This is a genomic window from Paenibacillus ilasis, from assembly GCF_043195395.1.
In the GTDB taxonomy this organism is placed as follows: Bacteria; Bacillota; Bacilli; order Paenibacillales; family Paenibacillaceae; genus Paenibacillus_AQ; species Paenibacillus_AQ lautus.
On the sequence record NZ_JBHDJG010000002.1, the window covers coordinates 1 to 461,373 of the forward strand.

Consider the following 461,373-nt stretch of genomic DNA (forward strand, 5'->3'; position numbering starts at 1 on the left):
AGCCCCCCTCAAGATGAGATTTCCCAACTAGTAAGACCCCTTGAAGACGACGAGGTAGATAGGTTGGAGGTGGAAGTGCAGCAATGCATGGAGCTGACCAATACTAATCGGTCGAGGGCTTATCCAACATATTTCAATGTGCTGCAAATTTCGTTTCGTATCTAGTTTTCAGGGAATCAATCTCTGTAACTGCATACAAGTTATGATGGAGAGATACCCAAGTGGCTATAAGGGGACCCTCTGCTAAGGGGTTAGACTGCGTAAGCGGTGCGAGGGTTCGAATCCCTCTCTCTCCGCCATTTGAATAACTTGAACGCAAATAGGTTTATATGGCGGTGTAGCTCAGCTGGCTAGAGCGTACGGTTCATACCCGTGAGGTCGGGGGTTCGATCCCCTCCGCCGCTACCATACATACCTGGAGGCTTAGCTCAGCTGGGAGAGCATCTGCCTTACAAGCAGAGGGTCGGGGGTTCGATCCCCTCAGCCTCCACCATGCACTATTTTTATCACCTTACCATGCCGGTGTAGCTCAATTGGTAGAGCAACTGACTTGTAATCAGTAGGTTGGGGGTTCAAGTCCTCTCGCCGGCACCATTTTTAATAATGTGGAACTGTGGTGTAGAGGCCTAACATGCCTGCCTGTCACGCAGGAGATCGCGGGTTCGAATCCCGTCAGTTCCGCCATTATTAATTTTAAGGAATAAAAATGGTCGGTTTTCCACAGATTAAAGTGGGAATCCGTGCTTTATTTTTATGTAAGGCTCGGTAGCTCAGTCGGTAGAGCAGAGGACTGAAAATCCTCGTGTCGGCGGTTCGATTCCGTCCCGAGCCACCTTTATATCCTGGAGGATTAGCGAAGTGGCCAAACGCAGCAGACTGTAAATCTGTTCTCGTCCGAGTTCGGTGGTTCGAATCCATCATCCTCCACCAGTAATAAGAGCCATTAGCTCAGTTGGTAGAGCACCTGACTTTTAATCAGGGTGTCGAAGGTTCGAGTCCTTCATGGCTCATCCGAAGAGTCGTCAACAACGTTGACGGCTCTTTTTGTGTTGTTTTTAAGCTGTTTTTCCCCAATATAGGTGGATATAGAGAGAAGGCATTGTCGTTTGTACAGGGTGTTATGCTAAAATAAGAAAAAACGATAAAGTGGTGGAGTCATCAATGGTGGAGATGGAGCACATCGTTCAGAAACTAGAGCAGACCTTGGGTACCTCACTCGGTTTAAAAACATTGAATGATCAGGAAGCAGCATGGTTAACAAAATCAATGGCGACCTCACCGCAATTCGGTGATCGGATTGTTCATGAGGAAGGAGCCCAGGGATCGAGTAACCGTAATGGAACCTCACAGAAATCACGAAGGGTTCAAGGCATCTATGTACACAAGGATCTCGGTGAGATTTGGATTCCGGTGAATCAACAGGATCCTCGCCGGGTAATCGTAGCGGATCAAGGTACTTTGACGGAGTCGGAGATTGGGCTTATAACTCTGCTATTGTCCAGCCTTCAGGATACGACGCCAGGGTTAACGTCAAAGAATGCCGGTAAGGTAGAAGAAGAACGGCGCGCCCAACAGTTGGGTGGTTGGTTAAAGGAACGCCTGCAGGCCGGTGAACTGCTAGCGGAGTTACCAGAGGAACTGTTGATTCGGACAAGCTTGACGGAGGACATGGTTCCCTTTCTTCTTATTCATGAGAGTGAGCATGCTCCCACTCCAAGTTATAAGGCGCTGCATCGGTTGTTGCGAAGCTATTTTGACGGGGACATCATTTTGGTGCCACTGCTTGATAAAGAATGGATTATTCTAGCCGACCAAGAATTGCTGGACGGTATAACGACCGATGATAAAGAGGATACTCCGGCAGAAGGCGATCAGGATTTACTCTCCTTATTCTGTATGGGGCTCTACGAGCTTATCTCAACGGAATGGGTGGGGGATTTCCATATCTCCGCGATACCGGCAGTTAATGCTCTCCATGCTCTACCACAGACCGTTAGCATGTTAAGAGAGACCATGACCATCGGCCGTACATTCCAGGTGAAGGAACACATCCATCTGTCGACTGGACTTCATCTGGAGCGTCTGGTCTATAGCATTCCCGAGTACCAGCGCAATCAATTCCTGCGAGAGTACGCTGCCGGACATACCGATTTATTCGAGGATAGTGAGACCTTGTCAACGCTGGAGTCTTTTTTCGAGTTGGATTGTAACGTGAGTGAGACGGCCAAGCACCTGTATATCCACCGTAACACGCTGCTGTACCGCTTGGATAAGATCAAACAGGAGACGGGGCTTGATGTTCGCAGCTTCAGTGATGCGGTTTTAGTGAAAATAACGCTTCTATTGTATAAAGTGACGAAAAGGAAATAGGTTTTTTGTGCAGATTGTGTATAGCAAGTCAGGTGCCTATGGGGTAATATAAGATTATAAATTAATTGTATTCGATTTCATAACATTCATATGAGGGGGCAAATGCACATGGCTGGTGTACGCTTAGAGCATATTTACAAAAAGTATGCAGGTGCGGATAAAGCAACTGTAATTGACGTTAATCTGGATATTAAAGATAAAGAATTCTTGGTATTGGTAGGTCCTTCCGGTTGCGGTAAGTCCACAACACTGCGTATGATCGCAGGTCTTGAGGAAATTTCTGAGGGTAAACTTTACATTGGCGACCGCGTTGTTAACGATGTAGCACCTAAAGATCGCGACATCGCGATGGTATTCCAATCCTACGCCTTGTATCCACATATGAATGTATATCAGAACATGGCATTCGGTTTGAAACTCCGTAAAGTGAAGAAAGACGAAATCGATAAACGTGTACGTGAAGCAGCGAGAATCCTGGATATCGAGCATTTGCTTGAGCGCAAACCAAAAGCTCTGTCCGGTGGTCAGCGTCAGCGTGTTGCCTTGGGTCGTGCGATTGTCCGTGATCCACAAGTCTTCTTGATGGATGAGCCGCTTTCCAACTTGGATGCGAAACTCCGCGGTCAGATGCGTGCCGAAATTACAAAGCTGGTTAAGCGTCTTGAAACCACTTGTATCTATGTAACGCATGACCAAACAGAAGCTATGACGATGGGTGACCGTATCGTTGTTATGCAGGACGGCATTATTCAACAAGCGGATTCCCCAGAGCAACTGTACAACAATCCGAACAACCTGTTCGTTGCTGGTTTCATCGGTTCCCCAACCATGAACTTCATCAACGGCAAATTGTCCGAGCAAAACGGTGGCGTATACTTCACTTCCCAGGGCTTGAACGTTCAAGTACCAGGCGGTAAAGCACAATTGCTCAAAAATAAATCCATGATTGGCAAAGAAGTAATCATGGGTGTTCGTCCGGAAGATATTCATGAAGAGCCAGTCTTCTTGGAAGCTTCTCCGAACACAATCTTCACTGCAAAAGTTGACGTAACCGAGAACCTTGGTCACGAAATGCTCTTGTACCTGAGCGGTTTGGGCACCGATACGGTTATCGGCCGTGTAGACGGACGTTCGACTACTCGTGAAGGCGACAATGTGAAATTGGCACTCGACATGAACAAAGTTCATATCTTTGATAAAGAGTCTGAATTGAACGTATTGCTCGAAGACTAATCTTCAGCAATCGGGATCTCTTGGAAACCGCCCCCTCAAGGGGCGGTTTTTTTAGGAGGAAAAGACATAAATCAAGGTAGTATTCGTATTCACCCCTAAAGAAGGTGTAAGGCGCTTTACGCGGAAGGTAGTAGATATATTCAATGGAATAGCAGATTATATAAAACAGTAAACCCGGAGGCGGAAAAAGAATAGAGTTAATAATGCCTTTCGTAATAAAACATTACATTTATATTATTCAAGTTATAGTACGTAATTGTAGCGTCGGTTCACCCCGATATGAGCCGAATGTCCCTAGCGAATAGTCGAAGAGAATTGCATTCATTGGCTTTTTTCGATAAGATAAGCACAAAGCAAGGGATACATAAGTATGGATCACATGGGATGTTGAAGCGTATTTTATGCTAAGTAACAAACGGCTGTACGGCATGTGAAGCATTGTTTTGTAGAAGGACATAACCGAATCATGAAATATATCATCATAAGACGAGCCGTGGTGACGGTTGCGTTGTGATGTCAACATACAATGGAAGAAGAGGGGTAAGACCATGGCCAAGAAAGTGAAAGTATCCGAGCTGGTCCAGCAGTTTCAGCTGGAGGTCATCGCAGGTGAGGAAGGCTTGAAACGTCAGATTACAACGGACGATCTGAATCGCCCGGGATTGGAAATGGCCGGTTATTTTGAATACCATCCGCGGGAACGGGTTCAGCTAATGGGGCGCACGGAGTTGGCTTTCTTCGGAATGCTGAAGCCAGAAGAGCGGAAAGAGCGGATGCGCAGCCTGTGCACGGAAGAAACACCTTGCATCGTGGTTACACGTTCCTTGGAAGTGCCGGAAGAACTGGTGGAACTCGGGAATGAGAGAGGTTTGCCTGTACTGCGCAGCAGCATGGCGACAACCATTCTGACAAGCCGATTCACAAGCTTCCTGGAGCGTAAACTTGCACCAACTACAACCATCCACGGGGTATTGTGTGATGTTTATGGCGTAGGGATGCTGATAACAGGCTCAAGCGGTATCGGGAAAAGCGAGACGGCACTGGAGCTCGTCAAGCGCGGACACCGTCTAATTGCGGACGATGCGGTGGAGATACGTCAGACATCGGATTTTCAGCTTCACGGAACTGCGCCGGAGCTCATTCGCCATCTTTTGGAGATTCGCGGAGTCGGTATTATTAATGTGATGACGTTATTCGGTGCAGGAGCCGTTCGGAACAATAAACGGATTACGCTTGTTGTTCGATTGGAAGCCTGGCAGCAGGATAAACAGTATGATCGTCTGGGGTTAGATGAAGAGACAACACGAATTATCGAGACAGACATCCCTCTGGTCACCATTCCGGTTCGTCCAGGACGTAACCTTGCGGTTATTATTGAAGTGGCAGCTATGAACTACAGATTGAAACAAATGGGACTGAATGCTGCACTGCAGTTTACGAACAAACTGACAGCTACGATCGCTGAAGATATGGACGATTTGGACTAGGACTAGGGAGGTTATAAAAGATGCAAACATTGCTCATCGATCCGGTGGCGTTCTCCATCGGATCGCTGCGTGTTCATTGGTATGGCTTGATTCTGGGTTTGGGTGCTTTGGCGGGCCTGTTACTGGCCATACGCGAGGGGAAGCGTTTTGGCATTCCGCAAGAATTTTTCATGGATTTGCTCCTGCTTGGCGTTCCTTCCGCTATCATTGGTGCGCGTATTTATTATGTAGCTTTTAAATGGGAAGACTATAAAGACAACTTCCTGGATGTGTTCAAAATATGGAACGGCGGGATTGCCATATTCGGTGCCCTTATTGGTGCCATTATCTGTGCGTTGATCTATGTTCGCCGCAAAGGCTATTCGTTCTGGCGGATTGCTGACATCTGTGCTCCGTCCCTGTTGGCCGGCCAGATCATTGGACGCTGGGGGAACTTCGTTAACCAGGAGGCTTATGGCGGTCCTGTAAGCGAGTCCTTTTTACGCGGACAACTGCACCTGCCTGATTTCATCGTCAATCAAATGAATGTACAAGGCGTATTCCATCATCCTACCTTCTTATATGAATCCTTATGGAACTTGGTGGGTATTGTCATACTGCTTATCCTCCGCAGACAGAAATTCCTGCGCGCAGGCGAACTTTTCATCGGATATTTCATCTGGTATTCCATCGGCCGATTCTTCATTGAAGCGGTGCGCACGGACAGTTTGGCGTTCCAAGGAGCCACCGGACTTGCCGACTTCATTAACAATACGTTATGGGCACCGATGACTTGGATGGGCTTTGAACTGGGCCATCTGGATCCGGCTTACGGCAATATTAGGATCTCCCAGCTGCTGTCCGTGTTGATTGTCATTGGAGGCATCGTACTGATCATTGTACGCCGCGTGACAGGTCGCGCCAATGTGCGGTATTTGGACCCGATCGTGTCGACGAAGACCGGAGCAGGCCCTACGCCTGAAGCGGACCTTCAGACCAATAAAGCCGTGAAGTCGTCTGCGCAGGCACCTGTTAAGCAGGACAAACCGGCAGCAGAGACGGCTGACAAAAGCTCTCTAACCCAAGTCCAGGAGACGGAAGTCAAACCTTCCCCAGTAGAAGATACTCCGGCAATAAAACCAGATACGGAGGACAAAAAGGAGTAGTTGCAGCATGATCGAAACCGTACTGTTTGATTTGGACGGAACCATTATTGATACGAATGAATTGATTATTTCGTCGTTTCTGCATGTCTTCGAGGCTCAGGCCCCGGGGCCGTTAACCAGGGAGCAGATCATTCCACATATGGGAACCACGCTGGAACAGCAGCTGCAGGCGTTCTCGGGAGGCGTCGAGGATGTTAGTCCGCTTGTCAAAGCCTACCGCTCCTTCAACACGCTTCATCATGATGAGATGGTGAGACCGTTCCCCCATGTAAATGAAGTCGTGGAGCGTCTTCATCGTCACGGGCTTTCGCTGGGAATTGTAACCACGAAGATCCGTCCTTCCACGATGATGACTTTGGAAAAGTACGATCTGGAGCGTTTCATGTCGGCGATTGTTACGGTGAACGACGTCGAGCATCCAAAGCCGCATCCTGAGCCCGTTCTGACGGCGATTGAGCGGCTGGGCGCCAATCCGGCTACGACATTGATGATCGGAGACAGCCCGGTTGACATTCAATCTGCCAAGGCGGCGGGCGTGAAGGCCGCCGCTGTAGCTTGGTCCCTGAAGGGTGAGCAGAAGCTGATGGAGTATGGTCCGGATTATGTTTTAAGGGATATGAAAGACCTGTATGAAATCGTAGGACTTCAAGAGGAATAGGAGTTTTGGCAGCATGGCCAGAAAGATTACCCGTTATCCTGTAGAAGGGCCCAACGCGTTATGGCAAATCTACCGCACCGTGAGCCCGATCAAGGGCGTCAAGAACTTCATCTTTATCCAGTTGGCCCGCTATTGTCCTATCCTGCCCTTGAAGAACTGGATATACCGCCATATGCTCGGGATGAAGGTGGGGAAGCATACCGCGTTTGGATTGATGGTCATGGTGGATGTGTTTTTTCCGGAGAAAATATCCATCGGCGAGAATTCGGTCATCGGCTACAATACAACGATTCTTGCTCATGAGTATTTAATAAAGGAATATCGTTTGGGTGAAGTGCGGATCGGGGAGAACGTGCTCATCGGTGCGAACACCACGATTTTGCCTGGCGTAACGATCGGAGATGGAGCGGTTGTTGCTGCAGGGTCTGTCGTACATAAAGATGTGGCACCGGGTGTTTTTGTAGGCGGCAATCCATTGCGAGAGCTGAAAAGGACATCGACGGAAAGTGAGTCAATTTGAGGTAATGTGACAAGTTAGGTTCTCAATCTGCCTGAATTATTGTAGAATGAGTAGAGGATAACATGACACAAAGTGATTCCATAGTCCCCTGGGTATGATAGCCTTGAGGGACTTTTTTGCCCGCCTATCCTTAAACACTGGCTCTATGAAAATACTTGAAATCAAGGAGGCGACGCCTGACATGAGTGCAACGCTGAACAAAAAGGAAAGGCTCCCGCAGCTCGATATTTATCGTGCGCTGGCCATCCTGGGCGTGCTTCACGTTCATGCGACTTCATTTGCAACGGTTGATGCGATTGATTCGCGATTCTATTATATTATTAATTTTTTGAATATTTTCTTTAAATACGGTACACCCTCGTTTATATTCCTAAGCAGTTTTGTGCTGTTCTATAACTATGCAGACCGGCCACTGACCAAGGATCTGATCAAAAACTTCTACAAACGGCGGCTCTTGTATATTTTGCTGCCTTATGTGTTGTTCTCGATTATCTATTTCTTTGTGCGAATGTATCAGAACGGGTTGCTCAACAGCTCATTTGATCTATGGGCACAGATGCCGATTTTCTTTGAACGTTTAATTCGGGGACAGAACTACACGCACTTATATTTTGTATTTATCAGTTTGCAGTTCTATATCCTGTTCCCGATTTTCCTTAAGCTGTTCAAATCGTCACGGTTTCTTGTACGGTGGGCGGTTCCCATCGGGTTCCTGCTGCAATGGGGCTTTATCATTTGGAATAAATACGAGCTGCACTACACGTTTAAAGGAAGCTTGGCCATCTCGTATTTAGCCTACTATATGCTGGGTGCTTATCTGGCGATGAATTATGACAAGTTCAAGGGCTGGCTAACATCATCCTGGAAAAAGCAAACTTCAGGTCAAAGAGCAGGTACGATCGTGTTATGGGCCGGCTGGCTCGCGATGGCGCTAACGCATGTGCAGATTTGGTACAATCAGAGATTGCACGGTGCCAAATACGATTCCCTGTTGTACGAGCTGTTGTGGAATCTGCACACGGTTTTCTCCGCGATTGTGCTGATGCAGCTGGCCAGCTGGCTGTACAACAGCGGTTGGAAACTCATCGTAAGGGTTCTGACACGTATTGGCGAGCTGTCCTTCGCGATCTATCTGGTGCATCCTCTTTGGCTGTTCCTGTATCGGGAGTACGATCTCAAGCTGAATCCGGTAACCGATGACTATCTCATCTGGATATATGGCGGCATGGTAACTGCGCTCATTGTCAGCGCACTGGTGGTACAAACGGTGTTCCGGTGGATTCCAGGCTCCTGGATGCTGCTTGGCAGCGTTCCACGATCATTGAAGCCATCATCCAAAGCACCGAAAGCACCATCGCAGAGAAAAGACACCGTTGCAGGCGACAGCAAGAAATCAGTTGATCTATAACCAAAGCAGGCATACCTTTTTCTTTTCTATCATCATGAAGCAAAGCCGCCCGGCTGCCGGGCGGCTTTTTTTATTATGCCGCATGCACATAGCAAAGTTCATCCATAGACAAGCAAGCCACTCCAGCATGTTCTTGTGTTACAATTATACCCAGAAGTGAAGCGGATTTTTTGGCGGCTAGGCTGGATGACAACTGAGAACGATACATAAGCAGAACGCATCCCTGATGCATTGACGATCAGGCTGGGTTCATGGTAATATAGCCAATATCCTTTAATTTATTAGCAAGGTACCACTTTACCATATTAAAGACTTTACTGAATTTGAGGTGGAGCGTCATGTCTAAACCGAAAGGCTTCGAGAAACCGGCAGGTGTTCGTGATTATCTCCCTCATGCGGTCACCAAGCTGCGTCGGATTGAACGCGAAGTGCTTGCATGCATGGACCGCTGGGGTTACCGGCAGATTATGACACCAACGATGGAATATTACGATACGGTAGGCGTGGCAAGTTCTACGTCGGACCAAAAACTGTTTAAATTATTGAATAAACGCGGGACGACGATGGTGCTGCGGTCCGATCTGACCGCTCCCATAGCACGGGTTATGTCGTCGCTGCTGAAGGATGAGCCGCTGCCGGTGCGTTTGTCTTACCATGCAAATGTGTTTCGCGCAATCGAAGAGGAAGCAGGCCGGGAGGCTGAGTTCTTCCAGACCGGCGTCGAGCTTGTAGGCGATGATACGCCGGAGGCGGATGCCGAGGTGATTGCGCTGGCCATCGAATCCCTGAAGGCGGCAGGCGTGGAGAAATTCAAAATCGCGATGGGACATATGGGTTATCTTAATGGCCTTCTCCAGGAGGTGCTGCCTGAGCGTACGGAGGATCAAGAGAGCCTGAAGCAGGATCTGCTGAACCGCGACTATGTCGGATACAGAAATACCATTGCCAGTCTGCGCCTTACGGAGTCACAGCAGAACCAACTGGAGGGAATCCTAAAGCTGCGCGGGGGCAGGGAGATTGCCGGGCAAGCACTTGAGATTAGCAGCAACGATCTCGCAAGAGCTTCTATTGAGCACCTGTGCAGAGTATGGGAGGTGCTGGAGGCATACGGCGTCTCCAGACATGTTCTGTTTGATCTGACGATGCTCGGCGACTTCTCCTATTACACGGGAATGACGTTCGAGGGATATGCTGCCGAACTGGGCTCGCCCGTCGCAAGCGGTGGTCGTTACGACAAGCTTCTGCAGCAGTTTGGCCGTGCGGTTCCGGCAACCGGCTTTGCACTCAAGACCAATCGCATTCTGGATGGGGTGCAAGGGGAAGAGATTGCGGAGGAGCTGCCTATTCTGATCCGGTACACGGCCTCCTATCGCAAAGAGGGATTGGCAAAAGCATCAGAATTGCGGGCACAGGGCCATACCGTCATCACCTCGATCATCCCGGACTCGGCGAATGTCCGCGATGCGGGGGTACCCGTTATACCCGGCAGCCTGCTTAATCGAGGCTATCGGGAGATCATTACCCTTCAATAGAACGCTGATATATCACTCTATTTTATATAGGTTAAGGTCAGGAGGATGTGAACGTGGCGGAAACGTTGAAAGTAGCGATGCCCAAAGGGCGTATTTATAAAAAAGCATCCGCGCTGTTCCGTTCAGCCGGACTTCCGATTCCCCTCGATGTGGATGAGACGCGCAAGCTGGTCATTCCCTTGCCGGAGGCAGGAATGGAATTTATTCTGGCGAAGCCGGTGGATGTGCCGACTTATGTGGAATACGGTGTCGCGGATATCGGAATCGTTGGCAAGGATGTGCTGATGGAAGAGAACAAAGACGTATATGAGCTGCTGGATCTCGGCATTGCGCGGTGCAGGATGTCGGTTATCGGCTTGCCGGACTGGAAGCCGGGCATACGTCAGCGGGTTGCCACTAAATATCCGAACGTGGCATCACAATATTTCCGTGAACAAGGCCAGCAGGTTGAAGTGGTTAAGCTGAACGGTTCGATCGAGCTTGCACCGCTAATCGGTTTGGCGGACCGGATCGTGGATATGGTGGAAACGGGCCAAACGCTCAAGGAGAACGGACTTATAGAGATGACCAGCATCTTTGAAATTACAAGTCGCCTGATTGCCAATCGTGTCAGCTATCGGATGAAGAATGATGAAATTCAGGCATTGTGCGATCGGCTGCAAACGGTCATTATGTCTGAGGGAGCCGATATACAGCGATAAGAAATGAAGGTATAAACAAAGATGTGCATGGATAGATCGGACAAATAGATTGACGATTCGTAAGAAACGCTAAGCGTGTATCGAAACAAGATGTGATGCAAGCAGCGGGATTGGGGGAGATTAAGGTGAAGGTTGTATCAGCACGGGACTTTCAGCTAAAACGGGAAAATGATTACGGCACACCAGAGCAGAATGAAGTCGTGAAGGCGATCGTGCGGGATATTCGGTCTGAAGGAGATGCTGCCTTGCTGCGGCATACCGAGCAATTGGACCGTGTCCGTCTGACCGCAGATCAGCTTCGAGTTACGGAAGAAGAGCTCAAAGCGGCTTATGATCATGTGGAGCCATCGTTCGTGAAGGCGATTCAGGCCGCGGCGGATAATATTCGGGCTTTCCATGTGAAGCAGAAGCGAAATTCCTGGATGGATCTACAGCCGGATGGCAGCATCTTAGGACAAATCATTCGTCCGTTGAAGCGCGTGGGTGTATATGTACCCGGTGGAAAAGCAGCCTATCCTTCGTCCGTATTGATGAACGTGATCCCGGCGCAAGTGGCAGGCGTGCCCGAGATTGTCATGGTCACCCCTCCGGCTACCGGCGGGAAGGATGGGATTAACCCCTATATCCTGGTCGCTGCGGCCGAAGCGGGCGTTACGGAGATCTACCGCGTAGGAGGAGCTCAAGCGATTGCAGCTTTGGCCTACGGCACGGAGACCATTTCCCCCGTCGATAAAATCTGCGGTCCCGGCAATATTTACGTTGCGCTGGCTAAGCGAGAAGTGTACGGGGCGGTCAATATTGACAGCCTGGCTGGTCCGAGCGAGATTGCGGTATTGGCCGATGACAGCGCAGATGCTTCGTATATTGCGGCGGATTTGCTCTCCCAAGCAGAGCATGACGAAATGGCATCCGCCATTCTCGTGACGCCTTCGCGCAAGCTGGGCGAGGCGGTTGCCACTGAAGTGGTGCGGCAGCTTGAGCTGCTGCCGCGGCGCGACATCGCCCGAGCTTCCGTTGACACTTACGGTGCGGTGATCATAACGGAATCCCTTAGAGAAGGGATCGAGGTTATTAACCGTTTGGCGCCGGAACATCTGGAAATCGTGACGGAGGAGCCGATGGCGATTGTGGGCCAGATCGAGAACGCGGGTGCAATCTTCCTGGGGCCATACAGCTCGGAGCCGGTAGGCGATTATTTTGCAGGACCGAATCATATCATCCCGACGAATGGGACGGCACGGTTCGCATCGCCGGTTGATCTGGACGATTTCATTAAGAAATCGAGTTTGATCTACTACAGCAAGGAGGCCTTGCTGCGCGACGGCGAGCAGATTATGGAGCTGGCCCGGCGCGAAGGGCTTGAAGGCCATGCCCGGGCGATCGAGATTCGGCTTGAACAGGAGAGTTAAGCATCAAAGAGGAACTTGAATGATTCGTGCATACTAGATACGTTTAGAGGAGGCAATCAACGTGAGCAGTTTGGATGCAGCAGCAAGATCAGCCGGCGTGAGCCGCAAAACCAATGAGACCGACATTGCCCTGGATTTCAATGTCGATGGAACCGGGATTTCGGAATTGGAGACCGATGTGCCGTTTCTGAATCATATGCTTGACTTGTTTACGAAGCATGGCCAGTTCGATCTTCGCGTCAAGGCGAAAGGCGATATCGAGATCGATGACCACCACACGGTGGAGGATATCGGGATTTGCCTGGGGCAGACGTTCCGGGAAGCGCTGGGCGATAAAAAAGGGATCAAGCGGTATGCCAGCGTGTTTGTACCGATGGATGAGGCGCTTGCTCAAGTCATTGTGGATATCAGCAACCGCCCGCATTTTGAGTATCGGGCCGAGTATCCTTCGCAGCAGGTAGGCTCTTTTCATACCGAGCTTGTCCATGAATTTCTGTGGAAGTTGGCGCTGGAAGCCCGGATCACGCTGCATGTCATCGTTCATTACGGACACAATACCCACCATATGATTGAAGCGGTGTTTAAGGCGCTCGGCCGTGCATTGGATGAGGCGACTACCGTGGATCCGCGGGTGACCGGCGTGCCATCCACGAAGGGAGTGCTCTAATCGATGGCCATTGCAATCGTGGATTACGGCATGGGCAATCTGCACAGCGTCAGTAAAGCAGTGGAGCGGCTTGGATATAAGCCGCTTCTGACGGGGGAGCGTGAGGAGATTCTGGCGGCGGATGGCATCATTCTGCCCGGGGTCGGCGCGTTCGGAGATGCCATGGAGCAGTTGCGCGAAACCTCGCTGGACTCGGTCATGAAGGAAGCTGCGGAATCGGGGAAGCCGCTGCTGGGGATTTGCCTCGGCATGCAGCTCCTGTTCAGCCGAAGCGAGGAGCATGGCAAGTATGAAGGACTGGATATTTTGCCCGGATCGGTTGTACGGTTTGCGGGTGGTGACTACAAGGTGCCGCATATGGGCTGGAATTCGTTGCAGTTCGAGAAGCGGGAGCATCCGCTGTTTGCGGGGCTTGAGGAAGGTCATGTGTATTTTGTCCACTCGTATCATGTTCTTCCTGAGGTTCAGGCTGATTTGCTGGCGGTTACCGATTACGGTCAGCCAGTGACGGCCATCGTGGGCCGTGGTTCGGTATACGGCATGCAGTTCCATCCCGAGAAGAGCGGGGAGCTTGGGATGAGCCTGCTTCGGAATTTTTTAGCTTTAACATAGGCTTTAACGTAATGTAAGGCGATCAAATAGACCAGAAGGAAAGTGGGAATGGGGATGTCCTCTTTTATCATATATCCGGCAATCGATATTCGTGGTGGCAAATGCGTCAGGCTCGTGCAAGGTGATTATAATCAAGAAACGGTATACAATGACAATCCGCTCGAGGTAGCCAAATCGTGGGAAGAGCAGGGCGGCACCTTTATTCATCTTGTAGATTTGGACGGAGCAAAGGCTGGTCATCCAGTGAATGACGATATCATCGGGAAGATCGCATCCAGCGTCCAGGTTCCGGTTCAGGTAGGCGGAGGCTTGCGTACGCTGGCGGATGTGGAGCGGCTGCTCTCGCTTGGCGTCAGCCGGGTTATCATCGGTACGGCGGCAATTGAAGACCGTGTCTTTACGGAAGAGGTGCTGGGAAAATACGGCGATAAGGTGGCCATCGGGATCGACGCGCGCAACGGATACGTCGCAACAAGGGGCTGGCTGGAAACGTCGGAGGTTCAAGCCGAGGTGTTGGCTAAGGAGCTGGCAGCCAAAGGAGCGGAAACCTTCATCTTTACCGATATTTCCCGCGACGGGATGATGCAGGGGCCTAACGTAGAGGCGATTGTCTCGCTTGCCAAAGCCAGCGGCCGCTCGGTCATCGCTTCGGGAGGCGTGACGAAGCTGGACGATCTGCTGGCGCTCAGCGCGCACAGCGGTGACGGTGTAGGCGGAGCAATCGTAGGCAAGGCGCTGTATACAGGCAATATTGACCTGAACGAGGCCATTTCGCGAATCAAGTGAGGCTGGACCTTGGATCCGTTCAAATAAGCGATTGATTGAGTTCAAAGGGGAAGAGGGGAAAGGCATGCTGGCAAAACGGATCATACCTTGCTTGGACGTGAAGGACGGCCGGGTGGTGAAGGGCGTAAATTTTGTGAATCTCCGCGATGCGGGCGATCCCGTGGAATTGGCGGCGCTCTATGACCGGGAAGGCGCAGACGAGCTAGTCTTTCTGGATATATCAGCTTCGGTTGAAGGCCGGGCAACGATGGAAGAAGTCGTTCGGAGAACGGCAGGTGAAATCGCCATTCCTTTTACCGTGGGTGGAGGGATCTCGTCCGTCGAGGACATGAAGCGGATTCTGCGTGCGGGCGCGGATAAAATCGGGATGAATACGGCCGCGGTCAAGCAGCCTGAGCTGATCTCCGCCGGAGCACGCAAATTCGGCTCCCAATGCATCGTCGTGGCGATCGACGCCAAGTACAACGAAACGTGGGGAGAATGGGAAGTGTACACGCACGGCGGACGTACGCCTTCCGGCATCAAAGCGCTGGATTGGGTAAAACAGGCGGAGAGCCTGGGTGCGGGCGAGATTTTGTTGACCAGCATGGATGCGGACGGTACAAAGGATGGGTTCGATCTGTCGCTAACCTCTGCCGTATCTTCGACGGTGCAGATCCCGGTCATCGCGTCCGGCGGCGCCGGCAAAGAGGATCACTTCTATGACGTGTTCACCAAGGGGAAGGCGGATGCGGGTCTTGCCGCAACGATTTTTCACTATAAAGAGATCTCGATTCCTCATCTGAAGTTGCATCTTAGTCAAAAAGGAGTGGATATACGGTGAGCGAAGATATGTTGAAGGATTTATCCCTGGAGCAGGTCAGCGAGCACATCCGTTGGGATGCCTCGGGCCTGGTGCCGGCGATTGTACAGGATGCACAGAGCAAGCAGGTGCTGATGATGGCTTATATGAATCGGGAGTCTCTTCGATTGACGCTGGAAAGCGGCGAAACTTGGTTCTGGAGCCGTTCGCGCGAGGAGCTGTGGCATAAGGGGGCAACATCCGGGAACGTCCAGACGGTAGTATCCATGACGTACGACTGTGATGGAGACACCCTCTTACTGCAGGTGAATCCGAAGGGACCGGCTTGTCATACCGGACAAACGACCTGCTTCCACAATGAGATTACCGTTCAGGGGCAGAAAAGCGGGTCAGGGAGTAACCCTTCAGCTGCTGAGAGCGGGCGGTTTGCGGTTCTTGCCGAGTTGGAAGAGGTCATTGCCCAGCGTGAAGTGGAGCGGCCTGAAGGGGCTTATACGACATACCTCTTTGATAAAGGGGTGGACAAAATCCTTAAGAAGGTGGGCGAAGAAGCCTCCGAAACGATCATCGCCGCCAAAAATAAAGACAACGCCGAGCTGAAGCTTGAGATCAGCGATCTGATCTACCACCTGCTGGTGCTTCTTCAGGAGCGGAAGCTCCCGCTGGATGAGATCATGGATGAGCTGAGCCGCCGCCATGAACGGCCGCGCCGCGATTAGGAGGCCTGCTCGATGCATATTGATTACCATACCCATCATGCCCGGTGCGGGCATGCCGAGGGGCAGCTGGAGGAGTATGTTCGGCGCGCCATTGAACTCGGGTTGGATCAATTGGGCTTGTCGGATCATATGCCCTTGATTCACGTCAACCCGGAGACGTATTATCCGGAGATGGCCATGCCGATGGACGAGCTGCCGCGTTACGTGGAAGAGTGCCTGCAGCTGAAGGAGCGTTACAAAGGACAGATTGACATTCGGATTGGTATCGAAGGCGATTATATCGAGGGATATGAAGAACAGATCGAGCGGATCGTGAAAGACTATCCTTGGGATTATGTCATTGGCTCCGTTCATTTTCTTGGTGAATGGGATATTACGGATTACCGCCAGACCCAAGGCTGGGAGGGCAAGGATCCGCTTGAGGTCTATCAACAATATTATGATGCGGTGCAGAAGGCCGCCGCGACCGGCTTTTATGATATCATGGGCCATCTGGATGTGATTAAGCGGTTCGGATATGGGCCAGGACCCGAGCAGAAGCCGGACGTGATCGCTCTGGAGCGAGCCGCGCTTGCGGCCGTGGCCCAAAGCGGGCGAGCCATGGAGCTGAACGCCTCCGGTTTATCGAAGGCCTGTGAGGAAATGTTTCCGAGCCGCCGCATGCTGGAGGAAGCGATGAAGCTTGGCATTCCGTTGACTTTAGGGTCGGATGCCCATCAGCCGATGAAGCTGGGCGAGCATCTGGACAAGGCCCGGACACTGCTCTGGGAGCTTGGCGTTCGGGAGATCGCGACCTTCCGTAACCGGAAGCGGGAGATGGTGCTTTTGAATGTTGAGGGAAACGATGTATAATAAAGAAAAGCTCTAATTGCAAACAGGTTTATTGCAGACGGCTGTTTTCTACTCCTAGAGACCCTTCTTCGAAGAGGTTGAAGGAGGCGGGAACAGCCTGATTTGACGATAGCGCTTTCAACGAGATCGCTGCATCAGCCGACATTATCAACCACTCTCGTCAGGAGGTCCTCATGTATCGTTCATTACGATTGTTCGCCGGAACTTCCAATCCGACGCTTGCCGCAAATATCAGTCAGCAGTTGGGAGTTGAACTGGGAAAGATCAAGATTTCCCGCTTTCAGAGTGGCGAAGTTTATGTACACTTTGAAGAGAGCATCCGCAATTGCGATGTTTTTCTACTGCAGTCCTTTTCTCACCCGATCAATGAAATGTTCGTAGAACTGCTGGTGATGATTGATGCCGCAAAGCGTGCTTCCGCCAGAACGATCAATATCATTGTGCCCTATTACGGTTATGCCAGACAGGAACGAAAGTCAGCGCCTCGTGAACCGATATCGGCCAAAATGGTAGCCGATGTGCTGACCACAGCCGGGGCCAACCGCGTGATTACGATTGATCTGCATGCGCCCGCCATTCAAGGTTTCTTCAATATACCGGTGGATCATCTGACTGCACTGGATCTGATTACGGAGTATCTGAAGTCCAAGAATATCGAGAACCCGGTCATCGTATCCCCCGATGCCGGGCGGGCGAAGACAGCCGAGAAGCTCGCAAGCCGCTTGGGATCGCCGTTTGCCATGATGGTCAAGCAGCGTCCTGCCCATAACGAAGCCGTTATCACCCATGTGATTGGGGACGTGGCAGGGCGTACGCCGATTATTATCGAGGACTTGATTGATACCGGAACCACCATCGTGCAAGTGGTCGAAGGTCTTAAGGAACGGGGAGCTAACGATGCCATCGTTTGTGCGACCCATGGGCTCTTCTCCGGTGAAGCGCTAAGCCGTCTGGACCATGCTCACATCGAGGAAATCGTGGTCACAGACTCCATCGTGCTCCCGGATCATCACTGCAAGATGCGGCTTAAGGTGCTGTCTGTTGCGCCCATGTTGGCCCAGGCAACCCACATTATTATCGAGGGCGGATCGATCGCCACTTTATTCAAAGACGCCGGTGTGTAAACTGGTGTCTTTTTTCTGCAAATGACGTTGAAACTTGTGTTATACTGTTGTGGATAGAGGAGCAAGTTAAAGGAGGTGCCTTGCTTTTCGTGAATGGTCATCCATATGGGTCCAGTGACCCCCACAATGTTATATCTATCGAGATGAATGCCAATTTCTTCTTCGATCGCGCGGTTCGTTCGCTTGATCGTTTCCAATATGACAAGGCTCTGAAATATTTTCGCAAAGCTGTTGAATATGAACCGGATAATCCGGTGAATCATTGCAATATGGCGGGTATATTATCAGAGACGGGAGATTATAAAGCTTCCAACGATGTGCTGGCTCACGTTCTGGAGCAGGTTGACCCGTTGATGACGGAGTGCTATTTCTATATGGCGAACAACTACGCCAATATGGAACAGTTCGAGAAAGCGGAAGAAGCGCTTGTCACCTATCTGGAAGAGGATCCCAGCGGTCAGTTTCTGGATGAGGCCGAGGAGATGATGGAGCTGCTTCATTACGAGCTGAATCGTCCTGCCAAGCTGAACCGGATCAAGAGTCGTGAAGGCGTGGTCGAGCATGAGCATGCCCGGGCACTGCTTGAGGAAGGGAAATTCGCTCAAGCGGTCAAGCTGTTGGAGGAAATCGTCAAGGATAATCCGGATTTTCTGGCTGCGCGCAACAATCTGGCTCTGGCTTATTATTATATGGGGCGCTTTGATACCGCGAAGCGCACGATTGGCGAGGTGTTGGATCAGGAGCCGGGCAATCTGCACGGTCTATGCAATCTGGCTATCTTCTTTCAGCATGAAGGAAATCAGGAACAGCGCGACCGATTGATGGACATGCTAACGGTGACGGTTCCTTTTCATCAGGAGCATGTATTTAAGCTGGCGACAACGATGGGAATACTGGGGCAGCATGAAATCGCCTACGGTCATTTTCGCCGCTTGTTGAAGGAAGAGGAGTTTAGCGGAGATCCTAGTCTGTATCATTATACTGCTGCTGCGGCTTGCAATAGCGGTTATTATGATAAGGCCGAGAAATATTGGCGGCAAGCATTGAAGCTGGACGGAGACTCGGTGATTCCGAATTTCTATCTGGCACAGCTGCAAAAGCGTAAAGAGACCGGTACGGACCAGATGAAGGTGAGTTATCACTATCATCTTCCATTCGAAGAGCAGTTCAAACGCTGGGAGCATGACGGCGACAAATTGACGGAGGAAGCGAAGCAGAATCCGCTGATTCGATCTTCGTTCTTCTGGGCGCTCCGACATGGCGATCCCCATACCAAGCTGCAGGTGATCCGGACGTTGGAATTGATTGCCGATGAAGAGGTGCAGCATGCGCTGCAGTCGTTCTTGCAGGAGCCGGGAGAGGATGCGGAGCTGAAGGATGCCGCCCGCCTGGTACTCCAGCAGATGGAGGCCGCAAGCAATCGGCTGAAGGAACGCCGCGACGATCGCGATGTATCCAGCAGCAAGACCCGCGAGGTGCTGCCGGATTGGCTGCCTTCCTGGAAAGCGGTGCTGGAGAAGGCAGAGCAGACGATGGACATGCGGGTAGACGCTTTTTGGAAAAAAGAGATGGAGAATCTCTGGTCCGATTTCCTAAGCCGGCTGTATCCTGATATTCCGAACATTCGGAATGTGGAGGGCTGGGCAGCGGCATTGGAATATCTGACGGCCAAGAAGCGCGGACGAACCCTGACCTATGAACAGGTGGCTGTCCGTTATGGTATATCGCCATCAACCGTTAGCCGTTACGCACGTCAAATGGATAGCGTATGTGAAACGAAAGCACAGCCGGATGATAATTTTCGGCCATTTACGGAAAACATTTAAGTAAGAACCCATATTCGGATACTTAGGAGACCTTGGTACATGAAGATTCCATAAGTCCAGAATAGAATGAAGCACGCAACAAAAATCGACACCTTAAAGGAGGCCGTATCTATGTACAAATCAATCGTAATCGGAACAGGACCTGCCGGATTGACGGCAGCCATCTACTTGGCACGCGCGAACTTGAAGCCGCTCGTTATCGAAGGAATGCAGCCGGGCGGTCAACTTACGACAACGACGGAGGTTGAGAACTTCCCTGGATTTCCGCAAGGAATCATGGGTCCTGAGCTGATGGATAATATGCGTCAACAAGCGGAGCGCTTCGGTGCGGAGTTCAAGAGTGCCTGGGTCGAGTCCGTTGATTTCTCCGAGCGTCCGTTCAAGGTGAATGTCGAGGGCATGGGCGAGCTTCTGGCTGAGTCCGTGATTATCTCGACAGGAGCTTCCGCGAAGTATCTTGGAATTCCGGGAGAGCAGGAGAACGTTGGCCGCGGCGTAAGCACATGCGCAACATGCGACGGATTCTTCTTCCGCGGGAAAAAGATCATTGTCATCGGCGGCGGCGACTCCGCGATGGAGGAAGCCAGCTTCTTGACGCGTTTTGCTTCCAGCGTAACGGTAGTGAACCGTCGTACCGAACTGCGTGCATCCAAGATCATGCAGGATCGCGCACGTGAGAACGAGAAGATCCAGTGGGCTCTGGACCGTACGCCGGTTGAGGTGGTTACCAGCGAAACCGGTGTTAAGGGGCTAAAGGTCCGCAACAACGAGACCGGAGAAGATGAACTGATTGAAGCGGAAGGCGTGTTCGTGGCGATCGGCCATACGCCGAACACGGGCTTCCTTGGCAATCAGATTACAACCGATCCGACCGGCTACATCCTGGTTAAACCGGGTACGACGGAGACGAACATCCCGGGCGTATTCGCCTGTGGTGACGTTCAGGATACGCGTTACCGTCAAGCGATTACGGCTGCAGGCACAGGCTGTATGGCCGCTATGGACTGTGAGAAATATCTCGAGGGTCATATGGTGCATGACTGGAGCGAAACGCTGAATAAATAATCCCTATCTTTTTGAGGGATGATATGTAAATTAGAAAAAGCCTCTGAGCTATACAGCTGACGGTATTGGCGAGAATAACATCTCGTAAAAACCTGTCTTGTGTAGCCCGGGGCTTTTTTGCTGAGGTTAGAGACTTAATGCCTTGTTGGCATTTTTCACGTCATTCTCCAGCAGCTGCTTCAAATTGTAAGATGGATACAGACCGCGCGCATACATAAAATAGAAGACCTTCCCGTGCAGCTCAATGGCTTTGTTCAACTGCTTCTGCAGGGTTTCTCTTACGCTAGGCGTTGCGGCTTCGGTAATGGCAATAGCGTAGCTGCGGACAGAGGTTTTGGCAAAGCCCAAGAGATGGCCAGCGTAATACGCCGTCATATCGGCACCGGAAAGACTACGGGTTCCGGTTGGGGCTTCCGAATAGTAAGGTAAAAGCTCTCGTAAGTTTTGTTCTACTCCTTGGATCGCCTCGGTGTATAGTCCATGGAGCTGAGGATCTTTAATATCATGCAATGACATTTTGAACCCCATCAGGTGGTTAGCCTGAAAGGCGGTTAATTCATGAATCTCCAGCGTTTCATGCCAAGCAAGATGCCTCGGGTTTTGACTCATGCTCAATAGATTCTCCTCCATAATCAATATGCGATAGCCTATTCACCGAATGAAGGAGTGGTGCATAGCCCAGCCCCGAAACCTTACAAATCTAACGACAACCGCACCATGTCGCGCAGCAGCATGCCGTTCTCATAGATTTCCTCTTCGTAATGACGGACAAAAAAGTCCCGATCGATGCCTGTCATCCGAAATCCGCATTTCTGATACAGCGCCAGCTGCGCCACGCCGGTACTCCCTGTGCCAACTTCAATCGTTGCATATCCCAGCTCTCGTGCTTGCCCGATGGCATGATTCACGAGCTGTTTGCCATATCCCTGGCCGTGCAGATTCTCGCTTACGGCAACGTTAACCAGCTCGATCGTATCGGGCCTTGTCGGCAGCAGAACGTAGACCCCGATTGGATGCGAGTCCTCTTCAGCCACATAGCAATGACCTCGTTTTACATAGTCCTCTACAAGCCTGATCGACGGGTCTGCAAGGAGCAGCAGGTCCATAGGGGGTTTTTCATGAGTATTCAGCTTTCTAATGTTCACGAGCGTTCTCCCTTATTATCATCTATAGTGATTTTAAAACAGGTTTATTGTAACATGCCTGGGCACTGAATTCCTGAATTTGGATGATTTCAACTGGCGGTTGAATTCTTCCGGGATTCAAAGATCGGGTTATTGTGTGCCCCGTGCAGGCCCCCTACAATGTGGTTATATAGGAGTGTGATACGTATGAGAGACATGTTAGCCAAAAATATTCATCGTTACCGCAAAGAACGGGGGTTTACGCAGGAGGGATTGGCCCACAAGCTGGGCGTTACGTTCCAGGCGGTATCCAAATGGGAAACGGGACAGACCATGCCCGATATTGCGCTGCTTCCCGAGCTCTCACTGCTGCTTGATGTCAGCATCGATAAGTTGTTTGGTTATTCTGGGGCGGGCAAGCCGATCAGCATATATGAAGAGGAGTATAAAACACCAGGGTACTATTGGGGCACGGAGCCGAACGCAGCCTGTTATCAGGTGCTTGAAATGATCCCGCCCACAAGAAGGGTAAAGCTGCTGGATATCGGGTGCGGTGAAGGGAAGGATGCCGTGTTTTTTGCCCGTAACGGCTATGATGTCACAGCATTCGACATTTCGGATGCGGGGATTGAGAAAACGAAGCGATTGGCCGATCACATCGGGGTTCACGTGAACGTATTCAAGGCGGATATTTCCGATTACCGTCTGGACTCGGAGTTTGACGTGCTGTATTCCAGCGGCGTGCTGCATTATATCCGACCCGAGTATCGTGAAGAGATCTTTGCGAATTATAAAAAATTCACGTCGGCAGAGGGACTTCATTGCCTTAATGTGTTCGTACAAAAGCCGTTCATTGCGCCTCCTCCCGAGGATGAGCCGTACGCTTACGACTGGAGGTCCGGGGAGCTTATGATGCATTATCACGATTGGTTGATTCACAGCTGCCCTGAGGTGATTTTTGATTGCAATTCGTCGGGTATACCGCACCGTCATGCGATGAGTAAGTTGATTGCACAGAAGGCGTAAGGAAGGCGACTTGAAAAGCCGAGTATAGACGGTTACCAATCCGGGTACGGCAAGAATGGTAATCCACCAACGAGAAGATGATGCTGGAGAGCTAACGATTAGCATCAAGCATCATCACAACCGCCAATTTGGCGGTTTTCTTAAGATATCAGAAAGTATACACTTCGAAGCTTGTGACTTCCTGATATCGCAAGAAAAACTTCTTCTAACTGCGGTCTGTCATCTGTGAAGGTGCGTCGATAGACGTTTTTCTTGCTTGTTGGTATAAATATGAGGATTGTTAACATAGCGGCTCCTTCCCGGACATACATAAGGGTGTAGGATTAATATTGGCATGGGAGGTCTTTCATGAACAACCATAACAATCTTGGTTATCCAGCGCCGTCTGCGGGTTATGCACCGGGTTACTATGCCTATCCCCCGCCCCAACCTATACCGCCGTATTACGCGCCGCGTACCCCGGAAATTCCGCAGCCAGCCCACTACGCAGCGCTGGTTGAACCGGTATTTATTGAGCATCTGCTGCGGCATAAAGGAGCCAAGGTGGTCATCATGACCACCGCGGGGAAAGTCGATGGGATCTTATCCGGCGTTGCGGTGGACCATCTCCAATTGACGGTCGGGGATCATAAGGCGCTGCACATTCGGTTAGCCGAGGTGGTATACTTCGAAGGCGTTCCGTACTAATAAACAGGTGAGCAAAAATAGTTTAAACGGAAAATTACCGGCTGGAAAGGAAGGATTAGGCCGGCAAATCGCCAATTCATACAATACAGATCCGAAGGCGTTCCGATGGGGACGTCTTTATTCTATTGAACTGAGGCCGACCGATTGGATGGGTCGGTGTGGAGGTACGATGAAAAAAGTACGCATTCCATTCGACATCATGACGCTGCCTGTCAGCTTGCAGCCATATATCCAGACAGCTGTCGTCTATGACAGCAGCTCCTCGGAACAGGCCAGAACCCTGTACATCGAGGGAGCGAACCAATCGATGTTTTTAAAGATAACGAAACGGGATGAACTTATGAGAGAAGGGTTGATGTCGGATTATTTACACGGAAAAGGCCTGGCTCCCAAGGTGCTGGCTTATGAGCAGCATGGCGAGAACGATTACCTGCTCACCGTTGCGCTGCAAGGGGAAGATGGAGTGTCCGGAGGTCATCTGAAGGATCCGAAGAGGCTGGCTTCCGTGTTCGGGGAGAGTTTGCGTTATCTCCATTCTGTATCTGCAACTGATTGTCCCTTTCCGAATCGAACGGCTGAACTTGTCCAGGAGTATCAGGAAGGCATCATGAACAAAATGGAAGATGTCAAAGGGTTTCCGGGTGGAAGAGAACAGGCCCTATTATGCCTTGAGAAGCTGCAGGGAACGGCTGATCATGATGTGCTGCTCCACGGCGATTATTGCCTGCCGAATTTGATTATGAGAGATTTCCAGCTTGAAGGTTTTATCGATCTGGGCAATGGCGGGATCGGGGACCTTCATTACGATCTCTATTGGGGAATATGGACGCTGCGATATAACCTGGGGAGCGATGACTACCAGGATATTTTTCTCGACCATTACGGTCGGAACGATTTTGATCCGGAGAGATTGGCGTTATGGACCGCATTGACGGATCGTATCTAGGGTGGAAAGGAAGATGCACATGAATTCATATCATATTCGAGTCGCTGGCCGGGAGGATGAATCCTTTTTGCGGGAAATGCTGTATGAGTCTCTGTATGTGCCCGAGGGAGAGGAGCCTTTTAGCCGAGACATACTCGAAGAGCCGTTCATGAAAAAATACGTGGAGGACTGGGGGCGAGCGGGCGATCTGGGCTACATTGCCGTGAATGCCGCAGGCAAGCCGGCAGGCTCGATTACCATCCGTTATTTTGATGAAGGGAACAAGGGGTTCGGTTACGTGAGCGATGACATCCCGGAGCTGGGCATGGCGCTGCTGCCGGAATCCCGCGGGCAGGGGCTTGGAACGGCCCTGATGAAGGAATTGTTCAGAGGAATGAAGGAGCAGGGGATTCAAAAGGTATCGTTAAGCGTCGCTCCGGAGAATACAGCAGCTATGAAATTATATGAGCGTTTCGGATTTCAAGAGGTAGGCATGAGCGGAACCTCTATCACGATGGTTGCGGATGTCATCTGAGACACGGGAATTGGATGATCTAATAAGGAAGATGGGGGATTACGATGCTGGTGTACGAGGCAGGGCCGATAACGGTTCGCGAGCTGGAGGAGAAAGATGAATGGTCCTTAGCTTCTTGGCTGTCCAATCCGGATGTGCTGCAGTATTATGGGGGGCGGGACCATCCTCACGACGTGGAGCGGGTGCGGGAGCATTTTTACGTGGATGATGATGAGACTCGCTGCATCATTGAATATGAGGGGAAGCCGATCGGGTATATCCAGTTCTATCTTTTGGATGAAGAGACGTTAGGTGAGTATGGGTATGACGGGAGTGATTCGGGCGGAAGAACATTTGCCACGGATCAATTCATCGGGGAGCCGGATTATTGGAACCGAGGCATCGGTACGAAGCTCGTGACTTCCATGGTGGATTATCTCGTGTTTCAGAGGCAGGCCGATCGGATCGTAATGGACCCGCAGGCTTGGAATGAACGGGCGATTGCCTGCTACGAGAAGTGCGGTTTCCGGAAGGTCAGGCTGCTGGAGAAGCATGAACAGCATGAGGGAGAACTGCGGGACTGCTGGATTATGGAGTATCGGGCGGAGCAAAACTAAATAGATTGGGCATTGAAGGGATGGAACGAAGCGGCTGAGTTTTCAGTGTAGGTAAGAAGCAAAAGAGTACGGTCCTAGGGGATACCGTACTCTTTTGCTCTTTTTCTTTAAAATACTCATATCATTAGTAACCGTTAGCGGTATTCCCTTGGGATTCGGCGCGCTACCCCGGTTCGGATGGCTGCCTGGATGACAAGGTCCCGGATGCCGCTGACGACTTGCTGGTTGAATACGCTCTGAATGATGTAATGCCGGCTCCGTTCCTTGTCCGTGACCGCCGATGCGATCGCTTCGGCCGCGGCGAGCTTCATCTCCTCGTTGATGGTGGAGGCTCTGCAGTCCAGGGCGCCGCGGAAAATTCCCGGAAAGCATAACACGTTGTTGATCTGGTTCGGATAATCCGATCTTCCCGTTGCAATGACGCCTGCGATATCCTCGGCCTCCTCCGGCAGAATCTCCGGGATCGGATTGGCCATCGCGAAGACGATAGGATGCTCTGCCATCGCTTGAACATCCGCCCTCTTCAGGATTCCGCCGGCAGACAAGCCGATAAACACGTCGGCGCCTTGGATGACGTCTTGGAGTGATCCGGAACGCCGTTCGGGGTTGGTATGGCTGGCGTACCACTGCCACATGGCATGGTCATACGTCTGATCAGCGGTCAGCGCGCCGAGGCGATCGACGCCGATGATGTTCTTCACGCCCGCTGACATAAGTATTTTGCTGCAGGCTATGCCGGCGGCGCCAATGCCGCAGACGACAACCTTCAGATTATCCACGGATTTACCGACGACCTTCAGCGCATTGATCAAGGCTGCATACAGGACGACGGCCGTTCCGTGCTGGTCGTCATGGAACACCGGGATGTCCAATTCCTCGCGGAGGCGCTGCTCAATCTCAAAGCATCGCGGCGAGGAGATATCCTCCAGATTGATACCGCCAAACGCGGGAGCGATCGCTTTGATCGCCGTAATGATGCCCTCGGTATCCTGCGTATCCAGGCAGATCGGGAAGGAGTCCACGTCTGCCAGCTGCTTGAAGAGCATCGACTTGCCTTCCATCACCGGCATGGCCGCATAGGGGCCGATATTGCCAAGCCCCAGGACGGCGCTGCCGTCGGAGATTACGGCCACGGTGTTGCGCTTTACGGTTAGCGTAAAGGCCTTGCGGGGCTCTTCGTGAATGGCCATGCACACGCGCGCGACATCCGGGGTGTACACGCGGGAGAGGTCGGCGCGGTTCTGGATCGGCGCTTTCAGCTTGGTCTCGATCTTTCCTCCCAAGTGCAGCAGGAAGGTGCGATCAGATAGATGCAGCAGCTGAACGCCGGACATGCTGCGAATGCGCTCGGCAATAATGTCGATGTCGACGGTGTCGATCACGGTGATGGTAACGTCTCGAATCGTGGCATGCTTGCTCGTCTGAATGACGTCAATGGCGACGATATCGCCGCCTGCCTCGAAGATGGCGGCCGCGACTTGGCCGAAGTTGGCTTCTTCCATATGCATTTCGATTCTTGCGATGACACTTTTGCCGCCTAATTTGCTGGTATTCATGACTGCCTCCTTCGCCTACGATATACGTATGATGGTTAGCCTTCTTCGTTCACGACAACTTCCTTGCCTCTTCGCTTGAGCAGAATCGGAACGATAATCCAGAGCAGGGCGATGATGAGGAATGCCAGCGACATCGGCTTCTGCAGGAAGATCATAAAGTCGCCGTTGGATGTGGTCAGCGCCCGGCGCATATTGTTCTCGATCATGGGACCCAGCACGAGTCCGAGCACCAGCGGCGCGAGCGGAAAGTCATTGCGGGCCAGCAGGAAGCCGGCAATGCCGCAGATGAGCAGGAGGACCAGGTCGAAGATCTGTGCTTGAACGGCGTAAACGCCGAAGATGGAGATGGCAATAATGATCGGAATGAGATATTTGGCCGGGGTCTGGATGACCTTGGCGAAAACCTTGACCAGCGGCATGTTCAGCACGAGCAGAAGCAGGTTGCCGATAAGCATGCTGGCGATCAGTCCCCATGCAACCTGTGGGTGCTCTTCGAACAGCAGCGGGCCTGGCTGGATGTTGTACATGATGAGCGCCCCCATCAGGATGGCAGTTGTCCCGGAGCCTGGAATGCCAAGCGTCAGCAGCGGGATCATAGCGCCTCCTGATGCCGCATTGTTGGCCGATTCGGGTGCAGCGACGCCAGCGATGTTGCCTTTGCCGAAGGATTCCGGATGCTTGCTGACCTTTTTCTCAACGATATAACTGAAAAAGGAAGCAAGCGTTGCGCCAGCGCCCGGCAGAATACCGATAAAGAAGCCGAGGATCGAGCCTCGGGCAATCGGTCCCGCGCTATCCTTCAGGTCTTGGCGTGTCGGCAGGATGCGGCCGATCCTGGAAGTTGGACCTGCTGCGTAGTCTCTCTCCAGAATGGATTTAAACACTTCGCCAAGGGCAAACAAACCGACGGCAATCGTTAGAAATTCCAGTCCGGAGTACAGGATGGGGATATCAAAGGTGAAGCGGGCGACGCCGGATACGGTATCCATGCCGATGGTAGCAAGCAGCAGACCGAATACGGTCATAATAAGTGCCTTCGTGATCGATTTGCCTGCAAGTCCGCTTACTGCACAGAGTCCCAGCAGCATGAGCGAGAAATAATCAGCTGGCCCGAATTTAATGGCTACATTGGATAATGGCTCCGCCAGTGCGATCAATGCCACAAGCGCGAAGAGCCCAGCTGCGAACGAGCCGATCGCAGCGATGGACAAGGCAGGGCCTGCCCTGCCTTGCTTCGCCATCTGGTAGCCGTCCAGCGTCGTAACGACAGACGAGGACTCTCCCGGCGTGTTCAGCAGAATCGAAGTTGTAGATCCGCCATACATAGCTCCGTAATAGACGCCTGCCAGCAGAATAATCGAGCTGGTTGCTGCCGCTTCCGCCGGCAAGCCGCTAGTCATGGAGGCGGTGACGGGGATCAGAAGCGCGACGCCGCTCATCGGACCGATGCCGGGAAGGACCCCGACCGAAGTGCCGATCAGCACGCCTAAAAAGGCGAAGAGCAGATTATGCCACTGCAAGGCGGTCATAAAGCCATCCGCCAAATAATCCAGAACGTTCATTGTAGATTCCTCCCATGCTCATGATAGCCAAGACGGGAAGCCCGGCATGGAGCCTTCCAGCAAGATAACAAAGATGACGTACACGCCGCCGGAGAACAGCGCGGAGATTAGAATGGATTTCAGCCACTTGCCTCGTTCCAGCGTCTGAAACGCAAACAGGAGGAACAGGAAGGTACCGATGATATATCCGATGAATTCCAGGAAATAAGCATAGAGAAAGGCTGCCGCAAAAATCATGAAGAACCTTCTGTAGTCCAGTTTCTCTGTATGGTTCTCCGTCGGCTTGGCTTTCAGGGCTTCATAAAACAAACGAATGCTGAGCAGCACAAGCGCCAGGCCGAGGCCGAACGGGAATATGTTAGGGCCGACGGTGCTTCCGTACGCGGATGAGCTGATCTTGGCGCTCTGCCACATAAAGCCGATGCCAAGGAGCAGGAATACGATGCTGGCGTAACGGTCAAACGTTCTGTTCAAGGTTGACACCTCCTCAAGATGAAACGGGAGAGGGAGTGTGCGCCACCCCCTCATTCCAAGGCGTTACTTCTGCATGCCTAGAGCCGTAAGCAGCTCCTGCACGTCTTGGTCTTGCTCTTCAAGGAAAGCATTGAAGTCAGCGGCGTTACGATACTCACTAGCCCAATCGTTAGCAACGAGCTCTTGCTGCCATACTGCGTTCTCGGAGAGGTCCTTCAGCGTTTTATCCCAGAAGGCCAACTGCTCTTCCGTCAGTCCCTTCGGACCGAATACACCGCGCCAAATGGTGAATTCGGCGTCCAGACCGAGCTCCTTCAGGGTCGGTACATCCGCGAAGTCTCCGCCGAGTCGTTCGCTTGAAGTAACGGCCAGGATCTTGATCTTGCCGGCCTTCAAGTAGCTGCCGAGCGAAGAGATGTCCGTGCCGATCGCATCGGCATTGTTGCCGAGGAGTGCCGCGATGGCCTCGCCGCCGCCATCATAGGATAAGTACTTCACGGTTCTCGGATCCACGCCCGACTTGAATGCAGGCAGAACGCTGATCAAATGGTCCATCGAGCCCGGAGCGGAACCGCCCGCTAGTGTGACGGAGGTCGGATCGGCTTTGATCGCGTCGATCAGCGATTGCAGATCGGTGAATTTGGAGTTTGCCGGTACGGCAATCGCTCCGAAGTCTTTGGTCATTTGGGCGAGCGGCGTCACGTCCTTGTAGCCGAATGGACTGTTCCCTTCTTTTTTCAGATTGTTAATTAGAATAGGCGGGGAGCTGACGAACAGCTTGTATGGGTCTTCGTTGTCTTTAGCTACGTATTCCGCGAGAAACACGGTTCCGCCGCCGCCAGGCTTGTTCTCAACGGTCATCGTCTGCTCGATAAGCTTGGTTTCCGTTAATACCTTGGTGAGAGATCGGGCGGTTTTGTCCCATCCGCCGCCCGCCCCTGAAGGTGCGGTCACGATAAATGGTTTTTTCGGATATTCGCCGGTGCTGCTTCCGGAAGTACTGCAGGCTGTCAGGCTCATCGCCAGGACAAGCGCAGCGGTTATGATTTTTATGCCGTTTCGTTTAAGCATGGATAAATTCCTCCTTATCGTTGACCGAGAGTTCGCAATATCTGTAAGCGCTTACTTAATGAAGTTCCTTCATACTATCATCGAGCGTCTGGCTTGAATAGAATTGCGACATAAGTTGAAAAAACTTCATTTCGCTAATTTTGTTCATAAAATTTACGGCTGATTTTTTTAGAGGACTATGTTAGAGGTATGATCTAGAATACAATAGGAAAATCAGAGACATGTGTGTTTAGGCGACCATGCGTATGGGGGAGATTGAATGCGTTTACAGACGAGGCTTATTCTGCTTATCGGCACCCTGTTGTTTGCCGTCATTGTCGCCTTGACCTTCAGTTTTGAGCGACTGCTCGTAACGACGCTGGAGAAGAGCATCGGCGCATCGGCATTAAAGCTGGCGAAGGCCGTGGCGGAAATGGACGTCATTCAGGATGCGTTCGAGGAGGAGAACCCGTCTGCCATTATTCAGCCCGTCGTGGAGGAAATCCGGCTGGAGACAGACGCCGAGTATATCGTCATCGGTAACCGTGAAGGGATCCGGTATGCGCATCCTCTTGCCGATCGGATCGGCAAAGAGATGGTCGGAGGCGACAACGGCCCGGTATTGGAGGGCATGAGCATCATATCGAAGGCGAATGGCTCCATGGGGCCCTCGCTTCGGGGGAAGACGCCGATTTACAATGACAAGAACGAAATCATCGGCATCGTATCGGTGGGCATTCTAATGAGAGATATCGAGACATCGGCACAATCGTATCGCAATCGAGTCCTGTTCTTTGCGGGAATTGCATTAATCCTGGGGTGCGGCGGAGCTATATGGATATCGTCCAGCGTCAAGCGATCCATTCACGGGCTGGAGCCGAAGGAAATCGGCTTATTGTACCAAGAGAAACGCGCGATTCTGGAAACAATTCATGAAGGTATTATCGCCGTTAATCGGGAGGGCATGGTAACCCTGGCCAACCATACAGCGATGATGCTGATTGATCCGGCGGAGCGAAGGGCGATCGCCGGGCAGTATATTCAGGATGTCATCCCGGGCACCCGATTGCTGGAGGTTATGCAGACCGGGGTAGCGGAGAAGGATCAGGAGATGGTCATTAACGATCATGCGGTTGTGGTGAACCGGCTCCCTATCTATGATCATGAACATCGGATTGTAGGGGCAGTCTCCAGCTTCCGCAATAAATCCGAGCTTCTGCACCTGACCGAAGAGCTTACGCAGGTGAAGAGATATACGGAAGCGCTGCGCGCGCAGACGCATGAATATTCCAACAAGCTCTATACGATTTACGGTCTGATTCAGCTGGAATCATATCAGGAGGCGATGGATCTGATTACGCATGAGACCGATGTGCATCAGAACCTCATTCAATTTCTGCTGCAAGAGATACCGGACCCTATCATCGGTGGTATTCTCATCGGAAAGTTTAATCGCGGAAGCGAGTTGAGAGTGAAGGTGGAGATCGACCGGAGCAGTTCCTTCAAAGACATCCCCGGTCATATTAGCCGGAACCAGCTGGTCACCATTATCGGTAATCTGATCGACAACGCCATGGAGGCGGCATTGGGATCCAAATCGGATAACAGATGGGTAAGAGTAGAGTTACGCGACAAGGATCATGAATTAATGATCGAAGTATCCGACAGCGGGAACGGTATTGCCGAGAATGATACGGATCGTTTGTTTGAGCTGGGTTACTCCACCAAAGGGGAGCACAATCGGGGCTTTGGCCTATCTATCGTTAACGGGACCGTACAGCAATTGCATGGTACGATTGCTTACCGTAACGCACCTGAGGGCGGGGCGGTATTCACGGTCAAGATTCCAAAAACAAGGGGGGATATCCATGATTCGGGTCGCAATCATTGAGGATGATGTGCGTATTGCCAGCATTAACCAACGGTTCGTAGAGAAGGTAGAGGGCTTCGAGGTCGTCGGCATTGCAACGGATCGGGCCCAGGCGCATGAGCAGTTGGACATTCTGGCACCTGATCTGGTGCTGCTGGATTTGTATTTTCCGGATATGTCGGGACTGGATCTGCTGCAGCATATACAGTGGGGATATCCGAATACCGATGTTATTATCATAACAGCAGCCAAGGAATTCGATACGGTGCGGGAGGCGATTCGCGGCGGGGTGTACGATTTCATGATCAAGCCGGTGGTCTTCGACCGTTTTCAGGAGAAGCTGAAAGCCTACCGGAAATATTACGAGCAGATGAAGCAGCTCGGCGGTGCGAACAAGCAGATCGACCAACAGGGCATCGACCAGCTGTTATGGCGTTCCGGCGAACGAATGGACAAAGAGACGTATTTTCCGAAAGGCATCGATAAGCTGACAAGCGAGAAGATCCTGTCCTACATCGAGGAGTCGGAGGATGTGTGGACCGCGGAGGAGCTGGGTAAGCGCGGCGGCTTTAGCCGTACTACTGCTAGAAGGTACCTAGAGTACTTCGTAGAGAAAGGCGTGCTGATAGCGGATATTTCATACGGCACGGTAGGCAGGCCGGAACGGGTGTACCGGAGAGCGTAGGGTTAAATAACCGGATGCGAGACTGGGATATTCCGCCTACACTTGCAGCTGCATATCGCTGGGATCCTTTCCTTGGATTCGAAATTCATAGAAAGGAGGGAGTGACGCGATGATTACCACCGTTGTTTTTGATTTGGACGGGACGCTGCTTGACCGCGACACGTCATTGGTTCATTTCGTTCAAGATCAGTATGATCGTCTAGCGCTCCATGGAGGTTTAGTTGTGGGCAGAGATGAGTACGTAAGACGGTTTGTCGAGCTTGATCGCAGAGGTTATGTATGGAAGGACCAAGTATATCGTCAGCTAACCGAGGAGTTTGCGCTCCCCCTGGGTTGGGAAGCTCTGCTGCGGGATTACATATCGGGGTTTCAACAACATTGCGTCGGTTTTCCCCATTTGCATGAAATGTTAGCTTACTTGAGGAGTAAAGGGATAAAGCTCGGACTGATCTCCAATGGGTACGGCGATTTTCAATACAGCAATATCAGGGGACTTGGCATTGAGCCTTATTTTGATATGATCGCGATTTCCGAGTGGGAAGGTTTACGTAAGCCGGATCCTAGGATTTTCCTCCATACATTACTTCGGCTTGAATCAAAGGCCGAAGAATCGATCTATGTTGGAGACCATCCGGACAATGACGTAACTGCAAGCCGGCGTATCGGCATGAAGGGCATCTGGAAGCGGGATCCCTATTATGATCAGGACTTCGCCAAGGATGGGGAGATTACCGATTTGCTTGAGATTATCGATTATTTGAAAAATTGAACAACCATTTCATTCTTTTACTCGTTATCATTTATATAAGCCGAATCGAGATAACCGGTTGTTCTGCGTGAGGAGGGTGTCCCCGTGAATCGAAATAAAACCATGACCTTTATAGGCAAGGGTGAGAAGTGGAAAGCGACTTATGCCATTACCCATCAGGATAAGGTCAATGCGAAGTTTACCGTGTTTCAGGATTCGCTTGGCGGAAAGTTGAAGCTGCAGTACTTAGGAAAGGAACTCCTCGACCATGGCAAGGTAGACTATCGGCTAGAAGATATGACGGGCCACTCCATGGAGGGCGGAATTGTCGTGGGGATCGATCATGCTGCCATGAAGGAAACCAAGGGGAAGCTGGATTTTGAGCATCTGCTCGATATGATGAACCCAAACAAGGTTCTAACCCTAAAGATTGAGTGGAACGGGCACCGTGAAGAGTTTACGCTGGGGCTTCCCCGGAAGATCGGCTTTGGAAAAGTGGTCCGTAAGCGGAAGGAATAGCGGGACTTCATGGAAGCAGGACAGGGGCCGACTCTTCCATCATCACTTACGCGTAAGGCTGGTATAACGACCACATTATTCCAATGATATTGCATCAAATGCTTTTTTGCATATGGTGATCCTGCCCACACTGTTGGTGTGGGTTATTCGGTTTTGGGTTATAGCCATAAACCCCCAGGATAACAGCAGGGCTGATTATGACGCGGGTGTGCGTTTTTTAAACGCATTTTAAACGAAGGAATCCCCGTCATTTAAACTTGATCCTGTAACTTATAAGTAGAACATCAATGAGGGAGTGAACGAAAGCATGCTGGAAGCCTACCTGTTTCCAATATCTTATGCATTTTTAACCTTTCCCATATCGGCTTTGCTGTGCGCAGTTCCCTTTCTGATTGTGCAGTATCGCAAATATGGTTATTTTAATAAATTCCGGGGATTTCTGTTGTATCTATTTCTGCTCTACATGATGAACGCAGTGTATCTGGTGCTCCTTCCTTTGCCTGCCTCGCGGCATAATGCTCCGATGAATGTCGCCTCGGTTATGCAGTGGATTCCGCTGAATTTTATACAAGATATATTGAAGGAGACCAAGGTGGTATGGGGCGAGCCTTCGACTTACATGCATCTGTTGAAGGAAAGAGCCTTCTTGCAGGTCGTGTTTAACGTATTTCTCGTGGTTCCGTTCGGCATGTTCCTGCGTTATTACGCTCGGGCGTCCTGGGTTGTATGTCTGGCGGCCTCGTTCGGTTTGTCGTTGTTCTTAGAGGTGACCCAGGTAACCGGCATTTACGGCTTCTATGATCACCCTTACCGATTGTTTGACGTGGACGATCTGCTGATGAATACCCTGGGCGGAATGATGGGCCTTGTGCTCGCGGATTGGATGAAAAATCACCTGCCCCGCCTGGATCGTTTGGATGAGAAGGTGGATCTGTCGCAGAAGAGGGTCAGTTATACGCGCCGGGCCATTGCATTTGGCATAGATGCAGCGGTCATGCTGCCGATCATTGGTGTGCTGACCGTGATGAACGTGAGGGGTGCATACTTCTTTGCCGTGATTTTATATCATATCGTGCTGCCTTATATGATGCAGGGGCAGACGCTGGGGAAATGGGTCGTCCGGGTCCAGATCCGCGGAGCGGGCGAACATCTGAAGCTGAAGGAAGTAATTGTCCGCAACGGCCTGCTGTATGTGGTATGGGGCGGGTTCCATGCCCTGTTCATTACGGTTAATGTCACCGGCTCTCATGTCCTGCTTGCGATGTACGCGCTGGGGATATTGCTGCTGGACGGCGTTGTGTTCCTTCACGTGCTGTTATGTCTCATCCATCGCGACCGGAAGCTGCTGCATGAAGCCAAGAGTGGAACAAGGCTCGCTATCGTAGTCAATAAACCATTAAGCAAGACTGATTAATTAAGGCTACCACAGGGTCTCTTATTTGTTATAATGTGGAAAACGGGTTCACAAGGAGGAGATATAACTGAAAGGTAAAATCCTCTCCATTTCCGCAATCATCGTGGGGTTGCTGTTTATTTCCAACCAGCATCTGGGCTATTCGTTCGGGGATGATCTGTTCCGCTGGGCAGGGGTCTCGCCATGGACTAAGAAAGGCAATTATGGCTTTCATCTGCCTGTAATTACCGGTCTAATTTTGTTGATGGTCGGTATCCTGTGGGTGGTCCGCATATATCGCCCCCGTTATCCGAAGATCATGAGCCGGGTGATGATCGGCTGCGTCGCATGGATCGTTGTTTTTCCATTCGTATCGGAGTCCGCCATGTTTGTGGCGAACTTCAATTCGAGCGGAATATCCACCGTCGCCTATTCCAAAAAAGACAGCAAATGCGACTATCGTACAGAGGACGATGCTATTCGGGCACACTGCCAGATTCATATTTACAGCTATGGCACCGAGCAACAGGTTACGGTACGACCGCTAAGCGTTGATATTGGCGGGAGGATGGTTGATTTCAAGCCTAAGGTGGTTACGGTTCGGCCACGAGGGGTGGTGCAGGTCCATGAAACCTTCGAGGGTTCAACAGAGCAAATCGATGCTTCATACGGTGTTTCGGGCGGAATAAACGAGCCGGGCATCGAGCTGATCGTGGATGGCAGAAGCAAGCAGGTGAAATAGCCATCCGGTTCTTCAGATAACATGACTCTGAAATGTGGGGTGAACATGGTTGATATTCGCCGAGCGGGTCGGCTTATGCCGATATCGCTGTTCACGCTGCTGTTGCTGGTGATGTGTTCTTCGCCCGCTGCGGTTGCTTCCTGGGCATATCCATTTGTCGTGAATGACGGGAAGATTTTTGTTGTGTCAGAGGACCGCGTGGAGGAGTCCACTCTTGGAGACGTGGTGGGGAAGGTCACCTACCATACGGATCAGGAAGGGACCTACGGCGGCAACTTCTCTAATATTTACCCAAAGGGAACGAAATACTATGCCATCCAAGGAATTGCTCCTGAATCCACCATTGCGGTTGAGACGCAGGAAGGTTATGTCATGGCTCGTTATGAGGGTGAGTATGGCGGGTCTCATGTTCCTTGGGAAGTCATCAAGAATTGGATTGCGGCGGGGCTGATCCTGCTGATCGTTGTGTGGGTGAGTGCCGTTGTTCGAAAGAAGCGGCAGAGTGGCTCATATAGGCGCTAGATGGCTTCGGGAGCTGGGCAGACACTTATTCACGATGCGCAATAACACAGCCGGTATTCTTTGAGCGTGCTCATAGGACACCGGCTTGTTATATTCATGTATCTGTGCGGATTGCAGGTTGGCCTATGGAGGATTTATATTTGCTACAATAGAAAATAGAACTAGAAACCGATACGATAAGGAGACAGCCCATGAAACCGATACGAAACTCGGCCAAGGCCGTTATTATGCGGAATCATCACATTCTTCTAACAAAAAACGTAGACCATTTGGGGGACTTCTATCTGTTCCCTGGAGGCGGACAAGAGAAGGGGGAAACCTTGGTGCAGGCGGTGATTAGAGAGTGCCAGGAGGAAATCGGACGTAAGGTTGAAGTTCGCGATCTGCTGCATGTCCGTGAATACATAGGGTCCAACCACGAGTTCGCGGAATGGGATTCCGACGTGCACCAAGTGGAGTTTTATTTTGAGTGCAGCTTGGCAGATGCAGGGGATACCTTTCTTGGCCATAACCCGGATGAATATCAGGTGGGTGTGGAATGGATCGATCTGTCCGCATTGGATGAGATTCGAGTATACCCTCGCTCCCTGGTCAAGCCACTTCAGGATAAGGCTGCGCGCCCCGTGGTTTGCTATGTTGGCGATACGAACTAATTTTATTTACAGAGATTCTTGAAGTTTGTGGTCAAAAATCAATGGATGATGGAGGATGCTGAATATGGATCAATGGGAATACAAAACGCTGAAATACAAAACCGGAGGATTCCTTGGAGGCAAGGTAAACGAGGAGGAATTCGAGGATTTATTGAACAGCTACGGGATTGACGGCTGGGAATTGATCTCGTGTTTTGATACGAGCGTGCATCAAGGCCAGTCCAGAGACATCATTGCCGTAATGAAGCGAAGAGCGTATCTGGGGTAAGGAAGGAATAGAGGGGAGACGATCTGATGATCATTCGCGAGACAGAGGATGCTTTTGTCATGACGGCCCAGGATGACCATGGCCGATTCTCGGGGGATGTTGCCCGGGGCTTCCGGCGAGACCTGTTTATGGATGAGTCTGTATTGGAAGAAGTACTGCTGGCTATAACCGAGCATGACCGCGCTTGGCTTCGGATGGATGATACACCGATCTGGAATGACGAGAGCCGGACTCCGTTCACTTTTATCGATTATCCGGTCCTGCCAAAAATGCTAATGTATACGAAGGGTGTTGATGAGATCGAAGCGATGAGTCCTTATGCAGGGTATCTCTGCAGCCTTCATTTTGCGTCATTTATGAAAAATGCGACCGAAGCGCCGCTGGTGGAATTCTACCATGAAGAGTTGGATCGGCAAAAACGGCTGCGTGATCAATTTCCATTTCCCGATGAAGACGTGGTTAACAGGCAGTTTGGCCTGCTGCAGCTGTGCGATGATATCTCGCTCTATGTAAACATGAATGCACCCGGTGTTTCCAAGGATCAGGAGCATCCTTGGTTTAAAGAGGGTTTTGATATGTCGATCGATGGGGAACGGGTTATGGCGGCATGGGCCAGCGAGCACGAGATTCGATTGAGTCCGTTTCTGTTCGAACAGCCATGGTCGGCTTCGGTGAAGTGGAAATATGTGTTGAAGGCGAAGATTGATGAACAGGGAGTGGCCAAGGCATTTGATGATGCGGCGTGGACGGAGCAGACGGTTACTTTTGTACCGTAAGTTCATATAAACGATCATACTTCATAAGCAAAAATATGATATGATCACCACAGTGGTTTGTAGACTGAACAGATTTGATTCTGTAGGAATGTAGAGGATGAATAATGAAGAAAAAGGAATTTTTGATCGTTGCGCTGCTTAATTTTTTGGCCGCGATAGCGTTCTTGGTGGTCGTTTTCATTACAGATCGAAGCTCTTGGCAATGGGGATTTGGAATCGTTTCACTGTTGTTTGCGATTGGTGGAGTAGGGAATTTGGTATTGCATGCCAAGAACAAGTAAAACCTCCTTCGCAGGGCTATCACGATAAGATTCATTTTGTAAGGCAGGAGGAGTATGATTTTGATGGAATGGAAGAACCTTTATCGGGGTGTGCTGATGGGAATCAGTGACCTGATTCCAGGTATAAGCGGCGGCACGATTGCTGTCGTGCTGGGTATCTATGATCGTCTGCTCGCGGCTATCAGCGGATTTTTCAGCAGGGAATGGAAGAAGCAGCTGGGCTTTTTGATTCCGCTTGGCGTTGGAATTGGAGCAGCTCTATTGTTGCTGAGCCGCTTGATTGAATACCTGTTGGCAAGCTATTATGAGCCCACCCAGTTTTTCTTTACGGGATTGATTTTAGGGGTGTTGCCTCTTATTCTGCGTAAAGCGGAGGCGAGAACCCAATTCAAAGCCGTGCATGTGGTCGTGTTGATAGTGGCAGCGGGTTTATTGGCTTCCACGGCCTTTCTCAGAACGGATGCCACATCCGATCCGATATCGACACTGACCTGGTCCAACGGGATCGGACTGTTTTTATCCGGCTGGTTGGCCAGCATGGCGATGCTGCTGCCTGGCATTAGCGGGTCGTTTGTACTTCTCCTTCTGGGCGTGTATTCGACTGCCATCTCAGCACTTTCTTCATTAAATATAGGTATTATAGCTGTCATTGGGGCGGGAGTGGTGATTGGCTTCGTGGTTAGCAGCCGGTTGATTCGGTACCTGCTTGACCGTTTTCCGCGTATGACGTATGCCGTTATTATTGGCTTGATATTAGGATCTATTGTTATCGTGTTTCCGGGAATTCCATCCGGAACGGGTATGAAGGCTACCAGTATTGGAACCTTGCTGCTGGGACTTATCGTAGCAGTATTCATGGGCAGAAAAGAATAAGAATGAAGTATAAGACAGGGAGCCGCAGACTTCCTGTTTTTATATTGGCACGGAGCAACGCTGCACTGGAGGAGCGGAGGGTTGAGATGGAATATAAATCATTTATGCCTTTACTTGTTATCACATTTATGTGATAATATTCACAATTAAATGAATTTTACTAAAGTGCTCATGGATAGGATCCGTGAGGATTCCGTCCATAAGACATGTTAAACGATAAAGAAATGCTTAGATGTCGATGTTGTCTTTCCAAGTAAAGGAGCGTTATTCATGAGGAATAATGGGAATTGTGTCAGCTGCGGCGGCGAGGTACACCCTGCCTCTAACAGATGCGCTCAATGCGGAATGCTGCAGACGTTTGGTCCAACCAAGCACACATTCATGCTGCAGGTTGCTTCGATGATTGGTGCCGGGCTTCTTATTTTTGCGGTCCCGGTGATCCTGCTGATGATGTGGAGACATTAGGATAGAAACGAATACATTTTATAATCCCCACTAGAAGACTGTGATCGAAGCGTTCATCTCATCAAGTGATGAATTCGACATGGTTGGCAGGAGGGGGTTTTTCATGCTTGGGGCAGCGCAGGCCTAAATGAAATCTCCTATGGAGCTTCAACCGGCATTCCGGACATAATGGGGGAATATTTCATTATACTGATCTTGTACCGAGACCCTCATCCCGAATCATGTTAAAATACCCCTAACCAGATAAGGGATGGGGTTCGTGATGATACATAAAATGAAGGAATTTGCCGCCAGCATCCGGTTTTCGGGAGCTGTGCTCGTAACAGATGAAAATGACAACATCGTATGGGACGGTGCCTTCGGTTATTCAAACCGGGCCGATCGCATCCCGAATCAAGCAGACACTAGGTTTGGCATTGCCTCAGGCTGTAAGCTGTTTACCGCTATTGCGGTTTGTCAGCTTATCGAACAGGGCAAGCTGTCGCTGGACAGCAAGCTAGGCGATTGCCTGGATATTTCACTGCCTCATTTTAGCCCGGAGATTACCGTTTTTCATTTGTTGAGCCACAGCTCGGGTATTCCGGATTATTTTGATGAAGAGATCATGGATGATTTTGAAGATCTGTGGAAAGCGGTTCCCATGTATACACTCCGGAACGGAAGGGATTTCCTTCCTCTGTTCCAGGATGAGCGCATGAAATTTCAGCCCGGCGAAAGATTTCATTACAACAATGCAGGATTTGTGGTGCTTGGCTTGATCGTTGAACAGCATGCCCGAATGCCGTTTCGCGACTATGTCCAGCAGTATGTATTTCAGCCGTGCGACATGCAGGACTCAGGTTATTTCCCGTTGGATCGTCTGCCTGCGAATACGGCTTACGGGTATATTGATGAGGAAGACGGCACGTGGAGAACGAACCAGTATGCCATTCCGATTCAAGGTTATGCCGATGGCGGGGCGTATGTGACGGCACCGGACATGGTGAAGTTATGGAAATCGCTTATGAATAATACGCTGCTCACCGCATCCATGACGGAGAAGCTGCTGGCTTCACAAATGCAAGTTCCGGACAGTGACCTGCATTATGGACTTGGCGTGTGGATTAGCTTGAGAAATGAGGATGTGTTTAAATACCACGTCATGGGCTATGATCCGGGTGTGAATTTTCGGTCTGCCTATTATCCGGCTACCGGTTATACCCTTGTAGTGGCTTCCAATGCCGGTGGTGGCGCTTTTGAAATGATGCAGTTCATCGAGGAAGAATGGTTGAAATGAGCTTGACCTACATGAAACAGCCCCAGGCCTTGAATAGGCCAGGGGCTGTTGTTCTGTGGATCCCAAGATCAAGCCGGTGTTGGTGGGTTGGTTACGTTTCAGCTTTGAAGTACCGATTCGCCGCGGGTCGGAACATAAAAACCAAGGCTGCAACAACGGCTATAATATGAAGGGTACGGCTGGAGGCAAATAGTATGGAAATATTGTCTGCATTAGCGAAAGCGTTCCAAAGGGAACCTCCTGTAATGAGCCATTTAATGGGGTCAATGATTAGGGAGAGAATGCCAAACCCGCCTAAAAACAAAGCCAGTGCGATACGCGCCCAATTTTTACCCCGAAGCATTCTGAACATGATGTAGACAAGGACAGCGAACATCATTGTTCGTGCTGCTACTTGAATGAGAATACCGACAATTCCAGTACCCGTTAGGCTGGATATCGAATCGATGACAGCCAGGGTCATCTCGAATACCCCTGCACCAATGGCAATGATCCATAACAGAAAAGACTGGAACACTTCATGGGGGACAGCATCCTTTTTCAAGATCCATCATTCCTTTCGTGTTAGAATGATCCAATAACGCGTTGTTAGGAGAAACAATCTTAAACGATGGTGCGTCTGGCCGTGAACCACCAGCCTCCTGCGAGCAGAACGAGGGAGATGATCAGCGTGAGTCCGAGTCCTTGCAGCAGCGAATCGTTGAAGAGAAGGGCCAGCAAGCCATCAGCCAGCGTATGCCGGAGTGAAGGAATGGATGTAAAGATAGGGATTGCCGCAATAAATACCACCCAGACCACCCAGCCCAGTACATGACGCAGACCGGAAAACAGCAGATTCAGTAACGAAATAAGAAGCAGGTACGCTCCGAATTGATAGAAGAACATGCCAACGATTCCGAATTGATTCCACCCAAAGATTTCAAGGATGTTGAAGGTATTTTCATATTGCCGTATAAAGCCGATCTCCACCTGAAGCCAGATGATATTGAGGACAGCAAAGATGGCGGACCAAATGGAGTAAACCAGGAGCATGCCAATATAATATTCTTTTCGAGTAGCTCCTAAATTCATCACCCGCCGGAACAAGCCTGCCGGGAGTACACTGCCTACAAATAACAGGAACACCGTAAGGAGGTTGGCCGCAGACACCTGCGTATTCTCCGAACTGTCTCCAAGAGACAGGCTTATGATCACATTTGCAATCATACTAATCGCAATGGTGCCGAGCATTACCAAGAGATAAGGTCGAAGCTGAAGAAATGAAGCCCTCATGAGTGCGGTGGTCTTATTCAATGGATTGCCCTCCTTCGATTAAATAGGAGAAAAATTTTTGCAGCGGTAAACCGTCAATAGCAATACCAAGCTTGTTGGCTTGTGTACGATCTGCCTCATGAATGGCTCCATATATCGCGGTTAAGGAACCCTTACCGTAAGATTCTTTATAGATCACGTGACGATCCTTCGTAAATTGTTCGATTTGCTCCTGGTTCCCGGTCAACAGATGAGAATTGGCGCGGATATGGTCAACATCGTCATGCAATAACATAGCGCCGGAATCCATGATATAGACTTTCTCAACGACGGTTGCGATCTCATCAATCAGATGGGTCGAGAGCAGGATGGTCCGGGGATGATTGGCATAATCCTCAACCAGGACGCGATAAAATTTCTCTCGCATGAGTACATCCAATCCCAGTACCGGTTCATCAAATACGGTGATCGGGGCCCGGCTCGCCAGACCGATTATGTTTCCGACCAGAGATTCCATTCCCCGTGATAGCTGACGGATTTTTTTGTCCGGGTTTAGCTTGAATGTCTTCAGCAGGCTCTGGGCATAGTCCCAATCCCAGTTCTCGTGAAAGGCCGAAGCCAGGCGCAACACATCCATCACCTTGGCACCGCCGAAGAACAAATTTTTCTCTCTAACGTAGCAGATTCCTTTGGGAGTTTCCCCACTCTTAAGCGTTACCCCCAAAACCTGAATACTGCCATAGTCGGGAAAAGATCCGCCCGTCATCATATTAAGAAGCGTAGTCTTTCCGGCGCCATTGCGGCCCAGCAGACCATAAATCGTATTCTCTTCCAGTTGGAGCTCCAGATTTCGGACCGCTTCCGTACGCCCGTAACTCTTGCTCAGGTTGGAACAGGTAAGTATTGCGTTCATCCCGCTCATCTCCTATCTCTTTGTTTGATCATTTCAATAACATCCTCGGTGGTCAATTCAAGCTTTTCGGCTTCATCAAGCAGCTTCAATACGAGTTCGTTGTAAAACCGATCCTGTCGTTTGGTCAATATGATCTGTTTGGCATCTGCTGCAACAAACATGCCTAGCCCCCTTTTCTTGTACAAAATCCCTTCATTGACAAGCAGGGCAATGCCTTTTACAGCTGTTGCGGGATTGACCTGAAAAGTACTCGCGAACTGCGACATCGAGATAATCTGATCATCCGCTTGGTATGTCCCGTTCAATATGTCATCTTCAATCATATCTGCGATTTGCTGAAAAATCGGCTGTCCTTCGTCAAACCTGGAATTCATGGATATCACCCTGTCGGTATGTTAGTCTTGTAACATACTATAATGCCGGATGGGAGGATGTGTCAATCAAAAAGAAAAAAACAGACCCGAATGGGCCTGTTTGCGCTGTGAAGTACAAAAAGCCCTCGTCTCTTCAAGACGAGGGGAAGGTGTGTGATCAAGCAACAAGGAGGCTATATCCAGCCCTTCTCTTCCGCCATCGAGATGGCCTCGATCCGGTTCTTGGCATTCAGCTTGCTTAAAATCTCGGACATATAGTTGCGGACCGTCCCGTAGGATAAGTGGAGCTTCGACGCAATTTCATTGGAGCTGTTACCGTCTGCAGCCAACCGCAGCACTTCCCGTTCGCGTTCGGTCAGCGGGTTGGCACCCGCACCCGAAAGCGTACCGAATACGAGCTCAGGGGAGACCTCCCGCCGTCCATCCATTACCCGGCGGATGGCTTCCGCCAGCCGTTCACTGGGCTCGTCCTTAAGCAGGTATCCCTGAACCCCCGCCTGTACGGCCCGCTCGAAATAACCGGGTCTGGCAAACGTGGTCAGGATGATGACCCGGCTGGTATAACCGTGCAGCTTCACTTCCTCTGCCACTTCGAGACCGCTGCGCGCAGGCATTTCGATATCCAGCAGGCATACATCGGGTTGATGCAATGCAATCAGGGATAGAGCTTCATCGCCGTCGCCGGCTTGACCAATCACATCAATATCGTCTTCAAAATCAAGCAAGGAAGCCAGAGCGCCGCGCAGCATTCGCTGATCCTCGGCGATCAGCACTTTGATGCTCATGGGATGTGTCCTCCTTCCGGTTCTTGATGATGATCGGAACACGAATGTCCAATATCGTGCCTTGTTGGTCGGAGCTGGCCTCAACGGTGCCTCCGATGAGGGACAGTCGCTCCACCATGCCTTTCAGGCCATTACTGTTGGAGGAGGATGCATCCTCTTCCTTGCATTGAAGACCCACTCCATTGTCAGCCACCTCAAGACGCCACTCATTATCAAGCGACTCAATGGCAATCCGGCACTGGCTTGCCTGGCTGTGCTTCACCACATTGGTTACGGCCTCCCGCAAGCAGAGACTCAGAATATTGTGGGCCAGGTCGGATATTCCGTCCAGCTTTGGATCGCCGCTGCAGATAAACCGGATATCGGCACTCTCCAGAATGATCTGGGCCTCTACCAATTCCTCGGGCAAGGTGGCGGTCCGCATTTCGGATACCAGCTCACGCACTTGGCGCAGCGCCGCGCGCGAGGTGTTCTGAATCTCTCGGGCCTCTAATTGGGCTTTCTCGGGATCCTTCATTGCCAGCTTCTCGACAAGCTGGCTCTTCAACGTGATGAGGGAGAGGGTATGCCCCAGGGTATCATGAAGATCCCTGGCGATACGCATCCGCTCCTCGCCTTTAATCAGATTCCGAATCTGCTCGTTAGCCTGCGCGAGCTCCTTCTCCAACTCCTGCCGCCGGTTCAGTGAGCGGATACCGAAGGGTGAGAATAGCATGATGAGAAAGAAAGGAATCATGAAGACCAGATCCTTCCAGCCCAGCATGCTCGCATTTTTGATTAAAGGAACGGTCTCGATGATGCCGAACAATACGAGGGAGATCGTGAAATTACGCCGGTCGGTATACCAGCCGATGAAATTGGCCGTAAAGAAGCCCATGTACATGTAGGTTGGGTGGTACCACATACAGAGGATAAAAATGATGGACATTTGAATGCCGAGCCACCAGAAGAAACGAGGCGTGCCGGCGGCGAAGTAAAGCTGGCGGTACGTGACGAGAAACAAGGCAATAAGCGTAAAGCCGATCCCCATCTTCCATCCTTGTTCGCTCATCATGTTGATCACGGGCAGGGATATATAAATGAGCCATAAATAGGGGAAAACCCCCAATTGCGTTGGAAACACCTCAAACCCTGCAGATTTCGCGTCTTTCAATTTTTTCATAAAGCCATCATCCTAACCCCTTAATCGGCTTGTTGTTTTTTCCGAATATAGGTGGATAGTAACATAAATACTACCAAATATCCTGCCAAAACCATGAAATTATCCAAGCCCGGCGCTTCTCCGCGCACGATCGACCAGGCACCTCCGCCGAAATGGTAGGAGGGCATCCACTTGCCGATAGCTTGCATGATAGAAGGCATCGCCTCGATTGGGAACCACATCCCACCCGTCACGGCCAGCCCTAAGTAGATGCCGTTGCTGACACCGCTTGCCGTATCGACGCGTTTCATGGAGCCGATCAGGGTACCGATGGCAAGAAACGGGACGGATGCGATCAGAATCCACAGACCGCTGAGCAGCCATTGTCCGAAGGTGAGGGAGACGCCGTTAATCAGATAGCCGGCTACGAAAATCACAATGATGCAGAGCAGATGCATGACCGTCTGCACAAACATTTTGCCAAAGAAATACACGCTGCCGGGAAGCGGTGTTACCCGCATGTATACGGCCCAGCCCTGGACTCGTTCCTGAACGAGGCGTATGCCGAGCGACATGATGGCGGTGCCCATGACACTGAAGGATGCCATCGACATGAGATAATGGGCCTGCCATTGTCCGGTATCGTCGGCTCCCGTATTCACGACCCGTGTAAAGATGAAATAGAACAGAATCGGCATAGCAAGCGACCAGAAAATATAATATGGATTGCGTACCATCCGGAGCAGTTCCATCCTGCACTGTGTGGCCATCAGTTTCCAGGTTGTCATGATTATACGGCCTCCCCTTGATTCATCGTTAATTGGTCGAATGCCTCATCCAGGCTTCCTTGATCGATGCGGATGTCACGAACGGCCAGCCCGGCCCGGAACAGAGCCGCTAGTGCCGTGTCCGTATTATCCGTTACGGCGTTCAGCCGACCGTTCAGTTCATATACATCCGTTACGCCGGGCACCTCATGAAGCAGCTCCTTGACCTGCTGGTGATCCGCATCGACGATAAAGGAGAGCGACCTTCGGGTCAGCTTAGCCTTGATCGCTTCCGGTGTGCCGTCTGCAGCAACCTGACCTTGGTGGAATAGCACAATGCGGTCGGCCATATCGTCTGCTTCTTGCAGGTAATGGGTGGTGAACAGAATTGTTTTGCCCTGATCGGCAAGCTTGCGTACCGTCTGCCAGAATAACCGGCGTGCCGATGTATCCAGGCCGACCGTGGGTTCATCGAAGAATAACAGCTCGGGGTTCCCCGCAATCGCCAGTGCAAAGCTGAGCTTGCGTTTTTGGCCGCCGGACATTTTGACAGCCCATTTATTAAGCTCTTCCGTTGTGAGCCCGCTAAGCAGGGCGATATCGTCAAGCGACAGAGGATTCGGATAATAGCCGCGAATGAGGTTGATGATCTCGCGTGTGCGGAGCCCGTCCATGACGCTGACTTCCTGGAGCATGGCGCCGATCTTCTCGCGGACCTTCAAGTCCTTCGGGCTTTGACCGAACAGGAGGACCTCGCCTTCGCTGGCGTCCTTCAGACCGAGCATCATGGAGATGGCGGTTGATTTACCTGCTCCGTTTGGCCCGAGAATGGCCGTGATAGATCCTTTTTCTATCGTAAACGACACTTGGTTGACGGCTTTTTTGCTTCCGAACATTTTGGTTACCTGCCGCAGTTCCGCAATAGGTTCATGGATTGGTTTTGACATGGTATCGCTCCTTCTGTCATCGAAATGATCTGAATTCATCATACGAAAGCGAAGGGATACCCGTTAGTAAAGGATGTCATCACTTCGGAGTGACATTTGTCATGTGTGATCTGATGAAGGCTAGAGGGGGGTGATTATAACAAATAAGGGCGGTTTCGAGGCAGGTTGTATGCGCTTACACAAGCGCGATTAAAGGTCTGCTTACGATTTTCCGTAACGTTGTCTTCTCTTGACCGCAGGAGTGCCTTCAATTATAGTGGGTACAGTAGGAGCAATCTATAATATAGAAGGAAAAAGGTGGCTTGAAACATGTCTGAGAACATCTACGTCGGTGTCGATCTGGGCGGAACAGCAATTAAAGTTGGAATTTGCAACGAAGAAGGGCATCTTCTGCATAAGTATGAGGGGCCGACGGAAACAGCCAAAGGCGTTGACACGGTTATTGACAACATTGAGAAATATGTGCGTCACATTGTAGAAGAATCGCCATACAGCTGGGATCAACTTGCTGGTGTGGGAGCTGGATTCGCCGGCTTTACGAATATTCGTGAAGGCATCATTATTCTGGCACCGAATGTAGGATTTAAAGATGTACCGATTCGCGCACTGCTTGAAGAGCGTCTCGGCAAGCCCGTCAAAATAGACAACGACGCCAATGTGGCTGCATTGGGTGAAGCCTGGAGCGGCTCAGGCCGCGGCGTTGAGAACTGCGTATGCTACACGCTGGGTACCGGCGTCGGCGGAGGCATTATTATTAATGGCAAGATTTATCAGGGTTTCGGGGGCATGGCTGGCGAGCTTGGACATATCTCGGTTGTGCCGGACTTGGAAGCGATTCAATGCGGATGCGGTGAAATGGGCTGCCTGGAGACGGTTTCGTCGGCAACCGGCATTATCCGCATGGCGAAGGATGCCGTAGAGCGTGGCGACCGTACTTCCCTTGCCCATGTAGAGAGCATTGCGGCGAAGGAAGTGTTTGATGCTGCAAAAGCCGGCGATGAAGTTGCCATTCGGATCGTGAATCGCGCAGCGTATTACCTGGGCAAATCCATGGCAGCCGTTGCGGCTGTGTTGAATCCGGAAGCCTTTATTATTGGCGGCGGCGTATCCAAAGCCGGCGACATTCTGTTTAACGAAGTCCGTGCTGTATTTGCGAAGCTGACACCAGAGCCGCTTCAACGAGGTGTACGCATCGTTCCGGCTGAGCTTGGCAACGATGCCGGCGTTGTAGGCGCTGCTGGCCTGCATTTGCGTTCATAGTCATTATTCACCATACATCGTCTGATCTAAACTTATAAGGGAGGGAAAGCTGATGCTGGAAGCAGCCAACCGCGGCAGCAACACATCATCCATGGCCACCCTGATCATCATCACCGGGATGTCGGGAGCAGGTAAGACCTTGGCCGTACAAAGTCTGGAGGATCTTGGATTTTTTTGCGTCGATAATCTGCCTCCGGTGCTCATTCCCAAATTCGCGGAGCTGATCGATCAATCCAAGGGTAAGATCGGCAAGGTTGCATTGGTCATCGACCTGCGTGGCCGCGAATTTTTCACGGCTCTATCAGAGTCTCTGAGTTACATCAAGGACCACTTCACCATCCACTGCGAGATTCTGTTCCTGGATGCAACGGATTCCGTGCTTGTTCAACGTTACAAGGAAAGCCGCCGTCGCCATCCGCTCGCTCCGGAAGGCATGCCGCTTGACGGAATAAGGTTGGAGCGCAAAATGTTGGATGAGCTGAAGAATTCGGCCACTCAGGTGATCGACACCAGCAATATGAAGCCTGTACGATTGAAGGAGAAGATTATCTCACGCTTCACACATCTGGAGAGCAGCACGTTATCGGTAAATATCACATCCTTTGGGTTTAAATACGGTATTCCGATTGACGCTGATCTGGTGTTTGATGTGCGCTTTCTGCCCAACCCGCACTATGTTGAGCAGCTGCGCCCCAATACCGGCCAGAACAGTGATGTATATGAATACGTGATGAAATGGCCGGAGACGCAGGCTTTTCTGACCAAACTGCTCGATATGCTGCATTTCTTGATCCCGCAGTATCGGAAGGAAGGCAAAAGCCAGGTTATTATCGGCATTGGCTGTACCGGCGGGAAGCACCGCTCCGTTGCGATAGCGGAATACCTTGGCAAAATGCTGGGCGTTAGCGAAACGGAGACGGTATCGGTGAGTCACCGTGATTCTGATCGGGATCGGCATTAATTAAGGGAAGTGATAAATGTGGCTGTGCAAGCTAGAAAGCGTCCCCGCATCGTGGTGATGGGTGGAGGAACCGGGCTGTCCGTTATGCTGCGGGGACTCAAGGAAAAGCCGCTCGATATTACGGCCATCGTTACCGTCGCTGATGATGGGGGAAGCTCCGGCATACTGCGTAGCGAATTGCAGATGCCGCCCCCGGGAGATATTCGAAATGTACTTACAGCGCTTGCCGATGTGGAGCCGCTGTTATCCGATATATTGAAATACCGTTTTAAGAATGGCTCGGGACTGGCCGGGCACAGCCTCGGCAATTTAATCTTGGCTGCCATGACGGATTTGCACGGTGATTTTGTCACGGCAGTCAAGGAGATGAGCCGGGTTTTTGTTGTTCGTGGACAGGTGCTGCCCGCGGCGGGTGAAGCTGTTATTTTGCATGCGGAGATGGAGGACGGTTCCATTGTGACCGGTGAATCCAAAATCCCGGAGGCTGGACAGCGCATTAAGCGGATCTTCCTGGAGCCGGAGCATGTCGAGCCGCTGCCGGAGGCGCTGGAGGCGATTCAGCAGGCCGATGCGATTTTGATCGGTCCGGGAAGCCTGTATACCAGTATTTTGCCCAATTTGCTTGTTCCCAAGCTTGCTGAAGCCATCGTATCCTCTGAGGCGATCAAAATGTTCGTGTGCAATGTGATGACGCAGCCTGGAGAAACCGATAATTATACGGTAAGCGATCATTTGCAGGCCGTTTACGACCATATTGGTCTTCATCTGTTTGATTATGTTATTGTAAATGATGGAGAAATCCCGCCTCAGGTTCAGGATAAGTATGCCCAGAAGGGGGCAAAGCCCGTGTTCCTGGATCGTGATGAGGTGACCAGCAGAGGGTACAAACTCATTGCAGATAAGCTTGTGCTATTTAGAACATACTTAAGGCATGACGCTGACAAGCTGAGCAACCATATTTTTCAGCTGGTACAGGATTGGATTACACGAAAGGGGTGAGTACCTTGTCCTTTGCGGCACAGACGAAGAAAGAACTGACAATGATCGAAAGCCAGAACTGCTGTGAAAAAGCCGAGCTGTCCGCGCTCATTCGGATGAACGGTTCTGTTCAGCTTTCGAACAAAAAGGTAATCCTGGATATTTCAACGGAAAATGCCGCGATTGCAAGACGTATTTATTCCTTAATTAAGAGGCATTTCCAGGCGCATACTGAACTTTTGGTGCGTAAAAAAATGCGTTTGAAGAAGAATAACGTATATATCGTTCGTATTCCCGCTCAGGTTCAGGAGATACTTAAAGAACTGCGCATCGTTTCCGAAGGCTTTCTGTTTCAATCGCGGATTGATAAACAAATCGTTCGCAAAAATTGCTGTAAACGCGCCTATTTGCGCGGTGCCTTTATGGCTGGCGGTTCAGTGAATAATCCGGAGGGATCTTCGTACCATTTGGAAATTGCCTCAATGTATGAAGAGCACTGCCAGTCCCTGGTGGACCTGGCGAATGAATTTCATCTGAACGCACGTTGCATCGAGCGGAAAAAAGGCTTTATCTTCTACATTAAGGAAGGCGAGAAAATTATCGAATTCCTCAATCTGATCGGTGCCCACCAGGCATTGTTCAAGTTCGAGGATGTCCGGATTATGCGGGATATGCGCAACTCGGTAAACCGGATCGTCAACTGCGAGACCGCCAACCTGAACAAAACGATCGGCGCGGCCGTCCGGCAGATCGAGAACATCAAGCTGCTCCAAAGGGAAATGGGTCTTGAGAATTTGCCCGATAAACTGCGGGAAGTGGCGGAAATTCGGCTGGCTCATCCGGACATGAATCTGAAGGAAGTCGGCGAGCTGCTTAAAGGAACCGTCAGCAAATCCGGCGTCAATCACCGTCTGCGCAAAATCGATGAATTGGCCGAAAAGATTCGGAATGGGTAAGAATTTTTTCTTCTAGTGTCCTGTATGGTAAAATGGTATAATATTATAAAATGTCAATCGCGCTTTCAATGCAGCAGATTTATTAGATAGGGGGTAATTTTCATGACAAAGCACCCGGTAGTCGTTCGGTTAAAGACGGGTCTTCACGCCAGACCGGCCGCGCTGTTCGTTCAGGAAGCGAATAAATACTCATCTGAAATCTTCGTTGAAAAAGATGATAAAAAAGTAAATGCCAAAAGTATCATGGGAATTATGAGCCTTGCGATCAGCTCTGGTACGGAAGTTTACATTAGTGCTGAGGGAGCCGACGCGGAGCAAGCGGTTACTTCACTCGTGAACTTGGTGAGCAAAGAGGAACTCGAGAACCAATAAGGGTATCCGTGATTGAAGTTTAAGAAAAGTCTTGTTACTGCAAGGCTTTTTTTGCTATCAAGTTCTTGTTGCTGTGATTCTCGCTTGTTTTTCGCGTACATAAGAATAGATTTCGAGAAGGGGCGGAGCTATCCGCCCTTTTTTCAACATATTAGAATTCATAAGTTTTTTGGGTCCCCGCTAAGCATTTGGAACAAGCATCGCAGCATAGGCTCCACTTTGTGGGGTTGTTTTAGGTTGTTTTCCCAAAAGTAAGACTTCGTTTAACTTCAGTTTAACTTGTTGAACTATTCTTTCCTTACAGACAATAAACAGGGATGGAAGGGAAGAGGAAACGATGAGAGAAACGGATCATACTTCTATACAGGAAATAGCGCAGGAAAAGCCGGCCGGCAGCAGCAAAGCAGGTTCGCAGGCCTTCTTCCGGCTGTTGAAAGAAACGAAACCTCCGATGCTGCTGCTGATTGGAGCCATTCTGCTGAATGTGGTATCAACCCTGGTCGGACTTGTCATTCCGATGTTTACGAAGAGCCTGGTGGATGGCTTCTCCTTAACGGATATGAATTCTTCCCATATCATCGGGCTTGGAATCGCGTTTGTGGTACAAACGATTGCCGCCGGGGTTTCGATTTTCTTGCTGAGTTATACCGGACAGAAGATGGTGGCTGCCCTTAGGGAGCGACTGTGGAAAAAGCTGCTTGTGCTGCCGATCCGCTACTTTGATCATAACCGTTCAGGGGAATCGGTCAGCCGAATGACGAATGATACAGGCGTGATCAAAAGTCTCATATCGGACCATGTGGCCGGATTTTTCAGCGGGATGATCTCCATTGTCGGTTCCATTGGGGTGCTCCTCTATTTAAACTGGAAGATGACGCTGACGATGTTTATCGTCATTCCGATTGCAGCGCTGATCCTTGTGCCGCTTGGCAAGAAAATGTATAAAATATCGCTTGGCATGCAAGACGAGACGGCGACATTTACGGCGAATATCAGTCAGGTGCTGTCGGAGATTCGCCTGGTTAAAGCTTCTAACGCTGAGGACAGAGAGTATGAGAATGGACATAAAGGTATCACCAATCTGCTGAATTTCGGGATCAAGGAAGGCGTGGTATCCGCCTGGATCGCTCCGCTGATGTCCTTCGTGCTGATGATGCTGCTGGTGGTTGTCATCGGGTATGGCGGTCTTCAGGTATCGACAGGGGCACTGACCGCTGGCGAGCTGGTAGCGTTTATTCTGTATCTGATTCAGATCGTGATGCCGATGACGCAGTTGACGACGTTTTTTACCCAGTTTCAGAAGGCCAAAGGAGCAACGGAGCGAATATTGGAAACCCTGGATGCAGAGGAAGAGTCCATTTCGGCAGGTAGCGATGTGGTGAACGCGAATCAGCGGGTGTCCATCAAGAATCTTTCGTTTGGTTACAAGCCGGATGAGCTGGTACTGCATGATATCAGCTTTCAGATGGAGCCGGGCACGGTCACGGCAGTGGTGGGCCCGAGTGGCGGCGGTAAAACGACGCTGTTCTCCATGCTGGAGCGTTTTTACCTTCCGCAAAAAGGACAGATCCGATTGGGCAAAACGGCGATTGATACGTTCTCTTTACGCTCATGGCGCGGATTGATCGGCTATGTCTCACAGGATAGTCCCATGATCGCAGGAACCATCCGTGACAACTTATGTTATGGGATGGACCGGGAAGTGAGCGCTGGGGAGATCCGAAGAGCGGCAGAAATGGCCTACGCCGATGGATTTATCGACGAGCTGCCTCATGGTTTTGATACGGATGTGGGTGAACGGGGCGTGAAGCTCTCCGGGGGCCAGCGGCAGCGGATTGCCATCGCCAGAGCCCTGCTGCGGGATCCGAAGATTCTGATGCTGGACGAAGCCACCTCCAGCCTGGACAGCCGTTCCGAGATTGAAGTGCAGAAGGCGCTTAAGAACCTGATGGCTGGACGGACAACAATTATTATTGCGCACCGATTATCCACGGTTGTAGGAGCGGATCAAATTATTTTCATTGAAAAAGGAACGGTAACCGGACGGGGAACGCATGATGAATTGATTGAGCAGCATGATATGTATAGAGAGTTTGCCGTGCAGCAGCTGCAGATGAATGAAACGGTCGAGCCTAAGGGCGCCTAGAAGATGCTGGGGAAGAAGGGATGGCCACCATGGCAAAAATATTGGTAGTGGACGACGACCCGAATATCCGCGAACTCATAAAGGTGTTCCTGGAGGAAGCGGGGATGGAAGGGGTGTTCGAAGCCTCGGACGGCGTCGAGGCCTTATCCGTCATGGATCAGACATCCGTCGATCTGGTCGTGATGGATATCATGATGCCGAATATGGACGGATGGGAGTTATGCCGGGAGATCCGGAAGAACACCGGTATTCCGGTGCTGATGCTGACGGCCAAAGGAGAAACGAGACAGATCGTAAAGGGCTTTGAGCTGGGTACCGACGATTATCTGGTGAAGCCCTTCGAGCCTGCGGAGCTCGTCGTTCGCGTCAAAGCGCTGCTGAAGCGGTATCAGGTAGCCGCATCCCAGACGGTGACCATCGGCAAGCTGCAGATGAACCGCAGAACCTATGAGGTCAAGGCGGGCGATGAGGTCTTTACCCTGCCGCTGAAGGAGTTCGAGCTGCTCTTCAAGCTGGCCAGTTACCCGGGGAGCACGTTGCCGCGCGACCGGCTGATCGAGGATATTTGGGGTTATGACTTTGAAGGGAACGAACGCACGCTGGACGTTCACGTGAATCGGCTGCGGGAGCGATTCCCAGAGGAGAAGTACCGGTTCAGGATTCGAACGGTGCGCGGGCTGGGATATCGCCTGGAAGCAGGTGAGGGCTGATGAAAAAAACGCCCAAAATCTTGTGGAAGATCGTTCGAGAAACACTTCAGACGATCTTGGTCTTCGCGGTCTTGGGAGCGTCATGGACAGCGGCGACCTATGTGACTCGGTTTGTTTACACCTGGACGGGAACCCCGCCATGGGATTATGTCATCCAGCTGATCGACTTGTTTGTCGGCGTGATCATCTTCTTCCTGTGCATGCTGGTCGTGGGCATGTTTTTCAAGCACCGGCAAATGGCCATGCTGAATTCCATTACGGATGCCATGCGGCGGATATCGCAGGGGGACTTCAATGTAAAGATGAACGAAAATGAATGGCGCGGGGAGTTCAAGATGATCGCGAGCGGCATTAACGACATGGCCGGTGAATTGGGGCGGATGGAGACTATGCGTCAGGATTTCATCTCTAATGTGTCCCATGAAATCCAATCCCCGCTTACTTCGATTCGGGGGTTTGCAAGGGCGCTCCGAAATCCCCGCCTCACGGAGGAGAAGAGAGCCCGTTACCTGGAGATTATCGAAGGAGAGAGCCGCCGCTTGTCGCAGCTGAGTGACAATCTGTTAAAGCTGTCATCCCTGGAAGGAGAGCAGCCGGCATTCGAAAGGGCGCGTTACCGGCTCGACGGGCAGCTGCGTGCGGTCGTGTTGGCGAATGAACCGCAATGGCTGGCGAAGCGGATTCAGGTGGATCTGGACCTCGCTGAGGTAGAGATTGAGGCCACGGAGGATCTGCTGAGTCAAGTGTGGACCAATTTGCTGCACAACAGCATCAAATTCACGCCCGAAGACGGCATGATCACGATTGTGCTGAAAGCAGGGGAAGACGGGGCCGAAGTTACGATAACGGATACGGGAGTCGGGATGTCGGAGTCGGATCAGCTGCATATATTCGAACGCTTCTACAAAGCCGATAAATCTCGCAATCGCGCCGCTGGCGGCAGTGGGCTGGGATTATCCATCGTGAAGCGGATCGTCGATATTCATCAGGGGAAGATAACGGTCCAATCCGAGCTAGGAAAGGGATCTGTTTTTACCGTGATGGTGCCTTACAAGCGATCTCTGGATACGAAGCATTGATTGAGCAGTGAAGGTTTGACATTAAAATTGTACGTGAAGATGTGACATGGACATGAAGTTGGATATGAAGATTCGAATATGAAGATTAGATGGGGTTGGATATGAAGAATAGATCGGTTTAATGAAGTGCGTGGGGAGCTGACATAAAAAGGACGCTGATCGTGTGACTCTCCTCCAGGAAGGCGGGAAGGTATAGAGGATTAGGACTGTTTCGGGGATGTTCCCAAGCAGATTTAGAACTAAGGTGTGAGGATATGGCTGCTTACCCGCCATATCTGGAACAACTTGAACCGGATATGTCCATAGAACAGGAGTAAGGGCTATGATCGCTCCTACTCCTGTTTGAGCTGTGCGTGATGCGATATGGACAAACTCACCGAGTCGGGTTAAAGCAGGTGAATTAGCTAAGACGGTCGCGAATTTAGCGGACACCAATGACCTTATTTGCCGAATTAAGCGCCGTATTCTAAAATAACGGACTCCAGATCCGTTATTTTAGGGTTTGTTTAGGTAAATGCCGCCTTTTGGAAGGAATAACGGATCCTTGGTCCGGAAGTTTCCGGAAAACCGCCATTTTCCCTCAAATAAGGTACTCTCGGTCCGTTAGCTCCACTAAAGCAGCGTGCAGCCACCGTACGACCACCGCAGTCGACTCTAATTTTAATGCACATGCCATTACTATCCGTATGTTAGTCTCACCCTAACGGGCTAGCCGGAAGGGTCACTGGTTACTGCATGAATCTAGTCGACAGCGCTCCAAGCCTGCTCCGGACCACACACCGTGCGCACAGGGAGCAGTGCGCACAGGGAGCAGTGCGCACAGGGAGCAGTGCGCACAGGGTGCTGTGAGCACAGGGAGCAAGCCCGCACAGAGAGCAGTGAGCACAGGGAGCAGCCCGCACAGGGAGCTGTGAGCACAGGGAGCAGCCCGCACAGGGAGCAGCCCGCACAGGGAGCAGTGAGCACAGGGAGCAGCCCGCACAGGGAGCAGTGAGCACAGGGAGCAGTGAGCACAGGGAGCAGCCCGCACAAGGAGCAGTGCGCACAGGGAGCAGTGAGCACAGGGAGCAGTGCGCACAGGAGCAGTGCGCACAGGGAGCAGCCCGCACAGGGAGCAGTGAGCACAGGGAGCAGCTTGTTAAAGATAGGTTAGCTGCATGATTACAGCACCTTCTCCAAAAAGCTGATCGTACGCTCATGCTTCGGTTGGCCGAATACTTCCTCCGGCGGGCCTTCCTCTACGATATACCCGCCATCCATAAAGATCACCCGGTCCGCAACCTCGCGGGCAAAGCCCATCTCATGCGTGACGATCATCATCGTCATGCCTTCGCGTGCCAGATCCTTCATGACGCCGAGCACTTCGCCGACCATCTCCGGGTCCAGTGCTGAAGTCGGCTCGTCAAACAGCATGATGTCCGGATTCATCGCCAGCGCCCGGGCGATCGCCACACGCTGCTTCTGACCGCCTGAAAGCTGGCTTGGGAAGGCCTCCGCCTTATCGGAGAGGCCTACTTGCTCCAGCAGCTTTAGCCCCGTGGCACGCGCCTCGGACGCGTTCTGCTTGCCCAGCTCCACCGGGGCAAATGTAATGTTCTTCAGCACGTTGAAGTGAGGAAACAGATTAAAGTGCTGGAACACCATCCCGATATTCTCCCGTGCCTTGTTGATGTCTGTTTTAGGGTCATTGATATCCTTGTCATGCACGAACACCCTGCCTGCCGTAATGTCCTCCAGTCGATTGATGCAGCGCAGGAAGGTGCTTTTGCCGGAGCCCGAAGGTCCGATGACACAAACAACCTCGCCTTCCTGGACCTGCATGTTGATGCCCTTCAGCACCTCGTTCGTGCCAAAGTTCTTCTTCAGTCCTTCTACGCGGATTTTATCCATGACGCACCTTCCCTTCCAGACGGCCCGAAATTTTGGTCAGAATTGTGATCACGACCAGATACATGATGGCCACCACGAGCCAGATATCAAACGAAGCGAATGTTCTTGCGATGATGATTTTCCCGGATTGGGTCAGTTCGACCAGACCGATTACCGACAGGATCGACGTATCCTTGAGCGTGATCACGAGCTGGTTAATAAAGGTCGGAATCATAACCTTAATCGCTTGGGGAATGATGATTTTCATCATGGCTTTGCGGTATGGCAGACCGAGTGAACGGGCAGCCTCCAGCTGTCCAGGGTCAATGGATTGGATACCGCCGCGAATAATTTCCGTGACATAAGCGCCGGCATTCAGGCTAAGTGTCAGGACCGCTGCCACGATCGGCGACATCGTGAATCCGAGCGCCTGCGGAATACCGAAGTAGATGAAGAAGGCTAGGACCAGCAGCGGTATGCCGCGGAAAATGTCCACGAATACGGTGGCGATCCCTCGGAGCCATTTATTGCGTCCGACCTTCATAAAACCGAATATTAATCCTAAGAAAAACGCAAAGAACAGCGATACGATGGTCAGCAGCAGCGTATTGCCAAGGCCCTTCAGCAACGAGGGCAGCGACTCCACGACCAGCTCCCAGCGGCTTTGACTCGCCGCACCTACCGCATTTTCGCCAATGTATTTTGCCTTAATACGTTCATACTCTCCGCTTGCCTTCAGGTTGATCAAGCCGGCATTGAATTTCTCCAGAAGCTCCTGGTTCCGTCCCTTGCCGACGGCAAATCCGTAGGAGGCGCCGGGCTCCATTTCCGTGACGATCTTCAGGCCGTTGTTCTGTTCGACTCCATAAGCCAATACGGGGAAGTCGTCAAAACAGGCAACGGAATTGCCGGTCCTGACATCGTCATACATCTGGGCCGAATCGTCAAAAGGCACGATGGTGAATCCGTACTTGGAGGATATGGATTCAGCAAAGCTGTAGCCCTCCGTACCGGTTTTGACGGCGACTTTTTTTCCTTTTAAATCCTCATACCCTTTGATGGACTCCTGATCCTTGCGAATGGCCATGACCACACCTGAGTCAAAATAAGGATCGGAGAAGTCGAATTTTTGCATCCGCTCTTCCGTGATGCTCATGCCGGCAATGACTCCGTCCACCTGGTTGGCTTCCAGCGCTTGAACTGCCGCATTGAAGCCGAGCGGCTTGATCTCATATTTGAAGTTCTGATCTTTCGCGATCGCATCCAGCAGATCCATGTCGATACCGACAAATTTGCCGCTTGCATCCTGGAATTCAAACGGGGCAAACGTAATGTCCGTTCCGATCTGATAGGTTTTACCGGAGGCTGGCTCTGCCGCGGCGCTTGCCGCCCCGTATGGCATGCCCGCTGCCATGAGTAGCAGCAGTGACATGAACGCGTATAACATCCGGAATGATTTCATAGTGACCTCCTCTTTTTAAACACCGATGTAAGTTAGTTACCCATTAAGGCTTCCTTATTAAACAGTTACTGCCTTCTTCATTGGGTATCTTATTTTGCTAATCAACCAATCATGCCTAGATATACCAATTAACAGGGGCGTATTAAAATAAGTTGAAGAAAAATTTTAAAACGCTCCGTTCCGGATGCAACATTTACCAATGCCCCCACGTTAGAAGGGTAAGGCAAGCATGGCAGCGATGCCAATATTGAAGGAGGCTGACAATAATGAAAAGATGGGTCAAACAAGTAGGTTCCATCATGATTGCAGGTGCACTGTTGACTGGAAGTACGGCTTTAGTAGGGTTGAGCGGGGCAACCGAGGTGCATGCGGCGGAGGCGGCACAGCAAAACCTTCTTACCGTACTCGGTAAAGGCGAGATCTCGGTGAAGCCAGATATCGTATATCTTTCCATCGGGGCTGAATCATATGCGGAAACCGCAAAATCCGCACAGAAGAGTAATGCACAGAAAATGGATAAGATTACGAAGCTGTTGAAAGAAACATGGAAGATTGATGACAAGGATATTAAAACCGAACAGTTCTATGTCCAACCTAACTATACGTATTCCGATGATAATGGACGTAAAGTGAAGAATTACAGCGCCTATCATTCCCTGGAAGTCACCCTTCGCGACTTGAGCAAAGTGGGCGATCTGCTTGATGCAGCGTCCGATGCCGGCGCTAATTCCATTGGCAACGCCCGTTTCTCGGTCGAGAACCGTGATGCCTTCGAAGCTCAAGTGATAGATAAAGCCATGGCGAATGCGGACCTGAAAGCCCAAGCTATGGCAAAGGCCTCCAAGCGCCAGCTGGGTATCGTGCTAAACATTGTGGAAGGTTCAGTTGGTGTAGATAACATCTATGGCCTCGAAAAAATGGCGATGGAAGCACAGTCTACTGCAGCGGACGCGGGCGCCAACACATCCGTGAAGCCGGGCGAAATCAAAATCTCGACGCAGCTGTACGTGCAATATGAGCTGAAATAGCAGCTGTTTTCGACTAAGAATACTGAAAACCGTTCATCCTGGTCTTTCCGGGTGAACGGTTTTTTGTGCATCCCTAATTCGGAAAATGAAATACCATAATCCGGTCCCATATCCGTGCCTTCCCCTGTCGAAATACGCAGAAAAGTGTTGTGTATAGGGGGAAAACGAGGTATAGTGAATATGCGAAAAACTGAACTTTATGTTAAACGTTAAAGCCATACCCATGGATATGGCTTTTTTTTCTTAGTAGAGACTTCTAGACGCTTCCACCCTTAAGAAACGGATTCTGCCAACCTGAGCACGATAGGCAGTATGACCGTTTCTTCTTAGTGGGGAACGTTTTTGTGCATACTGGTTAGCAGGAATGTACACATGGATTAGGTCACATTTTGAAGAAGGGGTTGATGCATGTGATTGAACTTGTCCAGATCGAGAAGCATTTTCAGGGACAAGCGGTCGTGCATCCGCTGTCGCTCTCCATTAAAGAAGGGGAATTCCTGACTTTGCTGGGCCCCAGCGGCTGCGGCAAAACGACGATTCTCCGAATGATAGCAGGATTCGAACAGCCGACCAAAGGACAGGTCTGGCTGGCGGGTCAGAATGTGACGGAAATGCCTGCGAACAAGCGGGACTTGAATCTGGTATTCCAACACTATGCTCTGTTTCCGCATATGACCGTAGAAGACAATATCGCTTTTGGGTTGAAAATGAAAAAAATGCCGCGTCAGCTTATCAAGGAGCGGGTGGACGAGGCCGTTGCCATGACGCAGCTGACCCCCCTGCGGGAACGATTCCCGCACCAACTGTCCGGCGGACAGCAGCAGCGCGTGGCCATCGCCCGCGCCATCGCCAACAAACCGAAGGTGCTGCTGCTGGATGAACCGCTTGGCGCGCTGGATTTGCAGCTACGGAAGAACCTGCAGTCCGAGCTCAAGCATTTGCAGCGGACGCTCGGGATTACGTTTGTATATGTAACCCACGACCAAGAGGAAGCCATGATGCTCTCCGACCGGATCGTCATCATGAACCACGGACGGGTAGAGCAAATCGGCACGCCGCGCGAGATCTATGCGAAACCGCAAACGCTGTTTGCCGCCACGTTTGTTGGGGAGAATAACGTCTTCTCCTCGCCAGAGGGTCTTTTTGCCGTAAGGCCGGAGAAACTTATTCCGCAGCGGGAATCGGGTGCCAGGAAGAGCGGCGTGATCGAGGATGTGCAGTACCTCGGCAGTGTTCATAAGCTGCTGGTCCAATTGGATGATGAACCGATGAAGGTCACGATTGCCCTGGATATCTCGGATGACCATCCTTGGGAGGTTGGTGAACGGGTCGGGGTGAACTGGAACACCAAAGATGAGGTGATCATCGGGCCATGAGGAAATCAAGGTTCCTGTTGACTCCGGTGCTGCTGTGGTTATCCCTGTTCCTGATCGTTCCGATGCTGATTGTGGTCGGCATCTCCCTGCTCTCCCGGGATTCGCTGGGGAATATCGTTTTTTCCTTTAGTCTCGAAGGCTATAAAACCTTTTTTGACCCTTTATATTTGGGAATTTACTGGGATACCCTGGTATTGTCGCTGCTGACTACGGTGATTTGCTTGTTAGTCAGCTATCCTTTGGCCTATTATATAGCCAACGCTTCCCCGCGTATCCAAACCTGGGGATTAATTCTGATCACGGTCCCGTTCTGGATTAACTTTCTGATCCGGACCTATGCTTGGGTTCTCCTGCTCCGGACGCAAGGCGTGGTGAACAGTCTGCTGCTGTGGATGGGATGGATCGACGAGCCGATTCAGATGCTGTATACGTATGGCGCCGTACTTCTCGGCATGGTCTATAACTTCATCCCCTTCATGGTGCTGCCGATTTACGTGGCTCTGGAGCAGATGGACAAGCGTCTGCTGGATGCGGCCAGCGATCTGGGCGCTTCCAGATGGAAGGCATTCCGGCACATTACCTTCCCGCAAAGTAAATCCGGCATCATGACGGGAGCGGTTCTGGTGTATGTCTCGACTTCCGGGATGTTTGTAGTTACGGATATTTTGGGAGGCGCGAAGTCCTCCATGATCAGTAATATTATTCAGCAGCAGTTCCTGGGTGCGCGTAACTGGCCCTTTGGTGCGGCGTTGTCGGTGATCTTTGTGATTACGTCCCTCGTGCTGATCCTGCTCTTTAACCGGGCGATGCAAGCCCGCCATCAACGCGTAGGGGAGGGGAGATAAGTGAAGAAGAAGAATCACCCGCTGCTCGGGATTCACTCTTTCCTTATGATGGCTTTCATCTATGTACCGATCATCATGATCATCATCTATTCCTTTAACAACACGCGGCTTAGCGGCAACTGGGAAGGATTTACGTTGGATTGGTATGTGTCGCTGTTCGAGAACCGGCACGTGATGGAAGCGCTGATGAACAGTTTGACGGTGGCGGTCATATCGACGATCGTTTCCACCCTGCTCGGAACCGCAGCGGCGCTCTCGCTTCGGAGTATGGGGCGCAGAGGTCGCAGCGGCATGAATGGGCTGCTGTATCTGCCGGTCATTATCCCGGATATCATTATGGGGCTGTCGCTGCTGGTTTTGTTCAGTCAACTTAATATGCCGCTCGGTAAAACGACCGTGATTATAGCCCATATCACCTTCAGTATGTCTTATGTATATGTTGTAGTTACGGCCAGATTGTCTGGAATGGGCAAACAGCTCGGTGAAGCGGCGCAGGATTTGGGAGCTACGCCTTGGCAGACGTTCCGGTACGTCACGCTGCCGCAGATTGCACCGGGCATTATCTCCGGCGCCTTGATTGCTTTTACGCTGTCATTAGATGACTTTATGGTCAGCTTTTTTGTCGCCGGTCCAAGCTCAACGACGCTGCCGATCTATATTTACGCTCAGGTGAAGCGCGGTATCTCGCCAGAGATTAACGCGCTGTGTACGCTGCTCATTCTGGTCAGCATCACGCTGATTCTGTTAGCGCAATATATTCTTAACCGCGGCAGCGGGGAAAAGAAACATAAAACATTACCGATTTAAGCGATAGAAACGCTTTTTTCGAAATAAAACATGGAACCGGAAAGAGAGGAGATATTGAATTGAAAAAATCAAGATGGACCCGCCTGCTGACGGCAGGCATGGTTGCGGTATTGTCTGTAGGACTGCTGGCCGGCTGCGGCTCGGATAAGGAGACGCTTCACATTTACAGCTGGGCGGATAACTTTGATCCCGAGGTGCTGAAGGACTTTGAAGAGAAGTTCGACGTGAAGGTAACCTACGACAATTACGCAAACAATGAAGACCTGCTGGCTAAAATCAAGGCTGGCGGCAGTGGATATGACCTCATTCAGCCGTCCGATTATATGGTGACAACGATGATTGAATCGGAGCTGCTTGAGCCGCTTGATATGAATAATATCCCGAACTTCGTCAATCTTACGGATACTTTCAAAGATCCTTCTTATGACCCGGGCAATAAATATTCGATTGTCTACACGTCCGGTGTAACGGGAATTGCATATAACAAGAAGTATGTTAAGGACGAGATCAACAGCTGGGAAGACCTCTGGAACCCGGAATACAAGGGGAAAGTCCTGCTTCTGGACGACAACCGCGAAATGATCGGCATGGCGCTGAAGAAGCAGGGGAAATCCAACAGCAGTACGGATGAAGCGGAAATCACCGCAGGTACGGATGACCTGAAGACCTTGCTGCCCAATGTGCTCGCGTTTGATACGGATAATATCAAGCAGAAGATGATCCAAGAAGAAGGCTGGATTGCTACGGTCTGGTCCGGAGATGCGGCCTTTATTGCAGCTGAGAATCCGGATGTGGCGTATGTCGTGCCAGAAGAAGGGGCTACCATCTTCTCTGATAACTACGCGATTCCTAAGGGTGCCAAGAATAAAGAGCTGGCCGAGAAATTCATCAACTTCATGATGGAGCCTGAGGTCAGCGCCAAAAACTATGAATTCATCGGATACAGCAATCCGAACACCAAGGCGATGGAATTCCATAGCGAGGAATACCGCACCAATACGATGATCAACCTGACAGATGAAGAGCTGGGCCGTACCGAGTGGCTCGATAATGTCGGTGACTCGCTCTCAATCTATGATCGTCAGTGGTCCGAGCTGAAGAGCGGTCGTTAATGATAGCTTACATTTTCATATTTTTGTAATAAAAAAGTCTGTCCCATTGGGGGCAGGCTCTTTTTTTGTTTGTGAAGAATAGGTCCTAAGACCCGGAATAGGAAAAATTGGCCGATTTATACGAATTGAACCACAACTTTGGGGCCCGTCTCGTTGTTATATATAAGGGAAGGACGCAAATGACATAAACGAGGTTTCTATGCGTTTAATCAGAAAAGGAGAAAGCGGCTTGAGCGATGTGATGGGCTTGTTGGTTATTGCGGGAATCGTGGCTGGTGTTGGAGCGGTATTGCTTCTGAACTTCTTCAGGAAAAGCGCGCTGCATCTGCTGTTATTGAGTATTCACAGTGCACTCGTTGGCATCGGTTTTATTTTTCTTGCTTACGTTGTCCAAGGCAGTGAATTACTGCTGCTTGCGGGTTCATGTGCTCTCTTGTTCGGTGTGTTTCTTAGTGTAGCGGCGTGCGTACGGAAAGAATAATGAAAACATATAGGCCCTACGGCCTGGAATCAAAATTGTCACTGGCTTTGTTACCAATACATTGAAAGCTTTCCTTATAATGATTAAGGGTAATAGATTAACAACTAACGGAAACTTAATTTAACAAAGGTGGAATTCTGATATGAATCCTAAATTTCGTGTATGTGCATCATTAATTGCAACTAGCGTCCTGCTTGGCAGTCTGGGTTTGAGCGGACAGGTCATCGATGCAAGCGCCGCTAAGGCAACCGTTTCCGCCAGCCAAAAATCCTCAAAGAATGAAGTCGTACTGAAATGGAATGGCAAGACCCTGTCACAGAAAGGTCTCGTGCTGCACGGGGTAACTTATGTGCCGGCAACCGCTTTGCGGGACGGCCTGGGGATGCCTCTTAAATATGATGCAAAAAACCGTACGTATACACTGGGTAACGGTTATAACAAACTGAGCGCTATCGTATATGATTCAACTGAAATCGGTATTCTGGTGAATGGCTCGTATGCCGGCGAGCCTGGCGGACAGATCATGAATGGTCGTCTCTATGTGCCGTTCAAAACGATCAGCGAATACATGGGTGTTCAGGGGCAATGGAATCCTTCCTTGAAAACTCTCAGCATGACACAGAAGAAGCAGAATGACATCACCATTAAGTCGGTAGCGCTGAAGAAGAAGATTCAGGGCGTGGATGCCGTTGTGAACTATCCTGTAATCAGCGGACTCGATAATGCAGAGGTTCAAGCCGAGATCAACAAAGTGCTGAAAGAAAATGCGTCCGGCGTAATCACCGGTGCCGAAGGGAATGCTGAGGAATTCCCGCCGTCGGAATCCAGTTTCCCATACGAATTCAGTGGTGACTTCGTGGTCCATTACAACCAGAACGACATCCTGAGCATTACGGCGTACGATTACTCGTATACCGGCGGCGCCCATGGCATGACCTTCCGTAAAAGCTTCACGTTCTCCTTGAAGGACGGCAAGCAGATGAAGCTGGGCGATTTCATCAACATGCAGGGCAAGAACAAGCAGAAGCTGAACAACCTGGTGCTGAGCAAGATGAAGAAAGAAGGAGGCTACCTCGGCGGATTTGAGGGCGTGCCTGCCGATGCTGATTTTTATGTGAAGGATAATGCTGCGGTGCTGTACTTCCAGCTTTATGAGTACACGGCGTATGCTTATGGATTTCCGGAGTTTGAGCTGAAACTGAAAGAGTGGAAGTAAGAGCATATGATAAGCGGTTTGTGTAAACTGTGATCATTTAATTTCATACCATAGCTTGTTGAGATATATGATGCTGTCCTGAAGTAACACTGTGCTGGAACCAATTGCGATAAATCCCTTGATCATGGAACGTGGAGAGTGTGTATTCTCCCTTCCAGCGATCAAGGGATTTTTTGTGTTTATCGAGGAAAATGGGTTTTCCTGTATTCCCCTCCCCTCAAGTTAAGGGAGGCCTTTTAGGAGGGGAGTGCCCTTACCGTCTTTATGTTTTATTGAAAAAATCGTACCGAAGTGAGAGTATCCTTGGAGGAGCAACGCGTTCGCCTTTGAAATCGGGAAACCTCCTTATCCATTCATTCATGTTTCCCGATTTCAACAGCGACCGGAGGGGATACACTCACTATTTAGTACTCGAAGTTTTCAATGAATCCAGAGGATAACAAAGGGCAGGCACCGGATAACGGCGCCTGCCCTTTGCTTCATTTCTTTTATAGTCCTTGCGGTGGTGTATTTTCCAGTACTTGATCGATCAGGCCATACTCTTTAGCTTCGTCAGCCGTCATGAAGTAGTCACGATCGGTATCCTTCTCAATGCGCTCCAGCGGTTGGCCCGTGCGTTCGGACAGGATGCGGTTCAGTTTGTCGCGCATTTTGAGAATGCGGCGAGCACGGATCTCAATATCCGTGGCTTGACCTTGTGCGCCGCCGAGCGGCTGGTGAATCATAATTTCGCTGTTAGGCAGACCGTAACGTTTGCCTTTAGCGCCTGCGTTGAGCAGGAATGCGCCCATGGAAGCAGCCATGCCGACACAGATCGTCGAAACGTCCGGCTTGATGAACTGCATCGTATCGAATATCGCCATACCTGCGGTAATGGAACCGCCAGGACTGTTGATGTAAAGATGAATATCCTTCTCAGGATCCTCAGCCGACAAGAACAGCATTTGAGCAATGATGGAATTGGCGACCACGTCATTTACGTCGGAGCCGAGGAAGATAATGCGGTCTTTCAGCAATCTGGAATAGATGTCGTATGCCCGCTCACCGCGGTTGCTTTGTTCAACGACCATAGGTATAAAACTCACGTGGAAAACCTCCTCTTAAGTACCTCATATAAATACTGTTACCGTATTACCCACATGATAAACAATTTAAATCAAAAAGTCAAAGATAGTCAAACTATTGGGTAAAAAAAAGAGCCGTCATGGGCACTTTAGGGTAATCAGTATAGAGAATAAAGATAAAATGGCGCGCCCGCGAGGAATCGAACCTCGATCTCAGGCTCCGGAGGCCTACGTCATATCCATTGGACCACGGGCGCATAAGAGAAACGTCTATCGACGTACATTCAAAGAAGACAAACCGCATTTAGCAGTAGTTTTTCTTGCGATATCAGGAAGCTGACTCCACGAAGTTGACACTTTCTGATATCTAAAAAAATTAGCAACGAAGTTGATTATACCGCATCTTTTTCAAAAATACAATAGCAGGCAAAACTTTGTTCCTATTATATAGACAAGCCTGTAGTTGGTCATAATGTATAAGAATGCCTGGGGCAGAGAAATATACTTTCGGACACTTGCAACCGGTCTGATTATTGGTTAGAATAAGGGTGGGACTTAAAAAGTTTGACTGGGACATTTTACGACCAGGCAGAGGAGAGCCGAGACGAAGTTTGCAGGAGTGGAATGCATGCGTAACCTATTAGAAATACAAGAGCAGCTTCTGCCGGATCTGATGGACACTCTTAAACGAAGGTATTCCATCCTTCATCAGATCAAGTTGTCCGGAATTGTTGGCCGAAGAACACTGGCTTCATCACTCTCGATGACCGAGCGTGTCCTCAGAGCAGAGACGGATCTTCTGAAAGCGCAAGGGCTGATCGAGATTGAAACGCTTGGCATGCGGATCAGCAGTTCAGGGATATGCTTGCTGGAGGAACTGGAACCGGTTATGAATGAGTTATTCGGACTGGTTGAACTGGAAGAGAAGATCCGTCAGGCTTACGGGCTTCGTAAAGTGGTCATTATTCCCGGTGACAGTGAGTCATCTCCGGAAGTCAAACGCGAGCTTGGCCGTGCCGGAGCAAGAACGCTGCTAAGCTTTGTACAGGATGGAGATACGATTGCCGTAACAGGCGGCTCCACGCTTGCCGAAGTAGCAGAGCAGATGTCCTCTTTGCCTGGTGGCGAACCGCTGACAAGCACATGGTTTGTGCCTGCCCGGGGCGGTCTCGGGGAGAGTGTCGAGATTCAAGCGAACACCATTGCCTCTAAGATGGCTAAGCGCGTGGGAGCTGAGTACCGATTGCTGCATGTACCGGATCTGCTTAGCGAGGATGCCTACCAGTCTTTGGTGCAGGATCAGCATATCCAGGAGATTGTGGATGTGATCAGGCGCTGCCGAGTCATTATTCACGGCATCGGAGATGCCATGGAAATGGCAAGAAGACGCAAGCTGGATGAAAACTCGATTCAGAACTTGCAGGCCGATGGCGCGATTGCGGAATCCTTCGGCTACTACTTTAGTGAAGATGGCGAAGTTGTCCACAAAATGCTTACCCTCGGGCTGCGGCTTGAGGATATTATGCGGACGGAGACGATCATCGGCATTGCTGGGGGTCAAGGCAAGGGCAAGGCGATTCACGCGGTGCTGAAATTCGGACATGAGGATATTCTCGTTACCGATGAAGCCGCGGCACTGGAAGTCGAGAAGGAGATTGACGCCGGTATTTGAATCCACGGGCGTACAATTGATTTTTCATTATTGTTGTCTTGATTGGCTTAACGGCCAATCTTGAATATATAAATTTTACAAATATGGAGGGAACTACTCATGGTTAAAGTAGGTATTAACGGTTTTGGACGTATTGGACGTAACGTGTTCCGCGCTGCGCTGAACAACAGCGAAGTTGAAATCGTGGCAATCAACGATTTGACGGATGTAAAAACGCTGGCACACCTTTTGAAATATGACACAACTCACGGCAGACTTAATGCAACGGTTGAAGCTAAAGAAGGCGCACTCGTTGTAAACGGCCGTGAAGTGAAAGTATTCGCTGAGCGTAACCCAGAAGCATTGCCTTGGGCTGAGTATGGCGTAGAAATCGTTGTAGAATCCACTGGTATTTTCACAGCGAAAGACAAAGCTTCCGCTCACTTGAAAGGCGGCGCTAAGAAAGTTATCATCTCCGCTCCAGCAACTGACGAAGATATCACGATCGTTATGGGCGTTAACGAAGACAAATACGATGCAGCTAACCATACTGTAATCTCCAACGCTTCTTGTACGACAAACTGCTTGGCTCCTTTTGCTAAAGTTCTTGACGAGAAGTTCGGTATCGTTAAAGGTATGATGACTACAGTTCACTCCTACACGAATGACCAGCAAGTGCTTGATCTTCCGCACAAAGATCTGCGTCGTGCTCGTGCAGCTGCTGAGAACATCATTCCATCCACAACAGGTGCTGCTAAAGCGGTTAGCCTCGTTCTGCCACAATTGAAAGGCAAATTGAACGGTATGGCAATGCGTGTACCTACAAAGAACGTTTCCGTAACGGACCTCGTAGTTGAGCTGTCCAAAAACGTAACGCTTGAAGATGTAAACGGAGCACTGAAAGCTGCTGCTGAAGGCCCGCTCAAAGGCATCTTGAACTACTCCGAAGAGCCGCTTGTATCCAGCGACTACAATGGCGACCCAGCTTCTTCCACGATCGATTCGCTCTCCACTATGGTAGTTGGCGACAACATGGTGAAAGTTGTTTCTTGGTATGACAACGAGTGGGGCTACTCCAACCGTGTCGTTGACCTCGCTGCTTACATCGCAAGCAAAGGTCTGTAATTGATCTAGCCATACAATCGAAGAGGAGTTCCGTTTCACGGGTCTCCTCTTTGGTTCATGGTTTTTCCTTGTTTTCATGCCAGAGCACTGGGAAGAATAGACAAGATCCGGGCGCTGGTTAGCGATAGAGAGAGAAACGAGAGCAACTGCATGCTGTCGGTGAGGAGAATAGTTTTCTTAGGAGGAACGTGGAGATGAACAAGAAAAGTGTACGTGATGTAGAAGTAAGCGGCAAACGGGTGTTTGTCCGCGTCGATTTCAATGTACCGCTCGAAGATGGTAAAATTACAGACGACACTCGTATTCGCGAGACTTTGCCGACCATTAAATATTTGGTAGAGCAAGGAGCGAAAGTCATCCTGGCCAGCCACATGGGCCGTCCAAAAGGTGAGGTCGTTGAATCTTTGCGCCTGACTCCGGCAAGTCAGCGTCTGTCCGAGCTGCTCGGCAAACCGGTAGCCAAAGCGGATGAAGCCGTAGGAGAAGCGGTTAAAGCGCAGGTAGAGAAGCTGCAAAACGGCGATGTGCTCGTGCTTGAAAATGTTCGTTTTTACGCTGGTGAAGAGAAGAATGATCCGGAACTTGCGAAGCAATTCGCTGAACTGGCCGATCTGTTCGTGAATGACGCGTTTGGTGCTGCTCACCGTGCGCACGCTTCGACAGAAGGTATCGCTCATCATCTTCCGGCTGTATCGGGATTGTTGATGGAAAAAGAGCTGTCCGTTCTCGGCAAAGCCCTTTCGAATCCGGACCGTCCTTTTACCGCCATCATCGGTGGATCGAAGGTTAAGGACAAAATCGACGTGATCGACAACCTGCTTACGCTTGCTGACAATGTCATCATCGGCGGTGGACTTGCTTACACGTTCTTCAAAGCTCAAGGCCATGAAATTGGTCAATCTCTGCTTGATAAAGAGAAGCTTGATGTTGCACTCGGTTTTATCGAGAAAGCTAAAGAGCTGGGCAAAAACTTCTACCTGCCGGAAGATATCGTCGTTACGGACGAGTTCAGTGCAGACGCGAATACCAAGATCGTTGATATCGACGGCATCCCAGCCGATTGGGAAGGCGTTGACATCGGTCCTAAGACTCGCGCCAAGTATGCAGAAGTGATCAAGAACTCCAAACTTGTCGTGTGGAACGGTCCTATGGGTGTATTCGAAATCGCTCCGTTCAGCAACGGTACTCGTGAAGTGGCACAAGCTTGTGCGGATACGGAAGCTTACACGATTATCGGCGGCGGCGACTCGGCTGCAGCAGCGGAGAAATTCGGCCTTGCCGACAAGATGAATCACATCTCGACAGGCGGCGGTGCATCTCTTGAGTTCATGGAAGGCAAAGCACTTCCTGGTGTTGTGGCACTGAACGATAAATAGAAATAGGCACTACAATTGGATAGCAAGTGGATGAAGTTTGGACCCCGATTCTTCGGGGGAATAAAGGAGTGAATCGTGTGAGAACACCTATCATAGCTGGTAACTGGAAAATGTTCAAAACCGTTCCGGAAGCAGCTTCATTTATTGAAGATGTGAAAGGCAAAGCGGAAGTAGAAGGCGTGGAAAGCGTGATTTGCGCGCCATTTACCAATCTTCCTGCATTGGTTGAAGCGGTCAAGGGCACGAACATCAAAATCGGTGCACAAAATCTTCATTTTGAAGATAATGGCGCCTTTACGGGTGAAATCAGCGGGTTGATGCTGAAGGATCTGGGCGTGGACTATGTCATTATTGGACATTCCGAGCGCCGTCAGTATTTTGCCGAAACCGATGAGATCGTGAACAAGAAGGTACATGCGGCATTCCGTCATAGTCTTCTTCCGATCGTATGCGTTGGCGAAAAGCTGGAAGAACGCGAAGCCGGCCAAACCAAAGACGTGTGCAAAGTACAAACGGAAGCTGCGTTCGCAGGTGTTCCGGCTGATCAAGCGATTCATGTTGTTATTGCTTATGAGCCAATCTGGGCGATCGGAACGGGCAAGTCCTCTACGGCAGAGGATGCGAACGAAGTCATCGCTTATATTCGTGAACTCGTTAAAGGTCTGTACGGCGAAACCGTTGCCGAGCAAGTTCGCATTCAATACGGCGGTAGCGTGAAGCCTGAAAATGTAGCGGAGTATATGGGACAAAGCGACATCGACGGCGCGCTCGTTGGTGGTGCAAGTCTACAACCGGCTTCCTACATCGCACTCGTTGAGGGGGCGAAGTAAATGTCTGCTCCAAAACCCGTAGCTCTGATCATCATGGACGGTTTCGGGCTTCGCAACACCGAGGTGGGCAATGCGGTCGCTCAAGCGAACAAGCCTAACTACGACCGGTATTTGAAGCAATACCCGAACACCACGTTGACCGCTTGCGGTGAAGCTGTAGGCTTGCCGGAAGGCCAAATGGGGAACTCCGAAGTGGGTCACTTGAACATCGGCGCAGGCCGGATTGTGTATCAGGACTTGACCCGTATCACGAAGTCGATTCGTGAAGGAGAATTCTTCGAGAACGAAACGTTGGTGGAAGCCGTTCGCGCTGCCAAGAACAACAACAAGAAGCTGCATTTGTACGGATTGGTATCCGACGGCGGCGTTCACAGTCATATTGAGCATATGTTCGCCATGCTGGATCTTTGCAAAAAGGAAGATTTCCATGACGTATACATCCATGGCTTCATGGATGGACGCGACGTGGCACCGGACAGCGGCAAGCAGTTCGTTAAGGATCTGATTGCGAAGATTGAAGAAGTGGGCGTTGGCCAAATCGCTACGCTTTCCGGTCGTTATTATGCGATGGACCGCGACAAGCGTTGGGACCGTGTCGAGAAGGCTTACCGTGCCATGGTGTATGGCGAAGGACCTAAATATACGGATCCGCTGAAAGCCATCACTGAATCTTACGAGAAATCGGTTTACGATGAATTCGTTGAACCGACCGTAATGGTGAATGGTGAAGGCGAGCCGGTTAGTTTGGTGGAGAGCGGAGATTCCGTCATCTTCCTGAACTACCGTCCTGACCGTGCGATTCAGCTGTCCCAGGTGTTTACGAATAATGATTTCCGTGGCTTTGAACGTGGACCGAAGTTCCCGCAAAACTTGCATTTTGTCTGCTTGACGCTGTTCAGCGAGACGGTGGAAGGCTTCGTCGCCTACAAACCGAAGAATCTGGACAACACGCTGGGTGAAGTGCTGGTTCAGCACAACAAGAAGCAGCTTCGTATTGCGGAAACTGAAAAGTATCCACACGTCACGTTCTTCTTCAGCGGTGGACGCGATGTTGAGCTTCCAGGCGAAACACGCGTACTGATCAACTCACCGAAAGTGGCGACGTATGATCTGAAGCCGGAGATGAGCGCCTATGAAGTGGCGGATGCTTGTGTGAGAGAAATCGAAGCGGATAAGCATGACGCGATTATCTTGAATTTCGCGAACCCGGACATGGTCGGCCATTCCGGTATGCTGGAGCCGACGATTAAAGCCGTTGAGACGACGGATGAGTGTGTCGGCAAGGTTGTAGAGGCTGTTTTGGCAAAAGGCGGGGTTGTTCTGATTACCGCTGACCACGGAAATGCGGACATGGTATTTGATGAGAATGGACGTCCATTCACCGCACATACCACGAACCCGGTTCCGTTCATCGTAACGGATGAGAATGTAACGCTGCGTGAAGGTGGTATTCTCGCCGACATCGCGCCAACGATTCTCGACCTGATGGGTCTGCCGAAGCCGGACGAAATGACCGGAACTTCGATGATTGCAGCACGTAAATAAGTGGTTCATAATGGAACATAAACATAACATATCAAAGGAGACTATACACATGACTATTATTTCTGATGTATATGCACGCGAAGTCCTTGACTCCCGCGGCAATCCAACCGTAGAGGTTGAAGTATACCTGGAATCCGGTGCAATCGGTCGCGCGATCGTTCCATCCGGTGCTTCCACTGGTGTTCACGAAGCTGTTGAGCTTCGCGACGACGACAAATCCCGTTACCTGGGCAAAGGCGTTCTGAAAGCTGTTGAGAACGTGAACGAAATCATCGCTCCTGAAGTGATCGGCATGGACGCTCTGGACCAGCTCGGCATCGACAAGCTGATGATCGCTTTGGACGGTACCCCGAACAAAGGCAAATTGGGTGCGAACGCAATCCTGGCCGTATCCATGGCTGTAGCTCGCGCTGCTGCTGATGCATTGGATCTTCCACTGTATGTTTACCTTGGCGGATTCAACGCCAAACAACTTCCAGTACCTATGATGAACATCGTGAACGGTGGCGCTCACGCGGACAACAACGTTGACGTTCAAGAGTTCATGGTATTGCCTGTTGGCGCACCTAGCTTCAAAGAAGCACTTCGCATGGGCGCTGAAATCTTCCACAACCTGAAATCCGTTCTGAAGGGCAAAGGCCTGAACACGGCGGTTGGTGACGAAGGCGGCTTCGCTCCTAACTTCACATCCAACGAAGATGCCTTGTCTTCCATCATCGAAGCAATCGAAAAAGCCGGCTACAAGCCAGGCGAAGATGTATTGCTGGGTATGGACGTAGCTTCAACTGAGTTCTTCAAAGATGGCAAGTATGTCCTGGAAGGCGAAGGCAAATCCTTCACACCAGCAGAATTCGTGGACTTGCTCGCTTCTTGGGTAGACAAATACCCAATCGTAACCATCGAAGACGGATGCTCCGAGGACGATTGGGAAGGTTGGAAATTGCTCACCGAGAAATTGGGTAACAAAATTCAACTCGTGGGTGACGACCTGTTCGTTACCAACACCGAGCGTCTGGAAAAAGGCATCAACGAAGGCATCGGCAACTCCATCCTGATCAAAGTAAACCAAATCGGTACATTGACGGAAACGTTCGATGCGATCGAAATGGCAAAACGCGCAGGATACACGGCTGTCATCTCCCACCGTTCCGGTGAGTCCGAGGACAGCACGATCGCTGATATCGCAGTAGCTACGAACGCGGGTCAGATCAAAACGGGTGCTCCTTCCCGTACGGACCGTGTGGCAAAATACAACCAATTGCTTCGCATCGAAGACCAATTGGGCGAGCTTGCTCAATACAACGGCTTGAAGTCGTTCTACAACTTGAAGCGCAAGTAATTGAAATAAGAGAAAGCCCAGCTCCTGCTTTTGAGGGAGCTGGGCTTTTTTGCATTGGTTTTAGGTTTTAGGGATGTTGGGGGGACGGAGAGGCTGCACCTTGGACTGGGAGCTGAGGGGCGGTGCGTATATCGGCTCCGGTCGCTGTTAAAATCGGGAAGCTGGAAGGAAATAGGCTGAGGAGGCTTCCCGATTTTAAAGGCGAACGCGCTGCTCCTCCACCCGATCTACGCACCTGAGCGGGGAAGTGGTGCGCAGCCTCTTGGGGGCATCTCGTAGTCGTGCAAAGAAAGCCCAGCTCATGTCCGATGACATGAGCTGGGGCTTTTGGGTGTGGGAGAAGGAGAGATCGAATGGCAGGACATGCTCAGCTATGCTTCAGTTGAATGAGGAAGAAATTCCATTTTTTATAATATACAAGGGAATTCTTCGGCCGTATAATGGATCCTAGTATGTTGAACTAGGGGGAACATAATGAGAAAAGTTATTTCAGGATGGTTGATCGTGTGTTTGATCAGCCTGATCTTTTTCGAAGCAAATGTTGATGCAGCCGCAACACATGTTAAGACAAGCATACATTATTACCACGGCCAGCAATATATGCAAATTAGCGGAGAAAATAAAAAAGTGGTCAGTAAAATCAATAAGATACTTAAAGCGCATGCCATTATTTCGGCTACCTGGAATATGGAATATAAAAAGAGCAGTGAAAATGCATCCTTTCGATCTAAAGCCAGTACCAAATTCAATAAAAGCGGAAAGTTATCGATTGTTTATAACGACCGCTTAACCCAAGAGGGTAACCAACTCACCTTCTCAACAACCTATAATTTCGATCTAGAAACAGGCGAACGGTTGTGGTTAGATGATGTAATTGAGACTGAGAGTAAAATGCTTAATTTGGTAGAGGCTGTAAAAGCGCAACTTGTAGAGAGAGAGTCTAAAGGAGATCCAATATTCACGGATATGATTCATTTTTACCTTACGCAATCAAACCCCTCATTCTACTATTATGATCATGGCATCGTGATCCGCTTCGATCCAGACGAAGTTGCACCTCTCTCCGAGGGATACGTAGATGTTAAAGTGGCTTATACAACAATTAACAAGAAGAGGAATGACTTAACGTCGCCTACTCCTTCAATTCCGGGTAATGACTATGTCACGAAGTCGCATATCGAAAATGAATTTACTGGATACGATTACGGGAATATTTACGAATTGGCTAACGGGCAAATGTGGAAGCAAGTGGAGTATACTTTTTATTTCAATTATGCCTCAAGTCCGGAAGCGATTATTTATCAAAAAGGATCCAAGTATTACTTGCAAGCAGAATACATTGATTCAGCCGTAGAGGTTGAACTTGTCGGTACACATTAACCGGCCCATGGCCTTCCATCATGGCCGGAATAACGGTTATACGGCTTCCTATCTGAAGCTGCTGGATCAGGGAACCGCGGTCATCGTGTTAAGCAATGTATCCACGATGCTGACCTCGACGTTAGCGGGCGTGATCGTTAACGCGCTTGAGCGCGAAAGGTGTGATGCAATCGATGAGGACCAAGCTCTCTTACGGAGAGTTTGGTCTTTTTTTGTCTGATAAAAATAGAACAAATCTACACATCCACTGCGCATGCCCCCGGCTCGACCGCACATATCCATGCAATTTCAGGCATTGTCATTCTCAAGCGAACCGGTGCTGATATAATTGAAGAACAAGCGAGCGAAAAGGAGAGTGCGGGAGGGTGCTGAACCGAATACGATCCCTGTTTCCACATAAGCTGAAATACCGTCTGTTTGCCGCGTTCGTTCTGGTCATACTGCTGCCTTTCGGCATTTTGAATTTGTACAACTACCAGCGGATCGAGACCCTGGTCCAGGAGAAAATCAGCCAGCAGAGCCACAGTCAGCTGGAGCAGATGTATCGAACGCTGGAGGATCAGTTGAGCGTAGCCTTCAAAACGCTGATATTTCTGGAGCAGGATTCAACGGTGGCCTCCGTGCTGACCCATCCCGGACAGCGGCAGGGACTCGAGAACAAAAACCTGATGGAGGAAAAGTTCAAAAATTTGAACAACAGCTTTTTCCTGTATAATCCGTCGGTCTACTTCACGATTCTCGACTTTCATGGCAACGCTTACACTTCGTATTCTCCCAGAGAGGCGCTCGATTACAGGAAGCTGCGGGACAACCCTGGCTTTGATCGGGAACAGATGGAGGGCGTGTCGTATCATTGGGTTTCGAGCGATGCGAACTACGTGCTGCGGGATATCTCCACGAGTCCTTACCTGCTGTCGCTGTACGCCTACATGGAAACTCCACGCAACAAGCCGTACGGCATGGCCCGGATCAGCATCGATTACTCCTTTTGGTTTCAATCGGTCTTGAAGCAGTCGACGCTGCGCCAGGAATACTTTTTGATTACGAGCGCCGGCGAGAACGTATCCCAATCGATCTTGAACAGCAGTCTGACCGGTGAGGTGAAAGCCAGGATTGCGGCCGAGCCCAGGCAGAAGTATTTTATCGACAAAGCTTCCAATACCCTGGTGAATTACATTTACGTGGAATCGCTGGATTGGTATATCGTGAACCGGATTCCGCTGACGGTGCTTTTTAACGAGATCGAGGAGCTGAAGCGCCAATATTTCATGACCTTTTTCCTGCTGACCGGCGCTTTTCTCATCATGACCTTCATTATTGCCGCCACGATTACCCGGCCGTTATCCCATTTGCAGAATAAGATGAAGGCGGTTGTCCGCAACAATCTAAAAATCCGGCTGCCGGAGCACAAGTTCCGAGGCGAGATTCTGGAGCTGACGCAGACGTTCAATTCCATGCTCAACGACATGGATGTGCTGATTCAGCGATTGAAGGCAGAGGAAAGGCAGAAGGAAGCGGTGCATTTCCATATGCTGCTGGCTCAGATGAACCCGCATTTTCTGCTCAACACGCTAAATACGGTCAAGTGGAGTGCCATTCGTCACGGGAATGAGGATATCACAAATATCACCCTGTCTCTCGGCAAGCTGCTGGAAGCAAGCCTGAATACGGAGAAGGATCTGGTGCACCTGAAGGACGAAATCGAGCTGGTGCAGGCCTACGTCCATATTCAGCAGGTGCGTTATAATCACCGTTTTGACGTGACCTTTGCGTATGATGAGGATATCCTCTATGCGCTTGTACCCAAGCTCTGTCTGCAGCCGCTCGTGGAGAATGCCATCCTACACGGAATCGGGCCGCTGCCGGAGCAGGAGGGACTCATTGAAATTACGGTTACCCGGGAGGGGCCGAGCCGATTGGCGGTGGAGATCAAGGACAACGGCGTCGGCATGGAGCAGTCCCGGCAGGCGGGCGGGATGCGTAAACGTCCGGGCATCGGACTCAGCAATGTGCAAGAGCTGCTTCGGCTGCTATTTAAAGAAGAGGGCAGCATGGAGATTATTTCTTCGGAGCGGGGAACGCGGATTCGATTCTCCATCCCGTTATTAATTTCAACGCCTTATCAGAACGATCACTTGATTTCATCATAACGGGCAGATGATTCGTCGCTGGCTTGTGTAGGCTTGGAACCGGATTTTAAAAAGCTTCGAGGAGGGGAGACCTATGTGGAAGGTGCTGCTGGTTGAGGATGAGGTGTTTGTGCGAGAGTCCGTGCGGGAGATCATCGCGTGGGAGGAGCTCGGATTCAAGGTGGAGGGAGAGGCAGGCAACGGCGCCGAGGCGCTGGAGATGATCCGGAGCAATCCGCCCGATCTCGTGCTGACCGATATCGTGATGCCGGAGATGGACGGCGTGGAGCTCCTCCGCAGAACCCGGGAAGAAGGGTATGCCTCGAAGTTCGTGATGCTGACCTGCATGAGTGAATTCGAGTATGTCCGGCAAGCGATGGAATACGGGGCATCCAACTATATTCTGAAGCTGTCGATGAGCGTGAATACGCTGCGGGAAACACTGCACAAAATGAATGCCGAGCTGACCAAGAATAACCCGAGCCCGAACCTAAGCCAACCTGTTTCGATTCCGGTCGCGTCCATGGAGACGACGATGCCGTCGCAGCCGGCGCATCATGCCTCCCCCAAGGAAATCACGACGCACCCGGAAGTACAGAAAATATTGCAGTACATCCATGAGCACTACGAGCAGGACATTACGGTAAAATCGATGTCGGGCTACGTGATGATGGGCGAAAATTACGTCAGCGCCCTCTTCAAGAAAAAGACCGGACGCACCTTGATTCATTATTTGCACCAGGTCCGGGTGGACAAAGCCATAGGGTATTTGCTTCAAACCGACCTCCCTGTTCACGAGATCGGACTCCGCGTGGGGTTCGTGAACGACAATTATTTTATTAAAATTTTCAAGCGGTTGTCCGGCTTCACGCCGAGTAAATACAGACAACACAGCAAAGATCCTAAATAGAACGATTCTATGCAGGACATAGGATTCGCCGATACAGGAATTCCATCGTTTTGTTCCATCATCTGAATGGATATGTAGCTTAAAAGCTGCTCCCGTTCCCTGCTACGATGAGAGGGCATCACACCAATATGATTCTCGGGGAGGTCACTAATGTGAGAAATAAAAAAGGATGGGCGATGCTTCTCATCGGCGTATTGCTAATGGGTCTTCTTGCAGGCTGCGGCGGCAAAACCGCATCATCCGCGATTGAGGGACAAGGAACGGATAATTCGAAAGCGCCTTCATCCGGCGATCCGGTCAAACTAACCATGTGGGGCGGCGTACCGCCAGAGGCGGGACCGCAAGAGGTCATCGATGCGTGGAACGCCGAGCATCCTGATATTCAAGTTGAGTATGTCCGCTACGTTAATGACGATGACGGGAACCTGAAGCTCGATACCGCGATGATTACGGGCCAGGATGTGGACCTGTTCGTGAATTACACGCTTTCCCAAACGTCCAAACGGGTGGAATCCAACTTGGCACTGGATCTGAGCCAATTCGATGATTACAATATCGACGAGAAGATGGGTCCTGACGCCGAAGGCTGGAAAATCAACGGGAAGTATTACGGAATGCCAACCACGAAGAGCGCCTTCTTCGTCGCGCTGAACAAGGATGCCCTTGATGCAGCGGGCCTGCCCGTTCCGAAGGACTGGTCGTGGGATGAGCTGCGTGAATATGCCAAGAAGCTCAAAGTCGGCAATAACTATGGATTTATTCAAAATATGGAGCCGTTCGTCGATCCGATTGATTCGGTGTTATCGCAAGAGGGATACACGAAGGCGGATGGAACTTCGAATCTGGACCACCCGCTGGTCAAAAAATGGCTGGAAACCCTGAATGTCATGATGAAGGAAGACAAGACCACGCCGCCGCTCGGAGAGCAGCTGACTTCCAAAATGCCGGTGGAGCAAGTGTTCCTAAGTGGGGAAGTGCCTATGCTGAATATCGGGGCTTGGCTGCTGCGAAGCTCGAATAACTTTACGGATTTCCCGCGCGACTTTACCATCGCGTTCGCCCAAGTGCCGAGATTAACGGACAGTGCGGACAGCTACGTGACAAGGGGCGGTCTTGGAGATTACATCTCCATTAATGCCAAGTCCAAAAAACAAGCGGAAGCTTGGGAATTTCTGAAGTGGTATGCGGACGGAGGCATGGCTCCTATGGCTGCGGGCGGAAGATTGCCTGCTTCGAAGGACGCCGATCAGGAAGAGGCGTTAGACAACCTGCTCGGCGATAAGAAAGACACGTATGACCTGGATTCCCTGATGCACGTCATGTTCGAAGACAAAACGCCTACGTACGTAAGAAGCTTGCCGCAAGAGGTGATGGATATGCGCGCCCAGGAGTATGAGAAGTATTTCCTTGACGCCCAATCGCTCGATCAAACGCTGGAGGCCATGGTGAACCGGCATAATACGTTTTTAAAAGAGGGCAAATAAGGAGAACGGTCTTGCGGCCAGAGATTCATCGCTTTCGAGCCATCCACATTTTGGCTACCCTATTGGGTACTACGTCACCGAAGGTGGTATTATCCAACAAACAGGTGCAACAAGTGGTGGGGGTACGTTCATTGTTAATCGGATTTTGGTTAACTATACAACAGCTACTTCGTTCCGAGGCATTATGTTCCTTGATGCCTAGTCCCTACAGAGGCGGCGCAAGTTAATTTCAGAATGAAAAACGTGACAAAAACATAGTAACAATAGAAGCCGCTGATTATGCGGCTTTTTATATTTATGTTGATAACATTCCCGATATGATTTCATCGAGGCAGCAGACGCCTTTTTATTAAGCTTACGGGGAGAGGTCCATTTCATTGATATCACACTCCTTAGTGATGTGATTGGATAAAGCTCGTCCTCATGTTTCATTCCGGCAGTCCTAGCAATGAGCGAACGGCTTGATCTCCCACAGTATGGTTGATCACTTCTTTGGGAAGGCGTGTCATATGACATTTTGACACTGTTACACATGACAACGAGTGCAGTAGGATACAGAAGAGTTCTGGGAACTAGAATATATCTCATCAAACCAAATGACAAAGTATTTAAGGAGAGGATTTTATGAAAAAGAAAATGGTTATAGCCATTGCTGCTTCGATGATCACACTGACTAGTTTTACGGGAAGTACTAATGCAACTCCAATAGTAGGTGCTTCTGTTACAGCTCCCTACAACTCAAATCAAAAAGCCGAACAGATAAAATGGTTAGAAGACAATGCAAAACCATTAAAGACAACGGATTCAACAGCATCGCTTCAGGATTTAAGACCGCTTAAGGATATGATCGGATCAGCGACAATTGTTGGTTTAGGCGAAGCGATGCATGGAGCTCACGAAGTTTTTGCCATGAAACATCGCATGGTTAAGTATTTGACAGCTGAAATGGGCTTTAAGGCCTTAGTGTTAGAAGAGGGATGGGATAAAGCTTTAGGACTCGATCGTTATGTTCTTACGGGAAAAGGGGACCCAAGCCAATATCTAAGTCCTGTATTTAACACAAAAGAAATCATAGATCTGCTTCAATCGATACGCCAATATAATGCGGATCCAAAGCATAAATCCAAAATACGGATTATCGGCATGGATATACAAACCGTAGACAAGAGTGTTTATAACAATATCCTCGCGTATGTAAAGAAATACGATCCGAAACTTGTCATTCGTTTCGAACAAAAGATGAAAGGCCTTATTCCTGTAACCAAGGATTTAGATACCTTTGGCGGTCTTGAGAAAGAAACGAAAGCACGATATGTTTCAGATGCGAAACAAATCAGCGCTTTATTAGAGCAAAATAAAAATAAACTAAATGGAAAATCCCCAGAGTTCGCATGGATCAAACAAAATGCCCGTATTATCGAGCAATTTACGACAATGACAGCCGCATTTCCTGATAACCTGGAAGACTTTTATTTGAAACACGATATTGCCATGTATGAGAATGCGAAATGGACAGAAGAACATATTGGAAAAACAATCGTGTGGGGCCATAATGGGCACGTTTCGAAAACAAATATGATCCCATTCGTGTACCCTAAAGTAGCTGGGCAGCATTTAGCAGAACATTATGGAAAACGGTATGTATCCATTGGAACATCTGTCTATAAAGGACGTTACAATGTTTACAACATTAACCAAGAATTCGGTGCCTATGGAACATTAAAATTAGATGACCCGAATAGTTTCAACTATACCTTTGGACAAGTAAAATACGACCAGTTTTTTGTTGATTTACGTAAGGCAAGCGGAATGACTAAAACTTGGCTAAACGAGCAACATCCCATCTTTGCTGGAGTAACAACGGTAGGTCCAGATTTCCCAACAACTGTTGATGTATCATTAGGTAAAACATTTGACATCATCGTTCAAATTCAGAAAGTGAAGCCATCTCAACTGAATCAATAAAATCTTAATTAAAGTACAAATGGATGAGTTTTGAAGAAGCAAAAGAAAAAGACTAGTCCACGATCAAGTCCTTGGATTTATTGATTTGTATAGAGACAAGAACATGTATGCTTAAAAGTCGCTTAGTTGCGGCTTTTTTTGTTTTAAAGATGAATGCTCTTGTCAAAAACCATTGAAGTTTTCTTTGCGGGATCTGGAAAATTGTCAGTTCTTATTTGTACCTTATCTTTCCAAATTTATGCGTCGCCGATCTTGTAGGAACAAAGCGGAGCGTGACCGGCAAATCGGAAGTTTACAAAATCAGGCTTGTATAAGTTAACAAATTACCAGATCGTTGTCGACGCCGTTTCCCTCGAAAAACTTGAAAAAGCGCGCTCACGCTCCGTTCATTTTGTGTCATATGACATTATGACACTGGCAGATTTGACATCAAAAGCAGTAGGATACGTTTACTACTTGCAAAGGATGTGAACTCTTTGATAGCAAGAACTGTCGCTCGTTTTGTTCAAAACGGCTATTTCCTGTTGCTTACTTTCGTCACAGGATTGTTTTACTTCTGCTTTTATCTGGTTGCCATTATTCTGGGGTTGAGTCTGTCGTTTACTGTCGTGGGCGTTCCTCTCCTGGCTAACGTTTTGCGAACGACAACTGCCTTCCTGCAATTCGAACGAGTACAAACCAAGATCTATGTGGATATCACCACCGATCCTTGTGTTAAAGCCGTCAACCCGAATGTGTCCAACTGGCTCCAAGCGAAAAAGGAGTTGCTGAACCGACGTAACTGGATCGCTATTGGCTGGCTGATGTTGAAGTTTCCGGTAGGGATTTTAAGTCTGATCAGTGCGACCTTGCTCTACGTGGCGCCGCCTGTATTGATTGCGGTCCCGTTCCTCTATCCGTTTATCAACCTTTCCTTTATGGGTGCGACGGTAGACACGTTTGCCAAAGCCGTGATGGTATCGGCCACAGGGGTCGTACTGATGATGGTGAGCTACTGGCTTGCGGACCGCTTGGCGCGCTGGATAGGCGGCTACACGCTTCAAATGATCAAGCATGTGAACCGGTAGGCGAATGCCCCGCTTCGCCTCGTAGGTCGTCGGAGGATAGTTTACTCTATAGCAGTTTACTTTATAATAGTTACGTAATGTCATACTGAAAGTCTTTAGGGGATGATGGTTTTGTTCGATTTGGTCAAGCAATGGTACATGGCAGCTGATTGCTTTTTCCGTTCCATGGTTTTGCTTGCAGCTCGATTATAAATACTACCTGTTTACCGAAATCGTGATCTCGGGCGGGTTGTGTTTGTATCTGGCTTCATTTTTTCCGCAAGCCTACTTAGCATTCCTGCTGTATGCTTTCTTCATTGCTGCCCACAGCGCGCAAAGGGCCTATCTCTGGTCAGGGCCTATATCCATATTGCTCCTGCCCGCCATAATCAAGCAGCTTGCAGAGCAGAGTGAATACTGGGTCATGGCCGTTCACATCGGGATGGCATATATCTTCGGATTCTCCTTCCATTTACTCGTGCTCAGCCATCGTCAAGGCGAAACGATCCGTGAGCAAAATGCGGTGTTGGAGCAGTACCTGTCCCAAATCGAGCGTATTACGCTTGCCGAAGAGCGTAGCCGGCTGTCCAAAGAGCTTCATGATACCGTCGGTCATGCCTACACTTCGCTCATTATGGGATTGGAAACGTTGCGTCCTCAGATGGCAACGGATACAGGAACCGAAAGTCTCGATTCCCTATTGAACCTGGCTCGCCAAAATATGGAGGAGGTCAGAGGTTACGTACATCAAATCGAATCGCCGCATGAGGCGCTCCCGCTGCTTCAGTCTTTGAGGAAGCTGGCGGAGGAGTTTCAGGAGCATGCCAAGGTGCTGGTTAATTTCCATGCATACGGGGAGGAATACCCAGTAATGAAGCAAGCGAAGACAGCACTCTACCGCTGCCTGCAAGAGTCGTTGACGAATGCCGTGCGCCATGGACACTCGACAGAGATTAAGGTTACCGTGCAATTCGAGCCCCAGCAGACAAGACTGGAAATTCAAGATAACGGCCGCGGGATGGAGCATGGGAGGGAGGGCTTTGGCCTCAGCGCCATGAAGGAGCGGGCGATGATTTTGCAAGGCCATGTGGCCGTCCATACGGAGCGGGGAGAAGGCACTCTCGTTACCTGCACGCTACCCAGACAAACGGAGCTTATGAAGTCATCCGCCTGTCGATCGTCGATGACCAGCCCGTTATCCGTGAAAGCCTGCGGACTTTGCTGGAGGAGCAGCAGGGTTTGCAGGTTGTCGGGACGGCAGAGGATGGCGAGCAAGCGATCGAGCTGTGCAGGCAGGTTAGGCCGTAGTTGGTGCTTATGGATATTGAAATGCCGAATGTGGATGGAATCTCCGCATCCCGTACGATAAAAGAATCGTGGCCCCACATCCGGATTCTGATTCTCACCACGTTCGAGGATACCAAACAGGCTCTGGAGGCAATGCGAAGCGGGGTGGATGGGTACCTGTTGAAGTCCATGCAGCCGTTAGAGCTGGCTGAAACGATTCGCACCGTCTACCGCGGGGGCACGCTGATCGATCAGGGCATGTCGCACAAATTATTTGCCCAACTGGAAGCGGACAATAGCGGGGATGATCCTTCGTCAATCAAAGCGTCCTCGGCCTATGAGTTAACACCGCGGGAGCTTGAAATTTTAAAGTTCGTGTCCAAAGGGCTGCGATATAAAAGCATTGCTTCCAAATTGTATTTATCCGATGGTACGGTTCGAAAAATGCGTCATCGGCTTATATGAAGCTGGGGGTCCGCAACCGGGAGGAAGCGGTGCAAAAAGCCAGGGAGGCTGGGCTTCTGGAATAACCCCAAGTTATGTATCCTTGTGGCGGACAGGCAGGGATTACATGGATGCTTGTTGCTTCTTAGGCGGATCTTTCAATGGAGTATAAGAGAGCATAAAAATCTTTCCTGTTGCTTTGAATCGTGTTTGCAATCGAACAATAAGACCCGCATTTTCAAGCTCAGCAATCTATTTGTGCAAGGTCGTTCTGAGCAATTACAAAAATCCGTCATTGTTCATTAGTAATCTGTGCTCGTCCTTCTTCTGTTTCGTCCTCTTTAGTTTTCCGCGGAATGTATCGCTCATGCTCGGCCATCCTTTCTCCAAGTCACAGAAAATCATAGAAGGGGACTATCGCTTCGGGGCGGTCCCCTTTTTGCATATGAACATAGAACAAATCTACGAAGCGACCAAAAGGCCCCGGCACTGCAATTGCATACTTCTGTAGCATAAATTCGAAGGTTTTGTTCCTTATCCCCGCTCGGTCCCGACTGCTATGCTTGAGATGAAAAAGACCAAGAGGAGTGGGGCTATGTGAAAACATCCTGGATGAAACGGCAGCAGTATCTCGGCTATCTGTTTATAGGGCCAAACATGGTCGGCGTGATGCTGTTTTTTATTGTGCCAGCCTTGTATTCGTTCTATCTCATGTTTACGGACTACAAATTTATGAGCTCGGACACGAAGTTCGTGGGTCTGGCCAACATTCAAAAAATGCTGGGCGACGAGGTCTTCTACATTTCGATCAAAAATACGCTGTTCTTTCTATTATCCGTTCCTATATCGATCGGACTGGCTTTCATCGTCGCCGTGGTTTTGAACCGCTCGGTGTATTTAAAAAAGCTGCTCCGCGCTTTATACTTCATGCCTTACATCACCAGCGGCGTCGCCGTGGCCTTCGTATGGATGCTGCTGTTCCACCCGAATAACGGGCCGATCAACGGAATCCTCAAGTCGTTCGGGATGACGAATCCCCCGGGATGGCTGTCCACCATGGATTCCTCCATGTATGCCGTCGACATCATCTGGATCTGGTTCATGCTCGGTTATAACATGATCATCTACCTGGCCGCGCTGCAGGAGGTCTCAACGGAACTGCTGGAGGCCGCCAAAATCGACGGGGCTCGCGCCTGGCAGACGGTTCGCACCATTCTCTGGCCGCTCGTCAGCCCTACAACCTTCCTTCTGCTGATCACCGGGCTCATCATGACCATCAAGCAGTTCGGGATCATTCAAGCCATTACGCAAGGAGGCCCGGGCAACAGCACCACCGTGCTGTCCCTGTTCATTTACCAGAACGCCTTCCGCTACTACGAAATGGGTTATGCATCCGCGATCTCGTGGGCGCTGTTCTTGATCATCATGATCTTTACCGTCATCCAATGGATCGGTCAGAAGCGCTGGGTTCACTATTAAGGAGGAAGGAATATGATCAAAGCCTTTTATACTAAAATAATCATTACGCTCATTATGCTGTTCTTCAGCGTGATTATGATCGTTCCTTTCCTCTGGATGATCAGCACCTCGTTCAAGATGCCGGCGGAAGTGTTCCAATATCCGATTCAGTGGATTCCCGCCCAATTCATGTGGGATCATCATGTGAAAGTGTGGACCGGAGCGAACAGCTTTGGCCACTACTACCTGAACTCACTTAAAGTCGCCTTGATCAGCACCGTCGGAGCGGTACTGCTGTCCGCTTTAGCCGCTTACGGTTTTGCCCGGATCGAGTTCAAGGGACGGAATGCCATGTTCATGATCTATTTGTCGATGATGATGGTCCCTCCTCAGGTGCTGTTTGTGCCGAAGTTCATCATGTTCGACTGGGTCGGCATTTATAACACGCATTGGGCTCTTATATTACCGGGCGTATTCACAATATTCGGGGTGTTCATGATGCGGCAGTTCTTCCTCTCCGTGCCCTATGAAATTTCGGAAGCTGCCTTTATCGACGGAGCAGGACATTTCCGCATTTTTTCGCGGATCATTCTGCCGATGGCAAAGCCTTCGCTGGCTACGCTGGCCATTATCGATTTCTCCTGGCATTGGAACGATTACGAGAACGCCTTGGTGTTTTTGATCGATCAGGATCTGTATACCGTTCCGCTGGGACTGCAAAATTTCATTCTCGAAAATACGGTGGATTATAACGGCATGATGGCGGCGGCGACCGCAGGCATTATTCCGATGATTCTCGTGTTCCTGATCGGTCAGAAATATATCATTCAGGGCGTGGCGAGCTCGGCTGTTAAAGGATAGCCCATAATCCAGGTCCACAGATGGGCTGGACGAAAATGAAAGGAGAAGGAGCATGAGAAACGAAACGGAAGTAAGCGACATAACGGTGATTGGCGGCGGTTTGGCAGGGGTCTGCGCGGCGGTGGCGGCCGCCAGGCTCGGACAAAAGGTAGCGCTCGTACAGAACCGCCCGGTTCTGGGCGGCAACTCCAGCAGCGAGGTGCGCGTATGGGTATGCGGCGCGACGGCTCACGGGATCAACCGCTATGCCCGGGAAACCGGCATTATGGGCGAGATGTTCGTGGAGAACCAGTACCGGAATCCGGACGGCAATCCGTATCTATGGGATTTGATCGTATTGGAGACCGTGCGAGCCGAGCCGAACATCACCCTGTTCTTGAATACGGACGTGCATGAGGTAGAAGCGGACGGAGATTCTAACGCGCGGCAGATCCGATCGGTTACCGGTTGGATGATGGGCTCGGAGCGGCGCATCCGGTTTGAGAGTCCCGTGTTCCTGGATTGCACGGGGGACGGACTGGTCGGCTTCCTGGCGGGAGCGAAATACCGGCTCGGGCGGGAAGCCCGCAGCGAATACGGGGAGGAATGGGCGCCGGAGACGGCGGACGATGTGACACTCGGCAGCACGCTGCTGTTCTACACGAAGGATGCCGGACACCCGGTGAAATTCGTGCCGCCCGTCTTTGCCAAGGATATTACGCAGACGCCGATCCCGATCAAGCGGGTCATCCGCAGCGGCGACTCGGGCTGCCATTACTGGTGGATCGAATGGGGCGGCGAGCTCGACACCGTGCATGACAATGAGCGGATCCGCGATGAGCTGTGGTCAGTCATATATGGCATATGGGACTATATCAAAAATTCCGGTAAGTTTGATGCCGCCAATATGACGCTGGAATGGGTCGGCGCCCAGCCGGGCAAGCGGGAATATCGCCGTTTTGTCGGCAACTATGTGCTCACGCAAAACGATATTATGGCCCAAGAGCCGTTCGGGGACCGGGTCGCCTTCGGCGGCTGGTCGATCGATCTGCATCCGCCGCAGGGCATGTACGCCGAAGAGAGCGGCTCGAAGCATATGCATGCGGACGGGAATTACCATGTACCGTTCCGCAGCCTGTACTCGGCGAACGTGGCCAACCTGCTGTTCGCCGGGCGCAACATCAGCGCCACCCACGTGGCCTTTGGCACCACGCGGGTGATGGCGACCTGCGCCGTCCTGGGCGAAGCGGCCGGCACGGCTGCGGCGCTGTGCGTCCAGCACGGCATCACGCCGCGGGAGCTGTCGCGCAGCCGGAGCGGGGAGCTTCAGCAGACGCTGCTGAAGCAGGATGCCTCCGTACTCGGGGCAGTAAACCGCGATCCGCTGGATCTGGCCCAAAGCGCCAAGGTCAGTGCATCGTCCCACCTGTCCAGGATCGCGATCGAGGAAGCGGAGGCGTCCTATCCGCTGGAGCGGGATATCGCCGTGCTGATGCCGGCCGAGCCGGGCCTAAGCGGAGAACTGGAATGGCTGGTAGATGCGGAGCAGGAGACCGACATGACGGTGGAGGTTTGGAGCACGGGACGTCCAGAGAATTACGTGCCGGCCGCGTTGGAATTCCGCACCTCTGTCCGCGTCATGCCGGGGCTGGGACAGTGGGTCCCCGTCCCGCTGGATTGGCAGCCGGGAGAGCCGCAAAACGCCTTGATCATCGTGCGCAAAAATCCGGTTCTGACGCTGTATTTGTCGTCTAAGCCGATGAGCGGGCTGCTTTCCTTCGAACGGGGGACGCCAGCCCGCGTCTCCAAGGAGCTGGAAGACCATGATGACAGTCAGCCGGTAGTGGAATGGAGCATGAAGGGGCTGGTCCGCAAGCTGTTCTGCCTGAGATCGGCGATCGACTCGAGGGCGTATCTTCCGGAGCATGTCATTGACGGCTATAAACGTCCGTTCGGCGGTCCGCATATGTGGGTATCGGAGCGAATCGCAGACGGGGAGACGCCTTGGTTGAAGCTGGAATGGGGGGAAGTGCAGACGGTCCGCGAGATTCACCTGATCTTCAACGATGATGTTAACGAGGATCTGATCAATCTGCACCATCATCGTACGCCGTTCGACATCATTCCTGAGCTGGTCCGTGCCTACAGACTAGAAGCGTTGGATTCGGAAGGAAATTGGATCACGCTTGCCTCTGAGGCGTTTAACCGCCGCCGGAAAAGAGTCCACCATTTGGAGGAGCCTGTTCCTTGCACGGCGCTTCGATTGGTGGTGGAGCGCACGAACGGCACGGACTATGCCGAGGTTATTGAAGTGAGGGCTTACGGTTAGTTTTCAAAGCTAACAGCTACCTGTGTATTCAACAGGTGCCAGCTTGGACAGGATTTGATGAGCAGCAAGCTTATATCTGCTAAACCGTTAGTCAATACAAACGAAGCAAAGGCAGCCGTTCATCCGGCTGCCTTGTTCAGTTGGGAATGTCGGCGGAAGATCGTCAATTCTGCTGCAGCATCTCCAAAAATGCCCCTGCCGCCAGCGATGGCGACTGCTGCTTCCGAACGGCGACGCCGATATATCGATCCGGTAACGGAGTGTCTGTTCGAAGCTCCAACAAGGAACCGTCCGAGATGCGGGGCGAGACAAAGGCCCGCGGCAAGAAGGCCGTTCCATAACCGCGCTCGGCAAATTCCGCTAACATGTCCAGGCTGTTCAACTCGAAGTCGGCTTCCACTTCCACCCCGTACGATCGGAACCACCCTTCGATGAAGGATCGCGTCGAGCTGCCGGGGGATAGCATCAAGAGGGGGAGCTCCGTCAATTCTTCCGTCCGTAGAGGCCTGCGGGTCCAATCTGTGAAGGCCGCTCCGACCACGGCGCAATAAGGCGAGGTACGGGAGTCGATGATATGGATTTCCTCGTCCGATACGGGAAGGTGAACAAAGCCGAGATCCAACGATCCTTTCTTTAAACGCTCCACGATGCTGCTTGTTCGTTCCTGTGACAGCTGAATGCGGATGTCGGGATAGCGGGCATGGAATCGGTCGAGCAAGGAGAGAAGAAAGTCCTTAACGATGGCCCCGTTCGCGCCGATCCTTAGCCTGCCTTCGCCGAACTGCTTCAGCTTCTTCAATCGGCGCTCGGCTGAATCGAGTTCGTCGAAGGCTTGCCGGACATGCTGATACAGGGCTTGGCCTTCTTGCGTCAAGCGGACGCCCTTGGATAACCGGTCGAACAGCCCCACGCCGAGGGCTTCTTCCAACTGCTTGATGGCATAACTAACAGAGGGCTGTGTCATATGGAGGTTATGCGCAGCTTTCGTGAGATTGGAAGTCTCTGCAGCATGCAGGAACACTCGATACCATTCCGTGTTGGCGATCATTTGTTATCAATCCTCTCTATGGCAACTGTTGATTATTACGATTTCATTTATTTCAAATATACCTCTAAACTGAAGGATATGGAATCGAAATGTTTACGGGAGGTATGAACATGGCAGGAAGTACGTTTGGAGAGCGGTTGAAAATGACTACGTTCGGGGAATCACACGGAGAAGCAGTGGGCGTCATTTTAGAAGGTGTCACACCGGGCGTTGAGCTGGACGAGGCCTACATTCAGATTCAGATGGATCGAAGAAGGCCAGGGCAATCCTCCGTTACAACTCCCCGCAAGGAATACGATAAGATCCGCATTTTATCTGGTCTTTTCGAGGGGCGAACGACCGGGACGCCTCTGTGCATTATGCTTAACAACACCGACATGCGCCCGTCGGCTTACGATACAATCAAATCAACCTACCGGCCCGGGCATGCGGATTTCACGTATGAGAAAAAATACAGCATCCGCGACTATCGCGGCAGCGGAAGAGCTTCGGGAAGGGAGACGGCTGCGCGAGTGGCAGCCGGAGCCGTGGCGCGCAGGCTTTTGGAACGTCGGGGCGTCTCCATCATGGCTTATACGACGGAGATTGGCGGCATCCGATGCGAGCAATTTGACGCCGATGCCATCGAACGGAATGCCGTTCGCGCGTGTGATCCCGAAGCGGCCGTTCGCATGATCGAGAGGATAGAACGACTGGCCGAAGAGGGCGACAGCTGCGGGGGGATCGTCGAATGCCGAATTAGCGGCATTGCCGCGGGACTGGGGGAACCCGTATTCGACAAGCTTGACGCCGAGTTGGCGAAGGCGATGTTGTCTGTCGGCGCGATTAAGGGCATTGAATTCGGGGCTGGCTTCCAAGCGGCCTCTATGCGGGGAAGCGAACACAACGATCAGATGGACGCGGGAGGGTTCAAGACGAACCATGCCGGCGGGATCATCGGTGGTATCAGCACCGGGGCGGACATCGTGTTCCGAGTCGTCGTAAAGCCGACTTCATCCATTTCTATCCCTCAACAGACGGTCGATGTAGACGGCAACGAACGGGAGATTGAGACGATCGGCAGGCACGATCCATGCATCTGTCCCCGCGTCGTACCCGTGATTGAAGCGATGGCTTGCATGGTCCTCGAGGATCATTACAAGCGTCAAGCCGCCTTGCGGGACGAATAGCACTGAACAGTATGGATGAAGCCGGCCCGAGAGCATCAGCAGTGTCGTCATCTTGCCATCGTTATTTTGGACGGTACATTCGCCACGTTGATTCTTCGGAACGGTCCGTTGAATTGAGCTGGCAGGGGCCGTTCCATGAGCGGCCTGTCTTCCAAGTCAGCGGTAAGAGCTAGTTACTATACAGCAAAAAAAACCGGAAGAAGACTGAAGTCTTTCTTCCGGTTTTTGATTTAAGAGATAAGAAAGTATAATCATCCGAGGCTTAGCATCCTTATCTCGCAAGAAAAACTTCCGCTAAATGCGGTCTGTCTATTGTGAAAGTACGTCGATAGACGTTTTTCTTATATTTAAAGATTCAATGCGGCTTTAAGTCCAGGGGGAGGACTGATATCGCATTAAACCAGGGTTTTCAAGGAATCCGGCGTGAATGGTGCCAACTCGTCGAAACGTCCGTCTCGAACTTTAGCCGCCCACTCCGGATCGGCCAGCAGGGCACGGCCTACGGCAACCAGGTCAAATTCATGTTCCTCAAGGCGGCTCAGCAGCTCCTCGAGGTCCCTCTGGCCGGCACCCTTACCTTGGGTGAAGAGGCTGGTAAATACTTCATCGAGGCCGACAGAGCCGACTGTGATGACCGTTTTTCCAGTCAGTTTCTTGGCCCACCCAGCAAAGTTCAGGTCAGAACCTTCGAATTCAGGCTCCCAGAAGCGGCGGGTGGAGCAGTGGAATATATCGACACCAGCGTCAGACAGCGCGGTTAACAACTGTCCCAGCTTTTCAGGCGTATCCGCCAGCTTGGCTTCATATTGGGTCGTCTTCCATTGGGATAGGCGGATGGCAACAGGGAAGTCAGGACCCACTGCTTGACGGACTGCTTTTACCACTTCGATCGCAAAGCGGGCACGCTTCAGCATGTCGCCTCCGTATTCATCGGTACGCTGATTCGTTCTTTCCCAGAGGAATTGGTCGATCAGGTATCCGTGGGCACCATGAATTTCGACGCCATCAAAGCCAAGGTGTTTGGCATTCGCAGCCGCATCGGCATAGGCTTGAATAACCTGCTCGATTTCATCCTTGGTCATCGGTTTCGTGACGATGTTGCCGTCCAGGTCAAGTCCGGATGGTCCGATCGGAAGTGCTTCCGGATTTGGCTCGGCTCCTATTGGTCTTGTCATGCCGATGTGCCAAATTTGCGGCATGATCTTACCGCCGGCTTCATGGACCTGACGGACCACCTCGGCCCAGCCGTTCAATGCGGCCTCTCCATGGAAATTAGGTATATTAGGGTTATCGGTAGCCGCCGGGTGGTTAATCAGCGTTCCTTCGGTAATGATCAATCCGACGCCGTTCTCCGCACGCCGGCGGTAGTAAGCGGCCACATCCGGGCCCGGAACGCCATTCGGGGAGAAGCCTCGGGTCATGGGAGCCATCACCACACGGGAAGGAAGGGTAAGGTTACCGATGGTATAGGGCTCGAATAGGGATGCGGTAGATCGGACGCTTTGATTTTGGTTGCTCATGTATGGAATCCTCCAATATGTTTAATATGCTTTTCTGTATTTTCATAAAAATAGATATATATGATAAAAAGAAAGAGCTTTTAAGCCTAATCTTCAGGTTGATTTGCTTTTTAAGCTTAAAGCTCTTCCTTGAGTTGTTCGATAAAACGCTGAATGCCCTCCTCATTACGTCTGTAATACGTCCACTGGCCCGCTCGATGGGATTCCAGTAGACCAGCCTTTTGCAATTTGACGAGGTAGCCAGAAACGACCGACTGAGCGAGTCCTGTTTTTTCTGAAATGGAGCCCACGCAGATACCGCCATGAAAATCACATTTGGAAGGCATGTGCTCCTGCGGATCAAAATGTTCTTCCGGGTGCTTCAGCCACTCCAGGATTTTGAAACGGGACTCGTTTGATAGTGCTTTGATGGTTTGTAAGGTATCCATACGTTTATTATATCTATTTTTATAGAAATGTAAATATGGTTTTTGAAAATGATGGCTACCGGAGGATCAGGACGAGACCGAGCGTTTGTTGTTTTGCCGAATGAAAGATGCCGGCTACAGCTTACCGTGCTCCTACAAATTCAGCCGATTTAATGCCGGCTTGGCGGCCGAAAATAATGATCTCGGCAACGGAGTTACCGCCGATTCGATTTTGACCGTGCAATCCACCTGCTAGTTCGCCAGCTGCGAACAATCCGGGAATTGGCTTGCCGTCTTTGTTCAACACTTCCGTGTTCGTGTTGATTTTTACGCCGCCCATGGTGTAGTGAATACCGGGGGCGATTTGGATGGCATAGTACGGTGCGCCGGACAATTCGTTATCCATGCCTGTCGTTCTGCCGAATTCGGCATCTTCTTTATCCTTAACCGAGCTGTTCCATGTATCCAGGGTAGCTTGGAGCTGATCGGCCGGAACATCCATTTCTTTGGCCAAAGCCTCGATGGTATCGCCCTGAATAACAAAGCCCATTTTTTCATATTGCTGAATGGCTTTGACGCGGGATTTTACACCGGAATCGAACACAAGATAAGCCGATTTTTCAGGAAGCTTATGGATGGCGGCGGTGACGTTATCCCGAGTATCCAGCTCGTTTGTGAAACGTTTGCCTTGGCTGGACACAAGGATGGCCCCTTCTCCCCGAACGGCTTCCCCGATCAGATAAGATTTTTCCTGCTGCACCGTAGGGTGAACCTGGATTTGATCCATATCGACCGTAGTGCCGCCGAGTTTTTCAATCATGGTAATGCCGTCACCGGTGCTGCCTTCTTGGTTGGTGGTCACGTAACCTTTCAGGTCGGACCGAACTTCGGAGATCATGTCCATATTGGCTCCGAAACCGCCGGTTGTCACAACGACGGCATCCGCTGCAATAGTTTTCTCGTCTTTCCCGTTGAAGATGACTTTGACGCCGTTAACTTTGCCCTCTTTTTCCGTAATATCCGTTACCTTGGCGTTGACGAATAGCGGAATTTCTTGTTCTTGTACATTTTTCACCAGACCGTTGACAAGGTATTGTCCTACCGCCGAGCCGTCCTCAGGACGGTGCGTGCGCTTTTCGTTCATGCCGCCCGTAATGGTGATATTGTTCAACCGAATCCCGATGGAATCCAGCCAATCGATTGCGCTTGCCGAATGGTCAACGAAGAAACGAAGCATGTCTTTGTCGTTGGTTCCATGACCGCCCTTTAAAGTCTCTTCATAAAATAAATCGTTGCTGTCCTTAATGCCCTGTTCTTGTTGGAACTTGGTTTCGGAAGCATTCATGCCCGAAGATGATTTTATGGTATTCCCGCCGGCAATCGGCATTTTTTCAAAAATGACCGGGTTCATGCCTTTTTCTTTTGCCTCAAGGGCAGCAGACATACCGGCTCCGCCTGCACCGACGATGATGATATCATACTTTTCTTTTAGCTGATCGATCGGCGTATACCCGGTTTGGGACGCACCCGAAACGGCCGTATCTGGGGCTTCTTCTTTTTTTGCGTTGTCCTGACTCTGATCCTGGGTCCCGCCGCCGCATCCCGCGATGGCGAGCATGAAAGAGAGAATGAGTATAAGCGTTGCTGCAACCTTCTTTTTCACTGTGTAACCCTCCACTTTCTCTACATCTGTTTAGTTGACCATAAAGAGCCAAACGAAAAAGGAGGTTTAACGTAGAAAAACGAGAAACAAAAGGGTGTGCGAGCGTGGCCTTTATTCTTCGAATCTCAGATCTTCCCCGGTTGCCTCCCTCCGTCAGCCTCGTTAGGTCCACTTCATTTTAATATAGGGCTGTTAATTAAGTGGTGAATTATTTCACAATATAAACTTAATTTTTATTTACAACGATGCCATCGGGTTGCGATTTTCTCGACTTCTGCGCATTCCCAATCTATTTGCCTTCATAGGGTCACCGCTTTTTCGCGTTGAGTTCCTTTATAATGAAGGTGTATCGTCTGACTAATGGCCTTTGTGAATGATTACGCTCTGGATTGGAGGAGTTTTATGGCACAAACAACAAAAAAAGCGCTTGCCCTATCGCTAAAAAAAATGCTTGAGAAAAAAACGCTTGATAAGATTACCGTCATTGATGTTGTCGAGGACTGTGAAGTGAATCGGCAGACGTTTTATTATCATTTCAGGGATATTTATGATCTTGTGGAGTGGATTTGCACAAGCGAGGCTACCATAGCGCTGGATGGCAAGAAAACGTATGACACGTGGCAGCAGGGCCTATTGCAAATATTTGAGTATGTGCTAAAAAACAAGGCGTTTGTGACGAGCGTCTATCATTCGATTAAACGAGAGCAGCTGGAAAGGTACCTATTTAATGTAACGTATCATCTTTTGATAGGGGTTATTGAGGAAAAGGCCGTTACGATGTCGATCAGGGATGAGGATAAGTCGTTTATCGCTGACTTTTATAAATATGCGTTTGTAGGGCTGATGCTGGATTGGATTGCTAAAGGGATGAAGGAAGAGCCCTCTGCGATTGTGGACCGGCTGAGCATTTTGATTCAAGGCGATATCTTTTTCGCGCTGGAAAAGTTTAAATTGCACCACTCTCATTAGACAATATTAGCCTTGTGTCGAAAGTTTCGACATTAGGCGGACATTGTCTATGGGAGACCTCCGAATATTTTTTTATGATGTAGTTGCTAGAATCAATTCGGAGGTGACGGGAATGTATTATAGCAATGGAAATTATGAAGCGTTTGCCAGCCCGGAAAAACCGGTCGATGTCGACAAAAAATCAGCGTATCTGGTTGGAGCCGGTTTAGGCTCTCTGGCAGCTGCGTGCTTCCTCGTGCGCGACGGCCAAATGAAGGGAGAGCGGGTCCACATTCTGGAGGAGCTTAGTCTTCCCGGAGGTGCCTGCGACGGAATTCATGACAGCGATAAAGGTTTTATTATTCGCGGTGGTCGGGAAATGGAAGATCATTTTGAATGCTTGTGGGATTTGTTCCGTTCCATTCCGTCTCTTGAAATTGAAGGCGCATCGGTTTTGGACGAGTTTTACTGGCTGAACAAGAAGGATCCGAACTACTCTCTAATGAGAGCCACGGTTAACCGGGGCGAGGATGCCCATACGGATGGGAAATTCGCTCTGAGCGAAAAAGCTTCGCTGGAAATCGTGAAGTTATTCTTTACTCGAAACGAAGATTTGTATGATAAGAAAATTACCGATGTATTCACGGAGGATTTCTTTGCCTCGAATTTCTGGCTTTACTGGAGAACGATGTTTGCCTTTGAAGATTGGCACAGCGCCTTGGAGATGAAGCTTTACATTCAAAGATTCATTCACCATATTGGCGGACTGCCTGATTTTTCCGCGTTGAAATTTACGAAGTATAACCAATATGAGTCATTGATTCTGCCCATGATGAAATATTTGCAGGCGCATGGCGTTCATTTCCAATATGATACGACGGTTACGAATGTCGCATTTGATATTCAAGGCAATCAGAAGGTTGCCAAGCAAATCGTATGTCTCCGTGGCGGCAAAGAGGAATATATCGATTTGACGGAAGATGATTTGGTGTTTGTAACAAACGGCAGCTGCACGGAAAATTCCGCTTCGGGCGACCATCACCGCGCGGCTGCATACAATCGTTCCACAGGCGGCTGCTGGGAGCTCTGGAGAAATATCGCCAGGCAGGATCCATCCTTTGGGCGTCCCGATAAATTCTGCACGAATACGGAAGAGACAAACTGGGAATCGGCAACCGTTACGACACTTGATGACAGAATCCCGCCTTATATCGAGAAAGTATGTAAACGCGCCCCGTTCAGCGGAAAGGTCGTAACAGGCGGCATCGTGTCCGTAAAGGATTCCAAGTGGATGATGAGTTATACGTTAAATCGCCAACCGCATTTCAAAGAGCAGCCAAAAGATCAGCTTGTGGTATGGGTATACGGTTTATTCACTGATGTTCCGGGCGATTATGTCAAGAAGCCGATGAGAGAATGCACAGGCGAGGAAATTACGATGGAGTGGCTGTACCATCTGGGTGTGCCTGTTCATGAAATTCCTGACATGGCTGCGAACTCTGCACGCTGCATCCCCACCATGATGCCTTATATTACGGCATTCTTCATGCCGAGAACAGCAGGAGACCGGCCGAAAGTAGTTCCGGACGGTTGCGTCAACTTCGCTTTTATCGGGCAGTTTGCCGACACGGTTCGCGACACCGTATTTACAACCGAATATTCGGTCAGAACGGCAATGGAAGCCGTTTACACCTTATTAAATGTGGACCGCGGCGTGCCTGAAGTATTTGGCTCCTGCTACGATGTCCGTGTACTGCTGGACTCCACTTCCAAAATGATGGATGGTAAAAAGCTAACCGATTTGAAGCTTCCGTTGATCATGAACTTAATAGAAAAGCAGGCTTTGAAAAAAGTCTCCGGAACCGTCATCGAAGATTTACTGAAACGGTATAACATCATTTAGTCGAAGTCGCAATGTCAAAGATGATATGGAATATGGAACATCAATGAGCGCACCAATCCCAGGATTGGTGCGCTGCTTTATTCTACATGAAGAACTTGAGCCGTGTTTATTTATTCTTTGAAGGCTAGGCCCTTCTCGGCAAGAGCTTCGCGCAGTATTCTGATCGCTTTGGGTCCTACGCCGTGAAGCGCCAGCAGCTCTTTCTCGGATGCTTGGGTGAGGTCGGCAAGCTGACGATAGCCTGCAACGATAAGGGCTTGCCGTGCAGGTTTGCCGGCCTTAACGGGAAAGTCGCTCTCTGCAGTAGGAGCGGGGATTTTTTCACGCATGGGGATCCCTCTCTTTTCGGTTATTTTGTTAATGCGGATACAAGGCACAAGAATGAATGAATAGTAGAGGCTGAATCTGTAGGAATAATCAGTAAGATTATGGTATACATCAAATGTTCTGTAAAGTTTAAATCCTATGTTCATGATAGATGGACAGATTCATGGATGGTTCAGACAATCTTCATAAATTCTATTGACAATCTTAATGAGAATAATTATCATTGTGCTGAGTGTTGATAATGATAATTGTTCTCAATAATTATTATTAATAAACAATATCTACAATACATAGAGGGTAAGAGGGGGAGAAATTCAATGCGCAGTATGAAGGGGCTCGTGTTTATCGTATTGATATTTGCTTTGGTTTTAGCCGGTTGTGGCGGGGGCGCGGCATCCAATGAGGGAGGCGGCTCCACCGCAGCACAGAATTCGGATCAAGGGGCCGCCCAGAGCGGGGATAACACCGAAGCCACGCCGGAGACCCGAACCATCAAGCACGCCCTGGGCGAGACGAAAATTACGGGCGTTCCGAAGCGTATCGTGTCGCTGGAATGGCTTTACGCGGAGGATGTCCTTGCGCTCGGCGTTCAGCCTGTCGGCATTGCAGATATTGAGGGGATGAATCAGTGGGTAAACATTCCGGTGGAGATCGGTTCGGACGTGACCGATGTCGGCACTCGTCAAGAGCCGAACCTGGAGCTTATCGCTTCCTTGAAGCCGGACCTGATCATCGGTTTGAAATCGAATCTTGAAGCCGGCTATGAAACTTATAACAGCATCGCGCCTACCTTGGTGTTTGACCCTTATCCGGTCGAGGGACAAGGGGATCAATATGAAGAGATGGTTAATACCTTCAATACGATCGCTGACGTGCTTGGCAAAAAAGACGAAGCCGCGAAAGTGCTTAGCGATCTGGATCAAACCTATGCCGATGCCAAAGCCAAGCTTGAATCTGCGGGCATGACAGAAAAGCCGTTTGCACTCGCGATGGCTTACAGCAACCAGAATGCGGTGACGTTCCGGATTTCGACGGACAATTCCCTGGCGGTCAAAATTTTGGAGCACATCGGGCTGACCAACGCCCATAAGCCCAATCAATTTGAGGTGTACGGATTCACCACTGCGGACGTAGAGGCGCTGCCGGCTCTTCAGGATGCCAATTTCCTGCATATTATTCAGGATAGCGATAACGTCATCGAGAACCAATTGAAGGACAATCCGGTATGGAAAGGTCTGAACTTTGTTAAAGAAGACCGCGTGTATGCGCTTGGCGGTGACATGTGGCCATACGGCGGCCCATTGTCTGCCCAAACCATGGCCCAGAAGACAGCTGATCTGCTCACAAAATGAGTCTCGGCAGGAAACTGGCACAGGGCTCCGCGCCGGTGAGCATCCATCCAGCCCCACCCGTTTCCTCAGGTAGGGGCTGGAAGCCGTTATGGATGCTGGCTGGAGGCCTTGTAGCTCTACTATTTCTCACGTTTATCAGCTTGACGCAAGGGCTAGCGAATATATCCGTCAAAACGGTGGTGCAGGCCTTGGTGTCTCCGCAGGATATTGCAGACCATCATCTCATCCGCAGCGTGCGCCTTCCCCGAACGGTGATGGGCCTATTATCGGGCGCCGCCTTGGCGGTGTCGGGTGTGCTTATGCAGACCGTCACGCGCAACCCGCTCGCATCGGAGACGACGCTTGGCGTGAATGCCGGCGCTTATTTGGCCGTTGTGGCGGGGATGATCTTCTGGCCGGGACTGCTGCATCAGTATGCCCTTCCTTTGGCTGTGGCAGGGGGAACACTGGCGGCTGTCGCCGTCTATGCGCTGGCGGGAAAAACGCAAGGTTCACCCTTGCGGATTGCATTATCCGGGATGATTGTCACCTTGGTTTTATCCTCCGTTACGAGTGCGCTGGTGCTGCTGAACCAGCAAACGACCCAGGGGATTTTTCTGTGGGGCTCCGGCTCGCTTATTCAGAATGACTGGGATGGCGTAGCTTTTTCATGGCCGTGGATCATTGGCGGATTGATCGTGCTGTGTTTGGCGGTACGTCAGTGGGACATTCTGACTCTTAATGAAGAGTCTGCACGTTCCCTTGGTCAAAAAGTCGGCACCACCCGCTTGCTTGCGATGGGGGCAGCCATTGTGCTGGCCTGCGTGACCGTGAGCGTGGTGGGTCCGATCGGCTTTATCGGGCTGGTCGCTCCCCATTTGGTCCGCCTATCCGGGGTGGTCCGGCATGCGGGGTTAATTCCCCTGGCTGCCTTATGGGGCTCGGCTCTGCTCGTCGGGGCCGATACGGTGGCCAGAATGTTCATAAACGCCTACGGTGAGCTTCCGGTCGGGGCCATTACGGCCATGATCGGAGCCCCGTGCCTCATCTGGCTGGCCATGCGGGTATCCCGCTCGTTGATTGGAGGGCGCGGGTCTTCCGGCGGATCGATCATGGCGGGCACAAGCCTGCGCCGAATTCCGTACCCGGTCTTGGTAACGCTGTTCAGCGTGCTGCTGGTGCTGGTCTGGGTATTCAGCCTGATGAGCGGCAGTCTGCGCATTCCCTTCACGGAAGTGCTGGCTGTGCTTACCGGAGGCGGCGAGGCGATGTATCGCCAAATTCTGCTGGAGTTCCGCCTGCCGAGGCTGCTCACAGCCGGCTTGTCCGGCATGGCGCTGGCCGTTAGCGGCAGTCTCCTGCAGAATGCGGTCCGCAACCCGCTGGGGGATCCCCAGGTGATCGGGGTAACCAGCGGAGCTGGTGCGGGCGCACTGCTCCTGATGATCGGCTTTCCGCAATTGTCGGCTGGCTGGGTACCGGCCGGTGCGGTTCTCGGAGGGTTGGCTGCAGCCGCGCTGGTATACGCGGTGTCCTGGAAAAGAGGACTTCATCCGACGATTCTTACGCTGGTCGGCATTGCCGTCGCCGCGCTAGGTTCCGCCATCATCAATCTGATGATCATTCATGCCAAGGTCGACGTAGCGCCGGCATTATCCTGGATGGCGGGAAGCACGTATAACCGGGGCTGGACGGAGGTGCAGCGGATTGTTCCGGCGATTCTCATCCTGCTGCCTTTGGCGGCATGGCTCGGACGGAAGGTGGATCTGTTGACGTTCAGCGAAGAAAGCTCCACCGGTCTTGGCCTTCATGTACGGAATACCCGGATGTATGTCGCCATCATTGCGGTGCTGTTGGCTTCGATCGCCGCAGCCAATGTCGGCTCGGTCGGCTTTATCGGACTGCTTGCGCCGCATGCCGCCAGAATGCTGGTTGGGGCCCGCCATCGGCAATCGATGGTCATCGCTGCGCTGCTCGGCGGAATTTTGCTGGCTGGGGCAGACTGGATCGGGAGGGTGGTCATGATTCCGAAGGAACTGCCTTCGGGTATCGTGACCGCGCTTCTGGGTGCGCCGTACCTGTTATATTTGATGGGGAAAACCAATAAACTGAAAAAGAAATAACCGTCGTGTGTTGAAAATCCAAAAAGGCTATTCCATAGTCGCCAAGAGAGGTGACATGGGATAGCCTTTTTTTGTACTCAATCGGTGATTTATCAGATTTGACTTGCTTGGCTTCTCTGGCTGTGGTCGGCTGTTAGGCTTCCGTGTACCGCACAAAAGACAGGATGATATCCTGCGGATGATCTCCGAAACCCGAACCATATAGATTCAGGCCGTTCGGGTGCTCGGCGTCTTTCTTCACTTCAAAGCGGACGCGGATCGGCCGGTTGAAGGCAAGCTCCAGCGAATCGATGGTCGTGGCGCTGGACTCGTGGCCATTGACCTGGCTGCCTTGCTTGGTTACACGCCATTCTGTCAGCATGCCGTACTCACTGCCGCTTCTCCATTTATCCGGGGTGAGTTTCCCTTTTCGATCACCAAAATCACCGGGACTTATCCAAGTGCCTACAGGGAGGTCGTTGATGCTAACGGTGATGTCGGATGGCCAGTCCTGCTGGAAGGAAGGCGCCTCGGAGCTAAGCTCCGCACGGACGCTCAGTTCATCGAGAGCCGCTCCGGGAGGCATCGGGTTCGCAAAATAATATTCGATATATCCTGATCCCGAGAACCAGAGCAGCGCAGCCTCTGTCCGTTCCGGCATATAAAAGGCGCGCGGATCGTCAGGCGATCCGATCAGAGATCCGTCCCGAGCTGCCATGCCGCAGGTTGGCTCGATATAGCAGCGGGAGAACATGCCGATCGGCATGTGGATTTCTTCCGTGCGCTGCAGCCCCTCGCCCGGCTTCGAGGGCAGTTCGAGAAAAATGGAGCGGCAGGTGACGGCGCAGATTTTTTCCCGGTTCGCTCCTTGCGAAGAGACGATCAGATCGGCTTGCTCCAGCATCTGGACATTAATGGATACCGTAGGCTGCGCAATCCCAAGCGACTCCGCCAACTGACCGACACTCATCGGTTTATCGCCGAGCGCTTCAAGGATGCGGACACGGACATCACTGGATAGGGCTTTGGCCACTTCCACGATCCGGGATGCCGGATAACGGTTGGTTTCCAGCTTCGATTCGTTCATAATCCCCTTCCTTTACTGAAGAGTTGTAGTAGCTCCAAGTGTACAATAAATTTAGCATATTGTAAAAGTATAATGTACATTGCAATTATTATATATAGGTGCTAGAATAGGGGCAAATTCAGAAAAAGGAAAGGTTGTGTTCGCTTCATGAAGACTTCTGTAGCACCCTCCATTCATACGGAAATTCCGCGCGCGGAGTACCCCAGGCCGGATTTTGAACGAAAAGACTGGTTGAATTTGAACGGCCAGTGGTCGTTCCGGCTCGCCCCGGAAGGATCGGATGATGTACGACAGCAAACGGGTACGGGCACCGATGGTTACGCTGCTGCCCTGCAGGGCGGAGACGCCAGCCTTTTTACCTCAGAGATTACGGTGCCGTTCTCTTGGGTCAGCCCTTTGTCCGGGATTGAGCGCAACGAGAAGGGGGTAGGCTGGTATCGTCGATCCGTGAAATGGGAGCCGACCCGGAAGCAGTCCCGAATCTTTCTGCGGTTTGGCGCCGTCGATTATCTCTGTGATGTATGGGTCAACGGCAAGTTTGTCGGCTCGCATCAAGGCGGCTACGGGACCTTTGAATTTGATGTGACAACGGTTTGGGATACGGCAAAGGACAATACGATCGTTGTCCGTGCAGAGGACTTCGACCATAATTACCAAGCCCGAGGGAAGCAGGGGTATGGCGAGATCAGGGGCATTTGGCAGCCGGTTTGGCTGGAGGCCCGGCCGCAAACCTACATGGAGCAAGCCATCTTTACGACTTCCATTGACGGTCAGATCGAGTTGAAATCCAAGATCCAGGCTCAAGAAGCAGGCGTAGTGACACTCCAGCTCTCGTTTGCGGAGGGCTCGGTTACGCATCAGGTGGAGTGGGAGCTGCAAGAAGGCGCGAACGAACGGACAACGGTGTTCCAAGTCCACGACCCGCGGCTGTGGAGCCCCGAAACCCCTCATTTATACGAAGGGGAGCTGCGTCTGGCGAGTTCCTCCGGCGAAGATGTCGTTCATACTTATTTTGGCATACGGGAGATCGGAACGGCGAAGTTCGGCGAACGAGATTATCGCTGGATTACGCTCAACGGAAAGCCGGTCTATTTAAACGGAACGCTGGACCAATCCTACCACCAGACGGGATTCTTCACCTACCCGACGGATACGGAGATGCGGGACGAGATCTATCTGATGAAACGGCTTGGACTGAACTTCGTGCGGATTCATATTAAGCCGGAGGAGCCCCGCAAGCTGTATTGGGCGGATAAACTCGGAATTCTGGTGATGGAGGATATGCCATGCTTCTGGGGTAATCCGGATGAAACAGCACGTTCTGCCTATGAACGCGAGGCGCTGGAAGTGATTGAACGGGACCGGAATCATCCGTCGATTTTTTCCTGGGTCATGTTTAACGAAACTTGGGGACTCCGTACGGATAGCGAGTCCGCCGGCCTGACGGGCGGCGAAGGACAGCATCGGTATTATCTTCCGGAGACGCAGGAGTGGGTAAGGGAGAAATACAGATGGGCCAAGGAGCTGGACCCGACTCGGATTGTGGAGGACAATTCTCCATGCGCTTACGATCATGTGGAGACGGATATCAACACGTGGCATTTTTACATCAATGGGTATGAACCGCTGCGCAATCATATCGAGGAGATTGTCCAGAAGACTCATCCGGGATCCGAACATAACTATATCGGCGGCAATCAGCAAGGCGACGCTCCGCTCATGAACAGCGAATGCGGAAACGTGTGGGGAATTGACGGGGGAGCCGGGGACAGCGATCTCGCGTGGCACTACCGTTACATGCTGAACGAATTCCGGCGCCATGATAAGCTGTGCGGTTTCGTATTTACGGAATTCCGCGACGTGACAAACGAATTCAACGGCTACTACCGTCTGGATGGGACGGACAAAAAATTCGGGTATGAGGATTTTGTGCCGGGCATGACGATCGCCGATCTGCACACGCCGGACTTTATCGTGATCGATGCACCGCCTTGCCAGACGCTGGACCAAGGGGCTGAGAAGACCATACCGCTGCTGCGTTCCAGTTATTCGGATCAGTACCATGGACAGAAGCTTATTCTGGCTTGGGAATTATCCTATGATCAGCTCGGAACGAAGGTTGTAACTGATCAAGGGACCCTGGAAGTGGCCTGGGATGGTTACGGTGTTGCGCCACTAACGGAACTCAAACTTCGCATGCCGAAGACCGATGCAGTTGCGATCCTCGGAGTTCGTCTCTTAAATGCAGCGAACGGTGTGGTAACGCGCAACTTTACAACGTTTGATGTGCGTGGCGGAGAGGGACTAGGGAACGATGGAGTGGAAGGCAGAACCGTAAGCATCCCGGTTAACACATTCCGTGAGCAAAGCTTCAGCTACATGTGGGAGGCGCTTCAAGGCTCCAAAGTGAATGGCGGCGGAGAGGGCCGATTCGTCTATGAGGTGCAGCTGCCGGATCATGACGAACAGCGGCTGATCCGCGATATCGAGATTTTCTTTGAGGCCGGCGCGAAACGCTTATTGGCCAGAAATATCGAGGGCGCGCGGCATCGCACGCACGGAATCGACTTTATGCACGGGGCTTCGGCGGATGTGGAGTATAACCCGAGCACTTACTATATGACGGATGAAGAGCTGCATGAATCCCGTATTTCCGTGTGGGTGGACGATGTCCAAATCGGTGAGGCTGTGCTCGCGGATGATCCTGCCGATAGCCGGGGCGTGCTGTCGTGGCACTATCAGCCGGTCCATAATCTTCTGGAAGAGGCCGGTTCGTACGGATACCTGTGCCAGGCGCAGGTTCCGGGTAGACTCGCGGCTGAGCTTGACCGCAAGCGCAGCTTCCGACTGGAGCTGCGGGCCGAGAAGGGCGGCATCAGTCTGTATGGTCGGAATGCAGGGCGTTATCCGATCGATTTGCTGGTGCGGTGTCGGTGATCATATATAAATGAAATGGGCTGCCTGCAAGTAGCAAATAACTACTTGTCGGGTTGCCCCTTTTTTTGGAGGTTTCTTCTTTTATTGGGTTTCCATACGGGATTTTCGTATTTTAACATCTCAATATGTTATAATTTTCCTAGTACAATATACGGCTGTAAGGGCGGTCGGCTAATCTCCCAGAAGGGAGGTGATGCCCATGGAGGTCAAAGATGCGCTTTCCTTAATGTTCATGTTCGGCATGTTCATTTTGGCATTGCTCACCTACATGAAAAAGAAATAGACCGCCCTGGTTAGGATAACGGTCTATTTCCGACCCATCTTACGTGGCCGACTGCTCTTTATGCAGTTATTGTACTTTGGAGTCGTGTTACCGCACGGCTCCTTACTTATTCTTACCTCAGTATACCTCATTTTATAACGCTTTTATAGATGTCGTTTATTTTTTACAATTTTCCTTTAGTTCACTCACTTGACTAAATCCCAACTTCTTTAGAAGTCTCTGCGACTGAATATTCTCCTTCTTGATCAGAGAGGCGGGGATTCCTGTTAATCTGAATAGCAAAAGCAAGGACTCTTTTATAAGAATCAAGCCGTTATAAAAAAGCCAGCGTCATCCAAATGGTTGGATAACACCGGCTTCTATAGCCTGTCTTGCGACGAACCTATTTCACCGCTTCTTCCAGAACAGCTGCAGTGCCATCTTTGCGCACCATAGGGCGAACAGAAGGAACAGCAGCGCCCAGACAAAGGCCGGGAGCATGGTCATGTTGGCCAGGTTGGAGGCGTCGCCCGCTTGCTTGGGCTGGGTCAGCGCCATGGTCAGGAGGGTTAGCGGACCGACCACGGACTCTTCCAGTACGAGAAAGGCGAGCAGCAGGTAGTAGAAATTCCGGACCTTTTCGCCAAGGAAATAGAAGATCAGATTCACGATCATAAAAATAATGAGCCACCATAATCCATAGCCGGCGCGAACGAAGAAGATGATCATAATGAGGGCAAGCACGGTAATGGTGATCAGGCCGGTGGCCTGTTTTTTCTTGGCATAGCCGTAAAACATCAGAATGGCAAACAGGGATGCCGACATATAACCTGCAAGCGAGACCACAATCGGACTCCAGCCGCCGGAAGCCAGCATGGAATAGGTCACGCCGCTGTGATCGGGATTCAGTTCGATGCTGAGCACCCGCCCCGACATGAGAAGGGTCATGACGGCATGCCCCAGCTCATGGATCATCGTATCCAGGATACGGAACCAGGAAGAGAAGGGGATCAGCCTTGTCAGAATAGCCGCGCCCACTAGAAATAACAATGCTTTCAGCCATTTATTCATTCGAAGGTCCTTTCAGCATAAAGTCATTCGCTAGACTATCATTCCGTCCATTATAATACAGATGAGAAACATGTGAAAACCGGTTAGTCCCTATAGGTTAAATGGTATAATTGAAGTTGTGACGGAGGTTCATATTCGATGAAAAACGATAAGCCTAACAACGACAATCACATAGAACATATAAGACATACTACGCTCGTGAATGACCAAGGAATTCGTTTTGCCGAATTTGAGCTGGCCGGCGACGAGCAGGACGTCCCGTTACCGGACAAGCCATCGAATCATCAGGGGCAGGCAGCCGTTGATTCTGCTGCACCAGCGAAGGAATCCCTGATCGTGAAGCCGCAGCAGCCGCTGGATATGAATTGGGGCGAGGACTTCCGCTACGTGACCAAGGAGCAGCAATTCGTGCAGAAAGCAAGGGAGCTCGCATGGCATGTGGAGGGAGAGGCCCCTTTTGTGGCTTTCAAAAGCTATTGGCCGACCTACGACCAGATGGCCAGCGACCAGTTCAAATGGTATTTTTACTGGCGGGAGGAAGTCAGGTCCGGGCGGTACCCGGATACGGACTTATCCTATTTGTTTGTCTATTTTTACGAGCTGATCCATGGCGTGGGCTGGAGCGATCCCCTGCAGGGCTATGAATTGATGGAGCAGGCGTGGACGGCCTACCGAAAGCGATATGCCAAGCTGGATACGTACCTGCGGGAGTGGTTATATGATTTTATGATCGTGCATGGCTTGGATATGCCGATTCGGGAAACGTACCAGCGCTTCCCGCGCGTTTTATCCGCTGAGCTGAAGGAGAAGGAATGGAAGCGCCGGTTCTCCCTCCAGCCCGTGGAGCTGACGTGGGAGCTGCTGCTGGATTTGCTGGATTATGACGTAGAGAAGAGTCGTTTTTACCAGGAGAATGGCCGCAAGGACCTGGAACAGTACGCCCCGAAGGTGATTGCGCTCGTGGACAGCTACTTAGCCAAAATGAAGGGGCAGCGCTTCATCGACCGCTTTCAGCCACGGCCTCGGCAGGTGAAACGGCATTTATTCCGCAGCGCGGTGTACGATCATGGGTTATACGGGCGAAACGTCGTGCTGACGGTGGTGTCCTTAAGTGAGTACGCTCCTCTGCGCTCCTATATAACGGGTCTGGTTCGCTTGACCGAGAATAAGCTGCGGGAATTGAGAGGTTTTAAGGGACGGCTGCGCGGGGCGGATGCAGTTGAGCCCGAAGTGGAAGAGATCATCACCCGTTATCTGAAAAAAGAGATTCAGGAGGAGCTGGAGGCTCAGCGCAAACAGGCGATACCTGAGGTTCAGATCGACACGGGGAAGCTGCGCAGATTACAGCGGGAGTCGGACCAGGTCCGCGAAATGCTGCTTACGGAGGAAGCCGGGCAGCAGGCTGAAGCGATCTACAGCCAGCCGACACTGGAGCCTGCTCCGTCGGTTGGAGCTTCTTCAGGCCACGCCGAAGATGCGGGAACAAGCACTAATATGGCTTCACCTTCCAAAGGTCGTTCCTCCCGAAAATCGGCGGTGAAGAAACCCGAAGTGTTCCAGGCGGTGATGGATTTTGATGCGGATCCTTATGAGCCCGGCGCCATAGGGGTGCGTGATCAGCTTGATGAAGCAAATGTCATCGTTCATTCCGTGAATACGGAAGAAACGGAATCAGAAGCAGATAATGGAAGGTCTATGGAGCCGTCAGAGAGCACCGATGATAATAGTCCGATGCCATCCATGGGCTCTCTAGAGCTCAAGCCACTGCCTTCATCGGAGCATTTATCTGAGGCTGGGGGTATCCATGTTATGGATCCGCACGTTGTAGATAAAGAGACGATTTCAGTGATGCCTACATTAGGAGAGCGGTCGTGGCAATGGGAGGTAGAGGATGAGGAATGGCAGGAACTCGCAGAGCGTCTCAATCCCATCCACCTCGAAGTTCTCCACGCCCTCAAGGTAGGATCGAACCGTCTAGGGCTGCAGCAAATTGCGGAGAAGGCCGGTTCTATGCCGGCGTTATTGCTTGATGAGATCAATGAGGCCGCGATGGATACCATCGGTGATCTTCTGATCGATGGAGAGGCCATTGCGGATGATTATATAGATATGCTGGAAACATTAAAGTCCGTGTAACCGGACGGATTGAAATCGTTTGGACTCGTTATGCTTGGAAGATGCTTGAAAGAGGTGGAACTATGACGGAACTAAAAATACCGAAACGGCTCACAACCGCCCTCGTAAACTCTTTAACGGCAGGGGTGGTGCCGCGGGTGGGGCTTGAGTTCATCGCCGTCGGCCGGAAGCCGGAGGTGGAGTCGATCCTGCGCGATATGGATAATATCGCCGAGGGCGGCGCCGCCTTCCGCCTGATTACGGGCCGCTACGGAAGCGGTAAAAGCTTCCTGCTGCAGATCATCCGCAATTACGCGATGGACCGCGATTTCGTGGTGGCGGATGCGGATCTGTCGCCGGAGCGGCGGCTGGTGGGGACGAAAGGGCAAGGGCTTGCGACTTACCGTGAGCTGATGACCCATCTGTCTACAAGGACGCGACCGGATGGGGGGGCGCTTGAGGCCATTTTGCAGAAATGGATTGCCGCGATCCAGCAGGACATCATGCAGGAGACGGGCCTGCGACCGGATGACCCTGCCTTGAACGATAAGGTGGAAACGCAGATTTATGCCGTGACGAACGGCATGCAGAATTTGGTGCACGGCTTTGATTTTGCGAAGGTTCTCGCTGCTTACTGGAACGGCTATAAGCTTGGTGACGATGACCGTAAGGGAGCGGCGCTGCGCTGGCTCCGCGGGGAAGTCCCGACGAAGACGGAGGCCCGCAAGGACCTTGGCGTCGGGGTCATTATCGATGACGACAATTGGTACGATTACATGAAGCTCTGGTCCGAATTTACGGCGGCCATCGGGTATAAGGGTTTGCTGCTGTTCATTGACGAAGGGGTGAATCTCTACAAAATCACCAACAGCGTGTCCCGCCAGAGCAACTACGAGAAGCTGCTGACCATGTTCAACGACACGATGCAGGGCAAAGCGGAGCATTTGGGCATCTACATGGGCGGAACGCCGCAGTTTGTCGAGGATGAGCGCCGGGGGCTGTTCAGTTATGACGCGCTGCGCTCCCGTCTGATCGACGGACGCTACGGCAGCAGTTCGCTGAGAACCTATACGTCGCCCATCCTGAAGCTGGACATGCTGTCGTATGAGGAGATTCTTATTCTCCTGCAAAAGCTGCGGGATATTCACGCCTTGCACTTCAAATATGAAGCGCAGTTAACGGATGATCAGCTGATCGCGTTCATGCAGACGGCCGTGAATCGGCTGGGGGCTGAGGAGCTGCTGACCACCCGTGAGGTGGTGCGAGATTTCATGGATCTGCTGCACACGCTGCATCAGCATCCGGAGGCCACGTTTGAGGAGCTGTTAGGCGAGCGCGCCGCAGCGCAGCCCCAGGGCAAAGGGCAAAGCGATGCTCCTTCGGACGATTTGGACGATCTGCTGGCGGAGTTTGAATTATGAGTGCGAACCCTTTTTCCAGACTGGCCCCGTTCATTCAGGAGTTTATCTATAAAAAAAGATGGGACACGCTTCGCGAGGCGCAGGTGGAAGCCTGCCGCGTCCTGTTTGATACGCCCAATCATCTGCTGATCGCTTCGGGCACGGCATCGGGCAAGACCGAAGCCGCGTTCTTCCCGGCGCTGACGGAGCTGTACAACCTGCCTTCCAGCTCGGTCGGGATTCTGTATATCGGGCCGCTTAAGGCGCTGATCAACGACCAATTTGAACGCATCACCGATCTGTTGAAGGAAGGCCTGGTGCCGGTATGGCATTGGCACGGCGATGTGTCCCAGGCCGAGAAAACCAAGCTGATGCAAAAGCCGTCCGGCGTGCTGCAGATTACGCCGGAATCGCTGGAGGGGCTGCTCATGAACCGGCCGAACGCCATCCCGGCGCTGTTCCAGGATCTGCGGTATGTCATCATTGACGAGGTCCATGCCTTTATGGGAGCTGATCGGGGCATCCAGGTGCTGAGCCAGCTGACCCGGATCGAGCGGATGGCTGCCTGCTCGCCTCGCCGCATCGGGCTGTCCGCAACGCTGAGCGATTACGAGACCGCAGCCGGCTGGCTGGGAGCGGGCACGAAGAACGCGGTTGAAGTCATTGCCCCCCAAGGAGGCCGGAAGCTGCGGCTGTCGGTCGAGCATTTCTCCTTCCCGGATGCGCGGGATGAAAAGCAGGCGGAGCAGCTGGAGCTTGCGCGCAAAGCCTATTACGACTTCGTGTACGACAACACGCATCTGAAAAAAGCGCTGGTCTTTACGAACAGCCGCTCGGATGCCGAGCTGACCACGCTCGAGCTGCGGCGGATTGCGGCTAAGCGCGAGCAGCGGGATGTCTTCCATGTACACCATGGAAGCATCTCCGCGATGCTGCGCGAGGAAGCCGAGGCCGCGCTGCGCGAAGGTCCGGGGCCAGCCGTTGCGGCGGCCACCCTGACGCTGGAGCTCGGCATCGATCTCGGCGAGCTGGAGCGGGTGATCCAGCTTGGCGCGCCGTACAGCTGCTCCAGCTTCGTTCAGCGGCTGGGCCGCTCCGGCCGGCGCGGGGATCAGGCCTCCGAGATGATGTTTCTCTGTCCGGAGGATGAGGACGAGGAGGCCATGCTGCCTGCGCGCATGCCATGGATGCTGCTCCGGGCCATTGCGGTCATCGAGCTGTATGTCCGCGAGAAGTGGGTCGAACCGCTGGCCCTGCGGAAGAAACCCGTTGGCGTGCTTTACCATCAGACGATGAGTACGCTCAAGAGCATGGGCGAGGCTGAGCCGCCGGATCTGGCGAGAGCGGTGCTGACCCTGCCGGCTTTCCGCGGCATTGAGCCGGAGGAATACAAGGAGTTCCTGCAGTATTTGCTCCAAACCGATCATATCCAGCGGACGGAAGAAGGCAGTTTGATCATCGGCCTTGGCGGGGAGAAGATCGTGAACAACTACCGCTTCTATGCGGTATTTAAGGACGATGAAGAGCATGTCGTATATAACGGGTCGGAAGAAATCGGATCGATTACGACGGTGCCGCCGCCGGGTTACTGCTTTTCGCTGGCAGGCAAGCTGTGGAAAGTGGAGGAAGTCGATACGAAGCATAAGGCCCTGTATGTGAAGTCGGCCAAGGGCAAGGTCGATACCTTGTGGCTTGGCGCAGGCGGCGATGTGCATACCCGCGTGGTGCAGAAGATGCGGGAGGTGCTGGCCGACAGCGCTATCTATCCGTACCTGGCACCAGGGGCAGTGAATCGTCTGGAGCGGGCTCGCCGTCTTGCCCGGGAAAGCGGACTGCTGAAGCAGGTGGTCCTACCGGCGGGCGGCGACTCCCTGTTCATTCTGCCTTGGGCGGGCAGCAAGCAGTTCCGCACGCTGGAGCGATTGCTGAAGCATAATCTGTCCGAGCGGCTGGCGCTTCGCTCCATCGTGCCGATGGAGCCGTATTATATGGTTGTCGCGGGTAAAGTCGATAATAAGACGCTGATGGAGGAAATCAAGAAGGAACTGATGGATTGCGAGGATGCCGGCGCGCTCCTCGATCCGGATGAGGCGCCGTATCTCGGCAAATATGACGAGTTCGTTCCGCCGAAGCTCGTTCGCACCGCTTTTGCCGCCGACGGACTGGATCTGGAAGGACTGGCTGAGGTGCTGGGGATGGCACATGGAGCAGCGGGAAGGGGGGCTACGGATGTGTGACAAGGAAGAAGTACTTCCTGGAGGCAATGTGAACGAAGTCGTACGTATCGGAAATAACGTTCACCGTACTACAAACTGGAGTTCTTTTGTACATGACTTGCTTCGACATTTGGATAAGCAGGGTTTTGAAGGCGCCCCCAAGTTCATAGGCATTGATCATAGCGGTCGCGAGATCTTGTCCTTTATTCCTGGAGAGGTGCCGGGTAACCAATATCCTGATTTTAAACCTTATATATGGTCAGACCATGCCCTTATCCAGAGCGCAGCGTTGTTAGGGCGTTATCATGACGCCGTACAAGGCTTTGCTGCAACTTCGATCCAACCGGAGGATGCACATAACTTTCGGGCTCTGGAGGAGTGGGCTGATGAAGTGATCTGTCATAATGATGCCGCGCCATACAATATCGTTTTTCAAGATGAAGTGCCGGTTGCACTGATTGATTTTGATTTGGCTGCGCCAGGTCCAAGAATCTGGGACATCGTTTATATGCTGTATACCTCAGTCCCGCTGGCAAGCTTTGCAATAGATTACTCTACAGGGACATCGATACCTTATCAATCGGAATTACATGCTGCGGATCGCACGCACAGAATATCGCTGTTCTTTAAGTCCTATGGCATATCGCCGCCTCCCAACTTGAAAGAATGGACGATAAGACGCATCCAGGCATTATGCGATACACTTATAACTGGTGCGGCACAAGGCAACAAGGCTTACCAAAACATGATCGATGAGGGGCATGTGGCCCATTACGAAAAAGAGATTCGATTTCTGCAGGCTCACTTCGAAGAGTGGTACCGATGAAGGGTACCGATTTGAAGAGTGTCTGCTTTTTTTCATGCTATCCCCCCAGTAGTCGTTGAGCATAACCGAAAAAATATTTGTAACCCCTTCCAAAAAAGCATTGTGTTCACCTCACGTATGTGGTAACTTATGTACATAAAAACGTTTTTATCGCAAAGGAAGAATGGAATGGTTATATGGGCAAAGTAACGATCAAGGATGTGGCAAGAGAAGCCGGGGTATCCATTTCTACGGTTTCAAATGCATTGAATGATGTAGATGTATTGAACCCGGAGACCAAATCCCATGTGCTGAAGGTGGCGGAGCGGCTCAATTATGTACCTAACCTGAACGGAAAGCTGTTGAAGTCGGGGAAGACCAAGATGCTGGGCTTCTTTACGACAAGCGTATCAGGGCCTTACTTCTATACACTGGTGGAGTCGATGTCACGGGAATGTGACCGTCAGGGTTATGGCTTGAACGTGTTTGTGACCAAGGATAAACAGGTGATTATGAGCAATATTATGGGCGGCCGGGTGGATGGCGTCATTATCTTCGAAGAGCTGAAGATTGATGATAGAGACATCGCCGCCATGGAGAAGGACAAGATTAAGGCCGTTTTCCTGGATCGAGAGGTTCAGAACGAAACGATGGGCAGCATCATATTCGACTCTTACGTAGCCGGTTATGAAGCAACCAAATACTTGATCAGCCTGGGGCATAGGAAGATCGCCTACATCTCCGGCGTGGATACGATGTTTGACAGCGTGCAGCGGAAGGAAGGGTATCTGGCTGCGCTTCGGGAGTGCGGGTTCCCGATCGACGGAGACTACATACTGCAGGGCTATTTTGAGGAAGAAGGCTCTTATAACGCCGTCAAATCGTTTCTTCACTTACACCCCGGGAAAGTACCGGATGCTTTTCTTGCCGGTAATGACGTGAGTGCCATCGGCTGCATTCGGGCGTTGAAGTCCCATGGTTACGAGGTTCCGCAGGACGTCAGCGTCGTGGGCTTCGATGATATCGATATCGCGCAGTATTTTACGCCGCCTTTATCGACCGTACGCAATCAGATTGCCAGACAGGGGATTCTGGTGGTGGATCATCTGGTGCGTATGATTCAGAAGAAAGAGAAGGGCAAGATTCAGAAGCTTCCAGGGGAGTTGGTCGTTCGCGGCTCCAGTCATGTGAAGATGAATCGGAATGAATCGGGTTAACGGAAGAAAAGAAATCACACCAAGTCGATTTTTTAAAATGATTTTAAAAAATCAGGGGTTTTTTTCGCCAAAAATAAAAACGTTTTTATGCGTTTTTTGATCAAAGGAGGCTAAGCAGGTGAGCAAAACAGCTGCAGTTCAGTCAACCGGCACGGGCCCGGTTCAACCCACCGGGAAGAAGCCGATGGGGCAGGGGATCAAGGAATTCTTCATCGATTACAAGCGACAATGGGAGCTTCAATCGATGATTATTCCCGGCGTTATCTTCATGTTTATCTTCTGTTACATACCGATTTACGGTTTGACGATTGCGTTTAAAAATTACACCGTTATCGATACGCTGGATTCCGCGCCGTGGGTTGGCTTGGACAATTTCAAGATTATTTTGTCTGACAAGTATTTCTGGGACTCCGTCGTCAACACGCTGGGCATCAGCTTCTTGAAATTGGCGATCGGCTTTGTCATTCCGATCATTCTGGCCATTATGATTTACGAGGTTGGCATGGGGCGATTCAAAAAATTCGTCCAAACGGTCTCATATCTGCCTCACTTCTTGTCCTGGATCGTTTTGGGCGGCATGCTCATTACCTGGTTCTCGACATCCGGCTTGTTCAACGAAATATTGCTTGCTCTGGGGCTGATTTCGCAGCCGCAAAACATTTTGCTTGATCCAAGCAAGTATTGGTGGATTGCAACGCTGTCGGATATTTGGAAAGAGGCCGGCTGGGGCACGATTCTGTACCTGGCGATCATGGCCAAGATCGATCCTACCTACTACGAGGCCGCAAGAATCGACGGGGCTAGTCGACTGAGACAAATCTGGAACATTACCCTACCGAACATGAAGATGATTATCAGCTTGAACCTGATCCTTACTGTAAGCGGTTTATTGGGATCAAATCTGGATCAAACCCTGGTGCTCATGAATTCGCAGAACCGGGAAAAGGCCGAAGTCATTAACTCGTACGTGTACCGGATGGGAATGACGCAGGGCGATTTCTCTTATGCGACCGCCGTTGGTTTGGGTGTATCCATTATCTCTGTCATTCTGCTCGTTACGGCCAACAAAGTAACCAGTAAATTGAATGATAATCAATCCGTCCTGTAGGTCATGCAAAAGGGAGGTATTACGGTGAATTTGAAAGCAGCAAAAGGGGATCTTGACAGTCGGATCTTTGATACGATCAACATCATTTTACTGGTTACGTTTACGATCATCATCGTCGTTCCGTTATGGAACGTCGTCGTCTCATCTTTCAGTTCGGGCAGGTCCCTTGCCGAGGGCGGGTTCATCTTCTGGCCTACGGAATTCTCGCTGGAGAATTATCAGGCCGTGTTCAGGGATGCAAACATATGGAATGCCTTCTTCATCTCGGTGGCCAAAACGGTCATCGGCGTTATCACGCACGTGTTCTTCTGTGCCATGGTGGGTTACGGCTTGAGTAAGAAATACGTCCGCGGCCGCAAGTTCTACGTGGCGATGGGCGTTGTCACCATGTTTTTCTCGGGCGGCATGATTCCGACGTACTTGTTGATCAAAGACTTGGGGCTGTTAAACAGCTTCTGGGTTTATATTATCCCAGCTCTATTAAGCTTTTACGACGTCATCATTCTGATGAACTTCTTCCGAAACGTGCCGGATTCGCTGGAAGAGTCGGCGAAGATCGACGGTGGGGGCGATTGGAGAATTTTCCTGAGCATCTTCATTCCGCTTTCCATGCCGGCGATGGCGACGATTGCCCTGTTTAATGGGGTCGGGCAGTGGAACGATTTTATGACCACCAAATTGTATATTACCGATCAGTCGCTGTATCCGTTGCAGATGATGCTGTATGAGATCATTGTGCAGTCCCAGACCCAATCGATGCAAAATATCGGTTCGGTTGCAATTCAGACGACCACCAAAGGGGTCCAACTAGCAACAATTGTCGTGACGACGCTGCCGATTGTTGTGATGTATCCAATATTACAGAGATATTTTATCTCCGGCATGATGCTCGGAGCAGTTAAAGAGTAGCGGAGACGCAGCTCTTTAAGGGAGTGGAAAAGAAGCAAGCCTGTAAAAACAAGGGTCTAATAAGAAAGCGCTTTTATTAAAAGGGAGGTTTACAGGATGTTGATGAACAAGGCTTTGGGTAAGAAGGGGCTTACGCTGATTACAGCACTGATGGCGGTTGTGCTGGTTGTGAGCGGCTGCGGCGGATCGGGCGGGGGTTCCGGATCCAAGAAGGAAAATTGGGTTTCGATCGAGGATCGTTATACACCGGATGCCGAGACGCCGGCTTGGCAGCTGGACAAAAAAGAAGAGACGACCGAGCTGACTTGGTACGTGAATGCGGACTGGTGGAACACGGATTTTGGCAAGGACGTTGTAACCAAGAAGATTAAGGAAGACCTGAACATCAATATCAAATTCATCACGGGTGACGACACCAAACTAAATACGTTTTTTGCCGGCGGGGAAATGCCCGATCTGATCACGACGTTTGACTCCAACTCTCCGGTCGTGCAGAAGGCGGCGACATGGGCGCTGCCGCTGAACGATCTGGCCGAGAAATATGATCCTTATTTCAATAAGGTAGCGGCACAGGATACGCTCAACTGGTTCCAATTGAAGGATGGCAAAACGTACGGATACCCGAACTATTCCAATACGCAAGAAGACTATGACAGCGGCAATATTCCGGCCAAAACAGCATTTATCATCCGTAAGGACGTGTACGAAGCGCTAGGCAAGCCTGCTATGGGAACGCCGGGAGAATTCCGGGCTGCTCTCGCAGATATTAAGCAGCAATTCCCTGCCCTGATTCCACTGGGCTTCAACTCCATCGGTGAAGGTACTGGCTCGCTTGGCGACGTGCTGCAGGATTTCATCGGCGTGCCGCTGGAGGAGAATGGCGGTTTCTATAACCGTAACCTGGATGAAGATTATCTGACCTGGGTGAAGGCGTTCAATACCGTGTATCGGGACGGCGCGATCAGCGATGATAGCTTTGCCGATGACGGAACGGCTTTTGAAGAGAAGGTGAAGGCTGGCAAATACGCAACGATTATGCTGGACGGCACGCCGCAGCAGGGCGGTAACCTGCAAAGCTTCTACAGCAACAATAAAGGCAAAGAGTACATCGCGATTGACGGACCGCAAAGCACGGCAGGACGTCAGCCGACGCTGAATCAATCCGGTATCACCGGCTGGATGATCAGCTTCATTACGAAAAATAATGCAGATCCTGCCAAGTCCATTCAGCTCTTCACGTACCTGTTAAGCGAAGAAGGACAAATGCTGATGAACTATGGTATCGAAGGCGACACTTACCAAGTGAATGCGGACGGCACGGTGGAGTTCCTCCCTGCCGTGAAGGATCTTCAGATGAACAATCCGGATACTTTCAAGAAGGATTACCGCATGGGCGAATTCATGTTCTTCGGGCATGACCGTCACAAAGCGCTGAGCGGGGATGCTTTCCCGGATGCGATCAAGCAAATGCAGGAATGGGGCAAAGGGAAGCTGACGCCGCACTTTATTTTGGAGAATATCAACCCGGATCAGGGAACACCAGAAGCGCGCTCTCTGACAGCCATCAATACGAAATGGAACTCCACGCTCGTCAGCATGATTCGTTCCAAGGATGATGCGGCGTTCGACAACCTCTTAAACGAATACAAAAAGTTCCTGGACGATAACAACTGGGATAAAATCGTCGAAGTCCGCAATGAGAAGATGAAGGCGAACAAAGAGAAGCTGGGGCTGAAATAAGGTAACGCTTTTATGATGGGAGAGCCCCTTCCTTGACAGGAAAGGGGGCTCTTTCTTTCTAAGTCAACTTCCAATATAGGGCGGGATAGGAAAGCCAGAAGGACCATAAGAAACCTGGAGGGAAACAACATGCTGAACATCACCATCTACCAGTCAAACGGGGAAGAGGAATTATTCGTTAGGAAAGACAAGGAGCAGCTAGCTCCCGGAACTTCGGACACGAAGCATACGGTTGTTATCGATGAGGAGCAGACGTTTCAGGAGATGGACGGCTTCGGCGCGTCCTTCACGGACTCCGCTGCTTATCTGATCCATCAAGTGCTGGAGACAAAGCAGCGCTCGGAGCTCATGACAAAGCTGTTCGATCCGAATGAAGGGATCGGGTTATCCGTACTCCGCCAGCCGATGGGGGCATCGGATTACGCGCGTGACTTCTACAGCTACAATGATATGCCTGAGGGCCAGACGGATATAGAGCTGGAGCAGTTCTCCATTGCGCATGATGAGGAAGATATCATTCCCCTCCTGAAGGAAGCACTCCGATTGAACCCGGATGTCAAGCTGATGGGTTCCCCATGGAGTCCGCCCGGCTGGATGAAAACGAGCGGTTCGATGATCGGCGGAGAGCTGAAGCCTGAATACTATTCGGTGTACGCTAATTATTTTGTACGTTACATCCAGGGGTATGAAGCCCATGGGCTTCATATTTATGCGATCACGCCGCAGAATGAGGCGTTGTATTCGCCAGGACATTACCCTGGCATGATCATGCTGCCCGAGGCGCAAAGCGATTTCATCAAGAATCATCTGAAGCCGCAATTCGTTAAGAACGGCATCGATACAAAAATCCTTTGTTATGACCATAACTGGGACAAGCCGGACTACCCGCTGACCGTTTTGGAGCAAGCGGGTGACGCCGTGGATGGCGTCGCTTGGCACTGGTACGGCGGCAAGCCGTCGGCCCAATCGGAAGTGTTCGACGCATTTCCGGGGAAAGAGGTTCATTTCACGGAAGGATCGGGCGGGGAGTGGATCCCGCCGTTTGAGCAGGCCTTCTCCAATGTGATGCGAACCGGAATCGAGATACTCCGCAATCACAGTAAATCCTACGTGTTGTGGAATATGGCGCTGGACGAGAAGAACGGCCCTACCGTTCCGGGCTTTGGAAAAAGCACCTGCCGCGGCATTGTCACGGTAAATCAGCAGAAGAAAGAGCTTACCTACACGCTGGACTACTATGCGCTGGCGCATTTTAGCAAAGTGATCCGTCCAAAAGCGGTTCGCATTGCTTCGACCAGCGATGAGTCCATCCGTTCGGTAGCATTCAAGAACACGGACGGTTCGGTTGCCGTCGTTTTGTTTAACGACAGCGAGCAGGAGGAGAATGCTGCACTTCTTATACAGGGACCGGAGCAGCTTAACCTCCGCCTTGCACCGAAAAGCGCCCTGTCCGTTTTGATAGAGGAGTAATTCTGAAGTAACAGTTCATAGGTTAGACAAGATAAGGCACCCTAGTCGGCGCCGTTAGCCCTTTCGGTTAATGGTACCTCGGCGGAGGTGCCTTTTCATATATAGAGTTGGTTATTTCATATAGAAACGGTAGAATAATAATCAAGAATAAGGTTTACCAAAGAAAACACAGGTGACAATCATGACCATTAAAACGTTATTTATTGCTCCGTACCCCGCTATGAGCCATTTAATAGAAGAATGCCAAAAGGAAGAGCCGGAACTGGAAGTCCGAGTCGAGGTCGGCAATTTGCTAGAAGCGGTTCCTCTGGCAAAAGAAGGCGAGCGCCTGGGATATGACGTGATCATTAGCCGGGGCGGTACGGCCAAGCTGATCGAGCCTGAGGTGGGCATTCCTGTAATCGATGTCCATGTTTCAGGCTATGACATGCTGCGCGTGCTCACCTTGGCCAATCATTTTCCAGGCAAAAAAGCCATTGTGGGCTTCTCCAATATTACGCTCGGAGCCAAAGCCATTACCGATGTGCTGGATATCGAGGTGGATGTGTTCACGGTAGAGAAGGCGCAAGAGGTGGACCGGCTGCTGGAGGATCTGAAGGCGAAGGGCTTCAAATTAATCATGGGCGATGTGGTGACGATGGAGGCAGCCGCCAAGCACCACTTGGAAGGGATTCTGATCCAATCCGGGCGCGAGGCCATTTTCGATGCGTTTCAAAAGGCCAAATCCGCGTTTCGGTTACATGAACGGACGCAGTGGGAAATATCCTTTCTGCAAGCACTGCTGGAGGAAACGGCCGCGAACCTTGCCGTATTGGATGCTGAGGGGCAGGTTGTATATGAACAGTGGCCGGATTACGGCTCCTGTCCGCTCCCGGTGGAAGCCTTGCAAGCTGATCTACGGCTAAACCGGGAGGCGGAAGCCTCTGTCCTGATTCAGGATGACGGAACCCGGAAGCTTAAACAGAAAAGGACGCTGAAAGTAATACAGGGAAAATGGTACTACCTGTACACTTTTTCCGAGCTGAAGCAAAATGGGGAGGCTGCAGGCTATCATGTCGAGGCCGTGACCCAATTGCCGATGTTGATATCGCAAAGCGAAGCGATGCACGGTTGCCTGCAGCGGATCGAGGATCAACTGGACAGCCGCATCCTGATTCTCATCGGTGAAGCCAGAACAGGCAAGCAGCTGCTCTCCCGGTATATTCATTACCGCAAGAACGAAGGCCAGGGCTTGTATGTCCGGCTTACCGCAAAGCAGGCCATGGCCTTGTCGGGAAAAGACGAAGAAGAAGCTTGGGACAACGATATCCGCACGCTGTACATCCATGGATTGGAAACGATCGCTCCAGAAGAAATGGCGAATTTGAAGCCGTGGATGAACGAGATGAAAGACCGGGGGTTCACGATCATCCTCTCGCTGGAAAAGGATGATTCGAATTATCATCCACTCCTGCTGGACGAGGAGGCGGCAAGAATCGCCGTGCCGGCTCTGCGTGAGCGCAGGGAGGACATCAAGCCGCTGGTGACTTATTATATTGCGTCCTATCATGGAACGCTAGGGACTTCACCAATCAAGATCAAGGATGAAGCGATTCTCCTGCTGACCCAGTACGATTGGCCGGGCAACGTGTCGGAACTGAAAATCCTGCTCCAGGACGCAGTGACGGAGGAGAAGGGCTACGTGATCGGCAAGCCACTCATTTCCCGGCTTCTAGCCAAGAAGGAAGAACATCCGTCAGCTGCGATGGGCCCTGAGTTCCTTCGCGGTACGCTGGATGAGATCGAGAAGAGGATCATCGACGCGATTATGGAGGAAGAACAATTTAATCAGACGAAGGTTGCAGAACGGCTCGGGATCAACCGTTCGACCCTGTGGAGAAAGCTGAAACAATAGTTTCAGCTTTTTTTGTTTGGCGATTAATAGATCCCTCCGCTTCGGCAGATATTAGGAGAAGGAGGAATATATTTCAACAAGCTAGAGACAGCGCTGTAATCAATTGTTTAAATTTGCAACAATTAATCTTTAATATGTTGCAAATTTAATTGAATGCACTTACAATTATCCCTGCAAGCGATTTCAATATGAAATCGCTGTTTAATATTGAAACAATTATTAAAGGGGTGTTACAATAATGAAGATTAAAGCGACATTGGATCGTATTCCTGGAGGTATGATGGTGGTGCCGTTGCTTATTGCAGCAGTCATCAATACCTTTGCACCGGATCTGCTTCGGATTGGGAATTTCACGGAGTCTTTATTTGTAAACGGTTCAAGTACATTGATCGCGCTGTTCCTTCTCTGTACGGGGGCACAGATTAACGTCAAGTCCTTTGGCGTATCCGTCGGAAAAGGGGCTACGCTGCTTGTCACGAAGTGGGTGGTCGGCGCAGCGTTCGGACTGATCGCTTACCTGTTTGCCGGAGAGAACGGATTGTGGCTGGGTCTGGCGCCGATTGCCGTCATTGCGGCGATGACCAACAGTAATGGGGGATTGTTCGTAGCCTTGGTTGGCCAATACGGCAGTAAGGAAGACCGTGCCGCTTATTCGCTGCTTGCCCTGAATGACGGGCCTTTCCTCACGATGGTGGCCTTATCGATCTTCGGCGCCATGGGATTCGTGGACGGCATGTTCTCCTTCGTGTCCTTTATTTCGGTCCTTCTTCCGATTATTGTAGGGATGGTGCTGGGTAATCTGGATGAAGAGATGCGCAAGTTTTTGGACAAAGGCAGCTCGATGCTGATTCCGTTCTTTGCCTTTGCGCTCGGGATGGGCATTGATTTCGGAGCGATCGTGGATGGCGGCTTGTCGGGTATCATTCTTGGATTGCTGACGGTTTTTGTTACAGGTACGGCAGGATACTTTGTGTTTAAAGCATTGAAATGGAATCCGATCGTGGGGGCTGCGGAAGGCTCCACAGCCGGTAATGCTGTGGCTACGCCTGCTGCCATCGGGGCAGCGAATGCATCCTTTGCGGCATTTACCGATATTGCGACGGTGCAGGTTGCGGCGTCCGTGGTAACGACCGCCATCCTGCTTCCTTTATATGTCGGATTTTTAGTGAAGCGTCTAGAGAAGAAAGGGCACTCATTTGATACAAAAACAGCAGATGCCGAATCATAGAAGGTGTGATGAAATGTGATAAAACAAATTGGAATCATCGCGGACGATCTGACCGGTGCAAATGACTCGGGCGTACAATTGGCGAAGAAGGGACTGGTTTCCACCGTCGTATTCGATCATCGTCATTACCGTCAGGACACCCGTGCCGAAGTACTAATCGTTGATACGGATAGCAGGGCGAAACGCAGCGCGGATGCCTATGAAGCGGCGTATGAAGCCGCTCAATTCCTTGAAGAGCAGGGCTGCCGCCACATCTACAAGAAGCTGGACTCCACCCTGCGCGGGAATGTGGCAGAGGAATTACGAGCGGTGCAGAAGGTGTTCCGGCCGGATTTGGTGCTGATCGCCCCGGCTTTTCCCAAAATGAACCGCACGACGGTACAGGGGCATCACTATGTTCAAGGTGTACTGATCACTGAGACGGAGTTTGCCAAGGATCCCAAAACGCCTGTCATGGAAAGCTATATCCCGAAGCTGCTGCAGAAGGAAGAAGAGCCTGAGGCGGTGCTGGTCTTATCAAGTCAAGTGCGGCAGCCCGCGGCGCAATTTCTGCCATGGCTCGAATCCAAGCTGGCGGAAGGTCAAACCTGGTTTGTGTGTGATAGTGAGACGGAAGAGGATTTACAGGCGATATCGGCATTATTTTCACAGCTGGACAAGAAGATTCTATGGGCTGGTTCTGCCGGATTAATTGAATACTTGCCGGAGGCGCTGTCCCTGACCTCCGTGGAGGAGGGCAGCCAAGACTGGATAGGGGCGGATAAAGCACTGATCGTATCAGGGAGCTTGTCCCAAACGACCCGGCGGCAGCTTCGTGCGGTCCAAGACATGCTCGACTCGTTGATGCTGGAGATCGATCCGACCGCGTTGATTCGTGAAACTTACGACACAGGAGATGTCCTGCAGCAAATTGCACAGGATATGGACAAGCGTTACTTGGTCCTGTATGTGGACGCTTCGGAAGAAAACCGCAGACTTGCAAAAGAGGCAGGGAATGAGCAGGGATTATCTTCAACCGAGGTAAGCGAAGCGATCTCGCTGGGACTCGGAAGAATGACAAAAGCAATTCTACAGGCATACGCTGAGATCCAAGGGTTGGTATTAACCGGCGGGGATACCGCTAAAGCTATCTGTATCGAACTTGGAATGGGAGAGATGCAGCTTTATTCGGAAGTAGAGCCTGGCCTGCCGTTCGGAAGGCTTCAAGGCATGGAGAAAGGTTACTGGACCGTCACCAAAGCCGGGGGCTTCGGCAATGATCAATCCCTGGTAGATTCTCTGCACTATATAACAAATAAGAAAAAGGTGAGAACATGAGCCAGCATAAACCGGTTATCGGGATTACAATGGGAGACGCCGCAGGCGTCGGTCCTGAAATTATACTCAAGAGCCTCATGAATGAGGAGATGTATCATATCAGTCGCCCGATTGTAATCGGGGATGTGAAGATATTGGAGCGGGCAAAGTCCTTTGTGGGCAGTGACTTGGCGATCGAAGCGATTACTGCTGATGAGTTGGAGCAGGTGGACTACCGTTTTGGCACGGTTCATGTGCTTGATCTGGATCTGCTGCCAGCGGACTTGCCGATTGGACAAGTTGCCCCGGAAGCCGGACACGCCGCGTTCAAATTTTTGGAGACGGCTATCGAATTGGCCAAAGACCATAAAATCCAGGCCATATGCACCGCTCCGCTGAATAAGGAGGCCCTGCATAAAGGGGGCCACAAATATCCGGGCCATACGGAGATTCTGGCGGATTTGACCGGAACCACGGACTACTCCATGATGCTGTCCGCGCCGAATTTGAAGGTCATTCACGTTACGACGCATGTCGGCATCATCGATGCCGTCCGGTCCATTCAGCCTGAGCGCGTGTACCATGTCATTAAGCTTGCTCATGAGACGCTGCAGAAGTCCGGCATCGCTGCTCCGCGGATTGCCGTTTGCGGAATCAATCCTCACGCGGGCGAGAATGGATTGTTCGGATATGGCGAAGAGGAAGAGAAAGTCATACCGGGTGTCGAGAAGGCGCAGGCGGAAGGAATCCAGGTCGTAGGCCCACTCCCGGCCGATACGCTGTTCTTCCGGACGGTTCGCGGCGACTTTGACATCGTAGTGGCTATGTATCACGATCAGGGGCATGGTCCCGTCAAAGTGCTCGGCTTGGACGCAGGCGTCAACATTACCGTTGGCCTTCCGATTATCCGCACCAGCGTCGATCACGGAACGGCGTTCGACATTGCCGGTCAAGGCATCGCCGACGAGAAAAGCTTGATGGAAGCGATCCGTCAGGCAGCGGAACTGGCGCCTAAAGCCTAAAGATGTTATTGCCGGGCGGGACATAGCGGCCGCCATTACCTTATTATCGAAGTAACAGTACAAGATTCCGCAGGAACATAAGCTGCTCATAACAAAAAGATGACTCCACCTATGGGGTCATCATTTTTTATGGCTCCTCAGGTTTCTTCGCTGTAACGGGATTCGTTCCTCATGACTGGGATAATCCAAACACGTAAGACTCCAGGAACGCTTTCAGTTGATTGAAGGATTCAGGTCTGGCACTGTATTTATACCGCTCATTCGGCATTTTGAAATGCATGCGCAGGAGACCCGCGGTTTTAAGCAGGGATAGATGGTAGTGCAGGTTGCTCTTTGAAAGGCCGGTCTTCTGCTGCAATTCGGTAAACGTAACAGGGCCTTTAGCCAGGATGTGCAGCAGTACCAGCCGCTTCTCGTCAGCCAACCCCTTGGTCATCCGCAGCAGCCGACTGGTGGGTGTATCCTCGTCCACCTGCTCATCGTCTACGGCATAGCTGATAATGAGCTGTTGGTTGCTCACGTAGTCCATCCGGTTTAACGGCTTGATGTGATAGGTAGGGATAAGAAGAATGGCGCTGTATTCATCTTCAGGATCGAGCACAATTCCGCTTGTTGCCTCATCAATCAGATCAATGTAGGGGAGCTCCCGGCTAAGCTGCTCCATGCGGGCAGCGGAACGTCCCAGCAAGTCGTGAATTTCCGGCGTTATTGTATAGGCCCGGTGCCACTCTGTCATGATCTCATGACTGAGATCCCGGAATGTTTTAAGCCCCATCGGAAACCCGTCTTCAAGATAAGGCGCCAGGATTTCATACAATTGGCCTTCTCCCAAATCGGCAAACCAGGCAAGAAACCTCTCGACGTTGTCTTTTTCCGGGCTGTCTACGATAGCCAGGTGCAGATAAGCAATAAGCTCGAACAAGTCCAGCTCTTCGAGCTTATCCGTAAAAGATGCAGACAGCTTCTTCTGAATTTCCTTCCTCCACTTATTTCCTAGATCATGCATTTGGTTTTTATTATCTGTATATGCGAACAAGCTGGTGACCAGCTCGTGAACAGGCGAATAGTCAATTCTGATAATGGTCATGATCATTTTCTCCTTCAAGTACTCGTCATTCCATTTTTATGATACCACATCCTGATGAAAATAAATATTGAACTATTTATTTGTTCATATATAATTAAACTTAGTCATTTAGTTCAAAAAATTATGAACTAATGGACGGGAAAGAATGACTGGATATGAACAATTGGTTCATTCAGGAATATCTCATAAGGGAAAAGCAGCTGGAAGTGGTTCGGAGGGCCGGAGAGTCTTGGAAATACACGCATGCTTGGGTAAGTTTGTTGGTACGCTTCTTCCCTGCGGAGAAACGGCAATTTCATGCGGTCAAGAGAAAGGCACGAAGTTTAAAATAAGGGAAACAAGGAAGAACCGATCAACCTACGAGGAAACGGAGCTGGAACCGATGGACTTTCTTTCGGAGAATCGTTTGACCGAGTGCGCTATGCAGGCGCCTGAATCGATGATGAATAGCGAGGAGAACCATGACGAACTGTTATCTGCTGTGCTTACTCTGCCTGAAACCCTAAGACAGCCGATGTATTTGTATTATTACGAGGATTTCAATACCCTGGAAATTGCGGAAGTGCTCCAAATTGAGCCTGAAAATGTACGGAACCGCATGAGCAGAGCCCGCAAGAAACTAAAGATGATGCTGGGGAAAAAGCTGGGAGCGATACGGGATGGCCGGGTAAGGGCAAGAAAGGCTCCGCATCCGTCCCCTTGACTTCATTCGTAAAGTTCGGGTATGATTTCCAGTAACTTGAATAACGTTAAACAAAAGCAATGAAGAGAAAGAGTACCTTGGTAACGTCTTTGAACAGAGAGCCCCGGCTGGTGAAAAGGGGTAAGGAAAGAACCTTGGGAATATGGTCTCTGAGCTGTGCACCGAAACCCTGAAGAGGGTTGTAGGCTGCGCCGGATCCCGCACCCGTTAACGTGCTAGGGTATACACGCGATATATGGCGTCGTACCCGAAGAGGTGAATGCCGCAAGGCATAAATGAAATTGGGTGGTACCACGTGAGCGGCAAGCTCTCGTCCCTTTTGGGATGAGGGCTTTTTTTGTTGCCCAAAAAAAAGGAGGATGATTGATATGACGAATATTTTTATCGGCGGTGCCTGGCCATATGCCAACGGGTCCTTACATTTGGGGAGGCTTGCAAGCCTCTTGCCAGGCGACGTGTTGGCCCGTTATTTCCGCGCGAAAGGCGATCAAGTCCTGTACGTATCCGGCAGTGATTGTCATGGAACGCCCGTGGCGGTTCAAGCCATTCAGGAGGGCGTGGCTCCGGGGGATATTGCGGATCGGTATCATGGGGAGTTCGTGGATTGCTTCGAACGGCTGGGCTTCTCCTACGACTTATACACGCGAACCGACCAGGCGTTTCATCATGCCGTGGTGCAGGAGCTGTTTCTGAAGCTGCTGGAAAACGGCCATTTGTATCGAAAAACCGTGCGGCAAACGTATTGCGAAACCGATCAGCGGTTTTTGCCGGACCGCTACGTGGAAGGAGATTGTCCCGTATGCGGCAGCAGGGCCCGTGGGGATCAGTGCGACGCCTGCTCCACCATACTTGATCCGTCCGACCTGACGAACAGGACCTGCAAAATCTGCGGAAACCCTCCGGTGGAGCGGCCTACCGAGCATTTTTACGTAGCGCTGTCACATTTCCAGGCTGAGCTGGCGGATGATTTGAATAACGCCCGAGGCTGGCGGGATAATGCCGTGCAATTGACCCGAAGATACTTGGAGGAGGGGCTTCAGGACCGGGCGGCTACGCGGGATCTGACCTGGGGCGTGGATGTCCCTGTTCCGGGCTTCGAGGATAAGAAAATCTATGTCTGGATCGAAGCGGTCAGCGGCTACTTATCCGCCAGCAAACAGTGGGCCGCGGAAACGGGCGGCGATTGGGAATCCTTTTGGCGTAAGGGACCGGGCGAGGTTAAGGCTTACTATGTTCATGGTAAGGATAATATCCCGTTTCATACGCTGATCTGGCCGGCGCTGCTGAAGGGGGCCGGGGATCTGCATGTGCCGGACCGAATCATATCATGCGAATACATGACGCTCGAAGGCAAGAAGTTCTCGACCAGTCGCAATTGGGCCATATGGGTGCCGGACTTGTTAAGCCGTTATCAGCCGGACTCGATTCGTTATTTTCTCATTGCGAACGGCCCCGAGAAGCGGGATGCCGATTTCTCCTGGAGGGAGTTCATTCACAGCCACAATGGCGAGCTGCTTGGTGCGTTTGGGAATTTGGTCAACCGTGCCTTGGTGTTTGTAAACAAATCGTTTGACGGTAAGGTGCCCGAGGGCTGCATGTCCGAAGAGTGGCAGAACCGGGTTGAAGCATTGTACCGCGAGGCCGGGGCGCTCATTGAGGAGGGGCGACTGAAGGAAGCGTTGGAGTCAATCTTCGGCGTGGTGCGCCTGGCGAACAAATATTTTGATGAACAGAAGCCGTGGATTCAGGTCAAGGAGGATCGCGAAGCGTGCGGGACAACGCTGTACACCTGCGTTCAGATCATTGCCAATTTGGTGAACCTGCTGCAGCCGTTTATTCCGTTCTCTTGCGATAGGATACGAGGCGTTCTCTCGCTGGAGAAGCCTGTGTGGGAGTGGTGCCGTGTTCCGGCTGGCAGGCCGATTCATGGCGTAGAGCTTTTGTTTGAGCGGATCGATACCAGCCGGATTGAGGAGGAAACGCGGAGGCTGGGGGAGTTGTCCGTAAGGGAGTAATTGATTTAAGTGCCTAAGATTTAACTGACCCAAGGAGTGAGTAGTAAGTGATCAAGGAATGTAGTGGATCCGGGCTCGAGCAGCAAGTAATCAGAGGTCTAGAGGATCCAAGAAGCGAGGGGTTTAAGTGGTCCAAGAAGCAAGGGGTTTAGGTGGTCGAAGGAGTATGGGGTTAAGTGGACGAAGGAGTAAGGGGTTTAAGTGGTCCAAGAAGCAAGGGGGCAAAGTGTCCGAAGAAGCAAGGGGTTTAAGTGGTCGAAGAAGCAAGGGGGTTAAGTGGTCCAAGAAGCAAGGGGTTTAAGTGGTCGAAGGAGCATGGGGGCTAAGTGGTCGAAGAAGCAAGGGGGTTAAGTGGTCGAAGAAGCAAGGGGGTTAAGTGGTCGAAGAAGCAAGGGGGTTAAGTGGTCGAAGGAGCAAGGGGGTTAAGTGGTCGAAGAAGCAAGGGGGTTAAGTGGTCGAAGGAGCAAGGGGTTTAAGTGGTCCAAGAAACTAGGGGGCTAAGTGGTCGAAGGAGCAAGGGGTTTAAGTGGTCGAAGGAGCAAGGGGGCTAAGCGATCATAGGAGCAAGTGATTAAGGGGGCCATTAGCAGGTGTCAAAGAAGAGGGGGCTGACCCGAGGATCCATTGTGACTGAGTACGGACTGCGATTTTGAGGACTGTGGTTCCGCTATTTCGTTGTTTCTTGGCATTTCCTGGGGTCATGCGGACAGGAGATCCGCTATCGCAAGATATTTCGGGAATAATCCGTAAATATATTATATTAACGGATCCTGTGTCCGCATAATCTCAAAAACAGCTCAATATCAGCAAATAACGGATCTAGTGTCCGCACGGACTCGAAAAGGATCGAGTATCGGCAAATAGCGAACCCCGTGTCCGCATGGGCTCAAAAAAACGATCGAATATCAGCAAATAACGGATCCAGTGTCCGCATAGGCTCAAAAAAACGATCGAGTATCGGCAAATAGCGGACCCCGTGTCCGCACGGACTCGAAAAGGATGGGAGTATCAGCAAATGGCGAACCCCGTGTCCGCATGGACTCGAAAAACGATCGAGTATCAGCAAATAGCGGATCCCGTGTCCGCACGGCCTCGAAAAAGGATCGAATTTCAGCGACAAGAGCATCCATCCGGACGATGCCGCTGAATCCATAAGAAGCGAGAGTTTGCCGGCTGCAACGCGCAAATAAACGTAAGAGGAGCCCCAGCGGTAAAGCGGAGGGCTCCTCTCATTATAGTAACGGCTTACGTTGTATCTTCAGCGGGTTAGTTGTCCGTTTCATGAATCCAACCCGTCAATACGGTGTTAAAAAGCTCGGGCTCTTCGAACATCGGATTATGGCCGCTTTGTTCAAAAATGACCTTCTTCACGTGTTCCTGCGAGCCGTCTACAGCATCCCAGAGCGATACGGGACTGACCAAATAGTCGTACCGTCCAAGACCGATGAAGACGGGTTTAACGACCTCTTTCAGCGAATCGATCAGATTGAGCTGCGCGAAGGCTTCTCCCCATAAATGATCGATGACGGGCATGCTGGTGAAGACCTCTTCCCACATCCAAGCCGCATCGTAGGCATAGTCATAGAAGCTGTGCGCTCCCATTCGGATGCACATATGAGCGAATCGCCGTTCCGGCTCTCTCTCGATATCCCCAGCCAGCAGGGATATATCCGCTTCAAACTGCCGTTTCCGTTCCGGGCTTGCCGTTTCATTGAAAAAAGCGATGCTCTGCTGCTGCCGCTCCGGGCTATTGGTCGGGGCCGTGTTCAGCAGGACCACCTTCCGGACATGTTGCGGGTATTTTTTGGCATACTCCAGCGCCATGAAGGCGTGCCCCGAATGCCCCAATATAATAAAATCCTCCAGTCCCAGCGTTTGTCTTGCCGTTTCGATATCATCCAGAACCTTATCCAGTGCATAGTCTTCCGGCTCTAGTGTCCGAGGGGGCTTAACAAAGCCTCGATGGTCCAGGAAAATCAGTTGAAATGAAGTGTAGAGTTGTTCCGAAAACAAGCGGGGGTAGTATATACTGCTTCCCACCACCAAAAAAATGGGCCTGCCGTTTCCACGAATGGAAACATTCAATGCAAATCCTTCGCTCATTACCGTACTCTGTATGCTCATGTATATCGTCCTCGTTTCGTTTTATATTTTAATCGCACCAGCCCCTTTCCTGTTTGGATTCCATTACATTCTCCATAGAACGTTCCAGCATTCTATATCACCTCGATTAGCGTTCGTTCAAGCCCAGTATAGCACCAGACATGGGTTCGGTCGACAGCCATCCAAGCTTGCCCCGGACCACTCACCGTGCGTCTCTACACCCGGACTGGTATTCGTTCCAGGACCGTTGCTTCAGCCACGGTTTGCATAGGGAGCAGTACCTTCGATGTGACATCTGAGCCGTATCGCTGCTGTAAAAAACGCTGCTGTACAAAGCATGGTGCATAGGCTTCGAACTGCCTTTTCTCCAGCTCCTTTATTCAGCGGTATTGCGGATCGTTAGGTTGAGGCCAGGATAGTCCGCGGCAATTGCGCTCTTACGCTCGATGATGCGATTAAATTCAAAGGCAGAGCTGAATAATTCCGGCTCGGGCTTGAATGTCACGCTTGTGCCCGTCTCCTGAGTCATGCCGACGATCAGAAGCCCGGTCTGTGGAATACCGTGCCTGTACTCCTGCCGGTATATGTTCCCGTCACGGCGAATCTCCACCGTCAGATGCTTGGAGAGGGCATTGACCACGGCGATGCTGATGCCTTTCTCCGCACCGGGGACCAGAAAGTGTGCGCTGGCATTCAATCGATGGACATTGGTTAGTATCGACTGCACAACAGGGATGTCGGAATTCGGAAGGGCCTGCACGGGGATGCCTCTCCCGTTATCGGTAACCGATACGCTGCCATCTTCATGCAGGAATATGCTGATCTGATCGCCATACCCGCTCGTGTGCTCCAAAATCGAATTTTCCACCACGGCCCAGAGCAGCTGATGAATATCGAAGCCATGCGAGCTCCCGAAATACATCCCCGCATTGTTACGGGCTTCGCTCATCTCCAGGTAATCGCTTGTATCGAGCAAATCGCCTGCAGCAGACAGCAGCAGCAGGAACGGCAGGCTCCGATGCTTAGGAAGAGCGTAGCGGCCTCCCTGCTCCTGCACGAGGAGATCCGCGCCGAGCAGCGCTTTGAGATGGTGATACAGCTGACCCGTCGTTCCCATATTCAACCGTTCTACCAGCTCGGAACCGGATAGGGGCTCTGCCATGACGGCCTTTAAAATATCCAGGCGCTGCTTGTTGCCCAGTGCTGCGAGGATTTTGGCCGCCTTCTCGGTGTTCATGTCCAGCAATTGATCCATTCGCCGTTCCTGCGGCTCCCAGCGGATGCTTTGTCCGTTCAGGTGCACTCGCCCGGAATAGAAGACGGAGCCAGCTTCGGGGTTTGCTTCATTTATCGTAGGTGCTGTTGCAATCTCTTGGCGGTGTTGATTGGATGCGGATGCAGGTTTTCGTTCCATAAGAGCCTGATAGACAAGCTCCTGCAGCTCCGCCATTTGATTCTTTAAGACATCCATCTCTTGGACCAGATCACGTGTCATGGGGAATCATCAACCTCACTTTATCAACATTTATGTTATTACGTAATTATTATATTGCGTAATTCCAACATTGTACACTCATTTTAAGGAAATCATTGACTGAAAAAGCAACTTGTTTGTCTATAGTTGTTTTTTATCTATTTTTATCATCCCAGGTCGTCTTACAATGAACGCAAAGGTCGGTGACATTCATTTGGGTGAAAGAATCATACGGAATTTTATGCAGGGCGATATGCCTCTGCTGGGGGAGCTGTATCAGGCGGTATCCGCAGCGGATGCGCTGTTCTGGTGGGTGGGTGACCAGGAGAATTGGGAGAACGTGTTCTGTGCATTCGAAGACGGGAAGATGGTGGCCAAGGGACAGGTCGACATTATTAACGTGATCCCGCCGGGATGTGCGCCTAACTGCAAGCATCACATTTATGTGAATCTCAAGGCTGTAACGCAGCGAGAGCGGGATAATGATCTGTTAAGTGAAATGTTTAAAGTGCTCTATGAACGTGCGACCGTGTTAAAGCGGACCTTGCCGGAGGCGTACGGGACGTTTTTGTGCGTGGGGAACTATGCCCATGAGATCGGCAATACCACTTTTTTTACAGAGGAGATCGGGTTTCAGCCGCTGGAGAAGCTGTATTCCATGGAGCGGTCACTTGAGGAGCCCATTCCTGCCTTGGCGTTAGAAGATCGCTATCGGTATCGATTGTGGAAGATGGAATCTGCGGAGGAGGAAGAGAAGTATCTAAAGCTCGAGGCTGAGGTTTGGCCGGAAGCGCCGCTGGGGCTTGCACGATTACGGGAATATAAAGGGCATCCCAACTGGACTGCGATAAATGTCCTGGAAGGGGACACGATAATAGGCAGTACCATGGCATGGCTGGAAGAGGGGAACGTCGGCGTGATTGAAGATGTGTTTGTGAGAGAACCGTGGAGACAACGGGGAATTGCAAAATATCTGCTCTACCGTGCCATGTCCTATCTTCAGGCCCGTGGATCCGCCACAGTAAAACTTCAAGTGAAGGCAGCCAATGAAACGGCGTTGTCACTCTATCAGTCGGTAGGCTTTGCCAAAGACCAAGAGGAGCACCGTTATTATCTGCCGATGGAGCAGGAAAGCCACTAAAAAGGATCGACAGCCATACGTGCGTCAAGCAGGTTGGTCAACAGCCATCGAAGCATGCCCCGGACCACGCACCGTACGCACAGGGAGTAATACGCAAGATGTACAATACAAAGACCACGCCTGGAACGAATCCCGACGTGGTCTTTTTTATATGAAGTTAGGAGTTATGAGGTCGATTCTTGCCCGCCTGTTACATTCGGGTTGGCATCCAGAATGTGTTCCGTGACGTTCCACAGCTTCGGCAGGAACCGAAGAACCTCGTCGGCCCGCTGCAGCAGGTCATCGGTGGACGTTATACCGAGATCCGCAAGGATGGCATCAAAAGCAGGGGCGTACTGCTCTTGAAATTCAGGAGTCCCGTCGACTTCCAGTATGTTGTGGCAGCGAGCGAAGGTGGCCACCATCCAGAAAACGGCTTCCCGAGGGCTTCCATTTAGGATCAGCTCGCGGCTGCCGTCAATGGCAATCGGTCTTGCATCCGGCTTAATGTCACTGCTGAAGAAGAAGGGCGTCTTCGCAATGGCAGCAGCGGCATCGAAGGTTCGGGCCAGTCCGTTGAGATGATTCATGGCTTGCTCGGCAGTCATGTCTTTACAGCCCAGCAAGCCTAACAGCTCCTCGTAGATCTCCTCTTGGTCATATTCCTTCAGCACACCGCGAACCGCCGCATAGCGGAGCCTGACCGTGGGGTTGCGAAGAGCGGCGACCAGGAGCATATGGGTGGTTACGCCGGTAGGGAACAGCCAGGAGGTAACCTGGCGATGCCAAGGGGCAGAAGGGTCTATGGATCGGAGTCCGGTTATGATACGTTCGCGCACGTTCTCACAGCGGCGGGCGACCCATATCCGGTCGGCAAAATGACGCGAAACCTCCGTCTGCAGCTTGCGCAGCTGCCCGGTCGGATCGGACATCAGGGTATCTACACGGAAGCTGCCCGCAAGATGATAAGACGTTAATACCTGCTCGGGCGAGGCGAGATCCCGCCAGGACAGATAGGTGGCTTCGATCAAAGCGTCCTGATAGATAAACTTTCCGAGCTTTAGAGGGGGCTCCGCATCCTGGGTAACGATAACGACGTCAATGTCCGAGGACGGAGCCATCTCTGCCTCATCCGACTTTCCGACCGTGGAGCCGCTAAAATAGGCACCCATAAATCCAGGCTCCCTGCTGGCATGCTGCAAGACCCAATCCGTCGCCGCCGCGCGTGCTGATCCAACATTCATAACCTTGTTTCCTCCTCTACCTGCATGGTGTCTCACATAATTAGAAAAAATATCCTGATTCTCATTTCATTATATGGACTTCCCTTCTAATATACAACCGCTTACAAGTGGGCTTAAGCCTTCATGCCGATGGTAAAAACGGGATTACAGAAGAAGAGAAAATGATACTGCTGCAAGGGATTCGAAAGGGCTTGGCACCTATAAATTAAAAGTTCATACGGGTGCGTACCTGCGTGAAACCGAAACGGACATTCTCTCATCGCTAACCATTCAGCGAGGGGGAACGTCCGTTTTTTGGGTCTATAAGAGGTTGTTCAAAAAGTCCGCTTTTGATTAGAAAACCAATCGAGGCCAATCAAGGATGAGCGACCGCGATTCAAAAGTAGGTTTTCTTGCGATATAGAATTTCATCAGTTCTGCTGATAACGAATAAATTCTATATCTAACACGAAGCGAATCAGGAAGCAGCTCGGCATCGAATCTTGAATTCAGCCGGGCCTAAGCAGAAGCTTCCGAAGCCTGTTTCCTGCGGAAACATGTCAGGTGCTCACGTACCCAAAACACCAGATGCTTTCGAAGGCGTTTTCTGGCGAAAACGTATAGCTCCGCTCCTGACGTCCCTAGCTTCATCCAACTGAAGCGTTTTGAAAAACGCACATCGGAAGCATAAGCTTCGGTGCTGAAAGTCGACCTTTTTGAACACACACTTTTATTCTATTCTTCCGCAATCACTAGCGTGGTATTGGTTTTTTTGAATTTTGGCATGAAGCTTGCATGGACGTTCGCATCGGTCACGATGGTATCGATTTTGTCGAGCGATGCGATGGAAATGGTGACGTCTTTGCCAAACTTGGTGCTGTCCGCCATGACGTACACCTCTTTGGACAGCTCGATCATTTTTTTGCGCGTAATGGCTTCTTCCAGGTTGTAGTCGGAAATGCCTTTTTCGATGGTGATGCCGCTGCAGCAGATGAAGGCTTTCAGTACATTCAGCTCATGAAAATTGAAGATGTATTCATACGCGACGACGGACTGCTCCTCCCGCCGGATTTTGCCGCCGATCATAATCAGCTCCACATCACTGTCCATCAGCTCAATCGCAACCGGCAGCGAGTTGGTAACGACTGTCAGCTTCTTCTTATGTTTCACGTACTTGGCGATCTGATACGTAGTCGAGCCGCTGTCGATATAGATGCAATCACCGTCATGAACGAATTCGCTGCATTTACGGGCGATCCGGTCCTTCTCTTCCAACTGGCTGACCATGCGCTCGTCCATGGAGGATTCGCCGAACCGGGACTCCACGAGCTTGACGCCGCCATAGATCTTCTCGATCCGCCCCTGCTTGGTCAAGGTGTTCAAATCCCGGCGCAGCGTATCCACCGAGACGTTCAGCTCTTCCGTTAGTTCGGTGATCTTCAGTACTTTTCGAATCGTAAGCAGCTCAAGTATTTTCTTTTGCCTCTCCAGTGGAAACATTCGCTCACCCATTCAATCCGCATTAGTAGTTGGTGCCTGCATTCATGTCTAGTTTACCGATTCGCCCGGCCATGTTCAATAGAGTTACCTATATTATTCGTAAGTTAGGCACTTAATGTGGATGGATATGGTCAATAGTTGGTATCAATATATGAATGATATATGCATAATTTACTTACATTTAACAGTTCTCATGATTCTTGTTTACATATGGTTTCTATACTGAGGATGTGTTTAAGGGAGGTGAGCCGTTTGCTGAAGCTAGAGCATATTCGCAAACAATTTGACGATAAAGTGGTTTTGGATGACATCAACGTAGAAATCGGTTCGGGCGAGATTGTGTCGCTGCTCGGTCCGAGCGGCAGCGGGAAGACCACATTACTGAATATTATTTTGGGACTCACCCGGATGGATCAGGGAAAAATCGTGTTCCAAGATCAAGATCTGAGCAACGTACCGATGAAGAAGCGGGGGTTTAATATCGTTTTTCAGGACTATGCCTTATTTCCCAATCTGAATGCCTACGACAATATCGTATACGGCCTGCGCAATAAGAAGGGGAGTGTGAGTCAGCAGGAGGTACAGGAGTATATCGACTTCCTGGAGCTTCAGCCTCACTTGAGCAAGCGGATCGGCGAACTGTCAGGAGGGCAGAAGCAGAGAGTGGCTCTGGCCAGAACGCTGGTCACGAAGCCGAAAATCCTGCTGCTCGATGAGCCGCTCAGCGCGCTGGACGGCGTGATCAAGGAGTCGATCAAGCAGCGGATTCAGTCGATTGCCAGAGAATTCAAACTGACCACGATCATTGTGACGCATGACCCGGAGGAGGCGCTGACGCTCTCGGACAAAATCCTGATTATCCATCAGGGGCAGATTGCCCAATTCGGTACACCCCGGGAGATTGTCCATCATCCGAGCAATGATTTTGTGAAGCAGTTTATTATCAAGCAGCTGCACATCAAAAGGCAGAACATCTACAACCTGTTCGGTGAGCAGTATGCATAACGTGAAACCGGAAATGCGGATCATCTTTACCGTCATCCTGTTATTGTTCGCCGTGTTTCTGTTCTTGCCGCTGCTGATACTGCTGGTCCGTTCCTTCGAATCCGATCAAGGGTTTACCCTCGGACATTATGTATCGATAGGGTCGAATCGGGAATTCATCGCAGCGATTGGCAACAGTGTGAAGATATCGGGCATCACGGCGGTGATCACAACCGTCCTGGGTTTTATACTCGCGTATTCCATTCATTGCACCAAAATATACCAGCCCCTCAAAGGTCTGCTGAAAACCGTCATCATCGTCCCCATGCTGCTCCCGACCATTACATATGGGTTCGCCATTATGTATTCGTTCGGTAATCAGGGATTGATCACCCGGCTTGCCGGGCGCAACTTGTTTGAAATCTACGGATGGAACGGTCTGCTCATAGGCTACGTCATTTACACGCTGCCTCCAGTATTCCTGCTGATCCATAACGCATTTAAGTATATTGATAAAAAGTTCATCATCGTCTCCAAGTTAATGGGTGACGGAACGATGAGAAGTTTCCTGAATACGATTATGCGTCCCTTGGCCGGGGCGCTTGGCGGAGCCTTTGTCCTTTCCTTTATCTTAAGCTTTACGGATTTTGGCATTCCGGCTTCGGTTGGCGGTACCTATCCGGTCGTGGCAACGCAGCTGTATCAGGTGATGCTGGGCTCCATTCCGGATTTCAACCAAGGCGCTGTCATTGCGGTGATGATGCTGATCCCCGCCGTGTTCGGCATCTGGCTGCTGAACTATTTGGAAAAATGGAATTTCCACTATGACAAGCTCTCGGATATCGAGCTGCCGCGCCAGCGCATTCGGGATATCGCCTTTGGCGTGATGTCGTCGGTCATTGTGATGGGCATGCTGTCCATGTTTGCGGTGATGTTCATCGCTCCTTGGTTGAGCAGTTACCCCTATGACATGACCTTTACGTTCCAGCATGTACGGGATGTGATTCAATCGAGTGATTTGACGGGGGTATACCGAAATTCGCTCTGGGTCGCCTTCTTGACGGCGCTGTTCGGCACCTTGATGGCATACGGATCGGCGCTGCTGAATGTGCGTACAACGTTAAAAGCTCGATCCACGGTGGATATGGTATCGATGATCACGAATACGGTGCCCGGCATGGTGCTGGGGATATCCTACCTGCTCTTCTTTAATGGAAGCAGCCTGAAGGGAACCTTCATCATTATCGTTCTGTGCAATATCGTTCATTTCTTCACGACGCCGTATCTGATGGCCAAGAACTCCCTGTCCAAGATGAATCCCTCATGGGAAACCACGGGAGAACTGCTCGGTGACAGCTGGTTCAAGACCGTGTATCGGGTGATCCTGCCGAACTCGGCCTCAACCGTCATGGAGATGTTCAGCTACTATTTCATCAACGCCATGGTGACGATCAGCGGCATCATCTTTCTCGTATCGGCCCAGACGTCGCTCGTAGCCAGCAAGATCAAAGAGCTGCAGCATTTTGCCAAGTTTAACGAGATCTTCGTACTGTCGATGCTGATCTTCTTCACGAATCTGATCATCAAGCTGGTGTGCGACGCATGGCAGAGGAGAACGGCGCAGCGGTAAAGCTGCCCCATTACGTTCATGTCCGCTGCGATGCCGGATCGTACTTCCGATCGCTGTTGTCTTCGGATTTCTCGGATTGAGATGATTAAGCTGTAGAAATCCGAATACAAAGGCGAACGCATTCGCTTCTCCAATACGATTCCGTCCTCTCCGCTGGGTATTGACACTTGAAGTGAGGAGCAACTCCTTGCTCGAAATCGCCACCAGCCATTCATTCTGACGCGGAATGCGCAGGCTAATTCATTTTTAAAATCATTACTAAATAAAAAATTCAAGGAGTGGAGTTAATCATGATGAAGACGCTTAAGGGAATGCTGCTGTCATTGATCGCAATCAGCATGGTGTTTGCACTGGCCGCCTGCAGCAGCGGAAGCGCGGGGGAAGCGAAGAAGGTAGTCATCTACACTAACGGGGATGAAGAGGCCGTCGCTGCAATGGAAACCTCGTTGAAGAATGCCGGATACGAAGGACAGTATCTCGTGCAATCCCTCGGTACATCCGAGCTTGGCGGGAAACTGATGGCTGAGGGGAACAAAATCGAGGCCGATCTCGTCACGATGAGCTCGTACTTTATCGAAAGCTCGCAGAGCAAGCATTCGATGTTTAAGGATCTGGCTTTTGACGCAGGCGCAGTCGGAACTTATCCGAAATACTACACGCCGATTCTGGCGAATACCGGCTCCATCTTCGTGAATACGGCAGTGCTGAAAGACAAAGGCTTGCCGATGCCAACCTCCATCACGGACCTGACCAAACCGGAATTCAGCGGGCTCGTATCGATTCCGAACATTATGGATTCCTCAACCGGTTGGCTGCTGGTTCAGGCGATTATTAACCAATACGGCGAAGATGCGGGACGCCAAATACTCCATGATCTGATTGCCAATGTGGGACCGCATCTGGAGAGCTCGGGCTCCGGTCCGATCAAGAAAGTGCAGGCCGGAGAAGTGGCTGCGGGCTTCGGACTCCGCCATCAGGCGGTAGCGGCCAAAGCTGACGGTGCACCGATTGATTACGTGGATCCGGTCGAAGGAAACTTCTCGCTGACCGAGTCGGTTGCGGTAGTGGATAAGGAGAATGCCACGACCGATTTAGCGATGAAAATGGCCGAGACTATCGTGAAGGATGCCAGAAAAGATCTGATCGTGAACTATCCGGTGGCCTTGTACGAAGGGGAGACCGTGGATGAGGTCAACAAACCTGCGTACTCGATGACTTTTGAGAAGCCGCTGACCGTAGAGCTGCTGGAAGAGCACCAGCAATTCTTCAACGGAGCCAAAGAATAAGCCAGCATAGGAGCGATGTGACATGAATACCTACAAGCTTTTGACACCAGGACCTTTGACGACAACCAAGACGGTGAAAGAGGAGATGCTCTTTGACCGCTGCACGTGGGATGATGAATATAAATCGATTACGCAAAAAATCAGGTCGCAGCTTCTGGCACTCGCCGGGGCGGATCCAGAGCGGTACACCGCTGTGCTGATGCAGGGAAGCGGCACGTTTGCCGTCGAAGCGGTGATGACATCCGCCATATCGAATGCCGATAAAGTGCTGATCGTAACAAACGGCGCCTATGGTGAGCGGATCGTGAAAATGGCGGCGTATATCGGACTGAATTACGTGGAGTACAGAGTGAATTACGATGAACATCCAAGCGAGGATGAACTGCGAGCCATACTGCATAAGGATGAGGGGATTACGCATATCGCGATGGTACATTGCGAGACGACAACCGGGATTCTGAATCCGCTGGAGATGGTCTCGAGGCTGTCCAGAGAATATGGCAAAACCCTCATTATCGATGCGATGAGCAGCTTTGGCGGAATGGAAATCGATGTGCAGGGACTTGGCATCGACTATCTGATCAGCAGTGCGAATAAATGCATCCAGGGCGTTCCGGGATTTGGGTTCGTCATCGCCAAGCTGGACAAGCTTGCAGCCTGCGAAGGGATTGCCCGCAGCTTGGCGCTCGATCTGTATGATCAGTGGAAAGGCATGGATCAGGACGGAAAATGGCGATATACCTCGCCGACCCATGTGGTGGCCGCCTTCTCCAAGGCGTTGGATGAGCTGAACGAAGAAGGCGGTGTATCGGCGAGATACAGCCGCTACCGGAATAACAATCGCCTGCTGCGGGAGAGATTGGCGCAGATCGGTATTCACGCTTATATCACCGATGACAAGCAATCTCCGATCATCACCACGTTTTTATTCCCGAGTGAAGGATTTAGTTTCGAGCACTTTTACGCTTATATTAAGGAAAGAGGCTATGTGATTTATCCCGGCAAGCTGACCGACGTGGATACCTTCCGCATTGGGAATATCGGAGAAATCTATGAGCAGGATATCGAGCAGTTATGTCATATCATCGAAGAGTATAGGGGAGTGATGGCACAATGAACCGAATCGAAGGCGTTATATTGGACTGGGCCGGAACGGCTGTGGATTTTGGATGCTTTGCACCGGTGAACGTGTTTGTCGATATTTTCATGAATGCGGGCATTGAAGTGACGATGGATGAAGCGAGAGCGCCGATGGGGATGCTGAAGATCGATCATATTCGTACCATGCTGTCCATGCCGAGAGTGTCGTCGCTGTGGGAAGCGAAGTACGGAAGAGCTTTCGATGAGCAGGACGTGGAGCGGTTGTACGCGGAATTTGAGCCGGCCTTAATGGCTTCCTTATCCGAGTACACGGACCCGATCCCGGGTGTCATCGATACGGTTGAAGTTTTGAATAGTCAAGGCTTGAAGATTGGTTCTACGACAGGTTATACGAGCAGCATGATGGAGGTCGTGGTGGCAAATGCCCGGCAAAAGGGCTACAGCCCGGATGTCTATTTCACGCCGGATGACACGAATTCCCAAGGAAGGCCTTATCCGTACATGATTTATCGGAATATGGAGTCTCTCCGGTTATCGGCTTCCTGGAAGGTCGTTAAGGTGGGAGATACCGTCTCGGACGTGAAGGAAGGCATGAACGCAGGCGTATGGTCGGTTGGCGTTGTCATTGGCAGCTCGGAAATGGGCCTGAGTTCAGAAGAGTTCCATGCCCTGTCAGCGACGGACCGGGAAGCCGCGATTTCGAGAACTGAACAGACGTTTATCCAGCACGGGGCGGATTTTACGATTCAAACGATGAACGAACTGCCGGAATTAATCGAGAGAATTAACGGTATGCTGGCTGAGGGGAAAAGACCGGGGCTTCAGCGCTAGGATGGTATTTTAGTAAAGAAACCGAGTGAGATGGCCATACCCCCGTCAAGTAGATACGAATTAAAAAAGACATGTTTAAGAGAAGACCGCTTCACAGTACTCTACTGGAAGCGGTCGTTTTGTTTTCTTATCGGAATTTTTGGGTTGTAGAATTTGTGAAGAGATAGGTGGATATGAAGAAAATTGCTAAAATATGGTATGTCCTGGTAACATAAATTCACTTAAAGTGAATTAGGTAGCTTTCAGATATCTTTATTTCTGTTATCCCCAAGTGTTTTTGCCGAATTATCAACTAGTAATTTCTTAATATCTTTTAGTTCGTTCTTGAGACTATCAATTTCCGATTTCAATCCTGAATTTGAAATTGCATTACTAATAATCAGATAAATTATAAGGTAATTTGCTATCATGATAACTATAAATATAATGAGTTCCTGTACTCCAACAACACTATGCATTAATAATTCATCCTTTCTATAATGGAACTACAAAGATTAATTCAGCAATTTAATAGATCCTTTTGTTGGAGATTTTTTGGACTCATCGCAGTGGTTGATGTTAAGTATATATATTTATTCAGAAAATATTGGAAACATTTACATGATATCCAAAATTATAGCATAATTCCGAACCTAAACAAATAGTAGGTGAACTTAATCTTGGTCTCTAATTAAGAATCTTATGTTCATGTTCTACGCCTTCTATTCGTTCAGAGTTATGGAGTATATCCCGCCAGTACGGGACAAATGTGACCGCGTAGCTGATAAATTGTATATTCTTCCCCTTATCAAAAAATGAAAGAGCAGTCCGCATGGGCTGCTCTTTTTCTTCATTTCTCTTATAACACATACGTACCTATAAACTCTGTTACTTCCCTGTCATATCCCTCGGGATCGAACTGGCGCGCCATGCCGTGACCCGCTTCGGGGACGATGAACAGTCTTTTGTGCTCCGGACCATTCTCATACAGCTCATACACCATCTCGGTAGGTACGAACAAATCGCCGCCGCCATGAATGAACAGCGTCGGTGTTTTGGATTTCTTGACCTGCTCCAGTGCGGATGCTTCGCCGAAGGAGTATCCGGCGCGAATCTTGGTCAACAGGCTTGTGGATTGAACCAGCGGGAAGGACGGAAGCTTATACATGCGCTTCAGCTGATAGGTCAGCTCATCCGTAACCGAGGTATACCCGCAGTCCTCCACAATGGCCTTTACCTGGTGAGGAAGCTCTTCGCCGCTGGTCATCATGACCGTTGCACCGCCCATGGACACGCCATGAAGGACGACTTGAGTGTCTTCACCCGTATGCCCGATGACTTGATCAATCCATTTCAGATAATCTTTGCGCTCCGGCCAGCCGAAGCCGATGTAATCGCCCTCGCTTCGTCCATGGCCGCGCGCGTCGGGCAGGAGCACGTTGTAACCCAGGTCCTCATGGTACATTTGGGCGAACCCGCTCATCTGCTCCGAATGACCGGAGTAGCCGTGGGCAATGATAACGGTTCTATCCGTCGATACCTTGGCAGGTAAATAGTAAGCATGCAGCTTCAGACCGTCGTCTGACGTAAGGTTCCATTCCTCGAAGCTCTGCTGGGCCCACCAATCCTTGCTGTCCGCAAAGGGATTGTCGATATTGGAGTTGGCTTCCAGGTCCGGGTTACCGTTCAGAAAGCCTTTGTCGGCGCGGGCAATAGCGACATTATAGAAGTAGAAGCTTGCTGCGATAATAATGACAACCAGAAATGCGATGATAGCTGCTGACATGATTTTAATCCTTTTTTTTCATGTTGATTGTATATCCTCCCGTATCCGTAGAACACGATGAATGAAGGTGATATGGAAGGCGGAAGGCATATGCCGATACGAGATCGTTCCTTCCACCTATCATATCGCACGCGCCCTGATGAATCTATATCGCGGATCACGTTCGTTTCGCGGGTGTTACATCAATCCTATCGGTTGGGGTAGCCTAAATATAAAGAGCTGCAGCAAGGAGGCGAGAGAGAATTATGAACAAACGCTTCATCAGCCTATTTCTTGCCGTCGTTACGGTTATGGGTGTACCGCTGCCGTCCCATGCGGAGGGGAACTATTCCTCGCCGAAGAAAGATAGTGCGCAGCTGCAATATCAGGATATGCTGATGCTATTTCTGCTTCCTCATATCGATGAGGCGGTTCGCGGGCATTATATCCATACGTTGAAGGAGCAGCCGCTGGTTTATCCATACTTTGTAGATGTGACCGGAGTGAAGCGGGTGAACGGATTCCGCGGTTTTCATTTCATCATTACGCTTGAGGCCAGCCCAACGGTCGGTCCCCATATTTCGGTTGGAAAGGATCGGCTTGTGTTTGAAGTGGCTCCGACGATTCCCGGCGGTATGGTCAAGCTGGTGGAATACAAACATCTGGAGACGTATGAGCTACCCCAGCATTGGCAAGATATCGTGAAGTAACAGCGGCGAAACCGATCCAATGTCAAAAAAACAAGCAAACGCGGTTCGCGCGTTTGCTTGTTTGGCATGGGGATCATGATGGAGCGTTTAATCGGGTGTCACACCCTCCAGCATTGAAGCAGCAGGAAGGGTACCTGCAATGATTACCAGCTCTCGTAAACCGGCCGATCCGGCCCGGGTTCGGCCTGGATCCAGCCGATAGCGAGCAGAACGATGATGGCGATGAAGGCAGCCGGCAGTACCCATTTCCAGGCATATGCGAGCATGCGTACAGCCGGGGACATCAGGGCAAGTATCAGCCCGATCAGAACCACGCTGAATAGGTGAATCCCTGGCGGCAGCATGAGGAACACAATATGAAAGACCGAAGTGAACATCAGAACAGGAATCAGGGATGTTCCCAGTACGACAGCCGGATGGTTTAAGGATTCGATCGGGTCCCGGGTAAATGCCGCCCATGCCAGTGCCGCGTAATGGACCAGCAGCGGAATCGCAAATAAATAACTTGCGCCCGGCAGGAACCAGGTTGAGCCGATAAGCAGCAGCAGGAACAGGAACGCGCCCGCCAGCAGCATCTCCATCTCATTGGCTTTCCGCACGATCCAGCGGGTGAAGGCAACATGAACGATGAAGATTACCAGTATGAAGCTGACACTGTACAGGAGTGAATCATAGGTTGCGCCTGTGGGCTGCGTCATTTTGCCTGCCCATAACGTATCAACTAGCGACCATAAGCCAAAGCTCAGCGCTGTCGAGAGTACGACGGCCACAATCGGGGTTAGCAAGCTGATCAAACTTCCCTTTAGGGAGAGTCTGGAGATACGGGCAAACAGTGCTGTGAAACCCAGCCATATCGCCGTGAACACCAGGGTGATCGGGATCGCCCATTTTGCAGGGTAATGAACCAGCAGCCCAAATAGATTGAAATAAATACGGTCGCTTGTTGAAGTTAGGTCAGTCAAGTCGAGATTGCCAAAATGTTTGGCCACGGCGAGTGCGTTCTCGCCTTGGTGCTGCATCGTCTCCAGGGAGACGTTCTCCGTGTTATCCATCGGGGTATGATAGGCCACCCACCCTTCGCCATAGGCAAAGTTCAGTCCCGGGAGACCATGCTCAAGCGCCACCGTCAGATCGGTATCGTTCGGCAGTTGTTTGTAGAGGTCCACCAAGAGCGAGTTGCTGACAGGATTGGATACGGCCCGGGCGTATTCTTCAATGATCCGACTGTTGCTGTCGCTGGTCTGAAACATGAAGGACGAACCCTTTGAACCCCGGGCTTCAAAATTCGCGATCATGCCAATCTCACGATGTGCCGGGTCCTGAAAGAACACCTCAGCACCAAGCAGACCTCTCTCCTCCCCGTCTGTCAGCAGAATCCATATGTCATTCTGCGGCGGAGGTCCGGCTTGGATCGCTCTTGCCGTCTCCAGCAAAGAAGCTACGCTTACCGAAGCATCATTGGCCCCGGGTCCGGTAGGGACCGAGTCATAGTGGGACATAAGCAGTAGCGGTTTGCCCGATCCGGTGCCCTTAATGACGCCCAGAATGTTCGTAAGCTGAATGTCGGCGTCGATGTACTTGGTTGTCAGGCGGCCATTAAATTCTTGAACGTCCGGGTTCAAGCCGAGTTCCTTCATCTGTTCCACCAAGTAAGCTCTGACTTCCGCATTGGCAGGCGAACCCATCGGATGGGGCTCTTGTGCGATGCGCTCGACATGCGCCATCGCGCGTTCGGCAGAGAACTCGGTTGCGGGCGCATCGATATTTCTGGCTTCCGGCGGCTTCTCGAACCACAGCATGAGGGAGATAACGAGTATGACGGTGAGGATGGTTGTAAGCGGCAGCCAATAAGGAGGTCTGTAATCCGGTGGTCTACTCAATTGAATTTGCATGATAAATACTCACTTCCTTTTATGATCATTCAGGCGTTTCGTGAAGCGATCTTTCATCTTATGTAAGAAATCGGCTCTTACACAGCGTAGTTCCAGAATATGACATGTGTCAATATAAGATTGAGAATGATCAGCATTCCATGCTTAACACAAAGCAAGAGCCTCCATCAGAATGGAAGCTCTTTTGATTTATATTCAATATTCATTTTTTCATACCACGCGTTCAGACCGGTCCAGAGCTGTTCGCAAAGCTCATACACATGATCGATCTGGAGAAGCTGACCCCGCATCACCAATTGTGCCAGCTCATCGTATCCCGAAGGCCTGGATTTCAGGGACAGTGATTCCTCCAATGTCTTGGCTCTTGTATTGTAAAACGTACGGTTGGCAAGTCCAATCAGCTTGGCCGTCTGCCAGGTCAGGTCCTTGGCTCCAAGCGGGAGGTAGCCTAGGTTGCCGGATTGGACGTTGTTTCGTATTTTACCCATCGTTTCGTAGGGTTCCCAGATCATGAATTCCCGCATCGTTTCTTTGATGGCTTCGTCCGAAACCTGGAGGGGCAGCTTCCGAATCTCAGCGAGCAGGTTCGCCGGATCATAGATTTCCTGTAGATGGACATAAGCGCCCGCTGTAATCGCCCATGAGTCGTCCACCGACGCTGCATTCTTGAATATGTCCTGTTTTTGTTCCATGCCGATTTCGACTTTGAAAGGGGGATATATGAATTCGTGCCCGGGCAGGGAGACTCCGTCCTGTGTAACAACCCGAAGCTCAATGTCCGAGTAAGGACCATCAATCCCTTGCGCAATCGAACCGTACAGGCCAATGGCCAGAATGTCATCGCCGTGCAATTGAAGCAGCCGGTCTTTGATTTGATGAATGATGTTCATTTTCTCTTCTCTGGTCGTAGCCGCAGGATAAGGTAACATAAGGAAATCCCCTCCGAAGAAAGTTAGTTATCTATATTATAGTATACATAGAACGGGTGAACGCGGAGTGGAGTTTGGGATTCTGTGAATAATATAACCCAGCATTCCACCTTATGGTAATATATTGTTGCGGATGTAGGGAAGCAGCCGTCGCACCGCACCCACAATAAACAGCTGAGGTGAGAAGAGATGAGAAGAGATGAGCAGAGTCAAGGCAAGACCAAACAGGAATTGGACCGGGTTGTATTCATTGGCCGCACGTTTGACGAGTACACGCAAATGTTTGATTTGGAAATGTCGGAGCTTGCCGGCAAAAGGGTATTGGATTGCCCTTCCGGTGCGTGTTCGTTCACCGCTCACGGTTCGAAGCATGGAATCGATATAACGGCCAGTGATATTGCGTATGATCATAAGCTGGACGACCTGGAGGCCAAGGGACTGCAGGATATCGGGCACGCGATGGAAACGATGGAGCAAGCGAAGAGCAATTATGTCTGGGACTATTATGGAGATGTGGAGGGGCTTCGTCGGCATCGCGAGCAAGCGCTCCACGACTGCGTTCAGGATATGAGGGAGTTTCCGGATCGCTATGTCGCTGCGGTACTGCCGGAGCTGCCTTTTGATAACGAACAGTTTCACCTGGTGCTGTCCGCCCATTTTCTGTTTATGTACAGCGACCGGTTGGATTATGACTTTCATGTCCAGACGGTTCGGGAGCTGCTGCGAGTAGCCTCGAAAGAGGTGCGCATCTTTCCGTTAATCGATTTATCGGGGAGCCGCTACGCCCATTTGGACCGAATGATTCATGAACTGAAGGCAGAAGGCTTTCGGGTAGAGGAAGTCAAAGTGCCATATGAGTTTATGAAGAACGGCAATTCGCTGCTAAGCATTCGCAAGATATAGAATGAGCGTAAAATACGGGAGGGGGTCGGCAATGCCGGCCCCCTCTTTTTGCCCGGATGTCCTTTTCAGAGAGGACGCGCTTTACTCCTCTGTCTGTTCTAATTCTTCTGTCTGACAGGTGCACGGAGAATGGTTTTCATGGAGGGGGCTGCGGCTTTTCGTGGATCAGACAAATAAATCTCATGATGCAGCCCGTCCTGGTCGTAATGATGCTGTTTCATGTAGGCATACATTTTCGCCAGCGTATCCGGCTCTGTGCTGTAGGGGCCGCTATGCATGATTTGGACGCATAGTCCCTCATGGATCGTTTCCAATACCACTTGCTGAATGGGTTCCAGATGATTTTTCTTGGAAAAGGCCTTGTCCCGCGCGGAACTTACGATCTCCGGGGTGACGAACGCCGGCATCCGAATGAGCAGCTTCCAATGCCATTCCTCTTTCGGAACCTCTAAACCGTACCGATCCGAGTTCACCCACCATTGCCCTTCAAGTTTAGGAACGGTAAAATCCTGAATTTCCGCCTTGCAATGTCCCTTAACGCCATAGGCAACGGTATAAAGCGCCTCGGTAGCATCCTCGAAAAGAGAGCTTTCAGGCGCGCCTTGACCTTCGAATGACAGATAGGGCAAGGGATCAAACTGCACAAGCTCAGGGGTGTTCCCGGCGGTGTAATAGGTTTTATCGCTTTTGGCCAGATCGAGTTTAGGTAGGGTCATACGTAAATCTCTCCTTTATGGTCATGATTTACGCCTATCATAAACCAACTTCACTGACTGCATAGGAGTCAGTGAAGTTATCTGAAGTTATCGAAGGATCAGTCCTCGTAATATGCGGCCAGGTCTCGGGCCGTCTCGGAAAGAATGGTTCGCAGTTTCTGAGGCTCAAGTACATTAATTCCTCTGCCAAAAGAAAGCAGCACATAAGGCATGTATTGCAGCATCCAATCCGGATGCATACGGAATTCGGCCTCGTCGTCAGTTCTTCTAGTGACAAGATAAGGCTGCAGGAACCACTGGTTGCATATCGCGTCCAGGACCTCGGTGCGACCTTGAAGGCGAACGGTCACCAACGTTGGTTCCATCGTCTTCGTCTTCGGATTCTGATCCTGGTACTCATGAATACGGCTCATGTAGTCATGTACCGAGAAATGTTCCGGCATTTCAAATATGCGGCCTGTTAACGATAGGCTGTTCATCCGGTCTACCCGAAACACACGGAGGGCCTCCCGTTGATGGCAATAGGCAATCAAATACCATTTGCCGAGCCGGTAGATCAGCCCATAGGGATCAATATGGCGCTCCTCCGCGGAGCCGCTGAAGGACTTCGCATATTGAAGGATCAGGGTTTCCCGTCTGGCAACGGCTTGCTCTAACTCGCGCAATATGGGATGAAGCAAGGCACTTTGTGATGGCGATGGGATATGGATACTGTCGACATGGCGCCGCAAGTCTTCCAATTGGGATTCCTGAAGCCGGTGCTCAATTTTGGTGAGTGCTTTTTCAAGCGCATCCGTAAACGGATAGTCCGCTTGCCGGGCAAGAAGCGCGCTGTGTTCCATGGCTTTAAGCTCGGTTGGTTCGAAGAACAGCGGCACGCTTAAAAAAGAATCCGGCAGCCTGAACCCCCCGCCATGCCCCGATTCGGATATGATGGGGACCCCGCTCATACCCAGTGTGTCGATGTATCGGTAGACCGTTCGGACACTTAACTCAAGTCTCTCCGCCAATTGCTCGGCTGTCATTTTTTTATGCGATCGAAGCAGCCATAGGATGGATAACAGATAGTCCAGCTTAGCCATGGACAGCACTCGCTTTCTTCATGTTATTTAGGTTATATCCGGATCAATGAAGCTATTATAACCATCCATGAGGGGGTGTGATCAAGGGGATGAGGCCGGGATTTCAAGAATAACAAATAACAAAAGTTCAATATTGATATTGAATGATGGTTTGTTATAATGTGTTCAACAGAGAGGGGGCGTGAAGATGGGCATTTTGGCTATAATGGAAAGCCCCAGTGCTCATTGAACCTATGTCACATGACCAGCCATTAACGAAAGAAGCCATATTGGATGCTGCCGAGCAGACGCTTCGGCGCTATGGCCCCGACAAGACCTCGGTTGTCGATGTTGCCAAGGCGCTTCAAGTGAGCCATGGATCTTTATACCGGCATTTTCCCAGCAAGGCCGCTCTGAGAGAAGCCGTAACGGAACGGTGGCTGCAGCGGATTGCGGATCCGTTACAGAAGATTGCAGACGGAACGGAAGGGAGCGCCGCTAATCGCTTGCGGTTATGGACGGACACCCTCATCCGGGCCAAACGGGCTTATGTCCTCGAGGATCCCGAGATGTTTGCCATGTATACAACCGTGACGCTGGAAGCCGTCAAGGTGATTGATACGCATGTAAAGCTGTTAATCGGACAGATTGCCCAGATCATCGATCGAGGGATGCTTACAGGTGAATTTAAGCCGGACAGGTCGGAGTCTGTGGCAAAAGCCTTTTTCATGGCAACGTCCCTGTTTCACCATCCGGCGCATGCCTCTCAGTGGACCTCGAAGGAGATTGAAGCCGAGTTTGACTCGGTGTGGACGCTATTGTTATCCGGAATCACGAAACAGTAAACAGGCTAGATTAATAGCAAGAGGGAATAAGGATGTGCTCGAGTCCTCCGTTATACGACACCACATAGCACGTCGGGAGCTAACGCGGTGAGATCACCCCCTACGTTAAAAAGATGCTATTCTTGGCGATACTCGCATGGGATGGCGTCTTTTTTGTTCTCATTTCATACAAATGACAAAAATATAAAATTGTCACTTGTAATTTGTTATACGGAGACCTATAATCAAATTACAAAAAGGACATACAGATCAGAGGATCATCTGATGAGATTCTCGTGCACCTAATTCCTATGCGGGAGGTTGTACCATGACAAAGAGTTTATCGGGCAAGGTAGCTATCGTAACGGGAGCATCCAGAGGCATCGGGCGTGAAATAGCGGAGAGGCTTGCGGAAAACGGGGCTAAGGTGGTTGTAAACTACGCGAGCAGCCCCGCTAAAGCTGAGGAAGTGGTGAGCGCCATTAAGCAAGGCGGCGGCGAAGCTCGGGCCATTCAAGCCGATATAAGTCAGGTAGCAGCAATTGAACGTTTGTTTAGTGAAACGATCGAGGCTTATGGCGGAATCGATATTCTCGTGAACAATGCCGGCATCATGACAACCAAGCCGATTGCGGCCATGACGGAGGAAGATTTCGATCAGCAGTTTGCGATTAACGTGAAGGGAACGTATTTCGCGATCCAGCAGGCCTTTCACCATATGAACTCGGGCGGCCGCATTATCAATTTCTCGACGTCGGTAGCTGGACAGATGTTTCCGGCATACAGCGTATATGCAGGCACGAAGGGCGCTGTGGAGCAGTTTACGCGTCAGTTAGCCAAAGAATTCGGACCCAAAGGAATTACAATTAACGCGGTGGCGCCGGGGCCGATTAATACGGAGCTATTTACCGTAGGTAAGTCGGAGGAACAGATTGCGGGGATCGTGAGCATGAACTCCTTCGGACGCCTAGGCGAACCGGATGATATCGCAGAGGTCGTGCTGTTCCTGGCAAGTGAAGAATCGAAATGGATCACGGGTCAAACGCTCCGCGTGAATGGCGGGTTTGTGTAATATCGCTGCTATGGCAAAAATAAAAATGCACCGGGATTCCCGGTGCATTCTTCATTTACGGTAGATCGCGCAAAGGCGCCATAATTACCTGTAACATATTCTTGAGCCTAAGAATTTTCCTCCTGAGAGCGCTATCTCCCTCAAGGCAATCACAGCACTCAAGACACTTACAGCATTCAAGACACTTAATCCAGGTCCTTCCACTTCAAGTCCAGCGTCGGAGGCGTGTAGCTATCCATGAGCTCAAGCAGCTTGAGCGGGTCATCGGAGATGTTGATCAGGTTTAAGTGGGAGGTATTGGAGAAACCTTCCGTGATACTGTACTGAATCAGCTTCATGAACGGTTCATAATACTCCCGGACATTCAGCAGTCCGATCGGCTTCTGATGAATTCCGATTTGCGACCAGCACAATGCCTCGAACAATTCCTCAAAGGTTCCAAAACCCCCCGGGATGGCGATAAACCCGTCGGACAGTTTCGCCATCGTCGCTTTGCGCTCATGCATATCCGCTACTTCAATGAGCTGGGTCAGCTCGGTATGTACAATCTCCCCTTTAAACAGTCCCCTCGGCATGACACCGATAACTTCACCGCCATGCTGCAGAACCGCATTAGCTACTTCACCCATCAATCCGATTTTGGAGCCGCCGTATACGAGCTTGTATTGGTTGTTGGCAATGTGTTGGCCGAGCTCGGAAGCTTTCGCTTTATAGTCTGGATGTTCCCCCATGTTCGATCCCGCAAATACGCATATCGTTTTCAATTCGCACACTCCTTGACAAGATGTTGATATTTAATCCGTGCAATTATACTATATATAGTGATTTATGTCATGGCATCGATGGACTATATTGTTAATGATCATCAGATGGCACCCTCTTATCTTATGGCATACATGTTAGCATTATCATGAGTTTGTTCTTGAATTGTGTAAAAAGTAAAGGTTAAGTCATCCCAGGGAATCGCGGAGGTAGCACAAGTATGGATATGAATGAAGCACAGCAGTGGATCAAACAGTTTTACGGGGAGCGAGGCTGGACCCAGTACGGTCCCTTTATTCGTGTTGGGTTTTTGATGGAGGAGACAGGGGAAACGGCGCGTGCCGTCCGCGCTTATGAGATCGGCAGGGACCGCCCCGACGAGGAGGTTCAATCCAGAGAACAGCTCAAGCAGGATTTGGTGGAGGAGATCGGCGACGTGCTCGGCAACATTTCACTGTTGGCGGATCTCTATGACATTTCGCTGGAAGAAGTATTTACGGCCCATCAGCAGAAGCTGCTGAAGCGGTTTGGTTCGTAAAGGTAATACGCTAGTTCCTGTTTTGCATCCCATTGACGAGGCTGCCTCCCCAGGAATGATTCGTAGCCGAAGGGGGCATTGTTACGGCAAAACTTACGAGGTAAAAGGCTGCTCCAGGTCCCTTGGACCTTTTGGAGCAGCCTTTTTTGACATGTTACCGTGGGATAAACCAATAAGAAGTCTTACGTTACCAGGACCTTGCGGAATTCCTCCGTCAGCAGCGGGACGATATCGAACAGATCGCCGACGATGCCGTAATCGGCTACCTTGAAGATCGGTGCTTCAGGATCTTTGTTAATGGCGATAATGACCCGCGATTGGCTCATGCCGGCCAGATGCTGGATGGCGCCGCTAATGCCGCAGGCAATATAGATCTCGGGCGTGACCACTTTGCCGGTCTGTCCGATCTGGAGCGCGTAATCGCAGTAGCCGGCATCACAGGCTCCGCGCGATGCGCCGACGGCCCCGCCGAGCAGATCCGCGAGCTCCTCCAGCGGCTGGAAGCCTTCCGCACTCTTCACGCCGCGACCGCCGGAAATGACGATTTTGGCTTCCGAGAGGTCGATTTTTCCGGTGGTTTTGCGAACGACGTCCTTTACCACGGAGCGGAGGGAAGGAGCCGGGTAAGCGATGTCCTCAATGCTGGTGCCGGAACCTTCGATGGCTTCCGCGGCGGGAATATTGTTCGGACGGACCGTGACCACCCACGGTCCGTTCTGGAAGACACGTTTCTCAAAAGCTTTACCCGCATAGAGCGGACGTGTGAACACCGCTTCTCCACCTTCGGCCTCGATCACGGTTACGTCGGAGATCTGTCCGGCATTCAAGGAAGCAGCCACCAGCGGTGCCAGGTCGCGGCCGATCGCCGTATGTCCGAATAGGACGGCATCTGGCTGCGCCTGACTGATGACCGCTTCAATGGCCGTCATATAAGCTTCGGGATTGTAGCTCTCCAAATCATCATGCTCAACCGTATAGATCGTATCGGCACCGTAGGTGTTCAGGGCCGATACGGCCTCGGTAATATTCGAGCCTGCGACCAGAATGCGGATGCTGTCACCGTCACCAGCAATCAAACGAGCCGCGCCAAGCGTCTCGAGGGCAACCTGGCGCAGCTTCCCATCCCGGTTCTCGGCATACACTAATATCGTTTTGCTCATATCATAACCTCCTAGGATCCATTGAGATTGAAGTGAAGAGAGTTTGACGATTGAACCATCCTGAGCAACCTAAGCGAATTCAGGAGATTTCCTCCGACCACTGCTGCTCGGATTCGCGAAACGTATTAAGCGAAAAGCGTGCATGACGGACATCCCGTAAACCATACAATCAGAATACATACGGAATGATGACATGGCTCTCTGTCGGTGCTGTGTAACCGCATTCAATAGCGAGAGTCAAAGGGGCACATCCGTACACCCGCTCATTAGATCACTTTCGACTGGGTGCGGAGCAAGGATACCAGCTCATGTGCCACTTCGGCAGGCTCGCCCTTCAGAATGCGTCCGGCACTACGCTCCGGCGGCAAGGACAGCTCGCTTTGCTTCGTTGCCGGCTGGATATCGGCCTCCGATAACCCGAGATCATCCAGGGTCAACGTCTGAAATGGCTTTTTCTTTGCCTTCATGATGCCAGGCAGCGATGGATAGCGGGGTTCGTTCAATCCCTGCTGTGCCGTGAAGATCGCTGGGAGCTGAACTTCCAGCACTTCAAGATCGCCTTCCGCGTCCCGATGGACTTCAGCCGTGGTACCGTTCAGCGTAAGCTTGGTAATGGAGCCGGCATGCGAAATACCGAGAAGGCTCGCCAGGCGAATGGCCACCTGACCCGAACCGCGGTCCACGGAGAAGTTGCCGCCAAGGATCAGATCCGGGCTTTCCTTGGACAAATACGCATGCAGCACCTTCGATACCGCATATTCATCGTCCGGAATTCGCTCGTCGGAGATCAGCACGGCATCATCGGCGCCCATGGCCAGCGCCGTCCGCAGAGCCTCTGCCGTACGATCCGGTCCGACGGATAGGAGTGTCACGCTGCCGCCGTGGTCATCTCGCAGCTTCACAGCTTCCTCCACCGCATACTCGTCATACGGATTGATGACGAATTTCACCCCATCCTCGGCAATCAATCCGTTCTCAATCGTAATTTTTTCCTCCGTGTCAAAGGTCTGTTTAAGCAATACCACAATCTTCATCGGTTAAACGCTCCCTTCAATTATGAATATCAGCGGGGCTTATTGACCGCCGGAAACACCGTTCAGGAAAAAGCTAAGCGTCTCATCCGCCTGATCGGATAAAGAATACTTGCGGCCGGAGATCAGCCAAGAGGTTACCGCTTCGTCCATCGCGCCAAAAATCAGGTTGCGCACCAGTTTGACGTTCAGATCGGAACGGAATTTCTGTTCTTTGATGCCCTGTTCCAGGATATTCTCGATCAGCACAATATATGGCTTCAATGCGCTGCCGATTTCCTTGCGCAGCTCCAGATCGCTCTGCCGCAGCTCAATCTGCGTGACATAAGCAAGCTCAGGATTGCTCTCCAGCTCCGAGAAATGGATGCTGCACACCGTCCGCAGCGCTTCAACGGCATCCGTGGTTCCTTCCACGCTTTCGTGGAATTTGCCGACCAGCTCGCCAAGCTTCTCCTGGAACAGGCGGATCAGGATATCCTCCTTCCTCTTAAAGTATAAATAGATGGTGCCGTCAGCCACGCCGGCAGCTTTGGCGATCTTGGAAACCTGAGACCGGTGGTAGCCGTTCTCGGCGAATACTTTCAGGGCGCCCTGGAGAATAAGGTGGTATTTTTCATTTTTTTTACTTGTCATATGCTCACCCCGGTGTTAGAATACAGTTAAAATTATGAATGAATATTCATTCATTTCTTGTATCCATCATAAAATACGTTCATGTCGTTGTCAACGATGGGTTACGAAGAAGCGCGAAATGGATGAAGCAGATGGATCAGAGCAGCAGAATAAGGCGTTCATATCAGAGCAATAGACGGCAGTTCAACCGGAAGAAACAAGTCACTGGGTATCCGCAGGCAAGTACAGATGAGCGCGATGTACGGATGAAGAGATGCAGCCAGAAACGATGAAGTTCGGTTTAGCGTGGTCGGCACGGCACGATGTGGAGGTCTATTTTCGTTCCCCTAATGAAAGCGCTTCATATATGTCCCGACATGAACACATGACAAGAGGTTTCGGAAGGAGTGACAGGGGCTTCACAAAATGGGACGCTGCAACAGACTATCAGAAGAAAGAAGGATTTTTAACGCAAGGGGCTGAGAGAGATGATTCTGACATTAATCAACGCGCTGCTCTTTGTCTTGATCACCGGTTGGGCGGTGTATATGTTCGCCACCGTGGTGTATCGCCGGTACCTGTATATCCGTTTGGGCAAGCCAGCGAATCTGAAGAAGGATCTGAAGGAACGCCTGAGCCAATTCGCCATCCAGGTATTCGGACAGAGCAAGCTGTTTAAGGATCGCAAGAGCGGCATCATGCATTTTATCGTGTTTTACGGATTTATCATTTTGCAGTTCGGTGCGCTCGACATCATCTGGAAGGGATTGTCCGGCCACAGCCTGCCGATTCCGGGGCACGCCGGCTTTATCCTCATGCAGGAGATGACGGTTGCGCTGATACTGCTCGCTATCGGTTATGCGGCCTATCGCCGCTATGGCGAGAAGCTGAAACGGCTCAAGCGGGGCTGGAAGCCAAGCATCGTCGTGTTTTTCATCACTACGCTGATGGCTTCGGTGCTGCTGACGATGGCTTTTGAACGGCTCATGGAAGGACTGGCGTGGTCGGCCATGGCACCGATATCCTCCAGCATTGCGGCCGTGTTTGCCTGGATGCCGCCGGTGGCGGTTACGGTTTGCTATTACGCTTTCTGGTGGCTGCATCTGTTGATTCTGTTGTCATTCCTTATCTATGTGCCGCAATCGAAGCATTTTCACCTCATTACGGCGCCGATCAACATTCTGGTCCGCCGCACCGATCCCCCGAGCAAGCTCAGCAAGCTGGATTTGGAGGATGAAGAGGCCGAGGCATTCGGGGTAGGCAAGATTGAGGATTTTACGCAGAAGCAGATGCTCGATTTCTATGCCTGCGTTGAATGTGGAAGATGTACCAACGTATGCCCGGCCTCGAATACAGGCAAGCTGCTGTCGCCGATGCACATGATTGTGAAGCTAAGGGATCATCTCACGGAAAAAGGTGCCGCGCTCACCTCCAAATCAGCATGGATGCCTGCCTCGGTGTTTGGATCACCGGGCGTTCACTCCATGGGCGCAACGGATCTGGCCCTTGTTGGCTGGAAGGGCGAGGGCATTACCGATATCGGACCGACGATGGACGTGCAGAAGCGCTCCTGGCATCAGGTCGAGGGCGTAGACCCGAAGGACATTCAATTGATCGGCGGCGTCATGACGGAAGAAGAGATTTGGGCGTGCACGACCTGCCGGAACTGCGAGGATCAATGTCCGGTCGCGAATGAGCACGTTGACAAAATCGTGGACCTCCGGCGTCATCTCGTTCTGATGGAGGGCAGCGTGCCGCAGGAAGGCCAGCGCGCGATGCAAAACATCGAGCGACAAGGCAACCCTTGGGGAATCAGCCGCGCGGACCGGAGCAAGTGGGTGAAGGAGGTCGATCCGGAAGGGACTTTGGATCTGAAGATTCCGACTGTAAAGGAAAATCCGGATTTCGACGTGCTGTTCTTTGTTGGCTCCATGGGCTCTTACGATAATCGAAGCCGCAAGATCACCAAGGCCTTTGTCCGGCTTATGAATGAAGCGGGTGTCAATTTCGCCATTCTCGGCAACGAGGAGAAGAATTCGGGCGATACGCCGCGCCGGATGGGCAATGAATTTCTGTTCCAGCAGCTGTGCACGGAGAACATCGAGACATTCAAAAAGTACGATGTGAAACGAATCGTGACGGCTTGTCCGCATACCTTCAATATTTTGAAGAACGAGTACCCGGAGTTTGGGCTTGAAGCCGAGGTCATTCATCATACGGAGCTGCTGGATCAGCTGTTGAAGGAAGGGCGTCTTAAGCCTAAATACCAGGTACAGGAGAAAATCACCTATCATGACTCCTGTTACCTGGGACGGTATAACGATGTGTACGATCAGCCGCGCAGCGTGCTTCGCGCCATTCCTGGCGTTGAGCTTCTGGAGATGGAGCGGAATCGTGAGAACGGGATGTGCTGCGGGGCCGGAGGCGGGCAGATGTGGATGGAGGAAGACGCGGGCAAGCGTGTGAATCTGGCACGTACCGAGCAGGCATTGGCCGTATCCCCGACGATGATCAGTTCGGCTTGTCCGTTCTGTCTGACGATGCTGGAGGACGGCACGAAGCTGAAGGAAGTGGAAGAAAGCGTAAAAACGCGAGATATCGCGGAAATCCTGGAGTTATCCGTATTCGGTCTATCCGAAATCCATGAACAGGAGGTCGTTGTGCAATGAGTAATACCATTACCAAGGAATCCGTCAGCGGTTCCGGTGTCGCAAGTCGAAACATCACCAAAGCCGCCGTGATCGGCTCTGGCGTCATGGGGTCGGGGATCGCCGCCCATCTCGCCAATGCCGGCATTCCCTGCCTGCTGCTCGACATCGTTCCGAAATCCTTAACCGCCGAAGAGGAGAAAGCCGGATTGTCGTTGGATCATCCGAAGGTACGAAACCGGCTTGCGACCAAAGCCATTGCGGCTCTGCCTAGATCCAGCACAGCTCCGCTGTATAGCGCCGATTTTGTGGGCCGGATCATCCCGGGCAATACCGAGGATCATCTGAGCCAGCTGAAGGACGTGGACTGGATCATTGAGGTGGTCACGGAGCGCCTGGAGATCAAAAAAAGCATCTTCAAACAGATTGAGGGCGTGCGTAAAGAAGGGTCGATCGTCAGCACGAACACCTCCGGCATTTCCGTTAATGCGATGGTGGAGGACTGCAGCGAGGAATTCCGCAGCCACTTCCTGGGGACCCATTTCTTCAATCCGCCGCGTCATATGAAGCTGCTGGAGATTATCCCGGGTTATGACACCGATCCGGACATTACGAAGTTTATGGTTGAATTCTGCTCGAAGCGCCTTGGTAAAGGGGTTGTGCTGGCGAAGGATACGCCGAATTTCATCTCGAACCGAATCGGCACCTACGGTCTTCTGGTCACCCTGCAGGAGATGGTGAAGAACAGCTATACCGTGGAGGAGGTGGATGCGGCCACCGGTCCTGTTCTCGGGCGTCCGAAGAGCGCCACCTTCCGTACGCTGGATCTGGTCGGCATCGATACGTTTGTCCATGTTGCCAGAAATGTGTACGACTCCGTGCCGGACGGGAACGAGAAGGATGTGTTCACGGTTCCCGATGTCATGAATGAACTCGTCGCCCGCGGCTGGATCGGTGAGAAGGGCGGCCAGGGCTTCTATAAAAAAGTAAAGAGCGATCAAGGCAGCAAAATCCTATCGCTCAGCCTGTCCACGATGGAGTACAATCCGAGCGCCAAGGTGAGCTCCGCTTCTATCGAAGCCGCCAAAGCGGTGAAGGGAGCCAAGCGGAAGATCAAGGCATTCCTGGGTACGCAGGACCGTTACTCGGAATTGGCCTGGAATGTATTGAAGCAAGTGCTTGTCTATGCGGCCGACAAGCTGGGAGAGATCGCCGATTCCATCCAGGACATCGACAACGCGATGAAATGGGGCTTCAACTGGGAGCTCGGTCCATTCGAGACCTGGGATCTGATCGGACTGCCGGAATCCGTGCAGCGAATGGAAGCGGAGGGCATGACGGTCCCGGCTTGGGTGAAGGATTGGATTGCCGCCGGCAACAAGTCCTTCTATCATCAGAAGGACGGCGAGGTGTTCCATTATTTCAAAGGCGAGTATAAGGGCGTTGAGGTTCAGCCTGAGCTGATCTCGCTGCAAGCGCTCAAATCGCAAAACCGAATCATCCGCTCGAATACGGGGGCGAATCTGATCGATATTGGGGATGGCGTTGCGTGTCTTGAATTCACCTCGCCGAACAACGCGATCGGTGCCGATATTCTGGTCATGATTCAGCAGAGCGTGGAAGAGGTTCGAGCGAATTATCGCGGGCTGGTGCTGGCGAACGAAGGCCGCAACTTCTGCGTCGGCGCCAACCTGATGCTCATGCTGATGGAAGCGCAGAGCGGTGACTGGGATGAGGTGGATGACATCATCCGTCTGTTCCAGGGCAGCATGATGAAGCTGAAGGGGTTGGAGAAGCCGGTTGTGGCCGCGCCTCACCGGATGACACTGGGCGGCGGCGTGGAAGCGTGCCTGCCCGCCGACCGGATCATTTTCTCGGCGGAAACCTACTTTGGTCTCGTGGAGACAGGGGTCGGCCTCATCCCGGCAGGCGGCGGCTGCAAGGAGCTGGCGCTCATGACCAGCAACCGTCACCCCGATAAGGACAGCGACCTCCAGCCGGAGATCAACAAAATATTCGAGATGGTGGCGATGGCCAAGGCATCGACCAGCGGACATGAAGCGATCCGCATGGGTTATGGGCGGAGCGGAGATTCGGTGGTCATGAACCAGGACTACCGGATCCATGAAGCGAAGCAAGCGGTATTAGAGATGGACCGGGCAGGCTATGTTCCGCCGCAGCCGGGCAAAGCCCGCGTTGTCGGCCGCGACGGCCGGGCCGTGCTTCAGATGGGCGCCATCGACATGAAGCGAAGCGGCTATATCAGCGATCACGATCTGTTGATCGCGAAGAAGCTGGCGCACATCCTGACCGGCGGCGATGTTCCAGCGGGAACCGTGGTGAGCGAGCAGCATCTGCTCGACCTGGAGCGCGAAGCGTTCCTCAGCCTGCTCGGCGAGGTCAAAACCCAGCAGCGCATGCAGCATATGCTGGCAAAAGGCAAGCCGCTTCGAAATTAGGGCGATGAGAGCTTCACAGCCAAGAGATAATCTATCAGTCGCAACGTACAATTCACCAAATTAACGGTGCATACAGTACTCGGCGGCAGGATATCCATACTGTCGAGGCTTGATAGTGGCGGCACTTTAATCTGTATTAGCTCTATCCATTACGAATTCATTTCATGGCCGATTAGCGACCAGCAATTATAAACGGTATTGGATCCAACCATTTTAAGTTGATGAGGTGAATGGCATGAGAGAAGCAGTCATAGTATCCCTTGCTCGCACCCCGGTGGGGAAGGCGAAGAAGGGCAGTTTTGCCCAGACACGCGTAGAGGATCTCGGCAAAGCCGTACTGGAAGCCGTCATTGAGCGTGCGCCGGGCCTGAAAAAAGAGGATGTCGAGGACATCATCCTCGGCTGCGCAATGCCGGAAGGCGAGCAGGGCCTGAATGTTGCACGGATTATCTCGCTGTATGCGGGGTATCCGGTCACGGTTCCCGCATTGACCGTCAATCGCTTCTGCTCCTCGGGACTTCAGGCGATCGCATTTGCGGCAGAGCGCATTATGCTCGGCCATGCCGAGGTGATCGTCGCCGGCGGCGTTGAGAGCATGAGCCATGTGCCGATGACCGGCTTCAAGCCGGCCCCGCATCCGACCATCGTGGAGGAGATGTCGGGGGTGTACATCGGCATGGGTCACACCGCGGAAGAGGTGGCTCGCCGCTTCGGCATCACCCGCGAAGCGCAGGATGCCTTCGCGGCCAGCAGTCACCGCAAGGCCGCAGCCGCTATCTCCGAAGGGAAGTTCCGGGACGAGATCGTACCGGTGAACGTAACACTGGCTGCGGCCGATGAGCAGGGGAAGGTGCGAAGCAAAACCTTTGCCTGCGATACGGATGAAGGGGTCCGGCCGGACACGACACCGGATGTGCTGGCCAAGTTGAAGCCGGCCTTTGCCCTCGGCGGCTCGGTTACCGCGGGTAACGCGTCGCAGACAAGTGACGGCGCGGCGGCGGTAGCCGTTATGAGCCGCGAGAAAGCGGAGCAGCTGGGGCTTACCCCGCTGGCTACCTTCAAATCGTTTGCCCTGGCCGGCGTGGAGCCGGAGATTATGGGCGTCGGCCCCGTCGAAGCGATCCCGAAGGCGCTGCGTATGGCGGGCATCGAGCTGGATCAGGTGGATGTGTTCGAGATTAACGAAGCGTTCGCTTCGCAATGCCTCCACATCATCCGCGCGCTGGGGATCGACGAGAGCAAGGTCAACGTCAACGGCGGCGCCATTGCGCTCGGTCACCCACTTGGCTGTACCGGTGCCAAACTGACTGTCAGCCTCGTCTCCGAGCTCGCCCGCCGCGGCGGCGGCTACGGCGTTGTGAGCATGTGTATCGGCGGCGGCATGGGTGCCGCGGGGGTGTTTGAGGTGCATGCTGCAGGGGCGTAAGGAGTAGGTGGTGCAGAGTTAGGCTACCTTCCAAGCGTCTGAAGGGATATGGGGCGGGATTCTCGCAGCTGTTTAGTTTGTGGTTTGAATTCGTTAGCTCAACAATGCTTCTGATTGTATTCGATAAACGATATTTAGGTTTTCGATATCAAATCTACCGATCTTCTATTGGTACATGACCAATCTATTCACTCTGTAATGTAGTCTCAGTGCGGTGTCCGCTCCGTACACGGACCGGGCACGGCACCCTCACTCCAACCACAGGGGAGTGCAAAGATAGCCGGAGGCAGGGGTTTGAACTTAGGGGACTAACTAGTTTGCGCCAACCCAGCGGAGAGAGCGGAATTGTACTGGAGAAACGTAGTGTTCGCCTTTGAGTTTGGATTTCTACTATGGATAGACTCATTCCCGGAAATCCAAACTCAACAGCGATCGGAAGTACAATCCGCACCCGGAGCGACCACTATTGCGCAAGTAGTGAGATTTCATATAGCTTCCCTGCAACACCAAGGCCACCATTGCACTCCACCTTATTCCACATTCCGAAAGGGGAAACCAATCATGAGCGATAACCAAACCAAAGAACCGAAAATCAAAGGCGGCAGCTTTGTCATCGATAACCCCGATATGCAGCGCATCCTGACACCGGAGGATTTCACGGAAGAGCATCGCATGATCGGCGAGACGGTGCGCGATTTTATCGACGGAGAAGTCGTGCCGCACGATGAAGAGCTCGAGAAGCTGAATTACGAGATGACGGTAGACCTGCTTCGCAAAGCAGGCGAGCTGGGCCTGCTCGGGGCCGATGTACCGGAGCCGTTCGGCGGGATCGGGCTGGATAAGGTCAGCTCCACGATTATTAACGAAGCGTTGGCGAAGGGTTCGTCCTTTGCGCTTTCCTTCGGGGCCCATGTCGGGATCGGAACGCTGCCGATCGTGTTCTTCGGTACGACCGAGCAGAAGCAGAAGTACCTGCCGGATCTCTCAACCGGCGCCAAAATCGCGGCTTATTGCTTGACGGAGCCGACCTCCGGCTCGGATGCGCTGGGTGCCAAAACAACGGCACGCTTGTCGGATGATGGAGACTATTATATTTTGAACGGATCGAAGCTATATATAACTAACGCCGGATTTGCGGATATCTTTATCGTCTACGCCAAGATTGACGGAGAGCATTTCACCGCGTTCATTGTCGAGAAGGAGATGGAGGGCTTCACACTCGGACCGGAGGAGAAGAAGATGGGCATCAAAGGCTCGTCGACGCGTCCGCTCTTCTTCGAAGACGTGAAGGTGCCGAAGGAGAACCTGCTCGGCGAGATTGGCAAGGGCCACCGGATCGCCTTCAACATCCTGAACATCGGTAGGTATAAATTGGCAGCCGGCACGGTCGGTGCGGCAAAGGAATCGATCGAGCTAAGCGCGAAATATGCTAACACACGTAAACAGTTCGATACGCCCATCTCGCAGTTCCCACTAATGCGCAAGAAGCTGGCCGAGATGAACATCACCACCTTCGTGATGGAGAGCATGGTGTACCGTACGGCAGGACTGCTGGACGAAGCGATGCAGGACATCGATTACAACAGCGAGGATGCAGGCATCCATTCGGCGGCCGCGATCTCCGACTATGCCATTGAGTGTTCGATCAACAAGGTGTTCTGTTCGGAAGGACTCGATAATGTGGCAGACGAAGCGGTGCAGATTCACGGGGGCTATGGGTATATCCAAGAGTACAAAGTAGAACGCATCTATAGGGACTCCCGCATCAACCGCATCTTTGAAGGCACGAACGAGATCAACCGGCTCCTGATTCCGGGCACGCTTGTGAAGAAGGCCATGAAGGGCGAGATCGCGCTCCTGCAAAAAGCGCAAGGTCTCCAGGGTGAGCTGCTGCAGCTGGTACCTGGTCAAACCTTCGAAGGTACACTGGAGCAGGAAGCGCACTTCCTGGACATGAGCAAGAAGATTTTCCTCCTCGCTGGCGGTTTGGCGGTACAGAAGTTCGGCACGAAGCTGGAGAAAGAGCAGGAGACCTTGTCCAATCTGGCGGATATGATGATTGATATTTATGCCCTCGAGAGTGCGCTGCTGCGTACCCGCAAGCAAATCGAACGCACCTCCGAGGAAAAAGCAGCCAGCATGATCGAGATGACGCAGGTGTTTGCATACGAGGCGTTCCAGCGCATTGAAGCACTCGCGAAAGAGACGCTGGCCTCAGTGGAAACCGGGGATATGCTGCGGATGCAGCTGTCGGTGCTCAAGAAACTGACGCGTTGCACGCCGGTTGATACGGTGGCCCTCAAGCGCAGCATCGCAGCCCGCGTGGTCAAGAACGAGCGGTACACGGTGTAACACGCATCAACGCCAATACGATGCGTAAGTAACCTCAAAAGAGAGAGATTTTTCTTGGAGTAGGAAAGAAGGAGCATTCCTTAGGAAAGGGTTGGTTTTGTATGGATACAAAGCCTTGGCTGCCGTTTTATCCGCCCGAAGTAGCCCCCGCTTTTGATTATCCGAAACAGAATTTGGCACTATTTCTTGTGACGTCGGCGCAGAAGTTTCCGAACCGTCCGGCCCTGTATTTCATGGGCAAGACGATCAACTACAGAAGTCTGCTGGAGTCGTCCTATCGTATGGCAAACGCACTCCGCAGCAAAGGGATTAAGAAGGGCGACCGGGTAGCGATTATGCTGCCCAACTGCCCGCAGGTGGTGATGTCGTATTATGGCGTGCTGCTGGCCGGAGCCGTAGCCGTCATGACCAACCCGCTCTATATGGAGCGGGAAATTGCGCATCAGATGAAGGATTCCGGTGCCAAGATCATCATCACGATGGATATGTTTGTGTCCCGCGTTGAGAAAGTCATCGAGGAAACGGACCTGGAGCATATGATTGTTACGTCCGTGGCGGATTACCTTCCGTTCCCCAAGAACCTTCTCTACCCGATCAAAGCCAAGAAGGAGGGTACCCTTCCGGTCGTCAACTATGGAAGCCGGGTCCATGCCTTCAAAAAGCTGCTTGCGAGCGCGCCGAATGACCCGATCTGCGAATCCGTGAAGGCGGAGACGGACTTGGCACTGCTCCAATATACCGGCGGCACGACCGGTGTTCCCAAAGGCGTCATGCTGACGCATATGAATCTGATCGCCAACACCGTGCAATCCGCCAACTGGTGCTTTCAGGTGGAGGATGGGAAGGAACGGTATCTGGCGGTTCTGCCCTGTTTTCACGTATTCGGGTTGACCGTGCTGCTGAACCAGGCGATCTACCGTGCCGGCATGCTGATATTGGTACCGAAATTCGAAGTGACAATGATTCTGAACCTGATCAAAAAAATGAAGCCGACGCTCTTTCCGGGCGCGCCGACCATGTATATCGCACTGATTAATCACCCGCGGATCAAGGAATATGATCTGTCGTCGATCAATGCTTGTGTCAGCGGCTCTGCCGGGCTGCCGGTCGAGGTGCAGGATAAGTTCGAGGAGCTGACCAGAGGGCGGTTGATCGAAGGCTACGGCCTGACCGAAGCTTCCCCGGTTACCCATGTGAATCCAATCTGGGGAAAGCGAAAAATCGGCACCATTGGCGTACCCGTTCCGGATACGGATGCCAAGGTGGTCGATCCCGATACGGGTGAAGAAATGCCGGTCGGCGAGCCTGGCGAGCTGATCGTGAAAGGTCCCCAGGTGATGATGGGATACTGGAATCGGCCGGAGGAGACGTTTGATACGCTCCGCAACGGCTGGCTGTTCACGGGCGATATGGCCACGATGGACGAAGAGGGGTATTTTACGATCATCGACCGCAAGAAAGACATGATCATTGCAAGTGGTTTCAATATTTATCCTCGGGAGATCGAGGAAGTGCTGTATGAGCATCCTTCCGTGAAGGAAGCCGTCGTGGTCGGAACGAAGGATGATTATCGCGGCGAAACCGTGAGAGCTTATATTGTGCTGAAGGATGGCGCGTCTCCGGACCCTTCGGGCCTTGAGAAGTTTTGCCGCAGTCAGCTGGCTGCCTATAAGGTGCCGCGCGAGTACGTGTTCCGCGATTCGCTGCCGAAGACGATGGTAGGCAAGGTGCTGCGCCGCAAGCTGCTGGAGGAAGAAGAGGAAGGCAAAACAGGCTAAGCGCAGAATAGCGGAGTCGGCAGGATAGGCGATTCATGGTATCCCGCTGAAATGGATACAGTACTAACGACGTCATAAGAAAAAAGGAGGCGGCCTGATGAATCATACCAATGCCAATCCGGATACGAAGGCCGGACAGCCGGAATTCGACCGGGAGGCGTACATTGGGGCCATGACCCAAGCGGCGGAGCCCACCTTCTGGGGATATCTCGGCTGCAAGCTTGCGTCTGCCAGCTCGGAGGCGGTTGTTGTGACGCTGGATGCCCAGCCTCATCATATGAATATGATGGGCATCGTGCATGGCGGCGTACTCTCCTCGCTAATGGATAACGCCATGGGCATTGCCGTCATGCTGGAGCGCCCGGGCGAATCGACGGTAACGAGCAATCTGAACGTGCATTTTGTCATGCCGGCCAGAGCTGGTGTCCTCACCGTAACGGCAAGCATCGTGCATCAGACGCACCGTTCGGTCACAACGGAATGCAGGATTACGAACGAGAAGGGCGAGCTTGTGGCAATCAGCACAGGGTCCTTCCGAGTGAAATAAAGCAGCCTTGGCTGCTATGAAACAGATGGTCTGCCAACGATGGAGGGGCAGGCCATTTATTTTTTTGGTGAACTGAAATAGTGTTCCCGCTTACTCCTTGTCAGCTCGATAAAGCTGTGGTACAATAAAAATGCTGTTTTTCATGTAGAATCTAGAATGTCTCTTCAGATCATAAATTTAGATGTTTACATACGTAGGAGGTGGAAGTCATGGTTGTATTTTTTGAAGTGTTGCTTGTTATTTTCTCCATCGGGTTGATTACTGTCGTTCTTCTCCAAAAAGGGAAAAGCGCAGGTCTTGCCGGTGCCATCTCCGGCGGTGCGGAACATCTTTTTGGTAAAACGAAGGCTCGCGGTATGGATCTCGTACTGCAGCGTACAACGGTAGGTCTTGCAGCAGGATTTATGATTTTGGCCATCGTTGTTGCTATGTTGAAATAACAATTAATGTTACCCTCGCTTTTTCACTCTTGGAAGAGCGGGGGTTTTTTATTGCCTGAATTTCGGAATACATAGGTTAAGACGGTGTTCGGAAGGATACCGAGGATTAAATTCGTGTATACTAGGGTATGAGTATATGAAGGTAAAGAATGGATAGCGGAACGATGAAATTGCAGGTTCCCCGAGGTGATAATGATGATAACTGAAGAAATATTACTGAATTTTATGCGGGAAACTGCATACAAACCGATGACGTACCAGGAATTGGAGCAGCATTTTGCCATTAAGGATGCCCATGACTTCAGGGAATTCCTGAAGCTGCTGAATGAGCTTGAGCAATCCGGAAAAATCATTCTGACCAGCACCCAGCGTTATGGCGTGCCGGAACGGATGAATTTGCTGCGCGGACGTCTGCAGGCACATGCTAAGGGTTTTGCCTTTCTGATTCCCGATGATCGCGAGCACCCGGATGTGTACATTCATGCCAATGACTTGAAGAGTGCGATGAATGGAGATATCGTGCTTATCCGGATCAGTTCCAAACAGAACGACGGCGGCAAAATGGAAGGCGAAGTGGTCCGTATCGTGACGCGCGCCGTCACCCAAGTCGTGGGTGTATTCCAGAACCATGAAGCCTATGGCTTCGTGCTGCCGGATGACAAGCGGATCAACCGGGATATTTTTATTCCGAAGCATGCGATGAACGGCGCCGTTGATGGCGTGAAGGTCGTGGTGAAGCTGGTGAGCTATCCGGAAGGAAGAGCTGCGGCAGAGGGCGAAGTGGTGGAGATTCTGGGTCACAAGGATGATCCGGGTGTCGACATTCTGTCCATTATCCGCAAGCATCAGCTGCCGGAAGGTTTTCCGGAGGAAGTGCTGGCTGAGGCGGATGCAGCGCCGGATTCCATTACGGAAGATGAGATTGTGCAGCAGGGACGCCGTGATTTGCGCGGCTTGAACATTGTGACAATTGACGGTGAAGATGCCAAGGATCTCGATGATGCGGTAAATGTGGAACGTCTGCCGAACGGGAATTACCGTCTAGGCGTCCATATTGCCGATGTCAGCTATTACGTCCGCGAGCGTTCCGAGCTGGATAAGGAAGCTTACAATCGCGGCTGCAGCGTGTATTTGGTGGATCGGGTGATTCCGATGCTGCCGCACCGCCTGTCTAACGGCATATGCAGCTTGAATCCGCAGGTGGATCGTCTGACGATGTCCTGTGAGATGGAATTCAACGATCAGATGAAAGTCGTGAAGCACGATATCTTTACGAGTGTTATCCGTACGAAAGAACGGATGACGTATAACAATGTGAGAAAAATCCTGGTGGATGAGGATCCGGAGTTGATCGAGCGCTATAGTGACCTCGTGGAGGATTTCCGCTTGATGCGCGAGCTCGCGCTGAAGCTGCGGAACCGCCGGATGCGCCGTGGCGCAGTGGATTTTGATTTTGTGGAATCCAAGGTCATTGTGGACGAGAACGGCAAAGCCGTGGATATCGTCAAAAGAGAACGCTCGATCGCGGAGCAGATCATTGAGGAATTCATGCTGGCGGCCAACGAAACCGTGGCTGAGCATTTCCACTGGCTCAAAGTACCGTTCATCTACCGGATTCATGAGGACCCGGATCAGGAGAAGCTGCAGAACTTTATGGCGTTCGCGGCCAATTTTGGGCATCAGGTGAAGGGACGGGGCAACTCGATCCATCCGCGCGCACTGCAAAACCTGCTGGAAGCCATTCAAGGCACGAAGGAGCAAACGGTGCTCAGCACGATGATGCTCCGCTCGATGAAGCAGGCGAAATATGACGCGGAAAGTACGGGCCACTTTGGCCTTGCTGCGGAATATTATTCTCACTTTACGTCTCCGATTCGGCGTTATCCCGATCTGGTCATTCACCGGGTCATCCGGGAAGTGCTGGAGAGCGGCGGCGCGCTTAATGAGAAGCGCCATGAGCATCTGGCGGGTCGGATGGCTGACATCGCTCAGCAATCCTCGGAGCGCGAGCGTGTAGCCGTGGATGCGGAGCGCGATACGGAAGCGCTCAAGAAAGCCGAGTTCATGCTGGATAAGGTCGGCGAAGAGTTCGAAGGCATTATCAGCAGCGTGACCAGCTTCGGCATGTTCATTGAGCTGGAGAATACGGTCGAAGGCTTGATACGCCTCAGCGCGATGACCGACGATTATTATCATTTCGATGAGGGCCATATGGCGCTGATCGGGGAGCGGACCTCGAAGGTATACCGCATCGGTGATGATGTGAAGGTTCGCGTGGCGAAGGTGAACATGGACGATCACACCATCGATTTTGAGATGGTGGATATGAAGCCGCGCCGCCAAGGGCGCGGCGAAGGCGACCGCGGCGGCAATGGCGGGCGCGGATTCGGTGCCCGCGATGGCGCAGCCCGCGGGGGTAAGGGCCGCGGCGCTAAGCGGGGCACGGCTGAAGCTGGCGCGCCAGGCGGACGCCGCAGTGACAGCGCCGGCGGCCAGGGCGGCCGCGGCAAGCGCAGCGGCGAGGCGCCAGCTGGAGCGGGTGCTAGTGCTGGCGCTGGCGAGCAGCAGGCGTCGAACTTCGCCTTTGGCTCCGGCAAAGGCGGATACAGCTCCGCTGGGGGCGGCGCTCTCGGCTTTGACCGCAATGCACGCAGCTCTGGCGGTGCCGGTGGGAAGAACCGGCGCAAGAAGACGTCGGGCAGCGGGATTTTCATCGGCGAAGGTCCAACACCAGGCGGCAATGCTGGTGGCAACTCCGGTGGCGGCGGTGGCCGCAAACGGAAGAGTAAGGGCGGAAACGGCACAGCCGCTTTTGTCCGCAAGAAGAAAAAGTAACATTCTCCTCCTGACTAACGCTGGAGGTGCTTGCCCCACCTTGCTTTTAGAGGCTGACGTTTGATACAATGGACTTCTGGTGAGATTGCAATTGGCGGTCTGCCGGAAGTCCTTTTTCCATTATCATTGTTGATGACAAGGGGTGAGACCATGGGTAAGAAAAGTGACGGGAAGGTTCTGGCCCAGAACAAAAAAGCTTCCCATGATTATTTCATCGAGGATACGTATGAAGCCGGGATGGTCCTGACCGGAACGGAGATCAAATCCATACGGAACGGCCGTGCCAATATTGGAGACGCGTTCGCAACCATTCGAAATGGCGAGATCCATATCCATAACATGCATATCAGCCCGTTCGAGCAGGGGAACCGTAACAACCCAACGGACCCTACGCGTACACGGAAGCTGCTGCTGCATAAGGAGCAGATCCGCAAGCTGCTGGGCCTGTCCAAGCAGGATGGCTACGCGATTGTACCGCTGAAAGTCTACATCCGTAACGGCTATGCGAAGTTGTTGCTTGGCCTCGGTAAAGGTAAGCGTCAGTACGACAAGCGTGCCGATGCCGCCAAGAAGGATGCACAGCGCGATATCCAGCGTGCACTGCGCGAGAAGCAGAAGATTGCAAGATAATGGAGCAACTAGCCGGATGGCAGCTTTTAGCTGTGTTACCTGCAATGTATATATCATTTTGATGTAAAATGTGATATACTAAGTGATGTAAGAGAGATCAATAAGATCTTTGACAATCAGCATACAGTTGGCGCATTCTTCTTTCTTGGAGGGAAAGAGTCTGCGGCATAGATCGACTGCTATGGCTGAATATTCTTTAGTTTAATCCGATAGCCCTTTTTGGCAGGAACGCTTAAGGTGCGAAGCACCGGCATTTCTCCAACTTAAGGGGGCGTTTTTGGATTCGACGGGGATAGTTCGGGCATGAGTAGCGGGTAGTGGGGACGCGTCCACTTCATCAACGCTAAAGCCAATTAAACGGCAAACAACAAAACAACTACGCTTTCGCAGCTTAATAACCTGTGAGCGTGCTCTCGCTCTGTATCGCCCATGTACCGGGATGAGGGCTCAACTTTAGTGGGATACGCTGTCTAGTCTCCGCCTGGGGCTAGCTGAAGAAGACAATCAGGCTGACCTGAAGGGAATCCGGTGACAGGGAGTCTCTAGGGTGACATCAAATCTGTCACTACACCCGTAGAAGCTTGTGTTGTCGTTATCTTCGGACAGGGGTTCGACTCCCCTCGCCTCCATACATAAAATCGAAAAGCGACCTTGTGAGGTCGCTTTTTTGCGTGAAAATAAAAGAGAACCTTTATGACATGCATTGCAGCAAAAATAACAACAGTCAAAGTTAACTTTGCTTGTATCTCGTTTTGACTCGTTGAATGGCAGATTGACAATTATGAGAGTTAAAAGTCCCATAAAGGGACTTTTTTTATATCCAGTCTTAAAAAGCTTTTGACTGGCGGGAGTTTAAGGTGGACCCACACAGTTTAAGAGAGGGCATTTTTCGCTGACCAGCCTTTCATTTTTAAAAATAACATTCCAAATAAGAAAAAATGCTCTCAACCAATGGATATATGCACGTACAAGCGATCGCCGATGAAATTGGTTGTAATAAAAAAACACTATACAATCACTTTCCTACACTTTGTAAAGCCCAAACGATAAAATGGAAGCAATACCTGGGGGGGACGTAAACATATACGACTAGAAAATATTAAACAAGAAATTACGAATCTTTTTGAAAAGTATTCATGTCAAGGAAGGCAGATACTGAAAATTATGGAATAGATATTTGTAGTGATGAAATCGATTTGAAGGGCAATAAAGTTTCTGCTAATGATTTTAGAGCTGTGCTAGCGTTTCTTGGGCATAACTATAGTAATGAGGACATAAAAAGGCTACTGGTTTCAAGTGGCGTGCCAATTGACAAAATTGATACGTATTCGAGCCTTGTTGTGCGAGCACGCGGACGGGATCGGAAGTGTTCGTGTCAGCGAATTCTTCTTGGAGTAGGAGCATCGCTATTCTCTGCTCATAAAATTTTTATGAGTTGTTATTGTATTCGTATGGTGGAATATAGAAAAAGGGGTTTTTGGGAGGTCCACCTCAATGCATATTTTTAAATTAACCATATGTAACTTTAGAAACTATAAAAATGTGGATTTTAAATTCACACATGAGGTAAACACTCTGATTGGTGAAAATGGATCAGGTAAAACGAATGCATGATGAGTAAATAGGAAATTAGTGAGAAAGCCAATTGAATTTCTGCAAATTTTATTTTGTAAGGGTGAAATTGGATTCGTCTGAGCTATGCCTTGAAAAGCTCCTCCCTTTATAATCTACTTAATCCTTTGACGCCGTGAACAGCCACAACTAACCGTTTCAAACCATTGCTGGTTGAGTAAATAAGGGCCATCGTAAATGGTGTAAAAGCCAGCCCGGATGTGACGTTAATGATCGCCCCTAATTCTTTTTCCACGAAAAAAGGAGCGAACCGCATGGACAGATGGACCTGAAGACCTCAATAAAGCTGCAGCACGGGGGTACTTGCGGTGTCCGGGATGCGCTTATTCTAAAATGTTGTACCGAAGCCGCCGTTCGCGCTAAAATGGCTTTAAATGAAACGCTTTAAAAAACGGAGGCTTCGCCGTGACTATTAAATGGATCGACTTGTCCAGGAATGCGATAGACTTATACGAGCAGAAGCATACGGGCGGACATCTCGTGTCCGAGCACTATCACCAGACGCACCAGCTGCTGTTTGTGCTTGAGGGCGAAGGCGCTATCCGGCTTGGGGGGGAATTACGGAAGCTGGCGGTCGACGAAACGGCGCTGATCGTGCCGTATTCCGTCCACTCGGTCATGTCCGACTCCAGGCTTACCTTGCTAGTGTTGGCGTTTGACGAGGCGGTGCTCGATCCGGATATGAGGGGGCAGCTGCTGCACGCCCATTTCCAGGCCTCCTGTCTGATGAAGCCGGGATTGTTTGCCGCGAGCGAGCTGCGTCAGTTGCTGAGGAAAATGCTGTTCGAGCAGTCCAGGGAGCTGTCGCCGCTCGTCCGGCTTTCGCTCAAAGTCCAGCTGTCTCAGCTGCTGCTCTTGCTGGTTCGATCGGCCGGAACGGAGGCCGCCGGAACGCGCTCCAGCTCCAACAGGCTTCGCGCCGAGAAAATTCGCAGCTATATCGATTCGAAGTATTTTGATCCGCTGACCGCGGGGGACATCGCCTCCAAGCTGGGCATCAGCACACGGCACGTCAACAACATCTTCAAGGAACGGTACGACATGACGCCGATGCAATATTTGACCGAGGTACGCATCCGTGTCGCCCAGAAGCTGCTGGCGGAAACGGGCAAGGACATTATTTTGATCTGCTTCGAGGTCGGTTACGACTCCGTGTCCACGTTTTACCGGTCGTTCAAAGCTGTCGCCAAGCTGTCGCCGAAAGCGTACCGGGAGCTGAATGCGCCCGCTCAAGCCGAGTAGGCAGGGAGCCTTCCGTCAAACGAACAAACGAGCACACAAACGTGCGATCAAACGAACAAGAATGCGATCAGCGGACGACCGGCCGATTGATAGAAACGTAATTTCCCCTTCATCCCCCATCGGCTAAGCGCCGGCGGGGGATATTGTTTTTCGCTCGAACAATTCGCTTCCGAAATTGAGAATCGTGTTCCCAGAATCGTAAGAAAAGCGGTTTCGCATCGACTACAATACGGTTATACGAAGCGAAGGGAGCAATGAACGATGGCAGTTCGCAACATCGGCATTATTATGAACGGCGTTACCGGACGGATGGGAACCAACCAGCATTTGATCCGTTCGATTCTTGCGATTCGCAAGCAGGGGGGCGTCGCGCTACCGGGCGGAGACGTCATAATGCCCGACCCGATTCTGGTCGGCCGGCAGGAGAACAAGCTGCAGGCGCTGGCCGCTGCCCACGGCGTCGAGCGTTGGAGCACCGATCTTGAAGCATGCCTTACCGATCCGTACAATGAAATTTATTTCGACAGCCAGACGACGGTGCGCCGCGCGGAAAGCATCAAGCAGGCGATCGCGGCGGGCAAGCATATTTATTGCGAGAAGCCGACGGCCGTCGATCTCGAAGGAGCGCTCGAACTGGCCCGCATCGCAACCGAGGCGGGGGTGAGAAACGGCGTCGTGCAAGACAAGCTATTTTTACCCGGATTGCTTAAGCTGAAGCGCTTGATCGACTCCGGCTTCTTCGGGCGCATCTTGTCCGTGCGGATGGAGTTCGGCTATTGGGTATTTGAGGGCGACTGGCAGCCAGGTCAGCGGCCTTCATGGAACTACCGCAAGGAAGACGGTGGTGGCATTATCGTCGACATGTTTGCACACTGGCGCTATGTGCTCGAGAATTTGTTCGGGGAAGTGAAGGCTGTATCCTGTCTTGCCGCTACGCATATTCCGAAACGTTTGGACGAGCAGGGCGTTCCCTACGACTGCACGGCAGATGATGCGGCGTACGCCATGTTTGAGCTGGAAGGCGGCATTATCGTGCAGGCCAACTCGTCCTGGGCGGTGCGCGTAGATCGAGACGATCTGCTTACGGTTACGGTCGACGGCACCGAAGGCAGCGCCGTGGCGGGCTTGCGCGACTGCAAGACGCAGCATCGGGTCAACACGCCGAAGCCAGTATGGAATCCGGACATTCCGAATCCATTCCAGTTCCGCGACCAATGGGTGCAGGTGCCGGACAACGCGTCGTTCGACAACGCGTTCAAGGTGCAATGGGAAATGTTCTTGAAGCATGTCGTCATCGACACGTCGTTCCCGTGGGATCTGCTCGAAGGTGCGAAGGGCACCCAGCTTGCCGATCTCAGCTTACAGTCGTGGCAGAAGCGCCGCTGGATCGACGTGCCGAAGCTAAGCCTGTAAAGGAGGAGAGTACAGATGACTAAATCGCTGCTCCTCCCCCGCGCAGGGGGAGCGTTGTATGAATATGCTCTTGGCAAAGCCGGCTCGTTTGCTGTGTCGACCAAGCCGTTTACGGGCCGTATCGCCTTCTCGGCCGCCCATGTCGTCTGCGATCCGTTTGCGGATGCCGATCCGCTGCATCACACGCAGATCGATTGGAACTCGACCCTCGCCTACCGGCACCATCTGTGGTCGCTCGGTCTGGCTGTGGCGGAAGCGATGGATACCGCGCAGCGCGGGATGGGCCTCGACTGGAACCGCTCGAAGGAGCTTATCCGCGCTTCGATCGCGGAAGCGTGCTCGGTTGGCGGCAAAATCGCCTGCGGCGCGGGAACCGATCATCTGCTCCCGGGACCGTCGGTCACGATATACGACGTGGAAGCTGCCTATGAAGAGCAAGTTGGCTTCATTGAAGGCGAGGGCGGTCAAGTCATTCTGATGGCGAGCCGCGCACTTGCCGCTTGCGCGAAAGGGCCAGAGGACTACGAGCGGGTGTATGGGCGCATTTTAGGACAAGTGAAACAGCCGGTTATCCTGCATTGGCTTGGCGACATGTTCGATCCCGCTCTGGCCGGCTATTGGGGGTGCAAGGACGATCCGGATGAGGCGATGGACGTTTGTTTGCGCGTCATTCGGGCAAACGCGGACAAGGTCGACGGGATTAAAATCTCGCTGCTCGATGCCGGTAAAGAAATCAAGATGCGTCGGCTACTGCCGGAAGGCGTCAAGATGTACACCGGCGACGACTTCAACTACCCGGAGCTGATCAAGGGTGATGAGCAGGGCTACAGCCATGCGCTCCTCGGCATATTCGACGCGATCGCTCCGGCCGCTTCCCAGGCGCTTCATGCGCTCGACGCGGGCGACCTGGTCAGTTATGGGGCGATTATGGAGCCTACCGTCGCCCTGTCGCGCCATATTTTCCAGAAGCCGACGTTCGCCTACAAGACGGGAATTGTGTTCATGGCCTACTTGAACGGCCACCAACCGCATTTCCGCATGATCGGGGGAGCGGAGGGATCGCGCTCGATCGTCCATTTGGCCGAGCTGTTCGTGCTTGCCGACCGGGCCGGGCTATTGGCCGATCCAGAGCTTGCCGCCGAACGGATGAAACCTGTCTTAGCGCTGGCAGGTATTCGACCGTAATCTTTTATAGCAATATTTGAAATCCGGGAGGGATCAGCATGGAACTGCTTCGTTCCATAGACAGACTCAGCTTGAACCAGATTACGACCGATCGGCTGGATATGCGCGAGGCCGTGGAAGCATGCGTTCACGCGGAAGTGCCTTGGATCGCGCTGTGGCGGCATAAAGTGGCCGAGACCGGCCTGGCCGAGAGCAAGCGGCTTGTGCGGGACGCGGGCCTGCGCGTCTCCAGCCTGTGCCGCGGAGGTTATTTTCCGGCGGCCACCGCGGCTGCGCGCAAAGAGCGGATGGACGACAACCGTCGGGCTGTCGAGGAAGCGGCTGAGCTCGGCACCGACGTACTCGTGCTCGTTTGCGGACCAGCTCCGGACCGGGATATCGATTTTGCCCGCAAGACGGTCGAAGAGGCGATCGCGGAGCTCGTGCCGTTCGCTCGCTCGCACGGAGTCAAGCTCGGCATCGAGCCGTTGCACCCGATGTACGCCGCTGAACGCTCCGTCATCAATACGCTGGCGCAAGCCAACACGCTCGCGGAGCAGCACGACCCGCAGGACGTCGGCGTCGTTGTCGACGCGTTCCACGTCTGGTGGGATCCTGGGCTATACGCGCAAATTGAGCGTGCCAGAGGGCGGATACTCGGTTTCCACGTTTCCGATTGGATCGTGCCGGTACCCGACCTGCTAATGGGCAGAGGGATGATGGGGGACGGCGTTATCGAGCTGCGCCGGATGCGACATGCCGTCGAGACGGCCGGATACTCGGGGGCGATCGAGGTGGAAATCTTTAACCAGCAAGTATGGGATATGCCGGGAGACAAAGCGCTCGCGCTAATCAAGGAACGTTACTTGCAGTACGTATGATATGAATTTTTATTTACGGCTTTGGCTAGCCGGGAGAATCGCTTCCCGGCTTGTCAAGGCATAGGTAATGGAGGGAAGGAATGTGAAGATTTGTCGCACCACGCTGATCGGGATCGGGGGATTCGGCGCTCAGCATGTGAATATCATGCAGAAGCTGGCCGGAGAGGGCAGCCTGCAGGTTGTCGCTTTTGCGGAGCCGAATGTCGACGCTCATCAGGAGTCTTACGGTAAGCTGACCGCGCTTGGGGCCATCCATTATACGGACTATGTGCAGATGCTCACGCTTCATCCGGACATCGATTTCGTCGTGATTGTCACGCCGATCCCCACCCACAAGCCGATGTGCATCCAGGTGATGCGGATGGGCTTTCACGTGCTGGTGGAGAAGCCGCCGGCGATAACGATACAAGATCTGGACGAGATGATCGCCGTGCAGCGGGAGACCGGCCGCTTGTGCCAGGTGAACTTCCAGAATACGTCGGGTCAGGCGTTCCGAACGTTGCTGGAAAGGCTTGGCTCCGGCGTGCTCGGGCATGTGGAGCATGTGGTCGGCGTTGGTATGTGGAAACGCTCTCGCTCGTACTACGACCGAACCCGCTGGGCCGGCAAACTGGTCAGCGACGGCCAGTATGTGTTGGACGGGACGTTCAACAATCCGTTCGCTCACTTGCTGCACAATTGCTTGCTGGCGGCCGGAGTCGAAGGCGCCCCAGGTTTACACCCGGAATCGGTGCAGGCCGAGCTTTACCATGTCAACGACATCGAGGGGGACGACATCTCCTGTATTCGAGTCGTTATGGCTAACGAAGCGAGCGTTCATTTTTACGCCATGCTTTGCCACGAAACGAGTGAAGTGCCTTCCATTGCTGTGTACGGGACGCGCGGGGAGGCACATTGGAATTACCAGAACAAGCTGACGATTCGCGCGCAGGATGGCGAAGAAGATTTGGCGTTTGGCCCGGCCGATTTGATGCGCAACATGTATCAGAACCTGCTGGAAGCGATCGAGACCCCGGGCAGGACGCTCTTCTCACCGATCGAGGCGTGCCGAAGCTTCGTACTGGTATCCAATGGAGCCTATGAGTCGGCCCGCGCCGTTCGCCCCATACCCGGCCGGTTCGTGACCGAGCAGGAGGATAGCGACTCCACGGTGCGCTTGCTGTCCGGCTTGTCCGATAAGATGAGGGATGTGGCGGCGAAGAGGCAACTGTACAGTGAATACCCGCTTCCTTGGGCATCGCCGACCCTTCCGTTCAGGATGGAGAGCTACAGCCGATTCGAGTTGCCTGCCGACATGCGTGCAAGTAGCGGTCGACCGACCAATTAGAGGCGTCCCTTCCGGGCTCTTGTTGCCGCTTCGCGGCAGGGGGCCCCTTTTCCTGGTTTCCTTCTTGCCTCTTCCTTAGTAGGGTTCTGATTCACTTATCCCCCTATCAGTTGAGATCAAGGCAGGCTGTACGTCTTTATTTAGAGGAAGTGTTTACTTGGCAGGGCTATGACCAGATTTCGCGTCCCTTTATCTGTATGCGAAAAACAAAAAAATCTAAAGAAAAACCTGGAGAATTTTAAGGTTTGAACTGGAAGGACTGCGGTACAGTATACACGATATCGATAAGCATTCAACCAAGAAAGAAGGTTAGAACATGCCAACAACCTGCAGCCGCCGGAATGGACAGCGTTCCGAAGGCCAAACACGCCTTTTACCGGTATTTTTCTATGGGTGGGATTGAAATCGCTTTCAAGGGGTTCATCCGGATGGATTGGTTGAAAAAACTGAACCTGGGGGTGCGAAGAAGATACGTTCGGACGAATCGCCGGCAATAAAGCAAATAAGGAGTGTAAAGTGTTTTCGGTGAATGCTGAGAGCTATATGATTCCAAGGAGGACTGTTAATGCTCAGGAAAAGATTCAGGTACCTGCTGCTTTGTCTCGCGGTGCTGCTGATGCTGCCGCTGCCGCAATGGAGCGGAGCGGCTGCGGCGGCAGACAGGGCGCCCGATGCGAAAGATTCGATGTCGGCGTCGACAACGGCGGTGTCGGAGGTGTCAAATTTCTATAACACGATTATGCAGGTAGGAGCCGACCCTTGGGTTTACAAGCATACGGACGGCTATTATTACAACGTCTTTGTCAACGCCAGCGGCATCATGATCCGCAGATCGATGACCATTACCGGCATTGAAGCGGGCGAGAGGAGCCTAGCCTGGACACCGGTTAAGGGTACCATGTACAGTTCCAATGTTTGGGCGCCCGAAATGCACTATCTCAAAGATACCGATGGCAAATACAAATGGTATATTTACTTCGCGGCTGACAACGGAACCAACGCAAACCACCGCATGTATGTGCTGGAGAACGCCAGTGAGAGTCCGATGACCGGAACCTGGGAGTTCAAAGGGAAAATAACCGATTCCACGGACCGCTGGGCGATCGACGGCACGGTGCTGACTGTAAATGAGAAACACTATTTCATCTGGTCCGGCTGGGAGGAAACGGATGGGAGTTTCCAAAATCTATATATAGCGGAAATGAGCGATCCACGGACCATCAGCTCGCAGCGGGTATTGATTTCGACGCCTGACCATGATTGGGAAACGTCCCCGGGCAGGATCAACGAAGGTCCCCAAGTCAATATACGCGGTAACACCATCAACTTGGTCTATTCCGCAAACGGAAGCTGGACAGACAGTTACTGCCTCGGACTGATCACGGCCAAGATTGGCGACGATTTGATGAACCCCAGCTCCTGGGTAAAACAGGACAATCCGATTTTCTCCAGCGCCAATGGCGTTTATGGCCCGGGTCACCACAGTCTCACCACCTCTCCCGACGGCAGTGAGGACTGGATTATCTACCATTCCGCCCGCTGGCCAGGATCAGGGTGGACCCGCAATGTCCGAGCGCAGAAATTCATCTGGAACGCAGACGGAACGCCAAACCTGGGAGAGCCCGTCGATCCAAACAAACCGATTGCCAAGCCTTCAGGGGAGCCGGCACGTCAGCGCTATGAGGCGGAAGCAGCCCTGTTGGTGAAAGATCCCAGCGGCGGAACCGGCCCCGGCGTTTGGTGGGAAGGTACCGCTTCCGACGGGAAAAAGATCGCCAATATCAAGAACGCCAATGATTATGCCCAGTTTACAGTCAACGTGCCAGAGGCGGGATTTTATGTGCTGTCTGTGCGCAATGCCAACGGCTCATCGAATGGGGTGGATGCTTCACATATCTTGTCGGTAAACGGCAGTTCCGGCGCCCGTTTGAACATCGTCTATTCCGGCTGGAATCGTTGGGGAGCCTCCACGGTGAAAGTCTATCTTAAACAAGGCAACAATACCATCCGTTTCTCGACGGGTGCCAACCTTGCCGAAATTGACAGCATGGATATATTCAAGCTTGATGTTGCGTCGGAAATTCTATTCGATTCTCCGGGGTACACGCTGGGGTTAGGTGAAAGCCGCAGTTTGCCCGTGTATACGGTAACAGGCACTACCTATTCCCCTGTGGACAGCGGAGTTTCCTTCAGTTCTTCCAACAAAGAGGTTGCTGATATTGATGGGATGGGGGTCAAAGGACTCAAGGCAGGCAGCGCCACGATCACCGCGACATATAACGGAAAGACGGCCACAGCCACGGTTACCGTTGCCGCTGAACCTAAGTCTGTGCAGTCCATTGCCATCAGCGGATTGAACAACATCCTGACCAGCGGGCTGACAGGGCAACTGCAGTTAACAGCTCGCTACAACACCTATGAAGTCCAGGATGTGTCGGCTGACGCCACGTACTTCAGCAGCAAACCAGACGTGGCCAAGGTTACGGTCACCGGTCAGGTATATGACACTGGGCCGGGGGATACGGTGATTACAGCCGTATACGGCGGCAAGGAAGCAAAATTCAACTTAACAGTAACACCCGATCCGTCTCAGGTTCCTCAGATTATTTCTCAAGTAAAAACTCCCTCCGGAGTGACACCGAGGCTGCCCGGCGTTGTTGACGTCAATTACAAGGGTGAGATAAGCATCGCCGAGGTCAGCTGGAAGCTGGAAGGAATACACTTCAACTCACTTGGCACGATTCAGGTGCCTGTCATATTAACACTGAATGGCGAGAAGATTCCTGCTGCCGTTTCCGTAGAAGTGATCCCGGGATGGGGTCTTGATGAGATTGTAGATAACATGCGCAGCAGGATAGTCGGTTTCTCTTATCCGCTGGGCGAAGGCTTGGGAACCTATAGTCAAGATGCGTATAATGCTCTCTTGGCTGAGCTGGATCATGCGGAAGAGATGTCTGTAGACCCTGATCTGCGTGAAGAGCAGTTTGAGGAGGCGCTGGATCGCCTTGCTGAAGCGGAAGCAGCCCTGCTTGGCTCACTTAACCTTACCGAGGATGGCGTGACCTATAACGCCTACCGGGATTTCTCCGGCGATGAGACGGGCAAGTACCCTTACGGCATTACCACCGAAGCTCTAACCAATGGCGCTACTGCCACTGTGCAAGAAGAGGACGGGAATAAGTTCCTTCGACTGACCACAACCGCTGTTGCGGGCAAGGCAAATTTGTTCCTGCCGTTTGCAGGCGAGGTCAAGGCAGAAGCGGATCAGCGCATCGTCATCGAATATCGTGCCAGATTAAACAGCAGCTTTCAGTACGCCAATGGTGCCATGGTGAGAAATGACAGCGGCACCGGCAATTATTCCATGGTCACAGCTTTTGATACGGGTAAAATCATCGTACAGAATGGGGGGTCCAAGAAGCCGGTCAAGAACACTTCATACAATACATGGTACAAAATTAAAATGGTGGCAAACTGGGACGCCAAGACTTATACCGTTTATATTAACGATGATCCTGTTCCGGCGGCCACTGACTTCCTCTTCCGCCATACAGGCGGCAGTAAGTTGACCGGCCAGCTGTTCGGCATCGACGGCTACGCTAACGCTTCAATCGACTTCGACGATTTCAAAGTCATGGTTACGGGAGGATCGAAAACTGCGCCGATCACATCCGCGGCTCTTTCGCCAGAAGTTCCGAATGGCCAAAATGGCTGGTATACGCATCCGGTAACGGTAAGTTTGTCAGCAAAAGCTCCACGGGATAGCGTTGCAAAAACCGACTACAGTCTGGACGGCGGGACAACTTGGCAAACCTATACGGCACCAATCACATTCAGCCAAGACGGCACTTACACAGTTACCTATCGTTCGGTTGATCCAGCAGGGAATGAGGAGATGGCGAAAGCCGTCAGCTTTAAGCTGGATACGAAAGACCCGACTATAGAAGTTGTCATTCCTGGAGATGGCGGCACCTATGAAGATAGCGAGGATTTGACCCCTTTAGTGACTACGTTGGATACGGCATCAGGGGTCGACAACAGCAAGACGACGGTGACGCTGGATACGTATTCCTATCCGATCGGCACGACGATCCCACTCTTTTCATTGCCGCTGGGAACACATACGCTTGAGGTGTCTTCAGTTGATCTAGCCGGCAATTCAGGCAGTAAAACCGTTGTTTTCCATACCGTGGCAAGTATCAATTCATTAAAGGCATTAGTGACGCGTTTTGCCAAGAGCAAGGAAATCGATAATGCCGGAATCGCCCGTAGCCTGCAGAAAAAACTGGAGAATGGCAATTTGAACAGTTTTGTTAACGAGGTGCGGGCGCAAGACGGAGAACACATATCGAACGATGCGGCAAACTATTTACTTAGGGACGGACGCTTCTTGTTGTCCCGGCAATAATTTGAAGGAAGCATTAAGCTCTGGCATTTAAATGAAAAGCTAACGCAAACGGGAAAGGGAAGCGCCAAAAAAGGACGCGAGCGAATTCGCGTCCTTTTTTTTCTGTACGTGAAAAACAAAAAAAACTATAGAAAAACCTAGAGATTCTTAAGGTATGCACCGGTGGGACTGCGATACAGTATAAACATCATCGAAAAGCAATTAACCAAGAAAGAAGGTTAGAACATGCCAACAACACCTGCGACCGCCGAAACGGACAGTGTGCCGATGGCCAAACAAGCCTTTTACGAGACCAGGAGGTTTCGGCAGAATATTCCGCTGTTCCTCATGCTCGTACCGGGGATCCTGTATTACGTGATATTCCGGTATCTTCCTATGGGCGGTCTTGTGATCGCTTTCAAGGATTACAATTTCCGCGATGGCATTTTGTCCAGCCCTTGGGTGGGACTCAAGTATTTCAAGATTTTATTTCAGTCCGACGCTACGCTGCAGATCATCTGGAATACCCTCGAATTAAGTATTCTGAATCTGATCTTCGGTTTTCCCGCGCCGATCATTATCGCCATCGCGCTGAATGAGGTTCGAAAAAGATGGCTGAAGCGATGGATTCAAACGATTATTTATCTTCCCCACTTTCTGTCATGGGTCATCGTAGCAGGGCTGGTTCTCACCTTGTTTTCGATCGACGGCGGCACCGTTAACAAGCTGCTGGAGCAATGGGGAATGGAGCCGGTGCCGTTTTTGTATCGCATCGAATCCTGGGTCGCGATCTTTATCGGCTCCGGGATGTGGAAGGAAATGGGGTTCGGTGCCATTATCTATCTCGCCGCCCTTTCGTCCATTGATCCCAGCTTGTATGAATCCACCGCCTTGGACGGCGCGGGTAAGCTGAGACAGATTTGGCATATTACGCTGCCGGGCCTCCGTCCTACGATTATCCTTCTGCTGATCCTGGGCATGGGCCGCTTGATGGAGGTAGGGTTCGACCAGGTTTACAACTTGCAGAATCCCACAGTCCTGGAAAAAGCCGAGGTCATCAGCACCTATGTGTACAAAGTGGGGCTGCAGAAGGCCCAATTCAGTCTGACCACGGCCATGGGTCTATTCGAGTCCATTGTCGGCTTGGTGCTGCTGTTGTCGGCTAACGCACTGGCCAGGAAATTCGACCAGGGATTATTCTAGCCCATGCTTCCGAAGCAAGTTTTGTACGAAGCTTATCCGGAAAGCAAGGCTCACAAAACTTTAAGGGAGGGGACCTGCATTGAGAGAGTCGGCTAGCGGAAGGGTTTTTTCGGTCTTCGTTCACACGGTTTTAATTATCATCGCACTCACCTGCATTCTGCCTTTCCTGCATTTGATCGCTTTGTCCATAAGCGAAGGGCAGGCAGTGGATCTGGGACAAGTCTTGTTCTGGCCGGTGGGCCTTGATTTTACCGCTTACAAATATTTTTTTCAGAACACGCCAGCCTTGCGGGCGTTTGGCAACAGCGTCATCATCACATTGGGCGGAACGGCGCTTAGCATGCTGACTACGGTTCTGACGGCGTATCCTTTGTCCCGCCGCTATCTGTATGCCCGCAAGCCGCTCACAACGGCCGCGCTGTTTACGATGTTGTTCAGCGGCGGCATGATTCCCACGTATCTAGTGATGAACAATCTGCATTTGACGAACACGTACTGGTCCTTATGGTTCGTTGGGCTGATCAGTACCTATAACATGTTAATCATGAAAAGCTTCTTTGAAAACATTCCGAGTGAAGTGACGGAATCGGCTCAGATTGACGGCTGCGGAGAGACGCAACTGCTTTTGCGCATTATTTTGCCTTTATCCCTGCCCATGCTGGCCACATTGACGTTATTCTACGGCGTTGGTTACTGGAACATGTTCATGAATGTCATTCTTTACATCAATCGAACGGAACTGCAGAATCTCACGGTCATTGTCCAGAGCATGCTGCAGATTCAGAGCATGGACAATATGATGGCGATGGATATCATGCAGCAGCAGGAGCTGATCTCCGAGAAACTGAAGGCGGTAGGCGTTATGGTGATGGTAGTGCCGATGCTAGTGGTATATCCGTTTTTGCAAAAGTATTTCGTTCAAGGGATTATGCTGGGTTCCATTAAAGGTTAGCGGCAACAAATCCATTCATTATAGATCATGGGTCGAGAGGAGCTTGTAAATGTTAAAACAAACATCCAAGTGGAACAAAAGGGTCTGGTCATCCACAGTACTGGCTATCGTGTTGACGGTGGGGGCTGCCGGCTGCAGCCAGCCAAAAGAAGAGGGGCAAAGCGGAGATAAACCTGTCATTACCGTGTCAAACTATGACAGAGGCAATATCCCGGCCGCGGAGGGAACCGTGGAGGAGAACCGCTGGACTAAATGGATTAATGAACATTCTCCGGTGGAGGCCAAGTTTGTGCCCGTGCTCCGGTCGGAATCGACTCAGAAGCTAAATGTGATGTTCGCATCCGGCAGCGCGCCGGATATGATCAATGATTATGATACGGGCTTCAGGGATTCCCTATATCAGCAGAAGCAACTGCTGCCCCTGGACGATTACTTGCAGTATGTCCCTGAATATGAAAAATTGCTGGAGAAGTATCCCCAGTTGCGCGAGGTGGGCACCAAGCCGGATGGCAAGCTTTACGAAATCGGCAAAATTAACGAGCCCCATCTGCAAAGCGTGGCGTTTATCCGGGTGGATTGGTTGAAAAAGCTGAACCTAGAGGTGCCGAAGACGACCGAAGAGCTGATTACAGTCTTGAAGGCTTTTGTAGAGCAAGATCCTGACGGCAACGGCAAGAAGGATACGTACGGAACGAATATAAGCTATACCTCCGGCGGCATGGTCGATTCCATGTTCGGCTCGAGCGGTTGGGCCATCTCGGCTGACGACAAAATCATCCGCAGCTGGGATAACACGCTGGAGGCGACGAAATTCAAGAAGAGACTGTTCGACGAAAGACTGATCGACCCGGATTACCTGGCGGACACGAACGGTTCCAAAGCCAAGAAGGATTATTTGAACGGCAAGGTGGGCGTTTTCCTTCCTCCGCAAATCAACAACTGGTTTGAGAGTACGGTCACCGATATCAAGACCATCAGAAAGGTGGTCCCGGATGCGGAAATTGCGCCGATGATGCAGCCCGAGTCTCCTGTGGGACAGTTTACCCATCACGTGACCAACCCGATTCAGATGACAACGGTGGTTAACGCCGCAGCCAAAGATCCCAAGGCTGTGATGGAATATATCAACTTTATGCTCCAGCCGGATACGGCGCTGACGTTGAGAAAGGGGCTGGAGGGAGAACATTGGAACAAGTCAGCGGACGGTGCGCCCATCGTGATTGATCCCGACAAGAATACGAAGGAAGTGGATTGGGCCGCGGACTACACCATGTTCTATTCTCTCCCGCAGAACGAATCTTTGACCTCCGTATCGGCATTTAATGTAGAGGATCCGGATCAGAAGGCGGGGCTGGAGATGATGAAGCAGGCAGACCAGTTCTTGCTCAATCCGGACGCCAAATATCCCGCTCTGAGTCACTACGAGCATATGCCGGTTCTGCCAAGCGACCTGGTGGTTATCAGTACCAACGTGAACAAAGAAGTGAGCGACATCATTGTCAAAGGAATCATAGGCGGGTCCAAATATACGGCCGAGCAGGCTATTGCGGATGCTAAAGCAGCCTGGGAGAAAGGCGGTGGCAAGCAGATTGAGGAATACATGAATACGTGGTATCAAGAAAATAAAGACACGGCCTTCCTGGGCGATGATGTACTGGAAATGGTCCGCTCCCAACTAAAGTAAAGTTCGGACGGAGCACCGGGAATAGAATAAGGACTTGGTCCGGTAGAAGCCGGGCCAAGTTTTGTTTTAATTCAGGATGAAAGGGATTACAATCGGATTACATCATCGTTTGGGGGAGGGAGCCAGACTGAATCCGATAAGTTGGCCGGGGAGAATTGCCGGAGAAATGAAGGGCAGCTTCAAGTTGAAGCTGATTGTACTGCTCTCGTGTATGGTCACATTAGCCTTTGCATTAGCGGGGTGGCTGGTCTACCGCTTAAATGTCCAATTGATGGAGGACGAGATCAGCAAGCAGTTCTCCATTGCCAATGAACAGGCTTTGGCCCGATTGGAACTCACCTTCCAAGAGGTAAGCCGGGTATCCCAATCCATTATACTGAACCCTTCTATAGAAATGTTCGTCACAGAGAGCCTTGATCCCGGAGGGGATCTCTATACGCAATACAAGAACCGTAAGTACGTGGAGGAGCAGTTGATCACGCTGCAAGTGGATACGCCGTCGATTCGTTCCATCTTTCTGTTCAATGAAAATGGAGATTTGGCTATTCGCTCCCAAAATGGGGCGTCAGGGGAACCCGGACCTGAAGAAATGGCCATGTTGATGGGCAAGCTGGAATCGCATCGGGGGAACTTGGTCTGGGGACGGGCCAGTCTGCCTAGTAGTGTCGATCCTGGCGGACGCCGGACGGTGCTAATTGCCGCCAGACGGATGCTCAATGATAAGCTGATTCCGTACGGAACCATGGTGGTGGTCATGGAGGAAAGACTGGTGTCCAAAGTGCTGCGGGATCTTACGGAGAACGGCAACGGTAAGGTACTGCTGCTGGAACCTCTGGAGGGACTGCTCTACGCCAATATGAATCAGGAGGAGACGGAACAACTCATGCGCTTGATCGAAGCCGGCGATCCCCAATATGTCAAGATGAGTGGGGTCACCTATTTATTTGTCCGCCATCGTCTGGAACCGGCAGGCTTCACGTTATATGGAGGGGTTTCTCTGGAGGAAATTCAACGCAAAAACAAAGACATCATCCATATCTTTGTTATTGCCGGAATTGGCGTCGTGCTTCTTAGCGCACTGCTGATTACGATTTCTACCAGAACCTTGCTGAAGCCACTGGCTGATCTGCTGCGGGGGCTGCGGAAATTGCGTTCGGGGGATTTCTCGGCTCGGATTAGCGTCCGTTCCGGCGATGAGCTCGGGTTCATCGGTGAGAGCTTCAACAGCATGGCGGAGCAAGTAAGCACTCTGATCAACAAAGTGTATCTGGCCCAGATCAGCCAGCGGGAATCGGAATTAAAAGCCATTCAGGCGCAATTGAACCCTCATTATCTGCATAACCTGTTCAATGAACTGTATTGGAAGCTGTATAACGACGACCAGGCAGAGGCGGCTCTACTAATCAACGCCATCTCGGAGATGCTGAAGTATTCGCTTAAATCCGTCAAGACCGATACGACGCTGGGAGAAGAACTGCAGCAGATACGGAATTACATTAAGATTCAGACCGAATTGTTTACCGGCGAGATTGAAACGATCATTCAGGCCGAAGAATCGCTTCTGGGCCTACGGATGATGAGATGCCTGCTGCTGCCGGTGGTGGAAAATGTTTTTGTGCATGCCTTCCGAAATATGGATGAAGACCGGGTGCTCAGGGTGAAGGCGGCTTTACGGGATGGAGCGCTGCATATCGAGGTGGCTGACAACGGCTGCGGCATGGATGACAGCACTTTATATGCTTTGAAGGAAGCTGAGGATGCGCTGTCTGAGAACAACAAAACGGGAATTGGCTTTAAAAGCGTGCTGCGACGCATTGAACTGGTGTATGGGGCTCCTTACGGAGTAGAGATTTCCAGCGTCAAGGGAAAAGGAACGACCGTTCACATCAAGCTTCCCATTCAGACGATCCCGCAAGAGTACTAAGCCTATTCTTTCGAAGCGAGTTTTGCTCGAAGCTTATCATGAGGTAACGCTCACAAAACTTTTAGGAGGGAAATGGATGAAAGCCAAGCTGTTTATCGCCGAGGATCAACCGAATTTTCGCAAAGGATTGCTCAAGCTGGCCGGGAAACGGTCCGCCGAGTGGGTGGTGGCGGGAGAAGCGGCAAATGGCCTGGCCGCTCTGTCTTCGATGGAGCAATGCATCCCGGATTTGCTGTTAACCGATATCCGCATGCCCCATATGGATGGGCTCGAACTGGCCGAGGAAATCAAGGCTCGCGGCTGGGGGACCAAGATTGTGATCATCACGGGATTCAAAGATTTTGCTTACGCCCAGTCCGCCCTCAAGTTTGGAGTGCTGGACTTTATCACGAAACCTTGCGTAGAAGCGGATATATTAAACATGCTCGATCGGACCTATGTACGGCTGATCGAAGAGGATCAGTCCGGGCGGCTGGTGGAGGATTGGAAGCGCCAGCATGAGGACAGCCAGCTTCGCTCAGCTATTATGGGCATGTCCTGCAACAACGGAGAGGTGGAGGCTTTGCTCGGACGGATGAAGGAATGCGAGCTTTACTTTCTTAGCATCCCTACCTATATTTCCTCAGAAAAACATTATTCCGCCCAGGATATGCCGCTATTGCAGTTTGCTCTCGGCAACATTGTCAGGGAGCATTTGCATAAATGGTATGGCGGAGGCTTCCGTTTTTTTTCCTTGAGTTCATCGGAATGGGCTTTATTGGTGGACAGGACGGATTCCCGGCCGGAAATGCCTTCTTCCTGGTTGCAGATCCTCACCGATTCGATTCAGCAGTATCTGAAACTGGCGCTTGCCTACTGCGGACAAGGACGATGCCGCATGGCGGAGGACCTGCGTCAGGCTTACGAGCGGTATTGCAGCGGGCTGGGCCGGGAGGCGGCCTCTGAGCGCAGTACTGGCTATGAATCTTTACTTAACCAGACGGCGCTTTACGAAAAGGAGAAGGAAATCGTATCCTGGCTTATGTCGGGAGACAATGGCCGTTTGAACAAGGAGCTTCTAGATCAAGAGGTGCGGATCAGTAGTATGCCCCTGCAAACCGCTAAAATCGAAGCCCTGCTCCTGGCCACGGCCCTTCTCCGGCTGGTGCAAGTACAGTTTCCTGTATGGCGGATGGCCGCACGTTCCATCGAGTGGGGTTCCGTCTACAAATGCGAGACGCCCGAAGAGATTGTGGCTTGGCTGCAGGGATACATCCATGAATTCCTACTCTCCCATAACAACTGGCTTGCCGGCAAAAAAGATAATCCGGTCAAGCAAGCCATCCGGTTTATCGAAGAGAAATATATGGACGAATGCGGATTGGCTAAGGTGGCGGCGCATGTTCATCTCAACCCCAGCTACTTCAGCAACCTGTTCAAGAAAGAAACTGGCGAAAGCGTCACCGGCTATATCCAAAACCTGCGCGTGCAGAAAGCGAAGATCCTGCTCAAAAGCACCGATATGAAAATTTTCGAAATCGCCCAAGCCATCGGTTTTAACGATTCCAATTACTTCACGCATATGTTCAACAAAGTAGCAGGGCTCTCGCCCAAGGAATACCGCAAGCGGACAGCAGAGCCGCCGCAGGGAGTCGCGGATGGATTTTGATGCGGATGGGCAGTCTGATTCTCTTGAGGTAGCTTGGAATGCCGCGGCATTTATGATGAAAGATGACACTAATAAATACGTATTAAAATTAGATTGAACATTCTTTCTAATAGACTGCGAAGGAAAAGCGCGATGTTCGATAAATACAAAAAATCACAAAAAAAGTGCTGTATACAACGCTCAGACTTTTTCGGGAGAATGGCTTGCAGGCTACCTCGATGTCAATGATTTCGAATGAATCCGGCGTATCCATGGGAGTATTTACAACGCTTTTTCGGGGAAAGAGGATATCGTCAATGTGCTCTAAAAAAGCATCGTCGAATTCCAGACTGAGACAGTGCTGCAGGACTTTTACGACGAGTCGTCGATTCCGAAACGATTCGGGAATGTGTGGAAAAAAGTTGTCACATCTTGCATCGATTATCCTGACGCTTTTCAGTTCATGGATTTACGAGTCTTCCAAGAGAGAAGCCTATGCACAATATCCAGTGGTTGACGGCAGAAGTTATCCGACCCTAGTGATAGAACAGGGAGAATCAAGATTCTCCCTGGATGACGCGTTGACCATATGATCGTCGATGATTCAATGTTTTTCTGTACGCCGTAGATCTAACGGGTTGGAGATGCCTGCTGTTATTTATGTTGTTTTATTGTTTTGTCGCCGCGGCCGCTCACGATGCCCAGCTTGCGAACCGCCTCAATTGCGCCTTTCGCCAACTTCGGGATGTCCTTATCGTCCGCGAAGCCGGTCGTTGCGCCCGCTTTAGCAGACAGTTTTAAGCGCTCTAGCGATCATCGCTGCCATTTCCGCACGGGTAATACGCGCATTCGGCCGGAAGCTACCGTCCAGGTACACGCTCACAATGCCTGCTTCAACAGCATCCGCGATTTCTTGCTTCGCCCATCCGCCGATTTTGGCCTCGTCCGTAAACGCAGTCGCTGAACCTGCTCCTTCCAGCTTAAGCGTCTTGGTCAGCATGAACGTAAATTCGGCGCGGGTAAGGAAAAGTGTAGCTATTTTAGGGGCAGTAGCACTTTGTAATTATTCTACACAAGGGTGGGTAAGAGGTTGGGATTTTAATACTCAAACAGAGCTTCTAAAAGGGGTTTTTTTAACAGTAGCAGATGAGGGCCAAGCGTTGATAAAACTTAACTCTGTAAAAGAAACACTGCTGGCTGACCTTATAGAGATAATATTTTGAAACTATTGAAAACGCGTGGAACTAAGGAATCACAATTTGAATATAAAAGAGTTGTTGATGAATTGCCGCATTTGGGTTGGCTGAAATGGGGATTAGCTGTGGCTAATCAGGCTGCTAGACGCAATACATGGACTCCTCCTCGACCTATTGATATTATTTTACTAGCAAGTAATAAAGAAAAGAGACTCGTACGGAGTGGTGAAGAGCTTCTTGATGTCATTATCGATGCATTAAATAGAATTGAAAAAAGGCTTCACGGCGCCACCCTAGAAGTGCGTTCTTTATGGAATGATTTGGGGAATGGCAAGTTCACTCCTTGGAACGAAAATGAATTTTCAAATTATATTAAACAACGTCTAGATGATGAAATAAGAGGGAGAGGAATCATAACAAATCGCGAAGTTGAACTTCAACCTACATTAGGATCGGAAATAGGAGAACGAACGGACATCCATGTAGATGCTGTACTACCTGATAATAATAAATATGAGAAGATTACAGTTATAATAGAGATTAAAGGGAATTGGCATCCAGAGCTTCTTGAAGCTATGCAAGACCAGCTATCCAACAGATATTTAAAAGAAGGAAAGACACTGTATGGGTTATATTTGGTAGCATGGTTTGATAGTGATAAGTGGGACCCTAATGATCCACGCAAAAGAAAAAGCTCTAAACACGAAATTACAGAGGTAAAGAGAGTTTTACAGGAACAAGCAGAGAGTTTATCGATTAATAAATTGATAAAACAATATGTGATGAACGTGACTTATTATGTGTAAATATATATAAACATCACAAAACCCGCTCAATGAGTGGGTTTTGCCTTCCAAAGTGATTACAATTGTTTTGTAGTCTAACACTTTACAATCATCCTGATATTAAATGTAAGGATACATAAATAGAGTTGAAATTATCATGGTATATAGCACCCTACTGCTCATCCACCAGCTCAATAATTTCCCGAATATCGCTTATATTCAAAGCCTCAGCGATTCTTTCAATATGACTAAAGCTGATACTTTCCCGTTTTCCATTGGCAAGTTCACTTAATGCAGCGTGCCGTACATCGGATATTCGGGATAATTCCCGCAAAGAAATATTATGTGCCTTGGTCAATTCTGAGATTTTAACGACAACTTTTTTCCTCATTATAATCACCTCTCAAAGATCGATTTCAACTTGACTATACGCATAAGCGTACCGTATAATGATCTCAATACTGGTACTTATATACGTAACAAAATGCATTTATCAGTGTTTATCGATCCTTAAATCAGCTTTTAGAGAAGGAGAATCCCATGTCAAGCTTTCTGGAATCCTTATATTACGGGCAGTTGAATCCTGTAGAAAAGGTTGCTTCGAACGATCCTCAGTATGGCCAATTGAGTCGGCAAATATCCGAGTCCATGGATGGCTGGAAGAAGAGGCTTTCAGAAGATGAGTTTCGAGAGCTCGAGGATCTACTAGATTTATATCGACAAGTTCAAGGACTGGAAATGGCTGCTTCTTTTACTGATGGTTTTAGGCTGGGAGCGGCGATGATTATCGAGGTGTATTCTGAGATCGTGTGATTAGTAAGAACAGATAGTAAGGATTATATATAAAGTTCTCTCCAAGACTTATCCTTATCACCTCAATGATAAATAGCTTGCATGTAACTTCATGGATTGATCGATGTAGTGAGATGCGTCGACCTCCATCAACGCTAAGGGCAAATTAAACAGTGTCTAGTCTCCGCCTGGGGCTAGCTGAAGAAGACAATCAGGCTGACCTGAAGGGAATCCGGTGACAGGGAATCTCTAGGGTGACATCAAATCTGTCACTACACCCGTAGAAGCTTGTGTTGTCGTTATCTTCGGACAGGGGTTCGACTCCCCTCGGTTCCATCAATACCATGAAAAACCCGACCTCGTGAGGTCGGGTTTTTGCTGTAGAATAGCTGATAAGTGTGAACAATAAATTTCACTGTCTTGTAGATGTTTTTATTTATGGATAGTGGAATATACGGTTTCAAGATAAGCAATTGAATGGCGTTCGGCTTCTTCTTTGCGTATCCAACCATCAGAAGCCTGGCGTAAACGTTGATATAGCTTGATAGTGGCCTTTAACGCACGGTAACAACTTTCGTAGCTGTGGAGTGGAATCGTGTCCCGAAGCTCAGCCATCTCCATTTCAGCAAATTGCTCTAGCCGTCGGACTCCCGCGGGAAGATGGCCGTTACGCATGAGTATCAACGGTCCTAATACTGCATTGCGAATAAACGTAATATGTTGGATGAGCTCGAACAACTCGCCTCTTCCTAATTTCGCCGCACCATAATGCACCCAAACCCAGAACCGATCTTCCATCCATTGCATAGAGGGCGATGGATAGGCAGGGGATGTCTCGGCAAGGATCGTTCTGATCTCCTCGTCTCTCTCCCAAAGCACAATCGGATTCTCCGTTCGTATCCTAAGCTCCGATTTCGAAATGAACTTTAGATCCACGTGAAGCAACGGTGGGCCGTATAGGCAAATAACCAGACGTGGTTCGCCGACATGCTCACCTGTGAATGCCGACAGTAACTGTTCGAGCTCTTCTGCGAGCTGAATGCGTTGCTCCATAATTTCATTGCGATACGCGTTATCGTACACGATGACTAAATCTAGATCGCTATACTCGTCCATGGCTCCGTGGATCATGGAGCCGCCTGCAAGGAGGCCCGTAAGTCGATTATCTCGACTGATTTTCTTTTTTGCCTGCTTAATGAAGCGTTCGTGAACGGGTAACATCATGCTATGCACTCCTTAAAGATAGGACCCATATATAAATGGGTATTACGCCAATATATCATTGTGGTAAATTCGTTGTCAAACGGGTAATACTCAGGTGACATCAAATCTGTCACTACACCCGTAGAAGCTTGTGTTGTCGTTATCTTCGGACAGGGGTTCGACTCCCCTCGGTTCCATCATAATGAACACCATCCGCATGAGGATGGTGTTTTTGTTTTATATTAATACTATAGGTTAGAGCAATGTCTTACAGATGGAGTGAAATCGATGAATCATAGTCATGATGGAGAGGATCGATTGATAACGGTGCTCAATATGGATGGTCAACAGCTAACCCCGTGTTTGCTCCATCGGGCTTGGCGGGAAGTTGAGCGATCGCGAGCTGTCTGGATTGATGAGCAGACGATCCAATTGCTTTATAATCCGTTCTTATTTCGGGGCTATCGAAAAGCTGCACTGAAACGAGATCATCACACTTGTTTGTGGTGCGGAGGGCACGCCACGACAGTAGACCATATTATCCCCTCAAGCAAAGGGGGCTCGGATCTTCCCCACAACCTGATCGCTTCATGCAGCGAATGCAATACGAAACGTGGAAACCGTCCGGCATGGTCCTATCTCAAAGAAAACGCACGCGCTGTTCCGAATCTTATAAAGCTGTGCTGGCGTATCTTTATCGCTAATTACAGACATCGCCCAATGAAAAAAGGGGACACTTGAGTAAGGCTTAGATTTATGATTTGAGAATCGTGGTGCAGTGAGCTTCAATGATCGCAGCCGTTTGTTGACGATCGAATTGATGGTAAACCATATCCACTGTAGAATTTTCGGCTTTCTTGCATCCATCTTGAAGTGCAGACCATTAAAGAGTAGGAGTACAACCAGTGCTGTAAAAGCAGTCCATTTATTTGCGTTATGGAAAGGATGGTTTTGACCAAGGGATTCGAACAAAGCTGCCGCTATTTCAAAATAGTAGGATAAGCATCTTCGCCAAAGTACCCATGAAGTCCGCACTTATTCCTTCAGGTAAGGAGACCTTTGTTGACTTCTAATAATTCCATCTCAATCATCCTGTTCATCAGATTTCCTTCTTATCACCATATTCAATTGTTATAACAATTATAAAGTCATAAAATTGGAAAACTATAGGGTTTAAACTTGAGGTTGTGGATTTTCTATGTTCGATTAAAAGTATAAAATCCTTAGCTAAAAGTTTGCAAAGCAAGACACCTCAATGACCACACTCCAAAAGTGTCAAATGCGCGTTATGCTGAAGAAGGGCCTAGAGGTCCTTCTTTTTTGCTTTCGGTCCTTTTTTTCTGACATTTGTCATAACCGGCTTGTGACAACCCACACTAATTGAATCTCGCGCTTTTTCAATATAATGAGGACATCAAGTAACGAAAGAAGAAATTAGCGGAGGTTAGGACAAAATGACAAAGGCGATTGAATGTATAAATCTAGTGAAGAAATTCGGCGACTACTGTGCCGTTGATCATATGAATCTATCATTTGAGAAAGGTCAAATATCAGCATTGCTCGGACCGAATGGGGCAGGCAAGACAACAACCATTTCTATGATACTCGGAATGATCAAGCCAACATCAGGAGAAGTCAGGGTCTTGGGAGTCCCGTCTGGAACAAAAGAATTACGACAACGCGTCGGAGCGCTAATGCAGGATGTTAAAGCGGCAGATGGACTTACGGTCAAAGAAGTGCTTCAATTGTTTCGCAGTTATTATCGTAATCCGATGTCGCTAGAGCGATTGTTAGACATTTCGGGTCTCCACGCGGATCAGAAACGGCGCGCATCCTCCCTGTCTGGAGGACAACGTCGTAGATTAGCTTTCGCCCAGAGTTTGGCGGGAAATCCAGAGCTTCTCCTGCTTGATGAACCAACCGTCGGAATGGATATCGAGGCTCGTGGCCGCTTTTGGGACACCATCCAAGCGCTGGCAAGTGACGGACGTACGGTACTCTTAACTACACATCATTTAGAGGAAGCTGATGCTGTCGCAGATCATATCGCAGTAATCGCCAGTGGACAGGTTGTTGCGGAGGGGACTCCAGAACGTTTAAAGGCTCAAACAGCACTTAGAACCGTTTCTTTTCGAGCGGCGAACGCGCCAGCTGAGCAGGAATGGCTCACATTACCTGGTGTAGAAAAGGCAGAGTGCAACGGCGAGCGAATTCGTCTGTATGCCCAAGAGACCGATGTATTGTTACTTACACTGATGCAGTCTGAATGGGGGATTTCCGATATTGATATTCAATCCGCCAGTTTAGAAGATACATTCCGAAGTCTTACAGGCTCAAATAAACAAATGATTATACGATAATAAACATTTTTAGGAGGAAAATAGCCATGTTACATATGTTTGTTGCCCAGACTAAAGCAGAAAGTATACGAATTATCCGCAGTCCATTTTTCTTACTCTTCTCCATTGCGATGCCGCTTGCTTTCTACTTTTTATTTGCGAGTATGAATGGGGTAGATCAATCGATTCAATCCACAACTTGGGGTGTCTTTTCATTGATGTCGATGACTGCATTCAGTTTGATTGGTACAGCCGTATCTCAATTCGGTATCCGTCTATCGTTCGAGCATCAAGATGGGTGGGTACGCCTGTTGAAGCTGACTCCACTATCTCCTGCAGTCTGGATTGGTAGCAAAATTGTATCGCAAATGGCTGTTCACTTGATCGTCATTGTTGTTATATTTTTATCTGCTGGCCTTGTTCATGATATACAATTGACAGCCGGGCAATGGATTTTATGCGGATTATGGTTATGGATTGGAAGCATATCTTTTCTGGCGCTTGGTGCCTTGTTAGGAACGCTTAAAAATGCGAATACCTCGGTAGCAATCGGAAATGTATTACAGATGGGGCTTGCCATTGTGGGGGGGCTATGGATGCCGCTTAGTACTTTGCCAAGTTGGATGGGCTCGGTCGGGGAATGGCTTCCATCTCATCGTTACGCCAATGGGGCATGGAATATGATCGCCGGAAAAACTCCAGCAAGTATTGATTTCATAATTTTGACAGGATGCGGTCTCTTCTTTATGCTACTATCAATCTATATTTATAATCGACGGGATGCGGTCTAATTGAATAGAGAGAAATGGCGTCTCTTTCCAAAATCGGAAGGAGTCGCCCCTTATTTTTTGTTAACAAATTTAATGATACCCGTGTACTTTTTACTTTATGAGCCATCAAGTATACAGTGGCTTGGCTTTGTTCTGTTAGGCATATTCGTTCTATCGTTTCGACAATCCTACTTTTATGCAAAGTGGGCCACGCCAATATTGATGGTTCAGGTGGGTATACTTTTAATTTTAGCAGCTGTATTTCATCCTATGTATACGTTTATGGGTTTTATGATAGCTGCTCCGCTGAGCAAACAAAAGCTGCCGATATTACTCTCTATAACGATCGTTTTCACTGTAGCTATGGGATTTATTGCGGTTCCTTACTTGGATCGGATGGGCAGCCTATTATGGGTAGGGCTGGTGCCTATGTTTGGCATCTGTATTCTGCCGTATATTATTCGAACTTCGACCAGGTTCCAACAGAAGTCTGCGCGGCTGCGGGCAGAAACTGCTGAACGAATGGCACAGCAGGAGGAGCGCCAGCGGATCGCACGTGAATTACATGATACATTGGGACATACGCTGTCATTAATCGCACTAAAAGGGGAGGTCGTTGAGAAACTGGTCAATCGTCATCCCGAGAGAGCGATAGCAGAGGCTCGTGAAATACGAGAAACGGCACGCGCAGCCTTGAAACAAATGCGTGAATTGGTAACGGAGATGAAAGTTACATACCTCGCTGATGAATATAAGCATGCTGTATCGTTATGTTCAGCAGCGGGCATACCGCTTTTATTTCAATATCAATCGATTTCAGATCCCATACCTTCTAATGTAGGGACGGAAGACGCATTAGTGAACAATCCGCTTCCGTTAACACCCTTGCAGGAGACGATTTTGGCGATGTGTTTTCGCGAGACGATTACAAATGTGGTTCGACATAGCCGAGCAACAAGTTGCAACGTTCTTCTCGACATTCAGGAAGGGGAAGTTCGTGTTTCTGTACGTGATGACGGTATTGGGGCAGATATGGATCAATTCTATACTAGCAGTAATGGCCTCGCCGGATTACGGCAACGGTTGGTTATGATCGACGGGCGTATGTCGCTGTCCTCATCCTCAGGCAAGGGGACGGAAGTCACCTTACATATACCTAGGGTAATACGAAATGAAAAGGTAGGTAGTGCTTAAATGATTCGTATTGTTTTGGCAGAAGATCAAAAGTTATTAAGGGGAGCACTGGCAACCTTACTCTCCTTAGAAGATGATATTGAAGTAGTCGGTCAAGCTGAAAATGGGGAAGAAGTGATGTCCATGATTCAGCAATATGAACCAGATGTAGCCGTTCTGGATATTGAGATGCCACTGAAAACGGGGTTAGATATTGCGGAATTGGTTCAAAAAAATAAGTTAGCTTGTCGTGTCATCATCTTGACGACATTCGCGCGTCCTGGTTATTTCCAGCGGGCTATGCAGGCAGGAGTTTATGGATATCTGCTTAAAGATACGGGCAGCGAGGAACTGGCTGATGCGATTCGTCGGGTCTATGATGGGAAACGTGTCATCAATTCAGAATTGTCGCTCGCGGTATGGGATGATCCATGTCCATTATCACCCAGGGAGCGCGAAGTCATGAAGTTGGCTGCCCAAGGCTTAGTTCTTCAAGATATTGGAGCACAGCTGTTTCTATCCTATGGAACGGTACGGAACTATATGTCAGAGGCGATTGGGAAGCTCGGGGCGAATACGCGGATTGAGGCCATAGATATTGCACGTAGTAAGGGATGGTTGGATTAAGGAGAACTCCGAGGTATGGAGGTAAGCGGATCACCCCGCTCAAGGGATGAAGCAGCCAGCCCATAGAGAGCTTTGGAAGCTCTCTTTTTTTATGATCCGCTACTTATAGATACCGTAACCTAATCAATACACTCCAGCGAATTGCGGTTTTACACAGCCACGGTTCGCCTTCATACAAAACCCCTCGCTCATTGAGCGGGTTTTTTACTTTATATATCTGAAACAAAGTATTAAGTTTAGTTCTCCGAATTGGATTGATGCATCAGTTCTTTGATTTCAAGAAACTGCGTATTCGTTAATTGTTGGGCTTGATGAAGGGCGTTCAGCTTATCTTCTATTCTTTCCATTCGAAGCTGCGTTTCTTTTTGGAGTTTCTCGGTCTGTCTTTGTGTTTTGGAGTTATCCATGACGACTAAGATGGTCAGACCTGCACTGAAGATCGTTAACCCTCTAGCGATTTGATTTAAATCGATTGAATTCAAGGCAATCAGGCAATCGGCAAATCCTGCTCCTATAAGTAGACCGCCGATCGTGACAATCCCAGTTCTTTTCCATTGTTCTGGGATGATACTTAATGGCTGTTTCATGTAAAGATCCCCTTCAGTTAGGTAGTAAACGAGAATTATGATAGCTTCATTCTATATTTAATAAAACACAAATTCTGGAGTAATAAAAGGAAATACATAGAAGCCTATAAGCTGAACTTTAAAGAAATTGCAGTCAAAATGCTGCTGGATGAATTGGAATACAACAGTAGAGAAAACTGCATGTCCAGACAAAAAAATGTCGTGCGGCGAGTTTAAAATAGGGTCATCGCTTCAATAAGTTCATCAGAGCCAGGTTACTCCCTAGCCTAAAGTCTAGGTTCAGATACCCCCTAAGACGGTTATGTCAGGCAAATAAGGCAGATATAATGGATTTATATCTCAGAGCGTGCGTGACTTATGAAACCAAAGGAGTGTTTGAATATGAAGGAAGTAGAAACGACCGCTAAAGCGCGGTCTGGAAAGGTGAACTGGGCGCTTTTTAATCCAAAAACCTATGCAACGATCCTATACTTAATGCTATCTCTCCCGTTAGGGATTATTTATTTTACAGTAGCGATAACGGGAATTACACTATCCATCGGTTTAACTCCAATATTTATCGGAATACCGCTGTTTTTTGGAGTAGCTAAGCTGTTGAACGGGATTGTACTTTTTGAACAAAGCATGATTAGACAAATTTTGGGTTTACCTACGCCTTCCGTTTCGTATTCCTACAATCAACAGTCTGAAGCGGGGCAGAACTGGTTGAAACGAATGGTGAGCGGTTTTGACGGTGCGCTATTTATTCGAAATCTGCTCCTCGTATTACTAAGATTTGTTACTGGCATCGTATTCTTTGTGATTATGGTAACGGTAATTTCACTGGGACTCGGATTGATTGCTCTTCCGGTCGTGCATATTATTTTGATGAATGAACTGCAGCTTGATATTTTGGAGAATAGCTTGTTCAGTTATTTTCATATAGATTGGACCTATAATCAGCAATACCTGCTGTACGTAGGTGTTGGCCTTATCCTGTTCTGGGTCGCGCTGCGCGTTGTGAATGGGCTTATGCAAATTCTGCGTAGAATCATGTATGTGGATGAGCCCTATCAGCAGCCGTCAGTGCCGCCGATGGAAGCACAAATCCATGCGCCCGTTCAGTCGCAATATTACGAGTACCCAGAGGATCAACCTACTCAAGGGATGATGCAGCCAGCCCATAGAGAGTTTTAGAAGCACTCTTTTTTAGAATCTACTACTTGGTGCGTATCGTCTACGTGTTAATCTCTCTATGATATCTATGCAATATCCTATTGGGCATTGAATGAGCGTAGGTATCATTTCTGGGAGAAGCCGTGGATTGATAGATCCTAAGGCGGCTTTACACAGCCGTGGTTCGCGTCCATAAAACCCGCTCACTGAGCGGTTTTTTTCTTTTTACTGATGAAAAGGCAAATGAACCCTTCGTTTGGAAGGTTCATTTTTCTTTTTATGTTGTATGGAATAAATGTTTCTTCCCCCATCGTTTGTATCCAGGCGAGTTACGGTTATGGTTTCGGTCTTAGCAAAAAGGGTGTTCCATTCGTCCATAGATCTGTCAGACACCCATTCTACATTTCGGATTCTACACTTTGGCTTGGCGGCCTTCCCGTAATCTTCTTGAATACCTTGGAGAAATATTTGCTGTCCGAGAAGCCCAGCTGATAGGCCAAGTCCGCCAGCTTCACATCGGGATTGCGGCGGAGCATCTCTTCGGCCCGCTCGACGCGCAGCTTGTTCACCAGTTGATTAAACGGCATTCCCGTTTCTTTTTTGATCAGCTGTCCGAGGTAGATGCTGTTGTGATGAAAGATTTTGCCCAGCATGTTCAAGGTCAAGGGCTGATGCAGATGTTTCTCGATATATTGAACGACGTTCATGGCTTTGCTCCCTGATTCGGAGGCCGGTTCTACCGTCGGGGCCAACGCATTCAGTATGTCGGCCCGCGAGGAAAAGGCAAGCGAAGCCAGTAACGCTGCATCCATCTGCTCCTGCATGCCGTAATAGGCTGGTTCATAATCGGAATACCACTTGAACACGGTCTTGATGAAGGTATCGAGCTGACCCGGTGTCGGAGCCGCAGCGAGGCATTGATCGAGCTGTTCGGAAATATAAGCGAGCGAGCCCTTGTAATCATGCAAAGAGAGATGCAAGCCGATCATCTGCTGATCCTTGAGGGTCAGGAAAGGGGCATGCCCTGCAGGGGCTGACGTGAATCGGCTCGAATACAGCTGCCCGTATAAACCGGCGATTGTTTCCATCAGTTCCTGCTGCATGCTGATTAGCGACCGAAAGGGCATGCTGGCCGCATGCGCCGTCTGGATGCCATCTTCCCCAAGCAGCTTCGAAACCAAGTCCGATACCGAAGCGGAATGTTCATAGGGAGAGATGACAGCCAGCAGGGTATCGGATGGAAGCAGTAGATGGCATGCTAGGCGATGTCGATGACGCAGAGAGTTCTCATACTCCAAAATATCTTCGATGGTGACTTCGGATACTCCTCCATCCTCTTGAAGAGGCAGCTGAAACAGGAGCCATTGATAGGAGGAAGGAAAAGAAAGATCAGCGAAGGCTTCTCCTGACTGTACGCAGGTCTCTGCACCCCGAATGATAGCGGATAAAAGCCCGCTGGCGTTCCGCTTGGATTCGCGCAGCTCCAGGATATGAGCCGATCGGCTGATCTGCGAGACGATTTCCTGCTCTTTTAAATGACCGATCGCTTTCCGTAGACTGTTCATCAGTTCCTCATCCTGAATCGGCTTCAACAAATAACCTGCCACATCATAATCGATGGCTTTCTTCAGGTATATAAAATCGTTATAGCCGGAGATGATGATGATTTGCAGCGGAAGCCCGTGGGAGCGCAGCTGCTCGATAAGCGCGATTCCGTCCAGGATGGGCATTTTGATATCCGTAATCATAATATGCGGTGCATGGGTCTCGATCAGATCCAAAACGTCGCTGCCGTCATGGCAAACGCCGGAAAGCTCCAGGCCGAGCTCGTCCCATGGAATACGGCTCTCCAGCGCTTGGCAGATAATGGGGTTATCGTCCGCGAGTATGACCTTATACATCAGCATCTTCCTTTCGTTGGATCGGAACTAATAATACGATTCGCATTCCCTGCGAAGGGGCGGACTGAAAGTCCATAGCGTAGGAATCCCCATAAAATAAAGCCAGCCGGGAATGGACATGCCGAAGCCCGATGGAGGTGCCGGGAGAAGACAGCGTTCTTTTCTCCACCTGCCTCAAGCTTTCTCTCAACCGGAACTGTTCATCGGAGGACATGCCCTTGCCGTTATCGCTCACTTCGATGCGAATATGTCCATCCTGAACGCTGCTTTGGATCCGGATCATGGGGGCATGTCCCGGATCCCTGCCGAACCCATGCTTGAAGCAGTTTTCAAGGAGGGGCTGAAGCGCCATTTTGGGTATGAGCTGGTCCAGCGTATCCGGATGGATGTTCATGTCCACGTAGATGTGCGGATAAAAAGAGCTGATCTCGGCGATATACACATAATCCTTCAAGTGCCTGATTTCCTGCTCCAGCGTTACGATATCCTGAGGCTGAAGGCTGTAAGTAAACAGCGCTCCGAGCTTTTGGCACATGATGCTGGCGGTTTTGGAGCCGTCGATGATCGCCTGGCTGGAGATAGTCTCCAGGGCATTATATAGAAAATGCGGATTGATTTTTTGCTGAAGGGCATCCAGCTCCGCCTGCGTCTTCAGAAGATTCATTTCATAGTTTTCCTTAAGGAGGTCCTTGGTGCCGGTCACGAGAATATTGAAGGAATTTTTGAGGTCATGGAGCTCGATGATGTTCCCCTGATAGTTTGCGGCGACCTCTAAATTGCCTCTGGACACCTGCTTCATCGCTTTCATCAACATGTAGATCGGCCGGGTAAAACGCTTCATGGAGATAAGCGAAATGACGAATATAATGAACAGATACACAGCCATGATGCATAGAATCACCACGATGATCGCACTGATCTGCTTGATGAACAGCTGCTGCGGCACGTAGCTCTCAATCGTGATGCCCGTAAACGGTGAAACCTGGCGGCTGAACAGCTTGCTGTCCGCCTCCGCCGGCTGACTCGAAGGGTCCATGTTGCTGAACAGAATCTGTCCGGAAGGATCATGGATCCGGATCGGAATGGATGGATGAATCCGCTCGACCATATCTCTGAAATCCGGGTAGGTGATATCCATAATGACATAAGCGATCGGCTTTCTCGTCTGGATGTCGGGAATCGGTTTGATGATGGAGATGGCTTTTTCGGCTGAAAGATAGTAACCGCGCTCATTGTTGTAAAAAATCCGGCTTTTCTCCGGATTTCGTTCGAATGTCTCGTACCAAGCCGCGTCCCTGGGGACAAAGTTATCGTTAATATCTTCTTTTGTCGAGTTGACGGGTAAATGCCCTTTTTGGCCCACGACGCAAAACTGCAGTCCGTCCTGAAACATGGTCATGTTCTTCAACGTGGTGGACATGCTGCGGAACGCTTCGGTGGCCGCGCTGGAATCGTAATTGGGAACAGCGTAGTAGAGCGTAAGCGGCAGAACGACGCTGTTGTCGGTCGTAATGATGTTTTGCGTGTTTTCGACTGAACGGAAGAAAGAATCGAGCTGATCGTTAATGAGGCCGATGGCTTCGTTATTGTATTTCATAATCTCGTTCCTGGAGTAGACCGACAGCAGAATGAGCAGGGGAACCGTGATCACGATGACGGAACAGACGATGTAAGCGACCGTCCTGCGGTACAAATAATTGAAAAAATGCGTTTTTCCAGCCAAAGCCTAACCTCCCGTATCCAAAGTACATAAGATTTTTCCACTTTAATGCTAAGATTCGTCGGTGTTCCTGTCCCCGGATTTTGTATATCATGAACTCAACACATTCATGTAAGTGCTTACAATACTGGATTTTCAGCAGAAAGTAGACACGGTACCGTTAATCTACAGTAAAATCAGCTTTAAATCAACGCTTTACTGATGCGCTGTACTGCAGAACAGGGCAAGGAGAAAAGAAGATGTGAGATTTACGAATTGGAGGGTCTTCGAGTGATCAAAAATTGTAAAGGACTGGCTTTATTGCTGGTGGCAGCCATGCTGTTGGGCCTATTATCGGCATGCTCCGGATCTTCGGGCAAAGAGGGAGCTTCCGGCACGGATCAGGCGGCCTCAGGTAAAAGAGTGACGATTACAGCCTGGCATGGTGCATCGGGAGAAAGCGCGAAATTTTTAGAAAATATCGTTAAAAAATATAACGAATCGCAATCCAATGCCACGGTGAAGCTCGTATTCGTGGATACGGACAATATGGTGACCAAATTAACGGCAGCGGCTGCAGGCAAGGCTTTGCCGGAAGTCGGGATGCTGATGTGGCCAATGTGGCTGGGACCGCTGAAGGATGTCGTCAAACCGCTGGATGAATTCATCCAGGCTGAGCCGGACAAGTGGAATGAGGATGATTTCCTGAACGGTCTGATTGACGGTAACGTGCGATTTGACGGGGTGACCTACGGCATCCCGATTGAGACGAATAATCGTGCGCTCTATTACAACAAGAAGCTGTTTGATGAAGCGGGCGTGACCCCGCCGAAAACCTGGGATGAGCTGGTCGAAGCGGCACAGAAGCTGACGGACCCGACTAAAAAGAGATGGGGAATGTCCCTGCCGACGACGCAGGGCGGAGCGCTGGATGCCGCTTGGGCACCCTTTATGTGGCAGGCTGGGGGCGACTATGTCAATGCGGAAGGTACGGAGCTGCAGTTTAACGGAGAAGGCGGCATTGCCGCAACCCAGTTCTTCGCCGACCTGATCAACAAGTATAAAGTGGCCAGCCTGTCGCCGCCGCAAAACGGATTCCAGTCCGGCATGATCGCAATGAGCATATCGGGGCCTTGGTCGATTCCAACGCTGAACGCCAACGAAAAGCTGGATTACGGCATTGCGCCGCTGCCGGAAGGAACGAAGGGCAAGGCCACGATTTTGGGCGGCACGAACAATTTTATTTTCAAAACGACTCCCGAAAAGGAAAAGGCGGCCTGGGATTTTCTGACCTGGTTGTCCACGCCGGAAAAAACGGCTGAATTCGCGGTCGGCTACGGTTCGATTCCGATTCGCAAGAGCAGTTCGGATGCCGCCGTTTGGAAGGATTTCGTCAAGGAGAATCCGGATATTCAGGTTCACATCGACGGGTACCAGTACGGCAGATACCAGCCTTTCAACGTGCTCACTCTTACGGAGATCACCGAAGTTATCACTTCGCATATCGAAGCTGCCATGCATAACAAGGAAACGGCTGAAGAGGCCATGAAAAAAGCGTACGAGGAAAGCAAACCGTTATTAAAAACGTGGTCTTCATCTAAATAGGCTCGAGTAGGAGGGAGATGGGGTGTTAGAAGCGGCATCCGTCTCCTTCCCTCTATTCCTGATGAAGCGCGTGCGAGGTGGTGCAAACATGAAACAGTTTAAGCGTATGTTCGGCAAGGATGCGGCGGTCGCATGGATGCTGATCGCGCCAAATGTCATCTGGATCGCGGTATTTACGCTGTTCGCCATATTTTATTCATTTTATTTGAGCTTTACCGAGGTCGATTTATTCGCGAATCAATTCACGCTCGTGGGCCTGGATAATTACACGCAATCCTTTGCGGATCCCGTGTTCACTAAGTCCATCGTCAATACAACCGTATTTACGATATTTACGGTGGCCTTCTCCATGGGCATTGCGATCGTGGTAGCCGTGCTGCTCAACAGCAAAATCAAAGGCCGAAAGCTGATGCGCGCAGCATTTTTTCTGCCATCTATCCTGCCGATTATCGCCGTGGCACAGGTATGGATATGGATTTATGAACCGAGCTACGGGCTTCTGAATTATTTTCTGGAGAAAATCGGGATCGGAGATCCAAGCCATCCCTTTCAATGGCTTGTCTCGCCGGATACGGCGATGCTGTCCGTCATCATTTTCTCGATCTGGAAGTCGTTCGGCTATAACATGGTCATCTATCTTGCCGCCCTGCAGGGCGTGTCCAGATCCTTATATGAAGCTGCAGAAATCGACGGCGCGAATGCCGTCCAGAAATTTTTCCGCATTACGATTCCGGGGCTCAGACCGGCCACATTTTTCATCTTGATTACATCGATCAGCGGTTCCTTCCAGACCTTTGGCGAGATTTATGCCTTGACCAACGGCGGGCCGATGAACCAGACGAATATGATTGCCTACTATATCTACCAATATGCGTTTGAGTTTTTCAAAATCGGCAGGGCTTCGGCCGTGAGTGTGCTGCTGTTTATTCTGCTGTTCGCCATCACGATCTGGCAGTGGAGCTCGTATCAGAAGAAAGAGGATTGAGTTGTAGGAGGTTTAACGGATGAGAAGACCAACACACATGATCGGGATGCTTGCGGTGTACGTGATCCTGTTTTTGACGGTGGTGACCACCCTGCTGCCATTGGTGTGGATGATCACGACTTCAATCAAAACGCCGGGAGAGGTATTCGTGTATCCGCCCAAGTGGATTCCTACCGAATTTGCCTGGTCCAACTACAAAACGGCTTGGGAGATGGCTCCTTGGAATAAATACTTTTTGAATACCGTTTTCTATACGGCGAGTACCGTGGTAGGCGTGCTGATTACGTCGGTCGCAAGCGGATATGCCTTTTCCAAGCTGGAGTTCAAGGGGAGAAAGACGCTTTTCTTGGCCTACATCGGGACGATGATGGTACCTTCGCAGGTAACGATCATTCCGGTATTTATCATTCTGTCGCAAATGAACTGGGTGGATACGTATGCGGGCCTGATCATCCCCGGTCTTACCAGCGCCTTCGGCTGTTTCCTGATGCGCCAGTTCATTACGGGCATTCCGACGGAGCTGATCGAGTCGGGCCTGATTGAAGGCGGGGGGCATATGCGCATTCTGGCCTCGATCGTGACGCCGCTATTGAAGCCCGCCGTAGCGACGCTGGGGATTTTCACGTTTATGGGGACCTGGAACAATTTCTTCTGGCCGCTGATCGTCACGAACAGCGATGAACTGCGCACCGTGCAGGTAGGACTCAGTTCCTTTCAGAACCAGTACGGTGACGGCGATTGGGGGGCAATGATGGCGGCTGCGACCATGGTCAGTGCTCCGGTGCTCATCCTTTTCTTTTTCGCCCAGAAGTACTTCATTGAAGGCATTGCGATGACGGGAATCAAGGGCTAACCTCGTACATACGATAAAAGCTTGGAAGGAAGTGAAAGGGTTGGATTTTAATATATTTAAGTCACCTTCGTTGGTGCTGGCTGAGACGGAACAGGGCTGGGAAAAGCTGATGCCTGCGGCGGATTCGGTGTGGAGCACGGGGCATGTTGCAGTGACCATGAAGCTGCGGGAATCGGCAGCGGATATGGGACTTTATCTGGAATCTAAAAAGTCGGCGGTGCATACCATCCGCATTCGTTGGAACCACAGCTTCACGAGGCCTGTAACGCTGCTCGGAGATCACTGGGAACGCGGCTACGGGGATATGGGTTGGTCCGGCCTGCAGCCGGAGCGCGTGATGCCCTGGTATTTCATGATTCACGACGGCTTGTCAACGGCCGGGTTCGGCGTGAAAACCGGGGCGGGCTCGATGTGCTGCTGGCAGGTGGACGCAGACGGCGTGACGTTGACGGCGGACGTGAGCAGTGGCAGTCAAGGCGTCACTCTTGGAAACCGGATTCTCAAATTCGCCGAGCTCGTGCAGGTCCATGGAGGCAAGAACATGACGCCGTATGAGACGACCCGGATGCTGTGCAGCTCCATGTGCGAGCAACCGGTACTGCCGAGCGTTCCGGTATATGGGGGCAACAACTGGTATTATGCCTACGGCAAAAGCTCCCATCATCAAATTGTAGAAGATTCGCAGTTTATTTCCGCCATGGCGGAGGGCTTAACGAATCGTCCGTTCATGGTCATTGATGACGGCTGGCAGATCAGCTCCGGCACCTGTAACGGCGGTCCATGGATAGGAAATCGCGATTTTCCCGACATGGCGGAACTGGCGGATGAAATGAAGCAGGCTGGCGTCCGACCCGGCATCTGGTGTCGTCCGCTCTTAACGCAGGAGAAGGTGCCGGAATCCTGGATCCGTTACACGAAAGGCGGGCATTTCTTAGATCCGAGCCGCCCGGATGTGCTTGAATATGTCGCGGAAACGATGAGTCGGTTGCATGAATGGGGTTATGAGCTGATCAAGCATGATTTCTCGACCTTCGATCTATTCGGACAATGGGGTTTTCAGATGAAGGGAAAAGCCCATGCGCTGCCGTACGCCTTGAGCGATACTTCCCGCACCACCGCCGAAATCGTTCTCGACTTGTACCGGACGATTGCAGAGGCTTCGAAGGACAGTCTGATTATCGGCTGCAATACGATTGGGCATCTGGCGGCGGGATTGTTTGAAATTCAGCGCACCGGAGATGATACCAGCGGCAGATCGTGGGAAAGAACACGCAGAATGGGCGTGAATACGCTGGCCTTCCGGATGCCTCAGCATGGAACCTTGTTCAGCCATGACGCGGATTGCGTGGGCATTACCACCGAGGTGCCTTGGGAATTCAACCGTCAGTGGCTCGATCTGCTGGCAAACAGCGGTACGCCGCTCTTCGTGTCGGCCGACCAGAAGGAGTTAAGCGGGCAGCAGAAGCGGGAGGTGCGGCAGGCCTTTGGGGCAGCTTCCCGTCCGCTTCCGACAGCGGAGCCGTTAGACTGGATGTATAACAGTTGTCCTTCTCTATGGAAGATTGCCGGGGAGGTCCGGAATTACAGCTGGAACGGCGAAGCCGTCTTGGGGGCAGGTACAAGAGATCACGAATGGTGGCGTTAACAGCCTTCGAACAAGAAAGTACCGCTTTCCGTTGGCAAGTGGATGAAGATCCCTTATTTACGGGACTCGGCCTATTCTCGTTTTATGCGGACGGAAGAGGCCTTGCTATATGCTGAAATTCGCCCATTAAGAAGATCATGAGGACAGGGGATCCGTTATTTACGGGACTCGGCCTATTCTGGAGTTCACGCGGACAGAGGATCCGCTATTGTATCATAATCACGGAATAATCCGTGATAAATCCCGGAATAGCGGATCTCTTGTCCGCATATTGCTTCGAAATCGGTAAAAACAAGGAAATAGCGGAACCAGTGTCCTCAATTAACGCAAAATCGATGGACTTTAACAATGCTGGATGGCGGTATCCTAATCAGGGAATCTGTACGCGGCTAGTTGCTGCCGAACTGAATAACAGTAATACAAAAAAGCCTATGCCGTTACATAGCGGGTAAGCTTTAGCGGCATACCGTACATCCTGCCAAGCCACGGCTCGCCTCCATAAAACCATGCACAAGTCATCAGCCCGTTCGGGTTGGTGGCTTTTCCATTTGTGGTATAATAATCCTTAATGTCTACATTAACAGAAGATTGGCTGGTGAATCTGAATGAGCGAAAAATTCTGGTTAGTTGTACAGTATCCTCTGAAAAGTGTAAAAGGCAGCCAACGTGATCACTGGTTGAGAGAACAAGTAATGAAATACTTGCAACTATCTTTAGCAGATGCAGATTTAGGCCATGTTGACGGTTTTGATATGGGGAAAAACATATCCGATCCAAAAAAATATTCGCTTAATATATTCTGTGTCATTACGGAAGAAGAACGGGCGATAGCCTTGGTAAAAAGAGTGTTAAGAGAGAGCCGGCTTGATTATACTCGCATAAAAATGGCTACCATGCCCTACGGAACCGAAGAAACATATACCCTGAAATATGCATATAAAAAGGGTGTTACGGATTTTTCACTATAGGGGTTTGAATCCCCTCCGTACATTCCATAAAGAAGCGACCGTGACCGGTCGCTTTTTGTTTACCGGCCCAGATGCAATTCGGAAACAAGGGATGTTACGTATTTATGGCCGAGCGGGCTTCGCGTTCAGTCGTGCGGCCATTTCGTCAAGTGGACAGAGATTTTTCGAAGAAGATGGATTACTTTTTCTTTGTTCAATGAATCTTCATTACCTTTGTGCTTTTAATCACAAGTGAAGGAGCATGAGGATGCTAGTTTAGAGAAGTAAACAGAATAGAACTTCATCTTTATATATCGAAACAAAACAGAGGTGATGAACATGAGTGAATTAATTAATAACCGTGAGGAAGGAATTTCTGCTCATCGAACGGCCCGTATACATTTACTCAAGGAAATCATTAAAGAGCTGCACCATGGAAAAAGCGTGGAGGAAGTGAAGTCAAAATTCAACCAAGCTGTAGGCGAAATATCGGTTGATGAAATTTCGGAGCTGGAGCAAGTGCTAATGCAGGAGGAAGGAATACCGGTAACCGAAGTACAGCGACTGTGCAGTGTGCATGCTGCTGTATTCAAAGGTTCCATCCAAGACATTCACAGAGCTCATAAACCCGAAGAGCAGCCTGGACATCCTGTGTTTACCTTTAAGATGGAGAACCAAGAAATCGATCGACTGGCAAATTTCAAAATCGCGCTGCATCTGGATCAATTTCTGAAGGATCAAGGGGAGGCAAATCGCCTCAAATTGCTGGAGGATTTCAGTCTCCTCTATGACGTAGACAAACACTACAGCCGCAAAGAAAATTTGCTCTTTCCATTTCTCGAGAAATACGGAATTTATGGACCGACCAAAGTGATGTGGGCAGTCGATGACGGTATCCGAATGGGAATAAAAGAAGTAAAATCCAAACTCGCTCATGATGAGGGCAATGCGCAGAGCGTAGTGGACCTTGCCAAACGCGTCTTAAATGAAGTAACAGAAATGATCTATAAAGAGGAACATATCTTATTACCTATGGCTCTGGAAAAGTTGACGGAAGATGAATGGCTTCAAATTGCTGCCCAAAGCGAAGAAGTCGGTTATTGTTTAATTGCGCCGGATCAAGCATGGATTCCTGAAAGAGCAGCTGAACCTGGCACAGATCAGGGATTGGCGTCTTCTCCGCTACAAGAGGGGTATATCCGAATGAGTACTGGCATTTTATCGGTCAAACAGATGGAATCCATCTTAAATCATTTACCAGTCGACCTAACCTTTATCGATGAGCATGATATCGTTCGATATTTTTCACAGGGCAAAGAGAGAATCTTCGTTCGCACCAAAGCGGTGATCGGCCGAAGTGTTCAGAACTGCCACCCTCCGCAAAGCGTTCACGTCGTCAATCAGCTGCTTGCTGATTTCAAAGCAGGTGTCAAAGATGCAGAAGATTTCTGGATCCCGGTTAAAGATAAATTTGTCTACATTCGTTATTTTGCCGTGAGAGATGAAGAAGGAAACTATATAGGCACGCTTGAATTCACTCAAAACATTAAGCCGATTCAGGAGCTCACCGGTCAAAAACGGATACTCTCTCCGTAAGAAGGGAAGCCGTTCACCTTGGGATTCACCTGAATTGGATTCTAAAAGCCTTTGGCTTTCTAACTAGGGGGGACTGCCCCTTCTGTGAGACAGCGATCAAAATACTGATAAGTCTAAACAACCAGTCACCGAAAACAATCGGAGACTGGTTGTTTCGTTTCGCTTGTTGAATTTAATCAAAATATCAATTAGAAAACCTCCTGACCAACGCGATCCGTAGAATCGTGGTTTTGCTCAGCCACGCTTTGCCTTCAGTGGGGAACTCTCCTTTACAGCTCTGTGGGCACTTCCTTAGTCTTAGCTAAGAAGGTACAATTCAAAGTAGATCCCAGAAATCCGTCCCGAACTAAAATTCATAATGCGCCATGGGTTAAAGGCAAGCAGGCGGAGCCGGTGCGATGGTTGGCGGCCCGGTTGGTTCGGCTATCGGTTCCTATGTGGGAGGTGCGGCTGGAGCCTTTGTCGGTGATGGCGCAGCTAAAGTGGTCGAAAGTGGAGTTCGCTGGATTAGCGGACTGTTCAAATAATTTCAGAAAGGCGCTAAATCATGAACGCGATATCTTATCGGAAATCCGTAGCATGGGGCAAATCACTTGGCAGTTTATGTTTGTGCTAGCCTGCCTGTTTCTGCTGTACACGGCTTTTTTTATGGATACTTCTTTTATTCGTAAGTTCTTTTGTATCACATCAGCCATAATAGGGATCCCGTTTTTTGGAGGATATTTGGTTGTCAGCTTGCCAAAGGCGCTGAAATCAGATGCGAAGCTGCTAACCTACGATCAAAATTCCATTTCAGATGGAATGCGGACCGTAGCCTGGGCGGAGATTACAAGTATCAGCTACAGCGGCCCTTCCATTCGGAAGTGGCTGCTTCCGAAGTTTCCCAAGCTGATATTTCATTTGAAAAACAGAGAGACCTGGACGGTGAATACGTATTATATGTTGACTGATACCGAAATTCAGTCTGTTATGAAGCACCTGCGGGGGCTGATCAGCCGTAACGGAAAGGAAACGAAATAGATTTGTATTGGAGGAATGGCTGCAGGACTTAAGAAGATAATCATATAACCCTTCGCGCATATCGAATCAGACACCAAGTCCGAATACTACATACTAAAAGAGCACCATTTCGGTTCTCTTTTTTGTTTTCCTTACAAACTTACCAAGCATCTCCCAAATCAACCCAGCGATGTCTTATCTTGAACTTTGCGTAGTACTAGAATCTCATCTATAATAATAGGCTAATCTTAAACTGCGTCAGGAGGAAACAATGGACTTTATCAAAAATCAACTAGACGGATATGGCATGAGCGAACAAACCATTGGATATCTCTCGAATATGATCATGGTCGTATTTATCGCGGTGATCTCCATACTGGCCAATTTTATTACCAAAAAAATCGTGCTGAAGACGATTATTCATATCGTCAACAACAATCGGTACACGTGGGACAATATCATCGTGGAGAAAAAAGTGTTCCACAAGCTGTCGCATCTCGTGCCGGCAATCATTATTTATTTTTCGGCGTCCATCTTTCCGGCTTATCAAGTTTTGATTGAAAAAGCTGCAGCAACGTACATGATTATCGTCACCATCACAGTGTTGAATGCGCTGCTTAATGCTTTTGATGACATTTATCGTTCGTTTGAAGTCTCCAAGATCAGACCGATTAAGGGATACATTCAGGTGGTAAAAATCGTTCTCTTCATCATCGGCGGCATCGTGGTCATCTCGAACCTCATCGGGCAGAATCCCTTGATCATACTCAGTGGGCTTGGTGCTTTATCAGCCGTTCTGATGTTGGTTTTCAAGGACTCCATATTGGGTCTGGTGGCAGGCGTTCAATTATCATCGAATGATATGGTGCGTGTCGGCGACTGGATTGAAATGCCGAAATACAATGCGGACGGCGACGTCATCGACATTACATTGAATACGGTAAAAGTCATGAATTTTGATAAAACGATCACGATGATTCCAAGCTACGCCCTCATCTCAGACTCGTTCAAGAATTGGAGAGGCATGCAGGTATCCGGCGGCAGAAGGATTAAACGAAGCTTCTATGTCGATACGAGCAGTATCTGCTTTTGCACCAAGGAAATGATTGAGGAATTTCAGAAGATTCACTACCTTACCGATTATGTCACGACAAGAGTAAATGAAATTAACGCATACAATATCGAACACCAGATTAATACGGAAAGCAAAGTGAACGGCAGACAGCTTACGAATGTGGGTGTGTTCCGAGAATATATCCATCAATATCTGCGGAATCATCCGAAAATTCATAAGGATATGACGCTGATTGTCAGACAGTTAGCGCCGGGAGATAACGGACTGCCATTGGAAATCTACGCTTTCAGCAATGATACCAACTGGGGCGTGTATGAATCGATTCAAGCGGATATTTTTGATCATATCTTTGCCGTTGCGCCGACCTTCGGGCTTCGTGCCTTCCAAAATCCAACCGGCCATGATATCGTCCATCTCAAAGAAAGCCCGGAATATTCGCGAGGATATTGAGATCGCATCGTTGAACGAGTTACAAGGAATTCACGCGGGAGGAGAATGGCTATCCGGTGTAGAAGCAATGGTAGAACGTGCAATATCTCAATCGAGCGTCATGGGTCGGCGGGCGATACCATATTACTCGAATTCGATGACTGTTGAGATTAACCGCGCTAGGCAGGGCGAATGAAGGCCGAATCGCTCTGCAGCGCGGCCCACGTCATATATCACTCAGATTGAGTCTTGGTCATGTATGAACCAAGCGCAGCACAGGAGAGGAGTGACTACCATTGAACATTAACAATCCGATCATACCCGGCTGGTATGCAGATCCCGAAGCTAGAACGTATGAAGGGAAGCACTGGATTTATGCGACGCGGTCCTTCACGGAATATACGATGCAGATGAATCTGGACGCATTCAGTTCCGACGATCTGATCCATTGGGAGAAACACGAAGGCATTATCGAAATGGCGGATTTTCCATGGATATGGAGGGCGGTTTGGGCACCGACGCATATCGAACACCAAGGGAAATATTATCTCGTGTTTGCATCGAACGACATCCAATCGAACGAGGAAATCGGCGGCTTGGAAATCGCCGTTTCGGACCGTCCGGAGGGGCCGTATAGAGGCTACTTGGGGAAGCCGCTCGTGGATAAGTTCATTCATCAGGCACAGCCGATCGATGCGCATCTATTCAAGGACGAAGACGGAACGATCTATCTGTATTATGGCGGATGGGGGCACTGCAACGTTGCAAGGATGAACGAAGAGATGACGGGATTCGTTCCATTGGCAGACGACGGCAATGAGATTTTCCGTTCCATTACGCCGGAGGGATACGTGGAAGGTCCTTGCATGATTAAGAAGGACGGACTTTATTACCTGATGTGGTCCATGGGCGGATGGACGAATGGAACCTACCGCGTAGCCTATGGCGTAAGCGACAGCCCGCTCGGTCCATTCAAGAATGAAGGCACGATTCTGGAGCGACAGGAGCCGATTGCCGAAGGACCCGGCCACCATGGCTATTTGCATTTGCAGGAGAGAGATGAATGGCTTATCGTATACCACCGCCGAATCATTGGAGACACCGAGCCGGGCCATCGCCAGCTATGTATGGATCGGATGCGGATCGGCAACGGCAAGATTGAGCCGGTCATCATGACTTAATTAAGGGAATTGATCAACATCCGTGGCCGAAGGTGGATCTGCTGAGCTAATGATTCGCCTCCATATACAAAATTGAAAAAGCGGCCCGTGTAATCGGTCGCTTTTTTTGCGTCTTCGTAAGGGCTGAGTGTTGGGAAATACCAGCAATAATCCGTATGATATAATCTAGTTATATCTTTTGACCATGGCAGGAGGAAAGCACCCGAAATGGCGATATTAAAGAATGACTGGGCGTCATATTTAGAGCAGGAGTTTACGAAGCCATACTATTTACAGCTGCGGGAATTTCTCATTGAGGAATATCGGACGAAGACCATTTATCCTGATAAATACGATATTTTTAATGCGCTGCACTATACATCGCTGGCGGCCACCAAGGTAGTCATTTTAGGCCAGGATCCTTATCATGGACCGGGACAGGCCCACGGCTTAAGCTTCTCTGTCAAAGAGGGCGTCAGCACGCCTCCTTCCTTGCAAAATATGTTCAAGGAGCTTCAGGATGATCTGGGCTGCTTCATTCCCAACAACGGCCATCTGATAACATGGGCGCAGCAAGGGGTACTCCTTCTAAATACGGTGCTCACCGTAAGGGCGCATGAAGCGAATTCTCATAAAAACAGGGGATGGGAAAGCTTTACGGATAGGGTCATTGAGACGATCAACCGGAAAAATGAGCCTGTCGTGTTCCTGTTATGGGGAAGCCACGCCCAGAAGAAGGCGGAGCTCATTACGAACCGGCAGCATACACTGATTCGTTCGCCGCATCCGAGTCCGTTGTCTGCGCACCGAGGCTTTTTTGGCAGTAAGCCGTTTTCTCGCGCTAACGAATTTCTGCGCAATATGGGGCTTCAAGAAATTGATTGGCAAATTCCTGACTTGTAAGAGGAAGGAGCGTGGCCATAGTAAGACCTCTTCATCCAGCAAACGATTGTATCTGGACAATGAAAAGCCACATCCGCATGAGGATGTGGCTTTTGCTTACCATCAGGATGGACTTTTGTGTTTTTACGGCTCGATCGAAAAAGCAAGATGCTTAACGGATCGATTCGTAAGCATAGGCCCACAGGTGTCCTTTCGATTCCAACAGAAGGGCATCCGACCTTTCCTTCGGTTTCATTACAATGCTGCTGTTCGCATTCATGATATAACTATCATTCAATAGTCACGGTTCGCCTCCACGCTTTACTGTTAAGACCGCCTTTAAGGTGGTCTTTTTCCGCTGGATCAGCGTTTTGCCCTGTGAAAGTTATTATTTCCTCATATAATTAGGGACTAAATGAAAAAGATCGACAGCCTCATAAGGTTGTCGTCTTCAAGTTCGTCCTATTAAGGAAATCTTTTTTTATGTTTATATCTACTTGTTAGTCTAATACTATTCTCTCCTTCGATCATAAGATACATAGAATACGATTAAAGGAGGACTTATCATGGTCGAACAAGTTAGAGTGAGCCCACAATTCAAAAGGCTCTGTGCCCAATTTGGAAGAATTCTAGGAGGCGAATCGGAAATCGAGGAAGGTCCGGTTTGTTTTGTCACGCGTATGACGAACCTAAGGGAATCCATCTTGGGAAGAAGAACGCGCTCCCCTTTGGTTCAGATGCAAATGTTTTCCTTTGAATCGCTTGATAAATCGGGCCGTGCGCTTTGTTTGGGTGAAACTGCCGTACACCAAAATCAGGTCAATCGATTGATATCCAATCTCCGTAAACGTGGGATAAAAGTAACGGCGGTGCATAACCACTGGCTAAAAGAACACCCTCGCTTAATGTATATGCATTGGGAATCTATTGACAATCCTGTTGCATTTGCAAGAAAAACAAAAGAATCCATTGCATTCTTGGGTTAATGCCGGGTGAGTGATGTCTCGTCTTTCTATCATTTAATGAGAGGATGATTTCGTATGGCGGAAGTGAAGGCAAGTCCTCGCTTTAGAAGATTATGTAACCAATTCTCGGCCATTCTAGGCGGAACGGAGCATGAAATAACAAAAGGACCGGTTTGTTTTGTCTCCAGAAATCGGAGAATAAGAGCATCTATTTTAGGAAGACGGACGACTTCCCCTTTGATCCGTTATCAATTATTCTCGTTTGAAAACCTGGACAGTTCCGGTCGCGCACTTTGTTTAGGGGAAACCGCTCTCTTACAAAGTCAAGTAAATCAATTGCTGACCAATCTTCGCAAAAATGGGATTAAAGTGACAGCGGTCCACAATCACTGGCTGTTTGAGAACCCGCGTTTAATGTATATCCACTGGGAGTCGATCGATGATCCCATTGCATTTGCAAGGAAAGTAAAACGCTCCATTGCTTTCTTGGGTTAATGTGAGAGCAGAATGAAGGCCCCCCGAAATAGACCATTCAGCCGGTAAATATTTGGAGGACGAAGTGAATATTATCCAATTGGTATCCGTAGAAAAGCGACCGTGATAGGTCGCTTTTCTACGTTTTTACATTTGAAGGGGAGGTTAACAACGCGTGTTCATGGAGTTCATACGTTGCTAACGATCCTAATGATAGTTCTTGGATTCATTTTCTTTGTATTTGTCATCGCTGTCATGCAGCGCTTGTTTCCGGCGATCGTTGCGGGCCTGCTGCTGTTGCTGGGCCTCCTGGCTGTTCACGGGTGTCTCTGCCAGCTGTTCCACCGTGTTGATTAGGTTCTTGTCCGGTTGATTTGCGCTCAATTGAAAGGTCCTCCTTGTTTACTTATATAGGTTAATGAGGTTTATTATGTGCTGGCCGTTGTACGGATATACGTGTCGTAGAACTCCAGAGGACGTTTGATGGCAACGGTTGGTGAATATATGGAACAAGATTATGTTATTAAGCACATAGAGCAGCGATTTCATCGCACGGTATGATGATATCCTTCAAAATATTGTATTTGAGAGGATTGTCATGGTTTATGGGCGAAAGAAAAAGCCCCGAAAATTCCAGGGCTTATATGCTATAATTTGGAATGTACAACACACCTTGAGTGGGCGCAACCTCCGAAAGGAGGTGATGCGATGAACATTTCGTTTGGTGAAGTGCTTACCTTCGGGTTATTCCTGTTGGCATTGCTAACTTACATCGATAAACGAAAGTAACCCACTCTTAGGTTGTCGCCGAAGTGGGTTACTTTCTGATCACACATGATCTTGGAGGGGATTCCACTCAAGATGTTGTACTGAGGACGGTTGGCACACCGTCCTTATTTCTATTCTTATCTTATCATACCCGTTTTTAGTCCTCAACGATTGTGTTTATTCAATAGACAAATTATTTCTGTATGGTCCCATCCCTTTGCTTATGTAATTCTGGTGTACCTATACAACGTTTGACTTTTTCAGGTATATCGCCTTTTGTGAATCCCTCAATCGAAACTGTACTCTTTTCAGCAACTTCAAGACTTTTTACATATTCCTATGCGGAATTTGTTACTATGATAGTACATAGATGCCTTATACCTAATGTTGGAATTCGCCAGGCATTTACTACCTTTCTTCATATGAATTGGATCTTTGGAGAAAACAAACAGGAGGGAAAAGATTGAATACACAGAGAATGGGAGCTCCTTTGGAAGGCTTTGCCGAGTTCAGCCGAAAGGTCGCTGCCGAAGGTGCCGTACTGTTAAAGAATGATGGACAGGTTCTGCCCCTGAAACCAAACGAAACCGTTTCCGTTTTCGGCAGAACGCAAATTAATTATTACCGCAGCGGTACGGGTTCGGGCGGAAGCGTTCATGTTTCCCATACAACGAACCTGCTCGGCGGTCTTCGGGATAAGAAGAACATCACCGTCAACGAAGAATTAGCATCTGCCTATGAACAGTGGATTGAACAAAACCCTTTCGATAATGGCGGAGGCGGCTGGGCTGCTGAACCGTGGCATCAGAAGGAAATGGCTTTGACCGATGAGCTGGTATCCGCAGCAAGACAGGCATCCGACAAAGCGATTGTTGTTATCGGGCGAACAGCGGGTGAAGATCAGGATAATGCTAATGAGCCGGGCAGTTACCAGTTAACGTCCGAAGAAAAAGCGATGCTGCAGCAGGTGACCACGCACTTCGAGCAAACCATTGTGGTGCTGAATGTATCCAACATTATCGATATGAGCTGGATGCTCGATGGAGGTTATGTGCACCCGATTTCTTCTGTCATTTACGCTTGGCAAGGTGGCATGGAAGGCGGTAACGCCATTGCATACGTATTGGTGGGCGAGGTGACGCCTAGCGGCAAACTAACCGATACGATTGCTTATTCGATCGAGGATTATCCATCGACCCGCAATTACGGCAACGAGCTAAAGAATGTTTATCAAGAGGATATTTATGTGGGTTACCGTTTTTTCGAAACGTTTCGACCCGCTTCCGTACAGTATGAATTCGGCTTTGGGTTGTCGTATACGCAGTTCCAAATCGAGCGGCAAGAAGGGAAGCTGGTGGTTAGAGAGGGAGCGCAATACGTTGAAATCGACGTAAACGTAAAAAATATCGGGACCACCTATACAGGTAAAGAGGTGGTGCAGGTTTATTACGAAGCGCCGCAAGGCGTCTTGGGCAAGCCTGCCAAAGTGTTGGCGGCATTCGGAAAGACGCAGGAGCTTGCGCCCGGCGATTCGCAGCCGCTCACGATCAGTTTCCCGGTTCACGCCATGGCTTCCTACGATGATGCCGGGGTGACGGGACAGGCTTCCGCTTATGTCTTGGAGGCCGGAACCTACCGTTTGTACGTGGGAACCAGCGTGAAGAATGTGGAGCCCATCGGTTTGGATGGCCAAGAAGGCTATGTTGTCGAAACGCTGCAAGTTGTGGAGCAGCTGCAGGAAGCTATGGCGCCAACAGAAGGCTTCACCAGAATGAAGCCAGGCATTCGCAAGGAGGACGGCTCATACGAACTGACATATGCAGAGGTGCCGCAGCGCAAGATGAACATGGAGGAACGCATTCATCAAAACCTGCCGCTTACCTTGGAACAAACGGGCAATCGAGGTTATACCTTAAGGGACGTTTATGAGGGGAAAGTCAGCATGGAAGCTTTTATCGCCCAACTCAGCGATCAAGACTTGGCAGTGATCGTGAGAGGAGAAGGCATGAGCAGCCCGCTGGTTACGGCGGGTACGGCATCGGCTTTTGGCGGCGTGAGCGACAGCTTGCTCGACTACGGAATTCCGGTGGCTTGTACAGCGGATGGGCCGTCCGGAATACGGATGGACAGCGGTCAGCAAGCAACGCAGGTGGCTATTGGAACCCTGCTTGCGGCCACCTGGAACGCCGAGCTGGTCGAAGAGCTCTATGTCATGGAAGGCCGGGAGCTACTCAGCTACAACATTGATACGTTACTTGGACCGGGTCTGAACATTCGCCGCAGCCCGCTGAATGGACGCAATTTTGAATATTTCTCGGAAGATCCGCTGATCTCGGGGGTATTTGCCGCGGCATGCACGCGCGGGATCATGAAGGGCGGCTCCAACGCCACCCTGAAGCATTTTGCCTGCAACAACCAGGAGAAGCATCGCAGTAAAGTCGACGCTGTTGTGTCCGAACGCGCCCTTCGGGAGATTTACCTGAAAGGCTTTGAAATCGCGGTGAAGCAGGGCGGAGCGAACGCCATCATGACCTCGTATAATCCGATCAATGGACACTGGGCGGCATCCAATTATGATTTGAATACCACCATCCTACGCGGCGAGTGGGGATTCCAGGGTATCGTGATGACCGATTGGTGGGCCATTATGAACGATGTGGTGAACGGAGGCCCAGCCGATCGCAAAAACACCAACTGGATGGTCCGCGCCCAAAATGATCTGTACATGGTGGTTATGAATTACGGCGCAGAAATCAACGCATGGGAAGACAATACCTTGGCATCCTTGGACAATGGTACGCTGACTCGTGGAGAGCTGCAGCGCAGCGCCATGAACATTTGCCGGTTCCTGATGCATGCGCCGGTATTTTCAAGAAAACAGGTGATCGAGGAAGCCGTAGGTGCTTTTAAATCCGCCACTTCTCTCGCGCCGGAGCAAGCACAAACCTTATCGGAGAGCACACAAGTAAAGCCGGCTGAAGCGGGATCGACGTATGTGAAGGTCGAAGAATCCGGCGAGTACCGGATCATTGTGCGCATTATGTCTCCGGAATCGGAACTGGCCCAGAGCGCATGCAACGTCACACTGAACGATCAACCGGTGACCACGATTCAAACGAATGGTACCGACGGCAGATGGATCAGGCAGAAGCTTGTCAAAGTGGAGCTGGAAGCGGGTTATTATGAAATGAAGCTGGATTTCGTCAAGCCCGGCTTGCAGATCGACTGGATTGAATTTAAACTGGTTTAAATCTAGCGACACAGGGGGTATCCAACAGATCTAAGATCTTTTGGATACCCCCTTTTTCCTCCATAATAATATGAATACACTACTTGCCCGTTGCTGATATTCAGTATGTATGACAAATATCACCGAAAAACATATTTGAAATTTGAATAATAAGGAGGATGCGAGAACATAAAAAGATGAGAGGGTGTGAGACGTTTGGCAGTAATGATCCGTGAATGTGTTGAACAAGACTATATTATTGAGCATGTGAAGCAACAATTTCATTGCAAGGTATTATGGTGTGAAGGGCGTGCCTGCCTGGAATATAACGGCGAGGAAGACCTAGCTCGAATCTCGGATTACGTAAAACAAATGTTTGATAAAGAGCTGCTGGACGTATTTTTTACAGCTATAGAAAGCCTGCCGGTGGATGTTTAAATCGTGCATGATACATACACCTACCGGAATAAGCACAACTTCGTTTTCCACTTCAGTTGAAGCCGATGCCTCATATTTTGATTCTCCCAGAATACTTGCCATCATGAGCACGTAGCGAAAGGTTGTAACGCACACGAGGCTTTGACTTGTCGAAGTTGAGCTGTGGAATAGTGAAATGATCCCCAAACCTGTCGTTTGGGGATTCTTAATAGAGGGGACATATGTAATCGAGGGTGTTTGAGGGACCATCTTTATTGACGGATGGCATCTAAAACCATGGCCGTTAGCTCGTGCACGGTATGTTCGTTTAATGGACGCTGAATCTGGTACATAGCCATACTCCCGGACATGCGCGCTGTGATGTCAAAATGCCACTTCGTTAATCCGCTGCCGGATAGAAGTTGGTTTCGATAGGTATGACGATGCAACAGCGGCAGCTTCTCTAATTTATCAATCTCACGTATATGTAGTTGACAGCAATCCGTCTTGACGATCTCAAAAATGCCAGCCAGTGGCAGGGGATTATTGGAGAATTGGGATGTGACGGGGACGGCGTACTTGGTTTCACGCTCGAACAAAGGCCGAAAATGCCTGGAATCCATACCGAAGACTTCAAGGCTTTCCTGCCAAAGCTTTTGTTGAGGATAAGCTGGCGTTGCGTAAGGAATATTTTGTTGGTCCAGCGTCACGGCGATAATGTCATCCGTTAATAATTGGTATCCTTTCTGCAAAAAGGCAGAAGCCAGCGTCGACTTCCCGTGTCCGGAGTGGCCGATGAAGGCATAGGCTTTATGGTCAATGACTACCGCGCTGCCGTGGAGGGGGAGTATTCTACGCTGCAATAAAAGGGCACCCATACAAGATCCCAGCACGTACAGGCGGATTTTATCCTCCGCGGCCCCCTTCTCTGGAGAGACAGAGATGGTCGTCCCGTCCTCTATTGCAAAAACAGCGAGTTCAGGCACTCTGAACATGACCATATCTTCAGTGCATACCCATGTTTTATTCGATTTATCAGATCTTCCAAGCCATCTTTCGGTTAGATCAGCATAACGGATGGCAATATCGGCGATAGCATCCGGGAGGACGACAGGCTGTAACTCAGGCAGGGGAATGTCACTATGAATGGAAAACCCGAAGGCTTTATATGCGGTTGGCTTAAATGTTTGAAGCATGGTCCTCACTCCAATGATTAATATGCGAATAAAAAAAGATAGCCCTTATACCCGATCAGGCGTATAGGGGCTCTTTTTATCAGAACATGATGGCTTTATATGTTAGCTGGTGTGAACCATTTCATCCGGATCCGGTTGCACTCCATCCGGAATTGCACTACCAGGACCAGCCATGGTCATTTTGATGTCAAGAACCTCCAAAGCAGGTACGCTCCATTCCTTTTTCATATAGATTCACCTCCTTTCAAAAGTTTTTTTGAAGAAATCGATACAGAATGAGGCTGCGCATTAGGAGTTTAATGGACGGGCCATAGGCTTGATTTGGATCCATTCCCTGACGGGCCTCCGACAGAGCTTCTTCGAGAACAGGCATGTTAATGAACTGCTGCATTCTAGAATCACGACTCAGATGATCCAGTTCATCGATAAATGCTGGCCAGTCACTTCGCATACGATGGATAGAATCGGCTGCCTGGATGCCTCTTGTTCTCTGGTTAAGCCGGATGGAATCGGGGAGCCAGCCTGAAGTAGAGCGTCTAATTAAAGCCCGATCCATGCCATTATGAACGAATTGCTCCATTGGCGTTGACAGGCAGAATCGAATGACGCGCAGATCATTGGTCGGATCGTGACTCCATACGGAATAACGAAGGGACAGTTTGCAGCCGCTTGACCCGGTGGCGCTCCACATGTTAACCCGGTTGAAATGCTGAATTCTTGCTTCCAGTGGATCATCAGGAAGATCGTCTGTTGAGCCAATTCCGGTAAACGCGCGATCCTGCAGCTTGTCGTAGATCCCTGTGCGTTCAGCAAAGTCGGAATGTATGAGCTGCGGCAACTCAGCTGATGTTCCGGATAGCCTTATCCTTGTAAGGGAAGGCAATGCTTTACGGCAAAGGATGGAGTATAGCCGTTTACGTCCAACTCCAACGTTCCTGCTATACTGATTGATCTCGCGGGATAGATGGAGCCAGTTGAATTTTTTCATAAGTCGCGTGTAATACTCCATCGCGGGTCCCCAAGAGATGCTGTAATTCCCCCTTGCTCCATTCAACAGAATTCCGATCCCGCGCTGCTGCGCCTGCGCATAAATTCCTCTTAGCCAGAACGAATTATCAAAGAACTTATAAGGAGATTCCAGGATGTCAATCCAGTCGTCGATTTCCGTAAAGGGACTGTGACCTTTGAAATCCAAGTAATGATCATGGATGTTGCCCACAAACTGTACGGTCTGCCTGATAAGCGGCCTCTCGTCAGCAAATCTGTGCTTTGGCGTCCAATCTATGAATTCATCTTCCGGTATGTAGCTGAAGGTATGAAGCATCCGCTTCTCCTGCTGAAGTGCTCTGGCTGCAAAGCTTGCAACAGAGCCCGAATCCAAACCACCACTAAGATGAGCGCCGATTTGCAGGCTTGAACGGCGAAGCCTTGAGGTTACGGCTTTATGAAATACCTCACGAAAGGCTTCTTCATACTCCTCGGACGAACGGAGCTGCAAAGGCTGCACATTAGCCAGGCTGTCATACCGGCTGATCAATAACCGGTTATGTGTAACGATGAAGGAGTGGGAAGGCGGGATCTGATAAATATGATTGTACACAGTGGTTGAAGCATCCGGGGGTTCGAACACACCGCGGATCGCCAGAAACTCGGCTAGCCAACGCTCGTTAAGCTCTTTATGTATATAAGGTAAAGTGACCAAGGGAGTCATCATCGTACAGAAGGAGAACTGCTGCTCATCGCGATGATAATATAGCGTTCTTGCGCCTGAGAAATCCCTTGCTCCAAACAACAGCTGCTTGCGTGCATCCCATATGGCAAAAGCAAAATCTCCGACCAGTCGCTCCGGCATCCGTTCAGACCATTTCTCATAAGCCTGCAGCAGAATTTCACTGTCTGTCATGTGCGGCCTGTGAACATGCGGCACATGCAGCTGCTCCATGAGCTCATCCCGATTGTCTAAGATGGCGTCGGCCGTGATGGCAAGCCCGCGCTGCGGATCGTAATAAGGAAGTATTTCGTGGATGGCATGCTCTGTAATCCATTGGGCATGACATCCCATCATAATGTAATCCTTTTGCCAAACGGCGCTTTGATCAGCAGGATACTTGCTTAATGTCGACATGATGAGTTCGCTGTTATCCGTTGGAATCGGCTCTCCATGAAAACGATAAATACCGGCAATTGCGCCCATTCGATCTTCCTTTCGTTGCAGCCTACACCGGCTGTACCCCATTCAAATCAATGATACATATCGTATCGGTAACATTATATATCATGTATACAATCTGTATCAATACTTTTTTTGTTTATTTTCTGGAATCTTAACGGATGCTTTTATGGTTGGTATTTCTACGGAGCTGGAATGTGCACAAGAAGTAAGCCAGTAGAATGCCGGAGGCATCGTTGATCACGTCATAAATCCTCCCGCCCCGAAAGAAAAACAGTTGGAGGATTTCTGTGAATGCAGCATAAAGTACACACCAATAGAAGGCTGACTTGGTCTTGCCGAAGTTCGACGCCAGCATAGCAAGGATGAAAAATCCGAAGAAATGGCCTAATTTACGCGAAATCCAATCTCCGCTGTACCATTGAAAATCCAGTTTCAGAAGATCGGACCAATCAGGGGACGGATTAAATCGGAAATTTACAATGTGATGCTGGATCAGAAGTTGAAAATTAAGAGAGCAAGTGAAGATGAACAAGGCTAGAGCCCAAATTACAGTAATAAAGATGCGCATAACATAACTCCTTTTTTTGAAGAGGCCTCAGGAATGGAGAGGATGAGTTTCCATTAAATTAAAATTGATACAAATCGTATCTCAGGTGAATATCATATAGCAGTATTTACGCGTATTCAAGCAGGAGATAATCCTCATCCGATCAGTAATGGCTTGTAATTAGAAAAAGTATTACTTGAATAAAAGGGCGAGTCTAACCCGGAGGATTTTCACCAAACATAGTATGTGTTCCAGAGGAAATCTTAAGGTTAAGAACGGAGAGTTGAAATTATTTCTTTTATATAAGTAAGCGTTAACATATCTTACACGTCAATCATCGCGATACAAAACGTGTCTTTTTCATGGAGAAATCAAAGAAAGTTCTCCTTGACATGATACAAACTGTATCGTAAATTATGGGATATAAATTATACGAATTGTATCAAAGAGTTGCGAATTATGAACCATGCATGAATGTATAGCCGGTAATTAATAAAAAACGAGATCAAGGTGTTGTAGGAACTTGAATCCAACGGGGGGTCGAACGCAGATGGAACTCAAACAGTATTTTGGAGTCATACAGAAAAAATGGTGGTTAATCGCAATTATTGTGATCGTTGCAATGGTTGCAACCGGAGTGAAAAGCTACTTCTTTACAACACCGATCTATGCTGCCAATGCCAAGCTGATCGTGAACCAGTCATCTGGAGAAGGGGCAGGAACACTTAATACGAGTACAATCCAAACAAGTATATTCCTTATAAATTCTTACAAAGAGATTATCAAATCCTCCGCTATTATGAACAAGGTTGTTGAGAAATTTCCCGATCTGGGACAGACTGCGGGGCAATTATCCGCCAGGATTTCCGTCACATCGGCAAATAATTCACAAGTTATGAACTTGGTCTATGAGGATACATCCTATGCCAAAGCTGCTGAAGTCGTAAATGCGGTCTCCACCGTGTTTAAGGAACAAATCCCTCATATTATGAAGGTTGATAATATCACTATTCTAAGCGAAGCAGATATGACAGCCACCCCTGGACCTATCAATTTCAACCCAATCATGAATCTGTTAATCAGCTTTGTTGTTTCGTTGATGGTGGCAATTGGACTGATATTTCTTTTAGATTACCTGGACGATACGTTAAAAACAGAAGCTGATATTACCGAAATGCTGGACGTCCCCGTACTTGCGGTTGTAGGAAGAATCCCGAAAAGTGACCTGAAAAAAACCGCCAGAATGAAAGCACTACAAAACTCAAAAGTAGGTGAAGGTCAGCATGCGACGATCAACCAATGACAGCAGTTTAATCGTATCTACAAATCCGAAATCTCCAATATCAGAAGTGTATAGGCTACTTCGTACAAAAATTCCTTTTTCCTCAAAGGATATGGAATTAAAGACGATTATGGTGACTTCATCCCAGACTGGGGAAGGGAAAAGTACAACAATCAGCAATTTGGCTGTCACCTACGCACAGGAGGGGAAAAGAGTCCTTCTTATCGATGCCGATTTGCGCAAGCCTTCTCTGCACCGTATTTTCTCACGATTAAACTATCAAGGCCTAAGCACACTATTAGCAGGGCAAGCGAGTACAAGTGAAGTCATTCAGGAGACATCGATCAACCAGCTTTCATTGCTTCCTTCCGGGCCAGTACCTTCGAATCCGTCGGAGCTTATGGATTCCATTGCGATGCGTGATCTGCTGGATCAAATGAAAGAGCAATATGACGTTATTCTCATGGATACGCCCTCTGTACTATCCGTTTCAGATAGTGTCATAGTTAGCGCCTTGTGCGATGGCATTATTATGGTGGTAGCTGCAGGCAAAGTGAAGAGGGAAAGGCTGAAGAAAGCTCAGGAACAATTAAAACATGTAAACGCCCGAATGCTTGGCATTGTAATTAATCGGGTTGTGTGAGAATTACCAAAAAGTCAATAAAGCTAGCGGAAGTAGTAATAAGGTAATGTCTACTGCACCTTTTTCACTGTAGACACTCGGTCATACTGTGGGTCTTAAAGACCTTAGACATTATTGTCGATGGTGTGATGTGAGGATGGGTTAAATGCCCTTTTTAGAGAGTTTAGCTATGTTCTCTTCCTGATTGAAGAGTGTATAGCTAGGCTGTTCTACTACATAGACATTCAAATTGACAAATGTATAAAGAATAAACAGAGATGGGTAGTGAATGAATGATGAAGAAAGTGAAAAAAGCGATTATCCCTGCAGCAGGTCTAGGTACTCGTTTCTTGCCTGCAACAAAAGCCATGCCAAAAGAAATGCTTCCAATTGTTGATAAACCCACTATTCAATATATTGTGGAGGAAGCAATAGCTTCTGGAATTGAGGACATTATCATTGTGACCGGTAAAGGGAAACGTGCCATCGAAGATCATTTTGACCATGCGTTTGAGTTGGAAAATAATTTGTTTAGCAAAGGGAAATTTGATTTGCTTGATGAAGTGCGCCGTTCATCCAACGTGGATATTCATTATATTCGTCAGAAGGAAGCAAAAGGACTTGGCCATGCTGTATGGTGTGCCCGCAACTTTATAGGAGATGAACCGTTCGCTGTGCTCCTAGGGGATGATATCGTACAGTCGCAGACACCTTGTATTCGGCAGTTGGCAGAACAATTTGAGCAATTACAAAAATCCGTGATCGGAGTCCAAACTGTGCCGTATGACCAAACGCATCGTTATGGCATCGTAGCTCCCCTCGACAAAATGAATCGTTTATATAAGGTGGATTATTTTGTAGAGAAACCTCCTACAGGCCAAGCTCCATCCCAGTTGGCCATTATGGGAAGATACATATTGACTCCAGAAATATTTGAATTTCTTGAAGCTCAGGAGGAAGGTGCTGGTGGGGAAATTCAGTTGACGGATGCAATACAAAAGTTAAACGAGGCCCAGGGTGTATTCGCATATGATTTCGAAGGGATCCGTTACGATGTAGGCGAAAAGCTCGGATTTATAATGACAACAGTTGACTTTGCCCTGCAAAATGAGGACTTGCGTAAACCATTACTGCACAGTTTGGAAACTATTCTCGAACGAGAACATCTGGGTAAAATAAATCGCTAATGAGGTGAACGAAGTGTCTCCCACTCCTCAACGAAATGATATAGAAGTTGTTCTCGAGGGGAACTCGATATATACCGAAGAGAAGAAAAACGGCAAAGTCTTATATCGTATATTAAAGCGGGCTATGGATTTCATTTTTGCCCTCATGGGGCTTGTTCTATTGTCGCCACTCTTTCTAATCATATCCATACTAATTAAGTTAGAGGATCCGAAAGGATCTATTTTTTTTTATCAAACTCGTATCGGTAAGGATGAAAAGTCATTCCGAATGTATAAATTTCGCTCCATGGTTTCAAATGCCGAAGAATTATTGGAGGAATTATTAGACCAGAATGAGATAAGTGGCGCTATGTTCAAGATGAAAGAAGATCCGCGTATTACAAAAATTGGGAAATTTATTCGCAGAACCAGCATAGATGAACTTCCGCAGTTATGGAATGTAATTCGCGGTGAGATGTCACTTGTAGGACCACGACCAGCATTGCCTAGAGAAGTTGATCAATATAGCAGCTATGACAAGCTACGTTTGAGCGTTATTCCTGGGTGTACTGGTTTGTGGCAGGTAAGTGGTAGAAATAAATTGAGTTTTTATGAAATGGTAGAGCTGGATCTAAAGTATATCGAACAAAGAGGAATCATTACAGATATAAAAATTATTTTACACACAGTAAGGGTCTTATTTGGAACTAAAGATGCTTTTTAATGAGAGGTTAGGAGTTGATCATAATATGGATTTAGATTCAAAAATTTATGTTGCTGGACATAAGGGCTTGGTGGGCTCTGCTATTCTAAGAGCTTTACAAAGTAATGGGTACCACAATTTGGTGTGCCGTAGCAGTTCCGAATTGGACCTAAGGGATAGAGGAGAGGTCTATAACCTGTTCCAGCAAGAGAAGATTGATTATGTGTTTTTAGCTGCGGCTAAGGTGGGCGGGATCGCAGCAAATAATGACTATCCTGCTGATTTCATAAGAGATAACTTATTTATTCAAACCAATGTTATTGATGCAGCCTATCAATTTAATGTCAAGAAGTTCTTGTTCCTAGGTTCTACGTGTATATATCCTAAATTTGCTCCACAGCCACTTAAAGAGGAATATTTACTAACTGGTGAGTTGGAACCAACGAATCAGCCCTATGCCATTGCTAAGATAGCGGGCATTAACATGTGTCAGTCTTACAATCGTCAATATGGAACAAAGTATATATCCGTTATGCCTACCAATATGTATGGCCCACATGACAACTTCGACTTGAAGACTTCCCATGTATTACCGGCATTGATACGAAAATTTCATGATGCAAAAGAAAATAACATCCCTGAAGTAGAGGTATGGGGGACAGGAAACCCTAGGCGTGAATTTCTTCATTCAGATGATTTGGCAGAGGCGTGTTTATTTCTGATGGAGCATTATAACGAAAGTGAAATAATTAATGTAGGCGTTGGTCAAGATATCTCTATTCAAGAGCTGGCAGAACTCATCCGGTCCATCGTCGGTTATGACGGAGGAATTGTGTTCAATAGCACTATACCTGACGGGACTCCGAGAAAATTGGTAGATGTGACGAAGATAAACAATCTTGGATGGAAAGCCAAGATTTCATTGGAGAGCGGATTACGGTCCGTGTATCAAGCGTTTCAGAAGGGATATTTAATCAAACAATAACCGTAGTCCGTGGGAGGGAACATACATGAAAAGAGCGTTAATCACCGGTGTTACAGGGCAGGATGGTTCTTATTTAGCTGAGCTTCTATTAGAAAAAGGATACGAAGTATACGGATTGCGAAGACGCACAAGTACCCCCAATTATGAGAATGTTAATCATATCAAAGATGAAATCAGATGGATCTCTGGAGATTTGACTGATATGGCATCTCTAATTGAAGCGGTAAAAATTTCAGATCCGGATGAAGTGTATAATCTGGCTGCTCAATCATTTGTAGCAGCATCTTGGCCACAACCTATAGCTACTGGACAATATACGGCAATCGCAGTTACAAACATGTTAGAGGCTGTTCGAATCATGAAGCCGGAGGCTAGATTTTATCAAGCATCTAGTTCTGAAATGTTCGGAAAAGTAGTAGAAACTCCGCAGAAAGAGACGACCCCCTTCTATCCGCGAAGCCCATATGGTGTGGCGAAAGTCTATGGCCACTGGATTACTGTAAACTACCGTGAGAGCTTTAATATGTTCGCTTGTTCGGGTATTCTGTTCAATCATGAGTCTCCAAGACGTGGACTAGAATTTGTTACAAGAAAAGTCACTGACGGTGTAGCCAGGATAAAGCTCGGACTTCAAAATGAGCTACGTATGGGAAACTTGGATTCTCTTCGTGACTGGGGATTCGCGGGAGATTATGTGAGAGCAATGTGGTTAATGTTACAGCAGGATGAGCCAGATGACTACGTAATTTCTACTGGTGAAATGCATACGGTTAAAGAACTTCTTGAGGTAGCATTTTCTTATGTCGGATTGGATTATAGAGATTATGTTGTAATAGATCCCGAATTTGTACGCCCAGCTGAAGTAGACCTTTTGCTTGGTGATTGTTCAAAGGCGAAAGAAAAATTAGGTTGGGAACTTGAGATTGGATTTGAAGAGTTGATTCAAATGATGGTAGATGTGGACATGAGAAGAGTTCGCACACAGATAACGAATAAGGAGACACTATTATCTATCTAGACTTTTATCAAAATTTATCGGGTTAGTTGCAAGGTGTATAAAATTTAGAGTGGAGCACTCATTTTATGAAACTAATAGATAGAATAGCATCCATAAAAAAAAATAGGGACTTTAATAATGTGCTATTTAGTATCTCATCCTATTTTATAACGCCCGTCGTAATCATCATAACAACACCAATGCTTTTAAAAAACCTAGGAAGTGCTAATTACGGAATATGGGTGCTAATTAACTCGCTTATAAATATACTTGGCATATCTAACTTCGGTTTAGGTAATGCATTCATTAAGATTGGATCGGAATACGAATCGTCAGAAAATGATTCAATGTTTAATCAATTGTTTTCTGTAGCATTCACACTCTCAATAATTTTGTCTCTTGTCATCAATGCACTAACACTGTTATTCGATACTTTCGTATTCCCAGTGTTTTTTGGAACTTCTGGTGTGAATTCAATCCTTCCAGTCATTCATTTAATAGGCGGCGTTGTAGGGCTAAGAATTATTAACAGCGTAATCTCTGGATCTTATATGGCCAAGCAAAGGTATGATATCAACAGCAAGGTGAATATTGTCTACAACGTATTAACATCTATCCTTTTTACAGGACTTGCACTTATTTATAAAGATATTAAATTACTGGTTATATTTTTATTCATTTCAACCGTGTTGCTTTTGTTTATCAATGCCTATATAGCAAAAAAGGTTAACTCAAACCTACTCTTCAGACTTCGATTAAACCGATCCATATTCATGGAAATTTTCAAGTATGGGATTTACTCTTGGCTTCAAATGATAATCAGCGCCTTAAATAATCAAGCTGATAAACTTATCATCGGCTCATTATTAGGTCCTAGCGTATTAGGGTATTATGCGGTTTGTATGCAACTTGTTATAAAGATACATGAAATGCCAGCTGCTGCATCTGCATTTTTATTTGCAAAATTCAGTTCATTATATGAGAGTAAGCAAACCGCACAGATAAGGAAAGTTTACTCAATAGCATTTATGTGCAAATCAATATTCATTATTATTGCATCCCTCGTTGCTTATTTGTTTGCACATTCCATATTAACGTTATGGATTAGTTTGGAATTTGCCAGTCTTCATACTGATCTTTTCCGCTTGCTAGTTCTTTCAGTAGCTATCGGAGCTTTTGCCATAATTCCAAATTATTATTTGAATGGAACAGGGTTCATCAAAATTAACACAGCACTTTCGTTATCAACATCGGTATCCATTTTCACCATAATGTCTATACTCATTCCTTATTTTGGGGACTCTGCTGCAGGCTTATCAAGATTTGTTGCAATACCGCTTGTTGTATTCTCAATTATTTTTGTTAACAGGAAAATATCGAATGGGAGTGTGGATACAGAAGAAGGCGGTGCTATCAAACAATCCTCATTGCTTGGATAATGAAGTGCTTAGAAGATGTAAACCAATGATACACTGCAATAACTTATAGATGGATTGGTGAAAATGATGAGAATTTCCTTACCCGCCAGAACAGGTTCATCTTATTTGTATAAATCACAATTAAAGGTCATTTATCTGCTAGTCATGTTTGCAGTCATTCTGCTCTCCATTATATTTATTGAGTATGAACTGTATTTAAAGACAAATCTGCTTACGTCTTACATTATGTACATAATGATTGGGTTATCAAATATGATCGTTACTTCAAAAGGGATAACCTGGGACAAAATAGTGGGATGGTCATTTTTCGCATATTCTGTAGGTGTGCCATTATACTTGTTAACCGATGGTGGATTGGAAGGATTTATTGGCACAAAAATTCATTTCAATGAAGTTTATACATTTGCCACCGTATCAGAATCACTGTACTATAACTGTTTATTTCTTTCTTTATTTTACTTCTCCTATTTCTTATTTAATAAGAAATCAAGTAAGGATATGGAAGATACTACACATGAGGAAGTTGACCTGGCTGCAAAAAAATACAATTATTTTCATTCGAGGTTTTTCATTCACTATTGGCTGTTAGCAGCGATGGGCTTATTCTTTTTTGGCTTATACAAAATAGATTATCTTAGTGCAATTAGCGCAGGTTATAGTTTAAAGAATGTCGGATATGTGTATTTGTTTACTGCAGTATTTGCAATCGACATAGGGACATTAATTCTAATACGAGTAACAGGTTTCCAAAAAAAATATTTATTGTTTGCTGGATTATTTCATTTATTATTGTTTCCTCTAGGAATTAGGCAATTAACATTCACCTTTATATTCCAGATCGCATTATTGTATAAGTTGGTAAATTACAAAAGGAAACTTAAGACCAAGGAAATTATTTTTGGGATCTCGCTATTGCTATTTCTAGGCTTGATCGGGATGATAAGAAAATCAGGGGGGGAACAGGCCTTTACTTTCCTTTCTCTTCTGAAGGCTCCCATCCGATTTTTCTTTTACGAAACAACCTTTAACTATATTAGTTTTCTGAAGTGTATAGAGCTGTTTAAGGAGCATACAATAAGTTTTTTATACGGAAAAACGTTACTCGATCCTATCGTAGAACAGGTCCCATCCTTTATCTTGAATAACAAAAATAACTATCAGTTTTTTGAACGGTTTATTATGGAGAATGAAGCGTTAGAAAATTTAAAACCAGTTGGAACCGCTCACCTGCTTACAGAGCTTTTTGTGAACGGAGGAATGACTTTTATCATAATTTTTTCATTCGTCATCGGCTATGTCTCCAATACGCTAAATAATAAGATGAAGAAAGTGCTGGCATCGAATCATTATATTGGGCAGATTTTATTTGCTGCTGTTATTCCTTTCGTCATTATTCAACTAAATAGAGGCGGGTTATCTGTATTAACGAAACTATCTTTTCAATTTGCAATACTTCCTGTATTAATATTCCTGATTTTTCGCAGAAGGATTAGGCCATAGTTCTTCCGGTCCTTTAAGGGAAGAGATATTATATTGAGGTGAGCGTATGATCAGAACCCTTATCCTTACGAATACGATTGCTCCGTACAGGATTCCAGTCCTAAACAAGCTAAAAGAGCATAAGGAAATTAAGTTACAAGTTTGGTATTTGGAAGAGCGTGAAAAAAATCGGCAATGGAATATAAATCATCAAGAAATTAAATACGATTATCAATGTTTGCCTGGAGTTCATACCTATATTCAGAAATTGGATATGGGTGTGCACATTAATCCGGGTATTTTTTTTAAGTTGATTCGAGCAAATCCGGATGTGATTATTACTTCTGGATATGACTCGCTTGGATATTGGTCCGCTCTCGTGTATTGTCGACTATTTAGAAAAAAATTTATTGTATGGTGGGGGAGTACTCTAGACAGTAGTAGGGTGCAGAACACTATGGTAAATCAGGTTCGAAAGTTCTTTTTTAAGTCAGCTGATTCCTTTGTAACTTACGGTACTGAATCTGCAAAATGCCTGAGACATTATGGCGTAGAAGAAAGGAAAATAGTTGTCGGCTACAATACAGTGGATGTTAGATATTATCGTAACAAATATTATGAGAGCCTGGTTAATGAAGGAATGGACTTCATTCAGAGTGATAAGATCAAGATGCTATTTATTGGTCAACTTATTGAGCGTAAAGGATTAGTTCAAATTATAGATGCTCTTCGATTGCTGAATCATTCACAATGGGAATTAAGAATTGTGGGTTCTGGTCCCGATGAACAGAAACTGAAACAAAAAGTTAAGGAGTTTGGTTTAGATAAACAAATCTACTTTGATGGATATAAGCAAAAGGAAGAGTTGACGAATTATTTAGTTCAGAGTCATTGTCTGCTTTTTCCTTCATTAATTGAAGTTTGGGGCTTGGTTGTAAATGAAGCACTGGCTTCAAATACATTTGTTCTCGCATCTAAATATGCTGGAGCAACAAAAGATATTATTCTGGATCAACAGAACGGTTTGATCATTGATCCGATGGATCAGAATGACTTGCTGAGGGCTTTTCATTGGTTAATGGATCATCAAGATTATGTACGTTCTGGTTGGAAAATGAGCTTAGGGTTATGGAGAAAACTACACCCTAATTCTTATGCTAAGGCTGTTTCAACAGCGATAAAAAAGGTCATTTCGTGAGGTGTGAGAATATGAATAACATACTTTACATTCAGCCTTATGCCAGTCACGTTGGCGGAGTGGATACTGTTCTGCTTCAACTGGTTCAAGGATTGGATAAAAAACAGTTTAAACCTTATGTTGTATTACCTTCCCCAAGCCCGTATGTTGAAAAGTATGAAGCTGCCGGTGCACAGGTGATTTTTACTACATTAGCTGTTTTTGGTAAACCGACGGATTCCACTTACTACATTCGTAATGTAATAAATTTATTTCGTTCTATGAAAGCCCTTAGAGTCATTATTCAAAAGTATAAAATTCATATTATTCATTCTCATAAGATGGAGTTGATGGGGGGAAATATTGTTGGAAAGCTTCTGGGCATTCCGACCCTCCAAACAGTTCATGAATTGCCTAGAAAGCCTCTGTTTGCTTATAAATGTGTTGCCTACCTGAACCATTTGTTCAATGACAGAGTAATCGTTTTATGCGACAGAAGTAAAGTAATGTTTAAGTGGGGAAAAGGTTATTCGAAGAAGCTTATTAAAATTTATAACGGTATTGAAATCAAGAAGAATTCTGATAATAAACAGGCAGCCAATGGAGTGAAGCAAGAATTAGGATTAAATAGTGGAGATAAGATTGCAGTTACTGTTGCAAGGCTTTCTCCTATGAAGGGGATAGAATACTTACTTAAAGCAGCGTACATTACTAAACAAACAAACCCAGATGTAAAGTACCTAATTGTTGGTGACGTAGCATTTGAATCAGAGAAGGGGTATAAAGAACAGTTACAAACTTTAGCTAAGGAATTAGATTTGAATAATGTTTACTTCTTAGGGCTTCGCAGAGATGTTCCTGAGTTATTGTTGCAAGCAGATTTGTTTGTACTTCCTTCCGTATATGATATTTTTCCAACCGTGATTCTTGAAGCGATGGCGGCATCATTACCCATTGTAGCCACAGATGTTGGAGGCGTTCCCGAAATGGTTACTTCTGACATAGGGTGTTTGGTGCCTCCGAAGAATGAAGAAGCTCTTGCTGAGGCAATTAGATATATCTTTAAAAATGTGGAAGGGAATCAATATGGTATTCATAGTAAAAGACGAGTTCTAGAGCATTTTACTCACGAACAATATTTGAATTCAACATTAAAAGTGTACAATACATTGTTAAGCATTCCTAATGGGAGAAAGATGGCACATGGAAAATAACAGGATTAGATTAGATCAATATAGTCAAGATGGCTACTCAAGAGGAAAGAGTGGGTGGTTTATATTACTTTGGTGGCTTGTTCAAGGGAGTCTATTTCGATTCTCGTTACATCCTATGTATCAATGGCGTAATTTTCTTTTACGTTTATTTGGTGCTCGTATAGGGAAAGGAGTTCAAGTAAGACCCACAGCAAGATTTACATATCCATGGAAGGTAACTATTGGTGATTATTCCTGGGTTGGTGATCATGTTGAATTTTATAGCCTAGATCAAATTGAAGTGGGTGAGCATTGTATAGTATCTCAAAATGCCTATCTGTGTACGGGAACTCATAATATTCATGATGTTAAGTTCGGCTTAATTACAAAACCCATCAAAATTTGTGATGGTGCTTGGATTGCAAGTGATGTTTTTGTTAATCCCGGTATAACAATTGGTGTAATGTCGATAGTAGCTGCAAGAAGCACGGTCACCCGGGATGTACCCTCCAATGAAGTTCATGCTGGATTACCTGCACGTTTCGTCAAGTATAGATTCGAAGTAACGGAAGAGACACAACGATTGAAAGAGGTTCTACTATGAAGCAAAAAATGGTCTTTGTAATCAATTATTTTTATCCTGACTATGCATCTACCGGACAACTTTTAACAGAACTTTGCCTTCATTTACAACATGATTTTGAAATAACCGTTATTGCGGCTCAGCCAGAAGAAGCTAAGGAGGAACATCGCACAAGAAAAAGGTTCGTGAAAGATAAATTGGAGAATATTGATATTATAAGGATTCGGCTTCCAAAGCAAGACAAGCGGAATAAATGGAGTAGGTTGCGATATATTGCGGCTTATTTTTTTTATGCAAATTTATGTGTTTTTAAGCAAAAGGATATTCAGATCCTCTATACGATCTCCACGCCTCCGATACTAGGTGGGCTGATAGGCTCTATAGGTAAATTATTCAAACGGACCAAACATATTTACAATATTCAGGATTTTAACCCTGAACAAGCGGAGGCAGTAAGCTATATAAAAAACAAGTCCCTTTACCGAGTTGCGAGATGGCTGGATACAATGAATTGTAAATATGCGGATCATATAATTACTGTAGGTCACGATATGCAAGAAACATTGTATAAAAGATTGGCTAACCAGGCAATTACCAATAGCACGGTTATTAATAATTGGACGGATGAGCAAGAGATTGTTCCTCTCTCGAAAGATCATCCTAAAGTCCACGAATTCATAAAGAGTAACGGTTGGGAAGATAAATTCATTATTATGTATTCGGGGAATATGGGCTTGTATTACGATTTAGAAAACTTGATAAGGATAGCAAAGGATTTAACCAATTATGATGATATTGTCTTTTCTTTTATAGGAGATGGGGCAGTTAAATCCAAAATGGAGACCTATGTGAGACAACATAAATTAAAAAATGTTTTCTTTTTACCTTTTCAACCGAAATCAGAGATTAAATATACATTGAATGCGGCTGATGTACATTTGGTAGTAAACCAAAAAGGAATCAAAGGGGTTTCAGTGCCCAGTAAGATTTATGGTGTCATGGCTGCAGGTAAGCCGATCTTAGGGGTTCTTGAAAAAGGTAGTGAGGCAAGTTTGTTAATTGAAAAAAGTGGTTGCGGTGTTGTTGTGGAGCCACAAAACTATTCAATGATAGTGAAGGAAATAAGAACTTTCTATGAACTTGAACGTAGTGTGTTAGAGCGCAAGGGCGTACAAGGAAGAGAATATTTAGAAGAGCATTTAAGAAAAGAACAATCGTTGGATAAGTATCGCAGTCTCTTGATATCAATATAAATATGAGGAATATAAGGAGGGGCGAGAATGAAATTAGTCCTGTTATCCGGGGGATCCGGTAAAAGATTGTGGCCCTTATCTAACGATGCGAGATCCAAACAGTTTCTTAAAGTGCTCGAAAATGATAACAACGAGCTTGTTTCCATGGTTCAACGTGTATGGGGACAAATAAAAGGAAACGGTTTGGTAGAATCCTGTTACATCGCCACCAGCAACTCTCAAATTGAAATTATGCGAAGTCAAATCGGAAATGATATCCCTCTTATAGTAGAACCGGAGCGGAGAGACACCTTTGCGGCTATTATGTTGGCATCTACTTTTTTGTATTCTCATGCCACAGTTGGTCTGGATGAAGTGATTGTCATATTGCCGGTTGATCCTTATGTAGAGAATCATTTTTTTGAATCGATTAAGCAACTAGAAGAGGTACTCAATTGCTCTAATGCTGACATAGCACTTATTGGAGTACAACCAACATATCCTTCTACGAAGTATGGATACATCATTCCCACAAGAACCGATGAACATAATGAGAGAAGTTTAAACGACACATATATGTCAGTTAGTCACTTTCAGGAGAAGCCAACGGAAGCAATGGCAGAACGTTTGATAGATCAAAATGCTCTTTGGAACTGTGGAGTATTTGCTTTTAGGCTTGGTTATGTTATTGAGTTGCTGGAACGTAAAGGACTGCCTATTCAGTTCGAAGAGTTATCCAAGCAATACAATAAACTTCCCAAGATTAGTTTTGATTATGAAGTGCTGGAGAATGCGTCTGAATTAGTGGTTCTTCCTTATGAAGGTTATTGGAAAGATCTTGGGACATGGAACACACTAACGGAAGAAATGCAAAACCATCAAATTGGTAAGGGAATCATAAGTGAAGACTGTTCTAATACACATCTTATAAATGAGATTGACATTCCGGTTTCAATACTGGGGTTATCCAATATAGTTGTAGCAATAAGTCCGGACGGTATTTTAGTATCCGACAAAAGTGCGAGCCCTCGTCTAAAAGACTTTATCAATTTCGACCAGGGACCGATGTACGAGGAACGGCAATGGGGATCAATTCGAATTTTAGACGATAATCAGTACGAAGACGGACGTTGTGTTACAACCAAAAGGGTAAGCATTCAAAAGGGCAAAAATTTGAGTTACCGAATGCATACGAGTCGGGAAGAGGTATGGACTATTGTAAAAGGCAAAGGGGAATTTATCCAAAATGGAAATTTTATGGAGGTGAGTGTTGGGAATGTCCTTCATAATCCTATGAAAACGCTGCACAGTATTAGGGCTCTATCTGAATTGGAAATCATCGTGGTTCAGAGTGGTGTCAAACAAGAGGAGAATCAAGTCGTTGAGCTATACCATACTTGGGATGAAATAGCACGACATTGCATTAAGGTTTAATCACGACATTTGATGTATGCTTTTTTTGATCAGGTAGTTGTCTATAAAATTCAATCGTATTTATCTCTTGGTATGAGTATTCAAGCCTTTAATCTTGATTCTGTAAAGATGAGGCAGGGAATTCATGCTTTTTTGTCGTGTCTCGCAATAGAAGCAATAAGTAGCCATAATGCTTATATTTGACTCATGAAAAAGTGCTACGGCTAATTACTTTAGGAGGGGCTGGTAGAATGAAACTGGCTGTGATTGGTACGGGATATGTCGGATTGGTATCGGGAGTATGCTTTTCAGATCTCGGAAATGAAGTTATTTGTGTCGATAAGATGGAAGCTAAAATTGAAATGCTCAATCAGGGGGAAGTACCTATATATGAACCAGGTCTAAAGCAACTCATACATAAAAATATAACTCAGGAGCGTCTGCGTTTCACGACAGATCTAACCGAAGCTGTCCAAAAATCGGATATCATTTTAATTGCGGTAGGTACCCCTTCACTAGCTAGTGGGCAAGCAGATTTAAGTTATATTGAGCAAGCCGCAAAGGAAATTGGCGATTCACTAAATGGTTTTAAAATCATTGTCACCAAGAGTACAGTTCCCGTTGGTACAAATGAGAAGATCCAGAACATTATCTCTACACAATCACTTTTTCCATTTGAGGTTGCCTCTGTTCCTGAATTTTTACGGGAAGGAACAGCGGTTCAAGACACCCTTTTTCCGGACAGAATTATTATTGGTACTTCTGATGACTATACAAAATTGAGGTTAATTGAACTTCATGCCCCATTAACAAGTAATATATTTGTAACAGATATTCGAAGTGCGGAGATGATTAAATATGCTTCGAATGCGTTTCTTGCCACCAAAATTTCATTTATTAATGAAATCGCTAATATATGCGAAAAGGTGGGAGCTGACGTTACACAGGTTGCCACTGGGATGGGGCACGATAAACGAATTGGCACTTCATTTTTGAAAGCTGGTATTGGTTATGGTGGTTCATGTTTTCCGAAAGACACTCAAGCATTAATTCAGATTGCAGGGCAGATGGATTACGATTTTAAGTTACTCAAATCGGTTGTAGAAGTGAATCGTGATCAACGATTTAATATGATTAGAAAACTCGAATCCGTTTTAGGGGAGCTAGCAGGAAAGACGATTGCTTTGTGGGGGCTTGCTTTTAAACCAGAAACAGATGATGTAAGAGACGCACCTGCTTTTGAAATAATAACTTCTCTTTTAGAGAGAGGAGCAAATGTAAGAACTTACGATCCGATTGCAACGGATAACTTTATCAAAAGCTATAATATTGCAGACATTATGTATTGCCAAGACGCACGTGAAGCAGCTAAAGACGCAGATGCATTATGCATACTAACTGAATGGGGGGAATTCCAAAAAATTGCGCCTTCTCTTATTCAGTCATGGTTAAAACAACCTTATTTAATTGATGGTCGAAATATATATAGCGAAGAAGAACTTGCAGTAACCCAACTGAACTACTATTCCGTAGGAAGACCAAATATGAACAAAGGTGTTAAGGAAATGAGTCCTATTTTATTAATGTAATTAGAGAGAGGTTCTTTCTATGCTTAGTGTTATGAGTGTTGGTAAAAGTGATCTATCAACTGAACTGTCCTTTATGCTCTATATATTACGCGAAGATGTAACCTTGGAAGAAGAGGAGATGCAAACGTATCTTTCCAATATCGATTGGAGTAAGTTCCTGAATTTAGTGATGCATCATCGCGTTTATCCTTTAGTATATATCAAATTGAGTAAAAATGGTTCAAGATTAATTCATGAAAACGTTATGTTGAAGCTTCAACAACTTTATAGGAAAAACACAATAAAGATGTTACAGTTAACGCGAGAATTAGGAACAGCTTGTAAAGCACTTCAAGACAATGGAATTCGATCAATGGTGTTAAAGGGGCCTGTACTTACTCTTCAACTGTATGGAGAGTTATCTCACAGAACCTCTAAGGATTTAGATATCCTCATTTGTTCCAGTGATGTTGAGAAAAGCAAAGAAGTATTAACTCAACTCGGGTATCGTCCTGACAATACAGATGCTCACTTATTTTGGAAAAAGAAATCACATCATATTTCCTTCATTCATTCAGAACATTCTACTCAAATAGAAGTTCATTGGCGACTTAATCCCGAAATAATAAAATCACCTTCATTTGAAGAGCTTTGGCAGAACAAAAAAACAATGATGATTTATGACCAGCAATTTAACCAATTAGGGAATGAAGATTTATTGGCTTATCTTGCTGATCATGGTGCTAGACATGGATGGTTTCGCCTTCGCTGGTTGATCGATATGGATCGATTGTTTCAAAATCAAATAGATCCCTCCAGACTGCACAATTACTTCAAACTATATGGAGGGAGAATTTACGTAGAACAAGCTGCTCTATTGAGCAAATTGTTGTTATCGTCTAAAGTTCCTTTAGAAATACAATCTTTAGTAGTGAGCGAGAAAGCAGTCGAACTGGCACAAATGGCTCTGGAGGGAATAAAAAGTACTGATCTATCACAGGCATCTGATCCTAAATACAAACGAAGCATGGTTTCAGCATTGACAGGAAAACAGAAAATGTACCTCTTAATGAAGAGACTTCTCCCAAGTTCCTTGGACGCAGAAATGCTTCCTTTATCCAAGCCATTTCATTTTTTGTACATTCCACTCCGGCCTTTCTTATGGTTTTGGAGGCTATTGAGAAAGACAAGATTTAAATCTAGTTAGTCACTAATTGGAGGGAATTTCGTTATGGGCACCTTGAATGGCGTTTGTTTTTTTGCAATACTAATTTGCTCATCGTGCCCTAATTTCTTTATAAATCCAGACCGAGTAATGGAGTGAATGTAGCTCCTGCTGCTGCTACGTTTCCTGGACATTTAAAGATTATAGTGATTTTTGTGTTGGTTGATGATTGTGCTTGATCTCTACTCCCAGTTTCACCTATACCCCAATGCACCGAGGTAATGTCACATGTTTCAGAGAAATTTTGCCCTCCAGGTATAGAGTCTTTTATAACATAGTTGAGGCGCTTTATTACGCGGGACTGTTCACTTCCGCCAACACATGTAATTAAGGCAGTGGATATGCATTTATATCCCGTATTGCTAGATGATCCAGGGGCAGTTGTAATAACCATCATAGCAAATCCAAGTTGCCTCTGTTGTTCCAGCGTATTACCGGTAAGCTGCTCGATATCAATGGTTATCATTGCTTTTCCATCCGTTGATTTTGAAGGTATTAGTTGTCTCTCACTGATGCCGAAAGTACGCCTGAACCTACGATATCCATTAGAAAAGAAGCGTTCTAATCGGGAATCAAACCTTTTATAACCTAATGTTTGGTAGACAGAATCATCGAAGTCAATCGATATATAGGGGCTATATGGTAACAGATCGGGATTAAACGAAGGTGCGCATGATACAATTCCATTTAGCAAATCAGTGAATCCAAAACAATTTTTAATACTAATTCTATTAGGGAGGTTAAATAAAATGATATTGGAATCCCTTAATCCTGATGCTGAAGAAAGTAGACAATTCTGTATAGAGATCACATTACCTTCGTTCTTTGCTAGATCAAGGACAGGGGGCATGAAATTATATACAATTGGATAACCTCCTCCTCCTTCAGCACCAAAGCGTGCCCCATCAATAAATAAACCACTATGTTGCCCTGAACTTTCATAGCAATCGATCCACCTAGGGTTCATTCCAGCTTGTGGTGGAAGTGGTACGAAAATACCCCCTCTAATATTAAGAAACCCATCGTTATAGATAGCTGCTCCATCTGAGCCATTATGGGTAATCCAGCAATCATTCATAGAAGTCATGTCACAATAGTTTTTTAAGAAAACGGATGTTTTCCACGATCTGCAATCATTTATGGTTAAAATGGTACTCCGACTTGATGTAAAGCTCCCCGTGTCAACTCCAACGTTACACATGTGGAAGTATAGGCCTTCCAGTTGGATATTAGATACATCAACATTCCCTGTAGTAATATGGAGTGCAGTGTTGTAACCAATAAAACTAAGATTTTTTGCTCTGAATTGGGTTGCTTGATTCGTTGCATCGATACAATCAACTGAATTATCACTGGGGCTGGCTACCAAGTATGTTTGCCCTTCTGACACAAGGTAGATGCCCTTGTATACCTTAATAGGTGCGCTTGTTATATACTTTGCAGCTTTAAATACGACCGATATCGCATTACTGTAATAAGCGCTTCCTCCAATGGAATTATCTCCAATAATTTGTTTCTTAGCATGATCAATCGCTCGTTGAATTCTTTGCGTATCGTCGTTTTCATTTACGTTCCTGGGGAAATTTTCAACATAAACATTACCTGGAACACTATTCATCTCTTTACCAACCCCTCACTGATTGTTGTTATCGTAAGCTGGGTAAATACATTGAATTTTATGATGAATGAACAAATAATCATTTATATTGAATTACATTAGTGTATTACTGATGACGGTAATTAGTGTTAACTGTTGAATAGGCAACTAACGATTTGCTGTTGGTTATTAGTCGTAACAACGAGAAGTAAGTTTTACTAGAACCATAAATATATCTAGTTATTATCTTGAAATTGATTGTAGTTAATAAAGTAGGATTTTAATAGCAGGTTGTATACAAATTGGTATGCCGTTGTTATAATTGATACAAATTGTATCTTTGATATTTAAGGAGGACATGTCCATGAGCGTTGATGTCATCACGTCTGAAGATTTGATCATGCAATCCGAAGGTTTCCTCGTCAGTGATATGGATGGCGAGAAGGTGATGCTAAGCATCGAAAACGGCAAGTATTATAATCTGGGACGGATTGGCGGGCGGATATGGGAACTTATTTCGTCTCCCGTCACGATCTCCAATATGGTGGATCAACTGGTATTGGAGTATGAGATCGAGCCGGAGCTCTGTGAGCAGCAGGTGCGATTATTCCTCAAGCAGTTAGCCGCGGAAGGCCTTGTTCAGGTGGATAAATAGCAATGGGCCTTTACCGGAAAGCAAGAAGGTATATGTCTTTTCCGATTGCCATAAAGCTTATGTACATTGAAGCTTACTTTTATCTGGCCTGGGGAAGGGTGTTTAAGATGTTTCCCTTTCAAAAGGTATCTCCTTCTCTGGGAGAACATATGAAGGAGACCCCGTATGTTGGCTATACGGAGCCAGAGCTTTCGCTTGTCCGCCAAATCTCAAGAGCCGTACACGCCATGAGCCGTGTCACATGGTGGGAAAGCCAGTGCCTGGTGAAAGCGGTCGCCGCGATGAAGATGCTGGAGCGAAGAGGGATTCCGAGTACGCTTTATCTGGGAAGCGGCCGGGACGACAAAGGGATGATGGTTGCCCATGCCTGGCTCCGCTGCGGCTCTTACATTGTAACGGGGAGAGAAGGGCACGAAAGGTATGCCGTCGTCGGGATATTCGGTAGGGATATGGGGGCCGGAGGCTTGAATTTGAAGCGGCCATCCGATAAGGAGTTTTTACATTGAAGGATCTCTTTTATTTTATCCGTAAAATGCATGGGATGGCCGGGGTTAAACTCTACCTCAATATGGGTATGATCCTGGTCATCAGTGTTCTGGACGGCATCGGCATCTATTTGATCGTCCCGCTTCTCGGTGTCATTGGTGTATTCCAGACCGATTTGAGCGGGGTGCCGCTCGTCTCAACCTTGATGGACCTTGCGGGTTCATGGTCATTGCAGCTTAATTTGCCGATGGTGCTGGCCCTCTATGTTGTGATTGTGGGCGGGCAAGCCTTGCTGCAGCGCAGCCAGAACCTGTTAAATGCAAAAATATTGCAGCGATTCATTCGTAAACTGCGCATGGAAACGTATCAGGGTTTGCTGCATGCCAAATGGGAGTTCTTCCTGCGCCACCGCAAGTCGGATTTCAACCATGTCATGACCAATGAACTCGGGCGCGTGAATCAAGGCACGTTTCTATTCTTGCAGATGGTCTCGTCTTTCTTGTTCACGATCATTCAGATAGGCCTTGCCCTATGGTTGGCTCCGATGCTGACCTTTATCGTCCTGTTGAGCGGAGGGCTCCTTGCCTTGTTTGGACGCCAATTCATCCGGCGATCGAAGCGAATCGGCGAGCAGACGACAGAGCTGTCGAAATATTATTTTGCGGGCATCAGCGAACATTTCAACGGCATCAAGGATATCAAGAGCAACCGGTTGGAGCCATTTCATATGAACTGGTTTGACAGGCTGTCGCGAAAAATGGAGCACAACTTCATTCAATTTGGCAGAATCAACTCCTTGTCCCAGCTGATTTATCGGCTCGCGTCCGTACTGCTGGTTGCCGGATTTGTGTATTTGGCGCTGGAAGTGCTGCGTACGCCTGCGGAGCAGCTGCTGATGATCGTTCTTATCTTCTCGCGCTTATGGCCAAGATTTATCAGCATTCAATCGAGCACCGAGCAGCTCGTGTCGAATTTCCCGGCCTTCCGGGCGATACGCGAGCTGCAAGCGGAATACGAGGTGGACAGGGAGATTGCCGGATCAATTCCGATGACAGGCAGCGAGCGACATCGGCTGCAGCATGGAATCGATTGTCGTCATGTGGACTATCGGTACGACGCCTCTTCCTCCGTTTATGCTTTGCGAGATATCAACCTACATATTCCTGCCAATCGCATGACGGCCATCGTGGGCAAATCAGGCGCGGGCAAGAGCACCCTTATCGATCTTCTCATGGGGCTGATTCAACCGGAGAGCGGGCAAGTTCTTGTGGACGGCGTGTCCTTGGAGGACGAACGTCAGTTGATGTCGCTCCGAGGGGGGATCGGATATGTGGCGCAGGATCCTTTCCTCTTCAATGAGAGCATCCGGGATAACCTGAAGCTGGTTGCTCCCGATGCCTCGGATAACGAGCTGTGGGAAGCGCTGAGGTTTTCAGCCTCCGATGAATTCGTGCACGGGCTTCCGCTAGGCCTCGATACCGTCATTGGTGACCGCGGTATCCGCCTGTCCGGGGGAGAACGCCAGCGGATTGTGCTGGCCAGAGCTATCTTGAAGAAGCCTTCGATTCTTGTGTTGGATGAAGCGACAAGCGCCCTTGACAGTGAGAACGAGCAGCGGATACAAGAAGCGCTGGAACAGCTGAAAGGGAGCATGACAATCATCGTGATCGCCCACCGACTGTCCACCATACGCCATGCGGATCAGGTCATCGTGATGGAGCAAGGGCGGGTTATCCAGCAGGGGGGCTATCAGCAGCTGGCCCAGGATCACAAAGGCAATTTCCGGCAGCTGCTCAGTTATCAGACAGGCGCTCAGATGTAAACCCTGATGGGATGCATAACATTGCTGTATTCGCGAAACATTTTTAAAGCTGTAACTTTGGGCCATTTCCCGGTATTCTGCCGGGGAATGGCCTTTTTTTGCATAAACCTGTCTTTAGCTAGCATATTAACCCTGCTACCGGCCTCCTGATTAACATCCCTAAGCGGGCATCGTTAAAATTCATCTTACCCATCCCTTTTTATGAATCATCACTCAAGAAATAAGACGTTTGCTATTTTGGATCGGTTAGGTTATAATAAGTTTATTGGGATTTTGACCTGAGATTCACATATTGCAGAGGGTTATTATTTTGATTAGGAACCTTGTGCAATATGTGAATTTTTTGTTTTTTAACCAAAAATGAGAAAATCATATAAATTTAGGAGGTGTTTCTATGCAAACAGGAACAGTAAAATGGTTTAACGCAGAAAAAGGCTTTGGTTTCATCGAGGTTGAAGGTGGCGAAGACGTATTCGTACACTTTAGTGCAATCACTGGTGACGGCTTCAAGTCGCTTGATGAAGGACAACGTGTTGAATTTAACGTAGTTCAAGGCAACCGCGGACAGCAAGCCGAGAACGTTGTAAAACTGTAGATTCGAGAAAAGATCCCCAAACGTACCGTTTGGGGTTTTTTTTATAATAGAACTCAAACAGCATGAAGGCGTTAAAAATGTAGCTAAGGGGGAAGTTCATTGTCATATTCTTGGAATAAACCACTGGAAAATCTGCCGGAAGAGATGACCGCGATCTGGTCTTGTACGAAGGAAGGGTGTAACGGTTGGATTCGAGATAGCTTCTCGTTCAAGGAAGTTCCCGTTTGTTCACAGTGCGCGTCGTCCATGGTCAGCAGCAACAAAATCCTGCCGATCCTTGTTTCGTCGGATCAGCAAATCAAGCTTTACCGTAAGAATCAGCGCAAGGATACCAAATCGTAGGGAGTAGCTCTCGCGGCTCCTTCACCATTTTGTTTTATTCGTAGCGTTAAAGAAAGGTTGAGATCTCATGCAGGTATTCGAAGATTGGAATTTAAAGGTGAAAAAAACGTTTAATGCAACCAGTAATGAAGAAGTATTAACCGTTTCTGAGGCAGGTCAATTGTTAGGTCTGTCCAAAGATCAAATGAAAAGCTATGTCGATCAGAATAAGCTGACCAAAGTTCCAATCATGCGAAGCGTGCATCGATACCTTTTGTTAAAGAGTGAAATCGATCTGATTGTGAAGAAAAGGTAGGTCTTCCTCACTCCAATATATAGTGAAACGGGCACCCATAGGGGTGTCTTTTTTATGGAACGTGCAAACGAAACAGTCTAAAGGTCAAAAAAGGTCAAATCGAAAGATCGAAACAAATTCATTCGGTAAATCGGCTGATAATACGCTATTTTAGTCCAATTTTCTTCATAATCGGTTTTGGCATTTATGCGTTGCAGGCATATAATAAAGGCGTAAGGTCAAATAAGGTCAAAGAGGAAAGGGGATATTCATGATGTTTGATTTGATGCCATTTGGAAAGCGCAGAGAGGATGCCTTCGGACAACTGATGAAGTCATTTCATGATGCCTTTAACGACGCTTTTCCTGATGATGTATTCGCGCCGTTCAAGGGTTCGATGATGTCGTTTAAGACGGACGTCAAGGAGACGGAGCACGCTTATCTGGTTGAGGCGGAGCTGCCCGGTTTTCGCAAGGAAGACATCGAAATCAGCTACGCTGACCCTTACTTAACGATCAAAGCCGTGCGCAAGGAAGATCAGAGCGTGGAGGATACGAACCAGCACATGGTCCGCAAGGAGCGCCGTTACGGCGAGTATGTGCGCAGATTTTACGTTCAGAACATAGCCGAGGACCAAATCGACGCTTCCCTGAAGGATGGAGTCCTTAAGCTTGAAATACCAAAAAAGCCTGACCCTGGTAAGAAACGCATCCAGATCCGGGATGAAATCTAATAAACATGCCCTCCGATCCAAAAGGTCGGGGGTTATTTTTTTGTGTTTTCTTAGTCATAAATTTACATATATGCCAATGAATTTCGGCAAATGAAACCTATCGGGAGTATATAGGGTATTATAAGTTAAATGTAAACTTTTCGAGGGGGCACTCATGGTGGGAATCTTATCGAGGTTTAAGGATGTTATGAAGGTGAATGTGAACGCACTGTTGGATCGGACCGAAGATCCGGAGAAAACAGTTGATACTTATATGCGTAGCTTGAATGCGGACTTGGGAAAGGTAAAAGCAGAGACGGCTTCGGTGCTCTCGGATGAGCGAAGAGCGAAGCGGGCGCTTGATGAGTGCAATGCCGAGATCAAGAAGCTGCAGCGATATGCAGAGAAGGCCGTGGAAGCCGGAAATGAGGACGATGCCCTGAAGTTCCTGGAGAGAAAAGCAGCGCAGGCCGAGAAGCTGAACGACCTGCAGGCAGCCCACGAATCGGCTTCCGCAAACGCCGTCAGGATGAAACAAATGCAGGAAAAGCTGGTGTCGGATATGAGCCAGCTGGAAGCTCGCTATGCCGAGCTGAAAGGGAAGATGGCGGCAGCCAAAACCCAGCAGGAGCTGAATTCCGGCCGTTCCTCCTTGGGCAGTGCCAATGCGGCATTCCATACTATGGAGGAGAAAGCGAGCCGTGCTTTGGATGAAGCGGAGGCCCTGGCTGAACTTCGTGCCGGAGCTAAGGAAGACGATCTTGACGATTTGATCGCCGAGTTGGAGAAGAACATGGGCAAGGACGGAGCTGCCCCGACTTCGCCTCCTAATGCCGAGGATGAACTGGAAGCGATCAAAGAAAAGCTGAACAAGAAGGAGTAACTATTTCATTGTTATCGAGGTGAGCAAATGCCGGTAATTGAATACAAATGTCCGAACTGCGGCAGCGGCATGGTTTTTGACGGCGATACGGGAATGTTGTCTTGCCCCAGCTGCGGAAGAAAAGATAACATCGAGGAAATCCCCGACCCGCTGAAGAAGCAGGTGTTCGCGGAAGATGAGGTAAAGGAGTACCATTGCAACAGCTGCGGAGCCGTGATCGTGACCGAGCCGGAGACCAGCGCCACGACCTGCAGCTTCTGCGGATCGGCCGTCGTGCTCAGCGACCGGTTGAGCGGCGAGCTGGCACCGGTGAAGGTCATCCCTTTTTCGATTACGAAGGAAGAGGCGATGAAGGCGTTCAAGAAATGGTGCCGGAACGGCCTGTTGACGCCAAGCGGATTTATGACAGCGGACCGGATCAAGGGCATCACCGGGATCTACGTCCCCTTCTGGCTGTATGAGCTCCATAATCGGGTTGAGGTTCATGGCCAGGGCACCAAGGTGAGAACTTACACGCAAGGAGATTACCAGTACACGGAGACCGAGCATTTCGACATCTACCGGAAGATTCGCTTGAATTATGTGAAGGTGCCGATCGATGCTTCGGAGAAAATGAACGATGAGCTGATGGATAAGCTGGAGCCTTTTCCCTATCAGCAGCTGAAGGAATTCAAGACGCCGTATCTCGCCGGGTACATAGCGGAAAAATACAGCCATGACGACGAGCAGCTTCTTCCGCGCGCTAAGGAAAAGATCAGCTCCTTCATTGATTCGTATATTTCGTCGGCGGTCTCAGGATACACGACCGTGAGTTATACCAACAAACGGATCGACACCACCAAGAAACAGGCCGATTACGTTCTCCTTCCGGTATGGATGGTGCACTATGATTACAACAAATCGGAGTATACGTTTGCGATGAACGGCCAGACGGGCAAGGTGGTCGGCAAGCCGCCGATCAGCAAAGCGAAGGTGGCCGGGTGGTTTGCGGGCATTTCGGGCGTCTCCTTGTTATCCTTGAAGCTAATCTCATGGGCAATGGGGGGAGGGTTCCTGTGAGAAGACGATATGCGTTATGGACGGTCTTATTTTTACTGACGGTATATTTGGTAGCGCCCTCCGGGATCGTCAAAGCTGCGGATGACAAGCCATTGATCTTTGACGAAGCGAATCTGCTCAGTCCGGAAGAACGCCATGAGCTGAATGCGATGGCCATTGAGTATGGCGCTGAACGCGAGACGGATTTCATGATACTTACGGTTAACCGTGTTGAAAATGATGAAGTTGAGACTTGGACGGAAAACTTTTACGATGAGTATGCCCCCGGGTATGATAAGCCGCACGGCAATACGGCTATTTTGACCATAGTAATGGATACCAACGATGTGCATCTGGAAGGTTATTATAAGGCTGAGAAGTATCTCGATTCCGGGAGGCTGACCAAAATACGCAACAAGATTACGCCCGATTTATCGAGCGGTAATTATAAAGAGGCTTTTGAAAAGTACATCAAAACCGCTCATCGGTATATGGGCTTTGAGCCGGACGTGAACCCGGATAATATTATATTTAATCTCTGGTTTCAGCTGGGAGCTGCCGCTGCCATCGGCGCTATCGCCGTGGGTATCATGGCTTTCCGCTCCGGCGGCCGGGTGACGGTCAACAGCCGTACCTATGAGGATGTCAGCACCTCGGGGATCTTAAATCAGCAGGACCGATATATCAGAACGACCGTGACGAAGCGGAAAATAGAGCGCAACACGAGCAGCGGCTCAGGCGGCGGAGGCGGAGGCGGCGTCACCGGCGGCGGCCATTCGCACAGCAGCAGCAGCGGGAAATTTTAATGGGAAGGGATGGAAGCATCAATGGGATTTTTCAAGAATCAATTCTCCAATGTAGTGGAATGGGAAGAGTTTAGAGATGATATGATTTTCTGGAAATGGCGCAACCGGGAGATCAAAAAAGGAAGCAAGCTGGTCATTCGCTCCGGTCAGGATGCGATATTCATCAATAACGGCAAAATCGAAGGGATCTTCGAGGATGAAAGCGTATATAACATCGATTCGGACATCATCCCGTTCTTATCTACCCTCAAGGGATTTAAATTCGGCTTTAACAGCGGTATGCGCGTGGAAGTGCTGTTCGTGAACACCAAGGAATTCACCGTCCGATGGGGCACGCAGAATCCGGTTCTGATTCCGACGCCGCAGCTGCCGGGCGGCATGCCGATCCGCGCCAACGGCACGTTTAATTTTAAAGTGAACGATTACGTAACGCTGATCGACAGGATTGCCGGGATCAAAGAGAGCTACCTTGTGGAGGACGTGAAAATCCGGATCAGTTCGGTGCTCGATCAATTGTTGATGAAGTGGATCAGCAGTGAAGGCAAGGACATGTTTAATCTACAGGCGAATGCTTCCGACATCGCGAGAGGGATTCGGGAAGACCTCGACATGGAAGTGATGGACAACGGGATGACGATTACCGGCTTCCAGGTGATGAGCTTCAATTATCCGAAGGAAATTCAGGATATGATCACGAAGACGGCCTCCCATGAAATGATCGGCAATCTGCAAAAGTACCAGCAGGTCAGCATGACGGACGGGATCGCGTCCGGCAAGGTGAAAGGCGGCGGTGCGGCTTCGGATATGGCAGGCATGATGATGGGGATGAACATGGCCAATGAAATGATGAAAAATATGAATCAGAACCAGGGCCAAAACAATCAAAATCAAAGCCAGCAGTCTCCGGACGCGAAGGAGCCATCCGCCCCAGCAGCCTCGTCCACTTCCGAAGGAAACAAGAAGCCCAATTTCTGCCCGAACTGCGGCGCGAAGAACGAAGGGGCGAACTTCTGTCCGAATTGTGGTCATAAGCTGGGTTGAATTAAAGCCAACAGCACGAATAAATGCGCAACTTTGGGATGGACCTAAAGGTTTTGATGTCACGGTTAAAACGATGCGAACTGCGTTATTTCTTCTATATAAAAGTAAATTTAACTCACGACCCCCTCACTCATAAAGTGAGGGGGCTTTTTTGCTATGAACGCCGTAGCTGAGTTATGTATCTACCTTTCCGCAGGAAGTGGCTCACAACTGGAATGAAGAACAGCCTCCGAGGGCAGGAAGGTGAGTGCTGCAGCGCGAATCTGGAGAAATAGAACTTGACGGACAAATGAGAACTAGGCAAACGGAAAAGGGGTGCATTATGATAGGACATATTGGTCGTAAGAGAACTCCTAAAAACGAAGGGGGACAGGGGGATACTATGTTCAGATCGACATCCTGGCGCATATTTGTGATAAGCGGCATCTTTTTTGCAATGACCATCATACCGTTCTCGTTGTTCCTAGCCAACCGGTTTTCTCATTTCGCATACTCGCAGATGGGGACGTTTAATCAGGACCGCATCGACGAAATGGCGGAGCGGGTCGAGTACATCCTGGCCAAGCTGAAATGGTACAGCCTGACCATGTACGAGGATCATTCCGTGCAAAACTGGATGTATGCTTCAGCCGACAATCTGCTTCAAAATGCCAGCACGATGGGGGTGTTATCTAAATATTTATCTCACGAGCCTTATATTGAAACCGCTTACTTAATCAGCATCCGCAAACGTGAGGTGATCGATGCCAAAGCTGGATTACTTTCGTTCGAGGAATTTGCCGATCAGGCGATGCTGCAGCGGATCGAGCGCACTCCCGGGAATTTCCTCCGCTATTTTGATCATCAGATAGGAAACGACACGTATTTGGCGCTTCAGCTTCCTTCGGCTCCTGTGCAGAAAAACCGTGACGGGTATCTTGTCGTCCTGTTTGACAAGAAAGAGCTGCAGAAGCATTTGATTTCAGGCGACGGAAGGGCGGATACGCTGCTTTCGATCGTGGATGATCGAGGAAGGTTGATTCTGGGCGAATGGGATGAGCGGCTCGAGGAGACCATCGATAACATCCAGACAGGGCAGAACCAGGGGGCCTTCGAAATGAACAGCGCCGGTGGGAAAGCATTCGTCAATTATGCACGGATGGAATCGCCGGAGTGGACCATTATATCCGTCACTGAAATGAAGCAATTCCGCGAAAAGGCCGGGGCGTTCAAAACAGTCATCATCGTCTGCTCGCTCCTGCTGCTCGTGGCGCTGCTCCTGGTCGCCTATTGGAATTCGCGCCGTTTCGTCGGTCCATTCCGCCGACTGGCGGATCAACTGCAGCGGAAGCTGGGCGTGAAGGGGGAGAATGATTACGGTGTCATTGAGCAGGGCGTTGTTATGCTTCGCGATCATTATCCAGTGATCAAGACCGAATATTTGCGGCAATGGCTGCTGCAGGGCAGGCTGAACGATGGCGCCAGAGCGGCGGTTGCGCGCGAATCGTGCCTGCTTGATTATGAGTGGCTTCGGTTGGCTGTGATCAAGATTGATTCCTATTACGAGATATCCGAGCGGTATGATTTCTTCTCTCGCAAGCTGCTCAAGTATGCAATCGGCAATATCGCAGAGGAGCTGCTTGGCACATCAGAACGGCCGATCGAGGTGGTCGATTTTGGCACGGACCATCTGGTCGTGCTGGTTGGCACGGCCAGTTCCCTCCCTGATCCCGAGTTGACCCAAGAGCTCAAGGAGCTTAGCCGTCAAGTCAGCCGTTACGTAAAGCTGGACGTGACGATCGCAGAAAGCGAGGCGCGGCGCGTACATGACGATTTGCGAAAAGTATACGACGACATGAACGAACTGACATTATTCAAGTTTGTCAGCGGTGATGACAAAATCTACGTCGAACAAGACTTTGAACGATATGCCGATTTACAGGCGCCAATCGACTCCGCTGTGCATGAAAGCTTGATCCAGACGATTCGAAGCGGCAAAGAGGAGAAGGTGCTGGCCATGCTGGATGAGGTGTTCACGCGCCTGCAGACGATGAAATATACCGAGTGCCAATTCCAACTGAAGCTGCTTCTGTTTGCGATCGTCAAGTCGTTCAGCAAAGTGATGTCTATCCAGAGTGTTGAAGGGATTGAGCGCCACTTGAGGCAGTTCGCCACGCTTACCGAGGTTCGCGAATGGCTGAAGGAAGAGACCGGGCGGATGATCCGGCAGCTTAGCGACCAAAAGGGATTCAATCGCAAGGAAAAGCTGATTGGGGAAATCATCGAGTACGTCCGCTACCATACCCATGACCCGATGCTGTCGGTAGACGATATCGCTGACCATATCGCTTTGTCGGCCAAATACGTCCGGCAGCTGTTTCACGAACATTATGGCATGCCTCTATCGAATTTCATCTTGAACGAGCGGCTCGGGAAGGTTAAGGAGCTGCTGGAGCAGACCAGCATGCAGATCACCGAAATTGCAGAGCAGTCCGGTTTTCAGACCAAAAGCCACTTTTTCACCGCATTTAAAAAAGCGACCGGCATGACGCCGAGTCAATACCGCGACAGCAAGGCGGACGAGCGGATGGAGCGGACGCGGCAGATAGCCGGGAACTCTGCGAATTAGAAAGGCCAGCGAGCGATCGAGAACCGGCCAGACCAATAACAACCGGCCGAACGCTCGCGAATCGGCCGCGCGAGAACCGAATCCGGCCAATGAGAACTAGGCAAGCAGCAGCCGTGAATGCTACGATGGCTCCGTTCAAATTCTGCAAGCCGCACAAGAAAGGAGGGACGCTCTTTGGAGCGACGTAGAAGGTTCGGCGGGTCGTTTGTGCGCGAGCTGTCGCGGAACCGGTATTTGTACTTGCTGGCGCTGCCCGGCATTGCGTTTCTGGTCGTATTTGCTTATATGCCCATGGCCGGGCATCTGCTCGCCTTCCAGGATTACCGGCTATCCGATGGAATATGGGGGAGCGAATGGGTCGGATTTAAAAACTTCGAGTTTTTCTTCAATGGGAAAGACTGGCTGCGAGTGACGCTGAATACCGTTTTCCTGAATGCACTGTTTCTCGTAACCGGCCTCGGCAGCGCGGTCGTGCTGGCTATCTTTCTGAACGAAATCCGTAACAGGCTTTTCAAGCGAATCACGCAATCGTTTATTTTTTTACCGTATTTCATTTCTTGGCTTGTCGTCAGCATGATGACGTTGACGCTATTCAGCACATCCGAGGGGCTCATTAACCGCGCGCTTGCCGCCCTTGGCTACGAAGGAGTGGACTGGTATTTGACGCCTGGCGTATGGCCGTATATCTTAACCGTCATTAGCGCCTGGAAGATGGCCGGCTATAATTCCATTATTTTTTTGGCCGTCATTACGGGCATCTCCTCGGAATATTACGAGAGCGCCCGAATAGAAGGCGCGAGCCGGATGCAGCAGATGCTCTACATAACGCTGCCGTTGATGCGGCCGACCGTGATGATATTGGCGCTGCTTGGCATTGGCCGTATTTTCTACGGCGATTTCGGCATGATTTACGCGATCATCGGAGATAACGGCATACTCTTTCCAACGACAGATGTCATCGATACGTATGCGTTTCGTGCGCTGAGGCAGCTGGGGAATTTCAGCATGTCCGCTGCCGTTGTCGTGTACCAGTCCTGCATGGGGCTTGTCACGATTCTGATCTTCAATGCGATCGCGCGCAAGGTGGACGCAGATTCAAGACTATTCTAAAAGGAAGGTTGGGCGAGTTGGCATGAGGCCGGATTCGGGCTTCCGATCGCTGTTGTTCCCGAATCGTTATGATCGTATAGGCTCGTTAAGCGGATACGATTCGGGAACAAAGGCGACCACTTGCGTTTCTCCAGCTCCGAACCGGCCCTTTGCTTCAGTCCCAACCAGTTAAGGTGTGATCGAAGTGAGAGAACGGTTGTTTCTTGTTTTGATGTACGCGGTGCTGGGCGCTTTTGCGCTGTTTTGCTTCATTCCGTTCTGGATTGTGTTCATCAACTCGTTCGCCGATGAATCGCTTTTGCAGACGGCGGGGTACCAGTTGCTGCCGAGCAAATTCAGCCTCCATGCGTACAAATTTCTGCTTTCCGGCAAGCAGGTGTTTCTAAGCTACGGCATTACGATTATCGTGACGATCGCCGGCACGGCGCTGGGCGTACTCTTGACAGCTGCCTATGCGTACACGCTGAGCCACCGGAAAGTGAAGTACCGCAATATTTTATCGTTTCTAACCTTCCTGACGATGCTGTTCGGCGCAGGACTTGTCGGCTTTTACATGCTGATCGCCAACTGGCTGCAGCTGAAAGACTCGGTGTGGGCGCTCATTTTGCCCTATCTGCTTAATCCGTTCTATGCCTTCATTCTTGTCTCTTACTACCGGACGCTGCCGTATGAATTGAATGAAGCTGCGACTGTGGACGGCGCCAATGATCTCTATATTTTCTTTCGCATCATCTGGCCGATTTCGCTGCCTGTTATCGCCACGGTGAGCCTGTTTTACGCGCTGCAATATTGGAACGACTGGTACTTGTCATTGCTGTTTATCGACAATCACAAAATGCTGCCGCTGCAGATGATGATCCGCCAGCTTATGTCCAATTTGAATGTTATGGCTTATGTGAGCGGGAGCCAGACGCAGTACAACGTCGTCGTGCCGACCTATGGCATGCAGCTGGCGATCGTCTGCGTTACCATCGGCCCGATCGTGTTCGTCTATCCGTTCATACAGCGCTTCTTTATTAAAGGTTTGACGCTTGGTTCGGTAAAAGGGTAGAGCGGCAAACGTGAAGGCGTTTGGCCGGTTCGAGCTTTCAACCGCTGTTGTTTATGAACCGGCTCATCCGTCTGTTTTCTCTATTATTGATTCAGGGGGAAGGAACCATGAAAAGATTATTGTCCATCGCGCTTGTGTTATTGATCGCGCTCGTCGCGATTGCCGGTTGTTTGGGCAAGAACGAAGGGGAAGGGAAGGCGCCTGGGCCGTCGGGTCAAACTGGAGACAGCGCCGGCGGTGACGCCAAACTTGAAGAGGTGACCCTGAAAATCATGATTCCCGGTGATCGGCCGTCGGATATGGATTTGGTCATCGCCGAAGCAGAAAAGCGAATGAAGGATACGATCAACGTCAAACTCGACGTCGTCTTCGTACCCTGGTCCGATCTGGCGCAAAAGACACAGGTGACGCTTGCTTCCGGCGAAAACATCGATCTCATTTTCGATGCGCCATGGCTGCATATCAACCAAATGATCGCTAACGGATTCTATGAGCCACTGGACGACCTGTTGGCCCAGTACGGCCAAACGGTGCTCGAAAAACGGCCGAGGCAAATGTGGGATTACAACAAGTACGGCGGCAAAATTATGGCCGTTCCGCTCGGCGTCAGCTACATGTCCGGCAATTCCTACATGGTACGCAAAGATATTCGCGAGAAGCTCGGCGTACCGCCGATTAAAACCTATGAAGATTTGATCGCTTTCGCCTACAAGGTGAAAGAGCAGGAGAAAGGCATCATCCCGATGACCGCAGGCTCCGGCACTTATTCATTTGTCGCTCACCATGCGCTGAACGATTACGAAACCCATGTCAGACCGACCCACGCTCTGGGCAACAGCCTGATGCTCTATTACAAGAACAATGACGGCAAAGTTTACAATTTGCTGGAGGATCGGGAGCCGATCGGAACGTGGCTGGCGAACACGCGCAAATGGTTTACTGACGGTCTGATTTTCAAGGACATTTTGACGACAAAAGATTTTCATCAGCCGATCTCGGCAGGCAAAGTGGCAATCGTCACGAACGGCGCGTTCGGCATCGGCGATTCCCTCAAGAACACGTTAAAGAACAATGTGCCGGACAGCGAGCTGGAGACGGTCACCTTCTTTAATCCGGAGAAGGGCGCGAACATCACCGACTTCAAACAGTGGAACTTTCTGGCCGTTCCGAAGGTAAGCAAGAATAAGGAGCGGGCGATTATGTTCCTGAACTGGGCGAATGAGAAGGAAAACTACGACCTGCTTTCTTACGGAATCGAAGGGAAGCATTGGGAAGCGGTAGGCGACGACAAAATGAAAACCCTGGATACATCCGGCTACTCTGCTTTCGGCTATGTTTGGCTGTGGAATCCCGTCGATGAGCGGAGTGATGTGAAGGGCGAGAATGAGGAGTTGAACGCTGTGCTTAAGGATGCCGACATGTTCACGACCGATATTTTGGCCGGCTTCGAATTTGACAGTACCCCGGTGCAAAACGAGGTCAGCCAGTACAATACAGTCGATGGGCAATACTACACGGCGCTGTTCAACGGGGTTATCGATCCGGACGAGACATTGAAGAAATTTGAAGCGGAAGCCGGCCCTGCCCTCAAAAAAATTCAGCAGGAACTGCAAAAGCAGATTGATGAGTTCCTGGCGGCAAAGGCGAAGTAGACCAGAATCGCCTGAACACTGATAAACCGAAGTTTGCTTATCCATGCTTCCGATCGCCCGAAGTGCGGAGTGTTTGGCTGCGCTGCACTACTGCTGTTGCCCACTGGAAACTTCGTGCCGCGGCACTGGATGCGGCGGTGACGGCTTCCTCTTAAGGAGGAAGCCGATCTTATACGCTTTGCTGCTTGCTTATGGCGGAATTCGCGAAAGGGGGGATTAAAATCTAGCGTTCACCCGGAACAGAAATAAGGGTTTAAAGCTTTTGATATTTCTGTACTCGAGAATAAACAAAAGGAGCTGGCCTTGATGAATTTGAATAAAAAATGGTTATCCGTATTAATGGCAGCCGTATTACTACTGACTCCGCTCTCTGCGGTTCAGGCGAAATCGCTTGTTCCGGATGTGACCGTCCTGCAGGCGGCAGGTGCAGACCAGATGGAAGCAGGAAAGAATACAGGTCATCCACAGGTCGAACTAGATCCACAGACGGATGCTGGTGAACCGGCAGCGGAACAGGCACCACAAGCAATAGACGAAAATCAAGCGGCAGCATCTTCGGCAGTGCAGGAGACGCAATTTCGCAATCTCGCGGCAGGCCTTCCGTATGAATGGTCTGAAGCTCCGGAAGCTTCGCATTCCGATGACGGATACAAGCTTACGGACGGAACATACGGCGCATTGGATATGAACGACCCGGCATGGGTAGGACATCTGCGCGGAAAGGCTCGCGAAGTCGTGTTCGATCTCGGTGAGGAAAAGTCAATTGGAAAGATCACGGCTAATTTCTTTCAAGATTTTCCTGCGAATTCGATTCTCGTGCCGCTGTCGGTATCGATGTATGTCTCCGACGATAAGGAAAATTGGGGGCTGCTTTCCCATAACGCTACGCAGCTTCTGTGGGGAGAAGGACCGCCCAGACAGGAGACCTTTGAATGGGATGGCAGCCGGGATGGAATCAAAGGCGGGAATACGGATGGCAAGCTGGCTTATGCCCGTTATGTGAAGGTGACCTTTTATATGCATCCTACACAGTGGGAATATATTGACGAAATCGAAATTATGGGTATGGACGGCAAGATTGAAGGGGCGGTAATGGTTCCTGCCGAGCAGCCTCGTTTTTTGGAGCCGGGGGAAGCTACGGCCGGGATCCGGAATCTGAATCTGTTTTATAACGGACAATATGCGAATGGTTTGGGCGATTGGAAAAAGGAACGGATTATCCCTAATATCAGTTATGTAAATAAAGACGGCGAGCCGGTCGATTGGCTTTATGACGGCGTTCTATATCTCGGGATTGCTTCGCCTGCCGGTCGCGATTTCGGTCAGGGACAAACGAACCTGGACGATTGGAAATGGTATTTGGATAAAACATTTGCAGCCACGGGCGATATGCAGCAGTTGAATGAGGCTGCCAAGGAAGTTGGGGCCAAGCTGAAACAGCCCGATCATCAAGTCAAGGTTGTGTTAATGATTCCGAATCCAGGGGAATCCTTAACCAATTTTGGCGACATTGACGGTAGCGGTTCCTTAAATTTCAACGACTCCGTCGTAGGCAAAGAAAAAGCGTCTGAAAACAGAGGAAAAGCGGTGCAGTGGTGGCTGGACCAGGCCCAGCAAAGATGGCAGGCTGCCAACTACTCGAATCTTGAGCTTGTCGGCATGTACTGGATGCCGGAACAAATCGACATATCCGAATCGGGACCGGACATAGCTCGCATGGTGTCGGATAAAGTGCACGCCATGAACATGAAGGTTTTCTGGATTCCACACTCCTATGCTTACAAAATGTTTATGTGGAAAGACGTAGGGTTCGATGCCGCGGCGCTTCAGCCTAACTATTTCTTTGGCGGAATGGATTCCGACCGTCTGGACGATGCTACGGATACTGCAAAGCGATACGGAATGGGGAACGAAGTTGAATTTGATGACGGAATGCTGACAGATCCCGTACTTCGTCAGCGTTTTGTTGAATACTTAGACAGCGGCGTCAGATCCGGTCTGATGCAAAATGGCTTCAGAGCTCACTATCAAGGCAATAATGCAGTCTACAACTTAGGGGTAAGCAAGGATCCAAGTTTGCGTTTAATGTATGACTGGCTGTACCAGTATTTGAACGGAACATACGCTATCGATAGCAGCCCGGCGCCGGAGACGATGGCGGAGGTTGTACAGCGTTATGTCGCATCGAACGAAATCAAGCCGGCTTTTGGTAATGATTTGACGTATCGATTGCAGACCATCAAGCTTCTTTTGGACGATAACAAGCCGAAGGAAGCCGTGACGTATATGCAGGATTTTCTCGCGCACATTCACGACCCGGCTGTCCAAGCGCAAGGGTTGATTTCGGTCCCGGCCGCAACGGTGCTTGATTCCTACGCCCAAGTTCTCATTCATACCTGGTCTGACGGAGGGGGACTCAGCAATCTGGTTCTTGGCCAAAGCTATACAATTTCACAGCAGCCTAACAGCAACTATCCCGATTCCGGGAACGAACTTACGGACGGCCGATTCGGCGGGACGGATTACCGCACCGAGCAGTGGCAGGCCCATGCGGGAAGCGACTACCCTGACGATCGAAGCCGCACCATCATATTTGATTTGGGCGGCAACAAATCGATCGGGGCAATTAGAGCCCATTTTCTTCAGGATAAAGGACCCGGCATCTATTTTCCTCCGAACGTTACTTTTTCCGTTTCATCTGACGGCCAATCCTGGAGCACGCTGGCAACCGTTTCTCCGCCACCGGCACAGGATGCTGCCTCGGCCGAGTTCGTGGGTTGGAGCGGGATAACAGACGGTGTGCCGGGGGAATCGGGAGCCGATAAAGTGTCTGCCCGCTACGTTAAAGTGGAATTCCCGGTCAACGTCTGGGTCTTCCTTGATGAAATCGATGTTCTTGGCATTGACGGCCATGCGGGGGGTGGCACTGCAATCGACGGCGCAAGAGCCGTGGTGGATGCCGCTGCGAAGAAATTGACGATCGACGGTCTGGTCGTGAACGGCAGTCAGTCCCAAGTGAATTTGAAAATACTCGATTCGAAAGGGAAAGTTCGGTACGAAGGCCAGACGACCAGTACGGAAACGGGAAGTTTCCAATTCACGATCAAGCTTACCGGTAATTTAAAAGGAACCTGCGACGCCTATCTGTCCATGGAAGGAATGTCGGAACCCGTTAAGATTTCATTCGAGTACAATAAAAAGGACTGATGGGTTATTTCCGGCACGCGCTCAGATTTCTGCGGCATATGGTCTGATTCCATGATGTTGATTTAGGATGAGGACGTTCTAATTCTGCCGCGCCATGATGCATGATCATGTTTTGTAAAAAAGCCATGGAAGCAGCGTTATTTCCACGCTGCTTCCATGGCTTTACTTTCGAATCGTTCTTGATGACCGTTTGATAAATATGTGGTGCATCCCGGTGTTTATGACACGTTTAATATAATGAAGGAGCGTAATTAGCCAGGGGCGAGAAGAAAAGAATCGTGAGCGAATGACAATAACGATTAAAGATATTGCGAAGAAGGTAGGGGTAAGCAATCCTACGGTGGGCGATTGCGCTGCTGCAAGTGGTTGAATTAATCCATGAGATTGCTACGAAGGTTGGGAAGAAAACTACCAAATTGACACCATATGAATTTATTGGATTGAGTCTTAATTCCCATGAGTGAAGTCATAGGGAATTTTTTTGTTTATACGCAAAAACACTAAAAGATTGACAAAATACAGTGGATAGTAAACACTTAAGATAACTTAATATCCAAATTGAGGAATCTATTTTAGCAAATATTGCCGATTATTAGTGAAAATTAATATTTTTTTACCTAAAATATGAATCCTTTAGAAATATTTAACGTATTAATACCGATAACATTAATAGACGCCCTTGAATTGGGCTTTAAGTTGGGGGATGCTCTATAAAACTAGTATAAAAGAACTATTTTGGGAGGAGGTGATAACCGTGACAATTTCTCTAGTAAAAGGCCAGAAGGTTGATTTAACCAAAGGCAACGCTGGGCTATCGAACATCATTGTTGGCTTAGGATGGGATCCAGCTGAGACTAAAGGCAAGGGCTTGTTTGCACGGAAAAATACAACTGCGAACATCGACTGTGATGCTTCTGCATTATTACTCAATGCAAATGGTAAATTGCCGAAAAAGGAAAATATTATTTGTTTTTATAACACCAAGAGCCCATGCGGTTCCGTTCGACATACAGGAGATAACATTACCGGTGAAGGTGACGGAGATGATGAGCAAATTATTGTTGATCTTGCTAAAGTTCCGTCGGACATTGAAAGAATTTTAATGGTTGTAAACATATATGAGTGCGAATCTCGCAGACAAGATTTTGGGATGATTAAATCCGCATTCATTCGTGTTGTTAATCCTTCGAACAATCAAGAAATCGTACGATTCAATTTAACTGATAGTTATGCCGGGATGACAGCTCTTCTCGTTGGTGAAATTTACCGACACAATGGCGAATGGAAGTTCAATGCCTTAGGTGAAGGAGCACACGCTCCCCACATTAATGATTTAGCCCAGCGGTATACTTAATTTATATCAAGAGGAGTTGTATCTATGTCTATTAGTTTGGAAAAAGGCCAAAAGATCGATCTTACGAAAACTAATCCGGGGCTGACTAAAGTAGTTGTCGGTTTGGGATGGGATACAAATAAATATGATGGAGGCCAAGACTTTGATTTGGATGCCTCTGCATTCTGCCTAAACGCTACGGGAAAAGCTGGTAGCGAAAAAGACTTTATTTTTTATAACAATAAGGAAAACATCAATGGGTCTGTACTACATACCGGTGACAACCTGACTGGTGAAGGCGATGGAGATGATGAACAATTAAAGGTAGACCTTTCTGCTGTTCCGGCTGAAGTCGATAAAATCTCCTTTTGCATCACCATTCATGATGCGACTGGACGTAACCAAAACTTTGGACAAGTATCCAATGCCTTCGTTCGCATTGTTAACGAAGATACGAATGTGGAACTCCTTCGTTATGACCTTGGAGAAGACTTTTCCGTAGAAACCGCGATTGTTGTAGGTGAACTGTACCGCAACAATGGTGAGTGGAAATTTAACGCGGTAGGGAGCGGCTACAAGGACGGTTTGTCCGGGCTTGTTCGTGATTTTGGACTTTAACCATTAAAAGCCTTATAAATGGGCCGTCTATCTGACAGGCGGTCCATTTTTATGGGCAAATTACTTTAAGGGGACGATATTTATGGCAGTTAACTTGGCGAAAGGTCAAAAAGTTGACCTGACAAAATCCAATCCGGGCTTGACTAAAGTTATTGTTGGACTGGGGTGGGATACCAATAAATATGATGGAGGGAAAGATTTCGATCTGGATGCAACTGCTTTTTGCCTTAATGAAAATGGCAAGGTAAGCTCAGACGCAGACTTTATGTTCTATAACAACCCATCTAACAGCAATAATTCTATCGTTCTTTCGGGTGATAATAGGACAGGCGAGGGTGCAGGAGACGATGAAACCGTTAAAATCGACCTTGCCAATATACCGGCTGATATAAATAAAATAGCATTTTGTATTACGATTCATGAGGCCCAAGAGAGAAATCAAAACTTTGGACAAGTTGCTAACTCGTATGTGCGTGTTGTAAGTGAAGCTTCTGGAGAAGAACTCATTCGCTATGACCTCGGTGAAGATTACTCTGTGGAAACTGCGGTTGTAGTTGGTGAGCTGTACCGCCATGGTGCCGAATGGAAATTTAGCGCTGTTGGCAGTGGCTTTCAAGATGGATTAGCGGGCCTTTGCCGGGATTTTGGTGTAAGTATCTAATTAACGAGAAAGGAGAAGCGAATAGCATGACGATAAGTTTATCCAAAGGACAACGTATTGATTTAACCAAGACGAACCCAGGTTTGAAAAAAGTACATATTGGCCTTGGTTGGGATATTAATAAGTACAATACTGGTCAAGACTACGATCTGGATGCATCTGCATTTTTGCTTCATGAAGATGGTAGAGCTAAAAGCGCTGATGATTTTGTGTTCTATAACAATCCTAAGACGGCTAATGGTTCTGTTGTTCATACAGGTGATAATCGGACTGGTGAGGGGGAAGGTGATGACGAGCAAATCATTATCGACTTTTCCTTAATTCCGCAACATATTCACCGCATTGGCATCACGGTAACGATACACGATGCAGCATCTCGAAATCAAAATTTTGGTCATGTATCTAATTCCTTTGTCCGTGTACTAGACGCAGAAACGAATAGGGAAATCGCCCGATATGATCTGGGAGAAGACTTTTCTCTGGAAACTGCTGTCGTCATTTGTGAATTATATCGTCATGGTTCCGATTGGAAATTTCAGGCGATCGGGTCGGGGTTCACAGGTGGATTATCTGCGCTTTGCAAAAACTATGGTTTGGATGCCCAGTAACATAACCATTTAGAGCATTTCTGTGTAATCACATTTTCAAATAATGAAAGGTTGATATCCGTGACGGTCTCCCTTGTAAAAGGTCAAAAAGGTGACCTTACTAAAAACAACCCCAACCTGACTAATGTCATCATAGGAATGGGATGGGGTAACAGAAATAGTTCCCTTGATGTTGATTTCTCGGCATTTTTACTAGCACCAAACTCTAAAGTAACTAAAGATGAGGATCTGATATTTTACGGAAATCCGACCAATCCTGGTAATTCCATTTCCGTTATATCAAATAGGCAAACCTATTCAGGAATAACGGATCAAGCTCAAGTATCAGTATCACTAAGAAATATTCCATCCCAATACGATCGCATTTCTTTTGCGTTAACCATCTATGATGGCGAAAAAAGAGGGCAGGATTTTTCCCAGGTTGATGATACTTACATTCGTATTATAGATCCTATGAGCGGGAGCGAAATTATTCGCTTTAACATTGGGAAATCTTTTTCTGTAGAAACAGCAATCGTTGTAGGAGAATTGTATAGATACAATGGCGAGTGGAAGTTTAATGCCATAGGTTCTGGTTACTCAGGTGGGTTGGCCGCTTTATGCAGCAGCTACGGCATTGAGGTCAAAGAGCAGCCATCCAATAATTCTACGGATATATCGTCTGAATCGGGCACTCCAGCACCTACACCGGTACCACCTACACCAGTATCACCCACACCCAAACCACCAGTTAACCTTTCAAAGATAGAACTGAAGAAACGCGGAGATGTAATCAACCTTGAAAAGGGCTCCGGTTCTCTAGGTGAAATTCTTGTTAATTTAAATTGGAACCAAAAGAAACAGAAGGGGTTTTTCGGAAATAAGGGGGTAGACCTTGACTTAGGCTGCTTATTCGAGCTTAAGGATGGTAGCAAGAGTGTAATTCAGGCATTAGGGAATCGCTTTGGTTCTCTGAATCGCTCGCCCTACATTTCCCTTGATGGGGATGATCGAACGGGAACGGTTGTCGGAGGTGAGAACCTTAGAATTAATGGCCATCATATTTCCGAAATTAAAAGGGTCCTTGTGTTTGCCTTTATATACGAGGGTGTAACGAACTGGTCAGAAGCCGATGGAGTCGTAACGATAACGCAAAAAGGCGGACCAGATATCGTTGTTCGTATGGACGAGCATAACAACCGAAAGGGTATGTGCGCAATTGCGATGATTCGTAACGTGAAAGACCAAACTTTCAGCATTGAAAGACTTGTGGAGTATTTCTCTGGGCATCAAGAGTTAGATCGGGCATATGGTTGGGGAATGAGATGGACTACAGGGTCTAAATAATTTTAATTTCTATGGGGGAATCTCAAGCACATGTCCGACTTCATTAGTAGTTTTGTTGATAACTTTATGGCCTTTTTTGATTGGAATAACCTCACCAGTCTCCTATCAGATCCAGTCACATGGGGAATTATTGCTTCGCTCGTTCTTCTTGAAGGGCTATTATCAGCAGATAATGCGCTAGTACTTGCGGTACTGGTCAAGCACTTGCCTAAAGAACAACAGAAGAAAGCATTACTTTACGGTATCATTGGTGCCTATGTATTTCGCTTTATAGCTATCGGTGTGGGTACTTTTCTTGTCAAGATTACTTGGGTTAAAGTTGCCGGAGGTTTATATCTCCTGTGGATCGCCTGCAGCAATTTGTTTGATTTGCAGGTGAAGTGGATCCGTGCAGGCAAAATTCCTGTAATCCCCTACATTGGTAAAAAGGTAGATGACGAGGGTGAAATAGAAGGAAAAGGCTTGAGTTTCTGGCGTACGGTTATTACCGTTGAGTTGATGGACATTGCATTTAGTATCGACTCTGTCATCGCAGCATTTGGTGTAAGCGAACAAGTATGGGTCCTGTTCCTGGGAGGTATCCTCGGGGTTCTCATGATGAGGGGAGTCGCGCAAGTTTTCCTTAAACTTATTGACCGTTTTCCTGAACTTGAGAAGGCAGCATTTATTCTAATTATTATTATCGGAGGAAAAATGCTTGCTGCTGTAGTTGGATTCCATATGAGTCATGTCCTATTCTTTGGACTATTAATTGCAGTTTTTGTTGGGACGATGATCCTCAGTTCTATTCGCAAAAAATCAGAAAAATCGAACGCGGAGTCCATGTAATAACACATGAGAAATGTATTTGGATTTAAGTGCCTTAGCCTAAAAATAAATATCCCTCCTCATATATCAAGGGAGGGGTATTTTTTAACCTTCGAAAATTAGCAGATGAATAATTTGCTCAATCATAGATTTATAGGCTTATGAAGGAGGTAAATGTGGTGCGATATTTCAATTATTTACAGGGTAACGAAGACTTTTTCTTTCAAAGTCCACAGCCATTTACCAACAAGTCTAGTAAAGAAATTATTGCTCATGCTGTAGGCGCAGCCCTATATATGCCTGCAACAAGACCGAACATCGCAAACGAACTGGTGTCGGGTAAGATTCAGGGGTTAGTTACGGCTGTTATTGATCTGGAAGATGCAGTGGGCGACAACCAGCTGGAAGTAGCCGAGAAAAACCTATGCGTTCAATTGTACAGGATCTCTACGTTAAAGAAACAGGGGGTGGTCACAGAGGAAGACATCCCTCTTATTTTCGTCAGGGTCCGTACCCCAGAACAAATGAAGAGGATTATAACTGTTTTGGAAGAGACAATTGAAGTCATAACGGGATTTACTCTACCTAAGTTTTCGTTAGCTAATGGACAGCAATTCTTGAATTTATTACACGAGTATAACCAGTGTAAGAGTAGCTGCGCCCCAACTTTATACGCAATGCCAATCTTGGAGACGAGTGATGTCATTTATCGCGAATCTCGAATACGGACGCTACTGGACATCAAAGACCTGCTGAACTGTTATAAAGAATACGTCTTGAACGTTCGAATTGGGGCTACGGATTTTTCCAGTCTATTTGGACTAAGGCGAAACCCGGACATGACCATATACGATATTGGAGTTATACGTGACTGTATTGCAGACATTATAAACGTTTTCGGAAGATTTGATGATGCGTATGTGATCTCAGGGCCTGTATGGGAGTATTTTAAGAGCGACCGTGTGCTTAAACCCCAGTTAAGACAGACGCCTTTTGAAGAAGCAGCAGGCAAGCAAGGACGCCTTATTCGAATGGATTATATAAATATGTATGTAGATGGACTGATTCGCGAAACTGTTCTGGACAAGGAAAATGGGATCATAGGAAAAACGATTATCCATCCGTCTCATTTATTACCAGTTCAGTCTATGTACGTGGTTACGCATGAAGAATATATAGACGCTACGAATATTATTGCCAATAACAATGGTTCTTTCGGGGTTTTAAAGAGCCAATATGAGAATAAAATGATCGAAATCAAACCACATTTGAACTGGGCAAAACGGATTATATTACGATCTCAAATTTATGGGGTGTTACATGAAAACCAAAACTATACAACACTACTCATCGAAACTAGAGGTATCGAACAGGTACACGTATAAAGTCCTCGGCGACCTGGAGGTTCATATTGAAGTCTTGGATAATCCCTTCGGATTACCGCTCGAGTCATTATTTCGGATGGCTGCCAGAATCAACAAAAAAAGAAGTTTTTTGTTCGTAAGCAAATTGTTGGGAAAGCATATTCCTGTCATTCCGGAGGTCTCTTTGCTTGGCGGAGCTGCATTGGCACTGCTTTATCAGATGCATGCTAATGGAAAGTTAACGCTCGATATTCATGACATTATGCGTGCCCTTGTAGATCTTAACTCTGCAGGTGAAACATATAAGTATATGAAGTCCAACCTGCTTGAACTATCGGAGCCAACCTTATTTATAGGTTTTGCTGAGACGGCAACAGCCTTAGGGCATAGTATGTATGATGTTTTTAATGGACCAGCGAAGTACATTCACACTACAAGGGATGAAATTGTCGGAACCAAGCCGCTTCTTACTTTTGAGGAAGAGCATTCACATGCTACTGCACATCGGTGTTATTCGTCTGATCCTGAGTTTTTTCATGGAGATACACCGGTAGTATTAGTTGATGATGAGATTACAACAGGGAGAACAGCGTTAAACATCATAAGGGACCTACAGCAAAAACATCCAAGAACTCGTTATGTTGTTGCCAGTCTATTGGATTGGCGTTCTAATGAAGATATTAATCGCTTTGCTGCGATGGAAAGGGAGCTGGGTATCTCCATACACTGTTTGTCTCTTCTAAAGGGTCGAATAAAAGTGGAGGGTGCTGCTCCGGAAGTTCACGGGGTAGACAGTTTATCTTTGATTCCGACACACAAGGTACAGGTTCAGCATCACTATATAGGACATGCTTTCAGTGATATTCCAATGTCTTCCATTAACTCATTGAGAGAACAGAATGATAAGCCTTACTTGGAACTAACCGGTAGATTTGGTTTGCGGAGTTCAGACAATAAAGTACTGGATCATATGATTTCTTCAGCGGCTTCATTATTAAAGAACCACAGAGTAGGAAAAAGAACCTTGTGTATGGGTACAGGTGAATTTATGTACATACCGATGAGGATCGCGTCTGAAATGGGACAAGGAATTCTCTATCAGTCGAGCACCAGAAGCCCTATACATCCCAGTAGAGAAGCAACTTATGGAATTCAGAATGCTTATTCTTTCCATTCCCCTGAAGATCGTAATGTAGATTACTACTTCTACAACATAGCTGATGGGCAGTATGATGAAATTTTTGTATTCGTAGAGCGGTCAGACGAATCAAGCCTGGATACTTACTTAAATGCCTTAAGACTGACCGGAATTCCTGTTATCCATGTTGTGCATTTTAATGTTAATAACCAGGATGCCGCCCATAATGTTCTTCTGGAGGTTGAAACATGACTGTTATAAACAGGATAATTCCAGCTCCTGCTCCTCTTGGCAGTTATAAGAATGAAGATGTTGTATTTCTATTAAAGGATTTAAGCGATATCCCCCTTGAAAAAGGGAATGAGGACCGTGAGGTGGCGATTCAATCTGGCACTCATTATTCGGAGATGTTACCTGTAGAATATCAGCCGACTGATGAATATATACAGCTGTTTCACTCTACATTAGCTGCGTCAGCCCAAAAAGTAGCTGCAGCAGCAGCTGTCACAGCCGAGCTGATCGTCCGAAAAAGAGGGTTCAATACAATTATCGCTTCCTTAGCAAGAGCAGGAACACCAATTGGAATCCTTATTAAACGATATATTAAGATGGTATATAACCATGATCTTCCGCACTACAGCATATCTATCATTCGAGGTCGAGGAATTGATGAGAATGCGTTGTTGTTCATGCTTCAGAACCATTCCGGTTTAGATATTCAATTTGTAGACGGATGGACTGGAAAAGGGGCAATCCGAAACGTGCTGATTGAAGCTTGCAACTTATTTGAAGACAAGTATGGAATCACACTTAGTGATGACCTGGCTGTCTTGGCAGATCCGGGCTGCTGTTCGACTACCTTTGGCACGCGTGAAGATTTCCTTATTCCCAGCGCGTGTCTGAATTCTACCGTATCCGGATTAATGAGCAGAACGGTGCTTCACAAAGATCTTATAGGTCCGAATGAATTTCATGGAGCAAAATATTATAAAGAATGGTTGCCAAACGACGTATCTAATTTGTTTGTAGACCATATCTCCAATCAATTTAAGTACGTCATCGCACAGGCTAAAGCAAAAGCAGATAGCCTGATTAGAAACCCTTCTCATAATATAGCCACCTGGCAAGGAATGAAGGATATCCGAAGAATACAGGAGGAGTTTGGTATTGAGAATGTTGATCTGGTGAAGCCGGGGATTGGTGAAACAACCAGAGTTCTTTTGCGTCGAGTTCCCTGGAAGATTCTTGTGAACCGTTTAGACAATCCTAACCTTAAACATATTTTACTTTTAGCCAAAGAACGCAATGTTCCTGTTGAGATGTATCCTGAACTTACTTATTCTTGCTGCGGAATTATTAAGCCGTTAAAAGGCGGTGAACAAGTATGATATTTGCCAGTGATTTAGACCATACCCTCATTTATTCCAAGAGATCTATGGGGGATGAGCATAGAAATTCAGAGCTTATTCCTGTGGAACTTCACAATAATGAATATAGATCGTTTATGACCCAAAATACCTTATCGCTGCTGCAACAGGTAATGCAAGTTTCAACATTCGTACCGGTTACGACTCGAACCGTAGAACAATATAAACGGGTGTTCCATATTTCTGAAAATTTGAAAACTAAATATGCTGTGACAAGTAACGGCGGTAACATTTTGATAGATGGTATGCCAGATCCAATATGGGCCAAGAGGATAAAGGTAGCATCGGACCGTTGTCTTGATCCTGCTGAAATCAATAAATTGTTTGAAGAAATTTCATCGCCGGAGTGGGTACTTCGGGGGTATCTTGCAGATGGCTTGTTCTTCACCTATATGATCGATCAAACGAAAATTCCAATTGATATAGTAGAAAATTTCAGGATTAAACTGGCTTGCCTTGGATGGAGTCTTTCAATTCAAGGTCGAAAGCTGTATCTTATCCCAACAGAAATAAACAAAGGGAACGCTGTTAAATATCTTAAAGAAGTGTTATCGTGCTCATTCGTGGCTGCCTCGGGAGACTCTCTACTGGATGAGAGTCTATTAATGGCTGCTGATTTTGCGGTGGCCCCCTCTCATGGTGAATTGTTCAGTACGTATAAAAATAGCGGAGCGTATAACTTCACAAAGGCAGTGGGTATAGTGGCAGCCGAAGAAATTCTGAAATCGGTTTTGGATGCTTTTAAATTACGACAAGTCACGTCAGCTTAAATCATATTCGTGAAAGAGGGAAGATATGTGATCAAGAATATATGGTTTAATCGGACATTCTCAACAGCGAGTCATTATGTTGAAATGATTCGTAACAATCCAGATCGAAATGACTTCAACATTTTCGCTACTCATCCAAAACGTCACTCATTAATGCTTCAAGTTGCTGACTATGCTGAACTTGAGCCGATATTACAACTCGATGAATACCCTGCTTACTGTTTAGATTTCTGTAAAAGGCATAAAATCGATATTTTCATTCCTCATTACGGATTGAATGAGATTGTAAAACATAGAACACAGTTCGAGGAAATCGGGACAAAAGTAATGCTGGCTGGGGATGAGAATCTATTATCACTTGTTGATGATAAAGGCATGCTGTTTAAAACCTTGAAAAATGTTTCGGGCCTTCATATTCCAGATTATTACGTTGTACAAACATTGAATGAATTTATGGAAGCATACACAAGTTTAACTGACAAAGGTCACCGGGTCTGTATTAAGCCTGTTTCAGGGGAAGGAGGAGCAGGCTTCAGGATTGTGACGGAGGATCGGAAATCAATTTCCAGCTTATACCGATCTGTAGATTCTTCGATACATCTTGAAGAAATCATTAGGTTGCTTGGCAGTGAACCGAGATTTCAAAGATTAATGGTGATGGAGTATATGCACGGGAACGAGTATAGCGTCGATTGTTTAGGAACCCCTAACGGAATTGCGGCCGCAATTCCACGTAAAAAAGTAGAGGGGCGTATACGGGCCTTGGAATGTAATGACGAGTTAATATCCATGGCTCATTCTATTCATAAGGAATTGCCACTGCAGTATAATTTCAATATACAATTTATCTATCAAGGAAGTACACCGAAACTATTAGAAATTAATCCTCGTACATCCGGAGGGTTATATACAACATGCCTATCGGGAATAAATTTTCCGTATCTCGCCGTTAAACTTATACTTGATCAGGAGATCGAAATACCTGTTCCAAAGTATAATATTTATGCAACTCACATAGAAAAAGAAGTGTTGTTAAGCCGGCAATTTTAATAGTTTCATCTTGTATCTTTATATTGGGACGCTCCATTGAGAGCGTTTTTTCTATAGTTCTCCAAGAATTGACAGGCTGTTGCTTAGGACTTAAGATACATATATTGATAGGCGAAGAAAAGTAAGGAAGTGTAAGGAGTGTTGTGAATGTAAGGGCTCCTTGTCCTGAAAACACTGCTTGTCTAGTAACTATGATCTATCCATATGTTAATGCTAACAGATTGGAGGTTTACCCACATGACTCGATATAAAGCTGCTGCAGGGATATCTCTGCTTGGATTCATCGTATCTTTGTTTACATCCAAATTTTTACCGGAGTTAATCAACTTACTAATACCCACATTATTTGCAATGGCAGCAATTGCCCTTTTAAGCCGGTTTTCTACTCCAAAGATAAAGGGCCCTGTTGTTCCTCAGATAGAGTCTATGGAGCAATCTAGGGCTGTTCCTGACCGTTTAGAAGAGAAAGTGCAAGTACAGCCTGATGTTGAGGAGAAAGGTTCCGAGATAAACGATCCTTTTTGGGGACCTGTTATCGAATATATTCAGGTTACCGAAGATATGGTTATATCAGAAGGACAAAAAAATAATCTTGATGATGAAATTGTCGAAAAAACACTAAGTGTACTAGCGAGAGTAAACCGATTAATACCTCAGTTGAAGACATTACAGGATGGTAATATTAATCACAATATTCAAAGACTCATTTTCAAGGATTTAAATGGAGCTATAAACCCATTCTTAAACTTAAGCGGTGAAGCCAAGCGTCAAAACCGCAGATTATTGTTGAACGGCCTGAAGGATATTAACACAAAACTGTCGATGTATGTAGAAACTATTGAACATAAAGATCTTATCGAATTACAGACCAGAGTGGATCTGATTCAACAAAGATATCGTTCTGTTTAATTAAGAAACCGTGAAGAATAACAATATACTATAATGGGAGGACATATTCATGTCTACAATACAAATGGTGCAATTAAAAGAGACGGACATCACCAAAGTAGAGCAAGAAGCACAGCAGCTCATCCAACGTGTTGCGTCTACGGATTCGATGGAACTGGAGACTTTAATGGACAACATCGGACGAATGGGACAAAAGACCATTGAACAGGCGAGCCAATCACTCGGCATGTTACAGCGTCCGGTAAATGAAATGATGTCGGGTAAAAGATCCGAAGTTTCCAATAATATATTAAAACTTAGATCAGAGATCGACTCACTCAGCAAAAGCAAGCAACTCGGTTTTTTTGATAAGCTGTTGAAGAAAACACCACTAAAAAATTACATATATAAGTACCAGTCTGTTAAAACAAATGTCGATGCGATCGTTCAGTCTTTAAGGAATGGTAAAGAAACATTAGAAGAAAATATTGTTTATATGAAAAATCTCAAACGTTCATCTCTGGAATCTGTATATAATTTGCAAATCCGTATTGCAATGGGGCATAAACTAAAAGAGCTATTTGAGCTTGAAATTGCAAAGCCGGATAATGCAAATCGGAAAACCCATTTGGAGCGAGGTTTGCGAAAAGTGGTAACCCGAATACAGTCCTTTGAAGAAATGGTTATGCTCTATCAGCAAGCAATCGCTGGAACAGATATTATTAACGATAACAATGATAAGCTTATTGACTCGGTTGAATCGACAATTGATAAGACCCAGCATTTAATTTCCGTATCGGCAATGATAACTATGGCTCTTCAGGATCAGTTAGACACGATCGATGCGGTAAACTCTGCAAATTCGACACTTCAGAATATGTTTGAAGAGAATTCACGAATGTTGAAGGAGACAACCCAGAAAACCAATGACCTGCTAGGAAAACCTGCTATTCAATTGGAATCAATTGATCGAGCAATGACGGATTTATTCACCGCAATTGATCTGTATGAACAATCCAATCGCTCTATCATTCAATCAGCGTCAGAGCATACAAAGCGTTTAAGCGAGATTAACGGCAAGATGCACGATCGTTTGGGTTTAATGCCTGGAAATAAGCCGAATCAACAACTGGAGCCGAAAACAAGCGAAGCAGTGAGCAGCAGTTTTCTGGATTAATTGTTCATGAGAGGTGCCTTTGGGCACTTCTTTTTTGCAAGACACAGGCTGTAAAAGTATTTATATTAACATAACGGAACAGCCCTCTTCATACACTATTAAAAAAATGAAGAGAGGCTCAAATATGTGGGGACCCATCGTTTGCGGAATATTAATCGTTGTGTTTATCATTGTGGCCAGTTTAAATAAGGCTGAGGGCATAGATGACCACACGAAGTAGTTTAAACAGCAACTGATGACCGGCACTGATCAATTTGGTTAGGAAACAATTATCAGTTAATCCCATAGCCAAGGAGCGCGTTCTAAATGGAGGATTTTAGTTATTCTCAACCAACTGAAACCAGCTATAATATAAAGTTTATGTATGGAGGGGAACCCTTCAATTTCAATCTTTTTCTAAAAAACGAATCTTGGATTCTACATCCGTTTGACGGGATTTTACTTGGTAATCAACAGATGTGCTCTTTAGTAATGAATGAGCTTTTTAAATATAAACACTTTCAGGTGATGCTTGCCAAACAGCGTATTTCTTTTTCCGAGATCAGGAGCTCTATTGAACTGGAAAGTGTGGACGAGCCGATTTCCATTTTTAGAGATCAGGATCAATTTAAGTCGAATAGTCAGAGAGACGAAATCATGGATTTTGTTGAACAGAATACTGTCGAAGAGGTCATTCAAATAGAGTGCGATTTCATTCGGGAACGAAGAGACTTCCACCAGAAAATTCTGGAACGAATGTTTATGGACAACCTGAGCCCTTCTGATCATGAGTTTGTTATTATTCAGAAGATCGCTAAAATATACAATCAAGCTGAAATGCAAATGTCAGACCTCCTTGGTCCTCCATTTAATTTCGAAGACAAGAGACGGTGGTAATATAGCAGCAAACTTTGCTCGTTAGTCTGTTTTTCTAAATGTTCATTTTTGAATTGTATGGTAATCAAAAGTTTTACTTATACTATCACATTAATGTAAACGCATACTTATTCATGGTATAATGCATCTAATAGCTTAAGCGATCTTAGGGTTTGGGTTTGATAGGTTGTGAAACTTGCCTGGGGGTGTTGCGAGAATGAGAAGATATAGCGTTTGGCGTCCGATTATGCTGATTGCGGTAGCGCTGCTTACGAACAGCTTGGTTACGAATTTGGCCGGCGTGTTTGGCATGTCGCCGGAGTCGGCAAGCAGTTTGGGTGTAGTCGCCATGATTATTGCCGGATTAATTACGTATAATCGTATGATGAAGTCCCGCCGCAAATGAATATTCATTCAAAACTTTCATTAAAATGAACAGCATGTTTGTAAGCACCTTGCCGAGGTGCTTTCTTTTCATAAAGCGCTATTATTTTTTTCCAAATGGAATGGTCTGAGCACTTCCACTTTGGCGTGTCATACCAACTGTAACCCGCCGTGTTATCTATAAAACCCGTTAAATCAACACTGCAGGAATCAAATCTTCCTAACTCTTCTAGATATGGGATAAAACATGTCTTAAACGTTTCACCGCGGCACAGATGCAGTTTGACAGATTCACCCAAATTTATGTTGAAAAGGGTCTGTTTTATTAATATATTGTAAATAGCGCGAATCTAGTATTCGGGCATATATACCTAGGAGGGTTATCCTTAATGAAAAAAGGGGTCATATCTTTAATCAGTTTGGCGTTATCTGTCACAATGCTGGCAGGCTGCGGCGACAAACCGGCGTCAGAGCCAAGCGGCGGCGCAGGCGGCGACGCACCTAAGGCAAACTTCAAGGTAGGGATGGTTACAGACGCGGGAACGATCGATGACAAGTCGTTTAACCAAGGCACGTACGAAGGTATCGTGAAGGCGAACGAGGACTTCAAAATGGAGTATAAATACCTCAAGCCAGCTGGAACGACAGAAGCCGACTATTCAAAAGAGATCGGAAACCTGTACGATGCCGGATTTAAATTCATTGTAACTCCGGGCTTCAAATTTGAAACAGCCGTGTTCAAAGCACAGGACAAGTATAAAGATGCTAAATTCGTTATTATCGATGGAACACCTCATTCCGGGGAAGAGGGCGCAGCACCGGTCGTTAAGGAAAATACCGTATCCATCTTCTTCGCGGAACAAGAGTCGGGCTTCCTGGCTGGCGTAGCCACTGCGCTTCATGTGAAGGATGGACAAGCAGGCTTCATCGGCGGCATGGAAATCCCTCCTGTACAGAAGTTCAACTGGGGCTTCCAGCAGGGTGTAGCTTACGCTAACGAGAATCTCGGCACGAAACTGGTGATTAACAAAGAGAACGTTGTCTACCAAGGATCTTTTGACGACGTTGCAGCAGGCAGCCAATTGGCGGCTCAAATGTATGACCGCGGCGTGAACGTGATCTTCGCGGCAGCAGGCGGCGTTGGCGTGGGTGCAATTAACGAAGCGAAGACTCGCGTACAGAACGGATCCGAAGTATGGATCGTTGGCGTAGACGTTGACCAGTACCAAGATGGCGTTTACGAAGGCGATAAATCGGTAGTCCTGACTTCGGCCGTGAAGAAAATCGACCATGCGGCTTACGATATGATCAAAGCTGAAACCGAAGGTAAATTCCCGGGCGGACAGACACTTACACTGGATGCGACCAATGACGGCGTCGGCCTTCCTGAGAATAACCCGAACCTGAGCGAGGACGTTCTGAAGCAAGTAGACGAAGTGTTCGGCAAGATCAAAGCCGGCGAAATTAAAGTAGCCGCAGAGCAAGGCGAATTGATTAAGTAGTACAACACACTAAAGTCATCTACGGAACGTGGATAGACTTACTTGAAAAGCAGCGATACCGCATGAAAAAAGACGGATTCCCTCCGTCTTTTTTTAAGGTATTAGAATTTATAGGTTATTTCAGCGAAGCGTAAGCAATTCTGTAATCGCACTTATATGTTTTTGGGGCCCCCGCAAAGTATTTGGAACAAGCATCGAAGCATAGGCTCCACTTTGTGGGGCTATTTAAGGTATCAGACCGTATCACCGGCGCAAGCGATTGCATGCTGATATTGAATGTAGAAATCGATCTATGTAACTGCGTTCTGGCTGTTTGGAAGTGAGTCGATCCGCGTTTTTTTTAAGCAGTTTATGCACAGGAAAATTCAACAAAAAAGAAGGAGAGGACCCAAAACCATGGACTATGTTGTCGAGATGGTGGGCATCCGCAAGGAATTTCCCGGGATCGTGGCCAATGACGATATCACAATTAGGCTGAAAAAAGGCGAGATTCATGCGCTGCTCGGTGAGAACGGGGCGGGCAAGTCCACCTTGATGAGCATCCTGTTTGGCATGTATCAGCCTGACCGTGGCGTAATCAAAGTCAACGGCAAGGACGTGCGGATCTCGAATCCGAACGTCGCGAACAAACTCGGAATCGGGATGGTGCATCAGCATTTTAAATTGGTCGAGCCGTTTACCGTGACCGAGAATATTATTCTGGGCAGCGAGACGCGCAAGTACTTCTTCGGCTTGGACGTGAGATCGGCTGCCAAACGGGTCGAGGAACTGTCCAAGCGGTACGGCCTCAATGTTGACCCTTATGCCAAAATCGAGGATATCTCGGTCGGGATGCAGCAGCGCGTGGAAATTCTCAAAATGCTGTACCGCGACGCGGAAGTGCTCATATTCGACGAGCCGACCGCTGTGTTGACCCCTCAGGAAATCGAAGATTTGCAGGGCATTATGAAAAACCTGGTCAATGAAGGCAAATCCATTATTCTGATCACTCATAAATTGAAAGAAATTAAAGCGGTTGCGGACCGCTGTACCGTCATCCGCCGCGGCAAGACAATCGGCACCGTTGAAGTGGCCGACACGAGCCGCGAAGCGATGGCCGAAATGATGGTGGGCCGAAGCGTATCCTTTAAGGTGGACAAGCAGGAGAGCCATCCGGGTAAAACCGTTCTGGAGATCAAATCGCTTACGGTAAAGAACAGCAAGAAAGTTGATGCACTCAAAGGCTTTAGTCTCGATCTACATGCCGGGGAGATTGTGGGTATTGCCGGCGTGGATGGTAACGGTCAATCGGAACTGATCGAAGCCATTACAGGACTTCGCCAGGCGGAAAGCGGAACGGTGAGCTTGAATGGAAAAACGCTCAACGGTCTATCTGTCCGTCAACGGAATGAAAGCGGAATCGGCCACATTCCGGAGGACCGTCAAAAGAGGGGACTCGTGCTGGATTATACCATCGAAGAGAATTTGATCCTTGAGGTGTATAACCGCCCACCGTATTCCAAGAACGGGCTGCTCCAGCCAGCAGCGATCCGCAAGCATGCGGAGCATATCATTCAGAGCTTTGATGTGCGTTCCGGAACGGGCGGCCGGTCGATCGTGCGTTCGATGTCCGGCGGTAACCAGCAAAAAGCAATCATCGGTCGCGAGGTAGAGCGCGATCCGGATCTGCTTATTGCCGTTCAGCCGACCCGGGGCCTTGACGTAGGCTCGATTGAATATATTCACCGTCGTCTGATCGAACAGCGGGACAAAGGGAAAGCCGTTCTGCTGGTTTCCCTGGAGCTTGATGAAGTGCTGAACTTGTCGGACCGCATTGCCGTTATCAACAACGGTGAACTGGTAGGTATCGTTAAAACCTCCGAAACGAACGAAAGAGAGCTCGGACTGATGATTGCCGGGTATCAAAAAGAGGAGGCACCACATGAATAACAGCGTAAAATCGTTGCTTGCCGTCCTATTCGGACTCATCGCGGGGGCACTGCTTATGGCGCTGACCGGACATAATCCGGTAGAAGGGTATAAGTATCTCATCCAGGGTGGACTCAAAAACCCGGAGCGGATCGGAAATACGCTGGCGACGGCGACTCCGCTTATTTTAACCGGTCTGTCCGTGGCCTTTGCCTTCCGCACTGGACTGTTTAATATCGGTGCTGCAGGCCAGATGCTGTTCGGTGGATTTTGCGCGACGGCTGTCGGCCTCTCGCTGGACCTGCCGCGGGCTCTGCTTCTGTTAGTCATGGTACTGGTCGGGTTTATCGGCGGTGCGCTATGGGCGGTTGTCCCAGGTTTCCTGAAGGCTAAATATAACGTGCATGAGGTCGTATCCACGATCATGATGAACTGGACGGCCTACTGGACCGTTTATTATGTTATTCCGGGTTACTTCAAAGGGGCGAGCCTGGAGACGGAATCGCGCCAGCTTCCGCCGGAAGCTATGCTGCATCAGCAGTGGCTCAGCGATATGTTTCAAGGTTCTTATGTCAATCTGGGCTTTTTTATTGCGGTCATTGCTGTTCTGGTCGTCGCTTTTCTTATTAACAAAACAACGCTCGGATACGAATTGAAGGCGGTCGGATTCAACCGGCACGCTTCCGAATATGCGGGTATCGCTGTCAAACGCAGCATCGTGCTGTCCATGTTCATCTCCGGCGGCCTCGCGGGCCTCGCGGGTGTGGCACAGTATGCGGGAAATGCCTCCAGCATGCAGATCGGCATTCTGCCGAGCCAGGGATTTGACGGGATTGCCGTAGCCCTGCTCGGAATCAACGCACCTATCGGTGTTTTGGTGTCGGCACTGTTCTTCGGGATTCTCTACTCAGGCAGAGGGTTTATGAATGCCATGACGGAGATTCCACCGGAAATCGCCGATTCGATTATCGCCATCATTATCTATTTTGCGGCAACCAGCATCTTGATCGAACGACTATACCGTAAATTGAAGCTGCGTCGCGCGGCTAATAAAAAGCAGGGGGAGTAAGGACATATGTGGACAACGATTGAACAGATTTTTCCGTATGCCATCGCTTACACGATCCCGCTTTTGATTACCGCCTTGGGCGCGCTGTTCAGTGAACGAAGCGGGGTCGTCAATATCGGCCTTGACGGCTTGATGATTGTCGGTTCTTTCATCGGCGCCTTTGTCATATTCAAAATGCAGGCCCAATGGCCCGGCCAATCGTGGGTATTATGGGTAGGACTATTAGCAGCAGCGGCAGCGAGTGCGTTATTCTCGCTATTGCATGCTTTTGCCAGCATTAACCTCAGTGCCAACCAGATTATAAGCGGTACGGCGATCAATATGATCGCGGGTGCCCTGACGATTTTCCTTGCCCGTAACATTACAGGGAGCGGCAAGATCAGCATCACGAATGGTTTTGCACCGTTTGATGTGCCTGTGCTGTCTAAGATACCGGTTATTGGGGATTTGTTTTTTACGAAAACCTATGCAACAACCTGGCTTGTACTGTTAGTGTTAGTGCTCAGCGCACTAATATTGTACAGAACGCCGTTCGGTCTGCGACTCCGGTCCTGCGGCGAGCATCCGCACGCGGCGGAAGCAGCAGGTATTAAGGTACAGTCCATGCGGTATGTCGGCGTCATGATCTCGGGTGCTTTTTCCGGACTCGGGGGAGCGGTCATTCTGTTGACGTATTCCGGTGAATTTACGGGAAACGTAGCGGGACTAGGGTTCCTGGCGTTGGCGTCCTTGATTTTCGGACAATGGAAACCGCTCGGCATCCTGCTGGCCACCTTATTCTTCGGATTTGCCACGACGGTAGCCAACGTTTCGCAGGTCATTCCGTCATTGGCGGTAATCCCGCCGGTCATTCTCAAGATTTTCCCTTATGTTGTCACGCTGATCGCACTCGTGATTTTCTCCAAATCCTCGAATGCGCCGAAGGCCGTAGGGGAGCCGTTCGATTCAGGTAAACGGTAACGCATTGCGCAAGTCGATGTAAGACAAATAGAACCTCTGATATGCCTATGCCCCTTTAGGGTTAGGTCTATCGGAGGTTTTTTTACATCTAGCATACTTTAGGTTAGTACTCTCAAAACATATCTGGTATATATAGTTAATAAGGCTAGAAATTTAATAGAATAGAGGAGTGAAAACCTGAATGCGCATTCGATTACATAGGTGGCAAAAGCAGCTAAGTATGTTTATGGCTATCGTCATGCTCCTGAGTATCATCGTTCCTTTCAGTCCCGTGAAGGTAGCGGAGGCTGCTCCCCAACATGACCAGGTTGTGATTAGTCAGGTGTATGGGGGCGGCGGGAATAGCGGGGCCAGTTATACGCATGATTTTATCGAATTGTTCAATCCGACAGGTAGTCCCGTCGACCTGACAGGCTGGAAGGTGCGTTATGCAAGCGCAGCAGGCACTTTTAACAACACGACCTCTTTAACTGGTACCATAGAACCTTATGCCTATTATTTAATCCAACAACAGAGTAGCGGCTCGGTAGGTGGCTCGCTGCCGACAGCAGATGCTGCAGGATCATTGAACCTTAGCGGCTCCAACGGCAAAGTTGATCTGGTGAACGCCGCGGGGGATCGCATCGATCTCGTTGGCTATGGATCTGCTTCAGAATCTGAGACGAGTCCGACCGCTGCTTTATCCAGCAGCACGGCAGCGATTCGCAAGGAATTGACCGTTGGTCAAAATGATCGCGGCCTTGACACGGATAACAATAAGGCGGATTTTACCGTTACGACGCCGGAGGCCCGGAACAGTGTGAGTCCCGTTACGCCGGTTACGCCTGGCTCGGGCTTGGGAGCGGTAACGGCCAATCCGGAGCCTAATGCCTGGCCAGCAGGAACGGAGATCACGCTGAATCCGCCTACGGTGGGCGCTTCCGTTTATGCGGATGTGTATCTGTCCAGTGGAAATTCGGGATATCAGCTCGTGAATGGCCCGATCGAGATTAACGAGCCTACGCGGGTGGATGCCTATGCAGTCCAGGATGGTTTACCGGATGGACCGGTCTCCTCTTTCCAATATGATATTTTAACGCAAACGTCCGTCGCTGAAGCCCGCAGCAAGGCTAAAGGCGAGCATGTATGGACGGAAGGCATCATTACGCATATCGAAGGCAGAGAAACCTACATTCAAGATGACACGGCCGGTATCGTGCTCTATGACTACCCGCTTAATGCCAGCGTTGGCGACCGGGTGAGCGTGGCCGGCGTGATGGAGATTTACAACAATCTTCAGGAGATCAAACCTCACGCCCTGCTGCCCCATGACGTAACGGGTGCAAATGCAGGAGTGCCGCAGGCTTTTCAAATTACCGGAGCTGATCTATCTGCAGCTTCGGGAGAAACTTATGAAGCGCGACTTGTCTACCTGGACGATGTCACCATCAAGTCCGAAAACAGACCTGGGGAATATACGGCCGAGCAAGGTGGTCATGAATTCATTATCTATTCCGGATTGTCCAAGCTGAAGACGGTAAAAACCTTCAGCCGCGTCACGGGCGTGGTGAAGCAGTTTGGAAACATCTATGAGCTGATCCCTTTAGGCGAGGATGCCTTAATCGAAGAGATGTTCTCCGTGATTGCAAGTCCCGGTGCCGGACCGATTATTACCGGGGGGACGGTGACGCTGTCCAGCCCAACGCAAGGGGCTAGCATTTATTATACGCTCGATGGATCGGTTCCGACGCCATCAAGCACATTATATAGCTCGCCGATTCAGATTGATCAGGATACAACCATCAAAGCCATTGTCGTCTCGGGTGCGGATGTGAGCAAGGTATACGAATTTGCTTACCAAGCTACTCAGCAGCCGCGCATCGCAGATATCCAAGGCGAGGACCATACTTCGCCGTATACTGGACAGACGGTAACCGATATTGAAGGCGTTGTAACCCAGTACGGTTATACGTTCTCTAACGGCAATATCAAGGGATTCTACATCCAGGATCCGAAGCCGGATTCCAATCCGGATACCTCGGACGCCATTTTCGTGTATTCCACGGATCCAAACCGGCCTCAAATCGGAGATTTGGTGAGCGTAATCGGTAAAGTGGCCGAGTATAACGAGGGAAGCTCCAGCAACCTGACATCGACCCAAATCGAGATGCAATCGTTCAAGAAGCTGGATCAGGCTCAGCAGCTGCCTGAACCGGTTACCTTAGGGAAAGGCGGACGCCCGATTCCGGCTGCCATTATCGATAACGACGGCATGACGACGTTCGATCCGGACGAAGATGCCATCGACTTCTACGAATCTCTGGAGGGCATGTTGGTCAGACTTCCTCAGCCAACGATCATTAGTCCGTATTGGACAAGCGGCGGCACCTACAACATTGCGACCCGTGTTGAGAACGATATCGCGGATGTCATTACGCCAGCCGGCGGACTGGTTCTGAAAGAGCAAGGCAATTTCAACCCGCAGCGTCTCCTGATTGCTTACGGCAATCCGGGACAAGAAGTGGGCACAGGCGATACGTTTGCCGATGATGTGATCGGCGTGGTCGGTTATAACGGCGGGAACTTCAAGGTGATTCCTGCCAAAGACAGCTTGCCTGCAATCACAAGCAGCTCTTTTAAGCAAGAGGTATCCACTATCGACGTGAATGAGGAACAGCTCAGCGTAGCGACGTATAATATTGAAAATTTCTATCCGGGCGTAAGTTCCACCAAAATCAACAAGCTGGCGGAGTCGATCGTAAACAACATCAAGTCCCCGGATATTATCGGCCTGGTGGAAGTACAGGATAACAACGGTGAACAGAACAACGGAACTACCGCGGCTGACCAAAGCTACCAGGCTTTGATAAACGCCATCAAGGCAGCGGGAGGACCCGCGTACAGCTTTACCGACATCGATCCGGTGAATAATAATGACGGGGGAGCGCCTGGAGCGAACATTCGGGTAGGGTTCCTCTACAACGCGGAACGTGTCCAGTTATCGGACAGCGTTCAGGGCAAGAAAGGATCCCCGACGGAATCCGTTGCGTATGATGCGGCGAAGGATCAGTTAACCCTGAATCCGGGACGGATCGATCCGCTGAATGCGGCATTCAACGCGTCGCGTAAGCCTCTGGCCGCGCAGTTCGAATTCCAAGGGGAAAAAGTGATCGTCATTGCGAATCATTTTAACTCGAAATCCGGAGACCAAGGACCTTTCGGCAATACCCAGCCGCCGGTTCTCTCCAGCGAAACGCAGCGCCATCAGATTGCAGCCGTCGTGAACGGATTCGTGAAAAGCGTTGTGTCTGCTAACCCAGATGCGAACGTCGTCGTGCTGGGGGATTTGAATGATTTCCAATTTACCGAAACGGCGAACATTTTGAAAGGCAACGAATTAGATAATCTGATCGAGAAGCTTCCGCCTGCGGAACGATATACGTACACATATGACGGAAACTCGCAGGTGCTGGATCATATTTTGGTCAGTAAGAACCTGACCCGCTCTACGCAAGCCGATGTCGTGCATCTGAACGCCGATTTCCCGGCCTCCAAGGGCCGCGTATCGGATCATGATCCGGTTGTCGCGCAGATCGACCTGAAAGGAGAAGCCGTGAACGGCTTCCCGCTTACGATTTTGCATACCAATGATACGCATGCCAATCTGGACACCGTAAGCTCGCCGGATAACATTGCGCGCCGGGTTACGGCAATCAAGGAAGCCAAAGCGAATGCGGTCAACCCTCTGCTCGTGGATGCAGGGGACGTATTCTCAGGCACGCTGTATTTCAATCAATATTTGGGACTCGCCGATCTGGAGTTCATGAATTTGGTTCAATATGATGCCATGACCTTCGGTAACCATGAGTTCGATAAAGGATCCGAGGTGCTGAACGATTTCATCGAGCATGCGGAATTCCCGTTTGTCTCTTCGAACGTGGATTTCTCTGAGGATGCTTTATTGACCCAGAAATTCAAGAATGAAGTGACCCGGGATGCCAAGGATGCAACCATCTACCCTGCCATCATCATGGAGGTAGACGGGGAGAAGGTAGGCCTCATCGGACTTACAACCGAAGACACGGCGAACATCGCTTCGCCTGGAGACGTCGCCTTCGATGGTGCGGTGCAAAAGGCAAAAGACACCGTAGCGATGCTGCAGAAGGAAGGCATCAACAAAATCGTTGTGCTGTCACACCTTGGATATGATGTGGACGTCAACCTGGCCAAGGAAGTCGAAGGCATCGACATCATCGTGGGCGGCCACAGTCATACCAAGCTGGATGAGGCGGTTGTGGATCGTTCGGACAGCGAACCGAAGCTGATCGTGCAGACGGGGGAAAAGGGACAATTCCTAGGTCAGCTGGAGGTCGTATTTGACGACGAGGGTATTCTGCAGGAATGGAACAGCAGCCTCATTTCCGTTGACGAGAAAGATAGCGCTGGCCAATACGTGATACAGCCGGACCAAGAGGCGCTGCAAATTCTGAATACCAAATATAAGCCGGGTGTGGAGCAGTTAAAACAAACGGAGGTTGGCACGACCGAAGTGAAGCTGAACGGCGTCCGCGCCGATGTCCGCACGAAGGAAACGAATCTCGGCAATCTGATTGCCGATGGCATGCTGGATGCGGCGCAAGCCGCCGGCACGAATGCGGTCATCGCCCTGCAGAACGGCGGCGGCATCCGCGAATCCATTGAGGCAGGCAAAATCACGATGGGTGACGTCATGACGGTGCTACCGTTTAACAATGATCTCGTCACGATCACGTTAACGGGCGCCGAGATTAAGGAAGCCATGGAGAACGGGGTTTCCAAGACGCCTGCTGCGGATGGCCGCTTCCCGCATATCGCGGGTATGAAGTTCTTCTATGATTCGACCAAGCCGGTTGGGTCACGCGTCCTGCGTATCGAGGTGAAAGGCAAGAACGGATACGAACCGATCGACATGAATAAATCGTATGAGGTAGCGACGAACGCATTTACCGCTAAGGGCGGCGACTTCTATGCATCGCTCGAGAAGGCCTACCTGGAAGGGCGAGTGAACTTGCTCTATAAGCCTGACTATGAAGTATTCTCGAACTACGTAAAAAAAGTAGGCACCATCACAGCCAAGACCTCCGCCGTCGAAGGACGGATTACGGACTTGAAGGGAGCGCCGCTTCCGGGAGGACCTGATCCGGGCGGGCCGGGGAACCCTGGGAACCCGGGCACGCCTGGAACGACAGGACCGACGACGCCACCCGTGAATCCATCGAATCCTGGCACGACACCGCCAGCCGAACCAGGCAAGATCAAGGTACCGGTTAAGGTGGAGAACGGTGCGGCAGCAGGCAGCGTGAACGGAGCCGCCATGAAGGAAGCCCTGAAACAGCCTGTTGGCGGAAAAGTTACCGTAGAGGTAACCAGCACGCAGCCAATCTCTTCTTCATCTATTACCATCGAGAATGAAGCGCTGCGGGCATGGATTGACCAGACAAACGCGCAGGTGCTGGTGGTAGCAACGCCTTACGGAAGCTATGAGCTTCCGAAGACGGAGATCGATCTTCAGGCGCTGGCGGCCCAAGCCGGCTCGGACATGAACAGCCTTCAATTGGTCATTCAGCTTGCTATCGATGAGGATGCCCTCAAATCAGCGGCGTCTAAAGGATATAATGCAATACAAGCTGTGAGCTATACCGTGACAGCGAAGTCCGGCAATGGAAAAAATTTCGCGCTGGACGCATTCCAATCGTATGTAAAGCGGTCCCTGAATGTCGACAAATCGCATGCTTTGACGGATATCGCGGTTGTTCGGGTGGACGGAAACGGCATATACACGCCGATTCCATTTAAGGTAAACGGCCAACGAATCGATATCTATAGCCGCACGAACAGCACGTACCTGGTGTTGCAGAACCCGGTAACGTTCCAGGACATCGCGTCGCATTGGTCGAAGGGCAACGTTGAATCGCTTGCGGCCAAAATGATCGTGACCGGGCGTACGGAGCAGACCTTTGTTCCGAACGCTTCGGTCACTCGGGCCGAGTTCGCAGCGCTTGTCGTTCGGGCTTTGGGCCTCTCTGCAGATGCCGGATCAAGCAGCTTTAAGGATGTGGCGCTTTCCGACTGGTACGCGAGAGCAATCCAGGCAGCCGTCGATGCCGATATCATTACCGGCTACACGGACGGCACGTTTAAGCCGAATCGGACGATCACGCGCGAAGAGATGGCCGTGATGGCCTACAACGCGCTGGAGTATGCCGGATACACCCCCGTCGACGCGGCAAAAGCCCATTTTGCCGATGCGTCCTCGATCGGTGCTTGGTCTCAGGTGGCGGTGTATGAATTGGCGGGTCTTGATATTCTGAACGGGGATCCGAAGCAGCGTTTCAATCCTAAATCAAATGCGACCCGCGGCGAAAGCGCCGCTGTGCTCCATCGTTTGATGCAGGATTTGACGTACGTAAAATAAACAGGTTCTATAGCGGTTGGATGCATTTTGGGTTAGTCTCTTGGTTATAAACGAGAAGGGGGCGTCCAACAGCAAATCTGCTGAAGAACACTCCATTGATCAACAATGTGGAAAATAGAAATGGCGGTGCTAAGGATGCGATCCTTGCACCGCCATTTCTTGTTTTTTGTTTCGTTGCACCGCTTCCTTCGTAAATGGGGAGGAACGATTCGTACACGGAGCGTCTCCTAACAGAAAGAGGGAGCACGCCAGATCTGAGAGCTTTTGGGACAACTTCTTCTGTATGCCGAAAAACTTAAAAACAAAATGTGACCGATTCACGTCCATAACTGTGTTAAGGGTAAAAGGAGGTCTAAAGGCGATGCAGATCGATTCGCTCCGGCCGGGCGGAGATATTACGGAAACCTATCAATTATATGGCGATATGCTTTTTAAAATAGCAATGGTGTACCTTGGGAACAAACAGGATGTCGAAGAAGCCATTCAGGAGACGTTCATTAAATTGATATATAAAGCGCCCGACTTCAGGGACCTGGAGCATAAGAAAGCTTGGCTCATCCGGGTGATTACGAACCACTGCAAGAACATGCAAGGGAGCCTGTGGCGCAAGCGGGTAACCAAGATGGAGCATATGAACGATTATTTTGTCGAACCGTCGGAACGGACGCTGATGGATAACGTCATGAGTTTGCCGTTCAAGTATAAGTCGGTCATCCATCTGTTTTATTACGAGGATTATTCCGTTAAGGAAATCGCCGGGATTTTGCAGATTAACGAGTCTGCGGTCAAGATGCGTCTTCAGCGCGGCAGGAAGCTGCTGCGCATGGACTTGGAAGGAGAGGACGATTGATGAATCGGAATGACTACAAATCATTGATAGATCGAATAGAACCTGATAAGGGATTGGAGGAGCGGATTATGAAAGGAATGAAACAAAATCAGCGTCAAACGACAAGAATGAGCCGAATGGGGGTCGCCGGCGTCACCGCGGCCATTATGCTGGGCCTGGTGGTAGTGACTTCGCTGGTATTGAATCTTGAAAACGAGCCAGCGGTCAGCGATATCCCGGTGGTTCAACAAGGGACTGGGGCGAATACCCCGCCAACCGCGAAGGTTGGCCACGATCCGGTAACCATTCCGAAAATCGAGCTTCCGGGCGAGAGCAACGTCAAAGCCGACATGATCGGTTTGGTTGTATACCAGGGCAATATCTACACCCAAACCGGTACGCAAATCACGCCGGAAATCGCCAAGCAGCTGCGGGGCGACAAGCTCGGACGGTCGAAGTCGGGGATTACGGAATGGAGTTCCTCCGATGACTACACGGAGCTTGCTTCGACGGTCGGCGAAATGGATATTTTCACGGTTAAGGGATATGACGCCGATTTTAGAATCATGTCCTACATGGAGCATGACGGGGAAGTTTATGCCGAATTGTATGAGCATTTGAACGGGATTACGGTGTCCAAGGGCGAGGATATCATCGGCAAGCTGAATTTAATGGGGAACATGACGTCGGTTAAATGGCAGGATTTTGACAGCTGGAACATGGGCGAGAACAAACTGCGCGAGCTTTCCGCCGATGCGGAGGTGCAAGCCTTCGTTGAAGCTGTATATGAAGCGAAGCCGATAGCGGCCGAACCTTTGTTTGAGCAAGGGATCTACGAGACCGGCTCGGGCGAGCAGAAGTTTCTGTATATCCAGCTGCAGGACGGGACAGAGGTACAATTAAGATTGTTTAAGGGCGGCCAATATGTGCGGTATGCCAACGCGCCGGTGTTCTTCCAATTGGAAGCCGAAGCGTTCACTACGCTGTGGGAGCTGATGGAGGAGTAGGTCGTTCTACCGTTTAACGCAACGAAAAAAGATAATGTAAAAGACTAGAGGCTATCCCTCATCGGATGGCCTCTTTCCGTTGCTGTAGGATCGATAACGGCGATCCCTTTTTTCGTTATCGTATTGGTGGTTCATTGCTATTCGCCTGTCGTTGATGATGGGCGGTTCGCTTTCACGAATGCGCTCGGCGTCATGCCGAAATACCGGGTAAAAGCCCGAGAGAACGTAAATAAATCCGAATAGCCCAGGGATAAAGCAGTCTGCGTGATGCTGGTTCCCTCGGCGGATAACAGGCGGGTCGCTTTCTCCATGATCAACTGCTGCATGTAGCGGGACGGAGAGATGCCGTATCGGCGGGTAAACGCGCGGGTGAAGTGACTGCGATGCACGCCGGCCCAGGCGGCAAGCTCCTCCACGGACAGGTTCTCCGTGCAATGAAGCCCCATATATCCGGGGACGGACTCGAGCCAGTCGGAAGCAGCCGAAGCAGCGGGGAGGTGCTGGTCCCGGTTGGGATCGATGCTGTGGATCAACTGGAATCCCAGCGACATCAGCTGAAGGCTATGGTCCTGCTGGGGCTGCCGGAGCAATCGCTGAATGTTCTTAATGACAGCCAGGGCATCGTCCCTGAAGGCATTTCGTCGATAGGGCCGTTCCGGACATAAATCGACATGCTTCAATATGGACGGCATCAACTCGCCCATAAAGGCCGTCCAGGTGATCTTGGTAGACGGCTCGTCGCAGTCCTTGACATACGTATAGACCGAGCCGGGGAGGAGGCAGAAGAGGTCGCCTTCCGAGAGGGAGACGCTGCTGCCGTCCCATCCAAACCGCACCTTGCCGCTGGCAACGAAATGTATACTATAAAATTCGACCGAACGGGGACCGACTTTTTCGGTGAAAAAGGGGTGGGACCCGGATTTGAATATCCATAATCCCAGTTGTGTCTCAAAGAGAGCCGGATTGTTAAAGTATTCTTCTCGGGATGGCCGCTGATTCACTGTTAAACTCATGTGTCCACTCCTTCCACCTATACCGATCAATTCACTTGTTACTGCTACTATGCAACATATTGTATAACGATTGCAAGGATGGAGCATTCCGTATACGTCCGCTAAAAGGTACGATGATGAGGAACAAGTCGAGCATAGTAGAGGTGAATGAAGATATGAAACAACCGAATTTTATCGTGATTTATTGCGATGACTTAGGCTATGGAGATCTTGGATGCTACGGTTCGGACACCGTGAAAACCCCGCATCTGGACGGGTTGGCTGATGAAGGCATTCGTTTTACGAATTGGTATTCAAATTCCCCGGTCTGCTCCCCATCACGAGCCTCTTTATTGACAGGCAAGTACCCGGCCCGAGCGGGTGTCGGCGAGATTCTCGGGGCGAAGCGGGGCTCGCATGGACTGCCTGCAGCCGAGGTGACGTTGGCTAAGGCGCTCAAGCCTGCCGGGTATAGGACGGCGCTGTATGGGAAATGGCATCTGGGCCTGTCCGAGGAAACGAGCCCGAATGCGCATGGGTTTGATGAGTTTTTCGGATTCAAGGCAGGCTGCGTCGATTTTTACTCGCACATTTTTTACTGGGGCCAAGCCCATGGCGTCAACCCCCTGCATGACCTATGGGAGAACGAAACGGAGGTTTGGGAGAACGGCCGGTACATGACCGAGCTGATCACGGAACGATCGGTTGATTTCATTCAGCGGTCGCGGGAGCAGGAGGCTCCGTTCTTCTTGTTTGCGTCGTACAATGCGCCGCACTACCCGATGCATGCGCCGCAGGAATACATGGACCGGTTTGCGCATTTGCCTTGGGATCGGCAGGTCATGGCCGCCATGATTGCCGCGGTGGACGACGGCGTCGGGGAGATCGTGAAGGCGCTGAAGGAAGTCGGCTGTTACGAGGATACGGTCATTTTCTTCTCCAGCGATAACGGACCGTCCTCCGAGAGCCGAAACTGGCTGGACGGAACGGAGGACGTGTATTACGGGGGAAGCGCGGGGATCTTCAGGGGGCATAAAGCAAGCCTGTTCGAAGGCGGAATCCGCGAGCCTGCCATATTGAGCTGGCCGAACGGATGGGAAGGCGGGCAAGTGCGCGATGAGGTGGCGGCCATGATGGACATCGCACCGACCTTTTTGGATCTGGCCGGCGTCGATCCGGCGGCAGGACCGCTTCAAGGCGTTACGCTGGACGGAAGCAGCCTGAAGGAGATGCTGCTAATGCGCAAGCCGTCGCCGCATAAGCAATTATTCTGGGAGTATCAAGGCCAGCTGGCTGTCCGGGAAGGGGATTGGAAGCTGGTGCTGAACGGGAAACTCGATTTTGACCGCGTAGTTCCGGACCAGGTTCACCTGTCCGATCTGTCCAAGGATCCCGGGGAGCGTTCCAACCTGGCGGACCGTTACCCCGAGATCGTGGAGCGGCTTGGCTGGGATGTGCGCGCGTGGTATGAGGAAGTGCAAAGTCACGGCTCCTAAGCGTGAATTAGAGATATCATCTAAGCCTTAGTGAATTATGCAAAAAAAGCCCCGGCAACCGGGGCTTTTTATTATGTGATGGTGACAGATATCAGCGGATTCCAGCAGCCGGAACCCTTAAAAAGGATTCAGCACATGGTAGAACACGTTCGGCGAAGCCATGCGGTAATAATGGCTGCACCAGCCGACACCCTTGTGATTGTCGCGGTTGGTCGTGCTGAATACCAGCCGTTCCTGCTCCAGCTCCTCGATCCGTGCCGTCCGACCCTCCACGTATTCCAGAATGCGGAACGATGCGGTGTCCAGGCGGGTGATGACGCCGCCATAGCGGATGTCGATGACCTCCCAGCCAAAGGGCTTGAACATCCGGTGCCACTGCGTGCGGTGGGCAATGCGCAGCTCTTGCACGGCTTTGGAGATGGCAGGGAGCACGTTCTTGGCCATATGCCTTAAGGTATCGGCGTCCTTGGCATCATAGGCTTGCTTCAGCAGAATGCCGATTTCGCTCTTGCGTTTGAGGACGGCGCTGAGCTTCTCCGGCATCTCGAACAGATAGTCCAGCTCGGCGCCGCTATCGCGCTTCGCGCGCAGGTTTTGCTCCAGCTCGGCATAGTGGTTCGAGAGGTCCAGGCCTTCGATCTGTTTGTCGAACATCCCGAGGAGCACGTCCTGATACAGCAAAAATTTCGACGGGTTGCTCTGCTTGGCGTTGTTCGGCTCCTGGCCGGGAATCTCGTCCAGATCCTTCAGCAGGAGGAACGCCTCCATGTCGATGCCCGTACAGAATTTCACACGTTCCGCCAACTGAGCCGGGGAAGGCTCCTGTTCCGAGTAGGCATGCTCGGCATAAAGCTGCAGACCGAGCAGCGCCGCGAACGGATTTCCTTCGTTGCCGTCGTCGCCCCACATCGTGGCGTATACCTCGCGGATTCCTTCCTGCTTGCACACTTGAAGCGCAACATTCGAAGCGTTCAGGGACAACCCGTAGTTGACGCCGAAGGTGTTAAAGATCCAGACGGCCCCGGCAAACACGAGGTTGCAGCCCAGCGGACGGTGATTGGCGATCAGCTTCTCATAGTCCTCCGGCTCCATGTGGGTATAGTCCCAGTACACCATGTCCACATCCTTCGGGATGCGGCGGGCCATATCCTCCGGAATCGAGGTGTCCTTGTCGTAATACGCCGCATCGCCGCCTCCGCCGGCAGCGAGCTTCAGGAACATGTCGCTCCACATCATCGGCTTCAGGCCGCGCTTGCGGACGGCAGCGAGGACTTTGTCCAGATGGGCAATCATAATGTCGAAACGGCTCACATAACCGTTGTGATCCAAATATTTGCCTCGTCCGAGCTCCTCCGCTTCGTCCATTCCAATATGAATCTTGCTGCTGCGGAACGGAGCACTGGCAGCCTCGATCATCCGTTCGATCAGGGAATCGGTCTGCTCGCTGCCGACGAGCAGGGCCCCCTTCGTATCGCGGTAATGCTTGATGGGCTCCCACTTCAGAAACTCCTCCAGGTGCGCTAAGGTTTGGATGCTTGGGAAAGCCTCGATGCCGAATTGATCGGCATAATCGTCCATCTCTTTCAGCTCCGCCTGCGTGTAGCGACCGCGCATATAACCGAAATACGGCTCGCCTTCGATCTGGTAGGTGTCCTCCATGTACAGCATCACGCTGTTCATACCCATCAGGGCCATTTTATTCAGCATGAGCTTGAAGCTGTCCACGGTCAGCACGGCGTTGCGGGACAGGTCGAACATCGGGCCGATCTGGTCAAATTGCTGGCGTTCGAGAAGGTGGAACGAATCGCTTTGGTGGCTATGTTGAACCAGCAAGCCGAGTCCCCGGAAAAATTGATGTTTTCGTCCGTAACGAATATAGGCCTGGTCTCGGTCCCTGCCGACCTCCAGATCGCCATCGGACAAGGCTACCTTAACGGGGATGCCGTTATCCCCAAGCTCGACGCCAAGCTCATCCAGCAGCAGCTCAATGCCTGGCATGACATCCGTAACAGCGCCCTCGAAACGAAATTTCATATGAAATCCCCCTGCATCCATGATTTTACGAGCATTAAACATTATATCATTATAATGTTTAATGTTATGGGAATCGCCGCTGGAAATCAATCCTTAGTTTGGCGAAGGCGGAGGTATTCAATGTCGGCAAGCCTCAAAAGTAACGCAGGTTCGCTGTGCGAGCGATTCTTTTACGTATGCATAAAAAAGAACTTAAATTAGGATTGACACTGCCGATAACCCGGTGTATTTTATATACAAATCGTTTTTGCAAAAACGTTTTGTATCATGAGAACATCGGTCATTGTGTCATTCGGTGATTCTTTATTCAACGAGATAGCGCCGTAATCGGCTAAGATTTGACAGCGTTTACATATGTGATTTGAACTCCGCTTCAATAGTTTACAGCTCTGCATTTTTAGTCTAATCAAATGTTCCCTATAATTTTGGATAAGGATGATCAGGATGGCAGCAACCATAAAAGACGTCGCCCGGGAGGCTGGCGTAGCGGTATGTACCGTTTCGTTCGCGGTGAATGGCTCCGCGCATGTGGCGGAGGCGACCAAGAAGCGGATATTCGATGCAATCGAGAAGCTGAACTACAGACCGAACCAGTCCGCGCGCGGATTGGTTACGAAGAAAACGAACAACATCGGCCTGGTGGTCGAGGATACGGTGGATGGTTTGGAGAATACCATTCTCCTTGACGTCGTCAAGGGGCTTGGGGAGGCAACGGGAGACAACAATTACGATTTACTGCTGTCTTTTCAGAAGCCGAGTACGAATAAATTGGCGGATCACCTGCTGGACGTTTACCGCAAGCAATCGGCGGATGGGTTGATCCTGATGGGCGCGGCCATTAACCAGCCGTATGGGGAGCTGATCAAGAACCGGTTTCCTTTCGTCCTGCTCGGGAGGCCGACGATGCCCGGCGTGTGTCACAGCGTCAATGCGGATAATGAGCAAGGCGCCTATGAAGCCGTTAAATATCTGATCGGCAAAGGTCATCGCCGGATTGCGCTCATCACCCCATGTTCGCTGGAAGTGGATGCCTCGCTGGACCGGTATAACGGCTACCGCCAGGCCATGGAGGAATTAGGCGACGGGTTCGACGAGCGGTTGGTGGAGATCGGTTCCTTCGAAGAAGACAGCGGTTATACGGAAACGGAGAAGCTGCTGAACCGAGTCGATCGTCCTACCGCCATTATCGCCGGACGCGACGTCATAGCGTCCCGCGTCGTCGAGAAGGCTCAGGAGCTGGGTTACAAGGTGCCGGAGGACCTGGCGGTGATCGGATTCGATAACACGGCCGTTTCCCAGTTGGCCCGCCCATCCATTACATCGATTGAGCTGCCGATGCGGCAGATGGGCCTGGAAGCAGCGAAGCTGTTAATGCAGCTGATTGACGGCGAAATTCGTTTTGACGATATTCAGACGATCGTTTTGCCTTGTACCGTCATTGAAAGAGAATCGACCTGAAAACGGATATTTTCGTTGGACGATTCTTTTTTTTAAGGGTGCAAAAACGTTTTTGCACCCTGTTAACCTTGAAGGGAGTGATGCGGGTCCAATTCAGACATCTAAGACTTCACATAAATGTAAGCGAATTCATTAAACGCTTAGGGGAGTGAACGTCATGATCCATATTAGAAGAATCGTAAGCCTCATTTTAATTTCCTCACTAATCATCATCATCGCAGCGGGCTGTACCAGCAGCGGCCCCAATACCGCTAACCCGTCGCCATCCGAACAGCCTACCCCAACGGATACCAAAACACCAGCAGAACCAGCCGGAGAAGATACGGATAAACCTAAAAGCGGCACGATCCAAATATCCTTGCGCGGTGCCTCAGCCGAGGTTTGGGGCAAGGTAGCCGACGCTTACATGGCTAAGCATCCGGACGTGAAGGTCGTCGTGGATATCAAGCCGGCCGAGGGCTACCGCGAATGGCTGCAGGCTCAGTTTGCCGCCGGAGAGCCGGAAGCCGATTTTGTGAACACGAATGAAAACAGTGACCTGAACGAAGACCAGAAATTCGTGGACTTCAAGCCTTGGCTGGAGACGGAGAACCCCTACACCGGGAAGATCTGGAAGGAAAGCTTCAACCTTGACGGCATGGGCGTCAATCTGGATGACCCTAACCTGCAAACTTTGCAAGCGCTTAACTTTGAATCGGTTCAAATCCTCTGGATGTACAACAAAGAGATGTTCGAGAAAGCGGGGATTACCGATACCCCTAAAACGTTCGATGAACTCATCGCGACCTACGACAAACTGAAGGCGGCGGGTTATATCCCGTTCACGATCGGCGGCAACGCGCTCTCCCTGTGGAGCGGTCAGGCGGGCTGGCTCATGCGCATTTATCCGGACCAGTACTTCCGCGATTACGTGGAGCTGATCAAATCAAAGCCGGAAGATTATACGTACATGCCAAACATCGACGATAACTGGAAGTTCGACCTGAGCGACCCGTACAACGATTCCCGTTCCAAAGTATCTACGAACGAGCTGCGAATGTACCAGGCGATCAAAAACAAAGTCGGCCCGTATAAAGTCGAGGGCCATCCGGCGTGGCGCGAAGTCATGACAAATCTGAAAACCTTGTTCGGTTACGCTCCGGACGGTTTTATGGGCATGTCCGAGGAGCAGGCCTACAAGCTCTTCCTGACAGGCAAGGCCGCAACCATGGTCGCGCTTCCGTCCTCCTACTGGCAGCTTCCCAAGGATTTTGCCGATGCGGAAAAAACGGGAGAGAGCGGCGGCGTGAAATCCTTCGACTTCGGATTCTTTAACATGCCTTCCATGGAAGGGGAGCTGGTCCAGGCTCCGGCGAGAACGATTCACATCTATACCGGCTTCTACGGCTTCGTGAAGAAGAATGCGGAGCAAACGGCCCTGAACGTGGATTTCATGATGTATTTGACCAGCCCGGAAGGATATAAGGTGTACCTGGAAGCCGTCCAGAATTCCAAGGACGCCTCCTTGAACGGGGCACCGCTGCTTAACGACATCGAGCTGCCGGAGGAAATGAAGAAGACGTTCGAAACGTTTGACGCGATCGGGAATACGGAAGGGCTGAACAGCCCGGGCAACGTGCTGGCCCGCGGTCTCCATGACTATCAGCCGTCCGTGCAGAGCTACATCGGCTTAATTTCCAAATACTTCAACGATGAAATCGACGTGGATCAGCTGCTGAAGCAGTACCAGGCGGATATTGACGCCAAATTCGAAGCCATGCTCAAGGAACGCAAAAAAGAACTCTCCGATATCGAGAATCCGGAGCGTCAGCCGCCTGTCAGACAGTAGCATTAGAAGGCTGTAAAAGGCTGTAAGGCGCAGGACTTCGCCTTCATCGGTGGAGTCCTGCGGGTTCACTTGGCATGGAAGGGAGTGTGAACACGAAGGTGATGAGAACAATATATTCCTGCCTGCTGGCTTCGCTGCTGCTATTTCTATTTGCCCAGCCGATCCATGCCTCTGAGCCGATCTGGACGATGGAGCAGGGTCTTACGATCAAAGCCTTGTCCATATCGGAAGACGGCGAGCTGGTGGCAGTCGGTACGCAGAATGCGAGTGCCATTCTTCTTCAGCGCGACGGCACCCAGCGATTCGAATTCATGGCAAACAACGTCGTAACCGGTGTCGCCCTCCTGAATGACGGCCGCATGCTCGTCTCTTCCGATGACCGGCATCTCTATATGCTGAGCGCTGACGGCAAGGAGCTGTGGAAGCGGGATTTCAAGAAAATGATCAAGAATCTGTCGGCAACGCCCGACGGCAAGCTGGCTATCGTGACGCTGCATAACGAAAGTTTGGTGCATGTGCTGGATGAACAAGGACAGACGCTGGGTGAAATTCCGATCGGCATCGCAGTGAAGAGCGCCGCGGTATCCCCGAACGGGCAATGGCTGGCAGCCGGGGCCGCGAACCAGTACGCCTATTTGTTCAATCCTGCCGGCGAGCTGCAATTCCAGACGCCGCTGGAGGGCGACATTCTTCATGCTTCCATTGCGGATAACGGAACGATGGTGGTCGGAACGTCCAGCAATAAAGCGGTCCTCTATTCGGCGGAGGGCAGCAGGCTTGGCGAATTGTTGACCAAGGATAAAGTGACCTCCGTTCATGTCACCCATGACGGGGAGTTTATCGCGGTAGCGGATTACTCGGGCAATTATTACGTGGCCAATCAAGGCGGCGAATTGTTATGGAGCACGAAGGAGGCCGGAGCCGGCCAGCAAATCCGGTTCAGCAAAGACGGCACGCGGCTCTTCGCAGGCTCGGACAAAGGAGCCGTCTTCCAATATGAAGTCGGCGCCGTACTGGAGCAAGGCAAGCAGGCGGCGATGGTTAAAACCGTGGTGCAGGTGGCGGCCGTGATCGTATTTGTTTTGTTGACGGCATTGTTATTCTTCTGGCTGTGGCGTAAGAAGCCGTACATTCTTCACCGATTGTGGAAGAGCAAACTGGCGTATGCCATGCTGCTCCCCAGCTTTACGCTCCTTATCATATTCCTGTATATCCCGGCGTTCTCCGGCTTGATTCATTCCTTGTACGACTGGAATCCCGGGGCAAGAAGCGAGTTTATCGGGCTGGACAATTTCAGGCGCATGGCGAATGATCCGTACGTCACCAAAGGCGTGGGCAATCTGCTCATCCTCATCGTCACCGGATTGTTCAAGGCCCTTATTCCGCCGCTGATCGTGGCGGAGCTGATCTATCATCTGAGAAGCAAAAGGTCCCAGTATGTATTCCGCACGTTTTTCGTTATTTCCATGGTCATTCCATCCGTCGGCATGCTGCTGGTCTGGCAGGACATGTACGATCCGAACATCGGCCTTGTGAACCAGCTGCTGCGCATGATCGGACTCGGCTCGCTAAGTCATCCTTGGCTGGGAGACCCGAATACGGCGCTGTGGGCCATCATTATGATGGGCTTCCCGTTCGTCGGCATCCTGCAGCTGCTGGTGATGTACTCGGGGCTGATCGCCATTCCGGAAGAAGTGATCGAAGCGGCGAGAATCGACGGCGCTAAACCTTTTCGCATTATCCGGGCGATTCACCTGCCGCTGCTGGTAGGGCAATTCAAGCTGCTGATCGTGCTGGCGCTGATCGGCATCATTCAGGACTTCGGCTCCATCCTGATCGTGACCGGCGGAGGGCCTGCCGATTCGACCTATGTGCCGGCGCTGCAGATGTATTTTGCCGCGACGAAATTCAATGACCTGGGCTATGCGTCGGCGCTTGGCGTCAGCATGTTCGCCATCATTATGGTGATTACGGTCATCAATATGAAATTCATCAAAACCAATACGGATTAGGAGGGGAACGGCATGAATGCAAAGGCAAGACTCGTTCGGCAGTCGGCGCTCTATGTGCTGCTTATCGTTTTTGTTGCGTTGACCCTCGCCCCCATCGCCTTCACCCTGATTTCGTCCTTCAAAAATAACGCGCAGATTCTGGGAGGCATCTGGACGATGCCGATCCCGGCGCAGACCGTGAATTATGCGGAAGCCTTCGCGGCGATCTGGCGGTACACCTTGAATACGGTGCTGTATGCGGCGGTAGGCGGCACCCTGGTCGTGGCCCTGTCCGCCGTTGCGGGCTATACCTTTGCCAAGAAAGACTTTCTCGGCAAGGAGGTGCTGTTCATGCTGATGCTGGCCATCATGATGATACCGGGCGTCATGACGCTGATCCCTTCTTACGTGCTGTATGCGAATCTGGGGCTGGTGAATACGCCGTGGGTCATCATTATCAGCGCGGCCGCGGGTGGCCAGATTTTCGGCACATTTCTGTGCAGGAGCTTCATGGCGGGCATTTCCAACGAGCTGTTTGATGCCGCCAAAATCGACGGTGCGGGAGAGTTCGTGGTGTTCACGAGAATGGTGCTGCCTCTGTCCGTTCCCGTTCTCATGACCTTGATGATCATGCAGTCGGTCGGGATCTATAACGATTACATCTGGCCGCTTTTGACCATTAAATCGAACAGCATCCAGATGATTGGCGTCGGGCTTACGCAATTCACGAACCAGTTCGGCATCTCCAACATGGGCGTGGAATTCGCGGCGTACATCATATCGGCGATTCCGCTGGTGCTGCTGTTCAGCTTCGGGATGAAGTATTACATCCAGGGCGTTACGCAAGGGGCTTTAAAAATATAAAACGACGGACCAAATGGAGAGAGATGGATGAATATACACAGACAAGCGGAGAAGATACCCAGCTGGATCTGGCATCGGGAACGTGAGGGCCGGCGGCATGTCGTACTGGAAAAATCCTTTGTTCTGCATGCCGCGGTTGAGCAGCTTGAGATGAGAATCGCCTGTACGGGAGAAGCCGAGATCAGGCTGAACGATGCCGTGATAGGCCATTTCCCGGAGCATGCCAGGCACACGTCCGCATTTTATCCGGTCGAGGGGCTCCCCGGCGGTTTGGAGCCTGGAGCCTATACAATCCGAATTGAGCTCCGAAATACGGAGCCGATGCCGATGCATCCCATCAATATGCATCTGTTTGACCGCTCGGTGGGATGCATCGCCTACTTGAGCGGAAGCGAAGGCTTATGGCTGGCAACGGATGATACCTGGGATGCCGGGGACGGCCCGGCGGAGGTGGTATGCGTTTGGGGCGAGGAGCCTTTTGGAGACCTGGATCATGCGCCTCCCTGGTTTATTGCCGGAGGATACGGCGATATCGTGGTCGAGCCTGTCCAAGGCATAAGAGTCATTTCCGCAGCCGGAGTGGAAGCGGTCAGCGGCATAGATGGTGTAATTCAGATGAATGGAACGGCCGGAGGGCGAATCGTCTTGGACGAAGTGGAGTCCCGGAATGAACGGCATATTTTTTATCATCTTCTGAAGCAGGGCGAATGGAAGGAACGCAGGACTCAGCAGAAAGAGCTGGATTTGAGCCGGATGCCGGAGCTGCTGCTGGAATTGCCCCATGAGCTCAATGTGCGGATGCAGGTGACCAACCACGGCGATTCCGAGATCGGTTTGCTGTGGAATGGCGCTGAATCCTTGCAGGAGCTGCGGCATTATGACGGATGCATGACGGAGTGGTTGGCGATTCCGCCGGGAAGCCTTTCGGCAACGAATCCCCAGGGCATGCGGTACGTGCAAATTTACGTAAGCGATGACGATGGAGGGGAATTCCATATCGAGCTCCGGTTGGAGGCAGCCGGTGCTGAGCTTAATCAGGCGGGACAATTGCAGACGGATCACGACCTTCTGCAGCGAATCTATGACGTGTCGGTGCATACCAGCCGGGTCTGCCATCAAATCGGATTGTGGGACGGCATCAAGCGGGACCGCCTCAATTGGGCTTACGATATTTATCTGGCCGCCAAAACCGAATACTCGCTCTGGGATGATTATTCGGTATTGAAGCGGTCGCTCCGGGAGCTGGGGCGGACCCCTTACGGCTATTGGATGAACAATCTCCCTTCCTATACGCTGTGGTGGCTCAGCAGCATATGGGATTACTTCTTCGAGACGGGAGACCGCGATTTCGTATGGGAAATCCGGGAGGATCTGCAGCGGCATATCGCTTGGGTGAAGGCGAATGCGGAACCGTCCAGCGGGATTTTTATGCCGGATGCCAGAGAGGAACACTCCTTCATCGAATGGTCGCCCATGGGGACGTCTGAATCGTGGGCGTGCCTGAACGCGATTTACGGCATGACGAAGAGTCAAATGAAACAGCTGGCGGATTACATGCCGGAGCTCCGGCTCCATTGGGATGAACCGCAGGCAGAGCTTAAGGAGGAGCAGTTCATTGGACCATCGTACGCGCTGCTCACCTCGGTCATCGGCATTAAGAGCGGGTATGTGGAAGAAGATAGCGCACGCAGATTTCTCCTCGACTATCGGCTGAGGGACCCGCTCACGCCATTGTCCGCCTACTGGCTGGCGGAATGCTACTCGGAGTACGGCATGCACGAACGGGCGTGGGATGTTATCGCTACGGTCTGGGGAACGATGCTGGATGCGGGAGCAACCACCTTCTGGGAGGGGATCAGGCTGACGCCGAGCAGCGATATCCATCATGACTTGACCACGTATACCGCGTATGATTCCTACCGGATGAGCCTGTGCCACAGCTGGTCGAGCACGCCGGTGGTCTGGATTGCCAGGTATGTCCTGGGGATTCGCGCGCTTGAGCCCGGTTATGCCCGCATCGCTTTCGAGCCTCATGCCATCGGGGGGCTAACGGCTGCACGGGGCGTGATTCCAAGTCCCAAGGGTTTGATTAAGGTGGAATGGAAGCTGGAGAATGGGCGCATGATCAAATCAGCTCGCATTGGAGAAGCTGAGCTGGCAGGGAGGGCATGATGAAAGAGCACTGGCAAGCGAACTGGATATGGGGGGATTTACCGCCCGATTCGGCCAACGTATATCTGGAAGCGAGAAGGAGCTTTGACTTGCAGGAAGCGCCGATGGCGGGCCGATTGTACGTGTCGGCCAACCAGGAGTACTTGCTCTATGTCAATGGGGCCGTGGTCGGGAGGGGCCCCTCACCTGCCGATCAGCAGTGGAAGTATTACGACGAGATCGATGTGACCCCGCTGTTGTCGGTGGGTAGGAATGTGCTGGCCATCGTCGCCTACAATTTCGGTTCGACCGATATCGTGACAGGCCAGATGCAAGGGCAGGGGGGCTTGATTGCCGAGCTTGATATCGAGCGCGGAAACGGGATGTTCTGCGTGGCCGCCACGGATGCGGAATGGAAGGTCCGGCGATCGCCAAGATGGATGGCCCAGGTGTCGCGCCAGCATCAATGGAACGGATTCCGCGAAATTTATCTCGCGGAGCAGGAGGACGGATGGGAGGAATCCGCTTATGACGATTCCTCCTGGAGCGGGGCGGTGGTTATCGCCAAAGCATTGGATCCGGATTCGCCATGGCCGCGACTGCTTCCGCGGGAGATTCCTCCGCTGCACAGGGAGTGGGTCAGTCCGGCAGCGATCGTGCGAACTGACGCCAATTTCGGCGTCAGCCTGGGGGAGTCCGGCATGCTTCGGAATCGTGGGGGCAGCTCGGAAGCGTTCGGTTCGCTGGAGCATACCTCTCCGCGTCATGAAGCGATTGGCTTGCAAGACGACTCAGCGGAAACAGAAAGAGATCCAGGCGGGTTAGCAGCAGGTACAACAGGCTGGACGCTTGATGCCAGCGTGCCCGGCTCTCTGCCAGGGGTTGTGTATGACTTTGCTAGCGAAATCGTGGGGTATCCCGAGTTTGAGCTGGACGCACCCGAGGGCGGCGTGATCCAGCTGTCGTACGGCGAATCGCTGGAGCTGCAATTGTACGACACCTTCATCCTGCGTAAGGGGCGAAATCGGCTGAAGCCCTTTGGACGCCGGGCTTTCCGTTTCCTTCAGGTTACGGCACAGGCGACGCCGGCCGCGCTGACGATATCGCGCTTCGGCGTCGAATCCGTCCATTATCCGTTTGACGAATCCGGCTTTTTCCGCTGCAGCGATGATCGTCTGAACCGGATCTGGGAGGTCGGGGCATATACGACGCTGGTGAACAGCCAGGACCATCTGGAGGATTGTCCGCTGCGCGAGAAGGCGCTGTGGGTAGCCGATGCCGTGGTGATGGGCAAAGTCATCTACCACGCGTTCGGAGATGATCGGCTGCTGCGCAAATGTCTCCTGCAAGGGGCGCGGATTCAGAATGACGACGGCTCCATACCCGGTACCGGGCCGGAACGAAACTCGTTCCTGCTGCCCGATTTCTGCGCGCATTGGTTGTTCGGCGTGCATGCCCACTGGCTGTATACGAAGGACCGCGATTTCCTGGAAGAAATCTGGCCGGCCATTACACGGTTGATGGCGTGGTTCGCGCTGCAGGAGGATCGGGATGGCCTGTTTGCCGGCGCCGACCGGCCTGGCTGGTGGTGCTTTATCGACTGGGCCGATTACATCGACCGGCGCGACCGGGTGACGGCCGTCTCCTGCTTCTATCACAAGGCGCTCGGGTTGGCGGCGGAGCTGGCGCAAGCGATTGGGCGCGGCGAGATGGCAGGGCAGTGGAAAGACCAGGCGGTCCGGCTTCGCGCTGCCATAAGGGAGCAGATGCAGCCCCCTGGCGAGATCGTATTTGCGGATTGCATCGGACCGGACGGATTATCGAAGCAGATCACGGCTCAGACCAACTTTGCGGCGATATGGTCCGGCCTGATGGACCCGGCGGAAGAGGATCGCTTCCTCGACGAATGGTACGACGGCGGAAAGCTGCCGCCGTTAAAAGGCGCATTTTTCTATCATGTGGTTCTGGAGACGCTGATGAGCAAAGGGCGCGTAGAACGCGCTTTGGAGATCATTAGAAGCTATTGGGGTGGCATGCTGGACCGGGGAGCAACGACCTGGTGGGAGACGTTTGATCCTTCAACGCCGGCCTGTACCGTGCCGAGCGCTTATCAAGGCAATACGCCGACCTATTTGATTGATCATATTCCCGTGAGCTTTAGCCACGGCTGGGGCGCATCGCCGAGTTATATATTGACGCAATCCGTGTTGGGCCTTGATTTAAGCAGACTCGGCGATGGGGAGGTGTATCTTGACCCGCATGCCGGTGATCTCGATTGGGCGGAAGGCGCTGTGCCGACGCGCTTTGGAATGATGGAAGCAAGCTGGAAGAGGGAAGAGGGAGAGAAGGGAGGAGGAAACCTGAAATACGAGCTGACGATTCCGAAGGGGATTACCGTGAAAGCAATCGACGGGACGGAGCTTGTGCTGAAAATCAGAGATTAAGGCATACCGGCTTGGTGCTGAGCGAATATTCGGTTTGGAAAGGGGGTGAATGGCGTCGAACTGCGGCAAACGTATCATCAGAATCCATTTTGAGGAGGAACAAGCTTGATGAAGTTGAAGAGGCTTAAGACGCTGCTGGTGTATTCCGTCCTGCTGGCCCTCACCCTGCAAGCGTATCCCGCCGGGATCGTGTTTGCGGGCACGTATGATCCGGATTTAAAGGCATCTCCCCATGTGCTGAACGTGACGGGTTACACGCCTTCGATTGTCATTGACGATTTTAACGAGCCCGATGCGGTAAACCAGCCGGGAAAATGGACCAGCGGAGCGGGGGCGGAGAAAGTCACCTACGCCGACCGTTATGCCAACGGTCCGAATTCTCCATATGAGGGGAGCCATGTGCTCGAGGTATGGTCGGATGAAGTCAAAGCCTATGAATGGAGAACGGTATCCAGGGCTTTTGATCAGCCACTCGACTTGTCGGGCGTGAACTATCTGACGTTTGCGGCCAATTGCTACGGGTGGCAGACGGAGGACTACCTGATCAAGGTTACCCTGTTCAGCGGCGAAGATTCCTATGAGAGCATTGCCCAAATCAATCCGAACAGCTGGAGCAAAGTTGCGGTGTCCGTCAAGGACTGGGCCCAGCGGGACCACGTCACCAAGATCGAATTCGCGTTCATGCTCAACTTCGATCACGGCGGACTGAAGCCGGGCGATCCGGGATACGAATTCTGGGGCGGCAATTACCAGATCGATTATCTCAGCGGATCGAACGCCATCGGCATGGATTTTAACGTGGACGGGGAAACGGAAGGGTTTACCGCCCAGGGTGCAGATGTGGACGCAGCCGGCGGAGAGCTCCGATTGACACTGACGGGTGCTGATCCCGTACTGCAATCTCCGGTGATCATCCAGGATATCGATCATTACAATACATTAAGCGTCAAATGGAGGAACGAGTCGCCATTCAGCAAAGTGAAAGTCGAATGGATTACGGAGGAAAGCCCCGATTGGGATGACACGAAGTCGGAGGTGTTCGACATCGAAGCGGATAACAGCCAGTCCGTTGAACAGGAATTTAATCTGTCGCTGCATCCGGAGTGGAGCGGCAGCCTGAAGCAGTTCCGGTTGACGTTCCTGAGCGGCGGAGGGGCAAGCACGGGAGAAGTCGGCATCGATCAGATCCGGTTCAAACAGCTGGCGCCGATCGAGGTTTTTCCCGGTGAGCTTACGAAACATGAGATCGCGGCTTCCCGAGATCGGATCGTGATCGAGGGAGCATTAAAGCCAGGGGAAGCGGAGAATTTTGAAGGCGGAGTACTTCAGTTATTTGAGCTGCAGCCTTATGAATCGGAAAGGGATCTGGCGAACAGAGAACCGATTGCCGAGCAAGGGATTCAAGATCAATTTATGTTTGAGCCGGATCTGGGAAGAGAAGAGGGACGCAACCGGCTGCAGTCCAAATTCGCGGTCGCGGCCAGGCTTCCGGACGGATCGCTGGAGCTCGTGGACCACGCCAAATACGTAAGCAATCCCGAGATACTTGCGCCGAATACGTATCCGTTCCCAGTGGCGAAGAGCAAGAAGGGGCTGCAGGTGCAGATGGTCGGCGATGCGGAGGACCTCGGCATCAGCCATGCCGCGTTGAACGTGGATTACAATAATGCCCTGTACATGAACGGGAGCGTCAATCCGGACAATACGTTCGAATATTCTTACGAAGGGGAGACCTTCTATTTCAAGAAGGATTGGATCGAGGAGCGGGATAATTCCATCAAGAGTTTGTCCGATAACGGAGTGACGGTATCCCTGATCCTCCTCATGTATAAGGGGGGAATGGACGATACCACGCCTAACCGGTATTTGCTCCATCCGGATGCCACGGAAGGCATCGTCTATGCATTTAACACAACGGATGAGCTAGGGACGAAGTATTATAAAGCTATCACCGCTTTCCTGGCGGAGCGCTACTCCCGCGAGGACGAGAAATACGGCAGAGCCGTCAATTACATCGTTGGCAACGAGGTGGACGCCGGGGAGACCTGGTACAATATGGGCAACGATAAAACGGTCAGGGAATTCGTTCAGGACTATGCCCGGACCGTAAGAATAACGAATACCGTCGTAAAAAGCTTTTACAGCAACGCCAGAGTGTATATTTCGCTGACGCATAACTGGGATCAGCAGCTGCCGTCCACGCAGATCGGCTCGTTCGACGGCCGATCGATCATCGATACGCTTCAGGCGGAGATCGACGCAGAGGGAGATATTCCATGGCATATCGCTTATCATCCTTATCCGGAAAATCTGTTCGATCCGAGAGCTTGGGTTGCGCCGCAGTCCCTCGAGCAGTTTGATACGCCGAAAATCACGTTTAAAAACCTGCACGTCCTCGTTGATTACATGAAGCAGCCGAAGTTCATGTACGGCGATGAGGCGCGCCGGATTATCCTGTCGGAGCAGGGCTTCCACAGCGGCGACAATTCGCCGGAAGGCCAGCAGCTGCAGGCGGCAGCCTATGCGTATGCTTATTACATTACGGACTTCCTGGACGGCATCGACTCCTTCATTCTGCACCGGCATGTGGACCATGCCGAAGAGTACGGCTTGAATCTCGGATTGTGGACGCATGATCCGGATACGAGCAGGGGCGCCAGCATCCCTGCGGAGCACAAGCTGGTGTATGATGTCTTTAAGTATATCGATACGGAACGTTCGCTGGAGGTGACGGAATTCGCGAAGCCGATCATTGGCATCGCCGACTGGCAGGATATCGCGCCATCCTTCGATGCCGGCATGCTTGCTCGGCGGGAGATACCGGATACGGCGCCAGCGGCTGTCCTTTCGCCGGAGCAGCTGGAGGGCGCGGAAATGCTGTTTGATTTTGAGAACGGCGATGAGGGCTGGACCCATGCAGAGTATGTATCCGGCGTCGAAACCGATGCTTCCATCATCTGGAGCGGCAGTCAAACGCTCAAGGCCACGGTGATGACCAGAGAGCAGCTGGGCGACAGCAAAGGCATCGCCAAGCGGTTCGACGAGCCACTGAATGCCGAGGGCAAACCCTACCTGTTCTTTGGCATCAATCCTTCGAGCGGACCAGCGTCCGAATCCTATACCGTTCGGGTAAAGGTGTACAGCGATCAGCATGTGCTGGAAGCAGAGGGGAATGTTCCGCCGAAGCAGTGGAGCAACCTGGCGGTTAACTTAGGAGATTGGGCGTATAAGGACCGGATCACCAAAATTAAAATCGGGCTTGTGCCGGCAAGCCGGGTACATTGGCAAGGAGGATATTTCCATGTGGACGGCATCGGTTTGGCCGACGGCATGGAGGCGGCAGAGCTTACCGCCGCTTTGACGCCGGAGCAGCCGGATGGCAACGACGGCTGGTACCGAAGCCCGGTAACCGTGAAGCTTGGCGCAGCCAATGGCTTGCCGGACGGCTACGACATTCAGTTTCGCGTGAATGACGGAGAATGGCAGACGTACGGTTCCGAAATGATCATGGATACGGACGGGATTCATGAGCTGGACTATCGGACGATGAGTCCAGCCGGGGAACCGGGCTCCATCAAGTCGTTGACCTTGAAGATCGATCAGACTGCGCCCGTGGCGACCGTAACGGCGGACCCGGTCAAGTTGTGGCCGCCTAACCAGAGGCTGGTCCAGGTCACGGCTTCCGTCGACGCCAGCGATTCGGGCTCGGATATCGGTTCCGTCGTGCTGTCCTCCATTACAAGTAATGAGGAGCTGCAAGCGGAGGATATTCAGGGTGCGGAGCTGGGCACGATGGATACCTCGTTCAGCTTGCGCGCGTCAAGATCGGGTGCAGGCTCCGGCAGGATCTACACGATCACTTATACGGTCACGGATCAAGCCGGCAATGAAACCGCAGCCGTGGCCCAGGTGAACGTGCCGCATGATCAATCGAATCCATGATGGATGGATTCTAACGCCCGATAGACAGTCTGGAAGGGGAGAAGCAACGTGCTTACGATACAAAAACCGCTTGTGCATGGTCTGGAGAATCCATTGGGGCTGGATGTGTCTTCTCCCCGTTTTTCCTGGCTGCTGGAGAGAGATCGGCGCGGAGGGGCGTGCGCGGCTTACAGGGTGAGGGTGTGGGTGTTCCTTTCCGCGGAGGGTCTCTCTAACAGGGACGAAGATTTGGTGTGGGACAGCGGCAGGCGGAGTGGCCAAAGCCTGAGTCTTCTATATGACGGTCCGCCGCTGCAGAGCAATACGCGTTACTGGTGGCGGGTTACGGTCTGGGACCGTCAGGGAAAGGAAAGCGAAAGCGTACCGGCATATTGGGATACGGGCTTGTTTCCCGGCGATTGGAGTGCTGAATGGATATGGCGGTCCGAGGAGATGAAGCCTAATGATTTTGCTTATTTCCGCAAATCCCTTGATCTCCGGGGAGCCGTTGCGCGGGCCAAAATCTTCGTATCCGCCCACCATGTATTCCAATTATTCGTCAATGGACAACGGGTTGGAGGCTATGGTTCTCCCGCCCCGACGGGGGTGCCTCGCCGCAAATATTATTTGGCATATGATGTGGCCCCCCTCTTGTCGAGCGGTGCCAATTGCATCGGCGTTGCGGCTCATTATTTGGGCGGAAGCGGCCAGAACTATGTGAACGGCGTCCCGGGCATGCTGCTCCAGCTGCACGTAGAGCATGAGGACGGGACGGAGCAGCTGGTTGTATCGGATCTGACATGGCAGGCCTTAAGGCAGATTCCGCATCGCACCGGGACTTCATACCAGCAGAACCGCCGTTTATCGGCCATAGAGGACTATGACGCGGCTCTTCTGGAACCGAACTGGCTGCAGCCCGATGTTGGAGATGAACACTGTACTTCGGTCGTTCTTGCTCATCCATCCGTACAGCAATGGTCACTCCATTGGCAGCAGCTCCCCGAGGCGGAAGAGCTGGAGTCTATCATTCCATCCGTGGCAGCGGAGCCGTTGGTCGTTAACGGGAAAGAGGGGCTCATTCAGGTATTCGACGCTGGCAAAATCATATCGGGCTGGCCGCAATTGGCCTTGCCCGGTATAGCAGGCGTCACAATACGGCTCCGGTATGCCGAAACGCTCGATGGCAGCGGGCGGGTTGTTCATCAAGTATGCAACGAGACTTCGCATCATTATTACGACCTTTATACGATGCATGGGCGCGGAGGAATCGAGTATTGGCAGCCCGATTTCAGCTTTAAAGCCTTTCGTTATGTGGAGGTTACCGGCTATCCGCAACCGATTGAGGAAAGCCAACTGCGAATTTGCTCAGCGGGTACAGTTATGGCGCGGACGGGGCATTTTCGGTGTTCGTCCGACTTCTTGAACAAGCTGTACGACGTTTGCCTGCAGACGCAGCGCAACAATGTGCTGGGCCAGGTGGTCGACTGCCCGCATCGGGAACAGGCCCAGTATCTCGCGGATACCGATCTGCAAGCGGAGACGCTCCTCTATAACTTCGATGCCTATCCGGTACTGGATAAGACGCTGCAGGATTTTGCAGACGGTCAATTGGAAGACGGCTCCTTCCCTTTTGTGTTCCCTTCGAACTACGAGCATCCTGATTTTTTTATTCAAATTCCGGAATGGGACCTGCATTATGCGACCTTGCTGTGGAAGCTATATCAGTTTAGCGGGGATACGGAGCTGCTCTCTCGCTATTATGAGCCGCTCCGGGCCATGATCGATGGCTATCTATCGTTGATATCGCCGGCTACAGGCCTGATTCCGGTCGGCCGCGGATGGCATATTAGCGATTGGCCTTATCCGACGGTTGAGCATGAAGGCGAACATCTGACCGTGCAGCAGATCAAGGCATGGCAGGCACTGCGCATCCTGTCGGAAGCCGCTGCCTTGCTGAATCGAGCAGAAGACAGTGCGGCGTACGCAGTCCATGCGCAGAAGCTGCAAGTCAGCATCCTGAATGAGCTGTACGATGGTTCCGGCAAGCTGCTGCATGACAGCTCGGGATCGACTGCAACCCATCAAGGGGTTAATGCGTTGGCATTATATGCGGGGCTGCTGCCGACAAAAGACCGGGAGGCTGCATTGCAGGCCGTGGCAGGCAAGCCGTGGGAGAGCAAGACGGTCTTGTCGCTCCCGCTGCTCCGTCTTTTGTTCGAGGAAGGACTGCAGGATCAGGCCTACCATTTGCTGAGTAAAACGGATTATCCGGGGTGGGGCTACATGATTGCACAAGGAGCCGAGACCATGTGGGAAGGCTGGGATGATATCGAGTCCCATTGCCATGCATGGAACGGTTATCCCGCCCGCTTGCTTCAGGAGTATGTCTGCGGGATTCAGAGCGGAGCTCCCGGATTCGCGACGGCACGAATTCGCCCCTTTTTCGCGCCGGATCTGGACTTCGCCGAGGCTTCCGTTTCCACCGTAAGAGGCAATATCGCCGTACGCTGGGAGCGGGTCGGCGGGACCGGTATTCGGATGCGGCTTGAGCTGCCCTGCACAATGAGCGCTACCGTTGTACTGGATTCACCGCACTCCCGCCCCATTACCGGTCTCCTGATGGATGGTATAGAGATATGGGGAGGAGCAGCTTCAAGCTGCATGCCGGACGGCATCGTCCGCTGTGGACTGGACCATAGCATGCTTGAACTTGAGCTGCTGTCCGGACGTTATGAGTTAACGGTTCGCTATTAGGCAGCGTTGTGCTTGCGGTCGATCAGCTTCAGCAATTCCAGCCCTATTTACAGGCAACGGCCAACCATACATGTAAACCTTAGTAGGGGAATCCGTCATCTGGACGACGGATTCCCTTTATTTGTTAGAGCTAGATGCTTCTGGAGAAAATCCGCTTGAGTCGCAAAATTCATGATGAAAACAGGTCAAAATGTGGTTGACGAGAAGGAGGCTCGATACTACAATAAATGATGCAAACGTTTCCATTGTAATCGCTTTCATCTATTTTTGTTTCATTCTATATTTCGAACATATTCTCTAACTCTTGTCAGTAATTGTCGTACTTTACTTGATGGAAGCTCAAACCTGTTTATGCAAGCGTTTGCGCAGTGATTGGCATCAACATCGTATCAGCTGTACCTAATCCAAGAACAGAAGGAGGTTATTTGTTTCATGAGAATGACGGTTTCAAGCAAACGAATGTGGTCCATCATTATGATTGTTTCGCTCATTTTCTCTATGCTCGGCATTCCGCCATCAACGGCCGATGCCAATAACGCGCCAAACCAGGTTACGCTGGTAGGAAGTCTGCAATCCGAACTAGGCCATAGCGCGGATTGGGATCCGGCTTCCGCCGCGACAACCATGCACGATACGGGGAACGGAGAATACAGGTTCACCGGCAGCTTGCCCGCGGGATCGTACGAATACAAGATCGCGATCGACGGCAAGTGGGACGAGAATTACGGCTCCGCCCATTATTCCAATTCCAGCGGAGCGAACAAGGATGGCAATATCCTGATAACGCTCGAGCAAGATTCCCAGGTTACCTTTTATTACAATCATGGGACGCACCGGATCGCGGATTCTACATACTACGCTCCGATCGAGGCGGATAAGCTTCCCCGAGTGATCGGCAGCTTCCAATCGGGCATCGGCGAAGCAGCTGACTGGTCGCCTGCGGATGCGAGATTAATCATGCAGGATTCCGATTATGACAACGTATACACGGTGACAGCCGATGTGTACGAAGGGGATCATGAGTACCAAATCGCTTTGGGGAGCGATGCGGCAAGTCCGGTTCACCCCGCTAATCGGGAGACGCTTCAGCTGCCGCAGGACGTTAAGGTTACGTTCAGCTACGATGCGGCCAATCACGGCGTTGCCGCTCATTTCGCGGTACCCGCCGATCCGGGAACGCCGGTGCCGGCTAACCATCTGCGCGTCCATTACAACCGGGCTGACGCGAATTACGGCAGCATCGGACTGTGGATATTCGATGACGTCGCATCTCCGTCCGCCAATTGGCCGGCAGGCGCAACGCCCTTCCCTGGCGGGCAGCAGGACGCCTACGGGGCCTTCGTCGATATTCCGCTCAAGGACGGCGCCCAAAAAGTCGGCATCGTCGTTGTCGATCGCATCAGCGGCAATAAAGACGGCGGCGACAAGAAATTCACCCTAGCCTCGCCTGACATGAACGAAGTATGGCTCAAGGAAGGCTCCGATACGGTGTACAGCTTTGAGCCTGTCGCCCTGCCGGCGGATACCGTGCGCATCCACTATCAACGGCAGGATCAGAATTACGATCCGTACGGTTTGTGGATATGGGGTGACGATGTCCTTGCGCCTTCGAAAGACTGGCCGACAGGAGCCACCATGTTCCCTTCAGGCCAAACCGACCGATATGGCGCTTATGTGGACATTCCGATGAAGCCGGGGGCCCAGAAGATGAACTTCCTTGTGCTGGATCCGGCCAAAGGAGACGCCGGCAAAGACGGAGGCGACAAAGGCTTCACCTTGGTAGACCGATACCAGCATCTGTTCATTCAAGAAGGCGACAACACCGTCTACACATCTCCGTATGGGGAAGTGCCTACCGGGTTGGTCTCGGCCGAGGTATTGGCTCCCGGAAAGCTCCAGCTCGGATTTACGATGACCGATGGTTTGGAAGCGGATACGCTGAAGAATGAGCTGCAGATCAAGGATAAGGACGGCCATCCGGTTGCCATTCAAAACGTGAAGATTACCGGAAACACGACCATCGAAGTGTCGGCATCATTTCAGCTGGATCAGATACCGCTAAGCGTAACTTACGCCGGAAAAACCGTATCCGCCTCCACCGGCTGGAGAATGCTGGATGAGATGTACGCTTACGACGGCGATGACCTCGGGGCGACTTATCAGGCTGGAGGAGCCGAGCTTAAGCTGTGGGCACCGACGGCGACCGAAGTCACCGCAAAGGTGTACAGCAAGGACGATGCCACGCAGTTTATCGGCAACGTCACCCTCCAAAAGGGCGATAAAGGGGTATGGTCGGTTCAGTTGAAGCCGGGGGACCTCGGCATTCAAGATTTTAGAGGATATTTTTATCAATACGAAGTGACCAACAACGGCGTGACAAAAACCGTGCTGGATCCATACGCCAAATCCATGGCGCAATTCAGAGTGAACACCAAGGGCGAAGTTGGACCGGACGGCGATACCGTCGGCAAAGCCGCGATCGTCGATTTAAGTCAAACGGATCCCGCCGGCTTGGATTTTGCGGACATTCCGGGCTACGAGCAGCGGGAAGACGCCATCATCTGGGAGATTCACGTCCGGGATTTCACGTCGGATCCGACGATTGAGAATGACCTGCATAACGCGACTTGGGGATCCTACGATGCGTTCAAAGAGAAGCTCGAATACATCAAGTCCTTGGGCGTCACCCATGTTCAGCTGCTGCCCGTGATGGCTTGGTATTACGGCGACGAAGCGGCCATGAAGAACAGGGAGCTGGATTATTCGGCCAAAGACAATGAGTACAACTGGGGGTATGACCCGCACAGCTATTTCTCCCCTGACGGTGCTTACTCCGAGGATCCAACGGATCCCGAGCTTCGCATCAAAGAATTGAAGGCGATGATCAACGCCATTCACGAGGCCGAAATGGGCGTCGTATTGGACGTGGTCTATACCCATATGGCCAAGGCAGATTTCTTGAATGATATCGTACCGAACTATTATGCTTTCCAGGATGCCAACGGCAACTTCATCGGCGGCTTCGGCAACAATCTGGCGACCAACCACAAGATGGCCGAGAAGCTGATGGTGGACTCCGTGAAATATTGGTTCGACGAATACAAAATCGACGGCATGCGCTGGGACATGATGGGCGACGCCACCTATGAATCCGTGCAGAACGCCTATGATGCCGCTGCAGCGATCAACCCGAAAGCGCTGTTTATCGGCGAGGGCTGGGTCACGTTCGGCGGTCATCTGTCGGATCCCTCCCTGGCAGGCAAGGGCGCGGACCAGAATTGGATGGATAAAACGGACGACGTCGGCGTTTTCTCCGACGAGTTCCGCAACGAGCTGAAATCCGGCTTCGGCAATGAAGGCGAGCCTCGATTCATTACGGGCGGCGCGCGCGACATCCAAACCATTTTCAACAATATCAAGGCGCAGCCGGGCAACACGAAGGAAGACGATCCGGGTGACATGGTTCAATACATTGAAGCCCATGACAATTTGCCGCTGTACGACATCATTGCGCAGTCCATCAAGAAGGACCCGTCGATCGCAGCGAATGATCTGGAGATTCACAAGCGCGTTCGCCTGGGCAACCTGCTCACCTTGACCTCGCAAGGAACGGCGTTCCTCCATGCAGGACAGGAGTACGGGCGGACCAAGCAATGGCTGGGCCCAGGGGTTCCCGAGCAGAAATACCATGAATTAGAGGACGAGGCAGGAAACCGTTTCGGTTATTTCATCCATGATTCCTACGATTCCTCCGACGCCATCAACATGTTCGATTGGGAGAAAGCGACGGATGAAGCCAAGTATCCGGAGAATAACAAGACGCGGGAATATACGGCCGGACTGATCGAGTTAAGAAAATCGTCCGACGCTTTCCGTCTCGGCGATCAGTCGATGGTGAATTCGAACGTAACGCTGCTGCAGGTTCCCGAAGTAAAGGCGCAGGATCTGGTCATTGCTTATAAGAATAAAGCGACGGACGGAACCGGCCATTATTATGTGTTCGTTAATGCGGATAACCAGTCGAGAACGTTGACGCTAAACGAAGATCTGAGCTCCGGCACGGTGGTGGTCGACAACGATGAAGCCGGCACGACCGGCGTCAAAGCGAAGTCCGGCTTCACGTTAACCTCCGGCTCGATCACGCTAGAGCCTCTGACGGCCGTTGTGATCAAGACGGACGCCGCGGCAGCCGTACTCCACGCGATATCGGTAGATCAAGATAGTTACTCTCTGCAGACCGGTATGACGCATCAAACCGCGGTATACGCTGAATACGAGGACGGCAGCAAGCGAGCCGTAACGAAACAAGCAACCTATGCATCCAGCAACCCGCAGGTGGCTTCGGTAACGGCCGCAGGCGTGGTGAAGGGAGTCGCGGAAGGAACGGCGGTCATAACCGTTTCCTATCGGGGGTTCCAGAAAGAGATTACCGTAACCGTTACAGCCGATGTAGTGGACAATAAACGGTATGTGCAGCTTAACTACATTCGGCCGGATCAGGATTATGCGGATTGGAATTTGTGGGTTTGGAATACGGGGGTAACGAACGGTGAGATTAAGTTTGAAAAGATAGAGAATGGCGCGGCTACCGTACAGATTGAGGTGGCACCCGAAACAACAGGCGTCGGTTTCGTTCTGCGCAAAGGAACGAATTGGGATACGGCCAAGCAGGATATCCCGGATGACCGGATCATTCCGCTTCAGCCAGGCGAGGCCTTCACGAAAGTGAATGTGACCAGCATGGTGCATGAGCTGGAGATTTTGCCGAGCATTACGGGGCCGACGCTTGAAGACGGTAACATTACGTTCCATTATCGGGACGATCAATTGTTCCGGGACGGCCGGATGGATAGCATCTCTGACGTGAAAGTGAAGATTAACGGGAAGCCGGAAACGATGGTCTACGTTCCTGACAAGGAATGGTTCAGTTATACGCTTAAGGGCGTTGCTCCCGGAACGTACGAATACACGTTCATCGTCAATCATAACGGAACCGCGAAGGAAGTCACCGATCCGAAAAACACGGTGAACGGAAAGTCGCAGGTGGTTTACCGCGATCCGACCGTGACCATCGGGGCGAAGGTAACCCCTGGTTCCTTCTCTTATGATGAAAATGCGGTGCTAAAATTGAATGTAACCTCTTCGGAGCCCGTTGCTTACAAGGAAGCGTTCGTCGACCTGACGGAGCTGGGAGGTCCGGCCCAAGCGAAGGTTGATACAGAGCTGCTGGAGCACAGCATTGCCGTAAAGGATACGGTCACGGCCGGCAGCAAGAAAGTAGGAATCACGCTAGTCGACCAATATGGCAATAGGCATACCGGCGAAGCCGCGGTAACGGTGAAGCCAAGAATCACAGGCGGCAAACTCGATTTCGATTGGGACGAGGCGCGCATTTATTTTGTGCTGACCGACCGTTTCATGGATGGGGATGCTTCCAACAATGCGAATGTTGACAAGGATCACCCGGAAGCCTACCATGGCGGGGATTTCAGAGGATTGATCGATAAACTCAATTACATCGAGGATCTGGGCGTAAATACGCTGTGGATCACGCCGATTGTGGATAACATCGATTTCAATCAAGGCGCAGGCTTCGGCGGCAAGCAATATGCGTATCACGGCTATTGGGCCAAAGATATTACGAAGATCGATGAGCATCTGGGCGATCTGGATACCTTTAAGGAGCTGATCGATAAGGCGCATGACCGGGGCATCAAAATTATGGTGGACGTCGTAGTCAACCATACGGGATATGGCCTGAAGCCGGGAGACAGTGCGCCCGGTATCACGCAGGAAGATAAGGACCGGTTTAAAGATATGCTTCGTACAGACGGTCTGTCTGCCGATACCGATCCGATCAAAGGCGAATTAGCGGGGCTGCCTGATTTCATAACGGAGAATCCGGCTGTTCGCCAGCAGATCATCGATTGGCAAGCAAGCTGGCTGGAGCGTGCCAAAACCGACCGCGGAGACACGATCGACTACTTCCGCGTAGATACGGTGAAGCACGTGGATGAAACGACATGGAAGGCGTTCAAAAATGCGCTGACCCATCTCGATCCGAGCTTCAAAATGATTGGCGAATATTTCGGAGCTACGGTTGACAGCGATGGCGGAACGCTTCAGAGCGGCCAGATGGACAGCTTGCTGGACTTCGGCTTCAAAGGAAAGGCCAAGGAATTCGTGAACGGCAGCGTGGAATCGGTTGAGGCCTACCTGGCTGACCGCGAATCGAAGCTGGATAACACCCGAATGATGGGGCAATTCCTAAGCAGTCATGACGAGGATGGCTTCCTGTCCCACTACGTGGATGGCGACAAGGCAAAGCTGATGGCGGCTGCAGCGCTGCAAATTACATCCAAAGGCCAGCCGGTCATCTATTATGGCGAAGAGCTTGGGCGCTCCGGCAAGAATGCCGGGGATATGGGCAAAGGCGAATTTAGCGAGAACCGCGGCGATATGCCATGGGACCAGCTGGAGGCCGAGAAGAAGCTGCTCACGCATTACCAGAAGCTCTTGAACATTCGAGCGGCAAACTCGAAAGTGTTTTCAAAAGGAACGCGCACATCCATTGCGGCGTCGAATGCGGATGGTTATCTCGCATTCGACAAGCAGTATAACGGAGAACATATCGTTACCGCGATTCACGTGAAGAACGAACCGAAAGAAGTCGTCCTGTCTGTGCCGTTTAAGGCGGGCAGCAAAGCGAAGGACTTGTACGGCGGCAGCGTGTATAACGTAACGGCCGATCAGAAAGTGACGCTAACGCTCCCTGCCATGTCGGATGGCGGTACCGTCATTCTGGCTGCAGTGCCAGCTGAAGGCGGCGGCAACGGCAGCAACCCCGGCAGTGGAAACGGAAGCGGAGGAGCAGGCGGCAATCCGCCTACCGATCCGGGAACGAAGCCAAATCAGGGTCAGCGCTTCGTTAACGAAGAATCGCTGCGCGGCGGGCAGGAGAAAGTGACAATTCAGCTCGGTGCCGAGGATATCGAAGTTCTCCTGCCGCTGACGGCAGGGGATATTCTGGGGGCGAAGCCGCTGGAGCTGAAGCAGGACGGCGTGATGGTACAGCTTCCGTCCGCGCTGCTCAAAGCGCTGCGCCAGCTCGTACCGGCCGAGCAGGCTAAGGATGCGGTCATCTCGTTTAAGCTGAAGGAGGTTGGATCGCAGACAGCTGCCTCTCTCGTAGCCAAAGCAGCTGCTGCCGAGAAGGCTAAGCTGAAGCGGGGCAGCAAGATGTACGAACTAGATCTAAACGTCCGTACGAAAGACGGAAAGGCATATAAGCTGGAGCATTTCGTAGCACCTGTAACGATTGTTTTTCCTGTCGACAGCGCCATTCACGGCGAGCTGGCCGGCATCTACCACCTTTCGGAATCGGGACCATTGAAATATGCCGGCGGCAAGCCGGTAAACGGGCAGCTGACGGCTGAAGTCAGTCAATTGAGCTACTATGCCGTGCTGGAATACGACAAATCGTTTGCCGACCTTGCCGGCCATTGGGCGGAGCAAGCGGTAAAAGAGCTGGCAGCCCAGCATATAGTGAATGGCACCAGCGATACGAAATTCAGTCCGCAACAGCCGCTGACACGCGCGCAGTTCGCCGCGATGCTCGTTCGTGCCCTGGGCCTTGAAAGCACGCGAGGCACGGCCTTCATGGATGTGGACGGCGAAACATGGTATGCTTCGGCCGTTGCGGCGGCTTACCAGCACGGGCTGGTGAACGGCAGAGGCAAGGACACGTTCGCACCGAACGCGGCCATCACCCGCGAGGAGCTGGCTGTGATGCTTTATCGTGCTTACCAGACCAAGGGAGACGCTTCTTCTTTGGAGGAAGCACCGGAACTGAAAGATAAGCGGCAAATTTCTTCATGGGCACTCCAAGAGGTGAATGAAGCCTTGGCCCTTGGCTTGATGAAGGGGCATGCCAATGGCACGTTTACGCCTCAAACCAAGACCACCCGTGCGGAAAGCGCACAAGCCATGCTGAATCTGTTGGAACGACTGCAGTAATTCCGACCCTCCCGCCGATTCGTGCAACGCTGGAATGGGGTTAGAGAGCCGGTTCGGGCGGGAATGACATGGGATGGATCGAGTCGCAATAGAGCAATCTCTCGAAAACGCAAGGAGCCTGGACATGGATACATGACCAGGCTCCTTTTTCGTACATGAATGTAAATGATACATAGCGGGGGGCCTATTGAACTTTGGCGTAGTTCACGTTTCACTAGCTAGATGACGGCTGAGGGGGATTGGAGCCGGATGATCTCCTTCATGAGCTTTTTCAGCATGACGGATGCTTTGACCTTAATCGGCAGGCTGTCCGAGACATGAAGCTGGTAAGCGCCTTGCATAATGGCATCCTTGAGCTCGGCAGCGGATTCGCAAGGCAGATGCAGCTCGTTATAGACGCTTCCGAATTGGAGGCATTGATGCGTATCGCTTCCCGCCGTAACAGGCTTGCCGAGATCGGCAGCGAAACGTTGAACCTGATCTTGATTGGCTTCGCTGCCGTACTGGTACATATCCTTGGCATTGAGATCAAAGGCGTCCAGACGGCTCAACTGGCTGCGCGTGAGATGGTGGAGCGGCGTGCTCTCCCGGAACGGATGGGCTCCGATCTTGAGCAGCGGGAAGCCTTCGGCCAATTCCATCAGATCATCGAAAGGGATGAAGGCGCCCTTCTCCGTGTACCCGTCCAGGCGACGGCGGGTTTCCAGAATGAACTCCTTCCGGCCGATCAGCAGAATGTGGCCGGTTTCCCGGATGTCCACTTCCATCCCCGGAAAGATCTTCAATCTGCCAGCATCGTAGTATTCGCCATTATAGGGAAACATGCTGTCAAGCTGGCGGTACACCTCGTCAAAATGGCGCGTGTTAAAATGCTCGGTCAAAGCGAGCGCATCAAGTCCGTTGTCCAACGCTTCCCGGATCATCTCCTCATAATAATGTTTAGAGAAATCGGACGCTTTGGACAATTTGGCATGGGTATGGAGATCAATTTTCATATTCGAACACTCCTTGTCAAAGTCAGTAGTTTAAGATCAGCCGAACCAGAACAACAATGCGGTATACGCTGCCGTTCCGGTCAGGAACACCACATCCCTCGCCGACAGGGTCAGGTGGGATAGCTTCAGCTTCTTGGCAGCCGGATTCTTCATGCCGTAGGAGAACCCGCGGGTCTCCAGCGCTTCTACCGTCGTGCGGGAACGTTTGGCGGTGGCCAGCATCAAAGGAAAAAAGGATAGCATCAGCAGCTTCATGTAATAGGCCGCGAGCCGCCAGTAGAGAAAACCGGGATGTTCCGGCGCTTTTTCCCGAAGCCGGTAAGAAAGCAGCACATGGCGAAATTCTTCGAACAATACGGGGAGAATCCGATAGCCGTACGACAAGCTGAACGAGAAGGCGGCAGGCATGCCGAGCGCAAGCAGGCCGTCGCTGATTTTCTCGGGATCCATGCCGGAGAACACCGTAATGCTTGCAAGCGATACAACCGAGAGCTTCAAGGTGAGTTTCAGCAGCGGAAGCGCCGAGCTGACGTCCCCGCCGAAAAAGAGGGACACCACAAACAGCCAGCCGACCTGGCCGATCAGGCCCAGGCATAGTACGACGATAATAAACGGCGTAACCCGGGACAGAATGGTGGTGACCACCATCATGAGAAACAATCCGGCCAGCACGGTCATGCTGGAAATAAACCAGGGCGCTATGGCAAAGAACAGGTACCAGATCAGCATGCATCGGGGATCGAGCCGGGAAAGGGCGGCATGGCCGCTCCCGTAGGCGGTATTCATCAACTCGAGCTGAATCCGTTCAATCGAAATCTTGTTAAACCAGTTGCGGACTACCTGCATGACGGTGAATCTCCTTTCCGCTCAGAATGCCGTACATATGCCGGGCAAACTCGTCCGGCGAGCTGGTCGGGGGCATGACGCCCAGCCTTATAGATAAATCCATCATCTGGGTCGGTGCGAGCCCCGCCCGGGAAATAAGCTCCGAATCGGCGAAAATCTCGGAGACGGTGCCGTCGCCGGCCACAACGCCTTGATTTAAGACGATCACTCTGGTCGCCCATTCGTGAACCAGCTGCATATCATGGGTGGCGATGACAACGGTACGGACATGGTCCTCCAGTTCCTGCAGCGTATCCAGAAGCTCTTCGCGAGTGGACATGTCCAGATTGGCCGTCGGCTCATCCAGCAGAATCAGCCGGGGCATCATAGCGGCCCCTATGGCCAGGGATACGCGGCGCTGCTGACCGCCGCTGAGGAGGCGGGCATCCCGTTCCTGGAGAGGCTGAAGCCGGAAATGGGTCAGCATGCGCTGAACCCTATCCTCAGCTTCCGGGTGACGGCGGCTCTTCAAGCCGTACGCGACTTCTTGATATACATTGTCTTCAATGAACATATTCTCGGGATTCTGGAAGACGTAAGCCACGTGAGCGGATATTTGCTCCATCGATATATCCTTTGTTTTCCGGCCCATGATTGAGACAGAGCCGCCGGAAGGCTTGGCGATGCCGGCAATCAGCTTCAGAAGCGACGATTTGCCCGCGCCGTTGTTGCCAACAAGCGCGATGCGTTCGCCTTCATGCAGGCAAAGATCAATGCCTCGAAGAACCTCATGCTCCGTTTTATGAATCGTTCGGTAGCGAAGTACGGCATGGTGGAACTCCACCAGTGCACTATGCTTTCCTTGCCGTTCTGATTCATCGCCCTGCAGGATGCGGCGCTGGTCGGAATCCGGGTTTTTCACGGTGGTGTCAGCGGGGGAAGCATCGTCTGCTCTAGCGTCGGTTGGTGGATGATCAAGCAGCGCTGGGCTATCCGCGAGGCTGTGCAGAAGCTCTGCAAAATAGACTTCTGCTTCTTCGGCCGTAATAGGGTAAGGCTGCTTCAGCTGATATCCGGACAACCCCATAGAATAAGAGTCGGAGCCGACCGTTATCGAGTGTCCATCCTGCGGATGGCCGGGGGCCATGCCGCCATTCAGCAGAATCGCAGACAGCTGTACCGCTGCTTTGGTCACCTGGGGCGGCTGGATGCCAAGCCGCTCCAGATCTTCAAGACTGTTCAGCGCTTCGATGACCGGGCGCTGCCACAGCACCTTCCCCTGCTCCATCAGGCACACTTCCTCGCAGTAGCCGGCAATAAACTCCGCATGATGCTCAATCACGATAACGGTTTTTCCATGGACCTGATTCAATTGGCGCAGCACATCATACACTTGCCTGGCGTGCTGGGGATCGAGCTGGGATACCGGCTCATCCACCACGAGAATGTCCGGTTCCAGCGAGAGGGCGCCCGCCAAAGCGAGCAGATGCTTTTGCCCCCCGCTCAGCTCCCATATATATCGGTCCTTCAGATGGGTTAATCCGCACATATCGAGTGCCCTGGCGCCCATGGCCCGGTAGTCCGGGAGTCCGTAATTGAGCGGAGCGAAATGGGCTTCATCCATGACGGTGGGGCGGACAAGCTGGTTATCAAAATCCTGATAGACATACCCCACCATGCGCGATAGCTCGGAGACCGTCCGATTCTCGGCGGAAACCCCGCAGATTTCGACGGTACCCGTGAAATCGCCTGAATAATAGTGGGGAATCAATCCGTTGAACAGCTTGCAGAGCGTGGATTTGCCGCAGCCGTTTCCTCCGATGATCGCCGTAAAGCTGCCGCGGCGAATGTGCAGGGAAGCTTCCTTCAGCACAGGCTGCTCCGAACCGGGATAGGCAAAGGTGACGTCTGCGATTCGGATGGCCGGGTGGTCATGAACGAACGGTTTAGGCATAAGGCGGATTCTCCGGCATTTTCTCTTCCTGAAGGCCGCGGTTTCTTCTGGCCCGCATGAAAGCCAGTACTGCAACGGCCACGATGGCGGCTGCAGCAATGCTGATCCAGATCGCGCCGATGCCGAACCGTTCTGCAAATCCGCTGTCCCACTCCCCGAAGTTCCAGTCCGTTTCCGAAAGGGATTCCGCCCCGAAGGCAATCAGTGCCAAAACGATTCCAGCCAGGATCAGCTTGGGCGAGACGATGCCGGCGGCTTCGTATTGGGTAAGCTTCTGGCGGGGTTTGATGCCGAGCAGCGGCTCGATTTTTCCATACAACCTTGGAACCAGATATAATGTAGGCAGAAGAGCGAACAGGATGCCGGAGAACAGCACATCGTTCAGGAAACCGATGCCTTCGACAAGGACCACGCTTTGTGCAAGCCCAGGCACGGCTTCGAATTCCTCGACGCCGATCCAAACCTTGCCAATATCCACCAGAGAGCTGCACAGTTGGTGGATGATGACGCCCGACATGGCGGCGATGCCTACCTGAGCGCGGCTGAGGGGATTTTTGACCAAGCGGCCGGCGACGTACATGGCGAAGGAGAAGGTAAGAAACTTCTCCAGCTCTCCGAGACCGCCGAATTGCCCGAGCATCAGTTCACCGAAGATGACTTCGCCGAGCGCAGCCCCCACTGCAGCATAAAACGGATGAAACAGCATGCAGAGGGTTAGGGGAATGAACGCGAAGTATTCGACCGAAAGCTCGATCGGACCCAGGCGAAACGCGGGAATGAGCTCGGTGAACATGTTGGACAGGCCGTACAGCGACATGGACAGCACGAAAATCATCATTTTCTGCGAAGAGGTCAGGGTATAGACCCGTGAATTGCTTGCCATTAGAGAGAAGCCTCCTTGGGAATGGGATTTGCTATCAGTATAGGAGGCGATTATTAAAATGAACGGAGTACTATGTCAACGCATTGTAATATTTTTTACACAAATATAACCATGAAATAAAATTTACATAACAATCATGACATATGATGAACTCATGCCCAATCACGATGATTTCATTGCAGAAGGAGTGCAGCATCATTGAAAAATTGGTTTCCCGATAAATCCGGGCTGTCGCCGAGCCAGCTCAAAATCGCCGATTTTATCGAACGTTATCCCGAGGAGATGCTGTTCATGACCGAGCAGGAAATCGCCGACAGGCTTGGCACCAGCATTGCGACCGTTTCCCGGTTTTGGCGCGCCGTCGGGCACGACAATGCCAAGGCGTTCAAGCTGAAGCTGCGGGAATCCTCGGATACGACGCCTGCCGTAAAGCTGGAAAAAACGATATCCCGCCTGGACGCGTCCAGTCTGCCCGCGAAAATGCTGGAGCAGGCGAAGCATCATCTGCAAGACACGATGGAGAAGAACCGCCCGGACGAGCTGGAGGAGGCAGCCCGTCTAATGGCCTCGGCAAGACGCATGTATATTTATGCCCCAGGTCCATCCCTGTCACTGGGCGAGCTGCTTTCGTACCGTTTAACCCGATTCGGCATGTCGGTGCGGATCATGGCCGGCAGCGGTCATGAACTGCTGGAATCGCTCGCACATGTGGAGCGAGAAGATGTCGTGCTGATCTTCAGCTTCACCCGGATGCTCCCGGAAACGGAGGTCATCCTGGACTGCGTAAGCCGCGTCGGAAATGCGGCGATCATGATCACGGACCGGGAGGACTTCCGGTATGGAACGCCGGCGCAGAGCTCCTTTTTTGTCAGTCGGGGGGATATGGGCGAGTTTCATTCCATGGTGACGCCCTTGCTGATGATCGAGCAGCTCATCCTGAGCATCGGCATGCTGAATAAAGAGAAGGTGCTCGGCAAGCTGGATTACTTGGGCGAGCTGCGGACCCGATATGCGGATAAGCTGCCAAGAGGCAAAGCTTGAAGGCGATTATCGTCCCCGCTGGCAGCCCATCCATAATAGAAGTCGTTCAGGCACGCCCTGAAGGACTTTTTTTGTGCCTTTTGTCGCAGAACCATTGGATTATTTATGTAATTTTGATATAGTTACCTCACCTCTATGAACTTGCTCGCTTCGGCTTGGTCCCTCTGTTTCGCTGCAGTTCTCTGCGTATTCGCCATGGCTTTCTTAGACACGGGACGGTCATGCCCGCATCATGTTATCCATGTGAAAATCCGATAAAGAAATGAATGGATGGCATATCGGCAGGGCTGCCTGGAGAGGAAAATGCATCTAACTTCGAATTGAGACGTAGTATGTGTTATATCCTTCAATTGCCTATGTTTTTACGGATGTTTTATAAGATAGGTCGAATCAGTCATCGCTCTATAGGAGCAGGGGAGGTGTTATTTCTTGAATGGCTCGAAATCCGTGAAGCTGCTCCTGCTTATGGTGGTTATCGCGATCGTGAATATTGCCCTGGTTTCGCCCGGGCTGCTCGGCTTCCAAGTCGGCGGCGATAACGCCTTCCAGTCTGCACTGGTCATCACCGTATGGGTTGTCAGTGTTCTTGCACTCTTTTATGGCAGTTATGTTTTGTTGTTCAAGTCTCCGGCTGCAAAACCGATCCAAACGATTCAGACCCGTGAGGATTACATAGACGCGCTTCATCATTATCGCAATGTGAAAGTGCTGAAGCATGATATCGCCCTTGCCCTGGACCAATTGGAGCGAATCGAGAAAAAGAGGAATGCGCTGCTGGGCGTTCTAAGTCAGCGTTTTGAGCAAACGGAACTCAGTTACAAGAAATTCATGGGGGTCATCGATGAAGTTGAGAAGCTGTTCTATCTCAATATCCGAGGGATTCTGAACAAGCTTGGCGTCTTCGCCGCATCCGATTTCGCCCGTATGGCCGATCAGCCGAAGGCATCCCAGCTGTCCAGCAAGGTGGCGCAGAAAAAAACGGCGTTATACCAAGAGTACTTGGCTTACGTGACCGGTTATTTGGAAGCGAATGAGGAAATCATGCTCAAGCTTGATAAGCTGCTGCTGGAGATTTCTTTGCTCGGCAGCACCGATTACCGGGATGTGGAGGAGATGCCGTGCATGAAGGAAATCGATGCGTTAATCAAGCAAACCAAATTATACAAGCAATAAGAGAGGGAGATGATTATGCGAAGCAAGGGTAGTGCCTTTGTCGTATTCGTGGCCATTGCAGTGGTCGTGTTTGTTCTAGTGTATGCGGGGATCACGTTAACCTCCAATCTGGGCAAAAGCCAAGCCGAGGTCGATTCTGAAGGCGCGGCTAAGAAAATCAACAAAATCTACAAGGATATCGTGGTCACGACCGCCGACCCCATAAAAGGCCAAGTCGATCTGGACCCGGTGGCCGTAGCCGACTCCCTGCCCGATATATCCAAGTTTCCGATCTCGGTCGAGAATACGACGGACTTGTACGTGGAGATCTTCTCCTCGCCAGAGAAGGCGGGACCGGGCATTGACGGATGGCTGAACGAAGTGGCAGAGGAATTCAACAGCTCCAAGCCGATGGTGAACGGCAAGCCGGTATCTGTGAAGATCCGTAATATCGCTTCGGGAACCGCAACCGATTACATAACATCCGGGAAGTACGTGCCGGACGCTTTTACGCCTTCCAATGAGCTGTGGGGGGAGATGGTCAAGGAATACGGCGTCAAAGCCGAGCTCGTATCCAAGCGCCTGACGGGGAACGTCACCGGCGTCGTCACCCGAAAGGCCAAATACGACGAGCTGGTGGAGAAGTACGGCTCCTTGAACGTCAAAACGCTGACGGATGCGATTGCGAATAATGAATTGGCGATGGGTTACACGGATCCTTTTGCCAGCTCGACGGGGCTTAACTTTCTGATCACGGCCCTTGAAACGTTTGACAGCTCCGATCTGCTTAGCGAAAAAGCGGTGCAGGGCTTCGAGAAATTCCAGGCGAACGTCCCTTTCACGGCTTCGACCACGATCCAGATGCGCGATGCGGCGAAGTCTGGCATGCTGGATGCTTTTGTCCTGGAGTATCAGACCTATGTCAACGCGGCGGATATGAAGAGCGGTTACGTCTTTACCCCGTTTGGCGTAAGGCACGACAGTCCCTTATATGCGCTCGGGAAATTGCCGAAGGAGAAGCTCGACGTCATCAAGAAATTTGCAGATTTTGTAGAGCAGGATAAATATCAGCAATTAGCCGATAAAAAGGGCTTCAACGGTCTAAATGATTACCAATCCGAGCTTGAGGTCGTCGACAGCAGCCTGCTGCCGTCCGCCCAGAAGCTGTGGAAAGAGAAAAAAGACGGCAACAAGCCGGTTGCGGCTGTGTTTGTAGCGGACGTGTCGGGAAGCATGGATGGCGAGCCGTTAAACCGTCTCAAGGAATCGCTGTTAACGGGACAGAAATATTTGGGCCGGGACAACAGCATCGGCTTCGTATCGTATTCCACGGACGTTACGATCAACCTTCCGATCGGCAAGTACGATTTGAATCAGCAGTCGATGTTTGTCGGAGCGATCAACAACCTTGAGGCCAGCGGGAATACTGCGACCTTTGACGGCATCGTGGTGGCGATGAAGATGCTCCAGGACGAGATGGCGGCGAATCCGGACGTGAAGCCCCTGATTTTTGTGCTGAGTGACGGAGAGACGAACGTCGGGCATTCCCTCGACGATATTCGAGAACTGATCCAAGCCTACAAAATCCCGGTATACACGATTGGCTATAATGCCGACATCCAGGCGCTCCAGAGCATTTCCAGCATCAATGAAGCTGCGAGCATCAACGCGGATACCGACGATGTCGTCTACAAAATCGGCCAGCTGCTGAATGTGCAGATGTAGCAATTTTTCATACGATGTGAATCTGGTTAACACAGAAATTTGGAGGAGGGGTTATATTGTCATTTACGATGGAAGTCATTCGTCCCGAAGAGATTAAGACGGCGATTGAAGAGCAGGTGAAGCCTGAGCCGGAAGAAGTCACGCAGTTGAAGGAGCTGGCGGCTAACAATGTGCAGGCCATCATGGAGCTGGATATCGAATCGCTCGAGAAGCGAAGACAAGTGCTGCAATCCATTGAAAGCTTTGGGATCAGCTCGATGAGATCCTCCTCGGAGAAGAATGCGCTCCTGCAGGTTCAGGTGGGGAGATTATCGAAAACCGGGGACGAAGGCGGTCAAGTGGCTAAAGGGTTAACGGAGCTGCAGCTGCAGCTGAAGGATCTGGACCCAAGCGTCGTAGATTTTGCAAAGAGTGGGCTGCTGGGCATGGTGTTTAACCCGCTGCGCCGATATTTTGCCAAGTTTCAAAAGGCTGATGCCGTCATTTCGGATATCATTATTTCCCTGGATAAAGGAAAAACCGTATTAAAGAACGACAACACCACGCTGGAGATTGAACAGCAAACCCTCCGCGAGCTCACCAAAAAGCTGCAAAAGGAAATTCAGCTGGGCATGCTCATGGACGCAGAGATCGAGTCTCAGGTCGAGGCGGCTAAAATACGGCAGGAGTCGGAGGATAAAATCCGGTTTATCACCGAGGAGGTGCTGTTTCCGCTGCGCCAGCGCGTGATGGACCTGCAGCAGATGCTGGTCGTGAACCAGCAGGGAATCATGGCCATTGAAGTGGTCATTCGGAACAACAAAGAATTAATTCGCGGCGTGGATCGAGCGAGAAACGTAACGGTAACGGCGCTGAAAATCTCGGTCACGGTGGCTAGTGCCCTGTACAACCAGAAGATTGTCCTGAAGAAAATCGAGCTGCTGAACGAAACCACGAACAACCTGATCAGCGCTACCTCCAAAATGCTGAAGGAACAAGGTGCGGCGATCCACAAGCAGTCGCTGGAAACGAGCATCTCCGTCGATACCTTGAAGCAAGCGTTCACGGATGTGCTGTCGGCGCTCGATTCCATCAGCACATACAAGCAGGAGGCTCTCCCGCGGATGCGTGAGACGATCCATCAGTTCAGTGAGCTGGCGGTCACGGGTGAGCAGCAGATCCAGCGCTTGGAGCGGGGGCAGAAGCTGGGCTTATAGGGGAAGCCAGGGATATCATCAAAAAAAGAGTGTGCAGTCGTGATGCTGCGCACTCTTTTTACTTAGTCCGAGCCTAGGCTCGCAAATAGTTGAGCAGAATGTGCTTGAGAATCGCCAGCTGCTTCTCCGGCGCGAGGTCCGGCTCGACCACTAGGATGTTTTTCTGGAGGGACAGCTTTCTGGCAAAAATGCCGAATGTATTCACGATGGTGGTCAGCGTCTCGGAAATCGGAAGATCGGCTTGAACCGATCCGTCTTCAATGCCTTGTTCCACAATCGTTGAGAATACCTGGGATATGTCCCGGTAGACGGCGTTAAACAGCTCGATGTCCTCCAGAGGCTCCGTGAACTGGGCGGCATAACTCTCGAAGTTCTCAAGCAGCTTGACGTTCGAGCTCGTCTGCTGCTCCAGCAGGGAAATGAAGTGGTCGAACAGCAGCTCCAGCTTCTCCATGCAGGAAATCGGCCGTTCCGCGATGGAACGGAAGGTTTCGAGAACGGCCTCCAGCTTTTTCGTAGCAACGGCAACGACGAGTTTCTCCTTACGCGGAAAAAACCGGAAAATGGTGGCTATGCCCATGTTGGCCTCGGTGGCGACATCCTGCATGGTGGCTGTTTCAATGCCTTTATGTGTAAATACGTACTCTGCTGCTTCGATGATGAGTTGCGTTCGGGCATTTCGGGTTTCGGGATTCATTATCGAGCCTTCTTTCAAACATGACGATTTTATTTTATCCGTATTATATCCTCCCACCCTTTTGACGACAACAAAAGTGTATACATCGGCGGAAACAGCGGCCCGCACAAGGACCGCTTATAAATCGATAACCGTTGTAAACGTAAAAACAGGAGAAGAGCCGTAGTTTTCCTCCCTTATTATAGTGGTTAAATGCAGGAGCCGGCTATCCAATGCAGAAATCAATGATCAGTGAAACGTTTGATCATCCGTATTGAAGGGAGGCGCTGCAATTGGAACAACGGAACGAACTTATGGCCGTCGCTGCAAGCAAGTTCGGACTCTTGGAGAAGGATAAGGTACAGACGCATGTTTCCGAACACAGCCTTATCCGTTCTTATCAACTTGGTGCCAAGATCGTTTATGTGCGCATAACGGATGAGTCCCACAAACCGTATGTAAAAATTGAGGGCGAGGTGCAGTGGGTCGAGTTTCTCGGAAGTAAGGGAGTCTGCGTTTCGAGGCCGCTCCATTCGGCGGCCGGAAACCTTGCGGAGCGAATCCGGATGGAGGACCGTGAATATACGGCAGTTTGTTACGAGGAGGCCAAGGGGCGTCCGGTCGGAGAGAACGATGCCGATGAGCGCTTATACAGGCGAATGGGCCAATTCATGGGCTGCATGCATCGCATCACCAAGGGGTATACCCATCTGGATCCCGTTACAAAACGGCCTGATTGGTCGGATGAGGCGGAGAAAGTTCGGCATATCGATTTGCCGCTAACCGAGAAAGGGATCACCCGTCGTTATGAGGCATTGCTCCATTATATATCGGAGCTTCCGATTGCTGTGGACGCTTATGGACTGATCCATGCGGATTTTCATTACGGCAATTTTTTTGTCTATGAGGATTCGTTATGCTTGATTGATTTTGATGCCAGCCGATATTCATGGTTCATTGATGATATTGCGGTCGCCGCGTTTTTCTCGGGTTTAACCGAAGGGGCGGATGTGGAGCCGGGTCCGTTTCTGACCCCGTTTCTGGAGGGATACCGTCTGGAGCATCATCTGGAGGAACAGTGGTTTCGAGAAATCCCGTATTTCATGAAGCTGCGAGAAATGGGGCGTTATATGAAGCTATTCCATGCCTGTGGAGGGGAGCTCGATAAACTCCATCCGTGGGGGCAATGGTATATGAGGGGACGCAAGGAAAAGATTCTGCGAAGTTTCCCAGCAATTGAATAAACGGAAAGCCTTGGTTCATGTCGAAACCAGGGCTTTTTTTAGTTAACGAAGGGGTCTGCCGCAGCGTATTCAGCCGAAGAAGAAGGTCGCCTAAACCAAGGATGAAATCATGAATTACTCGAAACAGGAAATTAATTCAAGCACGATCAATTATTGCATTGACAGCAAATAGCGAATCTATTAGTATGTGCATAACTTATTAAACCTACCAGATAACTTAGATTTTAGGGGTGCGTTCGTTTCACAAGTTTTTGACAGAGCATGATGCATACATTTCATATGCATATGTCTACTACATGGGGGGATTACAATGAAAGCCAGAAAGTTAGGTTTACTCTTATCGTCAATCGTGCTGATGATGTTGATCGCGGCATGCGGCAATGGTTCCGACCAGGCGGCAGAGAGCGCAGCCGAAGACAAAGGAAGTGAGAAGCAAGCCGAACAACAAGAGTACAAAGACGAGCTGAACATTGCACTTACGGCACAGCCGCCTACGTTGGATACGGCCTTGACGGTATCGGCGGTCGCGCTGGATACGGCAGGCAACATCTTCGAACAGCTCTACACGCTGAATGCAAACTATGAGCCCGTACCGGCTCTGGCAGAGTCGGTCGAACGAAGTGAGGATGGTTTAACGTATACGTTCGCCCTTCGCCAAGGCGTGAAGTTTCACAACGGGAAAGAGATGACGTCCGAGGATGTTGTAGCCTCGATGAACCGCTGGCTGGTGACTTCGTCCCGTGCGAAGGTGCTGCTGACGAATGCTAAATTTGAGGCCGTCGATACGTATACCGTGAAGCTGACTGTAGAGGCGCCTACATCCGACGTGTTGATTCTTATTGCATCGCAAGCGCAGTTCCCTTCCATCATGCCGAAAGAGATTGTAGACGCAGCGCCGGCTGACGGAATCAAGGAGTACATCGGTACAGGACCTTATAAATTCCAGGAATGGAAGCAGGATCAGTACATACACTTGGTGCGTAATGAAGATTATCATCAGGTGGCGGATACGGAGCCAAGCGGATTTGACGGGCGAAAAGAAGCTCCTACCCAGAATCTGTACTTTCATTTTGTCACCGACCACTCCACACGCATTGCTGGCGTGAAGACCGGACAGTACGATGTGGCGGACAGCATTCCGATCGAAAGCTATGATGAGCTTGCCGCCGACAACAATATCAATTTGCTCTCGTTCCCTGGCGGTGCCCTGACGGCATTTTTCAATACCAGCGAAGGATTGTTAAAGGACGTTAAGATTCGACAGGCCATTCTCGCCGCGTTTAATAATGAGGAGATCATGTTGGCGAGCTTCGCCAAGCCGGATTTATACTCCCTGGCACCGGGTTACCTGAATACGAACCAGGTCCAATGGTCAACCGATGCCGGAGCGGAGTATTACAACCAGTCCAACCCGGAGAAGGCCAAGCAGCTGCTGCAAGAGGCCGGTTATAACGGCGAAGAAATCACGCTGCTGACGACCAAGGACTACAATGAGATGTACACCGCGACATTGGTCATTCAGGAGCAGCTTCGTCAGATCGGCATGAACGTAAAAGTGGAGAACTTCGATTTCCCGACATTCCTGGAAACGAAGAACGACCGCTCCAAGTGGGACATATTTGTTGCCAGTACGGGTTACCAGATTACGCCGCCGCAGCTGCTGGCCGTCAATCCGGATTGGGCCGGTCTTGATAATGAAACGGTCAAGCAGGCACTGATTGATATTCGCGGCGCAGCTACGCCGGAAGCCGCCAAGCAGGAATGGGAGAAGCTGCAGGGCTTCCTGTACGAATTTGCTTCCTCCACCGTGATCGGCCATTATAATGGCGTCGTCGCCACAACGAAGAAGCTTGAAGGCTTCGAGTTGTTCGAAGCACCGGTGGTTTGGAATGCCAAAGTAGCGAAGTAAGCGTATATGGAGGGTGTTACAAGTTACCGGAGTAACTTCGATAACACCTTCCTTTTTTGAAATTGGATTCATAGACCATGTACAAATGAGGGGTTTGCCGTGCTGGCTTATATTACGAAAAGACTTTTGTCGTTGATTCCTGTACTGGCCGTTGTCACCATCGCTATTTTTCTGATCATCCACATTACGCCAGGGGATCCGGCGGCGGCCATATTGGGCATGGAGGCGTCACAGGAGGAAATACAGCAGCTGAATCAGGACCTGGGATTGGACCGCCCCATACTCGAACAATATACGAGCTGGGTAATCAACGTGTTCAAGGGGGATCTTGGGGATTCGATCTTCATGAATCAGCCGGTCAGCGAAGCGATTGCGGAGCATGTAACCCCCACGCTATCGCTGGCCATTCTGGCACAGGTTATCGCAATTATACTGGCGATTCCCTTCGGGATTATCGCTGTTTACAAGCGAGGGTCCATCGCAGATTATACGCTGATGGGGATATCCTTGCTGGGCATGGCTTTACCAAGTTTTTTGCTGGGATTGTTCCTTATGCTGTTTGTTGGCGTCAAGCTGCAGTGGCTGCCAGTGGCTGGATATGAACCGCTGAGCAGCGGGCTCTGGGAACATATGAAGTATCTGATTCTTCCCGGCATTTCCCTCGGGACCATACAGGCAGCCCTGATTACGCGGATGACCCGTTCGTCCATGCTGGAAGTGCTGAATTTGAATTTCATCAAGACAGCCAGATCCAAAGGCTTGCATGAAATGAAGGTGCTGTTCAAACATGCGTTTCGGAGCGCGTTTCTGCCCATTCTGACCGTCATTGGACAAACGTTTGGCACGTTGGTGACAGGGGCCGTGGTCGTGGAGGCGATATTCAATATTCCCGGATTGGGTCAATTGATCTTGAATTCCATTGCCAGAAGGGACTTCGCGGTGATCCAAGGCGTGGTGCTTGTCGTTACGCTTATGTACGTCACCATCAACTTAATCATCGACTTGCTTTATGGAGCGGTTGATCCGCGTGTTCGTTTGGAACGCAAATAAAAGAGGTGTGATTGGATTGGCAACTGTTCAGGAAAAAGAATACGTCGCTCAAGTCAGTAAAAAGCTTAAAAAAGAGCAGCGTGCACTAGGATATCGCCGACTGAGGTCGAACTATGGGCTTTTGATCGGAGCGACCATTTTTATTTTATTGGTGATTCTGGCGCTGATCGGACCGCTCTTCACCAACTACGGTCCGTATGACATGAAGGTTGTGGAACGTTTAATGCCGCCAGGGGCCGAGCATTGGCTGGGTACCGACGAATTCGGACGGGATTTGTTAACCAGGCTTCTCTACGGCGCCAGGGTATCGATTAGCGTAGGACTGGCGGTTGCGCTGCTGTCCTCCGCTCTGGGGCTCGTGATCGGCGTCTATGCCACGTACTACAAAACATTGGATCATATTCTCATGCGCATCTGTGACGGATTGATTGCGATTCCGGGCATCTTGTTAGCTATTGCCTTGATGGCTGCACTCGGCGCATCCGCCATCAATGTCATCACGGCGCTAACTATCGTGTTCACGCCGAATATCGCCCGGGTCGTTCGCTCGGCCGCGCTGGTGGTGCGCGAGCAAACCTACATCGAAGCGATGCATGTCCAGGGGGCAAGCTCCACGCGCATCATATGGCAGCACATCGTGCCCAATACGCTATCTCCGCTACTGGTGCAGGCTACCTTCGTGTTTGCCGAAGCCATTATTTCCGAGGCCGCGCTAAGCTTTCTCGGAGCGGGCATTCCTGCGCCTGAAGCCAGCTGGGGGAATATTCTGCAGGCGAGCAAGCTTGTTATTTACAAGGCATGGTGGATGGTTGTATTTCCAGGAGCAACGCTTGTTCTGTCTGTCCTGAGCTTAAATTTGCTGGGCGACGGGCTGCGTGATTTGCTGGATCCCCGCGTGAAGCAAAAGTTGAGAAAGTCATGAATATAAAGCTGGAGGTACTTTCATGAATAACGAGCCTCTATTGGAAGTGAACAATCTAAAAACCCATTTTCATACCGAGCGGGGGAAAGTGACGGCCGTCAACGGAGTCAGTTTTTCCATGAATAAAGGCGACATCATCGGCATTGTCGGGGAATCCGGCAGCGGAAAAAGCGTAATGTCCCAATCGATCATGAGGCTGCTGGACCATACGGATGCGATCGAGTACGAGGGAGAGATTCTGTTTGAGAGGCAGAACCTGCTGTCTCTCCCGCATTCTAAATTGCGGGCGGTCCGGGGCGACAAAATCTCCATGGTTTTTCAGGACCCGCTTACCTCCCTAAGTCCCGTATATACGATTGGCAATCAAATCGGTGAAGCTATACGCCTCCATCAGAAGAAGTCCAAGAAAGAGGCCCGTCAGCAAGCCATTGAGATTTTGCGGATGACGGGTATTCCATCTCCGGAAGTGAGAGTGGATGAATATCCCCATCAGCTGTCGGGAGGAATGCAGCAGCGTGCAATGATTGCCATGGCGCTTTCCTGTGAGCCCGACCTTTTGATAGCGGATGAACCGACAACCGCGCTCGACGTAACGATTCAAGCGCAGATTCTGGAGCTCATTGCAGACTTGAACCGCAAAATGGGCATGGGCGTGCTGTTCATAACGCATGATCTGGGTGTCGTATCGGAAATTTGTACGGGTGTGAAGGTGATGTACTTAGGACAAATCGTGGAGGAAGCCCCTACGGAGCGCTTGTTTCACACGCCGCTGCATCCCTATACGCAGGGACTGATTCAATCGATCCCCAAGCTGGAAGGAGACAGGAGGGATCCGCTTCATGTCATTGAGGGAACGGTGCCCTCACTCACGGATATTCCTCAGGGCTGCGGCTTTTCTACACGATGTCCCTATGCCGATGAGTTATGCCGTACCTCGGAGCCGCCGATGCGAATGGCCCATACAGACCATCGAGTGAAGTGCTGGCATTACGAGGCTATATCCGAGCAGGAAGGGAGGGAGACAACCGTTGGAACAAGCATCTGAACATTCGATTTTAAAAGTAAGCTCCCTTCACAAGCAGTTTCCGGTGTACGGATCTTTCGGTAAGTTATGGGGCGCCAAGGGATATGTGAAAGCCGTAACGGATGTTTCCTTTCAATTAAGAGAGGGAGAAACGTACGGTCTTGTTGGAGAATCCGGTTCCGGTAAAACCACCACGGGGCGTACGATCTTAGGATTAACCCCGTCAAGCCAAGGTCAGGTTCTATACCGGGACCGGGATTTGGCTGCGATGTCGAGGGAGGAAATGCGGAACTTCCGCAGGGACGTACAGCTTGTTTTTCAAGATCCGTTCTCCTCACTTAACCCGAGGAAGAGAATCGGCCGGATTCTGGAGGAACCCCTGATTATTCATAAAATGGGTGACAAGGCAGAGCGTCAGGAAAAAGTCTTTCACATCTTGAAAACCGTGGGCCTGCAGCCGGAGCATTATTTCCGTTTTCCCCATGAATTCTCAGGTGGTCAACGCCAGCGTTTAGGCTTGGCGCGCGCGCTTATTATGAATCCGAAGATTATCGTATGCGACGAGCCGGTCTCGGCACTGGATGTCTCCATTCAGTCGCAAATTTTGAATATGCTCAAGCACCTGCAGCGGGAATTGAAATTAACGCTATTATTTATTACGCATGATATCAGCGTGGTTCGTTATATTTCCGATCGGATCGGGATTATGTATCTCGGAAAAATAATGGAGGAGGCTTTGACGGACGATTTGTTCCATGAGCCATTGCATCCCTATACGAAGGCACTGTTCTCGGCGGTACCTGACTTTACCCGCAGCCGATTAAAGGAACGGATCATGTTGCGGGGGGAAATCCCGTCCCCCTTATCGCCGCCAAGCGGTTGTGTTTTTCATACGCGCTGTCCCTATGCAACGGATCTATGCAAGGCAGAAGTTCCGGCTTTAAGAGAAGTTCGGCAGAGCCAAAAGGTAGCTTGTCATCTGGTTGATGAGAGCCGTTCATCCTGAAACGAAGACTAAAAGAAAAGAGGCTAGAACATGACAACGTTAAAAATCATAGAGGGCCAGGATCAAATATTCAATGAAGCTGGGTTTCAGATCGCAGGAAACCATGGCCCGAATCTGGAGGGCGGCCTGTCTCCGAGAGAGCTGCTGGAAGCGTCCCTGGCGCTGTGCGTATCCATCTCGCTCCAAAAAATAATGGCTTACGACGGCGTGGATTACGATAAGTCTTCCATTCATATCGAAGTGTCATCGGTAAAGGCAGAGGATAAAAGCAATAAGTTCTCGCATTTCAACGTCCATGTCACACTGCCGCCAACCCTGGAGGCAGCGTACAAGGAGAAGCTGAAATCTGTTGTAGAGCGCGCCTGCACGATCGGCAATACGCTGAAGAGCGAGGCCGTTGTTGAACTGATCGAAGTGAATGAACCCATCGAAACGGGCAGCAATGCGTAATGGATAAGCTTCTGTGTTAATCTTTCAAGCCAATCCAACAACAGCCTTAGTCCAGGATTCATCGCGGACTAAGGCTGTTGTGTTCTTCAGGGACCGTGAATGCACTATTATGTGTACATGCTGCATCTATTTTCACCGTATGCCGTATGGCGTTTAGTTACGCCTTTGGCATCGGGGTATACCTTCCGGTCTCCATCATCAGATTCGAGGGTGATGTAGTAATACGTTCGGGATGAATTGCCCAGAATGCATCATGCACCAGAATCCGCATAATGCAATCCTAGCTGATAAGCTCGTTCGAGCAAACTCTCCATATGCTCCGGTCTGCCTTCTAACGTATCATAGAAGAATTCCACACGGGAATTTTTGATTCCGGAGTAGTCGGCCATCCCGATATTGAGGGAAAGGGATAACATCTGATCATAGCCCCGCTTGGCAAAATGGTCTTCCGAAGCTCCCGCGAGCGCCAGCCATAACACCTGTTGGTGATGAAGCTTTGATCCGCCGCCGTAAGCAAAGCCATGATTCCAGACACGATCGATATACCCTTTCAGCATGGCCGGGATTCCGTACCACCACACCGGGAAGATATAGGCCAGCGCGTCGTACTCCTTCATTCGTGCGATTTCGGCCTCAACCTCAGGAGAATACCGTTTGTTAGGATCAGACCAATCGGGTTCGTCTGCCTCCCACAGGACTGGATTGAAACCGATGCGGTGAAGATCCAGAATTTCCGCTTCATGCCCGGAGTCCCGAAGCCCCTGTATAAACTTTTCGGTAACTGCAAAAGTAAAGGAATTTTCGCGTGGATGCGTAACAACCGTTAATACCTTCATGAAGGTTCACCGTCTCTTTCTTCTCTTCGAATTTGAATGCCGAATTGTTCAATACGTTTCATTGCAGTTTCAAGAGGAACCAACGTTTCCGGTAGATAGAAGCCTCCGGAAGCAGGAGGTGAGCCGTCCCAGCCCAGAATGCGCTCAATGGAAAGGAGAATCCCGAGGGCCGTAAAATGCGCCTGTCCTTTCGGATCGGTCAACGCGATTCTCCGTTTCGTGGAACGGCCGTCAAGAAGTACGCCTTCAAGGTCAATGTAGAGGTCTTGGGATGCCCTGCCTCCAGCCCGTGTTCCTATGGAGTCATGGATGGCGAAGTCGAATCGAATATTAGGCGCTCCCGTAACAGCCCCGAGGCTTGGAACATCCAATAAACTCATGGGATGGCCTTCTACCCGGGAACCGTTTGAAAGACTTATGCTTCTCGGATACTTCGCAGCCTCAACCCATTTCCATATCGCGTTTTCCCGGAGGAGAGCACGGCTGATAAACCCTTCGGTTTCCTCGAGCGTCATAGGCCCCATCGGATCGCGTTCATCATAGTGACCAGTCAAACCGATCGATTGGATGCTTCGGAAAGACTTCGCCTCCTGATACGCGACCAAGGTCAGGATCCCCGCTTGCGAATGTCCCAAAGGCACAATCGGCGCTTGAGGGGGATGGTTTTGCATGGCGAATAGAATCGGCGTCAGTTCGTCGGCAAGCTTCGTAATCCCGATATGTGCAGTTCCTTTTGCAAGGGCCTCTTGAATGAGGAGGTCGGCCGGATCCTGAATGGTAGAAACGATAAGGTCGACTTGATCCAGCTCCGCTGGAGACTGACCCTGGCGGATATCTAAAAAAGCGGTACGGGCGTTCCCCAGCTCTTGCACTAATAAGCTCCCCTTCTCGGGATGCCTTCCGGCGAGTATAATCTCGGCATCTTGATTGATCTTTCGGATATGCCGGGCAACAGCACTTCCGATTACGCCATAACCTCCGGCAATGTAAATACGCTGCATGCCATTTCACCTCCAATTTCCATGCTGAAGTACTGGTATAAGGGGATTATGTAACATATAATGACGGAAAGGAAGTACGCACTTAATTGTTCTATAGGTACCTAAAAGTATCATTAGTACCCCAAAGTGCCTGTTATCAGTCCGATGCCACTTCCGTTCGAAAAGGAGAGAAGTTCTTATGAATGGGGAGCGACAATACAATATTCCGTCTGAGGCGACCATGGATGTCATCGGCGGCAAATGGAAGGTCATTGTGCTGTGCCACTTAAGTTATGGCCCCAAGCGAACGAGTGAAATAAAGAAGCAGATGCCGGATATTACGCAGAAAATGTTAACGCAGACGCTGCGGGAGCTGGAGGAGGATGGGATTATCACGCGAACGGTCTTTAATCAAGTGCCGCCTAAGGTCGTCTACGAGCTGAGTGAATTGGGCGTTTCACTACAACCGATCCTTGATCAAATCTGTGAATGGGGCGAGAAGTACTTGAATGGAAAATCGAAGGTAATTACACCTTGAGGACAGACAAAATAAAAGCTGCTGACCTAATAAGGGTCCGTAGCTTTTTATTTTTAAAATTGTCGCTCCATATTTTCCATAGGATAGAGGAATAGCCCCGAACTCCGTAGAATAATTAGTTCTTTAGACTCATTAAAATCCGGGCGCATTCGCACCTTTCTTTGTTTGTCGAGAAATTGAATAGTTACTATAGATATAATATGGAGAAGTGCAGGACTAGGGTGGCCGTGAAAATAAGGATTGCCTTTTCCTGGCATGCACAGGGGCGAGTCACCGTGAATTAATAGAAACGTTATCCGCTAGGAAACGTATGATCTTCATAGGACTTAAGAATTACTCACAAAAGGGGTGTGCACAGCTCAGATGGACGGCAATTATAACTATTATATTGTTGGGCTTTCAATTGCGATTGCGATACTTGCTTCATACTCGGCTTTAAATATTACATCCAAAATTTCAGAGGCGAACGGCAAATCCAAGTTTTTTTGGCTATTCGGCGGCGCTATGGTCATGGGAAGCGGCGTTTGGTCCATGCATTTTGTCGGCATGCTGGCCATGCACATGAATATGAATGTGAGGTACGATGTCTTTCTGACCATCATGTCGATGTTAGCCAGCGTGGTTTCCTCCTTCATCGCGTTTTATATTACGATGCCCAAAAATATTAACTGGTCCAAAATCGCCATTGGCGGTTTCATTATGGGAAGCGGCATTGTCATCATGCATTACATGGGAATGGAAGCCATGGTCATACATGCTGAGATCAGTTATGATCACGGCCTTTGGGTACTGTCCGCCATCATAGCATTGGTAGCTTCCTATGCGGCTTTATTATTGTTTCTCCGCTTTCGGAATCATCCCAAGTCCAGCTTTCTCAAGTGGGGCTCGGCGGTTGTCATGGGATTTGCCGTATGCGGGATGCATTATACCGGCATGAAAGCTGCACGGTTTGAGGCTCATGCCGGTATGATCACGCAGCAGCCGCAGTCTGTCGATTTTCTGCTTCTGTATGGTGTGACGGTCACGATTTTTGTCATCCTGCTGATTTCCTGGGGGGCGATGTTCTTTGACCGGCATGTGCTGGAAAAGCTGGCCTATCAGGATACCATCACGGGATTGCCTAACCGAAATGAAATGAACCGATTCTTTGAGACGAATGCCGAGACGGAGAAAATTACGATCCTGTTTCTGGATTTGGACCAATTTAAGGCGATCAACGATACGCTGGGTCATAATGTTGGGGATATGCTGGTCCAGGAAGTGGGTAAGCGACTGCGTCAATTCATTGGAAGCGGCCAGCAGGTATTCCGGATCGGCGGGGACGAATTTCTGATTATTTTAAAGCGAAGCGACCCCAATTATGCCCAGCGCTTAGCAGACGATATACTCCAAAAAATAAAAAACGTCTACCATATCGACGGTAACGAGCTGTATGTGACGGCAAGCATCGGAATCAGCATCGGTTCTGTCCATAGCTCTGACCGTACGACGCTGCTGAAGAATGCGGACACCGCCATGTATAAAGCGAAGGGGCTGGGCAAGAATCAGCAATGCCTCTATGACGAGGAGATGGGTCTTCAAGAGGTTCGTAAAATGGAATTGGAGAAGGACCTGCAGCGAGCGCTTGAATTGAAGGAATTCTTCATTGCATATCAGCCGAAATGGAATGTGCAGAGCGATCGCTTGGTCGGATTTGAGGCGCTGCTCCGCTGGAAGCATCCCCGATTAGGCGTGGTATCCCCGCTTGAATTCATACCGATTGCGGAAGAGACGGGGCTGATTATACCGATGACCCGATGGACGCTTGAGGAAGCATGCAAACAGTGCAAGGTGTGGCAGGAGAGAGGAATCGTCCAGCCCGTCTCGGTGAATTTATCGATTCGTTTATTTCATGGCGACAATCTGCTGGAGCTTATTCAAAACGTGCTGGACAAGGCGAATCTGGAACCTCGCTTGTTAGAGCTGGAGATAGCAGAGTCCATGGTGCTGCACGATGTGAATGATATTATCCGCCAGCTTGGGAATATCAGGTCCTTGGGGGTCAAGGTCTCCATGGATGATTTCGGAACCGGTTATTCCTCGATTGGACTCCTCGACCGGATTCCGATTGATGCTCTAAAGCTGGACCGCCAGTTCACCAATGATTTGGACACGCCCAGCAAACGCGCCATCGTCAACGCCATCGTTCTTATGGCAGAGAATTTGAATTTGGATGTCATTGCGGAAGGTGTAGAGAACAAGGAGCATATCGACTTTTTGACCGGACTTGGCTGCCATGTCATGCAGGGTTATTATTACGGAAAGCCGATGGATATCAATGAGATTAAGGTCTGGATGTACGACCAAGAACACAAGAACGAAGAGACCGTGACCCTTCGATGAAAAGTAGAAGGAATAGATACAGATCATACGAATAGCGGGCACCGTGAGGTGTCCGTTATGTTGTGATTGGAGACATATAATAACCGCCTGGGCCCCTCAAGTCTCTGCAATTAAACAAAATAGGCAATTTTCGCACGAGGGAAATATTCTTGGATCCCCTTCTCGAACAACTGCTGGAATTCCTCGACGGTTTCGGCCTTATAGACATATTTAAACTTTCCGTACCTTCCCCATTTTAACTGCCGATCTTCCTCGTCCATATTCAGTTTGGTTTTGGGGTAACGCTTTAATATGGTGTTTTTGGCCGTTTTGGTAAAGCGGTGTTGAATGAGCTCGAACGTCAGATCCTCTACCTCCACATGGCTTAATCGCTCATGAAGCTTCTCTAACAAATGCCAGTATCCCTCTTGCCATCCGTCATATTTGACGATCGGGGCAATGATGAAACCTAACGGATATCCGGCTTCGGCAATTTTGCCCGCGGCTTCAATCCGTTCTTCGAAGGAAGAGGTGCCCGGCTCGAAATAACGGATGACATAATCGGAATTGATGGAGAAGCGGACCCTGGTATGGCCGCCGTGATCGATATTCAGAAGGGAATCGATGTTGGCGAACTTCGTCACGAATCGCAGTCGGCCATATTCCTGCTTGGCCATAAATTCAATGTAATAGGCAAGTGCTCCGGTCAAATGCTCAAGCGATACGGGATCCCCCGTGCAAGCAGCTTCGAAACGCGTAATCTCCGGGGCCCGATCCTCGATATAGGCCTTTGCTTTATCCAGGATTTGATCCAGGTTCACGTAAATCCGCACATAGGGTTTCGAGCTCATCGTCGTTTGCAGGTAGCAGTAATGACAATGTCCCGCACATCCGGTAGTTAGCGGGATGGCATATTCCGCTGACGGCTTGGAGGTATCGAAGTCCAATGTTTTCCTGATCCCGACAACCAGCGTTCTCTTGGCGTTGCGGTATTTTTCAGTTTCCGATTCTCCTGGAATGCCGGTCACCCTATTATGAGAGGTCGTCATTTTAATGGGGGTACCTAATTCTTCAAACCATGCATACAGCTTCTTTCCAAGCGGATACTCCAACGCGTCCGGCTCAAAAAAGACCAGTTCCGGGTCAAAACGCTCCAAATAATCTCCCTCCCCGCTAAATAAAGAATATGATGTATAGGATTGGCAACCGTCGTGATGATCATGCATAGTTCAAGTTATCCAAAGGTGAAACGGATAAGCAGGCTTAAGCATGATTATGAAAGCCCTTTCCGAATTCTATGATATACTACGACATAACAGGCATACCATTTATAACAACCTATATTTTCCTGTATGATTTCCCATACTTTTCATATGCAAAGGAGATTTCATGATGTTTAATGTTCTTGTTGTTGACGATGAGTCCGTTCAAAGAGAAGGCATTAAGGATTTGATCTCTCAGTACCGCTTCCCCTTTCAAGTATTGGAGGCCGAGAACGGAATGAGCGCGGAGCGGATTCTGGTGGAAAATGCGATTGATATCCTCATCACCGACGTTAGAATGCCTCTGATGGACGGACTTGCGCTAAGCAAACAAGCCCGAAAGATGCAGCAGGATCTAAAGATTGTCATTTGCAGTGGTTATGACGAATTTGAATATGCCCGCAGCGCCATCCGGCTGGGCGTGGTAAATTACTTGCTGAAGCCGCTGGTCAGGGAGGAGTTTCTGGAGGTGATGGAGGACATTACCCAGATCAGCCCTTATGGAGGGGACTACCAGCAGGAGTCGTTGGAATCCAAGGTTATCCTTCAGGTCAAGGATTATGTGAAGGATCATTACCAGCGGGACATTTCGTTGTCGGATGCAGCCCATGATGTATATCTGTCCCCGGGGTATTTAAGTATTTTGTTCAAGAAAGAGACCGGCGAGAACTTCTCGAAGTATTTGACCGATTACCGCTTGCGGCGGGCAAGCCATCTGCTCCAGAATTCCAATATGAAGGTCAATGATATCGCTGTAGCGGTTGGCATCGATAACCATTCCTACTTTGCCAAGCTGTTCAAAAGCAAGTTCGGCGTGAGTCCGATACAGTATAGAGAGTGCGGGGTGCTCCATGATCGGGTGGATCAAGAACAAGTTCAATGATATCAGGTTCCGCAACAAACTGCTGCTGTCCCACTTGGTGATTGCACTCATTCCCATTCTTCTGCTCGGGCTGCTCTCCTTCATTCAGTCCTATCGCATTCAGATGAAGGAACTGCGGAGCGAGGCCGAAGCCAGCCTGGAGCAGGTGGCGAACATTATGGATTACAAGATTAACCGGTATAATACGCTGAGCGAGTTCATGGTGCTGAATCGGGATTTATCCCAAATTTTCATTAAGGATTACGAAGAGAACTATTTTAACATGTACCTGGATTTCCGGGATATCCTGGAGCCGTTGATCTCGAACATCCGGCTGATGGACGAGGATATTGAGGCCATTACCTTTTATACATCCGGTGAGCTGCTGGGGATTCGCGACAATATTTTGCCGATCGGGGATCTTAAGAGCAAGTCTTGGTATGACGGATTTCGGGGCAGGCGCTGGATTGTGGACGGGGAGAAGCTTTATCTCGTTCAGGAGCTGATCAGCAATCCGAAGGACAGCAATTTCATGGTCATTTCCATTCAGCATGACAGCATCTTTGCAGACCTGGACAAGCTGTCGGAGCATGTGGCGGTTCATATCGAGGATGCTGAGCAGCGGGTGATATTCAAGGAAAGCAAGGCGCCGGATGCATCTGCCGGTTTGGAGGATGGGGAGCCGAGCGGGCTGAGCCTAAGCCGATCACTCGCTAACAATGGCTGGACGGTTCACTATCATTTGCTGAACACGAATGCATACGCCAATGCGCTCGGTATTTTTCAAATTACATTGTTTGTCATGATCCTCAGCTTGATCATTACCTTCCTGCTCATTTATGTGATCTCCAACAATTTCACGCGCAGAATTATCCATATCAAGAACAAAGTAGACAAGGTGGAGCAGAACAATCTGGATGTCATTATCCAAAGCTCGTCCAGGGATGAATTCGGTGAGCTGACCAACGGTATCGGCAAAATGCTGAAACGGATCAACAGCCTTATCTCCCAGGTGTATCAAGCCGAAATCGCCAAGAGGGAAAGCGAATATAACAAGCTGATCAATCAGATTAATCCGCACTTCCTATACAACACCCTCTCCTTTATCCGGTGGAGGGCCGAGAAGAAGGCGGATATCGAAACGAGTTATATGGTATCGGCATTGGCCCGGTTCTATAGAACGACGCTGAATCAGGGGAGGCATATGGCAACGATCAAGGATGAGGTGCAGCACATCAAGGCTTACCTGGATTTGCAGCTTATTATGAATGATGGGCGGTTTGACGTCGATTATCATATTGATGAGAGAGTGTTGCATACCGAGGTCATCCATTTTATTCTGCAGCCGATTGTGGAGAATGCCATCAAACACGGATTTGTGGAGGCCAGAGGGGCAGATTACCAGATCCACATTGGGGTCAGCCAGGTCGAAGGGGGAATTAAACTAATCGTCAGCGATAACGGGGTGGGCATGACTCCCGTGCAGGCGGCGAGGCTGCTGGCCGGAGAGAGCGGGGGCTGCGGTGTTCGGAACGTGAATGACCGGATCAAGCTGTATTACGGACAGGATTACGGACTCGATATTCATAGTGAGTCAGGCAGCGGAACGGAAGTATCGATGGTCATTCCGGCTTCCTGAACAGCGAGCGTTATTCCGTCCATAGCATTGGTCATGAAAGCGGTGTGCTGAGGCAGCCGCTTTTTTTGTAGTTTGAAGTGGAGAACAAGAAGGTCATGAAAAAAGTGATACATATCCAAAAAATGTTGCATATACGCCAATTTTGAAACCGCATACAATTTGATTATCAACCAAAACAAGAAAAAAGGGGATGACAGGATGAACAAACGCAGAAAGATGGCTTCTCTGCTGCTCGGCTGCATGATGCTGGTCGTATTCAGCGGCTGCGGCGGGGGCAAGAGTGATAACGCGCAGCCGGAAATTTCAGAGCAGGATTATGAGCCTTACGGAAAATATGAGACACCGGTGGAATTTACGATCGGCCGGAATACCAATCATGTGAACAACCTGCCACCAGGCGATACGATTGAGGACAATTTGGCTACCCGATACGTAGAGGACCGGGTGAACGTGAAAGCCAAGGTGGCTTGGGAGACGGACGATATGGATCAGAAGCTCTCGTTATCGATGACAACGGGCGATCTGCCGGACGTTATGCTGGTCAGCCGCGATATTTTCAACCAGCTGGTGGATAATGACCTGATTGCCGATATGACGGAGGTGTACGAGAAAACCGCATCCGACGGGGTCAAGAATATCTACGCTTCCTATGGCGACTTGCTGCTGAACCAGGTGAAGGTCGACGGTAAAATCATGGGCCTTCCGATGACGAATATCGGCAACCAGCACCAGCTGCTGTGGGTTCGGAAGGACTGGGTGGATAAAGTCGGCGCGAAGATGCCGGAATCCGTCGAGGACGTATGGAACCTCGCCAGAACATTCGTGGAAAAGGACGCCTCGGGAACAGGCAAGACGGTCGGAATGGTGATGGATTCCAACGCCATGAACTTTACGCCGGTATTCGCTGCGCATGGCGCCTTTCCGATGAACTGGATCGAGAAGGACGGCCAGGTCGTATATGGATCGGTTCAGCCCGAGATGAAGCAGGCGCTGACGGAGCTGAGCGCCATGTACAAGGAAGGTTTGATAGATAAACAGTTCGCCGTCCGGTCGAATGAAGAGAAGGAAGCGCTTGTGATCAACGGTCAGGTAGGCATGCTGTTTAATCCATGGTGGATCGGCTACACCAACTACAAGGACTCGATCAAGCAGGATCCCGATGCTGTCTGGGTTGCCGTATCGGCACCGGTAGACGAGAACGGCAAATTCAAAACGATCCGTCAGGATCCGGTGGGCGGCGGTATCGTCGTGGTGAAGAAGGATTTTGCCCATCCCGAAGCGATCATGAAGTCGGTCAATCTGACTACGGATTTCCTGTACTCCTTAACGGATGATGCAATCAACTACAAGAAAGAGCATCCGGACGAGATGCTGACCGATGCCAGTCGTTGGAACAATGATCCGACGCAAATTCCGATGCAAGTGGATTATGACGACGTGTTGAAGCGTTATTACGACGATCTGATGAAGGCGGATCAATCCGGGGATGCTTCGGCCGTTCAGGAGGACAGGGTGGTATCCTTCAAGGCATATCAGGAGTTTAAGGAGAAAGGCAATGCCGTCGATGTGAACACCTATGGCGAATACCTCTCACGTATCGAGGGTCAACGCGAAGCGAACAATCCGAATCTGGAAGTGATTCCTGCAGGCTTCTACGGAACCACCGAGACGATGAAGCTGAAGTGGGCCAACCTCCAAAAGCTCGAAGAAGAGACGATATTGAAAATCATCATGGGCCAAGCCCCCGTTGATGAATTCGATAAGTTTGTGGACACCTGGAAGCGTACCGGCGGCGATGAGATTACGGAAGAGGTCAACCAGATGAGCAGCAGATAAGGAAAGCAGGAGCCTTGGCGCGGAGGGCTATTGGTGGTCATCCGCGCGGGCTTTTCATTCGATAAGGCCTGTCCTGACAGGGACATGATGGAGGTGGAGCGGACGATGGCGCAAGTGGAAACAACCGTCAATTCAGAGCGGGAAGTACGATACCGGAGGAAAAAGAAACGAAGAACCTTTGACGAAATGACCTACCATGCGATGCTGCTGCCCGGCATGGTCATGCTGTTCATTTTCTCGATTGTACCAATGTTCGGGGTGGTCATGGCTTTTCAAAAGTTCATCCCTGCAAAAGGGATATTCGGCTCCGCATGGGCAGGACTCGACAATTTCACGTATATGTTTCAACTGCCGGATGCCAAACAGATTTTTGTGAATACGCTGGTCATCGCGGTCGGGAAGATTGTTCTCGGATTGATTGTACCGATCGTGTTCGCCCTGCTGCTTAATGAGGTGCGTCTGAAGCTCTTCAAAAGCACGATTCAAACCATCGTGTATTTGCCGCATTTTATGTCATGGGTGGTCTTGGGTACGATGCTGACCATGATCTTTTCCTTTGACGGCATGATTAACAATTTCCTTGAGTTTCTGGGGCTGGAGCGGATCATGTTTCTGGCAAGCAACGACTGGTTCAGGCCGCTGCTCATCGTGACGGATACCTGGAAGGAATTCGGATACGGGACGATTGTGTATTTGGCTGCGTTGACGGCGATTAACCCGGCTTTGTATGAATCGGCCGCAATGGACGGCGCAAGCCGCTGGAAGCAGACGCTGAATATCACGCTGCCGGGCATGTTTCCGACGATCATCCTGCTGGGCACGCTAAGTCTCGGCAATGTGCTGAATGCGGGATTTGACCAGGTGTTCAACCTGTATAATCCGCTGGTATATGAGACGGGTGATATTATCGATACGTTTGTGTACCGCATGGGTCTGATCAATATGCAGTATTCGTTCGCAACGGCGATCGGACTGATGAAATCGGTCATCAGCTTTATTCTGATTGTTATATCCTACAGGCTGGCCTCGAGGTATGCGGGGTACAGGATTTTCTAGGAGGGTTAGCATGATTCAATCCAAAACGCTGGGCTCAAGGCTATCCCGCCTGATGATTATGCTCGCGCTCGTTCTGATTACATTTGTGTCGCTGGCTCCCATAGTCAATACGATTATGGTGTCTGTCAGCAGCAGCACGGCTGTTAATGCTGGCAAGGTCTACTTTTTTCCGGTGGAGCTGAACTTCTCATCCTACGGGCAGATATTGAATGACACGAAGTTTTGGAAGGCGTTTCTCATATCCGTGGAACGGGTGCTGCTTGGGGGCGCGATCAACATGATTTTGACCATCCTCATGGCCTATCCGTTGTCGCGGAGCGTCACGCAGTTCCGATCGAGAAACCAATATATGTGGATTATCGTGTTTACGATGCTCTTCAGCGGCGGGATCGTTCCCTGGTATATGGTGATCAGCAAGCTGGGGTTGATCAACAGCATCTGGGCACTGGTTCTGCCGGGTGCGGTTCCTGTCTTCAACGTGATTCTCCTGATGAACTTCTTCAAGGGCATTCCGAAGGAGCTGGAGGAGGCCGCATTCATTGATGGTGCCGGTCCGCTGAAAATCCTGCTCAAGATCTTTATCCCGATCTCCATGCCCAGTCTGGCGACCATTACCCTGTTTGTCATCGTCGGTCACTGGAACAACTTCTTTGACGGAATCATCCTGATCAATGACAGCGAAAAAATACCGCTTCAAACCTATCTGCAGCAGCTCAGTCTGACGCGTGACCAGATGCAGAATCTCTCGGTCGAACAGCTGCAGCAGTTCAATAAAATTTCCAACACGACCCTGAACTCGGCCAAAATTCTGGTTTCCATGATTCCAATTCTGCTCATTTATCCGTTTCTGCAGCGTTACTTAATCCACGGAATCGTTCTGGGGGCTGTGAAGGAATAGAACAGCTCAGCCGGTCAGCCTTATTGGCGTGCTCTGTTTGAGCGGGTACATCCAGCATCGGCAAAATGAATTAGGTAGTCGACAGAGACAGCGCCCTTAGCATGAGTCTTTCCGGCGAAAGACCATCCTTCGGCGCTGTTTTGTCATGGTTAAGACTGTTCAGATTGCATTTAATTTGTAAGTGGTATCCGTTCAACATGGACAATTTAAATATATCATGTTATATTGTTATATAAATTAGCAGGTTTTGGAGTACCGTTGGAGGGATATCAATTTGAAAGATGCAGCTTCCACGAAGCCGATGTATGAACAAATTTTTAATGAGATGAAGCGAAAGATCTCAACCCATATTTTTCGGATAGGCGATAAAGTCCCTTCGGAGAAGGAACTCGCGGATGAATACGGAGTTAGTCGAATCACAAGCAAAAAAGCATTGGACCTGCTGGCGGCCGAAGGCGTGATTGTACGCAAGCCGGGAAAGGGATCGTTCGTAGCCGATCCGGATGAGCCTGTGGTGCACAGAGAACCATTCTCCTCCGAGAGCGCAGATGCTGCAGGGGCCAGCCGGGAGAAGATGATCGGTCTTGTCATTACGGACTTTTCTTCAAGCTACGGAACACGCCTGGTCTACAGCATGGAGCAGTATTCGAGGGAGAATGACTGCTTTCTGGTGCTGCGCAGAACGTTTGGAGACCAGGATAATGAGGAATTATCCATTCAGAAGCTGCGTAATCTCGGCGTGAACGGACTCATTGTATTTCCCGCTCAGGGGGAATATTTCAATGCTGAAATATTAAAGATGGTCATTGCCCGTTTCCCGCTTGTCCTGATTGATCGCAAGCTGAAGGGAGTCGCAGCGGCTTCCATTAGTACAGATAATCTTGAGGCAGCCGTGCAGGCGGTGGAGCATTTATTCGATTTGGGTCACCGTCATATTTCCCTGCTGTCTCCTCCACCGAGAGATACGACAGCGGTTGAAGAACGGATTGAAGGGTTCGTGCAGGCTCATGCCGCCCGGGGCATCGCGTTTGATAAGGAAATCTGGATTAGCGATGTGACGGCCACTTTGCCCAATGCCTTCCATGAGAGCAATATTGAACGTGAAATCCAGCGGATCGTGCAGCATCTGCAGGATCACCCTTCGATTACTGCCTTTTTTGCGATCGAATATAACATTGCTTTGCTGGCCAAGGTTGCGGCCGAGCGCCTCGGTCTGCGGGTGCCGGAGGATGTATCCATCATATGCTTCGACAGTCCGCAGCTAAATATCGGCGAGGGTTATTTGTTTACCCATATGCGGCAGAACGAGGAAGGGATGGGGAGGCTGGCGATCGAGACGGTACTGGGCATCATGAATCACGATGATGTAGCCGTTGAGAAGCGATTGCCGGCGGAATTGGTGGTTGGTGCATCTACCGGGCCTGTAAAGAAATAACCAGTGACCTTGTCTAAACCTCTGTGCGGTGAAGCGCGTCAACATATGCATGGATAGCAAGATCGAACGTAATCCACCTGATACCGCCATATCGCCTGATTGAAATTTGATTTCGAAGACGATGCATAGCTGAATACTGAATCTGAACCGGATGCAGGAATACGGCAGTTTTATCCTTTTTCCACTATAGATGAACAAGTACAAGCCATGCGCTCACGGATATGTGAGCGCATGTTTTTTGTTCCTTTTTCTAAATGAATGCGGATTAGATATTATGCGGAGACCGCAGAATTCGGACATAACATGTGTTTTATATATTGATATATTAACTGGATGACTGTAGATTATACGATCAACTTAAATACACACGAACTATTTTACTATGCAAAAATATCCATACAAATCTCAATCCTATTTCTACATCACTTGTCATTATTTCTCGGGAAATAGCATCTGCTAGCGAATTATCCGAAACAAATAGTAGTTTCAGCCAAATCATTCCACTAAAATAGTACTGTTGGAACAACATTCTAGGGGGATATCAAATCAGATGAGTGTAGTACAGCTACGACACGTGCAGAAGACATCCGGCAGTACCGTATTAATTCCGCATATCGACCTTGAAGTGACAGCAGGTCAATGCGTTGTTATTCAATGTAATCATGAATTAGGACATCAATTATTACTCGCCATGATCGGGCAGACGTCGATATCTGAGGGTTCCATATGGATTCACGGAGAGGCGCTGACCCCCCATAATACACGCGACATTAGAAGGAAAATAGGGATTCAACTTTTGTCCGATACAGCTTATGAGCGACTGAAGGTTAGCGAATTCCTTCAATTTTACGCTCGTCTCTACGAGGCGGAGCTGGATACGGACCTGTTATTGCAGCGGCTAGGACTTGCAGAGAAGCGGGATAGCCGAGTGTCGCGGCTGACTTCATCAGAAGTGCGCCGATTGTCTATCGCACGCGCACTCGTACATAATCCGCAGGTTCTATTCATGGAAGATCCGGAGCAGAACGTCGATCTTGAGACAAGTTATATCATTCGCAATCTAATACCGGCTCTGATGGAGGAAGGCACAGCGATCATTATTACGACAATGGTTCTGGAACAAGCCATTTCCATGACCAATGATGTGTACTTATATAGCCATTCCGGATTTAAGAAGCTGGAGACGGCGGAAGAAGAACAAAATCTCCTTAACCCAAACGATAGAAATAGAGATAGAGAGCCAGTTATTTCAATGGTAGGGAAGCAGGTAAGTACACCAACTGCAGCTGATTCCGTTACTAAAAACTTCATATCCGCTGAGGTTTTTGCGAAGACCCAATCAGAAGAAGCAGAAAACCAAGTCACGTTGATTAGGCCTAATACAACAGCAGAGATGGAATCCGGTATGGAAACGAAGCCGGAAGACGCCGAGATAAGCGCTTCACCTGATAAATCGTTGTCTACCGAAACCGGCGCCAGTGTCGGGGCGGTAGATCTAGACTTACAACCGGAGCCAGCGGGAAGCCAGGTCCCTGTTTTTGTCCAGCCCATGCGTTTTGAGAAGATTCCGGCCAAGGTGGGAGACAAGCTCATTCTATTTGATCCGACGGAGATTGATTATATCGAGAGTCATGAAGGTGTCGCGAATCTGCATGTTCTTCAAGGGACCTATGCCTGTTCCATGTCGTTAAGCGATCTGGAAGGGAGACTCAAAGGTTTTGGTTTTTATCGTTGTCACCGCTCGTACCTGGTAAATCTTCAGAAGGTCCGCGAAGTCATCACATGGACACGGAACAGCTACAGCTTAATCCTGGACGACCAAACCAAGAGCTCTATTCCGCTATCCAAGAGTAAATATGATGAATTAAAGAAGATCATTGGCATTTAATTGCGGTTTGTTCATCCGAATTGCTGCTCCGTTCAAGGGAGAAATCGCAGGTTTCAATGGCAGATATACTCCTTTCATCCCTTATATAATGCGGCTTTTCTGGCGTTGCCATAACATGAAGTGTGTAAGGCGATAACGAAAACCCGAAGGGATGGATCAAGCATGCAACCAATCATTGAAGTCAATCAGCTGCTGAAGGCATTCGGAAACAAGAGTGCGTTACAGCATATCCAATTTCATATTAATCAGGGCGAAATATTCGGATTCCTGGGTCCTAGCGGATCGGGCAAAACAACGACGGTAAAAATTTTGACTTCCCAACTGCTTCCAACCTCTGGCACCGTTAAAGTATTCGGTCAACCTATCCATAAAATGAATGATGCCAACCATAAGCGCCGGATCGGGATATTGACCGATAACAGCGCTTTATATGAAAGACTCACCATCCAAGACAATCTGGAGCTGTTCTGCAAGTTGTACGATGTGGAATTGAAACGGATTGCCGAAGTACTGGAAGAGGTCAATCTAGCCAATGACCGTCAAACGATGGTGAAGAAGCTCTCAAAAGGGATGAAGCAACGAGTGATGCTGGCACGCGCCATTCTTCACAAGCCGGACCTCTTGTTCCTGGACGAGCCTACGTCGGCGTTAGACCCGGCCAATGCCCTGCATATTCATGAGGGATTGCGGAAATTGAATCGGGAAGGGACCACCATTTTTCTGACAACCCATAACATGATGGAAGCGGAGAGTCTGTGTGATCGTGTAGCCTTTATCCATGATGGCGTGATCAAAGCGATTGATACCCCGCAGCAGCTGCGTCTGGCGCATGCCGATCAATCGATGACGGTTCTGGTAGAAGGTGAGGGCAAGCTGGTGCTGCAGCAGAGTGAAGAGAGTGCGCAGCGCATTGGGCAATGGATGCAAGAAGGCAAGCTATTATCGATCCATTCGAATGAACCTACGTTAGGCGATATTTTTGTACAAATGACAGGGAGGGAATTGCAATGACATTTTCCATGAAGAGACTGCAAGCCATTATAAATAAAGAGTGGAAAGATAGTATCCGTAACCCGCAAATTCTATTGATGATGGGAATGCCGATCCTGTTTGCCTTCCTGTTCAGTAGGATGGGGGCCAATGGTACAACAGGCGATGACATGATGATATTGAGCTTCCCGATTTTGCTCGCCTTATCGATGACAGGCGCGTTTGTGCTGGCGATGATGGTCGCGGAAGAGAAGGAGAAGCACACCCTGCGCGTATTGATGCTCTCGCCTGCAAGTACAACCGAGATTCTGATGGGTAAAAGCTTTCTTACTTTCGTATTAACATTGATCGCTGTGATCGCTTCGGTGGCCGTCTCGGAAGTGCCAGAGGTGAGCTGGGGAATTCCGTCCCTGCTGATTCTCATCTCGCTTATCATGTTCATTGCGCTGGGGTTAATCATCGGTTTGATGTCGCGTAACGTACAAGAGTCCTCCATCATCGGTTTACCGGTTCTCATTATCTTCGTTATGGGCCCGATGTTCGCTCCCATGTTAGACAGCGAATTCATGATGAGCTTCGTAAACTATTTGCCTACGCAGAAGTTTATCGACGTGATGGGAAGTGTCAGCAGAGGAGAAGCTGTGGGCGTAATGACCAAAGATTTGCTGATTTGCGCCGGATGGATGGTCATCTCGATCGCTGCCGCTGCAGCGGTGTACAGCCGGAAACGGTTCGATAAGTAGTCTGCTCAAACCATAAGCCGCGAGGGAGACGATGGTTCTCCCTGCGGCTTTTTACATGCAGTGGATACGAAAAAAGGCAACCCCATTCGCCCCCGTATGGACGATGAGATTGCCTTGGCTGCTAATTAATCGAACTTGATCACGCCGGTGGTATGAAGCAGCACCAAAAATACGAGTACTGGCGCGATATAACGGAGCATGAACAGCCATACCCGGAACCAGCCGGCTTTCAGTCCAGCGGCATCTGCCGCCTTCTTCCAAAAGTATCCTGCAAAGATGGTGGTGATCAGACCTCCGACCGGAAGCAGAATGTTGGATGTGATGAAATCCAGCCAATCGAAGAAGTTTTTACCGCCGATATCGGTAAGCCCAGGTACGATGCCGAATGACAACGCAGAGGGTAGACCGATCAGCATAACCAGCGCGCTAATAACGACTACGGATTTCGTGCGTCCCCAATGCCAGCGGTCCATGACATACGAGGTTGGGACCTCCAGCAGTGAAACGGAGGAGGTTAATGCGGCGATGGCTAGCAGAATGAAGAACAATCCCCCGAAAAAAGCACCCAGCGGCATGGCCGAGAAGGCCGCCGGCAAGGCAATGAAGACAAGAGAAGGTCCGGCATCTGGCTCAATCCCGAAGGAAGCGGTTGTCGGGAATATAATGAGCCCGGCAATAAACGCATAAATCAGGTCGCCAGCACCGATGGCCAGGGTAGCCGGCCCCAGAGATTGCCGTTTATCAACATAAGCCCCGTAGGTCAACAGAATCCCCATCCCCAGTGAGAGGGAGAAGAAGGCATGTCCCAGCGCGACCAGTGCCGCTTCCGGGCTCAGCTTCGAGAAGTCAGGATTCAAGAAGAAGGATACGCCTGCGCCGGCTCCTGGCAAGGTTACCGCACGGATCATTAACACGATCAACAGGATGATCAGGCCGGGAATCAGAACTTTGTTGAATTTCTCGATCCCTCCGGAGATTCCTTTGGCTACAACCAACCCGGTAATAATAATAGCGGCGAATTGCCATACAATCGGCATGTAGCCTTGCGTAAACGTAGTAAATTGACCACCGAAATCGGTGTTGTTGTACAGATTGCCGCTAAACGACATGACGGCATAATGAAGCGTCCAGCCTGCCACAATGACATAGAAGGTCAGAATGAGAAACGGCGCAATAACCTGGAGCAATCCAAGATGCCCGAAGACTTTCGGTCCGCCCGCTTTAACGAAGGAAGTCGCGGCACTCCCGCGGCCAGCTCGTCCGATGGCAAGCTCCGCCAGCAGGACGGGCAAACCGATCACGATGAGACAGATGATGAAGAGCAGGAAGAAAGCTGCACCGCCGTGTTCTCCCGTAATGTAAGGGAACTTCCACATGTTTCCGAGGCCGACAGAGCTCCCGATCGCGGCCAGAATGAATCCAGCAGAGGAAAAACGATCACTTTTCCCCGGTGAAGCTGGGTTGTTGAGCTGAGATTTCATAGATGTTCCCCCAGTTGATTAAAGTTAAGTTCCTCTATTATATTTCATGTTCTGCCAGAAAGGCATAAGTAATTTTTCCTAAGGGATAAGGACCTGCATGTTTATTATGCTGTTAATGCAAAGTTTTCAATACTAACATTAACCACGATTTGTAAATAAATAAACCTTAAACATCAAGTTTAAGGAAATGAAGAGACTTTGGGTAGGGAAAAAATCACAAATGCACCTGATGATAATGAAAGTTGGCAGGGGTTGACAAATATCTTAGATTGTTATATCTTTATATTAAGATAAACAACAAATCAAAATCATATGGAAAGAGGGATATCATGATCAAAAGCTTAACCCGGATTAATGAATTGGCTAAAAAACAGCGGGAGGGCGTGCTCACGACTGCGGAGAAAGCCGAGCAGCAAGTCTTGCGCACGGAATATCTGCGTGAGATCCGCGGCCAAGTGCTAAGTACCTTTTCGGGATTAAGCATCGTGGATCCCGACGGAAACGACGTGACACCTGAGAAACTTCGAAATGAGCAGAAGAAGCTGAGAGAAAATTAAATTGCCGTGACTGTGTAACGCCTTTACACAGTATGGTGAGCATAATGAAACAAGAAGAAGAGATCGCCATGTCATGGTGATCTCTTCTTTATTTTAAGCTAGTTATGTCGGGCTCCTCTATCCAAACCGCTCCGTCTTGTACCATTTGGACTCCCTGCCCGTAATCTTGTCCACGATCATGGAGTAGAAGGCCTTGATGGAGATGATGAGGAACAGCTGAGCGTAGGTGAAGTACGATACGCAGGAGAGAATGAAGTTGCGCGTGTTGCTCTGGCCAATGTCCGTTGCGAGCGCCAGGTTGATCTGTAGGACGTAAATATAATACATTAAGGCCCAAGCGATGATGAGATACATATACACATCGCCCTCAAACCGGAAAGGAGAGACGACGGCCGGATTAAATAGCGCGATGATCTGATATACGATATTGGTCACAAATATAATATCTGAGATGATAATGGCAATCATAAACCAGAAGTAACTGGCTGCGTAATACAGCACATGCAGCTTAATCCGCCAGCTTGTCCGGTCAAACAGATGATGAATATTATCCGTGACAACGCTGTAGTTGCCCTTGGCCCAGCGTTCGCGCTGTTTCATGTATACCTTCAGATCCTCGGGCTCCTGCTGATAAGCTTCGGCTTGCGGAGCCAGCGCAATAAGCTGGCCTCTCGTCAGGATCTCGAACGAAATCGCGGTATCTTCCGTGATCGCTTGTTCATCCCATCCGCCGATGTCCTGAATGAGCGCGGTTTTCACGATAAAGTTCGTGCCAGGAATGGTACCCAGCTTAAACAGCTGCCATAACCCGGTATGATGCACGCGCTGAATGGTCACCAGCTCCAGATTGATGCAGCGGGACAGAAAATTCTGTCCGCGGTTTCGGGCCTTGTTGCGGCCAAAGACAGCCCCGTAGCGTTCAGGCTGCTCCATCGCCTTCTGCGTCAGGAACAACAGTGCGTTTTTCTCAGGTGCGGCATCCGCGTCGTAGACACAGATCCATTCGCCTGTTGCCTGCTTGAGCGCGTCGTTCAGGGCGCCCGATTTACCGCCGGTTCCGGTTCTCTCCAGAATAAGAAAGTCGCGGTCGCGGTAACGTTCATTGCCTTTCAGCGCCCTTAAGCGATCAGCCGTATGATCCTTGCAATTGTCGGCGATGACAATCACCTGCATTTTGTGATGCGGGTAATTCATCTGCAGAATGTGCTCTACCGTTGCCTGGATGACCAATTCCTCGTTATGCGCGGGCACCATGACCGTCACGGTTGGAAAATCCTCCAGATTGCTCGGATTCACCAGCTTCTGCAGGTTTTGTTTATGAATGAACACGATGGCCCCTGCCATGATAATGATCGATTCCAGCACGGCAATCCATATACTGATGATGGAAATGACCAGGAAAAAGTCAGTCACTGAACCTCCCCCGATCATATTTTCGTTTGACTTTCGAACGGAAGCTTAAGGTGGCAATCGTCAGAATCATGATGGCTATGGAGAACACGATGCTGACCCCGATGCACAGAGGGATAAACCAGTGGGTATATGACATCGGCCGCAAGCCTCCTTTTGATGGATGATGGTAACTTAACTTGGTTAAATATATTCTCCAATGAGGTCGGTTTCGGTATTTCGTTCTAATGCAGAGATGACGTCATCGATATTTTCGTATCGGCTAAATTGCTCCTTCTGGAACACGAGGCCGCCGGCGCGGACCACAAGCTTGAGGGACATGCCTTTTTTGTCACGGAAGGGGACGTTCATCATGGCGACTTTGATGCGCTCCATAAGGCTTTTGAGATATTCCGGCTTGGTGAGCGGGCACAGAATGATAAAGCGTCCTTCTCCAATGGAGAATTTATAGTCCTCATAACGAATCTGCTTCTGTATCGTGCTCGACAGCTCCATCATTAGCTTGGCAAAACGATGTGATCCGACAGACTCCCTGGTCAGGGGGAGAAAATCGAGCTTAAACATCATGATGCAGAAGCTGTACTGATCCGAATAGCGATTGGCCAGATTGGCTTGTTTCACCAGCGTATCTGCGAAAGCATCCTTGCTGCCAAGGGAGGTGTCGATGTCGATATCCGGGTTGGTTTTCCTCAATTGCTCGAGACGCCTTATGAACCTTCGGCTTCGCACCAGAGCTAGCTTGATGAAGATGGCAATAGCGGTATTGGCCGGAAGCAGCAGTATCCAGGATAGGGTGAGCACATTGACCGGGGCTAGGGTGGACAACCATACGAAGTAAGTGACCAGATACACAAAAACGGCAACCGTCGAAACGCCTACCGGAAGAAAGAAACCGATCAATAAGGCGGCCAGTGTACCGACGCTGAACAGGAATTCTGTGAAAGTAAAACTTTGATTTACATAGATGTTCCAGAATATGAACAACTGCTGGATAATAGCAAGAGCAATCAGCAGAAAATAACCGAGTTCGACGCGACGTAAAGGGGTGGATTTTTTCATGTTTTACCTACTTTCTAAACGCTTAAACCTTTAATCGCTGTAGTTGGGCCATTCCATATGTTATTTAAAAATTACCCAAATGTCGATAGATTTATCGAACGTTGTCATAATCTACATATGGGATACCGAATTTAATGTCCATTGACCCTGGAATTCTCCTTTCAACTGACCCTTCCGGGGATCAGGGGATATGGGGTAGAGTAGAGAATAACGTCTTCATGAGGTCACAGGCGGTAACGCCCATTTGTCTTATTAGTGGTGTAGCTGTCATGCCGAAAATATACAGAATAAGAAGGTGTGCCTGATGTTATTGGATCAAATCTATACCGAATACAAGCCGATGATGTTCGGCCTGGCCTACCGGATGCTGGGGAGTGCGGCGGATGCGGAGGATATCGTGCAGGATGTTTTTTCCCAATTCGTGCAGATGGATCGGGGAGAAGTACGGAACGATAAGGCGTATTTGGCCAAAATGACAACGAACCGCTGCATCAACCTGTTGAAATCGTCCAGACGCCAGCGCGAAACGTATACCGGTCCCTGGCTGCCTGAGCCGATGCCGGATTATGACATGCTGGCGCGGTCCGATCCTGCGGAACGCCGCGAAACGATTGGTTATGCCTACCTGGTGCTGCTTCAACGGTTAACGCCGCTGGAACGTGCCATTTATATCGCCAAGGATACGCTGGGGCTTGAATATCCGATCATAGCGGAGATGCTTGGAAAGACGGAGATCAGCTGTCGCAAGACCTTCAGCCGTGCCAAGCAGAAAATGGGGCAGGCCACGGAGAGGCCTAAGGGAGAAAACGCCCGGACGGAAACACAGGAACGCTTCGTTGAAGCATTCCTGCGCGCGTCCGATATGGGGAATTTTAAGCCGCTGCTGTCTTTCCTGAAGGAAGAGGTTACGCTGCTATCGGATGGGGGCGGCAAAGCGAAGGCAGCCATCAATCCGATATTGGGCGTGGAACGGGTACGCGCATTCTTCGAGGGATTATCTGCCAAAGGCTCGTTTCGGGAAGGGTTTGAGCCTGTCTCCGTAAACGGAGAGCCTGGCTTGTTGCTGAAGCGGGACGGTAGGGTCTCCATGGTGCTGACGGTAGAATGGGAACCCGACCTATCCCGCATCAGTCAGATTTTTCTTGTGGTGAATCCGGATAAATTACAGCTGTTTAATCAAAACAGCCCGGGAACAGCCCTGTAGCGACACCGATCCGGTTCCAGGCATTGATCGTTGTGATCGCCATGACCAGATCGACGAATTGCTTCTCGTCAAAATGCTTGCGGACGCGTTCGTATACCTCTGCAGGAACGCCGGCCTCGGACAGCTTGGTCACGCACTCCGTCAATTCGATGACGGCCCGTTCTTCGTCGGAATATATCGGGACCTCCCGCCACATCGGCAGAAGGAGGAGGCGGTCCACGCTTTCGCCCATGGAGAGCAGATCCTTGGAATGCATATCCACGCAGAAGGAGCAGCCGTTGATCTGGGATGCCCGGAGCTTAATGATTTCGTACAGCTTGTGATCGAGTCCGCTTTTTTGGGCCGCTTGCTCCAGGGCAAGCAGCGTTTTGAAGGCTTCGGGATTGGCCGATCGGTAATTCATTCGAAGTTCCATGTTCAGTTCCCCTTTACGGTATGATTGGTGATGTTCACCCATATGACATTCTGCCGGTCAGAATTGTGACATGTTCTAATGGAAAAAAGAAAGAAACCCTTAAAAGGTGGAGAACGAAAGCACGAAAAAGGAACGGCGATTCTTGGCAGAAGCGCCGCCCCGGGTAACGTTCATGTACATCCAGAGGGTTTCTTTGTCGTTTATTAGGCTCTAAATGTTACTTTCCGGCCTTAAGCGGAACGCGCAGGACATCGTCTCGCTTATGGGTGGTATAGTTCGAAATGTACACCTCAAGCTCGGTCTTGTCGAAATTCTTATACACGTCTATATGTTTGTTGTTGTCATCGCCGAGCAGGCCGATCATGGCCGGCATTCCATAGCTTCGGTCATCGCCGTCAAGATAATAGGTTTGGTTGACGCCGCCGAATGTCGGATCGGAGCTTAAGGATTCTACGTAGAGATTGTTGTCCTTCATGTAATAGGTCCATGTGATCGGATAACCTGCAATGCTGGACGTTAAGCTTTGAGGTTCAGCCGAAATGCCGGTCAAGCGGATTGGATTCTTGTCTCCGGCATATTCATCGACGCGGTGCTTGGCAATCAGAGACACCGGTTGGTTCGCCAGGGAGGCCGCATGAAGTCCGGTCATTTCAAAACGCAGCTCCGTCTTGCCTGATTGGCCGGGAACATGCCAGCTGCCTCCGCTTAACAGCGTCCCGCCTACATCCAGCTGGTAGTCCATGTAAGGAACACGAGTATATTTCTCTTCATGGGTCAGGATCAGCCGGACTTGGGTTGGCGTAACGATCATCTCATGAATTTTTGTTCCGCCAGGCACCTGATCTACAGGGATGTTCAGCACTTCCTTAAATGTTCCGCTGTCCATTTGTTTTTTGGACAAGGCCATATTTAAACTCCAGGTGCCGTCTGCGGTTCCGAGTGTGCGATCATAAGCCAGCTGGAACCTCGTACCTTCAGCACGCAAGGAGTCCGAATTGAATACTTGCTGACTCAGGTATTCCCCGGAGGCTGCCGGGGTTCCAAAAGTAGGAGCTTCAACCTCCTTAATCATCTCTTTCTTGTCATCGGTCGCTTGAATTCGTACCCAGCTTCTGCTATTCATTTCGGGATCCGTAAAGGTAATGGCCGATTGGAGCAGGACATTTCCTTCGGCTTGCTCAAAAGACTGCAGGGTCACGCTGTCAATGCCATCCTTTTGAATGGGGAATACCTGCGTATTCGGATCTTGAGGGTCGTAGCTGATGGACTGTTTTCCATCGCCGGTAAAACGGATATTCTCCATGGCAAACTCGATATCCGCCATTTGGCCATCCGCAACCCAATCGGTCTCAAAATACCCCTGGAATACGCCAAGCTCCTCATTCCACTGATGGGAATAACGGCCCTCGATGGAATGGCCCTCCTTATCTTTAAGCCCAATATGATCAAAGGCTACTTGCTCGCCAGCTCGTGTTGAGCCTGGATCCAGACTGTAGAGCAGGAACGTCCGGTTCTCATCGATAAACGCCGTGTGCACCGTTAAGGTGATGCCGTCTCTCGTAACGGATTGCTCAATCGTCTGGCCAAGCCCCTGCTCCAATGCAGTCTGGATCCCGGCCCTGTAAGATAGAAGATTGGACCAATCATAGTTCAGGGCCGCATAGACCGGCGTTGCCATCAAAGCGACGGATATCCCCGTGATGATCGCAATCCGTTTTCGTCTGCGCGGACGAAGCGGAACCGACTCACCCCCGGCCACCTTCAATTCGTTCTGCTGGATGCTGCTCCACATGCGGTCAAAATCAGGATAAGACACGTTATTCGCTGTTTTCATCTGGTCCTTCAGATTGTTCTCAAAACGTTCCAAATTGTTTCTCTCCCTTCAGCCAAAAGCCGTTATGGTGTTCGAGCTTTTTGCGCATGATTTTCAATGCTTTGTGAAGCCTTGATTTAACCGTCCCGACGGGAATCTTCAGCGTTTCGGCGATTTCCGCCATCGACAGCTCACCGATATAGCGGAGTGTGACAACGGCCATCAGCTTGTCCGGAAGCTGCCGCAGCAGTTTCTCCCATTCCGCCGCCGCTGCTTTTTCCAATACGATGGTGTCTACGGATTTAACCGATGCCGTGGTCTGCTCGTGGAGCCACTCGACCTGACTTTGCTTGTCACGCTGGGTCTGATTTCTTCTAAGCAGGTTCAGGCAATGATTCATCGCGATGCGCATGATCCAGGCACGTGTATGCTCAACGCTTCTCCAATCCTGACGAAATACGGTGACAAATACGTCGTGGCAGAGATCTTCCGCATCCTGCGCGTTCCGCAGCATGTAGTAGCAGGTACGGTACACATCCTTGTTGTAAGTATCGAATAACTCGCGTTCCGTCAATCCAAGGCACTCCTTTCTTTTGCGTTATGTCTAATAAACAAATGACCCTTGGAAAGGGTTCATCTTTTTTTGCTGCCGCTCATGCAGCGAAGGTCTGAGTCCGTCTCCGTAACGGTTAATTGATTTCATTCTAACAAAAAAGAACATCTGCCCACCGTATAAAACGAAGGGCAGATGTTCTATGGATGTCTGTAAGATGAGAAGCCGCTGACAGGCTCAATTGGAGCCTAACGATTAGGCATTTGCTTATAGGAGGTTATCGCTTTGGCTTAAGCTATGCGGAACCAGCTGATTTGCACTTCGCCTTTCAGGATGAGGAAGACGTCAGCCCGTCCTGTTAACCCCGTCAGTTCGGCTTGAACCGTCGTCCAGGCCTGGCGTCCTCCGGTCGGCAGAACCTTGCAGCTTCCGACTGTCGGACCATCCGGGCTGCCGGTCGTAATGACGATGTCGCCGCCCTTGATATGTCCGCTCACCCTGGCCTCGAACGTTGCCGAAGAATCGCCGAGATCGGCGTCATGGAAGGCGATCCATCCCGAGTCGCCGGTTAAACGGATGCTTTCCCCGCCTTCACGGCATTCATCCAGGAAAACATCCTGGTAGTCGTCATAGTTCACCGCTCGAACAGATTCTCGCAGCGTGCGTGGAGGGATCGTCTCACCTTCGACTTGAAGGACTGCGGTTTCCGGCAATTGACTGGAGGACGATCCAGCCATGAGTGTATAGGTCCCCTTTTCAACGCAGTAGCGATCCCGGGTGACATCCCAGAACGCCAGATCCTCCGCCTTGAGCTCAAAGCTTACCACTTCCGAAACGCCTGGAGACAGATGGATGCGACGGAAGCCTTTCAACGTTTTGAGAGGACGGATGACGCGGGAGGAGTCAGCCCTCACATACAGCTGAACCACCTCATCCCCGGCTAGCTGGCCCTCATTCCTCACGGTAACGGTGACGATGACGCTGCCATCGGCGGTGATTTCCGGTTGGCTTAGCGACAGACCGCTGTATTGGAAGCGGGAATAGCTGAGACCATGACCGAACGGGTACAGTACATCACCGTCGAAATATTGATAGGTCCGTTTCCCCTTGATGATGTCGTAATCCATGAGGTCCGGAAGCTGTTCGGTCGACTTATACCACGTCATGTTTAAGCGGCCGCCCGGATTGTAATCTCCGTACAGAACGTCGGCCACCGCATGGCCCAGCTCCTGCCCGGCGTGAGACGTAAAGAGGATGGAGGGCACATGCTCCTGTTCCCAGTTCACCGCGAACGGATATCCGCCTACGATGACAACCACCGTATTGGGATTAGCTTCGTAAACCGCCTGAATCAAGGCTTGCTGAGCAGGCGGAAGGGTGATGTCGGGACGGTCGATCGTTTCCTTGCCGTTAATGAACGGACTGTTCCCCACGAATACCAGGGCGGTTTCAGCCGATGCTGCCGCCGCGACGGCTTCGGCGATGCCGTCCTGAACCGTTTCGATGGCAATTGGCGTTCCCATATCCTCGCTGCCGCCTACCACAAGGCGTCCGTGCTCATCAAGTAGGATCGGTTTGCCTTCCCAGTTCTTCATCATAAAGCTTCCATCCGGTAACGCCTCGAAGCTGAAAGCCTCTTTCACGAACCAGCCGCGAGCCTCGTCAGCCGTTGCGTGCAGTCCCGTCTCGGTTTCGGTTACGAATTTGCCGCTGCCAACAAGGCGGAGCGTCACGGAGCCCCAGCCCCAATCGTTCCGCTCGAACACCGCTGCTCCGGACGGCTCAGCCGTGCTTGCAAGCAGCCCGCCATCCTCTTCCGAAGATAAGGTGATATATTTGCCGCTAACAGCAGAACGAAGACGCACCTGGTCTAATCCCGTATGAAAATGGACGCGGCCGTCCCGCATTTTCTCCCGCACGCCCTGAAGCGGCGTAATCCGGTATGGAGGCGTACCGCTGTACCAATCCGTAAATGCTTCGTTAGCCAGGGGACCGATGACAGCAGCGGATTTCAACGGATCACGCTTAAGGGGCAGCAATCCGTCGTTTTTCAGGAGCACGATCGATTCCCGGGCGGCACGCAGCGATAATTCGGCATGCTCGGGCGCGCAGAGCTTCGTCTCCGGCACATGGCTGTACGGATTCCGTTCTTCTGGATCGAATTCGCCGAGACGGAACCGGACACGGAAGGAATTGCGGAGGGCGTGATCGAGATCCTGCTCTTCCAATAATCCCTGCTCCAATGCGTCGCGGAGAGCGCGGAAGGAGATGTCCTGGTCGTCGGTGATGCTGTCGATTCCGGCTTTAACGGAGCCGGCCACGGCCTCTGCATAGGAAGAGACATAATGATGGTCTATGACGGTGCCGAGAACGTCACCGGCGTCTCCTACCACGAATCCATCCATGCCCCATTCTTTTTTGACGATGTCGTTCACTTCATGGTTCAGGTTGCACGGCGTGCCGTTGATGCCGTTATACGCGGTCATCATGGAACCGGCTTTCCCTTCCCGGAACGGAGCCTCGAAAGCCTTCAGATAATACTCGCGTTTGTTTCTCGGATCGATGCTTACCGAGGCGCTGCCGCGGTCAACTTCGTTGTTATTGCCGTAGAAGTGCTTCAGGGTAGCTACCGTTTTGTAGTAGAAGGGATGGTCTCCCTGCATGCCCTTCACAAGCCCGGTGGAGAGTTCCCCGGTCAGGTGCGGGTCTTCCCCGTAGGCTTCTTCCGTGCGTCCCCAGCGAGGGTCGCGTTCCAGATCCACCGTGGGCGCCCAGATGGTCAGTCCGTTGATGGCCCGGTCGCGCTGGTAATAGACGCGGGCTTCCTCCGCGATGACCGAACCGATCTCCCGCATCAGCTCGGGATTCCAGGTACACGCAAGCCCGGTATTTTGCGGGAACACGGTCGCTTCGCCAAGCCATGCCACGCCGTGAGCACCTTCGGTGCCATGCTTATATTTTTGCACGCCGAGGCGGGGGATTTCCGCCTGGTATTGGCACATTAACTCGATTTTTTCGTCCAAGGTCAATCGGGATACAAGATCGTTAACCCGTTCTTCCAGCGAAAGATCAGGATTCTGGAATGGATATTTCATGAGCAAAACCTCATTTCTAAACATAGTTGGAATGGAAACGCTCTCAGTTATACTTGCGATAAGTTCATGCTTCTCTTAAAACGGTTAATCCAACTCCATCATAGCGTGCAAAGCGGAGCCGTAATACACCGAGAATTAGCGCAGTTTTCATGTGGAAATTTCGATTCCTTCGGATAACTGATTTGATGACCTCATCGCCTTAGCCGGCAATCTGGTGTTTGATGATTGGGAAGGGCTCCAGGAAGCTGGAGGATGAACGGGCTACTGGGGATCTCCCTGTACCTTGTGTAACCCAGTTATTAGATCAAGCGTTTAAATTAATGAAATGAATGAAAGAGAGGAGTGATTTTATTCCAAGAGCAAAGAAACTCATAATTGCAATAGCAGTGGTGCTCTTAGCAGCTACTATGGCGATTATCTACTATTCGGTTCGATTGCCTTCTACAAGCGTCATTGCCCATTCTACTAAAATAGAAAGGATCTCTTTTCTATACCTGAAAGGAACTAACATGACACCTTACCTTATCGAATTCGAAGACCAAAATGAAGAGCTTAATCAATGGATGAGCATTTTAGACTCCGTGTCGTATACGAGATCGCCCAGATCGTTTTTTGGCAAAAACATAAGAAATGATGGGGGGCCTACGTTTGCATTCATTATTTTTTACCGTGATCGTGATGGAGAAATCAATGATTATTTTTTGGATATAAATCAAAAAGGTTATGTTCTAAGAGGAGGGAAGAAAATATATAAAATGGTTGATCGGGAAGCGGAGGTTTTTGATCAGCTATCCACATGGCTTTTTGAAAAAGCTGTTAGAATGCCTGTAACTTAGAAGCTGTAAGAAATGAACCACTAAAATGAACGCAGGAAATATGAATATGAAACCTCTCCGATGAAAGGAATGCTTAAGCGCCTTTCGTTTCTTCGTGAGAGGTTTCTTCTCTTTTGTCCGTTACATTCGGCAAATCTCTTTGGGGCAGTCCTCGCAGTGGCAAATATTCCGCAAATAGTCGGGATCAATGAGAACGATGCGTCCCCGTTCGGTAGAAATCACGCCAAGATCCTTAAGCTCATTCAATATCCGGTTAACGCTTTCACGGGTGGAACCAATCATCTCCGCCATTTCCAAATTCGTAATCCGCTTGCCAATGATGGCGCGCGCATCCTTGTTTGTCCCGCTCGTGCCGTACATATTGTACAGTCGCAGCAGCAGTGAGCACAGGGCCCCGGATTTACCATGCAGCAGCAGATCGCGTAATTTACTCTGCGTGGTGCGCTGCATGAGTGCCATCCAGCCCATATATTCCATGGCAAAGTCCCCGTTGGTGCGGATGACTTTATCCAGTTCGGTCTGCGGCACAATTCCGACTTCACTATCCTCCAAGGCTTTGGCTTCGAATTGGTGAACGGCTCGTCCGAACGGATCGGGTTCACCGAACAGATCGCCGGGGATGTGAAGCGATAAGGTGGCAGACATCCCGCCTTCCAGCAGCTTGGATACCTTCAAGCTTCCGCGGTTTACAAAGTACAGCCGGTCCGCAGGATCGTTCTCCTGGTATAGATAATCGCCGGCAAACAAACGGACAGGCTCGGCCATTTCCCGGATCAGAGCGAGATGCGGTTGTGAATAGACGGAGGAAGTGCCCGCTGGAAACAGCCCTCCATCCCACGCATCGGACCTTGCAGTTCGATTCTGTTTCATACGATCTTCTCCTTCCATAAGGTTATTCGGCAAGTTGATAATCGCCATTGGTCAGCTTAAATGCATGGGTCAGACCTGAGGTGAGATGGATTTGATGCTCGGTGGTGACGAAAATAGCTTCGGCATCGTCGCGGCTCTCGACGAACTGCCGACCTTCCGTTAGTCCAAGCGAGAAGACGGAAGTCGACATGGCGTCGGCGTCCATGGACGTGTCGGTCACAATGGTTACGCTGAGCAGGTCGTTATCGACCGGATAACCGGTGAAGGGGCTCAGAATATGGTGATACACTTTTCCGTCTGCTTCGAAGAAGCGCTCGTACACGCCGGAGGTTACGATCGTCTTATTGACGACCTCCAGTGTTCCCAGATGCTGCCCGCGCTTTTCCCCCGGGTCCTGGATGCCGATTTTCCACGGTGAACCGTCCGGTTTCGAGCCCATGGCAAGGATGTTGCCCCCAAGGTCGATGATGGCCGAATGGAAATCCTGCTGCTGCAAATAATCCGCGATGACGTCCGCTGCATACCCTTTCGCGATGGCACCCAGATCCAGCGACATTCCTTCTTTCTTCAGCAGAATGGCATGGGATGCAGGATTTAAAAAAACATCCTTGTAGTTCATTCGCTTCATGACTGCATCCAGTTCATCCTCTTCCGGCACAGCGGGGTGTTCACCGCCAATGCCCCAGAGGTCGACAAGCGGGCCTACGGTCGGTTCGAAATGTCCGCCGGAAGCCGCCGCGTAATCGATGGCGGTTTGGACAACCTTGAAGGTTTCCTCGGATACGCTCACTTCGGACTTACCCGCCGCTTGATTGACCCGATCAATCTCGCTGTCCGCCAGCTGCCGGTTCATGCGTTGGTCGATCCGATCCAGCAGTGCGCCTACCTCATCGAAATGCTGGGACGTCATCCGTTCATCGTAAACGCGGAGACTTACAATGGTATCGAATATAAAGTAACGTTCGGTTGCCGGTTCGCTGCTGGCGGCTACCTTCTGATCTGCTGTGGTTGTGCAGCCAATCGATCCCGTCATCAACAGGGTGAGCATGATCAACAGGCTGCTGTAGGAAAGAAGCTTCCTATACATGACAGTGCCTCCTCTTTTCAGTTCTGATGCTGTTCTCAATCGAGTTCCGATGATCTCAGCGTATCAGACCCTTACCTTGCTGAATGTGAGAAAAATCATTTCTGGCACTTGGTGCAGCCCTGATAATGAAGATAAGCAAAGCGAAGTGGAGAGATGCTGATGAAACGCGGAGATATTGGAATAGCGCTCGTGCTGATAGCGGTTGTCGCCTGGTTTGGAATATCCAAGTTTATGGGAGAAGACGGAGCGGCGAAGGGAACCTATGCCATGATCGAGGTGAATGGAAAGCATTATGATACGGTGGCGCTTACGGAAGAGCCCCGAGATATAGAAATCCGGACAGAGCGGGGATATAACCTCTTGAGGGTCTCCCGCGAGGGTATCGAGATGGTGGAGTCGGATTGTCCGGATCAGCTCTGCGTTGGGTTCGGTCACGTTCACGATGATCATGATACCATCGTATGTTTGCCCAATCGGGTGTTTGTAGAAGTGACCGGAGATCAAGTTGAAGGAAGTGAGCCGGATGCCGTTGTCTCCTGATCCCTATGCACTCCGCAAGCTGGTCGTGATCGCCATCTGCGCCTCCTTATCGGTGGTCCTTGGCATTGTGGAGGCCTTGATTCCATTCGTGGTCACGATACCCGGTGCCAAGCTGGGACTTGGCAATATTTTGGTGCTGACCTGTCTAGTCTGCCTAGGGGGCAGGGATGCCCTGTGGCTTATTGTTTTAAAGACATTGCTGACTGCCTTTATACTCGGAAGCTTCTCGACCTTCCTGTTCAGTATGTTCGGCGCGCTGGCAAGTTATTTGGTGATGTATGTCATGCTTAGGCTCGGGGGCCATAATTTCAGCTTAACCGGCGTGAGCATTGCAGGCGGCATCGCTCATAATATTGGCCAATTAACGGCAGCCTCGCTGGTATTGGGAACAACCAAAATTTATTATTACCTGCCATTTCTGCTCGGGGCGGGTGTCGTGACGGGCATCTTTGTAGGATGGGCTGCAAAACATCTGATCGAATCCCTGCGACGTATCGATCCGTTTGGCATGTTTCACACGGAAACCTAAGGAGGAGGCGTTAGGCATGGGCACAATGGATAAGTCAGAGCATGCAGTAAAGCTCAAGCACGTATATTACGGACAGGGCTGCACGAACGTGCTCAAGGACGTTTCGCTGACGATTCCCCATGGGCAGTGGGTATGCATCGCCGGAAGGAACGGGGCAGGCAAGTCTACGCTGATTCGGCTGTTGAACGGTCTGCTCCTCATGAGCCGGGGACGCATTCTTATCGATGGGCTGGAACTGAACGGCCGTACGCTGGGGGAGATTCGCCGTCATATCGGCATGGTGTTTGCCAACCCTGACGATCAGTTTGTCGGCCTCACCGTAGAGGATGATATCGCGTTTGGCCTGGAAAATCTGTGCCTGAGCCGGGAAGAGATGCTGCAGCGGATTCGGACCTATGCGGAGCGGCTGGATATGGTCCATCTGCTCCATCGCCATCCGGCTACTTTATCCGGCGGTCAGAAGCAGCGCGCTGCCATTGCCGCCGTACTGGCGATGGAGCCTTCTATCATTGTCTTGGACGAGGCAGCTTCCATGCTGGATGAGAAGGCTAAGAATGAGCTGCTGGGTTTCATGCGAACTATGCATAACGAAGGCCGATACACGATCATCTCCATCACCCATGACGTAGAGGAGATGGCCGAAGCCGACCGGATGATCGTGCTGGATGGCGGCATGGTGACGGCGGACGGAAGCCCAAGGGAGCTGCTGCTGCAGGAAGAGCTGCTCCAGCGTTGCAGGCTAAAGGTTCCGTTTGCCCTCCAGCTATGCAGGGAACTGAAAGCGCGGGGGATTGATATCGGCGAGCTGGTTAGGGAGAAGGAGGTGCTGGAGGCGTTATGGTCATATCATTCGAAGAGGTCTCTTACCGCTACCGGGACCGGGGGATGAGCCCTATTCTTGGACTCGACGGTCTTCATCTGGAGCTGGAGGAAGGTAGAATGATTGCTGTTCTCGGTGCGCCGGGTTCGGGGAAATCTACGCTTCTCCAGCATCTGAACGGATTGATACGGGCTGATGAGGGCTTGATTCGTATATTGGATTTCCGTCTTGAATCGGGTGACAGCAAGAAAGTCCCTGCCGGTCTGCGGCAACGCGTCGGTCTGGTGTTCCAATACCCGGAGCAGCAGCTGTTCGAAGAGACGGTGGAGAGAGATTTGCTGTTCGGGCCGCTTAATTTCGGGCGGAGTCCAGCCGAAGCTGCCGAGGCGGTCCGCAGAGCGGCTTCCTTCGTCGGATTGGACGAGGAGCTGCTGACACAGAGTCCCTTTAAGTTAAGCTCGGGCCAGATGCGAAAAGCGGCGGTCGCAGCCGTATTGGCGGCGGACCCCGACATTTTGGCCTTGGATGAGCCTACGGCTTCCCTCGATCCTGCGAGTCGCGAGGATTTGATGGAGCGGCTGCATGGATTAACGAGGACCCAAGGCAAGACGGTTCTCATCGTCACCCACCGGTTGGAGGAAATTGTGGCCTATGCGGACGAGTTCGTTGTAATTAAAGATGGCCAAGTCGTATTTCAAGGAACGGCCAAGGAACTGGTACACCGACAGGAGGTGCTGGAACAGGCGGGACTGATGGCCCCGTCGTCCGTGCGGATGGCGGGCAAGCTGGCAGCACAGCTTGGAGTACAGCCTCCGGAGATGCCGCCGGATGCGGCGGCGCTGGCGGATTGGTACGCAGGGCAGCTTGAAATGTAGGGCAGGGCGAAGCAGAGGCGAGAGGAGGAAGCATGGATGAAACGAAAAATCATCCTGGGCCGATATATGGAAGGTGATTCATGGATTCACCGTCTGGATCCGCGTGCCAAGACGGCGGTCATGCCGCTTTTTATGGTGGCCGTGTTCCTGGTAGACGGATATATGGGGGTCCTTGCGCTGCTGCTGTTCACTGCGGCGGTGATCCGGGCTACGGGTATCCCGTACCGTTATTTCATCCGAGCCATGAAGCCGCTGATGTTCCTGCTGTTGTTCATCCTGGTATTTCACCTTCTTTATGATGCGGGAGGCGGGAAACTGCTGGATGTGGGCGCGTTCAAGGTGTATGCCGGCGGATTGGAAAAAGGCATCGTGTCCGCCTCACGGATGGGACTCTTCATCATGTTGGCGGCGGTGCTGACCTTCACGACCCAGCCGGAGCAGCTGGCCCAGGGGCTCGGCAGCCTCCTGCGGCCCCTGACCTACACCGGTGTGCCGACCGATCGGCTGGTGCTGATGCTCGGGATTGCCCTCCGGTTCATTCCGACCATCTTCGAGGAAGCCGAGCGGCTGTGGAAGGCTCAGCAGTCCAGGGGACTGGACCTGTCGTCGCGGTCGCTCAAGGAAAAGGCACGGCTGATCATTGCCCTGCTGGTGCCCGTAACGACAGGCGCATTCCGGCGAGCCATCGGACTTGCCGATTCCATGGAAGCCAGAGGCTACCGGCTGGGTGCGCCGCGAAGCAGGTTCAGGGCCTTTGTGTGGAAGCGGGCGGAAACGCTGTTTGTCGCATTGTTCCTGCTGCCTGTGGCCGCGGCCGCGCTGCTGTAATTGGGGCTTGATGAAAATGAAAACCGCAGTCCTTAAGGACTGCGGTTATTTTACTCGAAATTGAAAAAACACCGTTCCATATAGGAACAGTGTTATCTGTCATACATATTAATTCGACGGCATCGGCGTATTCGTCGGCTCGATCCCCTGGTAGGCCTGGTCCACGGATTGCCGGATTTCCTTCATGTTAAGACCTTGCTGTCTGCCGCTCAGGTACATGTTCGTGACGTCCAGGCAGGTTTGACAGAACTTCGCGTGCGTGGTTGGCGTGAGCCGGCCATCGTCCTCTTGAGCATAGTAGCAATTGAGGTTGCTGCTGTGGCCTGCATCACCGCATCCGCAGAAGCAGGGCATAAAGGCCAAATGGCTGGCGTGGAGGATGGCTGCATTATATTCCTTCACGCTGGACATATGCGGAAGAGGCGCATCGGAATTCAGCAGGTAGTCGCTTTTTCCGTCGGATCGGCCTGCAAGGTTTTCCGCATACAGGATGTCGCTGCGATATGCACCGCTTACCACTTGAACTCCATTCACGCCTTCGAAGGTTTGCAGTGTAAGCGCGATGGCTTGTTCCGCCCGGTTTCCCTCCTCTGAATCGGTAAAAGCACGAAACGAGGGGGACAACTCAACCACGGTCACGCCATGCTCGGTCCGGATTTCAACGAAGGTTACGCCGTCAGGGATGGCGCTTTCAAGTTCAGGCGGTAATAGATCTCCAAGCTGGGTCAGCATGGACATGGCACTAACCTTGGGATAGCGGACGGACGTATCTGTCTGCACGTACTGGGATACTGGCGTGAATAAACCGGAATGCGGGTCATAGGCATGGAGGGTTACGCTGGGCATCGTGCTGGGGATAGCGGAAAGAATCGTCCCCTTGGGCGGACGTGCACCGTTCGCAGCGAGATCTTCCAGTTCGCGCAGGATCCGGTCGCTTGATATATCTTCGGTCAGTCTCCCGAGTTCTTCATCCTGAGCGTTCAGGAACAGGATGGTCGGGTGCTCTGTAATGCCGTACCGGTTAACGGCTTCCGTATCCTCCGAAATGCTGAAATACTGGTAACGGTAGGCTGGCGAGGCAGCTTCCATCTGTTCCATCACACCCAGCGCTTTGGAACAGCCGCCGCAGCCCTTGAGCGCAAAGATGGCGATGGAGCTCACTTGCGTGTCACCGGTACCCTGCTTTCCGAGAGGGGATGTTTTGAACAGCATGAAGCCCCCTGCAGCAAGCAGGATCAGGAAGATCGTCAGCGCCATTCTCCACCGCCAGATTCGTGTGCGGTTCATGTTCTATAACATCCTTTCATATCGAACAGGGATGCATCCATGATGGATGTATCCCTGTTCATTTGGAGTATATGGATTCATGTCTTTAGGGCAGAAAATATTGGAGCAGGGCCTGCAAGTCATGCTGGGCGGGATGATCGGCAAAGTCGCCGATCATCCGCTGAGCCTGTTCCGCATAAGACCGTGCAAGCTCTTCGCTTTGCATAATGGCCCCGCTTGCGGCGATGTGGAGGATGACCTCATCCATGTCAGCCGCCGCAGAATGGGGACCGAGCTGCCTGATTCCAGGTGCAAGAGTTGGATCGTTGAGGGCGTAAAGCACCGGCAGCGTAATGTTGCCGTTTCGCAGGTCTGCGCCGGCCGGCTTGCCGATGGCCTCCTTGGGCTTCGTGAAATCGAGCAGGTCATCCCGGATTTGAAATGCCATGCCGAGCGACTCCCCGAAATGAAAGAGCCGTTCAGCGGTTCGTGCGTCTGCTTTGGCTGCTTCCGCGCCCGCTTTCAGGCAGTGGGCCATCAGCAGGGCGGTTTTGCAGCGCGTTTTCTCCAAATACTGCTCCAGTGTTTGATCATAATTAAAGCGGTGGTGCAGCTGATCGTATTCTCCCATGCAGAGTTCGGTGACCAGAGCCGCAAGCTCGGCTAACCGGTAGGCATCCTCTTCGGAGACATCTTCGCTGCCCCTGCCTGACTCGTCATTGGAATTACCCGCGGCCCATTCGATGGCGCGGGCAATCATGTAGTTGCCAATGTGCACGGCCGTCTGGACATCCGTTGTTTCATGCAGGGTTGGCATGCCTCGCCGCATATCGGATTGATCGATGATGTCATCGTGTACCAGCGAGGCCATGTGTAAATATTCAAGCAGAACGGCCGTTTTCATGACGGCCGGCTCATGCCCGCTTTCCCCGAAACGGCTGCCGAGCACGACCATGAGCGGGCGCAGCCGCTTGCCGCCGGCGTTAATGAGATCCATGACGCTGCTCAGCACAACGGAGGGAGGAGTGAGGTCACGGTCTGAGGTGACCACCTCCCGGAGCAAGCGATCAAAGGAAGCGAGATCCACTCCAATTTGGTTATGAAGGTTCATCTGTATCAGCGCTCCTTTCCCCAGATAACTCCTTACGCGCTCCGTTGCTCCAGATAGCTGCGGATTTCACGTTTCAGCTCTTTAAGCAGGATTTCCGGTGAAACGTTCTTCATTAGTTTCAGTTGCATGCGCTTATGGAGGGGGAGAAGCCGGGACAGCAGCTTCCATTCCTTCCGTTTGACGGCAATCCGGTACATGAGCCCGGTCAAATAATCGCCGTCCAGCAGCATGCGTGTCAATCTCTCGTTGTCCTGTGCCTGCAGCTTGCCGTGCTTGCTTAGCGCGGAATGAATCAGGATGCTGCATGCCAGCACCGTCATTTTACGGGAATAGGCCAGTTCATAAGCGTTGATCATATCGGCAATGTCTCTCACCGGCCTGTTATCCATCTCCATCCAATCGATATCCGTTCCGGAATCGATATGCGACCGAAGCAGGTCGATCGTATCCTGTAATAGCTTCATATCCATCGTTATTGACTCCTTCCGGAAGGCTCGTGTTGATTAAGAGTGTGAATCCCGAAGAACGGCCTATGAACCGAATCGGCAAGCATGATAAGATAAGCCGATTCTCGCGAATGGTGGAAGATTAGTCCGTATACACGTACCATCGCCTTACGATCGGTATTCGTTTCCATACCTTCTTCAGCCAAGGATATACATAGTAGTCCAGTCCGAACGAACTGCCCGATCCACCGATTAGGGCGATCCCAGCTGCCAGATACCACAGCATTTCGTTAGGTGCCATACCCGATACCCAAACCATCGCGCCCATAGCAACGCTGGCTACGGCTGCAGGTGCCGTGAACAATCCGACGATCAGCAGGATGCCGACGATCAGCTCAGCCAGGACCATCGAGGTCTGAAACACATAGGCGAGCGAAGTATAGCCGCCGTCGCCGGTGTAGAACATCAGGTCCATCGACCAATCGACAATTGATTTCATGAAACCCGGAACCGGCAGGGCGGATACCGCTTCTGCGGTATAAGCGGAGGCGGCGGAGACCGCGTCAGCCGCTCCAGCTCCGGCTGCTCCGGTAGCATCGGCTCCGGCAGCAGACGCTGCGCTTACGCCATCGGCTGCTTTGGCAGGAATAAGGAACACCTTATTCGGATCCTCGATAATCTTATGGATCTTATCCCATCCCTGAGAGAGCCACATCCATCCGGCAAAAATCCGCAGCGGAACGAGCCAGAAATTCGGAGACCGTTTGGCAAAATGTCCGCCCACGAAGCTGCGATTGTTCCGAACATGGAAGAATTCATGCAGCAGGTAGTGATATACCTTGTTGAAGCCGCAAACCTGGAACAGATAGAGCATATTGATCATATGTTTGACCAGCATAGCCATAAAGCCGCTGAGCCTGAACATGTGGCCAGGCACACCCACGTTAGCTACCCCGTAGCGGCTGCCGATACAGACCATCGTTCCGTGGAACGTCGGTTTGTAGGATTTCATCGGTTTGTTCAATAGTTCAGCCACGATGTTATGCGCGATGACCGGGGCTGCGAGTTCCGCATTTTCCACCATTTGAGGTACGGGTGCAGCCGCTCCCTCAGGAATGTAGAAAATATTGTCCCCGACGACATAAACGTTCGGATGGGCAGGAACTTGAAGCTTGTCGTTGGTCAAAATACGCTTGCGGCCTTTTTGCTCGACATCCATATTGCCGACCACGTCGGAACCCTCAACCCCTGCGGTCCAGATAACCGTACGGGATTTAATGTCGCTTCCGCCGACGGTAACGCCGTCCGATTTCACTTCCGTAATCTTGGAGCCTGTGATGATATTGACGTCCATTTTGCGCAGCCGTTTCTCGGCTTTGCGGATTAACGGTTCGGGCAGGATCGGCAGGATCTTGTCGACCATGTCGGCGACATGCAGTGTAACCTCGCTTGGATCGACGTAGAACTCTTTGCATAATTGTCGAGTGAATTCGGCCAGCTCGCCGATCATTTCGACCCCGGTGAATCCACCGCCGACCACGACAAAGGTCAGCATTTCTTTGCGGACCTGCGGGTCGCGCTCCAGCACGGCTTTTCGGAACATGTTCAGGGTGTGTTCCTTCAGGCGGACCGCATCATCATACGACCATAAGGTAAAGGCGTGTTGATCTGCTCCCGGTATGCCGAAGAAGGTTGGCTTGCTGCCTGTTCCGATGACCAGATAATCATAGTTGTAGGTTTGTTTCTCTCCACGGAGTGTTTGACCGTCAAAGTCAATGCCGCCGATTTCATCCAGCACCACGTCTACATTGCGGAATCCGGAGAACACTTTTTTTAGGTCGATTTTGATGGAATCTTCCTCGACCCGGTTCGCGGCCACTTCATGCAGCTCGGTCAGCAGTGTATGATACGGCTTGCGGTCGATGAGTGTTATCCGCAAATCCTTCTGTTTGCGCAGTCGTTTAGCCAGCTTCTTGGCGGTAAGTATACCGCCATATCCGCCGCCCAGCACGATAATCTGTTTCATGCGAATCTCCCCTCAAGGAATAGTTGTCTTCTATCTATCGCTCTTGTGGCTTATTTGGCGCCTTCGAGTGCTTTTGTTGCCAGCTCTACCAATCCGTTGACGTGGATGGACACACCGGAGATTGCATCGGTTTTGCCGTCTTCCGCCGTTACGATAGCTTGCGGATCTTGCTTTTCAATCAAATACTGCTCGGCTTGGTAAGCCTGTTCATGCCATTCGGATTGAGCTCCGCCGTTCTTCATGCCGTATTCACCGGATTTGGAACGGGTGACTTTGTCGGTGCCGCCGTCTTTATGAACGCCGTTCCAGCTGACCGCGGCGATCTTGCCGTTAATAACGGTAACGTCGACGGTTTCCTTCCAACCGGACTTGGCATCGAAGTCAGCTGCCTCTGCATGATAACTGCCGTCTTTGTATGGTCCTGCTTCAACAGGTCCCGCCGCCAGCGCTTTTGCTGCCAGTTCCGTAAAACCGTTGACATGGATTGATACCCCGGAAACGGCATCCGTGCGGCCTTCATCGTTCAAGGTCAAGCCTTCAATCGACTGCTGAGCCACCAGGTATTCCTCCATTTTGGCTGCCTGCTCATGCCATTCCGCTTGAGCGCCGCCTTTTTCCTTCATGCCGTAGAAGCCTTTTTCGGAAAACATCTTCTTGTCCAAGCCGCCGTCCTTATGAAGTCCGTTCCAGTTGGCGCTGACGATCTTGCCGCCTTCGACTTTAATCGCTACAAGTTCCTTCCAGCCGGAGTCTTCGGCAAAATCGCCTTCGGCGTAATATAAGCCGTCCTGCAGGGTTCCTTCTTGTGAAGGCTGTTCTGTATTACTTGCGTTATCTGTGTTTTGGCTCTCTGCCGGTTTGTCCGTGGTGACAGGCTCTTTGTCTCCGTTGCCTCCGCAGCCTACGAGCAGCGCAAACATCAACATGACGGAGAGGGATAGAGAGAGTGTCCTTTTCATTCTGGTTTCCTCCTATGATTTTGTGAATTACTTCACAAATATTGTTCTTGAGTTCATTTTATTCTTAAAAAGAATAGTTATCGGTGAAAAAAATCACAAAGAGTCTCGGTGCTTCATGTTCGGCATGATCCTGTTGATTGTGTATGCAGGTTCATAGGTTAGATAATGCCTCGAATGTCATCCAGCGAATGGATGCCTTCGCTTTCCATCAATTCAATCAATTCATCGGCTAGGGTATCGCCGGCCCGCAGGTTGATGAAGTTGTAGGTTCCGATCTGTACGGCAGCGGCGCCAGCCATAATGAATTCGAGGATATCCTCGGCGCTGCTGATGCCGCCGATTCCAACGACCGGGATGGATACCGACCGTGCCACCTGATGGACCATGCGGAGCGCGATCGGCTTAATTGCCGGACCGGACAGCCCCGCGTAGGCTCTGTCAAAAACGCTTCGCCGTTCTCGAATATCAATCGCCATCGCTTGGATCGTATTGATGAGCGAAAGACCATCAGCGCCTTCGGCTTCACACATGCGTGCCATTTCCTTCAAATCCCTTGCACCGGGAGAGAGCTTGACGAGCAGAGGCAGCGTGGTCGCTTTCCGGACTGCGCGAACCACCTCTTGAGCCTGCTCATTCTCAACGCCGAAGGCCAGCCCGCCTTCCTTGATGTTGGGGCAGGAGATGTTGAGCTCAATCATGTCGACGGCTCGTTTGCCGGATGACCGTAACTTGAGACTGGCTTCGGTAAGCAGCTCGGCGCCCTCCGTATATTCCCGTATGGTGCCGCCGCCAAGATTGACGATGACCGCCGTCCCGTGCGAGGTCATCTCGGATAATTCATGTTCCAGAAAAGCGGGGATGCCCGGATTCTCAAGGCCAATGCTGTTCATGATGCCGGATGGCGTTTCATAAAGCCTTGTTCCTGAATTTCCAATTCGTGGAGTCAGGGTCAGTCCCTTGGAGATAATGCCTCCAAGCTTGCGAAGCGGATACAGATCCGCATACGGTTTGCCGAATCCAAACGTGCCCGATGCCGCCAAAATCGGGTTCGCCAGCGGTACGCCCGCCAGTTCACAATCGATGGAGATCATTCCAGTTCACCTCCTTCGCCGGAAATACGGGGCCATCGGTGCATACCTTGCGGCTAGAGCCAGCGGAGGTTAACGTGCAGCTGTTGCATGCCCCGATGCCGCAGCCCATTCGCTTCTCGATGGAGACGTGGAGCTTGGCGCTGGTACCTTCCGCTTTTTGGGCCAGACTGTGCATCATGGCAACCGGTCCGCATGCGAATATCGTATCATAGCGGCTCGGGTCCACTGCATCGACAATGGTGCCGCCGGATTTGACGGTGACATTGCGGCCTAACTCGTGGAATCCGGTGACTCCGAAGGGGACGCTGGTGTATCCCAGATATACGCTGGCCTCGGGTATCTCCTTAGCTGCCAGCAGCAGCGGGGCTACTCCAATGCCGCCTCCTACCAGTGCCGTCCGGCCTTGGGGCTCGGGGAATCCTTGCCCGAAAGGTCCTTCCAGCTGAATCTTGTCACCCGCTTGAAGCGCCGATAGCAGCCATGTGCCTGTTCCATGCACGCGATATAAGAAGGAAACGGAGTCCTCCGTCTGGTTATGAACGCTGATCGGTCGTGACAGCACAGGATAGGTATCCCAGCAGCGAAGCATGAAGAACTGTCCCATTCGTGCCGAATAGCTGCCTTGAACGGTAAGTCGATATATGCGATGGGCCAATCTGACATTTTGAATAACAAGGGCCACGTTCTCATTCTCCTCCCTTGGCGTACTTTTTCCGCCCGCTATGTTCCTTGCTACAGTATCACAGACGGATAACGCTACCTGTGACATTTCTCATATTCGGGCGTTATCCGGGATTGATACCTTTTGTATACATACACGAGACTGAAAAGGGTGGGGGATCATACATGAGAACACTGGTGATCGTTGCACATCCGGGTCTGCATGAGGGATCACGGATCAATCGCGAACTAACCGAAACGGTGAGACATAATCATGAGGTGACGATTCATGACCTCTATCAGCGGTATCCGGATGGAGGCATCGATATCGAGGCCGAACAGCAATTGCTGCTCCAGCATGACCGCATCGTGTTTCAATTCCCTTTCTGGTGGTACAGCTCACCGCCCCTGCTGAAGCATTGGTTCGACGAAGTGCTGACCTTCGGATGGGCGTATGGGCCGGGCGGTGACAAGCTCCAGGGAAAAGAGTGGGGCGTAGCCGTTACAACCGGCGGAGCCGCGGAAGCCTATGGCAGTGCAGGATACAACCGCTACACGGTGGAAGAGCTGACACGGCCCTATGAAGTGACGGCGAGCCTGGTAGGCGCGATCTACTTGCCGGTATTTACCGTTCATAATGCCATGCAGTTGACGGATGAAGAGCTGCAGCGTCATGCGGAGGATTTTGCGTTGCACGTTACAGGAGCGGTGAGATCCAGGTAAGGGTTACTATTGAAAGCGTGCAGCTGCAGTGATGGTTCGATTTATGGTTGACGGGTGGGCAAAAGGACAGGTTGTAAGCTCCTAACTCCAAATGGTGAATATGGAGGCGGTAGCCCGTTGAAAAGTGAAGAACTGAATTGCTGATAAATTAGCCTGGCAGCGGAAGCTGCTGGGCTTTTCGGTGGTACTGGCAAATTTCCGTACATTCCGGCATATTCCGAGCGATCAGGGAGATTCCTGGGACTGCTTTGCTTAGGGTATGCTGCTGTTCTCATAAAAAAGGTAGGTGCGAAGAGCGCCACGATTTATTGATTAGAATGTAGATGCGGGAATTGCCAAATGACTCGAAAACATTCGTTGCATTGTGGAGACGCTTATTTTATACTCATATACATAGATTTACGATACATAGATTATCTAGGTATTGGAGTGATAGGGCGAATGGGCATTAACAAGGAGCTGTTGAAAGGCAGTACCGTCATTTTATTGCTTACCGTATTAAACAAGCGGGAAATGTACGGGTACGAGTTGATCAAGGAGATCGAGCAAAGTTCGGACGGGGTGTTCCTGATGAAGGAAGGGACGTTATACCCGATTCTGCACACGCTGGAGGCGGAGGGTTGGCTGGATTCTTCCTGGAGCCAGCATGATGGACGCAAACGGAAATATTACCGGATTACCGAGCGCGGCAGGGAACAGCTCCATGAGAAGACCAAGGAGTGGGTCAAATTCCGTACGGCGGTGGATACGGTCATCGGGGAGGGAAGCTAGTGCGACCGGTTGAAGAATACAAGGTTGTCCAAGACTTCCTGGCCCGGGTGTGCAAGCAGGTACGCGCAAGAGCCATGCATCCGGAAATCCGCGAAGAGCTGCTCGGCCATATCGAGGAGCGGACGGAGCTTCTAATGTTGGAGGGCAATGCGGAGGAGCCTGCGGTGCAGGAAGCAGTGAAACAAATGGGGGATCCGGGGGATATCGGCAAAAGTCTGCATATGGCTCATCGGCCTCAGTTGGACTGGAAGCTGCTTGTCCTGCTGGCCTTGCTCTCGATGATTGGGTTGTTCGGGGCACTGAGCGTGGATTATTCGGGTACGGAATTCGTATCGGACTTTTTTGTGAGAAAAGTCGCGTTCTTCGGTATAGGACTGATCCTACTCGTCGGTCTGTATTTTCTGGATTACCGAAAGCTTAAGAGGTGCTCGGGGGTGTTGTTTTTTATCACGTTATGCCTTATGGCATTTACGTTGATTCGGGGTGTTGACGTCAATGGACTAACGATATTCCTGGATTTCGGCCCAATTATAATCCCAATGCTCGGTGTAGCATCTGTTTTTCTTCTCCTTATCGCCTTGTCAGGCATGAAGCCTGCGAGTCAGTGGGGGCTATGGGAAAGTGTATTCCAGATCCTATATCGAGGTGTGCTGCCGATCGTACTATACAGCATGAGTGGCTCCATGGTGTATATGTTCATCTATTTGTTAGGGTTCCTGGTACTGACCTGGACGACGAAAAGAAATATTAAACAATTTGCGGTACTAACGCTGCTGCCGTTTTTTGGATTAGCCTATATCTTGTTTACAAAAAGGGTATACCTCATGTGGAGACTTGAGGGGCTCGCGGACCGTGAGGGGGACGGTGGTTATTTCATGCGGGTCATCGCGGATGCCGTTTCTTCTGCCGGTTGGTTCGGTCAAGGTTTTGCTGCGCCGAATCCGGGGATCCCGTACGTTTATAGCGACTCCATATACCCCTATCTGATATATTGCTTCGGCTGGTTGTTTGGCATTGCGGTTGGAATGGTTGTTCTTTTGTTCCTCGCCAGAGTGTGGAGTATATCCAATGTACTTCACGATTCCTACGGGAAAAATATCGTGACGGGTGTCATCGTGGTAATGGGGCTGCGCCTGCTCATGCCGATCCTTATGGGACTGGGAGTGGTACCTGTTATCAGCCTGGACTTTCCTTTTATTTCGTATGGCGGCGTCAACAACATGCTGGATTTTGCCATCGTCGGCCTGCTCCTCTCCATTTACAGACGCAAAAACATGATCCCACGCGGGGTGGGAGAAGCGGCCCCGATGAAGGTGGCTTAGTTAAATGGTCTATCTAGGCAGCCTCTATTTTAATCGGACAGACTTATCGTACAACACCTGCTGTTTTTAACTTACATGATACTAGATAACTCTCTTCGGATTGGTTAAGGAGGAACGGGATTCAATATATCACGGATGTTCATCCGAGGTACGATTGAACGCCAGACCCATTTTGAGGAGAGTTATCTTTTTTATCGTAAAGGACTGTAAAAAGATTCATGTTTTAACTAATAACCCCTATCTATATTCGAGGAATGCCATCAAACTTATGGCAATTCAAACGATAACTTACATTCTGGTCAAGGAGGAACCACATGCGCCAAATGGAGGAGAATATGGTTGTCCGGCAATTTTTGGACCGGGTGTGCAAGCAAGTGCGCACGAAGCAAATGCATCATGAGATCCGAGAGGAGCTGCTAGGTCATATTGAGGATCGGGTCGAACTGTTGATGCTGGAGGGACATCCTGAAGAGTTCGCTGTACAGGAAGCAGTGAAACAAATGGGGGATCCGGGGGATATCGGCAAAAGCCTGCATGTGGCTCATCGGCCTCAGTTGGACTGGAAGCTGCTCGTTATGCTGGCCCTGTTCTTAATCATTGGACTGGTTGGCATGGTGAGTGTTTATTTCGCGGATGAAAGGTATTCCGTTAGCCTAGTCGAGAGGAAGTTGTTTTGCTTCGGAATCGGAGTATTATTCCTGATAGGTTTTTACTTTCTGGATTATCGAAAGCTAAAGAAATACTCGGCCCCTGTGTTTTTCCTTATTGTTATTCTAATGGTCATTTCATTGGTATATGGACAACTGCACGATAGGAGAACTGACTATATCAACATAGGTCCCATTGGAGTCAATATAATCACTTTCTCCTTGATACCGCTTCTGCTCGCTTTGGCAGGGATGAAGCCTGCCAGCCAGTGGGGACGGTGGGAGACGGTATTGAACATCCTCTATCGAGGAGTACTGCCTGTGGTCCTCTATAGCATAAGCAGCTCTATTATCTACACGTACATCTATGTGATTGGGTTCCTGATTTTGACATGGAGAACAAGTAAAAGCTTGAAACAATTCGCTATGATCGCGGCGCTGCCTCTTGTCGGAGTAGCTATTTTTCTCAGCACCCAGACAGATCATTTACTGCTCCGGTGGAGAGAATTTATGAACCCTTCTGCCAAAGAAATGTGGTATATGGGAAATAACGCGGATGCCATCCAAGCAGCAGGCTGGTTTGGGCAAGGTTTTGGTCAAGCTACACCGAGGATCCCATATGTCCTTTATGATAACGTGTTTCCATACCTCATCTATTGCTTCGGCTGGTTGTTTGGGATAGTAGTTGGCGTGCTGATTCTGCTGTTCCTCGTTAGACTATGGAATATTTCTACGGTTCACAAGGATCCTTATGCGAAGCATATCGCTGCAGTACTCATCGTTGTTTTTGGTTTTCGGCTGCTTTGGCCGCTGCTCATGGGGCTGGGTATTCTTCCAAAGGTTACATTGGAACCACCCTTCTTCTCTTACAGCGGGATGAACCAAATCCTGGACATGGCAGCAGTCGGCCTACTCCTCTCCATCTACAGACGCAAAAACATGGTCCCAAGCGAGGTGGGAGAAGCGGCCCCGATGAAAGTGGCTTAGTGGAAGCTGAAGATCATCCTTCGATTTCGACTAGCAGGCTAAAGTTTTGCAAAAGAAAAAGCGAGACCTTGGGCTCTCGCTTTTTTCTCTTTTATAGAGAGGTGCCGTTATCCGTTCGGCGGCGTAAGCTACACCTTCTCCAGTGCACCGGCTGCGATTTCTTCGATGTAGTGGCACGCCGCCTGATGACCTCCGCGCTCATCGACTTCTCGAAGCAACGGAGCCTCGGATCGACAGCGATCCGTGGCATACATGCAGCGGGTATGAAACCGGCAGCCGGAAGGCGGGTTGATCGGGGACGGAACATCCCCCTTGAGAATGATGCGTTTCTTTTTACGCTCGGGATCCAGCGTCGGGATGGCCGACAGCAGAGCGCGGGTGTAAGGATGCTGCGGGCGCCGGAAGAGGGAGTGCTTATCCGCGATTTCCACAATCGTTCCCAGATACATCACGATAATCCGGTCGGAAATATGCCGAACGACCCCGAGATCATGGGAGATAAACAGATAGGTCAGCTTAAATTCCTTCTGGAGCGACTTCATCAGATTGAGCACCTGTGCCTGGATAGACACGTCAAGCGCAGAGACCGCTTCATCACTGATGATCAGCTTGGGATTCACGGACAAGGCGCGGGCAATCCCGATCCGCTGCCGTTGCCCGCCGCTGAATTCATGCGGGTACCGATTAGCTTGATAGGCGGCCAGGCCGACCGTTTCCAGAAGCTCGATGGCCCGTCCTCGCCGATCCTTTTTGGGAACGACATTCTGAATGTCCATCGCTTCTTCCAGGACTTGCAGCGCTGTTTTTCTAGGATTCAGCGAAGCATAGGGGTCCTGAAAAATCATCTGCAGATCTTTGCGCTTTCGGGTCATCTGCGTTTTGTTCAGGGAGAGCAGATCGGTCCCTTCGAATAAAACCTCGCCGGCCGTTGGTTCGTCCAGCCTCAGGATGGCCCGGCCCGTGGTTGATTTGCCGCAGCCGGATTCGCCCACGATACTGACAGTTTCCCCCTTATCTACGGAGAACGAAATATCATCCACGGCTTTTACGACGTTGACGGTACGGCCCAGGATGCCGCCCTTGATTGGAAAATACTGCTTGAGATTCTTTACCGTTAACAGCTCTTTGCTCATGGCAGAACGTTCACCTCGCTTTCCGTCTCCCATTGATCGGTATATTTCCAGCACCGGACTTGCTGGTTATCATACAGAGCCTGAAGCTCCGGCAGTTTGTCATAGCACAGCTTGGCTGCATGGGGACAGCGGGGGGCGAAGCGGCAGCCTTCTTGCGGATCATAGGGGCTTGGAACAGAGCCTTTAATCGGCTCCAGTGTTTCTTTATCGATATCATGCCGCGGTAGCGAGTTCATCAGGCCGATGGTGTAGGGGTGCTTCGGATGCTTGAAGAGGGTCCGTACATCGGTATACTCCACCACTTTTCCACAGTACATAACCGCTACGTCATCGCAGGTTTCCGCGACGATGCCCAGGTCATGGGTGATAAAAATAATCGACATCTGCAGCTTTCGCTGCAGTTCCTTCATGAGCTCCAGAATTTGAGCCTGAATGGTCACGTCAAGCGCCGTGGTCGGCTCATCTGCAATGAGCAGATCCGGATTGCACGCCAGCGCCATAGCAATCATGACACGTTGGCGCATACCCCCGGACAACTGGAAGGGGTATTGCCGGACCCTTTTTTCCGGGGAGGGGATGCCGACCAGCTTCAACATCTCAACGGCTTTGTCCATCGCTTGTTTTTTGCTCAGATTCTCATGGATTTGGTAGGCCTCCGCGATCTGATCGCCGACGGTGAAGACCGGATTGAGGGATGTCATCGGCTCCTGGAAGATCATCGAGATCTGATTGCCCCTTATTTTGCGCATCTGCCGGTCTGATTGTTCGAGCAGATTCACACCGTTATACAGGATCTGGCCACCGACGATTCGTCCCGGATGAAAGATCAGCCGCAGGATGGACAGAGACAATATGCTTTTTCCTGAACCGGATTCGCCCACGATCCCGAGCGTCCTCCCCTTGTGCACGGTTAGGCTGATATCATCCACCGCTTTCACTTCGCCCATTTCGGTGAAAAAAGAGGTTTGCAGGTTCTTGATCGTAAGCAAACTTGATGCGTGCTGTTCCATCTTGTCAAAGCTCCCTTCGCTTATAATTGGTCTTGCGTGCGTCCGCATGGACTCCAAAATGGATCGATTTTCGGTAAATAGTGGATCGTGTGTCCGCATTGGCTCACAATTGGCTCGATTTCAGCAAGTAGCAGATTCTGTGTCCGCATGGACACAAAATTAGCTCAATTGGTTGGATTGGTGATTTTGAGAGGACTATAGTTCCGCTATTTCTTGATTTTCTGCTTCTTAGCGGAGGTATGAGGACATGAGATCCGCTATGGCAAGATATTGAGGGTTAAATTCGTGATTCTGGGTTGATTAACGGATCCTGTGTCCGGCTGGTCTCCCAAATGGATCGATTTGCGGTAAATAGCGCATCGTGTGTCCGCATTGGCTCACAATCAGCTCGATTTCAGCAAAGTAGCAGGTCTGTGCTGATTTGCTAGCGGATCGTATATGTCCGCATTGACTCAAAATTAGCTCAATTGGTCTGGATTAGCGATACTTGTTGATATTTGAGGACAGTAGTTCCGCTATTCCTTTGTTATCTGCCTTTTAGTGAAGTTATGAGGACATGAGATCCGCTATCGCAAGATGTTGCGTGCTAAATTCGCGATTTAGGGTACATTAACGGATCCTGTGTCCGGCTGGTCCCCAAATGGATCGATTTGCGGTAAATAGCGCATCGTGTGTCCGCATTGGCTCACAATCAGCTCGATTTCAGCAAAGTAGCAGGTCTGTGCTGATTTGCTAGCGGATCGTATGTCCGCATGGACTCAAAATTAGCTCAATTGGTCTGGATTAGCGATACTTGTTGATATTTGAGGACAGTAGTTCCGCTATTCCTTTGTTATCTGCCTTTTAGTGAAGTTATGAGGACATGAGATCCGCTATCGCAAGATGTTGCGTGCTAAATTCGCGATTTAGGGTACATTAACGGATCCTGTGTCCGGATGGCCTCCCAAATGGATCGGTTATCGGTAAATAACGGATCCTGTGTCCGGATGTACTCCCAAATGGATCGGTTTTCGGTAAAAAACGGATTGTGTGTCCACATGGGCTCCCAAATGGATCGATTCTCAGCAAATAACGGATCATGTGTCCGCGTGTACTCCCAAACAGCTGGATTGGTCTGGATTAGCGATATTTGATGATATTAGAGGGTTGTAGTTCCGCTATTACCTTGTTTTCTGCCTGTTAGTGAAGTTATGAGGACATGAGATCCACTATCGCAGCAAGTTATATAGTTGAAAATCGCCAATCAATCGAAATCAATGCGCTTGTTGAAGTAACGGTAGGAGATGTCCACGAGCAGGTTCACGAGCACGAACATGATTGAGAGCACAAGCACGGTTGCCTGTACGACCGGGAAGTCCCTTGCCCGGATCGAGTCGATGACGTATCGTCCCATGCCGTTCACGGCGAATACGGACTCGGTCAGCACCGCCCCGCCCAGCAGGCCGCCAAATTCTAGACCGATGACGGTAATGACCGGGATCATGGCATTTTTCAAGGCATGCCGATAGATAATGACGCGTTCCCGGACGCCCTTCGCCTGGGCAGTTCGAATGTAGTCCTGACCGATGACCTCCAGCATGCTGGATCGGGTCATTCGGGCAATAATCGCGGCGCCGCCTGTCCCGAGCGTGATCACGGGAAGGACGGTTTGCGACCACGTGCCCCAGCCGGAGGGACGGAACCAGCCCAAATCCACGGCAAAATATTGGATCAGCATAAGCCCCAGCCAGAAGTTCGGCATCGACAGTCCGAACAGGGCGATGAACATGACGCCGATATCGGCAGGCGAGCTTTTTTTGACGGCGGAGATGATGCCGGCCAGAATGCCGAGAAATACAGCCAGGATCGTAGAGTACACGGCAAGCTCGACGGTGATCCAGAACCGGCTTTTGAATATTTCATCGGCGATGGGACGGCTGCTGCGGATCGAATCTCCCAAATCCCCCTGCAGCAAGCCGCTGACGTAGTTCCAATACTGAAGCGGCAGCGGATCGTTCAATCCCAGGTTCTCGCGGATCTTCTCCACCTGCTCCTTGGGTGCCCCTTCCCCGATAATGACCTGCGCTGCATCTCCCGGAATGAGGTGCATCAGCAGAAAGACGACGATGGTAACGCCAATGACAACAGGTATCGTCTGAATCAGCCTTCGAATGGAATAGATGAGCATGGCCCGGCAGCTCCCTTCATTATTTTTTCATTTTCGGGTCAAGGACATCCCGCAAGCCGTCACCCAGCAGATTAAATGCGATGACAACAAACACGATCGACAAGCCGGGGAACAGGGCAACATGGGGGTGCTCCATAATATAGTTGCGCCCATCATTCAGCATGGCTCCCCACTCCGGCGTCGGCGGCTGCGCGCCAAGACCGAGGAAGGACAGGCCGCTGGCGGTCAGGATGGCAACAGCTATCCGCAGCGTAGCCTGCACGATGATAGGGGATGTGATATTCGGCAGAATATGCCCGAAGATGATTCGACCGTCGCTCGCGCCCAGCGAACGCATGGCATCAATATATTCGAGCTTGCGCACGGCCAGCGTCGAGCCGCGCACGACTCTGGCAAAGGTGGGAATCGAGAAGATGCTGACAGCGATGATCACGTTGAACAGATTTTTTCCAAGAACGCTGACAACCGCCAATGCCAGCAGAATGCCGGGAAACGCCAGCATAACATCGGTAATTCTCATAATGAGCGCATCCCATTTACCCCCGTAATAGCCGGATATGATTCCGAGCACGACACCAAAGGCTGCTCCGATAATGACCGAAATAAAACCGACCGAGAGCGTAAGACGCATGCCATGGATAATCCTTGTGAAAATATCTCGCCCGTTGTGGTCCGTACCAAACCAATGGTCAGCGGACGGCTTCAGCAGTTTCGTAGAATAATCCACTTTGGTCGGATCATACTGGGTGAGCAGGGGGCCAATGATCGCGACAAGAATCATCAGCAGGAGAAAATAACCCCCGAATAAGGCCGCTTTGTTCTTCTTCAGACGGTGATAGAAAGATTTCCATTGTACGAGGCGAGTTCCACTAGGGAGCGATTCTTGTGTTCTGGCATCAGCGGTCATGTTAGGCAAGTGAAATCATCCTTTCTCCAAGTATGGATGTCAGAATTGGTATCGTAGAAACGTGAGGTAAATCTGGCTTCTACTGGTATAAATATCAAATAGTAAAATATATGTTAACTGTGCATGAAATATTTTCCTATTTTGATTGAGAAAGGGGAGTTTGTTTCACATGACAGGTAATAGAAGATTAAAGTGGCTTGTCTGCATTTTGGTCATACTTGCCGTAATGATGTCTGCGTGCAGTAGTCCAAGCAAGAGCAGTAACCCCGAAACGCCGCCAAACGGCAGCAATACGCCAACTCCTGATCCGGGGGCCAAAGATCCTCCCGAAGGAACAACCGACACCGGTGCGAATGAGCTTGTGATTGCCTGGCTTTCTGATCCGCCATCCATGGACCCTCATATGTCGACGGACCAGCAAACGAGCGTAATGACAACGCATATTTATAACACGTTGGTGATTCATGATAAGGATCTGAATATTCAGCCAGGGCTCGCCGAGAGCTGGAAAGCGGTCGATGAATTGACTTGGGAGTTCAAGCTGAGACAGGGCGTGAAGTTTACGGACGGCTCTCCATTCAATGCAGAGGTGGTCAAAGCCAACATTGATCGTATGCAGGATCCGGAGGTTGCTTCTCCTCGCGCATCGCTTGTCGGCATGATCAAAGAGGTTAAAGTCGTTGACGAATACACGGTGCAGCTCGTGACCGAATATGCCTTCTCGCCGCTGCTTGCCCATCTGGCCCATTCTGCGGTGAGCATGGTTAGTGCGGAAGCCATCAAGCTGGATTACGAGAAACTGAAGGCAGGCGAGAAGGCAGGCGCATATCTGGCGCAGAACCCTGTAGGTACGGGCGTATTCAAATTAGAGAGCTGGAACCCCGGACAGGAAGTGAAGCTGGTGGCGAATGCCGATTATTGGGGAGATAAAGCGAAGGTTGAACGGGTCACGTTTAAGGTCGTAAGCGAAGAGGGAACGCGGATCGCGGAGCTGGAAACCGGCTATGCGCATATTATCGATCCGGTGTCGCCGAGCAGCATCAGCCGCATTGAGAGCACGGACGGCATGTCCCTGAACCGTCAGGCATCGCTGAGTCTGTCGTATATCGGGTTTAACAATAACAAAGAGCCGTTCAACGATGTACGGGTTCGGCAAGCCTTATCGATGGCCATCAATAAGGATGAGATCATCTCGGGTATCTACGAAGGCACGGGCATCCCTGCCGTCGGTCCACTGGCACCGGACGTGAACGGCTATGATGCTACCGTCAAGCCGATCGAACATAACATCGACCAAGCGAAAGAGCTGTTGAAGGAGGCCGGCTATGAGGGGGGCTTCTCAACGACCATCTGGACCAATGACAATCCGGAACGGATTAAGATCGCCGAGTACGTACAATCCAAGTTGAAGGAATTGAATGTTGAAGTCAAAATCGAAGTGGTGGAGTGGGGAGCATATCTGGCCCAAACCGCAGAAGGCAAACATGATATGTTTGTTCTCGGATGGTCCACGGTAACGGCCGATGCCGACTATGGCATGTATGAATTATTCCATTCCAAAAATGTAGGGGAGCCGGGCAACCGTACCTTCACGAAGGATCCGGAACTGGATAAACTGCTGGATGCCGGGCGTAAAGAGAACGATCCGGAACAACGCAAGCTCATCTATAAGCAGGCGCAGGAGAAGCTGGTTGAGTTAGCGCCGATGCTGTATATCCATCATCAGGAGTATTTAAACGGAGTCAGCAGCAAGGTGGAGGGCTTCTGGCGGCATCCGAACGGTATCATGCAGCTGCATCAAGTGTCCATTCAGCCATAAGGATGTCCTGAAAGCTTTATAGCTTTGTATCGTCGTATCTTATAGAGTCGTTTAAGCCAAAGAGGCCCTATGTTGGGGTCTCTTTTTTGATGTTGTTAGCGTGCCGGGACAAATGAATAGGACGCCCCATGGATCATAAGCAGCGTTCGTTGAGCATCTGAATAGATTATGCAGCATGTCCGAGTGGATGAAATTGATGTCGCGTTTTTTGCGTCAAATGAATGCTGAAAAGAATATAATATATACGTTGACACGTATATACACTTCGGTGTATATTGAAACCATGAATACTTCAGCTATGCAACTAACCCTGTTCACGATCTCGGAGCCGAACCGTTTCAACATAGTCGAACTCTTAAAGCAAGGGTCGAGATCGGTCAGCGACATCGTAGAGACTCTGGGAATCGGCCAGCCCCAAGTATCCCGCCATCTGCGGATACTGAGCGAGGCCGGGCTGGTGAAAGTCCGTAAGAACGCACAGCAGCGCATTTATAGTCTTGAAGCCCAGCCGTTTCAGGAGTTGGACGTCTGGCTCGATTCGTTCAGTCGACTATGGGAAGAGAGACTCGACAAGTTCGAGGACTATATGAGCGACTTCAACGGAAAGGAGAGTTAAACCAATTTTTTATAACTAGCTCCACAGGAAGATCCGGCTCTGCACGCAGAGCCGATTTCACAGATAGGAGGAATCCACATGGGCAGGAAAACCACCATCACGAAAGACCGGGAGCAGCGGAAGCTGACCGTGGAGCGTGTCGTATCGATACCTCTGAAGCTGTCCTGGCAGGGATGGACGAAGCCGGAACACATCGAACGCTGGTGGGGGCCAAAGAACTGGAATGCCACGGTATATGAGATGGATGTCAGACCGGGCGGCGTATGGCGCTATAGACTGGCTCCCGATGCGGCGGGAGAAGGGGAAGAAGCCTTCTGCAAGGCGACCTACTCCGAAGTGGTGGAGTTATCGAAGCTCGTCTATACGGATACATTTACGGATCAGGACTGGAGCCCCGTGGCAGGCAGTGACATGTTAACCTCGGTTACGTTTGAAGTGGGCGGGGAAGGGACCAGGCTAAGCATCATCACCCATTTTGCTAGCGTAGAGCAGCTGGAGGCTGCTGAAGGCATGGGAATGGTGGAAGGATACGCAGATACGCTGGAACGGTTCGAGGATGAAATCAGCTTGTACATAAATTAAAGGAAGATAAAAGGAGAGATGATCATGAACTACGTTATGTCAAATGACGGCACCCGTATTTTTTATGAAAAGAAAGGGACTGGTCCGGCTGTCATTCTTGTAGCTGCAGCAGCTTCGGATCACAACGATACAACGCGCCTAGGGGGGCTTTTGTCCGAACATTTCACCGTTTACAATTATGATCGCCGGGGACGGGGCAGCAGCACGGATACGGCTCCGTATGCCATTGAACGTGAGGTCGAAGATATCGATGCCCTTATTCAGGAGGCGGGCGGCAGCGCGTATGTATTCGGAAGTTCCTCGGGCGCTGTTCTGGCTCTGGATGCGGCGAGCAAACTCGGAAGCAGTAAAGTTAGAAAACTGTTTTTATATGAGCCGCCGTTTATCATTGACGATAGCCGCGAGCCCGTACCGGCGGAATACGTGCAGCATTTGAATGCGCTGATGGCCGGGAGCAGGCGCAGCGAAGCCGTGGAATATTTCATGACGGCAGCGCTGGGAATCCCCGCGGAATATATAGAATTCATGAAGGCAGATCCTTCTTGGCAGGTCATGGAGGGCATGGCGCATACATTGGCCTATGACGGCATGATCATGGGGAGCACGCAATCCGGCCAACCGCTGCCAGCAGATCGCTGGGATGTTGATGTCCCGGTGATGGTGATGACGGGCGAGAACAGCGGAGCTGTGTTCCATGGGGCCGCGAGCGCTTTGGTCGACTTGCTCCCTCAGTGCGAGCACCGAATGCTGCCTGGTCAGGACCATTCTGCCGTCGTGATGGCGCCGGAAGTGCTGGCTCCCGAGGTATCGGGATTTCTGCAGCCTTCGGCAGACCGAATACCGAGATAAAAGAGCCTGTCGCGCAAAGAACCCGTGACCCTTAGGGCCACGGGTTTTCACGTTCCGGTCGAAGTATTCATTCGGACTTCTGAAACGGCTCAATAAAATGATTAAAGGCGCTGGTGCGAAACAAGTCGCGCCGGAATATAAAATGGACCCTGGAGCTGCGGTAACGTTTGGGGATTTGGAAAGCCTGTAATTTCCCGGCATCCACCCAGTCCTTAACGGAAGAACGCGTTAGCAGCGAGATGCCCAGCCCGGCGGCCACACCGCCCATGATGGCTTCCAACGTGCCAAACTCCATAATGTTCATGGGCCCGACGTTCTCTTCATGAAGCCATTGCTCCAACCGTTTACGGTGGTAGCAGCCCTTGCCGAAGAACAGCAGCGGTTTGGTGAGCAAATCGCGAAGCGCAGCATCCGTGGGTTCCGAGATGAGGACAAGCTCCTCGTCAAAGGCTCGGATTTCGTCAAAGTCCGGGTAATCCAGAGGTCCGCTGATAAATGCCCCGTCCAGTTCATACTCGTTCAGGGCTCGGATCAAGTCAGCCCTGTGGCCTGTAATTAATGACAGTTTCACGTCAGGATATCGTCTATGATAATCCAGCATGATACCGGGAAGATGGACCGCGGCCGTGGTTTCCGATGAGCCGATCCGCAGCGGCCCCGACGGTTCTTCCGAGAATTTAGTCGATTTCATGGCTTCGTCAAGCAAACGCGTAATCTGATCGGCATATTTGAGCAGATTACAGCCGGCCGAAGTTAAGGCAACGCCGCGGCTGAGCCGATAGAACAGAGGCGTGTTCAGCTCGGATTCAAGCTGCCGGATTCTAGCGGTCACGTTTGATTGCACGTAACCAAGGCTGGCTGCAGCCTTGGTTATATTTCCTTCACGGGCAACAGCCTGGAATATCTTCAGATCCCCACTTTCCACCTTAGCAGCCTCCTTATATCCATCATTCACAGTGATGGTTTATATCTTATTTAATTATTTTACATGATATGAAGGTCGGAATAAACTGAGGATACACTTGGTAAGGAGAGGGGAATTCATGGCATGAGCAAACCGCGTATGCTGTTTCTGACGATATTTACGATGCTGGTTGCGGGACTTAACTTCCCGATCGGCAAAATGGCGCTGTCCTTCGGTTCCCCATTCGTGCTGCTGGCGATCCGGTTTGTGGGCGCGGGCCTTCTGCTGCTGCCCTTCATTGTAAGACGGGCCCATCCCAGGAGCAGCGCTGCCTGGCTGAAGCTGGCAACGATCGGTCTGTTTCAATCGGCACTCGTGATGAGCGGCATCTACCTGAGCATGCAGACCATTTCTTCTGGCAGTTCCTCGGTTCTGTCCTCCAGTAACCCGATCTGGTTCATCGTGTTCAGCTTCCTAATCTTCGGTATGAGGTATCGTCTTCTTCAGTGGGCGGGCGTGATCATCGGTTTTATCGGCGTATTCATTACGCAAGGCTTAGAGATGCAGATGCAGAGCGGATTCTGGTTTGCGCTGGGTGCGGGGATGGCCTGGGGCATGGCGACGCTGCTAAGTTCCCGTTGGGGCAAGGAGTTTGACGCTTGGGTCATGGCTGCCTATCAGATGCTGATCGGGGGCATCCTTCTACTCATCGCAAGTCCGCTGCTGGAGCAGCCGCATTTTGTATGGGATTCGTCCCAGATCGTCAAGGAGCTCTTTGTTCTGGGCTGGATGATCCTGATGAGCTCGATTGCTCAGTTCGTTACCTGGTATTATGTGCTGCGCAATAGCGATCCCAATAAAGCGAACGTGTATCTGTTCCTCATTCCCGTGTTTGGCGTATTATCCGGATGGCTTATACTAGGCGAGCAGCTGCATTGGTATACCTTGGCCGGCACAATGTGTATTGGGCTTGGCATTTATCTGGTGAATCGGCCTGGACGAGTGGATACAACAAGAGATCCATTCACGATCAAGGAGCGGTGCGGAACCTTATAAAGGGCAAGAAATCTAATATATTCGGAATTAGCAGGTCACGGCGATGGATTCGCGTGGCCTGCTTTTTGCTGTGACGACCAAAGGTTTTCTGGCCTGAGTGGGTATCATGACAAGCAGCGACAAGAATGATGTTCCAGGGAAAATCTCGCCCCAGCAAAATAAGTAAATTTTATTAAAAATAAATCCATGTTATATTAAATTTACTAACGCCTTTGGAGAGGGGATAGGATTCATGAGTGGTTTGAAGGAAATTGCAAAGCTCGCGGATGTCTCGGTGTCTACAGTGTCCAACGTGCTGAACGGGCGCAAGAACGTGGGGCGGGAGACGAGGGAGCGGGTGCTGAGATTATGCTCGGAGCACGGCTATTTTCCGCATAAGTCAACCAAATCCGATAAAAGCAACACGATTATATTTGTCTTCAGCGACTTTGATCGCGATTATTATTTAAAGATCATCAAGGGGATCAGCCATTGCCTGACGGAGAATGGATATGACCTTATCATCTGTACGAATAAATCCAGCACCAATTTTATGCGCAGCAAATTTGCAAGCGGTACCATAAGTTTGGATCGGAATATGACGGACGAATATTTAGTCTCGGTAGCCACGCCGCAGTTCCCCGTCGTTCTCATGGACCGGATTATTGATAACGAGTACGCCAACACCAAAAGCGTGATCGTGGACAACTACCCCGTGATGTGTGAAATGGTCCAGGCCTTGGTGGATAAACAGTTTACGAATTTTGGATACATTGGCGGCTTGGAGTTTACCCTGGATCACAAGGAGCGATTCGCCGGATTTATGGATACGCTTGCGAAGAATGGCATCGTGTTTGACCGCCGCAATTACTTTCATGGCGACTACAGCGAGGAAAGCGGATATCAGGCGGCCAAAATACTGATCCTGAGCAACGTTTTGCCTGAAGTGCTGGTCTGTGCAAATGACAATATGGCTCTGGGCGCGATCAAAGCTTTGGAAGAGAACGGAATACGGGTGCCGGAGGATATCTCGATCACCGGATTCGATAATTCGGATGCGGCGGCGATGGCCGGTTTGACCACGATTGCGATCCCGCGTTATGAAAGCGGTTATTTGGCGGCGAAGGAGCTGCTTGAGATGATCAAGGGCACAACGGGCAGGGAGCCCTTTAAGCTGAATGCCACCATTCAGTGGAGAAAAACGGTGAGATAAACTTTACGATTGCGACTAGTAAAATATCAATAATTTTACTAGTTTTTTTACTTAGTATTTTTATGAAAACGCGTACAATTTTTATTGACATTCTAGGTAAACCGCCCTATGATGGGTTTGTAAACGTTTTACTTTATAGAGTCCTTAAGGGGGAGGCGTGTCACTTGAAAAAAGTAAAAAAGGTATTAAGCATACTAACAGCAACGGCTTTGGTTGCGACACTTGCAGCCTGTGGTGGTACATCTGACAATGATTCTGGAGCAGCATCCGGGGGAGATAAGCTGAAGAAAATTACACTCTTCCAATCGAAAGTTGAAATTACAGAACCTCTTGAAGCTTTGGTTAAAACCTATAAAGAAGAAACCGGCAATGAGGTTGAGGTATGGGGTGCCGCAGGTGATGCTTATTCGCAGCAGCTGGTAGCGAAGCTCAGCAGCAACCAGGGACCGACCATATTCAGCGTGGCTCCAGGGCCCGAGTCCGAGAAGCTGAAATCCTATTTCTCCGATTTGAGCGGTGAAGAGTATGTTAAGAACATTGCGCCTGACATGGAATTGAAGGTCGATGATAAAACCGTCGGCGTTCCATACGGCGTAGAAGGTTTTGGCCTCGTATACAACAAGGATCTGGTAGATCCGGCTAACATGAAAGACCTCGATTCCTTCACCAAGACACTGGAGCAGCTGAAAGCTGACGGCAAGAACGGCTTGAGTTTGTCCCAGGAGGCTTACTTCTTGATCGGACACATCATCAACACGCCGTTTGCGCTTCAATCCGATCCGTTGGCCTTCATCGACCAGCTGAACAAGGGCGAAGTGAAGATGGCCGACACGAAGGAGTTCCAAGAGTGGGCGAAATTCATGGACGTCATCAAGGCCAACACCAAGAATCCGCTGGAAGTGAAATATGATAGCCAGATGGGCGACTTCGCTACGGAAAAAACAGCTATGGTGCATCAAGGCAACTGGAGTTACTCCATGCTGGCGGACTTCGGTGACTTCGGCTCCAAAGTCGGCATGATGCCGTTCCCGCTCGCCGGCAACGACAAAATCGCCGTAGGCGTGGCAAGCTACTGGGTCGTAAACAATCAGGCCGATGCTGAGGAAGTCAAAGCCGCAAACGCTTTCCTGAACTGGCTCTTTACCAGCGACAGCGGCAAGAAAGCCATCGTAGACGATTTCAAATTCATTCCGGCTTTAACGAATATTGAAGCAGGCGATCTGGATCCGTTGTCTCAAGCCGTGCACGAAGCAACAACGAAGGGTGAGACGATCACTTGGGCGTTGAACTACTTCCCATCAGGAATCATCACCAATGACCTGGCTCCGGCTACGCAGGAGTACTTCATGAATCCGGGCATGACAGGCGAGCAGTTCCTGCAGAAGCTGGATGAAGTGTGGGCGAAAGCATCGAAATAATCGAGGCCGAGCGACCGTCATCTGATATAACAATTCCATGAAAACGAAAGCCTAGCCTCAGACGTTCTGATGATGAGCGTTAGGCTTTTGTTTTTTCTAACACGAATTCAAGGTTTGATGCCGCCTTGCGGGAATCATCCGGAACGGAAAGAAGGTATGGATTATGAGCAAAAGAAAGGATAAAGCCTGGTTTGCCCTGTTTACGGTGCCGCTTCTGTTTATTTTCACGACCGTGGTTCTCATCCCGTTCATTATCGGGATTGTGTACTCCTTCGTCAATTGGGACGGCATTCCGGCAAATCCCAAAGTATTCGTAGGGTTCGACAATTACGTTCAGCTGTTCCAGGACGACCGATTCCTGTCATCGGCTTGGCATACGGTTCAATTCACGCTGCTGGCACTGGTATGCGTCAATATTCTGGGTCTTGGCTTTGCGCTGCTGGTGACGACAAAGCTCCGCTCGAGAAATGCGGCCCGGACGATGTTTTTCATGCCGAACCTGATCGGCGGCCTGATTCTAGGTTACATCTGGCAGTTTATTTTTACGGATGCCTTCAGCTTCCTGGGCGAAAAGACCGGGTTTGACAGCGTGTTCTTTAACTGGCTGCTGCATCCGCAGTTTGCGCTGTACGCCATCGTCGCCGTATTCACCTGGCAGCTGGCGGGTTATACGATGATCATTTACATCGCGGGCATCCAGGGGATTCCGGATGAGCTGATGGAAGCGGCCAAGGTCGATGGTGCCAACCTGTGGCAGCGTCTGAAGAGCATCGTATTCCCGCTGTTAATGCCTTCGTTCACGATCTGCCTGTTCCTGACGCTTTCTGGTGCGTTCAAAATCTACGACGTGAACCTGTCGTTGACCAAGGGCGGTCCGAGCAATGCAACGGAGATGTTTGCGATGAATATTTTCAATGAGATTTTTGCTTACGGCAATTATGGATTAGGTCAGGCGAAAGCGATCATCTTCTTCCTGATTGTGGCCGGACTCACGCTGACGCAAGTCATCATCACGAAGAGAAGAGAGGTGCAGATGTAATGAAGAAATCAGGGAAATGGCTGCTCGATATCCTGCTGTTCCTCGCTGCGCTGGTCTTCTTGTCTCCGGTCTTCATCATGCTGATCAACTCGTTTAAGGATCGTGCCGAGCTGTATGAGAATGCGCTTGCGCTGCCTTCTTCCTTCAGCTTTGAATACTATAAATCCGCGATGGAGAAAATGAATTTCTTCACCGCTCTGGGCAACTCGCTGTATGTCACCGTCATCTCGGTGATTATCGTCATCGTGCTCGCATCCATGACGGCATGGATGCTGGTGCGGACGGATAATAAGCTGAGCAAAGTTATTTTCTTTACCTTCGTGGCGACCATGCTGATTCCGTTCCAAACGCTGATGATGCCGCTGATGCAGGTGATGGACTGGATTCGCACCAATCTGCACATTCCGATGCTCAACACCCATGAGGGTTTGATCTATATGAACGTCGGCTTTACGTCCAGTATGGCGGTCTTCCTGTACCACGGGTTCATCAAATCCGTACCGGTTGCGCTGGAGGAGGCAGCTACGCTGGACGGCTGCTCCAAGCTGGGCGTGTTCTGGCGAATCGTGTTCCCGCTGCTGAAGAACATCAGCGTGACCATCGCGATCCTGAACGTCATCGCGCTGTGGAACGACTACCTGCTTCCATCGCTGACGCTGTCGGATAAAGGGCTGCGAACGATTCCGCTCTCGACCTTCTATTTCTTCGGGGAGTTCACGATTGTGTGGAACCAGGCGATGGCCGGTTTGACGCTGACGATCATTCCGGTTGTCATTTTCTATATTTTCGCGCAGAAATACATCATCAAAGGGATTGCGGCAGGTGCGGTAAAATGAGGCGGATCATTACGAGGGCCGACGATTATGCTTCCAGCCGTTCCGCTAATGCTGCGATTACCCGGGCGGTTGAGGCCGGATTCATTAAAAACGTGTCTATCATGGCGCCCGGTCCTTATCTTGCCGAGGCCGCGCAGCTGTTGGCGCATCGCAAGGACATCTGCTTCGGCTTCCATATGACGCTGAATGCGGAATGGGATAACGTACGCTGGGGACCTGTTGCCGCGAAGGAACAGGTTCCTTCGCTTGTCGATCGGGCGGGATATTTCTATCAGGACCCGATCCTGTTCCAGGATCATCCGCCATCGCTGCAGGAGATCCTTCTAGAGTGCGAAGCGCAGCTTGATAAACTGACCGCAGCAGGCTTCAACATTTCTTATGTCGATTCTCATATGCTGCCGGAGCGCTTCATACCCGGGCTGCAAGAAGAGCTGGACCGCTGGGTTGAAGCGAAGGGACTTATCAACCATCGCTATTATTACAACTTCTTCCCGGGCGGCGTTCCGGACGGGATCGAGTCGTTTGAAAGGGTTCTTGGCGGCTTGACGGAAGACCAGTACTTCTTTCTGTCCCATCCGGCACGGTATTCGGAGGAAATGGTGCAGTGCGGCAATGCTCAAGTGGATGGGGAAGCGCTGGCGCGAGGACGCGATCAGGAGGCTTCCTTTCTTGCGCGGGAAGACCTGAATGACATTAGTGAGCGACTGGGTTTTCGTGCTATACGATATGATGAAGCGTTACCATTGCCTGGTGTATAATGGAAGGGTCATGATGAATTTATCTTGTTATACAGGGAGAGGCGGAAAAGGATGAACATGAATACGGTTCAATTATTGCCAAGAAGTACCCCCGAAAACCAAGGAATCTCATCTCAGTCCATTGAGCGTTTTATCGGATCGATTTAGGAGAAACAGCTTGAACTCCACAGTTTCATGCTGGTACGGCATGGACATGTCGTAGCGGAGGGCTGGTGGAAGCCGTATCAGGCGGACAAACCGCATATGCTGTTCTCGTTAAGCAAGAGCTTTACTTCTACCGCGATCGGACTGCTGACCCAAGAGGGACAGATTGCGCTGGAGGATCGGGTGATCGGCTTCTTTCCGGAATACGCTCCTGAAGATCCCTCGCCGAATCTGTCCGCGATGACGATTCGTGATTTGCTGATCATGGGAACGGGACACGCCCAGGAGCCTGCCATGCCGTCCGATATTTGGGCAGCCGATTTTCTTAAACAAGCGGTTGAGCATGAACCCGGCACCCACTTTGTATATAACAGCGCAGCGACTTACATGCTCTCGGCGATTCTGCAGAAGGTCACCGGCATCACGCTGCTGGATTATTTGCAGCCCCGTCTGTTTGAGCCGCTCGGCATTTATGGAGCCACCTGGGAAAGCTGTCCTCAGGGGATCAACACCGGCGGATGGGGACTTAAGCTGAAGACCGAGGACATTGCCAAGTTCGGTCAGCTTTATCTTCAGAAGGGGGTGTGGGAAGGCCAGCGCCTGATTCCGGAAGCGTGGATTGAAGAGGCAACCTCCAAGCAGATATCCAACGGACCTGCGGATTCCTCTTCGGATTGGACCGAAGGGTACGGCTATCAATTCTGGATGTGCCGCCACGGGGCCTACCGCGGTGATGGCGCATTTGGGCAATATTGCGTCGTGCTGCCAGATCAGGATGCGGTGATTGCGATTACCTCCGGACTAGGAGACATGCAGGCCGTGCTGAATGAAGTGTGGGAGCATCTGCAGCCGGCGATGGGATCTGATGTGCTGCCGGCCGATACTGAAGCGGAGGTTTCTCTTACTGGAACGCTGCAAGCGCTAAAGCTGGATCCGCCAAGCGAAGAGGCGGCATCCCCGGTCGAGAAGGACGTCTCCGGGATCGTATATGACCTCGAAGAGAATGAGGAGAAGCTGCAATCGTTCTCCATTCGTTTTGAAGAGGATGGCGCGGTGATGGAGCTTGCGGGGGAACGTGGCGTCAACTCGATTGCCTTGGGCAGGGGCGAATGGAAGTCGGGAACCACCTCACTGATCATGATGGCGGATAACGAGTATGCTGCCTCCATGACCTGGAAGGACGATCGGACGCTGGAGCTGACCATCCGACTGACAGAGACGCCATTCTACTTAACCACGGAATGCACCTTCGGTGACGAGGAAGGCATTCATCTTGCGTACTGGATGAATCAATCGTTCCAGGGCAAGGTGGTCCGGGAGATTAAGGGCAAGGTTACGGCGTGAAGCCAATAAACCAAGATACATTAAAAACCTCTCCATCGTCATGGAGAGGTTTGTTTGCATGCCGTAATTAGAATCGCTCCGACACCGCCTTTGCCTGCGTAAACAGGAGCAGGTAATCGCGCCCGCCGGCTTTGGAATCGGTCCCGGACATATTGAAGCCGCCGAACGGGTGGGTGCCCACCAAGGCGCCGGTGCATTTCCGGTTCAAATATAGGTTGCCGACGTGGAAATCGCGGCGCGCCTGCTCCAGGTGCTCGCGGTTGTTCGAGATCACCGCGCCAGTCAGCCCGTAGTCAGTATTGTTGGCGAATTGGATCGCTTCGTCGAAGGAGGCGGCCTTCGTGAAGGCCACCACCGGGCCGAAGATCTCCTCTTGGGAAATACGGGCGGTGCTGGCCACGTCCGCGAAGATTGTCGGCTGTATGAAATACCCCTCCGGATCGCCAGGCAAACCGCCGAGTACCAGCGTGCCTTCACCTTTCCCGATTTCGATATAGTCCAGAATTTTACGATAGGCCTTATCGTCGATGACGGGCCCTACCTGAATCTCGGCGTGAGTCGGACAACCGATCACCAGCTTCTTGGAGCGTTCGATGACCTTCTGCAGTACGGCATCATAGACGTCCTTATGCACGATGGCTCTGGAGCAGGCGGAGCATTTCTGGCCGGAGAAGCCGAATGCCGAAGCGGTGATCGCATCCGCCGCGAGATCCAGATCCGCCTCACTGTCTACGATAATGGCGTCTTTTCCGCCCATTTCGGCGATGACGCGCTTGATCCATCGCTGCCCCGGCTGCGTTTTGGCCGCGCGTTCCTGAATCCGCAGTCCGACGTCGCGGGATCCCGTAAAGCTGATGAACCTGGTCAGCGGATGATCCACCAGATAATCGCCCACTTCCTGGCCCGGTCCCGGCAGGAAGTTGACGACGCCCGGAGGCAGGCTGACTTCTTCCAGCAGCTCCACGAATTTGGCGGCGATGACCGGCGTGGTGCTCGCTGGCTTCAGCACAACGGTGTTACCCGAGACGATGGCTGCTGTGGTCATGCCTGCCATAATCGCGAGCGGAAAATTCCACGGCGGAATGACGATGCCGACGCCAAGCGGGATGTAATAGAGATGATTCTCTTCCTCCTCGTGAACCGTCAACGGCTGGGGCGCGCTTAGACGCTGCATTTCGCGTGCATAGAATTCCATGAAATCGATCGCTTCGGCCGTATCCGCGTCCGCCTCGGCACGCGTTTTGCCGGCTTCCAGCGTCATCAGCGCGGAGAACTCGAGCTTGCGCCGCCGCATGATCGCAGCTGCCTTATACAGATATCGTGCCCGTTCGCTCGGCTCGGTGTGCTTCCACGTCTCAAAGGTACGCGCTGCCGTCTGAATAGCTTGTTCGGCAAGCTCGGTATCGGCTTGGGATACAATGCCGATGACCTGACGTTTCCGAGACGGATTGACCGATTGTGCGGTACGCTCCGTATAGATTTTGGTACCGCCGATAACCAAGGGATACGATTGGCCAAGCTCGGCTTCGACTCCGGATAACGCCGCATCGTATAACTTGTTGTTCCACTCGTTGTTGAAATCCATAAATGGTTCGTTCCGAAAAGGTACGCGCATGGGAGGCCCCTCCTTAACATGATATGAATCGAAGCTTAAGGTCTATGGTCCAGCTGCTGAATGCATCATGGTGGGGTGTTTAGGATCTTCTGGTGAGAAGCTCTATGTTAGATATGTATGTCTTCCTGCATGCCGTCATGATTTTTGCATATGAGTTAAGATAGAGTGCATTTTGGTTTACCTTTTGCAAAGGGGGCGCACGCATGGACGGAACCGAGCTTTACCGTAAAGTGATCCTGACGGTGTCCGGTAATAAATTCGTGAAGTGGTTGTCGATCAAGTACGGTCGGAAATTGGCGGGCAGATTCATAGCCGGCGATACCTTGGATGAGGCGCTGGATGAAATTGAGAGGCTGAACGAGAAGGGCATTCTCGTCACGCTCGATCATTTGGGGGAGGGTATCACGACGCTGGATGAAGCGGCCGGGTACCGGGAGGAGTATTTGAAGCTTGTGGAAGGGATTGCCAAGCGGGGAGTGAAATCGAACGTATCGCTGAAACCGACACAGATGGGGATGGCACTGGACCCCGAGATGGCTTACGAGAACATCAAGCTGGTGGCGAAAAAGGCGAAAGAGCACCGGAACTTCGTTCGTCTGGATATGGAGGATTCCCCGTACACCCAGGCCACGATTGACATGACACTGCGGCTCCATCAAGAGGGGCTGACCAATGTGGGGACTGTGATGCAGGCCTACTTGTTCCGTACGGAGGAGGACGTCAAGAATTTAATGCATGCCGGTGTTAATCTGCGGTTGGTGAAGGGGGCGTACAAAGAGCCTGGAACCATTGCCTTTCAGCAGAAGCGGGAGGTTATTGACAACTATAAGAAATTGATCAAAATGCATTTTGATCAGGGCGCCTACGTCGCGATTGCTTCGCACGATGACCACATCATCGACTGGGTGAAGGTGTTTGCCGAGCAGAGCCGCATAGACAAACAGGAATTTGAGTTTCAGATGCTGTACGGGCTGCGGATGAACGATCAGGCTGCGCTTGCGCAGGACGGCTACCGCATCCGGTGTTATATGCCTTACGGAACGATGTGGTACCCGTATTTCACCCGGCGGCTGGCAGAGAAGCCGGCTAACCTGATGATGGTGCTCAAAAATATGTTCAAGTGAGCGGGGGAAAACAACCAATTGCAATGGAAGCGAGGACGGTAGCTCTTTCTAGCTGTCGTCCTAGAAATAATACGCCTCCGAGCAGTTCATTAGGTAGGAACGCTCCAGCGGAAGGCTACCTAACCGCTCACGGGTGATGTGCTGTTGCAGATTGGCCTCCAGATCGGTGAGGGCCGATACGGCGAGTTGCATCCGTACAGATCCCCATTGCTGCTGCTTCTGGGCATAGCGAACGGCCTCCGTCACGGGCATGCCTCTCAGCCTTGTAAAGACGGATGCCCAGCGGACCAGATCCGCGAACTCTCCCGTGCTTGGCAGTGCATATTCGGCATACCCGGCCGCGTTTTCGCAGCTGATTTTAAACAAACCGCAGTTACCGCCTTGATCGCTCGAGGGGATAAAGCGTTCAGCCGAGCTCTGGTCGAAACGGAACATCTCCATGTTGCGGATGGGCTCTTCACATATTACAGGCGATGCGGTTTCGATGACGGGTGCCAGTGCGGCCTCGATGAGTTTCGTCATGATCTACGCTCCTTTATAGGAATGTTATATGCACGGCAAAAAGGCCTGGTGAGCAGAGATACCCCGCTCTCCAGGCCTATTTATCGTTAGAGGCCCTACTCCAGTGGGCGCTTCCGCTTAAGGCTCGGGTGGTGTTCTCTCTCAAAACGCGCCTACGAGGTTAGCTGACGGATTCGGGCTTGAGAGCACCCTACCGCAGCGCCTGACCATCAGGCCTGCGGATTCACCCCGTTCACCAACAGAAGCCCCATTGGCGATTTTGGTTCCCCCGTCTCCCGATCTGTCGGGAGCTCAGCGTAAATGAATGTTTCGAATAGATGGATGAATCATACGCCGGAGGAATCTAAAAGTAAATGGCCATATGGGACGGATACATTCCGAAAATCGATAAAAACCGCAAAAGAAAACGTGTACATTGGGTCGTGTCATCTATTATCATGGCAAAATCTCGGTATCTCGATAGATTACGATAAATATAAGAAAACAAGAGAAATACATAGTATAGAGCAGTATTCTGGAGATAATGGAGCGGAATTGGTCCGTTCCTGTTCGACATAACGCCACATGTGTTTTTGCTCACATTTACATCCTGCAAGGCCGGACGTATGATACGAACTATGAATTGACGGTCATCAAAGACCATGGCATACGGGCAGCCGCTCCATGAAGGTCTAAAGGCAGTGTGAGAGCTGCGCCTGGCTCTTTATGGATTGAATCTTGAGCGAAGGCACCATGGGCCTTCACTGAAACAGCAGGATGATGCGACTCTCACCGCGTAAACCTCCTGATGCTGTGCTGTTCGCCTAGTCTGGACGACAAGTCAATGGCTAATAGAATAACATGCTACTCGTTTTTAATTTTCGCTGAGTCCTTGAATGGAAAAGGAACGGGGGAACCAGTCGGGAGATGAACTTGATCTCTCTGGGGTGAATCCTGTAGACAAGATAACGGTCTATGGGTAGGGCGACTCTCACGCCCGAATCCGTCAGCTAACCTCGTAAGCGTATCGAGAGAGGCAACGATTGTCGTGGACTTGGGCCATGGTGTATTTCACCGTGTCCTATTAAGGAGCCTGCGGGAAGAGTTCTTCTCTTTCCACGGGCTTCTTTGTTGTTGCCTTCTCTTTCTGACCTTAGGAGGAGAAAAGAAGATGGAGAAACCGCAGGAATTCATCCTGGTATCCGCGCCGAACAAGGCCGGGGAGGAATTCGTCCGCCAGTTGATTCAAAAACATGTTTCGTTTGCGGCCATAGCCAACAACCGGGCTGAGCAGGAGAGGTTGCGAGATCTGGGCTGCAAACACATTATTCTGATTGATACAAGAGACGAGCAAACCTGGATCATTCCTGAGTTTTCCGTCAGCAAGGTGTTTCTGTTCGAAAGCAGCTTGAATCTGTGCTGTCGCTATTTACGGATTTGCCGGACTTGGACCGCAGAGTCGATTTATGTGATCACCCATTCCAGCAATCCGCGATTGATATACAAAGGGTTGGGTGCTGATGTGGTGCTTCATACGAACCATCGTCACGTGGCCTTTCTCATAGCGTCTATTGGCAGTTAAGCGTTTGGCTGATTTCACAACGAGTTTCGGGAGGTTGTATTCATGCAGGATTTAGTTATGTTGCTTATTTTGGGAGGAACCTACGGACTGCTCATGCTGTTTATGTCCTGGTGCGGGCGTGTGGTTTCGGAACCGGAGGCTGATCAGCCGTGATGATCATGTTGATATTCACGATTTTTATTTTTCTCTATTTGATTTATGCGCTGATTCACCCTGAAAAATTCTAGGGAAACGGCTGAAGGAGGAAGGCATTCGTCATGGGCATTTTACAAATTGCCATCGTTATACTCGTTCTGGTGCTGCTGGTCAAGCCGCTGGGAACTTATCTATACCAGGTGTTTCGCAATGAAAGCAATGGAACGGACAGATGGTTCTTCTGGGTGGAGAAACCGATTTTCGCTCTGATCGGCTTGAAAGAACGCAAAGGGATGACATGGAAAGGGTATGCCGTCAGCTTTGTGTTAACGAATATCGTGCTGGTTGCGGCGGGGTACTTGATTCTGCGGCTGCAAAAGGTGCTGCCGCTGAATCCGAACGGCATCGGTCATATGGAACCGACCTTGTCGTTCAACACGATCATCAGCTTTATGACCAATACGAATCTTCAGCATTACAGCGGGGAGTCGGGATTGTCTTATATGGCCCAGATGGCCGTCATTACGATGATGATGTTTACATCCGCCGCGACCGGGCTGTGCGTGGCGATTGCTTTTATCCGGGCGGTAACCAGCAAGGGCACGACCGTCGGCAACTTCTTTGAGGACTTCGTTAAGGCCCACACCCGGGTATTCATCCCGGCAGCGTTCATCATTGCGATGGTGCTGGTGGCGCTGCAGGTACCGCAGACGTTAAAGCCTACGCTCAGCGTCACGACGCTGGAAGGAAGCGAGCAGCAAATTGCGGTAGGACCGGTGGCTGCACTCGAATCGATCAAGCATCTGGGCACCAATGGGGGCGGGTTTATGGGAGCCAACTCGGCGCATCCATTCGAGAACCCGTCCCCGCTGACCAATGTGATCGAAATTCTGTGCATGTGGAGTCTTGGGGCGGCGCTCCCGTATACGTTCGGTTTGTTCGCCAAGAGCCGCAAACAGGGCTGGATTATTTTTTCGGTAATGATGACCTTATTTATCGGATTCCTGTCGCTGAACTATGCCGCCGAAACCAACGGCAATCCGGCGTTGAACCGCCTGGGCATCGACGTTTCGCAGGGCAGCATGGAGGGCAAAGAGGTCCGGTTCGGGATCGCCCAATCCTCCCTGTTTACGACGGTGACAACCGCGGCCACGACCGGGTCGGTTAACAACATGCATGATACGCTCACGCCGCTCGGCGGGATTACGCCGCTGTCCCTGATGATGCTGAATTCCGTTTTTGGCGGAAAAGGTGTTGGCCTGATGAACATGCTCATGTACGCGATCCTGGCGGTGTTCCTGGCTGGTCTTATGGTTGGCCGAACCCCCGAGTTTCTCGGCAGAAAAATCGAGGCCCGGGAGATGAAGCTGATTGCGATTGTCATTCTGGTACATCCATTGATCATCCTGGCTCCGACCGCACTTGCACTCATGACGGACGCGGGGCAGGCGGGCATTGCCCATGCGGGCTTTCACGGTATCTCACAGGTGCTTTACGAATACACGTCATCCGCGGCCAATAACGGTTCCGGATTTGAGGGTCTGTCGGATAACAAGCCGTTCTGGAACGTTACAACCGGACTGGTCATGCTATTCGGGCGTTACATTTCGATGATTGCCCTGTTGGCAGTGGGCGGCTCGCTGATGCGGAAGCAATGGGTTCCCGAGACGCTCGGGACGTTCCGGACCGATAATAAGCTGTTTGCCGGCATTCTTATCGCAGTGGTCCTGATTATCGGCGCATTGACCTTCCTGCCTGTGCTGGTGCTCGGCCCGATTGCCGAACATCTGACGATCCGTTAATAGAAAAGGTGGCCTATTTCCATGAATAATACGAGAAAAAAAGCAATGTCCAAAGAGATGGTACGTCAGGCGCTAAGGGACAGCTTCACGAAGCTGAATCCCGTCCTGATGATGAGAAATCCGGTCATGTTTGTCGTGGAAGCCGGGACTCTGGTTGTTCTGTTGATGACGATATTTCCGTCCTATTTCGGTACCGAGGGCAGTATCGGATTTAACCTGACCGTATTCGTCATCCTGTTGTTTACGCTGCTGTTCGCTAACTTCGCAGAGGCGCTTGCCGAAGGACGCGGCAAGGCGCAGGCCGATTCCCTTAAGCAGTCGAAGCAGGAAATGGCGGCCCATAAAGTAATGGAGAACGGAGGGGTTCAATCTGTGCCGTCAACGGATCTTCGCAAAGGGGATCTCGTGATCGTTACGCAGGGCGAGATGATTCCCGGGGACGGGGAAGTCATTGCGGGCCTCGCATCCGTTGACGAATCGGCGATTACCGGGGAGTCCGCCCCCGTCATTAAAGAAGCCGGCGGCGATTTCAGCTCGGTCACCGGGGGGACCCGGGTTGTCAGTGATACGATCCGCATCCGGATTACGAGCGATCCGGGGGAATCGTTTATCGACCGGATGATCTCGCTTGTTGAAGGAGCCTCCCGCCAGAAGACGCCGAATGAAATTGCGCTGAACACGCTGTTGATCGTCTTAACGCTGATCTTCCTGATCGTGGTTGTTACGCTCGCTCCGATCGCGAAGTATCTTGGCATCGAGCTGTCCGTTCCGGTGCTGATCTCGCTGCTGGTATGTCTCATCCCGACCACGATCGGGGGCTTGCTGTCGGCGATCGGGATTGCCGGCATGGACCGGGTGACGCAGTTCAATGTGCTGGCGATGTCGGGCAAGGCGGTGGAGGCCGCCGGTGACATCAATACGATGATCCTGGATAAGACGGGTACCATTACGTTCGGGAACCGGATGGCCAGCCAGTTGATTCCTGTCGGCGGCGCAACGCAAGCATCGCTTTCACAATGGGCAGGCGTGAGCTCGCTGCTGGATGAAACGCCGGAAGGACGTTCCGTGCTGGAGCTGCTGAAGAAGGAAGGCATTGAAATAGATGAAAGCATGACGGACGGGGCGGAATTCATCGAATTTAAGGCGGAAACCCGGATGAGCGGCATGGACCTAAAGGATGGCCGGAAGGTCCGCAAGGGTGCGGTGGATGCCGTCAAGGCGTGGGTGCAGTCGCAAGGAGGCCCCCTCCCTTCGGATTTGACGCCAAACAGTGACGCCATTGCGACAGAGGGCGGAACCCCGCTCGCTGTCGCCGTGGATAACCGCATCTATGGTTTGATCTACCTGAAGGATACCGTCAAACCGGGCATGAAGGAACGGTTTGACCAGCTGCGCCGGATGGGCATCAAGACGATTATGTGCACGGGCGACAATCCGCTCACCGCGGCGACAATTGCCCGTGAAGCGGGCGTTGATGATTTCATCGCGGAGAGCAAGCCCGAGGATAAAATTGCCGTCATCCGCCGAGAACAAGCCGAAGGCAAGCTGGTTGCGATGACCGGTGACGGTACGAACGACGCCCCTGCGCTGGCGCAGGCCGATGTGGGGCTGGCGATGAACAGCGGTACCACCCCGGCCAAGGAAGCGGCCAATATGGTGGATCTGGATTCGGATCCATCGAAGATAATCGAGGTGGTTGCCATCGGCAAGCAGCTGTTGATGACGCGGGGAGCGCTGACCACGTTCAGCATCGCCAACGATGTCGCCAAATATTTTGCCATCATTCCGGCGATGTTCGCGGCCGCCATTCCAAGCATGAATGTTCTGAACGTCATGGGACTGGGTTCTCCCATGTCGGCGATTCTTTCGGCGCTGATCTTTAATGCCATCATCATTCCGCTGCTGATTCCGCTTGCGATGAAGGGCGTGGCTTATAAGCCGATGAGCTCGGCGAAGCTGCTGCAGCGCAATGTGCTGGTCTACGGATTAGGCGGCGTGATTGTGCCGTTCATCGGGATTAAGCTGATCGATATGATCGTCCATCTTTGGATTTAGATAGGATAATCATACCGGGGAGATAGATATAACTCGAAGTTGTTTTACGCGGAAGATATGAAGGAAAGGATCGAGGAACCAATGAATAATCCATTGCAAAAAACATCACCGGCGCCTCATGCCAAGGTGGGTGCTGCCCGTATTCCCTTAGGCATTGCCCTAAGAATGAGTCTTGTATTTATCGTGTTATGCGGAGTTCTCTATCCGCTGGTTACGACGGGGGCGGCGCAGCTGCTCATGCCGAAGCAAGCCGGCGGCAGCTTGATCACGGATGGGGACGGAAACGTGGTTGGCTCGGAATTGATCGGTCAGAATTTTACAGAACCTCAATATTTTCACGGCAGGGTGTCCAGCATTGAATACAACGGAGCCGGCTCCGGCAGCAATAACTATGCACCTTCCAACCCGGACCTGATGGAACGAACGAAGGCCTCAATTGAAGCGTGGAAGGAGAACAACCCGGGCGTTCCGGTGAGCGAGTTGCCGATGGATCTGGTAACCGATTCCGGCTCCGGATTGGATCCTCACATCTCCCCGCAGGCCGCGGATATTCAGGTTCCGCGGATCAGCAAGCTGACCGGAATTGCGGAGGCAGAGCTTGATCAGCTGGTAAAGGATCATACGAAGGGACGGGATTTGGGCGTGTTCGGTGAACCGCGCGTGAATGTGTTGAAGCTGAATCTGGCTCTCCAAGAGCTTCTTAACTGATCATGGATCCCTTTCGGAGGAAATCGCCGGAGGAAATCTTGCAGTCGATTTCAAAGCTACATCAGGGACGGCTCAAGGTATATATCGGGGCTGTGAACGGATCGGGAAAAACCTATCATATGCTTCGCGAAGGACAGACCCTGAGGCTGCAAGGTATCGATATCGTCATATCCGCCGTATCCACGATGCAGCGTCCCGAAACGGTGGAGCAGGTCCGGCATTTGGAGCGGGTGCCCAGCATTCATTGGGTGGAGGACGGCGTAGAGAAGAAGGATCTTGATCTGGACCTGCTGGTGCAGCGCAACCCGGAGGTGGTGCTTGTCGATGGGCTTGCCCATCGGAACCGGAAGGGAGCGCGGCATGCCACGCGGCTGGATGACATCCGATTCCTGTTAAGCCGGGGAATCAGCGTCATCACGACGGTCAATGTGTATGAGCTGGAGGACGTGCAGGGCATTGCCGCCAAGTTGACGGGCATTAAAGCCAGCCATACGGTACCGGCCGATACGCTGGAGAGCGTCGATGAGGTGGTGCTCATTGACGTAACACCTGAAACGATGCTGGACCGGGCACAAGACGGCCTGCTTGGAGCGGGCAGCATATGGAAGCAGGGCAATCTGGCCGTGCTCCGGGAGTTGACGCTCCGCCTCGTTGCCGAAGGCGTGAGCCACTCGCTGGAGCGGTACCGCAAGGAACAGGGACTCGCCGGCCCATCGGGAGTCCATGAGCGTATACTGGTATCTACCCAATATCATTGGAACGGGTCCATCTATATGCGGCGCGGGCAGCAGATCGCAAAGCGACTAAACGGCGAGCTGTTGGCCGTCACATTTGTAAATCCGAGGTTAGAGCTTACCAAAGAACAGGCCGCCTTCAAGCGATCTTTACTAAAGCTGTCGCAGCGGATCGGCGCCAAGCTCGTAGAGCTGCCTCTTCATTCGCGGAGGAAGCTGGCTGACGTGCTGGTTCAATATGCGCTGGAGCATCATGATACCCGCATTGTTCTTGGCCATTCGAAGCAGACGCGCTGGCAGGAGCTGTGGCAGGGTTCGATCATTCAGGATCTGCTGAAGAAAACGCGCGGGATGGATATTTTTATAGTTGCGGATCGGGCGGAACATGACGGGGAGCGGATCATCCCTGCACGGCTCCATCCACAGCGGCTCCCTTCGGGATCATTTCATCGCTTGAATGAACAGGAGCTGGATCAGAAGATTGAGCGGGTTAAGCGGGGACGGTTCAAGGTTTATATCGGCGCCGCCCCGGGCGTAGGGAAGACCTATGCGATGCTGCGGGAAGGCAACGATCTGCTGAAGAAGGGCCTGATGGTTCTCATCGGTCTGCTGGAGACGCATGGCCGGAAGGATACACGGGCACAGGTAGCTGATCTGGAGGTTCTTCCGCGAAAAGTGATGGACTACCAGGGAACGCGACTTGAGGAGATGGATACCGATGAGATCATTCGTCGCAGACCGGACGTGGTCCTGGTGGATGAGCTGGCGCATACGAACGTGCCTGGAAGCAAGTACAAGAAACGGTATGAAGATGTGCTTGACATTCTGTCGGCCGGCATTTCCGTCATTACGACCGTGAACGTGCAGCATCTGGAGAGCTTGAATGATGCTGTCGAGCAGATTACAGGCGTCCGCGTCCGCGAGACGATACCGGATCATATTCTGCAATCGGCCGATGAGGTCCAGCTCGTCGATGTGACGCCGGAGTCTCTGCAGCAGCGGATGAAGGACGGGAACATTTATGCGAAGGAGAAGGTGCATCAGGCACTCAGCCATTTTTTCGAGACGGGAAACCTGATTGCCCTAAGAGAGCTTGCCTTAAGGGAAATTGCCGATGATGTGGACGAGAGACTGGAATCCTGGCAGCGCAGCGGCTCGCTTCGGGGGCCGTGGCGGCGCGAGGAGGTTATCTATGTCATGGTTGGCAAGGGCCCGCAAGCGGAGCGGCTCATTCGACGCGGCTTCCGGATCGCTCATCGGCTGAAGGCGAACTGGTATGTGGCGTTTCCTCTGGAACGTCATCACAGTCTGTCCCATGACGACGAGCAGCGCCTGACGGCGATTCAGACATTAACGGAGCGACTTGGGGGAACCTTCATGATGCTGCCGGTAAAAAGGGGGCCAGCATGCGCCTTTTCTTCTCAATGGGTGGAAGCAGCAGATGAGGCCAAGGCCACCCAGTTGATTATCGGCCAGTCGCAGATGGCCGGATGGAAGCTGTTCGCCCGGCTGAAATGGATCAAGAGCCTGTTAAGAAACGCAAGGCATATGGACGTGCTCGTGGTTGCGGATTACGATCCGCATGTTTGACGGCTGAACTGCCGGGAGCTGAATGCTTTGAAAGGACCGGTGAGTCAGGAAACGATGGAAATGCTGAAAGTCCAGGAAGTGCAGAAAACGCGGAAAACGCCGCATCACCGAAAACAAGAAGACCGCGAACGCAGCTCACGCGGAAGCGCACGAACGCAAGCAATACGCGCAGGTTAGGCAATACCAGCTCAAGCGACACGGATAACACCAAAAAGCCCGCGGACCTGTAATTACAGATCCGCGGGCTTTTTCCATGCTGCCTACACTGGCAAATGGCCGATTCGCAGGCTTGTCCTATTCCCCCGACAGCGTGCGGTCGCCGGTCAAATATTTCTCGGTCAAGATGGAGAGCAGGCGAATGCCAACTTCATTCTCTCCGCCTTCGGGAATGATCAGGTCGGCGTATTTCTTGGAGGGCTCGATGAACGCCTCATGCATCGGCTTGACGGTTGTCAGGTACTGGTTATGGATCGACTGGATGGTCCGGCCGCGGTCCTCAATATCGCGTACGACCCGGCGAAGCAGGCGTACATCAGGATCGGTATCCACAAACACTTTAATGTGAAGCAGCTTGCGCAAATTCTCATCGGACAGCACATGAAGGCCTTCGATGATAACGATGTTGTTCGGCTTCAGCTCGATGGTCTGATCCGTGAAACGGGCATGAGCGGTAAAATCATACACCGGTGCGAATGCGGGTTGTCCGCTTTTCAAAATGCCGAGATGTTCGACGAGCAGCTCGTTGTCAAAAGCGAACGGATGATCATAGTTAATCGCTTCGCGTTCCTCGAAACTGAGCTCCTTATGATCCTTGTAATAGTTATCCTGCGAAATAAACGTGACTTTATCTGAACCAAGTCGGTCAATGACAGAGCGGGCAACCGTCGTTTTGCCCGATCCGGTGCCGCCGGCGATACCAATTATGAGCATGGCGAATCCATAACCCTCCCTAGAGTTTGCAATTTTATTATTGTAGCACAGCATGCGCTTATTTTCACTATGGGGACATAGAGCAAAAGATGGGATTTCCGTATGTTCTTTATTCTTACCACGGAATAGCGAACCGAATCTGTATGTCTTATCATAGAGGAAAGACTACCAATTGAATTTTTCGGAGGGATGATTATGCATTATACGGCAATTTACCCATGCAAGCCCGCCCTATACATCCAGCAGGGAGAGCAGCATCAGGGGAACGTCGATTGGGATCGTTATGAAGCGGTGGCTCTAAGTGATACCGTGACCGGGCTTGCTGCGAAGGAAGCGACCGAGGTTCGCGCCTGCTGGAGCTCCGAATTCTTCTATGTACGGTTTGTTTGCCAGGATTCTCATATCGTATCGGAGTATCAGCATCGGGATGATCCGCTGTATGAACAGGATGTCGTGGAACTGTTTATAGACGAAACAGGAACGGGAACGGAATATATCGAGCTTGAGGTTAGTCCGAACAATGTTATATTCGACGCCCTGATCCGTAATGATGGCGGGAAGTCGATCACAAACAGCGATATTCATTGGGATCTTACCGGTCTTCAAACCTCGGTAGAACATGACGGTAAGGGAAATTTGATATATGAAATTCGCATTCCGGCTGCGAACTTCAAGAACGCTCCGCAAGCGGGACGAAGCTGGGACGTGAATTTTTACCGCATTGATGAGGACACCGAAGGAAACCGGGAGTATCAGGCATGGAGCCCGACCGGTGAGGTGAATTACCACATCCCTTCGCGTTTTGGGAAGCTGGAGTTTGTCGATGTCATTTAACATATCATTGTAAATCAGAATGCCGCATCCGTGGATTTTCATATCTGCTGTGCGGCATTCTTGTGCTATTCCTCCGGCAGGAGAGCGGGCTACCCCTATCCCACAATGCCTATCCCTGGTATCGAATGAGCCGATTCCGGGCATGAAATAGCTGCGCTTCAGCGGCCGTAAATACCCGGGGTGTTTTCATAAAAGAACCAAAACGAACATCTCAAGAGGGATTTTGTCCCTTTTTTTGCATGCCGCAGGACATGTTGTTTTCATTGCAGCGTTCTATATACTTTTTAGTAAAGGGAAGCACTCGGCTTTGAGTGAACATGCAATCAACGGAGGTTATTTTATGAATGCTGTCATCGATGGACTGATGCTCGAGCTGGAGCAGCAGTTGGAGGAGAAGGTCGCCGAAGATCTTCGGGATCTGCTGGATGAATATAAACAATTGGAGGGGGCGGCTCCTGAGCAATTGCAGCTTTTTGAAGCGGAGTTCGGGATCAGGTTACCGCAGGACTTTCGTTCGTTTTACAATAAGAAGAACGGCAGCGGGTACGGGTTTCACGTGCTCTATCCCGGGAACGAGGGGGATGGGGAATACACGCCGTTTTACCTGATGAGTCTGGATGAGATGAGGGAGGTCAAATCCTATTTCTGCGAGCGGGACGAACGGCTGGATGCGTATTATAGTTCGGAGGAAATTCAGCAGCTTGATCCGGAAATTAAACCTTACCTGTTTCACAAGGCGTGGTATCCGTTTGCCACAATGGCAGGCGGGTCGTTGTATCTGATGCTGGATTTCGATCCGGCGGAGCCGGGAACGTCCGGGCAGATCATCATGTACGTGCATGATCCTGATTTTGTGTATTATATCGCGCCTTCCTTCACGGAGCTGCTTCAGGCGTCCAATCGCAATCTGCGCACCGACATTGAAGAGGTAGACTACTGATGGAACACCAGGAAAAAGCGCTCTTGATGCTGACAATGCGCCATGCGTAATGATCTGAGGAAGAACTAGCGGGGGAGGTGACAGCATGAAAGGCAGGAGGGTCCTCTGGGGAGTGATCATACTGGCGGCAGCCACGCTGTTGATACCCGGTTATTTTATTGCGCGCACGTATGGGCTTTTTCAGAATGAGGTGGTCCTGACCAAATACCAGCTTGCCGTTGATGTGGATGGTGAACCAGTGGATGCTTGGCCGCTGCTGGCCGGTTTCGCCGCAACCGATAAGCAAGGGGAACTTCGTCCGTTGTATTACAGGCTGGAAGGGTCGGACCTTAACATGCTGTATCAATTGGCATATGGGCAATTCAAGGTGGAAGCTTCCGAGGACAATCCGTTCCTGGCAGGGAGGGTCCAGTATGACCATCTGGAGAGCGACTATTTTGTGACGCGAAAAGAGTATGTGAACGCAAAGGAATACCGGCAGGACATGATCTTTTATAACGATCGTAAGGAACCTATATTTACATATAATCCGGAAGCCAAAGCGGATGGGGATATGGTGAAGGAGATTATCACCGCAGGCATGACGCGTTCCAACGGCCGAGGAGGGTCGGGAGTCGTAGAGGACAAGTATCTGAATGTCACCCGATTGTTCGAGGAGAAGCTGGGCATCAGCTTGCGGGTTCAGGTGGATGCGGAACGCAGGCTGGCCACGATCCATTTGGAGCGGCTTAAATAGAATATAGGTATCTAAAAAGCGAGGTGCTTTACTTATGCAGCATGCGAAAATGGCCCAAGAGGTGGATCTTACGATCTCGCATCACCAGATTCAAGTCCGCTCACGGGACTTTGATGAGGAGTTGTGCCAATGGGGAGAAACCAATATCAAGCAGGGCGTTGTCATTCATCCGGGATATCTGACCTTTGATCCCATCCCTGGTGATGCTTTCGGCGCTTGGGTGAAGCTGGCCTTGAAAGAAGCATTCATCGAAGATCCGAACGCGCAGCGGCGAATGGTCGTGCCGTTTGACGTTCTGGATCCCGGAAAGCTGGAGCTGTTGTCCGTCATGTCGGACGCCGTTATTGAGCTTCCACTGCAAGCAGGGCGATATGCACTGTATTTTGAGATTTGCGAGGATGAAGAAGTGTATTATCGCTTCACGTTTGTACATGAGGGTGAGAGGGTTCAAGCCCGGTATCTGATGGATGATGAATGGGGCGGCAAGGCAGGAGAAGCGTTGTCGGAGGGGTATTGTTGACGGAATGCTGCACTATAACGAGGGTACTGAAGGCCTCATAAGGTAATCATCCCATCATTGATAGAAGAAGAGGCCGTCTCCGTGTTGGAGAGGGCCTCTTTTTTACTGCCTGCTGCGCTGTCCCTGCTTTGGAAGATGATGTGCAGGAGGCGCAGACTTTGAAGTGAGTGGATCCAGTTATTTTCCAGCTGTCAGCGTAATCTCGCCATGCTTGCCTTGATCTGCTTTTAGGTTCAGAACGTCCGTCAGGAAAGCAAGCGGGACATAGACGTGGCCTTTTTTCATGACAGGAGCCGAGCCCAGCGAACGTGGGGCCATTTTACCCAAAGTATAAGCATCCTTGTTCAGCGTCACCGCACTCCAGACGGCTCCCTTGGAGATTTCTGTGGTTTTGCTCTTGCCGCTCCACTTGACATTGAATTGCAGCTGGCGCAGCACGGATACCTGAACCATGAGCTTGCCGTTGTTATCTTTGTAATAAGCGCCTGGTTTCAATACGGCTGCAGCAGGCTTTTTGTCTGATGAATTACCCGGCAGCTTTACGGCAAATTCCGGTGTGCCTGTGGATCCAGGGGCAATGCTGTATTTTTGGAATACGATATAGGCTTTTCCGTCTGCGACATAGAAGGATTGCTCCGCATCTATGCCTTGAAATCCGTCTTCATTCGCGAAGTAATGGTCTTGATCCGCCGCAATCGCCGTTTTGACCGCCTTATCCACGATGGATTTGTAATCCTTACCGAACAGGTCTTCGAGCGTCACGCGATGTGCTTCGGCTTCGTTCGTGAAGTTGTACGTATCCACGCGGGGATCGCCATTGTTCATCCCGATGCCTTCGGTGATGACCTTGAGGGAAATCAAGCTGTCGTCCTTGCCATCCGATGTAAGCTCATAGGTGATCGTTAGCTGATAAGGGCGCATGGTATAGCCGTTCTTTTGAGCATTTGCCGCAGCCTGGGTGGCTTCCTGCTCCCATTTGGCGATATCCTTGGAGGCATGGGATTCGATGATATCGTTTAGCTGATCTTGATATTTGGTGTCGGTCAGACCTTGGAATACAGGGATTTTAATGTTTGTTTCGAGCCATTTTTCCTTGGATTGCAGTGTTTTGGATGTTACCCGTTGCGGGGCAACGGTTGGAGCGGTCACCTGGCTCGTACTCGCAGCAGCTTTGGTTTCGGCATGGACATGAGCGGATGGCAGACCCGAAGCCGATATCATCAGGATGCCCGCTAATCCGGCAGCCGCCAGGGTTTTGGTTATTGGGGTTGTGTGTTTCATTGTTTTTTTCATGATATATTACCTCCAGGTTTATGATTTGTTATCTACAATTTGTTATCTACAACGGAGAAGGCAGAAGCGTTCTGGAGAAGCGAAGCGGTCCCTATGTCCCCGGTTTCCACTGATCATAAAAGATTCTAAAGAAAATCTGGGGCAACGGGATCGGAAGGACGATCTGCATTCGTTGAGATGTACGGCTGATCTATCGAATGTATTCGCTGCTGACGAGCTGGTCTGCGATCACTTCCGTTGGGATCGTAAATTCCACGACGCCCATATAGCCGGGTGCAACATCGTATTCATTAAAGCTGATGACCAGTTTGCCGTCTTGGTTGATGTAGAAGTTTTGGTCCTTGGCGATCGTTTGGAACAGATCCTCCGGTACATCGGACTCCACGCCGGGCTGCTCCACCCAGTAGATGTTGTCCGGATTATTCTGCATCTGCTGGCGCATCTGCTCCTTGATATTGTCACTGATGACCTGGATATAACGATCATCCTTGAACAGACTTGGCAGTGTGATCACCATCTGGTTCTTCTTGTCGATCGTATCGTATTTTCTGGATTCGGCAGAGCTTCCAGCAGATTCGACAATATAGCGCGAAAGTGTCAGCAGCTGTTCATTGTCGGTGATCACTTCATAACCGCTATCGAGACTCAGATGCGCGCCGCCTTCTTTATTTAGCAGGGCGACTTCGTCTTTGAAGTTCTCATACAGTTTCTTGTTTTCTTCCAGGTATTTGTTGTTCAGGGTTTGCTCAAGCTCCGTATTTCCTAGGTTGGCAATGCCGGGTGTTTCGATATGCACTTCCGTGTTATCGTCTGTCTCGGCATATTCACGGATGGTGATCACTTTGATGATATGGCCCAGAACCGGCACATCGGACATGGCCTGGGCGAAGGCAGGGCTTGTATTCACTCCGGCGAACAGTAGGATGCATGCAGCCGCGCTACTAGCGAGCCAGGGCAGCGCTCTATTTTTTTTTCGTCTGGTTGCTATGGTCTTGTTGACAATGGAGCTTAGTTCGTCAGGAATAGGAATGCTCTCGTACTGCTCTTTCATCCTATTCAGCTTGTCATGCATTATCGTTGTGCCTCCTCTTGATCTTCCTCGCTTAGGTTCACCCGCAGTCTCTGTAGTCCTTGGTATAATCTCGTTTTCACCGTGCTGACATTTTCGTGGAGCACTTCGGCAATTTCGTCAATCTTCATATCTTCAAAAAACCGGAGTATGATGATGACCCGATACTTGTCGGGTAATTCCTCCAAAGATTGAGCCAGATCCAGATTCGGATAGTGATCATGGCTGCCGGGTAATATAACCTCCAGGTTCTCGTCGTCCATGACGTGGACTTTTTTCTGTTTTCTAATGAAATCCAGGGAGGTTGTTACAATAATTCGGAAAAACCAGCTTTTTAATGAACCCGTCTGCTTCAGCTTTTCCATGGATAAAAATGCTTTGTGGATCGCGTCCTGAACGATATCGAGGGCATCCTCTTTATTTCTAACGTAGCTGTATGCCAGCCGGTAGGCGCTGTTCTGATTTTCGGTTATACATTGGATAAGAAGCTTCTCAAGCTTCCGGCCGCCACTCATGTAAATATGACACTCCTTTGGGCCCGCGCGGGTAACCATCAATTGCAATTGACTTACGGAAGCAAGACGTGCGAGTCTTTCAAAAAGTTTGATTCTGCGAAAAAAAATTTAAAATTGTTTTTGTCTCATTATTCAGCCCATCCTTCCAGAATCGCAACAAGAAAAAGACCCCAGTTTTCACTGGGGTCCGGGGCTCAAGGTTACTCATGCTCATATTTCTGGATAACAATCGCCGAATTATGTCCGCCGAAGCCGAAGGAATTCGACATACCAATCCGGAGCTCGGCGTTTCTCGCCTGGTTGGGTACATAATCCAAATCGCATGCCGGATCGGCATTCTCCAGATTGATCGTCGGTGGAATGATGCCTTCCTGCAGGGATTTTACGAGCGCAATGGCCTCCACGCCGCCGGATGCGCCCAGCATATGTCCGGTCATCGACTTGTTAGCTGTTACCGGAATGCGATACGCCTCTTCCCCAAACACCTGCTTAATGGCCGCTGTCTCCGAACGGTCACCGATGACCGTGCTTGTGGCATGGGCGCTGATGACATCCACGTCAGCCGGGGAGAGGTTCGCCTCGGTCAGGGCCAGCTTCATTGCCCGTGCCGCGCCGTTGCCGTCTTCCGGCGTGGCGACCATATGATAGGCATCCGAGCTGGCACCATATCCGATGACTTCGCCTAGAATTTCGGCGCCTCTGCCCAAGGCATGGGAAAGGGACTCCAGAACGAGGATGCCGGCACCTTCCGCCATGACGAATCCATCCCGGTCCGTATCAAACGGCCGGCTGGCCCGGCCCGGTTCATCGTTGCGGGAGGAAAGGGCGGTTGCATTTGCGAAGCTGGCCAGCGAGATATCGGTCAACGCCGCTTCGGAGCCTCCCGCAATAATCACATCGGAGCGGCCCGCCTGGATGTTAAAGAAAGCCTCGCCGATCGCGGTATTGCCGATCGAACATGCGGTAACCGGCGCAAGCGTAGAGCCCAGGGCCTTGTATTTAATGCTGATGAGCGCTGCCGCCATATTGGGAATCATCATGGGAACCAGGGTAGGGCTCACCCGCTCGGGTCCTCGGGAAGACAGCGTGTCGCTCTGATTCATTAAGGTTTGAATACCACCGATGCCAGATCCAACGTATACCCCCATCCGCTCATGATCAATCTGATCAAGATTGAGTCCCGACTGACTTATGGCTTGATCGGCCGCAGCCAAGGCAAACTGGCAGAAGCGGTCCAACCGCCGGGCTTCCTTAACGCCAAACAGCGCGTTTGCGTCAAACTCCTTCACGGCACCTGCTATTTTTACTTTCTGTTTGGATGTATCTAAAGTTTCTATATGTGTAATTCCGGACTCTCCCCGTACCAGCCGGGACCAGAACGTCTCAACATCGTGGCCCAGCGGCGATATGACGCCCATACCGGTGATAACGACTCTTTCCATGGATCAACAGCCTCCTTTAAGACTTTATAACTTGTCAATCTTAAGGTTATAATGTCACGTGTAGTATCCTATTACAAGATACCGTTTATCCTAGTATAAATACTGCTATCCTTAATAACGGAAGGAGGCCCATAAGATGAATTCTCAGGTTAAATTGCAAGCTTTATCGGCTTTCCTGAAAGGACAGCGTGCCAAAATCTCGCCCGAGTCCGTCGGATTGCCGCCCGGGACTAGACGGAGAACGCCGGGTTTGCGCAGGGAGGAGGTCGCCCAGCTGGCGGGTGTCAGCACCACTTGGTACACCTGGCTCGAGCAGGGGCGCGACATCCAGGTGTCGTCGTCCGTGCTGGACTGCGTCGCCAATGCGCTTCAGCTGAACGCGGATGAGCGCAGATATCTGTATTCTCTGGCGCTGGAGAGCGGGGCGGAGCCTTATACGGTCAAACAAGAAGCGGTGCAGATCAGCCCGTCCCTGCAAAAAATCATCACCGAGCTGAAATATTGCCCCGTCATGATATCAGATCGGATGTGCAACATCGTGGGGTGGAACCGTGCGGCTGCGTACGTGTTCCTGGATTTTGACCGCATTCCACCCGAGGAGCGGAACATGATCCGGCTGCTCTTCACCCGCAGAGAGTTTCAACGGCTGGCGGTGAATTGGGAGCAGTTCGCCAGCGGCTTCTTGTCGATGTTCCGGTCCTATTACGGTCAATACGTCGAGGATGAGTGGTATGACCGTTTTCTGGAGGAGATGAAGAACGGGCACCCGGATTTCAACCGGATGTGGGAGCAGAGCCAGGTCAGTTATGCCCCGGAGGTACATCTGGAATTCCGGCATGCCAAGGCCGGGAAAATGGTTTATGAGCTCACGTCGCTGAAAGTGTACGGAAATGATGACCTGCGGTGCAGCATCTATACGCCCGCTCCCGATACGACCACGGAAGCGAAGCTGCGGCAGCTGATGGAGGAGAAGTAAGCGGAGGGAGTGGGGGGCTGGCCGGAAATACCGATCCGGCGCCAGCATTTACTGTTCTTGAAGTAGTCAACTACTCGCTGTTCCTATCGGACTCCAGTTCCGTTATATGATGAGATCACGCCATAATTTAAACCGCAGCGGACACAAGATCCGTTATTGGGCGCATATCCGGCATTTTTATGCTGTATTGGCGTAAATAACGGATCCTATGTCCGTTCAGTCGCTAAAAATGATGAATTTGTCTTAAATAGCGTATTCTGAGTCCGTTAATACAAAGAATCACTCTCCTCCTACCTAATTACCAGCAGGTTGCCAAACGTTCTGGTGCCGGCCATCTTGTGCGGATGAATCGGAGTTCTCCTTGTAAGTGAAGCACTTCAAGACTGCCGGATTACCTGCGTTATCGAGAGTACCTTAAGTTGCCGGATTACCTGGGTAAGCGAGAGTACCTTAAGTTGCCGCGAGACTACCTTAAGTTGACCGAATTACCTGCGTTATCGAGATTACCTCAAGTTGAGTGGATTACCTTCGTAAGCGAGAGGACCTCAAGTTGCGTTGATTACCTGCAATCGAGAGTACCTTAAGTTGCCCGGATTACCTGTGTAATCGAGAGTACCTCAAGTTGCACCGGATTACCCAAGACAAAGTACTTCAACTGGTTTGGATTTAGAAACCTTAGCCATATAAGCTTCATGCGCGTAGACAAAACGAAATTACTCTAAGTATTAAACTCCTCCAAATAACAAAAGCCCCGTGTCCGCACACGGGGCTTTCTGCTATTCAACGATATCGTCGTTGTAGAGCGACACCTTGCGGCCCTCCCAGAAGTTTCACAGGATTCCGCTGTGCTCCATCTCTTCGGGGGCGAATGTCCACGATCGACTATTCGTTTACTCCTGATAATGACAATTAAGCCCAATCGCGCCGCAGCGTGAACAGATCCTTCAGCTCATCGGTAGACAGCTCGGTAATCCAGCCTTCGCTGCTTGCGATAACCTGATCGCTTAGCTGCTGCTTGCTCTCCAGCATCTCATCGATCCGCTCCTCGAGCGTCCCCATGGAGATGAACTTGTACACCTGGACATCCTTGGTTTGTCCCATCCGATAAGCGCGGTCGGTAGCCTGATTCTCCACTGCGGGGTTCCACCAGCGGTCGAAGTGGAACACGTGATTCGCGGCGGTCAAATTCAGGCCGACGCCGCCGGCCTTGATCGAGAGGATCATGACGTTCGGCTGCTCTTCGGGCGGCAGCGTCTGGGATTGGAACTGCTCGATCATGCGGTCGCGCGTCCGCTTGGGCGTGCTGCCGTTCAAGTATAGCACCGGCTCCCCAAGCTCTTGATGCAGTACCTGCCGCATCATCTCGCCCATGCCGATATACTGGGTGAAGATCAGGCAGCGTTCGCCTTCATCCCGCAGTTCCTTCACCATGGACAGCAGCCGTTCCAGCTTGGCCGAACGGCTGACGACGGCTTCGGTGTCAAGCAAGCCGCCGCCTCCCGGCAATTCCGGGAGCGGCTCCTTTGTGAGCAGCGCCGGATGATCGCAGAGCTGCTTGAACTGCGTAAGAGCTGCTAGAATGGCGCCTTTGCGCTCGATGCCCTCAAGCTTTTGCATGCGTTCCAGCAGGCTGTTCACGGTCTGGTCGTAAAGCGCACCCTGCTCGGCTGTGAGATGGATATAGGTCTTCATCTCGTTTTTGTCCGGCAGATCGAGCTGGATCGCGGGATCCTTCTTCTTACGCCGGAGCATGAAGGGTTTGATCAGCCTTTGCAGATCGGCCGTACGCTGCTCGTTTTTATCTTTTTCGATGGCCTGAATGAACCGGAGATTGAACGCGCGCAGGCTGCCGAGATATCCGGGATTGATGAAGTCATAGATGGACCACAGCTCGGACAGCCGGTTCTCAATCGGTGTGCCGGTTAAGGCAACGCGATGCCTTGCCGGAAAACTTCGCACGGCGGCGGATTGCTTGGTGTCGGCATTCTTGATATTCTGGGCCTCGTCGATGCCGATCGTTTCCCACTTCATGTCTCTTAACATTTCTTGATCGAGCGTGGCGGTAGCATAAGATGTCAGGATAATATCGGCTTGGTAAGCCTCTTTATAGAAATCCTCGCTGCTGCTTCGTTTGCCGCCGTAGTGAAGCATGACCTGGAGCGACGGGGCAAACCGTTCAAGCTCCTTTTGCCAATTGCCCAGCACCGAGGTGGGGCAGATCAGCAGGGAAGGGAGGCGTCTCTCTTCCCGCTGCATCGTTGTCTCCTTCACGTGCAGCAGGTAGGCGATAAACTGCACGGTTTTGCCAAGACCCATGTCATCGGCAAGGCATGCACCGAGCCCGTAACGCCGCAAAAAGGCAAGCCAAGCAAAGCCGTCATGCTGATAAGTCCGCAGTTCCGCCTTCAACCCGGCGGGGACAGGGAGGTTCGGCCACTCGCTTTGTCGGCCGAGCTGGCCGATGAGCTTCACGAGGTGCTCGTTCAGCTCCACCTCAAGCTTGATCCGTTCCGGGTCCCGCGCTTCCTCCGCATCCTGCTGAGTCTGTTCGGACTCATCGTTGTTCCCAAGCAGGTGAAGGTGCAGAATATCTTGAAACGATAGACCTTCCTCACGGTCTACGCCCGCCATCATCTGGCGGATTTGGGCGACCAGGGCGGGGTCCAGCGGAATCCATTGGCCCCGGAACCGCACAAGCCGTTCGTTCCGGGCAACAAGCTCCGCGAATTCGGCCTCGGAAAGGGTAGCTTCGCCGATGGCGATACGCCAATCGAAATTCACCAGCGCGTCCAGACCGAATAGGGAACCGCCGCTGCTTCGCTCGGCGTTCTCGCCTTCGCCCGAGCGCACTTTCGCCCGCAGCTTGGGCTTCTTCTTGCTGGCGGCTTCCCACCAAGCGGGCAGCAGGACCAGCCAGCCTGACTGGAGCAGCCGCTGGCTGTCCGCGGTCAGGAACTGCCATGCCGCCTCGTCGGACAGAGGCGTACCGAGCACGTCTTCAGCGGGAGCGTGAAGCATACGTGAGGGCAGTGCTGCTTGCAAACCTTGGAGCCAGCCGGAGGATCGCTCCTTGATATGAGCCGTCCAAGTCTCCGGCCATGATCCGTATGCCTGCCCGTCTTCGGCTAGACGAACGGCTGCAAGCGATGCGGCGTCTTGCTTGTCCTGCAATACGAGCTGAAGACGCCACTCGGTTTCTTCTTCGTCCGGTTCCAGCAATTGCAGGAGGGGCCGGAACGGAGCGGTATCCGGTCGCCATCCGATAGCGATCAGCCAGGACTTGTCGTCCATGCCTTCGGCTGCCGTTCGGTTCGGCGAGAAGAGAAGGGGGTATTCCCTGCGCAGGTCAGCCGCGGCCTCTTCGCTGCCGTAACATTGATCTTCAACGGCGGCAGAGAACGCCGCCCGTAAGCTCTCATTCCATATCTCGTCTGCATCCAGCAGGGAGAGACGGGACAACTCTTCCGCTGTGAACGCCTCCGCATCCCAGATCCATTGCAGCCTTCCCGATTTGAAGGCGCTCAGGCTCGGCGCGTATTGCTTGTCCTGAATGCAAGCTGCCAGCGAAGGTGCAATTTCAATGAAGGGAAGGCAATCCTCGTCCCATATCCACTCAATATGTTCGAGCAGGCGTGCATCCGCAAAGAACGGTATGACCTGCTCGGAAGGCAGGATGACCACTTCCATATCCTGAACGGATTGCACGGTAAGCTCTGTTCCGTAGAAGGAAGCTTCGTGCCAGGCGAATAAGCGGTGCTTCAGGTATTGTCCGGACACGTAACCCCGCATGACGGTAGATCCGTATAGGACGGCATCTCCGTATTCGCTTAGTGCCATGTGAACCGTGATGGTTTCGGTGTGTCTGCTCATGATATCAGCTTTCCTCTCCGCAGCTCTTCCTGGAATGCGCGAAGCCGGCTGTTTCGTACGGACAACGAGATCATGAACAGATCCCAGCGCTCCTGCTGCTTGAGCTTTTTATATAGCTTGGCCAAGCGTTTGAGCAGCTTGACGGCTGCTTTATAGCCGGCTCGGTTCTTATGAAGGATGTACCGCTCGACGGCCTGATGGTAAAAAGGCAGCAGCAGCTCGGGCGCATTCTTCTCAATCGGAGCGAGCTCGCTGACCCGGAGTTCCAGCGGCTCCCTGCCTGTGCTTATTTGGTAGTCGATCCATTCCCGCCATCTGCCGTGTGTGATCAAGGCATTCTGATAGATGTCCTTCGAATAAGGAAGCATGTCGGCAAGACTGCTCCACATCCGTTCAGCCTCCTCGGGTAGGTGCGCTATGACGGCATCCCAGTAGAATTGATAGCTGCTGAGATGCTCGCTGCGGTGACTGCCAAGCAGCGGGCCGATCTCCGGGAGCCAGCGGGCTAAGCGTTCCCATTGTTGCCCCGAATGCAGCATGTCGAAGAAGCCCAGGACGGAAGCCGGGGGCAGACTGCTCACCTTGTCTGCTTCTCTGATCAGGCTCCAAGACGTTTCATCTTGTCCGAGGTAGAAGGACATTAAGCCCTGTGCCATATACCACGAGGCACGCGAGAGGGTGCTGCCGAATTCGGCTTCGGCTGCCTGCAGCTGCTCTAACTCCGCCTCGATTAAGCGGGTGCTTTTTTTCGCAAACGGATAGATCCAGTACATCCAGAGCTGCATATAGACCTGCGCGTAAAATTTACGGTTCCGCGGCTCGCCCAGCATGCTCCGCCGGACAAACGAGATCGTCTCGGTAAGTCGCTGCTTGAATGCCTCTCCATCTTCGCTGTCTTCCAGCCCTTCATGGAAGATGCGCTCGATTCTGGCCAGGATATGATCGGCTGCTACCTGCGTATGATAGCCAATGTAGGAGCCGGAGGAATTCCAGGCACTGGCGGGCTGCTTGACCAGCTTCTCGAGAATAAAGAGATGGGCATGAAGCTCGTATAATGACTCCATATCCGGTGGCATGGGCGGTTTGATGTGATGGAGGGAGGCCAGTGCATTTTTGGCGTAGAACGAATTCTGCGTATTCGCTCCCAGCGAAGCCGTGCAAACTTCGAACAGCTCATGCCATGCGGAGATGGGCAGCTCGGGCAAATGGTCCGCCTTGACTCTCCACTTCGATGCTCCGGCAGATGGCCGTTCCTGCGCTGGACTGAAGTCGGAATCGCTTCGGTCATAGGAAGAGGTGGGAGCATACGTAGTGGAATGCGCATTAACCAGGGCATGAATGGAACGACCCTGAAGCTGGGCATAGTCAAGCAGAACAGCCACCATATGCTTGCAGCCTTCGTTAACGGGGCAGCTGCACTCGCTGTCACTCAGGGAGTGAAGATGAAGCTTGACACGGTAGGTTTCCGTTCCATCTACGGCAGCCTCGATCATCCCGGGAGGATCTATCAGCTCGCTTGCGTGAACACGGCCTTGCTTGTAATACTGAAATCCCCGTTTAATGGTCAAATCGCTGAAAAAACCTGCGGTTTGTTGAATTAGTGTCTGCCATTGTATATCATCTAACGTTTGATTTGGGTTCATCATCGGACGGTCTCCTAAGAGAAATAATTCTAAGTATCCATTTAATCTATCACATTCCCATAGATGAAGAAACAAGCCGGGGCAGCTTCACGCTGGAAAAGCCCGGCAACAAGCTGCACGGGCTTTCTTTTAGGGGCGGAGCAATAGGTTGGCATCCTAAACCTAATATTGAATCGTAAACCGGCCGATCTGATCGCATTCCTCGGCGAACCAGACCTCGCCCCCGGAATCCACGGTAATACCGTGAGGTTCAGCGGAGGGGGTTGGGATCGGGTACTCGGTCATGTCCCCGGTACAGGTAATTCGTCCGATTCGATTGGCTCCCCATTCGGTAAACCAGAGATCTCCGGAAGTACCCGCCGTGATAGCGTGGGGCCTTGCGTTTTCAAACGGGATCTTATATTCGGTGAAGTTCCCGGACGTTGTGATTCGTCCGATTTGATTGCCGTTGATTTGAACAAACCATAGGGCGCCATCGGCACCTGTCGTGATGCCGACCGGGCCGGATTGCTCCGTTGGAATCCGGTACTCGGTAATCTCCCCGTCCACCGTAATCCGTCCGATGGAGTTGTTCTGGTTTTCCGTGAACCACAACGCGCCGTCCGGACCCGCTGTAATATAGGAAGGGTACGAGCCTTCGCGTGGTAAGGCATATTCCGTGATAACGCCTGCCGGCGTTATATTTCCGATTCGGTTGCCATTTAGCTCGGTGAACCATATGGCTCCATCCGGACCCTCCGTCAGGCCGTAAGGAGACGAGTTGGCTTCAGGCAGTTCAAATTCCGTAAATGTTCCTTCCATTGTCATTCTTCCGATTTTATTCGCTTTGTACTCCGTAAACCAGAGGTCACCGGTACGGGCAGATAGGATGGACATAACCCCGGCATCCGGAGTCGGCACTTCGAACGTGCGCATATCCCCATTCTTGGTGAGCCGTCCGATCCGGTTTCCTTTATGCTCCGTGAACCATATGGCCCCATCTTGTCCTGTCGTAATACCATAAGGTCCCGACTCCCGATTCGCTGTCTTGTACTCCTGTGTTATGATCTGCATGCAAATATGCCTCCTTGTATAGAAAGTTGTTAGGAATGCTTTAAGACGGATTCTTCATGGGTCTGAGCATATCCAAGTCTCCGCGTATAGTGGAAGCTGCTCTTGCGAGATAAGGATGACAGGTCTCTGAAGTTGATGCTTTCTTACTCTAAAAAAAAGCCTCCCACTCCGAGATTTCGGAATAGGAGGCTGAATACGGACAAAAGAAGATACCGGCTTCATTTGTAAAGAAGCTTCAAGCATCTACCCGTCACATATAAAAAAAGCCGCACGAATCCTATCCCGAAAAACCTCGTAACGAAGTGTTTTTCCAATGTTTGGGACAGGATTAGTGGATCATTGGCTTTTGGTTCACCCTTTCATTTCTGGTTGCCTAGACTTTACCACAGGAGATTCAGTGGTTTCAACCCTGAATTAACTGAAGTTTACCTTCACAACCGCCGGTTTCTTTTCTCATCGATGTAGAGCTCGACAGCTGTTATGGCGCGAATCAAAAGTTTAATGAGCAGATACAATGCATACAAACCAAGCAGCATAAAAAGTCCGTTTATGATTAAGATCAACATGGGCCATAAATGAAACATGGAACTACCTATATTCATATGGCTCGCCTCCCTTCAACATTTTCCTAGCAGGGTTCTCCTGGAACCGAAATGATAACCTCGAACTATTTATTCCATAATATAACAATCATATCTGATTCTAACATAACAGAAGGAGCGTGGTCATGATTTTTGACATTGAATGGGGTGAATAATTGGAGGCCTGGCAGGAAGGGGACGACAGAGGAAGTATGGATATCATTTATTGATATGAACGAACCAATCCCGGTCACGATGCGTTTTAGTTATATAAGCATTACCGAATATCACAAGCCAAGGAGATTTAGAGGACATGATCACCCGGAAATGGACAAGAATAGCAGTAAGCGGCGCCATAGCGGCCACGATGCTGATGAGTGCTTTCGTTCAGGATCAGGCTGAAGCTGCACCCAAGAAGGAAATGGAATTAAACATCAATCATTGGATTGTTACGACGGATGTCAATCCCGTCATCGTGAATCAGACAACGCTGGTTCCCTTGCGCATAATGAAGTACTACATGAAACCTATGCAGCTTCACTGGAACAACAAGAACAAGACGGTAACCATCAACACAGGTGCCGATCAAGTCACATTAGAGATGGGAAGCCTGAAGGCGAAGGGAAAAGGGAAGGCATATTCACTATCCATTCCCGCAGAGTTAAAGGATGGCCACGTTATGGTGCCGATCCGATTTTTAGCGGAGTTGTATGATGCAGAAGTAGGCTGGGATACGAAGGAGAGAATGGTTTACATCTATACGCCGGATGTGGACGTTTCAACGGCAGAGGAGAACCGGGATGTGAAGCTGTATCCGGTAAGCGCAACGAAATATGGCAGATATGAAGGAATGGTGATCGAGGTCGAAGGAAGGAAGCGGGTCTTTGAAGACTGGAACGGCGGAGACGGTACGCGGAAACCCGTCATTCAATATCAGGATGTTACAGGCGATGGCAAGCCTGACGTTGTGGTGTTCTATGTGGACGGGACCGGAACGGGGCTTTACATGGGGGAAATGCATGTAGTCGACGTCGAGACGCTGAGGGAAATTCCTATCGAATCATTGGAGCAGGCGGTACTGAGCCATGTGCAATCCAACATCGAGAAGTATGCGGATCACTTTGTTATCAAGCTTTTGATCGACGGGAAGGAGTATGTCGAAAGGATCGAGGATGATTCCAAGGATAAAAGCTACTTATATGATAAGGTTGGCTTCGGGGCCGTTGTCAGACACAAACTAGAGGAAGGTCGGCTTGTTACGCAAGCTGCGGGAAGCATCAGTCCGGCCGGCTTCGCCGGGGATCTGCAAATAACATACCGATTTGATGAAGAGTTGAATCAGTTTGTGGTGGATAGCATGGAGTATAGTAGTCTGGAAGAATAGGGGAAGTAACGGTTTAGTGATGTAAAACTTTAGATCTACATATAAACGCATATCTGATAAGATGTTATGATCATGGACTAGAAGCATAAAGCTTGATAGAAAGATGTGCTTCGTTAATCAAAAGGGTGCTGCTGCGCCCTTTTTGTGTTTCTTTTAATCCAACACCTCCGATTTATCCCCTCCATGATCTCCGAAAAGGAACCAGTAGGAATGGTACCTATAGAACATATGCAAGAAGATTCCACCCCTTTTCATAGGACTTTATTACCATTTACTTGAGTCTTAAGATTCCTCTAAGATAGTTAATAAACCTGACACATTTTTGCTAGTAAAAGAGAGTGGATTGGAAGTAAACGCATTCAATGTCAAGTAATATAACAAGCCCATACCATAGGGACTTTGAACGAGGTGTTTTTATGCAGCAATGGCTTGGGAAATCGCTGAAGCATAAATTGTCGTTACTTATTATTATCGCAACGCTGGTGCCGCTGCTGTTTCTCGGTATTTTCTCTTTTAACATAGCCAAGAGCCTGACTGAGGAGAAGGCCAAGATTACAGGAATGAATACGCTTCGGCAGCTGGAAGCTTACCTGGATACGATGGTCAAAGACGTGGAGAATATCTCGCTTTTTCTCATCGGGCATACCGGTGTTCAAGCCTATCTGAAGACCGAGCAGAGCAACTACGTCCAGCAGACGACGGTTATTAATTTTTTGACGAACTTGGCCTTTTCCAAAGATTATATCGCTAATATCATCGTCGAACCGCTCGGCAGTAAAGATGCTATCTCGCACAAATCCTTGGTACGCTCCGAGTTCCGGAATATAACCGAGATGGTCCCCGACTATTACGAGCATCATCCCAAATGGTGGTCCTTTGTTCATCGGCAGTGGACCTTTGAAGGCGTTAGGAAAGTCATTACGCTGGCCAGACCGATCCGAAGCACGGATAAATATAAGCCGATCGGGAATCTGCAGATCAACCTGGACCAGGGCGTCATTGCCAATCAATTTCGGCAGGCCGTCCTGGAGAAGACCGGGTTTGTCCTTCTTCTTGACGAGAATAACCGGATTATTGCTGGTCCGCCGGATATGGAGACCAATCTTACGCTTGCAGACTACTATCCTTCGATTGGAGAGTTTGAGGGGCTCAGCGGAAATATAGACTATGGCGAGGGGAGCAACAAGAAGACCATTCTCTATAAAAAAATGTCCAGCGTGAACTGGAAACTGGTCGGCATTATTCCCTCACAGGAATACCGTTCCCAGAACCAGTACTTCATCAAATTGACGGCGGTTGCCGTCACCGTGGCCATTCTGCTGGCCATTATACTCGTTCTTTTCCTGATCCAGAAAATTACGAATCCGCTGTCCGTGTTAACGAAGTTCCTCAAGAACTCAAGCCCGGAGGAGCCTCTGCCTGCGCTCCCGGTGAAGACGGTCGATGAGGTCGGGCAGCTCATTATCAGTTACAACCGGCTCAGCTCCCGGATTGTGAAGCTTACCGACGAAGTGAAGCTGAACGAGTCGCTGAAGAAGGAGGCGGATATGCATGCGCTGCAGGTGCAGATCAATCCGCATTTCCTCTACAATACGCTGTCATCCATCCATTGGCTGGCGCTGATGAACCAGGATGTGAAAATTGCCGAGATGGTGGGATCGCTCAGCGATTTCTTGAGGTTCAGTCTCAATAACGGGCAGGAATACTGCACGATTCAGCAGGAAATAATGCATGTCCGACATTACGTAAATATTCAAACCATCCGCTATCCGGAAAAGTTCAAGTTTGAGGTTCATGTGGAGGAAGAGCTGTATCCGCACACCATGTTAAAGCTGCTGCTGCAGCCGTTGGTTGAAAACTCCATGCTGCATGGTATTTTGAGCCGTGACGGGATGGGGACGATTACGATTCGCGGACACCGTGAATTTGAAGGAATCCACTTCGTGGTGGAGGATGATGGTATCGGGATGACAACGGAGCGCCTGAAATGGCTTCAGGATCAGCTGGTTGAGAATCCGCTGCAATATGAGAAGGGGCAAACCCCGCGCGGAAGCTACGGGCTGCGAAATGTCCATAAGCGGCTGCTTCTTCATTACGGTAAGGATGCGGGCTTGCGTGTAGAGAGCACGGAAGGAGCCGGAACACGGGTGATGTTTACGATACCTGATTTACCTGAAATTCAACAATCTGAATGATCCAGCAAAGGGGATGGCGACATTGAAGGTACTGATCGTTGATGATGAAGTGATCATTCGAAATGGTCTGAGCACAGTGATCAATTGGGCCGATAACGGCTTTACGGTGCTGACGCCCGCGGCTTCAGCGGAGGAAGCCCTTCAGCGTATTCCCGTTGAAATGCCCGAGATTATTTTTACCGACATTCGCATGACGGGCTTGAGCGGACTGGATATGGCGCATGAAGTCAAGCAGCAGTATCCCGAGATCGAAATCATTGTCATCTCGGGATACGATGAATTCTCATATGCGCAGCAGGCGATGCGGGAAGGCGTGAGCGATTACCTGCTGAAGACGAGCAGGCCCGGGGAAATTATCGAGGCTGCGGTACAAGCAAGAGAGCGATTGATACAGCGAAGACTTAGCCAAGCGAAGGGAAAGGCGCAGGAATTGGTGGTCAGCCGGGGCTTTCTGCGAAGACTGCTGGCGTCCGGTGCTCCGCCGGATGGGCAAGCTGAGGCGGAATTATGGGAGCGATATCCTCAGCTGCGATTGGAAACGAATGGCTCGGTGCTGCAGATCTGGATGCTATCGGTGCATCCGTTACATCAAGAGGAAGAGGAGCGCTTTGCGCTTGGCGAGCTGCATAGCTTAATCGGTACAGCGATGGCCGAAGGGCTGCATGGTGCGTGGCTGGAGTGGAATGGTTCCCTGCTTCTGTTGGTGCGAACCGAACCGAATAGTGGATGGGGACGAGTAGATTCCGCTCTTCGGAAGATGGAATCTGCGCACGACTGCCGTATTACGGCAGCCAGCGGTCGGCCGGTTTCCAGTGTCCGGGAACTCCCTGTTGCGCTGAGCACCGCTGTGGAAGCCAGCTCGTACGAGTGGCTGCTGCATTCGGAACGGCATATCCGTTATGAAGATATCGAAGGACGTAAAGGCATCCGAACGGTATGTTCGGTGGAAGAAGAAACCGAGCTGTCCTCCCTGCTGCGTTCTGGACAATCCGCCGACTTGCGGGCATGGGTGACGGATTTGCTGCGACGCATCCAAAGCCAGGGCCAGGCGACGCCCGGTTCGGTTCAGGCTTACCTGCATTCCCTGATCATCTCGGCACAGCGCTGGCTCATACGGGCTGCTACGTCTATCGGCTATGCCAGTCCGGTGAAAGTGGAAGAGACTTACGATATACGCGAGTTGACAAAGACGCCGGAGAAGGTGCTGGTCGATTCCCTTGAGCTCATCATGAAGCAGTATGGTGATATGGTCTCAACAACCAGTCCTGTCCAGCGAGCGATATCCTTCATTCATGAGCATCTGGGGCAGAGCTTGTCGCTTCAACAAGTGGCGAAGCATGTCCATATGAACCCCAACTATTTCAGCGAGATGTTCAAGAAGGAAACCGGGCAGAATTATATCGAATTCGTGACCCAGGCGAAACTGCGAAAAGCGATGCACCTGCTGCGGGAAACGCCAGCCAAAATCAGTGAAATCGCGAATGAAATCGGTTATGAGGATATTAAGTATTTTAACCGCCTGTTCAAGAAATGGACGGGACAAACCCCGTCGGAGTATCGGGCAAATCCTGAATTTTGTCCCTCTATGGACTGAATTATATCCCCTATGTAAGCGTTATATCCTTTTATATACTTGGACTAATCATCTTAAGACGCTTCATCATTTTCGTATATTAAAAAGGGGGATTGACCATGAGACCAAAACGTAAAATAGGTCTTGTACTACTGATGATGTCACTGGTCCTTGCAGCTTGCGGAGGCGGGCAAAGCAAGGAGCAGGCGGGGGGAAATGAGGGGAATCAAGAGAAGGTCAAGCTGACCATTTGGCATAACTTTGCCGGTGATGATCTGCGTGCCAAATCAGTCCGAAGTTTTATCGATCAGTTTGCTCAGGATCATCCTGAAGTTACGCTCGATGCACAAGCGATTCCGCCGGACGGTTACCGTCAACGTCTGAGCACCGTTGCGGCTGCGAATGAAATGCCGGATGTATTCTTCGTATATGCAGGAAGCCAGTCAGCCGAGCTTCATCAGGCGAAACTGCTTCAGCCGATTACAGAGGTGCTCGATGCTCATTCGGATTGGAAAGATAAATTCCTGCCGGGAGCGTTTGATCCATACGAGTTCGAGGACGGCCAGATCTACTCCGCTCCACTAGGCATGTCCGCAACTTCGATTCTCTACTACAACAAAGCAATGTTTGACAAACATAACGTAAAAGTTCCAACGACTTGGGAAGAAATGATGGCGGCGGTTAAAACGTTCAACGATAACGGCATTACGCCGATCGCGCTTGGAAACAAAGCGCCATGGGTTGCGCAATCCACCATTATCGGATCGATTGCCGACCGTGTGACAGGCACCGAATGGTTCAAGAAAGCGGCAGCACAGGATGGCGCGAAATTCACCGATCCTGAGTTTATCGAAGCGCTTGGTTATTTCAAAGAGCTCGTCGACAACAAAGCATTCCAAGAAGGTGCCAACAGCATCGACAACACGCAAGCCGAGCAGTATTTCATCCAAGGCAATGCAGCGATGATGATCAGCGGTGCATGGACACTCACGAACCTGGCGGCTTCTTCCTCGGAGGAGCAAATGAAGGATATTGAAGTCACTACTCTGCCTTCGATTCCTGGTGGTAAAGGTGAGGCTAACACCATCTCCGGCGGCGCTGGCGGCGGTCTGGCCCTTAGCAGCAGAACCGAAGGGAAAGCAAAAGAATTGGCGCTTGAACTGATTTATGCCGTGAGCGGACCGGAAGCGCAAAAAGCGATTGCCGAGAGCAACTCCATGGTCATGTACGATACCGAAATTGATGAGTCCAAAGTTACCTCCTTGTACTACAAAGCCTTTAACCTGGTGAAATCCACAGGCATTACGCCGGTATACGATGCTTATCTGTCTGCAGAAGCGGCTGAGGTCATCAACAACGGTCTGCAGGAAATTATGATGGGCGGTCCCGTCGAAGGTGTGGCCCAGAAGCTACAGGATGCGCAAGCCCGATCCGCTACTCCATAAGAAAAGGTTCACCACTGCATAAGGATTAGGAGGGAGGAGGCTGCCATGCCTACAGCAATGAGAAGCAAAGGATTTATAGCCATAGCTCTTCTTCCTGCGCTTCTGTTGTTTCTGATATTTGTCATTATTCCGGTCTTCTGGTCAGCATACTACGGATTTTTCAGTTGGAAAGGGTTCGGAGACGCCACCTTTATCGGCCTTGATAATTATAAAGAGATGTTCAAGGATCCGATCTTCTGGCGGGCGCTTCGAAACAACCTGATTCTGGTCGTATCATCCATTATCGGCCAGGTTCCAATCGCGTTGATTCTGGCTATTGTATTGTTCAAGAATTCGTTCTTCTCCAGGTTCATCCGGTCTGCCGTCTTCATGCCGATGGTTCTCTCCACGGTTGTCGTTGGTCTTATCTGGGGTTACATTTACCATCCTCAGTTCGGGATCGCCAACTATGTACTGGAGATGCTCGGTCTGGAGTCTTGGACCCGTGCCTGGCTGTCCGATCCAAAAGTCAATATGCTGGCGATATCGATCCCGATTAACTGGGCGAACATCGGCCCTTATCTGGTCATCTTTATCGCAGCACTGCAAAATATTTCACCGGAAATCCATGATGCGGCCAAAATCGATGGGTCCGCCGGCTGGAACAAGCTGATGCAAATCACGCTGCCGATGATCTGGAGCACGGTTGTCGTAACCATTGTGCTCTGTATCTCGGGAAGCCTGAAAGCTTTTGACCATGTCATCGTCATGACGGGCGGCGGACCTGCGCAATCGACGGAACTGCTTGCTACTTATATGTACAACAGCACGTTCAGCGTGTACCGTTACGGTTACGGCTCCGCCGTCTCCACGATGATTATGATCGTCAGCGCCATTCTTATCGCGCTTAACTATTTCGCAACGCGCAGAAAGTCAAGTTAACATGAAGGAGGGAGCGATGTGAATTTACAGACGACCGGGACCGGAAGTACCTCAGGGAAACGCGTCATCACGAAGGGGTTAACCGGGTTCGTAAAATTGCTGCTGATTGTGTATGCGATTCTTACGCTCTATCCCTTGTACTGGCTTTTTACGAGCGCGTTTAAATCGAATCAGGATTTTTTCACCAACCCTTACGGCTTGCCGAAGGAGTGGATGACCGAGAATTTATTCCGGGCTTGGGAGCTTGGAAATATGGGCAGAGCGATGCTGAATTCAACGGTTGTGACGATTACAGCCGTCGTTCTGACCATCCTGCTCAGTGTACTCGCGGCGTATGTACTGTCCAGATTCGAGTTTCGGTTCAAAAAGCTGGTGGTTGTGTTGTTTACGACCGGGCTGCTGATTCCGATTCACAGTACGCTGGTGCCCCTGTTTATTATGATGAAAAATATCGGCCTGCTCGACACGTACGGTGCGCTCATTCTGCCTTATACGGCATTTGAGCTGCCGATCGCAATATTCTTGGCGATGGCCTACATGTCATCCATTCCAAGAGAGATTGAAGAAGCAGCCATGATTGACGGCAGCGGCTGGTGGGGAATCTTCGGCAGAATGATTCTTCCGCTCTGTACGCCAATCGTGGCAACGATATCGATTCTGGCATTTCTCCGATTCTGGAATGACTTCTCCTTCGCACTCGTATTTATCAATACGCAGGCGCTGAAGACGCTGCCGCTCAGCTTGTCCTTATTCTCGGACGGCTTCGGCACGGATTACAGCTTGACGATGGGAGCGATGGCGATCGCCGTCATTCCGACGATCGTGGCCTATCTGATCCTGCAGGAGCAGATCATGAAGGGTATGGTGGCAGGATCCATCAAAGGTTAAATCGCCAGCACGTCCGATTTTAACGTAAAGCGGAGTTTGTCCTAAGGATAATCCACTTCATATTTGCCATGAAAAGCCTCTTCCGATGCATTCGGAAGAGGCTTTTTTAAGATATCAGAAAGTATAAACTTCGAAGCTTGTGGCTTCCTGATATCGCAAGAAAAACTTATTCTAACTGCGGTCTGTCATCTGTGCAGGTACGTCGATAGACGTTTTTCTTATTCGCTCGTGATCGTGGTAAGTCTGCGTTGCCAACCGAAAAAAATTCATGCACGATTTTCGGCTACGTCATGCAGCCAAAAGAAATATAATAGGAACACAAAGGTAAGGCACCTGATTTGTAATAGGAGAAGCACAGCACACATCATTATCGCCATATAGAGTGAACAAAAGATACAGGGAGGAACCAAACATGATATCAGCCGCGAACCAACAGGAATATTACCAGGCGCTGCTGGATAAGAAAACCGAGTACGAAGGTGTCTTTTACGTGGGTGTGAAGACAACCGGTGTATTCTGCCGCCCGACATGTCCAGCGAGGAAACCCAAAATCGAGAACTGCGAATTTTATGAGACGGCTGAAGAAGCGCTGCTTGCTTCCTTCCGTCCCTGTAAACGATGCCGTCCGCTTTCGCATCCCAATCAGGTATCGGAACTTGTCCGGCTGCTTGTAGACGCGGTAGAGGAGAATCCGGAGAAAAGATGGACCAACCAGGACTTTCAGAAGTTGTCCGTGGATGCCTCAACGGCAAGACGCCAATTCAAAAAGCGGTTTGGGATGACGTTTGTCGAATATGCACGGGCCCGGCGGATGGGACTTGCCCTGAAGCAAATCCGGGAGGGGCATACCGTCATGGATGCGCAGCTGTCAACCGGTTATGAGTCCAGCAGCGGATTCCGGGACGCCTTTTCGCGAATTATGGGCGCAGCGCCTACCCGGCCCGGGCATCACCATGTTTTAAAAGCATCATGGCTCGACACGCGTCTAGGACCGATGATGGCCATCGCAGATGAAGAAGCGCTGTATTTGCTTGAATTCGTAGATCGCCGGGGCTTGGAGCGAGAGGTTGAACGTCTAAGGGTGAGAACCAAGTCGGCAATCATTCCGGGTTACACAGCCCCGATCCGCTCGATTGAGCTTGAACTCGGCGCGTATTTTAACGGGAATTTAACGGAATTCAAAACGCCCTTGTTCCTGTTGGGATCGCCATTTCAAAAAGAAGTATGGGACCAGCTGCTGCAGATTCCGCCTGGGCAAACATCTTCGTACGGCGAGATCGCAGCAACGATGGGAAGACCCACCGCCTATCGTGCCGTTGCTCAAGCGAATGGCGCCAACCAGCTCGCAATCGTCATCCCATGCCACCGCGTGATCAATACGAGCGGCGAATTGGGCGGATACGGCGGAGGACTATCCCGTAAACAATGGCTCTTAAATCACGAGAAATCCATGAGTGCCGCAAGAATACATGAATGTTAGACTTTAGTCGTAAAAGACGGTCTTACCTATAGGTAAGACCATTTTTGTATAGATCAAACCGTCGTTCGTACGAGGTATTCAGATGCGAAATCTTTAAAATAGAGAATATATCAACATCTGATAAGGGAGTGTGAACCTCGTGACGGAGCAAGAGCGATTACCTGAATGGGCCACCGATTATTTGCAATATATTCAAGTTCCGGTAAAGGAACCTTCATTGGAATATTTGACTGAAATTTGCACCGCGCATCATCAGCGGATTCCTTTCGAGAACATGACCACGTTGCTGCAGTATCAAGAGTATCATCAAAAAGGCAGGCTGGAGCAGGATGAGCGGAGGTTTGTAAATCAGCTTTGGCAGCTGAATGCGGGAGGTACTTGTTATATGATCAACAGCAGTCTTCATCAGCTGTTGAACCAGCTTGGTTTCCAAACCCGTTATACGTTGCTGGGCGGAGGGCATGTTGGATTGCTTGTTCGTCTGCCCAACGAAAGCGAAGAAGTGTACGTGGATTGTGGAAACTCCGCACCTTTTTTCGAACCCGTTCGTTTGGAGACCGATCCCGATCATGTTTCCCGATATGCCGGGATTGAAGTCAGATTGCGCCCAGGGGATGAACCCGGAACGTATACGTACTATCGGTATGTGGATGGTCGGCTGCTGACGGAATTGGTTTGGTCGTTCGATACGAGGAAAACGTATCAATTCGATGATTTCCAACCGGCCATTGCTGCCTATTTTAAACCGAATGATCTCTTCACCTCTTCATTACGCTGTCAGCTGTGGCAATTGGACCAGCAGCGCTCGCTGTCCCTGGTCGACAATGTACTGAGTATCCGGCATGCAAACGGGAAGGTGGAAAAGCGTATTTTATCCGATCTCAGCGAGTTGCGAGAGGTCATCGATCAGGAGTTTCATCTTCCCAAGCTGCCTGTTGAAGATGCTGTGAAGGTTCTGCAGGAACTCGGCTATGATATTTTTAAGGGTTATAACGAATTCCTTGGAGTAGATCGTTAGAAACATACACATCATTCTGTCGATAAGTCGCCCCCTGGTTTGATCGTGGAACGATTGGAATGAGTACGACTCTATCTGTTACAGATATGCTACAATCTAACTAGTTATAGCGCTCGTGACTTCATTCAGCAGTGATTCCAATATACAATTAACCCGAAAATACGGCGCTCAGATGGAGGTTAGAGATGAATCTCACCAACAATAAGAGTTACGTATTTTTCTGGTTAGCCTCCACCATTTCATATTTTGGCACGTATATAACCACACTTGCTCTCCAAGTGCTGGTGGTGGTTAACCTGGAAGGAAGTACCGTTGATGTGGGCTGGATCAATTCCTCGAGGTGGCTACCCTATGTGCTGCTGGGATTGGTGGCAGGAGTGATTATTGATCGCGTCAGTCGTCGGAACATCCTGGTACTGACCGATTTGGGACGGGGGATCTTGCTCGTAGCGATTTGCCTACTGGCATTGTTCGATGGAATTCATGTGGGCATTCTGATGATCATCATGATACTCTTCGGGACGATGTCGTTATTCAATGATGCCGCATCTCAATCTATTGTGCCCCAACTCGTGCCGAGAAGGTTGTTATTGCCCGCTTATGCACGGTTGGAGCAAAGCGCAGCCGTTGCGGAAACCAGCGGCCCCGCAGCTGCCGGTTTATTAGTCTCCGTCATTACCGCTCCGTTTGCCATCTTGGTTAACGCAGCTTCGTATCTGTTTTCAGGGCTGGTTATGGCTTTCATTAAACATCAGCCCATGCAGGAAAAGGCCTCGAATGAACGCATAGTTGAATTGATAAAGGAAGGATTGCGCTGGGTTTACCGGCATCCGTTTCTTAGCACGCTGGCACTCAATACCCATGTGTGGTTTCTATTTAACAGTATGCTGGGTACGGTGCTGGTAACTTACGCTCTCACCGAATTAGGGTTTAATGCGTCAACCCTGGGACTGGTCATGACATCAGCCGGGATTGGCGCTGTTATAGGCACGACGTTATCAACCCGGGTCAGCAAGCGATTTGGAATTGGACGCAGCATCACGTATGCCAGACTTTTGTATGCACCTGCGGTCCTGTTCATGGTTCTGGCACCATCCACTGACGACGGTAATCTGTCGATTCAGACCTTCCTCTTGATCGGATTTGGGCAACTGTTTTATGGATTTGCATTAGGCATTGAGGGTCCGATTGAGATGGGTTACCGGCAGACGATCACACCTGCACACTTGCATGGGCGTATGAATGCCACCATGAGGTCTATCAACCGCAGTATGATCGTTATTGGAGCGCCTCTGGGTGGCTTAATCGCTGATGTATATGGATTTCGCACTGCATTAGGCGTTGTTATCACCGGACTGGCTGTAGTCGGAGTTTGGTTCGTGTTCTCACCGATGCGGGCTGCCCGGATGGATGATACGACGGATGTGAGTAATTAGATCGATACGATCTGCACAGTCATTGTGCGTTACCTATGGAAATTTAGTGCTCCTTCGCACGATTTCAATTTCAAGCACACGCAGTACGGTTCAGCAGGTACGAAAGAGAGGGAAAGACGAGATGATGGTTTCGATTCTAGCCTTGGCAGCTGCCGTTTCCGGAGGCATTGTCGCTTCAGGAGCAGGAGTGGCTATTTTGGTCGGATTTGTATTCTTTTTGATCGGCTTTTCCGGAAAAAAAGGGAGACGGCCGAATTTCCTGGCTCCGGACGGGCTCAAGGTTATCGGCACGCTTTTGATTGTGGCCGTGTTCATGGTGTTGGCTTATTCCTGTACCTTGACCAGCGGCTCGCTGATCCGTTTTAACGGGATGGACCCTGTCTTGCAATACGAGCAAGGAAAGAAACTGCTGCTTATCGGAATAGTCTCCGCTGCATGGTTTGTCGCCAGCTTCCTCTGGCTGCTCCCGTACGCGGTCGAGATCAAGCCGCGGGAGTGGAATCGCAATCATCTGGTATGGGTCTGCGTTTATTTCATGCTGGTCTTCGCTGCCGCCGGGGCCGCGATGCTATGAATGGATGTGGCCGGAAAAAGCAGTTGGAGCATATTTCGAGTTACTAAAGTGCAAAGCAGCCTAGTTCCTGCCTTCAAGGATGAGCATGGGCTGCTTCTTTATATTATAGAAGAAAAAAATCATCGGGGGCTTTTCTCCTGGCCCGGCCTTGCCGGCACCGTTGCCGTTTCCCTGAATTTGACCGGGGACATGCCATAGTTGGCTCGGAATACTCGGTGAAAATAGGAGTAGCTTGCGAAGCCGCAGGTTTCCGCGATTTCCTCCAGCGTCATCGTGCTGTATTTGATACGCTCGACGGCTGCGTTCAGCCTGATCTCCAAGGCATACTGAATCATGGTTTTTCCGTAATACTCCTTGAACAGTTTAACCGCCCGGGATAAGCTGAGCCCGACATGGGAAGCAGCCTCCTCCAGTTTGAAGGTTAGGGTGGCGTGCTCCTCCACGAATCGCTTCAGCCGCAGGGCGGTGAAGGCAAGGCGATCGGTCGGCTTGATCTCGGAAATGGCGCGGTCCAGGCAGAGGCAGAGACTGCGCAGCAGGTAGTCGGTCAGCTCCCCGATTTCCCCTTCAAGTCCGCGCCGCTTCTCCAGCAGCATCTGTCTCCACAGACCCAGCAAATAATCGTCGAGCCCGACGTGACTGACGACAGGGCGGGAAATCCGATTCCACCAATCATCAATCCAGGAGCCATCGCAGAATATAAAATAATCCCCGCTGGACACGCGGCCATCCTCGCCGTCTTCCTTCACACGCAGCTCGTATTCATCGCCGGGCTTCAGCAGCAGCAGGTCGCCTGCCTGCACGTGGTGCTCGATGCCGTTGCAGTAGATTTCGCAGGAGCCTTCGGTTTGGAGGCGGAACAGATAAGTTGTCAATCCGCCCCGATGGCTGTTGCTGAATTGCTGAAAGTGATAGGAATAGTCGCAAATGAGCAGCCTTGCTTCCATAATGGTAACAACCCCCAGTAAAAATATAAGCAGATAGTTCATGTTGCAGCAATATTGTTTATGTTCATTTTAGCCTATTTGCATGTATGATAGTAGCAGATAGAGCAGTAACTCATTTTTGGAATCGAGGTGCGCTATAATGAGAAGAATGAACATTGGTTTGCAAATGTATACGCTGCGCGATGAAACGGCACAGGATTTCCGCGGTACGCTCCGCAAAGTGGCTGAATTGGGTTATGAAGGCGTGGAATTCGCAGGGTATGGAGACATTCCAGCCGAGGAAATGAAAACGCTTCTTCAAGAGCTTGGCCTGAAAGCGATCGGCAGTCACGTAGGCCTGCATCTGCTTCGTGCAGATCTGCAGAAGGAAATTGATTACCTGAAAACCATTGGCGCTAAATATATGATGTGTCCATATGTAGCCGAAGAAGATCGTAAAGATGCCGAGGATTGGAAGAACCTCTTCTCCTTCCTGGAGGAAGTAGGGGCTGAAGCTCGCAAGCAGGGATTGATCTTTGGATATCATAACCATGCATTTGAATTCGAAGCCGAGGTCGATGGCCAGTTCGTCTTTGATGCGATGTATTCCGCAACGACGCCGGAAGCCGTGCAAGTGGAGATGGACGTATGCTGGGTACAATTCGCCGGACAAGATCCGCTTGCCTACATTCCGAAATACGCTGGACGTCTTCCGCTGCTTCACCTGAAAGACTTCAGCAAGGATGCGGAAGGCAACATGAAGACGCTGGAGCTGAGCCAAGGCTCGGTTAACCTGCCAGGTGTCATTCAGGCTGCATCCGACGCAGGCACGGAGTGGCTGATCGTCGAGCAGGACGTATGTCAGAATCCGCCGCTGGTAAGCGTGGAGAACAGCATGAACTGGCTGAAGCAGAACTACCTGAACCAATTTTAATCTATTAGCACAAAGGAGACTTTCAATGAGTAAAATTAAAGTGGCTGTGTTTGGCTGTGGCGCAATCGCCCAGCGCAGACATATTCCTGAATATGCGAACAATGCTAACGTGGAGCTGGTTGCTTTTGCCGATCCGGTAAAGGAACGCGCTGAAGAGATGGCAGCCCAGTATGGCGGTAAAGCCTATACAGACTATCAAGAACTGCTGAAGAACGAGAAGCTCGACGCCGTTAGTGTATGTACGCCGAACTATCTGCATGCTCCAATGAGCATCGCGGCTGCGAATGCCGGCCTTCATGTGCTGGTGGAGAAGCCGATGGCAACAACGGCTGAAGAGGGAGAGCAAATGATCGAGGCAGCCCGCAAGAACGGGGTGTACCTGATGGTCGGCCACAATCAGCGTCTCATGCCTCCGCACGTAAAAGCGAAGGAAATTCTGGATTCCGGCAAACTCGGAAAGGTGCTTACCTTCCGTACTTCCTTCGGCCACGGCGGTCCGGAGAGCTGGAGTCTGGACGGACGAGACAGCTGGTTCTTCCGCAAAGAAGAAGCGATTATGGGCGCGATGGGCGATCTCGGCGTGCATAAATCCGACTTTATCCGTTATTTGCTGAACGATGAAATCGTGGAAGTGGCCGGTTTTATCGGTACGGTCCATAAAGAAGGAACTGATGTGGACGACAACGCGACTTGCATCGTTCGCATGAAGAGCGGGGCCGTGGGCACGCTGATGGCAAGCTGGACGCATTACAGATCCGGCGATAACGGAACGGTATTGTGGTGCGAGAAAGGTGCCATGAAGATCGGTACCGTTAACGGTGACGAGGTGGTTGTGGAGCTGACCGACGGTACGGTGGAAACTTACAAGGTCGGCGCCATGGCAACTAATGAGAAGCAGGTTCCGAGCGGCGTCATCGACGCTTTTGTCGAATCCATTCTCACCAACACGCCTCCTAGCATTTCCGGTGAGGAAGGACTGCGTTCCTTGAACGTGATCCTGGGTGCATTCGAGTCCCAAGAGACCGGTAAAATCGTGAAGCTGTAATAAATGAGTGTAGAGGGAGGCCGTACGCGTACGGCTTCCCTTTGGTGTATACAGGATAGTAAAGCATGATTTCGGGAAACAAAAACCTATAAAAAAGGGCCGCTCTGCCATCTTCATGGAGAGCGGCTTTTTCGTATAAAGATTTTACTCGGCCCTTCGTGTTTCCCGATACATCCCATCCAATTTGATGCTGTCTCCATCCTCCACGACGGGGATAAAGATCGGCCGTTCATCCGGCGTCCGGTTCGGGGTATGCACGGTCAGCATCAGCTCCCCCTCCCAAGTACGGAACACCATGCCGTGCCCGCCGTCGCTGGAATATAAGGGTTCGGGCTCTTGAAGCCAAGGCCCGCATAGCTTGCCGGTTGGCGACTTGGCAACGCCGAGCGCGTATCGGCCATCCACAAAGCTGGCCCATACCATGAGCAGACTTCCCGACGTTGTCCGGAACAGAAACGGGCCGTCCGTCACATAGTTGCCCGATCCGGGAAAGCGGGGCGAGTGGAACGGCGTGGCCCAATCGGCCTCGGAGGCGCAAAACAGGGTCACGGGCTCCGAGGCGGCCTCTGTGAGATCGGGACTCAGGCGCATGGCGCAGATCTCACCGTCGCCGACCTGCTGCCACTCGTGGCAGAACACCATCCACGGCTGATCCGCTTCGTCCATATACAGCGTGCCGTCCAGGGAACTCCAGTCGGCGGGGGTCACCGGCCCCTCGCTATGGAGGGAGAAAGGGCCTGTCGGCTCATCTGCCGACAGGACCGCGGTGCCCAGCCGATCGTTATCTTTTCGGCGGAAGGTGGCAAACATGATGTATCGCCCATGGTACGGGTAGACTTCCGGCGCCCAGAAGTTCACGTCAGCGAAGAAATCGTCCGGTTTGCGAAAGACCGTATAAGGGCCTTCCCAATCGCTTAGATCCCGGCTTATATAGACATCGAAGCCGGTTCCTTCTCTCCATATATTTTTGTCGGTGCTGCCGTACATATAGTATATTCGTTGTTCCGGATCAGGCAGTACGTAGGGGTCCCGCAGCTGAATGTCTCCAGTTTTCATGCGTAAGCGTTCACCTCCTTCAATTTAACGATAGGAAGGATAGATGATGCCGATATCCCTCTCCCTCTTCAAATCTCCGTCTGAATACAGCTGCATTTCATTGCCTTTGATCCGGATCGGTATGGACGTGCCTTGATAGCGAAGCTCGCCTTCAATGGTGCGCACGCTCATGCCGATCACGCCCTCCAATTGTCCGCTGCGGTCCGTGACCAGCCGAATCCCGGCGGGGCCTTGAATATGAACGCGGCCTTCCCGGAATACGGTAACGTTGTCCGGGGTATTCACCAGTTCGTAGTGCAGCCCGTTCACGGTTCGGCCATATGCCGTGTTTCCGGCAACTTCTTCGCCATGGTCCATGTCGACCGGGAGCAGTCCCGTAAACCACAGCCGATTCGATCCGATCGGCATGATGCCGCAGAGTCGTTCCACGTAATCCAGCAGACACAGAATGGAAGGGGAATACGTCTCGGTAAAGCCCTCTTCACCGGTCCAGGGGCTCAAGGTTTGCGAGAAGCGTTTCGCCTTGGACAAGGCGGAAAGAATCGGCTGCAGTACCCAGGTCAGCTCGACATAGCGATGGTGATGTTCAAAGGCGTGCGGCGCCCGGATCAAGCTCAAGAAATTGGACGGACCGCCCCAGCTGTTATAAGAGGAGGATGGATCGAACCGCGGATCGTCCATCGCCAGGGACGTAAACGGATATTTGGCGAAGAATTTGCTCGTATTCAGCAAATACCGGCGCAGCATGTCGTCAAACAGCCCGCGGTCGCCCACTTCGCAGGCCATCACGCGCAGCAGCACGTCGGATTGAACCCTGACCAGCTCGTCGTTCCGATCCCGGTCGTAGAAGAATTGATCCTCCTCGTCATAACAGTAGCGGAGGAGGTTATCCAGGCTGGCTTCGGCTTTGGCCCTCCAATCGGCTCCGGATTCGCCGAGCTCTTCAGCCATGCGGGCCAAATACAGGCGCTGGCAGTAGATGTTGGCGGTCAAATCCGGTGCCAGGAAGGGCAGCACCGGGGAGTCCGGGTGGAAGGCAGCGGCATCATTCCTATAGGGCGTATCCGGAACATGCCAGAACCTGGGCGACAGATCATGCCCGGTATCAAAGGTGCTGAAAGCCTCCACGCAGCCGGTCCCCCGGCTGTTGCGGTAACGCGCGATCCAGTCGTCGTAACGCGACATGGCTTGGTACATGGTCTTCAGGAAGGGGAGATCCCTTCCATGAAGCTCGTAGTGGTTCCAGACGCAGCGTGCCAGCGGCGTGACGAGCTGGATCTGGCGGAACGACGGTCCGTTCTCCGTCAGTTTATAAGGGAGCAGCCCATCCTCTCTTTGCTGATCCGCAAACGCCAGGTAGGTTGTTTTCGATACCGAGGGGATCAGTCGCGATAGCAGTTCCGCGTTGATGGTGCCGGTGCTCTCCAGCCAGCAGCCGAGGTAGATTCCTCCTTCTTGCAGAATCGGATCGCTGCCGTTCATCGGCACGATGCAGGCCAGCAGCTTCTCCAGTGCGGTATAATAAGCTGCTTCCAGCTGTCCGCCCGCTGCCGCGAATCGGACGCCTGTGGCCTGCCATTCCTGCAGCAGCTTCCAGTCTTCCGGTTTGCCCGTCTGCACCTGATCCCGTATCGAAATCCGGCGCAGCCGGTCCAGCATAGCTTCTGTCATGTCCGCCTCCTTGAAAGCTTGTTATTGATTCGATTCAAATATGCGCACGGTGCCGTTGTAGAAGTCCGCAACGGCCTGCTCGACGTTTTTCCGGCCGAAACCGATCTCCTGGGTCGTCGTCTGGGCCAGCTTGGAGAACTCGGCGAATCCCGGCGGATTATAACTCACGTCAAAAGGCTCGGTCTTCGTGGCTTCCGATACGAGGCTCGTATAATTGTACACAATCTCCTCCACAGGACCCGCTTCCTCCTGGAGCAGGTTGCGATTGGCTTCCGTTACCGGCACGCCGCGGTCGTTGCCGAGGATTTTGGCCGCTTCGGGATCGTTGATCCAGAAGTCCATAAGCGTAGCGACTTCCTTCGGATGCTTGGTGTTGGCATATCCGGATAGTCCTTGGCTGGACTCGAATACCACGCCCGTACCCTTCGGACCTCTTGGTACCGGATGGAGAATGAGCGGATCTTCCGTCAGGCTCTGGAACGCAGCCAGCTGATTGGAAGGGAGGAGGCTCATGGCGGCTTTGCCCGTAATCAACAATGATTTGCTGGTATCATCGTGCGGATTGGACACCTGAAGTTCAGGCGTAACGACACCGCCGGCCTTCGAGGCCTGCTCCCAATACTCGAACCATTCCTGAATGTCTTCCTTCGCGAAGCCGAGCTTTCCGTTCTCCATATCATACAGCTGTTTTCCGCGCTGCTTCAGGAAGATATCCATTCCGTCGACGGTGAAATTATAGGTGCCGTATACGCCGTCGCCGAGCTTGTCGGACAGTTCTTTGCTGATGGCGGCAAATTCCTCCCAATCCCAATCCTGCTCCGGCAGAGGAATGCCTGCCTTTTCAAACAGCGCCTTGTTGATGACGATTCCCCGGGCGTTTGCGCCGGCCGAAATATGCTGCAGCTTCCCGTCCAGCCGGCCGTATTCCACCATGGTGGCATCCATGCCGTCCAGTTTCAGTTCGCTGCCGACATACGGATCCAGGTTCAGCAGCACATCTTTTTTGGCATAGTCCACCACGTTTCCGCCCAGGAAGAAGATATCCGGGGCGGTGCCGGAAGCGAGCTGGGTGTTCAGCTTATCGAAATATCCGGAGGAAGGCGAGAATTCGCCGACGATTTTGATGTTCGGGTGTTTGTTCTGGAACACCTTCAGGGCTTCGTTCGTAATATCGGCCCGTTTCTGGTCGCCCCACCACATCAAACGCAGCTCGACCTGGCCGGTCGGCTCAGCCCCTGCGTTCGTACTCCCGGCTTCTCCCGTGTGATCCGTTCCGGAACAGGCGGTGACGAATAACAGGAGTGAAGCCAACATTCCAACGAAACATTTTTTCAACATGGATAATCCCCCAGTCTAATCATAATTGGTTCATTTGCAGCATGACTTCGCACGACAGAGCTTCTGAGACTATTTCAGGCCGGTCGTGGCAATGCCTTCGAGAAAATACCGTTGAAACACCAGAAAGATGATTGTCACAGGCAGCAGCGACAGCGTGGACATGGCGAGCAGCGCCCCCCAATCCGATTGCCCCGAAGGATCGAACAGGGATCGGATCCCCAGCTGTACGGTGAATAAATCAATCTTGCTTAAATAGATCATCTGGCTGAAGAAGTCGTCCCAGCTCCAGATGAAGGTGAAGATGGCCGTCGTAATCAGTGCAGGAACGAGAAGCGGCACCACGATGCGGAAGAAGATCTGCGATTGTCCGCAGCCGTCAATGGTCGCGCTCTCGTCCAGCTCCCGTGGAATGCCGCGGATGAACTGAACCATCAGCAGAATGAAGAAGGAGTCATGCGCCAGCCATTTGGGCAGAATGAGCGGAAAATACGTATTGATCCAATGAAGTTCGTTATACAGAATGTATTGGGGCACGAGCGTCACGTGGTAAGGCAGCATAATCGTCACCAGCATGATGCTGAACCACAGGCCTTTGAACTTAAACTTCAATCTGGAGAAGGCATAGGCTGCAAGGGAACAAGAGACGATGTTCCCGATGACACTCATGACCGAGATCAGCACGGAGTTGCCGAAGAATCGGCCGAAGGAAATGCCCTGAAGTCCGCTCCAGCCGTTCACGTAATGATCCAGCGTGAAGGCAGTCGGAATGAGGCTGCTGTTGGTAAAGATGAGATGATTCGGTTTAAATGAGCTGAAGACGAGCCACAGCACCGGATACAGCATGAGCAGGCCGAGGAGGATAATGGCGGCATGCCTCCCGGCTTGAACCAGTTGTCGCTTAAGCGGCATATCCATTACCTCCCTTCCTGGTTATCCCCGTAGAAGACCCAAAATTTTGATGTAAGAAAAACAATTCCGGTGAACACCCCGATGATGACCAGCATGATCCATGCCAGGGCCGAGGCATAACCCATATCGAAGAACGAGAAGCCTTTCAGATACAGATACAAGGTGTAGAACATTGTGGCGTCGAGTGGTCCTCCCCGCCCGTCCCCGATGACGTAGGCGGGCGTGAAGGCTTGGAACGAATTAATCATGCTCATGATCAGGTTGAAAAAGATAACGGGTGACAGCATCGGCAGCGTAATGCCGAAGAACTGGCGGATCTTTCCGGCACCGTCTACGCCGGATGCTTCATATAAATCCGTCGGAATCTGTTTCAGACCGGCAAGGAAGATAACCATGGCCGATCCGAACTGCCAGACGGACAGCGTGATAATCGTATACACCACATAGTCGGGGTGGGCGATCCACGAGGGGCCCGTGATGCCGAACCAGCCGAGGAACTGATTGACCAGTCCGCTGCCGTCAAAGATTTGGCGCCAGACGATGGCAATGGCAACGCTACCTCCCAATAGGGAGGGAATGTAATATACGGTCCGGTAGATGCCGAGTCCGCGTATGCCCTTGTTCAAGGCCATGGCGATCAGCAGCGCGAACGCAAGTCTCACCGGCACGGATAAGAACACGTAGTAGAATGTCAGCCACAAGGATCTTTGAAACGTATCGTCTTCGGTAAAAATCTGAACATAATTGCTGAGTCCGGTCCAAGTCGGCGATGACAGCAGGTTGAATTTGGTCATGGATAAGTACAGCGATGCAATCATCGGCCCCAGCGTCAGACAGAAGAAACCGATGAGCCAAGGCAGAAGAAACAAGTAGGCTGTCTTATTCTGCTGGCCGTATAAGGGCTTGGACAGCTTTCTCATAATGTGCCTCCCTTCAGGATGGATGAGAATGGGCGGTTACCTTGTGGATTGAAGCCGCTTACAATAGTGTGGCAGTGCGCCTAATAAACTCATCATACCGGGGAAGGAGAGAGGCCGGAATCTCATTTCTTCGGATCATCGTGTTCGATTTTTTCGGATTGCGATAGTCGGAACTCGGAAGGGCTTTGATTGAACATTTTTTTGAATTTGGAGCTGAAATAGCCGGGTGAAGAGAAGCCCGTCAGCTCAGCTATGTCCCATACCGTCAATCGGGTCTCCTGCAGCAGGCGTACGGCGTGTTTCATCCGAACTTCCGTAACGTACTGAATAAACGAGACCCCAGCCCCTTCCTTGAACATTTCCGAGAAGTAGGTAGGGTGGTAGTTATACTGCTCGGCCAGCGAGGTCAACGACAATTCCTGCATGTAATTCTCCTCGATATACCGCTTGGCGGATTCAATCAGGGTAGGGCCTCTGTCTCCGGATTCCTGGTGCTGTTCCACAAAATCCTGTGCCCATTGCATCAGCAGACGTTCCGCCTGCTCCGGGGTTTCCAGCCATAAAACCCATTCAGGTGAAATCCATAGAGGCTCCCCACCCTGTGAATGCCGTATGTAGTCCACAGCGGCGGATTCCATAATCAGCGTGATTTGAAAAAGGCTTCGTACCAAGCGGGAAGGCGATAGCCGGAATGCCTCGCGCAGCTCCCTCCGAATCATGCTGCGGAAGGATTCCAGCTCGCCCCGGATTAGGCAGCGATGAAGTGCTCGGCTTGTTTCTTCCGACAGCAACGGACTTTGGTCGGTTACGGGTGCCCGATCGGGTCCGTTCTGGCGTCCTGCCAGATTCCAGGCCAGGAGGGAATGGATATAACCCTCTTTCCAGCGCTCAATTCCCAGGACGGGCAGTCCCAATCCCACCTGCACCTCTATAGTTAAATACGATGACGCCTGCGCGGCGAGTTTGTCCGCGAATTCGTGCTGAATGCCGTCAAGCGCAATGAAATGCATGATGCCGGGATGAGCTGCATCATGAAACACTTGAACGCCGCCCGGATAAGACTCGGCGATTTCATGGCAGACCAATTCGAACGGAAGGCGGAGCTGCTCGGGCGCGCGGCCTTGAGGCGCTTTCTGCATGCCGGATTCCCTCATGCCTGCGGTGATGAAGCATACGCGGCCGTCCTGCCAATCCTCGAGGTGGAACAGTCGAATCCGTTCCGGCAGGGAAGAGGGGGGCAGGCGGCTGCCGTGCACGAGATCCAGCAGGAAGCGTTCCTTCATTTCTTTGTAATACTGGGATAGCCGCCATTGCATCATTTCCGAATCGTCCCGTACCTTGCGGTTCTTATCCAATTCCTGTTTGATTTTGTTTACGGCGGATTTCAGATCGTCCCGGGCGACGGGCTTCAGCAAGTAATCCATGGCCTGGCTGCGGACACCCGCTCTGGCGTATTGGAAATCCTCGTATCCGGTAATGATGATGATCTGGATGGACGGATTGTAGCTCCGGCAAATGTCCAGCAGCTGGACGCCGTCCATGACGGGCATGTTCATGTCGGTAATGAGCAGGTCATACGAATGGGATTTCAAGAGCTCTTCGGCTTCCAGGCCGTTCGCGGCCTCCCCCGAAATGGCAAAGCCCATGCCTTCCCAGTCGACTTTCAGCTTCAGCCCTTCACGAACTTCGATCTCGTCATCTGCGATCAATACGTTGTACATGATATTCCTCCTGTACCGGTAGAATCAGTTCGATGCATGTGCCCGCTTCGTTCCCGTTCCGGATATCAACGGCAAATAAGTCGCCGTAATGCAAGCGGCAGCGTGCAATCACGTTGCCGAGTCCAATGTGCCAGCTCTCGCTTCGGAGGATCGGCTCCAATTGGGAGGCCGCCGCGGGATCCTGGAGCTTGCGGATGATCTCGGGGGGCATGCCGGGACCGTTATCCGCGACGTGGAGATGCAGGCGGGTGCCCTGCCTGCTGATCCTGATGTTCACCTGTGCCGTGGTCTGATGCTGAAAGCTGTATTTGACCGCATTCTCGATCAGCGGCTGGAGAATGAACTTGATTATCACCAGCGAATCCAGCCGGCCTTCCTCGTGGACGGTGATGTCGAGTTTATGCCCGAAGCGGGTTTGCAGAATGGAGATATAGCGGCGGACATAAGCCAGCTCTTCGGCTAGGGGGACCCGGTCGTCGCTGGTATTCATGGAGAAGCGCATCATTTTGCCCAGGTCCTCGATCACTTGCACGGTATCGTCCGTCCGGCGCTGGATGGCAAGACTGCTCACCAGCTCCAGGGTGTTAAACATGAAGTGGGGATTGATCTGCATGAGCAGCGCTTTATATTCCGCTTGCTGGCGGAGCAGCTTCAGCTCGAATTCGTTCTGGATATGCTGCCGCAGGCGGCTGACCATATAGCGGAAGGTGGAGATGACGTAACTGACCTCGCTTTTTACGTTTTTGTCAGGGGGCAGAAGGGACTCCGCCTGGTCGAATGCTCCGCGCTGCACCTGCCTCATCGCCAGAACCAGGCGCGTTAAAGGCTTGGTGACGCCATAGGAAAGCCATGCGGCGGCAAACAGGGAGACCAGGATCAGAACGACCGTGACCACCATAATCGTGCTCTGAAGCTTGTGAAGGGAAGAGTACAGCTCCTTTTCCGGCGCCAGGCCGGCCAGCATCCAGCCGGTGCGCCCCAGCTTTTTGTATACCAGAATGTCTCGCTGTCCCTCATCGTTGGTTAGATAGACGACGCCCGATTTCAGCGGGCCGCTTCGAATGCGATCGATCTCCGATAGGGCTCCGGCGCCAAGTTCATGTGCCTGCTGGGATAAAATCGGGTTTCCTTGCTCGTTCAACAGAAAAATCGTGCTGTTCTTGGCCAGATGGATCCGGTTGAGCGGCTCCAGAAAATAAGACTCGCTGACGTTAACCTTCATCACGTTCTGGGCCGTGGCATGATGGAAGGTTCCGATGGGCATCAGCAGGCTGACGACGGGATTACCGTGATCCCGGACGCGTTCATGTTGATCCATATGCGCTGGCAGCCATCGGTCCCCGGACGCGAAGAAATTTGTGTACCACGATTCCCGCAAAAAGGCAGGGTCACTTACGACTTGGTTTTCGCCGCCGATCCGAAGCCCGCTCCGCCGGTAGATGGATACATCGGAGATACTGGTGTAGCTGTTGGTCGCCTGGGTCAGGAAGCGGCTCATGGCAAGGTTGGCGAGCATTTTCTCGCCTTCGGGCAGCTGCGGATCGCGGATGGCGTTATCCCAGTTCTTGGCCGTGTCACTGTTGAAGACCAGGGAAGCGACATCATAAATTTGCATCTGGACCATATCCACATAGGAACCGTATTCCTCCATCTTTTCAAGAGCCGAGGATTCGATGTAGGAGCGGATCACGGTGCGTGATTCCGTAAATAGCAGGAAGGAGAGCGTGCCGAAAGAGAGGACGAAGAGTGCGACGATAAAGGCGATCAGACGGCTTTTTAATGAGAAGAACATCGATTTCCTCCTTTACGAAAAGCGAATTTCAAGGCGGTCTGCGACATGTGAAAAAAGGCTGCGCGAAAATACGCAGCCTTTGATTGGAAAAGTTGCTTGAAGCCGCCTTGTACGGCTTAGAAACGAACCAGATTGTTGATTCGTACAGGCATACCGGTTGCGATGGCGCGGTTGGCTGCAATTCCTGTTAGTATGGATCTCGCTCCATCGATATGGTTGGCCGCACGGGCGTACGGATCTTCCACGGGTTCCCCGAACAGATCATTCAGGAGAACGGGGTCGCCTCCGCCATGCCCGCCTTTTTGCTCTTCGACGTGAACCTCGTACGGGGCATCGAACATCGGAAGCACCCGCAGCGTTTTGCCGATTAACGCACCTTCTTGGTTCTTGTCGCCCAGCGAATTCACGTAGGATTGTTCAACGATGTTCATCTCAATCCGGCCTTTGGTGCCGTTGATAGCGATGCGATATCCTTCCCACGGCTGGTAGGCGACTAGCGAATAGGTCAAAATGGCTTTGTTCTGATATCGCACGAGGACACCCATCGTATCCTCAATGTTGATGCCGTCCCCGAAGACGCTCTGATCCCGCTGATAGCCGTCCTCCGGCTCGGCATCCAGATACATGGCCTTGAGATGAGCATCGGAATCCAGATGGAGCGCGAAAGGGTCCTCCTTGGCAACTGGGTTGCCGGTAGCACGATTGTAAAACTGCGTAACGCCCCGCGCTTCCGCGTTCTCTCTACCATAATACATGAGATCTCCGAAGGCGAAAACGGTTTCAGGATGGGAACCGATCCAGAAGTTGACTAAATCGAAGTGATGGGTGGACTTATGAACGAGCAACCCGCCGCTGTTCCGTTTGTCCCGGTGCCAGCGCCGGAAGTAATCCGCGCCGTGGCGGGTATTCAGCAGCCATTCGAAGTGAACCGAAGTCACTTGGCCGATGGTATCGTTCATGATCAATTCCCGTACCTTGGTATGGTGGGGAGCGTAACGGTAGTTAAAGGTGACCCTGATATTTTGTCCGGTCCGCTTGGCGGCATCCAGGATGGCTTGGCATTTCTCCTCATCGATGGTCATCGGCTTCTCGGTCACGACATCGCACCCAAGCTCCATCGCGCGGATAATGTACTTGTGATGGGTCCGGTCGATGCTGGTTACGATGACGAAGTCGGGCTTCTCGTTCTCGATCATCTGATCGAATTGGTCCGCGGGATAGGTAGGCACCTCGGTGTACTTATATTTTTCCCGCAGTAGCTGATTCGCGTAAT

Annotated in this window: 385 protein-coding genes, 9 tRNA genes, 1 rRNA gene, 1 other RNA gene, 3 pseudogenes, 2 riboswitches and 1 other annotated feature (1 of these 402 only partly in view); of the genes and pseudogenes, 293 read left to right on the forward strand and 106 right to left on the reverse strand. The window is 50.5% G+C overall.

Features of this window, described 5'->3' with window-relative positions; all coding sequences use genetic code 11:
• From ACETK5_RS20190 to trxB, 28 genes are all read left to right on the forward strand, one after another.
• Positions 1–127, forward strand: a 23S ribosomal RNA gene (locus ACETK5_RS20190); the annotation flags it as partial.
• Positions 128–207: 80 nt separating this feature from the next.
• Positions 208–299 (forward strand) — tRNA-Ser (locus tag ACETK5_RS20195).
• A 32-nt stretch (positions 300–331) separates the two neighbouring features.
• Positions 332–408: transfer RNA gene (locus ACETK5_RS20200), tRNA-Met, on the forward strand.
• Between the two features lie 9 nt (positions 409–417).
• A tRNA-Val gene (locus ACETK5_RS20205) sits at positions 418–493 on the forward strand.
• Positions 494–518: 25 nt separating this feature from the next.
• Positions 519–594: transfer RNA gene (locus tag ACETK5_RS20210), tRNA-Thr, on the forward strand.
• A gap of 13 nt (positions 595–607) precedes the next feature.
• Positions 608–684, forward strand: a tRNA-Asp gene (locus tag ACETK5_RS20215).
• Positions 685–759: 75 nt separating this feature from the next.
• Positions 760–832, forward strand: a tRNA-Phe gene (locus ACETK5_RS20220).
• A 12-nt stretch (positions 833–844) separates the two neighbouring features.
• A tRNA-Tyr gene (locus tag ACETK5_RS20225) sits at positions 845–930 on the forward strand.
• 7 nt (positions 931–937) lie between these two features.
• A tRNA-Lys gene (locus ACETK5_RS20230) sits at positions 938–1,010 on the forward strand.
• A 139-nt stretch (positions 1,011–1,149) separates the two neighbouring features.
• Positions 1,150–2,370 carry a PucR family transcriptional regulator gene (locus ACETK5_RS20235; RefSeq protein WP_394057504.1) on the forward strand — a complete coding sequence of 407 codons (1,221 nt, stop codon included), beginning with the start codon at positions 1,150–1,152 and terminating at the stop codon, positions 2,368–2,370.
• A 108-nt stretch (positions 2,371–2,478) separates the two neighbouring features.
• Positions 2,479–3,603 (forward strand): ABC transporter ATP-binding protein, encoded by a 1,125-nt coding sequence (locus ACETK5_RS20240; protein ID WP_100539532.1) that lies wholly within the window; start codon positions 2,479–2,481, stop codon positions 3,601–3,603.
• Between the two features lie 548 nt (positions 3,604–4,151).
• Positions 4,152–5,090 carry an HPr(Ser) kinase/phosphatase gene (gene hprK / locus ACETK5_RS20245; protein WP_071219440.1) on the forward strand — a complete coding sequence of 313 codons (939 nt, stop codon included), beginning with the start codon at positions 4,152–4,154 and terminating at the stop codon, positions 5,088–5,090.
• Between the two features lie 20 nt (positions 5,091–5,110).
• Positions 5,111–6,235 carry a prolipoprotein diacylglyceryl transferase gene (gene lgt / locus ACETK5_RS20250; protein ID WP_394057506.1) on the forward strand — a complete coding sequence of 375 codons (1,125 nt, stop codon included), beginning with the start codon at positions 5,111–5,113 and terminating at the stop codon, positions 6,233–6,235.
• A 7-nt stretch (positions 6,236–6,242) separates the two neighbouring features.
• Positions 6,243–6,893 carry a pyrophosphatase PpaX gene (gene ppaX / locus ACETK5_RS20255; RefSeq protein WP_127594982.1) on the forward strand — a complete coding sequence of 217 codons (651 nt, stop codon included), beginning with the start codon at positions 6,243–6,245 and terminating at the stop codon, positions 6,891–6,893.
• Positions 6,894–6,906: 13 nt separating this feature from the next.
• Positions 6,907–7,413: an acyltransferase gene (locus ACETK5_RS20260; protein ID WP_100539535.1), complete on the forward strand. Its 507-nt coding sequence runs from the start codon at positions 6,907–6,909 to the stop codon at positions 7,411–7,413.
• Between the two features lie 181 nt (positions 7,414–7,594).
• On the forward strand, positions 7,595–8,821 hold the full coding sequence (locus tag ACETK5_RS20265) for an acyltransferase (RefSeq protein ID WP_100539536.1): 1,227 nt from the start codon (positions 7,595–7,597) through the stop codon (positions 8,819–8,821).
• A gap of 338 nt (positions 8,822–9,159) precedes the next feature.
• Complete coding sequence (locus tag ACETK5_RS20270; protein ID WP_326111875.1) at positions 9,160–10,353, forward strand: ATP phosphoribosyltransferase regulatory subunit; 1,194 nt, start codon at positions 9,160–9,162, stop codon at positions 10,351–10,353.
• Between the two features lie 53 nt (positions 10,354–10,406).
• Complete coding sequence (hisG, locus tag ACETK5_RS20275) at positions 10,407–11,054, forward strand: ATP phosphoribosyltransferase (RefSeq protein ID WP_100539538.1); 648 nt, start codon at positions 10,407–10,409, stop codon at positions 11,052–11,054.
• Between the two features lie 125 nt (positions 11,055–11,179).
• Positions 11,180–12,463 carry a histidinol dehydrogenase gene (hisD, locus tag ACETK5_RS20280; RefSeq protein WP_326111874.1) on the forward strand — a complete coding sequence of 428 codons (1,284 nt, stop codon included), beginning with the start codon at positions 11,180–11,182 and terminating at the stop codon, positions 12,461–12,463.
• Positions 12,464–12,524: 61 nt separating this feature from the next.
• Positions 12,525–13,130 (forward strand): imidazoleglycerol-phosphate dehydratase HisB, encoded by a 606-nt coding sequence (hisB, locus tag ACETK5_RS20285; RefSeq protein ID WP_009595657.1) that lies wholly within the window; start codon positions 12,525–12,527, stop codon positions 13,128–13,130.
• Between the two features lie 3 nt (positions 13,131–13,133).
• Positions 13,134–13,742, forward strand: coding sequence for an imidazole glycerol phosphate synthase subunit HisH (gene hisH, locus ACETK5_RS20290; RefSeq protein ID WP_100539540.1), 609 nt, complete (start codon positions 13,134–13,136; stop codon positions 13,740–13,742).
• A gap of 54 nt (positions 13,743–13,796) precedes the next feature.
• Entirely contained in the window at positions 13,797–14,528 is a 732-nt protein-coding gene (gene hisA / locus ACETK5_RS20295; protein ID WP_326111873.1) for a 1-(5-phosphoribosyl)-5-[(5-phosphoribosylamino)methylideneamino]imidazole-4-carboxamide isomerase, read from the forward strand.
• 64 nt (positions 14,529–14,592) lie between these two features.
• Positions 14,593–15,351, forward strand: coding sequence for an imidazole glycerol phosphate synthase subunit HisF (hisF, locus tag ACETK5_RS20300; RefSeq protein WP_100539542.1), 759 nt, complete (start codon positions 14,593–14,595; stop codon positions 15,349–15,351).
• Positions 15,348–16,049, forward strand: a complete 702-nt coding sequence (hisIE, locus tag ACETK5_RS20305; protein WP_100539543.1) for a bifunctional phosphoribosyl-AMP cyclohydrolase/phosphoribosyl-ATP diphosphatase HisIE — start codon at positions 15,348–15,350, stop codon at positions 16,047–16,049. Before hisF ends, hisIE begins: the two co-directional genes overlap by 4 nt.
• Before the next feature lie 12 nt (positions 16,050–16,061).
• Complete coding sequence (gene hisJ / locus ACETK5_RS20310; RefSeq protein ID WP_100539544.1) at positions 16,062–16,901, forward strand: histidinol-phosphatase HisJ; 840 nt, start codon at positions 16,062–16,064, stop codon at positions 16,899–16,901.
• Between the two features lie 173 nt (positions 16,902–17,074).
• Positions 17,075–18,025 (forward strand): ribose-phosphate diphosphokinase, encoded by a 951-nt coding sequence (locus ACETK5_RS20315; RefSeq protein ID WP_100539545.1) that lies wholly within the window; start codon positions 17,075–17,077, stop codon positions 18,023–18,025.
• A gap of 143 nt (positions 18,026–18,168) precedes the next feature.
• A complete protein-coding gene (locus ACETK5_RS20320) occupies positions 18,169–19,851 on the forward strand; it encodes a tetratricopeptide repeat protein (RefSeq protein ID WP_207797518.1) in 1,683 nt (560 codons plus the stop codon).
• A 111-nt stretch (positions 19,852–19,962) separates the two neighbouring features.
• Complete coding sequence (gene trxB / locus ACETK5_RS20325; protein WP_076326141.1) at positions 19,963–20,916, forward strand: thioredoxin-disulfide reductase; 954 nt, start codon at positions 19,963–19,965, stop codon at positions 20,914–20,916.
• Between the two features lie 126 nt (positions 20,917–21,042).
• On the opposite strand, the gene ACETK5_RS20330 is transcribed toward trxB, so the two are convergent.
• Together ACETK5_RS20330 and ACETK5_RS20335 are read right to left on the reverse strand one after the other, a co-directional pair.
• A complete protein-coding gene (locus ACETK5_RS20330; RefSeq protein WP_394057512.1) occupies positions 21,043–21,525 on the reverse strand; it encodes a spore coat protein in 483 nt (160 codons plus the stop codon).
• A gap of 83 nt (positions 21,526–21,608) precedes the next feature.
• Positions 21,609–22,061 carry a GNAT family N-acetyltransferase gene (locus ACETK5_RS20335; protein WP_100539548.1) on the reverse strand — a complete coding sequence of 151 codons (453 nt, stop codon included), beginning with the start codon at positions 22,059–22,061 and terminating at the stop codon, positions 21,609–21,611.
• A 186-nt stretch (positions 22,062–22,247) separates the two neighbouring features.
• Between ACETK5_RS20335 and ACETK5_RS20340 the strand changes: the two genes are divergently transcribed.
• The 5 genes from ACETK5_RS20340 to ACETK5_RS20360 all read left to right on the forward strand — a co-directional run bounded on the left by ACETK5_RS20340 (position 22,248) and on the right by ACETK5_RS20360 (position 25,809).
• Complete coding sequence (locus ACETK5_RS20340) at positions 22,248–23,066, forward strand: methyltransferase domain-containing protein (RefSeq protein WP_100539549.1); 819 nt, start codon at positions 22,248–22,250, stop codon at positions 23,064–23,066.
• Between the two features lie 348 nt (positions 23,067–23,414).
• Entirely contained in the window at positions 23,415–23,753 is a 339-nt protein-coding gene (locus ACETK5_RS20345; RefSeq protein WP_100539550.1) for a DUF2642 domain-containing protein, read from the forward strand.
• Positions 23,754–23,922: 169 nt separating this feature from the next.
• Entirely contained in the window at positions 23,923–24,699 is a 777-nt protein-coding gene (locus tag ACETK5_RS20350; RefSeq protein WP_394057515.1) for an aminoglycoside 3'-phosphotransferase, read from the forward strand.
• A gap of 19 nt (positions 24,700–24,718) precedes the next feature.
• Positions 24,719–25,213, forward strand: a complete 495-nt coding sequence (locus ACETK5_RS20355; RefSeq protein ID WP_100539552.1) for a GNAT family N-acetyltransferase — start codon at positions 24,719–24,721, stop codon at positions 25,211–25,213.
• Positions 25,214–25,257: 44 nt separating this feature from the next.
• Positions 25,258–25,809, forward strand: coding sequence for a GNAT family N-acetyltransferase (locus tag ACETK5_RS20360; RefSeq protein ID WP_326111863.1), 552 nt, complete (start codon positions 25,258–25,260; stop codon positions 25,807–25,809).
• Positions 25,810–25,943: 134 nt separating this feature from the next.
• Here ACETK5_RS20360 and ACETK5_RS20365 read toward each other — a convergent pair whose 3' ends face one another.
• The 4 genes from ACETK5_RS20365 to ACETK5_RS20380 form a co-directional block, all read right to left on the reverse strand.
• On the reverse strand, positions 25,944–27,365 hold the full coding sequence (locus tag ACETK5_RS20365) for an NAD-dependent malic enzyme (RefSeq protein WP_394057518.1): 1,422 nt from the start codon (positions 27,363–27,365) through the stop codon (positions 25,944–25,946).
• Between the two features lie 35 nt (positions 27,366–27,400).
• Complete coding sequence (locus ACETK5_RS20370) at positions 27,401–28,927, reverse strand: tripartite tricarboxylate transporter permease (protein ID WP_326095965.1); 1,527 nt, start codon at positions 28,925–28,927, stop codon at positions 27,401–27,403.
• Between the two features lie 18 nt (positions 28,928–28,945).
• Positions 28,946–29,401 (reverse strand): tripartite tricarboxylate transporter TctB family protein, encoded by a 456-nt coding sequence (locus ACETK5_RS20375; RefSeq protein ID WP_100539556.1) that lies wholly within the window; start codon positions 29,399–29,401, stop codon positions 28,946–28,948.
• Between the two features lie 63 nt (positions 29,402–29,464).
• Positions 29,465–30,472: a Bug family tripartite tricarboxylate transporter substrate binding protein gene (locus tag ACETK5_RS20380; protein WP_394057520.1), complete on the reverse strand. Its 1,008-nt coding sequence runs from the start codon at positions 30,470–30,472 to the stop codon at positions 29,465–29,467.
• A gap of 259 nt (positions 30,473–30,731) precedes the next feature.
• Here ACETK5_RS20380 and ACETK5_RS20385 point away from each other — a divergent pair, with 259 nt between their 5' ends.
• The 14 genes from ACETK5_RS20385 to ACETK5_RS20450 all read left to right on the forward strand — a co-directional run bounded on the left by ACETK5_RS20385 (position 30,732) and on the right by ACETK5_RS20450 (position 41,522).
• A complete protein-coding gene (locus ACETK5_RS20385; protein WP_100539558.1) occupies positions 30,732–32,342 on the forward strand; it encodes an ATP-binding protein in 1,611 nt (536 codons plus the stop codon).
• Positions 32,320–33,006: a response regulator gene (locus ACETK5_RS20390; protein WP_100539559.1), complete on the forward strand. Its 687-nt coding sequence runs from the start codon at positions 32,320–32,322 to the stop codon at positions 33,004–33,006. The genes ACETK5_RS20385 and ACETK5_RS20390 overlap by 23 nt, the downstream gene beginning before the upstream one ends.
• A gap of 109 nt (positions 33,007–33,115) precedes the next feature.
• A complete protein-coding gene (locus ACETK5_RS20395; protein WP_394057523.1) occupies positions 33,116–33,775 on the forward strand; it encodes an HAD family hydrolase in 660 nt (219 codons plus the stop codon).
• 84 nt (positions 33,776–33,859) lie between these two features.
• A complete protein-coding gene (locus ACETK5_RS20400) occupies positions 33,860–34,273 on the forward strand; it encodes a hypothetical protein (RefSeq protein ID WP_100539561.1) in 414 nt (137 codons plus the stop codon).
• 307 nt (positions 34,274–34,580) lie between these two features.
• Positions 34,581–35,687 carry a VanZ family protein gene (locus ACETK5_RS20405; RefSeq protein WP_394057525.1) on the forward strand — a complete coding sequence of 369 codons (1,107 nt, stop codon included), beginning with the start codon at positions 34,581–34,583 and terminating at the stop codon, positions 35,685–35,687.
• Between the two features lie 103 nt (positions 35,688–35,790).
• Complete coding sequence (locus ACETK5_RS20410; protein ID WP_243390886.1) at positions 35,791–36,408, forward strand: cytochrome c oxidase subunit 3 family protein; 618 nt, start codon at positions 35,791–35,793, stop codon at positions 36,406–36,408.
• A gap of 21 nt (positions 36,409–36,429) precedes the next feature.
• On the forward strand, positions 36,430–36,930 hold the full coding sequence (locus tag ACETK5_RS20415) for a hypothetical protein (protein ID WP_394057528.1): 501 nt from the start codon (positions 36,430–36,432) through the stop codon (positions 36,928–36,930).
• Between the two features lie 191 nt (positions 36,931–37,121).
• Positions 37,122–37,583 carry an NUDIX domain-containing protein gene (locus ACETK5_RS20420; RefSeq protein WP_100539565.1) on the forward strand — a complete coding sequence of 154 codons (462 nt, stop codon included), beginning with the start codon at positions 37,122–37,124 and terminating at the stop codon, positions 37,581–37,583.
• 64 nt (positions 37,584–37,647) lie between these two features.
• Positions 37,648–37,851 (forward strand): DUF4177 domain-containing protein, encoded by a 204-nt coding sequence (locus tag ACETK5_RS20425; protein WP_006207549.1) that lies wholly within the window; start codon positions 37,648–37,650, stop codon positions 37,849–37,851.
• A gap of 26 nt (positions 37,852–37,877) precedes the next feature.
• Positions 37,878–38,627 (forward strand): DUF3891 family protein, encoded by a 750-nt coding sequence (locus tag ACETK5_RS20430; RefSeq protein ID WP_100539566.1) that lies wholly within the window; start codon positions 37,878–37,880, stop codon positions 38,625–38,627.
• A gap of 104 nt (positions 38,628–38,731) precedes the next feature.
• Entirely contained in the window at positions 38,732–38,908 is a 177-nt protein-coding gene (locus ACETK5_RS20435) for a hypothetical protein (protein WP_009595674.1), read from the forward strand.
• 63 nt (positions 38,909–38,971) lie between these two features.
• A complete protein-coding gene (locus ACETK5_RS20440; protein ID WP_326111851.1) occupies positions 38,972–39,781 on the forward strand; it encodes a DUF368 domain-containing protein in 810 nt (269 codons plus the stop codon).
• 270 nt (positions 39,782–40,051) lie between these two features.
• Complete coding sequence (locus tag ACETK5_RS20445; protein WP_100539568.1) at positions 40,052–40,246, forward strand: hypothetical protein; 195 nt, start codon at positions 40,052–40,054, stop codon at positions 40,244–40,246.
• A 262-nt stretch (positions 40,247–40,508) separates the two neighbouring features.
• Positions 40,509–41,522: a serine hydrolase domain-containing protein gene (locus tag ACETK5_RS20450; RefSeq protein ID WP_100539569.1), complete on the forward strand. Its 1,014-nt coding sequence runs from the start codon at positions 40,509–40,511 to the stop codon at positions 41,520–41,522.
• 91 nt (positions 41,523–41,613) lie between these two features.
• Here ACETK5_RS20450 and ACETK5_RS20455 read toward each other — a convergent pair whose 3' ends face one another.
• From ACETK5_RS20455 to ACETK5_RS20490, 8 genes are all read right to left on the reverse strand, one after another.
• Positions 41,614–42,066, reverse strand: a complete 453-nt coding sequence (locus ACETK5_RS20455; RefSeq protein WP_100539570.1) for a hypothetical protein — start codon at positions 42,064–42,066, stop codon at positions 41,614–41,616.
• Positions 42,067–42,125: 59 nt separating this feature from the next.
• A complete protein-coding gene (locus ACETK5_RS20460) occupies positions 42,126–42,815 on the reverse strand; it encodes a hypothetical protein (protein WP_100539571.1) in 690 nt (229 codons plus the stop codon).
• On the reverse strand, positions 42,808–43,686 hold the full coding sequence (locus tag ACETK5_RS20465) for an ATP-binding cassette domain-containing protein (protein WP_100539572.1): 879 nt from the start codon (positions 43,684–43,686) through the stop codon (positions 42,808–42,810). The genes ACETK5_RS20460 and ACETK5_RS20465 overlap by 8 nt, the downstream gene beginning before the upstream one ends.
• A 5-nt stretch (positions 43,687–43,691) precedes the next feature.
• Entirely contained in the window at positions 43,692–44,060 is a 369-nt protein-coding gene (locus ACETK5_RS20470; protein WP_207797519.1) for a GntR family transcriptional regulator, read from the reverse strand.
• Between the two features lie 173 nt (positions 44,061–44,233).
• Entirely contained in the window at positions 44,234–44,845 is a 612-nt protein-coding gene (locus ACETK5_RS20475; RefSeq protein ID WP_326111847.1) for a response regulator transcription factor, read from the reverse strand.
• Positions 44,778–46,007, reverse strand: coding sequence for a sensor histidine kinase (locus ACETK5_RS20480; RefSeq protein ID WP_394057534.1), 1,230 nt, complete (start codon positions 46,005–46,007; stop codon positions 44,778–44,780). The genes ACETK5_RS20475 and ACETK5_RS20480 overlap by 68 nt, the downstream gene beginning before the upstream one ends.
• A 20-nt stretch (positions 46,008–46,027) precedes the next feature.
• Positions 46,028–46,774, reverse strand: a complete 747-nt coding sequence (locus tag ACETK5_RS20485; RefSeq protein WP_100539576.1) for an ABC transporter permease — start codon at positions 46,772–46,774, stop codon at positions 46,028–46,030.
• A gap of 2 nt (positions 46,775–46,776) precedes the next feature.
• Positions 46,777–47,700, reverse strand: coding sequence for an ABC transporter ATP-binding protein (locus tag ACETK5_RS20490; RefSeq protein WP_394057536.1), 924 nt, complete (start codon positions 47,698–47,700; stop codon positions 46,777–46,779).
• A 309-nt stretch (positions 47,701–48,009) separates the two neighbouring features.
• On the opposite strand from ACETK5_RS20490, the gene ACETK5_RS20495 reads away from it, so the two are divergent.
• From ACETK5_RS20495 to ACETK5_RS20535, 9 genes are all read left to right on the forward strand, one after another.
• Complete coding sequence (locus ACETK5_RS20495; RefSeq protein ID WP_098741335.1) at positions 48,010–48,960, forward strand: ROK family glucokinase; 951 nt, start codon at positions 48,010–48,012, stop codon at positions 48,958–48,960.
• A 52-nt stretch (positions 48,961–49,012) separates the two neighbouring features.
• Positions 49,013–49,921, forward strand: a complete 909-nt coding sequence (rapZ, locus tag ACETK5_RS20500; RefSeq protein ID WP_071219481.1) for an RNase adapter RapZ — start codon at positions 49,013–49,015, stop codon at positions 49,919–49,921.
• A 57-nt stretch (positions 49,922–49,978) separates the two neighbouring features.
• On the forward strand, positions 49,979–50,920 hold the full coding sequence (locus tag ACETK5_RS20505; RefSeq protein ID WP_174819264.1) for a gluconeogenesis factor YvcK family protein: 942 nt from the start codon (positions 49,979–49,981) through the stop codon (positions 50,918–50,920).
• A 5-nt stretch (positions 50,921–50,925) separates the two neighbouring features.
• Complete coding sequence (gene whiA / locus ACETK5_RS20510; RefSeq protein WP_100539578.1) at positions 50,926–51,855, forward strand: DNA-binding protein WhiA; 930 nt, start codon at positions 50,926–50,928, stop codon at positions 51,853–51,855.
• 102 nt (positions 51,856–51,957) lie between these two features.
• Positions 51,958–52,227, forward strand: coding sequence for an HPr family phosphocarrier protein (locus tag ACETK5_RS20515; RefSeq protein ID WP_006207570.1), 270 nt, complete (start codon positions 51,958–51,960; stop codon positions 52,225–52,227).
• A gap of 337 nt (positions 52,228–52,564) precedes the next feature.
• Positions 52,565–54,373, forward strand: coding sequence for an ABC transporter ATP-binding protein (locus ACETK5_RS20520; protein ID WP_394057540.1), 1,809 nt, complete (start codon positions 52,565–52,567; stop codon positions 54,371–54,373).
• Positions 54,374–54,402: 29 nt separating this feature from the next.
• A complete protein-coding gene (locus tag ACETK5_RS20525; RefSeq protein ID WP_100539580.1) occupies positions 54,403–55,083 on the forward strand; it encodes a response regulator transcription factor in 681 nt (226 codons plus the stop codon).
• Positions 55,083–56,162: a HAMP domain-containing sensor histidine kinase gene (locus ACETK5_RS20530; protein ID WP_326118262.1), complete on the forward strand. Its 1,080-nt coding sequence runs from the start codon at positions 55,083–55,085 to the stop codon at positions 56,160–56,162. The genes ACETK5_RS20525 and ACETK5_RS20530 overlap by 1 nt, the downstream gene beginning before the upstream one ends.
• 990 nt (positions 56,163–57,152) lie before the next feature.
• The gene (locus ACETK5_RS20535) at positions 57,153–57,323 is read left to right on the forward strand and encodes a hypothetical protein (protein WP_394057542.1); all 171 of its coding nucleotides are present in this window, start codon (positions 57,153–57,155) and stop codon (positions 57,321–57,323) included.
• On the opposite strand, the gene ACETK5_RS20540 is transcribed toward ACETK5_RS20535, so the two are convergent.
• Positions 57,324–58,052 (reverse strand): amino acid ABC transporter ATP-binding protein, encoded by a 729-nt coding sequence (locus ACETK5_RS20540; RefSeq protein ID WP_326111835.1) that lies wholly within the window; start codon positions 58,050–58,052, stop codon positions 57,324–57,326. It abuts the gene before it with no gap.
• The gene (locus tag ACETK5_RS20545; protein WP_394058314.1) at positions 58,045–59,433 is read right to left on the reverse strand and encodes an amino acid ABC transporter substrate-binding protein/permease; all 1,389 of its coding nucleotides are present in this window, start codon (positions 59,431–59,433) and stop codon (positions 58,045–58,047) included. The genes ACETK5_RS20540 and ACETK5_RS20545 overlap by 8 nt, the downstream gene beginning before the upstream one ends.
• A gap of 326 nt (positions 59,434–59,759) precedes the next feature.
• Here ACETK5_RS20545 and ACETK5_RS20550 point away from each other — a divergent pair, with 326 nt between their 5' ends.
• The 7 genes from ACETK5_RS20550 (at position 59,760) to ACETK5_RS20580 (ending at position 66,358) form a co-directional block, all read left to right on the forward strand.
• Complete coding sequence (locus ACETK5_RS20550) at positions 59,760–60,521, forward strand: SIMPL domain-containing protein (protein ID WP_100539584.1); 762 nt, start codon at positions 59,760–59,762, stop codon at positions 60,519–60,521.
• Positions 60,522–60,925: 404 nt separating this feature from the next.
• Positions 60,926–61,897: an ABC transporter ATP-binding protein gene (locus tag ACETK5_RS20555; RefSeq protein ID WP_100539585.1), complete on the forward strand. Its 972-nt coding sequence runs from the start codon at positions 60,926–60,928 to the stop codon at positions 61,895–61,897.
• A complete protein-coding gene (locus tag ACETK5_RS20560) occupies positions 61,894–62,742 on the forward strand; it encodes an ABC transporter permease (RefSeq protein ID WP_100539586.1) in 849 nt (282 codons plus the stop codon). The genes ACETK5_RS20555 and ACETK5_RS20560 overlap by 4 nt, the downstream gene beginning before the upstream one ends.
• Positions 62,743–63,549 carry an ABC transporter permease gene (locus ACETK5_RS20565; protein WP_100539587.1) on the forward strand — a complete coding sequence of 269 codons (807 nt, stop codon included), beginning with the start codon at positions 62,743–62,745 and terminating at the stop codon, positions 63,547–63,549. It abuts the gene before it with no gap.
• Between the two features lie 59 nt (positions 63,550–63,608).
• On the forward strand, positions 63,609–64,661 hold the full coding sequence (locus ACETK5_RS20570) for an ABC transporter substrate-binding protein (RefSeq protein ID WP_394057546.1): 1,053 nt from the start codon (positions 63,609–63,611) through the stop codon (positions 64,659–64,661).
• A gap of 238 nt (positions 64,662–64,899) precedes the next feature.
• Positions 64,900–65,142, forward strand: a complete 243-nt coding sequence (locus ACETK5_RS20575) for a hypothetical protein (protein ID WP_394058316.1) — start codon at positions 64,900–64,902, stop codon at positions 65,140–65,142.
• Positions 65,143–65,284: 142 nt separating this feature from the next.
• A complete protein-coding gene (locus tag ACETK5_RS20580; protein ID WP_100539590.1) occupies positions 65,285–66,358 on the forward strand; it encodes a PdaC/SigV domain-containing protein in 1,074 nt (357 codons plus the stop codon).
• Positions 66,359–66,846: 488 nt separating this feature from the next.
• Here ACETK5_RS20580 and clpP read toward each other — a convergent pair whose 3' ends face one another.
• Positions 66,847–67,443: an ATP-dependent Clp endopeptidase proteolytic subunit ClpP gene (gene clpP / locus ACETK5_RS20585; RefSeq protein ID WP_009593635.1), complete on the reverse strand. Its 597-nt coding sequence runs from the start codon at positions 67,441–67,443 to the stop codon at positions 66,847–66,849.
• A gap of 161 nt (positions 67,444–67,604) precedes the next feature.
• Positions 67,605–67,679: transfer RNA gene (locus tag ACETK5_RS20590), tRNA-Arg, on the reverse strand.
• Positions 67,680–68,050: 371 nt separating this feature from the next.
• On the opposite strand from ACETK5_RS20590, the gene ACETK5_RS20595 reads away from it, so the two are divergent.
• The 17 genes and pseudogenes from ACETK5_RS20595 (at position 68,051) to ACETK5_RS20675 (ending at position 90,560) form a co-directional block, all read left to right on the forward strand.
• The gene (locus ACETK5_RS20595; protein ID WP_394057549.1) at positions 68,051–69,094 is read left to right on the forward strand and encodes a sugar-binding transcriptional regulator; all 1,044 of its coding nucleotides are present in this window, start codon (positions 68,051–68,053) and stop codon (positions 69,092–69,094) included.
• A gap of 99 nt (positions 69,095–69,193) precedes the next feature.
• Positions 69,194–70,198, forward strand: a complete 1,005-nt coding sequence (gap, locus tag ACETK5_RS20600) for a type I glyceraldehyde-3-phosphate dehydrogenase (RefSeq protein WP_098741346.1) — start codon at positions 69,194–69,196, stop codon at positions 70,196–70,198.
• 194 nt (positions 70,199–70,392) lie between these two features.
• On the forward strand, positions 70,393–71,574 hold the full coding sequence (locus ACETK5_RS20605; RefSeq protein WP_100539592.1) for a phosphoglycerate kinase: 1,182 nt from the start codon (positions 70,393–70,395) through the stop codon (positions 71,572–71,574).
• Positions 71,575–71,651: 77 nt separating this feature from the next.
• A complete protein-coding gene (tpiA, locus tag ACETK5_RS20610; protein WP_100539593.1) occupies positions 71,652–72,404 on the forward strand; it encodes a triose-phosphate isomerase in 753 nt (250 codons plus the stop codon).
• Positions 72,405–73,949, forward strand: coding sequence for a 2,3-bisphosphoglycerate-independent phosphoglycerate mutase (gene gpmI, locus ACETK5_RS20615; protein ID WP_100539594.1), 1,545 nt, complete (start codon positions 72,405–72,407; stop codon positions 73,947–73,949).
• Between the two features lie 49 nt (positions 73,950–73,998).
• The gene (eno, locus tag ACETK5_RS20620) at positions 73,999–75,288 is read left to right on the forward strand and encodes a phosphopyruvate hydratase (protein ID WP_071219501.1); all 1,290 of its coding nucleotides are present in this window, start codon (positions 73,999–74,001) and stop codon (positions 75,286–75,288) included.
• 474 nt (positions 75,289–75,762) lie between these two features.
• Complete coding sequence (locus ACETK5_RS20625; RefSeq protein ID WP_394057552.1) at positions 75,763–76,668, forward strand: RsiV family protein; 906 nt, start codon at positions 75,763–75,765, stop codon at positions 76,666–76,668.
• Positions 76,652–76,888, forward strand: a complete 237-nt coding sequence (locus ACETK5_RS20630; RefSeq protein ID WP_394057554.1) for a hypothetical protein — start codon at positions 76,652–76,654, stop codon at positions 76,886–76,888. Before ACETK5_RS20625 ends, ACETK5_RS20630 begins: the two co-directional genes overlap by 17 nt.
• Before the next feature lie 145 nt (positions 76,889–77,033).
• Positions 77,034–78,818 carry a sensor histidine kinase gene (locus ACETK5_RS20635; protein WP_394057556.1) on the forward strand — a complete coding sequence of 595 codons (1,785 nt, stop codon included), beginning with the start codon at positions 77,034–77,036 and terminating at the stop codon, positions 78,816–78,818.
• 73 nt (positions 78,819–78,891) lie between these two features.
• Positions 78,892–79,707: a response regulator gene (locus ACETK5_RS20640; RefSeq protein WP_394057557.1), complete on the forward strand. Its 816-nt coding sequence runs from the start codon at positions 78,892–78,894 to the stop codon at positions 79,705–79,707.
• A gap of 152 nt (positions 79,708–79,859) precedes the next feature.
• Positions 79,860–81,191: an ABC transporter substrate-binding protein gene (locus ACETK5_RS20645; RefSeq protein WP_394057559.1), complete on the forward strand. Its 1,332-nt coding sequence runs from the start codon at positions 79,860–79,862 to the stop codon at positions 81,189–81,191.
• A 624-nt stretch (positions 81,192–81,815) separates the two neighbouring features.
• On the forward strand, positions 81,816–83,156 hold the full coding sequence (locus ACETK5_RS20650; RefSeq protein ID WP_100539609.1) for an erythromycin esterase family protein: 1,341 nt from the start codon (positions 81,816–81,818) through the stop codon (positions 83,154–83,156).
• 479 nt (positions 83,157–83,635) lie between these two features.
• Complete coding sequence (locus ACETK5_RS20655) at positions 83,636–84,223, forward strand: sensor domain-containing protein (RefSeq protein ID WP_394058318.1); 588 nt, start codon at positions 83,636–83,638, stop codon at positions 84,221–84,223.
• Positions 84,224–84,341: 118 nt separating this feature from the next.
• A pseudogene (locus ACETK5_RS20660) lies at positions 84,342–86,019 on the forward strand (response regulator).
• Between the two features lie 511 nt (positions 86,020–86,530).
• Positions 86,531–87,412: a carbohydrate ABC transporter permease gene (locus tag ACETK5_RS20665; protein ID WP_326111820.1), complete on the forward strand. Its 882-nt coding sequence runs from the start codon at positions 86,531–86,533 to the stop codon at positions 87,410–87,412.
• Between the two features lie 12 nt (positions 87,413–87,424).
• Positions 87,425–88,252: a carbohydrate ABC transporter permease gene (locus ACETK5_RS20670; RefSeq protein ID WP_394057562.1), complete on the forward strand. Its 828-nt coding sequence runs from the start codon at positions 87,425–87,427 to the stop codon at positions 88,250–88,252.
• A 52-nt stretch (positions 88,253–88,304) separates the two neighbouring features.
• Entirely contained in the window at positions 88,305–90,560 is a 2,256-nt protein-coding gene (locus ACETK5_RS20675; RefSeq protein WP_394057564.1) for an FAD-dependent oxidoreductase, read from the forward strand.
• Between the two features lie 163 nt (positions 90,561–90,723).
• Here ACETK5_RS20675 and ACETK5_RS20680 read toward each other — a convergent pair whose 3' ends face one another.
• On the reverse strand, positions 90,724–91,608 hold the full coding sequence (locus ACETK5_RS20680) for a LysR family transcriptional regulator (RefSeq protein ID WP_394057566.1): 885 nt from the start codon (positions 91,606–91,608) through the stop codon (positions 90,724–90,726).
• A gap of 110 nt (positions 91,609–91,718) precedes the next feature.
• Here ACETK5_RS20680 and aroC point away from each other — a divergent pair, with 110 nt between their 5' ends.
• Positions 91,719–92,777 (forward strand): chorismate synthase, encoded by a 1,059-nt coding sequence (aroC, locus tag ACETK5_RS20685; protein WP_394057568.1) that lies wholly within the window; start codon positions 91,719–91,721, stop codon positions 92,775–92,777.
• A 395-nt stretch (positions 92,778–93,172) separates the two neighbouring features.
• Here aroC and ACETK5_RS20690 read toward each other — a convergent pair whose 3' ends face one another.
• The 3 genes from ACETK5_RS20690 to ACETK5_RS20700 form a co-directional block, all read right to left on the reverse strand.
• On the reverse strand, positions 93,173–94,297 hold the full coding sequence (locus ACETK5_RS20690; RefSeq protein ID WP_394057570.1) for an NADH:flavin oxidoreductase: 1,125 nt from the start codon (positions 94,295–94,297) through the stop codon (positions 93,173–93,175).
• Between the two features lie 116 nt (positions 94,298–94,413).
• Positions 94,414–94,725, reverse strand: coding sequence for an ArsR/SmtB family transcription factor (locus ACETK5_RS20695; RefSeq protein ID WP_326111810.1), 312 nt, complete (start codon positions 94,723–94,725; stop codon positions 94,414–94,416).
• A gap of 121 nt (positions 94,726–94,846) precedes the next feature.
• On the reverse strand, positions 94,847–96,367 hold the full coding sequence (locus tag ACETK5_RS20700; protein WP_394057572.1) for a flavocytochrome c: 1,521 nt from the start codon (positions 96,365–96,367) through the stop codon (positions 94,847–94,849).
• Positions 96,368–96,769: 402 nt separating this feature from the next.
• On the opposite strand from ACETK5_RS20700, the gene ACETK5_RS20705 reads away from it, so the two are divergent.
• Both ACETK5_RS20705 and ACETK5_RS20710 read left to right on the forward strand, forming a co-directional pair.
• The gene (locus ACETK5_RS20705) at positions 96,770–97,336 is read left to right on the forward strand and encodes a TetR-like C-terminal domain-containing protein (protein ID WP_100539618.1); all 567 of its coding nucleotides are present in this window, start codon (positions 96,770–96,772) and stop codon (positions 97,334–97,336) included.
• Positions 97,337–97,448: 112 nt separating this feature from the next.
• On the forward strand, positions 97,449–99,218 hold the full coding sequence (locus ACETK5_RS20710) for an oleate hydratase (protein WP_394057574.1): 1,770 nt from the start codon (positions 97,449–97,451) through the stop codon (positions 99,216–99,218).
• A gap of 110 nt (positions 99,219–99,328) precedes the next feature.
• Here ACETK5_RS20710 and ACETK5_RS20715 read toward each other — a convergent pair whose 3' ends face one another.
• Positions 99,329–99,547 (reverse strand): helix-hairpin-helix domain-containing protein, encoded by a 219-nt coding sequence (locus tag ACETK5_RS20715; protein WP_100539620.1) that lies wholly within the window; start codon positions 99,545–99,547, stop codon positions 99,329–99,331.
• A gap of 315 nt (positions 99,548–99,862) precedes the next feature.
• Between ACETK5_RS20715 and ACETK5_RS20720 the strand changes: the two genes are divergently transcribed.
• The gene (locus tag ACETK5_RS20720) at positions 99,863–100,897 is read left to right on the forward strand and encodes an ABC transporter substrate-binding protein (protein ID WP_394057576.1); all 1,035 of its coding nucleotides are present in this window, start codon (positions 99,863–99,865) and stop codon (positions 100,895–100,897) included.
• Positions 100,894–102,999: a Fe(3+)-hydroxamate ABC transporter permease FhuB gene (fhuB, locus tag ACETK5_RS20725; RefSeq protein WP_394057578.1), complete on the forward strand. Its 2,106-nt coding sequence runs from the start codon at positions 100,894–100,896 to the stop codon at positions 102,997–102,999. Before ACETK5_RS20720 ends, fhuB begins: the two co-directional genes overlap by 4 nt.
• A 133-nt stretch (positions 103,000–103,132) precedes the next feature.
• On the opposite strand, the gene ACETK5_RS20730 is transcribed toward fhuB, so the two are convergent.
• Positions 103,133–104,065 carry an ArsR/SmtB family transcription factor gene (locus ACETK5_RS20730; RefSeq protein ID WP_394057580.1) on the reverse strand — a complete coding sequence of 311 codons (933 nt, stop codon included), beginning with the start codon at positions 104,063–104,065 and terminating at the stop codon, positions 103,133–103,135.
• 147 nt (positions 104,066–104,212) lie between these two features.
• On the opposite strand from ACETK5_RS20730, the gene ACETK5_RS20735 reads away from it, so the two are divergent.
• Both ACETK5_RS20735 and ACETK5_RS20740 read left to right on the forward strand, forming a co-directional pair.
• Complete coding sequence (locus ACETK5_RS20735) at positions 104,213–107,002, forward strand: glycoside hydrolase family 2 protein (RefSeq protein ID WP_394057581.1); 2,790 nt, start codon at positions 104,213–104,215, stop codon at positions 107,000–107,002.
• A gap of 199 nt (positions 107,003–107,201) precedes the next feature.
• Complete coding sequence (locus tag ACETK5_RS20740; protein WP_220687457.1) at positions 107,202–107,285, forward strand: putative holin-like toxin; 84 nt, start codon at positions 107,202–107,204, stop codon at positions 107,283–107,285.
• A gap of 387 nt (positions 107,286–107,672) precedes the next feature.
• Here ACETK5_RS20740 and ACETK5_RS20745 read toward each other — a convergent pair whose 3' ends face one another.
• Complete coding sequence (locus ACETK5_RS20745; protein ID WP_394057583.1) at positions 107,673–108,335, reverse strand: M50 family metallopeptidase; 663 nt, start codon at positions 108,333–108,335, stop codon at positions 107,673–107,675.
• A gap of 138 nt (positions 108,336–108,473) precedes the next feature.
• Here ACETK5_RS20745 and ACETK5_RS20750 point away from each other — a divergent pair, with 138 nt between their 5' ends.
• The 13 genes from ACETK5_RS20750 (at position 108,474) to pdxA (ending at position 126,755) form a co-directional block, all read left to right on the forward strand.
• Positions 108,474–110,471 carry a TerB N-terminal domain-containing protein gene (locus tag ACETK5_RS20750; RefSeq protein WP_394057585.1) on the forward strand — a complete coding sequence of 666 codons (1,998 nt, stop codon included), beginning with the start codon at positions 108,474–108,476 and terminating at the stop codon, positions 110,469–110,471.
• A gap of 62 nt (positions 110,472–110,533) precedes the next feature.
• Positions 110,534–111,871 carry an ATP-binding protein gene (locus ACETK5_RS20755; protein WP_326111797.1) on the forward strand — a complete coding sequence of 446 codons (1,338 nt, stop codon included), beginning with the start codon at positions 110,534–110,536 and terminating at the stop codon, positions 111,869–111,871.
• Entirely contained in the window at positions 111,868–114,087 is a 2,220-nt protein-coding gene (locus tag ACETK5_RS20760) for a DEAD/DEAH box helicase (protein WP_394057587.1), read from the forward strand. Before ACETK5_RS20755 ends, ACETK5_RS20760 begins: the two co-directional genes overlap by 4 nt.
• Positions 114,080–114,892, forward strand: coding sequence for a phosphotransferase (locus tag ACETK5_RS20765; protein ID WP_100539629.1), 813 nt, complete (start codon positions 114,080–114,082; stop codon positions 114,890–114,892). The genes ACETK5_RS20760 and ACETK5_RS20765 overlap by 8 nt, the downstream gene beginning before the upstream one ends.
• A 176-nt stretch (positions 114,893–115,068) precedes the next feature.
• Complete coding sequence (locus tag ACETK5_RS20770; protein WP_326111794.1) at positions 115,069–116,088, forward strand: LacI family DNA-binding transcriptional regulator; 1,020 nt, start codon at positions 115,069–115,071, stop codon at positions 116,086–116,088.
• 118 nt (positions 116,089–116,206) lie between these two features.
• Positions 116,207–117,196, forward strand: coding sequence for an ABC transporter permease (locus ACETK5_RS20775; RefSeq protein WP_394057590.1), 990 nt, complete (start codon positions 116,207–116,209; stop codon positions 117,194–117,196).
• Positions 117,197–117,220: 24 nt separating this feature from the next.
• Positions 117,221–118,105, forward strand: a complete 885-nt coding sequence (locus ACETK5_RS20780; RefSeq protein ID WP_127595875.1) for a carbohydrate ABC transporter permease — start codon at positions 117,221–117,223, stop codon at positions 118,103–118,105.
• A 96-nt stretch (positions 118,106–118,201) separates the two neighbouring features.
• Positions 118,202–119,845, forward strand: a complete 1,644-nt coding sequence (locus tag ACETK5_RS20785) for a type 2 periplasmic-binding domain-containing protein (protein ID WP_394057592.1) — start codon at positions 118,202–118,204, stop codon at positions 119,843–119,845.
• Between the two features lie 129 nt (positions 119,846–119,974).
• Positions 119,975–121,315 carry a glycoside hydrolase family 30 protein gene (locus ACETK5_RS20790; protein ID WP_394057594.1) on the forward strand — a complete coding sequence of 447 codons (1,341 nt, stop codon included), beginning with the start codon at positions 119,975–119,977 and terminating at the stop codon, positions 121,313–121,315.
• A 181-nt stretch (positions 121,316–121,496) separates the two neighbouring features.
• On the forward strand, positions 121,497–123,209 hold the full coding sequence (locus tag ACETK5_RS20795) for a PrpR N-terminal domain-containing protein (protein WP_394057596.1): 1,713 nt from the start codon (positions 121,497–121,499) through the stop codon (positions 123,207–123,209).
• A gap of 238 nt (positions 123,210–123,447) precedes the next feature.
• Complete coding sequence (locus ACETK5_RS20800) at positions 123,448–124,437, forward strand: 2-keto-3-deoxygluconate permease (protein ID WP_100539636.1); 990 nt, start codon at positions 123,448–123,450, stop codon at positions 124,435–124,437.
• Between the two features lie 15 nt (positions 124,438–124,452).
• Positions 124,453–125,754, forward strand: a complete 1,302-nt coding sequence (locus ACETK5_RS20805; RefSeq protein ID WP_394057598.1) for a four-carbon acid sugar kinase family protein — start codon at positions 124,453–124,455, stop codon at positions 125,752–125,754.
• Complete coding sequence (pdxA, locus tag ACETK5_RS20810; RefSeq protein ID WP_100539638.1) at positions 125,751–126,755, forward strand: 4-hydroxythreonine-4-phosphate dehydrogenase PdxA; 1,005 nt, start codon at positions 125,751–125,753, stop codon at positions 126,753–126,755. The genes ACETK5_RS20805 and pdxA overlap by 4 nt, the downstream gene beginning before the upstream one ends.
• A 169-nt stretch (positions 126,756–126,924) precedes the next feature.
• On the opposite strand, the gene ACETK5_RS20815 is transcribed toward pdxA, so the two are convergent.
• Positions 126,925–127,842 carry an ArsR/SmtB family transcription factor gene (locus ACETK5_RS20815; protein WP_394057600.1) on the reverse strand — a complete coding sequence of 306 codons (918 nt, stop codon included), beginning with the start codon at positions 127,840–127,842 and terminating at the stop codon, positions 126,925–126,927.
• Positions 127,843–128,071: 229 nt separating this feature from the next.
• Between ACETK5_RS20815 and ACETK5_RS20820 the strand changes: the two genes are divergently transcribed.
• Positions 128,072–128,545 carry an RNA polymerase sigma factor gene (locus ACETK5_RS20820; RefSeq protein WP_394057602.1) on the forward strand — a complete coding sequence of 158 codons (474 nt, stop codon included), beginning with the start codon at positions 128,072–128,074 and terminating at the stop codon, positions 128,543–128,545.
• 50 nt (positions 128,546–128,595) lie between these two features.
• Positions 128,596–128,866: a binding site (T-box leader), on the forward strand.
• Between the two features lie 47 nt (positions 128,867–128,913).
• The gene (metG, locus tag ACETK5_RS20825) at positions 128,914–130,560 is read left to right on the forward strand and encodes a methionine--tRNA ligase (protein WP_394057604.1); all 1,647 of its coding nucleotides are present in this window, start codon (positions 128,914–128,916) and stop codon (positions 130,558–130,560) included.
• Between the two features lie 1,266 nt (positions 130,561–131,826).
• Here metG and ACETK5_RS20830 read toward each other — a convergent pair.
• Both ACETK5_RS20830 and ACETK5_RS20835 read right to left on the reverse strand, forming a co-directional pair.
• Positions 131,827–132,684, reverse strand: a complete 858-nt coding sequence (locus tag ACETK5_RS20830; protein ID WP_394057606.1) for an alpha/beta hydrolase — start codon at positions 132,682–132,684, stop codon at positions 131,827–131,829.
• Between the two features lie 355 nt (positions 132,685–133,039).
• Complete coding sequence (locus ACETK5_RS20835) at positions 133,040–134,158, reverse strand: ATP-binding protein (RefSeq protein WP_394057608.1); 1,119 nt, start codon at positions 134,156–134,158, stop codon at positions 133,040–133,042.
• A gap of 232 nt (positions 134,159–134,390) precedes the next feature.
• On the opposite strand from ACETK5_RS20835, the gene ACETK5_RS20840 reads away from it, so the two are divergent.
• Positions 134,391–135,278: a GNAT family N-acetyltransferase gene (locus ACETK5_RS20840; protein WP_394058321.1), complete on the forward strand. Its 888-nt coding sequence runs from the start codon at positions 134,391–134,393 to the stop codon at positions 135,276–135,278.
• A 164-nt stretch (positions 135,279–135,442) separates the two neighbouring features.
• Here ACETK5_RS20840 and ACETK5_RS20845 read toward each other — a convergent pair whose 3' ends face one another.
• Together ACETK5_RS20845 and ACETK5_RS20850 are read right to left on the reverse strand one after the other, a co-directional pair.
• Positions 135,443–136,501 (reverse strand): hypothetical protein, encoded by a 1,059-nt coding sequence (locus tag ACETK5_RS20845; RefSeq protein ID WP_394057609.1) that lies wholly within the window; start codon positions 136,499–136,501, stop codon positions 135,443–135,445.
• Between the two features lie 714 nt (positions 136,502–137,215).
• A complete protein-coding gene (locus ACETK5_RS20850) occupies positions 137,216–137,992 on the reverse strand; it encodes a DeoR/GlpR family DNA-binding transcription regulator (protein WP_243390891.1) in 777 nt (258 codons plus the stop codon).
• Positions 137,993–138,232: 240 nt separating this feature from the next.
• On the opposite strand from ACETK5_RS20850, the gene ACETK5_RS20855 reads away from it, so the two are divergent.
• From ACETK5_RS20855 to phnX, 5 genes are all read left to right on the forward strand, one after another.
• On the forward strand, positions 138,233–138,985 hold the full coding sequence (locus ACETK5_RS20855) for an ABC transporter ATP-binding protein (RefSeq protein WP_100539646.1): 753 nt from the start codon (positions 138,233–138,235) through the stop codon (positions 138,983–138,985).
• A complete protein-coding gene (locus tag ACETK5_RS20860; protein ID WP_100539647.1) occupies positions 138,978–140,594 on the forward strand; it encodes an ABC transporter permease subunit in 1,617 nt (538 codons plus the stop codon). The genes ACETK5_RS20855 and ACETK5_RS20860 overlap by 8 nt, the downstream gene beginning before the upstream one ends.
• Before the next feature lie 290 nt (positions 140,595–140,884).
• Positions 140,885–141,880: an extracellular solute-binding protein gene (locus ACETK5_RS20865; RefSeq protein WP_394057611.1), complete on the forward strand. Its 996-nt coding sequence runs from the start codon at positions 140,885–140,887 to the stop codon at positions 141,878–141,880.
• A gap of 22 nt (positions 141,881–141,902) precedes the next feature.
• On the forward strand, positions 141,903–142,997 hold the full coding sequence (gene phnW / locus ACETK5_RS20870; RefSeq protein WP_394057613.1) for a 2-aminoethylphosphonate--pyruvate transaminase: 1,095 nt from the start codon (positions 141,903–141,905) through the stop codon (positions 142,995–142,997).
• The gene (gene phnX / locus ACETK5_RS20875; RefSeq protein ID WP_394057615.1) at positions 142,994–143,812 is read left to right on the forward strand and encodes a phosphonoacetaldehyde hydrolase; all 819 of its coding nucleotides are present in this window, start codon (positions 142,994–142,996) and stop codon (positions 143,810–143,812) included. Before phnW ends, phnX begins: the two co-directional genes overlap by 4 nt.
• Positions 143,813–144,650: 838 nt before the next feature.
• Here phnX and ACETK5_RS20880 read toward each other — a convergent pair.
• Complete coding sequence (locus tag ACETK5_RS20880) at positions 144,651–145,577, reverse strand: alpha/beta hydrolase (RefSeq protein WP_394057617.1); 927 nt, start codon at positions 145,575–145,577, stop codon at positions 144,651–144,653.
• Between the two features lie 245 nt (positions 145,578–145,822).
• On the opposite strand from ACETK5_RS20880, the gene ACETK5_RS20885 reads away from it, so the two are divergent.
• The gene (locus ACETK5_RS20885) at positions 145,823–146,266 is read left to right on the forward strand and encodes a DUF3888 domain-containing protein (RefSeq protein ID WP_394057619.1); all 444 of its coding nucleotides are present in this window, start codon (positions 145,823–145,825) and stop codon (positions 146,264–146,266) included.
• A gap of 143 nt (positions 146,267–146,409) precedes the next feature.
• On the opposite strand, the gene ACETK5_RS20890 is transcribed toward ACETK5_RS20885, so the two are convergent.
• Both ACETK5_RS20890 and ACETK5_RS20895 read right to left on the reverse strand, forming a co-directional pair.
• Positions 146,410–148,158 carry a M28 family peptidase gene (locus tag ACETK5_RS20890; RefSeq protein WP_394057620.1) on the reverse strand — a complete coding sequence of 583 codons (1,749 nt, stop codon included), beginning with the start codon at positions 148,156–148,158 and terminating at the stop codon, positions 146,410–146,412.
• A gap of 167 nt (positions 148,159–148,325) precedes the next feature.
• A complete protein-coding gene (locus ACETK5_RS20895; RefSeq protein ID WP_394057622.1) occupies positions 148,326–149,087 on the reverse strand; it encodes a kanamycin nucleotidyltransferase C-terminal domain-containing protein in 762 nt (253 codons plus the stop codon).
• Positions 149,088–149,276: 189 nt separating this feature from the next.
• Here ACETK5_RS20895 and ACETK5_RS20900 point away from each other — a divergent pair, with 189 nt between their 5' ends.
• Entirely contained in the window at positions 149,277–149,990 is a 714-nt protein-coding gene (locus tag ACETK5_RS20900) for a class I SAM-dependent methyltransferase (RefSeq protein WP_394057623.1), read from the forward strand.
• 98 nt (positions 149,991–150,088) lie between these two features.
• On the opposite strand, the gene ACETK5_RS20905 is transcribed toward ACETK5_RS20900, so the two are convergent.
• Together ACETK5_RS20905 and ACETK5_RS20910 are read right to left on the reverse strand one after the other, a co-directional pair.
• Positions 150,089–150,706, reverse strand: coding sequence for a GyrI-like domain-containing protein (locus ACETK5_RS20905; RefSeq protein WP_394057624.1), 618 nt, complete (start codon positions 150,704–150,706; stop codon positions 150,089–150,091).
• Positions 150,707–150,804: 98 nt separating this feature from the next.
• Positions 150,805–151,788, reverse strand: coding sequence for a helix-turn-helix transcriptional regulator (locus ACETK5_RS20910; protein WP_394057626.1), 984 nt, complete (start codon positions 151,786–151,788; stop codon positions 150,805–150,807).
• Positions 151,789–152,006: 218 nt separating this feature from the next.
• Between ACETK5_RS20910 and ACETK5_RS20915 the strand changes: the two genes are divergently transcribed.
• Together ACETK5_RS20915 and ACETK5_RS20920 are read left to right on the forward strand one after the other, a co-directional pair.
• Positions 152,007–152,612: a TetR/AcrR family transcriptional regulator gene (locus tag ACETK5_RS20915; protein ID WP_394057628.1), complete on the forward strand. Its 606-nt coding sequence runs from the start codon at positions 152,007–152,009 to the stop codon at positions 152,610–152,612.
• A gap of 307 nt (positions 152,613–152,919) precedes the next feature.
• Positions 152,920–153,663, forward strand: a complete 744-nt coding sequence (locus ACETK5_RS20920) for an SDR family oxidoreductase (protein ID WP_394057629.1) — start codon at positions 152,920–152,922, stop codon at positions 153,661–153,663.
• Between the two features lie 185 nt (positions 153,664–153,848).
• Here ACETK5_RS20920 and ACETK5_RS20925 read toward each other — a convergent pair whose 3' ends face one another.
• Positions 153,849–154,427 (reverse strand): LOG family protein, encoded by a 579-nt coding sequence (locus ACETK5_RS20925; RefSeq protein ID WP_394057631.1) that lies wholly within the window; start codon positions 154,425–154,427, stop codon positions 153,849–153,851.
• A 218-nt stretch (positions 154,428–154,645) separates the two neighbouring features.
• Here ACETK5_RS20925 and ACETK5_RS20930 point away from each other — a divergent pair, with 218 nt between their 5' ends.
• Positions 154,646–154,963 carry a MazG nucleotide pyrophosphohydrolase domain-containing protein gene (locus ACETK5_RS20930; protein WP_394057633.1) on the forward strand — a complete coding sequence of 106 codons (318 nt, stop codon included), beginning with the start codon at positions 154,646–154,648 and terminating at the stop codon, positions 154,961–154,963.
• Positions 154,964–155,145: 182 nt separating this feature from the next.
• Here ACETK5_RS20930 and ACETK5_RS20935 read toward each other — a convergent pair whose 3' ends face one another.
• The 3 genes from ACETK5_RS20935 to ACETK5_RS20945 all read right to left on the reverse strand — a co-directional run bounded on the left by ACETK5_RS20935 (position 155,146) and on the right by ACETK5_RS20945 (position 157,787).
• On the reverse strand, positions 155,146–156,123 hold the full coding sequence (locus ACETK5_RS20935; protein ID WP_394057634.1) for an electron transfer flavoprotein subunit alpha/FixB family protein: 978 nt from the start codon (positions 156,121–156,123) through the stop codon (positions 155,146–155,148).
• A 266-nt stretch (positions 156,124–156,389) separates the two neighbouring features.
• A complete protein-coding gene (locus ACETK5_RS20940; protein ID WP_394057635.1) occupies positions 156,390–157,157 on the reverse strand; it encodes an electron transfer flavoprotein subunit beta/FixA family protein in 768 nt (255 codons plus the stop codon).
• A 39-nt stretch (positions 157,158–157,196) separates the two neighbouring features.
• Positions 157,197–157,787, reverse strand: a complete 591-nt coding sequence (locus tag ACETK5_RS20945) for a TetR/AcrR family transcriptional regulator (protein WP_100539665.1) — start codon at positions 157,785–157,787, stop codon at positions 157,197–157,199.
• A gap of 467 nt (positions 157,788–158,254) precedes the next feature.
• Here ACETK5_RS20945 and ACETK5_RS20950 point away from each other — a divergent pair, with 467 nt between their 5' ends.
• The 11 genes from ACETK5_RS20950 (at position 158,255) to ACETK5_RS21000 (ending at position 174,495) form a co-directional block, all read left to right on the forward strand.
• Positions 158,255–160,435: a (Fe-S)-binding protein gene (locus ACETK5_RS20950; RefSeq protein ID WP_394057637.1), complete on the forward strand. Its 2,181-nt coding sequence runs from the start codon at positions 158,255–158,257 to the stop codon at positions 160,433–160,435.
• Entirely contained in the window at positions 160,432–162,873 is a 2,442-nt protein-coding gene (locus tag ACETK5_RS20955; RefSeq protein WP_394057639.1) for a 3-hydroxyacyl-CoA dehydrogenase/enoyl-CoA hydratase family protein, read from the forward strand. The genes ACETK5_RS20950 and ACETK5_RS20955 overlap by 4 nt, the downstream gene beginning before the upstream one ends.
• 235 nt (positions 162,874–163,108) lie before the next feature.
• Positions 163,109–164,299: an acetyl-CoA C-acyltransferase gene (locus ACETK5_RS20960; protein WP_394057641.1), complete on the forward strand. Its 1,191-nt coding sequence runs from the start codon at positions 163,109–163,111 to the stop codon at positions 164,297–164,299.
• 561 nt (positions 164,300–164,860) lie between these two features.
• Positions 164,861–166,651, forward strand: coding sequence for an acyl-CoA dehydrogenase family protein (locus tag ACETK5_RS20965; RefSeq protein WP_326111751.1), 1,791 nt, complete (start codon positions 164,861–164,863; stop codon positions 166,649–166,651).
• 101 nt (positions 166,652–166,752) lie between these two features.
• A complete protein-coding gene (locus tag ACETK5_RS20970) occupies positions 166,753–168,429 on the forward strand; it encodes a long-chain-fatty-acid--CoA ligase (protein ID WP_394057643.1) in 1,677 nt (558 codons plus the stop codon).
• A gap of 97 nt (positions 168,430–168,526) precedes the next feature.
• A complete protein-coding gene (locus ACETK5_RS20975) occupies positions 168,527–168,976 on the forward strand; it encodes a PaaI family thioesterase (protein ID WP_394057645.1) in 450 nt (149 codons plus the stop codon).
• Positions 168,977–169,185: 209 nt separating this feature from the next.
• Positions 169,186–169,416 (forward strand): preprotein translocase subunit SecG, encoded by a 231-nt coding sequence (gene secG / locus ACETK5_RS20980; protein WP_009593367.1) that lies wholly within the window; start codon positions 169,186–169,188, stop codon positions 169,414–169,416.
• Positions 169,417–169,611: 195 nt separating this feature from the next.
• Positions 169,612–172,251 (forward strand): ribonuclease R, encoded by a 2,640-nt coding sequence (gene rnr / locus ACETK5_RS20985; protein WP_394058323.1) that lies wholly within the window; start codon positions 169,612–169,614, stop codon positions 172,249–172,251.
• 150 nt (positions 172,252–172,401) lie between these two features.
• On the forward strand, positions 172,402–172,881 hold the full coding sequence (smpB, locus tag ACETK5_RS20990) for an SsrA-binding protein SmpB (RefSeq protein WP_023966984.1): 480 nt from the start codon (positions 172,402–172,404) through the stop codon (positions 172,879–172,881).
• Positions 172,882–173,148: 267 nt separating this feature from the next.
• Positions 173,149–173,513: a transfer-messenger RNA gene (gene ssrA / locus ACETK5_RS20995) on the forward strand.
• Positions 173,514–174,375: 862 nt separating this feature from the next.
• Entirely contained in the window at positions 174,376–174,495 is a 120-nt protein-coding gene (locus tag ACETK5_RS21000) for an AAA family ATPase (protein WP_100539673.1), read from the forward strand.
• Positions 174,496–174,661: 166 nt separating this feature from the next.
• On the opposite strand, the pseudogene ACETK5_RS21005 reads toward ACETK5_RS21000, so the two are convergent.
• Positions 174,662–174,778 (reverse strand): annotated as a pseudogene (locus ACETK5_RS21005) (short-chain dehydrogenase); the annotation flags it as partial.
• A 140-nt stretch (positions 174,779–174,918) separates the two neighbouring features.
• On the opposite strand from ACETK5_RS21005, the gene ACETK5_RS21010 reads away from it, so the two are divergent.
• The 12 genes from ACETK5_RS21010 to ACETK5_RS21065 all read left to right on the forward strand — a co-directional run bounded on the left by ACETK5_RS21010 (position 174,919) and on the right by ACETK5_RS21065 (position 192,910).
• The gene (locus ACETK5_RS21010; RefSeq protein WP_394057647.1) at positions 174,919–175,755 is read left to right on the forward strand and encodes a helix-turn-helix domain-containing protein; all 837 of its coding nucleotides are present in this window, start codon (positions 174,919–174,921) and stop codon (positions 175,753–175,755) included.
• Between the two features lie 261 nt (positions 175,756–176,016).
• Positions 176,017–177,168 (forward strand): Gfo/Idh/MocA family protein, encoded by a 1,152-nt coding sequence (locus tag ACETK5_RS21015; RefSeq protein ID WP_394057648.1) that lies wholly within the window; start codon positions 176,017–176,019, stop codon positions 177,166–177,168.
• 15 nt (positions 177,169–177,183) lie between these two features.
• Positions 177,184–178,353 (forward strand): dihydrodipicolinate synthase family protein, encoded by a 1,170-nt coding sequence (locus ACETK5_RS21020; RefSeq protein ID WP_220686916.1) that lies wholly within the window; start codon positions 177,184–177,186, stop codon positions 178,351–178,353.
• A gap of 38 nt (positions 178,354–178,391) precedes the next feature.
• On the forward strand, positions 178,392–179,213 hold the full coding sequence (locus ACETK5_RS21025; RefSeq protein WP_100539677.1) for a sugar phosphate isomerase/epimerase family protein: 822 nt from the start codon (positions 178,392–178,394) through the stop codon (positions 179,211–179,213).
• An 82-nt stretch (positions 179,214–179,295) separates the two neighbouring features.
• Complete coding sequence (locus ACETK5_RS21030; protein ID WP_394057651.1) at positions 179,296–180,540, forward strand: Gfo/Idh/MocA family protein; 1,245 nt, start codon at positions 179,296–179,298, stop codon at positions 180,538–180,540.
• Between the two features lie 565 nt (positions 180,541–181,105).
• Positions 181,106–184,948, forward strand: a complete 3,843-nt coding sequence (locus ACETK5_RS21035) for a family 43 glycosylhydrolase (protein ID WP_394057653.1) — start codon at positions 181,106–181,108, stop codon at positions 184,946–184,948.
• A gap of 225 nt (positions 184,949–185,173) precedes the next feature.
• On the forward strand, positions 185,174–186,130 hold the full coding sequence (locus ACETK5_RS21040; protein ID WP_394057655.1) for an ABC transporter permease: 957 nt from the start codon (positions 185,174–185,176) through the stop codon (positions 186,128–186,130).
• 79 nt (positions 186,131–186,209) lie between these two features.
• Positions 186,210–187,082, forward strand: a complete 873-nt coding sequence (locus ACETK5_RS21045; RefSeq protein ID WP_100539680.1) for a carbohydrate ABC transporter permease — start codon at positions 186,210–186,212, stop codon at positions 187,080–187,082.
• 49 nt (positions 187,083–187,131) lie between these two features.
• Entirely contained in the window at positions 187,132–188,766 is a 1,635-nt protein-coding gene (locus tag ACETK5_RS21050; RefSeq protein ID WP_220686911.1) for an extracellular solute-binding protein, read from the forward strand.
• A 76-nt stretch (positions 188,767–188,842) separates the two neighbouring features.
• Positions 188,843–190,690, forward strand: a complete 1,848-nt coding sequence (locus tag ACETK5_RS21055) for a sensor histidine kinase (RefSeq protein WP_243390895.1) — start codon at positions 188,843–188,845, stop codon at positions 190,688–190,690.
• 76 nt (positions 190,691–190,766) lie between these two features.
• Positions 190,767–192,338 carry a response regulator transcription factor gene (locus tag ACETK5_RS21060; RefSeq protein ID WP_100539682.1) on the forward strand — a complete coding sequence of 524 codons (1,572 nt, stop codon included), beginning with the start codon at positions 190,767–190,769 and terminating at the stop codon, positions 192,336–192,338.
• 164 nt (positions 192,339–192,502) lie between these two features.
• A complete protein-coding gene (locus ACETK5_RS21065; protein WP_394057657.1) occupies positions 192,503–192,910 on the forward strand; it encodes a TetR/AcrR family transcriptional regulator in 408 nt (135 codons plus the stop codon).
• A 61-nt stretch (positions 192,911–192,971) separates the two neighbouring features.
• Here the strand turns inward: ACETK5_RS21065 and ACETK5_RS21070 are convergent, their stop codons facing one another.
• Both ACETK5_RS21070 and ACETK5_RS21075 read right to left on the reverse strand, forming a co-directional pair.
• Positions 192,972–193,112 (reverse strand): S-layer homology domain-containing protein, encoded by a 141-nt coding sequence (locus ACETK5_RS21070; RefSeq protein ID WP_100539684.1) that lies wholly within the window; start codon positions 193,110–193,112, stop codon positions 192,972–192,974.
• Positions 193,102–193,317, reverse strand: coding sequence for an S-layer homology domain-containing protein (locus tag ACETK5_RS21075; protein ID WP_100539685.1), 216 nt, complete (start codon positions 193,315–193,317; stop codon positions 193,102–193,104). The genes ACETK5_RS21070 and ACETK5_RS21075 overlap by 11 nt, the downstream gene beginning before the upstream one ends.
• Here ACETK5_RS21075 and ACETK5_RS21080 point away from each other — a divergent pair.
• Together ACETK5_RS21080 and ACETK5_RS21085 are read left to right on the forward strand one after the other, a co-directional pair.
• A complete protein-coding gene (locus ACETK5_RS21080; RefSeq protein ID WP_394057659.1) occupies positions 193,316–193,540 on the forward strand; it encodes a hypothetical protein in 225 nt (74 codons plus the stop codon). The two genes, ACETK5_RS21075 and ACETK5_RS21080, sit on opposite strands and share 2 nt — an antisense overlap.
• Positions 193,537–194,319, forward strand: a complete 783-nt coding sequence (locus tag ACETK5_RS21085; protein ID WP_394057661.1) for a hypothetical protein — start codon at positions 193,537–193,539, stop codon at positions 194,317–194,319. Before ACETK5_RS21080 ends, ACETK5_RS21085 begins: the two co-directional genes overlap by 4 nt.
• Positions 194,320–194,470: 151 nt before the next feature.
• On the opposite strand, the gene ACETK5_RS21090 is transcribed toward ACETK5_RS21085, so the two are convergent.
• Complete coding sequence (locus tag ACETK5_RS21090) at positions 194,471–194,689, reverse strand: helix-turn-helix domain-containing protein (protein ID WP_006207663.1); 219 nt, start codon at positions 194,687–194,689, stop codon at positions 194,471–194,473.
• 149 nt (positions 194,690–194,838) lie between these two features.
• On the opposite strand from ACETK5_RS21090, the gene ACETK5_RS21095 reads away from it, so the two are divergent.
• On the forward strand, positions 194,839–195,111 hold the full coding sequence (locus ACETK5_RS21095) for a DUF6809 family protein (RefSeq protein WP_100539689.1): 273 nt from the start codon (positions 194,839–194,841) through the stop codon (positions 195,109–195,111).
• A 411-nt stretch (positions 195,112–195,522) separates the two neighbouring features.
• Here ACETK5_RS21095 and ACETK5_RS21100 read toward each other — a convergent pair whose 3' ends face one another.
• Complete coding sequence (locus tag ACETK5_RS21100) at positions 195,523–196,314, reverse strand: nucleotidyltransferase domain-containing protein (protein ID WP_100539690.1); 792 nt, start codon at positions 196,312–196,314, stop codon at positions 195,523–195,525.
• A gap of 267 nt (positions 196,315–196,581) precedes the next feature.
• Between ACETK5_RS21100 and ACETK5_RS21105 the strand changes: the two genes are divergently transcribed.
• Positions 196,582–197,034 (forward strand): HNH endonuclease, encoded by a 453-nt coding sequence (locus ACETK5_RS21105; protein WP_028404204.1) that lies wholly within the window; start codon positions 196,582–196,584, stop codon positions 197,032–197,034.
• A gap of 180 nt (positions 197,035–197,214) precedes the next feature.
• Here ACETK5_RS21105 and ACETK5_RS21110 read toward each other — a convergent pair.
• Positions 197,215–197,328, reverse strand: a pseudogene (locus tag ACETK5_RS21110) (hypothetical protein); the annotation flags it as partial.
• Positions 197,329–197,747: 419 nt separating this feature from the next.
• On the opposite strand from ACETK5_RS21110, the gene ACETK5_RS21115 reads away from it, so the two are divergent.
• Genes ACETK5_RS21115 through ACETK5_RS21130 form a run of 4 tightly spaced genes read left to right on the forward strand, consistent with a single transcriptional unit; the run spans position 197,748 to position 201,202 of the window.
• Positions 197,748–198,653, forward strand: coding sequence for an ABC transporter ATP-binding protein (locus tag ACETK5_RS21115; RefSeq protein ID WP_394057664.1), 906 nt, complete (start codon positions 197,748–197,750; stop codon positions 198,651–198,653).
• Positions 198,654–198,679: 26 nt separating this feature from the next.
• Entirely contained in the window at positions 198,680–199,423 is a 744-nt protein-coding gene (locus ACETK5_RS21120) for an ABC transporter permease (RefSeq protein WP_326111729.1), read from the forward strand.
• Positions 199,424–200,596 carry a sensor histidine kinase gene (locus tag ACETK5_RS21125; protein ID WP_394057667.1) on the forward strand — a complete coding sequence of 391 codons (1,173 nt, stop codon included), beginning with the start codon at positions 199,424–199,426 and terminating at the stop codon, positions 200,594–200,596. It abuts the gene before it with no gap.
• A complete protein-coding gene (locus ACETK5_RS21130; protein WP_098741438.1) occupies positions 200,597–201,202 on the forward strand; it encodes a response regulator transcription factor in 606 nt (201 codons plus the stop codon).
• Positions 201,203–201,438: 236 nt separating this feature from the next.
• On the opposite strand, the gene ACETK5_RS21135 is transcribed toward ACETK5_RS21130, so the two are convergent.
• Positions 201,439–201,789 (reverse strand): hypothetical protein, encoded by a 351-nt coding sequence (locus ACETK5_RS21135; protein ID WP_326119513.1) that lies wholly within the window; start codon positions 201,787–201,789, stop codon positions 201,439–201,441.
• Positions 201,790–202,170: 381 nt separating this feature from the next.
• Here ACETK5_RS21135 and ACETK5_RS21140 point away from each other — a divergent pair, with 381 nt between their 5' ends.
• On the forward strand, positions 202,171–202,965 hold the full coding sequence (locus ACETK5_RS21140; RefSeq protein ID WP_394057669.1) for a sensor domain-containing protein: 795 nt from the start codon (positions 202,171–202,173) through the stop codon (positions 202,963–202,965).
• Between the two features lie 377 nt (positions 202,966–203,342).
• Here the strand turns inward: ACETK5_RS21140 and ACETK5_RS21145 are convergent, their stop codons facing one another.
• Both ACETK5_RS21145 and ACETK5_RS21150 read right to left on the reverse strand, forming a co-directional pair.
• Entirely contained in the window at positions 203,343–204,845 is a 1,503-nt protein-coding gene (locus ACETK5_RS21145; protein WP_394057671.1) for a response regulator, read from the reverse strand.
• Positions 204,838–206,568 (reverse strand): cache domain-containing sensor histidine kinase, encoded by a 1,731-nt coding sequence (locus tag ACETK5_RS21150; RefSeq protein ID WP_394057673.1) that lies wholly within the window; start codon positions 206,566–206,568, stop codon positions 204,838–204,840. Before ACETK5_RS21150 ends, ACETK5_RS21145 begins: the two co-directional genes overlap by 8 nt.
• A gap of 267 nt (positions 206,569–206,835) precedes the next feature.
• On the opposite strand from ACETK5_RS21150, the gene ACETK5_RS21155 reads away from it, so the two are divergent.
• From ACETK5_RS21155 to ACETK5_RS21215, 13 genes are all read left to right on the forward strand, one after another.
• Positions 206,836–208,149 carry an ABC transporter substrate-binding protein gene (locus tag ACETK5_RS21155; RefSeq protein ID WP_100539699.1) on the forward strand — a complete coding sequence of 438 codons (1,314 nt, stop codon included), beginning with the start codon at positions 206,836–206,838 and terminating at the stop codon, positions 208,147–208,149.
• An 88-nt stretch (positions 208,150–208,237) separates the two neighbouring features.
• A complete protein-coding gene (locus ACETK5_RS21160) occupies positions 208,238–209,134 on the forward strand; it encodes a carbohydrate ABC transporter permease (RefSeq protein ID WP_100540235.1) in 897 nt (298 codons plus the stop codon).
• Between the two features lie 19 nt (positions 209,135–209,153).
• Positions 209,154–209,987, forward strand: a complete 834-nt coding sequence (locus ACETK5_RS21165; RefSeq protein WP_100539700.1) for a carbohydrate ABC transporter permease — start codon at positions 209,154–209,156, stop codon at positions 209,985–209,987.
• 31 nt (positions 209,988–210,018) lie between these two features.
• Positions 210,019–211,632 carry a glycoside hydrolase family 36 protein gene (locus ACETK5_RS21170; protein ID WP_394057676.1) on the forward strand — a complete coding sequence of 538 codons (1,614 nt, stop codon included), beginning with the start codon at positions 210,019–210,021 and terminating at the stop codon, positions 211,630–211,632.
• A 605-nt stretch (positions 211,633–212,237) separates the two neighbouring features.
• On the forward strand, positions 212,238–212,600 hold the full coding sequence (locus ACETK5_RS21175) for a hypothetical protein (protein WP_394057678.1): 363 nt from the start codon (positions 212,238–212,240) through the stop codon (positions 212,598–212,600).
• 318 nt (positions 212,601–212,918) lie between these two features.
• Positions 212,919–214,175, forward strand: coding sequence for a DUF438 domain-containing protein (locus ACETK5_RS21180; protein WP_394057680.1), 1,257 nt, complete (start codon positions 212,919–212,921; stop codon positions 214,173–214,175).
• 398 nt (positions 214,176–214,573) lie between these two features.
• Positions 214,574–214,702 carry a hypothetical protein gene (locus ACETK5_RS21185; RefSeq protein WP_394057682.1) on the forward strand — a complete coding sequence of 43 codons (129 nt, stop codon included), beginning with the start codon at positions 214,574–214,576 and terminating at the stop codon, positions 214,700–214,702.
• Positions 214,703–214,754: 52 nt separating this feature from the next.
• Entirely contained in the window at positions 214,755–215,195 is a 441-nt protein-coding gene (locus ACETK5_RS21190) for a hypothetical protein (RefSeq protein ID WP_394057684.1), read from the forward strand.
• 250 nt (positions 215,196–215,445) lie between these two features.
• The gene (locus tag ACETK5_RS21195; RefSeq protein ID WP_394057686.1) at positions 215,446–216,699 is read left to right on the forward strand and encodes a mechanosensitive ion channel family protein; all 1,254 of its coding nucleotides are present in this window, start codon (positions 215,446–215,448) and stop codon (positions 216,697–216,699) included.
• A 275-nt stretch (positions 216,700–216,974) separates the two neighbouring features.
• Complete coding sequence (locus tag ACETK5_RS21200) at positions 216,975–217,859, forward strand: glycoside hydrolase family 43 protein (RefSeq protein WP_394057688.1); 885 nt, start codon at positions 216,975–216,977, stop codon at positions 217,857–217,859.
• A 207-nt stretch (positions 217,860–218,066) separates the two neighbouring features.
• Complete coding sequence (locus ACETK5_RS21205) at positions 218,067–218,741, forward strand: uracil-DNA glycosylase (protein WP_394057690.1); 675 nt, start codon at positions 218,067–218,069, stop codon at positions 218,739–218,741.
• 545 nt (positions 218,742–219,286) lie between these two features.
• Positions 219,287–219,706 (forward strand): DUF1259 domain-containing protein, encoded by a 420-nt coding sequence (locus tag ACETK5_RS21210; protein ID WP_394057692.1) that lies wholly within the window; start codon positions 219,287–219,289, stop codon positions 219,704–219,706.
• Between the two features lie 54 nt (positions 219,707–219,760).
• Positions 219,761–220,180 carry a DUF1259 domain-containing protein gene (locus ACETK5_RS21215; RefSeq protein ID WP_098741451.1) on the forward strand — a complete coding sequence of 140 codons (420 nt, stop codon included), beginning with the start codon at positions 219,761–219,763 and terminating at the stop codon, positions 220,178–220,180.
• Between the two features lie 186 nt (positions 220,181–220,366).
• Here ACETK5_RS21215 and ACETK5_RS21220 read toward each other — a convergent pair whose 3' ends face one another.
• The gene (locus ACETK5_RS21220) at positions 220,367–220,543 is read right to left on the reverse strand and encodes a hypothetical protein (RefSeq protein ID WP_165789732.1); all 177 of its coding nucleotides are present in this window, start codon (positions 220,541–220,543) and stop codon (positions 220,367–220,369) included.
• Positions 220,544–221,405: 862 nt separating this feature from the next.
• On the opposite strand from ACETK5_RS21220, the gene ACETK5_RS21225 reads away from it, so the two are divergent.
• Positions 221,406–224,177 carry a glycoside hydrolase family 3 C-terminal domain-containing protein gene (locus ACETK5_RS21225; RefSeq protein WP_394058326.1) on the forward strand — a complete coding sequence of 924 codons (2,772 nt, stop codon included), beginning with the start codon at positions 221,406–221,408 and terminating at the stop codon, positions 224,175–224,177.
• Between the two features lie 204 nt (positions 224,178–224,381).
• Positions 224,382–224,594, forward strand: a complete 213-nt coding sequence (locus ACETK5_RS21230; RefSeq protein ID WP_100540236.1) for a hypothetical protein — start codon at positions 224,382–224,384, stop codon at positions 224,592–224,594.
• Positions 224,595–224,845: 251 nt separating this feature from the next.
• Here ACETK5_RS21230 and ACETK5_RS21235 read toward each other — a convergent pair whose 3' ends face one another.
• From ACETK5_RS21235 to ACETK5_RS21250, 4 genes are all read right to left on the reverse strand, one after another.
• Positions 224,846–225,769, reverse strand: coding sequence for an aldolase (locus tag ACETK5_RS21235; RefSeq protein WP_394057694.1), 924 nt, complete (start codon positions 225,767–225,769; stop codon positions 224,846–224,848).
• Positions 225,770–225,871: 102 nt separating this feature from the next.
• A complete protein-coding gene (locus ACETK5_RS21240; RefSeq protein WP_106426994.1) occupies positions 225,872–225,997 on the reverse strand; it encodes a paeninodin family lasso peptide in 126 nt (41 codons plus the stop codon).
• 16 nt (positions 225,998–226,013) lie between these two features.
• Positions 226,014–227,963, reverse strand: coding sequence for an asparagine synthase-related protein (locus ACETK5_RS21245; protein ID WP_394057696.1), 1,950 nt, complete (start codon positions 227,961–227,963; stop codon positions 226,014–226,016).
• Between the two features lie 130 nt (positions 227,964–228,093).
• Complete coding sequence (locus tag ACETK5_RS21250; RefSeq protein ID WP_100539717.1) at positions 228,094–228,510, reverse strand: VanZ family protein; 417 nt, start codon at positions 228,508–228,510, stop codon at positions 228,094–228,096.
• 529 nt (positions 228,511–229,039) lie between these two features.
• On the opposite strand from ACETK5_RS21250, the gene ACETK5_RS21255 reads away from it, so the two are divergent.
• The 15 genes from ACETK5_RS21255 (at position 229,040) to ACETK5_RS21325 (ending at position 245,535) form a co-directional block, all read left to right on the forward strand.
• Entirely contained in the window at positions 229,040–229,792 is a 753-nt protein-coding gene (locus ACETK5_RS21255) for a YveK family protein (protein WP_100539718.1), read from the forward strand.
• On the forward strand, positions 229,773–230,414 hold the full coding sequence (locus ACETK5_RS21260) for a CpsD/CapB family tyrosine-protein kinase (protein WP_100539719.1): 642 nt from the start codon (positions 229,773–229,775) through the stop codon (positions 230,412–230,414). Before ACETK5_RS21255 ends, ACETK5_RS21260 begins: the two co-directional genes overlap by 20 nt.
• A gap of 275 nt (positions 230,415–230,689) precedes the next feature.
• On the forward strand, positions 230,690–231,580 hold the full coding sequence (galU, locus tag ACETK5_RS21265; protein ID WP_100540237.1) for a UTP--glucose-1-phosphate uridylyltransferase GalU: 891 nt from the start codon (positions 230,690–230,692) through the stop codon (positions 231,578–231,580).
• Positions 231,581–231,593: 13 nt separating this feature from the next.
• A complete protein-coding gene (locus ACETK5_RS21270; protein WP_279300478.1) occupies positions 231,594–232,283 on the forward strand; it encodes a sugar transferase in 690 nt (229 codons plus the stop codon).
• Between the two features lie 25 nt (positions 232,284–232,308).
• Complete coding sequence (locus ACETK5_RS21275) at positions 232,309–233,247, forward strand: GDP-L-fucose synthase family protein (RefSeq protein ID WP_394057700.1); 939 nt, start codon at positions 232,309–232,311, stop codon at positions 233,245–233,247.
• A gap of 25 nt (positions 233,248–233,272) precedes the next feature.
• Entirely contained in the window at positions 233,273–234,265 is a 993-nt protein-coding gene (gene gmd / locus ACETK5_RS21280) for a GDP-mannose 4,6-dehydratase (protein ID WP_394057702.1), read from the forward strand.
• Positions 234,266–234,330: 65 nt separating this feature from the next.
• A complete protein-coding gene (locus ACETK5_RS21285; protein WP_100539722.1) occupies positions 234,331–235,683 on the forward strand; it encodes a lipopolysaccharide biosynthesis protein in 1,353 nt (450 codons plus the stop codon).
• 234 nt (positions 235,684–235,917) lie between these two features.
• Entirely contained in the window at positions 235,918–237,183 is a 1,266-nt protein-coding gene (locus ACETK5_RS21290; protein ID WP_394057704.1) for a hypothetical protein, read from the forward strand.
• Between the two features lie 46 nt (positions 237,184–237,229).
• The gene (locus tag ACETK5_RS21295; protein WP_394057706.1) at positions 237,230–238,360 is read left to right on the forward strand and encodes a glycosyltransferase family 4 protein; all 1,131 of its coding nucleotides are present in this window, start codon (positions 237,230–237,232) and stop codon (positions 238,358–238,360) included.
• Between the two features lie 11 nt (positions 238,361–238,371).
• Complete coding sequence (locus tag ACETK5_RS21300) at positions 238,372–239,553, forward strand: glycosyltransferase family 4 protein (RefSeq protein ID WP_394057708.1); 1,182 nt, start codon at positions 238,372–238,374, stop codon at positions 239,551–239,553.
• Positions 239,543–240,136, forward strand: a complete 594-nt coding sequence (locus tag ACETK5_RS21305; RefSeq protein WP_100539726.1) for a WcaF family extracellular polysaccharide biosynthesis acetyltransferase — start codon at positions 239,543–239,545, stop codon at positions 240,134–240,136. Before ACETK5_RS21300 ends, ACETK5_RS21305 begins: the two co-directional genes overlap by 11 nt.
• Positions 240,133–241,368 carry a glycosyltransferase family 4 protein gene (locus ACETK5_RS21310; protein ID WP_394057710.1) on the forward strand — a complete coding sequence of 412 codons (1,236 nt, stop codon included), beginning with the start codon at positions 240,133–240,135 and terminating at the stop codon, positions 241,366–241,368. The genes ACETK5_RS21305 and ACETK5_RS21310 overlap by 4 nt, the downstream gene beginning before the upstream one ends.
• A gap of 27 nt (positions 241,369–241,395) precedes the next feature.
• The gene (locus tag ACETK5_RS21315; protein WP_394057712.1) at positions 241,396–242,781 is read left to right on the forward strand and encodes a sugar phosphate nucleotidyltransferase; all 1,386 of its coding nucleotides are present in this window, start codon (positions 241,396–241,398) and stop codon (positions 242,779–242,781) included.
• 230 nt (positions 242,782–243,011) lie between these two features.
• Entirely contained in the window at positions 243,012–244,349 is a 1,338-nt protein-coding gene (locus ACETK5_RS21320) for a UDP-glucose dehydrogenase family protein (RefSeq protein ID WP_394057714.1), read from the forward strand.
• A gap of 31 nt (positions 244,350–244,380) precedes the next feature.
• Positions 244,381–245,535 (forward strand): nucleotidyltransferase domain-containing protein, encoded by a 1,155-nt coding sequence (locus ACETK5_RS21325; protein ID WP_394057716.1) that lies wholly within the window; start codon positions 244,381–244,383, stop codon positions 245,533–245,535.
• An 88-nt stretch (positions 245,536–245,623) separates the two neighbouring features.
• Here ACETK5_RS21325 and ACETK5_RS21330 read toward each other — a convergent pair whose 3' ends face one another.
• The gene (locus ACETK5_RS21330) at positions 245,624–247,171 is read right to left on the reverse strand and encodes a hypothetical protein (RefSeq protein ID WP_394057718.1); all 1,548 of its coding nucleotides are present in this window, start codon (positions 247,169–247,171) and stop codon (positions 245,624–245,626) included.
• Between the two features lie 343 nt (positions 247,172–247,514).
• On the opposite strand from ACETK5_RS21330, the gene ACETK5_RS21335 reads away from it, so the two are divergent.
• From ACETK5_RS21335 to ACETK5_RS21520, 38 genes are all read left to right on the forward strand, one after another.
• The gene (locus tag ACETK5_RS21335) at positions 247,515–247,805 is read left to right on the forward strand and encodes a lasso peptide biosynthesis PqqD family chaperone (protein WP_100539732.1); all 291 of its coding nucleotides are present in this window, start codon (positions 247,515–247,517) and stop codon (positions 247,803–247,805) included.
• A 59-nt stretch (positions 247,806–247,864) separates the two neighbouring features.
• On the forward strand, positions 247,865–248,311 hold the full coding sequence (locus ACETK5_RS21340) for a lasso peptide biosynthesis B2 protein (protein ID WP_394057720.1): 447 nt from the start codon (positions 247,865–247,867) through the stop codon (positions 248,309–248,311).
• Positions 248,308–250,113 carry an ABC transporter ATP-binding protein gene (locus ACETK5_RS21345; protein WP_394057722.1) on the forward strand — a complete coding sequence of 602 codons (1,806 nt, stop codon included), beginning with the start codon at positions 248,308–248,310 and terminating at the stop codon, positions 250,111–250,113. Before ACETK5_RS21340 ends, ACETK5_RS21345 begins: the two co-directional genes overlap by 4 nt.
• Positions 250,114–250,507: 394 nt before the next feature.
• Positions 250,508–250,708 carry a cold-shock protein gene (locus ACETK5_RS21350; RefSeq protein ID WP_006207692.1) on the forward strand — a complete coding sequence of 67 codons (201 nt, stop codon included), beginning with the start codon at positions 250,508–250,510 and terminating at the stop codon, positions 250,706–250,708.
• 99 nt (positions 250,709–250,807) lie between these two features.
• On the forward strand, positions 250,808–251,050 hold the full coding sequence (locus ACETK5_RS21355) for a cold-shock protein (RefSeq protein ID WP_100539735.1): 243 nt from the start codon (positions 250,808–250,810) through the stop codon (positions 251,048–251,050).
• 67 nt (positions 251,051–251,117) lie between these two features.
• Positions 251,118–251,345: a MerR family transcriptional regulator gene (locus ACETK5_RS21360; RefSeq protein ID WP_100539736.1), complete on the forward strand. Its 228-nt coding sequence runs from the start codon at positions 251,118–251,120 to the stop codon at positions 251,343–251,345.
• Between the two features lie 253 nt (positions 251,346–251,598).
• Complete coding sequence (locus ACETK5_RS21365; RefSeq protein WP_394057725.1) at positions 251,599–252,057, forward strand: Hsp20/alpha crystallin family protein; 459 nt, start codon at positions 251,599–251,601, stop codon at positions 252,055–252,057.
• A 157-nt stretch (positions 252,058–252,214) separates the two neighbouring features.
• A complete protein-coding gene (locus ACETK5_RS21370; protein ID WP_394058329.1) occupies positions 252,215–252,919 on the forward strand; it encodes a PspA/IM30 family protein in 705 nt (234 codons plus the stop codon).
• 27 nt (positions 252,920–252,946) lie between these two features.
• Entirely contained in the window at positions 252,947–253,978 is a 1,032-nt protein-coding gene (locus ACETK5_RS21375; RefSeq protein WP_009593950.1) for a TFIIB-type zinc ribbon-containing protein, read from the forward strand.
• Entirely contained in the window at positions 253,975–254,763 is a 789-nt protein-coding gene (locus ACETK5_RS21380) for a TPM domain-containing protein (protein WP_394057728.1), read from the forward strand. Before ACETK5_RS21375 ends, ACETK5_RS21380 begins: the two co-directional genes overlap by 4 nt.
• Before the next feature lie 21 nt (positions 254,764–254,784).
• Positions 254,785–255,804: an SPFH domain-containing protein gene (locus ACETK5_RS21385; protein WP_394058331.1), complete on the forward strand. Its 1,020-nt coding sequence runs from the start codon at positions 254,785–254,787 to the stop codon at positions 255,802–255,804.
• A 382-nt stretch (positions 255,805–256,186) separates the two neighbouring features.
• Positions 256,187–258,412 carry an AraC family transcriptional regulator gene (locus ACETK5_RS21390; protein WP_394057730.1) on the forward strand — a complete coding sequence of 742 codons (2,226 nt, stop codon included), beginning with the start codon at positions 256,187–256,189 and terminating at the stop codon, positions 258,410–258,412.
• A gap of 174 nt (positions 258,413–258,586) precedes the next feature.
• Entirely contained in the window at positions 258,587–259,522 is a 936-nt protein-coding gene (locus ACETK5_RS21395) for an ABC transporter permease (protein ID WP_326111659.1), read from the forward strand.
• Between the two features lie 184 nt (positions 259,523–259,706).
• Positions 259,707–260,573 (forward strand): carbohydrate ABC transporter permease, encoded by an 867-nt coding sequence (locus ACETK5_RS21400; protein ID WP_192570017.1) that lies wholly within the window; start codon positions 259,707–259,709, stop codon positions 260,571–260,573.
• Positions 260,574–260,680: 107 nt separating this feature from the next.
• Positions 260,681–262,225 carry an extracellular solute-binding protein gene (locus ACETK5_RS21405; RefSeq protein ID WP_394057733.1) on the forward strand — a complete coding sequence of 515 codons (1,545 nt, stop codon included), beginning with the start codon at positions 260,681–260,683 and terminating at the stop codon, positions 262,223–262,225.
• 306 nt (positions 262,226–262,531) lie between these two features.
• Positions 262,532–265,432 carry a DUF4855 domain-containing protein gene (locus ACETK5_RS21410; protein ID WP_394057735.1) on the forward strand — a complete coding sequence of 967 codons (2,901 nt, stop codon included), beginning with the start codon at positions 262,532–262,534 and terminating at the stop codon, positions 265,430–265,432.
• Between the two features lie 703 nt (positions 265,433–266,135).
• Positions 266,136–266,786 carry a TerD family protein gene (locus ACETK5_RS21415; protein WP_394058333.1) on the forward strand — a complete coding sequence of 217 codons (651 nt, stop codon included), beginning with the start codon at positions 266,136–266,138 and terminating at the stop codon, positions 266,784–266,786.
• Between the two features lie 24 nt (positions 266,787–266,810).
• Positions 266,811–267,383 carry a TerD family protein gene (locus tag ACETK5_RS21420; protein WP_339269626.1) on the forward strand — a complete coding sequence of 191 codons (573 nt, stop codon included), beginning with the start codon at positions 266,811–266,813 and terminating at the stop codon, positions 267,381–267,383.
• Positions 267,384–267,465: 82 nt separating this feature from the next.
• Complete coding sequence (locus ACETK5_RS21425) at positions 267,466–268,044, forward strand: TerD family protein (RefSeq protein WP_339269628.1); 579 nt, start codon at positions 267,466–267,468, stop codon at positions 268,042–268,044.
• 26 nt (positions 268,045–268,070) lie between these two features.
• Positions 268,071–268,652 (forward strand): TerD family protein, encoded by a 582-nt coding sequence (locus tag ACETK5_RS21430; protein ID WP_394057737.1) that lies wholly within the window; start codon positions 268,071–268,073, stop codon positions 268,650–268,652.
• Positions 268,653–268,712: 60 nt separating this feature from the next.
• Complete coding sequence (locus ACETK5_RS21435) at positions 268,713–269,978, forward strand: TerD family protein (protein ID WP_394057739.1); 1,266 nt, start codon at positions 268,713–268,715, stop codon at positions 269,976–269,978.
• 30 nt (positions 269,979–270,008) lie between these two features.
• Positions 270,009–270,806 (forward strand): TerC family protein, encoded by a 798-nt coding sequence (locus tag ACETK5_RS21440; protein WP_394057741.1) that lies wholly within the window; start codon positions 270,009–270,011, stop codon positions 270,804–270,806.
• A 158-nt stretch (positions 270,807–270,964) separates the two neighbouring features.
• Positions 270,965–272,170 carry an HpcH/HpaI aldolase/citrate lyase family protein gene (locus ACETK5_RS21445; RefSeq protein WP_394057743.1) on the forward strand — a complete coding sequence of 402 codons (1,206 nt, stop codon included), beginning with the start codon at positions 270,965–270,967 and terminating at the stop codon, positions 272,168–272,170.
• Positions 272,106–273,539, forward strand: coding sequence for a phosphoribosyltransferase family protein (locus ACETK5_RS21450; RefSeq protein WP_394057745.1), 1,434 nt, complete (start codon positions 272,106–272,108; stop codon positions 273,537–273,539). The genes ACETK5_RS21445 and ACETK5_RS21450 overlap by 65 nt, the downstream gene beginning before the upstream one ends.
• The gene (locus tag ACETK5_RS21455) at positions 273,536–274,675 is read left to right on the forward strand and encodes a cysteine protease StiP family protein (RefSeq protein ID WP_394057747.1); all 1,140 of its coding nucleotides are present in this window, start codon (positions 273,536–273,538) and stop codon (positions 274,673–274,675) included. The genes ACETK5_RS21450 and ACETK5_RS21455 overlap by 4 nt, the downstream gene beginning before the upstream one ends.
• Positions 274,672–275,484, forward strand: coding sequence for an HAD family hydrolase (locus ACETK5_RS21460; RefSeq protein ID WP_394057749.1), 813 nt, complete (start codon positions 274,672–274,674; stop codon positions 275,482–275,484). Before ACETK5_RS21455 ends, ACETK5_RS21460 begins: the two co-directional genes overlap by 4 nt.
• Positions 275,485–275,511: 27 nt before the next feature.
• The gene (locus ACETK5_RS21465) at positions 275,512–276,534 is read left to right on the forward strand and encodes an ATP-grasp domain-containing protein (RefSeq protein ID WP_394057751.1); all 1,023 of its coding nucleotides are present in this window, start codon (positions 275,512–275,514) and stop codon (positions 276,532–276,534) included.
• Positions 276,535–276,771: 237 nt separating this feature from the next.
• Entirely contained in the window at positions 276,772–277,443 is a 672-nt protein-coding gene (locus ACETK5_RS21470) for a hypothetical protein (protein WP_394057753.1), read from the forward strand.
• Positions 277,444–277,492: 49 nt separating this feature from the next.
• Complete coding sequence (locus ACETK5_RS21475; RefSeq protein WP_394057755.1) at positions 277,493–278,599, forward strand: toxic anion resistance protein; 1,107 nt, start codon at positions 277,493–277,495, stop codon at positions 278,597–278,599.
• Positions 278,600–278,905: 306 nt separating this feature from the next.
• Entirely contained in the window at positions 278,906–279,475 is a 570-nt protein-coding gene (locus ACETK5_RS21480; protein ID WP_394057757.1) for a hypothetical protein, read from the forward strand.
• 196 nt (positions 279,476–279,671) lie between these two features.
• Complete coding sequence (locus tag ACETK5_RS21485) at positions 279,672–279,860, forward strand: hypothetical protein (protein ID WP_100539745.1); 189 nt, start codon at positions 279,672–279,674, stop codon at positions 279,858–279,860.
• Between the two features lie 367 nt (positions 279,861–280,227).
• Positions 280,228–281,340 carry a BMP family lipoprotein gene (locus tag ACETK5_RS21490; protein ID WP_100539746.1) on the forward strand — a complete coding sequence of 371 codons (1,113 nt, stop codon included), beginning with the start codon at positions 280,228–280,230 and terminating at the stop codon, positions 281,338–281,340.
• 396 nt (positions 281,341–281,736) lie between these two features.
• A complete protein-coding gene (locus ACETK5_RS21495; protein WP_394057758.1) occupies positions 281,737–283,269 on the forward strand; it encodes an ABC transporter ATP-binding protein in 1,533 nt (510 codons plus the stop codon).
• Entirely contained in the window at positions 283,262–284,317 is a 1,056-nt protein-coding gene (locus ACETK5_RS21500) for an ABC transporter permease (RefSeq protein WP_071219220.1), read from the forward strand. The genes ACETK5_RS21495 and ACETK5_RS21500 overlap by 8 nt, the downstream gene beginning before the upstream one ends.
• Before the next feature lie 6 nt (positions 284,318–284,323).
• Positions 284,324–285,277 (forward strand): ABC transporter permease, encoded by a 954-nt coding sequence (locus ACETK5_RS21505; protein WP_076322522.1) that lies wholly within the window; start codon positions 284,324–284,326, stop codon positions 285,275–285,277.
• A gap of 181 nt (positions 285,278–285,458) precedes the next feature.
• Positions 285,459–291,710 (forward strand): 5'-nucleotidase C-terminal domain-containing protein, encoded by a 6,252-nt coding sequence (locus tag ACETK5_RS21510; RefSeq protein ID WP_394057761.1) that lies wholly within the window; start codon positions 285,459–285,461, stop codon positions 291,708–291,710.
• 361 nt (positions 291,711–292,071) lie between these two features.
• Complete coding sequence (locus tag ACETK5_RS21515; RefSeq protein WP_394057763.1) at positions 292,072–292,560, forward strand: RNA polymerase sigma factor; 489 nt, start codon at positions 292,072–292,074, stop codon at positions 292,558–292,560.
• Between the two features lie 68 nt (positions 292,561–292,628).
• On the forward strand, positions 292,629–293,546 hold the full coding sequence (locus ACETK5_RS21520; RefSeq protein WP_394057765.1) for a hypothetical protein: 918 nt from the start codon (positions 292,629–292,631) through the stop codon (positions 293,544–293,546).
• A gap of 137 nt (positions 293,547–293,683) precedes the next feature.
• Here ACETK5_RS21520 and ACETK5_RS21525 read toward each other — a convergent pair whose 3' ends face one another.
• Positions 293,684–294,559 carry an AraC family transcriptional regulator gene (locus ACETK5_RS21525; protein ID WP_394057767.1) on the reverse strand — a complete coding sequence of 292 codons (876 nt, stop codon included), beginning with the start codon at positions 294,557–294,559 and terminating at the stop codon, positions 293,684–293,686.
• A gap of 155 nt (positions 294,560–294,714) precedes the next feature.
• Here ACETK5_RS21525 and ACETK5_RS21530 point away from each other — a divergent pair, with 155 nt between their 5' ends.
• Complete coding sequence (locus ACETK5_RS21530) at positions 294,715–296,034, forward strand: sulfatase-like hydrolase/transferase (RefSeq protein WP_394057769.1); 1,320 nt, start codon at positions 294,715–294,717, stop codon at positions 296,032–296,034.
• Between the two features lie 117 nt (positions 296,035–296,151).
• On the opposite strand, the gene ACETK5_RS21535 is transcribed toward ACETK5_RS21530, so the two are convergent.
• A complete protein-coding gene (locus ACETK5_RS21535; RefSeq protein WP_394057771.1) occupies positions 296,152–298,068 on the reverse strand; it encodes a beta-N-acetylhexosaminidase in 1,917 nt (638 codons plus the stop codon).
• A gap of 444 nt (positions 298,069–298,512) precedes the next feature.
• Between ACETK5_RS21535 and ACETK5_RS21540 the strand changes: the two genes are divergently transcribed.
• The 9 genes from ACETK5_RS21540 to ACETK5_RS21580 all read left to right on the forward strand — a co-directional run bounded on the left by ACETK5_RS21540 (position 298,513) and on the right by ACETK5_RS21580 (position 323,495).
• Positions 298,513–299,526, forward strand: coding sequence for a LacI family DNA-binding transcriptional regulator (locus ACETK5_RS21540; RefSeq protein WP_100539755.1), 1,014 nt, complete (start codon positions 298,513–298,515; stop codon positions 299,524–299,526).
• Between the two features lie 157 nt (positions 299,527–299,683).
• Complete coding sequence (locus ACETK5_RS21545; RefSeq protein ID WP_394057773.1) at positions 299,684–301,354, forward strand: ABC transporter substrate-binding protein; 1,671 nt, start codon at positions 299,684–299,686, stop codon at positions 301,352–301,354.
• A 101-nt stretch (positions 301,355–301,455) separates the two neighbouring features.
• The gene (locus ACETK5_RS21550) at positions 301,456–303,366 is read left to right on the forward strand and encodes an ABC transporter permease subunit (protein WP_394057775.1); all 1,911 of its coding nucleotides are present in this window, start codon (positions 301,456–301,458) and stop codon (positions 303,364–303,366) included.
• A gap of 12 nt (positions 303,367–303,378) precedes the next feature.
• Positions 303,379–304,209 (forward strand): carbohydrate ABC transporter permease, encoded by an 831-nt coding sequence (locus ACETK5_RS21555; protein ID WP_100539758.1) that lies wholly within the window; start codon positions 303,379–303,381, stop codon positions 304,207–304,209.
• Between the two features lie 27 nt (positions 304,210–304,236).
• Positions 304,237–306,381 carry an alpha-L-rhamnosidase C-terminal domain-containing protein gene (locus tag ACETK5_RS21560; protein ID WP_394057777.1) on the forward strand — a complete coding sequence of 715 codons (2,145 nt, stop codon included), beginning with the start codon at positions 304,237–304,239 and terminating at the stop codon, positions 306,379–306,381.
• Entirely contained in the window at positions 306,381–308,804 is a 2,424-nt protein-coding gene (locus ACETK5_RS21565; protein ID WP_394057779.1) for an alpha-L-rhamnosidase-related protein, read from the forward strand. Before ACETK5_RS21560 ends, ACETK5_RS21565 begins: the two co-directional genes overlap by 1 nt.
• Positions 308,805–308,912: 108 nt before the next feature.
• A complete protein-coding gene (locus ACETK5_RS21570) occupies positions 308,913–312,746 on the forward strand; it encodes a DUF5722 domain-containing protein (RefSeq protein WP_394057781.1) in 3,834 nt (1,277 codons plus the stop codon).
• Positions 312,747–312,794: 48 nt separating this feature from the next.
• The gene (locus tag ACETK5_RS21575) at positions 312,795–315,479 is read left to right on the forward strand and encodes a family 78 glycoside hydrolase catalytic domain (RefSeq protein ID WP_394057783.1); all 2,685 of its coding nucleotides are present in this window, start codon (positions 312,795–312,797) and stop codon (positions 315,477–315,479) included.
• A gap of 432 nt (positions 315,480–315,911) precedes the next feature.
• Entirely contained in the window at positions 315,912–323,495 is a 7,584-nt protein-coding gene (locus ACETK5_RS21580; protein WP_394057785.1) for a pullulanase, read from the forward strand.
• Positions 323,496–323,713: 218 nt separating this feature from the next.
• Here the strand turns inward: ACETK5_RS21580 and ACETK5_RS21585 are convergent, their stop codons facing one another.
• Genes ACETK5_RS21585 through ACETK5_RS21600 form a run of 4 tightly spaced genes read right to left on the reverse strand, consistent with a single transcriptional unit; the run spans position 323,714 to position 328,152 of the window.
• Complete coding sequence (locus ACETK5_RS21585) at positions 323,714–324,490, reverse strand: PHP domain-containing protein (protein ID WP_326111634.1); 777 nt, start codon at positions 324,488–324,490, stop codon at positions 323,714–323,716.
• A gap of 36 nt (positions 324,491–324,526) precedes the next feature.
• Positions 324,527–325,336: an energy-coupling factor transporter transmembrane component T family protein gene (locus ACETK5_RS21590; RefSeq protein ID WP_394057787.1), complete on the reverse strand. Its 810-nt coding sequence runs from the start codon at positions 325,334–325,336 to the stop codon at positions 324,527–324,529.
• Entirely contained in the window at positions 325,311–327,269 is a 1,959-nt protein-coding gene (locus ACETK5_RS21595; RefSeq protein WP_394057789.1) for an ABC transporter ATP-binding protein, read from the reverse strand. Before ACETK5_RS21595 ends, ACETK5_RS21590 begins: the two co-directional genes overlap by 26 nt.
• Positions 327,262–328,152, reverse strand: a complete 891-nt coding sequence (locus ACETK5_RS21600) for a cell division protein FtsQ (protein ID WP_394057791.1) — start codon at positions 328,150–328,152, stop codon at positions 327,262–327,264. Before ACETK5_RS21600 ends, ACETK5_RS21595 begins: the two co-directional genes overlap by 8 nt.
• 198 nt (positions 328,153–328,350) lie before the next feature.
• Between ACETK5_RS21600 and ACETK5_RS21605 the strand changes: the two genes are divergently transcribed.
• From ACETK5_RS21605 to ACETK5_RS21620, 4 genes are all read left to right on the forward strand, one after another.
• Positions 328,351–329,193, forward strand: coding sequence for a MurR/RpiR family transcriptional regulator (locus tag ACETK5_RS21605; RefSeq protein ID WP_100539767.1), 843 nt, complete (start codon positions 328,351–328,353; stop codon positions 329,191–329,193).
• A gap of 429 nt (positions 329,194–329,622) precedes the next feature.
• The gene (locus tag ACETK5_RS21610) at positions 329,623–330,366 is read left to right on the forward strand and encodes a hypothetical protein (protein WP_326111629.1); all 744 of its coding nucleotides are present in this window, start codon (positions 329,623–329,625) and stop codon (positions 330,364–330,366) included.
• A gap of 15 nt (positions 330,367–330,381) precedes the next feature.
• The gene (locus tag ACETK5_RS21615; RefSeq protein WP_326111628.1) at positions 330,382–332,070 is read left to right on the forward strand and encodes a vWA domain-containing protein; all 1,689 of its coding nucleotides are present in this window, start codon (positions 330,382–330,384) and stop codon (positions 332,068–332,070) included.
• Positions 332,071–332,126: 56 nt separating this feature from the next.
• Positions 332,127–333,266 (forward strand): toxic anion resistance protein, encoded by a 1,140-nt coding sequence (locus ACETK5_RS21620; RefSeq protein ID WP_326111626.1) that lies wholly within the window; start codon positions 332,127–332,129, stop codon positions 333,264–333,266.
• A 73-nt stretch (positions 333,267–333,339) separates the two neighbouring features.
• On the opposite strand, the gene ACETK5_RS21625 is transcribed toward ACETK5_RS21620, so the two are convergent.
• A complete protein-coding gene (locus ACETK5_RS21625; RefSeq protein WP_100539771.1) occupies positions 333,340–333,963 on the reverse strand; it encodes a TetR/AcrR family transcriptional regulator in 624 nt (207 codons plus the stop codon).
• Between the two features lie 272 nt (positions 333,964–334,235).
• Here ACETK5_RS21625 and ACETK5_RS21630 point away from each other — a divergent pair, with 272 nt between their 5' ends.
• The 7 genes from ACETK5_RS21630 (at position 334,236) to ACETK5_RS21660 (ending at position 341,547) form a co-directional block, all read left to right on the forward strand.
• The gene (locus ACETK5_RS21630; protein WP_326111625.1) at positions 334,236–335,186 is read left to right on the forward strand and encodes a phosphotransferase enzyme family protein; all 951 of its coding nucleotides are present in this window, start codon (positions 334,236–334,238) and stop codon (positions 335,184–335,186) included.
• 310 nt (positions 335,187–335,496) lie between these two features.
• A complete protein-coding gene (locus tag ACETK5_RS21635; protein WP_326111624.1) occupies positions 335,497–337,095 on the forward strand; it encodes an ABC transporter substrate-binding protein in 1,599 nt (532 codons plus the stop codon).
• Positions 337,096–337,194: 99 nt separating this feature from the next.
• Positions 337,195–338,145, forward strand: coding sequence for an ABC transporter permease (locus tag ACETK5_RS21640; RefSeq protein ID WP_394057795.1), 951 nt, complete (start codon positions 337,195–337,197; stop codon positions 338,143–338,145).
• 16 nt (positions 338,146–338,161) lie between these two features.
• Positions 338,162–339,067, forward strand: a complete 906-nt coding sequence (locus ACETK5_RS21645) for an ABC transporter permease (RefSeq protein ID WP_326111621.1) — start codon at positions 338,162–338,164, stop codon at positions 339,065–339,067.
• 22 nt (positions 339,068–339,089) lie between these two features.
• Complete coding sequence (locus tag ACETK5_RS21650) at positions 339,090–340,112, forward strand: ABC transporter ATP-binding protein (protein WP_326111620.1); 1,023 nt, start codon at positions 339,090–339,092, stop codon at positions 340,110–340,112.
• The gene (locus tag ACETK5_RS21655; RefSeq protein ID WP_326111619.1) at positions 340,096–341,097 is read left to right on the forward strand and encodes an ABC transporter ATP-binding protein; all 1,002 of its coding nucleotides are present in this window, start codon (positions 340,096–340,098) and stop codon (positions 341,095–341,097) included. Before ACETK5_RS21650 ends, ACETK5_RS21655 begins: the two co-directional genes overlap by 17 nt.
• A gap of 30 nt (positions 341,098–341,127) precedes the next feature.
• Complete coding sequence (locus tag ACETK5_RS21660) at positions 341,128–341,547, forward strand: OsmC family protein (RefSeq protein ID WP_394057798.1); 420 nt, start codon at positions 341,128–341,130, stop codon at positions 341,545–341,547.
• 251 nt (positions 341,548–341,798) lie between these two features.
• Here ACETK5_RS21660 and ACETK5_RS21665 read toward each other — a convergent pair whose 3' ends face one another.
• Entirely contained in the window at positions 341,799–342,383 is a 585-nt protein-coding gene (locus tag ACETK5_RS21665; RefSeq protein ID WP_326111616.1) for an NAD(P)H oxidoreductase, read from the reverse strand.
• Entirely contained in the window at positions 342,380–343,384 is a 1,005-nt protein-coding gene (locus tag ACETK5_RS21670) for an SDR family oxidoreductase (RefSeq protein WP_326111615.1), read from the reverse strand. Before ACETK5_RS21670 ends, ACETK5_RS21665 begins: the two co-directional genes overlap by 4 nt.
• A 178-nt stretch (positions 343,385–343,562) precedes the next feature.
• On the opposite strand from ACETK5_RS21670, the gene ACETK5_RS21675 reads away from it, so the two are divergent.
• Both ACETK5_RS21675 and ACETK5_RS21680 read left to right on the forward strand, forming a co-directional pair.
• Positions 343,563–343,901, forward strand: coding sequence for a winged helix-turn-helix transcriptional regulator (locus ACETK5_RS21675; RefSeq protein WP_100539780.1), 339 nt, complete (start codon positions 343,563–343,565; stop codon positions 343,899–343,901).
• Positions 343,902–344,264: 363 nt separating this feature from the next.
• Positions 344,265–346,283 (forward strand): bifunctional diguanylate cyclase/phosphodiesterase, encoded by a 2,019-nt coding sequence (locus ACETK5_RS21680; protein WP_326111614.1) that lies wholly within the window; start codon positions 344,265–344,267, stop codon positions 346,281–346,283.
• A 110-nt stretch (positions 346,284–346,393) separates the two neighbouring features.
• Here the strand turns inward: ACETK5_RS21680 and splB are convergent, their stop codons facing one another.
• Positions 346,394–347,419 carry a spore photoproduct lyase gene (gene splB, locus ACETK5_RS21685; protein ID WP_326111612.1) on the reverse strand — a complete coding sequence of 342 codons (1,026 nt, stop codon included), beginning with the start codon at positions 347,417–347,419 and terminating at the stop codon, positions 346,394–346,396.
• Between the two features lie 235 nt (positions 347,420–347,654).
• Here splB and ACETK5_RS21690 point away from each other — a divergent pair, with 235 nt between their 5' ends.
• The 9 genes from ACETK5_RS21690 (at position 347,655) to ACETK5_RS21730 (ending at position 358,871) form a co-directional block, all read left to right on the forward strand.
• Complete coding sequence (locus ACETK5_RS21690; RefSeq protein WP_243390903.1) at positions 347,655–348,407, forward strand: response regulator transcription factor; 753 nt, start codon at positions 347,655–347,657, stop codon at positions 348,405–348,407.
• Positions 348,376–350,025, forward strand: coding sequence for a sensor histidine kinase (locus ACETK5_RS21695; RefSeq protein ID WP_394057802.1), 1,650 nt, complete (start codon positions 348,376–348,378; stop codon positions 350,023–350,025). The genes ACETK5_RS21690 and ACETK5_RS21695 overlap by 32 nt, the downstream gene beginning before the upstream one ends.
• A gap of 198 nt (positions 350,026–350,223) precedes the next feature.
• On the forward strand, positions 350,224–351,861 hold the full coding sequence (locus tag ACETK5_RS21700) for a type 2 periplasmic-binding domain-containing protein (protein WP_100539785.1): 1,638 nt from the start codon (positions 350,224–350,226) through the stop codon (positions 351,859–351,861).
• A 186-nt stretch (positions 351,862–352,047) separates the two neighbouring features.
• A complete protein-coding gene (locus ACETK5_RS21705) occupies positions 352,048–352,917 on the forward strand; it encodes an ABC transporter permease (protein ID WP_243390928.1) in 870 nt (289 codons plus the stop codon).
• 10 nt (positions 352,918–352,927) lie between these two features.
• Complete coding sequence (locus tag ACETK5_RS21710; protein ID WP_100539786.1) at positions 352,928–353,815, forward strand: carbohydrate ABC transporter permease; 888 nt, start codon at positions 352,928–352,930, stop codon at positions 353,813–353,815.
• Between the two features lie 274 nt (positions 353,816–354,089).
• Entirely contained in the window at positions 354,090–355,250 is a 1,161-nt protein-coding gene (locus tag ACETK5_RS21715; RefSeq protein WP_326111608.1) for a GntR family transcriptional regulator, read from the forward strand.
• Positions 355,251–355,800: 550 nt separating this feature from the next.
• Positions 355,801–357,138: a LytTR family transcriptional regulator DNA-binding domain-containing protein gene (locus tag ACETK5_RS21720; RefSeq protein WP_394057805.1), complete on the forward strand. Its 1,338-nt coding sequence runs from the start codon at positions 355,801–355,803 to the stop codon at positions 357,136–357,138.
• A 162-nt stretch (positions 357,139–357,300) separates the two neighbouring features.
• A complete protein-coding gene (locus ACETK5_RS21725; protein WP_326119577.1) occupies positions 357,301–358,149 on the forward strand; it encodes an ABC transporter ATP-binding protein in 849 nt (282 codons plus the stop codon).
• Between the two features lie 8 nt (positions 358,150–358,157).
• A complete protein-coding gene (locus ACETK5_RS21730) occupies positions 358,158–358,871 on the forward strand; it encodes an ABC transporter permease (protein ID WP_394057807.1) in 714 nt (237 codons plus the stop codon).
• A gap of 125 nt (positions 358,872–358,996) precedes the next feature.
• On the opposite strand, the gene ACETK5_RS21735 is transcribed toward ACETK5_RS21730, so the two are convergent.
• Complete coding sequence (locus ACETK5_RS21735; protein ID WP_326119579.1) at positions 358,997–360,352, reverse strand: sodium-dependent transporter; 1,356 nt, start codon at positions 360,350–360,352, stop codon at positions 358,997–358,999.
• Positions 360,353–360,681: 329 nt separating this feature from the next.
• On the opposite strand from ACETK5_RS21735, the gene ACETK5_RS21740 reads away from it, so the two are divergent.
• Positions 360,682–360,909, forward strand: a complete 228-nt coding sequence (locus tag ACETK5_RS21740; RefSeq protein WP_326111604.1) for a DUF896 domain-containing protein — start codon at positions 360,682–360,684, stop codon at positions 360,907–360,909.
• 117 nt (positions 360,910–361,026) lie between these two features.
• On the opposite strand, the gene ACETK5_RS21745 is transcribed toward ACETK5_RS21740, so the two are convergent.
• The 3 genes from ACETK5_RS21745 to ACETK5_RS21755 are packed head-to-tail and all read right to left on the reverse strand — an operon-like array spanning position 361,027 to position 363,378.
• Positions 361,027–362,322 (reverse strand): glycosyltransferase family 2 protein, encoded by a 1,296-nt coding sequence (locus ACETK5_RS21745; protein WP_394057810.1) that lies wholly within the window; start codon positions 362,320–362,322, stop codon positions 361,027–361,029.
• Positions 362,315–362,458 (reverse strand): hypothetical protein, encoded by a 144-nt coding sequence (locus ACETK5_RS21750; protein WP_394057812.1) that lies wholly within the window; start codon positions 362,456–362,458, stop codon positions 362,315–362,317. The genes ACETK5_RS21745 and ACETK5_RS21750 overlap by 8 nt, the downstream gene beginning before the upstream one ends.
• Before the next feature lie 44 nt (positions 362,459–362,502).
• Positions 362,503–363,378, reverse strand: coding sequence for a GGDEF domain-containing protein (locus ACETK5_RS21755; RefSeq protein WP_326111600.1), 876 nt, complete (start codon positions 363,376–363,378; stop codon positions 362,503–362,505).
• Between the two features lie 304 nt (positions 363,379–363,682).
• Between ACETK5_RS21755 and ACETK5_RS21760 the strand changes: the two genes are divergently transcribed.
• Positions 363,683–364,582, forward strand: a complete 900-nt coding sequence (locus tag ACETK5_RS21760; protein WP_326119582.1) for a sigma-70 family RNA polymerase sigma factor — start codon at positions 363,683–363,685, stop codon at positions 364,580–364,582.
• Here ACETK5_RS21760 and ACETK5_RS21765 read toward each other — a convergent pair.
• The 4 genes from ACETK5_RS21765 to ACETK5_RS21780 form a co-directional block, all read right to left on the reverse strand.
• Positions 364,551–364,997, reverse strand: coding sequence for a carboxymuconolactone decarboxylase family protein (locus ACETK5_RS21765; RefSeq protein ID WP_009593821.1), 447 nt, complete (start codon positions 364,995–364,997; stop codon positions 364,551–364,553). The two genes, ACETK5_RS21760 and ACETK5_RS21765, sit on opposite strands and share 32 nt — an antisense overlap.
• Positions 364,998–365,214: 217 nt before the next feature.
• Positions 365,215–366,864, reverse strand: a complete 1,650-nt coding sequence (locus ACETK5_RS21770; RefSeq protein ID WP_394057815.1) for a DUF4179 domain-containing protein — start codon at positions 366,862–366,864, stop codon at positions 365,215–365,217.
• Positions 366,851–367,384, reverse strand: coding sequence for an RNA polymerase sigma factor (locus tag ACETK5_RS21775; protein ID WP_326111597.1), 534 nt, complete (start codon positions 367,382–367,384; stop codon positions 366,851–366,853). The genes ACETK5_RS21770 and ACETK5_RS21775 overlap by 14 nt, the downstream gene beginning before the upstream one ends.
• A gap of 269 nt (positions 367,385–367,653) precedes the next feature.
• Positions 367,654–370,458, reverse strand: a complete 2,805-nt coding sequence (locus ACETK5_RS21780; RefSeq protein WP_394057817.1) for a glycoside hydrolase family 3 protein — start codon at positions 370,456–370,458, stop codon at positions 367,654–367,656.
• Positions 370,459–370,787: 329 nt separating this feature from the next.
• Between ACETK5_RS21780 and ACETK5_RS21785 the strand changes: the two genes are divergently transcribed.
• Positions 370,788–371,294 (forward strand): hypothetical protein, encoded by a 507-nt coding sequence (locus tag ACETK5_RS21785; protein ID WP_326119586.1) that lies wholly within the window; start codon positions 370,788–370,790, stop codon positions 371,292–371,294.
• 120 nt (positions 371,295–371,414) lie between these two features.
• On the opposite strand, the gene ACETK5_RS21790 is transcribed toward ACETK5_RS21785, so the two are convergent.
• Both ACETK5_RS21790 and ACETK5_RS21795 read right to left on the reverse strand, forming a co-directional pair.
• A complete protein-coding gene (locus ACETK5_RS21790) occupies positions 371,415–372,164 on the reverse strand; it encodes a Crp/Fnr family transcriptional regulator (protein WP_100539803.1) in 750 nt (249 codons plus the stop codon).
• Between the two features lie 22 nt (positions 372,165–372,186).
• The gene (locus ACETK5_RS21795; protein WP_394057819.1) at positions 372,187–373,251 is read right to left on the reverse strand and encodes an FAD:protein FMN transferase; all 1,065 of its coding nucleotides are present in this window, start codon (positions 373,249–373,251) and stop codon (positions 372,187–372,189) included.
• Between the two features lie 159 nt (positions 373,252–373,410).
• Between ACETK5_RS21795 and ACETK5_RS21800 the strand changes: the two genes are divergently transcribed.
• Genes ACETK5_RS21800 through ACETK5_RS21820 form a run of 5 tightly spaced genes read left to right on the forward strand, consistent with a single transcriptional unit; the run spans position 373,411 to position 376,843 of the window.
• Positions 373,411–373,791 (forward strand): NusG domain II-containing protein, encoded by a 381-nt coding sequence (locus ACETK5_RS21800; RefSeq protein WP_100539805.1) that lies wholly within the window; start codon positions 373,411–373,413, stop codon positions 373,789–373,791.
• Positions 373,775–374,320 (forward strand): Gx transporter family protein, encoded by a 546-nt coding sequence (locus ACETK5_RS21805; RefSeq protein WP_394057821.1) that lies wholly within the window; start codon positions 373,775–373,777, stop codon positions 374,318–374,320. Before ACETK5_RS21800 ends, ACETK5_RS21805 begins: the two co-directional genes overlap by 17 nt.
• 16 nt (positions 374,321–374,336) lie before the next feature.
• Entirely contained in the window at positions 374,337–375,209 is an 873-nt protein-coding gene (locus tag ACETK5_RS21810) for an energy-coupling factor transporter ATPase (RefSeq protein ID WP_100539807.1), read from the forward strand.
• Positions 375,158–376,015 (forward strand): ATP-binding cassette domain-containing protein, encoded by an 858-nt coding sequence (locus ACETK5_RS21815; protein WP_100539808.1) that lies wholly within the window; start codon positions 375,158–375,160, stop codon positions 376,013–376,015. The genes ACETK5_RS21810 and ACETK5_RS21815 overlap by 52 nt, the downstream gene beginning before the upstream one ends.
• 36 nt (positions 376,016–376,051) lie before the next feature.
• Positions 376,052–376,843 carry an energy-coupling factor transporter transmembrane component T family protein gene (locus ACETK5_RS21820; RefSeq protein ID WP_394057823.1) on the forward strand — a complete coding sequence of 264 codons (792 nt, stop codon included), beginning with the start codon at positions 376,052–376,054 and terminating at the stop codon, positions 376,841–376,843.
• A 108-nt stretch (positions 376,844–376,951) separates the two neighbouring features.
• On the opposite strand, the gene ACETK5_RS21825 is transcribed toward ACETK5_RS21820, so the two are convergent.
• From ACETK5_RS21825 to ACETK5_RS21855, 7 genes are all read right to left on the reverse strand, one after another.
• Complete coding sequence (locus ACETK5_RS21825) at positions 376,952–378,130, reverse strand: PCYCGC motif-containing (lipo)protein (protein ID WP_394057825.1); 1,179 nt, start codon at positions 378,128–378,130, stop codon at positions 376,952–376,954.
• An 85-nt stretch (positions 378,131–378,215) separates the two neighbouring features.
• Positions 378,216–379,220: a polyprenyl synthetase family protein gene (locus tag ACETK5_RS21830; protein ID WP_394057826.1), complete on the reverse strand. Its 1,005-nt coding sequence runs from the start codon at positions 379,218–379,220 to the stop codon at positions 378,216–378,218.
• 32 nt (positions 379,221–379,252) lie between these two features.
• Positions 379,253–379,690: a hypothetical protein gene (locus ACETK5_RS21835; protein WP_326111585.1), complete on the reverse strand. Its 438-nt coding sequence runs from the start codon at positions 379,688–379,690 to the stop codon at positions 379,253–379,255.
• 118 nt (positions 379,691–379,808) lie between these two features.
• The gene (locus ACETK5_RS21840; protein WP_394057828.1) at positions 379,809–381,692 is read right to left on the reverse strand and encodes an FAD-dependent oxidoreductase; all 1,884 of its coding nucleotides are present in this window, start codon (positions 381,690–381,692) and stop codon (positions 379,809–379,811) included.
• Positions 381,693–381,742: 50 nt separating this feature from the next.
• Positions 381,743–382,651 (reverse strand): FMN-binding protein, encoded by a 909-nt coding sequence (locus ACETK5_RS21845; protein ID WP_100539814.1) that lies wholly within the window; start codon positions 382,649–382,651, stop codon positions 381,743–381,745.
• 158 nt (positions 382,652–382,809) lie between these two features.
• Positions 382,810–383,742, reverse strand: a complete 933-nt coding sequence (locus ACETK5_RS21850; protein ID WP_394057831.1) for a dihydroorotate dehydrogenase — start codon at positions 383,740–383,742, stop codon at positions 382,810–382,812.
• Positions 383,723–384,424 carry a dihydroorotate dehydrogenase electron transfer subunit gene (locus ACETK5_RS21855; RefSeq protein WP_100539816.1) on the reverse strand — a complete coding sequence of 234 codons (702 nt, stop codon included), beginning with the start codon at positions 384,422–384,424 and terminating at the stop codon, positions 383,723–383,725. The genes ACETK5_RS21850 and ACETK5_RS21855 overlap by 20 nt, the downstream gene beginning before the upstream one ends.
• A gap of 164 nt (positions 384,425–384,588) precedes the next feature.
• Between ACETK5_RS21855 and ACETK5_RS21860 the strand changes: the two genes are divergently transcribed.
• The 4 genes from ACETK5_RS21860 (at position 384,589) to ACETK5_RS21875 (ending at position 388,852) form a co-directional block, all read left to right on the forward strand.
• On the forward strand, positions 384,589–385,125 hold the full coding sequence (locus ACETK5_RS21860) for an NAD(P)H-dependent oxidoreductase (protein ID WP_394057833.1): 537 nt from the start codon (positions 384,589–384,591) through the stop codon (positions 385,123–385,125).
• Positions 385,126–385,566: 441 nt separating this feature from the next.
• Positions 385,567–385,896 carry a PadR family transcriptional regulator gene (locus tag ACETK5_RS21865; protein WP_009595865.1) on the forward strand — a complete coding sequence of 110 codons (330 nt, stop codon included), beginning with the start codon at positions 385,567–385,569 and terminating at the stop codon, positions 385,894–385,896.
• Positions 385,896–387,218: an FtsW/RodA/SpoVE family cell cycle protein gene (locus ACETK5_RS21870; protein WP_394057836.1), complete on the forward strand. Its 1,323-nt coding sequence runs from the start codon at positions 385,896–385,898 to the stop codon at positions 387,216–387,218. The genes ACETK5_RS21865 and ACETK5_RS21870 overlap by 1 nt, the downstream gene beginning before the upstream one ends.
• A gap of 314 nt (positions 387,219–387,532) precedes the next feature.
• Positions 387,533–388,852 carry an FtsW/RodA/SpoVE family cell cycle protein gene (locus ACETK5_RS21875; protein ID WP_394057837.1) on the forward strand — a complete coding sequence of 440 codons (1,320 nt, stop codon included), beginning with the start codon at positions 387,533–387,535 and terminating at the stop codon, positions 388,850–388,852.
• Between the two features lie 128 nt (positions 388,853–388,980).
• On the opposite strand, the gene ACETK5_RS21880 is transcribed toward ACETK5_RS21875, so the two are convergent.
• From ACETK5_RS21880 to nikC, 4 genes are all read right to left on the reverse strand, one after another.
• Positions 388,981–389,985, reverse strand: coding sequence for an ABC transporter ATP-binding protein (locus ACETK5_RS21880; protein ID WP_394057839.1), 1,005 nt, complete (start codon positions 389,983–389,985; stop codon positions 388,981–388,983).
• Positions 389,982–390,995 (reverse strand): ABC transporter ATP-binding protein, encoded by a 1,014-nt coding sequence (locus ACETK5_RS21885; protein ID WP_394057841.1) that lies wholly within the window; start codon positions 390,993–390,995, stop codon positions 389,982–389,984. The genes ACETK5_RS21880 and ACETK5_RS21885 overlap by 4 nt, the downstream gene beginning before the upstream one ends.
• 1,243 nt (positions 390,996–392,238) lie before the next feature.
• Complete coding sequence (locus ACETK5_RS21890) at positions 392,239–393,162, reverse strand: ABC transporter permease (RefSeq protein ID WP_012818632.1); 924 nt, start codon at positions 393,160–393,162, stop codon at positions 392,239–392,241.
• Positions 393,163–393,181: 19 nt separating this feature from the next.
• A complete protein-coding gene (nikC, locus tag ACETK5_RS21895) occupies positions 393,182–394,078 on the reverse strand; it encodes a nickel transporter permease (RefSeq protein WP_100539822.1) in 897 nt (298 codons plus the stop codon).
• A 160-nt stretch (positions 394,079–394,238) separates the two neighbouring features.
• On the opposite strand from nikC, the gene ACETK5_RS21900 reads away from it, so the two are divergent.
• The 4 genes from ACETK5_RS21900 (at position 394,239) to ACETK5_RS21915 (ending at position 397,935) form a co-directional block, all read left to right on the forward strand.
• Positions 394,239–395,888 (forward strand): glutathione ABC transporter substrate-binding protein, encoded by a 1,650-nt coding sequence (locus tag ACETK5_RS21900; RefSeq protein WP_100539823.1) that lies wholly within the window; start codon positions 394,239–394,241, stop codon positions 395,886–395,888.
• A gap of 283 nt (positions 395,889–396,171) precedes the next feature.
• Positions 396,172–396,504, forward strand: coding sequence for an ArsR/SmtB family transcription factor (locus ACETK5_RS21905; protein WP_246059744.1), 333 nt, complete (start codon positions 396,172–396,174; stop codon positions 396,502–396,504).
• Between the two features lie 78 nt (positions 396,505–396,582).
• The gene (locus ACETK5_RS21910) at positions 396,583–397,086 is read left to right on the forward strand and encodes an SRPBCC family protein (protein WP_100539824.1); all 504 of its coding nucleotides are present in this window, start codon (positions 396,583–396,585) and stop codon (positions 397,084–397,086) included.
• Positions 397,087–397,110: 24 nt separating this feature from the next.
• Entirely contained in the window at positions 397,111–397,935 is an 825-nt protein-coding gene (locus ACETK5_RS21915; RefSeq protein ID WP_100539825.1) for an alpha/beta fold hydrolase, read from the forward strand.
• Positions 397,936–398,002: 67 nt separating this feature from the next.
• Here ACETK5_RS21915 and ACETK5_RS21920 read toward each other — a convergent pair whose 3' ends face one another.
• Positions 398,003–398,860, reverse strand: a complete 858-nt coding sequence (locus ACETK5_RS21920; protein ID WP_100539826.1) for a LysR family transcriptional regulator — start codon at positions 398,858–398,860, stop codon at positions 398,003–398,005.
• Positions 398,861–398,983: 123 nt separating this feature from the next.
• Here ACETK5_RS21920 and ACETK5_RS21925 point away from each other — a divergent pair, with 123 nt between their 5' ends.
• The 7 genes from ACETK5_RS21925 to ACETK5_RS21955 all read left to right on the forward strand — a co-directional run bounded on the left by ACETK5_RS21925 (position 398,984) and on the right by ACETK5_RS21955 (position 406,626).
• Positions 398,984–399,895 (forward strand): DMT family transporter, encoded by a 912-nt coding sequence (locus ACETK5_RS21925; RefSeq protein ID WP_100539827.1) that lies wholly within the window; start codon positions 398,984–398,986, stop codon positions 399,893–399,895.
• Positions 399,896–400,127: 232 nt separating this feature from the next.
• On the forward strand, positions 400,128–401,087 hold the full coding sequence (locus ACETK5_RS21930; protein ID WP_100539828.1) for a LacI family DNA-binding transcriptional regulator: 960 nt from the start codon (positions 400,128–400,130) through the stop codon (positions 401,085–401,087).
• Between the two features lie 164 nt (positions 401,088–401,251).
• A complete protein-coding gene (locus ACETK5_RS21935) occupies positions 401,252–402,505 on the forward strand; it encodes an ABC transporter substrate-binding protein (RefSeq protein ID WP_100539829.1) in 1,254 nt (417 codons plus the stop codon).
• 163 nt (positions 402,506–402,668) lie between these two features.
• Positions 402,669–403,544: a carbohydrate ABC transporter permease gene (locus ACETK5_RS21940; protein ID WP_100539830.1), complete on the forward strand. Its 876-nt coding sequence runs from the start codon at positions 402,669–402,671 to the stop codon at positions 403,542–403,544.
• Positions 403,544–404,380, forward strand: a complete 837-nt coding sequence (locus ACETK5_RS21945; protein ID WP_100539831.1) for a carbohydrate ABC transporter permease — start codon at positions 403,544–403,546, stop codon at positions 404,378–404,380. The genes ACETK5_RS21940 and ACETK5_RS21945 overlap by 1 nt, the downstream gene beginning before the upstream one ends.
• On the forward strand, positions 404,377–405,138 hold the full coding sequence (locus ACETK5_RS21950; RefSeq protein ID WP_326119597.1) for a polysaccharide deacetylase family protein: 762 nt from the start codon (positions 404,377–404,379) through the stop codon (positions 405,136–405,138). Before ACETK5_RS21945 ends, ACETK5_RS21950 begins: the two co-directional genes overlap by 4 nt.
• A gap of 174 nt (positions 405,139–405,312) precedes the next feature.
• Entirely contained in the window at positions 405,313–406,626 is a 1,314-nt protein-coding gene (locus ACETK5_RS21955) for a serine hydrolase domain-containing protein (RefSeq protein ID WP_394057847.1), read from the forward strand.
• A 67-nt stretch (positions 406,627–406,693) separates the two neighbouring features.
• Here ACETK5_RS21955 and pruA read toward each other — a convergent pair whose 3' ends face one another.
• Positions 406,694–408,241 (reverse strand): L-glutamate gamma-semialdehyde dehydrogenase, encoded by a 1,548-nt coding sequence (gene pruA, locus ACETK5_RS21960; protein ID WP_100539834.1) that lies wholly within the window; start codon positions 408,239–408,241, stop codon positions 406,694–406,696.
• 203 nt (positions 408,242–408,444) lie between these two features.
• Between pruA and ACETK5_RS21965 the strand changes: the two genes are divergently transcribed.
• A complete protein-coding gene (locus ACETK5_RS21965) occupies positions 408,445–409,365 on the forward strand; it encodes a proline dehydrogenase family protein (RefSeq protein WP_100539835.1) in 921 nt (306 codons plus the stop codon).
• Positions 409,366–409,425: 60 nt separating this feature from the next.
• On the opposite strand, the gene ACETK5_RS21970 is transcribed toward ACETK5_RS21965, so the two are convergent.
• Complete coding sequence (locus ACETK5_RS21970) at positions 409,426–409,887, reverse strand: hypothetical protein (RefSeq protein ID WP_394057849.1); 462 nt, start codon at positions 409,885–409,887, stop codon at positions 409,426–409,428.
• Positions 409,888–410,020: 133 nt separating this feature from the next.
• A riboswitch (cyclic di-AMP (ydaO/yuaA leader) is annotated at positions 410,021–410,194 on the reverse strand.
• Positions 410,195–410,738: 544 nt separating this feature from the next.
• A riboswitch (cyclic di-AMP (ydaO/yuaA leader) is annotated at positions 410,739–410,907 on the forward strand.
• A 130-nt stretch (positions 410,908–411,037) separates the two neighbouring features.
• Between ACETK5_RS21970 and ACETK5_RS21975 the strand changes: the two genes are divergently transcribed.
• From ACETK5_RS21975 to ACETK5_RS22005, 7 genes are all read left to right on the forward strand, one after another.
• A complete protein-coding gene (locus tag ACETK5_RS21975; RefSeq protein WP_326093429.1) occupies positions 411,038–411,448 on the forward strand; it encodes a hypothetical protein in 411 nt (136 codons plus the stop codon).
• 158 nt (positions 411,449–411,606) lie between these two features.
• Entirely contained in the window at positions 411,607–411,675 is a 69-nt protein-coding gene (locus tag ACETK5_RS21980; protein WP_353057785.1) for a potassium-transporting ATPase subunit F, read from the forward strand.
• A gap of 30 nt (positions 411,676–411,705) precedes the next feature.
• On the forward strand, positions 411,706–413,385 hold the full coding sequence (gene kdpA / locus ACETK5_RS21985) for a potassium-transporting ATPase subunit KdpA (protein ID WP_394057851.1): 1,680 nt from the start codon (positions 411,706–411,708) through the stop codon (positions 413,383–413,385).
• A 21-nt stretch (positions 413,386–413,406) separates the two neighbouring features.
• Positions 413,407–415,440 carry a potassium-transporting ATPase subunit KdpB gene (kdpB, locus tag ACETK5_RS21990; RefSeq protein WP_394057853.1) on the forward strand — a complete coding sequence of 678 codons (2,034 nt, stop codon included), beginning with the start codon at positions 413,407–413,409 and terminating at the stop codon, positions 415,438–415,440.
• An 81-nt stretch (positions 415,441–415,521) separates the two neighbouring features.
• Positions 415,522–416,148: a potassium-transporting ATPase subunit KdpC gene (gene kdpC / locus ACETK5_RS21995; RefSeq protein WP_394057855.1), complete on the forward strand. Its 627-nt coding sequence runs from the start codon at positions 415,522–415,524 to the stop codon at positions 416,146–416,148.
• A gap of 2 nt (positions 416,149–416,150) precedes the next feature.
• Positions 416,151–418,472 carry a histidine kinase gene (locus tag ACETK5_RS22000; RefSeq protein ID WP_394057857.1) on the forward strand — a complete coding sequence of 774 codons (2,322 nt, stop codon included), beginning with the start codon at positions 416,151–416,153 and terminating at the stop codon, positions 418,470–418,472.
• Between the two features lie 27 nt (positions 418,473–418,499).
• Complete coding sequence (locus ACETK5_RS22005; RefSeq protein ID WP_394057859.1) at positions 418,500–418,649, forward strand: hypothetical protein; 150 nt, start codon at positions 418,500–418,502, stop codon at positions 418,647–418,649.
• A gap of 117 nt (positions 418,650–418,766) precedes the next feature.
• Here the strand turns inward: ACETK5_RS22005 and udk are convergent, their stop codons facing one another.
• Positions 418,767–419,402: a uridine kinase gene (gene udk / locus ACETK5_RS22010; RefSeq protein ID WP_127596504.1), complete on the reverse strand. Its 636-nt coding sequence runs from the start codon at positions 419,400–419,402 to the stop codon at positions 418,767–418,769.
• A 195-nt stretch (positions 419,403–419,597) separates the two neighbouring features.
• Between udk and ACETK5_RS22015 the strand changes: the two genes are divergently transcribed.
• The 4 genes from ACETK5_RS22015 (at position 419,598) to comJ (ending at position 422,432) form a co-directional block, all read left to right on the forward strand.
• Complete coding sequence (locus ACETK5_RS22015) at positions 419,598–420,236, forward strand: carbohydrate-binding family 9-like protein (RefSeq protein ID WP_326119606.1); 639 nt, start codon at positions 419,598–419,600, stop codon at positions 420,234–420,236.
• Between the two features lie 340 nt (positions 420,237–420,576).
• Positions 420,577–421,176, forward strand: coding sequence for an SMI1/KNR4 family protein (locus ACETK5_RS22020; protein WP_326119607.1), 600 nt, complete (start codon positions 420,577–420,579; stop codon positions 421,174–421,176).
• Positions 421,177–421,261: 85 nt separating this feature from the next.
• Complete coding sequence (locus ACETK5_RS22025) at positions 421,262–421,912, forward strand: hypothetical protein (RefSeq protein WP_394057861.1); 651 nt, start codon at positions 421,262–421,264, stop codon at positions 421,910–421,912.
• A 34-nt stretch (positions 421,913–421,946) separates the two neighbouring features.
• Positions 421,947–422,432, forward strand: a complete 486-nt coding sequence (gene comJ, locus ACETK5_RS22030; protein WP_394057863.1) for a competence protein ComJ — start codon at positions 421,947–421,949, stop codon at positions 422,430–422,432.
• 177 nt (positions 422,433–422,609) lie between these two features.
• Here comJ and ACETK5_RS22035 read toward each other — a convergent pair whose 3' ends face one another.
• The 4 genes from ACETK5_RS22035 to fabF form a co-directional block, all read right to left on the reverse strand.
• Entirely contained in the window at positions 422,610–423,725 is a 1,116-nt protein-coding gene (locus tag ACETK5_RS22035) for a DUF3298 domain-containing protein (RefSeq protein ID WP_394057865.1), read from the reverse strand.
• 190 nt (positions 423,726–423,915) lie between these two features.
• The gene (gene rsiV / locus ACETK5_RS22040) at positions 423,916–424,797 is read right to left on the reverse strand and encodes an anti-sigma-V factor RsiV (protein WP_394057867.1); all 882 of its coding nucleotides are present in this window, start codon (positions 424,795–424,797) and stop codon (positions 423,916–423,918) included.
• On the reverse strand, positions 424,797–425,309 hold the full coding sequence (locus ACETK5_RS22045; protein ID WP_326111537.1) for an RNA polymerase sigma factor: 513 nt from the start codon (positions 425,307–425,309) through the stop codon (positions 424,797–424,799). Before ACETK5_RS22045 ends, rsiV begins: the two co-directional genes overlap by 1 nt.
• Positions 425,310–425,509: 200 nt before the next feature.
• Positions 425,510–426,751, reverse strand: coding sequence for a beta-ketoacyl-ACP synthase II (fabF, locus tag ACETK5_RS22050; protein WP_326111536.1), 1,242 nt, complete (start codon positions 426,749–426,751; stop codon positions 425,510–425,512).
• Between the two features lie 136 nt (positions 426,752–426,887).
• Between fabF and ACETK5_RS22055 the strand changes: the two genes are divergently transcribed.
• Positions 426,888–427,727 (forward strand): helix-turn-helix transcriptional regulator, encoded by an 840-nt coding sequence (locus ACETK5_RS22055; protein WP_100539850.1) that lies wholly within the window; start codon positions 426,888–426,890, stop codon positions 427,725–427,727.
• Between the two features lie 909 nt (positions 427,728–428,636).
• On the opposite strand, the gene ACETK5_RS22060 is transcribed toward ACETK5_RS22055, so the two are convergent.
• The 4 genes from ACETK5_RS22060 to ACETK5_RS22075 form a co-directional block, all read right to left on the reverse strand.
• Positions 428,637–431,597 (reverse strand): DEAD/DEAH box helicase, encoded by a 2,961-nt coding sequence (locus ACETK5_RS22060; protein ID WP_394057870.1) that lies wholly within the window; start codon positions 431,595–431,597, stop codon positions 428,637–428,639.
• Positions 431,594–433,243, reverse strand: coding sequence for an SWIM zinc finger family protein (locus ACETK5_RS22065; protein WP_463510131.1), 1,650 nt, complete (start codon positions 433,241–433,243; stop codon positions 431,594–431,596). Before ACETK5_RS22065 ends, ACETK5_RS22060 begins: the two co-directional genes overlap by 4 nt.
• 159 nt (positions 433,244–433,402) lie before the next feature.
• Positions 433,403–434,293, reverse strand: a complete 891-nt coding sequence (gene vgb(C) / locus ACETK5_RS22070; protein WP_326119615.1) for a streptogramin B lyase Vgb(C) — start codon at positions 434,291–434,293, stop codon at positions 433,403–433,405.
• 431 nt (positions 434,294–434,724) lie between these two features.
• Positions 434,725–434,877: a hypothetical protein gene (locus tag ACETK5_RS22075; RefSeq protein WP_394057873.1), complete on the reverse strand. Its 153-nt coding sequence runs from the start codon at positions 434,875–434,877 to the stop codon at positions 434,725–434,727.
• Between the two features lie 310 nt (positions 434,878–435,187).
• On the opposite strand from ACETK5_RS22075, the gene ACETK5_RS22080 reads away from it, so the two are divergent.
• The 10 genes from ACETK5_RS22080 (at position 435,188) to ACETK5_RS22125 (ending at position 447,788) form a co-directional block, all read left to right on the forward strand.
• A complete protein-coding gene (locus ACETK5_RS22080) occupies positions 435,188–436,258 on the forward strand; it encodes a copper amine oxidase N-terminal domain-containing protein (protein WP_394057875.1) in 1,071 nt (356 codons plus the stop codon).
• Between the two features lie 416 nt (positions 436,259–436,674).
• Positions 436,675–438,453 (forward strand): sensor histidine kinase, encoded by a 1,779-nt coding sequence (locus tag ACETK5_RS22085; RefSeq protein ID WP_394057877.1) that lies wholly within the window; start codon positions 436,675–436,677, stop codon positions 438,451–438,453.
• Between the two features lie 22 nt (positions 438,454–438,475).
• Positions 438,476–440,047 (forward strand): response regulator transcription factor, encoded by a 1,572-nt coding sequence (locus ACETK5_RS22090; RefSeq protein WP_463510132.1) that lies wholly within the window; start codon positions 438,476–438,478, stop codon positions 440,045–440,047.
• 98 nt (positions 440,048–440,145) lie between these two features.
• The gene (locus ACETK5_RS22095; RefSeq protein WP_100539857.1) at positions 440,146–441,471 is read left to right on the forward strand and encodes an extracellular solute-binding protein; all 1,326 of its coding nucleotides are present in this window, start codon (positions 440,146–440,148) and stop codon (positions 441,469–441,471) included.
• A 45-nt stretch (positions 441,472–441,516) separates the two neighbouring features.
• Complete coding sequence (locus ACETK5_RS22100) at positions 441,517–442,392, forward strand: carbohydrate ABC transporter permease (protein WP_326119621.1); 876 nt, start codon at positions 441,517–441,519, stop codon at positions 442,390–442,392.
• 18 nt (positions 442,393–442,410) lie between these two features.
• Positions 442,411–443,280 carry a carbohydrate ABC transporter permease gene (locus tag ACETK5_RS22105; RefSeq protein WP_394057882.1) on the forward strand — a complete coding sequence of 290 codons (870 nt, stop codon included), beginning with the start codon at positions 442,411–442,413 and terminating at the stop codon, positions 443,278–443,280.
• 412 nt (positions 443,281–443,692) lie between these two features.
• A complete protein-coding gene (locus ACETK5_RS22110) occupies positions 443,693–444,760 on the forward strand; it encodes a bifunctional transcriptional activator/DNA repair enzyme AdaA (protein WP_394057884.1) in 1,068 nt (355 codons plus the stop codon).
• Between the two features lie 139 nt (positions 444,761–444,899).
• On the forward strand, positions 444,900–445,778 hold the full coding sequence (locus ACETK5_RS22115; RefSeq protein WP_394057885.1) for an arylamine N-acetyltransferase: 879 nt from the start codon (positions 444,900–444,902) through the stop codon (positions 445,776–445,778).
• A gap of 185 nt (positions 445,779–445,963) precedes the next feature.
• A complete protein-coding gene (locus ACETK5_RS22120) occupies positions 445,964–447,214 on the forward strand; it encodes an MFS transporter (RefSeq protein WP_394057887.1) in 1,251 nt (416 codons plus the stop codon).
• Between the two features lie 121 nt (positions 447,215–447,335).
• The gene (locus ACETK5_RS22125; protein WP_243390907.1) at positions 447,336–447,788 is read left to right on the forward strand and encodes a hypothetical protein; all 453 of its coding nucleotides are present in this window, start codon (positions 447,336–447,338) and stop codon (positions 447,786–447,788) included.
• 119 nt (positions 447,789–447,907) lie between these two features.
• Here the strand turns inward: ACETK5_RS22125 and ACETK5_RS22130 are convergent, their stop codons facing one another.
• Entirely contained in the window at positions 447,908–448,735 is an 828-nt protein-coding gene (locus tag ACETK5_RS22130; protein WP_100539862.1) for a helix-turn-helix domain-containing protein, read from the reverse strand.
• Between the two features lie 139 nt (positions 448,736–448,874).
• On the opposite strand from ACETK5_RS22130, the gene ACETK5_RS22135 reads away from it, so the two are divergent.
• A complete protein-coding gene (locus ACETK5_RS22135) occupies positions 448,875–449,648 on the forward strand; it encodes a sugar phosphate isomerase/epimerase family protein (RefSeq protein WP_100539863.1) in 774 nt (257 codons plus the stop codon).
• A 25-nt stretch (positions 449,649–449,673) separates the two neighbouring features.
• Positions 449,674–450,693, forward strand: coding sequence for a Gfo/Idh/MocA family protein (locus tag ACETK5_RS22140; protein WP_071222294.1), 1,020 nt, complete (start codon positions 449,674–449,676; stop codon positions 450,691–450,693).
• 144 nt (positions 450,694–450,837) lie between these two features.
• On the opposite strand, the gene ACETK5_RS22145 is transcribed toward ACETK5_RS22140, so the two are convergent.
• The 8 genes from ACETK5_RS22145 to ACETK5_RS22180 form a co-directional block, all read right to left on the reverse strand.
• The gene (locus ACETK5_RS22145; RefSeq protein WP_394057890.1) at positions 450,838–451,749 is read right to left on the reverse strand and encodes a glycoside hydrolase family 43 protein; all 912 of its coding nucleotides are present in this window, start codon (positions 451,747–451,749) and stop codon (positions 450,838–450,840) included.
• A 24-nt stretch (positions 451,750–451,773) separates the two neighbouring features.
• The gene (locus ACETK5_RS22150) at positions 451,774–453,420 is read right to left on the reverse strand and encodes an MGH1-like glycoside hydrolase domain-containing protein (protein WP_394057892.1); all 1,647 of its coding nucleotides are present in this window, start codon (positions 453,418–453,420) and stop codon (positions 451,774–451,776) included.
• A 21-nt stretch (positions 453,421–453,441) separates the two neighbouring features.
• Positions 453,442–454,758, reverse strand: a complete 1,317-nt coding sequence (locus ACETK5_RS22155; protein ID WP_100539866.1) for an ABC transporter substrate-binding protein — start codon at positions 454,756–454,758, stop codon at positions 453,442–453,444.
• Between the two features lie 69 nt (positions 454,759–454,827).
• Positions 454,828–455,667 carry a carbohydrate ABC transporter permease gene (locus ACETK5_RS22160; protein ID WP_012818681.1) on the reverse strand — a complete coding sequence of 280 codons (840 nt, stop codon included), beginning with the start codon at positions 455,665–455,667 and terminating at the stop codon, positions 454,828–454,830.
• A 5-nt stretch (positions 455,668–455,672) separates the two neighbouring features.
• On the reverse strand, positions 455,673–456,587 hold the full coding sequence (locus ACETK5_RS22165; RefSeq protein ID WP_100539867.1) for a carbohydrate ABC transporter permease: 915 nt from the start codon (positions 456,585–456,587) through the stop codon (positions 455,673–455,675).
• Between the two features lie 122 nt (positions 456,588–456,709).
• On the reverse strand, positions 456,710–458,308 hold the full coding sequence (locus ACETK5_RS22170; RefSeq protein WP_394057895.1) for a response regulator: 1,599 nt from the start codon (positions 458,306–458,308) through the stop codon (positions 456,710–456,712).
• Positions 458,283–460,100 carry a cache domain-containing sensor histidine kinase gene (locus ACETK5_RS22175; protein ID WP_394057897.1) on the reverse strand — a complete coding sequence of 606 codons (1,818 nt, stop codon included), beginning with the start codon at positions 460,098–460,100 and terminating at the stop codon, positions 458,283–458,285. The genes ACETK5_RS22170 and ACETK5_RS22175 overlap by 26 nt, the downstream gene beginning before the upstream one ends.
• Positions 460,101–460,216: 116 nt before the next feature.
• A protein-coding gene (locus ACETK5_RS22180; protein ID WP_394057899.1) for a Gfo/Idh/MocA family oxidoreductase crosses the window boundary here: on the reverse strand, positions 460,217–461,373 show its 3' portion. Its footprint extends 133 nt past the window's final position; only the last 1,157 of its 1,290 coding nucleotides appear in the window; its start codon lies off the right edge, out of view; its stop codon occupies positions 460,217–460,219.

Coding starts and splice junctions, on each gene's coding strand:
- ACETK5_RS20470 (WP_207797519.1), bottom strand. CDS start 44,060: ATGAATTCCAGGTTTGACGAAGGACAGCCGATTTTTCAGCAAATCGCA.
- ACETK5_RS20240 (WP_100539532.1), top strand. CDS start 2,479: ATGGCTGGTGTACGCTTAGAGCATATTTACAAAAAGTATGCAGGTGCG.
- ACETK5_RS20530 (WP_326118262.1), top strand. CDS start 55,083: ATGAAAAAAACGCCCAAAATCTTGTGGAAGATCGTTCGAGAAACACTT.
- ACETK5_RS20260 (WP_100539535.1), top strand. CDS start 6,907: ATGGCCAGAAAGATTACCCGTTATCCTGTAGAAGGGCCCAACGCGTTA.
- ACETK5_RS21635 (WP_326111624.1), top strand. CDS start 335,497: ATGAAAGCCAGAAAGTTAGGTTTACTCTTATCGTCAATCGTGCTGATG.
- ACETK5_RS21295 (WP_394057706.1), top strand. CDS start 237,230: ATGATCAGAACCCTTATCCTTACGAATACGATTGCTCCGTACAGGATT.
- ACETK5_RS21720 (WP_394057805.1), top strand. CDS start 355,801: ATGAGTGTAGTACAGCTACGACACGTGCAGAAGACATCCGGCAGTACC.
- ACETK5_RS20885 (WP_394057619.1), top strand. CDS start 145,823: ATGAACAAACGCTTCATCAGCCTATTTCTTGCCGTCGTTACGGTTATG.
- gmd (WP_394057702.1), top strand. CDS start 233,273: ATGAAAAGAGCGTTAATCACCGGTGTTACAGGGCAGGATGGTTCTTAT.
- lgt (WP_394057506.1), top strand. CDS start 5,111: ATGCAAACATTGCTCATCGATCCGGTGGCGTTCTCCATCGGATCGCTG.
- ACETK5_RS21165 (WP_100539700.1), top strand. CDS start 209,154: ATGAGAAGACCAACACACATGATCGGGATGCTTGCGGTGTACGTGATC.
- ACETK5_RS21290 (WP_394057704.1), top strand. CDS start 235,918: ATGATTGGGTTATCAAATATGATCGTTACTTCAAAAGGGATAACCTGG.
- ACETK5_RS22125 (WP_243390907.1), top strand. CDS start 447,336: ATGATGGTTTCGATTCTAGCCTTGGCAGCTGCCGTTTCCGGAGGCATT.
- ACETK5_RS21020 (WP_220686916.1), top strand. CDS start 177,184: ATGACTAAATCGCTGCTCCTCCCCCGCGCAGGGGGAGCGTTGTATGAA.
- ACETK5_RS22175 (WP_394057897.1), bottom strand. CDS start 460,100: ATGTTCTTCTCATTAAAAAGCCGTCTGATCGCCTTTATCGTCGCACTC.
- ACETK5_RS21180 (WP_394057680.1), top strand. CDS start 212,919: ATGAGTGAATTAATTAATAACCGTGAGGAAGGAATTTCTGCTCATCGA.
- ACETK5_RS21900 (WP_100539823.1), top strand. CDS start 394,239: ATGACAGGTAATAGAAGATTAAAGTGGCTTGTCTGCATTTTGGTCATA.
- ACETK5_RS22020 (WP_326119607.1), top strand. CDS start 420,577: ATGAATGCTGTCATCGATGGACTGATGCTCGAGCTGGAGCAGCAGTTG.
- trxB (WP_076326141.1), top strand. CDS start 19,963: ATGTACAAATCAATCGTAATCGGAACAGGACCTGCCGGATTGACGGCA.
- ACETK5_RS21470 (WP_394057753.1), top strand. CDS start 276,772: ATGACTCGATATAAAGCTGCTGCAGGGATATCTCTGCTTGGATTCATC.
- ACETK5_RS20785 (WP_394057592.1), top strand. CDS start 118,202: ATGTTGATGAACAAGGCTTTGGGTAAGAAGGGGCTTACGCTGATTACA.
- ACETK5_RS21570 (WP_394057781.1), top strand. CDS start 308,913: ATGAAGTTGAAGAGGCTTAAGACGCTGCTGGTGTATTCCGTCCTGCTG.
- ACETK5_RS20385 (WP_100539558.1), top strand. CDS start 30,732: ATGCGTTTACAGACGAGGCTTATTCTGCTTATCGGCACCCTGTTGTTT.
- ACETK5_RS21305 (WP_100539726.1), top strand. CDS start 239,543: ATGGAAAATAACAGGATTAGATTAGATCAATATAGTCAAGATGGCTAC.
- ACETK5_RS21810 (WP_100539807.1), top strand. CDS start 374,337: ATGGGCACAATGGATAAGTCAGAGCATGCAGTAAAGCTCAAGCACGTA.
- ACETK5_RS20440 (WP_326111851.1), top strand. CDS start 38,972: ATGGAATGGAAGAACCTTTATCGGGGTGTGCTGATGGGAATCAGTGAC.
- hisF (WP_100539542.1), top strand. CDS start 14,593: ATGCTGGCAAAACGGATCATACCTTGCTTGGACGTGAAGGACGGCCGG.
- ACETK5_RS21590 (WP_394057787.1), bottom strand. CDS start 325,336: ATGCAGGTAGTCCGCAACTGGTTTAACAAGATTTCGATTGAACGGATT.
- ACETK5_RS21015 (WP_394057648.1), top strand. CDS start 176,017: ATGGCAGTTCGCAACATCGGCATTATTATGAACGGCGTTACCGGACGG.
- aroC (WP_394057568.1), top strand. CDS start 91,719: ATGGCAGGAAGTACGTTTGGAGAGCGGTTGAAAATGACTACGTTCGGG.
- ACETK5_RS21690 (WP_243390903.1), top strand. CDS start 347,655: ATGTTTAATGTTCTTGTTGTTGACGATGAGTCCGTTCAAAGAGAAGGC.
- ACETK5_RS21530 (WP_394057769.1), top strand. CDS start 294,715: ATGAAACAACCGAATTTTATCGTGATTTATTGCGATGACTTAGGCTAT.
- ACETK5_RS21725 (WP_326119577.1), top strand. CDS start 357,301: ATGCAACCAATCATTGAAGTCAATCAGCTGCTGAAGGCATTCGGAAAC.
- ACETK5_RS22100 (WP_326119621.1), top strand. CDS start 441,517: ATGCCTACAGCAATGAGAAGCAAAGGATTTATAGCCATAGCTCTTCTT.
- ACETK5_RS21890 (WP_012818632.1), bottom strand. CDS start 393,162: ATGCTCATCTATTCCATTCGAAGGCTGATTCAGACGATACCTGTTGTC.
- ACETK5_RS22015 (WP_326119606.1), top strand. CDS start 419,598: ATGCATTATACGGCAATTTACCCATGCAAGCCCGCCCTATACATCCAG.
- ACETK5_RS21440 (WP_394057741.1), top strand. CDS start 270,009: ATGTCCGACTTCATTAGTAGTTTTGTTGATAACTTTATGGCCTTTTTT.
- ACETK5_RS21410 (WP_394057735.1), top strand. CDS start 262,532: ATGAATTTGAATAAAAAATGGTTATCCGTATTAATGGCAGCCGTATTA.
- ACETK5_RS21660 (WP_394057798.1), top strand. CDS start 341,128: ATGACAACGTTAAAAATCATAGAGGGCCAGGATCAAATATTCAATGAA.
- ACETK5_RS21760 (WP_326119582.1), top strand. CDS start 363,683: ATGTTATTGGATCAAATCTATACCGAATACAAGCCGATGATGTTCGGC.
- phnX (WP_394057615.1), top strand. CDS start 142,994: ATGAACCGAATCGAAGGCGTTATATTGGACTGGGCCGGAACGGCTGTG.
- ACETK5_RS20895 (WP_394057622.1), bottom strand. CDS start 149,087: ATGTTACCTTATCCTGCGGCTACGACCAGAGAAGAGAAAATGAACATC.
- ACETK5_RS20930 (WP_394057633.1), top strand. CDS start 154,646: ATGGATATGAATGAAGCACAGCAGTGGATCAAACAGTTTTACGGGGAG.
- ACETK5_RS20950 (WP_394057637.1), top strand. CDS start 158,255: ATGATTCTGACATTAATCAACGCGCTGCTCTTTGTCTTGATCACCGGT.
- ACETK5_RS20970 (WP_394057643.1), top strand. CDS start 166,753: ATGGATACAAAGCCTTGGCTGCCGTTTTATCCGCCCGAAGTAGCCCCC.
- ACETK5_RS21670 (WP_326111615.1), bottom strand. CDS start 343,384: ATGCAGCGTATTTACATTGCCGGAGGTTATGGCGTAATCGGAAGTGCT.
- ACETK5_RS20760 (WP_394057587.1), top strand. CDS start 111,868: ATGAGTGCGAACCCTTTTTCCAGACTGGCCCCGTTCATTCAGGAGTTT.
- ACETK5_RS20850 (WP_243390891.1), bottom strand. CDS start 137,992: ATGGGTGAGCGAATGTTTCCACTGGAGAGGCAAAAGAAAATACTTGAG.
- ACETK5_RS20340 (WP_100539549.1), top strand. CDS start 22,248: ATGAGAGACATGTTAGCCAAAAATATTCATCGTTACCGCAAAGAACGG.
- ACETK5_RS20405 (WP_394057525.1), top strand. CDS start 34,581: ATGCTGGAAGCCTACCTGTTTCCAATATCTTATGCATTTTTAACCTTT.
- ACETK5_RS21425 (WP_339269628.1), top strand. CDS start 267,466: ATGGCAGTTAACTTGGCGAAAGGTCAAAAAGTTGACCTGACAAAATCC.
- ACETK5_RS20450 (WP_100539569.1), top strand. CDS start 40,509: ATGATACATAAAATGAAGGAATTTGCCGCCAGCATCCGGTTTTCGGGA.
- ACETK5_RS21915 (WP_100539825.1), top strand. CDS start 397,111: ATGAACTACGTTATGTCAAATGACGGCACCCGTATTTTTTATGAAAAG.
- ACETK5_RS20465 (WP_100539572.1), bottom strand. CDS start 43,686: ATGAACGCAATACTTACCTGTTCCAACCTGAGCAAGAGTTACGGGCGT.
- ACETK5_RS20695 (WP_326111810.1), bottom strand. CDS start 94,725: ATGGATACCTTACAAACCATCAAAGCACTATCAAACGAGTCCCGTTTC.
- ACETK5_RS21925 (WP_100539827.1), top strand. CDS start 398,984: ATGAGCAAACCGCGTATGCTGTTTCTGACGATATTTACGATGCTGGTT.
- kdpA (WP_394057851.1), top strand. CDS start 411,706: ATGGGCATTTTACAAATTGCCATCGTTATACTCGTTCTGGTGCTGCTG.
- ACETK5_RS22025 (WP_394057861.1), top strand. CDS start 421,262: ATGAAAGGCAGGAGGGTCCTCTGGGGAGTGATCATACTGGCGGCAGCC.
- ACETK5_RS20380 (WP_394057520.1), bottom strand. CDS start 30,472: ATGCTTAAACGAAACGGCATAAAAATCATAACCGCTGCGCTTGTCCTG.
- ACETK5_RS21875 (WP_394057837.1), top strand. CDS start 387,533: ATGCGCCAAATGGAGGAGAATATGGTTGTCCGGCAATTTTTGGACCGG.
- ACETK5_RS20370 (WP_326095965.1), bottom strand. CDS start 28,927: ATGAACGTTCTGGATTATTTGGCGGATGGCTTTATGACCGCCTTGCAG.
- ACETK5_RS21700 (WP_100539785.1), top strand. CDS start 350,224: ATGAACAAACGCAGAAAGATGGCTTCTCTGCTGCTCGGCTGCATGATG.
- ACETK5_RS21780 (WP_394057817.1), bottom strand. CDS start 370,458: ATGAAATATCCATTCCAGAATCCTGATCTTTCGCTGGAAGAACGGGTT.
- ACETK5_RS21235 (WP_394057694.1), bottom strand. CDS start 225,769: ATGCTTCAAACATTTAAGCCAACCGCATATAAAGCCTTCGGGTTTTCC.
- ACETK5_RS20540 (WP_326111835.1), bottom strand. CDS start 58,052: ATGGATAAAATCCGCGTAGAAGGACTGAAGAAGAACTTTGGCACGAAC.
- ACETK5_RS21450 (WP_394057745.1), top strand. CDS start 272,106: ATGAAAACCAAAACTATACAACACTACTCATCGAAACTAGAGGTATCG.
- rnr (WP_394058323.1), top strand. CDS start 169,612: ATGATAACTGAAGAAATATTACTGAATTTTATGCGGGAAACTGCATAC.
- ACETK5_RS20710 (WP_394057574.1), top strand. CDS start 97,449: ATGTATTATAGCAATGGAAATTATGAAGCGTTTGCCAGCCCGGAAAAA.
- ACETK5_RS21750 (WP_394057812.1), bottom strand. CDS start 362,458: ATGTCATATACCCACTGGTTTATCCCTCTGTGCATCGGGGTCAGCATC.
- ACETK5_RS21535 (WP_394057771.1), bottom strand. CDS start 298,068: ATGAAATTTCGTTTCGAGGGCGCTGTTACGGATGTCATGCCAGGCATT.
- ACETK5_RS20625 (WP_394057552.1), top strand. CDS start 75,763: ATGAGAAAAGTTATTTCAGGATGGTTGATCGTGTGTTTGATCAGCCTG.
- ACETK5_RS20730 (WP_394057580.1), bottom strand. CDS start 104,065: ATGAACGAATCGAAGCTGGAAACCAACCGTTATCCGGCATCCCGGATC.
- ACETK5_RS21390 (WP_394057730.1), top strand. CDS start 256,187: ATGTTCAGATCGACATCCTGGCGCATATTTGTGATAAGCGGCATCTTT.
- fhuB (WP_394057578.1), top strand. CDS start 100,894: ATGAGTCTCGGCAGGAAACTGGCACAGGGCTCCGCGCCGGTGAGCATC.
- ACETK5_RS22085 (WP_394057877.1), top strand. CDS start 436,675: ATGCAGCAATGGCTTGGGAAATCGCTGAAGCATAAATTGTCGTTACTT.
- ACETK5_RS22145 (WP_394057890.1), bottom strand. CDS start 451,749: ATGAAAACTGGAGACATTCAGCTGCGGGACCCCTACGTACTGCCTGAT.
- ACETK5_RS20315 (WP_100539545.1), top strand. CDS start 17,075: ATGTATCGTTCATTACGATTGTTCGCCGGAACTTCCAATCCGACGCTT.
- ACETK5_RS22000 (WP_394057857.1), top strand. CDS start 416,151: ATGGATCCCTTTCGGAGGAAATCGCCGGAGGAAATCTTGCAGTCGATT.
- ACETK5_RS20750 (WP_394057585.1), top strand. CDS start 108,474: ATGAAAAACGATAAGCCTAACAACGACAATCACATAGAACATATAAGA.
- ACETK5_RS21805 (WP_394057821.1), top strand. CDS start 373,775: ATGCCGTTGTCTCCTGATCCCTATGCACTCCGCAAGCTGGTCGTGATC.
- ACETK5_RS21945 (WP_100539831.1), top strand. CDS start 403,544: ATGAAGAAATCAGGGAAATGGCTGCTCGATATCCTGCTGTTCCTCGCT.
- ACETK5_RS20270 (WP_326111875.1), top strand. CDS start 9,160: ATGTCTAAACCGAAAGGCTTCGAGAAACCGGCAGGTGTTCGTGATTAT.
- ACETK5_RS21340 (WP_394057720.1), top strand. CDS start 247,865: ATGTACATTGAAGCTTACTTTTATCTGGCCTGGGGAAGGGTGTTTAAG.
- ACETK5_RS21815 (WP_100539808.1), top strand. CDS start 375,158: ATGGTCATATCATTCGAAGAGGTCTCTTACCGCTACCGGGACCGGGGG.
- hprK (WP_071219440.1), top strand. CDS start 4,152: ATGGCCAAGAAAGTGAAAGTATCCGAGCTGGTCCAGCAGTTTCAGCTG.
- ACETK5_RS20920 (WP_394057629.1), top strand. CDS start 152,920: ATGACAAAGAGTTTATCGGGCAAGGTAGCTATCGTAACGGGAGCATCC.
- ACETK5_RS20485 (WP_100539576.1), bottom strand. CDS start 46,774: ATGACAACCTGGAAACTGATGGCCACACAGTGCAGGATGGAACTGCTC.
- ACETK5_RS21185 (WP_394057682.1), top strand. CDS start 214,574: ATGGTTGGCGGCCCGGTTGGTTCGGCTATCGGTTCCTATGTGGGAGGT.
- ACETK5_RS21840 (WP_394057828.1), bottom strand. CDS start 381,692: ATGAAACAGATTATCGTGCTGGGCGGCGGATATGGCGGTATACTTACC.
- ACETK5_RS20715 (WP_100539620.1), bottom strand. CDS start 99,547: ATGCGTGAAAAAATCCCCGCTCCTACTGCAGAGAGCGACTTTCCCGTT.
- ACETK5_RS21285 (WP_100539722.1), top strand. CDS start 234,331: ATGAAACTAATAGATAGAATAGCATCCATAAAAAAAAATAGGGACTTT.
- metG (WP_394057604.1), top strand. CDS start 128,914: ATGACGAATATTTTTATCGGCGGTGCCTGGCCATATGCCAACGGGTCC.
- ACETK5_RS20890 (WP_394057620.1), bottom strand. CDS start 148,158: ATGCAAATTCAATTGAGTAGACCACCGGATTACAGACCTCCTTATTGG.
- ACETK5_RS22160 (WP_012818681.1), bottom strand. CDS start 455,667: ATGCCGCTTAAGCGACAACTGGTTCAAGCCGGGAGGCATGCCGCCATT.
- ACETK5_RS20935 (WP_394057634.1), bottom strand. CDS start 156,123: ATGAGCAAAACGATATTAGTGTATGCCGAGAACCGGGATGGGAAGCTG.
- ACETK5_RS20900 (WP_394057623.1), top strand. CDS start 149,277: ATGAGAAGAGATGAGCAGAGTCAAGGCAAGACCAAACAGGAATTGGAC.
- ACETK5_RS21240 (WP_106426994.1), bottom strand. CDS start 225,997: ATGAAAAAGGAATGGAGCGTACCTGCTTTGGAGGTTCTTGACATCAAA.
- galU (WP_100540237.1), top strand. CDS start 230,690: ATGAAGAAAGTGAAAAAAGCGATTATCCCTGCAGCAGGTCTAGGTACT.
- ACETK5_RS21965 (WP_100539835.1), top strand. CDS start 408,445: ATGGACGGAACCGAGCTTTACCGTAAAGTGATCCTGACGGTGTCCGGT.
- ACETK5_RS22060 (WP_394057870.1), bottom strand. CDS start 431,597: ATGAGCAGACACACCGAAACCATCACGGTTCACATGGCACTAAGCGAA.
- ACETK5_RS22080 (WP_394057875.1), top strand. CDS start 435,188: ATGATCACCCGGAAATGGACAAGAATAGCAGTAAGCGGCGCCATAGCG.
- ACETK5_RS20735 (WP_394057581.1), top strand. CDS start 104,213: ATGAAGACTTCTGTAGCACCCTCCATTCATACGGAAATTCCGCGCGCG.
- ACETK5_RS22065 (WP_463510131.1), bottom strand. CDS start 433,243: ATGATGAACCCAAATCAAACGTTAGATGATATACAATGGCAGACACTA.
- kdpC (WP_394057855.1), top strand. CDS start 415,522: ATGAATAATCCATTGCAAAAAACATCACCGGCGCCTCATGCCAAGGTG.
- ACETK5_RS21765 (WP_009593821.1), bottom strand. CDS start 364,997: ATGGAACTTCGAATGAATTACCGATCGGCCAATCCCGAAGCCTTCAAA.
- ACETK5_RS20475 (WP_326111847.1), bottom strand. CDS start 44,845: ATGAGCATCAAAGTGCTGATCGCCGAGGATCAGCGAATGCTGCGCGGC.
- ACETK5_RS20345 (WP_100539550.1), top strand. CDS start 23,415: ATGAACAACCATAACAATCTTGGTTATCCAGCGCCGTCTGCGGGTTAT.
- ACETK5_RS21120 (WP_326111729.1), top strand. CDS start 198,680: ATGTTACATATGTTTGTTGCCCAGACTAAAGCAGAAAGTATACGAATT.
- hisJ (WP_100539544.1), top strand. CDS start 16,062: ATGCATATTGATTACCATACCCATCATGCCCGGTGCGGGCATGCCGAG.
- ACETK5_RS21385 (WP_394058331.1), top strand. CDS start 254,785: ATGGGATTTTTCAAGAATCAATTCTCCAATGTAGTGGAATGGGAAGAG.
- ACETK5_RS21755 (WP_326111600.1), bottom strand. CDS start 363,378: ATGAAAAAATCCACCCCTTTACGTCGCGTCGAACTCGGTTATTTTCTG.
- ACETK5_RS21545 (WP_394057773.1), top strand. CDS start 299,684: ATGATCCATATTAGAAGAATCGTAAGCCTCATTTTAATTTCCTCACTA.
- ACETK5_RS20845 (WP_394057609.1), bottom strand. CDS start 136,501: ATGAATGTTGGATCAGCACGCGCGGCGGCGACGGATTGGGTCTTGCAG.
- hisA (WP_326111873.1), top strand. CDS start 13,797: ATGTCCTCTTTTATCATATATCCGGCAATCGATATTCGTGGTGGCAAA.
- ACETK5_RS21830 (WP_394057826.1), bottom strand. CDS start 379,220: ATGAACCTTCATAACCAAATTGGAGTGGATCTCGCTTCCTTTGATCGC.
- ACETK5_RS20675 (WP_394057564.1), top strand. CDS start 88,305: ATGAGAAACGAAACGGAAGTAAGCGACATAACGGTGATTGGCGGCGGT.
- ACETK5_RS21055 (WP_243390895.1), top strand. CDS start 188,843: ATGAAAGGGATTACAATCGGATTACATCATCGTTTGGGGGAGGGAGCC.
- ACETK5_RS20265 (WP_100539536.1), top strand. CDS start 7,595: ATGAGTGCAACGCTGAACAAAAAGGAAAGGCTCCCGCAGCTCGATATT.
- ACETK5_RS21675 (WP_100539780.1), top strand. CDS start 343,563: ATGAATGGGGAGCGACAATACAATATTCCGTCTGAGGCGACCATGGAT.
- ACETK5_RS21850 (WP_394057831.1), bottom strand. CDS start 383,742: ATGATCTCCATCGATTGTGAACTGGCGGGCGTACCGCTGGCGAACCCG.
- ACETK5_RS21320 (WP_394057714.1), top strand. CDS start 243,012: ATGAAACTGGCTGTGATTGGTACGGGATATGTCGGATTGGTATCGGGA.
- ACETK5_RS20830 (WP_394057606.1), bottom strand. CDS start 132,684: ATGAGCATACAGAGTACGGTAATGAGCGAAGGATTTGCATTGAATGTT.
- ACETK5_RS22130 (WP_100539862.1), bottom strand. CDS start 448,735: ATGGAAGCAAGGCTGCTCATTTGCGACTATTCCTATCACTTTCAGCAA.
- ACETK5_RS20650 (WP_100539609.1), top strand. CDS start 81,816: ATGAAAAAGAAAATGGTTATAGCCATTGCTGCTTCGATGATCACACTG.
- ACETK5_RS21310 (WP_394057710.1), top strand. CDS start 240,133: ATGAAGCAAAAAATGGTCTTTGTAATCAATTATTTTTATCCTGACTAT.
- ACETK5_RS22170 (WP_394057895.1), bottom strand. CDS start 458,308: ATGTACAACGTATTGATCGCAGATGACGAGATCGAAGTTCGTGAAGGG.
- ACETK5_RS21580 (WP_394057785.1), top strand. CDS start 315,912: ATGAGAATGACGGTTTCAAGCAAACGAATGTGGTCCATCATTATGATT.
- ACETK5_RS20520 (WP_394057540.1), top strand. CDS start 52,565: ATGAGAGAAACGGATCATACTTCTATACAGGAAATAGCGCAGGAAAAG.
- ACETK5_RS20525 (WP_100539580.1), top strand. CDS start 54,403: ATGGCAAAAATATTGGTAGTGGACGACGACCCGAATATCCGCGAACTC.
- ACETK5_RS20945 (WP_100539665.1), bottom strand. CDS start 157,787: ATGACAAGTAAAAAAAATGAAAAATACCACCTTATTCTCCAGGGCGCC.
- ACETK5_RS21495 (WP_394057758.1), top strand. CDS start 281,737: ATGGACTATGTTGTCGAGATGGTGGGCATCCGCAAGGAATTTCCCGGG.
- ACETK5_RS21455 (WP_394057747.1), top strand. CDS start 273,536: ATGACTGTTATAAACAGGATAATTCCAGCTCCTGCTCCTCTTGGCAGT.
- ACETK5_RS22055 (WP_100539850.1), top strand. CDS start 426,888: ATGAATTCTCAGGTTAAATTGCAAGCTTTATCGGCTTTCCTGAAAGGA.
- ACETK5_RS21910 (WP_100539824.1), top strand. CDS start 396,583: ATGGGCAGGAAAACCACCATCACGAAAGACCGGGAGCAGCGGAAGCTG.
- ACETK5_RS22155 (WP_100539866.1), bottom strand. CDS start 454,758: ATGTTGAAAAAATGTTTCGTTGGAATGTTGGCTTCACTCCTGTTATTC.
- ACETK5_RS22135 (WP_100539863.1), top strand. CDS start 448,875: ATGAGAAGAATGAACATTGGTTTGCAAATGTATACGCTGCGCGATGAA.
- ACETK5_RS21595 (WP_394057789.1), bottom strand. CDS start 327,269: ATGCCTAAACCGTTCGTTCATGACCACCCGGCCATCCGAATCGCAGAC.
- ACETK5_RS21275 (WP_394057700.1), top strand. CDS start 232,309: ATGGATTTAGATTCAAAAATTTATGTTGCTGGACATAAGGGCTTGGTG.
- ACETK5_RS21475 (WP_394057755.1), top strand. CDS start 277,493: ATGTCTACAATACAAATGGTGCAATTAAAAGAGACGGACATCACCAAA.
- ACETK5_RS20560 (WP_100539586.1), top strand. CDS start 61,894: ATGAGGAAATCAAGGTTCCTGTTGACTCCGGTGCTGCTGTGGTTATCC.
- ACETK5_RS20505 (WP_174819264.1), top strand. CDS start 49,979: ATGGGTGGAGGAACCGGGCTGTCCGTTATGCTGCGGGGACTCAAGGAA.
- ACETK5_RS20360 (WP_326111863.1), top strand. CDS start 25,258: ATGCTGGTGTACGAGGCAGGGCCGATAACGGTTCGCGAGCTGGAGGAG.
- ACETK5_RS21885 (WP_394057841.1), bottom strand. CDS start 390,995: ATGGAACAGCACGCATCAAGTTTGCTTACGATCAAGAACCTGCAAACC.
- ACETK5_RS21585 (WP_326111634.1), bottom strand. CDS start 324,490: ATGAAAATTGATCTCCATACCCATGCCAAATTGTCCAAAGCGTCCGAT.
- ACETK5_RS20940 (WP_394057635.1), bottom strand. CDS start 157,157: ATGAAGATTGTGGTATTGCTTAAACAGACCTTTGACACGGAGGAAAAA.
- ACETK5_RS20425 (WP_006207549.1), top strand. CDS start 37,648: ATGGATCAATGGGAATACAAAACGCTGAAATACAAAACCGGAGGATTC.
- ACETK5_RS21360 (WP_100539736.1), top strand. CDS start 251,118: ATGCAGGTATTCGAAGATTGGAATTTAAAGGTGAAAAAAACGTTTAAT.
- ACETK5_RS21835 (WP_326111585.1), bottom strand. CDS start 379,690: ATGGATATGAAGCTATTACAGGATACGATCGACCTGCTTCGGTCGCAT.
- ACETK5_RS21550 (WP_394057775.1), top strand. CDS start 301,456: ATGAGAACAATATATTCCTGCCTGCTGGCTTCGCTGCTGCTATTTCTA.
- ACETK5_RS21600 (WP_394057791.1), bottom strand. CDS start 328,152: ATGGCAAGCAATTCACGGGTCTATACCCTGACCTCTTCGCAGAAAATG.
- ACETK5_RS20640 (WP_394057557.1), top strand. CDS start 78,892: ATGTGGAAGGTGCTGCTGGTTGAGGATGAGGTGTTTGTGCGAGAGTCC.
- ACETK5_RS20840 (WP_394058321.1), top strand. CDS start 134,391: ATGCCTCTGCTGGGGGAGCTGTATCAGGCGGTATCCGCAGCGGATGCG.
- ACETK5_RS20480 (WP_394057534.1), bottom strand. CDS start 46,007: ATGAAAAAATTGAAAGACGCGAAATCTGCAGGGTTTGAGGTGTTTCCA.
- ACETK5_RS21195 (WP_394057686.1), top strand. CDS start 215,446: ATGGACTTTATCAAAAATCAACTAGACGGATATGGCATGAGCGAACAA.
- ACETK5_RS20795 (WP_394057596.1), top strand. CDS start 121,497: ATGACCATTAAAACGTTATTTATTGCTCCGTACCCCGCTATGAGCCAT.
- ACETK5_RS21975 (WP_326093429.1), top strand. CDS start 411,038: ATGGAGAAACCGCAGGAATTCATCCTGGTATCCGCGCCGAACAAGGCC.
- ACETK5_RS20515 (WP_006207570.1), top strand. CDS start 51,958: ATGACAAAGCACCCGGTAGTCGTTCGGTTAAAGACGGGTCTTCACGCC.
- ACETK5_RS21175 (WP_394057678.1), top strand. CDS start 212,238: ATGAGCGAAAAATTCTGGTTAGTTGTACAGTATCCTCTGAAAAGTGTA.
- ACETK5_RS22035 (WP_394057865.1), bottom strand. CDS start 423,725: ATGAAAAAAACAATGAAACACACAACCCCAATAACCAAAACCCTGGCG.
- ACETK5_RS20755 (WP_326111797.1), top strand. CDS start 110,534: ATGACGGAACTAAAAATACCGAAACGGCTCACAACCGCCCTCGTAAAC.
- ACETK5_RS21940 (WP_100539830.1), top strand. CDS start 402,669: ATGAGCAAAAGAAAGGATAAAGCCTGGTTTGCCCTGTTTACGGTGCCG.
- ACETK5_RS20975 (WP_394057645.1), top strand. CDS start 168,527: ATGAATCATACCAATGCCAATCCGGATACGAAGGCCGGACAGCCGGAA.
- ACETK5_RS21955 (WP_394057847.1), top strand. CDS start 405,313: ATGCTGGTACGGCATGGACATGTCGTAGCGGAGGGCTGGTGGAAGCCG.
- ACETK5_RS20705 (WP_100539618.1), top strand. CDS start 96,770: ATGGCACAAACAACAAAAAAAGCGCTTGCCCTATCGCTAAAAAAAATG.
- ACETK5_RS20320 (WP_207797518.1), top strand. CDS start 18,169: ATGAATGCCAATTTCTTCTTCGATCGCGCGGTTCGTTCGCTTGATCGT.
- ACETK5_RS20800 (WP_100539636.1), top strand. CDS start 123,448: ATGAAGATTAAAGCGACATTGGATCGTATTCCTGGAGGTATGATGGTG.
- ACETK5_RS21250 (WP_100539717.1), bottom strand. CDS start 228,510: ATGCGCATCTTTATTACTGTAATTTGGGCTCTAGCCTTGTTCATCTTC.
- ACETK5_RS20550 (WP_100539584.1), top strand. CDS start 59,760: ATGAAAAGATGGGTCAAACAAGTAGGTTCCATCATGATTGCAGGTGCA.
- ACETK5_RS21820 (WP_394057823.1), top strand. CDS start 376,052: ATGAAACGAAAAATCATCCTGGGCCGATATATGGAAGGTGATTCATGG.
- ACETK5_RS21100 (WP_100539690.1), bottom strand. CDS start 196,314: ATGATGTTACCCGTTCACGAACGCTTCATTAAGCAGGCAAAAAAGAAA.
- ACETK5_RS20390 (WP_100539559.1), top strand. CDS start 32,320: ATGATTCGGGTCGCAATCATTGAGGATGATGTGCGTATTGCCAGCATT.
- rsiV (WP_394057867.1), bottom strand. CDS start 424,797: ATGCATGACAAGCTGAATAGGATGAAAGAGCAGTACGAGAGCATTCCT.
- ACETK5_RS21140 (WP_394057669.1), top strand. CDS start 202,171: ATGAAGGAAGTAGAAACGACCGCTAAAGCGCGGTCTGGAAAGGTGAAC.
- ACETK5_RS21130 (WP_098741438.1), top strand. CDS start 200,597: ATGATTCGTATTGTTTTGGCAGAAGATCAAAAGTTATTAAGGGGAGCA.
- ACETK5_RS21300 (WP_394057708.1), top strand. CDS start 238,372: ATGAATAACATACTTTACATTCAGCCTTATGCCAGTCACGTTGGCGGA.
- ACETK5_RS21735 (WP_326119579.1), bottom strand. CDS start 360,352: ATGAAATCTCAGCTCAACAACCCAGCTTCACCGGGGAAAAGTGATCGT.
- ACETK5_RS21785 (WP_326119586.1), top strand. CDS start 370,788: ATGAAAGAGAGGAGTGATTTTATTCCAAGAGCAAAGAAACTCATAATT.
- gap (WP_098741346.1), top strand. CDS start 69,194: ATGGTTAAAGTAGGTATTAACGGTTTTGGACGTATTGGACGTAACGTG.
- ACETK5_RS20355 (WP_100539552.1), top strand. CDS start 24,719: ATGAATTCATATCATATTCGAGTCGCTGGCCGGGAGGATGAATCCTTT.
- ACETK5_RS21790 (WP_100539803.1), bottom strand. CDS start 372,164: ATGAAACAGAATCGAACTGCAAGGTCCGATGCGTGGGATGGAGGGCTG.
- rapZ (WP_071219481.1), top strand. CDS start 49,013: ATGCTGGAAGCAGCCAACCGCGGCAGCAACACATCATCCATGGCCACC.
- ACETK5_RS21705 (WP_243390928.1), top strand. CDS start 352,048: ATGACCTACCATGCGATGCTGCTGCCCGGCATGGTCATGCTGTTCATT.
- ACETK5_RS21245 (WP_394057696.1), bottom strand. CDS start 227,963: ATGGGCGCAATTGCCGGTATTTATCGTTTTCATGGAGAGCCGATTCCA.
- ACETK5_RS20670 (WP_394057562.1), top strand. CDS start 87,425: ATGATCAAAGCCTTTTATACTAAAATAATCATTACGCTCATTATGCTG.
- ACETK5_RS21525 (WP_394057767.1), bottom strand. CDS start 294,559: ATGAGTTTAACAGTGAATCAGCGGCCATCCCGAGAAGAATACTTTAAC.
- ACETK5_RS20690 (WP_394057570.1), bottom strand. CDS start 94,297: ATGAGCAACCAAAATCAAAGCGTCCGATCTACCGCATCCCTATTCGAG.
- ACETK5_RS21565 (WP_394057779.1), top strand. CDS start 306,381: ATGAAAGAGCACTGGCAAGCGAACTGGATATGGGGGGATTTACCGCCC.
- ACETK5_RS21515 (WP_394057763.1), top strand. CDS start 292,072: ATGCAGATCGATTCGCTCCGGCCGGGCGGAGATATTACGGAAACCTAT.
- ACETK5_RS21335 (WP_100539732.1), top strand. CDS start 247,515: ATGAGCGTTGATGTCATCACGTCTGAAGATTTGATCATGCAATCCGAA.
- ACETK5_RS21845 (WP_100539814.1), bottom strand. CDS start 382,651: ATGAAAAGGACACTCTCTCTATCCCTCTCCGTCATGTTGATGTTTGCG.
- ppaX (WP_127594982.1), top strand. CDS start 6,243: ATGATCGAAACCGTACTGTTTGATTTGGACGGAACCATTATTGATACG.
- ACETK5_RS20880 (WP_394057617.1), bottom strand. CDS start 145,577: ATGTCAGCAGCTATCATCGCATTTCTGGTTGTCATTATTATCGCAGCA.
- ACETK5_RS20790 (WP_394057594.1), top strand. CDS start 119,975: ATGCTGAACATCACCATCTACCAGTCAAACGGGGAAGAGGAATTATTC.
- ACETK5_RS20490 (WP_394057536.1), bottom strand. CDS start 47,700: ATGTCAAAACCAATCCATGAACCTATTGCGGAACTGCGGCAGGTAACC.
- kdpB (WP_394057853.1), top strand. CDS start 413,407: ATGAATAATACGAGAAAAAAAGCAATGTCCAAAGAGATGGTACGTCAG.
- ACETK5_RS21740 (WP_326111604.1), top strand. CDS start 360,682: ATGATCAAAAGCTTAACCCGGATTAATGAATTGGCTAAAAAACAGCGG.
- ACETK5_RS21095 (WP_100539689.1), top strand. CDS start 194,839: ATGTCAAGCTTTCTGGAATCCTTATATTACGGGCAGTTGAATCCTGTA.
- ACETK5_RS21135 (WP_326119513.1), bottom strand. CDS start 201,789: ATGAAACAGCCATTAAGTATCATCCCAGAACAATGGAAAAGAACTGGG.
- ACETK5_RS21215 (WP_098741451.1), top strand. CDS start 219,761: ATGGCGGAAGTGAAGGCAAGTCCTCGCTTTAGAAGATTATGTAACCAA.
- ACETK5_RS22075 (WP_394057873.1), bottom strand. CDS start 434,877: ATGTTTCATTTATGGCCCATGTTGATCTTAATCATAAACGGACTTTTT.
- ACETK5_RS21405 (WP_394057733.1), top strand. CDS start 260,681: ATGAAAAGATTATTGTCCATCGCGCTTGTGTTATTGATCGCGCTCGTC.
- ACETK5_RS20865 (WP_394057611.1), top strand. CDS start 140,885: ATGATGAAGACGCTTAAGGGAATGCTGCTGTCATTGATCGCAATCAGC.
- ACETK5_RS21000 (WP_100539673.1), top strand. CDS start 174,376: ATGCATATTTTTAAATTAACCATATGTAACTTTAGAAACTATAAAAAT.
- ACETK5_RS21090 (WP_006207663.1), bottom strand. CDS start 194,689: ATGAGGAAAAAAGTTGTCGTTAAAATCTCAGAATTGACCAAGGCACAT.
- ACETK5_RS20955 (WP_394057639.1), top strand. CDS start 160,432: ATGAGTAATACCATTACCAAGGAATCCGTCAGCGGTTCCGGTGTCGCA.
- secG (WP_009593367.1), top strand. CDS start 169,186: ATGGTTGTATTTTTTGAAGTGTTGCTTGTTATTTTCTCCATCGGGTTG.
- ACETK5_RS21560 (WP_394057777.1), top strand. CDS start 304,237: ATGAATATACACAGACAAGCGGAGAAGATACCCAGCTGGATCTGGCAT.
- ACETK5_RS21710 (WP_100539786.1), top strand. CDS start 352,928: ATGATTCAATCCAAAACGCTGGGCTCAAGGCTATCCCGCCTGATGATT.
- ACETK5_RS20395 (WP_394057523.1), top strand. CDS start 33,116: ATGATTACCACCGTTGTTTTTGATTTGGACGGGACGCTGCTTGACCGC.
- ACETK5_RS21555 (WP_100539758.1), top strand. CDS start 303,379: ATGAATGCAAAGGCAAGACTCGTTCGGCAGTCGGCGCTCTATGTGCTG.
- ACETK5_RS20835 (WP_394057608.1), bottom strand. CDS start 134,158: ATGACACGTGATCTGGTCCAAGAGATGGATGTCTTAAAGAATCAAATG.
- ACETK5_RS20680 (WP_394057566.1), bottom strand. CDS start 91,608: ATGATCGCCAACACGGAATGGTATCGAGTGTTCCTGCATGCTGCAGAG.
- ACETK5_RS21145 (WP_394057671.1), bottom strand. CDS start 204,845: ATGTATAAGGTCATACTCGCGGACGATAACCCCATTATCTGCCAAGCG.
- ACETK5_RS20910 (WP_394057626.1), bottom strand. CDS start 151,788: ATGGCTAAGCTGGACTATCTGTTATCCATCCTATGGCTGCTTCGATCG.
- ACETK5_RS21970 (WP_394057849.1), bottom strand. CDS start 409,887: ATGACGAAACTCATCGAGGCCGCACTGGCACCCGTCATCGAAACCGCA.
- ACETK5_RS21930 (WP_100539828.1), top strand. CDS start 400,128: ATGAGTGGTTTGAAGGAAATTGCAAAGCTCGCGGATGTCTCGGTGTCT.
- ACETK5_RS21800 (WP_100539805.1), top strand. CDS start 373,411: ATGAAACGCGGAGATATTGGAATAGCGCTCGTGCTGATAGCGGTTGTC.
- ACETK5_RS21205 (WP_394057690.1), top strand. CDS start 218,067: ATGGCGATATTAAAGAATGACTGGGCGTCATATTTAGAGCAGGAGTTT.
- ACETK5_RS20365 (WP_394057518.1), bottom strand. CDS start 27,365: ATGAATACCAGCAAATTAGGCGGCAAAAGTGTCATCGCAAGAATCGAA.
- ACETK5_RS21510 (WP_394057761.1), top strand. CDS start 285,459: ATGCGCATTCGATTACATAGGTGGCAAAAGCAGCTAAGTATGTTTATG.
- ACETK5_RS21325 (WP_394057716.1), top strand. CDS start 244,381: ATGAGTGTTGGTAAAAGTGATCTATCAACTGAACTGTCCTTTATGCTC.
- ACETK5_RS20605 (WP_100539592.1), top strand. CDS start 70,393: ATGAACAAGAAAAGTGTACGTGATGTAGAAGTAAGCGGCAAACGGGTG.
- ACETK5_RS21075 (WP_100539685.1), bottom strand. CDS start 193,317: ATGCTGACCAAGACGCTTAAGCTGGAAGGAGCAGGTTCAGCGACTGCG.
- ACETK5_RS21625 (WP_100539771.1), bottom strand. CDS start 333,963: ATGAATCCCGAAACCCGAAATGCCCGAACGCAACTCATCATCGAAGCA.
- ACETK5_RS22095 (WP_100539857.1), top strand. CDS start 440,146: ATGAGACCAAAACGTAAAATAGGTCTTGTACTACTGATGATGTCACTG.
- ACETK5_RS21225 (WP_394058326.1), top strand. CDS start 221,406: ATGGGAGCTCCTTTGGAAGGCTTTGCCGAGTTCAGCCGAAAGGTCGCT.
- ACETK5_RS20965 (WP_326111751.1), top strand. CDS start 164,861: ATGAGCGATAACCAAACCAAAGAACCGAAAATCAAAGGCGGCAGCTTT.
- ACETK5_RS21365 (WP_394057725.1), top strand. CDS start 251,599: ATGTTTGATTTGATGCCATTTGGAAAGCGCAGAGAGGATGCCTTCGGA.
- ACETK5_RS21430 (WP_394057737.1), top strand. CDS start 268,071: ATGACGATAAGTTTATCCAAAGGACAACGTATTGATTTAACCAAGACG.
- ACETK5_RS22045 (WP_326111537.1), bottom strand. CDS start 425,309: ATGAGTGGCGGCCGGAAGCTTGAGAAGCTTCTTATCCAATGTATAACC.
- ACETK5_RS20765 (WP_100539629.1), top strand. CDS start 114,080: ATGTGTGACAAGGAAGAAGTACTTCCTGGAGGCAATGTGAACGAAGTC.
- ACETK5_RS20745 (WP_394057583.1), bottom strand. CDS start 108,335: ATGAATAAATGGCTGAAAGCATTGTTATTTCTAGTGGGCGCGGCTATT.
- ACETK5_RS21035 (WP_394057653.1), top strand. CDS start 181,106: ATGCTCAGGAAAAGATTCAGGTACCTGCTGCTTTGTCTCGCGGTGCTG.
- ACETK5_RS20960 (WP_394057641.1), top strand. CDS start 163,109: ATGAGAGAAGCAGTCATAGTATCCCTTGCTCGCACCCCGGTGGGGAAG.
- ACETK5_RS21490 (WP_100539746.1), top strand. CDS start 280,228: ATGAAAAAAGGGGTCATATCTTTAATCAGTTTGGCGTTATCTGTCACA.
- ACETK5_RS21105 (WP_028404204.1), top strand. CDS start 196,582: ATGAATCATAGTCATGATGGAGAGGATCGATTGATAACGGTGCTCAAT.
- ACETK5_RS21115 (WP_394057664.1), top strand. CDS start 197,748: ATGACAAAGGCGATTGAATGTATAAATCTAGTGAAGAAATTCGGCGAC.
- ACETK5_RS20495 (WP_098741335.1), top strand. CDS start 48,010: ATGTCTGAGAACATCTACGTCGGTGTCGATCTGGGCGGAACAGCAATT.
- ACETK5_RS21415 (WP_394058333.1), top strand. CDS start 266,136: ATGCTCTATAAAACTAGTATAAAAGAACTATTTTGGGAGGAGGTGATA.
- ACETK5_RS21680 (WP_326111614.1), top strand. CDS start 344,265: ATGGACGGCAATTATAACTATTATATTGTTGGGCTTTCAATTGCGATT.
- ACETK5_RS21905 (WP_246059744.1), top strand. CDS start 396,172: ATGAATACTTCAGCTATGCAACTAACCCTGTTCACGATCTCGGAGCCG.
- ACETK5_RS20545 (WP_394058314.1), bottom strand. CDS start 59,433: ATGCCATACGGGGCGGCAAGCGCCGCGGCAGAGCCAGCCTCCGGTAAA.
- ACETK5_RS21350 (WP_006207692.1), top strand. CDS start 250,508: ATGCAAACAGGAACAGTAAAATGGTTTAACGCAGAAAAAGGCTTTGGT.
- ACETK5_RS20420 (WP_100539565.1), top strand. CDS start 37,122: ATGAAACCGATACGAAACTCGGCCAAGGCCGTTATTATGCGGAATCAT.
- comJ (WP_394057863.1), top strand. CDS start 421,947: ATGCAGCATGCGAAAATGGCCCAAGAGGTGGATCTTACGATCTCGCAT.
- ACETK5_RS21795 (WP_394057819.1), bottom strand. CDS start 373,251: ATGTATAGGAAGCTTCTTTCCTACAGCAGCCTGTTGATCATGCTCACC.
- ACETK5_RS21060 (WP_100539682.1), top strand. CDS start 190,767: ATGAAAGCCAAGCTGTTTATCGCCGAGGATCAACCGAATTTTCGCAAA.
- ACETK5_RS21050 (WP_220686911.1), top strand. CDS start 187,132: ATGTTAAAACAAACATCCAAGTGGAACAAAAGGGTCTGGTCATCCACA.
- ACETK5_RS20350 (WP_394057515.1), top strand. CDS start 23,923: ATGAAAAAAGTACGCATTCCATTCGACATCATGACGCTGCCTGTCAGC.
- ACETK5_RS21210 (WP_394057692.1), top strand. CDS start 219,287: ATGGTCGAACAAGTTAGAGTGAGCCCACAATTCAAAAGGCTCTGTGCC.
- ACETK5_RS22120 (WP_394057887.1), top strand. CDS start 445,964: ATGAATCTCACCAACAATAAGAGTTACGTATTTTTCTGGTTAGCCTCC.
- ACETK5_RS21950 (WP_326119597.1), top strand. CDS start 404,377: ATGAGGCGGATCATTACGAGGGCCGACGATTATGCTTCCAGCCGTTCC.
- ACETK5_RS21485 (WP_100539745.1), top strand. CDS start 279,672: ATGAGAAGATATAGCGTTTGGCGTCCGATTATGCTGATTGCGGTAGCG.
- ACETK5_RS21255 (WP_100539718.1), top strand. CDS start 229,040: ATGGAACTCAAACAGTATTTTGGAGTCATACAGAAAAAATGGTGGTTA.
- pdxA (WP_100539638.1), top strand. CDS start 125,751: ATGAGCCAGCATAAACCGGTTATCGGGATTACAATGGGAGACGCCGCA.
- ACETK5_RS20445 (WP_100539568.1), top strand. CDS start 40,052: ATGAGGAATAATGGGAATTGTGTCAGCTGCGGCGGCGAGGTACACCCT.
- ACETK5_RS20770 (WP_326111794.1), top strand. CDS start 115,069: ATGGGCAAAGTAACGATCAAGGATGTGGCAAGAGAAGCCGGGGTATCC.
- ACETK5_RS20720 (WP_394057576.1), top strand. CDS start 99,863: ATGCGCAGTATGAAGGGGCTCGTGTTTATCGTATTGATATTTGCTTTG.
- ACETK5_RS21615 (WP_326111628.1), top strand. CDS start 330,382: ATGCGAAGCAAGGGTAGTGCCTTTGTCGTATTCGTGGCCATTGCAGTG.
- ACETK5_RS21330 (WP_394057718.1), bottom strand. CDS start 247,171: ATGAATAGTGTTCCAGGTAATGTTTATGTTGAAAATTTCCCCAGGAAC.
- ACETK5_RS21375 (WP_009593950.1), top strand. CDS start 252,947: ATGCCGGTAATTGAATACAAATGTCCGAACTGCGGCAGCGGCATGGTT.
- ACETK5_RS21025 (WP_100539677.1), top strand. CDS start 178,392: ATGGAACTGCTTCGTTCCATAGACAGACTCAGCTTGAACCAGATTACG.
- ACETK5_RS21460 (WP_394057749.1), top strand. CDS start 274,672: ATGATATTTGCCAGTGATTTAGACCATACCCTCATTTATTCCAAGAGA.
- ACETK5_RS20430 (WP_100539566.1), top strand. CDS start 37,878: ATGATCATTCGCGAGACAGAGGATGCTTTTGTCATGACGGCCCAGGAT.
- ACETK5_RS21190 (WP_394057684.1), top strand. CDS start 214,755: ATGGGGCAAATCACTTGGCAGTTTATGTTTGTGCTAGCCTGCCTGTTT.
- ACETK5_RS20595 (WP_394057549.1), top strand. CDS start 68,051: ATGCGTAACCTATTAGAAATACAAGAGCAGCTTCTGCCGGATCTGATG.
- ACETK5_RS21420 (WP_339269626.1), top strand. CDS start 266,811: ATGTCTATTAGTTTGGAAAAAGGCCAAAAGATCGATCTTACGAAAACT.
- ACETK5_RS21865 (WP_009595865.1), top strand. CDS start 385,567: ATGGGCATTAACAAGGAGCTGTTGAAAGGCAGTACCGTCATTTTATTG.
- ACETK5_RS21505 (WP_076322522.1), top strand. CDS start 284,324: ATGTGGACAACGATTGAACAGATTTTTCCGTATGCCATCGCTTACACG.
- ACETK5_RS22150 (WP_394057892.1), bottom strand. CDS start 453,420: ATGACAGAAGCTATGCTGGACCGGCTGCGCCGGATTTCGATACGGGAT.
- ACETK5_RS21160 (WP_100540235.1), top strand. CDS start 208,238: ATGAAACAGTTTAAGCGTATGTTCGGCAAGGATGCGGCGGTCGCATGG.
- ACETK5_RS20415 (WP_394057528.1), top strand. CDS start 36,430: ATGACTCTGAAATGTGGGGTGAACATGGTTGATATTCGCCGAGCGGGT.
- hisH (WP_100539540.1), top strand. CDS start 13,134: ATGGCCATTGCAATCGTGGATTACGGCATGGGCAATCTGCACAGCGTC.
- ACETK5_RS20435 (WP_009595674.1), top strand. CDS start 38,732: ATGAAGAAAAAGGAATTTTTGATCGTTGCGCTGCTTAATTTTTTGGCC.
- ACETK5_RS20580 (WP_100539590.1), top strand. CDS start 65,285: ATGAATCCTAAATTTCGTGTATGTGCATCATTAATTGCAACTAGCGTC.
- pruA (WP_100539834.1), bottom strand. CDS start 408,241: ATGCGCGTACCTTTTCGGAACGAACCATTTATGGATTTCAACAACGAG.
- ACETK5_RS21520 (WP_394057765.1), top strand. CDS start 292,629: ATGAAAGGAATGAAACAAAATCAGCGTCAAACGACAAGAATGAGCCGA.
- fabF (WP_326111536.1), bottom strand. CDS start 426,751: ATGGAAAGAGTCGTTATCACCGGTATGGGCGTCATATCGCCGCTGGGC.
- ACETK5_RS20860 (WP_100539647.1), top strand. CDS start 138,978: ATGCATAACGTGAAACCGGAAATGCGGATCATCTTTACCGTCATCCTG.
- ACETK5_RS21665 (WP_326111616.1), bottom strand. CDS start 342,383: ATGAAGGTATTAACGGTTGTTACGCATCCACGCGAAAATTCCTTTACT.
- ACETK5_RS22140 (WP_071222294.1), top strand. CDS start 449,674: ATGAGTAAAATTAAAGTGGCTGTGTTTGGCTGTGGCGCAATCGCCCAG.
- ACETK5_RS21500 (WP_071219220.1), top strand. CDS start 283,262: ATGAATAACAGCGTAAAATCGTTGCTTGCCGTCCTATTCGGACTCATC.
- ACETK5_RS21860 (WP_394057833.1), top strand. CDS start 384,589: ATGAGAACACTGGTGATCGTTGCACATCCGGGTCTGCATGAGGGATCA.
- ACETK5_RS21650 (WP_326111620.1), top strand. CDS start 339,090: ATGAATAACGAGCCTCTATTGGAAGTGAACAATCTAAAAACCCATTTT.
- smpB (WP_023966984.1), top strand. CDS start 172,402: ATGGGTAAGAAAAGTGACGGGAAGGTTCTGGCCCAGAACAAAAAAGCT.
- ACETK5_RS20555 (WP_100539585.1), top strand. CDS start 60,926: ATGCATGTGATTGAACTTGTCCAGATCGAGAAGCATTTTCAGGGACAA.
- ACETK5_RS22165 (WP_100539867.1), bottom strand. CDS start 456,587: ATGAGAAAGCTGTCCAAGCCCTTATACGGCCAGCAGAATAAGACAGCC.
- ACETK5_RS21040 (WP_394057655.1), top strand. CDS start 185,174: ATGCCAACAACACCTGCGACCGCCGAAACGGACAGTGTGCCGATGGCC.
- ACETK5_RS21260 (WP_100539719.1), top strand. CDS start 229,773: ATGCGACGATCAACCAATGACAGCAGTTTAATCGTATCTACAAATCCG.
- ACETK5_RS21730 (WP_394057807.1), top strand. CDS start 358,158: ATGAAGAGACTGCAAGCCATTATAAATAAAGAGTGGAAAGATAGTATC.
- ACETK5_RS20330 (WP_394057512.1), bottom strand. CDS start 21,525: ATGAGTCAAAACCCGAGGCATCTTGCTTGGCATGAAACGCTGGAGATT.
- ACETK5_RS21695 (WP_394057802.1), top strand. CDS start 348,376: ATGATCGGGTGGATCAAGAACAAGTTCAATGATATCAGGTTCCGCAAC.
- ACETK5_RS20905 (WP_394057624.1), bottom strand. CDS start 150,706: ATGACCCTACCTAAACTCGATCTGGCCAAAAGCGATAAAACCTATTAC.
- ACETK5_RS21825 (WP_394057825.1), bottom strand. CDS start 378,130: ATGAACCGCACACGAATCTGGCGGTGGAGAATGGCGCTGACGATCTTC.
- udk (WP_127596504.1), bottom strand. CDS start 419,402: ATGCTCATAATTGGTATCGCCGGCGGCACCGGATCGGGCAAAACGACG.
- ACETK5_RS21480 (WP_394057757.1), top strand. CDS start 278,906: ATGGAGGATTTTAGTTATTCTCAACCAACTGAAACCAGCTATAATATA.
- ACETK5_RS20740 (WP_220687457.1), top strand. CDS start 107,202: ATGGAGGTCAAAGATGCGCTTTCCTTAATGTTCATGTTCGGCATGTTC.
- phnW (WP_394057613.1), top strand. CDS start 141,903: ATGAATACCTACAAGCTTTTGACACCAGGACCTTTGACGACAACCAAG.
- gpmI (WP_100539594.1), top strand. CDS start 72,405: ATGTCTGCTCCAAAACCCGTAGCTCTGATCATCATGGACGGTTTCGGG.
- ACETK5_RS21880 (WP_394057839.1), bottom strand. CDS start 389,985: ATGAGCAAAGAGCTGTTAACGGTAAAGAATCTCAAGCAGTATTTTCCA.
- eno (WP_071219501.1), top strand. CDS start 73,999: ATGACTATTATTTCTGATGTATATGCACGCGAAGTCCTTGACTCCCGC.
- ACETK5_RS21315 (WP_394057712.1), top strand. CDS start 241,396: ATGAAATTAGTCCTGTTATCCGGGGGATCCGGTAAAAGATTGTGGCCC.
- ACETK5_RS21540 (WP_100539755.1), top strand. CDS start 298,513: ATGGCAGCAACCATAAAAGACGTCGCCCGGGAGGCTGGCGTAGCGGTA.
- ACETK5_RS20815 (WP_394057600.1), bottom strand. CDS start 127,842: ATGACCATTATCAGAATTGACTATTCGCCTGTTCACGAGCTGGTCACC.
- ACETK5_RS21230 (WP_100540236.1), top strand. CDS start 224,382: ATGATCCGTGAATGTGTTGAACAAGACTATATTATTGAGCATGTGAAG.
- ACETK5_RS22110 (WP_394057884.1), top strand. CDS start 443,693: ATGATATCAGCCGCGAACCAACAGGAATATTACCAGGCGCTGCTGGAT.
- ACETK5_RS21080 (WP_394057659.1), top strand. CDS start 193,316: ATGAACGTAAATTCGGCGCGGGTAAGGAAAAGTGTAGCTATTTTAGGG.